Below are 461,373 nucleotides of genomic sequence, written 5' to 3'. Positions count from 1 at the left end.
GCGGACGCCTTCTCCTTCGCGCCGTTGTACTGCTCGGTGGCGACCTCCGCGTCGTGGTGCAGCCGGTCCACCTCGGCCTTGACCTGGGCGGGGGTGCGCTGCGGGTCGGCGTGCGCCGGGCCGGGCAGCACGGCGGCGGTGGCGGCCCCGGTGAGGGCGAGGGTCGCCGCGGTGCGGGCAGCAGGGCCGGTGTACAAGCGCTGCTTGGGTTTTCGATGCGCTGCCACGAGGGCGTGCGTCCTTCCTGACGACTGCCCGCCGGGGGCTACCGACGGGCCCGCCGCAACTCTCGGCGGGGCGACCGGTGCGCCGTCCGCGTACGGAGCGGAGGTGAGCCGGTCGTCTGGTCAGCGACGCTAATCCCGGGGCACAGGCAGGAGTCGTAATGACGCTTATTGTCTGAATTTGGCGTGGCAATGGCGTCGAGTGATCGGAAAAATTGCACCAGAGTCAGGCAATTGGTACAGACGCGAGTGAAGTGGTCAGGAAGGCACACCTGCCTGCCGGGGGGTGATATGGCCGGGGCTAGGCTGCGGCCTCATGGACGTACTCATTCATGTCTTCGTCGCCCTGCACATCATCGGAATCGCCTCCCTGCTGGGCGGTTTCCTGACCCAGATGAAGGCGATGGGCGCGGGCACGGCCCGGTTCGTCCCGGCGATGCTGCACGGTGCGCTGACCATGCTGGTCACCGGTGTCGCACTGGTCGGGCTCAACCAGGCCGACGGCAACCATGTCAACAACATCAAGATCGGCGTCAAGCTGCTGGTCCTGGTCGTCGTCCTCGCGCTCGTCTACATCAAGCGGGACGAGGAGAAGGTCGACAAGGGCGCCTTCGCGGCGGTGGGCGGACTGACGATGCTCAACATCTTCATCGCCACGCTCTGGACCTGATCCCGCCCGCGCCGTGCCGTCTCGGCACCGGGGCGGCACGGCGCGCGGAGGCCGGCTAAGCGGGCCGCACGCTGCCGTAGATCGGCATGTAGTAGATCGACTCCTCGCGCACGTTCGCCCCGGGCTTCGGCGCGTGGATCATCATCCCGTCGCCCTTGTAGATGCCGACGTGGCTGATGTCGTCGTAGAAGAAGACGAGGTCTCCCGGCCGCAGGTCCGCCGTGGCGACCCGGGTGCCGATCTTGACCTGGTCCCAGGTGGTGCGCGGTATGTCCACGCCCGCGGACTTCCACGCGGCCTGGGTGAGCCCGGAGCAGTCGTACGACGCCGGGCCCGTCGCGCCCCAGACGTACGGCTTGCCGATCTGGTCCCTGGCGAAGGCGAGGACCTTCTCCGCCTTGGTGGTGGAGCCGCTGTCCGAGCCGGTTCCGGACCCCGTCCCCGCGCCGCTGCCGCCGCCCGACTCCTTCGCGGCCTCCTCGGCCTTGCGGTCCGCCTCGGCCTTCGCGGCGGCCTGCCGCTTCGCCAGCTCCTCGGCCTTGCGCTTGGCCTCCGCCTCCTTCTTGCGCTCGATCTCCGCGAGCCGCGCCTTCTCCTCGGCGGTCAGCTTCGACAGCAGCGTGCGCGCCTCGCCCAGCTTCGTCTGGACGTTCTGCTTGCTGGTGCGCAGTGTGTTCTGCGTCGTCGTCAGCGTCTCCAGGCTCCGCACCGCCTCGGCCCGCTTCTTCGCCGTTCTGGCCTGCTGCGTACGGAAGTCCGTGATCGCCTTCTGCTGCCGGCTGGTCATCCGGTCCATCAACTGGCTCTGGTCGAAGTACGACTGCGGGTCGTCGGCCAGGAAGAACGTGGCGCTCGGTGTGATGGAGCCGCTGCGGTACTGCGCGGCCGCGTAGGTGCCGAGCGTCCTGCGGGCGTCGTTCAGCTTGTCGGCGCGCTCGGCGACGTCGTCCAGCAGGGCGTCGACCTTGCCGCGCTGGGCGGCGGAGGCCTCCTTCGCCTGGTTGTACTGCTGGGTCGCGGTGCCCGCCTGCCGGTAGAGGTCGTCGACCTTCTTCTGTACGTCCTCGACGCTGGGCTTGGGATCGGGCGCGGCCATGGCGCTCTGCGTGGAGAGCAGCGTCACGGACGCCAGGGCCGCCGTGGTGAGCCCGACGGCCGGTGCGGTGGTGCGCACCCGGGTGCGCGGCTTGCGATGGGATGCCAAGGCGGCATCTCCTTCCGTGGACCGCCTACCGGGTTAGCTGTCGGGTTCGGGCGGAACGGAAGGCTGCCCTACGGTCCGAGTGGGGGATAAGGACCGATTCACCCCAGTACTGCGTGTGGGTCCCCGGTTCCGAGCTCCCTCGGGGGCAGCCCGGATTCGGCGGAGGCGCCCGCTCGGCGTGGTTCGCCTCAAGGGGGTACGGGCCGCCCGGTCGAGCACGGTAGCCAACCCATGGTGCTGCTGTGAAGGTTGATGTTCGATATGCCCGATACGTTTTCGTGACCTTGTCGGAGTGGGCGATGGGGACCGGGAATTCCTCACCCGCTGTGGGCGCGCACCTCCGCTGGGTGTCCGTCGCGATGCGTGGTTCGCCATGCGGCCGACGCCTGTCGGTCCGGCGCCCTAGACTCGACTAGCGATGAGCAGCCTCTTTGACGACAGCTTCCTGGCCGGCCTCCAGAACACGGAGGAAGAGCCCCCGCCGCCCCCCGAGGACTCCGCACCCGAAGAGGTGCCGGAGGACCTCTTCGCGGGCGTGTTCGACGGGCCCCCGCCGCCCAGGGACGCCTACTACCGCGACGGCGCGCACCGCCCCGTCATCGACTCCGCGGCGCTCCTCGACGGGCTGAACACCGAGCAGCGCGCCGCCGTCGTCCACGCGGGCTCCCCGCTGCTCATCGTCGCCGGGGCCGGCTCGGGCAAGACCCGGGTGCTGACCCACCGGATCGCCCACCTCCTCGCGGAGCGCGGGGTGCACCCCGGCCAGATCCTGGCGATCACCTTCACCAACAAGGCCGCGGGCGAGATGAAGGAGCGCGTCGAGCAGCTCGTCGGACCGCGCGCCAACGCCATGTGGGTCATGACCTTCCACAGCGCCTGTGTGCGCATCCTGCGCCGCGAGTCGAAGCGGCTCGGCTTCACCTCGTCGTTCTCGATCTACGACGCCGCCGACTCCAAGCGGCTGATGGCCCTGGTCTGCCGCGATCTCGACCTCGACCCGAAGCGCTTCCCGCCGAAGTCGTTCACCGCCAAGGTCTCCAACCTGAAGAACGAACTGATCGACGAGGAGACCTTCGCCGGCCAGGCGGCCGACGGTTTCGAGAAGACCCTCGCCCAGGCCTACGCGATGTACCAGTCCCGGCTGCGCGAGGCCAACGCGCTGGACTTCGACGACATCATCATGACGACGGTCCACCTGCTCCAGGCGTTCCCGGACGTCGCCGAGCACTACCGCCGCCGCTTCCGCCACGTCCTGGTCGACGAGTACCAGGACACCAACCACGCCCAGTACACCCTCGTGCGCGAGCTGGTCGGCCCGGCGGGCGAGAGCGACGCCCCGGCCGAGCTGTGCGTCGTGGGCGACGCGGACCAGTCGATCTACGCCTTCCGCGGCGCGACCATCCGCAACATCCTCCAGTTCGAGGAGGACTATCCGAACGCGACGACGATCCTCCTGGAGCAGAACTACCGCTCCACGCAGACGATCCTGTCCGCCGCCAACGCGGTCATCGAGCGCAACGAGAGCCGTCGCCCCAAGAACCTCTGGACCAAGGCCGGCACGGGCGCCCGCATCACCGGCTACGTCGCCGACACCGAGCACGACGAGGCACAGTTCGTCGCCGACGAGATCGACCGGCTCACCGACGCGGGCGACGCCAAGGCCGGTGACGTCGCGATCTTCTACCGTACGAACGCGCAGTCCCGCGTCTTCGAGGAGATCTTCATCCGCGTAGGCCTGCCCTACAAGGTCGTCGGCGGCGTGCGCTTCTACGAGCGCAAGGAGGTCCGGGACATCCTGGCCTACCTGCGCGTCCTCGCCAATCCGGAGGACACCGTCCCGCTGCGCCGCATCCTCAACGTGCCCAAGCGCGGCATCGGCGACCGCGCCGAGGCGATGATCGACGCGCTGTCCATGCGCGAGAAGATCACCTTCCCGCAGGCGCTGCGCCGGGTCGACGAGGCGTACGGCATGGCGGCCCGGTCGGCCAACGCGGTCAAGCGGTTCAACACGCTGATGGAGGAGCTGCGCACGATCGTCGAGTCGGGCGCGGGCCCCGCCGTGGTCCTGGAGGCCGTCCTGGAGCGCACCGGCTACCTCGCCGAGCTCCAGGCGTCCACAGACCCGCAGGACGAGACCCGGATCGAGAACCTTCAGGAACTGGCCGCCGTGGCCCTCGAATTCGAGCAGGAGCAGGGAGCGGCCGGCGCGGCGGGCGAGGACGGCGCGGACACGGCACCCGGCACCGGCGCTGGGACGGGCACGCTCGCCGAGTTCCTGGAGAAGGTCGCGCTCGTCGCCGACTCCGACCAGATCCCCGACGAGGACGAGGACGGCTCCGGCGTCATCACACTGATGACGCTGCACACCGCGAAGGGCCTCGAATTCCCGGTCGTCTTCCTGACCGGCATGGAGGACGGCGTCTTCCCGCACATGCGGGCGCTGGGACAGGTGAAGGAGCTGGAGGAGGAGCGGCGGCTCGCCTACGTCGGTATCACCCGGGCCCGCGAGCGGCTCTATCTGACCCGGGCCGCTATGCGCAGCGCGTGGGGGCAGCCCTCGTACAACCCGCCGTCGCGGTTCCTGGAGGAGATCCCGGACCAGCACCTGGAGTGGAAGCGGACCGGGCCGATGGCGGCTCCGGCCGGACCGACGTCGGGGATCACGTCGTCGCTGTCCTCCTCGCGTTCGCGCTCCGGACCCTCGGGCTTCGCGACCCGGCGGACCTCGGACAAGCCGACGATCACGCTGGCCGTCGGGGACCGGGTCACGCACGACCAGTTCGGGCTCGGCACGGTCACGGTGGTCGAGGGCATCGGCGACCAGGCGAAGGCGACGGTCGACTTCGGGGACGAGCGGCCGAAGAAGCTGCTGCTGCGGTACGCGCCGGTCGAGAAGCTGTAGACGGGGGCGGTGCGGCGGCCGGGACTGTCGTCCCTGGCCGCCGCACGGGCTCCGCTGCTCCGCCCCTTCGGCTCAGGTCGGGTTGACGCCGTGGCTGCGGAGCCAGGGCAGCGGGTTCACTGCCACTCCGCCACCGGGGCGCACCTCGAAGTGCAGGTGCGGGCCGGTGGAGTTCCCCGAGTTGCCGGAGTAGGCGATGACGTCACCGGCCTTGACCGGGCCCGAGCGGATCTTGGTGCTGCTGAGGTGGCAGTACCAGGTCTCGGTGCCATCGGCCATGGTGACGATGGCCATGTTCCCGTAGGCGCTGTTCCACTGGGTACGTACGGTGCCGTCGGTCGCGGCCATCACGGGGGTGCCGTACGAGACGGGGAAGTCGATGCCCGTGTGCACGGACATCCAGTTGACGCCCGCCTGGCCGAAGTACGCGCTCAGGCCGTGCTCGGCGACCGGGATGACGTACTTGGGCCGCAGCGCCTCCTTGCGGGCGGCCTCTTCCTCGCGCTTCTTCTTCTCGGCGGCCTGCCGCTCCCTCAGGTCGATGCGCTCCTGGGTACGGCTGGCACGGTCGGCGAAGTTCTCCGCGTCGGCGCTGAGGTTGGCGAGCTGGGTGTCCAGCTTGTTGTTGGCGGCGACCGGCTTGACGGTGCCGGGATCGGCGGCCGCCATCGTGGACTTGGCGTCGTCCTTCTTCTCCTCGCCGCCCAGGCCGCCGACGGAGGCCGCGGCGATACCGGCCACGCTCATCACACAGGCGGAGGGGACGGCGACGGTGAGCAGTGCGGAACGCTTCGCGGGGGAGCGCCGCCTGCTGCGGCCGCCACCGCCGTTGCGGGTGGCGGGACGGCTGGGCGTGCGGCGCGAGCCGGGCGCGATGTCCGTGAGCTCTGTGGGCTCTGTGAGATCCGTGATGTCGGCGGTGTCCGCAGAGTCTGCGGCGTTCGCGACGTCCATGGTCTCCGCGCCGTCCGCGTCGCCCGTGCCGGTGGCGTGGTGGAGCTCGTAGGGGTCGTGGGAGTCCAGGTCGGTGTAGGACTCGTACGATCCGTGCGCCTCGTACGAAACCTGTGCGGTTTGCGTAGTTTGCGCGATTTGCTGATCGTGCTCGGGCGTGGCGCCCGTGTTCCAGGCGGTGGCGTCGTACGCGCCGGAGTCGTAGACGGCCGTTTCTCCGGTGGCCCACTGGTCGTTCGTGTGCCAGCCGGTGGTGTCCCACTGGCCCGTGGCGTCCGGGGCGCCGCCCTGCGCCGGGATCCCGGCGAACGTGGCGGTGGCGGTCGCTTCCGTGCCGTAGTCGGCCGCGGGCGTCCAGGTGGCCGTGGTCTCGTACGTCGGCCCCGCCTCGTACTGCTGCTGGGGCTGTGCGGCGTACGGGGCATAGGCGTCGTACGAGGTGGTCGGGTGCGCGCCCGTGTCCCACTGCGTGGAGTCGTACTGGCCGCTGTACCCGGGCTGTCCGGCGCCGTAGCCGCCGCAGTATGCGCCGTCGTGGCCGCCGGGGAGCGAGCCGAAGAGCGGGTCGCTGTCGAAGCTGCCGGTCGCATCGCTGTCGTATCCGGCGTACCCGGCGTGGGGGTGCTGGTCGTTCACCAACTTCTCTCTCGCCTCGGCAGCAGGACCTGTGCTCTGGGGTACCGGTAGGGGTGGATCCCAGGGGGAGCAGTGGCCGCGACTGTACCCGGCGGTACGCGACGCCGACAATCTTCGGCGGGCACGGGCCGCTCAGGAAACGGGCAATCGGCCGTCTTTCGACGGAGTGCGCACACAGCCTTGGCCTTATGTTCGAAACTCGTTCTATTTGTGGGGTCCCTGTCGGCCTGTCTGCGGGCTCCTGCCGGCTCCGCAGGACCGTCCGGCCGCGCCGATTCACGCGGCTCCTGCGGTTCCGGTGGCCTCGGCCGTCGGGTCGCGGGATTCCAGCGCCTGCCGGACGGCGGTGGCGACGGCCGGATGTACCGGCAGCGCGAGATGGCCGATCCCGGTGACGCGTACGTTCTGCGCGTCCAGATCCGGATGGTCGATGCGGCCTGCCTCGGCCGGGACGATCACCCGGTCCAGCTCGCTCCAGAAGCTCACGAACCGGGTGCGGCAGCCGGGCGCGGGCATACGCAGCTCCTCGATCGGTGCGGAGCCCGCACGCATCTGCCGCACGATGGGGTGAGCGCTCGCCAGCGGGGCGACGGCCGTGCCGCCGTGCGGTGTGCCGAGGGTGACCAGCGTGCGGACCCGCTGGTCACCGCCCAGCCGCTGTACGTAGTAGCGGGCGATCAGGCCGCCCAGGCTGTGCCCGACGATGTCGACCTCGTGGTGTCCGGTGCGGGCGCAGATCTCCTCGACATGCCGCCCGAGCAGTTCGGCGGCCGTCCGGATGTCGCAGGTCAGCGGTGAGTAGTTGAGCGATTCCAGGTGGTGCCGTCCGTGCCGGGCGAGGCAGCGGCGCAGCAGGACGAAGACCGAACGGTTGTCGATGAAGCCGTGCAGCAGGACGACCGGGGGGTGCTCGTCGCCCTCGGCGGGGCGGGCGCTGGCGCCGGCCGGGGCGGTGGCGCCGGGAGGTGGGGTGGCGCCGGAGGGCGAGATGGTGCGCGGAGACGGGGTGGCGCCGGGGGGTGAGGTGGTGCCGGGGGGCGGGGTGTGCGGCCCGGTCCGCCGTTCCCCTGCTATGCCGGTGGGATAGATGAGCAGATGCCCGGCGAGAACCGCCAGCTCCAGGGCGGTGGCCTTCAGCAGCGCGGAGGACGGCCGGGCGGCAGGGAGCGGACACGGCATGCGCAGCAGCGAGGGAAGAAAAGGCAGGTCCTTCATGGCCGACCTCCTGCTCCGGCAGGCGGGGGAGGCGGCTCCGGCCCCGGATGCCCTCTCATGGGGTGCCGTCGCGGCGGTGCGGTCGGCCGGGCGGCCGGACGGATGACCCGAGCGGCCGGGTCCGGCCGAATGCCGGGCCTGGCCGTACCACCGTGCCGCGCGGCTGACGGCGCGGTGGTACGGCGACCTCGCAGCGGCTCCCCTGGCGGCCGGTCCCGCACGGCAGGTCTGCCGCGTGATTACGGGAACGGCGCCCGGCGAACATGTCCCACGTGTGATTTCCCCCTCCCCGTCCACCGCGAAACGACGGCTTGCGGGATGCTGTAGATAACGTTCGTTCACATCCCCGGCCCTTCAGGCACGGGAGACGCATGTGGAGGCAGTGATGGGTGTGACCGGTCCGATCCGTGTGGTAGTGGCGAAGCCGGGCCTGGACGGCCATGATCGCGGGGCCAAGGTGATCGCGAGGGCGCTGCGGGATGCGGGCATGGAGGTCATCTACACCGGGCTCCACCAGACGCCCGAGCAGATCGTGGACACCGCGATCCAGGAGGATGCCGACGCGATCGGTCTCTCGATCCTCTCCGGTGCGCACAACACGCTCTTCGCCAAGGTGATCGAGCTGTTGAAGGAGCGCGAGGCGGAGGACATCAAGGTCTTTGGCGGCGGCATCATCCCGGAGGCGGACATCGCACCGCTGAAGGACCAGGGCGTCGCGGAGATCTTCACCCCGGGCGCCACGACGACGTCGATCGTCGACTGGGTCAACGCGAACGTCCGTCACCCCGCGGAAGCCTGACCTCCGTCGGACTCGGGGCCTTCCTCGCCCTGCTCCCGCGCTGCTCCCGTCCTGCTCCCGTCCTGCCCCCGCGCTGCTCGGCGTTGCGTTGCGGGAGGGACGGGGGTGGGATGCCGCCCGGCCGCCGGCATTGCCCGGCCCGACTCGACCCGGCCTGATCCGGCCCGACTCGGCTCGGCTCGACTTGGCCTGATCCGGTCCGGCCAGGTCCGGTCCGGGCGGGCCCGATCCGCCCCGTTGTGCGTCGGCTTCGTCAGGCCGAGGTCAGTTCCGAGTCCATCGCCGCGCGCAGCCGCAACGTGGAGACCAGCCGCTGGAAGGCCTCGGACCAGTAGCCGTTCGCGCCCGGTGAGGCGTCCTCCGGTTCGTCCGGGGTGGTGGTGAGGACCTCCAGGCGGTCCGCCTCGGCCGGGTTCAGGCAGCGTTCGGCGAGGCCCATCACGCCGCTGAAGCTCCACGGGTAGCTGCCCGCGTCCCGGGCGATGTCCAGGGCGTCGACGACCGCCCGGCCCAGCGGCTCGGCCCAGGGGGTCGGGCAGACTCCCAGGAGCTGGAAGGCTTCCGACAGCCCGTGCGCGGCTATGAAGTCGGCCACCCAGTCGGCCCGTTCGGCCGGGGGGAGTATGCCGAGGAGCTTCGACCGCTCGGCGAGCGACGCCGTGCCGGGGCCGTGGGACGGAGGTACGGAGGGGGCGCCGAGCAGTGCGCGGGCCCACTCGGGGTCCCGCTGCCGCACCGTTGCCCGGCACCACGCCGCGTGCAGCTCCTCGGCCCAGCCGTCCGCGACCGGCAGGTCGACGACCTCCCTGGCGGAGCGGCCTGAGAACCGTGCGGGCCAGGTGGCGAGCGGGGCCGCCTCCACCAACTGGCCGAGCCACCACGACCGTTCCCCCCGGCCGGACGGCGGGACCGCTACCACGCCGTCACGCTCCATCGCGGCGTCGCATTCGTGCGGTGCCTCCACGGCGACCGAGGCCCCGTCGCCGGTGAGGTCCGGGCTCACGCAGGACAGTGCACGGGACGCCATCCGGCCGGCGAGCGCCGACTCCGGCAATGCGGAGAGCAGTTCGGCGGCCGTCGAGCGGACGTTGCGACTGCGGTCGGAGAGCGCCTGTTCCAGGAAGGGCTCGTCCACCGCGGACAGTCCGGTGCGCAGCGAGTCCAGAAACATCAGCCGGTCCTCGGCCCGCTCGGTGGCCCAGGTGGTCGCGAGCAGCGCGAGTGCCGCCGAGGGATCGTGCGCCCGAACGGCCCCGAGCAGGGCGACCCGCTCGGCGAACAGCCCCTCCTCCCATAGCCGGGTGACCGCTTCCGGATCTGTCGGGTCGGGCAGCGGCGAGCCGCCGGAGGAACCGCGCAGCGCGAACTTCCACTCCGGGTTCAGCCCGGCCAGCCACAGTCCGCGCGGCCCGGCGAAGGCCAGGACCTGCGGCCGCAGGTCGGTACGTGACCTGGCCGCGTCGAGCAGGGCCGGGAGCAGCGCGGCCGGGGCCTGGAAGCCCTGCTGGTTGGCGGTGGCCAGCCACTGCGGGATCAGCTCCGTGAGATCGGGCGCCGTACCGCGCCGGCCGCCCGAGCCGCCCGACGCCGACCGGTCCGCCAGCAGTTGGGCGAGCCTGCGCCGGGCGGCCGGGGGCAGCGGCGGCCTCGGGTCGGCGGGCGCCGGCTCTGGCCGGGCGGCAGGGGCGGCGGGCAGCAGACCCGCCCTGCGCCGCACGGTGTGGAGCGCCGCCGCGTCCAGCAGCCCGGCAGGTCCGCCGTCTCCCGCCGCCGGGCGGCGGTCGGTGCCGAGCAGCGCCGTGGTGACGAGCTCTTCCCACGGTGCGGGTGTGATGGTGCGAGGCATCGGTTCCCCTTGCATTGATCCCCCTGCGAGCTTCGAGTCCAGCGTCAGATGAGCGGCACGGTCCTGGACGACGCTCCGGCACGGCCGATCCCGGCATCGGTATCGGCGTCTGCTCCGGCTCTGGCTCCGGCTCCGGTACAGGCGTCGGACCCGTCGGACCCGTCGGACCCGGCGGGCCAGGCCGCGAACGGGTCGAAGCCGCGGTGGCCGCACTCGCCGAAGACCGTGACCGGAGAGCCGCCGGAGAGTGCGACGAGCTTCCACAGCCCGGGGCGGGACAGGGCAGCCGGGACGATGGGCAGCGCCGCATCGCCCGCCGCGTCCACCAGCTGCCAGCCGTCCCCGGACGGCACGGGTATGACATCGCGCAAGGTCACCGGCCAGGCGTCCAGCCAGGGGTCCTCCCGCAGGGCGTCTCCGTACGCGGCCGTCGCGGCCGCCGTGGTGTCGCCCGGTGGCGGTGTGCCGGCCGACGACGGCACACCGAACTGTCGGCCCAGCTCCGCCCGTAGCCGGCCGGAGCCCGGATGCGGCGTGAGCTCGGCGTCGATCGTGACGCCGACCGGCAGCGCCAGGCCGGGGGAGCGCCCGGCAGCTCCGAAGGAGAGCAGCAGGGCAGTGCGGCCCGTCTCTCTCCCGTGCAGCCAGATGCGGCGGGCGACGATCTTGCCGTCCGGGGTGTCGTACTGGGCGAGGACCAGCCAGTGGTCGCGGACCGGCGGGCCCTCGGCGGAGGCCGTCAGCCCCACCCGGGTACGGACCGTGGCCGCCAGTGGCTCCGGCAGCCGGGCGATCCCCAGCCACGCGCTGTCCAGCAGATGCAGCAGCGCGCACTCCTCCAGCAGCCGTGCGGGCCAGCCCGGACCGGATGCCGGTATGGAGCCCAACTCCCGGACCCGGGAAGCGAGTCCGGGCGCCTGGGCGTCGACCATGCGGGCCGCCGTCTCCTCCCAGAGCCCGTACCCCGGCTGATCGGCCGCCGCCAGCCCCCCGCGCAGCAGATCGGTCAGCCGCTCCTCCAGCTCCTGTGCGCCGCCGGTGATCCGCTCGGCGCGGCGCTCGGCCCGCCGCCGGGCGGCCTCCGGGTCCGCCGGACCCGCGGACGGGGCCCCAGCCATCCCCGCAGGCTTCTCCGTCTTCTCGGCCGACCGCTCACGGCGGCCCGTCAGCCACTCTCCGGCCCAGTCCGGCACCTCGCCCTCGGGCAGGGACGACTCGCCCGACGCCCAGACCAGCAGCAGTCCCAGCGCGTGCTTGCACGGGAACTTCCGGCTGGGGCAGTTGCACTTGTACGCGGGGCCGGTGGTGTCGATCACGGTCAGGTACGGCTTGCTCCCGCTCCCTTTGCACTGGCCCCACACCGCACCCGAACCGTCGCACCCGCCGCCCGACCACGGACCGGCCGAACCGAGCCTGCTCCCTGCCTTGCGTGACGCATCGTCAGGAGCGAGGGCCAGTACCTGCTCCACCGTCCAGCGCGCCACCGGGTCGGTGGTGCGCAAGGGTTCTCCCCCGTGAGATAGCAGCATGGGGACGACGGTAGAGCGCCCCACTGACAATCGCTCCGACCTGCTGATTCCTCGTCACGCGCGCATCTTGACTTTACTCGCCCTTTGCGATTCGCTGCGACTGACAGACCCATGGATCCGGGGGGATCAGCCGATGAAAAACACCACTCGCAACACCCGCAGCGTCCGTAACCTTCGCACCGTCAGGACCGCCGTCGGCGCGGCCGTCGTGCTCGGCCTCGGCCTGGGCCTCGTCGGCTGCTCCGGGACGGCCGACGAGGTGGGCAAGGCCGTGGACGAGGCGGTGGACGAGACGTACGAGGTCACCTACGAGGTCACCGGCACGGGCGTCGACGAGATCCAGTTCCACGGCGGCGGGGGCAAGGCCATGGAGCCGAAGATCGAGACGGTCAAGTCGCCCACTCTGCCCTGGCGGAAGACCGTCACGCTGCGCGGGATCATGCCGCCCGCGGTCATGCCGATCGCCGTCGACGCGGACGGGGCCGACGTCTCCTGCTCGATCACGCACAAGGGCAAAGTGATCAAGGAGGCGAAGGGCGAGGGCATGCTCACCGCGGGCGGCTGCGTGGCCGTATCGCCGGTGGCCGGCTGAACCGTCCGTCCGCAACTCGTCGCCCGCAGCCGGTGGATCGGCCCTGACCTGCAGTCGGGGCCGATTGTCAGTGCCATGGTGCACGGTGGGAACCACATCGGGTCGACCGATCCGGAGGGGGATCCATGACCGTGTCCGAAACCACTGCCGCCGTCGGCGTACAGGCTCTGCGACCGCATGCCGAGGACGCCTTCGCCCATGAGCTGAAGGCCCTCGCCGCGGCCGACGACCGCCCGCGGCCCGCCCGTTGGAACCTTTCCCCGTGGGCCGTCGCCACCTACCTGCTCGGTGGCACGCTGCCGGACGGCACCGTGATCACACCGAAGTACGTGGGCCCGCGCCGCCTCGTCGAGGTCGCCGTGACCACGCTCGCCACCGACCGGGCCCTGCTGCTCCTCGGCGTTCCGGGCACCGCCAAGACCTGGGTCTCGGAGCACCTCGCGGCCGCCGTCAGCGGCGACTCGACACTGCTCGTCCAGGGCACGGCGGGCACCCCGGAAGAGGCGGTCCGCTACGGGTGGAACTACGCGCAGCTGCTCGCGCACGGGCCCAGCCGCGACGCCCTGGTGCCCAGCCCGCTCATGCGCGCCATGTCCGAGGGCATGACGGCGCGGATCGAGGAGCTCACCCGCATCCCCGCCGATGTGCAGGATTCGCTCATCACGATCCTGTCGGAGAAGACGCTGCCCGTCCCCGAGCTGGGACAGGAGGTCCAGGCGGTCCGCGGGTTCAACGTCATCGCCACCGCCAATGACCGTGACCGCGGCGTCAATGAACTGTCCAGCGCCCTGCGCCGCCGGTTCAACACCGTCGTGCTCCCGCTGCCCGCCACCCCGGACGCCGAGGTCGACATCGTGTCCCGGCGCGTCGACCAGATAGGGCGCTCGCTCGACCTCCGGGCGGCACCGAACGGCATGGCCGAGATCCGGCGCGTCGTCACGGTCTTCCGCGAACTGCGCGACGGAGTCACTACCGACGGCCGCACCAAGCTCAAGTCCCCCTCGGGGACGCTGTCGACGGCCGAGGCGATCTCCGTCGTCACCAACGGCCTGGCCCTGGCCGCGCACTTCGGCGACGGGATGCTGCGCCCCGGCGATGTGGCGGCGGGCATCCTCGGCGCGGTCGTCCGCGATCCCGCTGCCGACCGCGTGGTCTGGCAGGAGTATCTGGAGACCGTGGTCCGGGAGCGGGACGGCTGGAAGGACTTCTACCGCGCCTGCCGCGAGGTATCCGCATGACCGGGGACGAGCGTCCTGCGGGACCACTGCTGCTGGGGGTGCGGCACCACGGACCGGGTTCGGCCAGGGCCGTCCGCGCGGCGCTGGACGCCGCCCGCCCGCAGGCCGTGCTCGTCGAAGGCCCCCCGGAGGCCGACGCACTGCTGCCGCTGGCCGCCGACGACCGGATGAGGCCACCCGTCGCGCTGCTGGCCCATGCCGTCGACGACCCGGGGCAGGCGGCGTTCTGGCCGCTGGCCGCGTTCTCGCCCGAGTGGATCGCGATCCGCTGGGCCCTGGAGCACGGCGTTCCCGTCCGGTTCATCGACCTGCCCGCGGCGAACTCCCTGGCCATGGCGCAGGCCGCAGAACGCGAGGCGGCCGGCGGCGAGGACGGGAACGCGGAAGCGGACGGGAACACGGAAGCGGACAGAGAGAACGGGACAGCAGACGGAGACGGAGGGAGCGGGGGAGCTGGAGGAGCGGACGGCGGGGAGGGCGCGGGCGGTTCGACCGAGCGGGCCCCGATCGACCCCATCGGTGCGCTCGCCGGGGCGGCGGGCTACGACGACCCGGAGCGCTGGTGGGAGGACGTCGTCGAACACCGCGCGCGGGACGGCGAAGCCGTCGACCCGTTGGCACCGTTCGCCGCCCTGGCCGAGGCGATGACCGCTTTGCGCGAGGTGTACGGGGACGGCGGCCACCCCCGTGACGCCGTCCGCGAGGCGCATATGCGCATCCAACTCCGCAAGGCGGGCAAGGAGTTCGGCGACGACATCGCGGTCGTCTGTGGTGCCTGGCACGTGCCCGCGCTCGGCACGGGGACCACGCTCACCGCCGACCGCGCGCTGCTCAAGGGGCTGCCCAAGGTCAAGACCGAGCTGACCTGGGTGCCCTGGTCGCACCGGCGCCTCGCCCGGCACAGCGGTTACGGGGCGGGCATCGACTCGCCCGGCTGGTACGGACACCTCTTCGACGCCCCGGACCGCCCGATCGAGCGATGGATGACCAAGGTCGCCGGACTCATGCGCGACGAGGACCGGTTCGTGTCGTCCGCCCATGTCATCGAGGCCGTGCGGCTCGCCGAGACCCTGGCCGCCATGCGCGGGCGCCCGCTCGCCGGACTGAGCGAGACGACCGACGCGGTCCGCGCCGTGATGTGCGAAGGCTCCGATGTGCCGCTCGCGCTCGTCCAGGACCGGCTGATCGTCGGCGAGACCCTCGGTGAAGTGCCGGACACCGCCCCCGCCGTTCCCCTGCAGCGCGACCTCACCCGTCAGCAGCGCACACTGCGGCTCAAACCGGAGGCGCAGGAGCGGGAGCTGGAGCTCGACCTGCGCAAGGACAACGACGCGGCCCGCAGCAGGCTCTTGCACCGGCTGCGTGTCCTCGCCGTCGGCTGGGGCGAGCCCACCGCCGGACGGGCGAGCACCGGCACCTTCCGGGAGAGCTGGCGGCTGCGCTGGGAGCCCGAGCTCTACGTACAGGTCGCGGAGGCCGGGACCTGGGGCACCACCGTGCTCTCCGCGGCCACCGCCAAGGCCGGGGCGCAGGCGGCCTCGGCGACCGCGCTTGCCGAGGTCACGGCACTCGCCGAGCAGTGCCTCCTGGCCGAACTGCCCGAGGCGCTCCCCGTCGTGATGCGGGCCCTCGCCGACCGCGCCGCGCTCGACACCGACGTCGGCCGTCTCGCCGACGCGCTCCCCGCGCTGGCCCGCACCCTGCGCTACGGCGACGTGCGGTCCACGGACACCGCGGCACTCGCGGAGGTCGCGGCCGGGCTCGCCGAGCGGATCTGCGTCGCGCTGCCACCCGCCTGCGTCGGGCTCGACGCCGACGGAGCCGCCGAACTGCGCGGCCGGGTGGACGGGGTCCACACCGCGATCGGGCTGCTCACCGGGGCCGACCCGGCGAACGCCGGCACGGACGCGGACGGGCTGCGCGAGCGGTGGACGGCCGTACTGCACAAGCTCGCCGCCAGGGACACGGTCGCCGGGGTCGTCCGGGGGCGCGCGACCCGCCTGCTGCTCGACGACGGACGGCTCGCGCGGGACGGCGCCGCACGGCTGATGGGGCTGGCCCTCTCGCCCGGCACGCCCCCGGCCGATGCCGCGGAGTGGATCGAGGGATTCGTCGGCGGAGCCGCCGGTGGAGGCATGCTGCTCGTCCACGACGAGCGGCTGCTCGGCCTGGTCGACGCCTGGCTCACCGGGGTGCCCGCCGACCGGTTCGCCGATGTGCTGCCGCTGCTGCGGCGCACGTTCTCGGCGTACGAGGCGGGCGTACGGCGCACCCTGGGCGAGCTCGTGCGGCGCGGCCCGGCCGCCGCAGGACCGGCAGCCACGGGCACGGGGGCCGGGGCGACGGCACCCGGGTTCGGCCCGCGACTGGACGAGGCCCGGGCCGACGCGGTCGAGCCGGTGCTGCGCCTGCTGCTCGGAGTGCACGACGATTGGGGCCCGGACGGCGGCGCCCGGTCCGGGCAGGCCGAAAGAGCCGCGAAAGCCGAGGAACCGCTGGGGGCAACGGGATGACCACGGACACGACCGGCACCACATCACACCCGCCGCACTCACCGGGCGCACCGCACCCGTCTGACGGAGCACACCCACTGCATGCGCCGGACGCAGCACATCCACCGCGTACACCGCACGCACCGGACGCGCCGCACCCGCCGCAGCCCGGCCCGGTGAACGACGAGCGGCTGCGGCGGTGGCGGCTGGTCCTGGGCGGGGACAGCGCCGAGAGCACCGGCTGCACTCTCACCGGGCGCGACGCCGCGATGGACGGCGCACTGACCGCGCTGTACGGCGACGGAGGCAAGCAGAGCGGCCGGGGCCGGAACAGCCGCTCGGCCGGACTCGGGGCCTCCGCCCCCTCCGTGGCCCGCTGGCTCGGCGACATCCGCACGTACTTCCCCAGCTCCGTCGTCCAGGTCATGCAGCGCGACGCGATCGACCGGCTCGGTCTCTCCGCACTGCTCCTCGAACCGGAGATGCTGGAGGCGGTCGAGGCCGACGTGCATCTCGTGGGCACGCTCCTCTCGCTCAACAAGGCCATGCCCGAGACGACGAAGGAGACCGCCAGAGCGGTCGTGCGCAAGGTCGTCGAGGATCTGGAGAAGCGGCTCGCCGCCCGCACCCGGGCCACACTCACCGGCGCGCTGGACCGCTCGGCGAAGATCGACCGGCCCCGACACCACGACATCGACTGGGACCGAACCATCCGGGCCAACCTCAAGAACTACCTCCCCGAGTACGGCACCGTCGTACCCGAGCGGCTCATCGGCTACGGGCGGGCCGCCCGGTCCGCGAAGAAGGACGTCATCCTCTGCATCGACCAGTCGGGGTCGATGGCCGCCTCCGTCGTCTACGCCTCCGTCTTCGGCGCGGTGCTCGCCTCCATGCGCACCCTGCGGACGAGGCTCGTGGTCTTCGACACCGCGGTGGTCGACCTCACCGACCAGCTCGACGACCCCGTGGACGTGCTCTTCGGCACCCAGCTCGGCGGCGGCACCGACATCAACCGCGCGCTCGCCTACTGCCAGTCGAGGATCACCCGCCCGGCCGAGACCGTCGTCGTGCTCATCAGCGACCTCTACGAGGGCGGCATACGCAACGAGATGCTGAAGCGGGTGGCCGCGATGAAGGCTTCCGGTGTGCAGTTCGTGACGCTGCTCGCGCTGTCCGACGAGGGCGCGCCCGCCTACGACCGCGACCACGCGGCGGCGCTCGGCGCCCTGGGCGCACCGGCCTTCGCGTGCACCCCGGACCTCTTCCCGGAGGTGATGGCGGCGGCCGTCGAGAAGCGGCCGCTTCCCGTGCCGGACAAGGAGACCCACCGGTGACACGCTGCCGTTCTGTCCACTGACACACGGCCACCGGCGTGATCTGTGACCGTAATCACCGCTCAGGTGTGATCTCTGATTTAGGGTCCTGCGGACCACGGGGATAACCTGCGAGATGGACATGCCGCGTATCCGGGGTCACCGTGTGCGCATTCCTAGTGACAGAGCAGTCACGTTGCCTCTCGCGGCACGCCCACGCAGAAAACCAACCGCGAGACCATTGATTAAGGGACGGACGCGCGTGGACCTGTTCGAGTACCAGGCGAGGGACCTCTTCGCCAAGCACGGTGTACCGGTGCTGGCCGGTGAAGTCATCGACACGCCTGAGGCAGCCCGCGAGGCGACCGAGCGGCTGGGCGGCAAGTCTGTCGTCAAGGCGCAGGTGAAGGTCGGTGGCCGCGGCAAGGCCGGCGGCGTCAAGCTGGCCGCCACTCCCGACGAGGCGGTCGCCCGCGCGACCGACATCCTCGGCATGGACATCAAGGGCCACACGGTCCACAAGGTGATGATCGCCGAGACCGCGCCGGAGATCCTTGAGGAGTACTACGTCTCGTACCTCCTCGACCGCACCAACCGCACCTTCCTGGCCATGGCTTCGGTGCAGGGCGGCATGGACATCGAGGAGGTCGCGGAGAAGACCCCCGAGGCCCTCGCGAAGGTCCCGGTCAACGCCGTCGACGGCGTCGACATCGAGAAGGCCCGCGAGATCGTCGCCCAGGCGAAGTTCCCGGCCGAGGTGGCCGAGAAGGTCGCCGAGGTGCTGGTGACGCTGTGGGACACCTTCGTCGCCGAGGACGCGCTCCTCGTCGAGGTGAACCCGCTCGCCAAGGTCGCCTCCGGCGACATCCTCGCGCTCGACGGCAAGGTGTCTCTCGACGAGAACGCCGACTTCCGTCAGCCCGAGCACGAGGCTCTCGAGGACAAGGCCGCAGCCAACCCGCTCGAGGCTGCCGCCAAGGCCAAGAACCTCAACTACGTCAAGCTCGACGGCTCGGTCGGCATCATCGGTAACGGTGCCGGTCTGGTCATGTCGACCCTGGACGTCGTCGCGTACGCCGGTGAGAACCACGGCAACGTGAAGCCCGCCAACTTCCTCGACATCGGTGGCGGCGCCTCCGCCGAGGTCATGGCGAACGGCCTGGAGATCATCCTCGGCGACCCGGACGTCAAGTCCGTCTTCGTCAACGTCTTCGGTGGCATCACCGCCTGTGACGAGGTCGCCAACGGCATCGTCCAGGCGCTCGCGCTGCTCAAGTCCAAGGGCGAGGAAGTCACCAAGCCGCTGGTCGTGCGCCTCGACGGCAACAACGCGGAGCTGGGTCGCAAGATCCTCTCCGACGCCAACCACCCGCTGGTTCAGCGCGTGGACACCATGGACGGCGCGGCCGACAAGGCTGCCGAGCTCGCCGCGGCTGCGAAGTAAAGGACGAGGGACTCCAACACCATGGCAATCTTCCTCACCAAGGACAGCAAGGTCATCGTCCAGGGGATGACCGGCGCCACCGGCATGAAGCACACCAAGCTGATGCTCGGTGACGGCACCAACATCGTCGGCGGCGTGAACCCCCGCAAGGCCGGTACCTCCGTCGACTTCGAGGGCACCGAGGTTCCCGTCTTCGGGACCGTCGCCGAGGCGATGGAGAAGACCGGCGCGGACGTGTCCGTCCTCTTCGTGCCGCCGGCCTTCGCGAAGGCCGCCGTCGTCGAGGCGATCGACGCCGAGATCCCCCTCGCGGTCGTCATCACCGAGGGCATCGCCGTCCACGACTCCGCCGCCTTCTGGGCGTACGCGGGCTCGAAGGGCAACAAGACCCGGATCATCGGCCCGAACTGCCCCGGCCTGATCACCCCTGGCCAGTCCAACGCCGGCATCATCCCGGGCGACATCACCAAGCCCGGCCGCATCGGTCTCGTGTCCAAGTCCGGCACGCTGACCTACCAGATGATGTACGAGCTCCGTGACATCGGCTTCTCGTCCGCCGTCGGCATCGGTGGCGACCCGGTCATCGGTACGACGCACATCGACGCCCTCGCGGCGTTCGAGGCCGACCCCGAGACCGACCTGATCGTGATGATCGGCGAGATCGGCGGCGACGCCGAGGAGCGCGCGGCCGATTTCATCAAGGCCAACGTCACCAAGCCGGTCGTCGGTTACGTCGCGGGCTTCACCGCCCCCGAGGGCAAGACGATGGGCCACGCCGGCGCCATCGTCTCCGGCTCCTCCGGCACCGCCCAGGCGAAGAAGGAGGCCCTCGAGGCCGCCGGCGTCAAGGTCGGCAAGACGCCGACCGAGACCGCCAAGCTGGCTCGCGAGATCCTCGGCGCCTGATCGCTCCTCCACTCCGGAGCAGCACCGCAGTATCGCGTCACCGCACAGACGGCGCGGGTCCGTACCCGATCAAGGGGTACGGACCCGCGCCGTTTCTGTCGCTCCTCCTCCGCGTCCCGGGGACGGCTCAGCCCACCGCGGGGACCAGCCGGGCCGGGCCCCGCACGAGCTCGCCGTGCAGCTGCTTGTGCAGCTTCAGGTCCTGTGGCGTCAGCTTCTGCGGACCGCCGCGCGGCGGCACCCCGCCGACCTGCTGGGCGGGTGACTCCGGAGTCTCGTGCCGGGTCGGGGCCGTACCCAGCGTGAACAGTGTCAGCCCGGTGATCAGCACCGTGAACGAGACGGCCGCCCGGGTCCACAGCTGGGCCTTGCGCTCGCTGTCCGTGCGGATCACGGCGGACGAGGGCAGCGAGCCGGCGGGCTCGGCCAGGGCGAGCGCACCCAGCCGCTCGTGCAGCAGCGCCGACTGCTCGGCCGGCGACGAGCCCGCCGCCAGCTCGGGCAGCCGCTCGGCGACCGCGGCGCGGGCGTTCATCAGCCTGCCCGCCGCCGCCGGAGTGCTCGCCTCCGTCTCGGCCGCCGTCTCCGGCAGGTCCAGGCCGACACCGTCGTAGAGCAGCAGGGTGCGGCGGTAGGACGGCGGCAGCTCCAGCAGCGCGTCGAGCAGGGCCCGCGGACCGGGTTCGGCCGGCGGCGGGTCGAGCCGGCGGTGGGCGCGGCGCAGCCGGTGCCACGGCGACATGGCGTACTCGTACGCGGCGGCCCGCACCCAGCCCACCGGGTCCCGGTCCACCGCGACCTCGGGCCAGCGTTCCCAGGCCAGCGCGAAGGCCCGTGCGACGGACTCCCGGGAGAGGTTCCGGCGCCCGGTCAGCAGAAACGTCTGGCGGAACAGGGCGTCGGCGGAGTGCTTGTACAAGGCGTCGAACGCCTCGTCGGGGGAGAGCCCACCGGGGGTCGGTCCGGCGGTTTCGGCCGCGGGGGCCGGGTCGGGCATCGTGGATGAGTCGGGCAGATCGGGGGTGGTGCCAGGCTCGGTCGGGGCCATGACGGTGCTCCCGGTGGCTTCGACGGGGGTCGGCGGACGCGACGGCGACTTCGTGGACGTCACCGGCTTGGACAGCCTGGCGACCGTCTTCGGCGCCGTCGGACGTGCCGCACGTTTGACCGCGGCCTTCGGCCGGGTGTTCGGGGCGCCCGGCTTGGTCCGGGCGCTCGACGGGGTGGCCTGCGGGTTCGGCCGGCCACTGCTGATCAGCCTGGCGTACGCTTCGCGTTTCCGCCCCCTGGGCGTGGTGCGACCGGTCTCCCAGGACCGGACCGTGGCGCGGGTGACGCCCACGGCCGCCGCGACCTGCGCTTCACTCAGTGACTTCGCCTCACGCAGTCTGCGCCGCTCCTTGGGGGAGGGGAGCGGATGCGCGGAGGCCGTATCGGTCGAGTTCTGTGTCATGAAGGACCCCCGGCCGGGCTGCACTGGGTGGAAAAGTACATAAACGCATATTGAGCGACACGGCGGCCATTCGCCTGTTACGCGGAATAAGTGCGTGTCGTTGGGAGCATGGCCATGTGACCCAAGTGACCGGAAGCAGCCCGTCGTTGTCGGCCGAGCAGAGCCGGTCCGCCGCGCTGACGTACGCCCTCCTGCGCGGAGCGATTGCGGCCGGGCTGGGACTGGGCTCGATCACCGTTCTCGTCCTGGTGCTGTGGATCAGCTCCCCCACCTCCGACAGCAGCCCCGGAGGGGCGCTCCACGCGGCGGCCGGGCTCTGGCTGCTCGCCCACGGCGCGGAGCTGATCAGGGCCGACACGCTCAGCGGGGTTCCCGCCCCGGTCGGCCTCGTTCCGCTGCTCCTCGCCGTCGTGCCGGTGTGGCTGGTGCACCGGGCGGCGCGGGACGTCCTGGTGCCGGACGAGGGGCGCCCGGTCCCCTCGGCGGTGGGGGCGTTCTCCATGGTCGTCACCGGATATCTGCTGGTCGGGGCCGCTGTCGCGTATTACGGGTGGGACGGTTCGCTGTCCGTGCACCCGCCGTCGCTGATCTTCCCGTCGGCCATCGTGGTGACGGGCGCGGCGGCGGCCGGGGTCTGGACGGCGGCCGGGCGACCGGTCGGGCCGCCGCCGTCCTGGGCGCCGGTGAGCCTGCACGAGGCGCTGGCACGGGGTCGGTTCAGGGAGCACGCGGGGACGGCGTTCCGGGCGGCGGCGGCCGGGGTGGCGGTGCTGCTCGGCGGCGGGGCGCTGCTCGTCGCGGTGGCGCTGGTGTGGCATGCGCACCCCGCCCAGCAGTCGTTCGGCCACCTCTCGGGCGACTGGGCGGGCCGGGCCTCGGTCTTCCTGCTCGCGCTGGTGCTGGTGCCGAACGCGGCGGTGTGGGGTGCGGCGTACGGGCTCGGGCCGGGCTTCGCCCTCGGCACGGCGTCCACGGTCACCCCGCTCGCCTTCTCGGGGCGCCCGGCGCTGCCCGGCTTCCCGCTGCTCGCCGCGATGCCCGCCGCGGGCCCGGGAACCGCCCTGAACTGGTCGGCCGCCGCGATTCCGGTCGCGGCCGGGGTGACGATCGCCTGGTTCACGGTCCGGCTGGCCGCGCCCTCGCACGCCGCGCGGGAGGACGCCTGGAGCCCGCGGGAGACCGCGCTGACGGCCGCTCTGGCGGCGGTGGGGTGCGGGGCCGGGACGGCGGTGCTCGCCGCAGCCGCCGGGGGGCCGCTCGGCACCCGGACGCTGGCGGAGTTCGGGCCGGTGTGGTGGCTCACGGGCGCGGCGGCCCTGGTGTGGACGGCGCTGCTCGGCGTCCCAGGCGCGCTGCTGCTGCGGGCCTGGCGGCTGCGGGAGCGCGGAGCGGGCGGGTGGTGGCGGCGAGTGCGCGTGGTGCCGACGGAGGCGGGCGAGGCTGGCGAGGCCGGCGAGGAGGGACGGGAGTCCTGGAAGCCGGGTCCGCGACCGGATCGGGTCCCGGCGCCGGTCTCCGCGTCCGCGCCCGCACCCGCGTCCGCGCCCGCACCCGCGTCCGCACCCGCACCCGCACCCGCACCCGCACCCGCACCCGCACCCGCACCCGCGTCCGCCTTCACGCCCGCGTCCACACCCGCCCCCGCCGCAACGCCCGCCCCCGCGTCCACGTCCGAGCAGGCGCGGCGGGAATCGCACGGCGGTGACCTGCGCTGGTGGCGGCGGTCGGGGCGTCAGGGCGGCGGAGCGGTGGCCGGGCCGGAGCAGGGGGACGAGCCGGACGCCGGGTCCGTGAGCCCTTCCGGGACCGCTCCCGCCGCGGCGCCGCCACCGCCCGCGAAGCCCGCCGCCCGCACGTCCGTTCCGGACGGGGACGAGGGCTTCGAGACGTACGACTTCCTGCCGACCGACCCATGGCACGAGCGGACGGCCCGGCCCGAAGAGGCCGGGCCGTCCGGAACCACCTGAACGCCTGGGGCGGCCCGGGGGCGTGCTCGCCCCAAGGCCCGAGCGACTAGCTCTTGACGCCGAAGAAGGGCTCCAGCGGCTTCGGCAGCTTGTCGTTGCAGGACAGCTGGCCGGTCTTGGTCAGGGCGTCGTTCACGCAGGTGTAGTAGTCGCGGTAGACCAGCTGCACGGTGTACGTCGTCGCGACGATCGAGAGCGCGAGCAGTGCCGTCACCAGGCCGCTGACCGCGGCCGTGGTCTGCTGCCGACCGCCCGGAGCGGCGGCGGCGCCGGCCGCCGGAGCCCGCCCGGCAGCGGCGGCACCGGATGCCCGAGCCGGGGCGGCCGGGTCCGACGCCCGGCCGGAGCCGTCGGCAGCCGTGGCGGAGGCGCTCTTCGGCTTGGCCCGGAGCGCGCTGATCGCCCAGTACACGGAGAGCGCGCCGAGCAGCAGGGCGATCTCCGGGAAGTCGAAGAGGGCGAAGAAGAAAGCCCACATGCCGCCCAACAGGGCATAACGTGCACGGCGCTGGGCGGGGTCGGTCGGGTCCCAGCGCAGCCCGCCGGGGCTGCCCTCGGGCCCGCCCTGGCCGTTCGGCCCGCCCTGGCCTCCGGGACGGCCGCCGAAGCCGCCGCTCTGGCGGCCGGGCTGCCGGCTGCTCCACTGGCCGCCCCAGGCCGGCCGGTCGTCGGAGGAGCCGTCCTCGGAGGAGCCGTCCCCGTTGCCCCGGCCGTCTCCGTCGGCGTCGCCGTTGCCGGTGTTCGAGGGGCGGCGGGGCTGCCAGGGCTGGTCGGGCCGGTTCGCGGGCGGTGCGGCGAACGGGTTCTCCTCCGCCTGGCCGGAGGACCCGGACGTGCCGGAGGAGGAAGAGGAGCCCGTGGGGGACTGGCGTTCTCGCATCAGCAGTGAGGTCCGCTCGGGCAGCGGCTGGCGGAAGGCGGTGCGGCGGCGTCGGTCCGGCATGTGGTGAACGTCTTCCCCATCTCGTCATTTCCGCCCTGTGGACGGTTCGCTGTCCCCTGACGCTACCTCCCGCCCAGGAGCGGCCGAAAGCTGGGAGCGGGGCCCGGGCAGCCGATATCCGCCCCCTGGACCTGTTGTTCCTCCCCGGAGCCCGGCCGGCCGCCGTTCACCCCCGTCCCGTGGGGGTCCCCCGAGGTGCCGGTATCGTTGCTGACGGTCGGCTGGTTCGTAGGGTTCCCCGTATCGAGGGGTTCAGTTCTTTCGTACGTCCATACAAATCAGCGTCCATACAGATCAGCGTCGCTCTGCTTCACGACGCGAGAACCACCACGCGAGAAAGGGCCCAGCCGTGGCCTCCCCGCCCCCCTCCGCCGCCCCGGCACGCCTGGTCGTACTGGTCTCCGGTTCGGGTACGAACCTTCAAGCCCTGCTCGACGCCATCGGCGACGACCCCGAGGGCTTCGGCGCACGGATCGTCGCGGTCGGCGCCGACCGCCCCGGCATCGTCGGTCTGGAGCGGGCGGAGCGCGCCGGACTGCCGACCTTCGTGTGCCGGGTCAAGGACCACGCCACCCGCGAGGAATGGGACGCGGCGCTCGCGGCCGCGACGGCCGAGCACCGCCCCGACCTCGTGGTGTCCGCGGGATTCATGAAGATCGTGGGCAAGGAGTTCCTCGCCCGGTTCGGCGGCCGGTTCATCAACACCCACCCCGCCCTGCTCCCCAGCTTTCCCGGTGCCCACGGAGTGCGCGACGCGCTCGCGTACGGCGTGAAGGTCACCGGGTGCACCGTCCACTTCGTCGACGACGGCGTCGACACCGGTCCGATCATCGCGCAGGGCGTGGTCGAGGTGACCGAAGAGGACACGGCGGAGGGCGAAGAGGCCCTCCACGAACGCATCAAACAAGTCGAGCGCAAGCTGCTCGTCGAGGCCGTGGGGCGGCTCGCCCGTGACGGCTATCGCATTGAGGGACGAAAGGTTCATCTCGGTCATGTCGGTGAATAAGCCCATCCGCCGCGCCCTGGTCAGTGTCTACGACAAGACGGGGCTCGAAGACCTCGCCCGCGGTCTGCACGAGGCGGGTGTCGAGCTGGTCTCCACCGGCTCCACCGCCGGGAGGATCGCCGCCGCCGGGGTGCCGGTCACCAAGGTCGAGGAGCTCACCGGCTTCCCCGAGTGCCTCGACGGCCGCGTCAAGACGCTGCACCCCCGCGTCCACGCCGGCATCCTCGCCGACCTCCGTCTGGACACCCACCGTGAGCAGCTCGCCGAGCTGGGCGTGGAGCCGTTCGACCTGGTGGTCGTCAACCTCTACCCGTTCAAGGAGACCGTCGCCTCCGGCGCCTCCGCCGACGAGTGCGTGGAGCAGATCGACATCGGCGGCCCGTCGATGGTCCGCGCCGCCGCCAAGAACCACCCGTCCGTGGCCGTCGTCACCAGCCCCGACCGGTACGCCGATGTCCTCGCCGCGGTCGGGGCGGGTGGCTTCGACCTGACCACTCGCAAGCGCCTGGCCGCCGAGGCGTTCCAGCACACCGCCGCCTACGACGTGGCCGTGGCCTCCTGGTTCGCCGACGACTACGCCGCAGCCGACGACTCGGGCTTCCCCGACTTCTTCGGCGCGACGTACGAGCGGAAGAACGTCCTGCGGTACGGCGAGAACCCGCACCAGCCCGCCGCGCTCTACACCTCCGGTGCCGGTGGCCTGGCCGAGGCGGAGCAGCTGCACGGCAAGGAGATGTCGTACAACAACTACACGGACACCGACGCCGCGCGCCGGGCCGCGTACGACCATGCCGAGCCGTGCGTCGCGATCATCAAGCACGCCAACCCGTGCGGCATCGCGATCGCCGACGACGTCGCCGAGGCGCACCGCAACGCGCACGCCTGCGACCCGCTGTCGGCCTTCGGCGGTGTCATCGCCGTCAACCGTCCGGTGACCGTCGCCATGGCCGAGCAGGTCGCGGAGATCTTCACCGAGGTCATCGTCGCCCCGGCGTACGAGGACGGCGCGGTCGAGGTCCTGGCCCGCAAGAAGAACATCCGCGTGCTGCGCTGCCCCGACGCCCCGACCGCCCCGGTCGAGGTCAAGCCGATCGACGGCGGCGCGCTGCTCCAGGTCACCGACCGCCTCCAGGCCGAGGGCGACGACCCGGCCAACTGGACCCTCGCCACCGGTGAGGCCCTGACCGCCGACGAGCTGAAGGAGCTCGCCTTCGCGTGGAAGGCCTGCCGCGCGGTCAAGTCCAACGCGATCCTGCTCGCCAAGGGCGGCGCCTCGGTCGGCGTCGGCATGGGCCAGGTCAACCGCGTCGACTCCGCGAAGCTGGCCGTCGAGCGGGCGGGCGAGGAGCGGGCGCGCGGTGCGTACGCCGCCTCCGACGCGTTCTTCCCGTTCCCGGACGGGCTGGAGATCCTGACCGCAGCCGGTATCAAGGCCGTGGCCCAGCCCGGCGGTTCTGTCCGTGACGAGCTGGTCGTCGAGGCCGCGGAGAAGGCGGGCGTGACGATGTACTTCACGGGCACGCGGCACTTCTTCCACTGACGGTCCACAGCCCGAAGGGCCGGAACTCCGCGAGGAGTTCCGGCCCTTCGGGTGTTGTGCGCGGTGCGTGCTACTTCTTGATCACCAGGGTGCCGGCGGCACGGTCGTGCCAGCCCTGCAGCTTCCCGGAGTTGTCGAAGAACGGCGAGAGGTAGACCAGGAGCGCGCCGATGTAGCAGAGGAACACGCCGACGATCGGGATGATCCAGCGGATGAACCCGCCGCCGAGGCCCGGGTTCAGGCCGGTGTTCTCCTTGACGACCTTCAGGCCGAGGGCCATCTTGCCGACGGTCGCGCCGACCAGCGAGATCATCAGCCACTCGTAGAGCAGCGTGATCAGACCGAATATCAGGATCATGCCGAGCATGGTGGCGATGAAGCCGCTGCTCGCCTCGTTCACACAGGACTGGTAGCCGGGGTCCAGCGAGGAGCCGCACTCGTCGACGCTGTCCGCCACGCCCATCGCGCCGGCCAGGCCGATCGCGCTGAGGATGCCGTAGAGGACACCGATGACCACCGCGTCGATGCAGCGCGCGCCGAGGCGGCGGCCCATCGAGGCGACCTGGACGGTGCCCAGGACCGGGACGTTGATGTACCCGTTGTTGGCCTGGAGGGTGCCCGGGGCCTGCTGCGGGTAGCCGTAACCGGGCTGGCCCTGCGGCTGGCCGGGCTGCTGCGGGTAGCCGTAGCCCGGCTGGCCCTGCGGCTGGCCCGGCTGCTGCGGGTAGCCGTAACCGGGCTGGCCCTGCGGCGGCTGGTTCGGCTGCTGGCCGTACGGGTTGTTCGGATTCGGGTTCGGGTCGCCGAAACTCATCTGGGCGTTCCTCCAACGTGCGTGCGGGGACGATGCGGCCGCACGGAGGAAAGAAGAGTCAGTGGTCCGCCCCCCGGTACTTCTGCGGCACTGCGGTCATAATCGTTATAAGCGGAATGTAAGTTTGTCCAGCCACGGCGGTCGATGTTGCGCAAGTGCAACATCGCGTACGCCCCCGGTACCCGAATTGGTACGCGGGCGGGGTCATCCGCGAGTATGGGGACATGACTGCCCAGATTCTCGATGGCAAGGCCACCGCAGCCGCGATCAAGTCCGATCTCACCGTCCGCGTGGCGGCCCTCAAGGCACAGGGCATCACCCCTGGCCTGGGAACCCTGCTCGTCGGGGACGACCCGGGCAGCCGGTGGTACGTGAACGGCAAGCACCGCGACTGCGCGCAGGTCGGCATCGCCTCCATCCAGCGCGAACTCCCCGACACCGCCACCCAGGAGGAGATCGAGGACGTCGTACGGGAGCTCAACGCCAACCCCGAGTGCACGGGTTACATCGTGCAGCTGCCCCTGCCCAAGGGGATCGACACCAACCGCGTCCTCGAGCTGATGGACCCGGCCAAGGACGCCGACGGCCTGCACCCGATGAACCTCGGCCGCCTCGTGCTGAACGAGACGGGCCCGCTGCCCTGCACCCCGCAGGGTGTCGTCCAGCTGCTCCGTCACCACGGAGTGGAGATCAACGGGGCGCACGTCGTGGTCGTCGGCCGCGGCGTCACCATCGGCCGGTCCATCCCGCTGCTGCTGACCCGTAAGTCCGAGAACGCCACCGTCACCCAGTGCCACACCGGTACGCGTGATCTCTCCGCCCAGCTCAAGCAGGCCGACATCATCGTCGCCGCGGCCGGGGTGCCGCACATCATCAAGCCCGAGGACGTGAAGCCGGGCGCCGCCGTGCTCGACGTCGGCGTCAGCCGGGACGAGAACGGCAAGATCGTCGGGGACGTCCACCCGGGCGTGGCCGAGGTCGCCGCCTGGCTCTCCCCGAACCCGGGCGGAGTCGGCCCGATGACCCGTGCCCAGCTGCTCGTCAACGTGGTCGAGGCGGCCGAGCGCAACGCGGCCGCGGCCGTCTGAGCCGGCCGACCCGATCCGGAGGGAACCCCATGGGTGCTGGTACGAGTCCGGCCGACCCGTCCGCCTCGGCGGACGGCACGTCCGCGTCGCCGTCCCGCGCGGACGCGCCGGGCACGACTGAGAGCGCGGCGGACGGCACCGCACCGGACCAGGCCGCGACCCGTGACGACGGGGCCCGTAACGACGAGGCCCGTGAGGGTGCGGGCGACGGCGGCACGGGCTCCGGCTCGCGTCGGTCGCGGCGCTTCCCGTCGTTCACCCGGGACACCGCGCGCCCCGAGGGCGGCGGCCGGGCCGCGTCCGGGGACGCGCCCGCCCCGGCCCGTCAGTGGCCGCTGCTCGCCGTGCTCTGCACGGCCGGGATCGGACTGCTGATCGTGGCGGTCGACCCGTTCGCCGAAGCCTTCCGGGTCGGCACGATGCTGATCGGCGTGGCACTCCTCGGGGGCGCCGTGCTGCGGCTCGTGGTGCCGTCGGTGGGCATGCTGGCGGTACGTTCCCGCTTCACCGACCTGGTGACCTACGGGCTGCTCGGCTTCCTCATCGTGATGCTCGCGCTGGTGGCGCAGCCCGAGCCGTGGCTGGACATTCCGTTCCTGGAACAGGCGGTCCACTTCACCATCCGCTGAGCCGGCGGTCCGCCGCGCCCACAGAAAGCGGAAGGTGTCCGTCCCCTCCCCCGAGGAGGGACGGACACCGGTATCGGGGCCCGCCGGAACGTGGACGTCCCGGAACGCGGTGACTTGAGCGGCCTCGCCCCGTCCGGACTTCAGCCTGGTCGACGGGGTGAGACCGGTTCAAGGGATGCCTGTGGCCTGTGGCACGGAAGTGACCATTCCGCCACTGTGTGATCGTCCGGCAACGGATCTCCGGACCGAGGGGGTGCGGCTCTCCGGGCCGAGGGTGCTTGGCTCTCCGGCCCGAGGGCGTGCGGCGGGGGGCGCGCGGCAGCCGGGTGCGCGGTTCCGGATACCCCCATGCGCCCCGTGCCGATGACCCGTTGCCCCACGTTGACGCCCGCTCCTGGGTAGTCCGGAACGGATTACGACCGGATCCGGGCAAGGGGGAGCAATGCCTCGCTGGTAGGCGCTGTCGGAGGAACTCGATCCGCAGGGGGCTGAGCATCGCCGCGGTGGCCGACCGCACGGGATACAGCAGGACCTCGTGGGAGCGGTATCTGAACGGGCGGTTGTTCGCGCCGAAGGGGGCGGTAGTCGCGCTCGCCGAGGCCATGGGCACCAGCCAGGCGCATCTGACGACCATGTGGGAGCTGGTGGAGCGGGCCTGGAGCCGTTCCGAGCCGCGCCAGGACAAGACGGTGCTGAGCGTCAGGATCCCCGGGGCGGGAGATGCGGGCGATGCGGGTGATGCGGGCGGCGAGGGCCACGCAGGCGGTGCGGGCCACGCGGGCAGCGCGGAGGTGCGGGAGGTGCGGGCAACGCGGGGATACCGCCCAGGGACCCGGTCACGGTCCGCTTCAGCGGCGGCCGCACACGGCCGGCCGTGCTCCTCGCGGGTGTGGTCGGCGTGCTGCTGGTGCTTGCCGCGGTGCTGCTGCTCCTGACCGGTCCTGGGCTCTGACGGCGGACCGCACGGGAGCCGCCGGCGGGCCGTCACCGGGCCGCCGCCTCCCGGGTGACCGGGGTTCGGCCGGGTGAGCGCTGTGTGACGGGTTGTGTGCGGTGCCACAGGGGGCAGGGCGGCCGGGAGGTTCCGGGTCGGATAGCCTGATCGCTGGATATCTCTTCACATCAAGATTCAGACCAGGGATGTCCAGCACCAGGGGCAGGGACCCCCACCGCCAGCTGTCTAACGGAGATCGCCATGACCCGCACTCCCGTGAATGTCACCGTGACCGGCGCAGCCGGCCAGATCGGCTACGCGCTGCTCTTCCGCATCGCCTCCGGCCACCTGCTCGGCCCGGACGTGCCGGTCAACCTGCGTCTCCTGGAGATCCCGCAGGGCCTGAAGGCCGCCGAGGGCACCGCGATGGAGCTCGACGACTGCGCCTTCCCGCTGCTGCGCGGCATCGAGATCACCGACGACGCCAACAAGGCGTTCGACGGTGCCAACGTCGCCCTGCTGGTCGGCGCCCGCCCGCGTACGAAGGGCATGGAGCGCGGCGACCTGCTCTCCGCCAACGGCGGCATCTTCAAGCCGCAGGGCAAGGCCATCAACGACAACGCCGCGGACGACATCAAGGTCCTCGTCGTCGGCAACCCGGCCAACACCAACGCGCTCATCGCGCAGGCCGCCGCCCCGGACGTACCGGCCGAGCGCTTCACCGCGATGACCCGCCTGGACCACAACCGCGCGATCTCGCAGCTGGCCGCCAAGACCGGTGCCGCCGTCTCCGACATCAAGAAGCTGACGATCTGGGGCAACCACTCGGCGACCCAGTACCCGGACATCTTCCACGCGGAGATCGCCGGCAAGAACGCCGCCGAGCTCGTCAACGACGAGGCGTGGCTGGCCGACACCTTCATCCCGACCGTCGCCAAGCGCGGCGCCGCGATCATCGAGGCCCGTGGCGCGTCCTCGGCCGCCTCGGCCGCCAACGCCGCCATCGACCACGTGCACACCTGGGTCAACGGCACCGCCGCGGGCGACTGGACCTCCATGGGTATCCCGTCGGACGGCTCCTACGGCGTGCCCGAGGGCATCATCTCGTCCTTCCCGGTCACCACGAAGGACGGCAAGTACGAGATCGTCCAGGGCCTGGACATCAACGAGTTCTCCCGTGCGCGCATCGACGCCTCGGTGAAGGAGCTCACCGAGGAGCGCGACGCGGTTCGCGAGCTCGGCCTGATCTGATCCGTACGCCCTGATCTGATCCGTGCGCCTCTCCAGGCGCACCCCGCCGCCCCCGGCAGCGACCGACCGCTGCCGGGGGCGGCGGCGCATCCGAGCGGCGGTGGCCGGGAACTGACCGCACCACTTCCCGAGTCTGCGCTGTCATGCGCGTGACGATGATCCTTCCGGCACTGACCGAGGCGACCAGCCCGCTGTTCCGCCCCATCAAGTACTCGCTCTTCCCGCCGCTCGGCCTGGCGACCCTCGCCGGGTACCTCGACCCGGACGACGAGGTGACGCTCCTCGACGAGCACGTCGAGCGGGTGGACATCGAGGCGCTCGACACCCCCGACCTCCTGGTCGTCCAGCCGTACATCACCTCCGCCCGGCGCGGCTACGAGATAGCCGACCACTTCCGTGCCCGGGGCGTCCACGTCGCCATGGGCGGTCTCCATGTGACCTCGCTCCCGGACGAGGCCGCGGCCCACGCCGACACGATCTTCACCGGGCCGGGCGAGGACACCTGGCCGCTGTTCCTCAAGGAGTTCCGCGACGGGGTGCCGGGCCGCCGGTACGACTCGAAGCTGCGCACCCTGGCCGGACTCCCGCCGGTGCGGCGGGACCTGATCAAGCGGCAGCTGTATCTCGTACCGAACTCGATCGTCGTCTCGCGCGGCTGCCCGCACCACTGCGACTTCTGCTACAAGGACGCCTTCTTCGAGGGCGGGAAGTCCTTCTACACCCAGGCCGTGGACGACGCGCTCGCCGAGATCGAGCGGCTGCCCGGCAGGCACCTGTACTTCCTCGACGACCATCTGCTCGGCAACCGGCGCTTCGCGGAGGCGCTCTTCGACGGGATGGCCGGCATGGGACGGCTCTGGCAGGCCGCCGGCACCGTGAAGTCCGTGCTCCAGCCGGACCTGCTGGAGCGCGCCGTGGACGCGGGGCTGCGCAGCCTGTTCGTCGGCTTCGAGACCGTCAACAGCGCGAACCTCGCCGAGCGGCGCAAGGACCAGAACATCGGCAAGGACTACGCGGCCGCCGTCCGCCGGCTCCACGACGCCGGGGTCATGGTCAACGCCAGCTTCGTCTTCGGGCTCGACCACGACGGCCCGGACGTCTTCGACCGTACGGTGGAGTGGGCCGTCGAGCAGGGCATCGAGACGGCCACCTTCCACATCATGACGCCGTATCCCTCCACCGGTCTGTGGAAACAGATGGAGGCCGAGGACCGGATCGTCCACCGGGACTGGGACCTCTACGACACCCGCCACGTCGTCTACCGCCCCAAGGGTATGACGCCGCGCCAGCTGGAGGACGGGTACTGGCGGGCGTACCGCGACTTCTACCGGTGGTCCAACATCTGGCGCGGTGCGGCCGCCCAGCCGGGCACGCACGAACGGCTCAGGCACCTGGCGTACTCGGGCGGCTGGAAGAAGTTCGAGCCCGCCTGGGACGCCCTGATCCGTTCCCGCCGGGTGGTGCGGGCCATGCCGATGCTGGAACGGACCCTGGCAGCCTTCGGCGGCAGACGGGCCTGAGCGCTCAGCCCTTCCGGAGGCCGTCCGCGATCTCGCGCAGTGCCGCCATGGCCCGGTGCTGCAGCCCGGGGCCGAAGGTGATCCGGGCGGCGCCCAGCTCGCCCAGCCGGCGCGGGGCCGGGCCGTCCGGCCGGGCCAGGGCGTTGAGCGGGGCCGGGACGGCGGCGGCCAGCACCGGCAGCGCCTCGGGCGGGGCCATGATCGGGTAGACGCAGTCCGCGCCCGCCGCCACGTACAGCAGAGCGCGCCGGACGGTCTCCGCCTCCGGGTCCGTGCCCTCGGGGACGCCCCGGACGTAGGTGTCGACGCGGGCGTTCACGAAGAGCGCGTCGCCCGCGGCCGCCCGCACCTCGGCGAGCCGGTCCGCCTGCCGCTGGGCGTCGACGAGGGTGCCGTCGGCCGAGTCCTCCAGATTGCAGCCGACGGCCCCGGTGCCGAGGAGCCGTTCCACCAGCTCCTCGGGTGCCAGCCCGTACCCCGCCTCGATGTCCGCCGAGACGGGCACGGAGGCCGGGACGGCCCGCACGATCCTGGCCACGGCCGCGAACATCTCGTCGGCGGGCGTCGCCCCGTCCTCGTAGCCGAGCGAGGCCGCGACCCCGGCGCTCGGTGTGGCGAGCGCCTGGAAACCCGCGTCGGCGAAGACGCGTGCGCTTCCCGCGTCCCACGGGCCGGGGACGATCAACGGGTCGCCGGGGGTGCGGTCGTGATGCAGGGCGCGAAGGACGGATGCGGTCACGCGGGGCTCCTGGGAGGTGTCGGGGAGTGGCGCCGGGCGTCGGGTCCGGCGGGCTCAGTGCTTGATGTCGCCCGGCGTGTAGTGACCGGGGGCCATGCGGGTGGTCACCGCGAAGCGGTTCCAGGCGTTGATCGTCGTGATCGCGGCGATGAGGTGGGCGAGCTCCGTCTCGTCGAAGTGCTTCGAGGCCTTCTCCCACACCTCGTCCGGCACGAAACCGTCGGTCAGCACCGTCACGGCCTCGGTCAGCTCGATGGCCGCGATCTCCTTGGGCGTGTAGAAGTGCTGCGACTCCTCCCAGGCACTGAGCTGGATGATCCGCTCGACGGACTCACCGGCCGCCAGCGCGTCCTTGGTGTGCATGTCGAGGCAGAACGCGCAGTGGTTCAGCTGCGAGGCACGGATCTTCACCAGCTCCCCGATGACCGGGTCGAGGCCCCGGCGGGACGCCGCGTCCAGCCGGACCATCGCCTTGTAGACATCGGGGGCGAGCTCGGCCCAGGACGGCATGCGGGGGGTGTGCTCGGGGTTGAGCCCGGAGGTCGGGTGGCTGTGCTCGTTCGTCGTCATGGGTACGACGTTAGGGGGCTGATGGCGCAACGGTATGGTCCATTCCCATGACAGATCCATGGGCCACTTTCGGTGCCGACCTGCATCTCGAAACCACCGGTGCGGCCGGACTGCGGGCCGGGCTCATGGACGCGCTGCGCGAGGCCGTGCGGACGGGGCGCCTGACGCCCGGCACCCGGCTGCCGTCGTCCCGCAGCCTCGCCGCCGACCTGGGCATCGCCCGGAACACCGTCGCCGACGCCTACGCGGAACTGGTCGCCGAGGGATGGCTCACCGCCCGGCAGGGCTCGGGCACCCGGGTGGCGCAGCGGGCCGAGCCGCGCCGTCCGGCCGCCCGGTCCGTACGGGCCCGCACGGTGCGGCCCCGGCCCACCCACAACCTGCTGGGCGGGTCGCCCGACCTCTCGACGTTCCCGCGCGCCGACTGGCTCAAGGCGTCCCGGCGCGCCCTGACGGTGGCGCCGAACGACGCGTTCGGGTACGGCGATCCGCGCGGGCGCGCCGAACTGCGCACCGTACTCGCCGACTACCTGGCACGGGCCCGCGGCGTCTACGCCGACCCGGAGCGGATCATGATCTGTGCCGGTTTCGTGCACGCGCTGAAGCTGATGGGGCCGGTGCTGCGCAAGCGGCGGGTGCGGGAAGTGGCCGTCGAGTCGTACGGGCTGGACATCCACCGGAACCTGCTCGTCGACGCCGGGCTGCGGCTGCCCTGCCTGCCGGTCGACGGACTTGGGGCGAGGACCGGCGAGCTGGCCGGGATGCGGGGCGTGGGCGCGGTCCTGATGACGCCCGCGCATCAGTTCCCGACGGGTGTGCCGCTCCACCCCGACCGGCGGGCCGCGGCCGTGGACTGGGCGCGCGGCACGGGCGGGCTGATCCTGGAGGACGACTACGACGGCGAGTTCCGGTACGACCGGCAGCCGGTCGGTGCGCTCCAGGGCCTCGACCCCGAACGCGTGGTGCACCTGGGCACGACGAGCAAATCGCTGGCACCCGGGCTGCGGCTGGGATGGATGGTGCTGCCGGAGGCGCTGGTGGGGGAGGTGTCCGGGGCCAAGGGGGTGAGCGACTGGTCGTCGAGCGCGCTGGACCAGCTGACACTCGCGGAATTCATCGCATCGGGTGCGTACGACCGCCATGTGCGCTCGATGCGGCTGCGCTACCGGCGCCGCCGCGACCAGCTCGTCGCGGCGCTGGCGGAACGGGCCCCCGGTGTCCGGGTCAGCGGCATCGCCGCCGGGCTGCACGCCGTGCTCGAACTGCCCGAGGGCACCGAGCCGTCGGTGCTCCGGTCGGCGGCGTGGCAGGGCCTGGCCCTGGAGGGGATCTCGCGCTTCCGGCACCCCGATGCCGGTCCGGGCCGCGACGGGCTGGTCATCGGTTACGGGAGACCCACGGACAGTGCCTGGCCGGGTGCGCTGGACGCACTTCTCCGGGTGCTGTCCTGAGGCGGCGGGGCCGGATGCCCGTCGCTCTCAGTCGCCGAGCGCCAGCCGTACACCGAACGCGGCGATGACGGTCCCGGTGATCCGGTCCAGCACCCGGCGTGCCTGCGGTCTGCGGAGCCAGCCGTGCAGCACGCGGGCGAAGCCCACGAGCACGGCCGACCACACCAGGCCCATCAGGATGTGTACGGCGGTGAGCAGGAGCCCCATCGTGAAGTGACCGGTGTCGGCCGGGATGAACTGGGGCAGGACGGCGACGTAGAAGGCACCCATCTTCGGGTTGAGGAGGTTGGTGAGCACCCCCTGCCGCCAGCCACCGGCGAACGAGTCCGCGCCGGCCAGGAGAGCGGCTTCGTCCGTGCCGGTGACGGGCAGCCCCCGGAAGGTGTCGCGGAGCATGCGGACGCCCATCCAGACGAGATAGGCCGCGCCGGCCCAGCGCAACGTCACATAGGCGAGATGCGAGGCCGTGAGGAGTGCGGTGACCCCGAGGGAGGTGAGCACGCCCCACAGCAGGGTGCCGGACTGGATTCCGAGGACGACGCCCCAGGCCCTCCTGCGCCGGCCGAGGGCCGAGGTGCGCAGGACCAGAGCGGTGTCGAGTCCGGGAGTGAGAGTGAGAAGCCCTACGACGAGGGCGAAGGACCACAGCGCGGTGCCAATTGCCATGGAAGGCCAGCGTACGCCACCTTTTCGGCGGGGCGGCCCGGCCGGCCGGGCCGCGGCGCGGGTCACTTCTCGCAGCGATCCCGCTCGGCCGCGCTCTCGGCCGGACCCGGGGCGTCCGCCGGGGCCTCGCCGAACCGGGCCAGGGCCAGTGCGCCCGCCACCGCCACCACGAAACCGGCGACCGCCACCCACTCCAGGCCCTCGCGGGTGCGGTCGCCGAGCCAGATCACGCCGACCAGCGCCGGTCCGATCGTCTCGCCGAGCACCATGCCGGCCGTCGCCGTCGTCACCGAACCACGTTGCAGGGCCGAGGTGAGCAGCAGGAACGCCGAACCGCCGCCCAGCAGCAGCGCGTACGCGGCAGGGTCGGCGAGCAGCGCCGTCGGGGACACGTCGTCGATCAGCCGGACCGTGACCTCCACCACCCCGAAGCCGCATCCCGCGCCGAGCCCCAGCACGAGCGCCCGCGGCCTCTCCGGGAGGCGGCCGGCCGCCGCGCCGATCAGCAGGATGCCCAGGGCGATCCCGAGCATCGACCAGGCCAGGGCCGCGGAACCGGCCCCGTGGCCCTCGCCGCCGGATGCGAGCCCCAGCATGCCGAGGCCGGCGCAGACGACGCCGACGGCGGTCCACTCGACGCCGCTCAGCCGCACCTTGAGCAGCCGGGCGGCGACCACCGCCGTCACCGCGAGGCTCGCGGCCAGCGCGGCGCCGACCGCGTAGATCGGCAGGGAACGCAGGGCGATGATCTGGAGGACGAAGCCGCAGCCGTCCAGGGCGAGTCCGGCGACGTACCGCCACTGGCGCAGGGCGCGCAGCAGCAGCGCCGGATCGACCCCCGCGTCCGACCCCGGCTCGGCGGCGGCCCGCGCGGCGACGGCCTGGAGGACCGAGGCCGTACCGAAGCAGACGGCGGCGCCTAGTGCGCAGATCATCCCGAAGATCACATAGTGACTCTACTTGTGGACATCCGGTGCACCGGCTTCCCGCCGTCATCGACAGGCATTTAATCTGACGAGTGGTCGCATTGGCTTGATTCGTACGACGGGGGAGTCGGAAACATGGCGCGCAGGCTGAGGTCGAGCACGGTCGTGCTCGGCGGCATGGGGGTGCTCGCGGCGATGATCACCTCCTGCGGTTCGGAGCCGGACAAGCGGTGCGTCGACCCGCTGACCCGCGACAAGCTGCCCAGCTACGAGTGCAAGAACGGCAAGGGCTCGTACTACTACGGCGGCAGCAGCAAGAACGGCAAGGTGGAGGGCGGCAGTTTCGACAAGTCCGCGGTCGACCGCGGCGGTTTCGGCTGCTCGGGCACCGGCGGCGGCTGAACCGGCATGGAACGTCGCACCGCAACGCCCCGCCCCGACTGGCAGCGGACGGTGGAGGAGCAGGGGATCGTCTTCCCGCTCACCCGCTACCCGGACGGATCGCTGCGCCCGTACTGGGACGAGAGCGCCTACTACGTCTTCTCGCTGCCAGAGGTCGAGGCACTGGAGGACGTCGTCGAGGAACTGCACACCATGTGCCTGGCCGCCGCCGCGCACATCGTGGAGTGCGACCGGTTCGCCGAACTCGGCATCACCGACCGGCGGTTGGCCGCTCTGATAGCCCAGTCCTGGCAGCGGCGGGACGAACTTCCGTCCCTGTACGGCAGGTTCGACCTGCGCTACGACGGCACCGGCCCGGCGAAGATGCTGGAGTACAACGCGGACACCCCCACCTCCCTGGTGGAGGCCGCGAGCGCCCAGTGGTTCTGGATGGAGGACCTTTTCCCGGGCGCCGACCAGTGGAACTCGCTGCACGAACGGCTCGTCGCGGCCTGGAAGCGGCAGGCCCCCCTGCTGCCGCCGGGCCCGCTGCACTTCGCGCACTCCGACGGCGACGAGCTGGGCGAGGACCTGATGACGGTCGCGTATCTGCGCGAGACCGCGGAACAGGCCGGCATCGACACGGAGGCGCTCTCCGTCGAGCAGATCGGCTGGGACCGGCTGAGCGGGCGGTTCGTCGACGAGCGGCTCCGCTTCATCCGGAGCTGCTTCAAGCTGTATCCGTGGGAGTGGCTGGCGACCGACCGGTTCGGCCCGCATGTGCTCGACACCCTCGACAACGGCGGCGGTACGGGCACCACCTGCTGGATCGAGCCCGCCTGGAAGATGCTGCTGTCCAACAAGGCGCTGCTGGCGATCCTCTGGGAGCTCTACCCCGGCCACCCGAACCTGCTGCCCTCCTACCTCGACGGTCCCCGCGAACTCGCGGCGGACACGGGAGACGGCGGCGGCCGCGGATACGTCTCCAAGCCCCTGCTCGGCCGCGAGGGCGACGGGGTCGTGATCCATGAGCCGGGAAGCCCCGCGGCGCCGCGGGACGAGCCGTGCTGTTACCAGGAGCTGGCACCGCTGCCGGACTTCGACGGCAACCGTGTGGTGCTGGGCGCGTGGGTCGTCGAGGACGAGGCGGCCGGGCTCGGCATCCGCGAATCGGCAGGCCCGGTCACGGACGAGTACGCCCGCTTCCTGCCGCACGTCATCCTCTAGGGACTCCAGGGACTCCAGGGATTCCAGGGACTCCGGCTCAGTCCGGCAGGGGTGCGCCCGCGCGCAGCCAGCCGAGCAGGTCGTCCGTGACCCGCTCGCCCTCCGCGGCGACATCCGCGCAGACCGCGCCCAGGCCGAGCCGGTGGACGGAGACGCGGTCGCGGCCGTGGCGGCGCATGAGGAGTCCGTCGCCCCCGCTGTCGTCGCCGACCAGCACCCAGCCGGGCGCGTACCGGGGCACCTCGAAGGTCTCGTTGCGTTCCTGGATCAGGTGCGGGCCGTAGATGTGCACGCCGTTGTCGAGCAGCACGCCCGGAGTCGACCGCCACAGCCGGGCCACCGCCGGAACGGGCCCGTCCCGCAGGCCGCGCGACAGGGCCGCCCGGACGGCCAGGAACCCGGCGAAGGACTCCGCCACCGGGTACTCGCAGCCGTCCGCGCCGTCACGGCACACCACCGGGTACTCCCCGGCCTCGCCGGCCCGGCCGAGGACGAAGTGGTAGCCGTCGCCGCAGTCAGGCTCGACGGCGAAGCAGAGCCGGTCGCCGTCCAGCCGCCACCCGGCGGTGACGGACTCGTACATGTCGTCGTACATGCCGTCGTCGGTTCCGCCGGGCCCGACCGTCGCGATGTCCGCGTCCCCGGCCCGTCCGTGGCCGTACTCGGCCAGCCACCACCGGTACGACGGCGGCAGCGGGCCGACGCGTGCCTCGGCCTCCCGGATCAGGGCCTCCGGCACGGCGCCCGCGGGTCCGCGTCCGAACCCCGGTGATCCTTCGATCAGGTCCCGCAGCAGTGTCAGGTCGGGTCTCACGGTGCGGAGTCTGCCAGGGCGGGCCGGCCGGACGGGCCCGGGGCCGGCCCGGCCCCTCAGCCGTCTGGCCGGCCAGTCGTCCAGTTGTCCGTCCGTCCAGCCGTCCGGTCGTCCGGCCGCTCAGCCGCGCAGGACGGCGCGGAGCTGTTCGAGGCCCCAGTCCAGGTCCTCCTTGCTGATCACCAGCGGCGGGGCGATCCGGATCGTCGAGCCATGGGTGTCCTTGACCAGCACCCCGCGCTCCATCAGCTTCTCGGAGATCTCCCGGCCGGTGCCGCGGCGCGGGGCGATGTCGACCCCCGCCCACAGCCCGCGGCCGCGCACCTCCTCCACCGCACCGCCGCCCACCAGCAGCCCGAGCTCCTGGTGCAGGTGCTCGCCCAGCTCGGCCGCCCGCTGCTGGAACTCGCCGGTGCGGAGCATCGCGATGACCTCCAGCGCGACGGCGCAGGCGAGCGGATTCCCGCCGAACGTCGAACCGTGCTCACCGGGCCGGAACACCCCGAGCACGTCCTGCGACGAGACCACCGCCGACACCGGCACCACACCACCGCCCAGCGCCTTGCCGAGCACGTACATGTCCGGCACCACACCCTCGTGCTCGCAGGCGAAGGTCCGGCCGGTCCGGCCCAGGCCCGACTGGATCTCGTCCGCGATGAACAGCACGTTCCGCTCGCGGGTGAGCTCGCGCACCCCGGGGAGATAGCCGGGCGGCGGCACCAGCACCCCGGCCTCGCCCTGGATCGGCTCCATCAGCACCGCCACGGTGTTCTCGGTCATCGCCTCCCGGAGCGCCGTGAGATCCCCGTACGGCACGATCTCGAACCCCGGCGTGTAAGGGCCGAAGTCCTCCCGTGCCTCCGGGTCCGTGGAGAAGCTGATGATCGTGGTCGTCCGGCCGTGGAAGTTGTTCGCGGCGACGATGATCTTCGCCATGCCGTCCGGGACGCCCTTCACCCGGTACCCCCACTTGCGGGCCGTCTTGACCGCGGTCTCCACGGCCTCCGCCCCGGTGTTCATCGGCAGCACCGACTCCATGCCGCACAACTCGGCGAGCTGCGTACAGAAGTCGGCGAACCGGTCGTGGTGGAAAGCACGTGAGGTGAGTGTCACCCGCTCCAGCTGCGCCTTGGCCGCGTCGATCAGGCGCCGGTTGCCGTGACCGAAGTTGAGCGCCGAGTAGCCGGCCAGCATGTCGAGGTAGCGGCGGCCCTCGACATCGGTCATCCAGGCCCCGTCCGCCGTGGCGACGACGACGGGCAACGGATGGTAGTTGTGCGCGCTGTGCGCCTCGGCGGAGGCGATGGCGGTTTCCGTGGTCGACACGGGATCTCCGTTCGTCGTGCGGCGTGGGCAGGGGGGTGGTGCCCACTTTGTATCGTTGGTCGGATCAGTGGCGGGGAAACCTGTGTTTCCCGGCGCGCCAGGCCGGTCGGGGCCCGGTGCCCGCACCTGAGACAATGAGTTCCATGGCCTCTGAACGCCCCCGTGTGCTCTCCGGGATCCAGCCCACCTCAGGCTCGATCCACCTCGGCAACTACCTCGGCGCGGTCCGCCAGTGGGTGGCGCTGCAGGACTCCCACGACGCCTTCTACATGGTTGTGGACCTGCACGCGATCACCGTCCCGCAGGACCCCGCGCAACTGCGCGCGAACACCAGGCTCGCCGCCGCCCAGCTGCTCGCCGCCGGGCTCGACCCGGAGCACTGCACGCTCTTCGTCCAGAGCCACGTCCCCGAGCACGCCCAGCTCGGCTGGGTCATGAACTGCCTCACCGGCTTCGGCGAGGCGTCGCGGATGACGCAGTTCAAGGATAAGTCCGCCAATCAGGGCACCGACCGGACCACGGTCGGTCTCTTCACGTACCCGATGCTGATGGTGGCCGACATCCTGCTGTACCAGGCCGACCAGGTCCCGGTCGGTGGGGACCAGCGCCAGCACCTGGAGCTGACCCGCGACCTGGCCGAGCGGTTCAACGCCGGCTACGGCGACACGTTCACCGTGCCGAACCCGTACATCCTCAAGGAGACGGCGAAGATCTACGACCTCCAGGACCCGTCGGCGAAGATGAGCAAGTCGGCGGCCACCCCGAAGGGCCTGATCAACCTTCTGGACGAGCCGAAGGTCACCGCCAAGAAGGTGAAGAGCGCGGTCACCGACACCGACACGGTCATCCGCTTCGACCCGGTGGAGAAGCCCGGGGTCAGCAATCTTCTGACCATCTACTCGACACTCACGGGCACCGGTATCGCGGACCTGGAGCAGAAGTACGAGGGCAAGGGCTACGGTGCGCTCAAGACCGACCTCGCCGAGGTCGTGGTCGAGTTCGTCACACCCTTCCGGACCCGCACCCAGGAATACATGGACGACCCGGAGACGCTGGACTCGATCCTGGCCAAGGGCGCGGAGAAGGCCCGTGCCGTCGCGGCCGAGACCCTGGCCCGGACGTACGACCGGATGGGCTTTCTTCCCGCGAAGCACTGAGTCCAAGGACCCTGGCGGTTTCGCTGCCGCAGGCGTCACACTGGCGACGGGAAGCTGAACCCGGGTGGGTGGCCGGAAGCAGGCCATCGACCATCGAGCATTGAGGAGGACGACGTGGGGACCGTAACGCTCGGCGTTTCGATCGCGGTCCCGGAGCCCTACGGCAGCCTGCTCCAGGAGCGGCGCGCGAGCTTCGGGGACCCTGCCGCGTACGGCATTCCCACCCACGTCACCCTTCTCCCGCCGACCGAGGCCGAGGCGGCCGACCTGCCCGCGATCGAGGCGCATCTCGCCCGGATCGCGACGGGCGGCCGCCCCTTCCCGATGCGGCTGTCCGGCACGGGGACCTTCCGTCCCCTCTCGCCGGTCGTCTTCGTCCAGGTCGTCGAGGGCGCCTCGGCCTGCACCTGGCTGCAGAAGCGGGTCCGGGACGCCTCCGGACCGCTGGTGCGCGAGCTCCAGTTCCCGTACCACCCGCACGTGACCGTGGCGCACGACATCGCCGAGGAGGCGATGGACCGGGCGTACGCCGAGCTCGCCGACTACGAGGCGGCCTGGAGCTGCGATTCCTTCGCGCTGTACGAGCAGGGCCCGGACGGCGTCTGGCGCAAGATCAACGAGTTCCCGTTCGGCGGCGGGGGCGGCACGCCAGCCGTGCCCGCGCAGGGCGGCTCCTCCGTGGACGAGCCCTCCCTGCGCCCCTGAGCGCCCCCGCGGGTGCGGGCTTCCCGCGCGTGCGGCCTCAGATCGGCAGACGCCGGAACAGCGGTCGCGGCACGTGCCGCAGCGCCGACATCACCGCACGGAGCGACCCCGGCACCCACACCGTCTCCGAGCGCCGCCGCAGCCCCGTCACGATGGCCTCCGCGACCGCGTCCGGCGTCGTGGTGAGGGGCGGCGCCTCCAGCGGCGCCGAGGCGAACCGGGCCGAGGCCGACCGCGCCGCGGTGATCCGGGCCGACGCGAGCAGCGCCGTCCCGCCCCGGGCTCCCGCCGGTGACCCGGCCGGCGCCGTCTCCCCGGCCGGCTCCGGTCGTACGACGCCGGGGCGCACGACCATCACATGCACCCCGGTCCCGTGCAGCGCGTCCCCCAGCCCCTGCGTGAACGCGTCCAGGCCCGCCTTGCTGGACCCGTAGATGAAGTCCGCGCGGCGGGCGCGTTCGCCCGCCACCGAGGAGAGCACCACCAGCGAGCCGTGCCCCTGAGCCTGGAGTGCGCCGGCGCACACCAGCCCGGCGGAGACGGCTCCGGTGTAGTTGGTCTGGGCGACCCGGGCCGCGGCGAGCGGTTCCTCCTCGTCGCGCCCCTGGTCGCCCGCGATGCCGAAGGCGAGCAGCACCATGTCGATGTCGCCCTCGGCGAAGATCTTGCCGAGCGCCTCCTCGTGCGACTCGATGTCCAGGGCGTCGAAGCCGGCGGTGCGGACGTCGGCGCCGCGGGCGCGCAGTTCGGCGGCGGCCGCGTCCAGGGCGGGGCCGGGGCGCCCGGCCAGCCGGACCGTGCGGGTCCGCAGGGCGATCAGCCGCCGGGCGGTGGCCAGCGCGATCTCCGACGTGCCGCCGAGGACGAGCAGGGACTGCGGGGCTCCGAAGGCGTCCTTCACGGGAACACTCCTTGCGACGTGGGGGAGGAAGGGGGCAGCGGTGGTCAGAGCGACAGGCGGCGCGACAGGTCCGAGCGGAAGGCCCCGTCCGGGTCCAGCTCGGCGCGCAGCGACCGGAAGTCCGCCAGCCTCGGATACATCGCGGCCAGCAGCTCCGGCCGGAGCCGGGAGTCCTTCGCCAGGCAGACCCGGCCGCCGGCCGCCGCCACCTCCTCGTCCAGCGAGTCCAGGAACCCGGCCAGTCCGGGCAGGGCGGCGGGCAGGCCGAGGGCGAGCGTCCAGCCGGGCACCGGGAAGGACAGCCAGCCGGGGTCCCCGGCGCCGAACCGTTTGAGCACGGCGTTCACCGCCGGGCAGCGCCGCCGGGAGATCCGGTGCACGATCCGGCGCAGCGTCTCCTCCTGGCCGTGGCCGACGGCGAACTGGTACCGCACGGATCCGGACCGCCCGGGGATCCTGCTCCGGTGCGGCAGGCCGTCCAGGGGGTGGAAGAACGCGGTGAGCCGCTGGAGTTCACCGATCCGGTATCTGGGCGCGCCGCGGTACCGGAGCTCGCCCAGCAGGGCGGCCGGGGCGCCGCCGAGCAGCGCCTCCGGTACGAGGGCGGGGGAGGCCGGCAGCAGCCCCGGGCGGAACGAGAGCGGTGTGCGCCGGGCGCGCGCCGGGAGCGCGTACCGGGGCACGTGCTCCCCGCGGGTGAGCACGGAGCGGCCGGTCGCCCGGCCGCGGGCGCGGAGATCGATCCAGGCGGCCGAGTAGCGGTAGCGGTGGTCCCCGGCGGCGAGCCGTTCCAGCAGGTCGTCCAGGTCGACGGCGCGTTCGGTGTCGACCGACATCCATGAGCTGGTGACGCGGTGGCACCGGAGCGTGACCGAGAGGATCACCCCCGTCAGGCCGAGGCCGCCCGCGGTCGCGTCGAAGAGAGCGGTGCCGGGCCGGACCGTACGGATCTCGCCCCCGGCGGTCAGCAGCTCCAGCTCCTGGACGTGCCGGGAGAAGGAGCCCGCGACGTGCTGGTTGTGACCGTGGATGTCGGCGCCGACCGCGCCGCCCACGGTGACGTAGCGGGTCATGGGCGTGACGGGGACGAACCAGCCGAGCGGCAGCAGGACTTCCGTCAGCCGGTGCAGGCTGACCCCGGCGTCGCAGACCACGAGTCCGGCGCCGGAGTCGATGGCGCGGATCCGGTCGAGCCCGGTCATGTCGAGGACGGAGCCGCCCGCGTTCTGGGCCGCGTCGCCGTGCGCCCGGCCGAGGCCCCGGGCGATGGAGCCGCGGGGCCCGCAGCCGCGTACCGTCGCCGCCGCCTCCTCGTACGAACGGGGGCGGAAACGCAGGGCGGTTGTCGGGGCGGTGCGGCCCCAGCCGGTCAGGGACACGGTGTCGACGGACATGACGGTGACCGTATCGCCCGAGAAAACCCTTTCGAGGCATTTGTTACAACACTCACCGGTATGGGTGATTGAAGAAGCGTCGGGCCGTGCGGCCCCGGGGCCGGTTTCGGTTTTCCGGGCCCGGAAGGGTAGTCGTACGTCATGGACTGGCTGAAAAACCTCCCCGTCATCGGGCCGATCGTCTCCCGGCTGATGGCGACGCACGCCTGGCGCTCCTACGAGACGCTGGAGCGGGTCCATTGGGCCAGGCTTTCCGCCGCGATCACCTTCATCAGCTTCCTGGCGCTCTTCCCGCTGATCGCGGTCGGTGCGGCGATCGGTGCCGCGCTGCTCTCCACCGGGCAGCTCCACAAGATCGAGGACAAGCTGGCAGAGCAGGTGCCGGGCATCTCCGACCAGCTCGGCATCTCGAGCCTGGTGGCCAATGCGGGCACGGTGGGAGGGGTGGCCGGTGTGGTGCTGATCTTCACCGGCATCAGCTGGATCGGCTCGATGCGGGACTGCCTGCGCGCCGTCTGGGGCGTGGACGACATGGACCTGGGCAATCCGGTCCTGCGCAAACTCAAGGACGCGGGGCTGTTGTTCGGGCTCGGCGGGGCGGCGCTCGCCACCTTCGCCGTGTCGTCGGTCGGCTCCGTCGCCGTCGGCTGGGCCGCCGATCTGCTGGGTATCTCGGACCGGGGCGCGGGCGGTGTGGTGCTGCGGGTGGCCGCCATGGTCGTGGGAGCGCTCGCCGGCTTCCTGCTGCTGCTCTATCTGCTGACCCTGCTGCCCGGCGTCGAGCCGCCGCGGCGCAGGCTGCTGGTCGCCGGCGCGATCGGCGCGATCGGCTTCGAACTGCTCAAGCTGCTGCTCGGCAGCTACATGAAGGGCGTGGCGTCGAAGAGCATGTACGGCGCCTTCGGGGTGCCCGTCGCGCTGCTGCTGTGGATCAACCTCTCGGCGAAGCTGCTGCTGTTCTGCGCCGCCTGGACGGCGACGCAGAACAGCGAGGAGGGTGAGGAGGACGAGAAGGACACCGAGGAGGTGCCGAGGACGGTCAGCGGCGAGGAAGGCGACGCACCAGGTCCGGCAGCGGCCAGCGCCGGTTGACCAGGAACACCGCGCCGGCCAGCAGCACCAGGGCGCCCCCGGCGATGCCCAGCGCGATCCCGGCGCCTCCGCCGCCGCCCTCGGCCGCGGCGGTCTTCGCGGTCGGCGCGGGGCCGTTCCTGCCCTCGTCCTCGCCCTGCTCGCCCGCGGGGCCCTTCCCGGTACCCGTGCCGGTGGTGGCGGACTTGGGGGGCACCAGCTCGCCGACCGGGGACACCTTGCCGCTCGCGTCGAAGCCCCAGTCGAGGAGGCTGGCGGCCTCGTCGTAGACGGCGTGGGCCTTGTCGGACGACGGGTTCATGACGGTGACGAGCAGCACCTTGCCGTTGCGTTCCGCGACTCCGGTGAAGGTGTTGCCGGCGTGTGTGGTGTAGCCGTTCTTGACGCCCGCGATGCCCTTGTACGGGGCGACGCCGCCCGCGCCGGTGAGCAGCTTGTTGGTGTTCTGGATGCCGAAGCTCTCGCGCTTGCCCTTCTTCTCCGCGCCGGGGAACTGCGCCTCGGCCGTCGAGCAGTACTCCCGGAAGTCCGCCTTCTGCAGCCCGCTGCGGGCGAACAGCGTCAGGTCGTACGCGCTGGAGACCTGGTCGGGCGCGTCGTACCCGTCGGGCGACACCACCTTCGTGTCGAGCGCCTGCAACTCCTCGGCGTGCGCCTGCATCGCGTCGACGGTCTTGGGGACGCCGCCGTACATCGCGGAGAGCACATGCACCGCGTCGTTGCCCGAACGCAGGAACACCCCGAGCCACAGATCGTGGACGGTGTAGGTGAGGTTCTCCTTGATGCCGACCAGGCTGCTGCCCTCGCCGAGGTCGGCGAGATCCTCGTCCTTGACCGTGTACTCCTGGGTCTTCGGCTGGAGCGCGGGCATCACGGTGTCCGCGAAGAGCATCTTCAGGGTGGAGGCGGGAGGCAGCCGCCAGTGCGAGTTGTGCGAGGCGAGCACCTGGCCGCTCTCCGCGTCCGCGACGATCCAGGACCTGCCCGTGAGGCCCTTCGGCAGCACCGGGGCGTCCGGTCCCAGCTTGACCTGCGTACCGGCCCGGCCCAGCAGTTCGCCGCCGACGTTGGACATGCCCGCAGGCGGCTTCGGCTGTTCGTCCGAGGTGTCCTTGCCGAGCGCCGATGCCGGGCTGACAACAAACGTGGACAACAACGCGGCAGAGATGACCGTCAGCGCGGTCTTTTTGAGAGCAGGCACGGTCGAAAACGTACCGTGTGAAGATATGAAAATAGGTGCGGACGCCTTGACTCGCCGGGCATACCGCCGGGACAGCCCACCCCGGGCGGCTCCGCCGGACTGCCGCGGAGATACTGAGTCCATGAAGCTCAGCCGCCCCGTCTCCTGGTTCCTGCTCGCCTTCGGGGTGTGGAGCTGGTTCATCTGGATCACTTTCGTCAAGAACCTGTGGAAGGACGGCAGCGGACTCGCCTTCGACGACGCGGGTGACCCGACTGCGTACTTCTGGGTTCATCTGCTGCTCGCCATCACGTCCTTTCTCCTGGGGACGGCCGTCGGAGTGATCGGGTTCCGTGGCGTCAGGGCCCTGCGCCGCGAACGCGCATAACAGGCCGTAGAGCGGCGGAGGGGAGCAGGCGGCGGTGGCCGGTCTCGTGCTGATGGTGATCGTGGTGCTCACGCTGCTGGCCGGCGTGCACCGCTATCTGTGGCGCCGCTTCGTCGGTGACACGACGGCCGAGGGCGGTGCCCTGCGCAGGGCCGGCACGGTGGCCGCGTACGTGCTGCCGCTGCTGAGCATCGGCGCGCTGGTCTCCGGGCGCGCGGGCGCGCCCTTCTGGCTCCAGCGGGTGCTGGCCTGGCCGGGCTATCTGTGGCTGGCCGCCGTGCTGTACCTGACGCTGGCTCTGCTGGTGGGCGAGGCGGTACGTCCGGTGCTCCGCCGGGCGCTGTCGCGCCGGGCGGACCGGGCCGGGCGGCCGGAGGGCACGGACACGGCGCCGGCGGACGGTACGCCCGGTACGGATCCGGCAATTGGCGCAAACCGATCGGACCTCCCGCCGGGTACGAGCGCTTCCGCCGCACCGGCCTCCGGCGGCGCCGCCCCGGACACCCTCGTCGCCGAGGTCGCCGTTCCGGTCCCGCCCCGCCCCGACGGCCCCACCCGCCGGCTGTTCGTCGCGCGGGCCGTCGGCGGGGCCGCCGCCGTCGCCGGGCTCGGTACGGTCGGCTACGGCACCTACGGGGTGCTGCGCGGGCCGCGGGTCAAGCGGATCACCGTCCCGCTCGCCAAACTGCCGCGCTCCGCGCACGGCTACCGGATCGCCGTCGTCAGCGACATCCACCTCGGCCCGACCCTCGGCCGCGCCCACACCCAGCGGATCGTCGACACCATCAACCGGGCCCAGCCGGACCTGGTCGCCGTCGTCGGGGATCTCGTCGATGGAACCGTCGCCGATCTCGGGCCGGCCGCGGAGCCGCTCGCCCGGCTGAAGGCCCGGCACGGGAATTACTTCGTCACCGGTAATCACGAGTACTACTCCGGTGCCGCCCAATGGATCGAGCACGTAAGAGAATTGGGGCTTCATCCGCTGGAGAACGCCCGGGTCGAGATCGCTGGATTCGATCTTGCGGGCGTCAATGACGTGGCCGGTGAGAGCGAAGGGCGGGGCCCCGACTTCGCCCGGGCGCTCGGCGACCGGGACCGTACTCGCGCCGCCGTTCTCCTGGCCCATCAGCCCGTCGTGATCCATGACGCGGTCGCCCACGGAGTGGATCTCCAGCTCTCCGGCCACACCCACGGCGGCCAGCTCTGGCCGGGCAACTACATCGCGGATCTGGCCAATCCCACGGGCGCCGGGCTCGACCGGTACGGCGACACCCAGCTGTACGTGTCACGCGGCGCGGGGGCCTGGGGGCCGCCGGTACGGGTCGGCGCGCCCTCCGACATCACCGTCGTGGAGCTCGCCTCGCTGCGGGCGTGACTCTCCGTCGACGACAGGTTCCGGACGTTCGAATGCACCCCAGGTTTCAACTGTCCAACAAAAGGCTATGAGTCACAGTTTTACTCTTCCAGATGTGAAAATCGTGTGATTGGCTGATCGCGAGCATGGGGTGTTGTGCGTATCTGAGCGCAACGTCGAGGTGGGGCTGGTAAGGGAGAGCACGTCAATGCGGTCGGTCCGGCTACGGATTCTCGCGATTCTCGCGGTTTTGGTCATCGCAGGCGTTCTCGCCTGGCAACTGCTCCCCTCGGACGAGGTGAACGACGACCCCATCGCGGTCGGCACGACGGACGAGGTCACCTCGCTCGACCCGGCCGGTGCGTACGACGCGGGCTCCTGGGCGATGTACAGCAACATCTACCAGTCCCTGCTGACGTTCAAGTCCGGGGCGGTCGTGCCCGAGCCCGACGCCGCCGAGAGCTGCGGGTTCATCGGCCAGAAGCTCCAGACGTACCAGTGCAAGCTCCGTGACGACCTGACGTTCTCCAACGGCCGCAAGATCACGGCCGAGGACGTCAAGTACTCGATCGAGCGCATGATCAGGATCAAGACGGACGTCGGTCCCTGGGTGCTCTTCCCGAGCCTCAAGAACGTGGTGGCCGACGGCCGCACCGTCACCTTCAACCTCTCCTCGCGCGACGCGACCTTCCCGCAGAAGCTCGCCACCGGAGCCGGTTCGATCGTCGACCGCGAGTCCTACCCGGCGGACAAGCTCCGCAAGAGCAACACCGTCGACGGCTCGGGTCCCTACCTGCTGAAGACGTACCGGTCGGGCGAGATCGCCGAGCTGGTTCCCAATCCCCTCTACAAGGGCGCGCTGAGCAAGACCGGCGTCCCGGTCACCGTGCACTACTACGACAAGTCGGACGACCTCCAGGCCGCCTGGAAGGCCAAGCAGGTCGACGTCACGCACCGCGAACTGCCGCCGGCCACGCTCGCCGAGCTGAACCCCGGCGACCCCGACCTGCGCGTCACCGAGGCGGACAGCGCCGAGATCCGCAACCTCGTCTTCAACGTCCGGCCCGGCACCCCGCTGGCCAACAAGAAGGTCCGGCAGGCCATCGCCTCGATCATCGACCGCGGGCCGCTGGTGAGCGATGTCTACAAGAGCAACGTCGAGCCGCTCTACTCGCTGATCCCGCAGGGCTACATCGGGCACAGCACACCGTTCTTCGACGCCTACCCCTCGCCCGACCCGGCGCGCGCCAAGCAGCTGATGAAGGACGCCGGAGTGCAGACGCCGGTGAACATCAGCTTCGGCTACCGCGGCGGGGACGAGGCCTACGCGAAGGAGACCGCGGAGCTGCGCAGCCAGCTGGAGGCCGACGGGCTGTTCAAGGTCACGGTCCACGCCGTCGAGTGGACGAAGTTCCAGAAGGCGTACGCGGCCGGCAAGTACGACGCGTACACGATCGGCTGGCTCCCCGACTACCCGGACCCCGACACCTTCAGCCAGCCGCTGGTCGGCCGCGACAACAGCCTCCACAACGGCTACTCCAGCAAGAAGGTGGACAGCCTGATCAGCTCCACGCTGCAGTACAGCGACCGCGGACGCACCGCGGCCGACTTCAAGGAGCTCCAGGCGCAGGTCGGCGAGGACGTGCCGCTGGTCCCGCTGTGGCAGAAGAAGGACTACGTCGTCAGCACGACGGACGTCTCCGGTTCGCAGTACCTCTCGGACGGCACCGGCCTCTGGCGGCTCTGGGAACTGAAGCGGATCTGACGGTCCGCCGCACGTGACAGCGGGGGCGGTCCGCCGGCACTTGCCGGACGGCCGCCCCGTCGCCGTTCCGAGACCGGCAGGCGATCGGGGGCGATTGCCGGCCGGTCTAACTTGATCTTTAACCTGTGCGGCGTGGACGTGGGGTCGTTGGCTTCTTCGTTCGTCGCTTTGCGGGGGCCGTTTTGCCGACCGTGTGCACGTCGTGGCGTGGGGTTGGCCGGGTGTTCTTGCGGCCGGGTGGCCGGCCTGGGCCGGGGTGGGAGGATTTCGGTGCTCCGGCGGGACAGGCTGCCTTGGGGCGGAGGTGCCGGAAATCGCGGCGGACTCGTGCGGGGGTGAGTCTGTCGGGCGGGCTCGGTTTCTCCCACGGCCGCCGGAGGTCGGCTGCCAGCGGGCGGGCCAGACGTAGCTGGGTGAAGACGGCGAGGATCAGCCAGGTCCAGCGGTCGGCTGCTTCGGGGGTGCGGATCTTGGGGCAGGTCCAGCCCAGGGTCTGCTTGAAGAGGCGGAAGGTGTGCTCGATGTCGAAGCGCCGCAGGAATGCCTGCCAGAGCAGGTCGACCTGGGTGGCGGTGGCGTCGGTGCCCGACCACCACAGCCACACCGGCTTCGGTGTCGCGCCGCTGGGCAGGTGCTCGACCTGCAGGCGGATCACGGTCCCCTCGATCACCGGCAGGGAGCCCAGCTGGGCAGTCCAGGCCGAGCGGTGGGTCAGTCTCGGGTGGAGCCGGTCCCAGGCCCGTGCGGTGGCGGTGCCGTAGAGACGGGTTGCGGTCACCGTCTGCGCGTCGGGTGTGTTCCAGGTGGTCGGGTCGCCGAAGACGAACTCGCCGCCGTGGCGGGGCGGGCGGCCCCGGGCGCCGGGCTCGCGGGGCGGGACTGCACGGCGCAGGACGCGGTCCGAACGCATCCGGCCCAGCACCTGCACCGGCAGATCCTTCAGCAGGAAGGCCAGCCGTGGCACGTCGTATCCGGCGTCCACCACGATCAGAACGTCCGGATCGCCGTCCTTCCACTGCCCGGCCGCCATCAGCCGCTCGACGAGCTCACGCATCTGCCCGGCCGTGACCGTGGCAGCATCATCCCCCGGGGCCAGACGCAGCGCGTCCAGCGGCGCCGTCCACGAACTGCGGCCCGTCTCCAGTGCGCAGATCACCGAGTACGGCCAGCCGGGCACGGGAATGTGCTGGTCCTTGCCCCGCCCGTAGGTGTGACACAGGATCCGCTGCGGTGAGGTGTGCGCGCTGGGCCGCAGCCAGCAGGTGATATCGGCGGCCAGGACCAGCCGGCCGTCCGCCGATCGCGGCAGAGGCACCGCGGTCAGGGCCCGCCGAAGCCGGGCCACATCGACCTCGCCCGCGGCCAGAGCGTCGTAGAGCCCACCATGCCCGCGACGATGCTCGCCCACCAGCGACAGCTCCACCAGCGACCGAACCGGACCATCGGCGCACAACACGGCGTCCGCGAGCTCGAACAACGCATCCGCCCGCCTGGTCAGACAGGAATAGAACTCACCCCGGAAGCGTGACAGTTCCGCAAACGGATCCTGCCGTACGACGCGATGCGACAGACTCATTCCCACGGCCTTCGTGCTGAGTGTTGTGTGTTCCTTGGTCGGATCACATGCTCAGACGAAGGCCGCCTGCACGTACGGCAGTTACCGGTCCGAGTGATCAAGTACGAGGACTCGTTCGGGCCCCGAGGTTAAAGATCAAGCTAAGGCTTGTCCCGGTTCTTGGGCTTCGCGGCGCCGGGCAGGAACTCCTCAAGCACCTCGTGGATTTGCCGCACCAGCGGCCGCAGCACCCGGAACCGGGAGAGCGCGATGGCGCGGGCGCCGATCGGGGCTGAGCGCTCGACCAGGCGGCGGCTGCGTTCGGTGTGCTCCGTGCGGTCGTACACCCAGAACAGCACCAGGCCCATCTGTATCAGCCACATCAACTGTGGCAGCAGTTCGGCCAGTTCGGGGTCGGTCTTGGTGTCGGACCCGGCCAGGCACCGCCGGTGGATGGAGATCGCCGCCTCGCGGGCCGCGACCGACTCCGCCGAGAACGGGCTGAGCGGGCTCTCCGGGTCGGCGGCGTTCTTGAAGAACTGGGCGGCGAAGCGGTGGTACGGCTCCGCCACGTCCAGCCAGGTGAGCAGGACCCCGCGCATGCGCACCGCGAGGTCCTTGTCGCCGTCCAGGACCGGCTGCACGGCCGCCGCGTGCTCGGCTGCGAGCCGGTCGTAGAAGCCCTGGACGAGGTGTTCCTTGTTCGTGAAGTAGTAGTAGGCGTTCCCCACGGAGACGCCGGCCTCCTGGGCGATGGCCCGCATCGTCGTCTTGTCGTAACCGCGTTCCTGGAAGAGCCGGAGCGCCGTTTCGAGGATGAGTGTGCGGGTCTGCTCGCTCTTGGGAGCCTTGACTTCCTTCACGTCCTTCGCTTCCTTCACCACAGTCCCGAGGGTATCCGGCGCGCTCAGCCCTCGGATCCGGGGACCGTACAGGCACCGCCTCCGTCCGCCCGGCCGCACGGTGGAGCGGTCAGGGAACGGTACTTCGCTGCGGCGAGCACGGTGGCCCGGGCGAACGGGCGGCCCGCCGGTGTGGTCAGCCAGTGGGCCCTGGGCCGGTGTTCGGCCAGCGCCCAGAGGCAGACGATCCACGCGGAGGTCCCGCGGTAGATCTGCCCCCGGTCGCCGATCACCGTGATCTCGTCCAGCGTCCCGGCGTGGTCGAGCCCGGGGAAGCGGTGCCGCGCCTCCTCGGAGGCCGCCGGGACGAGGTCGAGCGGGACGAGCTGACGCTGCTTCGTCAGCCACTGGCGCAGATGGAGGCAGAGCGGGCACCGGGCGTCGTACAGCACCGTCAGGCGCTCGACGGAGAGCCGCTGCCCGCCGGGTCCGCCCGTCATGGCGCTCAGGCCCTCGGGGCGGGCGCCGCCCACGGGCCGTTGCCCGGTCCCGTCCAGCCCTGCGGGGCCACGGGCGGGGTCTGCTCGCGCTCCATCAGACCGCGGCGGCGGATCTTGTTGAGCACATAGACATTGCCGAGGTGCAGCACACCGAGGACGAGCAGGACGACGCCGAGCTTCACCGACAGTGCCTCGAAGAGCCCGCGGGCGTCGGTGATGCCGTCGGAGTTCCTCAGGTAGAGGGTGACGAAGCCCAGGTTGACCAGGTAGAAGCCGACCACCAGCAGATGGTTGACGGCATCGGCGAGCTTCTCGTTCCCGTGCAGCACATCGGCGAGGAACACCTTGCCGTTGCGGCTGAGCGTGCGCGCGACCCAGACGGTCAGCGCCACGCTGATCAGTAGGTAGATGACGTACGCGACAACAGTGAGGTCCATGCCCCACCCTCCCTTGAACGCGTTCAAAAGCTGTTGTCATGGACTGTAGACCTGTAATTGAACATGTTCAAGCGAGGGGTGCGGCGGCCCGCTCCGGCTTCGTTCGGGTGTTGTGAAGTGCCGTAGGCCAGGGTGTCGTGAAGTGCCGTACACCCGGGTCTCGTGAAGGCCGTAGTCCCGGGCGTCGTGAAGTGCCGTACACCCGCCCCCGTCACCGGGACCGGGGCGGGCGCCTGGGACCGACGGGCGCTCAGCCGGTCCGCTCGGCCCCGCCGGCCCGGCCTGCCGTGTCGTCGGGGCCGGTGACGAGCTGGTCGGCCAGCTCCGCGCGCAGCTCGTCGAGATCCTTCGCGAGGATCTGCCCGAGCGCTTCGTTCCACTGCTGGGCCGCCTGCTCCACCGAGGACCGGAAGCCGCGGCGCAGCGGTACCCGGGCGAGCAGCAGCGCGAACGCGGCGACCGGCCGCAGCAGCAGCCGCCCGTGCACGCCGAGCGTGACATCGATGTGCCAGAGGCCCTGCTCGGCCCGGCGCGGCCGCAGGTACAGGCGGGCGATCCCCAGCCGGTGCCTCAGCCGCGCCTGGGCCGGTGCGCGGGCCACCGGGGGCGCCCCGGGCGCGAGGGCGGCCGCGGCCCACCAGGCGGTCAGATCGAGCGATGCCCTGCCCGACAGCCGGTACAGCGAACCCGAGCCCTCGGGACCCCGGACCCGCCCCTCGATCTCCAGTGCCGCCGGGCGGTCGGGCTCGCGCAGCCGCACGGTCATCCGCCCCGACAGCTCCGGTGACCGCATCAGCTGTTCGACGGCGATCGCGCTGCCGCGCCGCCACTCCCGTATCACCGTCGTCTCCAGCTCCCCGGTGTCGGAGCCGCTGGACTCGTACCGGGCGCCCGGCCGCAGATGGCGGCCCTTGACGAGAGCGAGGCCGGGGACCGCACGCCCGTCCGGCAGCACGATGTTCCGGCCCCGGGCCCGGGTGGACTCGGCGAGATCCCAGAGCAGCGGGGCGCAGGCGTCGAGCAGCTCGCGGTCCGGTGCGACGACGATGACGGTGTGATCCAGGCGGGCCATCGTGGCCGTCTGTCAGACGCTCATCGCGCGAGCCGTGTTGAGCTGGGCCATCACCATGGGGAAGGTGTCCTGGCTCACCGCCGGGATCATCGTCGAGTGGTGCCGGCCGCCGCTGGTCACCGAGACCTGGACGAAGCCGGTAGTCCGCTTCTCCTTCATCAGGAGGAACAGCAGACCGACCAGGCAGAAGAGCGCGAAGACGATCGCGAGCACGATCGCCACCGTCGGGATCTTCTCCTCGGTGCGCGTGAGGTCCGTCGCCGTCCACACCGCGCCCTTGAGCGGCATCGGACCGGCCGGGGTCACGATCTGGTCCTGCATCACGGCGATGTCGCCGAACGTCAGGACCGGCATACCGGCGCCGCCCACCGGAGCACCCGGATGCTGCGGGAAGCCGCTGCCGGGCATGGTCGGCTGGGCGGCGACGCCCTGTGGGTAGCCGTAACCGGGGCCGGGCTGGACGGCGGAATCGGGCAGCGGCTGTGGGTAGCCGTACGCCGGGGCGCCCGGACCGGGCTGGGCCTGGCCGTCCGCGACGGTGGGCGGATTGCCAGGCTGCTGGGGAGCCGGCCCCCACTTGTATGAGTCGTCCGCGTACGGATTCGGATCGCTCAACGTTCCCCGCTCTCGATCAGGCTGTGTGCCCCGGGCCTGCCGCGCCGGCGGCGAACCGGTGCCGGTTCCGCACGACCGTACCGTCAAGCCCGCGGCGGCGCAGCAAGAGGCCCCGTTCCCCGCGGTGTTGCCGCGGAGAACGGGGCCGGATGCGACTGCCGTGCCGGTGGCGGTCAGAAGCGGCGCGTGATCAGCGCCCGCTTGACCTCCTGGATCGCCTTGGTGACCTCGATGCCACGCGGGCAGGCGTCCGTGCAGTTGAAGGTGGTGCGGCAACGCCACACACCGTCACGGTCGTTGAGGATCTCCAGGCGCTGCTCGCCGCCCTCGTCGCGCGAGTCGAAGATGAAGCGGTGCGCGTTGACGATCGCCGCCGGGCCGAAGTACTGGCCGTCGTTCCAGAACACCGGGCACGAAGACGTGCACGCGGCGCACAGGATGCACTTGGTGGTGTCGTCGAAGCGCTCGCGGTCCTCGGCGGACTGCAGGCGCTCGCGGGTCGGCTCGTTCCCCTTGGTGATGAGGAAGGGCATGACGTCGCGGTACGCCTGGAAGAACGGGTCCATGTCGACCACGAGGTCCTTGAGGACCGTGAGGCCCTTGATGGCCTCGACCGTGATCGGCTTCTCCGGGTTGACGTCCTTGATCAGCGTCTTGCAGGCGAGCCTGTTCTTGCCGTTGATCCGCATCGCGTCGGAGCCGCAGATGCCGTGCGCGCAGGAGCGGCGGAACGTCAGCGTGCCGTCGATGTCCCACTTGACCTTGTGAAGGGCGTCGAGCACACGCTCCTTCGGGTCGATCTCGATCTGGAAGTCCTGCCACTGGGTCTCGTCGGAGACCTCGGGGTTGAAGCGGCGGATCCGGAGGGTGACCGTGATGTACGGGGAGGCAGGGGATGCCGAGGGGTTGGTCTCGACCTTGTCCAGAGTCGGGGTAGCCATCAGTACTTACGCTCCATCGGCTGGTAGCGGGTCTGGACGACCGGCTTGTAGTCGAGTCGGATCGACTCGGTGCCGTCGGCCGAGACCTCGCGGTACGCCATGGTGTGGCGCATGAAGTTGACGTCGTCGCGGTTCGGGAAGTCCTCGCGGTAGTGACCACCGCGGGACTCCTTGCGGGCCAGCGCGGAGGTCGCCATGACCTCGGCCAGGTCGAGCAGGTTGCCCAGCTCGATGGCCTCCAGGAGGTCCGTGTTGAACCGCTTGCCCTTGTCCTGGACGGACACGTTGAGGTAGCGCTCGCGCAGCTCGGCGATCTTGTCGACGGCCGTCTTGATGGTCTGCTCGGTGCGGAACACCATCACATTGGCGTCCATGCACTCCTGCAGCTCCAGACGGAGCGCCGCGACCCGCTCGGTGCCCGTCGAGGTGAGCAGCCGCTCGACCTGGTCCTCGACCATCTGCGCCGGGTTCTCGGGAAGCTCGACGAAGTCGTGCTTCGCGGAGTACTCGGCGGCGGCGATGCCCGAACGGCGCCCGAAGACGTTGATGTCGAGCAGCGAGTTGGTGCCCAGCCGGTTGGCGCCGTGCACGGAGACGCAGGCGACCTCGCCTGCGGCGTACAGGCCCGGGACGACGGTGGTGTTGTCGGCCAGCACCTCGCCCTCGACGTTGGTCGGGATGCCGCCCATGGCGTAGTGCGCGGTCGGCTGGATCGGGATCGGGTCCGTGTAGGGCTCGATGCCGAGGTACGTACGCGCGAACTCGGTGATGTCCGGGAGCTTGGCGTCCAGCTGCTCCGGCGGGAGGTGCGTGAGGTCGAGGTAGACGTGGTCGCCCTCGGGACCGCAGCCGCGGCCCTCACGGATCTCCGTGTAGATGGAGCGGGACACGACGTCACGGGACGCGAGGTCCTTCATGACCGGCGCGTACTTCTCCATGAAGCGCTCGCCGTCCTTGTTGCGGAGGATGCCGCCCTCACCGCGGGCGCCCTCCGTCAGCAGGATGCCCATGCGCCAGATGCCCGTCGGGTGGAACTGGAAGAACTCCATGTCCTCCAGCGGCAGGCCCCGGCGCCAGGCCGCGGCCTGGCCGTCACCGGTCAGGGTGTGCGCGTTGGACGTCACCTTGAAGAACTTGCCGGTGCCGCCGGAGGCGAAGATGATCGCCTTCGCCTGGAAGACGTGGATCTCGCCGGTCGCCAGTTCGTACGCGACGACGCCGGCCGACTTCTTGACCCCGTCCACGTCCTGGAGCAGCAGGTCCAGGACGTAGAACTCGTTGAAGAACTCCACACCCTCCTTGACGCAGTTCTGGTACAGCGTCTGGAGGATCATGTGGCCGGTGCGGTCCGAGGCGTAGCAGGACCGGCGGACCGGGGCCTCGCCGTGGCTACGGGTGTGACCGCCGAACCGGCGCTGGTCGATCTTGCCCTCGGGCGTGCGGTTGAACGGCAGGCCCATCTTCTCCAGGTCGAGGACGGCGTCGATGGCCTCCTTCGACAGGATCTCGGCGGCGTCCTGGTCGACCAGGTAGTCGCCGCCCTTGATCGTGTCGAACGTGTGCCACTCCCAGTTGTCCTCCTCCACGTTGGCGAGCGCGGCGGCCATGCCGCCCTGCGCGGCGCCCGTGTGGGAGCGGGTCGGGTAGAGCTTCGTGAGCACGGCGGTACGGCTGCGCTTGGTGGACTCGATGGCCGCGCGCATGCCGGCGCCGCCGGCGCCGACGATGACGGTGTCGTACTTGTGGATCTGCATGATTTCCTCTGGTCCCTCTGGCCCGGCGCCTAGCGGATGTTCGGGTCGAAGGTGAAGATCACCAGCGTGCCCAGCAGGACGGTGAACACCGTGGCGGTGTACAGCAGCATCTTCAGCCAGAAGCGGGTGTTATCCCGCTCGGCGTAATCGTTGATGACCGTACGGAGGCCGTTGGCGCCGTGCAGCATGGCCAGCCACAGCATCGCCAGGTCCCAGAGCTGCCAGAACGGCGAGGCCCAGCGGCCCGCCACGAAGGCGAAGCCGATCTTGGAGACGCCGCCGTCCAGCACCAGCTGGATCAGCAGGTGGCCCAGGACCAGGACGACCAGGACGATGCCCGACAGGCGCATGAAGAGCCAGGCGTACATCTCGAAGTTGGTGCGCGAACCCTTGGGGGTCTTGCCGGTCCGCTTGCGCGGCGGCTCGATGACCGGGGCCGGGTTGTCTACGTCGTACAGGCTCACGCCTTCGACGGAGCCGATCGCGGCGGAGGACTCGGTGGACATTGGCCTCAGCTCCCGAATACTTCGCGTACGGCGTGGCCGAGGACCGGGTACAGCGCCCCGACCATCAGCACGACCCAGATGCCCACGACCGACCAGAGCATCTGCTTCTGGTAGCGCGGGCCCTTGGCCCAGAAGTCCACGGCGACGATACGGAGACCGTTCAGCGCGTGGAAGAGAATCGCGGCCACCAGGCCGTATTCGAGGAGCGCGACGATCGGCGTCTTGTACGTGGCCACGACGTCGTCGTAGGCCTCGGGGGAGACGCGGACGAGAGCGGTGTCCAGGACGTGTACGAACAGGAAGAAGAAAATGAGGACACCGGTGACTCGATGAGCCACCCAGGACCACATGCCTTCCCGGCCGCGGTACAGCGTTCCAGCCGGCACGGAAGAACCCTCCGGGAGCGGGGATTGGGGCCGGCCGGCTTGACTGTCGGTCTGACCCGGCCGGGTACGGTCCACCGGCCCCGGCCATCGTAGCGACGGTTTGTCGGTTCGTTCGCGCGGGGGCCCGCGGTGTGATCAAAGTGGCAATCAAACAGGCACGGACGGGCTAGAAAGGGCTGCTGCCCCGCTTTATCGAGCCCGTTCCGTTATGAAGCCGATACCAGCTCGATGATGCGGCCCCGGGCGAGTCGGCGCATCTCCTCCGCGGTCACCACCCGCTCCTGGTCGGGTTCGTGGGCCAGCCTGGTCCGGATCCCGGCGAGCACCTGGTCCGGCTGCTCGGCCGGTCCGATGCCGTCCAGGCAGATCACGAAGACATGCCCGAAGCGCGACTCGTACGCGGCGTGCGCGGCCCGCAGCGCCAGATGGGCGGAGTGCGGCGCGGCGTGGTGAAGTCCGGCGGAGACCTCGGCGGTGAGCGCCTCGGAGAGGTCCGCCGGGGCCAGGTCGTAGCCCGCCTCGTCGGCCGCGGCCAGCAGCGCGTCCAGGTCGGGATAGGGGCGATGGGCGGCCAGCCGCTGCGCCCAGCGACGGCTGCCGCAGCACTCCAGCAGGGCGGCCTCGGCCTCGGCGGGCGGCACGGCGTTGAAGCGGTCGAGGCCCGGGACGTGGGCGGGGACCTGCTCGGCGGCGGAATTCTGGATGGGCAGGGCCGTCCGGGTGGCCGGTTGGCGCAGTTGCTCCGGGAGGCCGGCGTGGGACTCGCTGGACCTTGTCAGCGTGGGCTCCTCGGATCAACGGCATCTGTGACCCTGGAGAGGGATGGGGGGAACGAAACCAGGCAGATGCAGGGTGAAGGGAGAGACGAATGTGCCTCAAAGCTAGCGAGGCGGGGCAACAGACGTCCGACAGATGCGCGAACTTCACCCGGACGGGAGAGTTTCGGATCGCCTGACGGACCGTACTCCAAGGAGAATGCCCGGCTGTCTCCCTGCTTCTGCCTCTTTTTCCGTACATAACGGAGGTTCCTTACCGATGTCGCCCTCACGTGGCGCTCTCGCGACCGGCGCGGTCCTCACCGCGGCGGCCGCCGCGACGATCGCCGTCGTCGTCTGGCCGGAGGGCTCCGACAACGGACTCGCCGGCCGGTCGTCGAACGCCCGGACCCCCGCGCCCTCCTCGGCCGCCCCTTCGCCCACCCGGAGTTACCCGCTCTCCACCGCCCCGCGCACCATCCCCGCGGTGCGCGAGCACATCGCGGCCCGCGGACCCGGCTGGCGCCCCGGCCCGGACGGCGGGGTCGTCATCGCCCGTGGCAGCGGGACGCTCGCCGACGAGGGCCGGCTGCTGGCCCAGGAGCTGAAGTTGCATTACCGGGGCGACGTCCCCGCCCGCGCGGGCGACGTGGAGCTGGCCCTCGCCCCGGGCAAGGGCACCCCCGAGTCGTACACCCTCGGCGTCCACGACGGACGGGTCACCATCAGTGGACCCGACCAGGCCGGCGTCTTCTACGGGACCCGCACCCTGAAGCAGTCGGTGCGCGCCGACGGCCGGATGCCGGAGGGCGAGGTGCGCGACCGCCCCGACCGGCCGCAGCGCGGCCTCAACCTCGACATCGCGCGCAAGTACTACACCGCCGCCTGGATCGAGGACCGGCTGCGCGAGATGGCCGACCTCAAGCTCAACCAGCTCGGCCTGCACTTCTCCGACGACCAGGCCTTCCGTATCGAGTCCCGCACCCACCCCGAGGTGGTGTCGCCGCTCCACCTCACCCAGGCGGAAGTGCGGCGGATCGTCTCCCTGGCGTCCCGGCTGCACATCGAGGTCGTCCCGGAGATCGACTCCCCGGGCCATCTCGGCGCGGTGCTGCGGGCGCACCCCGACCTCCAGCTGCGCAATGTGTCGGGCACGCGCTCGCCCGGCTCGCTCGACATCTCCGATCCGGGCTCGGCCAAGCTCGTCGACGAACTCCTGGGCGAGTTCACCGAGCTGTTCGGGGGCGCGTACTGGCACCTGGGCGCCGACGAGTACCTCGCGCTGATGGCGCGGAACCCGGCCGCCTCCTACCCGCAGCTGCAACGCGCCGCCCAGCAGAAGTACGGGGCGCGGGCGGGCATCAAGGACCTGACGACCGGCTGGCTGAACGACCGCGCGGCGGTGGTACGCCCGCACGGCAAGCGGCCCAAGGCGTGGAACGACGGCTTCTTCCGGGACGGGATCGTCCACGCCGACAAGGACATCGAGGTCGAGTACTGGACGGGCAAGGAGTACGGCGCCCGGCCGCCGGAGGAGTACCTGGGCGAGGGCCGGCGCGTGGTGAACCTCAACGACGAGTTCCTCTACTACGTGCTCGGTCAGCCCAACCAGTTCGTCTACCCGACGGGCGAGCGGATCTACGAGCAGTGGACCCCGCTCGTCCTGCGTGGCACCCGGCCGGTCCCGGCGCGCTACTCCGGTCAGATCCTCGGCGGCCGGTTCGCGGTCTGGGGCGACCTCCCGCAGGCACAGACCCCGGCGCAGGTGGCGCAGGGCATCCGGATGCCGCTGCGCGCGACCGCCCAGAAGCTGTGGGTGCCGGGTAAGCCCGCGCTGAGCTGGGACCGTTTCCGGGCACTGGCCGCACGGATCGACGGGACGGGTTGAGCGCGATCGTCGTGGGCAGCCCGGCGGGACGGTGGTGCCGGGCGGGATCACTCGTGGACAGCCGGGTAGCGGGAGGCTAGGTTCCGGATGCCGCGCGCTCCGGGGAGGGGCGCGCGTTCTCGCGTCCGTTTCAGAGCCTTGGGGGGTTCCACTTCATGCTGTGCTCCACCTGCCGCATCAGACCGCCGGTCACCGACGACGGACGGTGCCTGCTCTGCGCCGGTCCGGCCGGAGCGGCGTCCCCGATGCCGCCACCCCCGGCCTTCATCGCCCCGCAGCAGTATCTGCGTTCGCCCGAGGGGCTCGCGAAGGCCGTCGTCGTACTGCTGGCGGTCGTCGCGGCGGCGGATCTGCTCGCCGTGGCGGCGGGCCTGAACACCCGCCGTGTGATCGCGGCCGGGGTGGAGAACGACTTCGCGGCGTACGACGAGGCGGAGGCGACGCTCGCGGACAATCTGTACGGGTCGGCGGGCGCGCTGCAGAGCCTCGCGAGCCTGGCCACCGCGGTCGTCTTCATCATCTGGTTCCGGCGGGTACGGCTCAACGCCGAGGTGTTCGACCCGAGCACACAGCCGATGCGGCCCGGCTGGGCCGTCGGCGCCTGGTTCGTCCCGATCGCCAACCTGGTGCTGCCGCGCCGGATCGCGGGCGGCATCTGGAACGCGAGCGCCCAGACCAACACCGACGGCAGTTGGCGCACGGTCCCGGCCACCGTGATGAACCTGTGGTGGGGGTTCTGGGTCGTCTCGCTGATCACCTCCCAGTACGCGGCCCGGCGGTACTGGGCGGCCGAGCAGCCGCAGGAGATCCTGGACACGGCGGGCCTGGTGGTGGCCACCGACGCCTTCGACATCGTGGCCGCGGTGTTCGCCGTCCTCTTCGTCCGCAAGCTGACCCGGATGCAGGGGGAGCGGGCGGCGCTCGGCATGTTCCCGCTGGCTGCCCAGGGTGCGCCGGGGCGCGATGCCTGGGGCCGCGCCCACTGAGCGATGCAATTCGGCCCTCCGTAGTGACGGTTTTGAGCCACTCGGCGCTGAACTCGGTAACAGGAAGCGCCTCGTCCCCATGTGCGCATACGGGGGCGTGCCGACGGGAGACGCCGATGAGCCTGCTGGAACTGATTGCCGCCGCCGACGAGCGGGGGCTCGCCGCGAGCGCGGTGGCCTGTCTCGACCGCTGTCTGCCGCAGCCCGCGGACGGAGCGGACCCGGATCCGCTCCGTCCGCTCTGGGCGGGCTGCGCCGACGCGGCGGCCTGGCCGGACCGCCTCGCGGAGGTCCGTGCGGCACTGGACGCCGCGGCCGACGAGGAGGGCGCCGCCCCGCGGATCCGGAAGCTGCTGGTCGAGGCGCCCGCGGACCGGGCGGCGCCGGGCCTGCGGGACTGGGCCGACGCGTGCTCCCTGCTGGCCCTGGAGGTCCACCTCGACCCGGACGCGGCGCCGGGCACCGCTGCCGAGGCGGTGCGGTGCCGGGACCAGGACGATCCGGACGCGGCGGGCCCGTTGCCGGCCGGGGAACTGCGCCGGCAGATCCGGATCCTGGAGATGCTGGCCGACGCCCCGGACGCCGCGCCGGCCGGTGCCGGGCTGCGCCAGGTGCTGGAGGTGTCGGCGGAGGGGCAGCGGGTGCTGCGCGCCGCGGTCTCGCGGCGGGCCCGGGGGCGGGGCTGAGACGTGTCCCGGCCCCGGGACGGGCCTGGGACGTGCCCCGCCCCGGGACACCCCGGGGTCAGTCCGCCCCGTCGGCGAGCGCCTCCCCGGCCTCGTCCCGCAGCAGCCGCACGTACTCCCGTGTCCAGGTCTCGACCGTTTCCCGGTCCCACAGGTCGGCCGAGTACTCCACGGCACCCTCCAGCACGTCCCCGACCGGGGTCAGCACCATGATGAACTCCGACCGGGACGCGGCCGGGGCGATCTCCGCCACCGTGGTGGTGAGTCCCGGCAGTTCGATCCCGGTGTCCAGTGAACTCTCGTAGGCCAGACCGACGGCCAGGCGGTCCGGTATCTCGACGCCCCTGCGTTCCCGCATCGCCGGTGCCACCCGGCGCGGTGGCATGGCGTGCTCCATGCCCAGGACCGTCGTACGGGTGACCCGGTCCGTCAGCGCCGCGAAGGAACCGGTGCGCGCGTCGCGGACCCGCAGGGCGAACCCGATGGCCGTGCAGCCCACCAGGGACTCGAACTCGCGGCTCTCGCGGCCCGCGTAGGAGATGTTCATCACCACGTCCTCCTGCTCCGCCTTGGTCGCCAGCAGCCGACCGAGCGCCGCCGCGGTCACCACGAAGGGAGTGGTCGCCCGCCGGACGGCCAGCCGTTCCACACCGGCCCGGATCCCGGCGGGCACGGTGAACTCGACGACTCCGCCCCGCCCGCTGAGCGAGTCGGGCCTCGGCCGGTCCAGCGGCAGGTCCACCGCGAAGGGGGCGTCGGCGAGTTCGTCCAGCCAGTAGTCCGTACGGCGCCCACCGGTCGCCGCCTCGTGGGCGATCTGCCAGTGCGCGTACTCCACCTGTTGCGGCGCCTCGGGCGACAGACCGTGTCCGGTTCCGGTGGCAGCCGTACGGTAGAGCGCGGCGAGTTCCTTCAGCAGCGTGGTCAGGGCCCACCCGTCACAGGTGCAGTGGTGCATCACGAGCAGCAGCACCCACTCCTCGGTGCCGGTGCGCAGCAGGCGGGTGGAGAACACGTCCCCCTCGAAGAGGTCGAGCGGTGTCTCCGCCGCCCGCTCGGCGAGCCGTCGCACCTCGGCCTGCCGTTCCGGCTCCGGCCGTGAGGTGAGGTCGTCGACGGGCAGGTCGAGGGGGCGGGATTCGAGCACTTCCTGCCGCCAGGAGCCGAGGTCCTCCCGTACCAGACGGGTGCGCAGCGATTCATGGCGGTCCGTCAGTTGCTGGAGTGCGGTGCGGAGCGATCCGGGGTCCAGCCGGCCGGAGAAGGTGATCCGCAGGGCGACGTTGAAGACCTGCGGCTTGGCGTGGCGGGCGTGCAGGGCGGCGAAGCGCGACTGCTGCTCGGTGGCCGGGCCCCGGCGGACGGCCCTTCTTGATCCGGCGCCGTGCACGAACTCCGTCATGGCGCGCAGCGTGGGCTCCTGGTAGAGGCGCGAAAGCGGGTATTCGATGCCCCACGCCTCTCTGATCCGGTTGACCAGCCTCATCGCGGTGAGTGAATGTCCGCCCAGGTCGAAGAGAGAGACATCCGGATCGATGCCCGGCGCGGTGAGGCCGAACTCGGCCGCCCAGAGATCACGAAGTCCGTTCTCCACGGCGGTGAGGGGTCCGGCCGCCGGCGCCGGGCCGTCGGCCCGCCGGGCCCCCGCTCCGTCCGCCGGGGGGAAGGGACCGTCCGCCGGGAGGAAGGGACCGGCCGGCGGGAGCTGCGTCCGGTCCAGCTTGCCGTTACCGGTCAGCGGCAGTTCGGTGAGGACCCGCCAGGCGCGCGGCACCATGTACTCCGGCAGGTGGTGGTGCAGTTCCTCGGCCCACCGGTCCGTGCCGGACCGTTGCTCCGCCGCACCGTCGCGGCCCGGCTCGGTGGGCACCACATAGGCGGCCAGGAAGGTCTCGCCGTTCGCGCGGCGCAGGCCGACGACGGCCGCCCGGCGGACACCGTCGAGACGGCCCAGCACCTGCGCCACCTCCTCCGGCTCGACCCTGAAACCGCGGATCTTCACCTGGTCGTCGGTACGGCCCACGAACACGAGCCGCCCGTCCGCCGTCCAGCGGACCAGATCACCCGTGCGGTAGAAGCGGGCCTCCGCCCCGCCCTCCGGGTCGGCCACGAACCTCTCCTCGGTGAGGTCCGGCCGGTGCAGATAGCCCGCCGCCACCCCGGGACCACCGACGAGGAGTTCCCCCACCGCACCGATGGGCACCGGCTTGTCCGACGCGTCCACCACGCGCAGGGTCACGTTGTCGGCCGGACGCCCGATCGCGATCACCTCCGCTCCCTCGTCCGGGACAGGCCCGTCGGCCCCGGGCGAGACCGTGTCGACGACGCACAGCACGGTCGCCTCGGTCGGGCCGTAGATGTTCAGCGTCTCGTAGGGCGTCCCGGGCCCGGGACGGCTCCGGAGCGCCTCGCCGCCCAGCAGCAGATGGCGCAGCGGGGGCTGATCGGCCACCGGCAGGCGCAGCACCTCTTCGCCCAGGGCCGTCGGCAGGACGCTGAAGGTGATGCCCCGGTCCGCGTACCACCGGGCCAGGGCTAGCGGATCGCGGCGGATCCGCTCACCGGCCACGACGACCGCGCCGCCCGCCGTCAGCGCCGGCCAGATCTCCAGGAGCGAGGCGTCGAAGCTCTGGCTGCACACGACGGCACTGAGGTCGTCGCCGGTGAACGCGAAGCGTCCGTGGTGCCACTGGCAGAGGTCCACGAGGCCGCGGTGGGTGAGCACGACCCCCTTGGGCGTGCCGGTGCTGCCCGAGGTGTAGATGACGGAGCACGCGGACGAGGCGGAGCAGGGGGACGAGCCCCCGGTGCCGGTCGTCGGCGGGGTGCCCGGCCCGGAGTCTCCCGTCGGGGCGGCGTCCGCCGAGACGACGGTCACCGATCCGGGCAGCCGCAGGTCCCCCGGTCCGTCCGCGCCGCTGATCACCGTGCGGGCGCCGCTCTCGGCGATCACCTGCGTGGCGCGGACGGCACCGAGCGACGGGTCGAGCGGCACATACGCGCAACCGGCCCGCAGCACGGCGAGCAGCGCCACGACGAGCTCCGCGGAGCGTGGCAGCCACACCGCCACCAAGGGGTCCCGGTCGTCGTCCGCCCGGTGTTCGGCGAGCACGGAGGCGAGCCGGCCGGCCCGCTCGTCCAGCTCCCGGTAGGTCAGTACGGCGTCCTCGCCCACCACCGCGGTCCGCGCGGGGTGTTCCGCCGCCTGCCGGGCGATCCAGTCGTGCACGGTGGTGTCCGCGACCGGCCGCACCGGGCCGTGTTCCCAGCTCTCCGGCACCTCGTCACCCTCGACCGCCGTACGCGCGAGCAGGGACAGCGGCGTGCCGGGCTTGTCGACGGCGGCGGCCAGGAGGTCGCGGAAGACCGTGAAGAACATGTCGACGGTGCCCGGATCGAACAGCTCCGCGTTGTACTCCAGATGACAGCGGACGCCCTCCGGCCGGTCGGTGAAGTAGACCGTCAGGTCGGTCAGCGCCTTGTCGGGGCCCGCGTCCAGGGCGACCGCCTCGATGCCGGGGAGGTCGAGGCGGAACGGCTCCGCCGACTGGAATTCGGCGCACACCTGGAACACGGGCGTGCGGTCCGTCGTGCGGGGCGGCGCGAGCGCGCGGACCACCTGCTCGAACGGTGTCCCCGCGTGGTCGTAGGCGTCGAGCGCGACGGTACGCACCCGGTCCAGCAGCGTCGCGAACCCGGGATCACCGGCGAGGTCGACCCGCAGGGCGAGGGTGTTGACGAAGAAGCCGATCAGATCCTCGGCCCGCTGGGGCCGGTCCGAGACCGGGATGCCGATGACGACGTCCTCCTGCCCCGTGACCCGTTGCAGCATCGCCGCCCAGCCGGCCACCAGGGTCATGAACAGGGTGGCGCGGTGGCCGCGGCTCAACTGCCTGACCTGTTCGGACAGGCCGGGGTCGAGGGAGCGGAAGACGGCGCGGCCCTCGGAGGTCATCTCGGCCGGCCGGGGGCGGTCGGTGGGCAGTCCGAGGACCGGCAGATCACCGCCGAGCACGCGCAGCCAGTGGGCCAGGTCCTGCGCGGTGCCGGGGCCGTCCGCCGCCGCGCGCTGTTCCCGTGCGTGCCGGGCGTAGCTCCACGTCAGTGCGGGCAGACCGGCCTGTGTGCCGTCGCGCTCCGCCCGGTAGAAGGCGGAGAGGTCCCGGCACAGGACGGTCGCCGAGGCCGCGTCGACCACGATGTGGTGGAAGGACAGGACCAGCACGTGCTCGTCGGCCGCGGTACGCACCAGCCTGCTGACGAACAGCGGGCCGTTCTCCAGGTCGAAGCGGCGGGCGCTCTCCGTCGCCAGCGCCTCCTGCACGGCGGCTTCGGCCCGGAGCGTGCCGTCCACCACGTCGAAGTCGGGCTCGGCGTCCTCGCGCACCAGCTGGACCGCCGAATCACCGGCCTGCCGGAAGACGGTGCGCAGCCCTTCGTGGCGGGCGACGAGCCGGCGCAGCGCGGTGCGCAGCGCCTCGGTGTCGAGCGCGCCGCGCAGCCGGATCGCCTTCACCTCGTTGTAGGCGGTGCGTCCCGGGAGCAGGCGCTCCAGGAACCAGATCCGCTCCTGGCCCAGGGACAGGGGTGCACCCGGGTCGGGTGCCCGCCGCTCCCGGTGCCGGCGGCGCAGGGCGTCCAGCCGGGGGAGACCGGCGCGCAGCCGGTCCGCGGAGACGCCGAAGTCGACCAGCGCGACGATCTCGTCCGCGCCCGCGTCGGCCACCGCCTCGACCACCGGCAGGACGCTGTCCGCATCGCCGATCAGGGCCCGTTGGTCGCAGTAGCGGCCGTAGGCGCGCCGGAAGACCACGTCCAGGTCGTCCTCGCTGAGCGACCTCAGGTCGGTGGTGACCCCGAGGCTGTTGGTGACGCCGCTGAACAGGGACAGGGAGGCCTGCATGTAGCGGGCCATCGGCGCGAAGGCCTCGGCGCGGGCGGTTTCGTGGTCCTCGGCGAGGTAGGTGTGCAGCAGGACGGCGACCCGCCCGGCGTCCGGGTCGAGGCCGTGGCGCGCCCGGGCCCGGCGGTAGCGGGCGATGTTGTCCCCGAGCTGGTCGATGTCCTGGGTCATCAGGTTGGTCACGATGCCCAGGTCGTGCGCGGCGGCGCGCTCGTACGACTCCGGGTTGGCGACCACCGCCGTGTAGAGCGGCGGCATCGTCTGGACGGGGCGCGGGAAGAGCCGGACCTCCCGTTCGCCGTCCCCGGTGGTGCGGCGCAGTGGCTCGCCCCGCCAGAGGCTCCGCACCTGTTCCAGCCGGTCGTACATCTCCTGCTTGTGCGGCCCGAAGCGCTCGGGGAAGAAGACGAAGTCGTTGGCGTTCCACCCGCTCGCGACACCGAGGCCGACGCGTCCGCCGGAGAGGTTGTCCGCCATGGACCACTCCTCCGCCACCCGGATCGGGTCGTGCAGCGGGAGCACGACCGAGCCGGCGTTGAGGCGGATGCGCCGGGTCTCCCGGGACAGCGCCGCGGCCAGGACGGCGGGGTTCGGGAAGAGACCGCCGAACGAGTTGAAGTGCCGTTCGGGCATCCACAGCGCCTCGAACCCGTGGTCGTCGGCGAACCGGGCCGCCTCCATGAGCAGTTCGTAGCGGCCCTCCTTCGGGCCGGGCCCGTCGTCCGGGTAGTCGCCGAAGAAGTAGAGGCTGAAGTCCGCGCGGCGCGGCGTCGTGGGCGCCGCGGAATCCGGGGCGGCCACGGGAACGGAGGGAGTGTCGGCCACCGGTTCGGCCACGGGAACGGGAACGGAGGGAGTGTCGGCCACCCCTCCGGCCACCGCTCCGGCCGCCGGGGCCGGGAGGGCCGCCGCCGGTGCGACGGCCGCCCGGCCGGGAGCGGGCCTCGGGGACGGGGCTTTGCCGGTGCGGAAGAAGCCGGCCTTCCGCAGATCCCTCAGCGACCCCCGCACGGCGTCGGCCACGTGCTCGATGTCGCCGTCGGTGTGAGCCGTGGAGAGGAAGAAGTTGCGCCACTCCCACACATGCACGCCGCGCAGCATCAGGTGGTAGTAGAGGAGCTCCATGTCGGCGCGGTGCTCGAAGCGGAACTGGGAGCCGAACCAGCCCATCCGCAGGGGGAATTCCTCGGTCTCGAAGAAGTCGTTGAGGCCGGTGGCCAGTTCGGTCGTCCGGGCGTTGAGCCGTTCCTGAAGGTGCGGACTGTGTTCCTTCAGATGGGTGAGCACGGCGTGCGCCGCGGTCATCGACACGGGGTGCTGCAGGTAGGTGCCGCCGAAGAAGGTGGTGTCGGCGGTCGGGCCGCTGTCGTCCCCGTAGGTCCAGTGGCCGCCGTCGATCCCGTCCATGATGTCGCAGCGGCCGGCGACCGCGCCGATGGGGAATCCGCCGCCGAGGAGCTTGCCGTAGGTGGCGAGATCCGGGGTGACGCCGTAGAGCTCCTGCGCGCCACGGAGAGCGGGACGGAAACCGGTCAGCATCTCGTCGAACATCAACACGATGCCGTGACGGGCGGTCAGTTCGCGCAGCTTGCGGACGAACGCGGCCGGCTGGAGCGAGGGATGCCTGCTCTGCACCGGTTCGACGATGACCACCGCGATCCGCGACGCGTCCCGTTCGATCGCGTGAAGGGCCTCCTCGCTGCCGTACTCGAGGACGGTCAGCTCGGATACGGCACTGTGCGGGATGCCCCGGGAGACGGGCACGGTCCCCTCCTGGTCACCGTGGCCGGCCGGTCGGCCCAGCACCTGGTCGGCATGACCGTGGTAGGAGCCCTGGAAGGTGACGATCCGGTCGCGGCCGGTGGCGGCGCGGGCGAGACGGATCGCCGCCGCGTTGGCCTCCGTACCGGAGTTGGCGAAGGCCACCCGTTCCATCCCGGTGAGTTCGCACAGCAGCTCCGCGGCCGCGCCCGTCTCGACGCTGCGGGGGCCGAGCCGGATGCCACGGGAGAGGTGTTCGCGTACGGCCTCCCGGACGAAGCCGGGCTCGTGGCCGAAGAGGAGCACACCGAAGCCCATGGTGATGTCGGTGTAGCTGTTGCCGTCGATGTCCTCGATCCGTGCGCCGTCCGCGCGACGGGCCGCCACGGGATAGAGCATCTCCTTGGTCGACCTGCGGAATCCGACGACCGCTCTGCTGTCGGCGAGTCTTCGGCGGTGGCGCTGGGCGAGTTGCCTGGAGGCCGCCGTCCGTGCCGTGTACCGGCGTACGAGGTCGTCGAGATGTTCCTGCTGAGTGCGGGGCGAGGTGGGGCGGACCATGCCGGCGTCGGGGGCGATCACCACGCGCGGCCCGTGTGCCTGGGGCTGTGGTGGAGCGCCGGCCGTGGCCCGCCCGGCGTCGATGTGTTCGGTGATGCGCTGTGCGAGTCCGGCCATGTCGGCCAGGTCCCGGTCCAGGCCGGCGGCGAGGCTCTGCTGCTCGTTCACCGGGCCACCTCGTCGTTCGGCAGGGCCGCCGCCGCGTTGCTCTGGAGCGCGAGTAACTGGGAGAGCTGGGAGATCTGGGTGAGCATCTGGAGCTGGATCTGTGACAGCTGCTGGACCCGTCGGGTCAGCTCCAGCAGCTCCTGCCGGGTGACGAAACCGGCGTCCGTGACGGCGTCCGCGACGGCGTGTTCGACCGGCGCTGCCACGCCGTTCGGCGCGGTGTGGGCGGGCGCTGCGCCGGGGGAGAGGGGTGCGCCGGGGGAGGGTGGCGCGGTGTGCTGCGCGGGTATCGGCGCGCGGGTGAACGGTTGAGGGGTGTGGGCGGCCGGCAGGGGGTCGGCCCCGGGCTGTCGGGGCAGCCGCGCGGCGACGAGTTCGGCGAGCAGCCGGGGCGTTCCCGTCTCGTCGAACAGCTCTCGCATCGTGATCTTGACGTGATGCTCCTGTTCGATCTCCCGGAGCACATTGATCATGAGGAGCGAGTCCGCACCGAGATCGAAGAACGGGGTGTCGGCCGGGACCGAGGCGAGGTCCTCTCCGAAGGTTCTGGAGAGCACACCGAGGATGCTGTCCAACAGGTGCCTGGTCTCCGTCGCTTCTGACGTCATGGTGCGTTCCTCTCTCGCCGGGGAAACGGGTTCGCGGGGCCGGGGTGGGGCCCCGACCCAGTGGTGTCGGTGCTGGAAGCGGTAGCCGGGCAGCGGGACGCGCCGCCCTCCGGTGCCGGCCAGGAACGTCTCCCAGCGGACGTCCGCTCCCGCGCAGTGCAGAGCCGCCGCCGCGCCGAAGAGCGCCGTGAGTCCGGTGTTCCGGTGCAGGGAGGGAGCCGTCCGCACCGCCGGCAGGGAGCGGCGGGCCAGGCTGCTGAGCGTGGTGTGCGGGCCGATCTCCAGGAGTACGTCGGGCCGTTCACCCGCGACGGCACGCAGCGACGCGTCGTAGCGCACCGGCTCGCGGGCATGGCGGACCAGATGCTCCGGGTCCGGCGTCCAGCCGGGCTCGCGGGTCCGGCCGTCGAGAGAGCTGATGAAGCGGGTCCGTACCGGTGCGAAGGGGGTCTTCGCCAGTACCGCCGCGAACGCGTCGAGCATCGGCTCGGTGGCAGCGGTGTGGAAGGCCCGGTCCACCGCCAGGCGTTCGTACGGGATGCCCCGGTCATCGAGCACGGCGCACAGCCGGTCCACGTCCGCGACGGGACCGGCCAGCACCTGGGAGCGTTCCCCGTTGGTCACGGCGAGCTCCAGGCCGGGCTGCGAGGCGGCGAGCTCCGTGGCGGACCCCCGCTCCAGCGCTACCGCCACCATGGCGCCAGGCAAGCAGTGATCCCGCATCAACCGGCCCCGGTGCGTGCTGAGTTCCAGGCCGTCCGCGAGCGACAGCGCCCCGGCCGCGAAGAGCGCCGCGTACTCACCGATGCTGTGGCCCGTCACGGCCCAGGGCCTGACGCCCGCCTCCTCCCACAGCCGGACCAGGGCGCACTGCAGGGCGAAGAGGGCCGGCTGCGCGGTCGCGGTCGGCCAGACGGCCCCCGCGTCGCCCGCCGCCTCGGTGAGGAGTCCGGCCAGCATCGGCTCACCGGTGAGACGGCGATGCCACGCCTCGCAGGCGTCGAGGACCTCACGCACGACGGGAAACCGTTCGTACAGGGCCGCTGCCGCTCCGGGGCGCAGCGAACCCTGGCCGGTGAACTGGAACACCACCCGGGTGGGTGCGTCCCCCGGCGGCACAGGGCCCACGTCGGCCGCGAGCGGTGCGGGGCCGGAGAGCCAGGCGTCGAGAGCGTCGGCCAGCGCGGACGGTGCGCTGCCCCGGACCGCGATCCGGTGCCGGCCGTGCGAGCGCCCGAGGGCGGCGGTCGTGACGAGATCCGCCAGGGGCAGAGCGGTCCGCCTGCGGAGCAGGTCGCGCAGGGACCGTGCGTTGTCGGCGAGGGCTTCCCGGCTCGTCGCGGAGACCAGAAGCACGTCCGGCGGGGCCGCGGCGGCGGAACGCGGCCGGGGTTCGGGGGCTTCCTCGAGGACCAGATGGACGTTGGTGCCGCCGATCCCGAGCGATGTGACACCCGCCCGCCGGGGGGTGCCGTTCTCGGGCCACGGCTGGAGGGTGCGGGGCGCGTAGAACGGGCTGTCCGCCAGCCCGAGCAGCGGATTGGGATCGCCGAAGCCCCCGATCGGCGGGATCACACCGTGTTTGAGCACCAGCAGGGCCTTGACGAGACCGGCCAGTCCGGACGCCACGTCGAGGTGCCCGATGTTGGTCTTGACGGCTCCGAGAGCGCAGTAGCCGGTCCGGTCCGTGTCCTGCCGGTACGCCGCGCCCGCCCCTTCGAGCTCGATGGGATCGCCCTTGAGGGTGCCGGTGCCGTGGGTCTCCAGATACCCGATGGTGTCCGCCCCGACGCCCGCGTGGTCCAGCGCCCGGCGTACGGCTTCCTGCTGGCCCCGCGCACTGGGTGCCGCGAACGCCTGCTTGCCGGCGCCGTCGTTGCAGATGCCCCAGCCACGGATGACGCCGTGCACGGTGTCGCCGTCCGCGAGCGCACGGGTCAGCCGCTTCAGTACGACGGCCACCACACCGGTGCCTCCGACGGTCCCGTTCGCGGCCGCGTCGAACGCCCGGAGCCGGCCGGTCCTGGAGAGGATCGAGCCCTTGACGTAGTGGTAGCCGAGGACCTGCGGGACATGGATGGCTCCGGCGCCGGCCAGCGCGATGTCGCACTCGTCCAGCAGCAGGGACTGGGCGGCCAGGTGCACACCCACCAGCGAACTGGAGCAGGCCGTCTGTACGTTGACGGCGGGGCCGGTGAGACCGAGCCGGTAGGCGACCCGGGTCGCGTTGAAGTCGGTGTAGTTGCCCACCAGGACCTGCATGCCGGCCAGCCAGTCGGCGATGTCCTCGTTCGGCAGGACGTTGTTGAGCAGATAGGACTGCATGTTGTAGAGGTGGTAGCCGGTGCTGGCATAGACCCCGATCCGCTTTCCGTCCCGCTCGTCGGGGTAGCCGGCGTTCTCCAGGGCGTGCTGCGCGCACTCCAGGAACAGGCGGTGCTGGGGGTCGGTCAGGCGGGCCTCGCGGGCGCTCATCCCGAAGTGCCGGGCATCGAACCCGGTGATGTCGTCCAGGACGGCCGAGGCGCCGATGAAGTCGTCGCGCCGGTACAGCTCCTCGGGGACGCCCGCGGCCTTCAGCTCGTCCTTCGTGAAGCGGGTGAAGCGGTCCTCGCCGTTGCGGATGATGCGCCACAGGTCCTCCGGCGTGTCGGCCCCCGGCAGCCGGAACGCCATCCCGACCACGGCGATGCGCGGGTCCTGCCCGCCGCCGCCCATCAGCCGCGCCCTTCGCGCAGGGTGCCGCCGGGCTCTCGCACCCGGTCGGGCCCGGCCGGGGAACGGCGCAGCACGAGCAGCGTCAGCAGGGCGAGGCACAGCACGACGGCGAGGCCGTGCAGGGAGGCGACCACCTGGAACGGGGAGAAGGACTCCAGCAGCGATCCGCTGATCAGCATCCCCAGTCCGAACCCGGCGTTCTCGGCCGAGGCGGAGAGCCCGAAGAGGCGTCCGCGCTGCTCGTCGGGGACCGCCTGGAGCCGTGACACATAGACGACTTCGGTGAACCCGTCCGCCGCTCCGGCGACGAGCGCCGTGGCGAGCACCGGCACGGTGGGCAGCCCGCTGAACACGATGATGAACGCCCCCGACATGACGCAGGCGCCGACCGCGAAGGCCCGCTCGCCGAAGGTGCGCCCGGTCCGGCGGGTGTACCGGGACAGCACCTGCTGGGCGATGATCGTGCCGACCGCCCATGTGGCCCAGAACTGGCTGATGAAGGTGGCCGGATGACCGGGGTCCAGCAGGCTGGAGTAGACCGGCAGCGCGACGTTGTGCGAGGAGGACCCCAGCCCGTCGACGGCCCGCACGGCGATCATCGCCATCAGCACCGGCGCACCCGCCCACAGCAACCGCAAGGAACGGGGACCGGCGTCCGGCGTGCCGTCCTTGCCGCCCCCGGGCGCCTCGGACCGGGCCCTCGTACGGATCGGCAGCGCCAGCAGCACCGACGCGGAGACCAGGAACGTGACCGCGTCCAGGACGAACGCCGCCGTGTACCCGAGCTGCGCCACCACCACACCCGCCGAGGAGAAGCCCGCGATCATCGCGAGGGAACGGCCGGTGACCAGCTGACCGTTGGCGCGGGTCCGGTGCTCGGCCCCCACGATCTCCGGGATGCTGCTGCGCAGGGCGACCTGCGAGAGCGTCGAGCAGCCCCCGGTGACCACGGCCAGGCAGTACAGCAAGGAGATCCGGCCGGCCTCCGGGGCCAGCAGCAGCGCCAGAAGGGCCAGCGCCTGCCCGAGATCCGCGCCGACGATCAGCCGCTTGCGGTCGTACGCCGAGACGAGGCGCCCGCTCACGAACCCCGACGCCACACTCGTACCCAGCCGTACCGCCATGAAGAGCCCTGCGGCCAGGGCGCTCCCGGTGACGTCGTAGACGAAGACGTTCAGCGCGACCATGTTCAGATAACTGCCGTACGCAGAAACGCCGTTACCGAGAACGAGCAGCCGGAAATGCTTCATGCACACCCTTTCGGAACCACGAGGGAAGCAGGGGCCGTTCGCACGTCGCCCCGGCCTCATGCGCCGGACCGGTCTCCCAACACCCCGTCCCCCTCGCTGAGTTCACCGGGTCGCGCATGTACCTGCCAACCCCGTCAGCCTTGCCCGTCTGTCACAGGCTTCACACCAGGCCGCTGACATTTCCGGGCTCCGGCCGGTCCGCGGACGCACGGGTGATCGGCGATGCGGGTACGGGCTCCGCCTGCCGGAGGGATTCCGCGTCCACGGCCGGCGACGCGGCGGGCTCACCGACGACCTGGACCGGGGGAGAGAACACCGTCGCGGTCCGGGCCCGTGCGAGAGATCGCTCACCGGGCCGGGTACTGCCTGGCCGGAGCGGGGAAAACGAGGACGACCGGGGCCGCCACCCCCCACAGGAGAGGCCCCGGTCGTCTTCCGCGGGGCCGTAGGACGACCCCGTACTCCTCTCAGCGCCGTCGCTGCGTTTTCTGTCACACCACACGGTGCCCGAGGAACGTTGCGGGTTGTACAAGACATGGACGCGACCCCCGCCGAGGACGTAGCGTGCGGAGTCGCGCAGGGTGGCGCGGCAGTGATGACCAGCTGCGATTCGGGACAGCAGGGCAGGTTGAGGGAGTGCTGGGGGACGACGCGGAGCTCACTGCCGCAGTGCTCGCGGCGCAGGACGGGGACGAGGACGCCTTCCGTACTGTGTACCGCGCTGTGCAGCCACGGCTGCTGGGCTACATAAGGACACTGGTGGGGGAGCCGGACGCCGAGGACGTGGCGTCCGAGTCCTGGTTGCAGATAGCGCGCGATCTCGACCGGTTCAGCGGCGACGCCGACCGCTTCCGCGGCTGGGCGGCGCGAATAGCCCGCAACCGTGCGCTGGACCATCTGCGGATGCGCGGCAGACGCCCCGCGGTCGGCGGCGACGAGTCGGAACTGTCCGAGCGGCCGGCCGATTCCGACACCGCCGACGAGGCGATGGAGGCCCTGGCCACCGGCCGCACGATGTCCCTCATCGCCCAGCTGCCGCAGGACCAGGCCGAGGCCGTGGTGCTGCGGGTGGTCGTGGGCCTGGACGCGAAGGGCGCCGCGCAGACGCTGGGCAAGCGTCCGGGGGCGGTACGCACCGCCGCGCACCGGGGCCTGAAGCGGCTGGCCGAGCTGTTGCGCACGGACGGCGACGACGGTGACGACGGCCGGGGCGGTGCCGCGGACGGTGCCCCCGAAGGAGATCCGGCGGCCCCGTCCGCCCCGCACCGGAGCAAGGCGGACCGGACGGCGGAACTCGACGCGGTGCCCTCCCAGCGCCCCGCTCGCAACGGCCTGGCGGCGCCGGCCGGTGTGACGCATTCGCGTCCGTGGACGCAGAAGGACATGTGATGGCCGACGAGCGGTACGAATGGCTTGACAAGGACGCCGCGGAGAGACTGCTCCGCGGTGAGCCGGTCGATCCCGTCGGCGGCCGGTCGTGTACGGACGCCGAGAGGCTCGTGGCCGCGCTCGACGCAGCCCGCGCCACCCGTCCGGCCACCGGTGAACTGCCCGGCGAGGCCGCGGCGCTCACCGCCTTCCGTACGGCTTCACGCTCCGCGCGGGCGAAGACGCGGGCGGACGCGCGGGCGGCCGGCGCCGAGGACGGCCGGCCCGCCGGTGCCGAGGCGCTCGACCCGGTCAGCATCGAGGCTGCCGCCGGCGGCTCCGTCCCGCGTGCCACCGCGCTCGCGGCCTCCCGACGTACCCGCCCATCGCGCTGGAGCCGGCCCGTCCGCTTCGGCCTGGTCGCCTCCCTCGCGGGCTGTGCGCTCGGCGGGGTGGCCGTGGCGGCGGGAACCGGAATGCTCCCCGGACCGTTCGGTGGGCACACCCCGCTGCCGGCGGCCTCCGTCTCGGCCGCGGCGACGCCCGAGGAGCTCGGCTCCGGGGTCACCACGGACGAGACCGCGCAGCCGCCGTCCGCCTCCCCGAGCACGGGCACCTCCACGTCCCCCGGGGATCCCTCGGCCCCGGCCGGTGACCAGGACCACGGCAGCTCCGGCAGGGCGACGGATCCGGGCGGCGGCGACAAGCGGAAGCCCGGTGGCGCCGCGACCGGCTCCCCGGGCGGCAGCCGGAACGGCGAGCAGCCCGAGAACCCCGGGAACGGCGACTCCGCCGAGTGGTACGCCAAGGCGCTCCAGGCCTGCCGCGACTACCGCGACGGCAAGCTGAGCGAGAAGCGCAGACGCAAGCTGGAGGCGCTGGCCAACGGTGCCGAGAACCTGGACCGGTTCTGCGACCGCATGATCGAGAGGGCCGAGGAGGGCCAGGGCCACCAGGGCGGCGACAGCGGCGACGAGCAGAACGGCGGGGGCTCGAACGGGAACAACGGCTCCGACTCCGACTCCGCCTCCGACGCCGCCTCGCGCACCCCTTCGTCGATCCGGTTCGCCCACGGTGTGCGGCTTACCCCGGCCCCGGTCTCCCCGACGCCTTCGGCCCGTACTCCCGGCGCGGGCGTCGGTGCACTGGGCTGAGCGAAGCCGCTCGCGACAGGCTTTTTTCGGCCTGTCACCACCGGGTGTGACATTTTTCGAGGCTGCGGCGCAGTACAGAGTGAGCCGACTGGTCATCGGCAGCGCACAGAGCCGGGGTTCCCCCCGTACCTACGGCTCAGCGCACATGGCGCGGGCGGGACACGTTCCCCCGGTCCCGTCCGCGCCTCTTTCTCCTTCTCCGGCCGCTCGGCCCTACCCGTGGACCACGACCTTGTCGCCGTTCTTCACCTGGGCGAAGAGCGAGGCGATCTTCCCCTCGTCCCGGACGTTGACGCAGCCGTGCGAGGCGCCGTTGTAGCCGCGGGCCGCGAAGTCCGCCGAGTAGTGCACCGCCTGGCCGCCGCTGAAGAACATCGCGTACGGCATGGCCGTGTGGTAGATCGTCGACACGTGGTGACGGGACTTCCAGTAGACCGAGAAGGTGCCCTCACGCGTCGGCGTGTACTGGGAGCCGAAGCGGACGTCCATCGACGACATGACGTGGCCGTCGATCATCCACGACAGGGTCCGGCTGTTCTTGCTGATGCAGAGCACCCGGCCGGTCATGCAGCGCTTGTCCGGCTTGGCGACCGGCCGGGTGGTCGGCGGATTCAGCTCGGCGGCCGTCGGCTCGTGCGTCATGCCGAGCAGCTTCTGCCAGGTGAGGGTGTCCGCCCTGCCCGTACGGGTCAGGCCCCGCTTGCCCTGGAAGGACTGGACCGCGGCGACCGTGACACTGCCGTAGTAGCCGGTGGGGCTCCGGTCGAAGTGGCCTGTCTGCCGCAGCCGGGCCTGGAGTTCCCGCACCTGCTTGCCCTCGGAGCCGCTCGCCATGAGCGGTGTGCCCTGCGGGTCCGGCTTCGGCGTGGGCGACGCCGTGGCCGTCGGCGGCGGTGACGACGGCGAGGCGGTGGGCGAGGACGGCGGTGAGGGCGGCGGCGAGGCGGGCTTGCCGTCGGCGGTGGCCGGCGGCGGCGAAGGGGCCGCCGGTGTGCTGCCGGCGGCCTGCGCCTTGCAGCCGGCCGTAGCGGCGGCGACGGTGAGAACGGCGAGCACCGCCGCCCCCGCCCGGCCCCGCTTCGCGTTCCGTGAGGTGCTTCTGGTGGTGCTGCCTGTCATCTCGGCCCCCTGTGTGTCCGGTGCGTCCGGTGTCCCATTGGACGGATTCCCGCTCTGCCCGGTTGCCAAAGCCCGCGCATGATGGGGAAGAGCGGCGACGAGGACCGCGGGCAGGGGCTGTGAGCAAGGTCCCAGCCGCTGCCCCTCCAACGGTCTCTCGCCCACCGCTACAGTCCGTCGCGGGAATCGTGGTTACCAGCAAGTAGCTTTACTGAGCAGCTTCAGCGGGAGGCACAGCAGATGACGCGCGAGTCGGAGTCGGGACTGCCCATCGAACCGGTCTACGGGCCGGACGCACTCGACGGCTGGAACCCCGGCGAAAAGCTGGGAGAGCCGGGTGCCTACCCCTTCACGCGCGGCGTCTACCCCACGATGTATACCGGCCGGCCGTGGACGATGCGCCAGTACGCGGGTTTCGGTACGGCCACGGAATCCAACGCCCGCTACAAGCAGCTGATCGCCAACGGGACGACGGGCCTGTCCGTCGCCTTCGACCTGCCCACCCAGATGGGCCACGACTCGGACGCGGCGATCGCGTCCGGCGAGGTCGGCAAGGTCGGGGTCGCGATCGACTCGATCGACGACATGCGGGTCCTGTTCGACGGGATCCCGCTGGACAAGGTCTCCACGTCCATGACGATCAACGCCCCGGCCGCGCTGCTCCTGCTGCTGTACCAGCTGGTCGGCGAGGAGCAGGGCGTCCCGGCGGACCGGCTCACCGGCACGATCCAGAACGATGTGCTCAAGGAGTACATCGCGCGCGGCACGTACATCTTCCCGCCCGGACCCTCGCTGCGGCTGATCGCCGACATCTTCAAGTACTGCCGGGCCGAGATCCCGAAGTGGAACACCATCTCCATCTCCGGCTACCACATGGCCGAGGCCGGGGCCTCGCCCGCGCAGGAGATCGCCTTCACCCTCGCCGACGGCATCGAGTACGTACGTACCGCCGTCGCGGCCGGCATGGACGTCGACGACTTCGCGCCCCGCCTCTCCTTCTTCTTCGTCGCCCGTACGACGATCCTCGAAGAGGTCGCCAAGTTCCGTGCCGCGCGCCGGATCTGGGCCCGGGTGATGAAGGAGGAGTTCGGCGCCGAGAACCCCAAGTCGCTGATGCTGCGCTTCCACACCCAGACCGCGGGCGTCCAGCTCACCGCCCAGCAGCCCGAGGTCAACCTGGTACGCGTCGCCGTCCAGGGCCTGGCCGCAGTCCTCGGCGGAACCCAGTCGCTGCACACCAACTCCTTCGACGAGGCGATCGCCCTCCCCACCGACAAGTCCGCCCGGCTGGCCCTGCGCACCCAGCAGGTCCTGGCGTACGAGACGGACGTCACGGCCACCGTCGACCCGTTCGCCGGTTCGTACGTCGTCGAGAGGATGACCGATGCCGTCGAAGCTGCGGCGGCCGACCTGATGGCCAAGGTCGAGGACCTGGGCGGCGCGGTCAGCGCGATCGAGCGCGGCTTCCAGAAGAGCGAGATCGAGCGCTCCGCGTACCGCATCGCGCTGGAGACCGACAGCGCGGAGCGCGTCGTGGTCGGCGTCAACCGCTTCCAGCTCGACGAGGAGGAGCCGTACGAGCCGCTCCGCGTCGACCCCGCGATCGAGGCCGAACAGGCGGCCCGCCTGGCGGAGCTGCGCGCGGGGCGCGACCAGGACGCGGTGGACACCGCGCTGGCCCGGCTGCGGAAGGCGGCCGAGGGCACGGACAACGTCCTGTACCCGATGAAGGACGCGCTCAGGGCGCGGGCGACGGTGGGCGAGGTGTGCGACGCGCTGCGCCAGGTGTGGGGGAGGTATGTGCCGTCGGACGCGTTCTGAGGGGGCGGGTACCCGTGCGGGCGATCTCTCGCTGAATGTCCGCGACCCTGGATAAGCTCATGAACAGTGGTCCCCGAGAGGAGGATGCCGTGGCCGTCATACAGCACGAGGAGCAGGTGCACGTGCAGGAACAGCCGGAGCTGACGCTCGGCGAGGCAGCCGACCAGCTCGCACGCTCGCTGCCTGGGCATCGCGTGGAGATTCTCCAGGGGAGGCTCACTGTGACACCACCGGCGGACGTATCGCACGCTCTGGCCCTGTCCTGGCTGGGTGAGGAGTTCGGCGCGCGGGCGCGCACCGTGGGGCTCAGACTCGTCCAGGGGGTCGGGCTGTGGTTGCCCTCCGGGCCGGAGGACTACGCGATTCCCGACCTGTCGGTCGTCGAGGCCGACATCAAGGACGCCCATGTCATGAAGAACTGCTACGCCGCCCACGTCTTCCGCATGGTCGTGGAGGTGACGTCGACCAACTGGGCGGACGACCTCGGCCCCAAGGTCGAGGACTACGCCCAGGCGGGCATTCCGGTCTATGTGGTGGCCGACCGCAAGCACGACCAGGTGCTGCTCTGCACCGACCCCCGGGGCGGCGAGTACAAGAACAAGGCGCACCACAAGCGCGGGACCTCGTTCACCGTGCCGGACGTGGTCGGAGTCGAGATGAAACTCTCCGTCGACCGCCTCCTCGACGGCGACGAGGACTGACCCCTCGCCTTCCCGAACCCCCTGGACGGAGTGTCGTACCCGCGTGCGACACTCCGTTTCATGCTGGGTGTCACCGATCTTCCGACCTATCTCGCCGGCCTGGTGCTGATCGTCCTGCTGCCGGGACCGAATTCGCTGTACGTGCTCTCCGTCGCCGCCCGGCGCGGGGTGCGGACCGGGTATGTGGCGGCGGCCGGGGTGTGGACCGGGGACACCGTCCTGATGACGCTGTCCGCGCTCGGGGCCTCGTCGCTGCTGCAGACGACGCCGGTGCTCTTCGCCGTCGTCAAGTTCGCCGGTGCGGGCTATCTGACCTGGCTGGCGATCGGCATGCTGCGGGCCGCGGTGACCATGTGGCGCGAGCGGCACCGGCGGATGGCCGAGCTGACCGAGGAGAACGCCGGGCCCGCCGCCGCGGCGGCGATGGAGCGGCCGTACCGGCGGGCGCTGGTGGTCAGCCTCTTCAACCCGAAGGCGATCCTCTTCCTGATCTCGTTCTTCGTGCAGTTCGTGGATCCCCACTACGCCTACCCGGCGCTCTCCTTCCTGGTGCTCGGCGCCCTGCTGCAGATCGCCAGCTTCCTCTATCTGTCGATGCTGATATTCGGCGGCACCCGGCTGTCCGCCGCCTTCCGCCGGCGCAAGCGGCTGTCGGCCGGGGCCACTTCGGCGGCCGGTCTGCTCTTCCTGGGGTTCGCGGCGAAGCTCTCGCTCAGCAGCGTGTGACCGCGGCGGCGTCCAGGGGTGTCCGGTGCCGCGCCAGGCCCGGGGCGTCCTCGCCCGCCCGGTGCGCGGACCACGGGCAGGGGGTGCGCTGAAAGGGCCCGTACCAGCGGGGTCGTTGCGCAGTTTCCTGTACCGAAAGGGCGAGTTCATCCGGCGGCCGTACAGGTTTCTTAGCGTGACGTGGAACCGAACACGCGCGTCCGGCATCCGCCCCTCGACGGGGCAGGGCCCCGGTGCGCCCCGGTGACCGTACGACCGGACACGCCCCCCCCTCCCCCCACGGGCACAGACGCTTGGAGCGCCATGAGAGAAGCCCGCCCCCGTTGGCCACGGCAACGTGACGCGGCCCCGCCCGGGAGCGCCGCCTCGCCGCTCGCCTCCGTCACCCCGACCGAGGTGGACGTGTGCCTGCGGGCCTGTGCCGCGCACAGCACCAAGCTGGTGGCCGGGCTCGACCGGCGGCGTACGGCACTCGCGGAGGCGCTGCGCCACCTGCTGGCCGTGCACGCCGCGACGCGGCCCGCGCCGTCCGCGACCGCCGCGCCCTCGATCCCGCTGGTGCGGCGGGCCGGAAAGGCGGGTGCGAGCTCCGCCCCGGCCCTCGCCGACGAGCTGCTCGACCCGCTGCTCGCAGTCGGCAACAAGGCGCTGGACTGCGGGTACGAGGACGAGTTGAAGCTCGCGGTGCTCATCGGCGACGCCGTGCTGACCCAGCGCAAGGGCTCCCGGGCCGGCTGGCGGCTGCGGGCCAGGACGCTGGAGGCGATGGGCGCGGAGGCCGCGGCCATCGAGGCGTACGAGCGCTACCTCTCGTTCACCGAGGACGACGGCTTCGGCGTCGCGGCCAAGGTCGTCGGGCTGCGGGCGGGCGCGCGGCTCCAGGACGAGCTGCTGCGGAGGCTGGAGCGCGACTGCCCCGCCGCCGCAGAGCACGCGGCCCGCCCCGTCACCGAGTCCTGGGCCGAGGGCCTGGCCCTCCAGGCACGCGGCGACTGGCGCCGGGCCGAGCCCCTGCTCGTCGGCGCCCTGCTCGCCCAGGAACGCACCGGGGCCCCGGTGACCGAGCTCCAGGAAGCCACGTCCCAGTACCTCGGACTGGCCATGGAGGCGGCCGGAACGGACCCCGCCGCCGTGGCCGGGCTCACCGGGATCGTCGGCCTCTACGCCGAACAGCGCCGGAGCCGGATGCGCGGCCCGGTCGCGGACCCCACCTTCGGTGGTGTCGAGTGGACCACGGTCGGCGAGTTGCGGAACCGGATCGCGGGTAAATCGATCTGCCTCATAGCCAACTCCCAGCGCGTCGGCAGCAGTTCGATGGGCGCCGAGATCGACGGCTACGACCTGGTCGTACGCTTCAACTCGTACCGGATCGACCCGGCGGCGACCGGCCGGCGCACCGACATCCACGCCACCATCCACAAGCACGGGTTCAACTGGGACCAGAAGGTGCACACCCGGCTGGTCTTCGGCGGGGTCTCCGGAGACTGGAAGCACTCCCTGCGCAACCGCCTCGTCCCGGGCGCCCAGCAGTACCTGGGCGACGAGTCGCTGCGCTGGCCGCTGCGCGACATCGGGCGCGTCGGCGCCGACGTCTGGCCGGCCATCCCCACCACCGGCTTCAACATGCTGTGGCTCCTGGACCACCTGGACGTCAGCAGCCGGCTCGACCTGATCGGCTTCGACTTCTACGAGAGCGGCGCCTACCGCCTGCCCGGCGCGATGCGGATGCCGATCACCTCCGTGCACGAGTACACCAGCGAAAAGGCGTGGGTCATGGAACGCGCCCAGAGCGTCACCGACATGAGGATCCGGCTGCGATGACGACGACCGTTACGACCCCGTCCGCGACGGCCCTGCCCGCCTCGCCCGCGCCCGCGAACCCGCTCACCGGCAAGCGCCGGGTCGCCTTCGCGAGCTTCGTCGACGAGAACTACCTGCCCGGCTTCCTCGCCCTGCTGCGCAGCCTGGCCCTGTCCAACCCCGACGTCTGCGAGGACTTCCTCGTCCTGCACGACGGACTGCGCCCCTCCTCCGTCGCGCAGATCCGGGCCCTGCACCCGCGCATCGACTTCCGCCGTGTCGACGCCGATCACTACGACTCGTACGCCAAGGGCGACCAGGACAACTACCTGGTCCGCAAGGCCTACTTCATCCTCGACATCTTCCGGGTCCGCGACTACGACACCGTGATCACCCTGGACACCGACATGGTCGTCCTCGACGACCTCGGTGAACTGCTCGAACTGCGCGACGGACTGGCCGCCGTGCCGCAGTTCTTCTACGGGCGGCACAAGCTCAACAGCGGACTGCTGGTGATCCAGCGCGAGTATCTGAGCGACGCGTTCTGCGCGCGGCTCGACGAGGTCGGGCGGGCCGGCACGTACGAGCTCGACAAGCACGACCAGGGCATCCTCAACGCCGTGCTCGACGGTGACTTCGTCCAGCTCGACGCCCGCTACAACTTCGTCAAGCGGCGGCTGAGCGGCGACCTCCCGGTCCCCGACTCCACCGCGATCCTGCACTTCACCGGGCGGCACAAGCCCTGGCAGGGCGGCGAGGCCGGATACCGTGAGGCCGAGGACCGCTGGCACGAATTCGAGCTGTCGGACGCCGAGTTCCACGCCGCGTACGTGGCCCTGCCCGGCGCCAAGCACCACGACCTGCTGGTCCACTACGGCACCCCGCACGTGGCGCGCACCGGCTACCCGGAGGACGCCCGCAAGGTCGCCGCCGCCCACATCGCCGCGGGCGAGTACCAGGAGGCGGCCGATCTGCTGGGCCGGGTCCGGATCCCCGTCGACGAGTCCTGGCCGCACGAGGTGCTCGGCCACGCGCTGATGAGCGTCTCCCGCTACGAGGAGGCCCGCGCCCGGCTGCTGCTCGCCACCGCGGCGCCCAACCGGGCCGCCACCGCCTTCGCCCGCCTCGCCCAGATCGCCTGGATCCACGGCGACGACGACGCGGCGGCGGAGTACGCCTTGAAGGGCCTCGCGGTCGACCCCACCCACCGGGCCAACCGGCTGATGCGCAAGCGCACCACGGACCTGACCCCGCCCGTGGAGGGCCCCGCCTCCGGCCAGCTCGCCCATGTCGCCTTCTACATGGAGCGCCAGGGCAACGCCGGGGACAAGCTGCTGCCGGAGAGCGTACGGCTGGCCTTCGGCCGGGACACCGGCCCGCAGCGGTGGCACTCGATCCACGCCCACCGGCTCTTCGACGAGGCCGCGCTGGAACGGGTCAACGAGCGCCGGGGCCTGGTCATCGGCGGCGGCGGACTCTTCATCCCGGACACCGCGCCCAACGGCAACAGCGGCTGGCAGTGGAACGTCCCCGACGAACTGCTCGACCGGATCGACGTACCCGTCATGGTCTACGCGGTCGGCTTCAACGCCTTCGACGGCCAGGCGTACGGGCACGGGCGGGAGAGGTTCCTCTCCAGCCTGCGGCGGCTTGTCGAACGGGCCTCGTTCTTCGGGCTGCGCAACCACGGCTCCATCGAGAAGGTCCGCGAACTGCTGCCCGCCTCGCTCCACGACAAGGTGCGCTTCCAGCCCTGCCCGACCACGGTCACCCGGCAGCTGGTGGACGGCTGGACGGACCCGGAGCGGCGCGAGGACACCGTGCTGATCAATGCCGCGTACGACCGTTCCGGGCTCCGCTTCGGGCACGATTACGGGCACTTCCTGGCCGAGATGGCGACCGCGGTGCGGGAGCTCGGCAGGCGGGCCGAGGTCCGGTGCGTCGCCCACTCGCTGGACGACGAGCGGATCGCCTTCGACCTGCGGCGCGAGCACGGCATCGCGCTGCCGGTGATCCCGATGTACGACTTCGACAACGACGCGATCCGGGACACCTACGCCAGGACCAAGCTGGTCATCGGGATGCGCGGACACGCGGGGATGATCCCGTTCGGCTGCGGTACGCCGATCATCAGCCTGATCTCGCACCCGAAGATGGCGTACTTCCTGGCTGACATCGACCGTCCGGAGTGGGGCATCTCGGTCCACGACCGACACCTCGGGGCCCGGCTCACCGAGCGGGCCGCCGGACTGCTCGACGACCACGCGGCGACCGTCGCCGATGTGCACGGCCGGCAGCGGGAGCTCTGGAAGGTCACCGAGGCCAACGCGGCCGACCTGCGGGTGATCCAGGGCGGCGTGCCTGTCTGACCGGTCGCACGACAGTGGGGCGGGGCGCCCGGTCCGGCACCCCGCCCCACCCCGTGGCCCCGCTCCCGGCGCCTACTGCCGCACCACCCGGCGCCGCACCGACCGCGCCACCCTGCGCACCACCGCGTTACGCGGCAGGAACGCGAGCTGCGCCGGCACCGCGCCCGGCAGCGCCAGCGAGGTCAGCCGCTTCCGCTTGAAGTACCGCCGGGTCGTGGCGTCCAGGTGGGCGGCCAGATACCGCTCGGCGGCCGGCCGCAGCCCCGGGTGGATCCTCGGCTGCATCGCGAAGCCGACCGCGGCGACCAGCCCGGTCAGGTCGGCCGTGTCCACCGCCTCCGCGCCCTGCGCCGTCCCCGCCCGCCCGACGGCCGCCCGGTCCGTGACCTCCGGCAACAGCGCGTCCACCAGCGTGACCGGGATGCGGTTGCTGTTCTCGTACGGGGCGAGCCGGTCCAGCAGCATCTCGGTGCCGACCCGGGCCACCGGCAGTCCGTAGAACGCCGAGGCGGTGAACAGCGCCGTCGAGAAGCAGCCGACGACCAGCGCCGGCCGCATCCGCTGGTAGAGCACCTCGGCCAGGACCGGCGCGGTGAGCACTCCGTCGTCCAGCACCGTCAGCTCGGCGCCCAGCTTCCCTGCCTCCGCGTCCATCGCCTTCGACCACTGGGCCGGGGCCGTGGGATGCGGCTTGAAGACGAGGCGGGTATGGCCGAGCGCGACCGCGCCGCGCATCATCCGCAGATGCAGCTCCTCCTCCTCGGCCGCGCTGATCAGCCCGAGCGCCGAGAGGTACTGGCCGAGCAGCAGCGCGGGCGCCTCCACGGACGGAACCCCGCCCCCGGCCCCGGGCGCGTCCGCCAGCTCACCGAGCACCTTGAGGAACACCTCGGTCGGCACGATCTGCGGCGCCACCCCGAACTCCGTGAGCAGCAGCGGCTTCAGCCCCGGCACCAGATCGAGGTGGAGCAGCCGGCGCACCCGCGTACCGACCAGCGGGTCGATCTTGTTGCGGGTGGGGCCGTAGCTCATCAGCCCGTCCGCGTACACATCGACCGGCGCACCGGTGAAGATCTGCGCGACGGCCAGCGCGGGGTTGACCTGGATCGACTCGACGGCGAGCTCGATGTCGTCGTCGCCGAGCCCCCAGGCCAGGCGCAGATGCCGCTCCCACAGGGGCACGTCGTCGGGGCGCGGCGCCCAGCCGCCCGGATGGAACGGGGCGATCGTCGTGTTCCACGACACCACGTCGTCGAACCGGCCGCGCAGCGCGTCGAACCCGGGCATCGCATCGAGGGAGGCCGTCGTCTCCGGCACGGCCGCGTTGTTCGAGACGAGCAGGATGCGCCGGTCGGCGTCCGCGAAGCAGCCCGCGTCGAGCGCGGCGGCGAGGGTGGCGGTGCCGTAGAGCGTGGAGGCGAAGAAGATCTGCGTGGTGCGGGTCCGGGCGGTGTTCACGCGGCCGATACCTCCTTGGCACCCGCGACGGCCGGGCGGCGGCGCAGCCGGCGCAGCAGGGTGGCGCGCTGCACGTCCATCGAGTCGAGGGCGTCGTCGAGCACCTGCTGCGGCATTCGCCTGAGCGCGGCGGCACTCATGGACTTCAGGGTGCGGGCCACGGCGGGTTCGAACCTTTCGATCGAGCTCATGTGGTGAGAAATGATCGCGCAATAGGTGCGGACCGCTTTAGGCAGCAGTGCCTGTGCGTCGCGGTCTTTTGAGGTTTCCCGAATGACCTGGTCGAACGAGCGAATAAAATCGAGCTGCCGTACGTCACCGATCTGTGTGAGCGAAGAAGCGACACCGCGCCGGTAGAAAATTCCGAGAAGCCCCAGCACCGCGAAAGAATCCGCCTCGCGATGCAGCCGCCAGATCCACGGGCGGTCCTCCGCCGTGCGCAGACCGTCCGTGAAATGCAGCAGCCCGCGGTCCAGCAGCCGCCGGTGGTACAGCCCGGCCCAGGCGTACGGGTAGTCGACCGAGGTGGACCGCTCGGCGGGCAGGATCGCGTCCCGCGGGTCCAGCACCTCGCCGCGCCTGCCGTGCGGGACGCGGTGCACCGTGCGGTTCCTGTGCTCGACCTGGACGTGGTCGGTACGGACGAAGTCGCAGCCCAACACCTCGGTGCGGGACAGGAGTTCGGCGTAGTACCCGGGGGCGAGCCAGTCGTCGCCGTCCAGGAACGCGAGGTACTCGCCGCGCGCGGCGTCCAGGCCGGTGTTGCGGGCGGTGGCCAGTCCGCCGTTCTGCTTGTGTCTGCGTACGACCACCCCCGGAATCTCGTCCTCGGCGCGGCGCAGTATGTCCGCTGTCCCGTCGGTCGAACAGTCGTCGACGAGGATGAATTCGAAGTCCTCGCGGGCGTTCGCCCGCAGGCTTCTCAAGGTGTCGGGGGCGTATGTCTGCACGTTGTAGAACGGCACGATGACCGAGAGCTTAACCACCCGTCTCACGCTAGGCGTGAGCCCGTCATTTGCCTTGGCGCCGGGTGGGACGGCGGGTGAACGGCGAATGTCGGAATGATGAACCGGGTCGAATCACGGGTGATTGAGTCCCCTTTGTGAAGGTGATTCGCCAAGCGTCGGCGGGCTGTTAACCAGCTGTTGCCGTCACGTTGGGCCGCGAATCGAAATGCCTTCCTAAGTTCTGGGACGTGCCCCCACGTACCGAAAAGACGACCGCCCTCCGGGTAGCCGTACTCGCCGACTCCGACACCCGGTGGAAATGGGGCGCGCTCACCGCGCGCCGCCTCACCGCCGGCGCGTCCGGGACGCCGGCGCAGCACGTCGAGATCAGCGGACTGCTGCTGCGCGGCCGGGCCACTCCGACCCCGCGCCAGCTCGCCGAGGTCGGCGACGTCGGTATCGAGACCGGCCGGGTCCGCGAGGTGACGGCCGTCGAATTCCTGCACACCGTGCGGGACGAGGGGTACGACGTCCTCGTCCTCGCACTCGTCGGCGGAGCCGTCCAGGCGATGCTGCACGGACTGGCCGCACTGCGGCTGCCCGCCAGACCCGTCGTCGTCACCGGCTACGTCGGCGTCGTCTACGAGAAGCTGGCCGACGGGCTGCTGCTGCGGCACGGCGCGGACATCGTCCTCGCCAACTCCCGTCATGACGCGGAGCGTTTCCGCGCGGTGTACGAGGGAGTGGGCGCCGACGCCTCGGCGGTCACCGAGGCCGCCCTGCCGTTCCTCGGCGGCGAGCCGCACCGCCCCAAGGAGGGCCGCGACACCGTCGTCTTCGCCGCCCAGCCCTCCGTACCGGCCTCCCGCGACGACCGGAGGTACCTGCTGCGCAGGCTCGTCGAGCACGCCAGGCTGCACCCGGAACGCGAGGTGCTGCTGAAGCTGCGCTCCAAGCCCGGCGAGCACACCACGCACATCGAGGAACTCCCGTACCAGCGGCTCGCCGAGAAGCTGCCCGGCGGCACGCCGCCCAACTTCCGCCTGGTGTACGGGCACATGGGCGAGGTCCTGGACCGCACCGACCTGCTGGTCACGGTCTCCTCGACCGCCGCGCTGGAGTCCCTGCACCGGCGCGTCCCGACCGCGGTCCTCACCGACCTCGGCGTCCGCGAGGCGCTGGGCAACCACCACTTCATCGGCTCCGGCCTGCTCACCTCCTGGGACCACCTGGACGGCGGCTATCGCCCGGAACCCGACCCGCAGTGGCTGGCCGGCCAGGGCGTCGCCGCCGACGGCACGTACGCCACCGCGTACGACCACGCCCGCGCCCGCGTCGACGCGCTGCTCGCCGCGGCCCGGCTGCCCGACCTCGCCCCGTACTACACGCCCGCCACCGCCCCCGGTTACCTCCCCGGCATCCTCGCCCGCCACCACCTCGCCCCCGACGGCCACCCGCTGCCGGGCGCCGAGCGGCCCCGCGAGACCGGGGGAGTGCGCGGCGCGGTCCGCGAAGCGGTCCGGGAGGCGGCGCGCGGAGCGTACCGGCACGGCGTCCAGCGGGTCGCCCCGGTGATCCGACGGATGGGCGAGCTGTGAACACCACTTCAGGAGCAGAGATGACCCCGACCCCCACCGTGCTCGCCGTGATCCCCGCCCGCGGCGGATCCAAGGGCGTACCGGCCAAGAACCTCGCCCAGGTCGGCGGCGTGCCGCTGATCGCCCGCGCCGTACGCGCCTGCCTGGCCTCCCGCGAGGTCACCGATGTCGTCGTGACGACCGACGACGCGGCCATCGCGGACGCGGCCCGCGCAGCCGGCGACACGCTGGACGCCCCCGAGCGACTGCACATCGTCCAGCGCCCCGCGGCGATCGCCGGGGACAGGTCCAGCAGCGAGGACGCGGTGCTGCACGCCCTGGACGCCTACGAGGCGATGCGCGAGCGGACCGCCGACGTGGTGCTGCTCGTCCAGTGCACCAGCCCCTTCGTGCTGCGGGAGGACATCGACGGCGTCGCCGCCGCGGTCGCCCACGACGGCGCCGACACGGCGGTCACCGTCGCCCCCTTCCACGGCTTCCTCTGGCGCGACGGCGGCGCCATCGAGGAGGACAACTACGGCGTCAACCACGACAAGTCCGTACGGCAGATGCGCCAGGACCGTCCCGAGGACCTCCTCGAAACGGGCACCGCCTACGCCATGAACGCGTCCGGCTTCCGCACCCACCGCCACCGCTTCTTCGGCCACACCGCCCTGGTGCGCACCGAAGCCGCTCGGGTCCTGGAGGTCGACGACCCGCACGACCTGGCCCGCGCCCGCGCCCTCGCACCGCTGCTCGACCCCTCGCCGCTGCCCACCCTCGACGACATCGACGCGGTCGTCCTCGACTTCGACGGCACGCAGACCGACGACCGGGTCCTCATCGACGCCGACGGACGCGAGATCGTCGCCGTCCACCGCGGCGACGGCCTGGGCATCGCCGCCCTGCGCAAGACCGGAATGCCGCTGCTGATCCTCTCCAGCGAGCAGAACCCGGTCGTCGCCGCCCGCGCCCACAAGCTGCGCATCCCCGTCCTGCACGGCATCGACCGCAAGGACCTGGCGCTCAAGCAGTGGTGCGACGAACAGTCCATCGCTCCCGAACGTGTCCTCTACGTCGGCAACGACGTCAACGACCTGCCGTGCTTCGCACTCGCCGGCTGGCCCGTCGCCGTCGCCAGTGCCCACGACTCGGTACGGGCGGCCGCCCGCGCCGTCACGACCACCCCCGGCGGCTCCGGCGCCATTCGCGAGATCGCGGCCTGGCTGCTCGGCCCCACCCTCACGGCCACGAACCCCACTCAGTCCCCCAAGTGACCCCGGGTCCCCCAACCCACCAAGTCATCCGAACTAAGGAAACACATCTCATGAGCACCTCCCGTCTGCGCACCCTCGGCACCCGCACCGCCGGCCCCGGCAACCCCGTCTACGTCACCGGCGAGATCGGCATCAACCACAACGGCGACCTCGAGAACGCCCTCGCCCTGATCGACGTGGCCGCCGAAGCCGGCTGCGACGCCGTCAAGTTCCAGAAGCGCACCCCGGAGATCTGCACCCCGCGCGACCAGTGGGACATCGAGCGCGACACCCCCTGGGGCCGGATGACGTACATCGACTACCGCCACCGTGTCGAGTTCGGCGAGGCCGAGTACCAGGCCATCTCCGAGCACTGTGCCAAGCGCGGCATCGACTGGTTCGCCTCCCCGTGGGACACCGAGGCCGTCGCCTTCCTGGAGAAGTTCGACGTCCCCGCCCACAAGGTCGCCTCCGCCTCGCTCACCGACGACGAGCTGCTGCGCGCGCTGCGCGCCACCGGCCGCACGGTCATCCTCTCCACCGGCATGTCGACCCCGCGCCAGATCCGCCACGCGGTCGAGGTCCTCGGCTCGGACAACATCCTGCTCTGCCACGCCACTTCGACCTACCCGGCCAAGGCCGAGGAGCTGAACCTCCGGGTCATCAACACCCTCCAGCAGGAGTACCCCAACGTCCCGATCGGCTACAGCGGCCACGAGACCGGCCTCCAGACGACGCTGGCCGCCGTCGCCCTCGGTGCCGCGTTCGTCGAGCGCCACATCACCCTCGACCGCGCCATGTGGGGCTCCGACCAGGCCGCCTCCGTCGAGCCGCAGGGCCTCACCCGCCTGGTCCGCGACATCCGCACCATCGAGGCCTCGCTCGGCGACGGCGTCAAGAAGGTGTACGAGTCCGAGCTCGGCCCGATGAAGAAGCTCCGCCGGGTCGCGGGCGTCGTCGCCGAGGGCACCGAGGCGGCTCCGGCCGCCGAACCGGTCGCGGTCTGACGGGCCGACCGGTGAACCTCGCCTTCGTCGAGAGCCCGGTCCAGCTCCTGAACGTCCTGGAGTGGGCCTACGCAGAGGGAGGCGACGACCGGGTCCTCACGGACATCACGGTCGTCGTCCTCCCCCCGGTCGACCCGATGTCGCGCGGTCAGCTGCGCCGGATGGCGGAGCTGGCCCGCGACGAGGGCATCAACGTCCGCTGGCAGGAGGCGCGCGGTGGCGCGGGCGCGCCCCTGAAGAGCCTGCGCGACCTGTCCGGACTCGTCCGCAGGGCGCAGCACATCGTCATCGGCGACCCGTTCTCCCGGTACGTACAACTCCTGCTCACCATGGTCCGGGCCTGCCGCCTCACCGTGGTCGACGACGGCACGGCCACCATGGAGTTCGTCGCCCAACTCGCGCGCGGCGAACGTCTGGTGCGCTGGCACCGCAAGGGCAGCTCGGGCCCCCGCGATCTGGTCCTGGCCCCGGTCACGGCCCGCGCCCGCAGCCGCTTCACCCCCTCCGCCAACCGTACGGTCGAGGTCTTCACGGCCATGCCGGTCGAGGCTCCGCCCGGCGTGACCGTCACCCCCAACACCTTCGCCTGGACCCGCTCCCGCTTCGGCCCGCCGCTGCTCACCAAGGGCGCCGACCTGGTCGGCACCTCCCTGGTCGAGACGGGCGTGGTCGACCGTGACCAGTACCTGGAGGCCGTCGGAGCCCTGGCCCGCACCCACGGTGCGACCCGCTACTTCGCCCACCGCCGGGAGTCCACCGAGAAGCTCCACGCCCTGGAGGCCGCCACCGGCCTGGAGATCGTCCGCCCCGACCTCCCCCTGGAACTCATCGCCCGCCGCGGCCCCATCGGCCGCAAGGTCCTCAGCTTCCCCTCCACGGTCGTCCACACCCTCCCCCTGGCCCTGGCCGGAACCGAGGTGAAGGTCGCCGTCTGCGACATCGCCCCCGAATGGCTCCGCGACACGGCCTCCCCCCGCGCCCAGGGCTTCCTGAGCGGCGTCACGGAAACCGCCCGCGACGTCCAGCGCCTGGCCCCCTGGCGGGCCACGGCGGTGACGGAGGCGTAGCCGGCCGGCGCCATCGCTGTTGTCCGGAGGGCATGCGGGGTGCTCGACGGGGGAGCCGGCCGAGGGTTTCAGCCTTGGGCTCCACTCGGTGCAGGTCGGGCGTTCCCCCGACGTCATGGATCACCCTGATACGTAAGTGGCGCACGCCCAGGGTCGGTTGGGGGTAGTCCCCGATAGCGGGCAGGGTCGGCCGGACGCGAGCATCGACGCATGACGACGATGCGGACGGCGACGGAGCGACAGCGCGGTACGCCCGGTGGGCCCGGCACACCTGGTGCCCCAGGTACGGATGGTGTGGCCGGAGTGACGTTCGGAACGGCCCTCCTCGCGGGGCCGGTCCTGATGGCGGGGTACGGGGTGGTGCGGCTGGTCGGGCGGGCCGTCGGTGACTACGGGCCCGGGGTCTGGTGGACGGTGGCGCATCTGCTGTTCCTGGCCGGGGTGCTCGCCTTCGTGCCGGTCTTCCTCGGGCTGCGGACACTCGGCGGGGAGCGCGGAGGCGGACGGGTCGCGGGCGAAGCGGCCGCCTGGACCGGGCTGCTCGGTGCGGCGGCGGTGGTGGTGCAGGCGGTGATCGATCTGGGGGCCGGGTTCGTCGCGGCGGACAAAGAGGCCATGAGCGAGATGTTCGACCGGGTGCAGGGCATGCCCGGTGTGATGCCGTTGGTCTACACCGTGGTGCCGATGCTGTTCTGGCTCGGGCTGCTGACCCTCGTCACCCTGCTCGCCTTCCTCCGCCGTGACCTGGTCCGGGCATGGGCCCCGGCGCTGGTGCTGGCGGGGACGGTGGTGATGGCCGTGAGCCTGGATCTGCTGCCGGTCGGAGCCCTGTGCATCGGGGCGGCCCTGCTGCCGGTGCGACGGGGGCTGTCCGGCTGACGGAGCCCGAGGCCCCCCGCCGCGAACCTGCCGCGGAAGGGGCCTCGATGTGCCGGCCGCAGGGGCGGTGGATCAGACGCAGTTGACCCACTTGCTGGACTTGATGAAGTGGGCGGCGGACCCGGTCAGCTCGGAACCCCGCTTGATGACGCCGCTGCTGCCCTTGTAGTTCTGACGGCCGCGGCGAACTTCCTGGTCATGCGCATGTGTTACCCCCTTCGTCCGGACCGCGCCCCGTGCCCCGGCATTCCCCCCGGGCGGGCGGCCCGTTGTCGTGGAACCACGATGGCGCAGACTGGCACATCCCCGACAGGACATTCGACGCTGCTCCAAAGAGGCAGCTCAGGGTGTGGTCCGTGGAGAGGCCGGCGGCTCGGCGGACTCAGTGGGGCGGGCGCAGCAACGCCGCTCCGGCCGGGGTCACCGTGTGCAGGGCCGGTGTGTCGTCCGGGTCTCCGGGCGGTGCGCCGTCCGCGTTCGGCCGGTGGCGGGTTCCCGCCGATGCCCGCGGGTTCCGGCGGATGCGCCGGAGCGATGTGCCGGGACGCCTCGATGGCGCGGGGCGCACCCCGGAGCGGCGGCGGAGTTTACCCATCCCCCTTCCGCGCCACTCGCCTTCACGCCGTCTTTTGTTCGTCTATGTGGCTGAACTTTTCTTGTTTCATGGTCAGTTGAAGGGGGAAGGGCCTTACCCTTCACCAGGTGAACCCGTTGATGTCCCGCGATTCCGATGTCCAGCTGTCCGGCGACGAGGTGCTGCCCGGCACTCTGCCCGAGGACCTGCGTGCCGAGCTGATCGCCTTCCGGCGCGACCTGCACATGCATCCAGAGCTGGGCAACCAGGAGTTCCGTACCACCGCGGCCATCAAGGCCCGGCTGGAGAAGGCGGGACTGGAACCCCGGGTGCTCGACACGGGGACGGGGCTCATCTGCGACGTGGGCACGCGGGACGACTCCACCCCGCCGATGCTCGCCCTGCGCGCCGACATCGACGCCCTGCCCATCCCGGACACCAAGGCGGGCGTCCCGTACCGCTCCACGGTCCCCGACCGGGCGCACGCGTGCGGGCACGACATCCACACCACCTCGGTGCTCGGCGCCGGGCTGGTGCTCGCCGGTCTGGACCGGCAGGGGCTGCTCCCGAACCCGGTGCGGCTGATCTTCCAGCCGGCCGAGGAGGTGCTGCCCGGCGGGGCACCCGACACGATCCTGTCCGGGGCGCTGGAGGGCGTCGGGCGGATCATCGGGGTGCACTGCGACCCGAAGGTGGACGTCGGGCGGATCGGGCTGCGGGTGGGGGCCATCACCTCGGCCTGTGACCGGCTGGAGGTGTCGCTCGACGGTCCCGGCGGCCACACCGCCCGCCCGCACCTGACCACCGACCTGGTCACCGCCGCGGCCAAGGTCGCCACCGAGGTGCCCGCACTGCTGGCCCGCCGGGTCGACGCACGGGCCGGGCTCGCCGTCACCTGGGGGCGGCTGGAGGCCGGGCACGCCTGCAATGTGATCCCGCAGCACGCCGAGCTGTCGGGCACCGTGCGCTGTCTGGAACTGACCTCCTGGCGCGAGGCCCCCGACCTGGTGCACGCCGCGATCGACGAGGTGGCCGGGATGCACGGCGCCAAGACGGTGATCAACTACGTCCGGGGCGTCCCGCCGGTCGTGAACGACGCCGCCGTGATCGACCTGCTCGCCACGGCGATGACCGCGCGCCGCGGAATGCATGCGATCGAGGACACCGAACAGAGCCTGGGTGGCGAGGACTTCTCCTGGTACCTGGAACACGTCCCCGGCGCCATGGCCCGGCTCGGGGTCCGCACGCCCGGCGACACTGCCCGGCTCGACCTGCATCGCGGTGATTTCGACGCCGACGAGGAGGCGATCACGGTCGCCGTGGAGCTGTTCACTGCCTCCGCGTTGCTCGACCGCAACCATCTGTAACCGGCCACGTCGCCCCTGGTTCACGACGATCCGATAACGGCTTCCGTACGGGGCTTTATCTGACATCTACGCGCGTTACGATCGCGGCGAAACCAGCGCCGGAAGAGGCGCTTCGGTCAGGTTTGAAGGAGCCTTCCCTTGCGCCGGATCACCCGGATCACCACCGTGGGCCTTGCGTCCGCGGCGCTCGCGCTCAGTGTCACGGCCTGTGGCGGCAAGTCGTCGTCGGATACTGGTTCCGACTCCAAGGAAGCCAAGGCGGCCCTCTCGTACGACGTCGGTGGCCGCGGCGACCAGTCGTTCAACGACGCCGCCTTCGCGGGCCTGGAGAGGGGCGAGAAGGAGCTCGGCTTCAAGGGCACCGAGGCCGAACCGTCGGACGGCGAGTCGGACGCCGACAAGGTGCAGCGTCTCACCATGCTGGCCCGCGCCGGCAACAACCCGGTGATCGGCGTCGGCTTCGCGTACGCGCCCGCCATAAAGAAGGTCGCGCCGAAGTTCCCGAAGATCACCTTCGGCATCATCGACGACGCCTCGGTGACCGGCAAGAACATCGCCAACCTGGTCTTCAACGAGGAGCAGGGCTCGTACCTCGCCGGCGTCGCCGCCGCCAAGGTGAGCAAGACCAAGACGGTCGGCTTCATCGGCGGTGTGGAGACCCCGCTGATCAAGAAGTTCCAGGCGGGCTTCGAGCAGGGCGTGAAGGACACCGACCCGTCGGTGAAGGTCCTGTCGCAGTACCTGACCCAGCCGCCGAACTTCGACGGCTTCTCCAAGCCCGACCTCGGCAAGGCCGCCGCCCAGGGCCAGCTCGACAAGAAGGCCGACGTCATCTACCACGCCGCCGGTCTGGCCGGCTCCGGGGCCATCGAGGCCACCGCGAAGGCGGGCAAGTGGGTCATCGGCGTGGACTCCGACCAGTACAGCCAGAAGGGTCTGGTGGCGTACAAGGACCAGATCCTGACCTCGGTCACCAAGGACGTCGCGGACTCCGTCCTCAACCTGATCAAGTCGGTCAAGGACGGCAAGCCGCTGTCCGGTGAGATCCGCTACGGCCTGGACAAGGACGGCGTCGGCCTGGCCGATTCCAACCCGGCCTTCACCAAGATGACCGACGTCACCGCCGCTGTCGACAAGGCGAAGAAGGCCATCATCGACGGCACGATCACCGTCAAGACCACCCCGTAACGGCGACCGCGCAACCGCAACTGCCGTACGGCTGGTTTCCCCGGGCCCGGAGCGCGCATTCCCGCTGCTCCGGGCTCAGGGGGTGTTCGTCCGAGAAGTTCCGCCCGTCACAGTGTCTCTCCAGCACGGGGCCGACCCCGGTCTCCCGCCGTGCTGTGCACAAGCGCCTTACGATTTGGCAGCACTACGCGTGTAGACGGCCCTCCGGCGCGATAACTTCACCCCGCCCCCTGCCCCTCCGCCCCCGCTCCTGCCCGGCCATGGAGAGTGCGTCATCAACGCGTCCAGCCCCCCTGCCGTAGAACTGCACGGCATCACCAAGCGCTTCCCCGGTGTAGTCGCCAACCGGGACATCGACATCACCATCCGCAAGGGCACGGTTCACGCCCTCGTCGGTGAGAACGGTGCCGGTAAGTCCACACTGATGAAGATCCTCTACGGCATGCAGAAGCCGGACGAGGGCACCATCACGATCGATGGGACCGAGGTGGTGTTCGGCAGTCCGGCCGACGCCATCGGCCGCGGCATCGGCATGGTGCACCAGCACTTCATGCTCGCCGACAACTTCACCGTCCTGGAGAACGTGGTTCTCGGCGGGGAGAAGCTGCACGGCATCGGCGCCGCCGCACGCAAGAAGATCATGGAGATCTCGGACGCGTACGGTCTGGGGGTCCGGCCCGACGCCCTCGTCGAGGACCTCGGAGTCGCCGACCGTCAGCGCGTGGAGATCCTCAAGGTCCTCTACCGGGGCGCGCGCATCCTGATCCTGGACGAACCGACCGCCGTGCTCGTGCCGCAGGAGGTCGACGCGCTCTTCGACAACCTGCGCGAGCTCAAGGCCGAGGGCCTGACCGTCATCTTCATCTCGCACAAGCTGGGCGAGGTCCTGTCGGTCGCCGACGACATCACGGTGATCCGCCGCGGTACGACGGTCGGCACCGCGGACCCGGCCGACACCACCACCAAGCAGCTCGCCGAGCTGATGGTCGGCAGCGAGCTGCCCTCTCCCGAGACCCGTGAGTCCACGGTGACGGACGTTGCGATGCTGCGCGTCGAGAACCTCGCGCTCACCGTGACCGACCCGGACGGCGCGGTACGCGACGTGCTGGCCGGCATCAACCTCACCATTCACAAGGGTGAGGTGCTGGGCATCGCCGGTGTGGAGGGCAACGGCCAGACCGAGCTGATCGAGGCCCTGATCGGCATGAAACAGCCCGACGGCGGAGTGATCACCCTCGACGGCGAGGACATCTCGCACATCCCCACGCGCAAGCGGCGCGAGAGCGGCATCGGCTACATCCCGGAGGACCGCCACCGCCACGGCATGCTGCTGGAGGCGCCCCTCTGGGAGAACCGTATCCTCGGCCACGTCACGGAACGGCCCAACAGCCGGGGCGGACTGCTCGACATCAAGGCGGCCCGCGCCGACACCGAGCGGATCGTGCGCGAGTACGACGTCCGCACCCCCGGCATCGAGGTCACCGCGGCCTCCCTCTCCGGCGGCAACCAGCAGAAGCTGATCGTCGGCCGGGAGATGAGCCACGACCCCAAGCTCCTGATCGCCGCACACCCCACCCGCGGTGTGGACGTCGGAGCACAGGCGCAGATCTGGGACCAGATCCGCGAGGCGCGCCGCGAGGGCCTCGCCGTCCTGCTCATCTCGGCGGATCTGGACGAGCTGATCGGGCTCTCCGACACCCTGCGTGTCATGTACCGCGGTCGGCTGGTCGCCGATGCCGACCCCGGCACCATCACCCCGGAGGAACTGGGCTCGGCCATGACCGGCGCCGCCACCGGTCATCTCGAGGCAGCACCGGAGGACGAGGACCGATGAAGAAAATCGACAAGGACCGGCTGATCCTGGGCTTCGCCGGCCCCGTTCTCGCCCTGGTCGTCGCCTTCGCGCTCACCACCGTGGTGCTGCTCGCCTCGGGCAAGAACCCGTTCGAGCCGTACCGGCTGATGTTCGACTCGGCGGCCTACGCCGACGTGCAGGTACTGATCATCAACCAGGCGGGTACGTACTACCTCGCCGCCCTCGCCGTCGCTGTCGGCTTCCGGATGAACCTCTTCAACATCGGCGTCGACGGCCAGTACCGGCTCGCCGCGATGATGGCCGCGCTGGCCGGCACGAGCTTCGACCTCCCGGGGCCGCTGCAGATCGCGCTGATCGTGATCGTCGCGATGCTGGTCGGCGCCTTCTGGGCAGGGATCGCGGGCTTCCTCAAGACCACGCGGGGGGTGAGCGAGGTCGTCTCGACGATCATGCTCAACTCCATCGCGACCGCGCTGATCGCCTGGCTGATCCTGCCGAAGAACTTCGGTGTGCAGCCCGCCGGCTCCAACAACCTGACCACCGGCGACATCCCGGAGTCCGCCTGGTTCCCCGGCCTGTCCATGGGAGCCGAGGCGGGGGAGATCTACGGATTCACCTTCGTCGCGGCGGCCTGCGGCGTCGTCTACTGGTTCGTCCTGAACCGCACCCGCTTCGGCTTCGACCTGCGGGCCACGGGCGAGAGCGAGAGCGCCGCCCAGGCCTCCGGTGTGGACGCCAAGAAGATGATCCTCACCTCGATGCTGATCTCCGGAGCCGTCGCCGGCCTCGCCGGCATGCCGACGCTCCTCGGTGACACGCACACCTACAGCCTCGACTTCCCGACCGGAATCGGCTTCACCGGCATCACCATCGCCCTGCTCGGCCGGAACAACCCGATCGGCATCGCCTTCAGCGCCCTGCTGATCGCCTTCCTGGACAAGGCGTCCGCCTCGCTCGACCAGTTCGGGTACGAGAAGGAGATCGCCACGATCATGCAGGGCCTGATCGTGATCTCGGTCGTCGTCAGCTACGAACTCGTGCGCCGATACGGAACCCGCCGCCAGCAGCAGAAGGTCGGCGAGGAACTCGCCGCCGGCCTCGCCCTCAAGACCGAGAAGGAGGCCGCACTGTGAGCGCAACCCAGGTTTCCGCCGCGAGCGTCGCCCCCAAGAAGGGCGGCGGCCGCCGCAAGCTCACCCTGCCCGTCATCCTGCTGATCATCGCGGGCGGGCTCGCGCTGGTCTCGCTCGTCCGCCTGATCAGCGGCGCCAACGACGTGACCTCCGTGGGACAGGTCGCGGGCGCCCTCGAACTGGCGGTCCCGATCGGACTCGCCGGACTCGGCGGCCTCTGGGCCGAACGCGCGGGCGTCGTCAACATCGGTCTCGAAGGCATGATGATCCTGGGCACCTGGTTCGGTGCCTGGGCCGGGTTCCAGTGGGGCCCGTGGGTGGGTGTCCTGTTCGGCATCATCGGCGGCGCTCTCGGCGGCCTGCTGCACGCGGTCATCACCGTCACCTTCGGGGTGAACCACATCGTCTCCGGTGTGGCCATCAACATCCTCGCGGTGGGAGTGACCCGCTACCTCTCCAACTTCGCCTTCGACGGCGTGGAGGGAGGCTCGTCGAAGCAGTCCCCGCGGATCGAGGCGATCGACCGGATCACCATTCCGGGGCTGTCGGACTGGCTTCTCGACCTCCAGCAGAAACACTGGTTCCTCGTCTCCGACATCGCCGGGGTCGTCGGCGGCCTGGTCACCAACCTGTCCTGGCTGACCGTCGTCGCGCTGCTGCTGATCCCCGGCACCTGGTGGGTGCTGTGGCGCACCTCGTTCGGCCTGCGGCTGCGTTCCTGCGGTGAGAGCCCGGTCGCCGCGGAGTCGCTCGGCGTCAACGTCTACAAGTACAAGTACATCGCCGTCGCCGTCTCCGGTGGTCTGGCCGGGCTCGGCGGCGCCTTCCTGGCGATCGTCTCCACCGGCATCTACCAGGAGAGCCAGACCGGTGGCCGCGGTTACATCGGTCTCGCCGCGATGATCTTCGGCAACTGGATGCCCGGCGGGATGGCGCTCGGTGCGGGCCTGTTCGGCTTCACCGACAGCCTCAAGCTGCGCGGCGGCGCCGAGAACGTGCACGCGATGGTCCTGCTGCTCGCGATCCTGCTGGTGGCCGTACTGCTCTGGCAGCTGTACCGGAAGAAGTACGTGGCCGCGGTGGTCTCGGCAGCGGTCTCCGCGCTGCTCTTCACCTGGTACGCGCTGACGGACCAGGTACCGAGCCAGTTCGTCGACGCCGCCCCGTACGTCACGACGCTGCTGGTCCTCTCGCTCTCGGCACAACGCCTGCGCATGCCGAAGGCGGACGGTCTCGTCTACCGCAAGGGCCAGGGCAAGTGACGGCCGCCGCGGAGGTCGACTGGGCGGCGCTGCGGAGCGCCGCACGGTCCGTGATGACCCGTGCGTACGTCCCGTACTCGCACTACCCGGTCGGCGCCGCGGCGCGCGTGGACGACGGCCGTACGGTCTCCGGCTGCAACGTCGAGAACGCCTCGTACGGCATCGGCCTGTGCGCCGAATGCGGACTGGTCTCCCAGCTGCACGCCACCGGCGGCGGCCGGCTGACCCACTTCACCTGCGTGGACGGGGCGGGCGAGATCCTGGTGCCGTGCGGCAGGTGCAGACAGCTGCTGTACGAGTTCGGCGGCCCCGAGCTGGTCCTGGAGACGCCCGACGGGCTGCGCACGCTCGCCGAGATGCTGCCGCAGGCATTCGGTCCGGACCATCTGAAGTAGCACTCCCGTGGCCCTCCCGCACGTCGGGAGGGCCACGCCCGTTCCCACCCTCTATGCGCGTAGAGTCATTCGGGACTCTTGCGTACCGCACGCACGTACTCCCGTACGTACCGGCCGGAAGGACTCCCAGGACATGGACGCCATCTCCGTCATCCGCACCAAGCGCGACCGGGGCGAGCTGACCCCCGAGCAGATCGACTGGGTCGTCGACGCGTACACCCGCGGTGAGGTCGCCGACGAGCAGATGTCCGCGCTGGCCATGGCGATCCTGCTGAACGGCATGAACCGCACGGAGATCGCCCGCTGGACCGCCGCCATGATCGCCTCCGGCGAGCGCATGGACTTCGCGTCGCTCTCCCGCCCCACCACCGACAAGCACTCCACCGGAGGCGTCGGCGACAAGATCACCCTGCCGCTCGCCCCGCTGGTCGCCGCCTGCGGCGCCGCCGTGCCGCAGCTCAGCGGCCGGGGCCTCGGCCACACCGGCGGCACCCTCGACAAGCTGGAGTCCATCCCCGGCTGGCGCGCCCACCTCTCCAACGAGGAGATGCTGAACGTCCTGGACACCACCGGCGCGGTGATCTGCGCCGCCGGTGACGGGCTCGCCCCCGCCGACAAGAAGCTGTACGCGCTCCGCGATGTCACCGGCACCGTCGAGGCCATCCCGCTGATCGCCAGCTCCATCATGTCCAAGAAGATCGCCGAGGGCACCGGCGCGCTCGTCCTGGACGTCAAGGTCGGCTCCGGCGCCTTCATGAAGACCATCGAGGACGCCCGCGAACTGGCCTCCACCATGGTCGCCCTGGGCACCGACAGCGGAGTGCGCACGGTCGCCCTCCTCACCGACATGGCCACCCCGCTCGGCCTGACCGCGGGCAACGCCCTGGAGGTGCGCGAATCGGTCGAGGTGCTCGCCGGCGGCGGCCCGAGGGACGTCGTCGACCTCACCCTCGCCCTGGCCCGCGAAATGCTGGACGCGGCCGGGCTCAAGGACGCCGACCCGGAGAAGGCCCTCGCGGACGGCTCCGCGATGGACGTCTGGCGCCGGATGATCTCCGCCCAGGGCGGCGACCCCGACGCCGCGCTCCCGGTCGCCCGCGAGCAGCACGTGGTCATGGCCCCGTCCACCGGTGTGCTGACCCGCCTGGACGCCTACGACATCGGCGTCGCCGCCTGGCGCCTCGGCGCGGGCCGGGCCCGCAAGGAGGACCCGGTCCAGGCGGGCGCGGGCGTCGAACTGCACGCCAAGCCGGGCGACACGGTGACGGCCGGCCAGCCCCTGCTGACGCTGCACACCGACACCCCCGAGAAGTTCGACTACGCCCTGAAGGCGCTGCCCGACGCGTACGACATCGCCCCGTCCGGCACGGCGTTCACCGCCACCCCCGTGGTGCGGGAACGTATCGCCTGACCTGCGGTTTCCTCGTACGGGTGAACGGGATCGGTGGACCGCCGCCGGTCCCGTTCGGCATGCTGGACTCGGTGACGCACCGATAAGAGGAGACCGCCATGGGCGCACTCACCGTCGACCCCGGCCACGGCCAGGAGTAGGACGACCTCGTCCGGATCTGGGAGGAGACGGACGCGCCCGAGGGTTGCAAGGTGGAGATCATCGAGGGGATCGTCACCGTGTCGCCACCGCCGTCCAAGGACCACAATCTCACTGCCGCCCGGCTGCAGCGCAGGCTCTACTCCGTGCTTCCGGAGGACTGGGAGATCTTCCAGACCCTCGGCGTCTCGGTGCCGGGGCGGGCCGGGCTCTACGTCCCCGATCTCGTCGTCGTGCCGGACGCAGCGGCGACCGGGCCGGGCAACCGCATCCCGGCCGAAGAAGCGCGGCTCGTCGTCGAGTTCACCTCGCAGGCCAACGCCAACCACGACCGCATCGGCAAGGTGCACGGCTACGCGAAGGCCGGTGTCGAGCTGTTCCTGCTGCTCGACCCGTGGCACTCGGGCCGCCCCACCGCCACGCTCCACGGAGCACGCTGATTACCCTGGCCCGCGACCTCAATGCCGGGCGTACCGCGTCCTACGGCGTCGCCGACCGCATCAGGGCCTGGCGAATCTGAGAGCTGACAGAGAGAAGCGTGCCCCTCCTCGGGAGCGGTAGAGCTGGGGCTGTCACGCCAGTTGGTGAGAGGGGCCGTTTGTCCATGACGTCGGCCCGGTAGAGATGGACTTCCTCTTGGCCGGGTTCCTTGCGGAGAGCTTGTCCACCTTCACTGCGGTCTTCCTCCAGGTCACAAATAACGGGAGTTGACGGAAGTCCATCGGTCCGGGTCCGTCCGAGGACGCGTGAACTGCCCGGGGCCGCGGCCTCCGGGGGAAAGTGCGGATCGGGGCAGCGATGAGTTTCGGTCGCCGGACCGGTCTGCCAGATGTGGAACCCATGACCCCGAACCTTCTCGTCGTCACCGGCCGCGTCACCAGGGCCGCGGTGCCGGGACTCTGCGCCGAGCTGGAGACGCTGCTGTACGACCCCGACGGCGCCGTCCGCGACCCGGACGCGGGGGTGGACTGCGACGTGGGCGGGGTCGTGCACGTGGATCTGGCCCTGGTCGAGGCGATAGCGCGACTGGGGCTCGTCGTGCGCCGGGCGGGCGGCAGGAGACTGCGGCTGCGTAATGTGCCGCCCGAACTGCAGAGCCTGCTCGACCTGGTCGGGCTGGCCGATGTGGTGGACCTGGAGTGCGGGACGGGGACAGGGGCGGGGGAGGACGGGGGCTGAGCGTACGAGCAGCCCCCGGCCTCGCCGCGCTCAGTCCCTTGCTCGGTCCCCGGCCCCGCCCCCGCTCAGTCCGCGAGCCTGGCCTCGTCGCAGACCACCTGCCGGAACCGGACGGTCCCGCCGTCGACCGGGGCCGCCGACGCCTTGAGGAGCGGGGCCGCGGTGGCGGTGGGGCGCCGGGACGCGGCGCTGATGAGGTCGTCGCAGTCGGACTCGGGCTGCGGTCCCGGTTCACCGCCTGGCCCGGCGGTCCGGGACGACCCGGGCCCGGGGCCGCCGGTGGCGGACGGCTCGCCCATCCACTGGGCCAGCCCCCAGCCACCGGCCGCCAGCACCACCCAGCCGGCCACCAGCCCGTTCCGTACGCCGCGCCTCACGCCGCGTCGTCGTCGAGATGATCCGGCAGTCCGAAGAGCGGGAACCAGCGCGGGGTGTCCAGGAAGCAGTGCATCCCGGTGATGGCCCCGTCCGAGATGTCGATGACCTGCACCGCCCACGGCACGAACCCGGGCCCGTCCGGATTCGGCTTGTAGTGCGCGAACGCCGGGGTGCCGTTCGCCGACGTCGTCACCAGACGGGAGCCCGCGCAGCTCGCGCCGATGGAGAGCATGAAGCCGGTGATGTCGTCGTGCCCCTGGAGCCAGAGGTCGAACGGCGGCATGGTCATCACGGCGTCCTCATGGAGCAGCGCCGTCAGCGCCGCCATGTCGTAGCCCTCGAAGGCCGCGACGTACCGCTCAAGGAGCTTGCGCTGCTCCTCGTCGAGCGGATCCGCGGTGTCGGCCGGCTTGCCCTCGTGTTCGGTGAGGGTGGCACGCGCCCGCTGGAGAGCGCTGTTGACCGAGGCGACCGAGGTGTCGAGCAGCTCGGCGACCTCGCTGGCCTTCCAGGCCAGCACCTCGCGCAGGATCAGCACGGCACGCTGCTTGGGCGGCAGATGCTGGAGCGCGGCGACGAAGGCCAGACGCACCGACTCCCGCGCCACGGCGGCCTCCGCCGGGTCGGCCACCGTCGGCAGGATCCGCCCGTCCGGCATCGGCTCCAGCCAGGTGTTCTCCGGCAGGGGGTTGAGCGCCGCCTGGGCGAGCGGGGTCGGGCCCGTCAGATCGACCGGACGGGCCCGCTTGTTGCCCGCGTTCAGCATGTCCAGGCAGACGTTGGTGGCGATGCGGTACAGCCAGGACCGCAGCGAGGAACGCCCCTCGAACTTCTCGAAGTTGCGCCAGGCACGCACCAGCGTGTCCTGCACCGCGTCCTCCGCCTCGAAGGCCGAGCCGAGCATCCGGTAGCAGTAGCCGGTCAGCTCGACCCGGTGTCCCTCCAGACGACTGTCGATGTCCGTCGTCGCTGTCAGATCACTCATCGCTCCACCCCTGTTGCGCTGTGGCACCGCTCACTTCGGCACTCTGGAAGCTACCGCAGGGCACTGACAGCGAGGGTGGGATGTGCCCAAGCCGCCCGGATTCCGGTCACGTTCCGGGCTTGCGTCCGTACACGTATACGTCGTCGCCGTTCTTCAGCAGTTTCCAGTACGACTTGGCGTCGGCGGAACGCATGTTGACGCAGCCGTGCGATCCCGGCGGGTTCCACATCTTCACCCCCACCGCGTGGAACGCCTGACCCCCGTCGAAGAACTGGGAGTACGGCATCGACACGTGGTAGATCGACGAGACATGGTCGATGTGCCGCCAGTAGATCTTCTTCGACCCGGTGCGGGTCTCGTAGCCGTTGCGTCCGGTCCGCACCGGCACCGGACCGAACTTCAGCTTGCTGCCGTCCTGGATCCAGCTCAGCTGCCGGGTCAGGTCCACGCACGCGATGCGCCCCTTGTTCGTGGGGCACTTCTTGTCCTTGTTCGGGGTCTTGCCGGCCGCCTTCTGGGCGGTGAGCGTCTTCATCGTGCGCCAGGTGACCGGACCCGCGTACCCGATGGTGGGGGTGACCCCGTACGTGCTCTGGAACGACCTGATCGCCTTGCAGTCGGCGGCCGACTGCCTGCCGTCGACCGGCCGCTTCAGATACTTCTCGACCTGCTTCTGGTACGGCCCGGTGGACGTCGTGCAGGACGCCGCCTGCGCCGACCCGCCGGTGGCCAGTACCAGCGCCGGTACCGCGGTCAGGCCCGCGACCGACAGCGCGAGCCCGCGCCGCAGCCGGACTTTCCGTGTGTTCCCCGCCACTCCCATGTACGCCAACTCCCCTTCGCGCGCCGTGAGGTGATTCCGCCTGCTAGACGCGCGTCGGGGAGTGGATGGTTGTGCGCCGTATGTCTCAGTTCTGTACGGAGGCCATGCCCCGGTGCTGTACGGACGCCACCGGCACCGTCCGGCGCCGCTCCGCGCGGGCGGCCCGTGTCCCGTACAGGGTGATCGAGACGACGCCGAGGACCGCGAGCAGTCCCAGCGAGACGGTCCCGGCCCAGCCCCCGGCGTGGAAGGCGACCGCGCCCAGCGTGCCGCCCGCGCTGGAGCCCAGGTAGTACGCGGACTGGTAGAGCGCCGACGCCTGGGCGCGGCCCTTCGTCGCGGTACGGCTCACGGACGAGGAGGCGACCGCGTGCCCGGCGAAGAAGCCCGCCGTGATCAGGACCAGGCCGAGGAGCACCGCGGCCAGCCGGTCGGCGAGCGAGAGCAGCAGACCGGCGGCCGTGGTGGAGACGGCCAGGTACAGCGCGCCCCGGCGGCCGAGCCGGGCGACCAGCCTGCCGGCCGCGGCGGAGGAGACCGTACCGACGAGGTAGACGAGGAAGATCGAGCCGACGACGCCCTGGGGGAGGTTGAACGGCGCCTCCACCAGGCGGTACCCGATCACCGTGTAGACCGCGCCGAACACCGTCATGAACAGCGCGCCGATCGCGTACAGCCGGCGCAGCAGCGGATCGGCGAGGTGCCCGCCGACGGTCTTCGCGAGCGCCTTCGGGTTCAGCGTCCCCGGGGTGAAATTCCGTGCCCGGGGGATCATGAAGTGGAAGACGACCGCGCAGGCCACGGCCAGCACTCCGACCGCGCCGAGCGCCGCGCGCCAGCCCCACAGCTGGGCGATCCAACCGGTGAGGATGCGGCCGCTCATGCCGCCGATGCTGTTGCCGGCCACGAACAGCCCGATCGCGGCGACCAGTGCCTTCGGCCGTACCTCCTCGGCCAGGTACGCCATCGCCGAGGCGGGAAGCCCGGCCAGTGCCGCGCCCTGGACGGCGCGCAGCGCGATCAGCCAGCCCAGCGAGGGGGCGAAGGGGACGAGCAGCCCGACCAGCACGGCGACCGTCAGCGAGGCGGTCATCATCTGCCGCCGTCCGAACCGCTCGGAGAGCGCGCTCATCGGCAGTACGCACAGCGCCAGTGCGCCCGTCGCCGCGGAGACCGTCCAGCTGGCCTGTCCGGCCGTGGCGCCGAAGGAGGCGGAGACGGCGGGCAGCAGGGCCTGCGTGGAGTAGAGGAGTGCGAACGTCGCGACACCTGCGGCGAAGAGCGCGAAGCTCATCCGGCGGTAGCCGGGGCGGCCCGGTTCGAGACGCTCCGGCCCGGCGGTGGCGGGGGAGTCGGCGGTGGCGACGGGGGACGGCTGGGGCGAGGCGGCCACGGTGAGCGTGGACGCCCCGGTACTGGCAGGAGGCATGCTTCGAAAGTAGGCTCTCCGCTTTCATGCGTCCAATGCACGAAGTGGCGATAATCAATCCCATGGCGCATGAACGCAGCTCACAGCCCCGGCTGTCACCCAGTAGTTACGAAGAAGACATTCGCGCCGTGCTCGCGCCGCGACTGGCCCACTTCGAGGCGGTGGCCCGCCACGAGCACGTCACGCGCGCCGCGCAGGAGCTCGGAGTCCCGCAGTCGACGCTGTCGCGGGCGATGGTCAGGCTCGAACAGGATCTGGGAGTCGCCCTGTTCGCGCGCAAGGGCCGCACCGTCTCGCTCACCCCGGCGGGCCGCACCTTCCTGGGCTCCGCCGAGCGGGCCCTGGCCGAGGTCGAGAAGGCCGCCGACTCGGTACGGGCCGACGCCGACCCGGCCACCGGCAAGGTCGCCTTCGGCTTCCTCCACACCATGGGCTCGGAGACCGTCCCCGCACTCCTGCGCGCCTTCCGCGCCGATCACCCCCGGGTCCGCTTCCAGCTCGTGCAGAACTACGGCGAGGCGATGATCGAACGCCTGCGGGCCGGCGGCCTCGACCTCTGCCTCACCTCACCCGTCCCGGACGCCCCCGATCTCGTCGCCCGCCGCCTGGACGAACAGCGACTCCGCCTGGTCGTCCCCGAGGACCACCGCCTCGCCACGCGCCGCCGCATCCGCCTCGCGGAGGCCGCCGACGAAAAGTTCGTCACCCTCGAACCGGGTTACGGCCTGCGGCGGATCACCGACGACCTGTGCGCCGAGGCGGGCTTCGCGCCCCGGGTCGCCTTCGAGGGCGAGGAGGCGGAGACACTGCGCGGCCTGGTCGCGGCCGGGCTCGGCGTGGCCCTGCTGCCGCCGCCCGCGGTGGCCCGCCCCGGCGTCGTCGAACTGACCGTCACGGCCCCCAGGGCGGCCCGCGAGATCGGCGTCGCCTGGCTGGACGGCCACCCCGACACCCCACCGGTGGCCGCCTTCAAACGCTTCCTGCTGTCGAGGCGGGGGCATCTGCTGCCGGACTGACCCGGAAGGACGTGACAGCGAAACGTCCGATTCGTCGAGCCCTGTGGCGGAGCGCCGCTGCCTGCGTGTTACGGACAGGCGGACGGGTGGACAGGTGGGCCATGGGCTTCGGGAAGAGACGCAACTGCTGCTGCTCGTAGCAGCCGGCCGGACGGCACCGAGCCGGCGGACGAAGCGGGACAGGCCCTCGGCATCGGCGCGGCGAAAGGGCCGCAGGCCGCCCACGACCTCGCGGGCGGCGAACTCGACTGCGATGCCGATGCCCGGTCACCCCCGCAGCGACTTCCCGAACCCCGCCGCCAGCGGCATCCGCAGCCCCAACGGTGGCGGCGCCGCCAGCGCGTCGGCGACCGGTCGCGCGTACGCCCGGCCGAACAGAGAACCGCACACGAAGTCCGCGGCCAGAGCGGTCACTTCGGCCCGGTGCTGGCGCAGCCCGTGGCCGTCCGAGTGGACTTCGAAGCGGCAGGTGTCGCGGTTGGCCTTCTTGGCCCGCTCGGCCAGACGGAAGGACAGCTCGGGGTCGGTACGGGCGTCGTTGGTGCCGTGGACGAGCAGGACCTGGCGGCCGAGCAGGTGCTTCACCGGCTCCGCCCCGTCGGCCCCGCCCTCGGGGAGCCAAGGGGCCATCGCCAGCACGGAGTCGACCGCCGCGTGGCCGCCCGCCCGGAGCGCGGCCCGGCCGCCCATGCCGTGGCCGGCCAGGCAGACGGGGACATCGCCGTAGCGTCGTACGACCTCGTCCACCGCCCACTCGGCGTCCGCCGCCAGCTGCGCGTCGGTGGCGTTCCAGCCCCGGCAGCGATAGCGCACGACATGTGCGGCGAGTCCGTCGTCCTGCCCGGCGCGGGCCAGGGCGCGGGCCAGCGGCAGCTGGAGTGCGTAGGAGAGAGGGGATGGGCGGCGGTGCGAGTCGGCCTCGCCGTCCGGGAGCAGCAGAACAACGCCGCTGACCGCGGTTGGAGCTCCGGCCGTCCTGACGGCCCGTCCCAGCCTTGCGTCGGGCAGGGGGAGTGCGCGCTGTGCCATGACAGAACAGTGTCAGAAGGACAGGTGTACTCCACCCGTATTCGCGGTCACTGTTACGCATCGACAAGCGACAATCTACGCGCGTAGGCGCTAGAGTGCGCAAATGATGAGCCCGACCCTTCATGTGCCCGGCCAGGATCAGATCCGGCGTGCACCCAAGGTGCTTCTGCACGACCATCTCGACGGCGGCCTGCGTCCGGGGACGATCGTCGACCTCGCCCTCGCGAGTGGATACGAAGGACTTCCCGAGACCGAGCCCGACAAGCTCGGCATCTGGTTCCGCGAGGCGGCCGACTCCGGTTCGCTGGAGCGCTATCTGGAGACGTTCGCCCACACCTGCGCCGTCATGCAGACCCGCGAGGCGCTGGTCCGGGTGGCCGCCGAATGCGCCGAGGACCTGGCCGCGGACGGTGTCGTCTACGCCGAGGTGCGGTACGCCCCCGAGCAGCACCTGGAGGGCGGGCTGACCCTCGAAGAGGTCGTCGAGGCGGTCAACGAGGGGTTCCGTGAGGGCGAGCGGCGCGCCCGCCGGGACGGCAACCGGATCCGGGTGGGCGCACTCCTCACCGCGATGCGGCACGCGGCGCGCTCCCTGGAGATCGCCGAACTCGCCAACCGCTACCGCGACCAGGGCGTCGCCGGCTTCGACATCGCGGGCGCGGAGGCGGGCTTCCCGCCCACCCGGCACCTCGACGCCTTCGAGTACCTCAAGCGCGAGAACAACCATTTCACCATCCACGCGGGCGAGGCCTTCGGCCTGCCGTCGATCTGGCAGGCGCTCCAGTGGTGCGGTGCGGACCGGCTCGGCCACGGGGTCCGCATCATCGACGACATCGAGGTCACCGACGACGGCGTGAAGCTCGGCCGCCTCGCCTCCTACGTACGGGACAAGCGCATCCCGCTGGAGCTGTGCCCGACCTCCAACCTCCAGACCGGCGCCGCCTCCTCGTACGCGGAGCACCCCATCGGGCTGCTGCGGAAACTGCATTTCCGGGCCACCGTGAACACGGACAACCGGCTGATGAGCGGTACGAGCATGAGCCGCGAATTCGAGAAGCTGACCGAGACCTTCGGATACACGCTCGACGACATGCAGTGGTTCACCGTCAATGCGATGAAGTCGGCGTTCATTCCTTTTGATGAGCGTCTGGCGATGATCAACGATGTGATCAAGCCCGGATACGCCGAGCTGAAGTCCGAGTGGCTCTTCGAGCAGACCGCCGCGACCAGCGTTTCTTCCACTTCGGTGGGCTGACCGACGCCCATGCGGAGAAAGGCCGGGACGTCGGATTCCCGGCCTTTCCCGGCGTGTCGGCATGTTTGCGGGAAAGGCGGTGGGCTGGCTACTTTTCGGAGCCCCCCACGTCCCTCTCCCCAAGGATGAATTTCACATGAAGCAGTCTGCTGCCAGGACTCTCGGCGTCGCCGCTCTCGGCACCGCTTTCGCCGCCGCCGCCGCGGGCACCGCCTCCGCCGCCATGCTGCCGACCGACGCCGCGACCACTGCTCTGCCGGTCGCGAGCGCGGCACTGGGAACGGCGACCCAGAGCCTGCCGGTGCAGGAGACGGCCACCAAGCTGCTCGGCACCGACCAGCAGAAGCTCGTCGGCGAGGTCACCACCCCGGCCAAGGGCCTGCTCGGCGGCATGCCCGCGGGCGGCCTGCAGACCGGCGGCCTGTCGGCCAACGGTCTCCCGCTCGGCGGCTGATCCCGCACACACGTCCGTGGGGCGGACACCCGGACCGGGTGTCCGCCCCACAGGCGTATGCGTACGAGGTCACCAGGCGGCGGCGGCCGACGACGTCTTCTCGGACGGGAACAGCAGCCACAGCGCCAGGTACAGCAGAAACTGCGGCCCCGGCAGCAGGCAGGAGACCAGGAAGATCACGCGCATGGTCCCCGCGGAGGTGCCGAAGCGCCGTGCCAGCGCTGCGCACACTCCGCCGATCATGCGTCCGTCACGGGGGCGGGCAGGTGCGGCCATGGTGGGCTCCTTCGCGAACCGTTGCTGGGGAGCAGCTCCGTCGTGCTCCCGATGTATCCATGGTGGCCCGGCGAAGGGGGGCAAAGCGTCGCTCTACGGGGCGATCCCGACCCTGGGAATCGTCGGGGTCGAACCCTGGCCCGCCTCGTCCCTCGGGTGGGGTACCACCCCGACCCGCTCCTGCTTCCGGCGGCGCAGCCGCGCCCGGCACATGGGAACGACGAGCAGATGGGCGATGGCCACGCCGGTGGTGTTCAGCAGCAGCGAGTCGACGTCGACGACCTGACCGGGCACTCCGGTCTGGGCCAGCTCGATGGTCGTCGAGATCAGCGAACCCGCCGCGACGGTACGGGCCAGCGAGGCCCACGGGGAGACCGTGAGCCGGCCCCCGGCCATCGGCAGCAGCACACCCAGCGGGGCGAGCAGCAGCAGCTCCTCACCGATCCGGCGGGTGGCCTCGACCGGGTCGAGGGACAGGTCGGCCCTGATACCGGCGAAGGGTCGGAGATTCGAGGCGCCCATCCATGGCACATCGAGCGGGCGCAGGGTCAGCCACCCGACGAACAGCAGATGCGCGAGGAGGAGAGTCACCCCGGCCGCGCGGAAGCGGATGACGGCTGTACCGTCCGAACCTTGACGCACGCCCCCCAAGACGCCACGAACGGCAGGATCGGTTCCGCCGCTCCGGAATCGGCCCCGTCCGGTGCCGGAGAGCGGACCGCCGGGCGCTCAGGCCCCCGTACCGGTCCCCAGCGTCGCCACGGCCTTGGGGTGTGCCTTCATCTCCGAGGTGCACAGGTATCCGCGCGGCGGATAGCTTCCGGGCCCGCCCAGCACCACCGTGCCCTCGGGGGCGAGCGAGTCGCTCTCCGCGTACGTGCACACGATCTGTGCCAGCGCCTCGGACCGCAGGTCCTCCGGCTGCTCGCTGAGCCGCAGCGTGTCCGCCCGGTCACCGCTGCGGGCCCCGCCGACCCGCAGGGCCTTCGGGACGGTCGTGGAGTACCCGGCCCGCCGTTCGGCGGCGGGCGGCTTCAGCAGCAGCTCGTCCAGGAGTGCCTGCGCGATCCGGACCCGGTCCGAACCGGTCTCGTCGACCCGCACCGTACGGTCCACCGTGACCAGCTGCGAGGAGCAGACCAGATAGATCTGTACGGGGATGCCCTTGAGGGCCTGCGTCGTGACGTTCTCCGCGGACATCGTGCACGGCACCTGGGACGGTGCGGCCCCGGCGTCCACCGGCACCGTGGTGGACCTGATCCCGCAGCCTGCGGCCAGCACGGCCCCGACCACGGCCCCGGCCAGTGCCACGGCCGGGCGGCGTGCCCGGCGATTCCTGCTGTCCATCACGTCGCGTCGCCCTCCTCGTCCCGGTCCCCGGCCTCGTGCCCATCGCCGGAACGGGTGAGCGCTTCGGCGTCGCGCGGCAGTCGCAGCACGAACACCGCGCCGTCGCCGTCCGGCGAGTTCGCGGCCGTGATGTCACCGCCGTGGATGTGCGCGTTCTCCATGGCGATCGAAAGACCGAGACCGCTGCCCTCGGAACGCGGGCGCGAGGCGCTGGCCTTGTAGAACCGGTCGAAGACGTGCGGCAGCACGTCCTCGGGGATGCCGGGGCCGTGGTCCCGGACCTCGATGACGAGCTGGTCGCCCTCGGTCCGCACCGCGACCCGCACCGGTGAACCGCCGTGCTTGAGCGCGTTGCCGATCAGATTCGCCAGGATCACATCGAGCCGGCGCGGGTCCAGACGCACCATCATGCCGCGCTCGGCGTCCAGATCCACCGCGTCCAGCCAGGCACGGGCGTCGATGCAGGCGGTGACCTGGTCGGCGACGTCCACGGTGTCGAGGACGAGCCGGGCCGTACCCGCGTCGAAGCGGGTGACCTCCATCAGGTTCTCCACCAGGTCGTTGAGGCGCCGGGTCTCGCTCACCACCAGCCGCACCGCGGGCGCGATCATCGGGTCGAGGCTGTCCGCCTCGTCCTCCAGCACCTCGGTGACGGCGGTCAGCGCGGTGAGCGGGGTGCGCAGCTCGTGCGACATGTCGGCGACGAACCGTCGGCTCGCCTCGTCCCGCGCGCTCATGTCCGCGACCCGCTTCTCCAGCGAACTCGCGGTCCGGTTGAACGTACGGGAGAGATCGGCCAGTTCATCCGTGCCGGAGACCACCAGCCGGGTGTCGAGCTTGCCCTCGCCGAGCTTGCGGGCGGCGTCGCCGAGCCGCTGCACGGGCCGCAGCACGGTCGTCGCCGCGGCCTGCGCGAGCAGCGCCGAGCCGATCAGCGCGAGCCCGGTGGCGATGCCCAGGGACCAGGCCAGCGAGTTGAGGTCCTGCCGTTCCTGGTCGAGCGACTTCAGCATGTAGCCGGTCGGGCCACCACCGATGATCTTCGTGCCACCCACCAGGTACGGCGTGCCGCGGATGCTGGTCCGCTGCCAGAACAGGTGGTACTCGTACTTGTTGCCCGTCTCCACCGGCTGCTTCTTGTTGACCGCCTTCTGCAACGACAGCGGTACGTTGTCGAGCGTGAAGGTGTCCAGGTCGGAGTTGCCGACGATCGGCTTGCCGGTGTCGCGCTCGTCGACCAGCAGCACGCTGTAGCCGGGCGAACTGCTCGCCATCTGCACGGCGGCGTTCTGCAGATCGTCCCTGGTGGGGTGGAGCGGCAACGAGGCCGCCCGGCCCTGCATCTCCTGGCGGAAGTCCCCGAGCGCGGAGTCCTGGGTACGGGTGAGCACGGCCTCGCGGTTCAGCCAGTACGCGATCCCCGACGCGGACACCGCGGCGGTCAGCGCCACCAGGGCGAACACCACGACGAGCCGCAGCCGCAGACTGGTCCAGCGAAGCCCGGTGAGCAGGCTCCGTTTGACGGCATCGCTCACTGAGGCGAGTCCAGCCGGTAGCCCACACCCCGGACGGTACGGATCAGCGTCGGCGAGGACGGCACGTCTTCGACCTTGGCCCGCAGCCGCTGTACACACGCGTCCACCAGCCGGGAGTCACCGAGGTAGTCGTGCTCCCAGACCAGCCGCAGCAGCTGCTGCCGGGACAGGGCCTGACCCGGCCGGCGGCTCAGCTCCAGCAGGAGACGCAGCTCCGTCGGCGTGAGCTGCAGGTCCTCGCCGTTCTTGGTCACGGTCATCGCGGAACGGTCGATCACCACGCTCCCGAACGAGGCGGAGTCGGTGGACTCGCGCTCGCCGCGGCGCAGCACCGCGCGGATCCGGGCGTCGAGCACCCGGCCCTGCACGGGTTTCACCACGTAGTCGTCGGCGCCGGACTCCAGCCCGACCACGACGTCGATGTCGTCGCTGCGCGCGGTCAGCAGAATGATCGGCAGCTGGTCGGTGCGCCGGATCCGCCGGCACACCTCGAAGCCGTCGATCCCGGGCAGCATCACATCCAGCACGATCAGGTCCGGCCGCTGCTCACGCAGCAGTTTCAGGCCGTCCTCTCCCGTCGCCGCAGTGGCCACACGGTGGCCCTGGCGCGACAGCGAGAGTTCGAGGGCCGTGCGGATGGCGTCGTCGTCCTCGATCAGCAACAGGAAAGGCACGCTGGTCATTCTGACCCATGGTGGTGCCCCAGTTCGACAGTTGGGGTCGACTCATACATCCCGCGCGCCCCGGCCGCACCATCGGCAGGCCCTGTGACAGGCCTGTGACAGTCGGCGGACAACGCCATGAAACTGCCCCGGCAAGCTCATTGGCACAAGGAACGGACGGACTCCACCGATGGGGGGCGCGAGATGAACGCAACTCACAGCACCACCGCAAGCGCAGTTGTCACGCGTCTCCACGACATCGGCCGGAGTGCCGAGAAGTCCGGCGCCGGAGGGGGTGCCTCCCTGGTCGAGCGCAGCCGAGACCTCGGGGGAGGGCGGGGGTGCGTTCGTGGCGCCGGGCGTCAGCACCTGTCGTACATGACGGTGGTTGACGCGCCTGTGGGGGGCAACGGGGGGAACAACGGGGGCAGCGCGTACGGGGAGGTCACTGGGGAGCGGAAGGCCCCGGCGCAGGGCGAGGACGCCGAAGCGGCGTTCACGGCCTACGTCCGGGAGCGCCGCGCCTCCCTGTACGCAACCGCCTACCACCTGACCGGCGACCGGTTCGAGGCCGAGGACCTGCTGCAGAGCGCCCTCTTCTCGACGTACCGGGCCTGGGACCGGATCAGCGACAAGGCGGCGGTCGGCGGCTATCTGCGCCGCACCATGACGAACCTGCACATCAGTGCCTGGCGCAGGCGCAAGCTCAACGAGTACCCGACCGAGGAGCTGCCGGAGACGGCGGGCGACACGGACGCGATGCGCGGCACGGAACTGCGCGCCGTGCTCTGGCAGGCGCTGGCGCGGCTGCCGGAACTCCAGCGCACGATGCTGGTCCTGCGTTACTACGAGGGCCGCACCGATCCGGAGATCGCGGCCATCCTCGACATCAGCGTCGGCACGGTGAAGTCCAGCATCTGGCGGTCGCTCCGCCGGCTGCGCGAGGACGAGGTCCTCAGCTTCGGCCGTGACGAGGAGGAGTCCTTCGGCGAGTTGGTGGCCTGAGGCGAGGGGGACACGGGGGAGAACGGGGCCGCTGCTTCGGGGGAGGCGGCGGAACACGGGGGAAGTGCTGCGGGGTCGGATGGGCCGGGGGGTCCTGTCCGGCCCCGTTCGCGTGTGCGGGGGAGGCCCGGGCGCACGCGACTCGATCTCGCGGTGGCCCTCCCCGTCGCGCGTGTGCGCGGGAGGCTCGGCATCGGGACGCCGACCTGGGCGCAACCGTCCCCCGTCGCGTGCGTACGCGGGAGGCCCGCTATGCCGTCCCGCGTGCGGCGGGCGCCCGCCGGCACCGCCCCGCCGCCGCCGCGGCCAGCCGGCCCAGGGCCTCTTCCTTGCCGCACGGATACGCGCCCAGGGCCGTCTGGCGTGCCACGATCCGGCGCTCCGCCCGCATCAGCCGCCAGCCGCGCCGCAGCAGGAACGGCACCGACTTGCGGCCCTCGCGCAGATCGCGCAGCAACCGGCGGCGGAACGTCGTCGTCGGGCGGCCGCGCAGGCAGAGTGCGTCGGCCAGGACGCCGAGTTCCTGGCACCGCTCGACTATGTCCGCCGCGAAGATTCCCTCGGCCACGAACAGCGGCGTGCGCTCGATGTGGAGGGCCTCCCGGTCGACCCGGGAGCTGGTGGTGATGTCGTAGACCGGGACGTGGGTGCGGCCGGTGCGGCACAGCTCCGTGATCGCGGTGACCGCCGCGTCGGCGTCCCAGGACTGTGCGGAGTCCCAGTCGATGTCCGTACTGCCGGGGACGAGCGGCAGCGTGGGGTCGTCGCCCTCCTTGTAGAAGTCGTCCAGGCGCAGCACCGGGAGATCGGTGCGGGCGGCGAGGGAGGACTTGCCGGAGCCGGAAGGGCCCGCGAGCAGTACGACGCGGGTCGGGATCGGTTGGGAATTCACAGAACACGAGTGTGAGGCATTGACCCGCGCAGGGGATCCCCCGGTGCCCTTGTTGGTATCGAGCATCACACCTCAACTACTCTACGCATTCACGTGATTACTCGATCGTCTCGATCAGGTGGGAACTCCATGGCACGTCATGCACTTTCCAAGTCCCGTCGCCGCGCTCTGCTGCGAGCAGGTCTGACCGTCACCGCGGTGGGTGCCGCGCTCGGTGCGGGGGGTGCGGCGGCCCAGGCGGCGCCGCTGCCCCACGTGCCGGTCGTGGGCGCCGACACCGCCCTCGGCGAGGCCGGTGATGCCACCGGTGGCGCGGTGACCGGGGCGCTCGGTCACTCGCTCCGCAACGGCATCGCCCCGGTGACACATCTGCGGCTCGATCCGCTGGCCGGCACGGGCACGGACCCGCTGAACAACGCGGTGGGGACACAGATCGCCGACTTCAAGCCGCTCTCCACGGCCGCCGTCACCGACCCGCTGACCAGTGGTGGCGCGCTGAAGGACCTGCCGGTGGTCGGGCCGGCGGCGCAGGCGCTGCACGGCGGCTGAGCAGCCGGCAACGGCCTGTTCCTCCGGGGGCCGGAGGAACAGGCCGTTGCCGTGCAGGGGACCGGTCAGTACGAGGAGCCCGAGACGCCCAGGGCGCCCGTCGGGTGCCAGACCGTCTTGGTCTCCAGGAAGGCCGTCAGGCGGTGGGTGCCCGGATCGGCCGTCCAGTCCGCAGCGCCGCCGTCCACAGGCTGTGGACGCAGGACCCGCTTCAGGTTGTCGGCCGCCGCGATCTCCAGCTCCTTCGCCAGCGCGGCGTCGGCGCCCGTGAGGTCGATGGCGTTGACGTCCTGGTGGGAGGCGAGCGGCGTCGCGATCTCCGCCGTCCTGCCGGACAGGATGTTCACCACGCCGCCCGGCAGGTCGGAGGTGGCCAGCACCTCGCCCAGGGACAGGGCCGGGAGCGGGGAGTCCGCCGAGGCGATGACGACGGCCGTGTTGCCGGTCGCGATCACCGGGGCGATCACCGAGACCAGACCCAGGAACGACGACTCCTGGGGCGCCAGGACCGTGACCACACCGGTCGGTTCGGGGGTGGACAGGTTGAAGAACGGGCCCGCGACCGGGTTCGCCCCGCCCACGACCTGGCCGATCTTGTCGGTCCAGCCCGCGTACCAGACCCAGCGGTCGATCGCCGCGTCCACGACGGCCGCCGCCTTGGACTTCGACAGGCCCTCCGCGTCCGCCACTTCCCGTACGAACTGGTCCTTGCGGCCCTCCAGCATCTCCGCGACGCGGTAGAGGATCTGGCCGCGGTTGTACGCGGTCGCTCCCGACCAGCCGCCGAACGCCTTGCGGGCGGCCACGACCGCGTCGCGCGCGTCCTTGCGGGAGGACTGGGGGGCGTTCGCCAGCCACTTGCCCTTAGAGTCCGTCACCTCGTACACCCGGCCGCTCTCGGAGCGGGGGAACTTGCCCCCGACGTACAGCTTGTAGGTCTTGAAGACGCTCAGACGGTTATCGGACATCGAGGTACGCCTCCAGGCCGTGACGGCCGCCTTCGCGGCCGAAGCCCGACTCCTTGTAGCCGCCGAAGGGCGAGGTCGGGTCGAACTTGTTGAACGTGTTGGCCCAGACGACGCCCGCCCGGAGCTTGTTCGCCACCGCGAGGATGCGGGAGCCCTTCTCCGTCCAGATGCCGGCCGAGAGGCCGTACTGGCTGTTGTTGGCCTTGGCGACCGCCTCGTCGGGCGTACGGAACGACAGCACCGACAGCACCGGGCCGAAGATCTCGTCGCGCGCGATGGTGTGCGCCTGGGTGACGTTGGTGAACAGCGTCGGGGCGAACCAGTAACCGGCGGAGGGGAGCTCGCAGGGGGCACTCCAGCGCTCGGCGCCCTCCGCCTCGCCCGTCTCGGTGAGCGCGGTGATCCGGGCGAGCTGCTCCGCGGAGTTGATCGCGCCGATGTCGGTGTTCTTGTCCAGCGGGTCGCCGAGCCGGAGCGTGGACAGCCGGCGCTTCAGCGCGTCCAGCAGCTCGTCCTGGACCGACTCCTGGACCAGGAGCCGCGAGCCCGCGCAGCAGACCTGGCCCTGGTTGAAGAAGATGCCGGTGACGATGCCCTCGACGGCCTGGTCGATCGGGGCGTCGTCGAAGACGATGTTGGCGCCCTTGCCGCCCAGTTCGAGGGTGACCCTCTTGTCCGTGCCGGCGACCTGGCGGGCGATGGCCTTGCCGACCGCGGTCGAGCCGGTGAAGGCGACCTTGTTCACGTCCTCGTGCGCGACGAGGGCTGCGCCCGCGTCCCCGTAGCCGGGAAGGATGTTCACGACGCCCTTGGGCAGGCCCGCCTGGCGGCAGATGTCCGCGAAGAACAGCGCGGAGAGCGGGGTCGTCTCGGCGGGCTTGAGGACCACCGTGTTGCCGGTGGCGAGCGCCGGGGCGATCTTCCAGGCCAGCATCAGGAGGGGGAAGTTCCAGGGGATGACCTGGCCCGCGACGCCGAGGGGGGCCGGGTTCGGTCCGTAGCCCGCGTGGTCCAGCTTGTCGGCCCAGCCCGCGTAGTAGAAGAAGTGCGCGGCGACCAGCGGGAGGTCCGCGTCGCGGGTCTCCTTGATCGGCTTGCCGTTGTCGAGGGTCTCCAGGACGGCGAGCTCGCGGCTGCGCTCCTGGATGATCCGGGCGATCCGGAAGAGGTACTTGGCGCGCTCGGAGCCGGGCAGCGCCGACCACTTCTCGAACGCCTTGCGGGCCGCCTTCACGGCCCGGTCCACGTCGGCCGCACCGGCCTGCGCGACCTCGGACAGCACCTCCTCGCTGCTCGGCGAGACGGTCTTGAAGACCTTGCCGTCGGCCGCCTCGGCGAACTCGCCGTCGATGAACAGCCCGTACGACGGCGCGATGTCGACGACCGAGCGCGACTCGGGGGCGGGGGCGTACTCGAATACAGATGCCATGGGGATCAGTCCACCGTCACGTAATCGGGGCCGGAGTAACGGCCGGTGCTGAGCTTCTGGCGCTGCATCAGCAGGTCGTTCAGCAGGCTGGAGGCGCCGAAGCGGAACCAGTGGTTGTCCAGCCAGTCCTCGCCCGCGGTCTCGTTCACCAGTACCAGGAACTTGACCGCGTCCTTGGACGTGCGGATGCCGCCGGCCGGCTTCACGCCGATCTGCACGCCGGTCTGCGCGCGGAAGTCGCGCACCGCCTCCAGCATCAGCAGGGTGTTGGCGGGCGTGGCGTTCGTCCCGACCTTGCCGGTCGAGGTCTTGATGAAGTCGGCGCCCGCCAGCATGCCGAGCCAGGAGGCGCGGCGGATGTTGTCGTACGTGGACAGCTCGCCGGTCTCGAAGATCACCTTCAGGCGGGCGTCGGGGCCGTCGGCCCGTGCGCACTCCGCCTTCACGGCGAGGATCTCCTCGTACACCTTCAGATAGCGGCCGGAGAGGAACGCGCCCCGGTCGATCACCATGTCGATCTCGTCGGCCCCGGCGGCCACGGCGTCACGGACGTCCGCGAGCTTGACGTCGAGCGCGGCTCGGCCGGCCGGGAAGGCCGTCGCCACGGAGGCCACCTTCACACCGGAGCCGGCCAGCGCGGCGACGGCGGTCGCCGCCATGTCGGGGTAGACACAGACCGCCGCGGTGCGCGGGGCCGTGCGGTCGGTCGGGTCGGGATTGACGGCCTTGGCGGCGAGGGCCCGGACCTTGCCCGGGGTGTCCGCGCCTTCCAGCGTCGTCAGGTCGATCATCGAGATGGCCAGGTCGATGGCGTACGCCTTGGCCGTCGTCTTGATCGAACGGGTTCCGAGGGACGCGGCGCGTGCTTCGAGGCCGACGGCGTCGACGCCGGGCAGCCCGTGCAGGAAGCGGCGCAGCGCACTGTCGGACGCGGTCGCGTCGGAGAATGCAGGAGCTGTGGTGGGCATGGTCACCAGAGGAGCATATCTACGCGCGTAGCGACCTGTACAGGGGGACCACCTCTCCGCGCGGGGCGCGGTCCGCCGGGCAGCCCCATGCCTCCGTCAGGCAGAATCGGGCCCATGACGAGCCCCACACCACCCGCCGAGCCGGTCTACGCCGACCGGACCTTCCGCTCGCCCGCCGGGATCGTCGGGGGTGTCCTGCTGCTCCTGCTCATCTGTTGGATCGGCGGGGACGCCCTGATCAGGGGGGACGGCCGGGTGCCGTGGCTGGCGCTGGCCGGGATGCTGACCGCGGTGCCGATGGTCGTCGCCTTCACGCTGCGGCCGGTCGTGCTCGCCAACGAGCAGCGGATCCGGATCCGTAACCCGTTCCGGACGATCGGCATGCCGTGGACCGAGGTCGCGGATCTGCGGGCCGGGTACTCGTGCGAGCTGTTCACCGAGGGCGGCGCCAAGTACCAGCTCTGGGCCGTACCGGTGTCGCTGCGGCAGCGGAAGAAGGCGGCCCGGCAGCAGTCCCGGCGGTCGCTGGACGACCCGTACGACCGTACGTCCGTGCACGCCGACGTCCGCGACACCAAGGCCCGGACCGCGACGGCCGACCAGACCATGGCCGACCTGCGGGAGCTGGCGGAGCGGGCGAAGGAGGGCGGTGCGGGCGCCGCCGCGGGGTCCGCGGAGTCGTCGGTGTCGGTGCGCTGGGCGTTCGAGGTGATCGCTCCGGCGGTGGTGGGCGCGCTGCTGCTGGTGGTGCTGCTCGCGACCGGCTGAGGCGGGCCGCAGTACCCGCGTACGGCGGCCGGGCGTCGTCGTACGCACGCGGGCGATCAGCGACTCCGGCCGCCGCATCGCGTCCGGCACCCCGGGCGACGACGGGCCGCCCCGGAATGTCACGAGGTGCGCCCGGTCGGTCCGCTGCCGGGCCCTGCGCGCGCATGAACCCGTGGCTCCGCTCCACCTCCGCCACATGCGGCGCGCAGCTCCGGTGCCACGCGTCCTGCCTGTGCCTCTGCGCCGCGCGGTGCTCGGCGTCGCTCCGTGGCGGCCCGGCTCTCCTCCGGCTTCCGGAAGCGGTCACCGGCCTGCCGGCTCACGGAACGGCGCGAGGGACGGGGAGCACCGGGGCGGACGTAGGCCGACGCGGCATCAGTCCTCCGGTAGCCGGCCCCAGAAGTGGTTGACGATGTCGTCGATGTAGCGTCGCCCGATTTCGCCGGAGGCGGTGGTGCCACCGGCTCGGCTGAGGGTGGCGGCCATGATCGTCTGGTACTCGTGGTGCATGTCGCGCAGGGGTCCCTGGAGCGCGCGTCGGTCCGTGGAGATGAGGCGGGCGATGGCGCGGATGTGGGCCTGCCAGCGGGTGGAGACGGCTTCGGCGAGGAGGCGGGCGAGTTCGTCCTCCAGGCCGGTGATGGCGACGAAGTCGCGTGGGGGGAGTTTGAGGAGGTCGCCGAGGCTGGCGGACTGTCTCTTGTCGCCGGCCCACTGGCCGGTTTCTTCCATGCGGTGGTAGGCGTCGAGGTCGACGCCGGTGGCGCGGGCGACGTCCTCGGCGGCCAGTCCGCGGGCGAGGCGGTGTTCCCGCAAGGTGCGGGGAGCGCCCATGAGTTCGTGGGGGTTGCACCACAGGGCGCCGGCCAGTGCGGTGAGTTCGCTGGGGGTGGGCAGCGCGGTGCCGCGTTCCCACGCGGTGATGTGGTCGGGCGTGATGTGGGTCGTGCCGTAGGAGGCGCGCATGCCGTAAGCGACGTGGCCGGGGGCCATCCCGAGTTTCTCGCGCAGGATGCGGGCGGCGCGCGCGTTGAAGGGGAGCGGTGGATGCACGGACCGAGAGTAAGGAGTTACCAGGGGTGAACTCCATGGCCCGTGTCGCCCGCATCCCGGTTTGGCTGGATAGGTCGTCGGCGATTTTGGAGGAACCGACAGGGGCGGTGCGAGAAGGACAAGCAATCGATACCGCAAAGCAATTGAGAAAACGCCCCTGCCGCGTAAGATCCGCTGCCCAGGCGCCGTATGTGTGTTCGCACAAGCGATTTATGTACTCCGGCGCCACCGCCATGTTTTCCCTCGTACTTGCAGCTCCAGGAGACACAGTCATGCACACCAGCACGACAGGCTCGGCTGAAGCGCCGACGACCGGATCCGGTGGCCCGGTCAACCGGTTCTTCCGTATAGGTGAACGCGGCTCGACCTTCGGCCGTGAGATACGTGGTGGATTCGCCACCTTCTTCACGATGGCGTACATCCTCGTACTCAACCCGATCATCCTCAGCAGCACCGAGGACAAGTTCGGTCATCAGCTGGACGCCGGCCAATTGGCCACCGCCACGGCACTGGTGGCCGCGGTGATGACCGTGATCATGGGTGTGGGCGGCAACCTGCCGCTCGCCCTGGCCGCGGGCCTGGGTCTCAACGCTGTCACCGCCTTCCAGATCGCCCCGCTGATGGGCTGGGACGACGCGATGGGCCTCATCGTGCTCGAAGGCCTGCTGATCTGCGTACTGGTGATGACCGGTCTGCGCGAGGCGATCATGCACGCCATCCCGCAGCCCCTCAAGCAGGCCATCAGCGTCGGCATCGGCCTGTTCATCGCCTTCATCGGCTTCGTGGACTCCGGGTTCGTCACCCGCATCCCCGACGCCGCGAACACCACTGTTCCCGTTCAGATCGGCACGGGCGCCCTCACCGGCTGGCCCATGCTCGTCTTCTGTCTCGGCGTGCTGATGACGATCGTCCTCCTGGCCCGCAAGGTGCAGGGTGCCATCCTCATCAGCATCATCGTGATGACCGTCGTCGCCGTCGTCATCAACTCGATCGCCGACATCAAGTCCTGGGGTCTGACCGAGCCGTCGCTGCCCGACAAGCCCGTCGCCTCACCCGACTTCGCGCTCCTGGGCAATTTCGATCTGTTCGGCTCGTTCGGTCAGGTCAGCGTGCTGACCGTCGTCCTGCTCGTCTTCACCCTCCTGCTGTCCGACTTCTTCGACACGATGGGCACCGTCGTCGGCATCACCGCGGAAGCCGGACTCCTCGACGAGCGCGGCCAGGTCCCCGGCCTGGGCCGGGTGCTGCTGATCGACGGCGCGGCCGCCGTCGTCGGCGGTGCCGCCTCCGCCTCGTCCGCCACCACGTACATCGAGTCCGCCGCAGGTGTCGGCGAAGGCGCGCGCACCGGGTTCGCCAACCTCATCACCGGCGGTCTGTTCGCCCTCGCCCTCTTCTTCACCCCCGTGCTCACCATCGTGCCCCTCCAGGCGGCGGCCCCCGCCCTCATCGCCGTCGGGTTCCTGATGATGACCCAGGTGAAGCACATCGACTGGGACCGGTACGAAGTCGCGATCCCCGCCTTCCTGACCATCGCGGTCATGCCGTTCACGTACTCCATCACCAACGGCATCGGCGCCGGCTTCGTCTCCTACGTGGTCATCAAGGCGTGCCTGGGCAAGGCCCGCGAAGTCCACTGGCTGCTCTGGGGCACCGCGGCGCTCTTCCTCGTCTACTTCGCCATCGACCCGCTGGAGCAGCTGCTCGGCACCAAGTAGCCGCACGGGCACCCGCGATCGGGGTACGACGCGGTGGACCCGGAACGGAGCGGGGGACGGCCCGGTGGACGCGGTGTGCTCGCACATCACGTCCACCGGGCCGTCCCCCGCTCGTACGGGCGCCCGGCCCCGGCCCCCGGCCGCGCCGGGCGTCCGGGGGCCGGACGTGGAGCCGGTCGTCGCGGCCGCTCAGATCCCGGCCGCGGCCGCCAGATCGCGCTTGATCCCGTCGAGCAGCTCGGCCCCCCTGGCCCGGGCCGCCGGCAGTTCGTCCGCCGAACCGACCGGCACCACGACCTCCAGATAGCACTTGAGCTTCGGCTCGGTGCCGCTCGGGCGGACGATCACCCGCGCGCCCCGGAGGTGGTAGCGGAGCCCGTCGGTGGGCGGCAGCTCGGCGGTGCCCCGCGCCAGGTCCTCGGCCGAGGTGACGGCGAGGCCCGCGAGCGCGGCCGGCGGCTGCTCGCGCAGCCGTGCCATGGCGTCGGAGATGACCGACAGGTCCTTCACCCGGACCGACAGCTGGTCGGTGGCGTGCAGCCCGTGGGCGACCGCGAGGTCGTCGAGGAGATCGAGCAGCGTGCGCCCCTGCTCCTTGAGCACGGAGGCGAGCTCGGCGACGAGCAGCGCGGCCGTGATCCCGTCCTTGTCGCGTACGCCCTCGGGGTCGACGCAGTAGCCGAGCGCCTCCTCGTACCCGTAGCGCAGTCCGTCCACCCGGGCGATCCACTTGAAGCCGGTCAGCGTCTCCTCGTGGCCGAGCCCCGCCTTCCGGGCGATCCGGCCGAGCAGCGAGGACGACACGATCGACTCGGCGAAGACGCCGCTCACGCCCCGGGCCACCAGATGGGCGGCGAGCAGCGCCCCGACCTCGTCGCCGCGCAGCATCCGCCAGCCGCCCTCGGCGGCGGGGTCCGGGACGGCGACGGCGCAGCGGTCCGCGTCCGGGTCGTTGGCGATGACGATGTCGGGGTCGGTGCGGCGCGCGGTCGCGAAGGCGAGGTCCATCGCGCCGGGCTCCTCCGGATTGGGGAAGGCGACGGTGGGGAACGCCGGGTCGGGCTCGGCCTGTTCGGCGACGAGCACCGGAGCGGGGAACCCGGCCCGCTCGAAGGCGGCGGTCAGCACGGACGCGCCGACACCGTGCATCGCGGTGTACACGACCCGGGCGGTGCGCGGCGAACCGGCGGAGAGCACGGTGTCCGTACGCGCCAGGTAGGCCGCCAGGACCTCGTCGCCGAGGGTCTCCCAGCCGCCTTCGGGGCGGTCCACGCCGTCGAGCGGGCCGACCGCGGCGATCTCGGCGGCGATCTCGGCGTCCGCCGGGGGGACGATCTGTGAGCCGTCGCCGAGATAGACCTTGTAGCCGTTGTCGCGCGGCGGGTTGTGGCTGGCGGTCACCTCGACGCCCGCGACGGCGCCCAGGTGCCGTATGGCGTACGCCAGCACGGGGGTGGGGAGCGGGCGGGGGAGCACCGCCGCCCGCAGGCCCGCGCCGGTCATCACGGCCGCGGTGTCGCGGGCGAAGTCGGCGGACCTGTACCGGGCGTCGTACCCGATGACGACGAGCCCGCCACCCTGCCCCTGCGCCTTGAGGTGGGCGGCGAGCCCGGCCGCGGCGCGGATGACGACGGAACGGTTCATCCGCATCGGCCCGGCCCCCAGCTCACCGCGGAGCCCGGCGGTGCCGAACTGCAGGGTGCCGGCGAACCGTGCGGCGAGCTCTTCGGCACTCCCGGATTCGATGAGCCCGGCGAGCTCGGCGCGGGTCTCGGGATCGGGGTCCTCCGCGAGCCACGTCCTGGCCTGCGCGATGAGGTCCTGCTGCACGGTTTCCGCCTTCCTGCGGGTGGGTCGTGGGTGGGTGCGCGATCCGGCCGCGGCCGGTCAGATGCGTTCGAGGACCCGGGCCAGCAGCGCGCCCATGCGCGTGGCGGAGTCCCGGCCCGCCTGGAGCACCTCTTCGTGGTTGAGCGGCTCCCCGCTCAGCCCCGCCGCGAGGTTCGTGACCAGCGAGATGCCCAGCACCTCGGCGCCCGCCTCGCGTGCGGCGATGGCCTCCAGCACGGTGGACATGCCGACCAGGTCGCCGCCCATGACCCGGACCATGTTGATCTCGGCCGGCGTCTCGTAGTGCGGGCCGGGGAACTGCACGTACACACCCTCTTCGAGGGTCTCGTCGACCTCCTTGCACAGTGCGCGCAGCCGCGGCGAGTACAGGTCGGTCAGGTCGACGAAGTTGGCGCCGACGATGGGGGAGGCCGCCGTCAGGTTGATGTGGTCGCTGATCAGCACCGGCTGACCGGGGCGCATGCCCTCGCGCAGACCGCCGCAGCCGTTCGTCAGGACGACGGTCCCGCACCCGGCCGCGACGGCGGTACGGACCCCGTGCGCGACGGCGGCGACGCCCCGGCCCTCGTAGAAGTGGGTGCGGCCGAGGAAGACCAGGACCCGCTTCTCACCGATCCGGTACGAGCGGATCGTCCCGCCGTGCCCCTGCACGGCGGGCGCCGGGAAACCGGGCAGCTCGGTCACCGGGAACTCGGCCTCCGGAGCGCCGAGCGCATCGCCCGCGGGCGCCCAGCCGGAACCCATCACGAGCGCGACGTCGTGGGTCTCGGCACCGGTCAGCTCGCGCAGGCGGGCGGCGGCGTCGGCGGCGGCCGCGTACGGGTCGCCCTGGATGTTGTCCGGAATAACTGATGAGTTCACGCGGATGAGGGTAACCGGTGATTCCCTACGCGCGTAGATGCCCATGGGCAGAGTCTGTACGCAGTTGCTTGTACATTCACACAAAAGTGCTGGCCGGCCCGGTCAGCAGGGGTGCTTGCGGAGTTCCATCACATAGTCGTGCGGCGCGCCCGCGGACTCCGCGGCATCGGCGATCTCGCCCAGGTACCGCGCGGACGGAAGCCCGCCCTCGTAGCCGTTCAGCACGTACATCCAGGCCGGCTCCTCGCCGTCCAGGGTGTGCACCCGCACCCGCATCCGCCGGTAGATGTCGAGGCCGACACCCTCCCACCGGTCCATGGAGTCCTCGTCCATCGGAGCCAGGTCGTACAGCGCGACGAAGACCTGGGAACGGGGCGCCTCCACCACGGTGGCCAGCGCGCCCTCCCAGCCCATCTGCTCCCCGCCGAAAGTCAGCCGCCAGCCGTTGAGCCAGCCCGTGCCGCGCAGCGGGGAATGCGGTGCGCGGCGCGTCATCAGCCGCGCGTCGAGGTTGCCGGCGTACGCGGCGTAGAGCGACATGGGTTCGAGGGTACGGGAGGTGGCGGGAGGAACGTCGATTCCGGTCGGAAGACCACTCGCGGGGTTCCGCTTCCCGCTCCTGGGCCCCGGCGCGCACGCCCCGGCGCACGTATGGAGGGCCCCGGGGCGAAGCACCTTGGCGCGTGCGGGACAATGAAGTACGTACTGCATTCCCCCGGGGCGCTCCCCCGGACCCCCGGCCGGGGCAGCAGACGGCCGCGGGATGACATACGCGAGGCGGACTTTTCGTGACCCGGATCGTGATCATCGGCGGCGGACCCGGCGGCTACGAGGCGGCACTGGTGGGCGCCCAGCTCGGCGCGGAGGTGACCGTCGTCGACTGCGACGGCCTCGGCGGCGCGTCCGTGCTCACCGACTGCGTGCCCTCCAAGACCCTGATCGCGACGGCGGAGGTGATGACCACCTTCGACTCCTCGTACGAGGAGCTGGGCATCATCGTCGCGGACGACACCCCGCACATCGAGCAGGCCGCCCGGGTGGTCGGCGTCGACCTGGGCAAGGTCAACCGACGGGTGAAGCGCCTGGCGCTCGCCCAGTCCCACGACATCACCGCCTCCGTCACCCGCGCCGGCGCCCGCGTGATGCGTGGCCGCGGCCGTCTGGAGGGCCTCCAGGCCGCCGACGGCTCCCGCAAGGTCGTCGTCACCGCCGCCGACGGCACCGAGGAGACGCTCACCGCCGACGCCGTGCTGATCGCGACCGGCGGCCACCCCCGGGAGATCCCGGACGCGCTCCCCGACGGCGAGCGGATCCTGAACTGGACCCAGGTCTACGACCTCGACGAGCTGCCCGAGGAGCTCATCGTGGTCGGCTCCGGCGTGACCGGCGCCGAGTTCGCGGGCGCCTACCAGGCGCTCGGCTCGCGCGTCACCCTCGTCTCCTCCCGCGACCGGGTGCTGCCGGGCGAGGACCCGGACGCGGCCGCCGTGCTGGAGGACGTCTTCCGGCGCCGTGGCATGAACGTCATGGCCCGCTCCCGCGCCCAGGCCGCCAAGCGCGTCGGTGACCGGGTCGAGGTCACCCTCGCCGACGGCCGGGTCATCTCCGGTTCGCACTGCCTCATGGCGGTCGGCGCGATCCCCAACAGTGCGGGCATGGGCCTGGAGGAAGCCGGGGTCCGGCTCAAGGAGTCCGGCCACATCTGGACCGACAAGGTCTCCCGCACCAGCGCCCCGGGCGTGTACGCGGCCGGTGACGTCACCGGGATCTTCGCCCTCGCCTCGGTCGCCGCCATGCAGGGCCGGATCGCGATGTACCACTTCCTCGGTGACGCGGTGGCCCCGCTGGACCTGAAGACGGTCTCCTCGAACGTCTTCACCGACCCCGAGATCGCCACCGTCGGCTACACCCAGGCCGATGTCGACGCGGGCAAGATCGACGCCCGGGCGGTCAAGCTGCCGCTGCTGCGCAACCCGCGCGCCAAGATGCAGGGCATCCGCGACGGCTTCGTCAAGATCTTCTGCCGGCCCGGCACCGGAATCGTGGTCGGCGGCTGTGTCGTCGCGCCGCGCGCGAGCGAGCTCATCCACCCCATCTCGATCGCGGTCGACAACAATTTGACGGTGGAACAGATCGCAAACACTTTCACCGTGTATCCGTCCCTGTCGGGTTCGATCGCGGAAGTGGCCAGGCAGTTGCACACCCGTAAGCGAGCGGGCGAGGCGTAAGCGCTTTCGAGGACCGGCAATCCCCGGCATCTCCCGGCAACTCGGGCGGTCCGGTGATCGCCGTCCGGTCAGTACGGAACAACAACGGGGCCGCCTATATCACTTGGCGGCCCCTTGTATGTACAACTTCCGCTATTCGGAGCAAATCGCTGAAACCACTCGGGCGATCACGTTACTGTCAGTTTCGTGTTCGCTGCAGAACGTCGTCAGTTGATCCTCGAAATGGTGCGTGCCAACGGGGCGGTATCGCTCCGTGAGCTCGCCCGCGTCGTCCAGACCTCCGAAGTGACCGTACGGCGGGACGTGCGGGCACTGGAGGCAGAAGGACTCCTCGACCGCCGGCACGGCGGTGCGGTACTGCCGGGCGGTTTCACGCGGGACTCCGGCATTCCGCAGAAATCCCATCTCGCCACCGCGGAGAAGACGGCCATCGCCGACCTGGCCGCCGGCCTCGTGGAGGAAGGTGAGGCCATCGTCGTCGGTGCCGGTACGACCACGCAGGAGCTGGCCCGCCGGCTCGCGCGGATCCCCGGTCTGACCGTCGTCACCAACTCCCTGCTGGTCGCCCAGGCGCTGGCCCATGCCAACCGGGTGGAGGTGGTGATGACCGGCGGTACGCTGCGCGGCTCCAACTACGCCCTGGTGGGCAGCGGTGCCGAGCAGTCCCTCCAGGGGCTGCGGGTCTCTCGCGCGTTCCTCTCCGGGAGCGGGCTCACCGCGGAGCGCGGCCTCTCCACGTCCAACATGCTCTCCGCGAGCGTGGACCGGGCGCTGGTGCAGGCCGCAGCCGAGGTGGTGGTCCTGGCCGACCACACCAAGCTCGGCTCCGACACCATGTTCCAGACGGTGCCGACCGACCTCGTCACCCGCCTGGTGACGGACGAACCTCCCGGCAACGACGACCGCGCCGCCACCGAGCTGCAGGCCCTCGCCGACCAGGGGGTTCAGATCGCGGTGGCCGGGTCGGGAAGCGGCACCGCGACGCCCGAGCCCCTTCCGCACGGGCGGCAGGGCCGCCGGGACATGCCGCTGCCCGGACAGCGCCGGACACACGGGGGCGGGCCCGGCCCGCAGCAGCTGCGGAGCACGGCGTCCCTGTCGGAGTCGGGCCAGGGGCCGGGAGACCGGGCGAGAGTCGCGGATCTGCGACGCCGGTAGGACCCGGGGACGAGAATTCAGCCTCGCCGGTGTGCGGGGCAAGGGGCCGGGACCCGGGGGGAGCCCGGTCACGGGAAGGGGCGGGCAGGGGAACAGGTCCGTACGGCGGACCGCAGAGCCTGCCCCGAACCGCCTGCGGCTGCCCAGCCCCTCAACCCACCAGCCCCCTCAACCGCCCTCCGCGTTCGGCCCCTTCAGCCCCTGCAGGGTCAGCATCAGCAGCCGCCCCGCCAACTCCGGGTCGTCCGGCGACTGTTCGGCGGCGAGCGCGATCGCGTTCGTCAGCTGCATCAGGTCGTCGATCGACACGTCCGGCCGCACCGACCCGCCCGCCTGCGCCCGCGCCAGCAGCACCGCCCCGGCTTCGCGCAACGGCACATTGCACTGGGCCAGGGCCGAAGTCTCGTCCCTCGACGTCGACATGAGCGCCTGCGCCAGTCCCCGGTACTCACCCGCGTGGGTGATGATCGCGCCCAGCCACTCCACCAGGCCCGCGCACGGCTGCCGCGCCCCCGCGAGCTCGCGGGAACGGGCGATCAGGGACGTCAGGGCCTCCTGGAAGACCGCGCTCATCAGCGCGTGCCGGTTCGGGAAGTGCCGGTACAGCGTGCCGATCCCCACCCCCGCGCGCCGCGCGACGTCCTCCAGGGACGCGTCGGTGCCGTGCTCCGCGAAGGCGGTCCGGGCCTCGTTCAGCAGCCGGTCGTAATTCCGGCGCGCGTCGGCCCGCATGGGCCGGGGCGGCGTCTGTGCCGTACTGATCGCCATGGCGCGGTCGTCCCTTCTTCCGCCTCGGGGTCCAGGATGCCACCGCGCGTCAGCGGGAGTGACCGTACGACCGGGCCCCCGCGCAGTCGTACGACTGCGCGGGGGCCCCGGGGTGGTGCGGATACTGCGGCGGTCAGTCCTTGATCTCGCAGATGACGGCGCCGGAGGAGACCGAGCTGCCGACCTCGGCGGCGAGGCCCTTGATGGTGCCGGAGCGGTGCGCGTTGAGCGGCTGCTCCATCTTCATGGCCTCCAGGACGACGATCAGGTCGCCCTCCTGGACCTCCTGACCCTCCTCGACGGCGATCTTGACGATGGTGCCCTGCATCGGGGACGCCAGGGTGTCGCCGGAGACCGCGGAGCCGGACTTCTTCGCGGCGCGGCGCTTGGGCTTGGCGCCCGCGGCGAGTCCGGTGCGGGCCAGGCTCATGCCGAGCGAGGAGGGGAGGGAGACCTCCAGGCGCTTGCCGCCCACCTCGACCACGACCGTCTCACGGCCGGCCTCCTCCTCGGCCTCCGTGTCGGCGGTGGCGGTGAAGGGCTTGATGTCGTTGACGAACTCGGTCTCGATCCAGCGCGTGTGGACCTGGAACGGTTCGCTGGTGAACGCCGGGTCGACGACGACCGCGCGGTGGAACGGGATGGCAGTGGCCATGCCCTCCACATTGAACTCGGCCAGCGCACGGGCGGCGCGCTGGAGCGCCTGCTCGCGGGTCGCGCCGGTCACGATCAGCTTCGCCAGCAGCGAGTCCCAGGCGGGGCCGATGACGGAGCCGGACTCCACGCCCGCGTCGAGGCGGACACCGGGGCCGGTCGGCGGGGCGAACGTGGTGACGGTGCCCGGGGCGGGCAGGAAGCCGCGGCCCGGGTCCTCGCCGTTGATCCGGAACTCGAAGGAGTGCCCGCGCACGGCCGGGTCGTCGTAGCCCAGCTCCTCGCCGTCGGCGATGCGGAACATCTCGCGTACGAGGTCGAGGCCGCTGACCTCCTCGGTCACCGGGTGCTCGACCTGGAGGCGGGTGTTGACCTCCAGGAAGGAGATCGTGCCGTCGGTGCCGACCAGGAACTCCACCGTGCCGGCGCCGACGTAGCCGGCCTCCTTCAGGATGGCCTTGGACGCCGCGTACAGCTCCGCGTTCTGCGCGTCGGACAGGAAGGGGGCCGGTGCCTCCTCGACCAGCTTCTGGTGGCGGCGCTGGAGCGAGCAGTCACGGGTGGAGACCACGACGACGTTGCCGTGGCTGTCGGCCAGGCACTGGGTCTCGACGTGGCGCGGCCGGTCCAGGTAGCGCTCCACGAAGCACTCGCCCCGGCCGAACGCCGCGACGGCCTCACGGACGGCGGAGTCGTACAGCTCCGGGATCTCCTCCAGCGTGCGGGCCACCTTCAGCCCGCGACCGCCGCCGCCGAAGGCGGCCTTGATCGCGATCGGCAGCCCGTGCTCCTCGGCGAACGCCACGACCTCGGCGGAACCCTCGACCGGATCGGGCGTGCCGGCCACCAGCGGAGCCCCGGCGCGCTGCGCGATGTGCCGGGCGGCGACCTTGTCGCCGAGGTCCCGGATCGCCTGCGGCGGCGGGCCGATCCACGTCAGACCGGCATCCAGCACGGCCTGCGCGAACTCGGCGTTCTCCGACAGGAAGCCGTAGCCCGGGTGGATCGCGTCGGCACCGGAGTCCTTGGCAGCCTGGAGCACCTTGGCCATGTCCAGGTAGCTGGCGGCCGGGGTGTCACCGCCCAGAGCGAATGCCTCGTCGGCCGCACGCACATGCAGAGCGTCGCGGTCCGGGTCTGCGTAGACGGCCACGCTCCCGATCCCGGCATCCCGGCATGCCCGAGCAACTCGGACAGCAATTTCGCCACGGTTGGCGATGAGCACCTTGCGCACGATGGCTCCCTCCTTGAAACAAGCTGAGTTTAGGGACTACCGACACGGCCTTACGACCCGTCCCCAATGGTGAGCTTGCCCACACAGAGTGTGATTCGAGGCTTGCTCAAGTCGCGAAATCCCTTGTGGCACCACGGTACGCCCGGTTGCATGACCGCACAGTAGCCACAAGGTGTGGTCCAGGTCTCTGTTCGCGCGAGCTGCGACTCCGCGCGTTTCTTTGTCGAGTCCCCACTAATGGGCGAACGATTCTTTGCCCGACGCACGAGGGCCGGGGCAAGGAGGGTGCGGGAACAGTGCGCCCGCGTGCGCCACGAGCGCGGGGCGGAAGCGGAGATCGCCGGACCCTTGTCCGGAGCGTTACCGGTTAGTAGGGTCCGCGCTATCGCACGTACTGCAGGTAACAGGGGGTGAACACCGTGGTGCGCAGACCGGTGGCGTTCGTGGCCGCGATCGCGCTGTTCGTGGAGGCCGTGGGCATCGTGCTCATCAACGCCATCCTGGCGACGGTCGTCAAGAACCAGGACATGTCACTGGCCGGGATGGACCCCGCCGTCATGTCGAACGGCACCTGGGCGATGGGCGGAGTCTTCGGCCTGTACCTGCTGCTGTGCGGCCTGTTCCTGCTGCTGGCCGGCATCCGCGACCGGGCCCCCGGCCGGTTCGCCCGCATCGTCCTGATCATCTGCGCCGTGGTGCACGCGGTGCTGGGCGCGCTGACGGTCGGGCTGGTCGGCTGGGCCGCGTTCGCGGTCATGATGGTGGTGTTCGGGCTGATAGTGCTCACGCTGGTGGCGTACGGCGCCCGGTCCGAGGAACCCGCCGAGGAACCCGCAGCCGACGCCGGAGCGGGCGCTCCGGCGGCCGTCTGACCGGGCGGCGCCCGCCTCAGACCCAGAGCTCGGTGACGGAGATCCCCAGCTCGCCCAGCAGCCGGCGCAGCAGCGGCAGCGAGAGCCCGATGACATTGCCGTGGTCGCCCTCGATGGAGTCGACGAACGGTGCCGAACGGCCGTCCAGGGTGAAGGCGCCGGCGACATGGAGCGGCTCGCCGGTGGCCACGTAGGCGGCGATCTCGGTGTCCGTCGGTTCGCCGAAGCGGACGGTCGTGGAGGCGGTCGCCGATGCGGTACGTCCGGTCGCGGTGTCGATCACGCTGTGGCCCGTCCGCAGCACACCGGCCCGGCCGCGCATGGACTTCCATCGGGCGATGGCCTCCTCGGCGTCGGCCGGCTTGCCGAGCGCCTCGCCGTCGAGTTCGAGCACCGAGTCGCAGCCGATGACCAGGGCGCCCGCCGCCTCCGACCGGCCCGCCACCGACGCGGCCTTGGCCTCGGCGAGCACCAGCGCCAGCTCGGCCGGGGTCGGGGCGCTCAGCGCGTCCTCGTCCACCCCGCTGACGATCACCTCGGGCGCGAAGCCGGCCTGCCTCAGCAGACCGAGGCGGGCGGGGGAGGCGGAGGCGAGTACGAGACGGCGCTGATCATTCATACGGGCCATCGTAGAAGAGCCGCACCGGCCCCGGCCCCGTACGGCGGCCCCGCGGGACCGCCCCTCAGCGCATCCCGACCGCGAACATCGCGACCACCATCGCGAGCGCAAGCACCAGCCCCGCACGACGCATCATGTCCTGGGCGTCGCGCAGTTCCTTCGGCGGCTTGTTCTCGGGGTCGGACCACAGCATGGAAACGATCCTGCTGCCGCGGCCGGCGGCGCGCCTGAGTACGGGTACTCAGCCGCCCTGGTGCGTACGGACCAGATCGCGCCCGGACGCACCGGAGGCCCGGACCCGAAAGGGCCCGGACCTCCGGAAACGCTGTGCGGGGACGCCTTGGCGGCTACCCGGGCCAGTACGTCCTGGCCCAGGCCCGCGGACCCGGCAGATGACGGGTGCGCCGGGCGATGCGTCCCGGGTCGGACCACTGGCCGGGCAGCGCAGACCCGGTGGCCGGTCCACCGGCCGACTCGTCGGACGTCGACGCCGCGGCGCGCGCCCGCACCACCGCCAGTGCGGCTGCCAGCTCCTCCGGGGTCGGGTTGCCCCGTACGACCTTGATCATGGCCAGGACCCTTTCTAGAGGGGGATGTTGCCGTGCTTCTTCGGGGGCAGCGACTCCCGCTTGGTACGCAGCTGGCGCAGCCCCTTCACGATGTGGGCGCGGGTGTCGGACGGCATGATCACCGCGTCGACGTAACCGCGTTCGGCCGCCACGTACGGGTTGAGCAGCGTGTCCTCGTAGTCGGCGATCAGCTCGGCACGGGTGGCGTCCTGATCCTCGGCGGCGGCGATCGTCCGGCGGTGCAGGATGTTCACCGCACCCTGCGCGCCCATCACCGCGATCTGCGCGGTCGGCCAGGCGAGGTTGATGTCGGCGCCGAGGTGCTTGGAGCCCATGACGTCGTACGCGCCGCCGAACGCCTTGCGGGTGATCACCGTGATCAGCGGGACGGTCGCCTCGGCGTAGGCGTAGATCAGCTTGGCGCCGCGGCGGATGATGCCGCCGTACTCCTGGTCGACGCCGGGCAGGAAGCCGGGGACGTCGACGAAGGTCAGCACGGGCACGTTGAAGGCGTCGCAGGTGCGGACGAAGCGCGCGGCCTTCTCGCTCGCGTTGATGTCCAGGCAGCCGGCGAACTGCATCGGCTGGTTGGCGACGATGCCGACCGGGTAGCCCTCGACGCGCCCGAAGCCGGTGATGATGTTCGGCGCGAACAGGGCCTGGGTCTCCAGGAACTCACCGTCGTCCAGCACGTGCTCGATGGCGGAGTGCATGTCGTACGGCTGGTTCGCCGAGTCCGGGATGAGGGTGTCGAGCTCGCGGTCCTCGTCCGTGGTGGCGAGGTCCGCCGTCTCGGGGAAGGCGGGCGCCTCGGACAGGTTGTTCGAAGGCAGGTACGACAGCAGCGACTTGACGTACTCGATGGCGTCCTTCTCGTCGCCCGCCATGTGGTGCGCCACACCGGAGGTGGTGTTGTGGGTGCGGGCGCCGCCGAGCTCCTCGAAGCCGACGTCCTCACCGGTGACCGTCTTGATGACGTCGGGGCCGGTGATGAACATGTGCGAGGTCTGGTCGACCATGACCGTGAAGTCGGTGATCGCGGGGGAGTAGACCGCGCCGCCCGCGCACGGCCCGACGATCAGCGAGATCTGCGGCACGACGCCCGAGGCGTGCACGTTGCGGCGGAAGATCTCGGCGAACAGCCCGAGCGCGGCCACGCCCTCCTGGATCCGGGCGCCACCGCCGTCGTTGATGCCGATGACCGGGCATCCGGTCTTCAGCGCGAAGTCCATCACCTTGACGATTTTCTCACCGTAGACCTCGCCGAGCGAGCCGCCGAAGATGGTGAAGTCCTGCGAGTACACGCAGACGGGGCGGCCGTCGACCGTGCCGTAACCGGTGACGACGCCGTCTCCGTACGGGCGGTTCTTCTCGATGCCGAAGTTGGTCGAGCGGTGCCGGGCGAATTCGTCGAGCTCCACGAAGGAACCCTCGTCGAGCAGCAGTTCGACCCGTTCGCGTGCGGTCAACTTGCCCTTGGCGTGCTGCTTCTCGACCGCGCGCGCGGAGCCCGCGTGCGTCGCCTCGTCGATACGGCGCTGCAGGTCTGCGATCTTGCCCGCGGTGGTGTGGATGTCGGTCTCTTCCGGCTCGGACATCGGGTGGCGGCTCCCTGCCTGGTCACGGGGACGACTGTGCTGCTGATCAGGTACTGAAACACCTACTGATCCGTAGCGTATCGGCGCGGATACGGTTCGGCAGTGCGTCGTTTGCCACACCTAGTCTGGCTTGCATGACACCTTCGGATGCGCCACAGAGCCGTTGGTCGGACCTGGACCGACCGCCCCTCAACGTCCCCGCGCTGCGCCGCGGACTGCTGCGGCCGGGCGGGCTGTGGACCTCGCTCGACGTCGTGGAGACCATCGGGTCCACCAACTCGGAGCTCGTCCGGCGAGCGGCGGCCGGGCTCGACGAAGGAACCGTGCTGGTCGCCGAGGAACAGACCGCTGGCCGCGGCCGCCTCGATCGCACCTGGACGGCTCCGGCCCGTTCGGGCCTGTTCTTCTCCGTCTACCTGGAGCCGGGCGATGTCCCCGCCGAACGGTGGGGCTGGCTGCCGCTGCTCACCGGCGTCGCCGCGGCGACCGGCCTGGCGAAGGCCGCGGGCGTCGACACGGCCCTGAAGTGGCCCAACGACCTCCTGGTCACGGTGGAGGGCGCGGAGCGCAAGGCGGGCGGCATCCTGGCCGAGCGCGCCGGGGACGGCGTCGTCGTCGGCATGGGCCTCAACGTCTCCCTGCGCGCCGATGAGCTGCCCGCCCCCACGGCCGCCTCGCTGGCCCTGGCCGGTGCCGTGTCCACCGACCGCGAGACGCTGCTGCGGGGCGTGCTGCGCTCGCTGGAGCACTGGTACGGCCAGTGGCGCACGGCGAAGGGCGACGCGGCGGCGAGCGGCCTCCAGGAGGCGTACGCGGCGGGCTGCGCGACGCTCGGCCGGACAGTACGGGCCCAGCTGCCCGGCGACCGCACCGTCGTCGCCGAGGCCGTGGCGATCGACGGCGACGGCCGCCTGATCCTGTCCACCGAGGACGGCCTCCGGGAACCGGTGTCGGCCGGCGACATCGTGCACTTGCGAGGCGTGGGGGGCGGTTTGGTCTGAGGCGGAGGCGCCTGCCCGCGCGGAGCCCCCCCGGCTCGCGCGGGGATCGTTCCGGGTGGCGCCGGGGCTTGAAAACCGTGCCTTCGTGGAAACCACCCACCGGCCGCTACCACCCACGCCCCCCGGCTCACCCAGGAACATTCCCGGGTGCCATAGGGGCGTGAGCCACGGCACACCTGCCGTATCGTTGAGGCGATCCACCGACAGATCGGCAGGGCAGTGCGCAGGGAACGGGCAGGAGGCGGCTGGTGACCGTCGACGACACGACCTCCGGTGCGGGCACACAGCCCCCGTCGGAACCCTCGGTCCACGCGACACCGCATCACGAGGTCGACCATACGGTGGAACCGACCGACGACCCCCTCGCGATCCGGCTGGAACAGCTGATCCTGGGGGCCGACCGTCGCTACACGCCGTTCCAGGCGGCCCGTACCGCCGGTGTCTCGATGGATCTGGCCTCCCGGTTCTGGCGGGCCATGGGCTTCGCCGACATCGGGCAGGCCAAGGCGCTCACCGAGGCCGATGTGCTGGCGCTGCGCCGGCTCGCCGGTCTCGTCGAGGCGGGGCTGCTCAGCGAGCCGATGGCGATCCAGGTGGCCCGGTCCACCGGGCAGACCACCGCCCGGCTGGCGGAGTGGCAGATCGATTCCTTCCTGGAGGGGCTGACCGAGCCGCCCGAGCCCGGAATGACCCGTACCGAGGTCACCTACCCGCTGGTGGAGCTGCTCCTTCCGGAGCTTCAGGAGTTCCTGGTCTACGTGTGGCGGCGCCAGCTGGCCGCCGCCACCGGGCGGGTCGTGCAGGCCGCCGACGACGAGGAGATGGTCGACCGCCGCCTGGCCGTCGGCTTCGCCGACCTCGTCGGGTTCACCCGTCTGACCCGGCGGCTGGAGGAGGAGGAGCTCGGCGAGCTGGTCGAGGCCTTCGAGACCACCTCGGCCGACCTGGTGGCCGCGCACGGCGGCCGCCTCATCAAGACCCTCGGCGACGAGGTCCTCTTCGCCGCCGACGACGCGGGCACCGCGGCCGAGATCGCGCTGCGCCTGATCGAGGCGATGACCCAGGACGAGACCATGCCGGCGCTCCGCGTGGGCATCGCGTTCGGCACGGTCACCACCCGGATGGGCGATGTCTTCGGTACGACGGTGAACCTCGCCAGCCGACTGACGTCGATAGCGCCGAAGGACGCCGTGCTGGTGGACGGGGCGTTCGCGGAGGAGCTGACCCGTACCGGCGACGCCCCGGCCTCCGAGGCACAGGTGGCGGAAGAGGCTGCGGCGGCCGAGAAGGAGCGCCAGGAAGGCGTGGAGCCGGCCGCCGTGCCCAAGTACCGCTACGGGCTCCAGCCGATGTGGCAGCGCCCGGTGCGCGGGCTCGGTGTGGTGGAGCCCTGGCTGCTGGCCCGCCGCGGCACCTCCTGAGCCCGGTACATCCCGGAGCCCAGCCCTTCCCGAAGCCCGGCTCTTTCGGCAAGACGGCGCCGGACGCACCCCTGACCGCCGTCCGGGCCGCGCCATAGGATCTCTCCGGTAACGATCGTTAACCGGAGGGGTGCAGTCATGACCGTCACGTCCGAGCAGCGGTTCGGGGAATTCGTCGCCGTACGCGTCCACGAGGGGCAGGAACACGTCGCCGAGCTGGTGCTCGACCGGCCCAAGGCGATGAACGCCGTGTCCACCGACATGGCCCGCTCGATCGCCGCCGCCTGCGCCGCGCTCGCCGTCGACCCCGGCGTACGGGTCACCGTCCTCACCTCCAGCCACGAGCGGGCCTTCTGCGTGGGCGCCGACCTGAAGGAGCGGAACTCCTTCACCGACGCCGAACTGCTGCGCCAGCGTCCGACCGCCCGCGCCGCGTACACCGGGGTGCTCGAACTGCCGATGCCGACCATCGCCGCCGTGCACGGCTTCGCGCTCGGCGGCGGGTTCGAGCTGGCCCTGTCCTGCGACCTGATCGTCGCCGACCGCACGGCCGTGGTCGGCCTGCCCGAGGTGTCGGTCGGTGTCATCCCGGGCGGCGGCGGTACGCAGTTGCTGCCGCGGCGGATCGGTGCGGCGCGCGCCGCCGGGCTGGTCTTCACGGCCCGGCGGGTGGAGGCGGCCGAGGCGCTCGGCCAAGGGCTGGTCGACGAACTGGTGGAGGCCGGCCAGGACAGGGAGGCCGCGCTGGCGCTCGCGGGCAGGATCGCGGCCAACTCCCCGGTGGGGCTGCGGGCCGCGAAGCGGGCGCTGCGACTGGGGCACGGCCTCGATCTGCGGGCCGGTCTCGAAGTCGAGGACGCTGCCTGGCGGTCGGTGGCCTTCTCCGGCGACCGGGCAGAGGGTGTGGCCGCGTTCAACGAGAAGCGGAAGCCGAACTGGCCCGGCGAGTGACACGGCGTGACCGCCTGCTGCCGAACAGACACGCAGTGAAGGCAATCCGCACCCCAAACTGATCAAATCACCACAATCTACATAAGCTGTAGCGATGGGTGGTGATGATGCACGGCTGCGGGCCGTGGTTTCGCTTGCGCAGACGATGGCGGCGGCACACACCCCGCGGGGGTCGTGGCGAGCGGCTGCGCTGGGGGCGTGCGAGGCGCTGGGCGGCAGCTTCGCCGCGCTCTCCGTGTGGGAGCGCGGTCGCGGGCAGCTGCGGGTGCTGGTGAACGCGGGTGAACGGGCCGAGGGGGAGGAGGAGTTCCCCGAGGCGGAGGCGTATCCGGTCCACCAGTTCCCGGAGATCGCCGAGTTCCTGCACGAACGGTGGGCCGGGGGCGGTGAGCCGGACGCCTGGGTGGAGACCGCCGATGGCGCGGCGGACGCGGACGTGGGTGCCGGTGCGGGGGTGCGGGAGTACGGGAGCGGGTACGGCCAGGAGCGGGTGGCCGCCCTGCGCCGGCGCGGCCGCGGCTGCTGCGTGGTCGCGCCGATCGTGCTGCACGGACGGGCCTGGGGCGAGCTGTATGTGGCCCGCCCGGTGGGGGCGCCGGTCTTCGGGCGGGAGGACGCGGACTTCGCGACCGTGCTGGCCGCGGTCGTCGCCGCGGGGATCTCCCAGAGCGAGCGGCTCGAAGAGGTCCGCAAGCTCGCCTTCACCGATCCGCTCACCGGTCTGGCCAACCGCCGCGCCGTCGACGTGCGGCTCGACGAGGCGGTGGAGCGGCACCGGGCGGACGGGGCGGTGGTCAGCCTGGTCGTCTGCGACCTCAATGGGCTGAAACAGGTCAACGACACCCATGGCCACGCGGTCGGCGATCGCCTGCTGGAACGTTTCGGCTCGGTGTTGTCCCGCTGTGGTGCCATGCTGCCCGGTGCGCTCGCGGCGCGGCTCGGCGGCGATGAGTTCTGTCTGCTCACGCTGGGCCCGGAGGCCGACGACGTGGTCCGGGTGGCCATCGAACTCTGCGAGCGGGCAGCCGAGTTGGAGCTGGGGGACGGGGTGGCGTGCGGGATCGCGTCGACCGGTGACCCGATCGGCCCGGTGGTGTCGGCGCGGCGGCTGTTCCGGCTGGCGGACGCGGCCCAGTACCGGGCGAAGGCGGCCCGTTCGGTCAAGCCCGTGGTGGCGGGGCGCGACGACGAGGTGCTCCGGCTGGCCGACTCGCCGCCCAGGTCTGCGCACGACCGCCGCCACCTGCGCGGCAGCCGGCCCTGAGCGCCGGGCCGACAGGTAAGGGGTCAATCGTCGGATCGCTGGTGACATGACTGATGGCATGGCTAGTGACATGAAGGGATTCAGTCCGTACGATTCTGAATATGGATATGCACACAGTCGTGGTGGGGACGTCCGGTACCACCGCTCAGGACGTCATCGCCGTGGCCCGCGGCAACGCCCGCGTCGAGCTCTCCGCAGCCGCCGTCGGAGCGCTCGTCGCCGCCCGCGAGATCGTGGACGCGCTCGCCGCCAAGCCGGAGCCGGTCTACGGCGTCTCCACCGGATTCGGGGCACTGGCCAGCCGGCACATCAGCCAGGACCTCCGCGCACAGCTCCAGCGCAACATCGTCCGCTCGCACGCCGCCGGCATGGGCCCGCGCGTCGAGCGCGAGGTCGTCCGCGCGCTGATGTTCCTGCGGCTGAAGACGGTCGCCTCCGGACACACCGGCGTACGCCCCGAGGTCGCGCAGACCATGGCCGACGTCCTCAACGCGGGCATCACGCCCGTCGTCCACGAGTACGGCTCGCTCGGCTGCTCCGGCGACCTGGCCCCGCTCTCCCACTGCGCCCTGACGCTGATGGGCGAGGGCGACGCGGAGGGCCCCGACGGCACCGTGCGCCCGGCCGGCGAACTGCTCGCCACCCACGGCATCACCCCGGTCGAGCTGCGCGAGAAGGAGGGCCTCGCCCTCCTCAACGGCACCGACGGGATGCTCGGCATGCTCGTCATGGCCCTGGCCGACCTGAAGACCCTCTACACCTCCGCCGACATCACCGCCGCGCTCTCCCTGGAGGCGCTGCTCGGCACGGACAAGGTGCTCGCCCCGGAGCTGCACGCCATCCGCCCGCACCCGGGCCAGGGCGTCAGCGCCGACAACATGCTGCGGGTGCTCGCCGGATCAGGCCTCACCGGCCACCATCAGGACGACGCGCCCCGCGTGCAGGACGCCTACTCGGTGCGCTGCGCCCCCCAGGTCAACGGCGCGGGACGGGACACCCTCGACTACGCCGGGATCGTCGCGGCCCGCGAGCTGGCCTCCGCGGTCGACAACCCCGTCGTGCTGCCCGACGGCCGGGTCGAGTCCAACGGCAACTTCCACGGCGCCCCCGTCGCGTACGTACTCGACTTCCTGGCGATCGTCGCGGCCGACCTCGGCTCCATCACCGAGCGCCGCACCGACCGGCTGCTGGACAAGAACCGCTCGCACGGGCTGCCGCCGTTCCTCGCCGACGACGCCGGGGTGGACTCGGGCCTGATGATCGCCCAGTACACCCAGGCCGCCCTGGTCAGCGAGATGAAGCGGCTCGCGGTGCCCGCCTCGGCCGACTCGATCCCGTCCTCCGCGATGCAGGAGGACCACGTCTCCATGGGCTGGTCGGCGGCGCGCAAGCTCCGTACCGCCGTCGACAACCTCGCCCGGATCGTCGCCGTGGAGCTCTACGCGGCGACCCGCGCCATCGAGCTGCGCGCCGCCGGGGGCCTCACCCCCGCGCCCGCCTCGCAGGCCGCCATCGAGGCGCTGCGCGCCGCGGGCGTCGAGGGCCCGGGACCGGACCGCTTCCTGTCGCCGGACCTGGCCGCGGCGGACGCGTTCGTACGCGCGGGGAAGCTGGTCGCGGCGGTCGAGCCGGTGACCGGACCGCTGAACTGAGGGCTGTCCCGGTTATCGGGCGGGCAGGGTTTCGGTGCGGCGTGCCGAGTGGGAGACGAACGCCGCGCCGATGCCCAGGAACGCGACGCCGCCGATCAGATACGGGGTGGTGTCGATGCCGGTCCCCGTTTCGGCCAGCCTCGGACCGGCCGCGGTGTCCTCGGCGGCGGCGGTGGTGGTGGTGGTGGTCGGTCCGCTCCTGGCGCCCGACGGGCCGGCCGGTCCGTCCGTCGCGTTGGCGGACGGTACGAACCACAGGGCGGCCAGCAACGTGCCCGCGGCGGTGGCGGTCAGGAGCGGGCGGCGAGCGATGACCACGGAATCGATCCCCTTGTCACGGCCGTGAGTTGGACCGACCGGCAAACTGCCGGCCGGTCTCAGTCATGTGCACCGATGCTAGTGAAAGCAGCGGGTCGTGGGAAAGCCGGGAGTTCGGGGAGCTTACGCTCCGGCACATGAGCACTTCTGAGACATCACGCTTTGTTCGACTTCGAGTTGAAATGGTGCTGGAGATCACCGACCCCGCCGCCCTCAGCGGCACCGCCCTGGAGTCGATCGCCGCCGAGTACGGGGAGCCGGGCGGCGAGTCCGCCGAGGAACGCACGCACGCCGAGGACGCCGTACGGGAGGACGGCGCGGAGGCCCTCGCCTCCCTCATCGACCCGTTCGACCTGGTCAGCGAGGTGCCTGGGGTAGAGCTCGCGCAGGCCTCCTGGAGCAGCGAGAGCGTCGACTACGACCCCGACGACCCGGACGCCTGGGACCTCGATGACGAGGACGGCGAAGAGGACGAGGACGACGACGCGGGGAGCGGTGGCGGCGTCCCGCACAATGGGTGAGGACGACGACGGTCGCGTCGCCGCGAGCGGCGGGACCAGCAGCTGGTGAACACCGGCCCCGGACCGTTTCGTACGCGGTCCGGGGCCGTGTCGTTCGCCGGTCGCCCCTACGTGACCGGCGTCGGGAACCACCGCAACCGCGGACGCGTCGATGAGTGTTGTTCCCCACATCTTTCGTGGATGTGGAACTGAGGACCCTTTCCATGGGTTCTAGGACCATTGACGGGTTTCGCCGGTCGACGGCGGCTTCGCTCGGGGTTCTTTGGGGATTCGGCAACGATGGAGAAGCGTGTGATGACGGACAGCAAGCGGCGCAGGGGCCTGATGGCCGCGTCCGCACTGCTCGGCGGCGTTCTGGTGCTCACTGCCTGCAACGACGGCGGGGACAGCAGTGCCGAGGGCTCGAAGAAGTCGCAGGCGGCCGAGGTCGACAAGGCCGCGGCCCAGGACGCCTCGGAAGCGCAGATAGCGATCTCGCCGAAGAACGGCGCGACCAACGCGAGCATCAACAACGACGCCAAGGTCACCGTCACCAAGGGCAAGCTGTCCGAGGTCACCATGGCCACGGCGGCCGGGGACACGGTCAAGGGCACGCTCGCCGCCGACGGCACGAGCTGGAAGCCGGACGTCCAGCTGGAGCGCTCGACCACGTACAAGATCAGCGCGACGGCGAAGGACTCCAAGGGCCGCGAGGCGCACGAGAATTCCTCCTTCACCACCGTCTCGCCCGCCAACAGCTTCATCGGGAACTTCACCCCGGAGGACGGCTCCACCGTCGGCGTCGGCATGCCGGTCTCGATCAACTTCAACAAGGCGATCACGGACAAGAAGGCCGTCCAGGCCGGTATCACCGTGACGTCCAGCAGCGGCCAGCAGGTCGTCGGTCACTGGTTCAACTCGCAGCGTCTCGACCTGCGCCCGGAGAACTACTGGCAGGGCGGCTCCACCGTCACGCTGAAGCTGGCGCTGGACGGCGTCGAGGGCGCGGACGGCGTCTTCGGCGTGCAGCAGAAGACGGTCACCTTCAAGGTCGGCCGCAACCAGGTCTCGACGGTCGACGCCAACACGAAGATGATGACCGTCACCCAGGACGGCAAGACGATCAAGACCATCCCGATCTCTTCCGGCTCCTCCGCCAACCCGACGTACAACGGGCAGATGGTGATCTCCGAGAAGTTCAAGGAGACCCGGATGAACGGTGCGACGGTCGGCTTCACCGACGACGACGGCAAGGGCGAGTACGACATCAAGGACGTGCCGCACGCCATGCGGCTGTCCACCTCGGGCACCTTCATCCACGGCAACTACTGGGGCGCGCGGTCGATCTTCGGCAGCGCCAACACCAGCCACGGCTGCGTCGGCCTCGCCGACGTGAAGGGCGCGGGCGACGCCAACCAGCCCGCCGCCTGGTTCTACAACAACTCCATCGTCGGCGACGTGGTCATCGTCAAGAACTCCCCGGACAAGACCATCACCCCCGACAACGGCCTCAACGGCTGGAACATGAACTGGGCGGAGTGGACGGCGGGCTCCGCGGCCTGACCCGACCCACGCGTCCATCCCCGGCGCGGCCCGAACCCCGTACGGAGGCGGCGGCACCCGGATCCCCTCGGATCCGAGGTGCCGCCGCCTCCGGCGTTCGTGAGCTCTCTCATGGGGTCAGGGCCGCCGACACGGAGAACGCGACGGCTCGATACAGGACGTGAGGTATCCGGGGAGCGGGCTCACGGGCCCCGCCGGGCGGCTTTGGGGCCGGCCTCAGCGGTGGGCGGCCACGGTGGCGGTCCGGTGGGCGGTGAGGTCGCTGCGGCGGACCAGGCGCAGGCCCAGCGGATCGGCGCGCAGCTCACCGGCCCCGCCGTTCCGGAGCGTGGTGCGGGGCAGGACACCGGGGCCCGAGAGGAGCGAGCGCAGTGCGTACCAGGGCTGCAGCGGCAGCCGGCAGAGCCCGTACAGCCAGCGCAGCAGCAGCGGCCAGGGCCCCGGGCGCCCGGCGTCGGGCAGTCTGACCACCCGTATCCCCATGATCAGCTTGCCCGCGCCGGCCCCGGTGAGCGCGGTGAGGACCACGTGGTTGAGGAACGAGAACACGAGCGCCGGGCCGAGCAGCAGGCCGGCCGCCTCGGCGACCCCGGCCGTGTCCACGTACGGCCGGGCCAGAAGGCCGACCGTGACCAGGCAGAGGTAGCAGTCGAGGCCGACGGCGAGATAGCGGCGCATGTCGCCCGCACGCGGCGGGACGCGCGGCGCGGGCGGGTTCCAGGGTGCGGGCGGGAGGGCCGGCAGGGCCGTCGGCAGAGGTGATCCGGAGAGGTTCCGGGTACGTCTCGTCCCCCGTGGAATTGTCATGACAGCATCATGTCTGATGTGCCGTCACCACGTGCCCGGGAACCGCACGTACGCCGCGCGGCGGCCCCACCGGGCCCTGTCGTCGAACTGCCGTCGTCGCCCGGACGCCGTGCGGCAGACGGCAGTTCGACGACAGGGCCTAGTCTCGCAGCCATGACCGCCGCCATCACCGCCATGATCACCGCAGTCGTCGGGGTGCTCGGCACCCTCCTCGCCCCGGTGTTCGTACAGCGGCTGACCGTACGCCAGCGCACCGAGGAGACCCGACTGGCGGACGAGCGGCGGACGTTCGAGGAGCGGCGCACCCAGTACACGGCCATGAACCGGGCGTCCCGGCAGTTCCACACCCTCCTCAAGGACGCCCTGCACCGCATCCGCGACGACGTCTACACGGAGCAGGAACGCAACCAGCTCGAAGAGGCCCGCCTCGACCACCGCGACCGCTACGCCGAGGCGCAGATGATCGTCCCCGAACGGATACTGCAGGCCTCCCGCGACCTCAACCGGGTGCTCGCCGCCGGTGACGCCGTCGTCAAACGCCTGGACCGGGGCGTGACCCGCGACGGCGAGAACGTCGAGCAGGCCCTGGAGGACCTGAAGGCGGCCGACCCCTGCCTCGACACGATGCGGCAGCTGATGCGCCAGGACCTGGGCATCACGGACTGAGCCCGGGTGGAGATCCCCTCCGCCCCGGCCGCTCCCGCCCCGGGGGCCCTTGGGCCCCGCCCGCCCAACCCGCCCCGCCCGTCCCGTCAGCAGGCTCCGAACGGCCACAGCCGGTAGTGCGAATCGAGCCGGTACTCCCCGCCCCGCTCCACCGTCAGCCGCGTCCACTCGCCGTCCTGCCGCAGGCACCCGCCGCCGGCCGCCCGAAGCCACGGCGAGTAGGCGATCCGTACCGTCACCGACCCGGCGGCGGGCACCCGTACCACCAGGGAGGCATCGTCCCCGCGTACGACGGAGCCCGGCGCGGAGACCAGCGGTACGGGCTCGCGCACCCGGTAGATCCGCCACCCGGCGTCCTGCCACACCGGCTCCAGCCAGTCGGCGCCGCGCCGGACGATCTCCGCCTCCGCCTCGGCCGGCCCGTCCGGCCTGCCGCTGTGCAGCACGACCAGGCCCACGCCCCACCGGTCCAGCCAGGCCCGGTACGCCGCCGGGGCCGGCGTCCCCTCGTAGAACAGCCGGCCGCGCTCCACATCGAGCTGCCGGTTCCAGCCGCGCGCCATGTTCACGTACGGGGCGAGCGCGGTCGCCTCGCGGTGGTTGCGGGCCGGTACGACCTCCACCCGCGTCCGCTCGGCGCCCAGCCGGCGCAGCTCGGCGACCACACCGTCGGTGTGCTCCGCCCAGGCGGGCACGGAGCCGGAGACCCGCAGATCGTCATCGGTCTTGTCGATCAGCCAGCCCGTGTTGTACACCAGCATCCCGGCCAGCAGCAGGGCCTGCACCCGCCCCGGTGCCCCGCCCCGCGCCCACCGGGGTGCGACGGCCGCCAGCGCAGCCAGCAGCACGGGCGGGCCCGCCACCCCCACCAGCCGCTCCACGTTCGTCCCGATGGGCGAGGCGACCAGGAAGGTCAGGACGACGCCGACCGCGTACACCGCGCCCGCGAACCGGACCACCCGCCAGCCACCCTCGCGCGGCGCCGCGAGGCACAGCGCCGCGCAGACCGCCAACGGCATCCACAACTTGCCCGCCGCCATGGGCTGTTCACCCGTGAACGGGAACACCAGTGTCGTCGCGGCCACCACCACGAACGGCGGCACCACGAGCCCGGTCGCCCGCCGCCACTGCCGGTCCAGCCCGTACGCCGCGCCCGCCACCACCAGGAACAGCCCCGCCACCGGACTCGCCGCCGTCGCCAACGCGGCGCAGCCCGCCGCGATGCCCGCGCGCCGCCGTACGCACACCAGCGCGACCAGTCCGATCGCGACACCCAGCGCGAACGTGGTGCGCCCGGACGCGACATTGCACCAGAGCGTCAGCGAACCCAGCACCGCGACCGCGCCCGGCCACCGCACCCCGCTGCGTACACAGAGCCGCCCCAGCGCCCACGACCCGCAGAGACCGGCGGCGACGGTCACCGTCCGTACCCCGAGCGCCGCCATGAGCGGCGGCGTCAGCAGGCTGTAGTTGGCGGTGTGCGTCCCTCCGTACCAGGAGAGGTTGTACGCGGACCCCGGATGCCGGGAGGCGAAGCCGGCCCAGGCGAGCTGCGCCGCCAGATCACCGCCGCCGGTGGCCAGCACCAGCGCCCACAGCAGGTACAGCGGCACGACGACGAGCACCGCGATCCCCGGCACCCACCACCGCGCCGGGTGCTCGGCCGCACCGATGGAGGCTCGCCCCTCCTCCCGGTCGCGTTCCTTCTCGCGCGTCCCGGTGCCCTCGGTGATCCCCACCCGGCAAACCCTAGTGGGGCAATCCGGACATGGGTGCCGCCTCCGGTCACCCGGGCCCGTGGTGTAGCCAGCTACACCACGGGCCCGGGTGACCGGCCCCTCGTGGTGGCGGCCTTCCGCCAACAGAATGGAGACATCACCTGGTCACCCACACGGAGGAACCCCATGAAGGCACTGCTCTGGTTCGTGCTCTGCGCCGCGCTCGCCGCGAACCTCTCGCTCAACCTGCTGGAGAACAACGCTCTGCACATCGTGCTGAGCGTGGTCTCGGGGCTGGTCGTCATCGGGTCCGGAGTGGGGTTGTGGATGCTGCGCCGCGAGGCGCGCGCGTGAGGGCCGCGCCCATCGCGCGGGGTCCCGTTGAAAGAACCTCCGGGGCGACTGGGACAATGGGTGGGCCACAACGGTTCTGTACGTCGCTTCCGTGAGCCGCAGAGCGTGCGATGTCTGGGCGACGCCCTCAATGGGGAGGGGGACCGCTGGTGCCCCTCGGGACGGGGGGCACCTTCGCGCGCGTTGCCTACCCACGGAAGGTCTTGATCAGATGCAGACCACCCCTGACTCCGTCACCCCGCACGGCACCGGGAACAGCGTCATCGAGCCGCTCTACGCCGAGATCCTCCGGCGCAACCAGGGCGAGAACGAATTCCACCAGGCGGTACGCGAAGTCCTGGAGACCCTCGGCCCGGTCCTCGAGAAGCGGCCGGAGTTCGTGGACGCCAGGATCATCGAGCGCGTCTGCGAGCCCGAGCGCCAGCTCATCTTCCGGGTGCCGTGGTCGGACGACTCCGGCGACATCCACGTGAACCGCGGCTTCCGGGTCGAGTTCAGCAGCTCGCTCGGACCGTACAAGGGCGGCCTGCGCTTCCACCCCTCGGTCAACCTCGGCATCGTGAAGTTCCTCGGCTTCGAGCAGATCTTCAAGAACGCGCTCACCGGCATGCCCATCGGCGGCGGCAAGGGTGGCGCGGACTTCGACCCGAAGGGCCGCTCGGACGCCGAGATCATGCGGTTCTGCCAGTCGTTCATGACCGAACTCCACCGTCACCTCGGCGAGTACACCGATGTCCCCGCCGGTGACATCGGCGTCGGCGGCCGCGAGATCGGCTACCTGTTCGGCCAGTACAAGCGGATCACCAACCGCTACGAGTCCGGTGTGCTCACCGGAAAGGGCCTCGGCTGGGGCGGTGCCCAGGCGCGCACCGAGGCGACCGGCTACGGCTGTGTCCTGTTCACCGCCGAGATGCTGCGCAGCCGCGGCGAATCCCTCGACGGCCAGCGCATCGTCGTCTCCGGCTCGGGCAATGTCGCGATCTACGCGATCGAGAAGGCCCAGCAGCTCGGCGCGACCGTGGTGACCTGCTCCGACTCCACCGGCTACGTCGTGGACGAGAAGGGCATCGACCTCGCCCTCCTCAAGGAGATCAAGGAGGCCGGCCGAGGCCGTGTCTCCGAGTACGCGGAACGCCGCGGCGAGCACGTCAAGTACGTCCCCGGCACCGGCGTCTGGAACGTACCCTGCGACGTGGCCCTGCCCTGCGCCACCCAGAACGAGCTCCACGAGGCCGACGCGGTGGCCCTGGTGCGCAACGGCGTGAAGGCGGTCGCCGAGGGCGCCAACATGCCCACCACGCCGGAGGCCGTACGCGTCCTCCAGGAGGCGGGCGTCGCCTTCGCCCCCGGCAAGGCCGCCAACGCGGGCGGCGTGGCCACCAGCGCCCTGGAGATGCAGCAGAACGCCTCCCGCGACTCCTGGACCTTCTCCCACACCGAGGAGCGCCTCGCGGAGATCATGCGCCACATCCACGACTCCTGCTACACCACCGCGGAGCGCTACGGCAGCCCCGGCAACTACGTGGTCGGCGCCAACATCGCCGGCTTCGAACTGGTCGCGGACGCGATGCTGGCCCAGGGCCTGATCTGATCCGGGACCCTGATGTGACTGTGGCCCGGCCGCCTCGCGTGGCCGGGCCACAGTCATGAACGTCAGGCCGTCGGCACCGCGCGACGCCGAAAGGTCTCCGCCAGCCCCGTGTTCGCGACCACCACCACTGCGAAGAACACCGCCGCCACCGGATGACCAACGGCGTGGACCGCGTACACACCACTGCCGAGCACCACCGTCTTGACCACCAGGACCCCCACGAGCGGCGGCCGGAAGCGAGCGCGAGGAGCGGCGAACATCCCCCAGACCACGGCGGCGACAACGGGCGCCCCGATCCCCAGCAGCAGCCGGGCAGCCACACCGTCCCCGGTGGCGAACCCCCACCAGGCCAGAGCGGCCAACGCGGCCAACTCGACGACGAACGCGAGAAGCTCATTGGCCATGAACCAGGGCGGCCCGGACGGGGTGGCAGGAGTGCTGCGGCCTTCGCTGGACATCGGGGGAGCTTCTCTTCCGCTGGATCTGATCGACGTGCAAGGCATGGCCAAAAGTCTGTCCTCAGACCTGGGGTGCGAGGTGGTGGCCAGAGGATATCCCGACTGACTGATGAAATAGTCTGAAAATCGCCGTTTCGCTGCGCAATGCCACTTGCTCTCAAGCGGGCGGGACGGTGGTGGCGGGATTGTGTTGGCCCAAAGCGGGTCACCTTCGAGGAATCATGAGGGTGGCTTGCTTGACGTGAAGGCGCGCAGCGTCCCGCACGGCCGGGTTGCGACCGGCGCATCCGCTCCACGAGCGGCCGCCGCTCGCTCCTCCTTCAGCCCCCGACCGGCCCTCGCGCGGGAAGGCCTGACGGAGTGTGCCCGTTTCCCAGAGCGCGCCACAGCGCGATATGGGTCAGCCAGGCCATCCCGAAGGTGAAGGGCGCGGCGGTGTTGTCGGCAGGGCCGGGAATGGCGGAGCAGATCACCATGACGGCGAGCGGGATCCAGACCCGGAGCAGCGCGTGCCGAACGGCCGTCGAGCTTGGCGCGAGTCTGGTCAGGAAGGGGGCGAGGAGCCCGATCACGGCGAACGGGATGGTGAGGCCCGTGTGCTTCGCCGCCTCGAAGACCGTCCAGGCGAGCAGGAGGAGCCCGAGCGCGCCCCAGGCGAAACGTGCGGCCCAGGACACCGGACTCGTCGCGGCACTCGCGGTCTCGCGTGTCATGGTGTCTCTCTTCCCGTGTAGTGCGCTTCACGTGCCTACGTGCACGGGGCCAGCTCGGGCCAGGCGGCGCGGGTGAGGCCGGTCGGTCGCTGGGCGAGCGAGGGCTTGGTGACCTCCCCCGGGCATGCTCTCATCCTGTCCGGTGGGCCGGTGGGCCGGTGGGCCGGTGGGCGCGCGTGGCGTGTGGCGTACGCCGGCCACGACGCGTCATGCTGCGTTCGTCGTGATCCACTTGCCGCCGACCGCCAGGTGTCTCCGACGGCTGAGAGGCGCTGCCTAGGCAGGCCGGACAGGGGCGGGAGCGCCGGTCCGGTCCGGTACCCGGCCGACAGCTCGCTGAAGGCGGAGCTGGCCGATCTCTGCGACGTTCTTCATCAGCTCGGCGTTGACCCAGGCAACCATGTGGGCGACGGTGTGCCGGGGATCATCCGGCCACGGGAACGGGCCGGCGGTCTCCAGACGGGCAGTGGTGAGCTGGTCCAGCGCCGCCAGCCAGTCCTCACGCAGGCCGCGCAACCACTCGACGGTCGGCTCACCCGGGCCGGGCCAGGCGATGTCCGCCCGCTCCCGGGGCGTTCTCCCATGGGCGTGATCCACGGCCACGCTCCACCACCAGCCGATGTGCCAGCTCAGCCAGCCGATGGTCGGCACAGGAACGGGGTCGGGCTCGGTCTCCGCCCAGTCCACTGTCCATGTGCCGTCGTCGGCGCGGTGCACCGTCCAGCAATCCGCAACGGGTTCCCACAGGAAGTCGTCGGGAACGAGCCGCCCCAGGTGGTACTCGAACAGCGACCATGTGAGGTCGAACTGCCAGCGCAGCAGGTCGAGTTCGCGGGCAGAGCCAGGGTGGGATCCGGTCACCGTACGACTCTCGCACGGGACGGTTCCGGTGCGAAGCGAATATCCGGCGGGGCGGGCCCGCCCCGCCGGCCTGCGGTGCCGAGGAATCGACGGGGCCGCGGCCGGGCCGGCCGGGTCCGCCGGAGTCGTACCAGCCCCCGTGCGAGCCCGGCGCTCATCCCTCGGCCGGTGCCACCCCGATCGGGCACGAGACGCCGGTGCCGCCGATACCGCAGTAGCCCGCCGGGTTCTTGTCGAGGTACTGCTGGTGATATCCCTCGGCGGGCCAGAACGTGCGGCCCTCCGCGGGGAGGATCTCCGTGGTGATCGCGGAGTGGCCGGCGGCCGTGAGGACCTTCTGGTACGCCTCGCGGGAGGCCGCCACCGCGGCCTCCTGCGCGGGGGAGTGGGTGTAGATCGCCGAGCGGTACTGGGTGCCCACGTCGTTGCCCTGGCGGAAGCCCTGGGTCGGGTCGTGGGACTCCCAGAACAGCTTGAGCAGCTCGGCGTACGAGACGGTCTTCGGGTCGAAGACGACACGGACCGCCTCCGTGTGGCCGGTCAGGCCCGAGCAGACCTCTTCGTACGCGGGGTTCTCGGTGTAGCCGCCCTGGTAGCCGGCGAGCGTCGTCCAGACGCCGTCCTTCTGCCAGAACTTGCGCTCGGCGCCCCAGAAGCAGCCCAGCGCGAAGTCCGCGACCTCCAGGCCCTCCGGGTACGGGCCCAGCAGGGGGTTGCCGAGGACCGTGTGGCGGGACGGGACGGTGAATTCGGGGGTGGGGCGGCCCTTCAGGGCCTCCTCCGGGGTGGGGAGCTGCGGGGTGCGGCGTTGCAGGAACATGCGGGGGCTCCTCCTGGGGTGGGTGCGGTACGTACAACGCGGCGGGGGTGCCGTGGATTCCGGGCCGGTCCGAAGGAGAGGACCTGGGGTCTTTCGTTTGGATCAGGCCGGATCAGGCACCGGGGCACGCGAGCCCGGCATGATCCAAACGAGAGGCCCTAGTGCGGCAGCGTCGCCGGGTTGCCGCCGTTCGCCTCGTAGCCGGCCACCGCCAGCGCCCGGTAGACCGTGTACTCGGCGGCCGGGTCGGGATCCTGCGTCCACGGCAGGGCGCCCACATGGCCGTCGATGTGGACGAGCTGGGCCATCGCCTCCGACCAGCGCTCCATCCGGACGAGGAAGAGGACGAGGAGATGGCGGACGTGGGCGAGCATCGGGTCGTCCGGGCGGGCCGCGTGCACCGCGAACAGGGCGCCCTCGACCGCCTTGGTCACCACCAGGCCGCGGTAGAAGCCCTGCACCAGATTGACCTCGGGCAGGTGCTCGTACACCGCGAAGAGCGGCAGCGCGGCCAGCAGCGAGCCCTGCGGGGCGCGGGCCGCGGCCGCGGTGGCGAAGCGGTCGGCCTCCTCGCGCGAGCCGTGCCACTTCTCGCACCAGTAGTGCAGTGCGGCGATGTGCGCGCCCATGTGGGACGGGGCCCGGTCCATCACCTTCGCCCAGAGCTGGTCGAACTCCTCGTGGGAGTAGCCGAGTCCGCGGGAGACGGCCAGCTCGACGATGTACGGAACGGGGTCGCCCGGCGCCAGCAGGGCCGCCTCGCCGCAGACCGTACGGGCCTCCTCCAGGATGATCCGGAAGTCGTCCGTCCCCGCGGTCGACGAACGCCACGCCTGCTGCACCAGGAACTCGGCGTGCACCGCCGCACCGCCCGCGTCCTTCGGCGCCTCGGCCCGCCACTTGCGCAGCCACGCACCACCGACCCCGGGCTGCTGCGCCAGCTCCAGCGAGGCGGCGCCGGCGAACGCCTGCACCCGCTGCCACCGGACCTCGCCCTCCCCGGGCGTACCGGCCAGCAGCTGCGAGGCCGCCCGCCAGTCCTGCGAACGCTGCACGACATCGAGCACATCGAGAAGATCCTGGTCCGGGCCCGGCAGCCGGATGTCCAGCTCCTCCTGGCGCACGAAGCCGTAGGAATCCGGGTCCGCGGCGTCCGGGGAACCCGGCGCGACCTGCCGGATTCCGCCCCGGCGGCGCAGCACGAAGGGGCCGACGACGGCCGCGAGCATGCACAGGGCGATCAGGAACCAGAGAATCTCCATGCCCCCATTGTCACCGGACGGCCCGGTAGTCCGGTGGGCGCCCTCGTGACGAACTACGCTCGGGCCCCATGAGCGACCAGCACAGCTTCGAGACCCTCGCGATCCACGCGGGAAACACCGCCGATCCCCTCACCGGCGCCGTTGTTCCGCCCATTTACCAGGTGTCCACGTACAAACAGGACGGCGTGGGCGGACTGCGCGGCGGCTACGAGTACAGCCGCAGCGCCAACCCGACCCGTACCGCCCTGGAGGAGAACCTCGCGGCCCTGGAGGGCGGCCGCCGCGGACTCGCCTTCGCCTCCGGCCTCGCCGCCGAGGACTGCCTGCTCCGTACGCTGCTGACCCCCGGCGACCACGTTGTCATCCCGAACGACGCCTACGGCGGCACCTTCCGGCTGTTCGCGAAGGTCGTCTCGCGGTGGGGCGTGGAGTTCTCGGTCGCCGACACCTCGGACGTGGCGGCGGTACGGGCGGCGATCACCCCGCGCACCAAGGCGATCTGGGTGGAGACCCCGTCCAACCCGCTGCTCGGCATCACCGACATCGCCGCGATCGCCGGTGTGGCCCGTGCCGCGGGCGCGCGCCTGGTCGTCGACAACACCTTCGCCAGCCCCTACCTCCAGCAGCCCCTCGCCCTGGGCGCCGATGTGGTGGTGCACTCCACCACCAAGTACATGGGCGGCCACTCGGACGTCGTCGGCGGTGCGCTGATCGTCAACGACCCTGAACTGGCGGAGGAGTTGGCGTACCACCAGAACGCGATGGGCGCGGTCGCCGGGCCGTTCGACGCCTGGCTGGTGCTGCGCGGCATCAAGACCCTGGCGGTCCGCATGGACCGGCACAGCGAGAACGCCACCAAGGTCACCGATCTGCTCACCCGGCACCCCAAGGTGACCCAGGTCCTCTACCCGGGGCTGCCCGAGCACCCCGGCCACGAGATCGCCGCCAAGCAGATGAAGGCGTTCGGCGGCATGGTGTCCTTCCGGGTCGAGGGCGGCGAGGAGGCCGCGGTCCAGGTCTGCAACCGGGCGAAGCTGTTCACCCTCGGTGAGTCGCTGGGCGGCGTCGAGTCGCTCGTGGAGCACCCGGGCCGCATGACGCACGCCTCGGCGGCGGGCTCCCCGCTGGAGGTGCCGGCCGACCTCGTACGTGTCTCCGTCGGCATCGAGAACGCCGACGACTTGCTGGCCGACCTCACGCAGGCGCTCGGCTAGGGTCTTTCGTTTGGATCGAGCCCGGCATGATCCAAACGAGAGGCCCTAGGGCGGAGAGCGAAAGATCCGAGCGGGCCCGAGTCTTCGGGCCCGCCCGGCCGTCCGGGGCCTTGTCAGGCGTTGACCTGCTCGTCCTCCAGCATCGCCCGGATCTGTTCGCGCAGTTCCGGGCTGTCGGTGTGTTCGTGGACGGAGACCGCGTGCTCCGCCGCGGCCCGTACGACTTCCTCCTCCTCACCGGAGATGGTGAGCGAGCAGTGCGACACACTCGGATGCTTGCGGCAGTCGGCGATCTTCCTGGTCATGGCAGCCTCCTGGGGACCGTCACGCATTCCCGTACGTTCCAGGATAGTTCGGGCCCTTATCGCCGCTCACCAGCCCTCCAGCGGCGTCGTCTCGGCCGGAGGTACCTGCCAGGGGTGTACCACCATCGCCCAGACCGCGAAGGCCACCACCGCCGCGCACGCCAGCAGCAGCATCAGCCGACGGGCGAACAGCCGCCGGCGCAGCAGCCTGCCGCCGCGCTGCGACGCCCGCTGGGCCAGATCGGCGGGCACCTGCGGATGCGAACCGTCCAGCATGCGCCGGACCTCGTCCTCCCGGTCGCCGCTGCGGCTCACCGCGCGACCCCCAGCGGGCCGGCCGGGCCCCGCCCGGCCGTGGGCCGGCGGGTGCCTCGCATGGTGGCCACCGAGCGGTTGCAGACCGCCCGCACCCGTTCCACCGTGAGGCCGAGCAGAGCCGCGGTCTGCTCCTCCCCGACCCCCTCGTACAGCCGCAGGACGAGGACGAGGCGCTCCTGCGGCGTCAGCGGGTCCAGCAGGCCGCCGCGCGGCCGGTGGTGGTGCCAGACCTCGTGGGCGAACCGGACGGCGAGTTCGCGCCGGGTGCGGTCGTACGGGTCCTCGCCGCGCAGCCGGTCCCACTGCGCGTACGTGCTCGCCAGCGCGGCCGTCAGCATCCGCTGGGCCCGGGGGTTGGCCCCCGGCGGCCGCACGGGCTCGGCGGTGAGCAGCGTGGCGGTGTGCAGCAGGCGGCCGGCCGCGCCCGCGACGAACATCTCGAACTCCTGGGCACGGCGCCGCTCCCGGCCCGACTGGCGCTCTCGCACAGTCCACATCCGAGCCGTTGCGGGGCTCCGGGTCAAGAGGTATGCCGCAGTCCGCCCGGGCCGGGCGATCGCGTCAGCCGGCCGGAGGCGCCTGGTGCGAGGTCTGGCGGGCGGCCAGCGACGTGTTGAACCGGGTGAGCAGCGCGCAGAACGTCTCGCGCTCCTCGGCCGTCCAGCCGTCCGTCACCTGTGTCATGAGCTCGCGGCGGGAGCCGCGGACCTCGTCCAGCCGGGCCTGGCCGCGCGGCGACAGCTGGAGCACGACGGCCCGGCCGTCCTCGGGATGCGAGGTGCGCTTGACCAGTCCGGTGTCGACGAGCGGTGCGACCTGCCGGGTCACGGTCGAGGAGTCGATCCCCATGCCCGCGGCGAGCGCCTTGACGCCCATCGGACCTTCCCGGTCCAGCCGGTTGAGCAGCAGATAGGCGGCCCGGTCCATCGAATTGCGCACCTGGCCGACACCGCCGAGGCGGGTCTGCTCGGCACGGCGGGCGAATACCGCGACCTGGTGCTGCAGAGCGTCGAGGACGCCGTCGGAACCCGTGGGTTCGGGGGCGGCGCCCCCGGAAGGAGACGCAGCTGTCGTCATGTCCTGAGGGGGCATGGCCGGGGGCTCTCTTCGTGCGGTGTCGGATGGGTGGGGGACAGAGTACGCGGCCACGGGGCAACGCGTACCAGCGCTGCGCAAACCCGTGGACAACGGCCCAGGAGGGGACGGGACGCGTCGGCCGGTGCCCTGCCGAGCTGCAAGACTTGCCGTATGAACTTCCGCGCGACCGGCCACTTTCCCCCGCTGATCCTCGACGACGTCCGCGGAGCGCAGAAGATGCTCTCGGGCGTGGCCAGGATGACCGCCATGGAAGGCAGCCGCCACCTGACCGACCTGGTGGGCGCGCCGGTCCACCTCAAGTGCGAGAACCTGCAGCGGACCGGCTCGTTCAAACTGCGTGGCGCGTATGTACGCATCGCGGGGCTGTCGCCGGTGGAGCGGGCGGCCGGGGTCGTCGCCGCGAGCGCCGGAAACCATGCGCAGGGTGTCGCACTGGCGTCTGCGCTGCTCGGCGTACGGTCGACGGTCTTCATGCCGGTCGGGGCGCCGCTGCCGAAGGTGGCCGCCACCCGCCAGTACGGGGCCGAGGTCCGGCTGCACGGACATGTCGTCGACGAGACGCTGGCCGCCGCGCAGGAGTACGCGCAGGAGACCGGTGCGGTCTTCATCCACCCCTTCGACCATCCGGACATCATCGCCGGACAGGGCACGGTGGGCCTGGAGATCCTCGAACAGTGCCCCGAGGTGCGGACCATCGTCGTGGGGATCGGCGGCGGCGGGCTCGCGGCGGGCATCGCGGTGGCGGTCAAGTCGGTCCGGCCCGATGTGCGGATCGTCGGGGTGCAGGCGGCGGGCGCGGCCTGCTACCCGCCCTCGCTGGCCGTGGGTCATCCGGTGTCGATCGATTCGCCGACCACGATGGCGGACGGCATCAAGGTGGGACGCCCCGGCGACGTGCCGTTCGAGCTGGTCAGGGAGCTGGTCGACGAGGTTCGTACGGTCTCCGAGGACGAGCTGTCCAGTGCGCTGCTGCTCTGCCTGGAGCGCGCGAAGCTCGTGGTGGAACCGGCGGGCGCGAGCCCGGTCGCGGCGCTGCTGAGCGATCCGGAGTCGTTCCACGGGCCGGTGGTCGCGCTCCTTTCGGGCGGCAACGTGGACCCGCTGCTGATGCAGCGCGTCCTGACCCACGGCATGGTGGCGGCCGGCCGGTACCTGAGCCTGCGGCTGCGGCTGACCGACCGCCCCGGCGCGCTGGCCACGCTGCTGGGTGTGCTCTCGGTGGTCGACGCCAATGTGCTCGACATCGGTCATGTGCGGACCGATCCCCGGCTCGGTCTCACCGAGGTCGAGGTGGAGCTCCAGCTGGAGACGAAGGGGCCGGAGCACTGTGCGGAGGTCTCGGCGGCCCTGCGGGACGCGGGCTATCTGGTGATGGGCTGACCCGTACCGTCGCTGCTCCGACGCCTTGCCCGGCGCGACGCTTCACCCCCGGGCAAGGCGTCGCCCGGGAGTGTCGCGGGCGCGTTCGCCGCGGTCGACGAGCGCGCGACCGGCGGGTCCCGTGGCCCGGGGACATCCGGCCACGAGGGGCCGGCTCGTCCGAGCCGCACGATGCCAGGAGCCCCCGGCGGGCCGGGGGCTCCTGGCATCGGTGTGGGGGATCAGCCGGTGTACGGCTTCGCCGCGAGGATCTTCACGGTGGCCGTCTTGCCGTTCGGCAGCTCGTACTCGGCGTCGTCGCCCATCCGCTTGCCGTTCACGCCGGTGCCGAGCGGCGACTGCGGGGAGTACGTCTCGATGTCCGAGCTCGCGTACTCGCGGGAGGCGAGCAGGAAGGTCATCGTGTCGTCCAGGTCGCCGTCGAAGGCGATCGTCACGACCATGCCGGGCTCGACCACGCCGTCGTCGGCAGGCGCCTCGCCGACCTTCGCGTGCTCCAGGAGCTGGGTCAGCTGGCGCACCCGGAGCTCCATCTTGCCCTGCTCCTCCTTGGCGGCGTGGTACCCGCCGTTCTCGCGCAGGTCGCCCTCCTCACGGGCCGCCGCGATCTTTACGGCGATTTCCGTGCGCGCGGGACCAGACAGGTACTCCAGCTCGGCCTTGAGCTGGTTGTACGCCTCCTGCGTGAGCCAGGTGACGTTTTCGCTGGTCTGGGTCACAGGGTGCTCCTCGTCGGTACTGGGAATACAAAGCATCGCCCTACCCGTAAGCATGTGCTTCCACGGGTGGGCGAAACCACGAGCCTAACAATTCCGCAGGAAAAGGGGGAGAAGGTAAATCGTCGGGACCGCATGTGCGCAGGTCAGTACGCAGGTCAGGCCCGGACGTGGTGGTTCAGGGCCGGGGCGCGCCGGTCAGCGCGAGGCCCCGTCGTCGGTGGTGCAGCCCAGCAGCTCGACGCTGGTGGCCCTGGACGTCGTACGCAGGGACAGGATGCGGTCGATCCGCTCGGAGCGGTCGTCGAACCGGAAGTCCTTGCGGGCCACGTCGCCGCCGTCCTCCTGCTGCGCGCGCAGCGTGCAGTAGCCCTTGGCGTCCTTGTCCTTGCGGACTTCCAGGTGCACGTCGACCCGCTGGTCCGAGACGATCTGCCGCTTGATCACCTCGGCGCTGATGCCCTGGCCGGTGACGTAGTCGTAGCCGATCCAGCCGACCACGCCGAGAAGCACGACGCCCAGCACCGAGCCGATGATCTTGAGCTTGCGGTCCGCGCGCTGGTCCGCGGAGCGGCCGTAGCGGTTCTCCGGAAGCGCGTCGCGCACCGCCGTCATGATCGTTCCTCCTGTGCCGGGGATCGAGGAATTTTCCGCCCCCCGGTTCGGTCACTATAGAAGCCTGCCCACATGCCGAATCACTGAGGATCGAGTCTTGACCGAGCAGCTGCGACTGATGGCCGTTCACGCCCACCCCGACGACGAGTCGAGCAAGGGCGCGGCCACCATGGCCAAGTATGTGTCCGAGGGGGTGGACGTGCTGGTGGTGACCTGCACGGGAGGCGAGCGCGGCTCCATCCTCAACCCCAAGCTCCAGGGGGACGCGTACATCGAGGAGAACATCCACGAGGTGCGCAAGAAGGAGATGGACGAGGCCCGGGAGATCCTGGGCGTCGAGCAGGAGTGGCTCGGCTTCGTCGACTCGGGCCTGCCCGAGGGCGACCCGCTGCCGCCGCTGCCCGAAGGCTGCTTCGCGCTGGAGGACGAGGAGAAGGCCGCGGGCCGGCTCGTCCGCAGCATCCGTGCGTTCCGGCCCCAGGCCATCACGACGTACGACGAGAACGGCGGATACCCGCACCCCGACCACATCATGACGCACAAGATCACGATGATCGCCTTCGACGGTGCGGCGGACACCGAGAAGTTCCCCGAGTCGGAGTTCGGCCCGGCCTGGCAGCCGCAGAAGCTGTACTACAACCAGGGCTTCAACCGGCCGCGCACGGTGGCGCTGCACGAGGCGCTGCTGGCCCGCGGCCTGGAGTCGCCGTACGGCGAGTGGCTGGAGCGCTGGAAGGAGTTCGGGCGCGACGAGCGCACGCTGACCACGCACGTTCCGTGTGCGGATTTCTTCGAGATCCGTGACAAGGCGCTGATCGCGCACGCCACGCAGATCGATCCTGACGGCGGCTGGTTCCGCGTCCCGATGGACATCCAGAAGGAGGTCTGGCCCACCGAGGAGTACGAGCTGGCGAAGTCTCTCGTCGATACCTCCCTCCCCGAGAGCGACCTCTTCGCGGGCATCCGCGACAATGCCTGATATGTACGCGACCCAGGCACTGACCGACCTTGTTCCGCTTGCCGCAGAGCTCGACAAGAACAAGGTGACCCCAGGCGTTCTCGGCTTCATCGTTTTCGCGGCGCTCGCCGTGGGCGTGTGGCTGCTGATGAAGTCCATGAACCGGCACATGGGCAAGGTCGACTTCGAGGAGGCTCCGGACCCGGACGCGGTGGCCGAAGCCCCCGTGGCGGCCGGTTCCGCGAAGCAGAAGTAGCCGGAAGCAGCGGGCGAGGGCGGTTACGCAGTTCCGGAGCCGTCCCGGCACGAATCCGGCCGGTCGGTGACCGGCCGGATTCAGGGCTGTCCTCGGGCCCGCGGCTGCCCTCAGCCGCCGGACGGGCCGTACGCGGCCGGCACCGGCACGCCCATGACCTCCCGGGCATGGCGCGTCGGCGTCATGCCCAGGCGCCACGCCTGCCACCCGTCCTCCAGGTCCACGCCGCGGTTCAGCACCACCGTGAACGCCGCCGCGCAGTCCTCCAGCTTGCCGTCCCGCGCCGGGTGTCCGGCCCGCAGCAGCTCGGCGAGCTCCTCCTGGGCCACCGCCGTGCCCACCTCGCTGCCGCCCGGCGACGCGTAGGGCAGCAGCGTGCAGCGCAGGAAGCGGGCCCAGTCCGCGCCCCGCGCGTCGCCGTACGAGTCGAACAGCTCCACCGCCTCGCCGCACAGCTCCAGCGCCTGCGGGGAGCGGTTGTTGCCCGCGTCGATCAACGCCAGCTCCAGGCACGTCCACGCCTCGCCGTGGGCGACCCCGATGCGCCGGAAGTCGGCGCGGGCGTCCATCAGGAGCTGGCGGGCGAAGCCGGAGTTGCGCAGGTTCCCGGTCTGGGCCGCCCGCTGGTCACGGGTGACCCGGCCCGAGTGGTGGCGGGCGCACGCCAGCCCGTACACGTCCCGCATCCGGGAGAACATCGTGCGGGCCCGCTCCAGCTGCCGGACCGCCCGGTCCGCGTCGCCGCTCTCCTCCAGGGCCTGGCCCAGGTAGAACAGCGTCCACGCCTCGCCGCGCGCGTCCTCGTTGTCCCGGTGCCGCTCCAGCGCCAGGTTCAGCTGCTCCACGGCCGGGGCCGGATCGCCGTCCAGGAGCCGGGCGCGGGCCAGCTGGGTCAGCGCCCATGCCTCGCCCCGCTCGTCACGGGTACTGCCATACAGGTCCAGGGCCCCGCGCAGCGCCTCCTCGGCCCGCTCCACATCGCCCATCCGCAGCAGGGTCTGGCCGAGCTGGAACCGCGTCCACGCCTCACCGTGCAGCGACTCGCCCTCCCGGTGCAGGGCCAGCGCGGTCTCCAGCAGGGTCAGTGCCTCCGCCAGCCGGGCCCGGTCGCGCTCGACGGCCGCCAGGGCGTGCATCGACCAGGCCCGGTCCTCGGCCTGTTCCTCGGAGGACTGGAGCTCGATCGCCTCGCGCAGCCGCGCCGATGCCTCGGTCAGATTGCCCTGGTGGTGCAGTGTGATGCCGAGCGAGCAGAGCGCCAGCGCCGTGCCCGCCCCGTTCTGCGCCTCGCGGTAGAGGCCGACCACCGACGACAGGGTGGTGCGGGCCTTGTCCAGCTCGCCGAGCTGACGGGCCGCGATGCCGGTGCGCCACTGGACGGACCGCTCCAGCAGCCCCTTGTCCACCGCCTGCGTCAACTCGCTGATCTCGCCAAGCCGGTAGAGGTCGCCGCGCAGCAGGCAGTAGTCGCACAGTGCGCCCAGCAGGTCCAGCACGGCGCCCTGGTCGACGCCCTCGGCGTGCCGCAGCGCGGAGGTGATGAAGCTCGACTCGTCGTCCAGCCAGCGCAGCGCCGAATCCAGCGAGCCGAAGCCGTGCGAGCCGAACTGCCCGGCCCGGGTGGACATCTTGCCGTCCACCATGCGGATCACCGCACCGGCCAGGTCCGCGTAGTTGCGGATCAGCCGCTCCTGCGCGGCGGTACGGTCCGCCGTCTCCTCCTCGTCCCGCAGTCGGGCCAGCGCGAAGCCCCGTACGAGGTCGTGCAGCCGGTAGCGCGAGCCCCGGACATGGGTCAGCAGGCCGGCCCCGGCCAGCGCCTTCAGCAGCCGCTCGGCCTCCTGCTCGTCGGCGGAGAGCAGCGCCGCCGCGGCGGCGGCGCCCAGACTCGCACGCCCGGCCAGCGCGAGCCGGCGCAGCAGCCGCCGCGCCTGTTCGGACTGGTCGGTGTAGCGCAGCCACAGCGCCCGATCGACCGGCGCGAGGGGACCGTACTCGGCGAGGCCGGCGGCGAGGTCGTCGCGGGTGCGGGTCCCGAGCGAGGAGCCCGCGATGCGCAGCGCGAGCGGCAGCCCGCCGCACAGCTCGGCGACGGTGTCCGTCGCCCGGGAGTCGTACGGCCCCTCCTCCCGGGTCTCGGCCGCCTCGCGCAGCAGCTCCTCCGCACCGGCCGCGTCGAGTGCGCCTACCGGCAGCTGATGGACCCGGGCCGGGATGTCCTCCGGCAGCCGGAGGGGCTCGCGGGCGGTGACCAGGACCAGGCTGTCGGAACGCTCGGGGATCAGGGTGCGCACCTGCGCCGCGTCGCCCGCGTCGTCGAGGACGACCGTCACGGGGGTGCCGGTCAGATGCTGGTGGTACAGCTCGCTCAGCCGCCGCACCTGCTGCTCGGCCGACGCCCTGCCCCGGGCCGACAGGTCCGTCCCGCCGGGAGACGCCGCCCCGTCCCGGAACAGCAGCTGCTCACGGGGCGCGCCCAGCCGGTTCAGCAGGTGCAGCAGCGCGTCACGGGTCGGCAGCGGCGCCTCGCCGGCCACGTCGCCGCGCAGATCGACCACGCAGGCGCCGCGGAACAGGTCCTTCAGGCTGTGCGCGGCCCGCACCGCGAGCGTGGTGCGCCCCGAGCCCGGCGTGCCGTGCAGGACGACGACGGTGGGTTTGGTCTCCGTCGACGCGCGGGCCTCCCGCACCCACTGCGCGATCTGTGCCAGTTCGGTGCGCCGCCCCGCGAACGGCCCGTCGGAGGCGGGCAGATGACCGAACGACTGTTCCAGGACCGCGCGCGTACGGGCCGCCGCGCTGCGGTCCGTACGGCGCAGCGACGGGGCGGTCCGCGACTGCGGGGGGACCTTCTTCGCCGGGGTGCGGGACGAGGCGGTGAGCATTCGCTGCTGGTCGATGAAGGGGCGGATGCCCCGCACCTCCAGCGCCGCCAGCCACTGCAGCCGCAACTGCTCGGCACCGCCGGGCTGTCCGAGCGCCCCGGCCCGCCGGTGGGCGGCGGGCCAGTGCGAGGCGGTGACCTTGGCGACGGTGGCGGTGGCCCCCGCGACCGCGACGACGGCGCCCGCGCCGAGGGCCGGACCGGCCGCCGTACCGAACGCGACATCCGCGCCGAAGGCGGCGACCGCCGCAACTCCGGTGACCAGCAGGGGAGTTCCCAGCGCGGCCCGGCTGAAGCGCTGCGACAGCGGCTGCGTCCCCGCCTCCGCGGCGTCCAGCGCCTGGAGATACGCGGTGTACTCGTCGTCGGCGGCGGCCGTCAGCGAATCCAGCGCCGCCCGCCCGCGCGCCGTCAGCGTGGCGGCGTCGGCCCGGCCGCCCGAGCGCCGTACCTCTTCCTCCACGGCGCGCGCCAACAGCCGTTCGGCTTCGGCCCGATGGCTGTCCCGCATTGTGCCCTCCTCCGGATACGGCGTTCGGCCCTGCCTCGGCCGGGATCGCCGCCCAGTCTCCTGCTTACGGCGCGCCGACGCGAGGGAGCGCGGCGAACGGCGCGTCCTCCGGGCGCCGCCGGGCCGGTTCGCGCGCCGTACCCGTGGCGTGCGGCCGGGGCTTCGCCGCGTGCGCCAGGATTGGGGCATGGCCAACCGACTCGCGCACGCCACTTCTCCGTACCTGCTCCAGCACGCGGACAACCCCGTCGACTGGTGGCAGTGGGAACCCGCCGCCTTCGAGGAGGCCCGCCGGCGCGATGTGCCGGTCTTCCTGAGCGTGGGCTACAGCTCGTGCCACTGGTGCCACGTCCTCGCCCACGAGTCCTTCGAGGACGGCGACACCGCCGCGTACATGAACGAACACTTCGTCTCCGTGAAGGTGGACCGCGAGGAGCGCCCGGACGTCGACGCCGTCTACATGGAGGCCGTGCAGGCGGCGACCGGGCAGGGCGGCTGGCCCATGTCCGTCTTCATGACGCCGGACGGGGAGCCGTTCTACTTCGGTACGTACTTCCCGCCCGAGCCCCGGCACGGGATGCCGTCCTTCCGGCAGGTGCTCGAAGGTGTCCACGGCGCCTGGACCGGCCGGCGCGAGGAGGTCGGGGAGGTCGCCGAGAAGATCACCCGCGATCTGGCGGGGCGGCAGCTGGACCACGGGGCCGGCGGGGTACCCGGCGAGGCGGAGCTCGCGCGGGCGCTGCTGGGCATCAGCCGGGAGTACGACCCGGAGAGCGGCTGGCTCGGCTCCGGCGACACCAGGTTCCCGCCGAGCATGGTGATCGAGTTCCTGCTGCGGCACCACGCCCGGACGGAGTCCGAGGGGGCGCTGGAGATGGCCGGAGGGATGTGCGCGGCCATGGCGCGGTCGAGCCTCTTCGACCAGCTGGGCGGAGGCTTCCACCGGTACGTGCTGCGCCAGCGGCCCGAGGGCGTCCTGGTGCCGCACTTCGAGAAGATGCTCTACGACAACGCGCTGCTCTGCCGGGTCTACGCGCACCTGTGGCGGGCCACCGGATCGGAGCAGGCCCGCCGGGTCGCCCTGGAGACCGCCGACTTCATGGTGCGCGAACTGCGCACCGCCGAGGGCGGTTTCGCCTCCGCGCTCGACGCCGACAGCGCGGACGGCGACGGGCGGCACGTCGAGGGCGCGTACTACGTGTGGACGCCCGGACAGCTGCGGGAGGCCCTCGGCGATCAGGACGCCGCCTTCGCCGCGGAGTACTTCGGGGTGACGGAGGAGGGCACGTTCGAGGAGGGAACCTCGGTGCTCAGGCTCGCGCGGGAGGGTGCCGGGGCGGACCCGGACCGGGTCGCCCGGGTGCGGGCCGCGCTGCTGGCCGCCCGTGAACCGCGCCCGTGCCCCGGCCGGGACGACAAGGTGGTCGCCGCCTGGAACGGCCTGGCGATCGCCGCGCTCGCCGAGACGGGTGCGTACTTCGGCCGGCCCGACCTCGTCGAGCGCGCCACCGAGGCCGCCGATCTGCTGGTCCGGGTCCACCTCGGCGAGGTCGCCCGGCTGGTCCGGACCTCGAAGGACGGGCGGCCGGGCGGCCATGCCGGGGTCCTGGAGGACTACGGCGACGTGGCCGAGGGCTTCCTCGCGCTGGCCTCGGTCACCGGCGAGGGCGTCTGGCTGGAGTTCGCCGGTTTCCTGCTCGACATCGTGCTCCAGCACTTCACCGGCGAGGGCGGTCAGCTGTACGACACGGCGGACGACGCCGAGCAGCTCATCCGCCGCCCGCAGGACCCCACCGACAACGCGACCCCGGCCGGCTGGACGGCGGCGGCCGGGGCGCTGCTCTCGTACGCCGCGCACACCGGCTCCGAGGCCCACCGCACCGCCGCGGAGGGCGCGCTCGGCGTGATCAAGGCGCTCGGCCCGCGGGCTCCCCGGTTCACCGGCTGGGGGCTCGCGGTCGCGGAGGCCCGGCTCGACGGGGTGCGCGAGGTCGCCGTCGTCGGACCGGTCGGCGGCGAGCTGCACCGTACGGCGCTGCTCGGCACGGCGCCGGGCGCGGTGGTGGCGGCTGGGGAGACGGGCGGGGCCGAGTTCCCGCTGCTGGCGGACCGGCCGATGGTGGACGGGGCGCCGACGGCGTACGTGTGCAGGCACTTCGTGTGCGATGCGCCGACGACGGACGCGGGGGAGCTGGCGCGGATTCTCGGCGGCCGGTGACATCCGCTCCGACCGGGGGCCGCCCTGCCCCCGGTCGGAGCGTCAGGCCGCTCGGCGGGATGTCCTGGGCGGGCGGCCGGTGACGCCCGCCCCGACCGGGCCCCTGCCCCGGGTCAGAGCGTCAGGCCGCCCTCCAGGGTGTCCAGCGCCCGGCCGATCAGCGCGACGAGGTCGTCCTCCTGGCCGTGCTCGCCCCAGTACAGCGTCACCTCGCACAGCGTGCCCAGCACCGCCGCGACGAACACCCGGACCGCCAGGTCACCGGGGGCGCGGCCGCTGCGGGCGGCGAGCGCGCCGGCCAGCACCTCGGCCGTGCCCGACATGCTCTCCGCCATCCGGACCCGGATCGCCGGCACCTCCACCAGCAGCCGGGTGCGCTGCCGGAGCTCCTCCTCATCGGTCGCCAGGAACGCCGTGAGCGTCTCGGTCAGGACGTGCCGGAGCGACTCCAGCGGCGGCTCACCGGCCGGGCGGCCGCGCAGGGCGGCCTCCAGGATCCGGTCATACCCGTCGGTGAGGACGATGTCCTCCTTGGTTGGGAAGTAGCGGAACACGGTGCTGGGCGACACCTCGGCCGCCGCCGCGATCTGCTCCACCGTCGTAGCGTCGTACCCCTGCTCGGCGATCAGCCGGTACGCGGCCTGCCGGATCGCGATCCGGGTCCGGAGCTTCTTCCGCTCGCGCAGCCCCGGCTGCGGGGGCGTTTCCGGGGCGGAAACGGAAGCGGTACGGGAGGTGACGGCCATGGCCGCCATTGTCCGGCATCGGCGGGGAGCCGGCACCGGTCCGGACGCTGCTCAGTGGTGGTTGTAGGCCACCAGCGAGATGCCGACGTAGTGCACCACGAAGGCCGCCAGGGTCAGCGAGTGGAACACCTCGTGGAAGCCGAACCAGCGCGGCGAGGGGTTCGGGCGCTTGATGCCGTAGATGACGCCGCCGGCGCTGTAGAGCAGCCCGCCGACCACGACCAGCACCAGCACGGCGATCCCGCCGGTCCGCATGAAGTCCGGCAGGAAGAAGACCGCGGCCCAGCCCATCGCCAGGTAGCAGGGCGTGTAGAGCCAGCGCGGGGCGCCGACCCAGAACACCCGGAAGGCGATCCCCGCGGTGGCCGCCGCCCAGATCGCCCACAGCAGCGGCGTTCCGGTGGACGCGGGGAGCAGCAGCAGGGTCAGCGGGGTGTAGGTGCCCGCGATGATCAGGAAGATGTTGGCGTGGTCGAGCCGGCGGAGCACCGCCTCGCCGCGCGGGCCCCAGGTGCCCCGGTGGTAGAGCGCGCTCACACCGAACAGCAGGCACGCGGTCAGGGTGTAGATCCCGCAGGCGATCCGGCCGAGGGCGCTGTCCGTGAACGCGATCAGCACCACCCCCGCGACGATCACGGCGGGGAACATTCCGGCATGCAGCCAGCCGCGCATCCGCGGCTTCACCGGGACGGGGTCGGACTCGGCTGGTTCCAGCCCGGCGGACCCGGGCGCGGCGGCGGCAGCAGTCATTCCCGCATCGTACCTACGCAACCGTAAGTCGGACCGACCGGCAATTGGGGGCGGCGTCGCGGGGCCGGGCACGCGCATCTGCGGCGTTGTCGTCAATCACCATGGCCCTGCCATGTTTCAATCCTCCGCCATGCAGCTGCACGCACCCAGCCCCGCTCCTTCTCCCACCTCCCCGACTGCCGGTCGGTCTGGCCGGTACGAGTGGCAATGCTCACGTGTGCACCCCCCTGGACATATGGGCGAAACGGTCGGATGATCAAATGAGTGCGGTCGGCACCGGATGAGCGCCAACGAGATTCGAAGGGGTCGAAGCATCCGGGTCGCAGCCCCCACGGGGCAACTACCAAACAGACACCCTCAACAAGGAGCGATCGTGGCGCGCGACATCGCGGCTCCCCTCACCGTCCCCACCGATCACCAGGACCTCATCTCCTGGGTGAACGAGATCGCAGCCATTACCGAGCCGGACCAGGTGGTCTGGTGCGACGGCTCCGAGGCCGAGTACGAGCGCCTGTGCGGGGAGCTCGTGGCCAAGGGCACGTTCACCAAGCTCGACGAGGCCAAGCGCCCGAACTCGTACTACGCCGCGTCCGACCCGAGCGACGTCGCCCGCGTCGAGGACCGCACGTTCATCTGCTCCGAGAAGGAGGAGGACGCGGGTCCGACGAACCACTGGAAGGCCCCCGCCGAGATGCGGGAGATCTTCATCGGTGAGAAGGGTGTCTTCCGCGGCTCGATGCGCGGTCGCACGATGTACGTCGTCCCGTTCTGCATGGGCCCCGTCGGCTCCCCGCTCTCCGCGATCGGCGTCGAGATCACCGACTCCGCCTACGTCGCCGTCTCGATGCGCACCATGACGCGCATGGGGCAGGCCGTCCTGGACGAGCTCGGCACCGACGGCTTCTTCGTCAAGGCCGTCCACACCCTGGGCGCACCCCTGGAGGAGGGCCAGGAGGACGTTCCGTGGCCGTGCAACTCCACCAAGTACATCTCGCACTTCCCCGAGGACCGCGAGATCTGGTCCTACGGCTCCGGCTACGGCGGCAACGCCCTGCTCGGCAAGAAGTGCTACGCGCTGCGCATCGCCTCCGTCATGGCGCGTGACGAGGGCTGGCTCGCCGAGCACATGCTGATCCTCAAGCTCACGCCGCCGCAGGGCGAGGCCCCCAAGTACGTGGCGGCCGCGTTCCCGTCCGCCTGTGGCAAGACCAACCTCGCCATGCTGGAGCCGACGATCCCCGGCTGGACCGTGGAGACCATCGGCGACGACATCGCCTGGATGCGCTTCGGCGAGGACGGCCAGCTGTACGCGATCAACCCCGAGGCGGGCTTCTTCGGCGTCGCGCCCGGCACCGGAGAGCACACCAACGCCAACGCCATGAAGACGATGTGGGGCAACTCCGTCTTCACCAACGTCGCGCTCACCGACGACGGCGACGTGTGGTGGGAGGGCATGACGGAGACCGCTCCGGCCCACCTCACCGACTGGAAGGGCAACGACTGGACGCCCGCGTCCGACACCCCGGCCGCCCACCCCAACGCCCGCTTCACCGTCCCGGCCGGCCAGTGCCCGATCATCGCGCCCGAGTGGGAGGACCCGAAGGGTGTGCCGATCTCGGCGATCCTCTTCGGTGGCCGCCGCGCCTCGGCCGTCCCGCTGGTCACCGAGTCCTTCAACTGGCAGCACGGCGTCTTCCTCGGGGCAAACGTGGCCTCCGAGAAGACCGCCGCCGCCGAGGGCAAGGTCGGCGAGCTGCGCCGCGACCCGTTCGCCATGCTGCCGTTCTGCGGCTACAACATGGGCGACTACATGAACCACTGGGTCAAGGTCGGTGCCGACAAGGACCAGAGCAAGCTCCCGAAGATCTACTACGTGAACTGGTTCCGCAAGAACGACGCGGGCAAGTTCGTGTGGCCCGGCTTCGGTGAGAACAGCCGCGTCCTGAAGTGGATCGTCGAGCGCCTCGAAGGCAAGGCCGAGGGCGTCGAGTCCCCGATCGGCATCCTGCCGGCCAAGGGCTCCCTCGACACCGAGGGCCTGGACCTCTCCGAGTCCGACCTGGACTTCCTGCTCAACGTCGACAAGGAGGTCTGGCGCGAGGAGGCGGCGCTGGTCCCCGAGCACCTCAACACCTTCGGCGACCACACGCCCAAGGAGCTGTGGGACGAGTACCACGCGCTGGTCGAGCGCCTGGGCTGACGCCCCCCGGGCGCACCCCGCGCGGGTGCGCCCCGCACACCCCCGCGGCCGGGCCTCGGACATCCGCCCTGACCTGTGGGGTCAACAGCCCGCCGCGGTACGGCCCCCGGAATCCCCTCACGATTCCGGGGGCCGCCCCCTTTTCTCGTCCCTTTCCCGCCCTTTCGCGGCGAACATCCGAAGATCACCCAGGGCTTGCCCACAAGACCTCCACAACGCTTCGATGTTTCTTCACAACACCTCCGGCTGGGTCGGCCGGAGGCCAACGCAGCCTGTGGGGGACTCAGTTGAGGACGAATCAGCACCATCGACGTATCGCGGCGACACTGACCGCGCTGACACTCGCCACCGCGGGGCTCACCGCCCTCGCACCACCCGCCGCCCTCGCGGCCGACGGCCCGGTGCCCGGTGACACCGTGGCCAAGCTGCCGATCTCCTCGTACTCGGCGATGGTCGTCGACTCGGTGCACGAGCGGGTCTACATCACGGACGACCGCCGGAACCAGTACGCGAACCAGGTCCACGTCTACAACTTCCAGGGCCAGAAGGTGGGTTCGCTGCCCACCGCTTCCGCACCGTCCGGCATGGCCCTGAGCGCGGACGGCGGAACGCTCCATGTCTCGCAGTCCTCGGGCATCCTCGCCTTCGACACCGTGACCCAGGAGCGCACCGGTTTCACGTACACCGCGTACGACGTGCCCTGCCCGCGCGATGTCGCCTTCGCGGGCGGCAAGGAGTGGCACACCGAGACGCCGTACCTCACCACCGAGTGCGATAACCGCCAGACCTGGCTGTACGGCTCGGCGGGCGACCGGTCCACCAGCACCGGGTGGAACGCGACGGGCCGGCTGCGGCTGACGAGCGGCCCCGAGGTCCCGGACCGCGTCGTGATGGCGCAGGCCCGCAACACCGGCGAGACCAACCCCTTCCTCACCACGCTCGACGCGAGCGGCGACACGCTGGTGCGCGGCCCGGAACGCCGGTTCGCGGACGCCGAGGGGCGGGGCGCACTCGACATGAAGGACGTGGCGCAGTCCCCCGACGGCCGGCGGATCGCCGTCGCCGACGCCGCGTACGGCACCCGGCTGCTGGACGCCGCCGACCTGTCCGACGCGCCGGCCGGGTACCAGCCGCTGCCAGAGGGGGCCGTGGCGTCCGCCGTGGCCTTCAGCGGCGACGGCGCCCACGTGGCGCGGGGCGCCGCCGCGGCCGGGAGCACGGCCGACCTGCTCGTGCAGCCGGCCGACCCGGCGGCCGGTACGGCCCCCCTGGAGTTCGCCTTCGAGGGCGCTCTCGACGGGGACCGGGTCGCGCCGCGCGGGCTGGGCTGGTCGAAGGACGGCTCGCGGCTGTTCGCCGTCACCGCCAACACCACCGGCACCGAGTACTGGCTGCATGTCATCCAGCCTCCGGCCGCCCAGTACGACTCCCGCTTCACCGGCACGCTGTCCACCACCCCGGGGCAGCCCGTCGTCGGCGAACCGGTCGGGATCAGGGGCCGGCTGGAGCTGGACGGGCCCGCGCCCGCCGAGCCGGTCAGGGTGTCGGCGGTACGGCACGACGCGAACGGCGACCGCAAGCTCGCCCCCGTCGAGGTCGACGCCGATGGAACGTTCACCGTTCTCGACGTTCCTTCGCTGGTCGGCGACGCCACCTACACCGTCTCGTTCACCGGTGACATCACCCACCGCCCGGCCGAGGACACCACGCTCGCCGTCACGGTCGACAAGGCCCCGACCACCATCGCCCTCACCGCCCCGGCGGAGGCGAACAAGAGCGCCGGGCTGACGATCACCGGCACCCTGACCGGCCGGGGGCGGGCGCTGCCCGCCGGAATCACCCTGTCCGTGGTGCGCACCGACCGGAAGGGCACCGGCACGCTGACCTCGGCCGCCGTCGCCGCCGACGGCACGTTCACCATCAACGACCTGCCTCGCGCCACCGGACAGGTGACGTACGAGGTCGGCTACGCCGGTGACGCCCTGCACAGCGGAACGACGGCATCGGCGACGGTGCGGGTGCGGCTCTGACGGAAGCCGGCGCCGCGCTCCTGACACCCGCGCGGCCCGCGGGGCGGAACGGGCCCTACCCGTTCCGCCCCCGGTCCTCCAGATAGCGGGTGTGGGTCTGCTGCCGCCGCGCCTCCGCCTCCCGCAGCGCCGTCGCCAGCTCCTCGACCTCCCGGTGCAGCAGCGTCAGCTGCCGCTCCAGATGGCGCTCGGGCGGCTCCGTGCCCGGCACCATCCGGGTCCACGGGCGGATCCGTACGAACGCGTCGACCGACTCCAGGATGTCCTGGCGCACGGCGCGCGCCAGGACATGCACGCCCTCCGGGTCGGCGGCCAGCGCCTCGGCCACCGGCCCGGGGGCGAGCAGCCCGTCGAGCAGATCGGTCAGCTCGGTGAGCCGGCCGGACGCGGCGGGCGGCAGCTCGACCTCGTCCAGATACCCGCACAGGGCCAGGTAGTCGGTCCGCACCGCGTCCAGCTGGGTCGACGGGTCGGGGAAGACCGGTACCGGCGGCCGCTCCGGAGGGGCGATCAGTGCCCCCGCGCCGTACAGCCCGACGACGACCACCGGCCAGTACGCCCCGGCGAGGCCGGTGAAGGTGAGGGCGAGACCGGCGATCCCGCAGGCGCTCCCGGTGAGGTTCTTCCGCGACTCCAGGTACGCCAGGACCCGGTGGGCGGGCCTGCCTCCCGGTCCGCTCCGCGGGCTACTGGTATCCACGGATCTCCTCGAAGGCGCCGTCCAGGGAGCCCGGCCCCTGCTCCTTCGTCGCGTCGAAGAGCCGGCCGCCGGTCAGTTCGGCGATCCGGTCCAGCTCGCCCCGGTCCGAGTCGCCGAAGACGATCGGGAAGACCGGGGTGACCTGCCGCGCGGCCGGGAGAGCGCGGTAGTAGGAGGCGAACTGGGCGGCCGTGTCGCCCGTGGTGTTCTCGCCGTCCGTCATCAGCACGATCGAGGTGAACGCGGACTCGGAGCCGTCGCCGATCCGCTCGTAGGCCGACTCCAGGCTCGAATAGACCGCCGTCTCGCCACCGGCCGTCAGCGCGGCGGTGTCCGCCTCGATCGCCGCCAGGCCCCGCCGCGGATCCGCGGGGTCGACCGTGTGCGTACGGACCTGCTTCACCGACGAGCCGAACGGCAGCAGCGTGACCTCCTCCCGTTCCCGGAAGTCCCCGGTCAGCCCGGTCAGCGCCGCCTTCAGCGCCTTCAGCCGCTCGCCGGCCATCGAGCCGGACGTGTCCAGCACGTACACGGTGCGCGAGGGCCGCCGGAGCTTGTTCTCGTAGCTGTGCAGCAGCCCGTCGGCGACCGATCGCGAGCCGGGGAAGGGCAGTTCGCGACGCGCCCCGGTGTCGAGCGGCGCCGCGGGCCGTACCGAGGGCACGACCGGGCGGCGGAAGGTGTCCCGGGTCAGCTGCCGCTGGACGTCCGGGGTCCGCAGGTACGCGGTCAGCGCGCGGACCGAGTCCTTCGCCTCCGGAGCGGCGGCGGCGAGCGCGCTGAGCGGGTAGTCGGCCGTCACCACCCCGTCGCGCGGGCGGATCACGGTCAGCCCGGTGTGGCTGTCGCGATTCAGCGAGAGCAGCACCGACTCGTAGTTGATCAGCGCGTCGACGGTGCCGCGCCGGGCGTACGCGGTGGCCAGCCAGCCCGAGGAGCCGGAGGTCAGCCGCTGCCCGGCGAAGAACTCCTTCAGCTTCCCGCTCGCGCCGCGGACATCGGCGTCGGTCAGTGCGGACTGCGCGCCCGAGAGCCCGGAGGCGACCGAGACCAGCGCGGAGAAACCGGAGTTGGAACGCTCCGGGTCGGTCATCCCGTACGTCAGCCGGCCCTCGGCGACCGCCCGGTGCACCTGCGACCAGGTCACGTCCGAGGGCTTCCAGCCCAGCCGCTTCACGGCCGCCGGACGGACCCCGAGGGCGACTGGCGAGGCCATCAGCGGGGTCTCCGACGTGATGCGCCGCGCCGCGTCCGGGTGCAGCCGCAGATAGTCGTCGGACGAGAGCCACACCGCGTCGTACGCCCCGTCCGCCTTCCCCGAGCCGAGCAGTTCGACGGCGTCCAGGGTGCCGGTCCAGGTGGGCCGCACGGTGATCCCGGTGGCCTTCCTGGCTTGCTCCAGCAGGGGCTTCATATCGGCGAGTTCACTGGAGGCGAGGACGCGCAGCGTGCCGGCCCGAGGTTCGCCGTCGTCCTTCCCGGCCTGGCCGGAAGCGCCGCCCGACGGCCCGCCGTCCGAGCCGGAACAGGCGGCGAGCGGCGCGAGCGCGGCGACGGCCAGCAGCGCGACGAGCGAACGGGCGACGCGGCGACGCAGCCGTCTCAGCCGCCGCCGGGGACGGCCGGGTCCTCCCGTCATCCGAGACCACCGCCCTCCGGCGCGCCCGCCGACCGGCTGCGCTCCAAGTGGGTGCCGGCCTGCTGGAGTTCGGAGGTCAGCGACTCCACGGTCGCCGCCATCGACTCGGTGGCCTGCGCCTTGTACGTGTCGATGGCGTCGAGCGTCCGGTAGATCTGCTGGAACGCGGTGCGCAGCGTCTCGACGCCCACCGCCGGATCGGCCGCGATGCGCTGGATCTCGCCGCTCTGGCCGGCCAGCATCTCCGCGTTGCCGCGGATCAGGTCCTCGGTCGTGGAGCGCAGCACCTGCACCTGCTCGGTGACCTTGCGCTGGTTCTCCAGCGCCGAGGCGAGCATCACGGCGATCCGCAGGGCGGAGACGGTGGTGGTCGCGGCCCGGTCGACCCCCCTGATGAGCTCGTCGTTGTTGCGCCGTACGACATCCATCGCGAGGTACCCCTGGGCGCAGACGGCGAGCTGGGTCAGCAGGTCCTGGTGCTTCTGCCGCACGGGGAAGAGCACATCGGCCCGCAGCGCGTCCGCCTGCGCCGGGTCGGCCGCCGCGGCCTCGGCGATGCGCTGCTCGACGGCGCCGTCCAGTGCCTCGGTGAGCACCACGTACTCCTGGAGCTTGCCCATGGTCTCCCAGAGCCGGGTGCGCTCGGTGTGCAGGGCGGCGTTGTCGCGGCGCAGCTCGTCCTGTCCGCCGCGCAGCGAGCCCACGATCCGGTTCAGGGTGGCCTGGGAGGAGGCGTACTTGGCGACGTGGTCGCGGAGCCTGTTGCCGCCGGGCAGCCTGGACAGCAGCCGGCGGGCGCCGCGGCCCGGGGTGTCGCGCGGGTCGAGGTCCTCGACGGTACGGCGCAGCTCGACCAGGGACGAGCCGACCTTGGACTGCGCGTCCGCGCCCCCGACCCCGGCCAGCGAGCGGACGGTGCGGTCCAGCATCCGGTTGGACTGCTGGGCGGCGCTGCGGATGTCGCCCTGCCCGAGCGCCGTGATCTCCCCGATCCGGGTGGTGAATTCGGGCGACCGGGCGTCGAGTCCGGAAAGGGTGCCGATGTACTCGGTGGCGCGGCGCGTCATCTCGGTCCGTACCGATGCGTCGACCGGTACGAGACCGGCGGCCTGCTCGGCCCGGACCGGGGCGACCGGCTCCGGCGGGGTGAGGACGAGCGGCGGGGCGGAGTCGCCCGGTGGGGTGAGGGTGAGCGGTTGCGGATCTTCGGTCATGGCTGAGGTCTCCAGGAAGGCGTGTGTGGTCAGCCGCGGGTCCGCCGGGCCATCGCGCGCAGCACCTCGGCGGTGGGCACGGGCGCCTGGCGGACACCGGTCAGCTTCTGGTCGATGTAGTCGGTGTGGTCCGCGGTGGCGGCGGTGAACTCGGCCGCGGCACCCTGCGGCCGGAAACCGTGCCGTACGGCGAGCTTCCGCAACGTCGGCTCCGTGGAAAGGAGTTCGCCCAGCTGCCGCCCGCCGTCGGTCAGCGGTACGAGGGTGTGGTCGCTGGAGACGGTGGTGTCGGGATAGAGGAGGACCAGGTCCCCGGCGTCCTGCCGCTGCATCAGCAGCGAGGCGACCTGCGACTCGTACACCAGGACCAGCGGATTGCCGACCCCGCTGATGAAGTCCCGGAACGGGGCGTCACTGCTGGTCTGCTGCGCCCCCTGCACCTGGATCAGCTTCTTCAGCAGTGGTGCGGTGCGGTCGATCGCGGCCTCGTCCGAGGCGACCCGGCCGCCGTCGGCGACGTACGAGGCGGCGGCGAGGTAGAGGGCGCCGGAGTTGGACGAGACGGGGTCGGTGCTGGCGATGAAGACCGTCCCGGTCAACTCGGCGTGCTTTCCCGCCCCTTTGAGCTGCTGCCAGGTCCGGTCCGACCCGGCGGCCCGGAGGTAGGGCCCCATGAGCAGTTTGCCGCTGGGCTTTCCGTTCAGGGTGGCGAGTCCGTTGTCCGCCAGGACCTGGGCGGCGGCGCGGTGCGCCACGACGACCAGCGGCGAGTAGAAGGGTCTGAGCGGCCCGCCCTTGACGGCCGGTCCGCGCTGCAGCTCGTCGGCCGGGGCCTTCGATCCGGGGAAGGCGAAGTCGTAGCCCTTGAGGGGGAGTCGGTCCATGGCCCAGGAACCGGACGTCTCCGCCTTGACGGTGAGCCCCTCGGCGGCGAGGGCCTTCACCACGTCGGGGTCGGCGAAGAACTCCGCCTTCTCCGAACCGATCACTCCACGCACGGTCTTCGTTGCCGTGCTCTTGTCCTCGCTGTCGCGGCCTGCTGCGACGGCCACTGCCACTCCGCCGATCAGCAGCACCGCCAGGACGATTCCCACGATGCGTCTCACACGCGAAGCCTGCTCGCGGAAACCCACATTCCAGGCGGAGTTGGGTGGACGGAAGGTTAAGCGATGATCCCAGTACGCAACGGAGGCGCAACGGGCACGGGAACGGCTGCCCGCCGGGCGGGGATGAGTGGCACCCGGCCCGCGCGCCTCGACGGCCCGTGGACCGGGGCCGTCAGTGGGCGCCGACCAGTCGCGCCGAGGCGGCGGGGGCGGCGGCGAGCGCCGCGGTGTGGGCGTCCATCCGCTCGGCCGCGAGGATCGCCGCGGCCGTGTCGGCGCGGGACGCGGCCACCACCAGTGCCCGGCCCGCGAGGGCGTGGGCGCGGCGGTGCAGCGCCGGTGCGGGTGCGTCGGTCCGGCCGGCGTGCCGGGCGGGCGGCGTGCCGCGCAGCCTGGCGACCTGCTCGGCGATGCGGTCGCCCGCCTCGCCGATGCCCAGCTCGTCGGTGACCGCGAGGAGCGCGGCCAGGTGCCCGGCGAGCTGGATGTCCAGTTCTTCCTCACGGGAGCGGTGCGGGAAGTCGTCGGCGTGGTCGGCCGGTGTGTGGACCGATTTGGTGCGGATCGGTTCGTACATGGATGGCCTCCTGGTGTTGCAGTGGGACCATCCTACCTTGGATTCAGTCTAAAGTTGTCTGCGATCGATTCTGGTGTCCGCGGAATCCGCGGCGGGCGGGGTTCAGGGCTGGCCGTAGCCGTCCAGGAAGTGTGCGATCCGGGTCACCGCGTCCGTCAGATCCTCGGTCGTCGGCAGCGTGACCACCCGGAAGTGATCGGGTTCGGGCCAGTTGAACCCCGTGCCGTGCACGACCATGATCTTCTCGGCCCGCAGCAGATCGAGCACCATCTGCCGGTCGTCCTTGATCTTGTAGACCTTGGGATCGAGGCGCGGGAAGAGATACAGCGCCCCCTTGGGCTTCACACAGGTCACGCCCGGGATCTGCGTGAGCAGGTCGTACGCCGCGTCGCGCTGCTCCAGGATCCGCCCGCCCGGCAGCACCAGGTCGTCGATCGACTGCCGGCCGCCCAGCGCGGTGGCCACGGCGTGCTGCGAGGGCATATTGGCGCACAGCCGCATGTTGGCGAGGATCGTCAGCCCCTCGATGTACGAGGAGGCGTGCGCCTTCGGGCCGCAGACCGCCAGCCAGCCCGACCGGTAACCGGCCACCCGGTAGTTCTTGGAGAGCCCGTTGAAGGTGAGCACCATCAGGTCGGGCGCGATCGTCGCGGTCGGGGTGTGGGTCGCCCCGTCGTACAGGATCCGGTCGTAGATCTCGTCGGAGCAGACGACCAGGTTGTGGCGCCGGGCGATCTCCGTCAGCCCGCGCAGCATCTCGTCGTCGTACACCGCACCCGTCGGATTGTTCGGGTTGATGATCACGAGGGCCTTGGTGCGGTCGGTGATCCGCCGCTCGATGTCGGCGAGGTCCGGCATCCAGTCGGACTGCTCGTCGCACCGGTAGTGCACGGCCGTGCCGCCGGCCAGCGACACCGAGGCGGTCCACAGCGGATAGTCCGGAGCCGGTACGAGGACCTCGTCGCCGTCGTCGAGCAGCGCCTGCATCGACATCTGGATCAGCTCGGAGACGCCGTTGCCCAGGTAGATGTCCTCGACGTCGAGGTCGATCCCCTTGGTCTGGTAGTGCTGCATCACCGCCCGCCGCGCGGACAGCAGCCCCTTGGCGTCGCCGTAGCCGTGCGCCCCGGAGAGGTTGCGCAGTATGTCCTCGAGGATCTCGGGCGGGCACTCGAACCCGAACGCGGCAGGGTTGCCGGTGTTCAGCTTGAGGATGCGGTGACCGGCTGCTTCCAGCCGCATCGCCTCCTCGAGCACGGGGCCCCGGATTTCGTAACAGACGTTGGCGAGCTTCGTGGACTGGATGACCTGCATGTCCGGGAGCTTACGACCGCGTCCCGCGCGCTGCCCGGCGTTGCCCGGCAGGTTGCCCCACCCGGGTATTTCCACCCGCCTGCCCCGTCTTCCATAGCCATGCGCCCACCCGTCCGTGACCGTGGGAACGCCGGGCGGGGACGGCGGCAGGGCTTCGAATGCGGTGGAACGGGGGCGTGACGGACACGGACGGGTGAGATGCGCCACGGCCCGGGGGTGTTCGAGGCGTGAGGGCGTGACACATGGCCTCGATGTCGCGCCTCGTGCGACCTACTGGATTGCCCCGGCGCGCACCATCGTGCTGCTGACCGTGTTCCGTAAGACCAGGCAGCACGAGCAGGGACAGATCGACCGCGCCGTGCGCGCCCGGAAAGTCTGCGAAAAGGCATTGGCCCTCGGCAAGGCTCTCTACGGCCGCCGAACCGCGCTCGGGCTCAGTGCGGCCGAGCTGGCCGGACGTACCGGCATGGAGGAAGACGACATCGAGTGCATCGAAGAGGGCGGAACAGCGCCGACGATCGAACTCCTCAGGAGCCTCGCGGCCGCCCTGGACGCCGATGTGCGCCTCACGCCCGGCCGTGATCTCGGCTCTCTCTGGTTCGAGGCGCACGCGGCCTGACAACATGCGGGCGCGGAAGCGGGGTGGGTGTCCGCGCCCACGCGGTGTGCGAGGTCCGGCTTCCGTCACTCCGGCAGCCGGGTGCCCGGAGGGAGGCGGATGCCGAAGTCGGCCGCCAGTACGCGCAGCACCTCGGGCCCGTCCGCCAGCTCCCGTTCCTCGTGGGTGCCGTCCTGGGCCGTGACCGTGAGGGTGCGGCCGGTCAGCGCCAGGTGGGCGTCCGGGGTGATGCGCTGGGCGTACACCCGGCGGCTGAACGGGGAGCGCGGGTTGGTCGCGATGTGCCAGTTGATCACCTCGTAGTCCGGCGCCTCGAAGGGCTCCAGGGTGAAGGCGTACTGGGACTCCCATGTCCCGCCGGCGGCGCGGGCCTGGAGCTCCCACTGCTCCAGCGGCCCGTCGTGCGGGGTGGTCACGAGCCGGTGGCGGCGCGGGTTGTCGTGCAGCTCGGCGCCGGGGACCAACGGGATCGGCTCCAGCAACGCGCCGAGGGAGCCGAAGCCGACATCCGCCAGGTACGGCGTCGCCTCGCCCGGCACCTCGGCCAGCATCAGCATGTGCGTGCGTGGCCGGATCTCGCCGGGCCGGGTACCCACCACGACCCGCGCGCACAGCAGCGTGATCCTGAAGCCGAGCGCGGTCAGCGCGGCGGCGAGCAGGGTGTTGTGCTCGTAGCAGTACCCGCCGCGCTCACCGCGTACGAGCTTCGCCTCCAGGTCCGCGAGCGCGAGCGAGGGTGCGCTGCCCAGCACCGGGTCCAGGTTCTCGAACGGGATGCCCAGCGCATGGGCCCGGTGCACGGAGCGCAGCACCTGCGCTGTCGGCCGGCGCTCCCCGCTCCAGCCGATGCGGGCGAGGTAGGCGTCGAGGTCGAGGCCGAGGCGGGGGCCGTGCTCGGCGGCGCGGTCGCAGGTCATGCGCCGACCGTAGCCAACCGGGGCGGGAGGAGTGAAGGTCCTGGTCCTCAGGTTCTGGTCCTGAAGGACCCGTGCCGGGCCGTCACGGCTTCAGCTTGTCGGCCTCCCGGACCTCGTGGAGGTGAATGAGAACGTCGTAGGACTTGGCGAGCGCGACATCGCGCGGCTCCTCGGGGAACCGCGTGCCGACGCCGAGCGTGGGCCGGGCGACGTTCATCCAGGTGCGCGCGGCGGCCGGGGCGGTGCGGGTGTCCAGATAGAAGTCCCGGTAACGGACCTGGTCGAGGGTGTGTTCGTTCCTGCCGGGGCCGGCCGCACCCACGGTGTACTTCTTCCACTCACCGCCGATGGCGTCCTCCTTCGAGAGGAAGGAGCCTTGGTTGAAGGTGAAGCCGATGGGCAGGTAGCTGCTGCCCATCGTGTCGCGCAGGAACGATCCCTGCGTCTTCGGGTACAACTCCGGATTGCCGGCGAGATAGCCGACGTGGTCGTTCTGCGCCGACAGCAGGATCTTGCCGCCGGTCCGCTTCTGCCACCAGGTGACGTTCTGGGCCATCACCTCGTCGCGGAAGCGCTGGAATTCGGCCATCGAGTCCGTGTCGGCGGGGTTCATGGTGAGGAAGCTGGTGGTCTGGGCGATCGAGCGGGCGTTCTGCTCGGCCCAGTCGAATGCCTCGCCGCCCGAGCCCTTCCAGCTGCTGACCAGTTGCAGGGCCTGCTGCGCCCTGGCGGCGAGCCGCTGCCGTTCCGCGAGCGGTTTGCCCAGGTAGGCGAAGACGTCGTCGATCGGGCGCAGTCCGGTGTAGAGCTCGTTGAGCTGCGGCAGCGCCTCCGGGTGGTTCTCCTTCACATAGCCGGTCACCCGGCCGAAGAACTCGTCGTTGATCGCAGGGGCGCCGATGTCGTCACCCATGAAGTGGACGGGGCGGTCGGGGTGGTGGCGGTTGTAGTCACGCATCCACTCGACGAGACCGACGAACTCCTCGCGCTCCCACGGGGAGTTGGCGAACACCTCTTTGGCCAGCTTGCGGGCGTCGCCCTTGCCGGTCTGGAGGTAGTCGTCGACCTGGAGACCCCCGGACCAGCTCAGCTCCAGGGCGAAGGTGGTGAAGCCCTTCTTCTCGACGAGGTGGCGGAAGACCCGCTCCTTCATGGTGAAGAACTCGTGGGATCCATGGGTGGCCTCTCCGAGGCCGACCACCTTGGCGTCGCCGACCATCGCGCTCAGGGCCCGCAGGTCGGCCGTGTTCCCGCCCGGTTCGGTCGAGCGCAGCGGATGGGCCGCCCGCTCCAGCGCGTGGACGGGGCTCTGCTTCCCGCCGGGTGTGCCTGTGGTGTCCGCGGAGCCGGCCGTGGCGGCCTGGACTGCCGCGGGAACGAGGACCGCTCCCGCCGCGACCACCGCGGTCGCCAGCAGTGCGCGCCGGCTGATGCGCTTCCGGTGCTCGGCCATGTTCGTACCCCTCAACTTGTTCTGTGCTTGAGAGGGATCTTCGCCCGTGATTGCCCTGCCCCGCGCTGGGGCCAGCTTCCGAAATGCCTCGGGGGATACCCCCCGGACGGCAGTGCACCTGACTCCACTGATCCGGGAATGGAGCGTCCGGTTGCACCGGGGCACACTCCGCCCAGCGAGTGGGACGCTCTTGCCGTGGGCGAGCGTGCGCGCCGACCGGGGCGTCGGTGTGGCCGTGTCCCAGGCTGTGCTCGGACCTGAGCCGATCGACGATCTCCATGGGCTTGGTCAGCGGCGAGGACAAGTCGGTCGCCCGGAAGAACCCGCATGACGTTCCGCGCGCGCCGCCGTAGGGTCACCGCCATGGACTGGCAGGCGTGGCACGACGCGTACGACGTCCCCGATTCGTGGCTGGCACGGCGGCTGGGGGCCGTCCAGGACAGGATCCGGGACGCCCTGGACACCGCACCTCCGGGCCCGCTGCGCGCGATCAGCGTGTGCGCCGGCCAGGGTCGCGACCTCATCGATGTGCTGGCGGACCACCCCCGGCGCGAGGACGTGCGGGCCCGGCTGGTGGAACTGGACTCCGGAAACACCGCACTGGCAAGGGAGTCGGCCCGCGAGGCTGGGCTGACGCAGGTGGACGTGGTGACGGGAGACGCCTCGCTCACCGATCACTATCTCGATCCTGCACCGGCCGATCTCGTGCTGGTCTGCGGGGTGTTCGGCAATGTCGTCGATGCCGGTATCGAGCGCACCATCGACACATGCACCCGGCTGTGCAGGACCGGCGGCACCGTCGTCTGGACCCGCAACCGTGCCGCACCCGACCGGGTGCCGCTGGTCTGCGACTGGTTCGAGGAGCGCGGATTCGAGCGCCTTTGGCTGTCGGAACCGGACGCGGGGTACGGAGTCGGCGCGCACCGCTTCACCGGTGAGCCGCGCGAACTCGTCCCGGGACAGCACATGTTCGACTTCGTCGGTTACGACGTCCTGAAGGCGGCGAGGACGGCCTCACCGGCCTCCGGTCGCTGAACAAGGTCCGGCACCGCCTGGCTCGCTTCGGTGCGCCCCGCGCCGACCCGACCGCAACGGGCACAGGATGTCGGGTGCGCGGGGGTGCGCGGTTCCTAGCGTGGGTGCTCGTAAGGGAAGGGGGCCGGAGTGCTGGAGAAGCTGAACCAGGCCATGGAGTACGTCGAGAGCCGTCTCGGTCAGGAGATCGAGGCGGCCGAGCTGGCTCGGATCGCCATGACGTCGGAGTACCACTTCCGGCGGATGTTCTCCGCGCTGGCCGGGATGCCGCTGTCGGAGTACGTACGGCGCAGGCGGCTGACGCTCGCGGGGGCCGAAGTGCTCAGTGGGGAGCGGACGTTGCTGGAGGTCGCCGTCCGCCACGGCTACTCCTCGGGGGAGGCGTTCGCGCGGGCGTTCCGTGCCATGCACGGCGTCGGTCCCGGCGAGGCCCGGCGGACCGGTGCGGTTCTGCGGTCGCAGCCCCGGATGTCCTTCCGACTCGTGGTCGAAGGGAGCAGCAGCATGGAGTACCGGATCGTGACGAAGGACGAGTTCCGGGTGGTCGGCAGGAGGGCGCGGGTCCCCCTGGTGCACGAGGGGGTCAACCCGGCCATCGCCGAGTTCATCCGGGGCATCGGGAAGGAGACCGTGGCGCGCATCGCCGCGCTGTCCGACCAGCAGCCGGAGGGCATCGTCCAGGTCAGCGACAACCTCGCGGCGAGCCGTGCGGAGGGGACCGAACTCGACTACTACCACGCCGTGGTGACCGGTGCGGATGCGCCGGACGACCTGGACGTGCTGGAGGTCGCGGCCGGCACATGGGCCGTCTTCGAGAACACCGGGCCCTTCCCGGAGGCGCTCCAGTACCTGTGGCGGGACGTGTTCACCCAGTGGTTCCCGTCCAATCCGTACCGGAGCAGGCCGGGGCCCGAGATCCTGCGCGTCCGGGTCTCGGAGGACGGTGCGCAGGGCGAGGCGGAGCTCTGGATCCCGGTGGAGCCGACCACCGCCTGAGCCCGACGGCTTGAAACCGCCCCTTGTGGGGGCCCCTTCAGTGCGCCAACATGCGCATGTCAAATCCGAAGGAGACTTCGGTGGGCGGGGGCCATCAGGACCCTGCCCAGGTCACTTGAGGGGACCCCCACATGAAGAAGCCTCTCGTCGGTGCGCTGTTCGCTGTCCTGCTCCTCGGGGCAGGTGTCGCGCCCGCAACCGCTGCAACCGGCCACGACGCGTCGTCGCCCGCCGCGGTCAAGGAGAAGGTCAGGCCCAAGGCGGTCAACTTCGCCGGGACCGTGGCGCTCAGCAACTGTTCCGGCTCCGTCGTCCGCACCCCCGACTCCCAGCCCGGCGACCCCGCGCTGGTGCTCTCCAACGGGCACTGCATGGAGACGGGATTCCCGGGCCCCGGTGAGGTCGTGTTCGACCAGCCGTCCACCCGTAGCTTCACCCTGCTGAACGCCTCGGGCAGCGGTGTCGGCACCCTGCGGGCCAGCAAGATCGCGTACGGGACGATGACCGACACCGACATATCGGTGTACGAACTCACCAGCACCTACGCCCAGATCGAGAGCAAGTACGGCATCAAGGCGCTGGAGCTCAACACCGCGCACCCGGTCCAGGGCACCGCGATCACCGTCGTGTCCGGGTACTGGAAGCGCACGTACGCCTGCAACGTCGACGGCTTCGTCTACCGTCTCAAGGAAGGGGAGTGGACCTGGAAGGACTCGGTCCGCTACACCTCCGCCTGCCAGACCATCGGCGGTACGTCCGGCTCCCCGGTGATCGACAACGCGACCGGCAAGGTCGTCGCCGTCAACAACACCGGCAACGAGGACGGCCAGGAGTGCACGGACAACAACCCGTGCGAGGTCGACGAGAACGGCAATGTGACGGTGCGCGAGGGCATCAACTACGCCCAGGAGACGTACGGCATCGTGCCGTGCATCGGAGCCGGCAACGCGTTCGACCTCGACCGTGCGGGGTGTGCGCTGCCCAAGCCGTGACCGTGTGAGAGTCCCGTCGCCGCCGCGATGCCCGTCACCGGGTGTCGCGGCGGCGACGCGCGTTTCGCTGCCCGCTGGTTGCTGCTCGCCGTTCGGGGCTCATGGGGTCGCCGTGCGTCCGATCGTCGCCTCGATCCCGTCCAGCAGCACCCCGAGTCCCACCTCGAACGTCTCCCTCGCCTCGCGCTCCAGGTGCGGCACCGGCTCCTCGCCGGGCGCGGGGGCCGGGGCCGGTGGCTGCGGGACGGAGCCGGTCTCCATCGCCATCAGGTTCGGATAGCGCTCCGCGAAGTCCGGGGCCACCTCGCCCAGCAGCGCCGAGCGGGCGAACCACCACTCCTCGTCCGACTCGCCCGTCGCCGCGGCGGCCTGCCGTGCCTCGGCGACCGTCCCGGCGCAGCCGCGGACGAAGTGGGACAGCGTGCCGACCAGTCGCCGCAGCAGCCGCGCTTCGAGCCCGGTCGCGCTCAGCAGGCGTACGAGGGTGTCCAGTCCCGCGTACTCGTGCGGGCCGAGCACCGGGCGGGCCTGGGAGACCTGGAGCACCCAGGGGTGGCGGAGGTGGAATTCGAGCCTGTCCCTCGCCCAGTCGGTCAGCCCCGCACGCCAACTGCCGGTGTCGGCGTACTCCGTCGGCAGTTCGGCGTGGACCGCGTCGTACATCAGGTCGAGCAGTTCGCTCTTGCCGGGGACGTAGGTGTAGAGCGCCATCGCGGTGCGGCCGAGCCGCTCGCCCACCGCGCGCATCGACAGCGCGGCCATGCCGTCCTCGTCCGCGGCAGCGATCGCGGCGGTCACGATCGCGTCGACGCTCAGCCCCGGCCGGGGGCCGGGACCGGGGCGCCGGTCCTGCTGCTCCGGCCGGTCGGAACGCCAGAGCAGGGACATCGAACGGCGGGCGTCGCCCTGTCCGGCAAAGACCACCACTTGCGACTCCTTACGTCGTAAAGTAACTTCGCCCGGGTAATTCCTTACGGCGTAAACTATCAGTCGGAGAGGGCGGGAGCCGCGATGGGGCAGGCGTTGGCCGTTTCGTACGTACGGGTCGTCGGCGTGGAGCGGATCACTCCGTGGACGGCGCGCGTCACCTTCGCCGGTGACGCGCTGGCGGGGCTGATGGAGGACCGGCCCGACCAGCAGATGAAGCTCTGCTTCCCGAGGAAGGGGCAAGCGGTGCCCCGGCTGCCCGAGCCGGAGGCCGACGACACGTACGGCATGCGGTGGTACGAGGCGTACCTCGCGATCCCCGAGCCCGAGCGGCCGCTGCTGCGGAGCTTCACCGTCCGCGGGTACGACCGTCGATCGGACGTCATGGCCGTCGACTTCGTGCTGCACGGCGACGACGGGCCCGCCGCCCGCTGGGGCCGGGACGCGCGACCGGGCGACGTGCTCGGCATGGTCGGCCCGTCGTCGCTGTACGCCCGGCCGCTGCCCGCCGCCGACTGGCTGTTGCTGGCCGGCGACGAGGCGGCGCTGCCCGCGATCGCGACCCTGCTGGAGTCGCTGCCGGCCGGGGCGCGGGCGCTCGTCTGCGCCGAGGTCGCCGACGCGGCGGAGGAGCGGCCGCTCGACTCGGTCGGCGACGTGAGCGTCCACTGGGTGCACCGGGACCGGGGCGGGTCGCTGGCGGACGCGGTGCGGGCGGCGCCACTGCCCGCCGGGACCGGGGCCGCGTGGCTGGCCGGTGAGGCGGGGGCGGTACGGGCCCTGCGCCGCCACCTGGTCGAGGAGCGCGGACTGCCCAGGAAGGCCGTGCAGTTCAGCGGCTACTGGCGGCGCAGCCTCACCCAGGACGACGCCCCGACCGAGGAGGACCTGGCCTGGGCGAAGGAGCAGGCGGGGGAGTGAGGGCCGGGGAGTGGGGGCCGCGTGCGCTACCGGGCGGCGCGCCCCGTTCCCCGGACGGCCCGGCCCGCCAGTGTCTGGGTGCGGCGGCCGTCCTTGATGACGAACCGGCCGTCGATCAGTACGTGCGGGATGCCGGTCGGCAGGGTGCGCGGCTCCTCGAACGTGGAGCCCGCCGCCACCGTCGCGGGATCGAAGAGGACCAGGTCGGCGCGGTAGCCCTCGCGGACGTACCCGCGGTCGGTCAGGCGCAGCCGCCGCGCCGGGCGCGAGGTGAGGTGGGCGACGCACTCCTCCAGCGAAAGGGTGCCCAATTCCCGTACGTACCGGCCGAGATACTGCGGGAACGTGCCGTAGGCGCGCGGGTGCGGCTTGTCGCCCTGGAGGATGCCGTCGCTGCCCCCGGTGTGCACCCGGTGGCGCATGATCTGCCGCACGTTCTCCTCGTGGCCCACGTGCTGGAGGATCGTCGGGCCGAGCCGGTCCTCGACGAGCAGCCGGCGCGCGGTCGCCCAGGGCGCCTCGCCGCGCAGCCGCGCGGACTCGGCCACCGTGCGCCCGACGTGGTCGGCGAGGGCGGGGACGCCGACCCCCGAGATCTCGATCGTGTCCCACTCGATCGGCACGCCGTGGCAGCCGTCCGAGCCCAGCACCTCCATGTGGTGCCGGATGCGTTCCGCCGTGGCGTCGTCGGCGAGGCGGGTGAGCACCGACTCGGGCCCGCCCTCGCTCGCCCAGCTGGGCAGCATCGCGACGAGCGTCGTGCACCCGGGGGTGTACGGGTAGGTGTCGAGGGAGATGTCGGCGCCCGCGTCGAGGGCGTCGTCGAGCAGGGCGAGCAGATCGGGCGCCCTGCCCTTGTTCACGCCGAAGTTCATGGTGGCGTGGGCGAGATGGAGGGCGCAGCCCGCGTTCCTGGTGAGCCGCACCATCTCCTCGTACGCGCCGAGCGCGCCCGCCCCGTACGAGCGGTGGTGCGGGCAGTAGTAGCCGCCGTACTGGGCCACCACCCGGCACAGTTCGGTGAGTTCGGCGTCGTTCGCGTACATGCCGGGGGTGTACGTCAGCCCGGAGGACATGCCGACCGCGCCTTCGGCCATCCCCCGGGCGACGAGTTCCTTCATCCGGTCCAGCTCGGCCCCGGTGGCGGGGCGGTCCTCCCAGCCCACCGCGTACATCCGGACCGTGCCCTGCGGGATCAGGTAGGCGGCGTTGACGGCGATGCCCCGGCCGTCGAAGTTGCGGTCCAGCCGGTCCAGGTACTCGCCGACCGTGCGCCAGTCGAAGTCGATGCTGGTGTCCTCGGGCGCACCGCCGTTCCAGCCGGTGATGGATCGGCGGACCTCGGCGAGGGTCCGGTCGTCGACCGGGGCGTACGAGAGGCCGTCCTGGCCGAGGACTTCGAGGGTGACGCCCTGCGCGGCCTTGGCGCTGTGGTCCGGGTCGCGGAGCAGCGCGAGATCGCTGTGCGCGTGCATGTCGATGAAGCCGGGCGAGAGGACGAGCCCGTCGGCGTCGAGCGTGCGGCGGGCGGAGGGGCGCGGGCCGGGGGAGCCCTCGGGGTGGATCCCGGCTATCCGGCCGTCGGTGACGGCCACATCGGCACGGCGGCCGGGGGCGCCGGTGCCGTCGACGACATGGGCGTTGCGGATGACCAGGTCCATGGGGGCTTCCAAATCACGCTTCTCGGGCGGGCGGGGGTTCTCAAGCCTCTCCGGCGTTTGAGGAGCGGGCGGTCCGGGGGCGGAGCCCCCGGTTGCGGGAAGGGGTGGGCAGGGGCACAGCCCCGCAGGGCAGTCACCCCCGCCCACCCCCACCGGCATCAGAAGAACGTGCGGATGTAGTCCGTGACCGTGCCGTCCGCCGCGACCAGCGGAATCAGCTGCCACTTGTCGAAGCTGGTGCACGGGTGCGACAGGCCCAATCCCACCCAGTCGCCGACCTCCAGCTCCGCACCCGGCTCCGTCCGCACCCATGCGTGCTGGTCCGAGAGGCCGGTGACCGAGACACCCGTGGCGGGCCGGACGGTGCCGTCCCGGCCGGACCGCACGACCTGCGCCTCGGGCAGGTCGAGGTCGTACGCCGCGTCCCGCTTGCCCGCGTTGAGGAACGCCTGCTCGGCCGACGGGCGCGAGACGACCTGCGCCCACAGCCGGAAGGCGGGCTGCAGCGCCCCCTCCTCGGGCACCCGGTTGAACGGGGTCAGATGGCGGTAGTGGCCGTCGTCGTGCGAGACATAGGCGCCCGAACGCAGCAGCTTCAGCACTGGCGCGGAGAGCTCCGGGATCCGCGCGAACACGTCCGCCACCGCGTCGAACCACGCGCTGCCGCCCGCGCTGATCACGATCTCCGCGCCGGGCGCGAAGCGCCCCGCGCGGTCGAAGCCGACGGCCAGCGCGACGAGCCGGTCCAGCCAGTCCCGTACCCGCTCGCCGGACGCCTCCGGCACCTCGCCCTCGTAACCGGCCACGCCCACCAGGCGCAGGGTCCCGGCTGCCGCCACCGCGTCGGCCACCGCCGCGCAGTCGGCCTCGGTACGGGCGCCGGTGCGCGCGCCCTCGCCCGCGCCCAGCTCCACCACGACGTCGACGGCGCGTGAGGCGCCCGCCGCGCGCAGCGCCTCGTCCATCAGCTCGACGCCGCGCACGGAGTCGACGTAGCAGACGAAGCGGAACTCCGGGTCGGAGTCCAGCTCGGCGGAGAGCCAGCGCAGGGCCGCGGCGTCGACGAGCTCGTTGGCGAGGAAGATCCGCCGGATCCCGTACGCCCGGTACACCCGCGCCTGGTGCGGCACGGCGGCGGTGATGCCCCAGGCGCCGTACTCCAGCTGGCGGGCGAAGAGCTGCGGGGACATGGAGGTCTTGCCGTGCGGGGCGAACGCGAGGCCGTGGCGCTCCGCGTACGTCTCCAGGAGGGCGAGGTTGTGCTCGACCGACTCGGCGGACAGGGCGAGCACCGGGGTGGTGAAGCCGCCCGTGAAGAGGCTGCGGCGCTCGGCGGCGAGGGCGCCGACGGTCAGGCCCTCCGCGTCGGGCGGCAGCGCCTTGAAGCGGTGGTCGACCAGCTCGTCGGCGAGTCCGGACACAGGACGGTCGGCGGCCAAGGGGGCCTCCTCGATCGAAGTCGTCGTTGCATCATGTGCAACACCCATTGCGTATATCGCTTAACGCTGTCTAACATCCGAGCCGACGCCGGGTCAATGGCGTGCAACCCCCGCCGTGCCCCGAACCGCACCACCGAACCCGCAAGGAGCCCCGAGTGTCCGGAACCCCGGCCAGGACCGCCGACGCCGCCACGGCCGCCGAAGTCGTGTGCCTCGGCGAGTCCATGGTGACGTTCCTGCCGTCGCAGCCCGGACGCCTCGCCGACGTACCCTCCTTCGGCCGGGGCATCGGCGGCGCCGAGTCCAACGTCGCCTGCGCGCTGGCCGCCGCCGGGCACCGGACGGCCTGGGTCAGCCGGGTCGGCGCCGACGGCTTCGGCGACCACCTCGTCGAGGCGATCGCCGGCTACGGGGTCGACACCTCCGGCGTGCGGCGCGACACCTCCCGCCCCACCGGGATCTACTTCCGCACCGCCACCGACCGGGCCACCGATGTGCACGAGGTCGCCTACTACCGGGCCGGCTCCGCCGCCTCCACGATGTCGCCCCGGAACATCCCGTACGAGACGCTCCCCGGGGCCCGGGTCCTGCACCTGTCCGGCATCACCGCGGCGCTCTCCGGTGACTGCCTGGCCCTGCTCCACGACCTCACCGCGCCCCGCCCCGGCCGCCCGCTGATCTCCTTCGACGTCAACCACCGGCCCGGCCTGTGGCGCGACGCCGACGCGTCCCCCGAGGTACTCCTCGACCTGGCCCGCCGCAGCGACCTGGTCTTCGTCGGCGAGGACGAGGCGCAGGAGGCATGGGGGGTGACCGGCGCGGAGGCGATCCGCGCGGCGCTGCCGGAGCCGGCGACCCTGGTTGTGAAGCGGGGCGCGGACGGCGCGACGGTCTTCTCGGGCGCCGGCGACGTCACCACCGTCCCCGCCCTCCGGGTGGACGTCGTCGCCCCCGTCGGCGCGGGCGACGCCTTCGCCGCCGGGTTCCTCTCCGCCACCCTGCGCGGCCTCCCCGTACGCGACCGCGTCCGGCACGGCCACCTCATGGCCGCCGCCGTCCTCACCGTCCCCGGCGACCTCACCGCCCCGCCGGCCCGCGCGCACGCCGACTCCCTTGCCGCACTGGACGACGAGGCCTGGGGGAGACTTCGTCTCGGCCCCGGGTGGACGGGGGACGACCAGGAGGTACGTACGACATGAGTCAGACCGTCGACCGGGCGCTGAGCATCCTGCCGCTGCTCGCCCAGGGACCCGCCGACCTCGGCCAGGTCGCCGAGCGGCTCGGCGTCCACAAGTCCACGGCGCTGCGCCTGCTCCGTACGCTCCACGAGCACGGGCTCGTCTACCGCCAGCAGGACCAGCGCTACCGCCTCGGCGCCCGCCTCTTCGCCCTCGCGCAGGAGGCCGTCGAGAACCTCGACGTACGGGAGATCGCCCACCCCCACCTCGTCGAACTCAATGAGAGCTGCGGTCACACCGTGCATCTCGCGGTGTACGAGGAGCAGGAGGTCCTCTACATCGACAAGGTCGAGAGCCGCTACCCGGTCAGGATGTACTCGCGGATCGGCAAGCCCGTCGCGATCACCGTCGCCGCCGTCGCGAAGCTGCTCCTCGCCGACCTCACCGAGCCCGAGCGGCGCGCCATCGCCGAGAAGCTCGACTACCCCATGTACACGTCCCGTTCGACCCCGAACGCCGGTGCCTTCCTCAAGGAGCTCACCGTCGTCCGCGAACAGGGCTGGGCCACCGACCTCGGCGGCCACGAGGAGTCCATCAACTGCGTCGGCGCCCCCATCCGGGGGGCGGACGGGCGGGTCGTCGCCGCGATGTCGGTCTCCGCGCCCAATGTCGTCGTCACGGCCGAGGAACTCCTCACCCTGCTCCCGCTGGTGCGCCGCACCGCCGACTCCATCAGCCGGGAGTACTCCGGCACCACCCGACCCAAGAAAGCCTGAACAGCCATGACCGAGAAGATCGCCCTCACCCCGAGCACCCACACCACGCCCCCCGCGAAGTTCTCGCACGGGGTGAAGAAGGGGAACATCCTCCAGGTCGCCGGCCAGGTCGGCTTCCTGCCCGCAGACCGCGCTGGAACTGGCCAGGCCCCGACCCCCGCCGGTCCCACGCTGCGCGAGCAGACCCTCCAGACCTTCGCCAACGTCAAGGCGATCCTGGAAGAGGGCGGCGCGAGCTGGGACGACGTGATGATGATGCGCGTCTACCTCACGGACGTGGACCACTTCGCCGAGATGAACGAGATCTACAACGCCTACTTCGGCGAGCAGAACCTCAAGGCCGCCCCCGCCGCCCGCACGACGGTCTACGTCGGCCTCCCCAAGGGCCTGCTCATCGAGATCGACGCGCTCGCGGTACTCGGCTGAACCAGCTGATCCACTTGCCGCGACCGCACCACCGCATCACCGCGCACGGCACGGCGCTCCGCCCCAAGGGAGCGCCGTGCCTTGCGGAACTGACGGGTCAGACACAGCGTCGTGTTCATGTCGTCCTTCGCGGCGTGGTACGAGGCGTACGGGGGCACTGGGGGCGTGGGGCGTTGTGTTGTGCCGCTGCCGGTCAGGCCGCCGAGGCGCAGATGATGCTCCGGCCGTTGTTCACCTGCCAGTACCAGAACCGCTCCCCGCTCCCCGCCGGGCAGGTCCACTTGGTGCCCGCCGAGGGCGCCCGGTAGTACCCGGTGATCCGCAGGATCGACTGGCCGGCCCGGGGAACGGTCGACGAGTTGCAGGACAGCACCACCGTCAGATCGGCGTTGACGGCGCTCTGGACCTGCGCGGGGAAGCACTGGCCCACCTGGTACACCCGGTCGAGGCAGAGCGTTCGTTCGATCCCGTCCTCACCGGACTTGTGCCACCAGGTGAAGCCCTGTCCCGTGTCGCAGGAACTGGAGCCGCCGGCCCGGGAGGTGACGCGATTGACGTGCATATAGGCGTTCCAGGAACGGCAGTTGACCCGGACCGGGGCTTCGGCGCTCATCTTGCCGTGCCCGTCGCTGTACACATTGAGGCAGTCACCGGCGCGGACGGCGCGGAACGCCAGGTCGGTGGCGTCGGGAGTGGGGGTCGGCGTCGGTGTGGGCGTGGGAGTGGGAGTCGGAGACGGCTCGTCGTCGGTGCTGTCCGAATCGTCCGAGGCACCCCCGGAGTCGTCGCTGCTCTCGTTGTCGTCGGTGCCGGTGGACTCGTCGTCGGAGTGCGTGTCGAGACTGCTGCCGGACGTGACGGCGCCGGAAGCGGTGGTGCCGGGGGAGGACCCGCCGCTGTCGCTCGCCTTCCCCGAGGTTTCCCAGGGCTGCCAGATCACCAGGGCGACGACGACGGCGATGGCGATCAGCCAGCCCCAGTTCGAGGAGCTGCCCGAGGAGGCGCCTGCCGGGCGCGTCGTGCCCCCGGCGGGTGAGGCGTTGGCGGACGAGGCCGTACGTGCCCTCGCGGCACGGCTCGCCTGCTCGGCGCGGGCGGCCTCCTCCGCGCGCTGCCGCTCGGCCCGCTCCCGCCTGGCCCGTTCCTGCGCGGCCGCTTCCCGCCGGGCCTGGTTGTGCGCGGCGCGGCGCCGCTCGGCACGGGCGGCCTCCTGCCGGGCGGCCTCCGCGCGTTCGCGCTCGACGCGCCGCGCCTCCCGCCGGGCCGCCTCCGCGCGTTCGCGCTCCGCCCGTTCCTGTTCGGCGCGCTCGGCCTGTTCGCGCTCCGACTGCTCCCGCTCGGCCTGCTCCGCCCGCTGCCGCTCCGCCAGCTCCGCGAGGGCCGCCATCTCCTGCCGGGTACGGTCGCGACGGGCCCGGTCGCGGGCGGCGCGGGCCTTGCGCTCCTCCGTGTAGACCATCGTCGGGCGGGGCGGCGGCACCACGCTCGTAGCTCCGTCGACGGTCGGCGCCGCCGGGTCCGAGCCGCGGCCGTTCGCGAGCTCCAGGCCCTGGGTCGCGTACGCGCCGATCAGTTCCGTCCACCGCGGCGGCAGCCAGCGGGTGCCGCTGTGCGTCGTGGGCAGGCCGGCCTGGTCCCGGCGGAAGCGGGCGAGCAGCTCGGCCGGCTTCGGACGCCGGGCCGGGTCGGCGGCCAGGCAGGGCCGGACGGTCGGGGCGAGTTCCTTCGGCAGGCCGTCGAGGTGGAGTTCGCCGCGTTGGACGAGGGCGAGCAGTCGCAGGGTGTCGCCGTCGGCGGCGTACGGGGGGCGTCCGGTGGCGAGCAGGAAGAGGGTCGCGCCGAGCGAGTAGACGTCCGAGGCCGTCGTGGACGCCTCGCCGCGTGCCTGTTCGGGGGAGGTGAAGGCGATCGTGCCCAGCGTGAGACCGGTGAGCGTGAGGTCACTGGCGTGCGAGATGCCGAAGTCGATGACCCGGGGACCCTCCAGCGGCAGCAGCACGTTCTGCGGCTTCACATCGCGGTGGACGATGCCCACCTCGTGCAGCGTGACCAGTGCCTCCGCGATCCCGGCGGCGATCCACCGCACGGCGGAGGCGGGCAGCACTCCGCAGGTGCGGACGAGTTCGGAGAGCGGGGGAGCCGCGATGTAGTCGATGGCCATCCACGGCCGCTCGGCGTCGGGGTCGGAGTCCCGTACGCGCGCCGTGTACGCGCTGTCGACCCGTTGTGCGAGCGACACCTCGCGGGCGAAGCGCCGCCGGTCGGTCTCGCCGACGTTCCCCTCGGCCAGCAGCGTCTTCACGGCGACGAGTCCCCGGCCGCCGCGCTCACCGCTGCGGGCCAGGTAGATCCGCCCCATGCCGCCGGACGCCAGCCGTCCGATCAGCCGGTACGGTCCGAGCGTCGCCGGATCGTCCGCGCCCAGTGCCTGTACCCGCGCCCCGGCCATGACCCTCCCCCTGTCGCATCACCGTCGAGCCTGACAACGGTGCCATGTACGCGCCGGAACAGCCATGGAATGCGGGAAGTCCCGGGCAATCTGTTGCCGGTCCGGGACAGGCCCGGGACGCCCCACGGACGGGCTCCGGGCCGGGCTCCGGCCCCCGGACATGCGGCAGCGCCGCCGGGGGAGCGGCGGCGCTGCTGGTCAGGAGGTACGGCGGCGTTCGACTGCCGCCCACCGGATACGGGCTGCCGGGCACCGGCCCGGCTGTCGGCGACCGGGTGCCGGCTACGGCAGGCCGTGCACGTGCGGGCCCACCGCGTTCGACCAGGCGTTGCCCGACTTGGCGTCCCAGTTGGTCGACCAGGTCATCGCCCCGCGCAGCCCCGGGTAGGTCTTCGAGGGCTTGAAGGAACCGCAGCCGGTCCCCTTGGCCAGGCAGTCCAGCGCCGCGTTCACGACCGACGGCGCGACGTAGCCGCCGCCCGCTCCGCTCGGGGAGGCGGGCACACCGAGGCCGACCTGGGACGGGTCGAGACCGCCCTCCAGCTGGATGCAGGCGAGCGCGGTGAGGAAGTCCACCGAACCCTGCGAGTAGACCTTGCCGTCGCAGCCAAGCATCGAACCGCTGTTGTAGTACTGCATGTTGACGACGGTCAGGATGTCCTTGATGCCGAGTGCCGTCTTGAAGTACTCACCGGCCGTGGACTGCATGTCGATGGTCTGCGGCGCCATGGTGATGACGAGGCCGGAGCCCGCCTTCTGCGCCAGCGAGCGCAACGCCTTCGTCATGTACGTGGAGTTGAGGCCGTTCTCCAGGTCGATGTCGACGCCGTTGAAGCCGTACTCCTGGATGAGGGAGTAGACCGAGTCGGCGAAGTTGGTCGCGGAGGCGTCGCTGTTGACCGAGACGGAGCCCTTCTCGCCGCCGACCGAGATGATGACGTTCTTCCCGGCCGCCTGCTTCGCCTTGATGTCGGCCTTGAACCGGTCGACGGTGTAGCCGTTCAGGCCCGCCGTGTCCAGGTTGAACGTGACGGCGCCCGGCGTGCTGGTGGCATCGGCGAAGGAGACCGCGATGATGTCGTAGTTCGCGGGCACGTCGCTGAGCTTCTGCACGGTCGCGCCGTTGTTGAAGTTCTGCCAGTAACCGGTCACCGCGTGCTTGGGCACGGAGGTGCCGGGGTTGGGGTTGCCGCCGCCCTCCTTGGCCGTACGGCCGCTGACCGTCCCGGACTTGACGGACTCACCGGCCGCGTTGGTGGCGGTCACCGCGAACTGGTACGCCGTGTCGGCGGCCAGCCCCGTGACCGTCGCCGAGTTCCCGGTGGTCGTGGTCGCCTTCGCGCCGTCCCGGTAGACGGTGTAGCCGGTCGCGCCGGAGACCGCGTTCCAGGACAGGGTCACGGACGAGGAGGTGGTCGCGCCGACGGCGACCCCGGCCGGGGCGGACGGGATGGTCGGCTCCGGGTCGGTGCCGCCCCCGCCGTCGGGGCCGTTGACCGACACGTCGTCCACCAGATAGGCGGACTGCCCGTACCAGCCGTGCGTGTAGACGTCGACCGAGGTGGTGCTCGGCCCGGTCTTGAAGGTGGTGGTGAGCTGTGTCCAGTCGCCGGAGCCGGGCGACCAGGTCGACACGTCGGTGGTTCCGGTGCCGCTCGCGCCGAGGTACGCGTACCCGCCCTGCACCCAGGAGCTGAGCGTGTACGTCGAGTCGGGCTTCACGGCCACGGCCTGGGTGCACCGGGCGGTGTCCTGGCCGGACGGGGTGGCCTTGAGGGCCGCGGTGCCACCGTGCACGGGGGAGGAGACGGTGGTGCCGCTGCCGCCGGAACAGGTCCAGTTGGCGAGCCCGGATTCGAAGCCCGCGTTCTTGGCGACGTTGATATCGGCGGCCTGGGCGTTTCCGGCGAAACCCGTGGCGGTCAGCGCGCCGGCCGCGAGGACGGCCACGACGGCGCCGACGAGGGGGCGGTTGTAACGCCTGCGGATTCTGTGGCCGTGGACGGGGGAAGGTTCCACTTGCTGCCTCCGTGGGGAGTCGGGGATGCCTGCCGGGGTACCCGTGAAAAGCCGGCGGGGTGGACCGGCGGTACTCGGGCCGTCCGGCGGGTGACGGGCAGAAGAAGGGGATGTGGAGTTGAGGAACGGTGGCCACCGCTGGGCGACAAAACTGGTCCAGACCAATCGAGTTGTCAAGACCTCTGGCAACGGGACCTGCGACGACCCGGTCCACCCGGTCGCCTCCGAACCGGCCCGCCGATGGCTCGCGAGCCTCCGCTTGGGCTCCGAACCGGCCTCGGTCTCCCTGTGAATTGACGTTTTGTTGACCTCGTCGGGCTGCGTCGGGCCCCGTGCGGGTGAAGTGCCTGGAGTGCTCGGACAGTGACCGTCCGGCCTCCGCGGGGGGTGGGTGCGGCAGGTTCCGCATCCGTGCTGACGTGCGGCGATGAATTCAGGGCCCGGGTAACCGGAAGGTGTATCGGTAACCCTCCGCAGTTGTACAGAAGTTGACGATTTTCGATTTGATCCGATTTAGCACCGGGGCGTTACGCGGGCGCCTCGCACACGTTGTCGGACTGGCCTCCGAAAAGTGTTCTCTGCCAGGTAAGACGTGGATAAAGTGCTGAGGCAGAACCGCGGAGCAGGAGCGATTGCGGCCGACGTCATGACCGGCGTCCGGCCGGAGCCGAAACGGGGAACAGCGTGCCGACCGCAATAGCAGTGACCAGTGCTGACTTGGTACTACCTCCGACCGATCAGCAGACACCGACAGCCGCCCTGTTGCAGGCTCCGGATGCCCAGGCGCTGGAGATGGCCATCGGTGACATGCACGTGCTGCTCGAACAGCACGGCTATGTCGTCGCCGTCTATCCGACCGGCATCTCGCCCGCCCACGAGCGCCGGCTCTACTCCGTCCGCTCGGTCCTGGAGAGCGATCGCATCGCTCTGGTGAAGGTGGACCTGCCCCCGCTCGGCGTGGCCGTACTCGTGAGGCAGCTGCGCCAGTTGTCCATCTGCGACTTCAGCCCCGGAGTGGTGGCCTCCGCCGCCCGGCTGCTGGCGCACTACATCCACGCGGGTGCCCTGCTCCACTCGGTCACCAAGTTCGACCGGGTCCCGGTGGACCTCAGGACCCATGCCAAGTCCTGGGTGCCCGGCTCGCAGTTCGCCGTGGTCGCGGGTCCCGAACCGCAGCTCGTCAGGGTCGGTCCGAAGGCGGAACTCCCGACCGGCCCCGAGTTCGCCACTCATCTGGTGGCCGCCAAGGGGCAGTCCCAGTCCGAGTGGGTGAAGGAGACCCTCGCGCCCGCGTGGAAGGTCCAGTCCATACACGAGGCCGCACTCCCGTCCGATTCCTCCGCATGGTGGGGAACCGGGAAGCTGGTGGAATTCGCCGCCTATCTGCCAGACATCTCCGTCCTGTACCAGTTGGTGTCCTCGGTGCGCCGGGAGAACTGCCACTGGTGCCGAATGGAACTCATCGGTGATCGCTGCGGGTTCTGCTCCTCCCCGCTTCCCGCAGCCGAGAACCGAAAGCACCCAGCCGGTGTCCTCAGCCATGGAGCGCTCGCACCACCGCAGTCCTAGCACCACCGCAGTCCCAGCGCTTCCGCTTTCCTCCGTAGACGCCCTTCTGTCCGCTGCCCCACGCATCCGAATCGAACGAGGTTGTCCGGCCCATGAACTCCCGTCAGCGCCGCGGCGTGATACTCCTGCTTTTGTCGGTTCTGTGCGCCTTCGGCGCCTTCGCCGGCGTGCTCTCGGTGATCAGCGACGTCAATTCCAAGGTCGGGCCGGAGGTCTCGGCCTACCAGCTGAAGTCCGACGTCGCTCCCTATACCGCCCTGTCCTCCGGACAGTTCGAGAAGATCTCGATGCCCAAGCGCTGGCTCTCCACCAACGCGGTGACGGACCTCTCCGAGGTCAACGGCAAGATCGCCGTCACCCAGCTGCGCAAGGGCTCGCTGCTCCAGTCCGACATGATGCAGCGGCGCCCCGAACTGCAGCCCGGGGAGCAGGAGATCGCCATCATGATCGACGCGGCGACCGGTGTCGCGGGCAAGATCACCCCGGGTGCCACCGTCAATATTTACGCCACCTTCGCCAGTGAGCGCGACGGCGACCCTTCCCAGTCGAAGGTCATCGTCTCCAACGCCAAGGTCCTGGACGTCGGCAAGCTGACCGCCCTGGAGCCCAGCAGCGACGGCAAGTCCAACATGGGCACCGAGGCCGTCCCGATCACCTTCGCGCTCAACACGCTCGACACCCAGCGCATCGCCTACGCCGAGTCCTTCGCGGAGCACGTACGCCTCGCGCTCCTCGCCTCCGGCAGCGACAGCACCATCCGTCCGGGCGACCGCACCTACACGCTCGACAAGGACAAGTGAGGATCGAATGACCACGAGGATCCTCCCGGCCGTCGGTGACGTCGACGCGGCCAGATCCGTCACCACTCTGCTCAGCCAGCTCCCCGAGGCGGAACCGGCCGCTCCGGTCACTGACTCGACGCAGCTCATCGACACCCTCGCCCGGCTCGCGGGTGAATCGCTCGACGATCTGCCCGAGGTCGTGCTGGTCCACGAGCGGATCGGTCCGGTGCCGGCGCTGGAACTGATCCGGGAGGTCTCCCTGCGCTTCCCCGCCATCGGGGTCGTGCTGATCACCGCCGATGTCACCCCCGGTCTGTTCTCGTCCGCGATGGAGTCGGGTGCACGTGGTGTCGTCACCCTCCCCCTGAGCTACGAGGAATTGGCCAGCAGGGTTCAATCCGCGGCCCAATGGTCCGTCGGCGTCCGCCGCCACCTGACCACCGGGGCCGATGTCTTCACCGGTCCCGGCGGTACGGTCATCACCGTCAGTGGCGCCAAGGGCGGCGTCGGGACCACCGTCGCCGCCGTACAGATCGCCCTGGCGGCGCAGGCATCCGGGCGCAACGTGGCCCTGGTGGACCTGGACCTCCAGACCGGCGACATCGGCTCGTACCTCGACGTGCAGTTCCGGCGTTCCATCGTCGACCTGTCGACGATCACCGACATATCGCCGCGCGTCCTGTCCGACGCCGTGTTCAGCCACAGCACCGGCCTGGCGCTGCTGCTGGCCCCCAACGAGGGCGAGAGCGCCGAGGAGGTCAGCGACCGCTCGGCCCGGCAGATCGTCAGCGCCCTGCGGTCACGCTACGAGGTCGTGGTGATCGATTGCGGCAGCCAGCTCCAGGGCGCCAGCGCGGCGGCCATCGAGATGGCCGACACGGCACTGCTGGTCACCACACCCGATGTGATCGCGGTGCGCGGTGCGAAGCGGGCCGTACGGATGTGGGAACGGCTCCAGATCCGCAAGGCCGAGGACACGGTCACGCTTGTCAACCGCTTCATCCGCAACACCGAGATCCAGCCGCAGCTGATCGAGAAGATCACCGGAACCACGACGGCCAACACCGCCGTTCCTGCGAACTTCAAGGAGCTCCAGGCTGTCGTCGACGCGGGCCGGCTGCACGAACTCGACTCCAAGAGCGCGGTCAAACAGGCCCTCTGGGCCCTTGCGGGCGAGCTCGGCATCGTCAAGGTTCCTGAGAAGGCGGAAAAGAGCGGCGCGAAGAGCATCGCGAAGTTCAAGAACGACCGAGGCTCGATCGGGCGCAGACGCGACCGCGACAGCGACTCCCGGAACCGGCAGACGACCTAGGGGGCAAGTTGACCAATGGCACTTACCGAGACGAGAGACACGGAGATACGGGGAAGGCGGCACGGTGACTCCGCCCCGGCGGGGGGCGGGATGCACGTCCGCCTCTTCGGCCGGGGGCGTGACCGCGGCCAGACCGCGATCGAGTTCCTGGGCGTTACACCGCTGATCATCCTGTTGTGCGTCGCGCTCTGGCAGTGCGCGCTGATCGGCTACACGTTCTCCCTGGCGGGGAATGCGGCCGACGAGGCGGCCCATGCGGGCGCCATCTCGGAGGGATCGCGGGGCCGTGCCTGCAGGGACGCGTCCGAGAAGAACCTGCCGAAGGTGTGGCGGGAAGCGATGAAGCGGACGAAGTGCGATGACTCGTCCGGGCTGTACAAGGCCACGGTGAAGCTGCGGGTGCCGGTCCTGGTGCCCGGAGTCTTCAATCTGCCGATGACCATCGAGGGCAACGCCGCGTCGCCGCTGGAGGCCGAGCGATGAGCATGCACACGCACACGCCGGGCCGGAGGCCCCCTGCGTCCCGCCGTGACCGCGGGCAGGTCGCCTTTGAGTACATGGGCTTCATCCCGCTGATGCTGCTGGTGGGTCTCTTTGCGATCCAGCTGGGGGTCGCTGCGTACGCCGCCAACCAGGCTGGCACCGGCGCTCGCACGGCGGCGCGTGCCGCCTCTCAGGACGTGCCGCGAGGGGATTCCGAGCGGGCAGGCCGCGACGCAATGAGTGACTGGCTCGGCAGCTACAAGAACTCGAAATTCAGCCGCCACGGCGGGTCCGGCAAGGTGACGTACACCACTCGCGTGAGGATCCCTTCCGTAGTTCCCGGTATCGACGACTGGGGTTGGGCCAAGCGCAGTTCCACCATGCCACGAGGGTGAGCGGGGCCCACATCGCACGACCGGAGCACCACAAGCAAGTCTGAGCGAGGAGTTACGCAATGAGTCTGCGGGCACGCATGACTGCCCCCGAGAACAACGGCGGGGCGCGGGAGGACAGCCACATGGTGGCCACCTACCGCGCCAAGCTGCTCGAAGAGATCGACCTGGCGGAGATGTCCTCGCTCGCCGCCGCAGACCGGCGGGCTCGGCTGGAGCGTGTGCTCAGCCACATCATCAGCCGTGAGGGCCCGGTCCTCTCGACGGTCGAACGCACCCAGCTGATCCGCCGGGTGGTCGACGAGGCCCTCGGGCTCGGCATTCTGGAGCCGCTCCTCGAAGACGCGTCCATCACCGAAATCATGGTGAACGGGCCGGACCAGATCTTCGTCGAGCGCAGCGGCAAGGTCGAGAAACTGCCGATGCGCTTCAGCTCGCACGAGCAGCTGATGCAGACCATCGAACGCATCGTGTCGACGGTCAACCGTCGTGTGGACGAGCAGAACCCCATGGTTGACGCGCGTCTACCCAGTGGCGAGCGTGTCAACGTGATCATCCCGCCGCTGTCGCTGACCGGGGCCACGCTCACCATCCGACGGTTCCCGAGGGCCTTCACGCTCCAGGAAATGATCAATGTCGGCTCGCTCGACGACCAGATGCTGATCCTGCTGGCCGGACTCGTCCAGGCCAAGCTCAACGTCATCGTCTCCGGCGCCACCGGCACCGGAAAGACGACGCTCCTCAACGCGCTCTCCGGCCTGATCCCCGACAGTGAGCGCATCGTCACCATCGAGGACTCCGCGGAGCTCCAGCTCCAGCAGAGCCACGTAATCCGGCTGGAGTCCCGGCCGGCGAACGTCGAGGGGAAGGGCCAGATCACCATCCGTGACCTGGTCCGCAACTCCCTGCGTATGCGACCCGACCGCATCGTCGTCGGTGAGGTCCGTGGCGGGGAGTCGCTCGACATGCTCCAGGCGATGTCGACCGGTCACGACGGGTCGCTCGCCACGGTTCACGCCAACAACGCCGAAGACGCGCTCATGCGTCTGCAGACCCTGGCGTCGATGTCCGAGATCAAGATCCCGTTCGAGGCACTGCACGATCAGATCAACAGCGCCGTCGACGTCATCGTCCAGCTCACCCGACATGCCGACGGTTCCCGAAAGATCACCGAGATCGCCGTCCTCGACTCGCACGGGCGCGATCCTTACCGCATCGTGACCGTCGCCAAGTTCGACGCCCAGCCGATGGACGCCGAGGGACGGATCAACGGCGAGTTCAACTACCTCCCGATCCCGCGCAAGATCGCCGAGCGCCTCTACATGGCCAGCCAGCCCGTCCCGCAGGCCTTCGGGGTCGCCGCATCCGCCGAACAGCTCGCCACCCGAGAGGCCAACTAGGTACCGTGCCATGACGAATCTTCCTCTTCTCACCATCGGCGTGACGCTGCTCGCTGGCGTCACCGGGGTCGCGGGCCTCCACGCCTACTCCGGTGGAAAAGCCGACCGGGATGCGTTGGTGGACCGCCTTTCGCACACCGGCCACATCCCGGAGACAGGGCGCCACCGCCGATTCCGCAGCCTCGACAGCAGGCTTCGCAAGACTGGTCTGGGTCGGAAGCTCGAACTGAAGCTGGCCGCCACCGGTCTCGAAATCACCCCGGGGGAGTTCTTCGTTTACGCGATCGCAGCCATGGCCGGGCTATGGATGATTGCTTCGTCGATCCTGGCAAGCTTCTTCGGTCCGGTCGCGGCACTCATAGGGCTCTGGGGTACCAACGCCTTCCTGAACTGGCAGCGAACCCAACGCACCGAACGCTTCATCAACCAGCTGCCCGAGCTCGCACGCATCCTCGCCAACGCAACCCAGGCCGGTCTCGCGCTGCGGACCTCCATCAGCATGGCGGCGGACGAGATGGAGAACCCGGCAGGCGAGGAGCTCGCCAGGGTCTCCCGGCGCCTCGCTGTAGGTGAACCCCTCGACGACGCGCTGAGCGAGCTGACCGACCGGCTGCCCTCCCGCGAACTCGTCGTCCTCGTCACCACCCTCGTCCTGTCCAACCGGGCCGGCGGTACGGTCGTCAGCTCGCTGCGAAACCTCACCGAGACGCTGGAGGAGCGCAAGGAGACCCGGCGAGAGGTCAAGACCCAGCTTTCCCAGGTCACTGTCACCGCGTATGCCGTCCCCATCTTCGGTCTGGGCGCCATGTTGCTGATGAATGCTGTCATGCCCGGTGCACTCGACCGCATGACCGGCGCCTTCATTGGCCAGGTGGCGGTGGTCATCGCCATCACCCTCTACGCGATCGGGTTCATCGTGATCCGCCGCCTGTCCAGGATCGACGTCTGATGGGCGGGGCGAACATGGACCTGCTGCTCGCAGGCATCATGGGTCTTGCGGTGTACGGCGCCATTGCCGGTGTCCGCATGTACCGGGCGGACGCGAAGCTCCCTGGTGACCTTGCGATCGCTCTGGAAGTCGGCTCCACGCGCACCAGTGCGGTCGGTTCCGGCATCGACCGGCTCGGCATGCGCTGGGCCCCCGCGATTCTTCGGATGATGGGCCCAAAGGCCGTCAACAAGAAACGTCGCCAGATCGACATGGCCGGAAACCCGGGCGGTCTGACCATCGACCGTTACGCCGCCCGTCGCGCTGTCTATGGTGCCCTCGGTGGGTTCGGGGCGTTCGCGATGATCATACGTGGGCAGTTGTTCCTCTCCCTGATTCTGATCGCCTTCGGTCTGTTCTGGGTCGAGGTCGGACTCTGGTCGGCGGTGCGTGTCCGTCGCGACCACATCGACCGGACGCTCCCGGACTTCCTCGACGTCCTCGCCGTCGTCGTATCGGCAGGTCTCGGCTTCCGCCAGGCGCTGGGACGGGTCGCCGAGAAGTACGAAGGCCCCTGGGCCGACGAGCTCCGCATCACACTGCGCCAGATGGACATGGGTGTCAGCCGCCGTGAGGCGTTCGAGCAGCTGCGCAAGCGCAATGACTCGGAGCAGGTCGCGATGTTCGTGACCACGCTTCAGCAGGGCGAGGAGCTTGGTGCGCCGATCGTCGAGACGCTGATCCAGATCGCCAACGACATGCGGCGCACGGACGCCCAGAACGCCCGCCGGAAGGCGGCCCGGGCGGTCCCCAAAGCGACCTTCGCCGTCACCACATTCCTTCTTCCCGGAACCCTGGTGCTGCTGACCGTCGGCTTTGTCTACGGAGCCAACGTCGACCTCAGCTTTCTCTAGGACTGATGACGTGAACGACGCGGGCGGCGGGCAGAACGGGAAGAGGGAGGTGACAGGCTCATGTCTTTCCAACTCGGCAGCATCCAGACCGGAGTGAACGCGGAGGTGCGCCGAGCCATCGCCGATCCCGGATCACGCCCGGCGTTCGCCATCCAGCTCAACGCCCTCCAGGCGATGTGCCGGCAGGTCTTCGGCTTCCGGCTAGCGATGATTGCGATAGCCACACCCTTCGCCATCGACCACACGGCCTCAGGACCGGCCACCTGGCTGATCGGCTCGGCCATCCTCGTCACGTTCATGGGCTCGTACGTTCTGTTCCGCGACTGGGAACGCTTCGGCCCCGTACTCCTGCGTCACCCCTGGCTGCTGGGCATAGACGCCTTCTTCGGAGCCCTGCTGCTGATCACCGCGAGCCCCGAGTCCACCCTTGCCTACGTCACCGTCTGCACCCCCCTGCTGGCCGGACTCGTCTACGGCTGGCGGGGTGCGGCGGTCTTCGCCGCACTCCAGATCGTCATCGTCCTCGGGGTTTACGGAACCAATCCGAAACTGCAGCCCACCAATGCCACGGCGCTTTTGCTCCCCGGTTTCTGCGTGATTGCGGGTGCCGTCGGCGTTACTCTGCGTAACCTGCTCCTCCGCTTCGGGACGGCCAGCCAGGCGCTCACCGAGACCCGGGCCCGTCTCGCCGTCAGCGAGGCCGTGGAGGGCGAGCGCACCCGGCTCGCCCGGGAAATGCACGACTCGGTGGCCAAGACCCTCCACGGCCTGGCACTGGCGGCCGACGGCCTGGCGGTGTCCTCCGGCCGGATGGACCCGCTCACCGTCAAGCATCAGGCCGAACTGGTCGCCCGCGCTGCCCGCCGGGCCGCCGCCGAGTCCCGTGAACTGCTGACCGACCTGCGCCGCGAGTCCGGACTGGACGGAGGAGTGGACGTGACACGCGAGCTGCGGGCCCGTGCCGACGACTTCACCCGGCGCCACGAGCTCACCGCCACCTTCCGACTCCTCAGCGACGTCCCGATCCCACTGGTCCCGCAGGTGGTCGCCCGCCAGCTGCTCACCATTGCCTCCGAAGCGATGGAGAACGCCCACCGTCACGCACAACCCACCTACCTCGTCGTACTCGCAGGTGTGAAGGGCGACGTCCTGCGCGTCAGCGTGTACGACGACGGGCGCGGCCTGCCCCCTGGCACAACGCTCGACGATCTCCGGCACGCCGGGCACTTCGGCCTGGTCGGAATGGTCGAGCGTGCCGCGTCCATCGGCGCCCGTATTCGTATCGGAAAAGGGGAGGCGATCAAGGGCACCGAGGTCCGCCTGGAACTCCCGATCGCCGCTCTGCTCGACACTTCCGGCGCGGAGCAGCCCGGCTGAACCGCTCCGTTTTCACCCTCACCCCCCATCAGACCCTTGAGAGGAGGTCGCAGATGCCGGACGACGTCTCCCGCGCGTCGGGCCAGAACTGGGCCGCACAGCACCACGCGTCCCAGCACACGTCCCCGCACGCCACACCGCTCACCTCGGAGCCCAGCTCCCACGCGTTCCCTGTCTCCCAGCAGCCCGCGGCATCCGAGCCCCTGTCCCCCTTTCCCGCGGCGGTGCCCGTGGCCGTTCCCAGCGCACTGAGGGTCGTCGTCGCCGATGACAACCCGGTGGTCCGAGCCGGCCTCGGCGTCCTGCTCTCCGGCCGCGACGACATCGAGGTCGTCGCAGAGGCCACGGACGGGCGCCAGGCCTACGACATGGCCGTCCAGCACCGTCCGGACGTCGTCCTGCTCGATGTCCGGATGCCCGGCGTGGACGGCATCTCCGCGCTGCCACACCTTGTGCAGATCGCCCCCGTGATGATGCTGACCTACAGCCGTGAGAACGAGATCGTCCACGAGGCACTGCGCCTGGGCGCGAGCGGCTATCTGGTCCACGGCGAGTTCACGGCCGATCAACTGGTGCTGGCCGTACGCGACACGAAGAACGGCCGGGCCCACTTCACCGCCACCGCGGCGAACGCACTCCTCGCCCATATGCGCCAGGGCCCGGGCGCACAGGGACGACCGCTTCCCGAGGGGCTCGGGACGGCTCTGACTACGGGCGTTCCGTACCAGGGGTCAGGGTACGACGGCCATGCGCCGAGTTCCGTTCAGCAACACGGTGCGCCTGCACATGTGGCCAAGTCAGAACCGTCTCCACCTGCGCCGCGACCCGTCCGTACACCGCAGGGTCTTTCGCATCTGCAACCAGTTGTGGCACAGTCTTCCATGGCCGGGGAACCGGGTGCGATGCTCAACAGGCAGCAGTACGGGCTGAGTTCACGGGAGGTGGAGGTCATGGAGCTGATCGCTTCCGGCATGAGCAATCAGCAGATCGCCGCCACCTGCTTCATCAGCGAGAAGACGGTCAAGAACCACATCAACCGCATCTTCACCAAGCTGCACAGTGCGAGCCGCAGTGAGGCCATCGCCCGCTGGCTCGGCACGGCCCCCTCGGCGGGGCATGGAGCGCGTGAGGCCGGTGGTCACCGTGGCTGAGTGGCAGGCCGGGACGGGGCGTGCGGGGCGTGGGGCCCGACAGCACGCATCGGAGTCGAAGACCCAACTGACCTTTTGGGCCCGGGAATGGGTCCTGGGACCCTCCGGCGAGCGGGGCGCGCCGCCGTATGTTTCTCATGTCGCCAGCGGCACCGGCCAGGAGGAAGCCGGTACCGCAGGCGGCACCAAAGAAACTTGCGAGTCGGCCGGCTACCGGTCGGCCGAACCCGGAGGGGAACACCATGTCGGACATCACCCTGAAGACTGCCGTTCGCATCAACGGCTGGGCCAACACCGCCGTGACCCGCATCCAGAAGCGCTACGAGAACATGGACCGCGGCCAGACGGCGTTCGAGTACCTGGGCATCATCCTGGTGGTCGTGGCGATCATCGGTGCGATCGTGGCGACCGGCATCGGCTCCGCGATCAGCGAGAAGATCAAGGGCTTGGTGGGCACCATCGCGACCAAGTAATGAGGCGTCGCACTCGTACCGATGCAGGGCAGGCCTTCCCCATCTATGTAGCGATGGTGGCGGGCCTGCTCTTCCTCGCGTTCGCATTCTTTGCCGTCGGCAAAGCCTCGGCCTTGCGTAACGGAGCCCAGGGGGCCGCGGATGCTGCGGCTCTGGCTGCCGCCCAGCAGACTCGTGAGCAGTTCGGGGCGCCGTTCTACGCTTCGCTGCCCGGAAAGATGCTGGACCCTTTTCTGAATGCCCACCCGGTTCTCGGCTGCCCTGCGGCTTATGGGCTCGCCTCGGCGAATCGGGCAACCGTCACGGGCTGTTACCCGACGCTCGGTGGCCTGCGGGACCGGATCAGGGTTGAGGTCAAGGGGCATGACTCGGTGGACTCGCCGGTCGTTCGCGATACGGAGAACGTGGTCGGTGAGGCCAAGGCCACCGCTGTCATCGAATTTCGCTGCCCCAACTGGGAGTCCGTGGACTTCAACGACGACGGCGTCCAGGACATGTACTTCTTCACCTGCAGGGGCGGCGAGATGCTCGAAATCGAGCCTGCCAAGCCAAAACCCTGGTCAAAGGTGAGCAAGATTCTCTACGACGTGCACCTGGTCGACAACTGACGGCGAACGACGAGTAAAGGAATCAGAATCCATGAGCATTCGGTGCTCCACCAAGTCCCGAAGGGCAATGGCTGCGGTGTCTTTGGCATCCGCCCTGGCTCTGGCCGTCACGGGCTGCGGCACTGACGGTGGTGGCGACAAGGCGAACGGTGCCAGTTCGTCACCGTCCTCCGAGCCGTCCAAGCCTTCAGACGGGGATAAGGCGGCGAAGAAGGAGGACACCGCTGCCGGGGACAACGTGGACCCGAATGTGAAACTCGCCGAGATCAGGGGAAGCGGACTGACTCTCGTGATCAACCAGGTGAAGCGTGACTCCGGAGGGTTCGTCACGGTTCAGGGCGAGATCAAGAACGTGAGCGACCGGGCACAGAACTCCGGTTCGTGGGCCGGCCAGGAGACTGCGATTGCCACGAAGAACCCGAACTCCGTGGCCGGTGCGACGCTGGTGGACAAGGTAGGAAAGAAGCGTTACTACGTTCTCCGGGACACGGAGAGTCGTTGTCTCTGCACCACCAACATCCTCCCGGTGTCGCCGGGTGAGTCGACCCCGATCTTCATGCAGTTCCCGGCACCTCCGAGCACGACGGCGGAGGTCGACTTCACCCTGCCGACGTTTGCGACGACCTCCTTGAAGATCTCAGGGTGACGGCCGACATGACCCAGACTCAAACCCGGTTGAAGCCCATCAGTGCTGCTGGACTCACCGTCGCGGCAGCCGTGGTCGTTGTGAGCACCACGCTGTTCGGAGCGGCCTCGGCGTTCGCCGACGACGGTCCGAGCGTGCCCCCGGGCACCGAGGCGACGTCGGTGCCGCCGGTGAAGCTCGACGCCAACGATCCCGACCTGAAGATGCCCGAGGGCGGCACGCTGGCCCCCTCCAAGGTTCTCGACATCGTCCAGGTGATTGAGGACGAGGGCGGCGAAGAGCGTCGCGAGGACAGCAACGCGAACATCAAGTTCGCGCTCCAGGCCGAGGTCCTCTTCGGCAAGGACAGCGCGAAACTGAGTGCCGCGGCCAACTCCCGCATCGCGGCCATCGCTACAGAGATCAAGAAGCAGAACGCCACCAAGGTGCGCGTCTTCGGCTTCACCGACGACCTCGGCTCGTCGGAACATGGCGATGTGCTGTCCAAGCAGCGTGCCAACGCCGTGCAAGAGGTGCTGGTGAAGGATCTCGGGTCGACCGTCACCTTCGAGATCCGCGGCTACGGAGAGCAGTACCCGATCGCCGACAACAGCACGGAAGAGGGCCGGAAGAAGAACCGACGCGTGGAGGTCTCCTTCCCGCGCGGCACGTCTTCCTGAGGAACCGCGCCACAGCAAGCCTGGCCCGGCACCGCGAGCGCCTGCGGTGCCGGGCCCTTTGCGCGCTTACAGCAGGTGGTCGGCCTTGCCGGCCTTGATGTCGCGGATCAGTTGCTGGAGCGCTTCGCGGCTGTCGACGAGGTAACGATCCTCCTCGCCGCGAACGGCGATGAATCCATTGCCTTCTATGTCTGTGCCGAGCCTGAAGCAGTTGTTCCCCTCGCCGCAGTACGGCTCTTCCCAGTCGATCTCGGGCATGCTGAACGTCCTTAGAGTTGGCGGGAGACGGCGCGAATGAAGTGCCGGGAGTCGACGGAAGGCAGCGAGGCTTCCTCCATCCAGTCCAGGTGTGCGCGGTACTTGGTCAGCTGCGCATCCGCGTGCATGAACTCGGGTCCGTGAGCTGAGTCGAGCTGCACGGTGTCGAGTTGGGGCACGACACCATGGGCGTAGAGGAGTGCGTGTCCGGCTCCGGGGAACGCGCCTCGGTCCACCGGAATCACCCGCACATCGATGTGCTCGCGCTCTGACATCTCGCACAGGTGCAGCAACTGCTCGCGCGTGACGTCTCGGCCTCCGAACTGCATGCGCAGGGCGGCCTCATGGACGTATCCGACATAGTCGGTGGGAGTCTCGCGGTCGAGCACCTGTTGCCGTTCCATGCGGTGTGCGACCCGCAGTTCGATCTCCAGACGGGTCAGTTCGGGCAGAACGGCGCCGAACACCGCGCGGGCGTACCCGTCGGTGTGGAGCAGGCCAGGAAGGTGGACGGTCTGCGCAGTACGGATACGCGTTGCGTGCCATTCGAGTTCGGCGATGTCCAAGAGGCCTGACGGGAGTGTGCCCCTGTACTGCTCCCACCACCCACGTTCGCGCTGCTCGGCCATCTCGGCGAGCGCGTCGACGTAAAGAGACTCGGCGCAGGCGTAGTTGCAGGCCAAGGTGCGTACGCGAGCGGGCGTAATCGGGCGGACTCCGCCCTCCATGTTGGAGATCTTCGTCCGGTCGATGCCCAGTAGTCCGGCCGCGTACGAGGTGGTCGCCTCGGCTGCGGCGCGCATCTTGCGCAGCTCGGCGCCGAGCCGCTTCTGGCGCTCTGTCGGGGTGGAACTGCTTGGCATAGGCCCTCTCTTCCGCGGACTGTGGGAACAGTCTGCCGCTGCGGAGGGTGCCCAGTCCAACACGAGAGAGGCAATTGCCTCTGATTCAGCGGCACGCGTGCCGATGCTGCGCTACGTTAGGTCACGCACCGCTCACACAGCGCCGACGAGCCGGAAGTGCATCACGCGGTTCCGCCCGCAACCTCCTGCCCTGGGAGGGGCAGTCCCGCGTCAGGGAGACAGGCCACTGCTCGTCCACAACACAACAACGTGAGCCACCCGTGCGCGCCCACGCGAAAGAGAGAAGCCGCCAACTCGCCACCCGTACCAGGAGAGTCACTCATGCATTCATCTCCACTTGCCGTACTCTGCCCGGCCGTTGCCGAGGCACGCACGCCGGCCCCGTATCCCCACCGCACTCTGCGACCGGCCCCGCAGCCCGCCCCTCGGCCGGGCGGCTCCGGTCGCGGGCTCGTCCTCAGCTTCACGCTCCCCGGTGACGTCCGCAGTGCGTTCATCGGTCGTACCGCCATCTCCGCCGCGTTGGAGGTCAACGGGCTCGCCCCGTACGTCTGGCCCGCCACGCATGCCGTCGCCGAACTCGTCGCGGTCACCGCCAGGATGAGCCCGGGGCGGGAGCTCTACGTCTCTCTGCGCCACCGGGACGACGCGGTCCGCCTTCTCGTCTGGGACCAGCATCCGCACCACAGCGATCGTGACCTGGCGACGCTCTGCGAGACGCGGCGGCGGCGGGCGTTGTGGTTGCTGGCGGCCGTGGTCGACGACTGGGGCGGGGAATGGGGTGCCTGCGAGGCGGAGCCGCCGCAGCGGGGCACCAAGTCGTGGGTGGTGCTGCCGCGCTGACGCTCGCCCCGTGATGTCGGGCAGCCGTCCGGCGGCGGCCCATCCTTTGCGAGGCGGCGGAGGTGCCTTCTGGGCCTTGCGGGCGCTGCGCGAGGCTGGTCGACAAGACAGCCAGGAACAAGTATGGATATCCGCGATCAAGGCCGCGAAGATGGGGCGTGGGGCCTTCAGGAAGTCTGTTGACGGCCTGTCCGGCTGGAACCCGCCGAAGTGGGCCGTCACAATTGCGCCCGCTTACGCGATCGACGAGGTCATCGCGTACGTGATCAGCAACTTCCAGTACGGCCGCGCGCTCATTGGCCCAGGAGGTTTTCGTTGTCGGAACGTCAGGAAACGATCGAGCGTAACCTGTGGGCTGCACCAGCTCTCTTTGTATTTGTGGCATGGGTGCTGTTCAAGGTGGATTCCAGTCCGGTGATGCCGAAAATCGCCTGGATCGTTTATGCGGCTGGTTGGATTCCGGTTCTGGGGATGCTCGGCCGGACTGTCGCGCAGCGAAGAAACCCTGGGATCGGTGCGGTCTTCGGCTGCGGAATCCTCCTGATCATGGGTGCCGTGTTCCTGGCCAACCATGGATGACGCCTCGGGTTCACCCGCGCCCGTGCAGCGGCCCGGCACCGCGTGTGCATCGCGGTGCCGGGCCCCTGTCGTTGTCCAGCTGCAACAGGCGCTCAGCTCTTCGGCTGGGTGAAGCGGATGCGGTTGCCGAAGGGGTCGCGCAGGCCGCAGTCGGTTCCGTAGGGGCGTTCCGTGGGCTCCTCGGTGAACTCGACGCCCTGGGCCAGCAGCGTCTCGTACGTCTTGCGGCAGTCGTCCGTGGTGAAGATGAGCCAGCCGCCCATCGCGCCCTTGGTCACCAGCTCCCGTACCTGCTGGGCCGTTTCCTCGGACATGGCCGGGGCGCCCGGCTTCTCCAGCATGATCTGACGCTCGGGGTGGCCGGGGACGCTGACGGTCAGCCAGCGCATGATGCCCATGTCGACATCGGCGGCGACCTCCAGGCCGAGCTTGCCGACGTAGAAGTCGAGGGCCTCGTCCTGGTCGAGGACGTATATCTGCGATTGCGTGATGGCGTTGAACATGTGCATCACGCTACGGGTCACGCTCGCAGAAAACTTATCCAAATCTGCTCAGCTGCTCGGCCGCATCCAGGCCATGGTGAAACAGGTCGGGACGCCCGTGGCCGTCGATTCCGTGCGGTACGTCCTGGGCGAGCGGCCGACGATGTCGTGGAACGTACGGCTGAACGTCCCCGGGCTGCCGAAGCCGACCTCGTAGCAGATGTCCGTCACGCTGCGGTCGGTCTCCCGCAGCAGGAACATCGCGCGCTCGACGCGGCGGCGTTGCAGATAGCGGTGGGGTGTCTCGCCGAACGTGGCCCGGAACGTACGGGCGAAGTGCGCCTGGGACACATGCGCGATCCGGGCCAGGGCCGGGACGTCCAGTGGCTGCGCATAGGCGCGGTCCATCGCGTCCCGCGCCCTGAGCATCCGGCGGTTGGTCTCTTCCACGGCGCGGTTCACGGAGCCATGACATCACACGGCATGCGCGTCTAACGGTCAGCCCTTGGGTGATCAAGTCCGATGTGTGCCGTTGGATGCCGCGCCTGACCGGACGGTGCGTGCGTCGGTTTCGCAGCGACGCCGGCAGCTGCCTGGCACGGCAATGGCATGCTCCTCGCCATGTATGGAGATCTGCAGGGCAAGACCACACCGGGACTGTGGGGGCGTATCGCGTGTACCTGGGCGGTTGCTTTCGCTGGGCTTCATTTCTACTGGGCGCTGGGCGGAGCGTGGGGCCTGAGTGTCTCGGCGGGACCCCTGGCCGAGGAACGCCCTGGCTGGTTCGTGGCGGTGGGTCTGTGGGGCGTGGGAATGCTGTGCCTTGTCGGCGGCGTGCTGGGACGGCTTCTCGCCCGGCCGGGGCTTGGTGGCCTGGCCGGACGGGCCGTCAAGGCGCTGGGCTGGTGCGTTTGCGCCGTGCTGCTGATGCGCGGCATCACCGTCGAGGTACTGCTCCTGACCGGCACGGCCGGCCCGGAGATGGACGTCAGCCCGGAACAGCGGCTATGGACGTTGACGCTGTGGAACCCCTGGTTCCTGGTCGGCGGCCTTGCCTTCGGTCTGGCCGCACGAGGCTTCGGAAGAGCGGAGAGCCCGAGTGGCGCCGCTTGACGTTGCGTCGGGTCGTGGACTCCACGCCGGTGCCAAGCGGCATGTCCCGCCCGACGGTGAAGCGGTCGGAACTGGCCGACTGGGCCGGATACGGGTACTGCGCCTCGCATTCCCGGTTCTTCTGAAGGCAGGCAAGCCGGTCACGCGGTCTCTGATCGCCTTCGATCACTGAGCACATCGGACTTGACCACCCAGTGGTCGGTGCTCTCCTGGCGGGCCCTTGCCCACTGTTCCTCGAAGTCGCTCCGGCTGATCTCCCGGTCCACGAGTGCCGGGTCGAAGAGATCCACGACCGGCGTGTTGAACAGCCAGTCGTCGGGGGTGCTGCGCACGGCGGTTCCGTCCTCGGCCACCTCCACCTGGCGGAACCGGCGCCCGTCGGGTCCGACCTCCACCAGCTGGTCGACCGGTTCGCCGTCGTCGTCACGGAGGCGCAGGTGGACGATGTCCCTGTCGGCCAGCGCGCCGAAGTTCGCCAGGCCGCGTTGGGCGGCACGCTCGACGTGCAGGCCGTCCAGTCCCGGCGGCATCCGGGACGCTTCGATGTCGACCTCCTCCAGACCCTCGTCCCTGTACCCGGCCAGGGTCTCCGGGTCGGTGATCACCTCGACCCAGGCGAACGTTTCGAGCACCTCCCGCGCGGAGCGGGCATGGACCCACCACCACAATCCGCCCATGCCGTAGTCGTGCAGAACGAGGAAGGTGCGCTTGGGTGTGATGTCTTCTGTGCCGGCCATGGTGCGTGATCCTAGCCAGGCGCGGCGCGCCACTACGGCGAGGCGTCAGCGGATGACGTCGAAGACGTTCATCTGCAGGCCGTTGGAGTACGCCGCGTGCTCGACGAGCTTCAGCTTCTGGGTGTCCTTGTCCGTGTCGCTGAACAGCCGCTTGCCCGCGCCGAGCAGCAGGGGGAAGACGAGGAGGTGGTAGCGGTCGATCAGGCCGGCGTCCGAGAGGTTCCGGTTGAGGGTGGCGCTGCCGTGGATGATGATCGGGCCGCCGTCGGTCTCCTTCAGGGCGGCGATCTCGTCGAGCGAGCGCAGGACCGTGGTCTCGCCCCAGCCGGGGACCAGGTCGTCCTCGGTGAGGGTGGTGGAGACGACGTACTTCGGCATCGTCTTGTAGTCGGCGAAGTCCGCCATGTCCGGCCAGACCGGGCTGAACGCCTCGTAGCTGACCCGGCCCATCATCATCGCGGTGGCTTCCTGCTGCTCCCGGCCCTTGATCTCGAACGCCTCCGGGACGAACTCCATGTCCTTGAACGTCCACCCGGAGTTCCGGTATCCGGGCTCGCCGCCCGGGGCCTCCACCACACCGTCGAGCGAGACGAAGGCAGTGCTGATCAGGGTGCGCATCTTGGGACTCCTTGTTTCACGAACCATTGCTTACTTGCTTGTTTACTCGTTTGCTTACTTGCGTACTGACTGCGGGACTACGAGAAACTCATCGGTCCGGTGCGGATCAGGGACTCTATTTTGCGGAGGTACGCCTCCAGCTCGGCGGCCCCGGACAGCATCGCGCGCCCTCGGGCCGACAGCCGGGAGTGCCAGTCGCGCAGGGTGGCCTCCAGCGGCTCCGGCCCGCCCGCCGCACGCACCTGGGCGATCAGTGGGGCGATCTGCTCCAACAGGTAGCCACCCCGGCGCAGTTGGTGGGTGAGGCGGGCGTCCCGAACGGCAGCCTCGTCGTAGACGCGGTAGCCGGTCCCCGGGTCGCGGAGCGGGTGCACCAGTCCGGCGCGCTCCCACTTGCGCAGCGTCGCGGGCCGGATTCCGAGCTTCCCTGCCAGTGGCCCGATGAACGTGCTCCCGCGCCCGGACCCGGTAGCGGGAACGGACCCCGGCCCCGCAGCGCCGTCCAGGTCCTGGAGGGCGCGTTCCACGGCACGGAGGGTCTGTCGGTCGTCGAGGAGCTGGGCGTGACTCTCGTCGATGAGGTGCAACGCCTCGTCCACCGCGTCCCGGTTCACCGCCCGCATGATCGACGTCGCCGTCCGGTGGCCGTGGCCGGGGACCAGGGCGAGGAACGCGCGCAGGGCGCCCGCGTGCAGCGGGGTGTAGGCGCGGTAGCCGTGGGGTGTGCGATCGGCGGCCGGGAGGATGCCGGCCTCCTCGTAGTTCCTGACCGCCTGTGTGGACAGGTTGTGCTCGCGTGCCAGATCGACCGGCCTGAGCCGACCGCCAGTTTTAAGGTTCTGCCCCATGACCCTGCCGATATCGCGGAAAAGTTTCAATCGAAGGTTCAACGATAGCGTTGAAGGCATGGCTACCGACATCGCTACCGACATCAAGGACATCGCCCGTACCGTCGATGCTGCCGCCGTCATGGGGCTGCTCCCCGGCCGGCCCCGGCTGCTCGCCCTGGGCGAGCCCACCCACGGCGAGGACACCCTGCTCGACGTGCGCAACGAGCTCTTCCGGCAGCTCGTCGAGCAGGAGGGCCACCGGACCATCGCGATCGAGAGCGACTGCCTGATGGGCCAGGTCGTGGACGACTACGTCACCTCGGGCGCGGGCACACTCGACGAAGCCATGGAGCACGGATTCAGCCACGGCTGGGGCGCTGCCGAGGGCAACCGCGAGCTGGTGCGCTGGATGCGCGCCCACAACGTCCGCGCCGACAACGACGGCCGGCCCGCGTCCGAGCGGCTCCGCTTCGCCGGATTCGACGGCCCGCTGGAGATCGCCCACGCCGCGAGTCCCCGGCAGGCCCTCACCGCGCTCCACGGCTACCTCGCGGCCAGGGTGGACGCGGACCTGCTCCCTTGCACCGCGGAGACGCTCGACCGCCTGCTCGGCGCCGACGGCCGGTGGACCGAGCCCGCCGCGATGATGGACCCCTCCCGGTCCGCGGGACAGTCGGCCGAGGCCGGCCGGCTGCGGCTGATCGCCGACGACCTGGTGGCACTGCTCGACGCGCAGACACCGCACCTGATCGCGACGGACTCGCGGGACGACCGGGACCGGGCGCAGCTGTACGGGCGCACCGCGATCGGCCTGCTGCGCTACCACTACTGGATGGCCGACCCCTCACCGGCCCGCCTGACCCGGCTGGTCGGCCTGCGGGACCAGATGATGGCGCACAACCTCCTCGCCCTCGCCGAACGGGGTCCGGTACTCGCCCACGCCCACAACTCGCACCTCCAGCGGGGGAGGAGCGCGGTGCGGATGGGCGGGGCGCTGCTGGAGTGGTGGGGGGCCGGTGCGCTGGTGAGCGCCCGGCTGGGTGAGGAGTACGCCTTCGTGGCGACGGCCCTCGGTACGATCCGGCACCAGGGTGTGGACGCCCCGCCGCCGGACACCGTCGAAGGACTCCTGTACGCGCTCCCGGAGGACCGGCACGTCATCGACGCCCGCCGACTGGCCGCCGCCCTCGGCGATACGCCGCCCGTCGCCCGCGTATCGCCCTGGTTCGGCTACGCCCCGCTCGACCCGGCCCAGCTGGCGGACAGTGACGGGGTCGTGTTCGTCAAGGACGTCCCACGGGCTTAGGAATGTCCGGCGTGTCGGGGCCGGGGCGAGGCGTCGGCACGCCACCTCGCGGTGTGCCGACGCCGCGCCCCGGCCGGCGGCGGGTAGGCCCGCACCGCTCGCGGGTTCGCCGGGTTCCCGGGTTCGCGCCGAGAGAGTCCCGCTTCCTCGCCCGACTACGGTGGCCCGCATGACCGATACCAAGTACTGGACTTCCGCCCCGGACCGGACCGTTCGCGGCTCGATGGGCCTGTGCCATCTCACCGTGGCTCAGCCGCCGCTCGACCTCGACGCCCGCAGCCTCCCGGCCAACGACCCCGATCAGGCACGCCTGTTCGTCGAGTCGATCGACGGCATCGAGGAGGTCCTGGAGGATCTCGGGCCGCGCTCCGTGCAGACGCCGCTGCCCTCGTCGGTCCGTTCCGACCTGGACATCGTCCATGCCGCCGCGTGGGGCGGCATGCGGGCCATCTCCACCCCTGTCTTCGCCGACGACGGCAACGGAAACCCACTGCTGGCCGAAGCCGAACGGATGCGGAAGCGCTTCCCCGCAGCGCGGATCGTGGGCCACGTCACCTACTACGGCGGCATGGAACACACCGAAACCGTCGTGATGCTCCCCGACGGCGCCATGTTCCACGCCTCCGGCTGGCCCGACGACGAACCGTTCGTCGTCCTGGGCGACCCCTACGCCGTCATCGCCTCCCTCGGCCTGAGCAGTTGGATGCTCACCGCCGCCGACATCGACATGGACCAGCCCCTCCACGAGGTCGAATGGGCCTCCCTGGCCGGCCTGGCACTGGGGCACTCCGACCCCTGGGGGTGGGAGGAGATACAGACCACCGCCTTCCGCGTACAGCACAGCGATCTGTCCGTCTGCTCGATGGAGGGCCTGTACTTCGTCTGAGAGGTCCGCGCAGACGGGCGTGCGTTCATGGGCGGTGAACCGGCCCCGGAGCGGTTCGGCCGTCCGTGCGACCGATCGGCCCGCGCTCGACTCACACCCAGTCGTTCTCCGGAGTCGCCGCCCGCAGTACCTCGCTCGCGCCCTTCGGCACCGGCTCGCCGTGCGGGACGCACAGCGCTTCCACATCCAGCGACGCCAGCCGTCGGAAGGAAGCGATGGCCTGCTCCCTGTCCACGTTGAACGGGCCGAGGATCGCCCGGCCCTCCGCGGTGGCGACGATGTCGCCCGGGAAGAGCACGCCGCTGGAGGGAAGGTGCAGCGCGATGCTTCCCGGGGTGTGTCCGGGCACGTGCAGAACGTGGACGGGCTCGCCCCAGCCGTCAATGGTGTCCCCGTCGTGCAGTTCCACATCCACCGGCACATGTTGCGGGGGCCGGACGTCCGCTTCGGCGAAGCCCGCCATGATCTGCTCGTGAAGCGCGTGTTCCGGGGCTGTGTATACCGGCTGGGGTTCGGGTGCGGTGCCCCGGATGAACGGGGCGTCCACGGCTCCGGCGAGGACGCGAGCGCCGGTGGCCCCGACGAGATCCGCAGCCGAGCCCATGTGGTCGATGTGGGAGTGGGTGAGCACGATCTGCCGCAGGTCTTCCGGGCGGCCGCCGAGCCGCGTCAGGGCATCGAGGATCGCGGGGGCGGAGCCTGGGACGGCGGTGTCGATCAGCCCGTAACCGTCCGGCAGGCGCACGAAGTGGACGTGCCCGACCGGGAAGGCCAGCTGCCAGACAGCGGGGGTGACCTGGGAAAGTTCCATGATTCGACGCTAACAAGGGGCCGGCGGATGTCCGGGTACTTCCGCCGACGGTGAATTAAGCGCAGCGTGAACGAGGCAGCCGGACCCAGCTCGGTCGGACCCAGCTCGGCCGGATCCACCTCGGCCCGACCCGCAGTGAGTCAGACGCCCATGAACGCACGTCTGTCCGCGCAACCTCCAAGGCGCGAGGAAGCGGCGGCCACGGTGTGAAGAGGGCGGGGAGCTGCAGTGCCGACACGCCATTAACTCCTCTTTGCCCAGGTGCAGTTGAGGCTATGGTGTCCGGGCGGCGCGTACACGTCACGGGGGCCCAACGTGCCGCCCACGACCCCTCAGGCCCCATCCGAGGGAAAGACGAGCTCTTGAACAAACTGCTCCGCATACCGTCCCGGTGGCGGTTCGCGGTCCGTTTCACGGCCGCCTTCGGCCTGACCGCGGCCGTCACCATGACCGGACTGCCGGCCGTCCAGGCCGCGCCGCCGAAGCTGCCGCCGGTCTCGGCGAAGATGAAATCCGGCTCCGGCCAGCGCTGCGATACCCGTAACAATCTCCCGCCCGCCGCGAAGACCCCGGCGAACTCCGGGTTCCCCAACGACCTGACCGACAACCTCTACAAGGACACCGCCCTCCCGCGGAAGTTCGAGTACGACCTTCCGGGCCAGGCGTACGACGGCCTGAAGACGCCGACGGCCGCCCAGAAGACCGAGGCACTGTCGAAGGTCCCCGGCGACCTGGAGAAGAACGTGGCGGCCTGGAAGAAGGCCGCCGACCTCTCCAAGAAGCCCGAGGACCGGGCCATGGAGATCTACGCCCGGTACTTCGCGAACAAGGAGGGCCTCGGGTTCAAGCACTGGTTCGACAAGCGGTACATCCGCAACCAGATCAACAACCACAAGGGCTCCGGCTTCGAGCGTCAGCTCGTCAAGGACTACCGCCTGATCGGCCCGGACTGGCTGTGCGAGGTCACCGTCGAGCTGTTCGACAAGAACGGCGACAAGGTCGGCGAGCGCCGCTACGACGCCTACAACAAGAAGACCAAAGAGTTCAACGAGTTCAAATCCAACAGCAAGCTGACCGCCAAGCAGCTCGAGAAGGACCGGGTCGTCGCCAAGTCGATGCCCAAGCACACCTTCCGCTTCACCGGCGCCAAGAAGTTCACCCGGGGCCAGGTCAAGCACATCAACGACCTGGAACGCGATGTCCGCGCCATGCGGGGCGGCAAGACCGGCCAGGTCCGCGGCAACCAGCGGTTCTACAACCCGGTGCCCAAGACCACCCCGATCCGAGGATTCTCCGACCACCAGCGGTGGTTCGCCCCCGCCTGCCAGACCGGCGGCACACAGACGCGGCTCATGGCGGCCGGCGCCAACAACTGCGGCACCCGCGGCCCCGCCAACCAGCGCGCCATCTCCTCCGGGAAGACCCTGGAAGAGGCCAAGCGCTTCCAGCGGGATGCCAACCGCCTCGACCCGAGGGGCACCCTCCCCAGGGGCGGCCCCGGCGGCGTCGACTTCACCACCATGGAGCTCCGCTACGTCGGTGGCCTCGGCAAGGGCAAGGGCATGCAGTACTCCATGCGTGCCGACCAGATGCCCGATCCGGACAACAACCCCGGCTTCGGCGGCGAGAGTAGGATGCAGCTTTCCTCCGACGCCCTGTTCACCTGGCTCGCGCTGACCCCCGACAAGTTCTGGGTCAACCTGAACCCGGACCAGCCGGGCAAGGTCATGGACGCGAAGTTCGGCAAGACCGACGCCGGCCGTGTCCTTCTCGACGCGGATCTGCTCATGAAGTACGACTTCTCCGAGGCGCTGAACCCGGACAAGCACGCTGAGGGCAAGCGCTACTGGGACACCGCGCCGCGCCGCAACGGCATGCCGTGCTTCCCCGGTACCCGGTTCTGGATCGAGCCCGACGAGGCGAAGGTCCGTGAGCAGGACGGCGGGATCTACATCCTCGACTCGCCGATGGACGTCTCCGCCCAGTGGCTGGACGTCGACTACACCGTCCCCGGCTCCACCGAGTGCACCGACCTCTCGGACGCCGAGAAGAGGCAGATCGAGGTGTCGGTCAACGCCAACATCGTCCCGGTCATCCAGGAGCGGGTGAACAAGGACCCCAAGTACGCCGATCTGCGCGCCGTCTACAACGCCCGCGTCGCCGCCGAGTACATCCGCCAGACCGACGCCAAGTCCCCGACGGACTTCCACCGGATCATCAACTCCAATGACGTCTCCGCGTGGCCGATCCGGGCCCCGCACCAGGACTGGACCCGCGAAATGGTCTGGGACAAGTACATGAAGACGTACAAGGAAGGCATCGAGTGGTTCGAGCTGAAGTACGGCGGCAAGATCTACAAGCAGGGCGTCGGCGGCGTCGACTTCTCCAAGCAGCCCAAGCGCAACATCAGTAAGACGCGCTTCAACCTGGAGAACCGGGACCTGGACAACACCACCCGCGACTCCCGCGAATCCGACGACACCTCCTACCGGGACACCGACACCCTCTACCTCGGCGCCGGGCCCAGCGGTGGCGAGAGCGGCGAGGACCCGGGCGGCGATCCCACTCCCACCCCGTCGCACACCGGCAAGCCGACCCCGACCGGCAAGCCTTCCACGCCGGGCACGCCGGACCCGACCCACAGCAACGGCGGACAGCCCCCGACCACATCCGGACCGGGCGGCCCTGACGGCGATCTCGCCGACACCGGCAGCGACACCCCCATCGGCCTGATCGCAGGCACCGCCGCGGTGCTCGCGGCGGCCGGCGGTGGCCTCATGTGGTGGATGCGTCGACGCCGCACCGCCCAGCACTAGCCTGGCCGGCAGCACACCTGGCAGGAAGGGCTCCACCCGTGACCCGGGTGGAGCCTTCCGTCTCTCAGGACACCAGCGCCTGTCCGGCGCAGGGCCTACGGCGTCGGGGCCTTGCCGCAGAACTCGGCCTCGATCACATCGACGTAGACCGCCCCGCTCCGCAGCCAGTCGCCGTTTATGTTGAACGTCAGCTGGTGCTTCCCGTCCTGCGTGCCGACCATCGCGGACAGGGAACCGTTCGTACGGCCGCTCTTGCCCACCACCTTCACGCCGCAGGACAACTGCGCGAACTCGACGCCGAGTCCGTACCCGGTCCCGTCGCCGTCCGGCACCTCGTCGAGCATCTCCTTCATCTGTGCAGGCGGCAGCAACTCGCCGCTCAGCAGGGAGCGGTGGAAGCGGTTGAGGTCGCCGGCGGTGGAGATGATGTCGCCGGACGCGCCCAGCCAGGTCATGTTCTGCTCGGTGGCGTCATGGATCTCGGCGTCCGGGGCCTCCTGGTGGAGGCGGGAGTAGCCGACGGGGTGCGGGTCGGGCATCTGCGGCGCCGTGCCGGGGAACGACGTCCCGCGCAGCTTCAGCGGCCGGATGATGCGGCGGGTGGTCTCCTGCGCGTACGAACGGCCCGTCGCCTTCTCGATGACCATCCCGGCTATGACGTAGTTGGTGTTCGAGTACAGCGGCGTCTTCTCCGGGTCGGGGACCGGCGGGTGCTTCAGCGCGACCGCCACCAGCTCCTCAGGTGTATGGGTGTCGTACCGGTGCTCAGGGAAACCGGGGCCGGCGGCGTCGTGCACGAACGCGGGGTCCGAGGTGTGGTCGGCGATGCCGCTGGTGTGGTTGAGGAGTGCGCGCAGGGTGATCCGGTTCCCGTCGTACCCGTTGCCCCGCACCAGGCCGGGCAGCCAGTGCTCGACCGTGTCGTCGAGGCTCAGCCTCCCCTCCGCCTCCAGCTGGAGCAGGACGGTCGCGATGAACGTCTTGGTGATGCTGGCCCCGCGGAAGTGGTCGCCGGGTGAGCGTTCGCGGCCGGTCGCGGTGTCGGCGTGACCGGCCGCTCCGTACCAACTTCCCTTGTTGTCCCGCGCGATGGCGGCGACGCCGGGCAGCTCGCCCTGCTCGACCACGGCGCGCAACGCGGCACGGGTCGCCTCGTGGCCGCGCGGCGCCTGCGTCCCGTGCGGAGACTGTGCCTCGTGCGCCGGTGCGGTGAGCGCGGGGGCCGCCTGCGCGGAAGGGCCGAATGCGGCCGTTCCCACGGTCGCGGCCACCGCCAGGGCGAGCGAGGAGATACGTGCGGTTCGTTGCCTCATGCGCCTTGCCTCCAGATCACCGAGGGGGCGCGGTGCCGCCCCCTCGGTGCCATTGACGCGCAACGCGGGCCCCAGGGTTGATCGTTGGGGCTGTTCGCCGGGGTCACTGCTCGGGCGGCCTGGCCGTGATCATCAGGCCGGCGATCACGCTCGTGAGCAGGGTGAGGCCGACCGTCCACCAGAGGGCGACGGAGTACCCGCCCATCACCGCGGTGTTGATCTCATCCAGGGTGCCGGAAAACGATGCCGGAAGGCTCTGCCGGCTGATCGGGAATCCGGCCTTGGCCGCTTCGACCAGAGGCGCGGGAATGTCCGACGCATTGGTCAGACGAGCGGAGATCGCCGAGGCGAGGACGCTGATGAGCAGCGGCCAGGCGACCCAGCCGCCCACGCTCTGGGCCGCGAGGACCATGGCCGAGGTCCCGCCGGAATCCTGTGCGGCGACTTTGCCGGTCGCGGTGGTGAACAGCGGCGTGAGGGCCAGGCCGGCACCGAAGCCGATGAGCAGTGTCCCCGGCAGCACCTGGGAGGTGTACGCGCTGTCGGCATCGATCCCGGTCAGGATCGCCAGGCCGACCGCAGTCAGCAGCAGGCCCGGCACGATCAGATTGCGGGGCGCCAGCCGGTGGCACAGACGGGCGGCGACCTGGGTGGAGGCGACGACGGTCGCGCCGGCCATGGGCAGCAGGGCCATACCGCTTTGGGCGATGGGGGATTCGAGGACGCCCTGGAAATACCTGGTCAGGATCAGGAATGTGACGAGCAGGATCAGGCCGAGGATGAACAGTGTGAGGAGCGAGCCCACACGGTTGCGGTCCCTGAGGACGTACGCCGGGACGAGCGGGCTGGGCGAACTGGTCTGCCACCACACGAAGGCCAGCAGCAGGAGGCCACCACTCGTCAGGAGGATCAGGGTCAGCGGGGTGGCCCAGCCGGACGCCTCGGCCCTGTCGAAGCCGAAGGCGAGGGCGATGAGCGCGCCGGAGCCGATCACCAGGCCCGGTGCGTCGAGGCGGGCAGGGGTGCGGACCGGGTGGGGGTCGTGCACCAGAGGGGCCGCGCAGACCGTGATGACCAGAGCGAGCCCGGCGGCGGCGTACATGCACACGCGCCAGCTCAGGCTCTCGACCAGCGTGGCGCTCGCGAACAGGCCGAACGCCATGCCGCCGCCGGCGACCGCGGCGTAGATGCCGTAAGCCCTGTCGCGTTCCTTCGGATCGCTGAATCCGGCGGAAACCAGGGCCAGTGCGGAAGACGAGAGCAGCGCGGCGGACATGCCCTGGAGCGCGCTGGCGAGGATGAGCAGGGTGGAGGAGGGGGCCAGGCCGCCGACCGCGAAGGCCACGGCGAGACCGGCCGAGCCGATGATGAACATCCGTTTGCGGCCCAGGAGATCGCAGAGGTGCCCGCCGAGCAGCAGCAGCAGGCCGAAGGACAGCATGTAGGCGGTGGAGAACAGGCGCATGTCGTCGGAGGAGGCGCCCAGTTCGGCGTAGATGGACGGCAGCGCGGAGTTCGTGATCGACGTGCCGATCAGCACCAGCAGCTGTGCCGTCGCGGCCATCCCCAGCCCCCACCACCGCATGGGGTGCGGAGCCGGCGCACCCGCCGGGACGGGGGCCGTCGGCAGGCCGCCGGGCGCCTTGCTCAAGGACGGCCCGAACCCCGGTGACGGGTGGCGGTCCGCCGGTGCCGTCGGGGCGTACGCGGGCTGCTGGGGGAGCGGCTGGGGCCGGTCGGCGTACTGCGGCTGGGCGGGGACACGAGGGTCCGGCTGCGTGGTCCTCGTCTCCGGGGCGAAGTCCAGCAACTGGGCGGCATGTCGCCCGAGTTGGGCGAGCACCGAGCCCGGCAGCCATTCGCCGCCCTGGTCACCGGCCGTGCGGGCGGCCACGTCGGCGGGCGTGGGCCGCTGCGCCGGGTCCTTGTGCAGACAGGCGCGTACGAGGTCGACGAGTGACTCCGGTACGCCGGTCAGGTCCGCTTCCTCCTCCGCGATCCGGAACAGGTGCGCGTTCAGACCGGTCTCCGTGGCGCCGAAGAGATGGCGGCCGGTGGCGGTGTAGACCAGGACCGCGCCCAGGCAGAACACATCGCTGGCCGGGGTGAGGTCGAGGCCGCGCACCTGCTCGGGCGACATGAAGCCGGGGGAGCCGATCAGCATTCCGGTGCGGGTGTGCAGGCTGTCCCCGGCGAGGCTGTCCATGGCCCGCGCGATCCCGAAGTCGATCACGCGCGGCCCGTCCACCGTCACCAGCACATTGGACGGCTTCAGGTCACGGTGGATCAGGCCCGCGCCGTGCACCGACTCCAGGGCCGTGGCCAGGCGGTTGGCGAGGGTGCGGACCGAGTGCTCGGGCAGCGGTCCGAAGTCCTTGGCGACCACGGTGGTCAGATCGGGCCCGGGGATGTACTGGGTCGCCACCCAGGGCACCTGGGCCTCGGTGTCGGCGTCGAGCACGGCAGCCGTCCAGGTCCCGCCCACCCGTCGGGCGGCGGCCACCTCACGCGTGAACCGCTTGCGGAATTCGGGGTGCTGGGCGTGTTCGGCCTGCACCACCTTCACGGCCACGGTCCGTCCGGCTTCGGAACGGCCGAGGTACACCAGACCCATGCCGCCCGCGCCCAGCCGGGCTATCAGACGGTAGGGGCCGATGTGCTGGGGATCTTCGGCAGTCAACTGGTCCACGGCGATAAGATAGTTGAGGTATCCAAGCCGTGGTGCCCGGTTGCGGTGAACGATCGGTGTACGTGTACGTGCATGCGGTACGTGTACGCGGTACGGGGCTCAGTCGGGGGACGGCATGAGCGGCGGACCGTCGGATTCCGCCGCCGAGGCGATCTTGCGCAGCAGGGCCACGAGCTGTTCCCGCTCCGTCTCGTCCAGCGGGGTCAGGAGCGCGCGCTCCGTCTCCATCTGCTCGCCGATCGTGGACGACCAGGCTTCGGCCCCCTTCTCGGTGAGTGCGACGAGCAGGCTCCGGCGGTCCTCCGGCGCGGGCTGCCGGGTCACGTAGCCGGACTTCGCCAGGCGGTCCAGCCGGTTCGTCAGTGTTGCCGGATGGGTGCCCAGGCCCTCGGCCAGCTGTGTCGGCGTCATCCGGTACGGCTCGCCGGCGGAGCGCAGCCGCCAGAGGATCTCGTACTCCCACAACTTCAGCCTGCGCTGCGAGAGCCCGGCTTCCTTGCGGCCCTGTAGGTACTGCACCAGCGTCTGCATCCGGGTGACGGCGCCCTCGACGAGCGGGTCCAGGTCGGGGACCTCCCGCTGCCATCGGGCGATGTGCCGGTCGATCGAGTCGGCGCCGGCGGCCGGATCGCGCGTGGTCTCCATGGCTCCAGCATAGAAGCGGTGATCCCGATTCAGATATTTTGAAATCGTAGTAAGCTCCGGTCCTCGCTCCGCGCCCTCGACGCGCGCACCATCGGCGGCGCTCTCCGCTGCGCGACGGTCCGCCCGGTGGTCCGGACGTAAACGTCGTCTCATTTGGTGGGGGCCTGATGGGGATCGTCGAGCGGCTGGTGCCGGACGAGTTGTGGGAGCTGTTCCAGCGAGTGGTGCCGGGGGCGCCCTCGCGGCCGCAGGGCGGCGGGCGGCGCCGGCACGGTGATCGTGAGGTGCTGGCCGCCATCGTGTTCGTGATCATGTCGGGCTGTACGTGGCATCAGCTGCCCACGGCCTCGTTCGGTCCGTCGGGGGCGACCGCCCATCGGCGCTTCTGCGAGTGGGCGCAGGCGGGCGTATGGGCCGAGCTCCAGCGCCTGGAGCTGGAGCGCTCCGGCTTCCGCGGTGCGTCGGAGTGGTCGCGCGCCGCGATCCGTTCGGTGAGCATGCGGGCCCTGGGCAGAGGCGTCTGACGGGCCCGGACTCCTTCGGCCGGGGCGCGCGCGGGGTGCTGATCCATCGGGTCGCGTCCACGGGTTCCTGGCAGTCCGTGGGCGCGAATGACGCACCCGCTTCCGCCTGTGACTCAAAGGTCGTCGATGTGGAGCCCGACAGCTCGCTCTGCCGAATCCACATCTGGGCCGAGGACGGCGGCGTGAAGGTTTCCGGGAGCGACAGGTACGGTCCGGAATTCAACGCCACGCCGTAATCGCACGCCGTGATCGCGCCGCGTAAATCGCACGGCGATCGACGTTGTGCGTCGTGACCGGCCGCCGGCTTCGGCTGGCGGCCGGTCCGCGGCGCCGATGCAAGATGCAACGCGAAAGTCCCCGCTGTGACGGTCCCCGCCCGACATGCCGATGGGTGCCGCCTCGCGTAGCGTGAAAGTCCCCGGCCGCGACGGCGCCGCAGTCCCGCGCCCGAGCCCCCTCGGCCTTCGAAGGGCGGACATGAAGCTCGGCCTGCACTACTGGAACTACTCGACACCGGCCGACCCGGCGCTCATCGCGCCCACGCTCGCGGAGTCGGTGCGGGTCGCCGAACAGGCCCAGATCGCGTCCTTCAGCGTGATGGACCACTACTTCCAGATGGAGACCGGGCGGAGCGTCGCCGACGAACCGATGCTGGAGGGGTACACCACCCTCGGCTACGTGGCGGCGGTGAGCCAGCGGATGACGCTCGGCCTGATGGTCACAGGCGTGATGTACCGGCACCCCGGTCTGCTGGCGAAGATCGTCACCAGCCTCGACGTGCTCTCGGGCGGCCGGGCGAGGCTGGGCATCGGTGCCTCCTGGTACGAGCGCGAGCAGTACGGCCTCGGCGTGCCGGTGGTCCCGGTGGCCGAGCGGTTCGAACGGCTGGAGGAGACGCTCCGTATCTGCCTCCAGATGTGGAGCGACGACAACGGCCCGTTCCGGGGCCGTCATTACCGGCTCGCCGAGACGCTGTGCGTGCCCGAGCCGATCGGCGGGCATCCGCCGATCATGATCGGCGGCGGGGGCGAGAAGAAGACCCTGCTCCTGGTCGCCCGCTACGGGGACGCGTGCAACCTCTTCGCCACCGGCCAGGAGGAAGTGGCCCACAAGCTCGATGTGCTGCGAGCGCACTGCGCCGCGGAGGACCGCGACTACGACGCCATCACGAAGACGGTGATGTACGGGGGCCCGGTGCTGGACAAGCCGGCCGCGTTCCTCGCCGACGCGGAGGCGTACGCGGGTCTGGGCATCGGCGAGATCCAGGTGCTGCCCGACCGGCACCCGGTCAGCTTCACCCACCAGATCGCCGAGCACATCGCACCCGCCGTCGCCGAAATCGGATAGCCGACGGCCGACGGGTGCGCCACGGGCCCCCGCCCGCACGTTCCAGCGCGCCCACGCCCCCGCGTCCCTGCGCGCCCACGCCCCGCGTCCCTGCGCCGGAACGGGCCTCGGCGGGCCTACACGCCGGTCGTGCCGTCGACGATCTCCCGGATCATGTCGAGGTGGCCGTTGTGCCGGGCGGTTTCCTCGATCAGATGCATGACGACCCAGCGCAGATCGGGGTGCCTGCCGTCGCGGCGCGGCTGCGCGGCCGGTGCGTCCAGGTCGGTGGAGGCCACCAACTCGCTGTAGCGGGAGGTCCGTTCCTCGTAAAGCGAAAGTACATCGGCGAGCGGCATGTCCACCGCGATGCGCATCTCGCGGTCGGGGTCCTCGTCGGTCCACGGACCCTCGTCCGGGCCACCGAGGAAGGCCACCTCGAACCAGTAGTACTCGACCCAGCTCAGGTGGTTGATCAGCCCGGCGATCGTCATCAGGGGCGAGCCGGGCAGCGGGGCTCTGCGGGCGTCCTCCAGCGAGACGCCCTCGCACTTCGCGCGTGCGGTGGCGCGGACATAGTCGAGGAAGGTGGCCAACTGGGTGCGCTCGTCCCATGCGGGAGGCGAATCGGTGCGTGTCATCGCCGTACACGATGTGCGATGGGCCGTCCCCTGTCCACCGCATTGTCCAATGGGGCCCGCCCCTGGGTCCGTGGGCCCACGCCCCGGCGATCCGGCCTCATTACGCTCGGGTTCGACCAACTGTGAGCCATCCGGCCGGCGCCCATGACGAGCGCCTGTCCGGCGTGCCCGCAGGTATCCGAACTGCACGCTCCACCTGTCTCCACCGGGCGCCGCCTCGTCCGAAGCGTGGTGTCCACACTTTCATGGGGTGATGTGTCGATGAGTGATGGTTTCTTCTACTCGTACCACCTCGGCTGGAGCCGCCCGGACTCCGAGTCGCTCTTCAATGATCTCGACGCGGCGGGGCTGCGACTCAGCCACCCGGTCACCAGGCGGGTCACGTTGCTCGGGCCGGGGCCCGGCCCGCACGGCATTCCGTCGTGGGTGACCAGGGAGCAGCTCGTGCTCCTCGCCGGCCTTCAGCGGCTGGACAGCGTCGACTTCGTGCTGTGGATGAACAGCGGAACCGAAGTGCCCGCACGGATCCGTCGGATGGGGGACGGAGTGGTCGCGCTGGAATTCGGGTTCGGCCGGCTGAGCAGGGACGAACAGGAGGTGGCCGCGAGGGCGATCAGGGAGGCGATAGGGCGTGCTTCCGTGCTCTGCATCGGCTTCGTCGTCGACCGCGAGGGCGCCTCCGTGGCGACGGACTGGAGCGGTGTCGTCATCAACGGCACGACGTGCTTCGACAGTTGGCCGGACACGCTGGCCGTGCGGCACGAGATAGCCGCGACACAGCCGCAGCTGGCCGGGGTGGCCTCGTTCGACCAGTCGCCCTGGATGCTCTTCGGGAGCGAGGTCCCCGTCCGGTAGCGGGCTCCCCGTCCGGTAGCGGCTCCCCGTCCGGTAGCTACGACTTTGAGCCTTGCATTGGGTCCTGAGGCCCATGCCCCGATGGGTGCCGGTGTGGTCGGATGCGTGGAGTGGCTGAACTGTGGCCGTTCACCGGCAAGGTGGGGGACTCGTCGTGTCTGGCATAGGCGGATTTGCGGTTTCGGGTGGCGCGGGCGGGGGCGTCGCCGTGGGCCGGCAGGGCAGACAGTCACTGCCGCGCCCGTTGCAGGCGGTGCTGATCCTCGTACGGCTCCTCTTCGCCGCCGCGGCCCTGGGCGGCATCGGTGTGCTGACGGTGGCATCGGCGGTCGACGAGGTCGACGGCCAGCTCTTCGGGCTGCTGCTGTACGCGGCGCTGCCGAGCGTGACCGCCTTCGTGCTCTCGCTGTATCTGCGCACCGGCGGCGTCTGGATCTGGCGCGGACTGCTGGCCGTACACGTCTGGCTCACCTTCGGCGCACTGGCGAACCTCGGCGGGGACGGCGGCGGACGCGCGGTCACCCAGCTGGTGATGCCGGTCGCCGTCGTCGCCCTGCTGTTCCGCCCGAGCTCGCGCGAATGGTTCGAGCTGCCCCTCGAACAGCGGTTGCCGCACCGGCGGTTCAGCATCGCGCGGATGATCAAGTGGCGCCGGGACGACGCCGGTCAGACCGCGATGGAATACCTGGGCATGGTCCTGGTGGTCGTGGCCCTCATCGGCGGGCTCGTCGTCACGGGCATCGGCGCCCAGCTGACCGGCGGGCTCCAGGACGCGATCTGCCGGCTCACCGGGAGCGCCTGCCCCGCGCCCGGCAGCAATGTGGAGGCGGGGCCCGGCAAGAGCTCCGGCGGCTCGACCACGTCCGGTGGCAAGGACTCCGGCGGATCGGTGACCGCGGGCGGTACGGACTCCGGCGGCTCGGGCCCGGCAGGATCCGGCTCCGGCGGCTCCGATACGGCCGAAGGTTCGAACGCGGCCGGCGGCACCGACACGGCCGGCGGCACCGACACATCGGGCAGCTCGGGCAACTCCGGCAGCACCGGCGACTCGGGTGACTCCAGCGGCTCCGGGAGCTCCGGCAGCTCCGGCGGGGACGTCGTCCAGGTCGACGACGGCGGCGACGACGTGGACACCTCCGGCGAGCCGGACGGCGGCGACGGCCAGGACGACGGCACCGGCGGCGACGAGGAGAAGTCCGACGAGAGCTGCACCTCGGGCGTCGGCGCGTTCTTCTCCTGCGCCGCACACCAGACCGGCGGCTTCTTCGAGGGCCTGATCGGCGACGGGCTCTGGGGAGACATCACCGGCACGATCGACACGATCTTCCACCCCGTCAAGGCATGGAACGGCCTGATGGACTACGGCAAGAGCCTCGGCGACAAGTGGAGCCAGGACTCCAAGGACGCCGGGGACAAGTGGTCCGACGGCGACTACCTCGGCGCGGTCTGGGACTGGACCAAGGCGTCCGGCGGCACCGGCCTCAAGGTCCTCGACGACATGTTCATCGGCGACGAAGTCCGTGACATGTGGAAGAACGGCGACGAGGGCCAGGCGATCGGTACCGGCCTCTGGAACATCGGCTCGCTGTTCATCCCAGGTTACGGCGAGGCCAAGCTCGTCGGCAAGTTCGGAAAGCTGGGCAAGCTCGGGAAACTCGGCAAGCTGGGCGAAGTCGCCGAGAAGGCGGGCGAGGCCGCGAACAAGGCGAAGAAGGCCGCCAAGGCGGGCGATGTCACGGCCGCGGAGAAGGCCGCGAAGGAAGCGCAGCAGCACGCCGACGACGCCGCCGAGCAGGCCGGGCTCAAGGGCTGCACCGTCGGGATGGGCGGTCACGTCCGGGTCCCGTACGGCAGCGGTGCGGGCGTCGGACTGTCCGGCTCGGGCACCGGCACCATCGCAGCGCCGCCCATCTCGGTGCCCGTCGGGTTCCTCATGGGGAAGTGCGACGAGGTCGACCCGGAGAAGAAGGCCGCCGCCGACGAGGCCCAGCGGCTGGCCGACGAGGCGAAGAAGGCCGCCGACGCGGCCAAGCGCCGGAAGGCCCTGGAAGACGCCAAGAACCAGCCGAAGCCGGCCTGGTACAAGGACCTCAAGGACCCGCCGGCCGGGGCCAAGGACGGCGGCGAGGGCAACTGGCAGGAGATCAAGCCCGGCGTCTGGAACTACCCCACCGAAATGGGTGCCCGTTACCAGGAGCAGATCTCCAAGGTGGGCCGTGGCAAGGAGTACCGGGTTCCGCTCGACAAGCTCACGGGGAAGCCGGTCGACTTCGACGGCTGGGACGCCTCGCGGGGCACCTACCTGGAGGCGAAGTACGGGTACAAGGGCAAGGACTTCTACAACGCCGAAACCGGGACGCTCACCCCGAAGGTCGCCGACCGGTGGGCGGACCAGGCGGCCCGCCAGGTCGACGCCGCACGCGGCAAGCCGGTCGAGTGGCACCTGTCCGACCCGGACGTCGCCGAGGCGGCGCGAGAGATGTTCGAGGACCGGGGCATCCCGGTTAAGGTGATCCACACCCCGGGGGACGTGACCGGCTGAGCGCCGGACGGGGTGTGGAACAGCGGACCGGAGCCCGAGGAGAACGTGTCGTGCTGAACGTCGTGGTCAACGGCTTCTGGGGCCTTCGCGGGGAATCCGTACCGGCCGTCGCCGAACGCTGGGCCGGCACGCTCGCCGCGCTCAAGGACATCGACGGCCCGACGTTCGACGTATGGCACGAGGCCGGTGACGACCTCCCGTCCGATCCCGTGCTGGAGCCCTCGGCCCCCGCACTGGCGGAGTACATCGAGCGGAGGAACACGGGCCCCGACCTCGACGTGGTGGGCTACACGACGTCGCTGTGGGCGCGGAACCCCGCAGCGGCGCACGTGTCCATGGCGATTCACGCGGGCAGCACCTCGCAGTACGCGGTGAACTCCGTATCGCTCGCCTTCCGCTCGCGCGAGGTGGACGAGACGGCGGAGGTGATCCGGCGCGCTCCGGAGATCCTGCGCCTCCTCGCGGAGCACTGGGAGTTCGACGCCGGGCAGGTGTACGACAGGCCCCAGTACCGGGCGGTGGCGGAACGGTTCGAGCTGGAGAACTCCGACCCCCGCTGCGGCCGGGCGGTCTTCCTCTCCGCCGGCCGAGCCGCCCTCGCCCCCGATGACCTGCCCGGAACGTACGTCCGCACCGCGCACGGCGGACTGGTCATCGACCTCACCCGTGGCGGTACGGAGTCCCCGTCCGTCGAGACGGTCATCGAGGCGAACACGCGACTGCGGGCGGCCGGGGCGCTGGAGAAGCTCCCGGCGCCGTTCGACCGGGACACGTTCTGAGACCCGCGCCGCCCGGGAGCGGGCGCGCCCCTCAGAGCCATCCCCGCATCGCCGCGAACCCCAGCAGCAGCCCCACCGCGAACGCCCCGAGCGCGAGCGTGAACACCGCGGGCATCAGCACCGGACCCCACGCCCCAGACCCGGCCACCGTGGCGTTCCCCGCCGGGTCGGCCGGGTCGTAACTGACCCGGACCGGCGCCCCGACCTCGAAGCCGAACGGGCCCGGGGCGTGGTCGGTGAACTCGATGTCGCGGCCGTCACGGGTGCGGAACGCGAAGACGTACTCGGTGGCGTGACCACGCTCCGAGCCCGGCCCCCGGTCGGCCGTCCGGCGGTCCGAGCACCGGCCCTCGGCGCGTTCGCCGTGCCGCACCAGCCGCAGCACCCGGCTCAGCCGCAGCGCGGACCGGACCGCGAACGCGCCGAGGAACAGGCCGAGCAGCAGCAGGAACGTGGCCGTGCCACCGGGCAGGATCTGCATGAACGAGCGCTCCCGGTCCGCTACTTGACCGTGATCGAATCGACGAACGCGTCGAGGTCCTTCGGGCTCAGCGAACCCTTCACCGCGTTGATCCGGACCGCGAACGGCACATCCTTCGAATCGACGCCCGCCACCACGACCCCCGTCATCCGGGTGCCCTGCGCCGGCGTCCGGTCCTCGCCGCTCGACGTGAACTCGTAGTCGATCCGGCGCGCCTCACGGGCGCTCTCCGCACCCGCGAGCCGCACATCCTCGGTCGCCTTGCGGGTCGCCCCGAGCCCGATGCCCGCGCCCGCCGCGGACGCCGCCTCGTCGGCGTCGTCCACGCCGGTGGCGAAGTCGAGCTGCACGGAGACCATTCCGGTGCGCAGCCCGCCCTCCTCCTTCAGCGCGACGGCCGCGTTGGACTCGGCGCGGCCGGCCGCGGGCTGCTCCTTGTAGCCCTTGTCCCCGGGGTAGCCGACGGAGAGGCTCTTGGTGTCGAGCTTGTCCCAGCCCTGCGGGAGCGCGGCGCTCTCCCCGCCGCAGCCGGTGAGCAGGGCGAGGCCGATGGCGGCGGCCGCGGTCGCGCCGATGGTCCGGTACGTCTTCTTGGTCGTCGTCATCGCCTATCGCCTCTTCGTCGTGCCCGGTCGGTCTTTCCGTACCACTACTTCGCGCAGTAGCTGTACGGAAGGTACGAGCGCTTGTCGCCCTGCGGAGCACCGAGGAACTCCGCGTCCGTCAGTGTCTCCTTCTTGTGCTCGTCGGAGATGGAGAACCCCAGACTCATGCCGAGCGAGACCTCGAAGCCGAACTCCTGGGCATCCGTCTGACCGTTGTAGTTCATCTTGCTCGACAGGCCGTCCTGGTACATCAGCTGGTCGAAGGGGTCGGTCCCGGTGGGCTGCTGCTCCAGCGAATGATCGCCGAACATGTACTCGAACGGGGCGGTGTTGTTGCCGGAGCCGTCCAGCCACTGCTCGGCGATGGCCCGCTTGTCCTCGGTGGCCTTGTCGGTGTCCTTGCCGAAGACGATCGAGTTGGTCAGGACCTCGATGCCGGTCTCGCCGGAGGAGTCGGAGCCGCTGACCTTGCCGCCCCGCTTGTCCTTGCCCTTCTCGCCGTTGTCACCGCTGATGTCGCCCTTGTTGGACGTCGAGCCGTTCTCGACGGTCTGGGTCATGTCGATCCGGACGATCTTGCCGGTCTTCTGGTCGCGGGTGACGGTGACCGCCCCGGTCCGGTTGTCCTTCGCGGACGCCGCGCCGCCCAGCGGACCGGCCGAACCGCTGACCTTGCCCTCCAGCTCCAGCTTGGCGGTGTACGTGTACGACTCGTTGCCGTTGACGTCGTCCTTGGTGATGGTCACCTCGGGGGAGAATTTGGCCTTGCCGCCGAGCTTCGCGCCCAGCTTGGACTCGTCGCCCGCGCTGATGGAGAGGCCGCCGTCCGCGTACGCGTTGAGACCGATGGTCGAGTACGAGATCTTCTTGTCGCCGATCTTGCTCTCGACGTCCTTCTTCTTGTCGGCCCACTTCATCCCGGAGTACCAGCCGCCGCCGTAGCCGCCGCTGTACTTCGTGGAGGTCTCCCACATCTTCATTTCTTCGATGTCGTCACGCATCTTCTGGGCCTCCTCCTCGCTCTTGAAGACCCAGGTGTCACCGTTGGTGATCTTGATGCCGCCGCCGACGTCCACATCCGCCTTGCCCAGCTTGCCGAGCTTGACGCCGGGGGTGCTGGCGGTGGCGCCGGCCGAGGCGGCGTCCGTGAACGTCATGTAGACCAGCTTGTCGTTCTCGTCGACCTTGCCGTCCTCGTTCACATCGGTCTTGGCCTGGCTGACCTTCTGCTGGAAGCCGTACTCGTTGCCCCACTCGAACCAGCCGATCTTGACCTTGTCGCCGACGGTGTCGGAGATGCTGGAGACCTGGCACATCTTGGGCTCGTAGTCGGCGTCCGTCTTCGGCTTCGCGGTGGTTTCCCCGCCGCCGGTGGAACAGCCGCCACCGCCGCCGCCCATGGAGCTGATCGCGCAGCGGATGCGCTCGCCGATCCGGCCGCCGACGCCCGCCATGGACATCGCGCCGATCAGCGTCACGACGAGGACGACCACCCCGAGGTACTCCATGGCGGTGGCACCGCCGTCCCGCCAGGAGTACGGCCGGTACGGGGCGGGCTCCGGCCGGTCCGCGCGGTCGTCCAGGAGCCGGTCCACGGCCAGGCCCGCCGCCGCGCCGGTCGCCAGTGAGACGAGCGGCATCAACGTGCCCTCGACGTCCACGAGATGCCAGGACACGGCCAGTCCGTAGACGAGCGCGGCCAGCGGGACGGTGAGGGAGGCGGCGAGGGTCAGTAGCCGGGACTCGCGGTACTCCTCGGGCAGGACGCGGGCGGACGCCAGGACCGTGAGAACGGTCGTGATGACGGCGGGTACGTGGATCAGGGCCAGGCGCCAGCCGAAGCCGGCAAGCCGCTCGTCGGTGGCCAGCAGCTCGACGAGTCCCCGCGAGACCAGATAGCCGGCGGCGATGTAGACCAGCGCGCCGGCGGCCCAGCTACGGGTCAGTGCGAAGAACACCCCGCCGCTCGCGCCGGATCCGCCACCCCCGCTCCCCGGCGGTATGTGGCCCGCGCTTCCGCTTCCCCAGCCCCCGCCACCAGTCACGGTTCTTCCTCTCCGACGCCCACTTGCCATGCCTGTGCCCGCAGTTCCGCATTCGGGTCGACGTGAGCGTACGGGTGTACGAGCCGGGTGACCTGGGCCCTTGGCCCCAAAGTCGGGCCCAACGCGGCCGGTGCCCCGCCCCGCCGCGAGGAGCGGAGGGACGGGGCACCGGGGGAGGGGAGAGAGGTACGGCCGGGTCAGTCCAGGTCGTCCGCGAACGTTCCCGCCCGCTCGGCGACCTCCGGTCTGCGGACCCGCAGGACGGCGAAGCCGACGATGCCGAGGACCAGCGCGCCGACGAACACGTACAGCAGCACGTTCAGCGGCCAGGCCGGGGCGGGCCACAGATTGCGGTAGAAGACGTAGACCATCGCGGCGGCGCCGATCAGCCCCAGGCCCCAGGTGAGCAGCAGACCGCGGGCCCCGATCCGGCGCACGAACAGCGGCGCGGCCAGACACACCAGGGTGTAGCTGAGCATGTAGCCGAAGACGCCGACGGTGTCGATGTATGTCGTCGCGTTCAGCGGTTCGGTCCCGGCGCCGACCACGAGCACCGCGGGCAGGGCGACGAACGGGGCGACGGCCCAGATGGCCGCGGACGGGGTCCGGTGGCGGGGGTGGGCCACACCGAGCCGGGCCGGCATCACACCCTCCTTCGCCATGCCGAACAGCAGCCGGGCGGCGACGGTGATGCAGGCCATCACCACGGCCACGAACGAGGCCGCGAAGCCCGCGTGCAGGAAGAACTTGAGGAAGCCGAGACCGGACAGCTCCGCCAGTTCGTCCATCGGGTCGGTGCTCTTCGCCAGGGCGTCCGCCCCGCCGAACCCGGCGACCTGCGCGTAGGTGGCGAACATGTACAGCACACCGGCCAGCACCGCACTGCCCATCACCGAGCGGGGGATCGCCTTGTAAGGGTCGGTGGCCTCGGCGCCCAGCGACGCGGCGCCCTCGAACCCGACGAAGCCGAGCACACCCAGCACCACGGCGAAGACGACACCGTCGAGAGTGGAGCCGCTGAGGCTCAGCTGCTCGGTGTCGATGATGTTCCCGCTCTTGAAGAAGGCCGGGACCAGCACTACGACGATCAGGACGATCGACACGACCTCCAGCACGGAGGCGACCCGTGCCGCGGTCCGCACACTGGCGATGGTCAGCCGGATCGCGACGGCGGCCAGCAGCACATCGAGCAGGATCTGGCCGGGGATGCCGGTGAAGAGCCCGATGCCGATCTGGTCGAGGGCGCGCGCCGTGTAGTAACCGGCACCGGCGAGCGAGCCCGAACCGATGCACACCGCCCCGATGAGCAGCGCCCAGCCGGTCACGAAGGAGCCGGGCGCCCCGAGCGAGAGCCGGGAGAAGGCGTACAGCGAACCGACCCCGGCGCGCCTGCGGGCGAAGACGCAGATGCAGTACGCGATGGCGAGGACGGCGGCCATGGCCAGGAAGAAGGAGAACCAGGCGCCGTTGCCCGCGGACGCCGCCATGCTGGCGGGGGCGAAGGCGATGACGGCGCTGGGCGCGACGTTGGCGACGCTCTGCGCGCCGACCTCGAACGTGGAGACGGAGCGATGGGCCAGGCCGTCGGCCGGCTTCTCGGCGGTGGACTGCTGTCCGGCGGTGCTCATGTCCGGTCCTCCATCATCAGCAGCTGGCGCAGGGCGTGGCCGGCGGCGAGGTCGGCCAGTGCGTCGCCCGCCTCGTCCAGCGGGCGCCGTGCCGAGATCATCGATTCCACGTCGAGCTCGCCCGACACCACGAGGTCCACCAGTGCCGGGATGTCCCGGGCGGCGTCGACCGAGCCGTAGTTGGAGCCGAGGATGCGCTGGTCGGCCTCGGCGAGCGCCAGCGGGTCGAAGCGTGCGGTGCGGCCGGCCGGCGGGAGGCCGACGATGACGGCGGCGCCGCCCTGGCCGAGCGCCGCGATGGACTGCTCCGTGGTCTCGATCTTGCCGATGGCGTCGAACACGTAGTCCAGGCCCTCCGGGACCAGGGTGCGCAGCGCCTCGACGACATCGCCGTCGCGGGCGTCGACCGCGTCCGTCGCGCCGAGCCTGCGGGCCAGCTCCAGCTTCTGGGGGACGACGTCCACGGCGACGATGCGGCCGGCCTTCGCCAGCCGGGCGCCCTGTACGCAGGACAGGCCCACGCCGCCGCAGCCGATGACGGCGACGGTGGCCCCGGCCTCGACGCCCGCCGTGTTGCGGACCGCGCCGACACCGGTGGCGATGGCGCAGCCGACCAGGGCGATGACGTCCAGCGGCGCGTCCTCGCGGACCTTGATCGCGCCGGAGGCGGGGACCACGACGCGCTCGGCGAACGAGGAGACGCCCAAGTAGTGGTGGGCCCGCTCGCCGTCGACCGAGAGCCGGCTGGTGCCGTCGTACAGCACCCCGCCGGGCGCCACGACCTCGGCGACCAGGCTGCACGCGGCGGGGCGTCCGGCGAGGCAGAAGCGGCAGGTGCCGCAGGACGGGACCCAGGAGAGCACGACGTGATCGCCGATCTCCAGCCCGGTGACGCCCGCGCCGAGCGCGGTGACCACGCCGGAGCCCTCGTGTCCCATCACGACCGGGGTGGGGTGGTCCCACTCGCCGCGCAGGACATGGAGGTCGGAGTGGCAGACGCCGGCCGCCGTCACGGCGACCTCGACCTCACCGGGGCCGGGCGGGTCCAGGGTGACGTCGGTGACGGCCACCTCCTGGCCCGGGGAGCGGAAGACGACGCCGCGCACGGTGCGCGCGGTGCTCTCTTGGAAGGACGGGGAGCTCATCGGCTTACTCCTCGGGTGGTGCGGAAGGGGCGGGGGAGCGCGGCACGGCCGGTGCTCGGCAGGCGGACGGCACAGCGGTCCGCAGGGACGCCTTGTTTAGCGCCATTAAACTTTCGTCAAGTTTTACAGCACTAAACTCGATGGGTAAAGACCCTTTCGGCAACCCTTGTGACCTGCGCCTTCACCCGGCCACCGGCTGTGACGTCCCCGACAGGTAGCGTGTCCGCCATGTCCGAAGCCCCTGACAGTCACATGTCCACGATCGGCCCGAGGCTGCGTGAGCTCCGCCTGGCGCAGGGCCTGACACTCGCCCAGGTCGCGGAAGCGGCGGGAGTGACCAAGGGGTTCGTCAGCCTCGCCGAGCGCGGCAAGACCTCGGTCTCCGTCCCGACGCTGATCCGCATCTGCGAAGCCCTGGGCACCGGCATCGCCACGCTCTTCGACTATCCGGACCAGGACGTCGTCAGGGGCGGCGTGGGCGCCAAGCTGGAGATGGGCGGCCACGGCATCGAGGAGTTCCTCCTGACGCCCGCAGAGGAGCGGCACGTCCAGGTCATGCGCACGATCCTGCGGCCCGGCGGCGGCTCCGGCGGCGCGTACAGCCTGGAGGCCGAGACGGTCTTCGCCTACCTGGTCCGCGGCACGCTGCGGCTGAGCGTGGACGGCGAGCCCAGGCTCCTGGAGGCCGGCGACTCGACTACGTTCTCGGCACGGGCCGCGCACGCCTGGGACAACCCCGGCGAGGAGGAGGCCGAGGTCCTCTGGTCGATCGCCCCCGCCCTGCCGCTCTCCCGTACGAAGCTCCGGCCGTAGCTTCGCCCAAGGGCTGCCCCGTGATCCCCGGTGGGCCGGCGCACCGCGTCAGACGCGGTGCGCCGCAGGGCGGCGGCCGCTCACTTCCGGTCGGTCCCGCTCTGGACGATCGCCACCCGGACCCCCGGCCGGATCCCCCACTTCGCCATGGCCCCGGCCTCCGCCTCGACCACATGCCGGGCCCGCAGCCGGGGCATTCCCAGCCGGCCGGGCTTCATCGTGTGGACCGCCACGACCTTGAACTTCCGGTCCAGGTACGCCACATCGATGGTGAACCGCATCCGGAAGCTGTGCACACTCCCGCACGGGGTGATCAGCAGGGCGCCGTCGATCCCGTCCTGCCCCAGCAGCCCGCGACTCCGGGCCCGGTAGGAAGCCGCGATCCGCAGCGGTATCTCCTCCCCCTGCCCGCCCTCCGCGTCGGTGACCGTCAACGTGCCCTTGCCATTGCGCCATTGAGACATGGCCATGAAGGTAGCGCCACGTGACGGCCGCTGCGAGAGCCCCTGGGTCCGGAACGGTGCGCAGTGGGCCCCAGGACCCATGCCGCGCGCCCGGCACCCGCCTAGGCTCGGCTCCGTGGACGCCATGCTGACAGTGCTCGCCGCACTCTGGGGCGCAGCGGCCGGACTGCTGGTCCCGCGCGCCGCCTACCGGTTCTCCGTCGAACCGGAGGACCCCTGGCGAGACGCCTGCCCCGAGGGACACGCCCTGACCGGGGCCGCCCGCGGCTGGCTCGGCTCCACCCGGTGCGCGCAGTGCGCGGCGGTGCCGGTACCCGCCACCGCGGGCGACGAGCCGGGCGACCGGGGCGACGGGCCGGACCGCCCCCGGCCCGTCACGCGTTACGCCCCCGGCGTCCTCGTCCCCGTCGTCACCGCGCTCGCCTGCGCCGTCCTCGCGGCGGCCACCGGACTCCGCCCCGAACTGGCCGTCTGGCTGCTGATGGCACCCGTCGCCGTACTCCTGGCGACCATCGACCGCCGCGTCCACCGGCTGCCCGACCGGCTGACGCTGCCCGCCGCAGGGGCCGTCGCCGTACTCCTGGGCGCCGCCGCACTCCTCCCCGAGCACGCCGGATCCTGGCCGTCCGCCCTGCTCGGCGGTGCCGCGCTCGGAGGCTTCTACTTCCTGCTGTTCCTCATCAACCCGAACGGAATGGGCTTCGGGGACGTCAAGCTCGCCCTGTCGCTGGGCATGGTCCTCGGCTGGTACGGCTGGGCCGTGGTGTTCGCGGGAGGCTTCGCCGGGTTCCTGCTCGGCGCGGCGTACGGGTTCGGGCTGATGGTCCTCAAGCGGGCCGGACGCAAGACCGGCATACCGTTCGGCCCGTTCATGATCACGGGCGCGCTGCTGGGCCTGCTGCTCGGCGCCCTGGCCGCCTGACCCCGGCGGACGTCCGGCCCGCCGTATTCGAGTCGCGCCGCCCGGCGCCCGGCTGACACCATCCGGGCATGTCCGGAACCCCCGAAGAAGCGGCAGCCGAAACAGAGCACGCCCGGTTCGAAACCCTCGTCCAGGAGGCGGCCACCGTCTCCGTCGACGGCTGGGACTTCTCCTGGCTCGACGGCCGGGCCAGCGAACAGCGCCCCTCCTGGGGCTATGCCCGCGCCATGGCGGACCGGATGGGGCGGGCCAGGGCCGCGCTCGACATCCAGACCGGCGGCGGCGAGGTCCTCGCCTCCGCGCCGAAGCTGCCGCCGCTCACGGTCGCCACCGAGTCCTGGCCGCCGAACATCGCCCGCGCCACCGCCCTCCTGCACCCGCTCGGCGCGGCCGTGGTCGCCGACCGGGACGAGCCGCCGCTGCCGTTCGGCGACAACGCCTTCGACCTGGTGGTCAGCCGGCATCCGGTGACCACCTGGTGGGCGGAGATCGCACGGGTGCTCACCCCCGGCGGCACGTACTTCTCGCAACAGGTCGGCCCGGCCAGCGTCTTCGAGCTCGTCGAGTACTTCCTCGGCCCGCAGCCACCCGAGGTGCGCGGCGCCCGCGATCCCGAGCAGGCGCGCGCGGACGCCGAGGCGGCCGGGCTGGAGGTCGTCGGTCTGCGGGCGGAGAGACTGCGCACCGAGTTCCTCGACATCGGTGCCGTCGTCTACTTCCTGCGCAAGGTGATCTGGATGGTGCCGGGGTTCACCGTCGAGGAGTACCGGCCGCGCCTGGCGGAACTGCACCACCGGATCGAGACCGAGGGGCCGTTCGTCGCCCACACCACCCGATTCCTGATCGAGGCCCGCAAACCCGACAGGTCCCGGCCCTGAGCAGCTCCCGCCACTCGCGGCCCGGGGATGCGACCCTTGACGGTGAGCGCCTGGGGAAGGACTTGGCCATGACGGTGGGGAACGAAGAAGAAGCACCGCGGGTCCCGCGGCAGGGGAGGGCCGACTGGCTCAGGGGCGCGCGGATCATCGCGGTGGTCGGTGTCTTCTACCGCCCGGAAGGACGGCTGGGGGAGCCCGAAGCCGTCGAATTCCTGCTGGCCGACGGCCAGTCGGTGCTACTGACCTGCGCATCCGATTGGACCCTGCGCGTCGGTCCCGGTGCCTGGCCACGGCTGCCCGACTGGTGTGTACCGTCGGGGCAGTGGGAGTTCGCCATCATGTCGAACCTGCCGGAACCGCCCGACGGCGGCTGGACGGTCACCCGCACCGAGGAACGCGGGGACGAGAACGGCCAGGTGCGCGAGGCCGTCATCCGCTGCGAGGGCGGCAGTTTCGTGGTCATCGGCGGAGACGCCATGGCGATCCGCTTCACCCGGGGCCACCGCGGCGCACCGGCCACCACCTGAGCACCCGCCCCGCACCCGCCCCTGCGTGTGTGCCCCCACCGTCACCTGAGCACCCGCCCCGCACCCGCCCCTGCGTGTGTGCCCCCGCCGTCACCTGAGCACCCGCCCCGCACCCGCCCCTGCGTGTGTGCCCCCACCGTCACCTGAGCACCCGCCCCGCACCCGCCCTACGCGTGTGCCCCCACCGTCACCTGGCCCACCGTCAGCTCCGCGTTCCCCTCCAGCACCGCCCCCACACGTGCCACCTCCGCCTCAAGTTCCCGAAGCTGCCGGGCCGTCAGCGGCGCCAGCGGTTCGACGGTCACCGCGATCCGGCGGCCCGAACGCCGCTGGTGCCACACCCCGGCGGCCGTGCCGTCGACCAGCAGCACGGGGAAGTTCCCCGCCTGGCCGCCCGCCAGCGCACGGGTGTACGCCGCACCCGGGAAGAGCAGCTCGCGCGGCTGGGACGCGATGAGGAAGGCGTCGAAGTAGGGCAGCAGCCGCACTCCGCGCGGCGGCTCCGCCGAGAAGTCGGTGTCGCCCGCCACCACCCAGGCCGGGCCGCCCTCGTATGTCACCTGCTCGATCTCCCCGCGCGCGGCCGTCCCCGCGAACAGCTCCCCGGCCCAACCGGAAGGCACCGCGAGCCACTTCGCGAAGTGCGCGGGTGTCGCGGGCCCGTACGCGTGCAGATAGCGGCGCACGAGACCGGCGAGCGCCTCGGGCCCATCGAGCGGTACGACGCCGGGGCGGGTGTAGGTGACCTTGCGGCCGCGGTCCGGCGCGAAGCACAGCACCCCGCGGTGACCCGCCAGATGCATCACCTGCCGCCAGCGCGGCCACATGCCCTGGAACGCGGGCATCACCGGGTCCCCCGCCCACGCCCCGGCCCGCTCCACCACCGCATCGGACAGCTCGTCGCCGGTCAGCTCGGCCCCGGTCAGCGCGTCCTCGATCGCGGCGAGCACCGTCGCGGTCTGCTCCGATGTCATCCGGGCATCCTTGGAAAGCGAGTTCCGCCCGGTCGGCAGTGCGGACAACGCGCCGGTCCACATCGGGAGTTCGGCCATCGGCAGCAGATGCACGGTGCCACGCGGCCCGAATGTCTTGACCAGCGCGCGGTCCTTCCACAGCGCGGCGCGCACATCGGTACGGGTCACGTCCGTGGTCCGCAGCCCGACGGAGAGCTCGGCGGCCGAGAGCACCTGGGCGTGCGCGGCCGGCAGCGCAGCGACGACCTCGGCGGGAGCGAGACGGCCGGGGGACGCGAGCCCCTGGCGTGCCGTCCGGCGAGCGTTCGCGGCGGTCCAGGTCACATTTGCGGTTCGGCTTGTCATGACGGTGAAACTATCGGCCCATCAGGTCAGGTCCTGTCCCACACTCGGCCCATGACCTCTTCGAGACGTACGGCCCGGATACTCGCCGCAGCGGCGGCGCTCGCCCTCTTCTCCGCTCTCGCCGGCTGCGGCACCGAGCGTGCGGGATCCGGGGCGGCTGCCGAGGGCCCCGGCGCGAGCGGCGGCTCGCCCTCCGAGGGGGCCTCACCCCACGCAGACCCGGTCGACGGCAGCGACGCCTCGAAGTACCGGGAGAACCACGCCTTCCAGTCCACCGCCGAGCTGTCGCCGGCCGACCGGACCCGGGGCGATGCCGAGGTGGAGAAGGTCAAGGCCGGCCTGGCCGGGATCGCGGAGGGCCGCAGGACCACCGAGCCCCGGATCCGGGCGGCCCTCACCGGTCTGGGCTACAGCTCCGGAGCCATCACCACCGGCACCTTCGGCCCGCACCGCAACACCTTCGTGCTCGACCTCGGCACCATCTGCGTCGAAGGCGCGCTGGACGGCATGGTCAACGGCCTGGTCACGGCCGAGGCGCACGGCAAATACCTCGAAGGAACCGGTTGTGTGAAGCCGGTCGGCGGGCACTGAGACGTCAACCCGGTGATGCGCGCAACGGAGTCCGGTGAATCCGGAGAGTGATTGTGGAGTGGCGTGGCGCCCACCATCACTTACGAAGGGTTATGGTGGAAACCCCCCCTCGGGCCGGTCCGTATCCCCCCCCACGGACCGGCCCGTTTTTTGTCGGGCGCGCGGCGCCGGGCTCGTACCGGCCCCGCGGGACCACCCGCCCCGTCAGCCCCGTCCGGCCCAGATGTTGGTGCCCGCGGTGTCCACGGCGAAGGCGTCGATCTCCTTCAGCTCCTCGGCGGACAACGGTTGTGCGGCGAGCGCCGCGACGTTCTCCTCCAGCTGCTGCACGCTCGACGCGCCGATCAGCGCGGACGTCATCCGGCTGTCGCGCAGCACCCAGGAGAGCGCCAGCTGGGCGAGCGACTGACCGCGTCGGCGGGCGATGTCGTTCAGCCCGTTCAGCCGGCGCACCACCTCCTCCGAGAGCAGACCGGGATCCAGGGACTTGCCCTGGGTGGCGCGGGAGCCCTCCGGGATGCCCGCCAGGTACTTGCCGGTGAGCAGGCCCTGGGCGAGCGGCACGAAGGAGATACAGCCCATGCCGGCCGTCTCCAGGGTGTCGAGCAGGTCGTCGTCCTCGATCCAGCGGTTGATCATCGAGTACGACGGCTGGTGGATCAGCGCCGGTACGCCCATCTCCCGCAGCAGCCCGGCCGCCTCGGCGGTCTGCTCCGCGTTGTACGAGGACACCCCCACGTACAGCGCCTTGCCCTGCTGGACGGCGGAGGCCAGTGCCCCCATCGTCTCCTCCAGCGGGGTCTCCGGGTCGAAGCGGTGGGAGTAGAAGATGTCGACGTAATCCAGCCCCATCCGCTTCAGCGAGGCGTCGAGCGACGACAGCAGGTACTTGCGGGAACCCCATTCGCCGTACGGGCCGGGGTGCATGTCGTAACCGGCCTTGGTGGAGATGATCAGCTCGTCCCGGTACGGGGCGAAGTCCTGGTGGAACAGCTTGCCGAAGTTGAGCTCGGCGGAGCCGGGCGGCGGTCCGTAGTTGTTGGCCAGATCGAAGTGGGTCACACCGAGGTCGAAGGCGCGGCGCAGGATCGCCCGCTGGGAGCCCAGCGTGCGGTCGTCGCCGAAGTTGTGCCAGAGGCCGAGGGAGACGGCGGGAAGCTTGAGACCGCTGCGGCCGGTGCGGCGGTACTCCATCGAGTCGTAGCGCGAACCGGCGGCCCGGTAGTGGAGAGGAGAATCAGTCACGTTTCTCTCCTTATCACGGACTTGTGACAGGCCGGGTTGGGCCAGTACGCCGCCCGCGCAGTAATGTGGCGGCTTCGGGGACTGCTACGGCACGGCGGGGCGACGGACTCTGTGGACCTGTGCGGCGATCCCCAGGGGGACGACCCCGGACCCCGGGCAGAGGGGCGGGTGGGCCCGCACGGAACCGAGAGGTGAACTCAGTGAACTTGCGCGACCTGGTGTACGGGCTCTACGCGCGCCGGGTGGAGGCCCGCCTCGACCACACCCAGGTGCCCAAGCACATCGGTGTCATCCTCGACGGGAACCGGCGCTGGGCGAAGGCGTCCGGCGGCACGGCCGCGCAGGGGCACCAGGCCGGCGCGGACAAGATCAAGGAACTTCTCGGCTGGTGCAGCGAGACGGATGTGGAAGTCGTCACGCTCTGGCTGCTCTCCACGGACAACTTCGACCGGCCCGAGTCCGAGCTGAAGCCGCTCCTCGGGATCATCGAGAACACCGTGCGCGACCTCGCGGCCGACGGCCGCTGGCGGGTCCACCACGTCGGCACGCTCGACCTGCTGCCCGCCCACACCCAGACGGTGCTCAAGGAGGCCGAGCAGGCCACGGTCGGTGTCGACGGAATACTGGTCAACGTCGCCGTCGGCTACGGCGGGCGCCAGGAGATCGCCGACGCGGTCCGCTCACTGCTGCTGGACCACTCCGCCAAGGGGACCTCGTTCGAGGACCTGGCGGAGATCGTCTCCACCGACATGATCTCCGAGCACCTCTACACCCGGGGCCAGCCCGACCCGGACCTGGTCATCCGCACCAGCGGCGAGCAGCGGCTGTCCGGCTTCATGCTCTGGCAGACCGCGCACTCCGAGTACTACTTCTGCGAGGTCTTCTGGCCGGCCTTCCGCAAGGTCGACTTCCTCCGCGCACTACGCGACTACGCCGCCCGGGGCCGCCGCTACGGCGGCTGACCCTCCGGCATCTCCAGCCCCCTGGCATCTCCAGCCTGTCCGGCATCTCCAGCCCGTGCCGGCATCTCCGGTCCGCACCGGCATTTCCAGCCCGTCCGGCGCTTGAGGACGGAACCGCGCGGTGGCGGGCCCGAACCCACGTGCCCCGGAGCACAAATCCCAGCTCACCCGCCCGCCTCGGGGCGGCATGGCTTCGCGTGTTCGAGGGAATACCCCTGACAGGTCGACGTCCGGTCAAAAACCAGGCGGACGTCGTGTCCAAGTGAGCGGCATGGAGTCCGCTCGCCCGGGAGGCCCTTTGCACACGAAGGACCGCACGACCAACGTGGCCGACGCGGAGGGCCGGTACCCGGCCCGTGCTTCGGGGCCCGAACCCGGTCCGTCCTCTCCCATTGGGATGCTCCGCGACGCCGTCGCACCCCAACCTCGTCCGAGGGGGTACGTCCTTCCGTGGTGACCAGCACAAAGCGCCGCATGCCCGACAGGCGCACCTATGTTCTCGACACCAGCGTCCTGCTGGCCGATCCCAACGCCATGGCCCGGTTCGACGAGCACGAAGTGGTGCTCCCGATCGTCGTGGTCACGGAACTGGAGGCCAAACGGCACCATCCGGAACTCGGCTACTTCGCCCGGCAGGCCCTGCGCCTGCTGGACGACTTCCGGGTCCGCTACGGCCGGCTGGACGCCCCGATCCCGCTCGGGGATCTGGGCGGGACGCTGCGCGTCGAACTCAACCATTCCGACCCCGGCGTACTGCCAGCCGGCTATCGGTTGGGGGACAACGACTCACGGATCCTCGCGGTCGCGCGCAACCTCCAGGCCGAGGGGTACGACGTCACCGTCGTCTCCAAGGACCTGCCCCTGCGCATCAAGGCGTCCTCGGTCGGCCTCCTCGCCGAGGAGTACCGCGCCGAACTCGCCATCACCGACTCCGGCTGGACCGGCATGTCGGAGGTACCGCTCTCCGGCGAGCAGGTCGACCTGCTCTACGGGGAGGAGACGCTCTACGTACCCGAGGCCGCCGAACTGCCCGTGCACACCGGACTGGTCCTCCAGTCCGAGCGCGGCAAGGCGCTCGGCCGGGTCACCGCCGAGGGCAATGTGCGCCTGGTCCGCGGCGACCGGGAGGCCTTCGGCATCCACGGCCGCAGCGCCGAACAGCGCATCGCCCTCGATCTCCTCCTCGACCAGGACGTCGGCATCGTGTCGCTGGGCGGCCGGGCCGGCACCGGAAAGTCGGCGCTGGCGCTCTGCGCCGGTCTCGAAGCCGTCCTGGAGCGCAGACAGCACCAGAAGGTGATGGTCTTCCGCCCGCTGTACGCGGTCGGCGGGCAGGAACTGGGCTATCTCCCCGGCACCGAGGCCGAGAAGATGAGCCCCTGGGCGCAGGCCGTCTTCGACACGCTCTCGGCGGTGGCGGGGCGCGAGGTCATCGAGGAGGTGCTGGGGCGCGGGATGCTGGAGATCCTGCCGCTCACCCACATCCGGGGCCGCTCGCTCCACGACGCCTTCGTGATCGTCGACGAGGCGCAGTCGCTCGAACGGAACGTACTGCTGACCGTGTTGTCCCGGATCGGGGCGAATTCCCGGGTGGTGCTCACGCATGACGTGGCCCAGCGGGACAACCTCAGGGTCGGCCGGTACGACGGAGTCGTCGCCGTGGTGGAGAAGCTGAAGGGGCATCCGCTCTTCGCGCATGTCACCCTCACCCGCTCCGAGCGTTCGCAGATCGCCGCACTGGTGACCGAAATGCTGGAGGAAGGCCAGATCTGATACGGGATATGACAGTTGGTGCCGCCTGGCGGGCGAAGGAGTTTAGCCGGGCGGCACCGTGCTGCGGCGTCATTTCCGTAAATCACTTGCTCCAAACGAGGTGTGAGCTTTCACACGCAACAGAGAATTGCTTCCCGGTGTGCCGTTCCGGCAAAGTCTTGCTTCCGTCAGGCCCCGCATACGGCACACCCGCACCTCCAGAGGTGCCACGCACCACACAACTCAACAAACGCCGTCCGTATGCCGCCCGCGAGCACCACGCGGCGCTTCCTCTGGGAAGTCGCCCACCGGGCCCGTGCCTCCCGTGACCCAGGCAGTAGGGAGGCCAGCGCCAGGGGCACGATTGCGTCCGCGAGGTCACCTAAGCGGGCGATGCTGGAAGGACACCGTGTGAGCCGGATCTCGGTCCGGGGGTTCGCCGTGGCATCCGCCACTGCCGTAACCACCGTTGGCGCCGTCGTAGGCGTTGCATCGGGCAGCACCCCTGCTGTCGACGACAACAACTTCGAGGCGACCGCAGCCGACACCACGCTGCTCGCAGACATCCCCGCGGGCCAGCAGGCCCAGGTGCAGACCGCCTCGCTGACACAGCAGGCCGACGCCCAGGCCTCCGCGGCCGACGCCGCCGCGAAGAAGTCCGTGGAGGAAGCGGCCCGCATCCAGGCTGCCAAGGACGCCAAGTCGAAGAAGGCGGCGGCCGAGGACAGGCTGGAGAAGGAGCGCCAGGAGAAGAAGGACCGCGCCGAGCGCGCCAGCCGCTCCTCGGTCCGCAGCGCCTCCGCCTTCGCCACGCAGAGCTCGTACACCGTCGCCGAGGTCCAGGCGATGGCCCGTCAGATGGTTCCTGGCGACCAGTTCCAGTGCTTCAGCAACATCGTGAACCACGAGTCGACCTGGAACTACCGGGCGAGCAACCCGTCTTCCGGCGCCTACGGCCTCGTCCAGGCGCTGCCCGGTTCCAAGATGGCGTCCGCCGGTGCCGACTGGCAGACCAACCCGGCCACCCAGATCAAGTGGGGCCTCAACTACATGGACAGCCGCTACGGCAGCCCGTGCGGTGCCTGGTCGTTCTGGCAGGCCAACCACTGGTACTAGAACCCGGAACCTCCCGAGGTTCGCGTTCCTCTCGTGCGAAGCCCCCCACCGTCCTACGGTGGGGGGCTTCGCACGTGTACGGTCGGTCCGAACCGTCCAGTGGGGGAGCGGTGGGGAGAGAAGACGGGGGAAGAGAAACGATCATGTCGAAACTTCCGGGCTGGCTCGGCCGGCTGGGCGCCGAACTGACCGAGCTGGGCGACCGGTTGGAGCGGCGCAGGGACGAGGCCGCGGGCCAGGGGGCCGGGCGGACCGAGGTGCCGGGGTCCGCCGGGGACGTGACCGCCTCCGCCGTGCCCGCCGTGGACGTTCCGGCCTCAGCGGTGCGGGACGCGGACGACCGGCGCGGTGCCGCGGCCGAACGTGTGCCGCCGCCGCCCTCGTACGCCCCTTCCGTCGCCGCCCGGCCCGATCCGGTCGCGGCGATCCCCTGGGGGATGCGCGTGGCGGCCGAGGCGGGCTGGCGGCTGCTCGTCCTGGCGGGCACCCTCTGGGTGCTGATGCGGGTCATCAGCGCCGTGCAGCTGGTGGTGCTGGCGTTCGTCGCCGCGCTGCTCGTCACCGCGATGCTCCAGCCGACCGTCGCCCGGCTGCGCGGTTACGGGCTGCCGCGCGGCCTGGCCACCGCGGTCACGGCGATCCTGGGCTTCGTCATCATGGGCCTGGTCGGCTGGTTCGTGGTCTGGCAGGTCATGGACAACATCGACACCCTCTCCGACAAGGTGCGGGACGGTATCGAGGAGTTGAAGCACTGGCTGCTCGACAGCCCCTTCCATGTCACCGAGCAACAGATCAACGACATCGCGAAGAACCTCAGCGACACCATCGGCACCAACACCGAGCAGATCACCTCCGCCGGGCTGCAGGGCGTCACCGTGATGGTGGAGGTCCTCACCGGGATACTGCTGGCGATGTTCTCGACGCTCTTCCTGCTGTACGACGGAAGGCGCATCTGGCACTGGTTGCTGAAGCTGGTACCGGCCCAGGCCCGGCCGGGGGTCGCGGGCGCCGGGCCGCGCGCCTGGCGGACGCTGACCGCCTATGTGCGGGGGACCGTCATAGTGGCGCTGATCGACGCGATCTTCATCGGGCTCGGGATCTTCTTCCTCGATGTGCCGATGGCGGTGCCGCTGGCCGTCTTCATCTTCCTCTTCGCCTTCATCCCGCTGGTCGGTGCCGTGATCTCCGGGGCGCTGGCGGTGGTCGTCGCGCTGGTCACCCAAGGCGTGTTCACCGCCCTGATGGTGCTGGCCGTGGTGCTCGCCGTGCAGCAGATCGAGGGCCATGTGCTCCAGCCGTTCATCCTGGGACGCGCGGTACGGGTGCATCCGCTCGCCGTGGTTCTCTCGGTCGCCGCGGGCGGCATGATCGCCGGAATCGGCGGTGCGGTCGTCGCGGTGCCGCTGGTCGCGGTCACCAACACGGTGGTCGGCTATCTGCGGACGTACGGGCAGGAACAGGCCCTGAGATACGCGCCGTCCCCGCGCGGGGCGACCGCGGTCGACGTCGCTCCGACCCCCGCGCCGGGATCACCGCCCGAGGACACCGACCAGGCCGACGGCGAGGACGGCGGCGGTACGAAGGGCAGCTCTTAGGGCCACGGGCAGAAAGGGAGAAGGGCCCCGGGGACGGTCGGTCGTCCACGAGGCCCTTCTCGTACAGGGGGTACTGCTGGTCCTACTCGGCGAGCACGGCCTCGGCATCGAGGGTCACGCCGACCGCCTGGATCACCGAGGCGATCTTGACGGCTTCCTGAATGGTCTCACGATCCACGCCGGCCTTGCGCAGCACCTGCTCGTGGGAGTCCAGGCACTGGCCGCAGCCGTTGATCGCGGAGACGGCGAGCGACCACAGCTCGAAGTCGATCTTCTCCACGCCGGGCTTGCCGATGACGTTCATCCGCAGACCCGCACGGAGCGTCCCGTACTCGGGGTCCGACAGCAGGTGCCGGGTCCGGTAGAAGACGTTGTTCATCGCCATGATGGCGGCGGCCGACTTCGCGGCGGTGTACGCCTCCGCGGAGAGGTTGGCCTTCGCCTCCGGCTCCAGCTCGCGCAGCACCTTCGGCGAGCGCGAGGCGATCGCGCAGGCGAGGACGGTGCCCCACAGCTGCTGCTGCGGGAGCTCGCTGTTGCCGATGACCGAGCCGAGGTTCAGCTTCAGGTCCTTGGCGAAGTCCGGGACGGCGGCCTTCAGTTCGTCGAGTGCCATGTCGCTGTCAGCTCACTCGCCCGAGAGGAGCGCGACCGGGTCGAGGGTGTTCTCGCCCTTGGTCCAGTTGCACGGGCACAGCTCGTCGGTCTGCAGGGCGTCCAGGACCCGCAGGACCTCCTTGGGGTTACGGCCCACGGAACCGGCGGTCACCATCGTGAACTGGATCTCGTTGTTCTGGTCGACGATGAAGACGGCGCGCTGGGCGAAGCCGTCCTCGCCCTCGATGCCGAGGTCACGCATGAGCTCGTGCTTCGAGTCGGCCAGCATCGGGAACGGCAGGTCGGTCAGGTCCGGGTGGTCCTTGCGCCAGGCGTGGTGCACGAACTCGGAGTCACCGGAGAAGCCGAGGATCTGGGCGTCACGGTCGGCGAACTCTTCGTTCAGCTTGCCGAAGGCGGCGATCTCGGTGGGGCAGACGAAAGTGAAGTCCTTGGGCCACGCGAAAATGACCTTCCACTGACCCTCGTAGGTCTTGTGGTTGATCTGCTCGAACTCCTTGCCGCTCTCCAGCGAGACACAAGCAGTCAGGTCGAACTCGGGGAACTTGTCACCGACAGTGAGCACGCGCTCTCCTTGCAGCGTTGGAATTCCCTTTTGGGGGATTTCCTGAGGGTTGGACGGGATCCACCTTGGCACAGAGTGCATTGATCACGGAAATAGCTACACTTGTCCTTGGTGATCGGAGGTGCCTATCAGTGGCTCAGAACAATCAGGGCAGTCGACCCAAACAACTCAGCCTGTCGCAGCTTCGCGCCTTCGTGGCCGTCGCGGAATATCTGCACTTCAGGGACGCCGCGGCAGCAATCGGGATGAGTCAGCCGGCGCTGTCCGGGGCCGTGTCGGCGCTGGAGGAGGCACTGGGTGTCCAGCTCATCGAGCGTACGACGCGAAAGGTTTTGCTGTCGCCGGCCGGGGAGCGGCTCGCGGTGCGGGCCCGGGCGGTGCTGGAGGCCGTCGGTGAGCTGATGGAGGAGGCCGAGGCGGTCCGGGCGCCGTTCACCGGGGTGCTCAGGCTCGGGGTGATCCCCACCGTCGCCCCGTACCTGCTGCCGACGGTGCTGCGGCTGGTCCATGAGCGCTACCCGGAGCTCGACCTCCAGGTGCACGAGGAGCAGACCTCCTCGCTGCTGGAGGGGCTGGCCGCGGGAAGGCTCGATCTGCTGCTGCTCGCCGTTCCGCTCGGGGTGCCGGGCGTCACCGAACTCCCGCTCTTCGACGAGGACTTCGTCCTGGTGATGGAGCAGGACCACTGGCTGGGCGGGCGCGCCGACATTCCGCGCGAGGCGCTGCGCGAGCTGCCGCTGCTGCTGCTCGACGAGGGGCACTGCCTGCGCGACCAGGCCCTGGACATCTGCCGGGAGGCGGGACGCACCCAGGGGGCGCCGGTCACCACGACCGCGGCCGGGCTCTCCACGCTGGTCCAGCTGGTGGCCGGCGGGCTCGGCGTGACGCTGCTGCCGCGCACCGCGGTGACGGTCGAGACGGGCCGCAACGAGGCTCTGGCCACCGGGTACTTCGCGGAGCCAGCGCCGTCCAGGCGGGTGGCGCTGGGGATGCGGACCGGGGCGGCGCGGCACGAGGAGTTCGAGGAGTTCGCGGCGGCGCTGCGGGAGGCGATGCGGGGGCTGCCGGTACGGGTGGCGGAAGGGCCTTAGCCCTTGGGGCGAGTCAGGCGCGGGGTGCCGCCTCTGAATGGACCGTGTCCTCGCGGCTCGTCACTCCGTACATGGTGGTCTCCGACCGGTCCGCGCGAGACGTCGCTTGAATCCGTTGCCCCGCTTTCGATGGTGAGCGCCGTCGACGCCCACTGCCCCTGACGAGGACACCGAGCCTGCGAGTACGCGCCCGCGAGAACGCGTACCTGTTGAAGCGCCCTCGCTGTCTCCGGCTTTCGGTGGAGGGCGAGGCAGCGACTCAACGAGGCCTGTCGCTTCAACGAGGCCTGTTTGAGATGTAGGTGAAGGTCTTCCGCCCGGGTGGCCGGCCGAGGGTCGATTGAGCCCGAGCAGAGGGTACGCCCCTGTGAGTAGCGGCACAGTGCCGGGAGACCTCGGAAGCCATGGTGATCGCCCCGGATGGTCCGTAATCGGCAATACTTCAAGCCAATTTACCTATACAAAACCTCTGAAATTTGAGTGACTGTACGTCACTTAACGTACTGAACACTAAGATCTGCGACTGCAACCTCAAATGAGCGCGACGGACTCATGGGGGGGAGCCTGCCCGGATGGCATCCGGGGCACTGGGGGAGAGGGGCCAGGCATGGCGTGGGATGAATGGGAACAACTCAAAGCCGATGCGGCGCAGCGCCACACTACGCACATGGAGATCAACAGCCTCCAAGGTGAAGGCGGATATGCGACGTCGACCGGGGGCGGGGCGGGCAGGCTCAAGCACAAAGGTGGACCGTGGACCGAGGCAGCCGGTACGGCCGATGACCTGCAGACCACTACGAGCACGTGCAGAGTGGAGCTCCGCTCTGCTCACGAGGGTATCGGCGGAGGGCTCGAAGGGCTGGCCAGCCTTGGCTCGCTGAAGACCGTGCTCAACTCTTGGGAAGAGCGCCTCAAAGCAGTCCGGGAAGAGTGCAGTTCACTCGAACCCAAGCTGCGCCAAGTGGCTGTCGACTTCAGGGAGGTGGACGCTGAGGTGGGCGACAAGACCAAGGCGGTGAAGGTTCCTGGCGCGAGGATGGGGCAGTAGCCATGGCGTTCGGACTCACGTGGCAGCAGCTCCGCGACCTCAAGCTGTCCGAGCTGACCGAAGCAGCCGACGGTTGGGCTGCGCTGATGCGTCGTGCTGATGTCGCGCGCGAGCGCGTCGATGGCGACATGAGCGGCAAGCTCAGCAAGACGCAGGAAAGCGAGTCGGCGGAATCAGCCGTCAAGCGACTGAAGCGACTTAGTGAGAACTGCCACTACATTCAGACCGAGGCGGGCTTGATCCGAGGCGCACTTGATGGCCTGGCCACCGAACTCACCGCCCCGCAGCGCCGACTGCGTGATGCTCTCGACGATGTGGCCTCCCTTGGCTACAAACTCAACGTGAACGGCAGCATCGACTACCCGGCCGGCGGCAAGGACACGTTGACTGGTGACGCGATACCGGGTGGCTCCGTGATGGGCAACAACGGTTTGATCGGCGCTGGAAACCCTGGCCTGTACCGCGACAGTAACGGCATGTACAACCCTGCTCTGGGGCCGAATGCCCCGCAGCCGGGGATTCTCAATCCTCACCGAGCCAAGGCCCAGGACGTGGCCGACCGCATCGCTCATGCCCTGAGTGAGGCCCGCGAAATCGATGAGCGATACAGTTCGGCTCTTCGGGACCTCAAGGCCGCGCCTGGTCTCACGGTTGACAGGAAGACCTGGGCGAACGTGGCGGGGGATGTTACTGCCGTTGGAAGCGCGGCCCGTGAGTATCTGGCAGATCAAGTGCTGGACAAGTCACCGGCTGAGCGCAAGGAATGGTGGGACCACTTGAGCAAAGAAGAGCGCCAAGAGTACATCACATCCTTCCCCGACGTGATCGGGTACCTCGACGGCATTCCGGCTGCGGCGCGCGATGAAGCGAACCGGGCGAACCTCCCCTTGGTGATCGCCAGCCTCGAAGGTCAGACGGCCGACGGCGCTCAGGACAAACTCGCGGGACTGAAGGGTATTCAGACCAAGCTGTCTGAGAATTCAGTCCCACCCATGTACCTGCTTGGAATCGGTACAGAGGGGAATGGCCGTGCCATTGTCAGCTACGGAAACCCCGACACCGCCAGGAACGTGTCCTCGTACGTGCCGGGCCTCGGTACGGCTCTCGACGCAGACTTCGCGGACGACACCGTGCGCAGGGCCATGCAGACCGCGAAGGACGCCCGACAGTACGACTCGTCCAGCGCCTCCATCGTCTGGCTGGGATACGACGCGCCGGGCTTCACGGACGTCACGTCGACGACCGACGCGAACAATGGCGCTCCTGCCTACAACTCATTCATGGACGGCATCCAGGCGACCAACAAACACGAGAACCCGCACGTCACAGCGATTGGCCACTCCTACGGATCGCTCACGGTAGGCACCGCGGCCCGGCAGGACGGCGGTGTCCCAGGCGTTGACGACATCATTCTGCTGGGCAGTCCGGGCACCGGGGCCGACAACGCTTCGGAACTGAACGTCGGCAAGGGGCACGTGTTCGCCGCTTCCGCTGACAACGATCCCGTGTCGAGGCTACCCAGTATGAAGGATCTTGTCGGCCCAGGGATCTTGGGGGCAGCCGTAATGGGAAGTAACGATCTCTGGTTCGGTACGGACCCGACGAGTAAGGAGTTCGGGGCCACGAGAATGGAGAGTGGCGACGGCCCACTCCCGCTCTGGCTGTCGGGCCAAGGGCCAACTCCCGCGCATTCTGGTTATTTCGACGAGGACAGGAACCCTTCAGCGGCAGACAACATCGCTCGTATCGTCGGCGGACGTTCAGACTCGATCACTACAGAGGCCCCGCGGTGAAGTACTTTTCCAATCGCATCGCCGTCCTTGTGCTTGCCATGACTTTCGTAGCTGGCTGCGGGAGCGGCAGCAATAATTCCCCTGCTCCCCAAAGGACTTCCAGCGTGAATATGCAGCAGGCTGCAGACAAGGCTGACATCCTCGTCGGCGACACACTGTCCTCTGTGGACCCTCCTCTGGAGTGGACGCACGATCTATCCGATAGTGGAATGTGCACTGGCGCCCCGGAACTCGGCGATGTCACGCGCCGTGCTGTGGTCATGACTCAGGTTTCCGAGGGACGCAGAGGTTCGCTTCTCGGAATCATTGAGCGGGCATGGGAGAAGTCGGGCTACACAATCACCAAGGTCAACCCCGATAAGAAGTTCCCTGCCATCTTTGCCGATGCCGGTGACGGTGTATTGAGGATGGGGTTGACCGTCGGGTACAAGGGGCAGTTTTTCCTGAAGGTTCAAACGGCTTGCGTGGACAAGTCGAAGGTGGCGCAGCCCTCCGCTCCGGGGAAGGGCACTGACTACCGCGGGAAGGAAGTGCCCACTCCCAACGTGCACTCCGACTTCTGGTCGTCCGACAAGCCGGTCGCTTCTGGTTCTCCGAGCTGAGGCTGACGGTACTGCCTTCGGTAAGTCCGGTACGAGCGCCGACCAGCGCCGGCTCAAGGCGAGGGGGCGCGGCTCCCGAGGAACCGCGCCCCCTCGTCGCCTCGCACAGGTCACTCCGTGCGCAGGCCCTCCGGCCGCATCAGGCGCCACAGCGAGGGCAGGGACACCAGCGTGACCAGCAGGATCAGCGCCGCGCCCGCGCCAGTCATCGGCAGGAACAGCCACCAGTTGGTGATCTTCTTGTCGAGCATGGTGATCAGCGCCGCGCCCAGGCCGATCCCGCCGGCCACGGCGACCGTCAGCCCGATGAGCACGGGCACGGCGGTTTGCCAGAGGATCGACCAGGCGAGGGTGGACCGCCGGGTGCCGAAGGCGACCAGGACCGACAGCAGGCGCTTGCGTTCGCGCAGCTGCTCCAGCTGGGAGACCAGCATCGCGGCGGCGATCAGCAGCAGCGTCGCGGTCGCACCGACCTGGAGGCCGCGCTGCACACTGGCGTACTTCTCGTCACGGGTCTCCGACTTGAGGGTCGCGACCCGCATCGCGGGGTCGATCCGGGCCGCCGTGTTCCGTACGTACTCCGCGGCGTCCTCGACGCTCTCGTCGACCCGGATCTGCGCCTGGGTCGTCGCGCCCGGCAGCTTGCTCGGGTCGAGGGCGCCGATGGTGGCCATGATGCCCCAGGAGTCCTCGCCCAGCGGATCGTGGCGGGCCTGGACCGTCCGGGAGCCGGCGGGCAGGGTCCACCGCATCGGCTTCTGGCGGTAGCCCGAGCCGATCAGGACCTCCTTGCCCTTGCGGGCCGTCTCATCGACCCAGTCGGACATCTCCTTGTCGTTCCTGGGGTGGGCCACGAAGGTGTCGCCGTCCGTGCAGGAGTCGATCCGGGCGAGTTCGCGCAGGGTCGCGCAGTCGCCGACGATGAGACTGGTGGTCGGCTGGACGTCGGACTTCGTGTACTTGCCGGGCCGGGTGGCGTACGTCTCGACCTTCCCGATGACGGCGTCCACGCCCTTGGTGGCCTTGAACTCCTCGATGGTCCGGGTGGCCGCCCCGGGTTCGACCTTCTCGGAGTACGTGTAGAACTGGGCCCGCGACGGGTCCTGCCCGGTCACCCTGCTGAACTCGTCGCCCACCGCGGCGAACAGCATCTGCAGTGCCACCGCTCCCGCGACCGCGACCGTGATGCCGCTGACCGCGCGGGAGGCGGCCCCGCTGCTCAGCTGGAGCCTGCGGGTGGCGAGCTGCCAGGGCACCGGGCCGCCGTGCAGCCGGTTCACGCACGCCTCGACCAGCCAGGGCAGCAGCAGGGCGAGCCCGACCAGGACCAGCACGGCACCGCCCGCGATCGGATACGGGTTGACCGGGGTGAACTCGTCGACCTTGCCGGTCAGTCCGAGCACCGCCAGACCCGCGACCGGCATCGGCAGCCGCCACCAGAGCCTGCGCCTGCGGTCGCCGCCGCCCCGTACGACGCCGAGCGGTTCGATCACCACCGAGCGCATCGCGACCAGCGTGACCAGCACCGCCGCCACCGGGACGGAGACGACGACCAGCGCCGTCAGCGCGGGGTCGGGCACCAGGTCGGACGGGAAGACGCTGACGTTCCACACCTCGATGTGACCGACGAATCGGCGCCCCACCAGGAAGAGCACCGCCCCGGTCAGCACGCCCAGGAGCGCCCCGAACAGGGCCTCGCCGGCCGCGATCCGACGGGTCATCCGGATGTCCGTACCGACCAGCCGCAGCGCGGCGAGCCGGCGGTCGCGGCGATCGCCGCCGAACCGCACCGCCGTCGCGATGAAGATCGCGACCGGCACCAGCAGCACCACACAGATCATGATGATCAGCACGATGAGGACGGGCGGCATCTCCTCGCCCTGCCCCGGGTTGCCGTAACCGGCGATCCGGTGGCCGCCGTCGCCGGACGTCAGGGTGGCGCTGCCCGCGTAGTAGACCAGGTCGCCGGGCGAGACCAGACCGGCGTCGGCGATCGTGCCGGTGATCCGGTACGGCAGCCGCTCCTTGAGGAGACGGCCCTGGGACGAGTCCAGCAGCTCCTTCAGGGCGGGGGAGACCACCATCTCGTCCGCGCCCGGGAAGCGCGCGACGCCCGGCGGGAGGACCGGGTGCGCACCGTCCGCCCGCATCAGGTAACCCTCGACGGTGCGGCTGTGGTACTCGGTCTCCGCGCTGACCCGCAGCACCGAGGTGTCGGTCTTCCTGGCCTGTGCGTCGGGCCCGCCGGGAACGGAGCTCTCCGCGCGCGCCTCGCTGCGCGCGGAACGCTCCTGGAGCAGATGCGGTGCGGAGGCGGCGGTCAGGAGCAGTGCCACACCGAGACCGACGCCGACGGCGGTCAGTACGGTGCGGACCCAGCCCTCGCGCCCGCCGCCGGAGGCGAACCGGATGCCGAGGCCGAGGTCGCGGAACCAGGCGGCGACGCCGGTGGGTCCGGCTGGCCCGCGCGGGGCGGCGGCCGGCGCGTTCTTCCGGTCGAGCAGCGTCATACGGCGTGCTCCAGGTCGCGGGTCCGGCCGTCGCGCACGGTGACGTCACGGTCGGAGTACGCGGCGACCCGGGCCTCGTGGGTCACCAGGACCACGGCGACGTTGGCGGACCGGGCCGCCTCGGTGAGCAGCTCCATGACCCGTTCCCCGTTGAAGGAGTCCAGGGCGCCGGTCGGCTCGTCGGCGAAGATCACCTTGGGTGAGGCGGCCAGCGCGCGGGCCACGGCGACGCGCTGCCCCTGCCCGCCGGAGACCTCGCCGGGACGCTTGGCGCCCACGGTGTCGACCTCCAGGCGCTCCAGCCAGTGCCGGGCGGTGCGTTCGGCCTCCTTGCGCCTGGTGCCGTTCAGCCGGAGCGGGAGGGCGACGTTCTCCACGCAGGTCAGCTCCGGGACGAGCTGGCCGAACTGGAAGACGAAGCCGAACTCGGTACGGCGCAGGGCGCTGCGTTCGGCGTCCGACATCGCGGAGAGCTCGCGGCCCCCGTAGGTGATCGTGCCCCGGTCGGGGGTGACGATGCCGGCGAGGCAGTGCAGCAGGGTCGACTTGCCGGAGCCGGAGGGGCCCATCACGGCGACGACCTCGCCGGGGTGGATGGAGAACGAGGCGCCGTCGAGCGCGGGCGTGTGGCCGTACGCCTTGTGCAGGCTGTCGGCGCTGAGCAGGGAGCCGGCGGGGATCACGCACCCACCTCCGCGGCGAGCCGGTCGAGCCGGGCGGCGGTCAGTTCCAGCCAGCGCAGATCGGCTTCGAGGTGGAAGAGGGCGTGGTCGCAGATCAGCTGATCGGCGAGGTCGCCCTTGCGCTTGCGGTCGGTGAGCATGCGCATCAGGCGCAGGTGCTCGGTGCGCTGGCTGTCCAGCAGGGCCTCGGCGCTGCGGCCGGTGAGCAGGGCCAGGACGACCTTGGTGTAGAGCGTCGACTGGAGGTACGGCTCGGGCTTCTCCGGCTGCGCGAGCCAGGCGCCGACATCGGTGATCCCGGCCTCGGTGATGGCGTACCGCTTGCGTTCCGGGCCGCCGCCGCTCTCGACGCCGTCGACCTCGACGAGGCCGTTCTTGAGCAGCCGGGACATGGTCGAGTAGACCTGGCCGTAGTGCAGGGGGCGGTCGTGGCCGAACTTCTCGTCGAACGTCCGCTTGAGGTCGTAGCCGTGGCGGGGGCCGGACTCCAGGAGCCCGAGCAGGGTGTGGCCGATAGACATGCCAGGCACTGTACACGGCGTGTATACCCCCGGTGTATACCCGGGTCCCGTCCCGGGCTCTCAGGTGTCGGCCGGGCCCGACGCGTCCTTCGGGGGCCGCCCTCGGCGGGGGATCGGCCCCGCCGAGCCGGGCAGGCGGCCCGCCTCCGCCAGTGCCCTGCGCAGCAGGAACTCGATCTGGGCGTTCGCGCTGCGCAGCTCGTCCGAGGCCCAGCGGGCCAGCGCGTCATGCACCGCGGGATCCAGCCGCAGCAGCATCTGCTTGCGCTGCGGCGGGGTCCTGCGGGCCGGCGGGGTCTGTTCGGTCACTGGTAAAGAGTGCCCGTGTTCAGGACCGGCTGGGCCGCGCGGTCACCGCACAGCACCACCATCAGATTGCTGACCATGGAGGCCTTGCGCTCGGCGTCGAGCTCGACGATGTCCTGCTCGGCGATCCGGGTGAGTGCCATCTCGACCATGCCGACCGCGCCTTCGACGATCTGCTGCCGGGCCGCGACCACCGCACCGGCCTGCTGGCGCTGGAGCATCGCGGAGGCGATCTCGGGGGCGTACGCGAGGTGGCTGAAGCGCGATTCGATGATCCGTACGCCGGCGGCCTGCACCCGGGCGGTGAGCTCCACGGCCAGCTTCTCGGTGATCTCCTCCGCGTTGCCGCGCAGCGAGAGGCCGCCCTCCTCGTGGGCGTCGTACGGGTACTCGATCGCGATGTGCCGGACGGCCGCCTCGGTCTGGGTGGCGACGAACTCCAGGAAGTCGTCGACCTCGAAGAGCGCCTGCGCGGTGTCCTCGACCTTCCAGACGACGATCGCGGCGAGCTCGATCGGGTTGCCGTAGGCGTCGTTGACCTTCAGGACCGCGGTCTCGTGGTTGCGGACCCGGGTGGAGATCTTCCGGCTGCTGGTGAGCGGGTTGATCCAGCGCAGCCCGTCGGTGCGGATCGTGCCGACGTACCGGCCGAAGAGCTGGATCACCCGGGCCTCGCCCGGTGCGACCATCTTCACACCCGTCATGCAGAAGAACGAGGCGATGACGAGCAGGACGCCGAAGATGCAGACCGGGATGCCCAGGCCGTTGTTGCCGTTCGAGCCGACGACGCCGCCGATGATCGCGAGGCCGATGCCTACGATTACGCCGACCACGGTCAGCAGCAGGCCGAGGCCGCCGGGAATGCTGTGCGCCGTCACCTCTCTCACCTGCGGTTCGGGCATCTGTGGTGCGTCGGGCGTGAGGTCTGCGGCAAGAGTGGTCGCGGCGCGCGGATTGTCATGGTCGGACATGGGATCCCCCGTTTCGAAAAGACTGACTCGGTGCTAGCAATGTGATTACACATTACCTGTGTTCGCAACCTTGGGCACCCTTCATGAGTCGGTTCCCTTGAGAACGGGTGCTGATTGTCACGTCCGTAAAAGACCGCATCGCTCGCTTTTTGTCCTGGCCGACGGTGTTAGCTGGTTTGGCTGAGCGGATCTGGTCGAGCAGAGAAACAGGAGCAAAACAGCGATGGGTCGAGCGGATGCGCGACGAGCCCAGCGGCGCGGAGCGCGGCGGGCCGCGAAGAGCGGCGGCATACGCAGACTCTTCACCTGGAAGAAGATGCTGGGCACCTTCTTCGGATTCTGCCTGCTGATCATGGGCGCCTTCGTCGCCCTCTACATGTACGTGGACATCCCGAAGGCCAACGCCCTGGCCGAGCGGCAGAGCAACGTCTACCAGTACAGCGACGGGTCACTGCTGACCCGGACCGGCAACGGGGTCAACCGCCAGATCGTGGACCTGGCCGAGGTGCCGCTGAAGGTGCAGCACACCTTCGTCGCCGCCGAGAACAAGTCCTTCTACGACGACCAGGGCATCGACCTGAAGGGCACCACGCGCGGGCTTCTCAACACCCTCAGCGGCAAGGGCAAGCAGGGTGGCTCGACCATCACCCAGCAGTACGTGAAGAACTACTACCTGACGCAGGACCCGACGATCAGCCGGAAGCTCAAGGAACTGGTGATCTCGCTCAAGGTCGACAGCAAGAAGAGCAAGGAGTACATCCTCGCCGGGTACATCAACACCGCGTACTACGGGCGCGGGGCGAGCGGCATCCAGGCGGCCGCGCAGGCCTACTACGGGGTCGACGCCAAGGACCTCACCGTCTCCCAGGGCGCCTACCTGGCCTCGGTGCTCCAGGCGCCCAGCCAGTACGACTGGCAGACCGCGAGCAAGACGGGCAAGAAGCTGGTCAAGGAACGCTGGGGCTACACCCTCGACAACATGGTCGAGATGCACTGGCTCGACAAGGCCGAGCGCGACAAGCTCGAATTCCCGGCCCCGGGCAAGGCCAAGCCCGCCAAGGGCATGGAGGGCCAGACCGGTTACCTCGTCGAGGCGGCCAACAACGAGCTGGAGAAGCAGGGCATCACCGCGGAGATGCGGCAGGCCGGCGGCTGGACCTTCACGCTCAACATCGACAAGAAGCGGCAGAAGGAGCTGGAGAAGTCCGTCGACCGCCAGCTGGAGTCCAAGCTGGACCGCGAGGGCAACAAGGTCGACGCGACCGTCCAGGCGGGCGCCACCTCCGTGAACCCGAAGACCGGCGGCGTCGTCGCGATGTACGGCGGGGTGGGCTACACCAAGCACTACGTCTCCAACGCCACGCGCCGGGACTACCAGCCCGCATCGACCTTCAAGCCGCTGGTGCTCGCCTCCGCGCTGGAGAACGAGTCGAAGACCCAGGACGGCGACCTGATCGGCGTCAACACCCGCTACGACGGCACCAGCAAGCGGCCGGTGGTGGGCAGCGACACCCCGTTCGCCCCGGAGAACGAGGACAACCAGAGCTACGGCGACGTCACCGTGCAGAAGGCGATGAACGCGTCGATCAACTCGGTCTTCGCCCAGATGGTCGTCGACGTCGGCCCGCCCGCGGTGAAGAAGACGGCCCTGGCCCTCGGCGTACCGGACAAGAACTTCCCCGAGCGCCCCGCCATCACGCTCGGCACCATGAACGCCTCGACCTGGGACATGGCGGGCGCGTACGCCACCCTCGACAACCACGGCAAGAAGGTCACCCCGTTCATCGTGAAGTCGGCCAAGCACCGTGAGCGGACGGTCGACCCGGTCGAGGGCATCGGCAGCCAGGTGATCAGCCGCAAGTCCGCCGACACCGTGACCTCCGTCCTGACCGGAGTGGTGGACGCCGGCTCCGGCCGGGCGGCCAACACCTCGGCGTACGAGGCGGCGGGCAAGACGGGTACGTCGGAGAACAACAAGTCGGCCTGGTTCGCCGCCTACACCCCCGAGCTCACCACCGTCGTCGCGCTCTTCGGCGAATCGCCCAAGGACGGCGGCGGCCAGGTCAGCCTGACCGGCACGGCCAACTCCGGCCGGGCCAACGGTGGTGGCTTCCCGGCGCAGATCTGGGCGGACTACACCCTCGGCGCGCTGGGAGGCGGCTCCAGTGCCCGGTTCGACCTGGAGGACGTCGAGCGCGGCGAGGTCACCGTGCCGGCCTCGCCGTCGACGACCCCCTCGCAGTCGGCGAGCACCGACACGACCCCGTCGCAGTCGCCGGACAAGCCCTCGCAGAGCCCGTCCCAGTCGCCCGACGTGCCGCCGTCCCAGTCGCCGGACGTACCGCCGCCGTCGCAGTCGCCGGACGTGCCGTCGAGCCAGTCCCCGGATCCGCCGGGCGGCGGGGTCCCCGGCAAACCGGCCGACGGCAACGAGAACAACATCGTCAACAACGCTCCTCCCGCGCGGTGAGTGCCTGAGAGCCTGAGCCGACGATGAACACATGGGTCAGGGGCGGTGCCGGCCGGCACCGCCCCTGACCCGTTTCCCGTACGTACGGCGGTGTCAGCCGCCGTTGACCTTCTTGGCGATCCGGTCGCCGAGGTCCTTGTCCACGTTGCGCCAGTACTGCAGCGCGCGCTCCAGGACCGGGGCGCTCACACCGTCCAGCAGATGGCCGGAAATGTTCCCTACCAGTCGCTCGCGGGCCGCGTCGTCGAGCACCTTGCGCACCATGGTGCCCGCCTGGCCCCAGTCGTCGTCCTCGCTGTGCAGCTTGTACGCCTCGTGGACCATCTCGCCCGCCGTCGCCCAGCCCGCCGGGTCGCCGTAGCGCGCGGTGTCCGCCGCCGGGCCGCCGTACGAGTTCGGCGCGTAGACCGCTCCCGTACGGCTCGGCTCGTACCGCATCGGGCCGTCCTTCGCGTACGAGTTCCGGCCGAACCGCGGACGGTTCGGGGGCAGCTGCGCGTAGTTCGGGCCGATCCGGTACCGGTGGGTGTCGGGGTACGAGAAGAGCCGGCCGAGCAGCATCTTGTCGGGCGACGGACCGATGCCGGGCACCAGGTTCGACGGCTCGAAGGACGCCTGCTCGATGTGGACGAAGAAGTCCTCCGGGTTCTCGTTCAGCGTCATCCGGCCGACTTCGATCTCCGGGTAGTCGCCGTGCGGCCACACCTTCGTGAGGTCGAACGGGTTGAACCGGTAATCGGGTGCGTCGTCGAACGGCATGACCTGGATGTACAGCGTCCAGCTCGGGTGGTTGCCGCGCTCGATCGCCTCGAACAGGTCGCGGCGGTGGACGTCGCCGTCCACACCGGCCATCCGGTCGGCCTCGTCCTGCGTGTAGAAGTCGATGCCCTGGTCGGTCTTGAAGCGGTACTTCACCCAGAACCGCTCGCCGCCCGCGTTGACCCACATGTAGGTGTGCGAGCTGTAGCCGTTCATATGGCGGTACGTCTTCGGGATGCCCCGGTCGCCCATCAGCCACGTCACCATGTGCGCGGACTCGGGGGACAGGGTCCAGAAGTCCCACTGCATGTCGTGGTCGCGCACCGCGCTGTCCGGGCGGCGCTTCTGCGAGCGGATGAAGTCCTGGAACTTCATGGGGTCACGTACGAAGAAGATCGGCGTGTTGTTGCCGACCATGTCGTAGTTGCCCTGCTCGGTGTAGAACTTCAGGGCGAATCCACGGGGGTCCCGCCAGGTGTCGGGGGAACCCTGCTCCCCGGCGACCGTGGAGAAGCGGGCGAGCATGGCGGTCTGCTTGCCCGGCTGGAACAGGTCGGCCTTGGTGAACTGGCTGACGTCGTTGGTCACCTTGAAGGTGCCGTACGCGCCGGAACCCTTGGCGTGAACCACTCGTTCGGGGACCCGTTCGCGGTTGAACTGGGCCATCTTCTCGATCAGGTAGTGGTCCTGGAGCAGGATCGGTCCGTCGGCTCCGACAGTGAGCGAGTGTTCATCGCTCTCCACCGGGATTCCGGCGTTGTTCGTGGTGTACGGGGTGTTCTTGGTCTTCGATTCCTCGGACACGAGCGTCCTCCCGTCGGTGGGGGTTCGGTCAGGCCGTCTCGTTCACGACTGAAGTCAAACCCGCCGACAGGAGGTCGGCAACATTTCGCTACCGTGCGTACAGGGCTCTGCCCCGTGCCCTTCCGCCGCTCCTTCGCCGGCCCGGCTACTGACCCCGGGACGGCATCTCGAACCAGACCACCTTGCCGGTCGAGAGGCGCGTCGCCCCCCACCGCCTGGCCAGCCGGTTCACCAGGAACAGGCCACGCCCGCCCTCGTCCATGTCACGCGCCCGGCGCTGCCGGGGCAGCTGCGGGGAGTCGTCGCCGACCTCGCAGCGCAGGATGTCGGTACGCAGCAGCCGCAGTGTCACCGGTCGCTCCGCGTAACGCACCGCATTGGTCACCACTTCGCTGACCAGCAGCTCCACCGAGTCGGAGAGATCGTCGAGACCCCAGCGGCTGAGTGCCCGGCGGGCCAGCCTGCGGGCCCGGCCCGGCGCCGTCTCCTCCGGTTCCAGGTGCCAGTACGCGACATCGCTCGGCGCGATCCCGTCGAACCGGGCGGCGAGCAGCGCGATGTCGTCGTCCCGGTCGCCCGGACCGAGCATGTCCAGCACGTCGTCGCAGAGCGCCTCCAGCGGCGGCGAGTGGTCCGGGCCGGTCAGCCGGGCGGTGGCGGCGAGCCGTTCGCGCAGCTGCTCGATCCCGGTCCAGACGTCCCGCAGCCGGGACTCCACCAGGCCATCGGTGTACAGCAGCAGCGTGGCGCCCGCGGGCGCGTCCAGCTCGACGGCCTCGAAGTCCACCCCGCCGACTCCGATCGGGGCGCCCGGCGGCACTCGCAGCACCTCCGCACGGCCGCCCAGATGGAGCAGGACGGGCGGCGGATGCCCGGCGTTGGCGATCGTGATCCGGTGCGCGACCGGGTCGTAGACCGCGTACAGGCAGGTCGCCATGCGGTCGCTGCCGAGCCGCTGGGCCTGCTCGTCGAGGTGGTGCAGCACCTCCTGCGGCGGCAGGTCGAGCTGGGCCAGGGTCTGCGCGGTGGTGCGCAGCTGGCCCATGATCGCCGCGGACGTCATGGAGTGGCCCATCACATCGCCGACGACCAGGGCGACCCGGCTGCCGGGCAGCGGGATCGCGTCGTACCAGTCACCGCCGACCCGGGCCGTCTCGGCGGCCGGGAGGTAGCGGGAGGCGAGCCGGACTCCGGTCGGCTGCGGCAGCGAGTCGGGCAGCATGGTGCGTTGGAGCTCGTCGGCGATGTACGCCTCGCGCCCGTACAGCACGGCCTTGTCGATGCCGAGCGCGGTGTGCGTCGCCAGCTGGGCCGCGACCAGCAGGTCGTTGGACTCGAACGGCGGTCGCTCCGTCCCGCGCAGGAAGACGGCGGCGCCGATCACCCGCCGCCGGCCGCGCAGCGGGGCGAGGATCGCGCGGTGTCCGGTGGGCACGGTCCGGCCGGCGCCGAGCAGCTCGGGCAGCGCGGCACGGGCCGCCGCCGAGTCCCCGAAGACCGGCCGCACCCCGCGCAGCACCTCGGCCAGCGCGCCGCCGGAGCGGATCTCGCACAGCTCGGCCGCGGGCGTCAGATCGCCGTGCGGATCGATGACGGGCAGCCGCAGCCGCTCGGTCTCCGACGAGCTGTCCGTCTCCTCCTCGCTCAGCCGCAGCCGGTCGGACCGGCGCAGCCGCAGCACGAAGGGGGAGACCGGCCGCTCGTCGCCGACCGGGAGCGGGTCGCGGAGGTAGACCAGTATGGCGTCGGAGAACGTCGGCACGCTGGCCCGGCACAGGCCCAGCACGATCTCGTCCAGGTCTATGCCGCGGGCGATCCGCCGGGTGGCGGCCCCGACGAAACGCAGCCGGTCGCCCTCGCGACGGGCCGCGGCCTGTGGGTCGAGTCCTGCGGGGCCGGTGCCCGCCGCAGGAGTCGCGGGGCCGGCTGCCGACCCCGGAGCCGCGGCCGGGGCGGGGATCGCGGCGGAGGCAGGCGAGGCGGCCGGCGCGGCGTCCTGCTGCCGCGGCCGGGTGCGTTCCTGCGACCGGGCTGCGAGAGGCTGCCGGCCTTCGTGGGAGGTGGGATGCTCCGTCACGCGTGGGGTTCCGTCCGTCCGGGCCGGTTGTATGAGGCAATCACCTCGTGGGGCGTTACTGTGCCCCGGCAAGAGCGGCGATAACAACGGCTGTCACCGGATGCCCCGGAACGAGGGGCTGAAACCGGATGCCCGCGGGACGGGCCGGTGACAACGTTTCCGGCGACGGGGCGGGCAACAGCGAGCACGTCTCCACCCCCTCGTAGTGGTTCATACGATTCATACGACTGATGTGGCTCATACAGCTCATGCAGTACGCGGTGCTCGTGCGATGACTTGTGGTCAGGTCGGGTGCCGCGCCTCCCGGTTGGGGCGGAGCGGCACTCCGGAGGACGATCCTACGTTTGTCCCCCTGGGGTGCATCAAGGGTCTCACGACGGCGTATACGAGGGGGTGCGGTCCCAGTCATCCGGAAGCGCGGGAACCCGCCATTGTGGATCGGGCCGCCAGTTCTCCCAGCCGTCCCGGAACGGAGCGCCCCACTCCTCGATCAGCCCGACGGCCGCCCGGCTTGCCTCCCGCACCCGCCGCGCGGTCCCGGGGGCCATCAGACCGGCCCGCTGGGCCATGGCGAATTCGTCCTCGTCGCGCCAGACCCAGCTGCGGTCCGGGTAGACGGAGATGTCGAGAAAGTGATCCTCGGAATCGACGCCGCCCTGCCAGCGGGTGTGCGGTTCCTCCAGATTCACGTACCAGCTGCGGAACTGCCAGACCGGCTCCCAGAACAGCCAGACCGACCACGGCTCACCGGGCCGGGCGAGCTTCAGCACACCGTTTCCCAGCCAGGGGGAGCGGGCGGTGGTGCGCGGGGCGGTGTAGCGGGTGGCGAGCGGCTCGGCGTGCACGTCCCGGCCGTTCGCCAGCACCGGCTTCACGCACTCGGTGCCCGGCGCCACCCACACCGCGAGCAGTTCGCCGGTGTCCTGGACCACGGTGACGGGGCGGCAGATGTGGAACGGGTCCGGGGCCCGCTCCGGCGCCCCGGACCCCGCCGGCGCGCCGTTGCGGCGGTAGCGCCACAGGATCTGATCACCCGGCGCCCAGTGCTCGATGTCTCCGGTACCTGCCATGGACGGATCTTAGAGCGTCCGGCCCGGGGGGCTCGGAGCGTCCGGCCCCGGGTTCGGAGCCCCCGGCCCCGGAGACCGCCGCCCCGGGGCCGGAACGCGGCTCAGGGGTGGGTCATGCGCAGCACGTCGAGCGCCTCGTCGAGCTGTTCCACGGTGAGGTCGCCCCGCTCGACGTAGCCCGAGTCCAGTACGACCTCGCGAATGGTCCGGCGCTGGGCGAGGGACTTCTTGGCGACCTTCGCCGCCTCCTCGTAGCCGATGTACTTGTTCAGCGGGGTGACGACGGAGGGCGAGGACTCGGCGTACTCCCTGGCCCGCTCGACGTTGGCCGTGATCCCGTCGACCGTGCGGTCGGCGAGCAGCCGGGAGGCGTTGGCCAGCAGCCGGACCGACTCCAGCAGGTTCTTCGCGATGACCGGGAGCATCACGTTCAGCTCGAAGTTGCCCGCGGCGCCCGCCGTGGCGACCGTCGTGTCGTTCCCCGTCACCTGGGCGGCCACCATCAGCACGGCCTCGGGGATGACCGGGTTCACCTTTCCGGGCATGATCGACGAGCCCGGCTGGAGGTCGGGCAGATTGATCTCGGCGAGTCCGGTGCGCGGTCCGGACGCCATCCAGCGCAGATCGTTGGAGATCTTGGTGAGCGAGACGGCGATGGTACGGAGCTGGCCCGAGGTCTCCACGAGCCCGTCCCGCGCGCCCTGCGCCTCGAAGTGGTCCCGGGCCTCCGCCAGCGGCAGCCCGGTGGCGGACGCGACCTCGGCGATGACGGCGGCGGAGAAGCCGGGCGGCGTGTTGATGCCGGTGCCGACGGCCGTGCCGCCCAGGGGCAGCTCGGCGAGGCGGGGGAGCGAGGCGCGCAGCCGCTCGATGCCGTACCTGACCTGTGCCGCGTAGCCGCCGAACTCCTGGCCGAGGGTGACGGGTGTGGCGTCCATCAGATGCGTACGGCCCGACTTCACGACCGTCGCGAACTCGGCGGACTTGCGCTCCAGGGCGGTCGCCAGCCGGTCCAGCGCCGGGATCAGGTCGCCGGTGACGGCCGCCGTCGCGGCGATGTGGATGGAGGACGGGAAGACGTCGTTGGACGACTGCGAGGCGTTGACGTGATCGTTCGGATGGACCTCGCGGCCCAGCCGTTCGGTGGCGAGGGTGGCCAGCACCTCATTGGTGTTCATGTTGGACGAGGTGCCCGACCCGGTCTGGAAGACATCGACCGGGAACTGGTCGTCCCAGCGCCCCGCGGCGACCTCGGCGGCGGCCTCCTGGATGGCCGCGGCGATGTCCGGGTCGAGCACCTTCAGCTCGGCGTTCACCTTGGCCGCGGCCGCCTTGATCCTGGCCAGGGCCTCGATGTGGGCCCGTTCCAGGCGCTGGCCGGAAACCGGGAAGTTCTCCACCGCGCGCTGCGTCTGGGCCCGCCACTTGGCCTCGGCGGGCACCCTCACCTCGCCCATCGAATCGTGCTCGATACGGAAAACTCCACCGTTCGCGGGGGACTGCCTGCCGGTCCGTGACTCGTCCATCTCGTTCAACCTCCTGAAAAAGTTGAGCACTTGTCTTGTTCTGTCTATTCCCAAGTCGACTACCGACCAGTAAATACCGGGGGTAACCACAACCCGGGGAGGCGCAATGAGGCGCACCAGGCACAGACTTCGCTGTACGGTCGCGGCCGCCGCGGCCATGGCGGCGGCGATCGGCGGCATGACCGCGGCCGCCGGCCAGGCCGGCGCGACGGACCGGTCCGGTTCCAGCACTACCGCATCCACCCCCCTGTCGCCCGAACTGGAGGCCATCCGCGCGGCGGAGGCCACCAAGCTGTACGGCGACCCGGCCGAGCGGCCGCTCGCGGACCGCAAGACCGGGCTGATCTCGCTCGGCGACAGCGAGATCTCGGGCGAGGGCGTCGGCACGTACGAGGCCGGCACCAACGGCCCCGACAACTGGTGCCACCGCTCGCCCGACTCCGCCATCCACCGCACCGGCATCCCGGCGGACGTCACGTACAACGTCTCCTGCTCCGGCGCGTACACCGGCAACATCGTGATCGGCGGCTCGAAGCAGTACTCCGACGAGCTGGTGCAGAGCGACAACCTCGCCATCAAGGCCCGCAACACCCGCATCAAGATGATCGTGCTCGTCGCGGGTGCCAACGACGACCTCCAGTTCGGCCCGGTCATGACGGACTGCGTCGAGCGCTGGGTGCTCTCCCAGGGCACCTGCCAGCCCAAGTACGAGGGCGGCTGGCAGGCACGCGTCGACGGACTCGTCCCCAAGGTCGAGAAGTCGGTGCGCGACCTGAAGACCGTCATGTCCGGCGCCGGGTACGGCGACAACGACTACAAGCTCGTGGTCATGGGCTACCCGAGCCCCATCGGCCCGGACTTCTACGACAACCCGAGCTTCCCCGGGAAGCTTCCCGGCGGCTGCGCCGGGTACGACTCCGACGCGGCCTGGGGCCGCAACGTGGCCGTCCCCGCCTTCGAGCGCGGCATGCGCAAGGCCGCCACCGACACCGGGGCCGTCTACCTCGACAACTCCCGGCTCTTCCACGGCCACGAGGTCTGCAGCGAGTCCACCTGGGCCCGCGGTCTCTACATCGACCTCGGGCACTTCCCGCCGGACTCCAACTCCCTGCGGCAGTCCTACCACCCGAACGCCAGCGGCCACGGCGCCTTCGCGTCCTGCCTGACCCAGATCTACAACTCGAACCTGCGCCAGGCGAGCTGCGCCGACCCGGCGAGCACCGGAAAGCCGGTCCTGCAGGCCGGGGCGTGGGACGACGCCTTCAAGCCCCTGAAGAACGAGGCGACGGGCACCTGTGTGGACGTCCCCGGCTCGGTGACCCGCAATGACACGAAGATCGGCGGCTGGGACTGCCACGGCGGCCGCAACCAGGGCTGGTGGTACGACTCCGGCACGAAGACCCTCCGCACGGAGCTGAGCCACGACCGGTGCCTGGACGTGCCGGGCGCCGACTACAAGGCGGGCGCCACGGCCATCCTGTACAACTGCTCGGGCGCGGCCAACCAGCAGTTCGTGAAGCAGTCGGGCACCTTGCGCCCGGCGGCCTCGACCGGACTGTGCCTGACGCTGGCGGCGGCGAAGGACCCGCTGAAGCTCCAGGCCTGCGACGGCAGCGCGCAGCAGCGGTTCGTGTAGCAGCGGTTCGGGCAGCGGGCACCGTTCCACGCGTGCGTGGAGAAGGGGCGGGGCGGCCGGGCCGCCCCGCCCCTTCGGGCTGTTCGGCGCGGATCAGCCGGACGTCACGAACGCACCGAGCGCGGCGGCCAGATGACCGGGGTCCTCGACCCCGCACAGCTCGCGCGCCGAGTGCATGGACAGCCCCGGCACCCCCACGTCGACCGTCTCCACGCCCAGCCGGGCCGCGGTGAGCGGGCCGATCGACGTACCGCACGGCATCGCGTTGTTGGAGACGAACGGCTGCCACGGCACGCCCGCCCGCTCGCACGCCGTCGCGAACACCGCCATGCCGGTGCTGTCGGTGGCGTACCGCTGGTTGACATTGACCTTGAGCGTGGGGCCGCCGCCGGGCAGGGGACGGTGGTCCGGGTCGTGCCGCTCCGCGTAGTTGGGGTGCACCGCGTGGGCCATGTCGGCGGAGACGCAGAAGGCCCCGGACAGGGCCCGCGACCAGTCCTCCGGACTGCCGCCGCGGGCGGTGACCGAGCGGCTCAGGACCCGCTCCAGCAGCGGGCCCTGCGCCCCCGTCGCCGAACCGCTGCCGACTTCCTCGTGGTCGAAGGCGGCCAGGACGGGGACGTAAGCCGGCTCGTCGGCCGCGGTCGCCGCGGCCGCCAGGGCCGTGACCCCCGCGTGCACCGAGACCAGGTTGTCCAGCCGCGCCGACACCACGAACTCCCGGTCCGCGCCCAGGTACCCGGGCGGCTGGACGTCATGGAGCATCAGGTCCCAGCCGAGCACCTCGTCCGGGTCCACCTCGGCGGCCGCCGTGACCCGGCGCAGCAGTGCACCCTCCTCGCGCGATCCGAGCGCCCAGACCGGGGCGACATGGAGCTGCCGGTCCAGCGCGAGCGCCTCGTTGACCGTACGGTCCAGATGGATGGCCAACTGGGGTACCCGCAGCAGCGGTTCGTCGATCTGGACGAGCCGGGACCCGACCCCGCCGCCCGGCGCGCGCACCGCGAGCCGCCCGGAGATGCCCAGGTCGCGGTCGAGCCAGGTGTTCAGCGGAACGCCGCCGTAGATCTCCACGCCGATCTGCCGCCAGCCCGCCGACGAGGTGTCGGGAGTGGGCTTGACCCGCAGGTTCGGGGAATCGGTGTGTGCGCCGATGATCCGGAACGGGGTGTGCGCCGGGGCGCCCTCGGGGACGTACCAGGCGATCAGCGCACCACCGCGGGCGACGAAGCTGCCGCCGGTCGTGCCCGTCCAGTCGTCCGTGCCGCGCAGTTCACGGAAGCCCGCCTTCTCCAGGCGCTGGGCGGCACTGGCCACCGCGTGGTACGGGGAGGGGCTGGCGCTGATGAAGGACAGCAGGTCGTCGGTGTGGCTGCGGTGGGTAAGCGGCGTCATCGGGCGTCCGCCTTTCCGGTGTTCGACGGTGAGGGTGAGGTGCCCGCGCCGTCCGCTGGGTGCGATGCGGTGCGGGTGGTGTTCGAGGAGGGGCCGGTCTCCGCGCACCCGGGCGATCCGGTGAGGTCGCCAGGGTGCTGCGGGTGTCCGCCGGCCCTCCGGGGCGGGTTTCCCGGGGGCGGGCCGGCCGAGTGGTGCGAGTGACGTCCGACAAACCACCAAAGCGGGCCGGTACGGCGCAAGTCCGTTGCGCGGCCCGCTGCGTGAAAGCGGCGGTGCCGGACCGGCCGCGGCGACGGCGGTCTCCGGGGCGGGCGGGGGTGTGCCGGGGCAGGCACGGGGAGCGTGCGGGACGGCACGGCGGGCGCCCGGCCCCTCGCCGTTCCCTCCGAGATTGGCCGAATAACGCCGTACGGGAAACTCACCGTTCCGGCCCGACGCGATCGGCGCCGGAACGGGGTGCGGGGACGTCGGCCCGCCCGCGCGCCCCGGACACCCTGATCAGGAACACCACGGCGACCACGACGGCCGCCCCGTGCGACCAGCCGACGACGGCCGGCGGGCTGTACCTGTCGAGGGCCGCGGCGACCAGGATCATGCCGACGCCGAACCCGAGGTTCTCGACGGTCGCGGAGAGCCCGAAGGCACGAGCCCGCAGATCGGCGGGGAGCGTCTGTAGATGGGAGGTGCACGAGACCTCCGTGAGCCCGTCGGCCGCCCCCCCCGCCACCAGTGCGATCACGGCGGTCGCGGCCCACGGGAACCCGGCGAACGCCAGGATGAACGCCCCGGACATCAGACAGGTGCCGTACCCGAAGCCCGGTGCACCCACCGTGCGCCCGGTGCGTCCGACGTACCGCTGGATCACCTGCTGCGCGGCCACGTTCCCCAGCGCCCACAGACACCAGAACGCGCTGACGAACACGGCCGGGTGGCCGGCGTCGAGTGCGGCGGAGTGGACCGGCAGCGCGGCGTGGGAGGACGAGCCGAAGGCGTCGACACTCCGCAGCACCACCATCAGACCGAGACCCGGCGCGGCCGGCGACGCGAGGAACGCGCCCGGCCGCCGCCACCTCCCCGGCTTCCCCCGGCCACCGGTCCACTCCTTCCCCCCGTCCCCGCCCGAATCCCCCTCCGATTCCGGCCGGGCGTCCCTTCCCCGGCCCCCGCCCGGGATCGGCAGCAGCGCCACCGTGACGGCGCAGATCACGAAGGTGGCCATGTCCACCACGAAAGCGGCGGTGTAACCGACCAGCGACACCACCACGCCCGCGGAGGCGAAACCGGCCATCATTGCCAGCGAACGCCCGGTTATGGAAAGGGAGTTCGCCCAGGACCGGCGGTCGTCGCCGACCAACTCGGGAATGGAACTGCGCAGCGACACCATGAAAAGCGTTCCGCAGCCGCCGACCACCACGGAAACAGTCATCAGGGCGGCCGTCCGCATCCCTTCGGGCGCGAGCACCAGCAGCAGCATCACCGCCGCCTGCGTCACATTCGTCCACAGCATGACGCGCTTGGCGCCGTACCGGTCGAGAAGACCACCGGCGATCAGCCCGGCGACAAAACCGGACGCCAGACGCACGGCCATGAACAGGCCCATCGCGAGCGCCCGCCCCGTCGTCTCGTAGACGAACAGATTGAGCGCCACCATGTTCAGGAAGGTGCCGTAGGAGGACAGGGAGTACCCGGCGACGAGGAATCGATATCGGCGCTCCCCGCGCACGGTACCGGCCCCGTCGCCGTCCGGTGCCAGGTCCGGCCCGCCGTCCGCCTGTTCGCTGTCGCGCGTCACCGGCCCATATTCACCGAGCGGTCGCGCTCACCCATGACCGCGCGATTGCACGAATGTAATCTGCATGCTTGTGAAGGACGATCCTGGTCGCGACATCGGGCCTGCTGGAGGAGTGAGAACGGCCCCGAGGGAGCGCTCCGGCCGGAACGCTCCCGCAGGGCCGGCCTTCTGCCGACCGGTCAGGCGAGACCCGGGCCCCGCACCGGAATGCTGGTGAAGGTCGGTGCCGGGGCGGGCTCGGTGAAGAAGTCGTTGCCCTTGTCGTCGACGACGATGAACGCGGGGAAGTCCTCGACCTCGATCCTCCAGACCGCCTCCATGCCGAGCTCCTCGTACTCGACGACCTCGACCTTCTTGATGCAGTCCTGCGCGAGGCGGGCCGCCGGGCCGCCGATCGAGCCGAGGTAGAAACCGCCGTGCGCGTCGCACGCGTCGGTGACCTGCTTGGACCGGTTGCCCTTGGCGAGCATCACCTTGGAGCCGCCCGCCGCCTGGAACTGCGCGACATAGCTGTCCATGCGGCCGGCCGTCGTCGGGCCGAAGGAGCCGGAGGCGTAGCCCTCGGGCGTCTTCGCCGGGCCCGCGTAGTAGACCGGGTGGTCCTTCAGGTACTGCGGCATCTCCTCGCCCGCGTCCAGTCGTTCCTTGATCTTGGCGTGCGCGATGTCGCGGGCCACGACCAGCGGGCCGGTCAGCGAGAGCCGGGTCTTGACCGGGTACTTGGTCAGCTCGGCGAGGATCTCGTCCATCGGCCGGTTGAGGTCGATCTTCACGACGTCGCCCGAGTCCAGGTGGGCGTCCTCGGTCTCCGGCAGGAAGCGCGCCGGGTCCTTCTCCAGCTGCTCCAGGAAGACGCCCTCGGCGGTGATCTTCGCGGTGGCCTGGCGGTCCGCCGAGCAGGAGACGGCGATCGCGACGGGCAGCGAGGCGCCGTGCCGGGGGAGGCGGACGACGCGGACGTCGTGGCAGAAGTACTTGCCGCCGAACTGGGCGCCGATGCCGATCTTCTGCGTCAGCTCGAAGACCTTCTCCTCCAGCTCCTTGTCCCGGAAGCCATGACCGGTGGGGGAGCCCTCGGCGGGCAGCTCGTCCAGGTAGTGCGCGGAGGCGTACTTCGCGGTCTTGAGCGCGAACTCGGCCGACGTACCGCCGACGACGATCGCCAGGTGGTACGGCGGGCAGGCGGCCGTGCCCAGCGAACGGATCTTCTCCTCCAGGAACTTCATCATGGAGGCCTCGTTCAGCACGGCCTTCGTCTCCTGGAAGAGGAACGACTTGTTGGCCGAGCCGCCGCCCTTCGCCATGAAGAGGAACTTGTACGCGCCGCCGTCGGTGGCGTACAGCTCGATCTGGGCGGGCAGGTTCGAGCCGGTGTTCTTCTCCTCCCACATGGTGAGCGGAGCCATCTGCGAATAGCGCAGGTTGAGCTTGGTGTAGGCGTCGAAGATGCCGTGCGACAGCGCCTCCTCGTCACCGCCCTCGGTGAGGACGTTCTGCCCGCGCTTGCCCATGACGATCGCGGTGCCGGTGTCCTGGCACATCGGCAGCACGCCCGCCGCCGCGATGTTCGCGTTCTTCAGCAGGTCGAGTGCGACGAACTTGTCGTTGGACGAGGCCTCGGGGTCGTCCACGATCCGCCGCAGCTGCGCCAGGTGGGCGGGGCGCAGGTAGTGCGAGATGTCGTGCATGGCCTCGGAGGCCAGGGTGCGCAGCGCCTCCGGCTCGACCTTGAGGAACGTACGACCGTCGGCCTCGAAGGTGGAGACACCCTCGGAGGTCACCAGGCGGTACGGCGTGGTGTCCTCGCCCAGGGGGAGCAGATCGGAGTACGCAAACTCTGGCATTACGGCCATTCCTCACTCGGCAGACGGCGGCTGACCTCCCTTGGGCAGCGCACCCACCAGGGTAGAACGCCGCAGGAGTGCCGAAGCTGTGAGGTAAGGCTCAGTTCGGCCGTCCCCGGGCGGCCGTCGCGGGGGGCGGGGTGCGACACGGCGGAGGGCCGGGCGGGGGCTAGTCGCGATCTATCGCGTTTGGGTACGCTGGGTCGGTGGACCTCGAGAAGCAGCCCCAGCAGCCAGTGGCCCCGGTGGAGCCGGCCGGTATCCGCGCCTCCGACGCGGACCGTGACCGGATCGCGGACATCCTGCGGGAAGCCATGGCCGAGGGCCGGCTCACCGCCGACGAGCACGCCGAGCGGGTCGACGCGGTCTACCGCGCCAAGACCGTCGGCGAGCTGGAACCGCTGGTACGGGACCTGCCCGCGCCGGGAGGCGCCGCCCGTACGACCGCCGTCCCCGGCGTCCATGGTCACGACAGCCCCACGGGCCCCGCCGACAACCTGGTGGCGATCTTCAGCAGTTCGACCCGCAAGGGGCGCTGGCGGGTCGGCAGCCGTACGAACGCCTTCGCGCTCTTCGGCAGCGTGGAGGTCGATCTGACCGAGGCGCTTTTCGGTCAGAGGCTCACGGTCATCAACGCGACCTCCGTCTTCGGGAGTGTCGAGGTCAAGGTTCCCGAGAACATCTCGCTGCGCGGCAGTGGCACGGGCGTCTTCGGCAATTTCGAAGTCGCCACACTGGAATCCGCCGACCCCGAAGCACCGGTGGTCGTCGTCAACGGCTATTCCGTGTTCGGCAGCGTGGAGGCGAAGCCCAAGCGCGGGAAGTTCATCGCGGACCTCCAGGACCGGCTGCGCAAATACCTCGGATAGTCCGCCGGAACTCCGCGGGAACTCCCTCGAATCCCCTTCGAAAACAAGCCAAATTCCTGGCCGACCGCTATTTCGCAGCCCGGCCCCGGTGCCACTCAGTGCTTAGGCATGCGCACAGCGGGTAGGGAATGCTGCATCGTCTCTCGCTCGCGAAGCCGTCGTCAGGAGTAGACCGTGCTGCAACTGCCGCATCAGCCCCTGCAGGTCGCCGCTGTCCCTTCCCAGCGCACCCCCGCGCGGGAGGAGCAGGCCGGCCCCTGGCATTCGGAGGCGGTGTGCCGCCGGGACGAAGCCGGGCTGTTCTTCGCCCCGTCGAAAGAGCCGACTGCTGCCAGACTCGCGCGCGAGGATTCCGCGAAGCGGGTCTGCGCGCGCTGCCCGGTGATGATCGAATGCCAGGAGCACGCGCTCATACAGCCGGAGCCGTACGGGGTGTGGGGCGGCCTCACCGCCGCCGAGCGCCGGGTGGTGCTCGCCCGTCGCAGACGTCGCGAGATGGAGCGCAAGGCCTCGGCCGTTTCCTCCGGCGCGACGGGCCGGATCGCCGCGGCGGGCTGACCGGATCCGGCCGATCCGGGCCGTACGCGTCGGTATCGCGTGGACCCCGCGTCGGTGGCCGCGTCCGCACCTGCATGCGGCGCCCCCGCGTCGGCCCCGTGTCCGCACCCGCATCGGCACCCGCGTCCGTACGGTCCCGCATTCGCGCGCACTGTCTCGCCGGCGACCACGCGAAGAGGCGCCCCCACCGCACATGGGGGGCGCCTCTTCGCGTGGTGCTTCCGGAGACCTTCCCGGCTTCCGGAGGCCTCGCCCGGCTTCCGGAAGGCGGGCGGGACCAGGTCTACTTCGCGCGGTCGAAGTCGATCGCGCTGTAGGCGCGCAGCTTCGAGAGCCGGTGCGTGGAGTCGATCTTCCGGATGGTGCCCGACTTGGACCGCATGACGATCGACTCGGTGGTCGCCGTCTCCGCGCGGTACCGCACGCCGCGCATCAGCTCACCGTCCGTGATGCCGGTCGCGACGAAGAACACGTTGTCGCCGCTGACCAGGTCGTCGGTGGACAGCACCCGGTCCAGGTCGTGCCCGGCGTCCAGCGCGCGCTGGCGCTCGGCCTCGTCCGTGGGCCAGAGCTTGCCCTGGATGACACCGCCGAGGCACTTTATGGCGCAGGCCGAGATGATGCCCTCGGGTGTGCCGCCGATGCCCATCAGCAGGTCGACGCCGGTCCCCTCGCGGGCGGCCATGATCGAGCCGGCGACATCGCCGTCGGAGATGAACTTGATCCGGGCGCCGGTCTCGCGGATCTCCTTCACGATGCCCTCGTGACGCGGGCGGTCGAGCACGACGACGGTGACGTCCTCGGGGGCGGAGTTCTTCGCCTTCGCGACCCGGCGGATGTTCACCGAGACGGGGGCGTTGATGTCGACGAAGTCGGCGGCCTCGGGGCCGGTGACCAGCTTGTCCATGTAGAAGACGGCCGACGGGTCGAACATGGCGCCGCGGTCGGCGGCGGCCAGTACGGCGATCGCGTTCGGCATGCCCTTGGCGTTCAGGGTCGTGCCGTCGATCGGGTCCACGGCGATGTCGACCTCGGGGCCGGTGCCGTCGCCGACGCGTTCGCCGTTGAACAGCATGGGGGCTTCGTCCTTCTCGCCCTCGCCGATGACGACGACGCCGTTCATCGAGACGGTGGAGACGAGGGTCCGCATGGCCTTCACGGCGGCGCCGTCGGCGCCGATCTTGTCGCCGCGGCCCACCCATCGCCCCGCCGCCATGGCGGCGGCCTCGGTGACCCGGACCAGCTCCAGGGCGAGGTTGCGGTCGGGGGCCTCGGGGGAGACCTCGAGCTGGGACGGCAGATGATGCTCGGACATCGGAGCGCACCTTTCTGTACGGCGACGACCGGAAGAGGGTGCTGCGACTCTATCGTCAGGTCGACAAAATGAGCAGACCGGGTCACTTATGAGCGGCTGCCCCCGGGGCGGGCCCATCGGGGCCAATGCGACCATGGACCCGTGGCTAGCAAGCGAGGCAAGCAGACGGTGCGGGACATGTTCCTGTCGATGGCGGTCATCTCCGCCGCGGCAGGGGTTGTTTACATCTTCGTTCCGCACGACGAGAACGCCAACCCGGTCGAGGCGGTCGACTACCGCGTGGAGCTCCTGACGGCCCGCCGGGCGGCGCCGTACCCCGTGGCCGCCCCGGACGGCTTGGCCGAGAAGTGGAAGCCGACCTCGGTCAGCTACGACCGCAAGGCGGGCAACAGCTGGCACCTGGGCTTCCTCGACCCGGAGGGCAAGTACGTCGCGGTGGAGCAGTCGACGTCCCCGGCGAAGAAATACGTCACCGAGGTCAGTCAGGACGCCAAGAACACCGGGCGTACGCAGCAGGTCGCGGGCGAGACCTGGCAGCACTGGGAGGGCCCGAAGTACGACGCCCTCGTGCGCCACGACAAGGACTCGACCACCGTGGTGACGGGTTCCGCCTCGCCGGAGCGGCTGGCGGAGATGGCCGCCGCACTCAAGTCGTCCTGACGCCGCGCCGGGCGTCACCGCCGTACGGAGAAGGGCGTCGCGGCCGTACGGAGAGAGTCGCCGTGGTACGGAGAAGGGCCCTGGAGCACCGAGTGCTCCAGGGCCCTTCTCCAGGTCCTTCTTCCGTACGCCGCACACGCGGCGACGGCCGGACTCAGACGGTCTTGACGACCTCGTCGTAGGCGAGACGCGGCAGACGCGGGAACCAGGCGTCCTCGCCCGGCTTGCCGATGTTGACGACCATCAGCAGGCTGTGGTCGCTGTCCAGGAACTCCTTCTCGATGCCCGCGGTGTCGAGGCCGGTCATCGGGCCCGCGGCCAGGCCGGCGGCGCGGACGCCGATGATGAAGTACGCGGCCTGCAGCGCGCCGTTCAGCGCGGCGGCCGACTCGCGGACCGGGCGCTCGGAGAAGAACGCGTCCTTGGCCTGCGGGAAGTGCGGGAGCAGGGCGGGGAGCTCCTCGTGGAACTCGTTGTCGGTGGCCAGGATCGCGACCAGCGGGGCGGTCGAGGTCTTCGGCTGGTTGCCCTCGGCCATGTGCTTCACGAGGCGCGCGCGGGCGTCGTCGGAGCGGACCAGGACGACGCGCAGCGGCGACTGGTTGAACGCGGTCGGCCCGAACTTGACCAGGTCGTAGATCGCCTGGACCTGCTCCTCGGTCACCGGCTCGTCGGTGAAGGTGTTGGCGGTGCGGGCCTCACGGAAGAGGAGGTCCTGGGCGGCGGGGTCAAGAGCGAGGGACATCGTGCGTATTGCCTTCCGGACGGACGCGTGGATCGACTGACCCGGATCACGGTAGTCGAAAAGTAGGTTAATGTTCAACTAAAAATGGGCGGGGTGATCCGTTCCACAGCTCCCCGCCGCCCCCGCAGCGGCCACGGGCAGTCGCTAGTGGCCGGAAGGCGGCCTCGGAGGCAGAGGCCAGAAGGTTGCCTCGGAGGCGGAGGGCGACCTCAGCCGTTGTCGGCCGTTGCCGTGCCGCCGCTCTCTCCGGAGTCCGCCGGCCCCGCAAGGGTCGCGTCCAGCCGGGCGCGCGCGCCCTCCAGCCAGTGCCGGCACACCTTCGCCAGCTCCTCGCCCCGCTCCCAGAGCGCGAGGGACTCCTCCAGCGTCGTACCGCCGGCCTCCAGGCGGCGCACCACCTCGATCAGCTCGTCACGGGCCTGCTCGTAGCCGAGCGTGCCCGTGGCACCCGCCGCCGTAGTCGCGTCGTCCGTCATGCGCCCCACCCTACGTTCCGGCCCGCCAGGGGCCTGCGACCCCGGGCCTCTCGTCCGTCCATGATCCCGACCCCGTTCACTCGCTCACCCGCACCGCGAACTCGCCCCCCGAAACCCGTGCCCGGAGCACCTCGCCCGGCGCCCCCGCGTCCGCCGGAGCCCGTACGACGTGGCCGTCGGCCCGCTGCAGCACCGCGTAACCGCGCTCCAGCGTCGCCGCGGGAGACAGCGCGACCACCCGGGCCCGGGTGTGGGCGAGCTCCGAGTCCGCCCGGTCCAGCAGATGCCCCAGCACCCGCCGGCTCCGCCCGACCAGCGCGTCGATCTCCGCCGCGCGTTCGTCCACCATCCGCTGGGGGCGCTCCATCGACGGCCGGCCCAGGGCGTGCGCCAGCCCGCGCTCCTCGCGGTCCAGCAGCCCCCGTACGGTCCGCAGCGCGCGGTCGCGCAGCTGCCGCACCCGGTCCAGCTCCTCGCCCACGTCCGGCACGATCTTCTTCGCCGCGTCGGTCGGCGTGGAGGCGCGCAGGTCCGCGACCAGGTCGAGCAGCGGGGAGTCCGGCTCATGACCGATCGCCGACACCACCGGCGTACGGCACGCGGCCACCGTCCGGATCAGTTGCTCGTCCGAGAACGGCAGCAGGTCCTCCACGCTGCCGCCGCCCCTCGCCACGACGATCACGTCGACCTCCGGCAGGTCGTCCAGCTCCTTCACCGCCTGGACCACCTGATTCACCGCGTGCACACCCTGCACCGCCGCGTTGCGCACCTCGAAACGCACCGCGGGCCACCGCCGCCGGGCGTTCTCCAGCACATCGCGCTCGGCCGCCGACGCCCGCCCGCAGACCAGGCCGATCAGCTGCGGCAGGAACGGCAGCGGCTTCTTCCGGTCGAGAGCGAAGAGCCCCTCCGAGGCCAGCGACTTCTTCAGCTGTTCCAGGCGGACCAGGAGCTCACCGATGCCGACCGGCCGTATCTCCGTGGCCCGCAGGGACAGCTGGCCGCGCGGCGCGTACCACTCGGGCTTGGCCAGGACGACGACCCGCGCCCCCTCCGTCACCACATCCGCGATCCGGTCGAAGACCTGCCGGAAGCACGTCACGCTCACCGAGATGTCCTGTGACGGGTCGCGCAGCGTCAGGAACACGACCCCGGCGCCGGGCCGGCGCGACAGCTGGGTGATCTGCCCCTCGACCCAGACCGCCCCGAGCCGGTCGATCCAGCCCCCGATGAGCCGCGACACATCACCTACGGGCAGCGGAGCTTCCGCGGACGTCTGGAGAGCCATGCGAGCGAGCGTATCCGCCCCCACCGACAACCGGGCGCCCACGACAGAACAGAACCGCCGGGCCCTGTCGTCGAACCACCGGACACCGCGCTCAGGGCACCGCGCTCAGGATGGAACGTTCGGGACACCGTCCGCACTCGGGAACGCCGACTCACCCCGCCGCCCCGGGCCGTACGCCGCGCCCCCACTGCAAGGCCAGCACCACCAGCCCCACCGCGAACCAGCACACCCCCACCACCTGGGCGCTCGGCGTCGCCTCCACGATCACCGCGATCAGCACCCCCGCACCCACCACCGGCACCAGCACATGCCGCCACCAGCTCGGCGGTCCCGCCATCCGGCGTACGGCGAACCAGCCGACCACCGACGCGTGCAGCAGCACGAAGGCCGTCAGCGCACCGATGTCGACGACCGACACCAGACGGTCGAGCCCGTCGTCCCGCCGGGCCGCCCACACCGCGGCGATCAGCGTCACCGTGGCGGCCAGCAGGATCGCGATCCGCGGCACCCCGGACCGCGGGTCGACCCTGGAGAGCAGCGAGGGCAGCCGCCGCTCCCTGGCCATCGCGAAGAGCAGCCGCCCCGCGGCCGCCTGCCCGGCCAGGGCCGCGAAGGCCGCCCCGATCGCCTTGCTGACGGCCACCAGATCGTGCAGCCAGCTGCCGACCGCCGAGTCCACCGTGTCGTAGAACGCCGACCCCTGCGCGGCCGGATCGGCGCCCAGCTCCGCCGACGTCATTGGTTCGAGCAGCGCCGCCAGATACGCCTGCGCCACGAACAGCACACCCGCCAGCACCAGACAGAGCAGCAGCGCCCGCGCCACCTTCGCCGAGCCCCCGGTCACCTCCTCCGCGAACGTGGCGATCGCGTCGAAGCCCAGATACGACAGCACCGCCACCGACACCGCCCCCAGCACCGCCGAGGCCGAGAAGCCGGAATCACCGGTGAGCGGAGTCAGCCAGCCGCGCTGCGCCCCGTCCCGTACGAGCACCACCACCGCCGACACCAGGAACACCAGCAGCACCGCGATCTCCATCGCCAGCACCGCGAAGCCGACCCGGGCGGCGGCCCGCACACCCCAGAGGTTGAGCAGGGTGGTGACGACGACGGCGAGCGCCGTCCACACCCACCGCGACACCGACGGCACCAGTGCATTCAGCGCGATCCCGGAGAAGAGATAGGCGACCGCCGGGATCAGCAGATAGTCGAGCATCGCCATCCACCCGGCGATGAACCCCGGCCCTTCCCCGAGCCCCTTGCGCGCGTAGGCGAAGACCGAACCGGCCAGTGGGAGGACCCGCACCATCTGGGCGTAGCTGAACGCCGTGAACGCCATCACCACGGTCGCCGCCACATAGACCAGCGCGACGGCACCGTCGGACTTCGCGTCCAGCGTGCCGAAGACGCCGACGGGAGCCATCGGTGCGATGAACAGGAGCCCGTAGACCACCAGGTCCCGGAAGCCGAGTGTCCGCCGCAGCCGGCCGCCCTCCTGATGCGCGCCCGCCGCTTCCGCCGTCCCAGTGGTCCCGTCCCTGCCACCGCTGCCACCGCTGCCGGTGTCCGGCATGAGCCCTCCCTGGGTCGCGTACGGATCAGTCCTGTCAGTCCTGTCAGTCCCGTCAGTCCCGTCAGTCTCGCCACCAGGCTGATCTTCCGCGCGCTCGACTCGGCCTTACGATGGGTCGCATGACTGCTACGACACCTCGCCGCGTCCTGCTCGCCGCTCCCCGTGGCTACTGCGCGGGCGTGGACCGTGCCGTGATCGCCGTGGAGAAGGCCCTGGAGCAGTACGGCTCCCCGGTGTATGTGCGCCACGAGATCGTTCACAACAAGTACGTCGTACAGACCCTGGAGAAAAAGGGCGCGATCTTCGTCGAGGAGACGGCGGAGGTACCCGAGGGCTCGATCGTGATGTTCTCCGCGCACGGGGTCGCACCGACCGTGCACGAGGAGGCGGCCGAGCGGAAGCTCGCCACGATCGACGCGACCTGCCCCCTGGTCACCAAGGTCCACAAGGAAGCCGTCCGCTTCGCGCAGGACGACTTCGACATCCTCCTGATCGGCCACGAGGGCCACGAGGAGGTCATCGGCACCTCCGGCGAGGCCCCCGACCACATCACGCTGGTCGACGGCCCCGAGGACGTCGCCGGTGTCGAGGTGCGTGACCCGTCCAAGGTGGTCTGGCTCTCCCAGACCACGCTCTCCGTCGACGAGACGATGGAGACGGTCGGCGCGCTCAAGGAGAAGTTCCCGCTCCTGATCTCGCCGCCCAGCGACGACATCTGCTACGCCACGCAGAACCGCCAGATCGCGGTGAAGCAGATGGGCGAGGACGCCGACCTCGTGATCGTCGTCGGTTCGAAGAACTCCTCCAACTCGGTCCGCCTGGTCGAGGTCGCCCTGGGCGCCGGTGCGAACGACGCCCATCTGGTCGACTTCGCCGAGGAGATCGACGAGGCCTGGCTCGAGGGTGTCTCCACGGTGGGTGTCACGTCCGGGGCGTCGGTCCCCGAGGTGCTGGTCGACGGCGTCCTCGCCTGGCTGTCCGAGCGCGGTTTCGAGGACGTGGAGATCGTGAAGGCGGCCGAGGAGTCCATCACCTTCTCGCTGCCCAAGGAACTCCGCCGCGACCTGCGCGCCGAGGCCGCCGCCCTCTCGGAGCAGTGACACCAGGCTCCGCGCCGTCCCACCCCCCGGGACGTCCCGCCCCCGCGCCGCCCCGCCTCAGGGACGCCCCGCTTCAGGGACGTCCCGCTTTCGGGAAGTGAGCCGGGCTGCCTGCCCGTACCGTGGACTGCATGCAGATCTTCGGCGTGGACATCGGCGGATCCGGGATCAAGGGCGCTCCCGTGGACCTGGACCGCGGAGACCTGGCGCAGGAGCGCCACAAAGTACTGACACCGCACCCGGCCACGCCCAAGGACGTGGCCGAGTGCGTGGCCGAGGTCGTCGGCCATTTCGAGTGGTCGGGCCCGGTGGGCGTCACCTTCCCGGGCGTCGTCACCGGCGGGGTCACCCGTACCGCGGCCAATGTCGACAAGGGCTGGATCGACGCGGACGCCCGCGGACTGCTCGGTGACCGGCTGGGCCTCCCCGTCACCGTGCTGAACGACGCGGACGCGGCCGGCGTCGCGGAGATGACGTTCGGCGCGGGCCGGGGCCGCAAGGGAACCGTGATCGTGCTGACGCTCGGTACGGGCATCGGCAGCGCCCTCTTCGTGGACGGCCGGCTCGTACCCAACACCGAGCTGGGCCACCTGGAGCTGAACGGCCACGACGCGGAGAAGCACGCCTCCACCAAGGCCAAGGAGGACGAGGACCTGAGCTGGCACCACTGGGCGCACCGGGTGCAGAAGTACCTGGCCCATGTGGAGATGCTGTTCTCGCCCGAGCTCTTCATCATCGGCGGCGGGGTCAGTCGCAAGGCCGACAAATTCCTGCCCCTGATCGAGCACGTACGGGCCGAGATGGTGCCCGCGGAGCTTCAGAACAACGCGGGCATCGTCGGCGCGGCGATGGCGGCCGGGGGCCACTGAGCACCACCCCGCACTCCCGTCCACCCGCGAGGCCGGCGCCTGGAGCCCCCGCCACGCGGCCCGCACACTCACCGCCGCGGGCGGCGTGCTCCCTGAGAGGAGGGGCGGGCCGTCTGTGCGGCGAGGAGCATGCGGCGCTGCCGCTGACGCATCAGCCGTACCTTCCGTACGGTCGCGATGAGCCCGGCGATGAGCGTTCCGCCGTACAGCCACCCGGCGTGCACGGCGAGCGCGGTGACGACCGCCATGATCCGGCCGCCGAAGCCGCCCGTGCCGCCCGCGATCGGCACGACCCCGACGGCGAACGCGATCGGCACGATGATCGGCGCGGTCACCAGGTCCGCGGGCCGCACCCACAGTGCGGTCAGCGCGCAGACCGGCAGGAACAGCACACCGAACACCACCGACGAACCGTCGAGGGCCAGCAGGTCGAGACAGGCCAGTACGAACATGGTGGCAGCGGCGAAGAGTCCGGCCCCGATCCCCGTCAGCCGGGGATTCGGCAGCCTGCGCAGCGCGAGAACGACGGGCGGCACCGGACGCGAACGGCCCTCCGGCGCGCTCACCACCCGGTAGACGGTCGCGGTCTCCTCGATGGTGCCCTGAGGGGACAGCGGGGCCTGGCGAGACTGCCTGCGCTGCGGGGGACGTGTCCTGTGCTGCTCCACCGGGACAACGTAGGTCGCCGGGCAGCAGGAACCAGGTACGGGACACGCCCTTTGCGCGACCTAGGGGGATGAGTTCGATGCCACACGGCCGAACGGGAACCGGATCGGCACCCGACCGGACCCGTGGGGGCCCGCCCGCCCCCGCCCGTAAACTGGAGAATCGACCACCCGGTCCGCGGTACCTCTCACCTCATCACCACCTCCCTCCTCACTCCTCAGGAAGTCGCCAACGTGTCGCTCACGATCGGAATCGTCGGTCTGCCGAATGTCGGCAAGTCGACCCTGTTCAACGCCCTGACCAAGAACGACGTGCTGGCGGCCAACTACCCGTTCGCCACGATCGAGCCGAACGTCGGCGTCGTCGGCGTCCCGGACGCCCGGCTGAACAAGCTGGCGGATATCTTCGGCTCCCAGCGGCTGCTCCCCGCGACGGTCGACTTCGTCGACATCGCGGGCATCGTCCGCGGCGCCTCGGAGGGCGAGGGCCTGGGCAACAAGTTCCTCGCGAACATCCGCGAGTCCGACGCCATCTGCCAGGTCATCCGCGCCTTCAAGGACGAGAACGTCGTCCACGTCGACGGCAAGGTCTCGCCCAAGGACGACATCGAGACGATCAACACCGAGCTGATCCTCGCCGACCTCCAGTCCGTCGAGAAGGCCGTCCCGCGCCTCACCAAGGAGTCCCGCCTCCAGAAGGAGAAGGTCGCGGTCCTCGCCGCGGTCGAGGAGGCCCAGAAGATCCTGGAGTCGGGCCAGACCCTCTTCGCCTCGGGCATCACCGCCGGCACCGAGAAGGGCAAGCTCCTCCACGAGCTGCACCTCCTGACCACCAAGCCCTTCCTCTATGTCTTCAACGTCGACGAGGACGAGCTGGTCGACGAGGACTTCAAGAACGAGCAGCGCGCCCTGGTCGCGCCCGCCGAGGCGATCTTCCTCAACGCCAAGATCGAGTCCGAGCTGATCGAGCTCGACGACGACGAGGCCCTGGAGCTCCTCCAGTCCATGGGCCAGGAGGAGCCCGGCCTGGCCACCCTCGGCCGCGTCGGCTTCGACACCCTGGGCCTCCAGACCTACCTCACGGCGGGCCCGAAGGAAGCCAGGGCCTGGACGATCAAGAAGGGCGCCACGGCCCCCGAGGCGGCCGGTGTGATCCACACCGACTTCCAGAAGGGCTTCATCAAGGCGGAGATCGTCTCCTTCGAGGACCTGATCGAAACCGGCTCCGTCGCCGAGGCCCGCGCCAAGGGCAAGGCCCGCATGGAGGGCAAGGACTACGTGATGCAGGACGGGGACGTGGTGGAATTCCGCTTCAACGTCTGATTGGACGTGAATAACGGCCTGACCTGCGAGAAGGCAGGTCAGGCCGTTGTGCTGTCCGCAGTAGTCCGCAGAACCTGAAGCGGCTGCGTGTCGTAGACCGTGGAGCGGTGTCCGACGTGTACGACCCACACCACTAGTTCCCCGTTGTCGATGGTGTAGCAGACGCGATAGTCGCCGACTCGTAGGCGGCGGCGCTCAGGCTGGGATACAAGTGCCGTGGTGTTGAAGCCGAAAGGGTCGCTCTCCAGCTCTGTCAGTTTGGCCAGGATACGAAGCGCCATGTCGCGAGGGATCTTGCGAAGCTCGGCCTGGGCCTCGGGTCGGAACACCGTGCGGTAGTCACTCACTGCGTGCCAGCGTCTCCCTCATCACGTCCTCGATCGGGACGCCGGCGGCCGGGCTCGCCATGCGTTCGTCGATGATGCGGTTGATCTCGCGCTCTTCCCACTCCTGGTACTTGCGCAGCACCTCGATCGAGACCACGGCGGCGACCTGCTTGCCGCGGCGGGTGATGACAGTGGGCATGTCGTCGCGGTCGGCCCGTTCGACGACTTCGGCCAAGTGAGCGCGTACGTCGCGGATGGACTCTATGGGCAGCGGCTGAGTCATGCCCCAAAGGTACCGAGTGTGCCATGTGTACACAATCTGGGTTGCATGCCTCGTTGGGATGAGCTGCCGATTGGGTGGCTGATTCCGGGACAGAGATCCGGGAGCAGTTCTTTCTATGACCCATGCCGGCGCGGTCCGGGTCTTCAGTGCCCAGGATCGATGCGCCGTGCCCCGTTCGGTGCTGCCGCGTTGCCACCACCGAGGCGGGGCTGACGCCGTCAGCTTTCCCAGTCGACGGAAACCACGGCCCCGTCGCGGGCCACCTTGACGGCGAGGAGTTCGTCACTGGTCGCAGCGTCGATCGTGTAGTCCATGACGATCCGGGCCTTGGCCTCGCCGATCAGGTGCCACAGTCCGATCCGAACGGGGTGCATGGCTGCAGTGAACGCGTCGGCGCTGATCGCTTCGCCGTTCGCTTCCCGGGTGAGGCGTTTGATCGCCTCGGCGTCGTCGAGTTCGGCGGCGTGGTGGTCGATGAAGCGGCGATCCCGCTGCAGGTCCTCACGGATTGCCGCGCGAGCCGCGGTGTCCAGAGCCGGCAGGTGGGCCAGGTGCGTCGCGAACGTATCCAGTTCTCCCGCATCCAGCCCGGAGCTGGGTTCGGCCCACAGTCGGACTTCGACCTCACTGCTTCCCAGCGCGGCTGTGCCTTCCCAGATGACTTCCGTCTCGCCCACCGGCGGAACCTCAAGGTGCCCGAAGTGAGGGTGATCGATACTCTTCATGGGGCCTGTCATTTCGATGGGCGGGGACGGCTTGAGAAGCAGTGAACGTTCCTGGTCCAGGTTACGACCTCGATCATTCCGTGCGCGGGTACCGGTTCTGTCGGTACAGCGCCTCCGGTGTCACCTGCCCGTACGCGATGCGCACGCGCGCGGTCTGCTCGAAACGACAACCTTGAGTGCACACCAGTGCGCAGACTGCCACCGCGTCTTAAGGCTCAGTCGACACGTCGGTCGAGGGTCACGAAGGCAATCACTAACCTCTATGTTGCTAACATTGTTGTTAGTGTCACGGGTGGAGGTCGACCGGGCGTGGTGGATTTTGTAGGACGTCGCCAGGAGCTGGCGACGTTGGAGCGAGAGCTGCAGAAGGTGGCGGCAGGGATCGGCGGGGAGCGGCCCGGTCGGTGCGTGATGTTGCGTGGGCGGCGCCGGGTGGGTAAGTCGCGGCTGGTCGAGCGCTTTGCGGAGCGCTCCGGAGCCCCTTTCTTGTTCTTCGCTGCGACTGGTGCATCCCCCAGGGATGATCTGGCACGGCTGGCCAGGGACGCCGAAGTGTCGACGCTGCCGTTGGCGGGGCTGGTGGCCGCCGCGCGGCCGGAGAACTGGGATGCCGCGTTCGATGTGCTGGCCGCGGCGCTGCCTGCCGACCAGGCGAGCGTTCTGATCATCGACGAAGTGCCGTACCTGATGGATACCGACGGCGCCTTTGAAGGGATGCTGCAACGGGCCTGGGACCGGGTGCTGGAGACCAAGCCGGTGCTGCTGGTCCTCATCGGCTCCGATCTGTCGATGATGGAGGCACTGAACAGCTACGGACGCCCCTTCCATCAGCGCGGCCGGGAGATGGTGCTGGGACCGCTCAACCCCGCCGAGGTGGGGCAGATGCTCGGGCTGGATCCGGCGGAAGCCTTCGACGCCGCACTGGTCACCGGCGGGCTGCCGCTGATCTGCGCAGAGTGGCCGCGCGGCGCAGGGCTGTGGGACTTCCTCGGCGAGGCGCTGAGCGATCCGGTCTCGGCCCTGCTGGTGTCGGCCGAGCGTTCGCTGGCCGCCGAATTCCCCCCGCAGGTACAGGCGCGCAAGGTGCTGGCGGCCATCGGGAGTGGCGAGCGGACCTTCACCAATATCGCCCGTGCAGCCGGCGGGATCGGGGCCACGCCGCTGCAGCGAGCTCTGGAGCTGCTTACGCAAAAACGGATCGTCGCCGGCGAGCTGCCTGTATCGCTGCGCCCGTCGAAGGACCGCCGCTACCGGGTGACAGATCCGTACCTGCGGTTCTGGTTGCACCTGCTCGGCCCGTCGATGGAGGAGGTCGAGCGGGGGCGGGGCGATCTGACCTTGGCGCGCATCCGGGAGAACTGGACCAGCTGGCGTGGTCGGGCCGTCGAGCCTCTTGTCCGTGAGGCCCTGGCGCGGATACTGCCCGACGACCGGCTGCCCGCGGCCCCCGCCGTGGGCGGCTACTGGACCCGCACCAACGACATCGAGATCGATATCGTCGGGGCCGACCGCGCACCCATCGCCAAGGAGCTGTTCTTCGTCGGCTCCATCAAGTGGCTGGAGCAGTCGCCCTTCGACCGGCATGACTTGGCCGCTCTGCATCGGCACCGGGCTGCCCTCACCGACGAACCTGTTCCAGTCGTGGCGGTTTCGCGTAGTGGAGTCGACTGTCCGGGGCTCGACGCCACCTACGGCCCTGGCGATTTGCTGACCGCCTGGCCGCTGTGAGTGGCGGATGTCAGGTGAGGTACGGGAGTCGGTGAGGCCTCGGTCGCTTACCGGCGCTGTTGTGCAGCGTTGGCGGTCCTGAGCCTCCTCGTGCCCAGGTCCCGGGACAGGAAAGGCTCCCCCGCCGCGGTGTGCGGTGAAGGGGGAGCCTCGGAGGACCGACCGTAAGAGGTGGTCGGGCCGCCCGACGGCCAGGGACCGCTCGCCGAAGCGGACGACGACGTTCACCCGGTCGTCGGTGGTCAGACCGCGGAGCCCGGCGGCATGGCCGATCCAATTCCTGAGGTCGTCGCGCGTCCCGGGGAAGTTCGCCCAGAAGTACGTCCGTACCGCGTCGGCGTAGGCCAGCCGCCCGAAGTGGAGCCGCCCTTCCAGGTCCCGCTCGATCCCGAGCGTCGCCAATCGCTCCCCGAAATCCGTCCGTGCGAGCTCGGTAGTCGTCTCTTCTTCGTGCCTCACCGTCCTCATCAAGCCGTGCCACGCCTCGTAGACGGTGTCGGCGCGGGCCTCCTCGAACACTGCCGCCGCAAGCAGCAGGGCCCGCTCGGGCGCGGTGCGGACCGTGGCCACCTGCCGGCCCACCTCACCGGCACGGTCGGTCACCGCGTGCATCGCCTGGTCGAGCCATCCCGCGAAGTCGACGCCGAACCGGCCGCTGTCGCGAGCAGACCTCACCAGCCCCGCGAGCCGCGCCAGTTCCCGCATGGGGGAGCGTTCGCACAGGCGCTGGAGGTCGTAGCTCCCCAGGTCCGTGGAGTGGAAGGCCATCCGGTCCATACGGAGGTACCGGGTGACGACGGCGATCCCCCGAGGGCGCCCCAGCATCACCGTGTGCGGTTCGAGCTCCGGCGCGTGGGCGTGCTCCATGTCCGACGGCAGGACGACCACCATGTGGGCCCCCGCCTCCTGGGCCTGTGACCGGCGCACGACCAGGAGGCGCTGGGCCTTGGCATAAGCCTCCTCGTCGGCGATCCCGGAGAGGTCGAGGAGGAAGCGGTCCCCCTCGCCGGGGGCGAGAGCGGCCTCGTCCTTGTCCGTGGCGGGAAGCTCCTCGAACCGGTCCTCCTCCTGCTCCTCTTCAGCGCCTGCGTCCTCACCGAGCTCGTGCAGCAGCATGATCGCTGCGGCGCGCCGGCCGCTGCCGGGCGCAGCCTCCAGCAGCACCACCGATCCGGGCTTCTCCAGGCAGTCGGCGGCGATGCGATAGCCCACCGGCCGAACGAACCGGTCGGCCAGGCGTACCCGGTCCTCGCGGGGGATCCGGAGGGACTCGACCCCTTTGCGGATCATCCAGTCCGCGCCGACGCCGTAGAAGACGTACTGGTGCCCCTCGCCGTTGTTCACCGGGCCGCGCGGATCGTTGACGGTGACGCGGTCCTGCTCGGTCATCGTCCGTCGTCCGAGCGCCGACGCTCGCGCTCGAAGCGTTGGTGGACCGTACCGCTGTTGTCGCCCGCGGTGAACTGGACCCCGGTGTTGTCGCCCTCGAAGTGGGGAGCGTTGTACTGGTGCCCCCCACCGGTGTTCACGGGCCCCTGCGGTTCGTTGACGAAGGCGCCGGACAGTTCTCCGTTGAGGTTTCCGATGCCGCGCACGCGCTGTTCGACGTCGCGCGTCCGCATCCTGGTGTGCCTGGTGTGCCTGGTGTCCCGGGCCGACTTCTCACGGGACTTCGCCTCCGCCCGCTCCCGCACCGCACGGGCGTCCCGGTCCATCGCACCCAGCTCGGGCAGGAGCCGGGCGAGGGCGTCGCCGAGCGCCGTCAGGTCCGATTCGGCGTTGCGGTGGTCGAACCGCCTGTACTGGCAGTCCGCCAGCTCCAGCAGATCGTCCGGAAGGACGGAGCGGTCGATCCGCGTGGCCTTTCCGACGAGCACGGGGATCACCAGGACCCCGCGGCCGAGCGCGGTCTGGATCTCGCGACGGGTCCAGTCCTGCTCGGCTTCGAGGGCGGGGCGGCCGTCGGCCCCCCGCACCTCCGCCCAGCGCGGGCCGATCACGGCGAGGAGAGCCTCGCACTCCTCCACCGCCCTGACCAGTTCCACTGGGAAACGGCGTCCGGGCTCGATCGAGTTGCTGGCGAAGAAGATCCGCTCGTCGCCGAACCGACGGGCGAGTTCCCGAGCGATCATGGTCGCTGCGGACTCCTCGTCGCCTGTGCGGTAGTTGACGAAGACGTCGGGCATGAAGGTTCCCTTCGTGAGAGGAAGACAGGGTGAACGGGCGCGGGGCTGTGGACCGGGGCTCCGGTCCGCCCGGGCCATGAGGTCCCGACTGTGTGGACGGCACGGCGCATCCACGGGAGGGCATGCGGATGGGGGGCGTCGTCTGGTGCGTCACTGGTCGCGGGCAGCCCGAAGAAGCCGGGGGCGCGATGCGACGCGTCGAGCGGTGATCAGAGGGTTCCGCCGGGGATCGTGGGATCCGGAGGGCCGGAGGGACCGGGTAGTCCGGCGAGCCGGGCGGCTCGAGTCCGTGTCGGTCGTGGAGGGGCTGTCAGTCGTGCGCGGGGGCGAGCACGCGTGCCAGCGCGGGCTGCAGATCACGTACGGCGCGGCTGCTCCGGAACCGGGAGAGTTCCCGTGCGAGACGCCGGACGTCGCTGTTCACCGTCGCCGAGGGCACGGCCGGCATCACTTCCAGGAGATCCCCGGCGATCGCGCACGCGTGCTCGACCTCCACGGAGGCGGCATGGGCCAAGGACCGGCGGAAGCCGTACCGGGCGCGGGTACGCAGCGCGTGCGGCGGGAGGCGGCGGTACTCCCGGTCGAGTACCTCGGCGGCGGCCTTGGGACGGCCGAGGTCGTGCAGGCACCAGCCGGTCGACATCGCCGCCGGATCGCTTACATGGGAGGTGCCGATCACGGGCTCGGCGCCATTACGGGCGTCGTCGCTGGCAAGCAGTTCCCGCGCCCTGTCGAGGCTGCGGAGGCAGTCGACTTCGTTGCCGACGAGCGCGTGCCCCTGGGCCTCCCGCTGGGCCGCGAGTCCCCGGATGCGCGGCGGGAGTTCGCTGCTCTGGGCGCGGCGGGCCAGGGCGACGGTGCCAGCGGCGTCCCCGCCGTACATTGTGACCAGGGCGCGTCGCACCAGTGCGTAGGAACCGACTCGTAGGCGGCGGCGTTCGGGCTGGGAGACGAGTGCGGTGGTGCTGAAGCCGAGCGGGTCGCTTTCCAGCTCGGTCAGTTTGGCCAGGATGCGGAGCGCCATGTCGCGGGGGATCTTGCGGAGCTCTGCCTGGGCTTCGGGCCGGAAGGCGGTGCGGTACATACTCACTGCGTGCCAGCGTCTCCCTCATGATGTCCTCAATCGGGATGCCGGCTGCCGGATTCGCCATGCGCTCGTCGATGATCCGGTTGATCTCGAGCTCTTCCCACTCCTGGTACTTCCGGAGCACCTCGATGGACACAACGGCGGCGACTTCTTTGCCTCGGCGCGTGATCACGGTGGGTACGTCGTCCCGGTCGGCCCGCTCCACGACCTCGGCCAAGTGTGCGCGCACGTCGCGGATGGACTCTATGGGCATGGGCTGCGCCATGCGCTCAAGTGTACCGAGTGTACACAATGTCGCCGAGTCGGCCGGTCCTGACCCTTTACCGCGGCCTGATGTGCTGGATGTGCTGGATGAACCCGCACCGTGCTGGATGGGTGCTGAATCGCCTGGGTGGCTCCGTCTTGCAGTGGCAGGACGGCGAAGACCGGCACGTCGCTCTCGGTCGTCTCCTCGCTGGGGAACCCGAGGGCAAGGTAGCTGCCGACGGAAACGGCGTGGGGATCCGGATAAGCAACCTTGCCCAGGGCTTTGGAGGCCGTGGTGTTCAGCGATTCGTGTTTTGTTGCTGAACCGTCTGTCGCAGCCAGGGAGTATATGGCGGTCGGACTCAGTGTCTCGTATGTCAGGACCGTCACGCCCGACTTGCCGGCCGTCAGTAGTCGCCCCGAATAGTCGTTGGGGAGTTTTCTCACCCACAGCTGTTTTCCTGTATCCATGTTCACGGCTACGACACCGGTGTCCATTGCCGAAGACATCGGTTCCAGGAGGTACAGGGTGTTGTTGAACATGCGGATTTCGCTGCCCAAACTATTGGCTGAGATCATGTTCGAAATGACGGTCAATTCCACTGGGGTAAGTCTGGTCGATTCGGCTCGCAAGGTGTAGAGGTTGTCACCGCCAATGTCCGCGCTGCAACCGATCAGCAAGTGATCGGCGCCCGCGACCAGGAAGTCCATGGTCCGCACGGTTGCCAGCGCGGTCACTGAACCTGATTCGCCGCCTTTCGGGTCGCAGCTCGGAAGCGCCGACACCGCAGAAGCCGAGGAGGGAGATCGGCCATCGAAAGCAAGCAGCTTGACGCGGGTGTAGTTGTCGCACATGCCGAATGCGTATATCTTGCCGTTGAATTCCTGCGCCTTGCCGGTGAGCCTGCACCCATTGGGCATTGAGGTGTCGCCGTAATTCGTCGACCAGTTGACGGTGCCGCCATGTACGGCGACGCTGATCAAGTCAGTTCTACTGTCGGATTCGTGCCTGAATGGTGCGGTCACCATGCCGTCGCCGATGGATAGGGATTCGTTGATTTCCCCACCCATGGTTCCGGGTGTGCCGCTGGCCACGCCTGTGACGGCTTTGGTCCAGTTGAGCGTTCCGGAGGATAGGGAGATCGTTTGCAGGTGATCGCATTGCGATCCGTAATCCGCTTCGCTCGTTCCGTAGATGAAGGCGCCTATGCCTTCGGAACTGCGACGGCTCATATTGCACAATGAGCTGCCTTTGGGGGGCAGCCAGGACCAGAGCTTCGCCCGGGTGGCAGGGTCGTACGCGGTCAGGCCGGTCGAGGTCCCGAGCACCACGCTCGAGGGCGTGCTCCACAGACCGACGTAGTCACCTGCCGCGCCCTTCGTCAACGACCAGAAAGAGCCCGGCGACCATGAAGGGCTCGACCGGTTGCTCCGAGGGCCGGAGTCGGGTGGCTCATTGGCGATGCCGATACCGAGGCCGATGCCGATCGCGGCCAGCAGCGAGAGTACGCCGACCAGAGCCGCGACCTTGCGATTGACGGCCGCGACGGCCGCGACGGCCGCGACAGTCCGGCGGAACCGCCGACGTGCCCCATGGCGATTCCGGGCAGGTGGCCCATCGGCTTCGACGTCGTCGGCCTCGGCGGCGTCGTGTGGTCGCGCCAAAGCCCGGTGCAGATGTATCAACAGGTTCTCGGAGGTGGGCCGAGCCGCCGGATCCGTTGCGAGGCACGCGGAGATCGACTCCCGCAGGAGGTCGTCGGCGACCCCGCTCAGGTCCGGCTCGGAGCGCACCATGGGGTGGCCGGGTTCGCTCGTCCCGCCGCGGCCGTGCGGACCCCGGCCCGTCGCCAGGAAGTGGAGGACCGCGCCGAGTGCGTAGATGTCCGAGGCCTCGGACGCGGCGTCGCCCAGCAGCCGCTCCGGTGAGGTGTAGCCGGGGTCGGCCATCAGCCGGATCGTGTCCGCGTCCAGCGCTCGGGTGACCCCGAAGTCGATCAGCCGTGGACCGTCCTTGAGTACCAGAATGGTGGACGGTCCGAGGTCGCCGTGGATCATTCGCGCGCGGTGTACGGCGCCGAGCGCCTCGGTCAGTGCTGCCGCGAGCCGCCGCACGGAGTGCGCCGACGGCGGTCCTTCAGCGGCGATCACCATGTCCAACGAGGGAGCGGCGAGGTAAATGGCCGCAATCCAAGGCGTCGTCGCGTCGGTGTCGGAGCCGACGACGGGCACGGTGAAAGCCCCGCTCACGCGCTGAGCGGCCGCGACCTCACGCCGGAGCCTGGCGCGGAATTCAGGATCGCGTGCCATCCCGGCATGGACGACCTTGACGGCTACTCGGCGTCCGCCCGGAGAATGTGCCAGGTACAGCCGGCCTGTCGCATCCGCACCCAGTCTGCTGAGCATCCGATAAGGCCCCAGCCGTACCGGATCCCCCGCGACAAGCGGCTTTTCTTCGCCGAATCCGCTTTCCCTCATCACCCCGCCCCCTCATTACTCCGCCCGTCAGAACAAGGAGTCATCTTCACCACGGCGCCACGGAACTGCCGCGGAGCAGTGAGCGGCCGCCCCGCCGCCGTGCGACCGGCGGCCCGGGGAGAGTACCGGAGAGAGACGTGGGGGACATTTTTCGACAGGATCTCCAAGTCGGGCCGCAGATTCCGAGCTCGTGTGATGATGGTTCAACAGCGGCCGCCCGAGAAGCGGTTGACAGAGGAGTCGATGTGCGGGAGCTCGTCTACTTGTCGGAACAGAAGCTTCAGTACATGTTCGCGGACTCGGGCCGGGGCAGCTCGATGCCGAGTATTGGGGCAACGGTCGGCGTGCCCGGAGTCACGGTGACAATGGCCACCGCATCGCCGGCAGCTGCGCCGGACAGCCCGGCAGACATGGCCCGCAAACTCGACGAGGTGATTCGGTTCCTCGAACGGGATCACCGTCCCGTCGACTTCTCCGCCCCAGGAGTCCGAGCGGGCCAGTGGGTCTTGTTCGACCTGCCGATGGGATGGGGCACGGGTCCGGAAGCCACTGGAACCACCTCGGGCGGCATCGCCCTGTTCGTCGGGACGGCGTCGACCGGTACCGAAGGACCGGACGGCGTCACCGATCTCCTGCTGTGCGGTACGGCCGGCCACTTCCGCCACCGCGCCCAGGCCGCCTCGCGTCCGGGTTCCGACATGGACTCGGTGTATCAGTACCTGGCCGACCTGGAGGCGAACGCGAGCGTGGAGAGCGGACCGGAGGGTGAGTCCCGGGCCGACCGCGCACCGGCCGGGCGTGACCTGGACGAGGACGTCGTGCGCAGCGTCTTCGACGTCATGTCCGAACGCCGGCCACCCCCGCAGCGCGGCCGACTGCGTGGTCACGCACGGGTATTGCTCACCGCCGACCGTGAAGGCCGGTCGCCGCGCCTCGTCGTCGCGACACCGCTGTATGTCGAGAACCCGCCTCCACGCCTTCCGGCCCGTTGGTTCCGTCCTTGGCGTCGTCGCGACGTCGATACGGGTTCGTAGGGAGGGTGCGCCGTGCTTCCACTGACACCTGAGGATCCGACCTTGATCGGGTCCTACCAACTCCTGAAAGTACTCGGGGAGGGCGGCATGGGCCGGGTGTACCTGGCCAGATCGCCCGGCTTCCGCCTGGTCGCCCTGAAGGTCATCCACCGGGAATACGCGACCGACCCCGGCTTCCGCGAGAGATTCAGACGCGAGGCCGCGGCTGCCAGGAGCGTCAGCGAGTTCTACACCACCCCGGTGATCGAGGCCGATCCCGACGCAGAGCAGCCGTGGCTGGCCACCGTCTACCTCCCCGCTCCTTCACTGGAAGAGTTCGTCGACCGGTTCGGAGCCATGAAGGAACCTGCGGTGCGAACGCTGGGTGCCGGGCTTGCCGAAGCACTCTCGGCGATTCATCAGGCCGGGCTCGCTCACCGCGATCTGCATCCCGCTAACGTGCTGCTGACGCGCGAGGGCCCTCAGATCATCGACTTCGGGATCAGCAGGGCGCAGGAAGTGACGCGGGTGACCCGCACCGGCGCGATGATCGGAACGCCGGGGTACATGTCCCCCGAGCAGATCGTCCGGGAGCGTTCGTCCGAGCCGGCCGCCCGGGAACCCGGGGCCGGACATCCCGGCGATGTCTTCTCACTCGGCTGCGTGCTCGCCTTCGCGGCCACCGGCTCGGGTCCGTTCGGCACCGGCAATGCCAGGGCTCGCCTGCGCCGCGCGGTGTACGAGGAGCCGAGTCTGGAACACCTGCCGGGCTCGCTCCGTCCGATCGTCGCGGCTTGTCTGGACAAGAATCCCGCCCGCCGTCCGGGTGCGGCCGACTTACTGAAGCAGCTCTCGCCCGTCAGTCCGCACACCCTGCTGAACGCGCGGCTGCGGGGCGAACTCGACGAGCGTGAGCGACGCGCGGACCTGATCAGCAGAGGTCCCGTCCACCCCGAGCCAGGGGAGGGGGAGCCCCCGGCGGAGAAGAAAGCCGCGGGACATGGGGTCCGTCCGCGCGGTCCGTCGTCGTGGCTGCGCGGACGCGGTCGCCTCTTCGGGATTCTGGCCGGAGCAGTAGCCCTGCTGACCGTCGTCGGCGTCGTTCTCGCGTTCACGCCGTCCGGTTCGGACCCCGACCCCGGCCCCGGCTCAGGCGAATCGGCGCCTCCTGAGGTAAAGCCGAACTCCCCCTGGTCGCTGACTGTCGGTCAGGCCGACATTCTCAAGGGCATGTGGAGCACCCCCTCACGCGTGGTGCTCGGCACACCTTCCGGCCTGACGGCGTACAACCCGGATACCGGCGCGAAGCTATGGTCCTGGAAGCCGCCCGGCGGCGTTCTGTGCAACATGAGCCACACCACGTCCGGTGGGATCGGCGCCATCACCTATGGCACCTTCAACAACACCGTCGGTGGGGAGGAGTGCGATCGTCTGCAGACGATCTCCGTATCCTCCGGGGCCCTCAACTGGACCGAGGCGATTAGCCTGGAGGGCCGCGGTTCGACAGGAATCCCGAACCTGGCCGGTGGCGAATCCCTCTCCATCGGCGGTGGAGTGGTGAGCGCGCCCTTCGCCGGAGCCGCTGACCTGATCAGCGTGTCCGTCCGCACCGGCAAGGTCGGATGGTCCACGGGGTCCACCGAATCCGGCATCAAAGCGATGGTCGACGGGTGCTCACTGAGCGGCCTGGCGCAGGTGCTCAAGGGCACCGTCTACGCACTCGGCCAGTGTGGCGACGGTCAGGGCGAACTCCTTGCGTTCCGCAAGGGTTCGACGCCCTCGATCCAACGGGTCGCGTCGCTTCCCGGCTGCGCCGGTGTTTCCAACACCACCATCTCGGGGTTCATGACCGCGAACGAGGACTACCTCCTCATCGGCTGCGGTGGGGGCCATCCGTCCAGCAGGGTGTACACGCTGGCGGCCGGCTCGACTGTCCCGAACGCCGTGGACCTGAGCGGTGTGGCCGTCACCAGCCTGGGAGCTCTCTACAGTGGCGATCTGCCGCCGGTGAACGTCCTCATGGCCGACAGCACGTTGTACTTGGTGAAAGGACAGAACGTTCCCCTCGGGGGAACGCAGGACGGTGTCGTCGCGGTGGACATGGCGACGGGTGAACAGCGGTGGGCGAGGAAAGTGGCCGGGACCTCCTCGGTGCGGCTGCTCGCGGCGACGGGTTCGGGTGTCTTTGTCCTGGGACGGGGGACGGGGACACCCGCGCTCTACACCCTTACCGCGGCGAACGGTGAGGCGACCAAGAAATACGCACTGAACACTTCGCAGGCCGACACCTTCAACAACCCTTACGATTCCCAGATCCCGTATGCCGTGCCCACGCACGCGCACGTGGCCATCGGAATTCCCTGGGCCCTCAAACCGGACCAGACGGTCCTGGTCGTCCTGCCGACGACGCCTTCGGTCGATGTCCTGTGATGCGCTGTCTGCCCGGACGACGTCCGCGAGGCACGGAGGCACCGTGCACGACGGTCAGCGCAGGGACTTGAGCACGTCACGGGCGACAGCGGTCAAGGCGGCCTCCGCCTCCCGTCGGGGGACCGGCGTTCCGCCGACGCCCGGGCCTTCGCGCGTTCCGGAGTAACTGATGGTGAACTCGACATTGCCGGATCGGGCGACGAGTTCGGCGTCCGCCCGATCCGAAGCTGTCGAGATGCCGTAGTAGAGATGGGCCTCGTCCCCGACTCCCGTCAGCGGATGCGAAGCCTTGAGAGTGAGGAGATCGCCGTCGTACATGTCTGCGGCGACACTCTTGTTCATTCTGTACTTGTCCCGCACGAGGGTGAACATGTGCGCGGTGCTGTCCTTCTCCGAGCTGTACGTGTCCAGCACACCGGAACCCATGGAGAGATCGACGCCGATACTCACATAGCCGTTCGCCCCCGAGGAAGAGTCGGTACTCCACTCGGGCCGCCTCGTGGTCAGTCCGGGGACGCTCGGCTTGTCGAACGGCGAGGGTGTGCATGCGGCCCCGGGCGCGTAGGCGTCGATCGTCGCCGGTTTCAGCAGCGAGCATCCATCGGGCGCATCGGTGAAGACGCGACCGGAGGTCGTCCGCGAACTCCTGGCGGTGTCGCTCTTGCCCGAGCCGTCGAGGACGATGGCAACGGCGACCCCGCACGCCACTGTCGCCACACCGCCGCCGACCAGCCGGAGCAGCCGCTTGCGCCGGGCAGAGCGGTGAGAACCGGCCGTCGTCGCACCCGGCCGGTCTTCGCCCTGTGGCGGTTGTGAGAGTCCCGGCCACCAAGGAGGCGGCCCCGGCGAAGAACCCGCGGACCGCGACAACGCAGGAATCGTCGGCTGCTCCGCTTCACCCCGCGGAGCCTTCGGGGACGTGTCACCCATCCCGAGCTCTCCCTGCGTCGTCGAAGTGCCCCACCATAACGGGGCGTGTGCGGGGGCGGGGCGGAACCTGCCTTCTCGCCCGGCCTGACGACGGCCGGTGGACGCGATGTCGCAGTGTGGTGTATCGGATGGCGCCCCACCGTGCTGGATCGGTACCGGAGGGGTTCGGCTTCGCGGGAGTGCCTGTCCTCGGGGAGCCTCGTCCGCGAAGTGCCTGTGGCTGACGGTCTGGCGCTAGCCTGGCCGCCCGGGGTCGCCGGTCTTGCCGGGTGGACCGGAGCCGGGGAACCGAAGGGGAGCGCGCTGTGCGGGGTGAGGGCGGGAACCAGGAGCGGAGTGGGCCGGACCGTAGTCGGCCGGAACGCAGTTGGCCGGACCGTAGTCTGCTGGCGGTGCTCTCTGCACCCGCCCGTGAGGAACTGCTGTCCCTCGGAGCGGAGTTGACGCTCCGGTCAGGGGAAGTGCTGCTCACCGAAGGGGCCACCGACCGGCATCTGTACGTGATTCTCAGCGGGTTCGCGAAGGTCACCGCCACTGTGGAGAACGGGCAGGAGTCGCTGCTCGCGGTGCGTGTCGGTGGCGACAGTGTGGGGGAGATGGCCGCACTCGACGGAGCGCCGCGCTCGGCCGGGGTGGTGGCCTGCGGACCGTTGCGGGCGCGGGTGATCAGCCCCGGTGCGCTGCACGGTCTGATGATGCGGCGGCCCGAAGTGGCGGTGGCGTTGACACGGATCGTCGCCGACCGGCTTCGTTGGGCCAACCGCAGGCGACTGGAGTTCCGCGGCTACTCGGTCAAGATACGGCTGGCCCGGCTTCTGCTGGAACTGGCCATGGCGTACGGCCGGCCGGAACGCGACGGTGGCCGGGTCATCGGATTCCAGCTCACCCAGCCCGAGTTGGCCGCGCTCACCGGAGCCGCCGAGACCACCGTGCACAAGGGGCTGCGCCAGCTGAGGGACGAAGGGCTGCTCGACACGGGGTACCGCACGACAACGCTGCACGACCTCTCCCGGCTTGCCCGGGTGGCCGAACTGGCCGATCCGGATGACGCCGCGGGGTGGCGGGACGGGTGAGGCCGGTCCGGCGGCACTGTGGTCGCGGGACCGGTGACCGGCCTGCTGCCCGGCTGGGGCGGGTCAGCCGAGGGCCGGCTTCAGCAGCAGGCACAGGCCGGCGGCGGTGGCCATCACCGCGGTGCACACCACCGCGGCGGTGACGCAGCGGTACTTCCGTACGGCCACCCCGGACAGGAAGCGGATCATCGCGCGCAGTTGCCGGTCGTCCTCGTCCTCGTCGGTGGAGGCGGGCGTGGGTGCGGTGGACGGGGGCGGCTCCGAGGCCGAGGCCAAGTGGATGAAGCTGTAGTCGTTGGGGGCGCTGGGGCGCCACACCCGGGGGCGCAGTGCCAGGGCGAGCGACACGGCCCCACCGAACAGCCCGCCGACGAAGAGCATGAGCAGCAGTCCCGCGATCCAGCCGGCTGCTCCACCGCTCCGCCAGCCGTCCAGAGCGGCTTTGCTCCAGGTGCCGGCCGTTCCCACCAGCGCCGCCTGCACCGCGGAGAGGATCCCGGCCTTGGAGTCGGCGTGCTGGTGCGCGGTCTGCAGCGCGGGCAGCATCGCGTGCGAGGCGCGGCCGGAGGGCGTTCGAGCGGGAGCGGGAGCGGGAGCAGGAGCAGGAGCAGGAGGGGGAGCAGGGGAGGGACTGGGGGAGGGGGCCGGTGGTGTCATGGAGGCTCCAGTGGGACGTGGTGGCAGGGGCGTTGCGGGACCGGTGCGGCGCCTCACTCCATTGGGTGGTCTCCGGTGGGGGCGGACCAGGCACTTGTACGGGATTCGCCACTGCGGGGCGCATTGGCCCTGTGAGACGGGAGATCCCGTATTTCCACCAGGTGCGCAAGAGGGCTCCGGGTGTACGACTGGCAGGGCGGCCGGTGCCCCACGGGGGTGGGCACCGGCCCGGGAACGGCATGCCGTATCGCTTCTGCACCTCGTAACAGCCTTGATTTGCAAGTGAGTTGACGGTGCGGCATGTTGTCATCCCCGTATGACGGACGAGGAGGACTGGATGTCCGTAGGTGCGATGGGCGTGTTCAACAGGCGGCTGCTGCTCGCTGTCGACGCGCGAGGATATGGCAGTGCTGACACCGCGCGGCAGCGGGACATTCAGACGGTGCTGCCACGCCTGCTGGCCGACGCGGCCGAGGCGGCCGGGCTGGACCGCGAGACCTGGGTGCGGCAGCCGGGCGGGGATTCGGAGTTCGCGGTGCTGCCGGCCGGATCCGACGAGCAGGCGCTGGTCGAGCCGTTCATGCGGAGGCTGGACGCGGGACTGCGGGCGCACAACCGGGACCGGGTGCCCGGAGCACGGCTCGCGCTGCGTGTAGCGGTGCACTTCGGACCGGCGTCCGAGGCGCCCAGCGGCTTCGTGGGCCCCGGGCCGGTCGAGGTGTCCCGGATCCTGGAGGGCGACCCGCTGCGCCGGGCGCTGGCTGCCGCGCCGGAAGCCGCGCTGGTGGTCGCGCTGACGGCGCCGGTCTTCACGGAGTTGGTGGCCCAGGGGTACACCAACTTCCGGCCGGAGGAGTTCCGCGAGGTCCTCGTCGAGAAGAAGGAGTACCGCGGCAGGGCCTGGCTGTGGGTGCCGGGGCACGACGTCCACCGGCTGGACCTCGGTGATCACGGACGGGACGGTGGTCATTCGGCCGCGGAGCCCGCCGGTCCCGTTGAGCCCGCCGGTCCCGCCGATCCCACCGGACCTGTTGAGCCCGCCGGTCCCGCCGATCCCACCGGACCTGTTGAGCCCGCCGGTTCTACCGGTCCTGTTGAGCCGGCTGGGAATGCCCGGGCCGCTGCCGTCGCCGGGCCGGCGAAGACCGCAGAGGCGGCAGGTGCCCCGGGTACCGCAGAGGGCCCGGTGATCAACAAGATCGTGAACAACCACATCCACGCGCCCCTGCACACGGACGGGAACATCGTCTTCGGCTTCTCCGACTGAGGGCGGGCCGAGGGAATCAGGGTGTGCGCGTGAGACCGACGGACCAGCCGGTGGACAGCAACGAGAACGGTAGCGAGGGAGGCGGAATGTCGGACGGAGCGGGAGACAGCGATCTCGGACACTGCTCGGACGATCAGCACAACGGTGGGCCCGGACCGGCCCCCACGGCAGCCCCCGCCCCGGCGACCACAACCACAGCCGGCCCGTCGTCCGTGCCTGCGTCCGGGCCGGGATCCGACGGCGGGCAGCACGTGTACAACAACTTCTACGGCCCCCAGTACCACGGCCGGGCCCACTTCGGCATCGGCGCCGGCGCGGGGAAGGGCGGCCATGCCCGGGCGACCGGTCTGCTGGAGGCCGACGAGATCGACGCGCTGCTGCGGTCCTACGTGCGGCCCGACTGCTTCGACGACGCGGCCCGGGAGCTGACGCGTACCGGTGTGGTCGTCCTGGCGGGCCCCCAGGGCACCGGGAAGCGGTCCGCCGCGGTCGCCCTGCTGCGCGAGACCGTCGGCCCGTCCGCCGACTACGTGGTGCTCTCGCCCGACATCGGCCTCGATCAGCTCGCCGAGCGGAGCTTCGACTCGGGAGTCGGCTATGTGGTCCTGGACCGTACGGCGGGCGGCGACGCCCCCGGCCGCTCCACCGACTTCGACTGGCGGCGCGTGCGCGACCAGGTCCGACGGCACCGCGCCCATCTGGTGATCACCACGGTGCACGGGCTGGACGGGCCGCCACCGGAGGCCGTACGCCATCTGCAGTGGCAGCCCCCGGCGGTGGAGAAGGTGGTACGGGCCCGGCTCGTCCAGGGACGCGTCCCGCAGGAGACCGTCACGCGGGCGGTGGCGGACATCCCGGCCCGCTGCCCGGTCGCGGTCGCCGCCGAAGCGGCGGACCGGATCGCGGCGGGGGACGACCCCGGCCAGGTGTGGAAGGAACACACCGGCAGCGCGCCCCGAGCCGTGCAGGACTGGTTCGGCGACGAGGGGGAACGCACACTGCACGAGATCGCCGAGGTGACCACCCTCGCCTTCGCCCCCGGCGTCGGGCGGCGCGACTTCGAGTCACTCCAGGAGATCCTCGAACAGCACCTGGAACCGGTGTACTTCACGCCCGAACCTCCCCCGTCCGCCGAGACCGGCACCGCCACGCCGGGCGCGGAGCCCGGGGCTGCCCCGCCCACCCCGCCCCGCCGCCGCGCCCGCCCCGCCGACCGGCGCCGCTCGCTGGCCCGTAACGCGCTGGTCACCACCGAGATGCAGCTCTACGGCTCGACCACCCGTGAGGTCATGGTCTTCGCCGACCCCGAGCTGCGCCGCTGGGTGCTGCGGGAACTGTGGCGCGGCTACCCCACCGAGTACTGGGACGCGGTCCGCGACTGGCTGGCGACGGTCATCGACGGCAGGCCCGGTCCGGACCTCCAGCTCTCCATCGCCTCCGGCCTGGCGCTGCTCGGCCACGTCGCCTTCGACGAGGTCGTGGAGTGCTATCTCGGCCCCTGGGCGCGGGGCGTGGGCGGGGAGAGCGGGCAGGACACCGCGCTGTACGTGCTGTGGTACATGTGCCTGGAGGAGACTCCGGCGGCCGCCGCGCTGACCCTGGCCCGCACCTGGGCGCAGTCCGCCAACCCGAGGCTGCGGAGCACCGCACTCGGCGCGTTCGGCGGACAGCTCGGCGTCAGTTTCCCCACCGACGCGGTGAGATGGCTCTGGGTTCTGCTCCAGAGCAGCCTCCACACCGAGTACGCGGCGCGCGAGGTGATGGACGCGTGGGCGCGCCTCTTCCTCGTCCTGGTCGACTGCCGGCAGGACGCCGGGATCGTGCTCGAAGCCCTGGCGTACCGGATCGGCAGGGAACAGCGGACCCGGTCCGCCGCCTACTCGCCGACCGGCGTCCTGGTGCTGGGTGTCTGCCTGCGGGTCCTCACCGTCCGGGAGCCGCTCTCCGGGCGCTCCGCCATCGCCCGCTACACCGCCGACCGGCCCGGCGAGACGGCGCTCGCCGCCCAGCTGTGGGCGGCGGTGATCTGCCACCGGCCGCTGCGCCGGAACGCCCTGACCGCACTGCTCGGCACGGCGCGCACACTGCCCACCGTCACCTCCGACCCCACCGCGGCGGCCGAGCGACTCGGCCGCGCGCTCGCCGACGCGCTCCCGCCCGTCGAACACCCGTTGTTGGCAAGCGAGTTGAGCCGCCTAGCGGCCGCCCGCCAGGTGCGTCCCACGGACCCCGACTGCGTCGCGGTCCTGCTCGGCGCCCTGAACCGTGCGAAGGACAGTGACCCGCAATGACCACGAACCACAAGACCTATCCTCTGGTCGAGGAACGAGTACTGACCCCCGTGCCGCACGCCGGCCGGCGGTTCTGGAACCGGACCCGCCGGGCCCACGACGAGATTCCCCGGGTCTCCGCCCACCAGGTGCTCGTCTACCGGCACGGCGACCAGTACATCACCGACCACGGCGTTCGCGGCCCGGAGGACGACGTCGTGACCGGCGCGGCCTCGGTCACGGTCGTCGACTGCAGTGTGGCGGTGCCCGTCATGGCCGGCACGAGCGTGCCGTCCGCCGAGACCGACGGCTTCACCGTGCAGGTCGCCTTCCACTGCACGGTCACCGACCCGGTGGCGGTGGTCCGCGAGGGCGTCACCGACGTGGAGTCCCGGCTGGTCGGCTACCTGCGGGCGCTGCCGGGACTCACCGATGTCACCCAGGAATGGCCGCTGGACGCCGGCAAGGAGGTGACCAGGCTGTTGACCGCGCGCCTTACCGCGTACCTGGAGATGGAGCCGCCGCGGATCGCCGGGCTGACCGTGGCCGACCCGTATCTGGAGGTGCTCACCCCGGAGGAGTTCGCCGCCCAGCGGCGCGTCGCCGACGAGGAACGGCGGGCCCGGGAACAGGACCGGGTGAAGGAGGAGGTGGCCCGCGAACGCGCCCGGATGGAGCATCTGCGCAAGCGGGAGCAGGAGCAGATGGACAGCGAGATGCGCGCCATGGAACTGCGGCACGCACAGGACCTGGAGGACCTCAAGCGGCTGTACACGTACGAGAGCAGCGCCGAGGACCAGCTCCACACCCACACCCGCCAGCAGCGCGACAACGAGTTCCACCGCACCGAGGCCCGCAAGGACATCGAGGAATTCGGCGCCGACGCCGAGAAGACCGACGTCCTCGCCCTGCGCAACGGGGAGATCAGCTACTCCGACCTGGCCGCACGGCAGCGCGAGGACGCACGCCATCGGCAGGAGCAGCAGCGGCAGGAGGAGGAGAACCGCAGGCAGCACGCCGAGCGGATGCGCCACGCCGAGCAGGAGGAGCTCCGCATCCGCCTGGAACGCCAGGACCGGCGCCAGGAAGTCGGCCGCCAGGACCGCCGCGCCGAGCTGACATCGGACCGCGAGGAGCAGCGCGAGAAGTGGCGCTCCGAGCGCGAGGACCGGCAGCGGCGGCACGCGGAACGGCGCGAGGACGAACTGGCCGCCCGCGCCGAACGGCGGCACCGGGCCGACCAGCGCGCCAAGATGAACCAGGAGTTCACCATCCAGGCGGTCAACCGCGGACTCCTCGACAACGTACCGCTGGACGCCCGGGCCCTCATCGAACGCCTCGGCTCCGACCAGAGCATCGAGGAACAGGGCCTGCCGCTGCGCGAATTGGCCGACAACGAGGTCCCTCAGCTGGAGAAGGGCGGTGACGGGACGAAGGAGGCGGACGCGAACACCGAGGACATGCCCGGCGACGGGCCGTACGAGGAGGACGGTCGCCGCGGCGGCGGGCACGACGCCGGACACGGTGAGGAGCAGGCTTACGACCGGGCGGCCGAACAGCCCGGTCAGGAACATCGCGGCGGCCGGACACCGCAGGAGACGGACGGCGAGGCACCGGCCGACGGCGGGCCCGAGGCGAGCGCATCGGCGGCGGCCGCCCGCGAGGCCGCGTCACCCGGACGGCCCGGACCGGTCGACGACCGGGACGTCTACGCCGGCGGCGACGACCCGGAACCGGGCCTGAAGTACGCCGACGGCGACCTCGGCCAGGCAGGGAGGGAGGAACGTGGCCGCTGACACCCCGGTACGGTCACCGGAGGAGAGTCACGACTCGTGGTCCGGCCCCGAGCCCGCCCCCGGTTCCCGGTCCGTGCGCAGCCCCGCCCGAGGTCCCGCCGCCCACCTGCGCCGCCTGATCGGCATCCGCGAGGAGGTCCTGGACCGCGAATCCGCCGAGCGCGCCCGCTACACCTGGTACGGGGCCATCGTCCTCAACACCGCGCTGCTCGGCGGGGCGTCCATGGCCCTGGCGCTCTCCACCATCCGCGAGGGCACCCCCGTCGTGGTGGCCGTCGTCGTCGGCGCGGTCTGGGCGTGGATCGTTCTGGCCCTGGACAACTGGCTGGTCTCCAGCACCCACGGATACACGGGCGGCCGCGCGGTCCGCCTCCTGCTTCCCCGGCTGCTGCTCTCCGTGGTGCTCGGCCTCACCATCGCCGAACCCCTGCTCTTCCAGATCTTCGACAGGGAAATACGACAGGAGATGGCCGTCACCCGGGAACGCGACCTGGCCGACTACCGGGGACGCCTCACTGCCTGCAACCCTCTCGACGGCAAGGACACCACCGCCCGCCCCGGATGCGTCGACCACCAGCTCACCGTCAAGGGCGCGCCGGCCGCGATCAAGTCCGACATCGACGACAACAACGCCGCCGTCGCCCGCCTCGACCGGCAGATCAAGACCGCCAACGCCACCCTGGACGCCAAGAACGCCGCCGAGCGGCGGGAGTGCGGCCGCGACCGGTGGATCTGGCGGGGCAACGGGTGGGACGTCACCGAGACCTGCGAGCGTGCCCGCGCCGACACCAGCGCGTACCGGAGAACCAGCAAGATCGCGGAGTACGAGGAGAAGCGTGCCGAGCTGGTCGCCAGGGGCAACACCCTGTCCGACCGGCTGACCAGCACCGGCACCGCCTACCGCGTCGACATCAAGAAAGCCATCGACAGCAAGGTGGCGAAGCGGGAGCGCGAGCAGCAGCACGACGGACTGCTGCTGCGCGCCGATGCGCTTTCGACGGTGGCCTGGTCCGACGGTTTCGCGCTCTTCATGATGTTCCTGCTGCACGCGGTGCTGCTGCTGGTCGACGCCATGCCGGTGCTCGCCAAGCTGATGAGCGGTCCGTCCGAGTACGACCGCAGGCTCGCCGAACGGCGCGAGGCCAACCAGCGGATCCATCTGGAGGACCAGGACGTGCTGCGTCAGTGCGCCACCATCGAGCACGAGGTCCAGCGCTACCGCACCGAGCTGTGGGCCGAGGAGGAGAAGGCCCGCATGGGGCACGCCCGCTTCAAGGCCCGCACCGAACACGCCCGGATCCGCCGCGAGGAACTCGATGCGCGCACCGCCCGGCTGTTGAACGACGGGTGATGACCGCGAGGCCCACGGGCTCTGTGGACGTTCACGCAAGGGCCTCGGGAGGCGATCCGTTTCGGCGGTGAATCTCCAGGTCAAAGGTGTTTCGTGAGATCCGTCGAAGGCCGGCGGCGGCCGTGACCGCCGTCGGCCTCTCCGTTTCCTCGTCACTCTTCGTGGTCGCCGTGCGGGGGCCGGGCCGCTCGCCCGCCTGCACTAACCCGGCGCGCGGGGCGGAACCGCCGCCGCAAGGCTGTGGGCATACGCGCTCCCGCCGGCCTCCCGGCGAAAGACGAAGAAGGTTTTCCCTGTGCGTCTGTACCGAATAGCGCTGTGGGCCACCGTTCCCGTGGCGCTTCCCCTCCTTGCGGCACCCGCCGGAGTCACGGTGGCCCGGGCCGTCCGGGACGCGGCTCCGGAAGGGGCACCGTCCGTGTGGCGGCCCGGAGCGACCGCTCAGCAGGTCCTCGACGCCGGGCGGCCGTTCCCGGCACTCGGGGCGGTGTCGATGGCGCTGCCCCGTGCGGTGCCCCGGCCGGCCATCGTGTCGCGTGCGCGGTGGCGGGCCGACGAGACCAAGCGGGACCGCCATGCGCACTACGCGGGAGGGATCAGGGCGGTCTTCATCCATCACACCGACACTCCCAACGGCTACGACTGCGCCGACGTCCCCCGCACCCTGCGCAATCTGTACACCGGCCAGACCCGTGACCGGAGTTGGGGCGACCTCGGCTACAACTTCCTCGTCGACAAGTGCGGCACCATCTACGAGGGCCGTGCCGGTGGCACCGACCGCCCCGTCGTCGGCTCCCACACCATCGGGTTCAACCAGGGCACCACGGGGATCGCGGCCATCGGCACCTTCGGACCGGGGGCGTCGGTACCGGCGGCCATGGAGCACGCCATCGCGGCCCTCGCGGCCTGGAAGCTCGGCCTGGGCGGCGTCGACCCCGCCGGCAAGGTGCGGCTCACCTCCACGAACGGCAAGAGCCGTTACGCCAAGGGCACTTCGGCAACGTTCGACGCCATCTCCGGTCACCGCGACGGCTTCGCCACCAACTGTCCCGGGGAGGCGCTGCTCGCGCGGCTCCCCGCCATCCGCACCCTTGCCGCGAGTCTCCAGGGCAGGCCGTCCCCGCGCCTCCCCTCCGGCGTCCGGCTTGCCGCGAGCCTTGGAGCGCCTCGCCGCGACGGCAGCGGCTGAGTCCGGCGCCGCATGCCCGCACGCGGTTCCGGAGCCTGCCGGTCCTCTTCCCGACGGCCGTTCCGCCGGGCGGGCCCGGATGGCATGATCGACAGCGCTCGCCGCACCCCGTGCGGCGTGCCGATATCGATCAGGGGGAAACATGGAACAGCGTCCGGCCACGAGATCCGGCTTCAACTGGTGGCTGCCCAGCGTGTACGCGGCGGCGGTCGTCCTCACCGGGGCCCTCGGCTCGGGCCGCGCGACGGGGATCGTCGCGGCGGTGGGCGGTGTGCTGCTCGGCCTCTACTACGGCTTCGGAAGCAGGTTCCGCGCCCGCGGCTGACCCCCTTCCACGCTCCGCGAGCCCGCCCGGCCACGACCCCGACTACGGCTGCGTGATTCTCAACTCCCGTACGCCCGCGGGTTTCTGCGGGTCCTCGGACTCCACCGTCAGCCGTACCCTCCGGGCGATGGCGCCCGCCCGGTACGGCTGCCAGTGCGTGCCGTCGGACGATGTCTCCAGGTGGTACGAGAACGGCCGTACGTCCGCCCACTCCGGCACGGCCGACGTCACCGCGGCCGCACGCCCCAGGTCCACCGTCAGCGCGCCCTTCGCGCCGTCCGGGGCCCAGACGGTGGCCGGACTGCCGTCCACCGCGGCCGCCGCGTACAGGCCGGGGGCCTCCGATGTCGCCGTCACCGGGCGGCAGCGGGCCGCGTCGGTGGTCGCGGCGAGGTCCGGGCGGCGGGTGGGGAGAGTGAGTGTGCGGGTGAGCAGACGTGGGCCGGCGGGGGAGTGGACGGTGAAGGGGGCGCCGGCGGCCAGCCGGACCGTGGTGGTCCGGGGGCCGATCGCGAGGTCGTACGTGCGGCCCCCGTAGCGCAGGCCCGTCAGTGTGACGCCGCTGCCCAGTTGAGGCGGCAGCATCGGATCCAGACGCACCCCGTCCTCCCGCAGCCGCAACCCCGTCAGGCCGTGCGTGAAGACCTGGAGGAAGCCGCCCTTCCCGGTCAGGAAGTCGTCGGCGGGGAAGCCCGACAGGGGGTCCTGGGCGCCCGCCTTCGCGCCCCGGGCCTCGCTGAACAAGGCGTACGGGCCGCGCATGAACGGGCGTACGGCGCGCTGGAGGTAGGTGTACGTCGCGCAGCCGGGCTCCCCGATCGCCGCCGCGTCGATCGCGTGGACCGAGTCGGTCATGGCCGGGCCGTCCGGGTCGGTGCGCGCCGCGTAGTGGTCGAGCGTGGCCGCGGCGGCGCCCGGCTCCATCGGCCACTCCAGCGGATAGATCAGCAGCACCGTGTCGGCCTGCTTGATCGTCTGGTCGTTGTACCCCGCGTACTGGAGGAAGAGCTTGCGCCCCGGGTCGTACGGGATGCGCAGGCCGTCCGCCACCCGCTTCCACCGGACCGGTGCGGTGCGGCCGAGCAGTTGTGCCGCACGGGTGGCGTTGCGCAGCGCGGTGGCGGCGACCGCGTTGGTGAAGACCCCGTCGGTGACGCCGTTGCTGTACTCGTCGGGGCCCGCGACCTCCTTCACCGAGTAACTGCCGTCGTCATTGGCGGTGGCCCGCGAGGCCCAGAAGTCGGCGATCCCCTCGAGCAGCGGCCAGCCGCGCCCGGCCAGCCAGTCGCGGTCCCCGGTCGCCAGGTAGTACTGCCAGACGGCCAGCGAGACATCGCCCTGGAGGTGGTTCTGGGTGACGCAGTGCGGCGGGTTCCAGCTCTGGCACTCGGACCACAGGTCGCCCCTGCTCGCGCTCGTCCACGGGTAGAACAGGCCCTGGAATCCCAGCTTCCGGGCGTTGGCGCGGGCGGCGTCGCGGGTGCGGTAGCGGTACTCGACGACCGGGCGGGCCAGCTCGGGGCGGGTGGCGAGCAGCCCGGGGTACATCCAGATCTCGGCATCCCAGAACACCATGCCGGCGTAGTTGTCGCTGGTCAGACCGGCCGGAGCGATGCTGTCGCGGGACCCGGCCCGGGTGGAGGCCAGCAGTCCGTACTGTGCCGCCCGCAGCCACTTCTGGAGTTCGGGGCTGCTCGGTACGGAGACGTCGGCCGCCCAGGCCCGCCGCCAGGCGGCCGCGTTCGCCGTGAGCACCCCGGACCAGCCGCGCCCGGCAGCGCGCCGGGCGGCCTTGCGGGCGGAGGCGCGCGGGGCGGCGGAGGTGAGCGCGGTGTCGACGCCGACGTACTTCTCGAAGGTGTACGTGCGCCCCGCGCGCACCCGGTGAGTGCTCCGTGGTGCGAGGGGTGCTCCGGTCCCCGGCCCTCCGGTGCGCAGCGTCTGGACGATCGCGCCCTCGGTCCCGGTGCCGAGGGTGCGGAACGTGCCGTCGCCGGCGAGGGCGATCCGGCGCGCGCCCCTCGGGTCGAGCCGGCCGGTGACGGTCGCGGTGCCGTTCCAGCGCGGGGTCATGCGCAGCCGTACGGCGCCCGTGTGCACATCGGACCGGTCGGCGAGCAGCTCGTACGTCAGGTCGGTCGCGCGGCCGTCGGACGTGGTCCACCGCAGCGACGTACGCACCAGTCCGCAGCGCAGGAAGAGCGTCTGGCGGTAGCGCGAGATCCGGCCCGGGGGCGTGTCCGAGCCGTAGGTCTCGTGGCCGACGCGCACGTCGAGATCGGTCCAGCTCGGCAGTGCGGCGGCCACCTCACGGCCGCCGGCGAGATCCTTGTCGCGCCCGAAGAGACCGGAGACGAACGCGCCGTCATAGCGCGGGGTGAACAGCGGCCAGCCGGTCTTCTCGCCCGACGCCGCGTACCCGGCGCCCGCCGCGGGCACCCGGTGGCCCAGGTATCCATTGCCGGTGTAAGGGTCGTAACCGGCCGCCTCGCCGAACCGGGTGGACGTCGGAGCCCAGGCGGGATCGGTGTCCCGGCCACAGGCGGTGGCCGCCGCGGCGAGAGGCGCCGGCGTCGCAGGAGGCGCCGCGTACGGGACGGGGGCGGGAAGCGCGATCAGGGCGCTCGCGACCAGGGACGTGAGGGACGTGAGGGACGTGAGGAGAACGGGGCGCGAGAGGCTCACCGTACGAAGGTAGGGAAGCGCGCGCCGCGCGGCGGTGCGCGGCGCGCGGGGTGAACGGCTGACGGGGCGCGCGACTGACGGGGCGGGGGGTGAACGGCTTGTGGGGCGCGCGGGCGCCGGTGGCCCGGTGGGTCGGACCGTCCCCGGCCGCCCGCTCCGGCTGCCCGGCCGTCCTGGTCCGCTCCGTCGGCCCGCTTCCTCAGCCCGCGAGGCCGGTCTTGAGACCCGCGCCGCACAGCGGGACGACGACGGTCCGGTCCGTCCAGTCACCGACCGCCGCCCAGCAGGCGACGCCCGTCGTCTCCACGTAGAAGCCGCGCGCCGCCAGATCCAGCTGCGCGGCGCGGATCTGATCCTCGGTCACCGTGAGGAAGGTGCCGCCCGATTCCCTGACCGCGGCCAGGATGGCCCGCGCGCGCGGCGGGCGCGGGATGGCGATGCCCTCGGCGAGGGTGGCGGCGGAGCCGGGCGGACCGCCGGGAAGCAGGTCGTCGGCGTCCGCACGGAAGGCGGCCGCCAGCGGTGAGACGGCCGCGGCCTGGACGGCGATCAGCGCCGGGCGCCGGTCGATCAGCCCCCGGGCATGGAGCTCGGCGGTGGCCAGGGCCGCACCGAGGAGCAGGGTGCCGTTGCCGACGGGTACGGCGATGGCGTCCGGGAGACGGCCGCCGAGGTCCTCCCACAGCTCGTACACGTACGTCTTCGTGCCGTGCAGGAAGTACGGATTGTAGACGTGCGAGGCGTAGAAGGTGCCGGGGATGTCGGCGGCGGCGCGGGCGGCGGCCGCGGTGGCCTCGCGGTCGCCGGGGACGATCTCCAGGCCGGCGCCGTGGGCCCGGATCTGCTCGGTCTTCTTCGGCGAGGTGCCCTCGGGGACGTAGACCGTGCAGGGGAGCGAGGCGCGGGCGCAGTACGCGGCGACCGCCGTCCCGGCGTTGCCGCTGCTGTCCGCGACGACGCGTTCGGGCGACAGCCGGCGGGCCAGCTCGGCGAGCATCACCGCGCCGCGGTCCTTGAAGGAGAGCGTCGGCATCAGGAAGTCGAGCTTGGCCGAGACCGTGCCGGTGAGCGGCACGAGCGGGGTGCGGCCCTCGCCGAGTGTGGTTGTGGGCGAGGAGAGCGGCAGCACCTCTTCGTAACGCCACAGTGAATTGACGCGCCCGGTCAGGGAGTTGACCGAGAGCGTGCCGGCGGCTTCGAACTCGAGATCCCAGGGGCCACGGCAGACCGGGCAGCACCAGGTGAGAGCGGTGGTGTCGGCGCGGGTGCCGTCCTGCGGGCAGATGTATGCGGGCATGCCGGTCAGCATGTCAGGCCCGTGGCGAAGGTATTGCAGGGCCCGGCGCACCCTTGTGCGATTCCCAAGAATCGGTCAATCTTTCGCTGTCGGCAGGGAGCGAGCGGTGCGGAATCCGCAGCAGTTGCTTGTCATGCCCATGCCGCTGAACTCTGCTCTCTGTTGCCGCGCCATGCGCAACCCCCCACCAGTGCACCGCGATCGAGGAGGACCCCTCACATGTCAGTGATGCGTCACACCCCCCACACGCGTCGAAGACTTGCCGCGGCGAGTGTCATAGCCGGTGCCGCTCTCGCGCTCTCCACCGCGGCGGTGCTTCCCGCCTCCGCGTCCGGTACCGCGGCGGAAGGCCGGATCGAGAACGCGGGCGCCCCGGGCACCATCAGCGGCAGCTACATCGTCACGCTCGAGGACTCGGCGGCCAGGGCCGGCTCCGCGCAGGGCAAGGCGCTCGCCGAGGAGTACGGCGCCAAGATCAAGAAGACCTACCGCGCCGCCCTCAACGGCTATTCGGTCGAGCTCTCCGCCTCGCAGGCGAGGAAGTTCGCCGCGGACCCGGCCGTCAAGTCCGTCGTGCAGAACCGGACCTTCAGGGTCACCGGCACCCAGCCCTCGCCGCCCTCCTGGGGACTCGACCGGATCGACCAGAAGTCCCTCCCGCTGAACCAGAGTTACACCTACCCCGACAACGGGGGCCAGGGTGTCACGGCGTACATCATCGACACCGGTGTGCGGATCACCCACAGCGACTTCGGTGGCCGGGCCTCGTACGGCTACGACGCCATCGACAACGACAACACCGCGGACGACGGCTACGGCCACGGCACGCACGTGGCGGGCACCGTCGCCGGTTCGGCGTACGGCGTCGCCAAGAAGGCGAAGATCGTCTCCGTCCGGGTCCTCGACGACAGCGGCTCCGGCACGACCGAGCAGGTCGTCGCGGGCATCGACTGGGTGACGGCGAACGCCGTCAAGCCCGCGGTGGCCAACATGAGCCTGGGTGGAGGGGCGGACTCGGTGCTCGACGCCGCGGTACGCAAGTCCATCGCGTCCGGCATCACCTACGCCGTCGCCGCGGGCAACGAGTCCACCGACGCCTCCACGAAGTCCCCGGCACGGGTCACCGAGGCCATCACGGTCGGCTCCACCACCAGCACCGACGCCCGCTCCAGCTTCTCCAACTACGGCAGCGTGCTGGACATCTTCGGCCCCGGCTCGTCGATCACCTCGGCCTGGAACACCGGCGACAACGCCACCAACACGATCTCCGGTACGTCGATGGCGACGCCGCACGTCGCGGGCGCCGCGGCCCTCTACCTGGCCGACCACCCGAGCGAGAGCCCGGCCCAGGTCTCCGCAGGACTGGTCGCCGCGGCCAGCACCGGAGTGGTGACCAGCCCCGGCACGGGCTCGCCGAACCGGCTGCTGAACGTCGGCAGCGGCACCACCACGCCGCCGGGCAAGAAGTTCGAGAACGCGACGGGCTACACCATCGCCGACAACTCCACAGTCGAGTCGCCGATCACCGTCAGCGGTGTCACCGGCAATGCGCCGGCCACGCTGAGCGTGCCCGTCGACATCTCGCACACCTACATCGGCGACCTGAAGATCGACCTCGTCGCGCCCGACGGTTCGGTCTACAACCTGAAGGCGTCCGGGAGCGGTGGCAGCGCCGACAACGTGAACACCACCTACTCCGTGAACGCCTCGGCGGAGGTGGCCAACGGCACCTGGAAGCTGCGGGTCGCCGACAACGCGGCGGCGGACACCGGGAAGATCAACTCCTGGGGTCTCCAGTTCTGACGAAGGTTCCGGCGGCGCTCCGACGACTGCTCCGACGATCGCTCTGACGGCGTTCTGACGACGGTTCCGACGACGACGGTTCCGAGTGCCGTGCGTCCCTGACGCGTCGGACATGTGGGGCGGCTGCTTCGGCGGCCGTCCCATTCGTCTGTGTGCGGACCCATGGGAGAACCCGGGGGAATGGCGGACGCGATTGCGGTGAACCGGAGGAGGGGAGGAGGCGTGAGAAGAGCCGAGAACCCTCTGGCGGCCGATGGCCGGATATGCGCAAGGACCTGGCGAATCATCACTTCGAGTGAATCTTTGGCCTGTGCTTGCGGTTCACAACCGACGGTTGTCAGGCTGTTGCAGACTGTCAACCTGTTGGGAGTGGCCTGTGACTTTCGGTGAGCAGCCCGCGTATCTGCGCGTTGCGAGCGACCTGCGAAAGAAGATCGTCAACGGTTCGCTGCCGCCGCATACGCGCCTGCCTTCGCAGGCCCGTATCCGCGAGGAGTACGGAGTCTCGGACACCGTCGCGCTGGAGGCGCGCAAGGTGCTGATGGCCGAGGGCCTGGTGGAGGGGCGTTCCGGTTCCGGCACCTATGTGCGCGAGCGCCCGGTCCCGCGGCGGATCGCCCGCTCCGGATACCGGTCCGCGGCCGGCGCCAGCCCGTTCCGCCAGGAACAGACGGCGGAGGGGGTGCACGGGACGTGGGAGTCCCGCAGTGAACAGGAGGGGGCGAGCGTCGAGATCGCCGAGCGCCTGGGCATCGAGCCGGGCGACCGGGTGATGCGGACGAGGTACACCTTCCGCGAGGCCGGGGAGCCGATGATGCTCTCCACCTCCTGGGAGCCGCTCACCGTGACGGGGCGTACGCCGGTGATGCTGCCGGAGGAGGGCCCGTTGGGCGGCTGCGGGGTGGTCGAGCGGATGGCCGCGATCGATGTCGTCGTGGACAACGTGGCCGAGCAGGTCGGCGCGCGTCCGGGGCTGGCGGAGGAGCTCCTGGCGCTCGGCGGCGTGCCCGGGCATGTGGTGATGGTGATCGAGCGGACCTACTACGCGTCGGGCCTCCCGGTGGAGACGGCGGACGTGGTGGTGCCCGCCGATCGCTACCGGGTCGCCTACCACCTTCCTGTCAGGTGACCGGCGCGCGGCGGGCGCCGTCCGTCGTCGTGGCCGGGCCGCCGCCCGGCCGGGTCCCGTGACCGGGGGACGATCGCCGGTCCCGTTTGATGGTCCTGTCCCGCCCGTGCCTTCCGGTCCGTACCCGCGCATCGGAAGGCGGCGGCGAAGCCGTCGGCGGCCGACAGGACACAGCCACGCGAAGCCCGGCCGGTGCACCGGCCGGGCTTCCGTCGTCGACGGCGGGCGCCTTGGGCGCACAGGGGGCGTACCCGGCCGGGTACGCCCCCTCTTGTTGACCGGATCGGTATCTCTTTGTGTAATTACGTATCCGTTGAGTGAAGGTCAGGCGTACGCTCGGGCATATGCGTACTGCGGTTTCCTGGGGATCTTTACTGATGTGCACGCCGTTCGAGGGAGGGGCGCAATGCTCGGGAGGGACACGATGAGCGACAGCGGTGCCGTGCTCCCGTGGCTGGTGATAAGGCAGGACGACAACGGCAATCGCTATCGCGTCGGCAGGTATGCCACGCAGGGCGAGGCCCAGAAGATCGCCGACAAACTCGATGAGCACGGGCACAAGCAGCTCTACTGGGTGGAGCGCGTCGGGGAGAGCGCCCGGCCGTAGGGCGGGCGCGAGGAGTGCGGCGGCGCGGCGATCGCGCTCCGGCGCACGGCTGTGCCCTCGTTCACCCACCCGTCGGGAGAGGACCTGCGCGACAGCCCTTAGGGTCCTGTCCGACGGGGTTGCACAAGAACGAAGGCGGAGTGATGTCGGTCCTGATCGACACGGTGGCATGGGTGCGGGTGGAGAACGGCAGGATTCTCTGCGCGCGGCCACGGGGGAAGGACGTCTTCTACATCCCCGGTGGCAAGCGGGAGGGCCGGGAGACCGACCTGCAGACCCTGCTGCGCGAGGTCGAGGAGGAGCTGGCCGTGGCCATCCTGCCCGCGACGGTATCCCACATGGGTACGTACGAGGCGCAGGCGCACGGCCATCCGGACGGCGTGGTCGTGCGCATGAGCTGTTACGCCGGGGAGTACCGGGGCACGCTGACCGTCAGCAGTGAGATCGAGGAGATGGCGTGGTTCTCCTACGCCGACCGGCCGCTCGTCCCGCCGGTCGATCAGCTGCTCTTCGACGACCTGAAGGCTTCGGGCGCGCTGGCCTGAACCGCCCGGCCGTGCGCGCCGCCCTGCTGCCCCGCCATGCGCGCCGTCCCGCCGCCCGCCGCGCCGCCCGCCGCGCCGCGCCGCCCGCCCCGCCGCGCCGCCCGCCCCGGCGGGCCGAACAGGGCGGGGACGGCAGAGGAGTTGGCCCGCGCGGCCGGGCCCGGGGCGCGGGCAAGCAGGGGCGTCGGGGGTGGTTGACCGAGGCAGACGCCAAGGCGGCAGCGCGTGCCCGCCGACTCGTGCGCCCCTTCCTTCCGGGCGCATCTGTTCGTGCGCACGGCCGTACACCCGTACGCCCCACGTGTCGATCCCGGCGATAGTTCACCCCAAATATCGGGTATGTGCTGAATAGCCCTTGTAAACAGGGTTCCCCGCTGTTGGTCTTGGGAAGTGATCGGCGTGATCGACAGTGAAGGCGACTGTGCCGAGTGGACCTTTCCGGCCGAGCCGGGTGCCGTGCGATCCGCACGGCACGCCGTCCACGGGGCGTTGGCCGCCTGGGGGCTCGACGCCGCCGTCGGGGATGTGACCGTTCTGCTGGTCAGCGAGTTGGTCACCAATTCCATGCGCTATACATCGGGGCCCATCGGCGTACGCCTGGTACGCCCTCATCCCAACGGTGACGCCCCCTCCGCCCGCCCGGGACTGCTCGTCGAAGTCTCCGATCCGCTTCCGGATCCGCCCACCGAACGTATGGCAGGACCGGAGGACGAAGGGGGCAGGGGGTTGCAGCTGGTGGCGTGTTCCGCCCGCCGCTGGGGGACCCGGCGGGGAAAGACCGGCAAGACCGTGTGGTTCGAGCTGGCCCTGCCTGGTTAGGAGTGGGGTGGGACGGACAGCGATCACCGGAGGTCGGCCAGAACCTGGCTGAAAGGGACTGAGACCGTGCTGTGATCGTGAACGCCGTGTCGGTTGGGGCCGGAGTGCTGAATACTGCGGGCATGACCGGTCCGGTGTGTGAGCTGGAGGGGACGGTCGCGTGAGCGAAATACCTGGGACAGCGGGCGGCATCGTGTGGCAGAGCAGCCCGCCTGGCTCGATCTACGACTACATCAAGGTCGCCTCCTTCTCGATCGGCCCCGACGGCCTGATCGAGCAGTGGAGCCGCCGGGCCGCCGGCCTCTTCGGCATTGCCGCGGACAGAGCGGTGGGCATGGACCCGGTCGAGGCATTCATGCCCGCCGAACTGCGCACGGACGGCCGCCGCGCGGTCGGCGAGATCCTCGACGGCCGGGAGTGGACGGGCCTCGTCCCCTTCCGGATACCGGGCGAGGAAGCCGTGCGGGGGCTCGCCGAGATCTATGTGATGCCGAGCGAGACGGCCGGCGGGGAACGGGCCGCGCTCTGCATCGTCGTGGACGTCCGGGCCCTGCGCCACATCGAGACGGACCTTGCCGCGTCACAGGCGATGTTCGGCCAATCACCCTTCGGCTTCGTGCTGTTCGGTACGGACCTCGCAGTGGTCCGCGCCAACCAGCGCTTCGCCACCGTCTTCGGCGGCCGGGCCGAGGATCACCGCGGCCGCACGGTCGAGGACTATCTCTCCGGCCCCGAGGCCGACCGGCTCACCGACACCATCAGGCGCGTACTGGAGAGCGGAACGTCCGTCATCGATCTCCAGATCGTCGGCACCGCCCCCGGCGAACCCGGCAGCCGCAACTGGTCCATGAACCTCTACCGCGTGCACAGCGGATCCGGCCGCCCCATCGGCGTCGCCGGACTGGCCACCGACGTCACCCGCAGACACATCGCCGCCCGAGAGGCCGCCAGCGCCCGCCGCAACCTCGCCCTGCTCAACGAGGCCAGTGCCCGGATCGGCAACTCCCTCGACCTGGAGACCACCGCCCGCGAACTCCTCGACGTCGCCGTGCCCGGCTTCTGCGACCTGGCCTCCGTCGACCTCTACCAGGGGCTGCTCACCGGCGACGACGCACCGCCCGGGAGCTGGGATTCGCTCCGTCAGGAATCCGTCGGCGGCTCCGCCGAACTGCGCCGCGTCGCCCAGGCCAGCGCGGTGGCGGACGTCCTGCCCGACACCGCCGCGGAGACCGGCTCGCCCGAGCTCGGCTCCGTACACCGCTTCTCGTTCAGCTCGCCGTGCGCCATCGCCCTGCGCACCGGCCACGTCGAGGACGTGCCCGGCGACGACCGGGGCTTCGTCCAGTCCACGCTCGCCGTGCCGATGGTCGCCCACGACACGGTGGTCGGTCTCGTGCAGTTCTCCCGCACCAAGGGCAGCGAACCCTTCGGCGAGCGGGACCGGGGCCTGGCCACCGAACTCGCCGCCCGCGCCGCGGTCTGCATCGACAACGCCCGCCTCTACCGGCGCGAGCACGAACGCGCCCTGATCCTCCAGCACAGCCTCCTGCCGCCCGGCGACCCGGTGGCCGCCGGCCTCGACATCGCCTGCCGCTACCTGCCCGGCAACACGGCCACCGAGGTCGGCGGCGACTGGTTCGACGTGATCGAGCTCCCCGGCCACCGCACCGCCCTCGTCGTCGGCGACGTCATGGGCCGCGGACTGCGGGCCGCCGTCGCCATGGGCGAACTGCGCACCGCCGTACGGACCCTGGCCCTGCTGGACCTGGAACCCGCCGAGGTGCTCTCCGCGCTCGACGAGGTCGCCCGCGGACTCGGCACCCCCGGCGGCGGCAACGCGTCCGGCGGCTCCCAGTGGCCCTCGCGGGCCGCCAACAAGTCCCGGGAGGCGGACCTCTCCGAGGTCTATTTGGCGACCTGCGTGTACGCGGTCTACGACCCGGTCACCCGGCGCTGCACCTTCGCCAACGCGGGTCACCTCCCGCCCGCCGTGGCCGAACCGGGCGAGGCCGCCCTGCTGCTCGACGTGCCGCCCGGCATGCCGCTCGGCGTCGGCGGCGAACCCTTCGAGGAGGTCGAGGTCGAACTGAAGGAGGGCTCGCTGCTCGCCCTCTACACGGACGGGCTCGTCGAGTCCCGTGACCACCCGCTCGACGAAGGCCTCGAAGCCCTGCGCGCGGCGCTCGTCGAACCGGAACGGCCGGTCGAGGACGTCTGCGACCACGTGCTGACCACCCTCGACACCGGGCACGGCGAGGACGACATCGCCCTGCTGGTGGCCCGTATCCAGGGACTGCCGGCCGACGCCGTCGGCGACTGGCAGCTGCCCCGCGAACCCCGCTCCGTCGGCCGCGCCCGCGAACTGGCCCGCGGCCGGCTGCTCGCCTGGGGCCTGGACGACCTGGTGGACACCACCGAACTCCTGGTCAGCGAGCTGGTCACCAACGCCCTGCGGTACGCGGAGGGCGAGATCCGGCTCAGACTCCTGCGCGACCGCACACTGGTCTGCGAGGTGTGGGACGCCGGACTCGTCCAGCCCCGGCGACGGCGGGCCCGCGACACCGACGAGGGCGGACGCGGGCTCCAGCTGGTCGGGCTGCTGAGCGTGGCCTGGGGGTCGAGGCGGACCCCGCGCGGCAAGACCGTCTGGTTCGAACTGGCCCTGCCCGACGGGGCACCCGCCGCCGAACTCTCCGTCGACCAGCTGCTGAGCATGTACTGAGCCGGTCGCCGGACAGCCCTCAGGCCGTCTTGAGCGCGGCCAGCCGGGCGTCGATCTCGGCGCTGTCGCCCAGGCTGTCCAGCTGCTCGAACTGGGCGTCCAGGGACGAGGCGGCCAGCTCCTGCTTGCCCAGCGCCTTCGCCTCCTCGCGCCGGACCTTGTCCTCGAACCGGCTGAGCTCACTGGTCGGGTCGAGCACATCGATGCTCTTCACGGAGTCCATCATCCGGTTCTGCGCCTCGGCGGACTTGGCACGGGCCACCAGCTCGTCCCGCTTGGCCTTCAGCTCCGACAGCTTGGTCTTCATCTGGTCCAGGCCGGACTTAAGCCTGTCCACCACCTCGGTCTGCGCGGCGATGGTCGGCTCCGCGGTCTTCGCCTCCTTCTCCGACCGGAGCTGACGGCCGAGCGCCACCTTGGCCAGGTTGTCGAACTTGTCCGCCTCCGCCCCCGACCCGGCCGCCCGAAGCTCGTCGGCCTTGCGGCTCGCGGCGAGCGCCTTGCCGCCCCACTCCTTCGCCGCGTCCACATCCTCCTGGTGGTCCTGTTCCATCAGCCGCAGATTGCCGATGGTCGTGGCGACCGCCTGCTCGGCCTCCGAGATGTTGGCCGTGTACTCGCGGATCAGCTGGTCGAGCATCTTCTGCGGGTCCTCCGCCTGATCGAGCAGCGCGTTGATGTTGGCCTTCGCCAGCTGGGTGACGCGGCCGAGAATGGTCTGTTTGGTCATGGAACTCTCCTTGCACGAGTGCGGTCTTGCGGACGAATCCCCGCGGATGAAGCTGCGAATGAAGCCTTGGGCCGCGCCACCGCGACGCTCAGAAACGGCCGCCGCCACCGCGCCGGCCACGTGTGCCACCGCCGCCGAAACTGCCCGGCCCGGCGGTCCCTCCGTGCCCCCCGCCGCCGAACCCGCCACCGTGAACGCCGCCGCCGCGCCCGCCCCCGCCGCCCAGGAGGCCGCCGAGGATGATGCCGCCGAGCACCGCGCCGCCGACCCCGCCACCCGTCCCCCGCGCACCGCCCGGACCGTTCCGGTCCCCGTACGAGCGCACATCCTGTTCGGCCAGGCTCCGGGCCTGCCCGGCCAGCGAATCCGCCTGCTGCGCTTCGGCCAGCGCCCCCTGCGGATCCTTCGACCCGGCCAGCTCGCGGGACCGGTCCAGCCGCCGCTGGGCCTCCGCCAGCCGGGTCCGGGCCTGGCTGCCCACCGCTCCCCGGTTCGTGGTGATGAAGTCGGCCGCCGCGGCGATGGCCGAACGGGCCGTGAGCACCGCCCCGTCCAGGAGGGAGAGGGCCCGCCGGTCGCCTCCTTCGCGTTCGCGGACACCGGCCAGCGCCGCGTCGAGCGCCGCGTCCGCCTCCTCCACCCTGCGCAGCGCGTCGATCGGGTCGTACGGACCGGCCCGCATCTCCTCCCGCACATCGCCGAGCACCGACTTCGCGCGGGCGATCCGCCCCCGCAGACCGGCGGTCGGCGCGCCTTCCCCGGCGCCTTCGAGCAGCCCGCCCGCATCGGCCAGATCGGTCTCCGTCTCGGTGAGGGCGGCGGGCAGCCGCCCCGCCGCCTCCGCGAGCTCCCGGCTCCGCCGCTCCACCGCGTCGACGAGGGTGGTCGCCTGGTCGACGGCTCCCTCGGTGGCCCGGATGTACACCGCCGCCGCGGCATTGCTGTCGCTGTCCACCGACTGCCGGCCCCGGTTGAGGCTCGACGTGGCGAAGACGAGCCGGTCCTTGGCCTGCTCGATGTCACCGGCGACGGCGGCGAAGGCCGATTCCGCGTACTCCTCGCGCATCGTGGTCAGGGTGGCCTCGGCCGCGGCGACCCGCCCGGCGAGCGCCCGGAACGCCGCCTCGGCCGTGGCCAGGGCCCGCGGGGCGTCGCGTTCCAGGGCACGCAGCCGGTCGAAGTCCTCGGACACGGCGTCCAGCCGGGCCCCCGCGTCCGCGCAGCGGCTGATGATCTCGTCCAGCATCCGGCGTCTGGTCGCCTCGTCCTCGGGAATGGCGTCGTCCAGTTGCTGACGCAGCCGGAAAGCCGCCATCAGCCCGGCCTTCGCATGGCCGACGGCCTCGGTGAACGGGGCCGCGGCCTCCTCGCCGAACTGGGCGGTGGCGAAACCCAGTTCCTCCTCGCTGGTGCGCACCGCGTCGTCGGTGTCCACCAGCGCCTCCTTCGCGCGGGCGTCGAGCTGCGGCAACGGCGTCGGCTCGGGCACCCCGCCGGGCGAGGCCGGGCCCCAGCCCTTCGCGCCGGGCGTGGTGCGGGTCGTGGCGCGCCGCCTGCGCCGGGTGTACGCGTAGCCGGCCACCGCCGCCGCCCCGCCGACCACGACCACCGGAAGAATCAGGTCCCCTGCGCCGGTCCCGGCGGAGCCACCGGATCCGGGATCGGCGACACCGGGTGTGACGGCCGGGGTGGGCACGGCCTTGCCCGCCAGCACGGCGGAGTACCCGTCCGCCGCGCCGATCGCCGCCCCGGCCCAGTCGTTCTCCCTGAGCGCGGGATCGATCGCGGTGCTCGCCACGTCCTGGAGCTGGGCGTCGGTGAGACGGGAGCCCTGTTCGACGGTGTACGCGTACTGCCGGTCGTGGGTGGCGACGGCGAGCAGGACGTCGTCGCGGCCGAGGCCGTTGCGGTCGGCCGTCGCATCGGCCCAGCTCTGCGCGGACCGCCCGGAGAAGTCGCGTACGTACACGACGAAGAGCTGTACCCGGCGGTCCGCGTACAGCCGGTCGAGTGCGGCCCGCACCTGGTCCCTGCGGTCCCCGAGCGCCCCCACCTTGTCGGTGATCTGACCGTCCCGGGACAGCGTGACGGGATCGTCGGCGCGAGCGGCCGGCGCTGCGGGGAGGGCCGACGCTGCGGGGAGGGCCGGCCAGCACACCGCCATCAGCACGGTGAGCACGGCCCGGCCCGGTATGGATATCCGGGTACGGCTCACGGGCGGCATCACATTTGTGAGGCTATGTCCACCCTCCGTCACCCGCGACCCGGCGACCGGGCCGGCCGGGGGCACCCGGGCGGTGCGTCATGATGCCCTACTACAGCGACGGCACACCGACACACAGGGGGAGACCGACGTGCTCACGGGGATCAAGCGCGGGGCCGGGCGAATACGTGAACGGGCGGCCCGGTTCCGGTGGACCTGGCCCAGGAGGATCGCACTGGGAGCGGTCCTGGTGATCGTGGTGCCGGTCCTCACCGCGGGCATCGCGCTGCGGCTCAACTACTCCGGCGACCCGGGCGACGACACCCGCACCCGGGGCCGTGACGCCATCTGGCTCGGCCACGCCTGGGTCGACGGGCGCAAGGACGACGCCGATCTTGCCGCCTTCGCCGCCCGGATCGAGGGGACGGGGATCAAGGACCTGTACGTCCACGCCGGACCGCTGGAGCACGACGGCAGCCTGCCCGCCGACCGCTACCCCCGGGCCCGGTGGCTGATCGACGCAGTGCACCGCACCCTGCCCGGCATCCGGGTCCAGGCCTGGCTCGGCGACGTACTGGCCACCGAGGGGCCCGACGGGCTGCGCCTGGAGCGGGCCGCGTCCCGCACCGCCGTGGTCGCGTCGGCCCGGCAGATCCTGGACGCCGGGTTCGACGGCGTCCACTTCGACCTGGAGCCGCTGCACTCCGGCGACCGCCACTACCTCTCGCTCCTCGACGACCTGCGAGCGCTCACCAGGTCACGCCGGGCACAGCTGTCGGTCGCCGCCCACCAGATCGACCCGCTGCCCGCGGCGCACCGGGTGATCGGTGTGGTCAGCGGCGGCAGCGAGAAGTGGTGGTCGCAGAAGTTCTTCGGCCAGGTCGCGCGCCGGGTCGACCAGATCGCCGTCATGTCGTACGACACCTGGATGCCACTGGAGGGGATGTTCGGCGGCTATGTCGCCCAGCAGACGGCGCTCGCCCTCGAAGTGACGCCGAAGGACACCGATCTGCTGATGGGACTGCCGTTCTTCCACGAGGACGACCTCGGACACCACGAGTCGGCCGAGACGGTCACGGCCGCGGTCCGGGGCACCCGACTGGGACTGGGACGCACCGACCGGGGCCGTGAACGCTTCGGGGTCGCGCTCTACGTCGACTTCGCGGCCCGCGAGGGCGACTGGGCGGCGTACCGAGCGGGCTGGAACTGAGCGACGGCGTACCGGGCCGGGGCCGGGCCCCGAGCACTCCGCCCCGGACCGGTACGCCGCCACGCTACGAGGCGGTTCAGATGGAGAACCGCTCCTTGGCGAGCAGCGGCCGCACCTTCGACCGGAACCCGCCGGTCCGGAACGGCCGTTGCAGCAGACCCGGGCGGATCGCCTGGGCCAGTGCCGCGGCGATCATGCCCTGGTCGAGCGCGAGCAGGTAGTCGCTGACCCGGCCGGTATCGACGTTGACCGAGTCCCGGAACCCGTATCCGGCGTGGTAGGCGCCGAAATCGCGGTCGAGCGCGCGCAGGTTGGCGATCGCCTCGTCCGGCGCGTAGGGCAGCGCGAGGAAGGAGGCGTGCGGGGTGACGACACCGTTGGTGAACGCCGAGGCGGGCGGCAGCGGCCGGCCGTCCTCGGTGTACGTGCGGTCGGTGTTGGAGGCGTAGCCGTCGATCTGCATGCCGATCGCGTCGACGCCGTACTCCTGGTAGCCGCCTTCGGGGATGTTGGCGGGGGAGAAGCCCCAGTACCCGTACCCCGCCTCCTCCATGCCGTGCTCGATCTGGCTGCGGACGTAACGGTGGTGGGTGAGGCCCCAGGACCTCGGCGACCACTCCGCCTCCGGCACGAACAGCGGCACCATCAGGGCCTCGAACATCGACCCGCCCCAGGTGGGCACGATCTTCCGGCCGCGATGGGTGTAGTGCCCCTGCCAGACGCGTACGCCGTCCATGGCGACGTAACTGCCCTGGGGGTACTGCTCCTGCCCGTGCTCGGGCAGCATCGTGCGCAGCAGGTGCCAGTAGTGGTCGGCGGGCAGCGAGCCGTCCGCGATGCCCAGGTAACTGGCCATCCGGGGCTCGGTGTTGAGCGCGCCGTAGTGGTGCCCGGTGGGCTCCTCGGTGTCGGGCCAGAACCCGCCGCGCAGCTGGCCGGGGCCGGCGACCGGGTCGGCGGGGTCGTACGGCGTGTAGTAGTACGACCAGTCGGCGGTGGCCAGGATGCGGGCGATGCGGGGGCCCAGTGCGGGCGCGGCGTCGGCGGCGATGCGCAGGCCGGTGACCAGCCAGGCATTGTCGACGGAGGAGAGGAACGGGCGGACCGGATCACCGGTGCCGGGCCACTGGGTGAGGACCGAACCGTCGTGCGCGTCGTACCAGTTGAGCCAGAAGCCGTGGTGGCGCTCCAGCTTCTCGACGGCCCGCACGGTGTGCTCCAGCCGTCGGCGCATCGTGTCGTCGTCGATCACCCCGAGCCCGGCGGCGGCCACCGTCGACCAGAGGCCGCAGCCGATGTTGGTGGGGGAGGTCTGACGCGACTGGACGGGGGCGCCGGGTCCGCTGACATCGATCTTGTCGACGGCGAGACCGAAGTCCGTCGTCATGGCCTCGATCGAGCGATACGTGTCGCGGAACCAGCGCAGCAGCAGCGGCGCGTGCGAGCCGCGCACCGGCTGGGCGGCGCCCGCCGGGGAAGCGGTCACGGCTCCCAGCGACAGGGCGGCGGCCCCTGTTCCCGCTGCGGTGAGAAACGTACGACGGTCCATCAGAACCCCTCGAAGAAGAGCCACCGGCTGTGCGGTGGGCGGATTTCGTTCGTCGGTCGTGATCGTGGGCGCGGGGCGCCGTGCCGCGTACGGCACCCGCGTGCGCCGCCGCACGTGAGCAGGGCTGGACACGAGCGGCACCGCACGCGGGCACAGGGCCCGAAAGGCCCTGCTGCACGGGAACCGGCGTCCGTCAGGTGCCTCCGGTTCCCGTGCGGGCGGGAGCCGTCAGGTGGCTCCCGGTCGGGGGGAGCCGGCATCGGCCGGCTCGGGGGCCGACGTCAGTCGGCGATGCGCGGCAGGGCGCGGGTGCGGCCCATCTCGCCCAGCCAGACGGCGGACGGCTTGGGCAGCCGCTCGAAGGTCTCCGGGTCCCAGCCGATCAGGCCGAAGGTGGGCTTGTAGGAGCCCCACTCGTAGTTGTCGAGCGCGCTCCAGGCCAGGTAGCCCTGGACGTTCAGGCCGTCCTGGATCGCGGACGCGACCTCGTTCAGGGCGCCGGTGTAGTAGTCGACCCGGCGGCTGTCGACGTCGGTGGCGATGCCGTTCTCGGTGACGATCAGCGGCACGTCGTTGCCGAGGACCTCGGCGGTGTGGCGCAGCGCGTAGCCGACGGCGGAGGGGTAGTACTCCCACTGCGTGAGGGTGCGCTCGACGCCGTCGGCGGTGGGTATCGGGCCGTCGGTGCCGATCTTGGTCCGGGTGTAGGACTGCACACCGATCCAGTCGTCGCCGCGGGCGGCCTCGATGAAGACGTCCTCGCGGGGGTGACGGTAGGCCGCGGTGACCTCCTCGGCGCCGGGCAGGGCCTGGTAGACCTGGTTGGCGATGGTCCAGCCGACCTGGATGCCGGGGTTGATCGCCCGGACCTCCTTGACGGCCGCGTGGTGGGCGGCGATGACGGCCTCGGTGGTCTCGTCGTCGGGGGTCGGCAGTCCGGCCGGCGGGAAGCTGTTGTCGCCCCGCTTGGCCTGGCCGGCCATGACGGCGATCATGTTCGGCTCGTTGATGGTGCAGACGTGGCTGACGCCCTCGGCGATCACCGGCGCGCAGGCCGCGACGTAACGCGCGAAGAGCTCGGTCGCGCCCTCGGCGGTCCAGCCGCCGCGCGCCTCGAACCACTGCGGCACGGTGAAGTGGTGCAGGGTGATCATGGGGCGCAGGCCGCGCTCGATGGCGCCCTCGACCATGCGGCGGTAGTGGGCGAGCTCGGCGCGGGAGAAGCGGCCCTCGGCCGGCTCGATGCGCGCCCACTCGATGGAGAACCGGTAGTCGGTGAAGCCCAGACCGGCCAGCACGTCCATGTCCTCGTGCCAGCGGTGGTAGCTGTCGCAGGCGTCCAGGCTGGGCTCCTGGATGTGGGTGCCCGCGGCGTGCTCCTTGACCCACCAGTCGCTGTTGGTGTTGTTGCCCTCGATCTGGTGGGCGGCCGTGGAGGCGCCCCACAGGAAGTTGTCGGGGAACGGTACCTGGGTGTGCGTCATCGCAAACTGTCTCTCTGGTGATGAAGGGGTGTGGCCGCGGAGTGTGGGGCCGCGGCCCCGTACGTTTCGGTGGGGCTGCCGGGCGGGCTACTTCATGCCGGCCGTGGCGATGCCCTGGGTGAAGTGCCGTTGGAGCGCGATGAACAGGATCAGGACGGGCAGGACGACCAGCAGGGAGCCGGCCATCAGCATGCCGTTGGAGCCGCCCGCCTTGTTGGGGTCGGTGGCGAAGGTGGCCAGGGCGACCGGCAGGGTGTACTTGTCGGGGTCGTTGGTCGCGATGAGCGGCCAGACGAAGTTGTTCCAGGAACCCAGGAAGGTGAAGATCGAGAGCGTCGCCAGAGCGGGCTTCACCAGCGGCATCACGATCCGCCAGAAGATGTACCACTCACCGGCGCCGTCCATCCGGGCCGCTTCCAGCAGCTCGTCCGGGATCGACTGCATGAACTGCCGCATCAGGAAGACTCCGAAGGCTCCGGCGGCGAACGGCAGCACCAGACCGGCGTACGAGTCGATCAGGTGCAGCTTGCTCATCAGCACGAACAGCGGCAGCAGCATCAGGTTGCCCGGCACCATCAGGGCGCCGAGGACCAGGCCGAAGATCTTGTTGCGGCCGGCGAAGTTCAGCTTGGCCAGTGCGTACCCGAGCATCGAGCAGAACACCAGGTTCGAGACGGTGACCAGCACCGCCACGATCACCGAGTTCATGAAGTACAGCGGCAGATCGAGCTTGTCGAGCAGCTCCCGGAAGTTCTCCAGGGTCCACTCGGTCGGGATCCACACGGGCGGGCTGGCCGTCAGTTCCTGTTGTGTCTTGAAGGCCGAGAGGGCCATCCACAGGAACGGCGCCGACATGATCAGCAGGCCGGCCGACAGCAGGACGTAGACCAGGACGCGCTTCGGGTTGCGGGTCTTCTTCGGTGCGGACGGCGGCGTGTCGCCGGGCTTCTTCGACGGCGCCGTCGAGACGGCGCCCGGTGCACTGGTGGCGCTCATTTCGTGTTGTCCTTCAGCAGTCGGAGCTGGAGCACCGTGATGCCCATGATCACCACGAAGAGGACATACGCCATGGCGCTCGCATAGCCCATGTGGAAGAAGTTGAAGCCCTCGCGGTACATGTTCAGCGAGACGGTGAGCGTGGAGTCCGAGGGACCGCCCTGGGTCATCACGAACGGCTCCTCGAAGACGTTGAGATAACCGATGGTCGTGATCACCGTGGCGTAGAGCAGCGTGGGCCGCAGCAGTGGCACGGTGATGCCCTTGAACTCCTGCCAGACACCGGCGCCGTCCAGCCGCGCGGCCTCCCGCACCTCGGTGGGGATGGCCTGCAGACCGGCGATGAAGAGCACCATGACCGTGCCGAGGTTGCGCCAGACCGCCATCGCGATCATCGACGGCATGGCGAGCTTCTCGGAGCCCAGGAAGTCGGGCGAGGTGAGCCCCACTTCGGAGAAGAGCCCCGCGATGAGCCCGTCGCTCGGGTCGAGCACGAACCGCCAGACCACGGCAACCGCGACGATGGTCGTGACCACCGGGGCGTAGAAGCCGACGCGAAAGAAGGTCCGCGCCCGGTCGATGCCGTTGTTCAGCAGTACGGCGACGACCAGACCGAGGCCGATCGTCAGCGGGACGCCGATCACCACGAAGTACGCCGTGTTGAAAAGCGACTTGAGGAACTTCTCGTCGCTGAACAGCTTGACGTAGTTCTCGAAGCCGATGAAGTTCGCGTCCAGCGGGTGCGTCACGTTGCGCAGCCCGAAGTCGGTGAAGCTCATCACCAGCGTGGCGACGATCGGGAACGCCATGAAGACGAGGAAGAGGACGAGGAAGGGGGTGGAGAACAGCCAGCCGGCCACGTTCTGCACGCCCATCGAGGCCTTCTTGCCGCCCCGGCGACCCGCGGGCCCGGTGGCCGGGGACCCGGAGGCCCCCGGCCCGGCCTGCGCCTTGGCCGACTCCGCGGCCTTTGCGGTCATGGTGCGCATGACTCCTACTTCATCCGGCCTTCGACTACTTCAGAAGGCCTTCGATTTGGGACTGGGCCGTCTTGAGCGCGTCCTCGGCGGACGCCTTGCCCTGGGTGACCTTGGCGATGGCCTGGTCGACCTTGTCGGTGATCTCCGTCCAGTTGGACAGCGACGGGGATGCCTTGGCGGTGTCCATCTGCTTCTTGAACACCTGGAGGTTGGTGTCGTCGGCGAGGTCGCCGGAGGTCCAGGCGGCGGTGTTGGCCGGCAGGTCCTTGGTGCGCTCGTACCAGTCGGCCTGGCCCTTGGTGTCCGTCAGGTACTTGATGAACTCGGTGGCGGCGGCCTTGTGCTCGCTGTCCTTGGAGATCACCAGGGAGGAACCGCCGGCCATGGAGGCGGAGGCCTTGTCGGCGGGCACGTTGGCCACGGCCCACTTGCCCTTGATCTGCGGCTGGCCCTCGTTCAGCAGGGTGACGTGCCAGGGACCGCCGAAGAACATCGGGACGCGGCCGTTGCCGAAGTCCTTCACCACGTCGTAGCCGGGCTGCACGGACTTGTTGGAGAGCCCCTTGTCGAAGTACGAGCCGTACTCCTTGAGCGCCTTGACGGCCTCGGGGCTGTCGATGACGGCCTCGCCCTTGTCGTTGACGATCTCGCCGCCGGCCGAGTACAGGAAGGAGTAGAAGTTCTGCACTGTGTCCAGGCCGCTGGGCTGGATGGACAGGCCCCACTTGGTTTCGGCCTTCTTCTGGTAGGCCGAGGCGAGGTCCTGCATCTCCTTCCAGTCGGTCGGAGCCTTGGTGACGCCGGCCTTCTCGGCCAGGTCGGTGCGGTAGTACAGGACGCGGGTGTCGACGTACCACGGCACGCCGTAGGCCTGGCCGTCCACCTCGCCCTGCTTCCAGCCGGACTGGAAGAAGTCCTTCTCGTCGAAGGTCTTGGTGTCGACCGGCTCCAGCACACCGAGCTCGGCGAACTCGCCCATGTAGCTGCCGCCCATTTGCGCCACGTCCGGCAGGGTGCCGGCGGCGGCCGCGGAGACCAGCTTCTGGTGGGCGACGTCCCAGCCGACCGGGGTCACCTTGACGGTGATGTTCGGGTTGGCCTTCTCGTAGACCTTGGCCACATCCGCGAGCTTCTCGCCCTCGGCCCCCATGGCCCAGACGGTGAGCGTCTGCTTCTTGTCCGCGGCGACGTCGTCGCCGGAGCTGCCGCAAGCGGTCAGGCCGAGCGTGAGCGCGGCGGCGACAGCGATACCGATCGAGGCGTTTCTGGCGGTGCGGGGCATGGAGGGCTCCTCCTTGAGCAATCCTGATGTATGCGCTGCCTGTAAGCGCATACATCACTCTGCGGCAGACATTCGGGAATCCGCAAGAGGGTGCTAGGTCACACTCGTGCAACGTGCTGGACATCTGAATGTTCAACTTGCACGGTAAGTATGCCAATTGTGAAATTGGGGATGATGTGACCGATTTCGCTGGCCGTCCACCGATGATCAAGGACTGTGCCGCCGGGGCCGGGACCGTTACGGTCGTGCTCATGGCTTCGTTCGAACATGACTTCCCCTTCGATCCCGCGTACGGCTATACGCTCCAGGACCTGCTGAGCGTCCCGGCTCCCGCCGCTCCGGACGATTTCGACGCCTTCTGGCGGGACCGCCACCGGGAGGCCCGCAAGGTCGCCACGGAGCCGGAGCTCGGCCCGCCGGAGGAGGAGCGCGACGGGGTGCGGATCCACGGTGTGACCTTCACCTCGGTGGGCGGGGTGCGGCTCGGCGGCTGGGTGGCGCTGCCCGTCGAGGGAGCTGCGGAGTACGGATTCGTCATCGGGCACGGCTACGGCGGCCGCGAGCAGCCGGGCCCCGACGTGCCGCTGCCGCTGCCCCGGGCCGCGGCGATCCTGCCGTGCGTACGGGGCATGAAGTCGCGCGGACTGCACCCGGGCATCCCGGACGTGTCCGCCGCGCATGTGCTGCACGGCATCGAGTCGCGCGACACGTATGTCATCGGCGACTGCGTGGCGGACCTGTGGTGCGCGGCGTCGGCGCTGCACGAGCTGGTGCCGGAACTGGCGCCGGGGGAGGGCGGCCCCGGGCTGGGCTACCTCGGGGAGAGCTTCGGCGGCGGGCTGGGCGCACTCGCGCTGCCCTGGGACGACCGGTTCGGGGCCGCGCAGCTGACGGTGCCGACCTTCGGCAACCATCCCTTGCGGCTCACCCTGCAGTGCATCGGCAGCGGCGAGTCGGTGCGGGCCCACCACCAAGGCCACCCCGAGGTCACCGAGGTGCTGCCGTACTTCGACGCCGCCACGGCCGCGACGCGGCTGGAGACGCCCACCCTGGTGGCCGCGGCGCTCTTCGACCCCTCGGTGCCGCCGCCGGGGCAGTTCGCCGTGCACAACGCGCTGGCCGGTGAGCACGAGCTGCACGTGCTGGACGCGGGGCACTTCGAGTACGAGGGAACGGCGGCCGAGGTGGCGGAGCTCCAGGCGGCCCGGCGACGGTTCTTCGGAGCGCGGCTGGGGCGGTGACGCCGGGCCGCGAGGCGGTGCGGTGACGCCTTCGGGAGGCGGCCGGGCGGTGGTGTGGCGGGGTGGTGGCGCGGGGGAGTGGCGCCGGGCGGTGGTACGGGGCCGCCCGGCCGGCCGATCCCGTCAGCCGCAGCCGCAGCTGGCGCGGCGGATCAGGGACACCGGGAGCATCAGCGACACCGGCTCGCTGCCGCTGTTGCCCAGCCGCTGGACCAGCAACTCGACTGCCTGCTCGCCGAGTTGGCGGATCGGCTGGCGTACGGTCGTCAGCGGCGGCCGGACGATCCGGCTCAGCGGAATCCCGTCGAAGCCGGTCACCGCGATGTCCTCGGGCACCCGCACCCCGCGCCGCTCCAGCGCCCGCAGCGCGCCCACCGCCATCTGGTCGTTGGCGAAGAGCACCCCCTGCGGCCGTTCGCCGGGCCGGTCGAGCAGCGCTTCCGCCGCCCGTGCGCCCTCGGCCTGCGTCATCATCTCGGCCCGCAGATCGGGCGCGTCCGGCACCGGCAGTCCGGCGTCGCGGCACGCCTGCCGGAAACCGAGGAACCGCGCCTCGGCGTCCGGCGACTCGGCCTCGCCGCCGACGAAGGCGAGCCTGCGCAGCCCGTGGTCCCCGATCAGGTGGCGGGCCAGTTCGCGCTCGCCGTCGGCGTTGGCGACGACGATGTGGTCGAGGTGGTCGATCTCGCGGGGCCCGGCGAGCATCACCACCGGCAGCCGGCGCGATATCACTTCGAGGTCCTCGGTCGGCACGGTCCGCGCCAGTACGGCGAAGCCGTCGACCCGTCCCGCGACCTTCGCGACGCTCTCCGGTCCGCCCTCCAGCGAGGCGGCGATCAGCAGCGCGTAGCCGTGCCGGCGCGCCGCCCGCTCCATGCCGCGGATGATCTGGTCGGAGTAGAGCATCACCGCGTCGTCGGCGTCGCTGTCGGCCTCCGCGTCGGCCTCGGCGTCGGGATCGGCCATATCGGGGAAGCAGAGACCCAGTACGCCGGTGGTCCGGCTGGCCAGGCCGCGGGCATTCCCGCTGGGTACGTAACCGAGCTGGCGGGCGGCTTCGAGGACCCGCTCACGGGTCTGGGCGCGTACCGAATCGGGGGTGCGGTAGACCCGCGAGACCGTGGCAATGGAGACGCCCGACCGCTCGGCGACGTCGTACACCGTGGGGGCGCTCACTCGACCGACCGTCCGCTTCTTGTTCCGTACCGAAGCACCTGCTGTTGCATGTACCGACCCTCTTCTGAAAGCGCATTCACCCTAGATCGCGGGCCGCGTGACGGGCAAGACCGCTCGAAAGAAGACAGGTAACCTTGCAAGTTGCTCTGTGCACCTTTTACGTTGGGGGCATGCCGGAACCGACTGGAACCACCCCCGCCGGGCGTCGCGCGGCCCCGTTCGTCGAGCCGGATGCCGAGCAGCTTGCGACACAGCTCACCGCCGTGGTCGGCCGGTTGCTGCGGCGGCTGCGCAGCACGTCATCGGGCGGCCTGCTCACACCGACGCAGCGCTCGGTGCTCGCCCGCCTGGACCGCGAGGGGCCGGCCACCACGGCCGCGCTGGCCCGCGCGGAGTACGTGCGTCCGCAGTCCATGCGGCTGACCCTCGGTGCGCTGGAGAGCCAGGGGCTCGTGGCGCGCGCACCGGATCCGGCCGACGGCCGCAAGGCGGTGATGTCGCTCACGGAGGCCGGGGCCGCTTCGCTCGCCGAGGTCCGGGCCGCCAAGCACGACTGGCTCGCCGAGGCCATCGCGGCCGGGCTCGACGGGGCCGAGCGGCGCACCGTGGCCGAGGCCACCGAGCTGATCGACCGGCTGACCGGGAAGTGAGGCCACCGGCTCCCGGCGCGCCGGGCAGCCGCCCGCACCCGTGGGCCGCCCCGTCCCGGCCCCGTATCCACCGCGCATTCCCACCGTTCCCGCCATCGCACAGGAGCACCACCATGACCGCCACCACCCTGGACCCGAGGACCGCCCTGGTCGTCATCGACCTCCAGAAGGGCATCGTCTCCCGGGAGACCGCCCCCCACCCCGCCGCAGGCGTCGTCGCCAACTCCGTCGCCCTCGCCGATGCCTTCCGCGCCAAGGGCCTCCCGGTCGTCCTGGTCCATGTCGTCGACGGCGCCCCCGGCCGCAACGAGGCATCCGCGGGGTCCGGCGGCCGGCCGGCCGCCGACTGGGCGGATATCGTGCCCGAGCTCGGCCCGCGCGAGGGCGACATCGTGGTCACCAAGCGCACCTGGGGCGCCTTCCACGGCACCGACCTCGACCTCCGGCTGCGCCGCGCCGGCGTCACCCAGCTCGTCCTCACCGGCATCGCGACCGGCATCGGCGTCGAGTCCACCGCCCGCTCGGCGCACGAGTACGGCTACCACGTCACGATCGCCACGGACGCGGTCACCGACATGGACGCCGACACCCACCGCAACAGCGTGGAGAGGATCTTCCCGCGCCTGGGTGAGACGGACACGACGGAGGCGATCATCAAGCTGCTCGGCTGATCACCGCGGCCGGCCGGTCCCCGGTCTTCCGGGGTCGGCCGGTCCTTTCTTTCCCGGGGCGGCCGGGTCTCAGTCTCCCGGGGCCGGGCGGCTGCCGTACGGAGCGGCGGCCGACCGGGGCGTTGCGCCGCACGGGTGAGGTTCGGGGCCCTCGCGCCGTGTCTGCGCCGCCGCTCGCGCGGGGGCGCTTTCAGTGGGTGGACGAAATCGGTGTGATCAACTGCATATGCCACCAGAAACGCACAATCCGGCGCACCCTCGCGGACGGGTGGGTCGGGCCGGCCCCGGAGGTATCAGCCATGTCCCACGTCGGCGTCCCGCGGGGGACGGCCCGAAAGCGCCGCTCCCTCGCGCTCCTCACGACGGGCGTGCTGACGCTCCCGGTGCTCGCCGGCTGCAGCTCCGACGGCAGTGACGCGAGTGGTGCGACGGCCCCCCAGGACATCGCGGTCGCCGCCCGGAACATGGTCGCGGAGGGCGGGACGGTCAACTGGGCCATCGATGCCGTGCCCACCACCCTCAACGCCTTCCAGGCGGATGCCGACAGCACCACCACCCGGATCGCCGGCGCCCTGCTGCCGACGCTCTTCCCACTCGACGCCAGGGGCAGGCCGCAGCTCAACCCGGACTATCTGAAGTCCGCGAAGGTGGTCGAGAGCGAGCCCAGGCAGGTGGTGCTCTACCGGCTCGGCCAGCAGGCGGTGTGGAGCGACGGCCGGGAGATCGGGGCCTCCGATTTCGTCGCGCAGTGGCGGGCGCTGAGCGGCAAGGACTCGGCGTTCTGGACCGCCCGCAATGCCGGCTACGACCGCATCGAGAAGATCGAGCGCGGCGCCGACGACCTGGAGGTACGGGTCACCTTCGCCAAGCCGTACGCGGACTGGCGCTCGTTGTTCTCCCCGCTCTACCCGAAGGACGTGACCGGTTCCCCGGACGCCTTCAACGACGGAGCCCGGATCACGCTCAAGGCCACCGCGGGACCGTTCCGGCTGGGCGGTGTGGACAAGAAGGCCGGCGAGGTCACGCTGGTCCGCAACCCGCACTGGTGGGGAGGCCGGGCCAAGCTCGACTCACTGGTCTTCCGGGCCGTCGCCCCGCAGAACCGGACCGAGGCCCTGGCCGCGGGCAAGGTCGACGTGGCCGACATCGACGCGGCGGCGGCCCACCGGATCGCCCAGGCGGCCGGCGGCAAGGGCGCCGGCGGGCAGCCGCTCGCCCAGGGGCCCGGCGCACAAGGGCCCGGCGCACAGGCGCCCGGCGCCCAGGAGGGCCCGGCCGCGGCACTGCGCTCCTGGGCCGTTGCGCACGGTTCGAACGCCGAGGCAGCGGCCGCCGCGCGGACCGCCAGGGAGAAGAACCGGGCCGCCGCCCAGGTGTACGCCACCGAGCAGGCCGGGCTGCGCGCCTATGCGGTGCGCAAGTCGCTGGAGCCCGCCTACACCCAGCTGGCGCTGAACGGTGAGTCAGGACCGCTCGCCGACGACCGGGTGCGCCGGGCGGTGGCCCGCGCACTGAACCGCCAGGAACTCGTCGACACCGTACTCAAGCCGCTCGGCCTGCCCGCGCGGCCGCTCGGCAGCCACCTGGCGCTGGCCGGGCAGCCGGCGTACAAGGACAGCAGCGACGCGCTGGGCGGCCAGGACACCGAGGAGGCGCAGGCGCTGCTGGCCGACGCGGGCTGGACGCCGGAGGGCGCGGTCAAGAAGTCGGACGGCACCAAGGCGGGCAGCGAGGCCGGCAAGAAGGACGCGGAGAAGAAGGGTGCGGGCGCGGCCGCCGAGAAGGACGCGGAGAAGAAGGGTGCGGGCGCGGCCGCCGAGAAGGACGCGGAGAAGAAGGGTGCGGGCGCGGCCGCCGAGAAGGACGCGGAGAAGAAGGGTGCGGGCGCGGCCGCCGAGAAGGACGCGGAGAAGAAGGGCGCGGGCGCGGCTGCCGGGAAGGCGAGCAGTACGGACGGCAAGACCGGCGACGGCGCGGAGCGGCCCGAACCCGATGCCCACGACGGCCTCTACATCGTCGGCGACGACGACAAGCCCGGCGACGGCGACCCGGCGGGCGGCACCACCCACGTACTCGCCCCCGCCCCCGCCGCCGCGTTCCACAGCTCCGCGCTGCTGCGCCAGGCCGGCCACCTCTCCGGGTCGGGCGCGTCCGAGGACGCGCCCGCCAGGGCCGCCGCCCAGGACAAGCGGCCGGGCGGCGCGGCCGGTGCGTACGCCCCCGCGGGCACCGCGGCCCCCGCCCCGGCGGCCGACGGGCGCCGCGGTCCGCTCGGCAAGGACGGCAAACCGCTGACCCTGCGCTTCGTCCTGCCGTCCGGTCCCGGGTCGGAGCCGCTGCGCAGTGTCGGGGACAAGATCTCGGCGATGCTCGAATCGGTCGGCATCCGCACGGAGATCACCAAGGTCCCCGACGAGAGCTACTTCAAGGACCACATCGCCTCCGGCGACTACGACCTGGCCCTGTACTCCTGGCCCGCGACCGCCTACCCGGCCACCGACGACCGCCCGATCTTCGCCAAGCCGGTGCCCGCCACCGACGGCTCGCTGCTGGTCGAGCAGAACTACACCCGCGTCGGGACCGACCACATCGACCAGCTCTTCGACCGGGCGGCCTCGGAGCTGGACGAAGGCACCGCCCAGGACCTGATGAAGCAGGCCGACGCCCGGATCTGGGCCGCCGCCGCGTCGATTCCGCTCTACCAGCGCCCGCAGCTGGTGGCGGCGAACAGGAAGCTGGCGAACGTCGGCGCCTTCGGCTTCGGGGCGCCCCACTACCAGGACATCGGTTTCAAGAAGCCACAGGCCGCCGGAGCCCCGGCGAGCAAGGAGAAGTAGCAGGTCAGAAGAGGACCGGAAGCTCAGAACTGGCTCAAATCCCTTGCCCGCCGGCTTGCCCGGCGGGCAAGGTCGTCGCTACCCGTTGACCCGGGTGGCCGCTCGATCCCCCCACCTCTGAGACCCCCACCCCGGAGCCCCTGCTCCGGCCTCTCGGAGATTCCGCTTCGGAGCCCCACCTCCGAAGCCCCGCAGGTCCCGTGTCCGCCTCCGTCGTCTCCGCCCGCGGGACCCTGGTCATGACGCCGGTGAAATTCTCCGGAAGAACCGGCCGCGGGGGCGCGAACGCGAGGCGGACGCGGGCCTTCGCCGCCGGATCCGCACGCGTTCCCGCTCGGTGCGTCCGTCGTCCACGCCGGCCCGGCGGAGCGGGCGGAGGCCCGTCCCGGGGCCGGTAAAACTTGCCCGGGAAGCCGCGGCGGCGCCAGCCCCGTACCATTGGACGAGCCGTGGCGTGTCCGCCCGGCGGGCGTACGAGGACTTGAGACCGACTTAGACGCCTGATCCCACGATCCGAGAGAAGCGCAAGCCACCCATGCCCACGCGCCACGACATCCGTAACGTAGCCATCGTCGCCCACGTCGACCACGGCAAGACCACGCTGGTCGACGCCATGCTCAAGCAGGCCGGCGCCTTCGCCGCGCACGCCGCCGAGCACCTCGACGACCGCATGATGGACTCGAACGACCTGGAGCGTGAGAAGGGCATCACGATCCTCGCCAAGAACACGGCGGTGAAGTATCACCCCAAGGACGGCGGGGACCCGATCACGATCAACATCATCGACACCCCCGGCCACGCCGACTTCGGCGGCGAGGTCGAGCGCGGTCTGTCGATGGTCGACGCGGTCGTGCTGCTGGTCGACGCCTCCGAGGGCCCGCTCCCGCAGACCCGCTTCGTGCTGCGCAAGGCGCTCTCCGCGAAGATGCCGGTCATCCTCTGCATCAACAAGACCGACCGCCCGGACTCCCGGATCGCCGAGGTCGTCGACGAGACGTACGACCTCTTCCTGGACCTGGACGCGGACGAGGACCAGATCGAGTTCCCGATCGTCTACGCCTGCGCCCGTGACGGCGTCGCCTCGCTGACCAAGCCGGAGGACGGCACCGTCCCGGCCGACAGCGACAACCTGGAGCCGTTCTTCTCCACGATCCTGGCGCACGTCCCGGCCCCGGAGTACGACGAGGCCGCCCCGCTCCAGGCCCACGTCACCAACCTGGACGCCGACAACTTCCTCGGCCGTATCGCGCTCTGCCGCGTCGAGCAGGGCGAGCTGCGCAAGGGCCAGACCGTCGCCTGGATCAAGCGTGACGGCACGATGTCCAACGTCCGCATCACCGAGCTGATGATGACCGAGGCGCTCACCCGCAAGCCGGCCGAGAAGGCGGGCCCGGGCGACATCTGCGCCATCGCCGGTATCCCGGACATCATGATCGGCGAGACCCTGGCCGACCCCGAGAACCCGATCGCGCTGCCGCTGATCACGGTCGACGAGCCGGCCATCTCGATGACCATCGGTACCAACACCTCGCCGCTGGTCGGCAAGGGCGGCAAGGGCCACAAGGTCACCGCCCGCCAGGTGAAGGACCGCCTGGACCGCGAGCTGATCGGTAACGTCTCGCTCCGCGTCCTGGACACCGAGCGCCCCGACGCCTGGGAGGTCCAGGGCCGCGGTGAGCTCGCGCTGGCCATCCTCGTCGAGCAGATGCGCCGTGAGGGCTTCGAGCTCACGGTCGGCAAGCCGGAGGTCGTCACCAAGCAGATCGACGGCAAGACGCACGAGCCGATCGAGCGCATGACGATCGACTCCCCCGAGGAGCACCTCGGCGCGATCACCCAGCTGATGGCGACCCGCAAGGGCCGCATGGAGACGATGACGAACCACGGTTCGGGCTGGGTCCGCATGGAGTGGATCGTTCCGTCCCGCGGCCTCATCGGCTTCCGTACGGAGTTCCTGACGCAGACCCGCGGTACGGGTATCGCGCACTCCATCTTCGAGGGCCACGAGCCGTGGTTCGGCGAGCTGCGCACCCGGCACAACGGCTCGCTGGTCGCCGACCGCTCGGGTTCCGTGACGCCGTTCGCCATGGTCAACCTCCAGGAGCGCGGTGTCATCTTCACCGAGGCCGGCACCGAGGTCTACGAGGGCATGATCGTCGGCGAGAACTCCCGCGCCGATGACATGGACGTGAACATCACCAAGGAGAAGAAGCTCACCAACATGCGTGCGGCTTCCGCCGACACCACGGAGAACGTGGTGCCGGCCCGCAAGCTCTCGCTGGAGCAGTCCCTGGAGTTCTGCCGCGAGGACGAGTGCATCGAGGTGACCCCGGAGACGGTCCGTATCCGCAAGGTCGTCCTCGACCAGAAGGAGCGCGGCCGCGCCGCGTCGCGCGCCAAGCGCTGATCCGACGCCGCGCCGAGCGCGGCGGCACGTGCAACGAGGCCCGGCCCTCCGTCAGTTGACGGGGGGCCGGGCCCCGTTGTGCGATGGCCTGACGAGGCGTCCGGACGTATCCATGTGCATCAGCAACCGGCCGGAAGTAGATGGGTGCTTTTTGGCAGGCCCATTACGCCGTTGTCCAGTGGTTTTCTTCGGCGATCCGTCCGCATATCGATCGTCGCTCTCCGAAAGCTGCGTTAACGGTCCGTTTCGAGCGTGTCTGTCTGGGATCGCTTTGTCCGGATTTCGGGCAATCGCGATTCCTTGATGTTGTCAAAACGAGACCCCTTAAGTGTGGTTTACAGCCCGGTCGTACTTAATAGTTGGCTCCATTGAGCTCGGGTCAATGGGTCACGCACTGTGGGGAGTGCCGACTCACGAGCACACTAGGGGCACTGAAACGATCACCGTCAGGGGTGTCGGTGTATCAACTCCAGTGCCCTTCTTGTAGTCAAAAGTGGACTCATGAGGAGGAAACCCATGCGTGGTGCCAAGAGCGCCAAGTGGGTCGCGGGAGCGGCCATCATCGCCCTGGCCGCGACCGCCTGTGGTGGTAGCGACAGCGGCAGCGACAAGAGCATGAACTCCGGCAAGGCGGACCCGAACGGGATCCTGACCGCCCAGCTGAGCGAGCCGCAGAACCCGCTCCAGCCGGCGAACGCCAAGGAGAGCCAGGGCAGCCGTGTCCTGCGCACGATCTTCTCCGGCCTGGTCGACTACGAGCCCGGCACCGGCAAGCTCGTGAACGTGAACGCCGAGTCCGTGACGCCCAACGCGGACTCGTCCGTGTGGACCGTCAAGCTCAAGCCGGGCTGGAAGTTCCACGACGGCACCACGGTCACCTCCAAGTCCTTCGTGGACTCCTGGAACTGGTCGGCCAACGTCAAGAACAACCAGACCAACTCCAGCTGGTTCCAGGACATCAAGGGCTACGACGACGTCCACCCGGAGAAGGGTGCGCCGAAGGCCGACAAGATGTCCGGTCTGAAGATCGTCGACGAGAACACCTTCACGATCTCGCTGAAGGGCTCGGTCTCGTACTTCGCGTACAAGCTCGGCTACGACGTCTGGGCGCCGCTGCCCGAGTCCTTCTTCAAGGACCCGGCCGCCGCCGGCCAGAAGCCGATCGGCAACGGCCCCTACAAGTTCGTCTCGTGGGACCACAAGAAGCTGATCAAGGTCCGGAAGTTCGACGGTTACCAGGGCCCGAACAAGGCCAAGAACGGTGGCATCGACTTCAAGAACTACACCACCGCCGACGCCGCCTACTCGGACCTGCGGTCGAACAACCTCGACTGGATCGAGCAGGTCCCGACGACCTCGCTGACCAGCTACAAGCAGGACCTCGGCGACCGCGCCATCGACGCCGAGTACTCCGCGGTGCAGTCGATCGTCCCGGCGTTCTACACCAAGCAGTTCAAGGACATCGACCCCAAGGTCATCCAGGGCCTGTCGATGGGCATCGACCGTGACACGATCACCAAGACCGTGCTGCACGGCACCCGTACCCCGGCCGACTCGTTCGTCGCCCGCGGCGTGCTCGGCTACAAGCCCGGTGCCCTCGGCGACGTGACGAAGTTCGACCCGGCCCAGGCGAAGAAGCTCATCAAGGAAGGCGGCGGCGTTCCGGGCAACAAGATCTCGATCCAGTTCAACGCCGACCAGTCCCACAAGCCGTGGGTCGACGCGGTCTGCAACAGCATCCGCAAGGCCACCGGTGTCGAGTGCGTCGGTGACTCCAAGCCGGACTTCCAGGCGGACCTGAACGCCCGCGACAACAAGCAGGTCAAGTCCATGTACCGCGGTGGCTGGGTGCTCGACTACCCGGTCAACTCGAACTTCATGCGCGACCTGTACGGCACCACCGCTGCCGGTAACACCTCGGGCTACTCCAACAAGGAGTTCGACAAGCTCGCCGACAAGGCCGACAAGGCCAAGACGCTCGACGAGACCGTCAAGCTCTACCAGGACGCCGAGCAGCTCCTGAAGAACGACATGCCGGCCATCCCGCTGTGGTTCTACAAGAACAACTCGGGCCAGTCGGTCAACGTCTTCGGCAAGATTCCTTACGGCCAGGACGGTGACCCGATCTTCACCGACGTCCAGGTGAAGGCCAAGAAGTAACCATCGGGATCCGAAGGCCGGTTCCGCCGCCGCCCCCCTTCGAGGGCGGCGGCGGAACCGGCCCGTAGGCGTAGGCCCCGGGGCTCTCCCCCCACACCCCCGCGGCGGAGACCACTCTGAAAAGGCCATCGCCGACCCCTCACGGCATGGAGGCATGATGGGGCGTTACGTCGCAAGGCGACTGCTCCAGATGATCCCGGTATTCATCGGGACCACTCTGATTATTTTCCTCATGGTCCACATCCTTCCCGGAGACCCAATCCGGGCGATGTGGGGAGACAAGGCGGCAGACCCCGCACAGGTCGCGTCGCTGCGCCATGAGTTCGGACTCGACCAGCCCCTGTGGAAGCAGTACGTCGACTACATGGGCAATCTCTTCCAGGGCGACTTCGGCAAGACCTTCGGTGGTCGCCAAGTCATCGACGAGATGTCCGAGTCCTTCCCGGTGACGCTGCGGCTCACCGCGGTGGCGATGCTCATCGAGATCATCGTCGGCATCGGGCTCGGCGCCTGGGCGGGCCTGCGGGCCGGCAAGGCCGCCGACACCGGCGTGCTGATCTTCACCCTGATCGTCATCTCGATCCCGGTGTTCGTGCTCGGCTACCTCGCGCGCTTCGTCCTCGCGGACCAGCTCGGCTGGGTGGCACCGAACGTCCAGGACTCCACGAACTACGCGCAATTGTTCCTACCGGGCTTCGTGCTGGCCATGCTCTCCATGGCGTACGTGGCACGGCTGACCCGCACCACCTTCGCGGAGAACCTGCGCGCCGACTACATGCGTACCGCCATGGCCAAGGGCCTGCCGCGACGCCGCATCGTCGGTGTCCACCTGCTGCGCAACTCGCTGATCCCGGTCGTCACCTTCCTCGGTACGGACGTCGGCGGCTTCATCGGCGGCGCGGTCGTGACCGAGGGCATCTTCAACGTCCAGGGTGTCGGGAACCTGCTCTTCAAGGCGCTGCAGCAGCGCGAGGGTTCGACGATCGTCGGCGTTGTCACGGTCTTCGTCCTCGTCATCCTTGTGATCAACCTGCTCGTCGACCTGCTGTACGCGGTCCTGGACCCGAGGATCCGGTATGCCTGACGTCACCGAGACCAAGACCGAAGCGGCGGTGGACGCGGCTGCCGCAGCCACGGCCGCGGACGGCAAGGGCAAGACCCAGGACAAGCCGCGCAGCCTCTGGGGCGACGCATGGTTCGACCTGCGCCACCGCCCGATGTTCTGGATCTCCTCGATCCTCCTGCTGCTCCTGCTGCTCATCGCCGCGTTCCCGGGGATGTTCACCGGTGCGGACCCGCGCGACGGCGACCTGACCAACCACTTCCTGACCAAGCCGGAGCTGGGGCACTTCTTCCAGGCCGACTGGTTCGGGTACGACGGTCAGGGACGCTCGATCTACTCGCGTGTCATCTACGGCACCCGCGCCTCGATCATGGTCGGCGTCGGCGTGACCGCCGCGGTCACCCTGGTCGGCGGTCTGCTGGGCATGCTCGCCGGTTACTTCGGCGGCTGGCTCGACTCGATCATTTCCCGGGTCACCGACATCTTCTTCGGCATCCCGTTCCTGCTCGGTGCGATGGTCGTCCTGAACGCCTTCACCGACCGCAAGGTGTACGTGGTGATCCTGGCCCTGGCCTTCCTGGGCTGGACCTCGATCTGCCGTGTCATGCGTGCCTCGGTGATCACCGCGAAGCAGGCGGACTACGTGACGGCGGCGCGCGCGCTCGGCGCCGGCACCACGCGGATCCTCTTCCGGCACGTCCTTCCCAACGCGCTCGCCCCGACGATCGTCGTGGCCACCATCGCGCTCGGCGGGTACATCTCGGCCGAGGCGACGCTCTCGTTCCTCGGGCTCGGGCTCGCGGACCCGACGATCTCGTGGGGCATCGACATCGCGGAGGGCAGCCAGGCCATCCGTGACAACCCGCATGCGCTGCTGTTCCCGGCAGGAATGCTCAGCCTCACGGTCTTCGCGTTCATCATGCTCGGCGACGCGGTCCGCGACGCCCTCGACCCGAAGCTGCGCTGAGGAGGGCGTACGACGTGACCATCATGGACAAGACAGCAGACATCCCGGCGCCCCGCTCCGGGGGGCCGGACGACGCCCGACTCCTCGAAGTGCGCGACCTGCACGTGGAGTTCCACACGCGTGACGGTGTCGCCAAGGCCGTCAACGGTGTGAACTACAGCGTCGACTCGGGCGAGACCCTGGCCGTGCTCGGTGAGTCCGGTTCCGGCAAGTCCGTGACCGCTCAGGCGATCATGGGCATTCTCGACATGCCGCCCGGGAAGATCCCGCAGGGCCAGATCCTCTACCGCGGCCAGGACATGCTCACCATGAGCTACGAGGAGCGGCGGAAGATCCGTGGCCAGAAGATCGCGATGATCTTCCAGGACGCGCTCTCCTCGCTCAACCCCGTGCTCTCGGTCGGCTACCAGCTCGGCGAGATGTTCCGTGTCCACCAGGGACTCTCCAAGAAGCAGGCCAAGGTCAAGGCCATCGAGCTGATGGACCGGGTCAAGATCCCCGCCGCCAAGCAGCGGGTCGACGACTACCCGCACCAGTTCTCCGGCGGTATGCGCCAGCGCATCATGATCGCCATGGCGATGGCGCTGGAGCCGGACCTGATCATCGCGGACGAGCCGACCACCGCGCTCGACGTGACGGTCCAGGCCCAGGTCATGGACCTGCTCAAGGAGCTCCAGACGGAGTTCAACATGGGCCTGATCCTGATCACCCACGACCTCGGCGTGGTCGCCGACGTCGCGGACAAGATCGCGGTCATGTACGCGGGCCGGATCGTCGAGACGGCACCGGTGCACGAGCTGTACAAGCGGCCCGCGCACCCGTACACCCGCGGTCTGCTCGACTCGATCCCGCGGCTCGACCAGAAGGGCCAGGAGCTCTACGCGATCAAGGGCCTGCCGCCCAACCTGCTCAAGATCCCGTCCGGCTGCGCCTTCAACCCCCGCTGCCCCAAGGCGGAGGACATCTGCCGCACGGAGATCCCGGCCCTGGTGCCGGTCTCCGAGCAGGACGGCAGCGAGCTGCCCGGACGCGGCAGCGCCTGCCACTTCTGGAAGGAGACGATCCATGGCTGAGCTCGACAAGACGGACGGTTCCATGGACGCCACCCCGAACGTCACCGAGGTCGTGACGGTCGACGCCGTCGACGACACGGCGGCGGTCGCCGCGATCGAGGCACCGGTGGAGCGCGGTGAACCGATCCTCCAGGTGCGCAATCTGGTCAAGCACTTCCCGCTGAGCCAGGGCATCCTGTTCAAGCGCCAGGTCGGCGCGGTCAAGGCCGTGGACGGGGTCTCCTTCGACCTCTACCAGGGCGAGACCCTCGGCATCGTCGGCGAGTCCGGCTGTGGGAAGTCCACCGTCGCCAAGCTGCTGATGATGCTGGAGACGGCGACCGCGGGCCAGGTCTTCTACAAGGGCCAGGACATCACCAAGCTGTCCGGCCGCGCGCTGAAGGCGGTCCGCCGGAACATCCAGATGGTGTTCCAGGACCCGTACACCTCGCTGAACCCGCGTATGACGGTCGGCGACATCATCGGCGAGCCCTTCGACATCCACCCCGAGGTGGCCCCGAAGGGCAGCCGGCGGGCCAGGGTCCAGGAGCTGCTGGACGTCGTCGGCCTCAACCCGGAGTACATCAACCGCTACCCGCACCAGTTCTCCGGCGGCCAGCGCCAGCGCATCGGCATCGCCCGCGGCCTCGCGCTCAACCCGGAGATCATCGTCTGCGACGAGCCGGTCTCCGCGCTCGACGTGTCGGTGCAGGCGCAGGTCATCAACCTGATGGAGAAGCTCCAGGACGAGTTCAACCTCTCCTACCTCTTCATCGCGCACGACCTGTCGATCGTCCGGCACATCTCCGACCGGGTCGGCGTGATGTACCTCGGCAAGATGGCCGAGATCGGTACGGACACGGAGATCTACGACCACCCGACGCACCCCTACACCCAGGCGCTGCTGTCGGCGGTCCCGGTCCCGGACCCCGAGGCCCGTGAGCGCGGCGAGCGGATCATCCTGACCGGTGACGTCCCGTCGCCGGCGAACCCGCCGTCGGGCTGCAGCTTCCGTACGCGGTGCTGGAAGGCCCAGGACAAGTGCTCCACGGAGGTGCCGCTGCTGGCCGTCCCCGAGCGCTTCAAGGGCTCGGACACCCACGCGGCGCACGAGTCGGCGTGCCACTTCGCCGAGGAGAAGGACATCGTCGGCGCGGCTTCGTAGTACGGCCCGAAGCGGCTTCGCAGTACGGCCGAAATGACGCGAAAGCGCCCGGAACCCGCCGGTTCCGGGCGCTTTCGCGTCGTGTCCGGCAGGCGCACCGTCATCCTCCGCTGTTCATGACGGTACGTGCCCGACGGCCCCGACTACTTGTACTGGATGCCCCACAGGTTGCTGCTCTTCTTGACGGGGGCGACGTTGTTGGACTTCTTCCAGTTCTTGACCTTCTTGCAGCCGCCGCCGAACTTCGGCTCCAGGTGGGACTTCGTGACGCTGAAGCCCTTGGCCTCGTGGTACATCATCAGGCGGCCGCGGGTCTTGCCCTTCTTCTTCTCGACCTTCGCCGAGTAGGTCCAGGTGTCCGACTTGGACCAAGTCTTGCCGATGGCGACGCTGAACGAGGTGGACGCCTTCGCGAAGATGACACCCGCTTCGGCGCCGACGGTCGCCGTGCCGGTGGCGGTCCAGGAACCCGTCTTGTTCTTGGCGTAGCTGATGGTCACGCCGGGCTTCGCCCAGTCACTGTGCACCTGGGTGGCGCGCCAGACGGTCTTCTTGTCCCCGATGGAGTAGATCGGGGTGTCGTCGCACTTCGTGCCCGCCGATGCGGGTGCCGCCGCTCCGGCCACGACGCCGGCGCCGAGCAGAGCGCCGGTGACGACGGTACTGATGACACGCTTCACGCAGGTCCTCCTGATTTGGGGCCTTGTTGTGCGGTACGCGTCATACGTTATGGGTCAACTTCTGTGCGAGATAAGTGAGTTGAGGGACTATTGAGGTTTCTTTATGTGGAAGTGCGGATTCCGTAGGTTCTCGTGATTCCCGCCGGCGGGGGCAATGCGAAGACGCCTGGAGCCGGTCGATTCCAGGCGCCTTTTCCCGTGTGTCCGGCAACCGGGCTCGCCGGTGGCTCGGGTCAATGGGCGCCGACGTGCTCGGTTTCCCGGTCAGGGGCGAGGAGGGTCAGTCCTCGGCCTCGGGGTCCTTGCCCTTCTCCTTGGCGAACGCCACTGTGGCTCCGTCGCGGGCCTTCGGGACGGCCGCGACGGACCGGGTGTCCTCGGGGTAGTGGCAGGCCGTCAGATGGCCGTCCCGGCTGCCCTCCACCCGCACCAGCGGCGGGGCCTCGCTCGCGCACTTGTCCGTCGCCTTCCAGCAGCGGGTGCGGAAGCGGCAGCCCGACGGCGGGTTGACCGGGGAGGGCACGTCGCCGGTGAGCAGGATGCGCTCGCGGGACGGGGTGTCGTCGGCGGTCGCCTCGGGCACGGCCGAGAGCAGCGCCCTGGTGTACGGGTGGCGCGGGTTGCCGTACAGGTCGTCGCGGTCGGCGATCTCCACGATCCGGCCGAGGTACATGACCGCCACGCGCTGCGAGAAGTGGCGCACGATGGCCAGGTCGTGGGCGATGAACAGGAACGCGATGCCGAGTTCCTTCTGCAGCTTCTGCAGCAGGTTCACCACCTGGGCCTGGATCGACACGTCCAGCGCCGAGACCGGCTCGTCGGCCACGATCAGCTTCGGCTCCAGGGCGAGCGCGCGGGCCACCCCGATGCGCTGGCGCTGGCCGCCGGAGAATTCGTGCGGGAAGCGGTTGTAATGCTCCGGGTTGAGCCCGACGGTCTCCAGCAGCTCCCGGGCGCGCGCCTCGCGGCCGCCCGCCGGGTCGATACCGTTGATCTCCATCGGCGCGGTGATGATCTTGCCGACGGTCTGCCGCGGGTTCAGCGAGGCATACGGGTCCTGGAAGATCATCTGGATCTCGGAGCGGACCGGGGCCAGCTGCTTGCGCGAGGCGTGGGTGATGTCCTGCCCGCGGTAGGAGATCCGGCCGGCCGTCGGTTCCAGCAGCCGGGTGATCAGCCGGCCCGTGGTCGACTTGCCGCAGCCGGACTCGCCGACCAGGCCCAGACTCTCGCCCTCGGCGACGCTGAAGTCCAGCCCGTCGACGGCCTGGACCGCACCGACCGTCCGCCGGATCGGGAAGCCCGCCTTGATCGGGAAGTGCTTGGTGAGTCCGGAGACGTCCAGGAGAGGATCTTTGCTGCTCATTGGTGGGGAAATCCCGTCTCTTGTACGTCAGTTGGACCGGGTGCCGGCGAAGTCCGCGAAGAACTCGGCGCGCTGCTCCGCGGTGAGGTGGCAGGCGGCGCCGCGCCCGGCGGTGAGCTCCAGCGGCGGCTGGTCGGTCGCGCAGCGCTTGCCGCCGACCTGCTCGGTGAATGTGCACCGGGGGTGGAAGCGGCAGCCGGTCGGCGGGTTGAGGAGGCTCGGCGGGGAGCCGGGGATCGGCGACAGCGGTACGTCGACCGGCCCTTCGAGACTGGGCATGGAGCCCAGCAGCCCCCAGGTGTACGGGTGCTGGGGCGCCCGCAGCACCTCCTTCTTCGTACCGCGCTCGACACAGCGCCCGCCGTACATCACCAGCACGTCGTCCGCGATGTCGGCGATGACGCCGAGGTCGTGGGTGATGAAGATGATCGAGGTGCCGGTCTCCTGCTGGAGGTCCTTCAGCAGGTCCATGATCTGGGCCTGCACGGTGACGTCCAGCGCGGTGGTCGGCTCGTCCGCGATCAGCAGCTCCGGGTCGCAGACCAGGGACATGGCGATCATGGCGCGCTGGCGCATGCCGCCGGAGAACTGGTGCGGATAGTCGTCCACCCGCATGTCGGGCTGCGGGATGCCCACCTTGGTGAGCATCTCCACGGCCCGCGCCCTGGCTTCGCGCTTGGAGGCCCCGGTGTGCTTGCGGTACGCCTCACCGATCTGCTTGCCGACGGTGTGGTACGGCGAGAGCGAGGCCAGGGCGTCCTGGAAGATCATGGCCATCTTGTTGCCGCGCAGCCGCTCCAGCTCCCGCTCCGAAGCGGCGAGCAGATCCTGTCCGTCGAGCAGGATCTCACCGTCGATCTCGGTGTGGTCGGGGTGGTGCAGGCCCAGGATCGTCAGGTTGGTGACGGACTTCCCGGAGCCGGACTCACCGACGATGCCGAGGGTCTTGCCCTTCTCCACGTCGAAGGAGAGGCCGTCGACGGCCTTGACGACGCCGTCCTCGGTCGAGAAGTGGACGTGTAGATCCCTGACGGAGAGGAGTGGCTGCTGATCGGTGCTCGTCACGGGGACGCTCCAGGAGGATGTTGCGGGAGAAGAGGTGGGCCGGAACGGGAGTGGGGTCAGGCGAGCCGGATCCGCGGGTCGATGAGGCCGTAGACGGCGTCGACGACGATGTTGGCGAAGACGATCGCGCCCGCCGCGACGATGGTGACGCCGAGCAGCATGGGCAGGTCGCTGGTGTCGACGGAGCGCACCGAGAGCTGGCCGAGGCCCTGGAGGCTGAAGGTCATCTCGGTGATGATGGCACCGCCGATCAGGGTGCCCAGGTCGATGCCGAAGATCGTGACGATCGGACCCATGGCGCCGCGCCAGGCGAAGCGGAAGAAGACCGAGCGGCGGGACAGCCCCTTGGCGCGCGCGGTGCGGACATAGTCCTCACTGAGCTGCTCCACGAGCTGGGAGCGGGTCATACGGGTGTAGTTGGCGGTGAAGATGATCGACAGCACCAGCCAGGGCAGCAGCAGGCCGGAGGCCCATTTGCCGGGGCTCTCGGTGAACGGGGTGTACGAGGGCTGTGCGAGCAGGCCCATCTGCTGCACCAGGAGGAACATCGCGATGTAGCCGACGAAGTAGATCTGCAGCGAGGAGCCGAGCAGCGAGGCCGAGCTGGCGATCTTGTCGAGCAGCTTGCCCTGCTTGACCGCGGCGAGCATGCCCGTGCCGACACCGAAGATGAGGAAGAAGAAGGCCGCGCCCAGCGAGAGCGAGAGCGTCAGCGGCAGCCGGTCCATGATCGTGCCGAACACCGGCTGGCGGTTGGTGAACGAGTAGCCGAGGCAGGGCGCCGGGCAGTGGCCGTAGTTGCCGTAGTCGCGCCCGACGAAGATGCCGGACAGCCAGTTCCAGTACTGGACGGGCATCGGGTCGGCGATACCCAGGTTCTGCTTGATCTGCGCGATGAGCTCGGGCGTGCAGACCTTGCCGCAGGCCAGCCGGGCGGGGTCACGGGGTATCGCGTAGAAGAGGTAGAAGGTGATGGCGCTGATGACCAACAGAATGACGAGAGCGCCGGTCACGCGGCGGAGAAGAAATCGAAGCATGGGGTCGTGACTTTCCGGGTGAGGCGCCGTCGCCGGGGGGCAGTGAGCGGGGGAGTGACCGGGGACGGCCTGCCGGTCCGGCAGGCCGTCCCCTCGGGATCACGCCTTGGCGTAGAGCTTGGTGATCGCGATGCCGTTGTTCCCACCGTCGTAGACCACGCCGCCGACCTTGGAGCCGTGCAGCCAGTTACGGATCGGCCAGTAGTCCGGCACGCACGCGGCCAGCTCCATGATCTGCCGGTCGATCGCCCCCCAGGCCTTGTTGGCCTCCTCCGTGTCGGTGATCTTGGCCGCCGCGTCGATGGCCTTGTTGACGCCCGCGTCGTTCAGCTGCGGCCAGTTGGACGCGCCGTCGGCGATCACCCGGCCGTCGAAGGTCGGCTGGAGGGCCGTGTAGCCACCCGGCCAGTCGGCGGACCAGCCGGCCGCGAACATGTCGTAGTGGTTGTCGATCTGGGCGATCTGGCTGTAGAAGGAGGTCTTGTCGACCTGCTTCGTCACCACGTCGAATCCCGCCTTGGTGAGCGCGTTCTTGATGGCGACCGCCTGCTTGACCGCGTTGTCGGACTGCTGGAAGGCGATGACGATCTTCTGGCCCTCCTTGCCGGCCTCCTTCAGCAGCTCCTTGGCCTTGGCCGGGTCCCCCGCGGGCTTCTTCTTCTTGCCGTAGAGGTCGAAGTCGATGTGACCCGGCGTGAGCGGGCTGATGATGGTGGTGGCGATCTCGGAGGAGGAGGCTCCGCCGCGGATCAGCTGGGTCTGCTGCGCGGGCCAGGCGTGGTTGAGCGCCTGACGGACCTTCACGTCGGGGATCCGCTTGGTGTTGATCGCGTAGTAGTACGTGGCCGCGTCGAGGTGCGTCATGATGCGCTTCTTCAGCGCCGGGTCACCGAGGGCCTTCTGGATGCGCTCGGCCGCGACCTCGTTGAAGATCGACACCGTGTGCTGGTCGTTGCCCTGGTCCGCGATGTAGCGGTCCGTCGACGCCAGCCACTGGAAGCCGAACTGCATCTGGAACTTGTCCGGGTACGCGTTGCGGATCGGGTCCGTCTTCGGGTCCCAGTGCGGGTTGCGCGACAGCGACATCGACTTGCCGACCTGGCGGGCGTCGATCTTGTACGGGCCGCAGGAGAACGGCTTCTTGTCGTAGTCCTCCTTGTTGTCGTGCTTCTTCGGCACCAAGGAGAAGGACCGCATGCCCAGCGTGAAGTTGAAGTCGGCGCGGGCCTCCTTGAGGTGGAAGATCACGGTCTTGCCGTCGATCTCGATGGAGTCAAGGTGCTTGCCCTCGTAGGGGCCCTTGTACTTCTCGCCGCCGACGAGCCACTCCTGCGGGTAACGCGGGCCGAACGTCACGAACTTGGCGAAGAGCCGCTCGAAGGTGTGGCGGACATCCTCCATCGTGATGTCCGAGCCGTCCTCCCACTTCCCGCCGTCCTTCAGGGTGAAGGACCAGGTCTTGCCGCCGTCCTTGGTGGTGCCGGCGTCGGTGGCGAGGTCGCCCACGAGCGTGGTGGTGCCGTCGTCGGCCACCTTGTAGCCGACCAGGCCACGCATGAACAGCGGGGTGAGGAGGCTCTCGTAGGACGACCAGATCTGTGCCGGGTCCAGGTGGTCGCAGTCCATCGTCTCCATCGTGTAGAGCGTGCCGCCCTTGACCGCGCCCGGGACCTCGGGGGCGGGGCCGGTGGAGTCGGCCTTGGTGCCGACCAGGATCTCGGCGCCCTTGTTGCCGGTGACCTTCTTGGGGCCGTCGCCGTTCCCCTTGCCGCCGCCCGCGTCACCGCTGCTGCATGCGCTCAGGACAGTGGAGCTCGCGGCCGCCACACCGGTGGCGATGAGGAAGTTTCTGCGGGAGAAAGACATGCGTATCGGTCCTTGAGGTCGGTGGACGAAGCAGGAACGACAGGCCGGACCACGGGGACCGGGCTGTACGGAGAGAAGGCTCAGCCCTTGGACTTCGGGTCGAGCGCGTCGCGTACGGAGTCGCCGAGCAGGTTGAAGGCGAGCACGAAGATGATCATCGAGATGCCCGGGAAGAGCATGAAGGTGATGTCGTCCGTGTAGAACGACGCTCCGCGCTGGATCATCACGCCCCAGTCGGGAGTCGGGTCGATGATGCCGACACCGAGGAAGGCCAGACCCGCCTCGGCCGTCACGAAGGCCGGCAGGGCGAGGGTGGACTGGATCAGGATCGGCGTCCAGAGGTTCGGCAGCAGTTCCTTGAAGATGATCCGGGCGGGAGAGGCCCCGGTCACCTTCGCGGCCTCGACGAACTCCCGCTCACGCAGGGCAAGTACCTGGCCGCGGAGCAGGCGGGCCATCGAGGCCCAGCCGAAGGCGGTGAGGGCGAGGATCAGACAGGTGGCCCGCAGCGACGTCGGGATGTCGTCGTCCGGCGAGACGAACAGCCCGTAGATGACCGGCATGAAGGCGATGAAGAAGAGCGTCGACGGGAACGACAGCAGGATGTCGATGACCCGGCCGATGAAGTAGTCCGTCTTGCCGCCCAGGTAGCCGGCGGTGATACCGATGGCCACGCCGATGACCGTGACGAGAATGGTGGCCGCCGCCGCGAGGAGCAGCGAGGTGCGGATCCCGTACAGCAGGAACGTGAAGACGTCCCGGCCGAGCTGGGGCTCGATGCCGAACCAGAAGTCGCCGCTGATACCGCCGTTGGGCAGGGCCGGATAGCCGAAGCCGTTGAGCAGTTCCGGGTTGTCCTGGCCGTACGTCGTGTACGGATCCTTGCCGTAGAGCTTGGCGATCAGTGGTGCGCAGATGGCCAACAGGAAGAAGACGACGACCACATAGGCCGAGATCACACCGGTGCGGTCGCGCTTGAAGCGCCGCCAGGCCAGTTTCCCCGGCGAGCGGCCTTCGGCACCCTTGGGTGTCGAGGCGCCCGGTATCTGCGACTTGGCGTCCACCGCTTCAAGTGGCGTGGCTGCGTTCGTGGTTGGACTTGTCATGGTGCTCCTGGCCCGGAGGGTCGAAGGACTCCGCAGGGCAACACCTACGGGCTACCCGGACTTTTTCAACGCAATTCATGCAGGGTCAATGAATGTCCGACGCCCTTGGCGCGCTCTTTGGAAATTTGACTAGTTCATGACCTTATTTAGGGGGTGGCATTGCTTCCGTTTGGCTTTTTCGAAGGTGTGTTCGCGACTTAACGGGTGAAGTCCGGCAATGAGTCCGATATGCGGGCGTGGTTGTCTCGGAATTCGTACATCCGGTCAGACCGGCTCGCGGTCGATGCGTATTCGATGCGCGGCCGTTATCGCTCCGCCGTCTGCCGGGGGGCACGCCCGGAGCTTCTTCTGCCGTGGAGTGCCACTCGGGTGGGCTCCGACTCGCCCGAATGGGTGGAGTAAATGTGCGTGATATCCGATATGCGGTGATATTTGACCCTACGTATGACGGAGCACTACGAGGAGGCACTCCATGCGCGGAGCCACACAGGCCAGGTGGGCCGCATGTGCGGTCGTCGTCGCCCTGGCGGCGACGGCATGTGGCGGAGGGGGCAGCAGCAGTGGCGGCGGTGGGGCGAACGGAATCGTGAGCTCTTCCTGGGGTGACCCGCAGAACCCGCTCGAACCCGCGAACACCAATGAGGTGCAGGGCGGCAAGGTCCTCGACATGATCTTCCGGGGGCTCAAGAGGTACGACCCGAAGACCGGCGCGGCCGACAACATGCTCGCCGAGAAGATCGACACCAAGGACAACCAGAACTTCACGATCACCGTGAAGGACGGCTGGACCTTCAGCAACGGCGAGAAGATCACCGCCAAGTCGTTCGTGGACGCCTGGAACTACGGTGCCCTGCTGAAGAACAATCAGAAGAACGCCTACTTCTTCGGATACATCGACGGCTACAAGGACGTCCACCCGGACACCGGCAGCGCCACCGCGAACACGCTCTCCGGCCTCAAGGTCGTCGACGGCAAGACGTTCACCGTCAAGCTGTCGCAGAAGTTCTCCCTCTGGCCGGACACCCTCGGCTACCCGGCCTTCGCCCCGCTGCCCAAGGCGTTCTTCACCGACCACGCCGCCTGGGTGGCCAAGCCGATCGGCAACGGGCCGTACACCGTCGACAAGTACACCAAGGGCTCGTCGATGAACCTGCGCAAGTGGGACAAGTACCCCGGGGACGACAAGGCGCAGAACGGCGGCATCGACCTCAAGGTCTACACCGACAACAACACCGCCTACACGGACCTGACGGCCGGCAACCTCGACCTGGTCGACGACGTGCCCGCCTCGCAGCTGAAGAACGTCAAGGCGGACCTCGGCGACCGCTACATCAACACCCCGGCCGGCATCATCCAGACCCTCGCCTTCCCCTTCTACGACAAGAAGTGGGACACCCCGAACGGTGCCAAGGTCCGACAGGGCCTGTCGATGGCGATCAACCGCCAGCAGATCACCGATCAGATCTTCCAGAAGACCCGCACCCCCGCCTCCGACTGGACCTCCCCGGTCCTCGGCGCGGACGGCGGCTTCAAGGAGGGGCTGTGCGGCGCGCCCTGCGAGTACAACGCGGCGAACGCCAAGAAGCTGATCCAGGAAGGCGGCGGCATCCCCGGCGGCCAGCTCAAGATCTCGTACAACGGTGACACCGGCTCGCACAAGGAGTGGGTCGACGCCGTCTGCAACAGCATCAACAAGGTGATGGGCAACAACAAGGCGTGCGTCGGCGCCCCGGTCGGCACCTTCGCCGACTTCCGCAACCAGGTCACCCAGCAGAAGCTGACCGGTGCCTGGCGGGCCGGCTGGCAGATGGACTACCCGCTCATCCAGAACTTCCTCCAGCCCCTGTACTACACCGACGCCTCGTCCAACGACGGCAAGTGGAGCAACAAGGAGTTCGACGGGCTCGTCGACAAGGCCAACGCCGAGTCCGAACGGGCCAAGGCCGTCTCCACCTTCCAGGACGCGGAGAAGGTCCTGGTCGCCCAGATGCCCGTCATCCCGCTCTGGTACCAGAACGGCAGCGCCGGCTACTCGGACCGGATCTCCAACGTGTCGCTGAACCAGTTCAGCGTCCCGGTCTACGAGCAGATCAAGGTCAAGTGACCCGCTGAGGCCGGGTGGCCGGTGCGCTCCTGGCACCGGCCACCCGGCTTGCCCGTCCCCCCGACGCGTCACTCCCCAGCCCTGAGCCCCTGACCCCCCGCGATCTCCGGAGCCCTGCATGGGACGTTATGTGATCCGGCGGCTGCTGCAGATGATCCCGGTCTTCTTCGGCACCACGCTGTTGATCTTCCTCATGGTGAACGTGATGGGCGACCCCATCGCGGGCCTCTGCGGCGACCGCGCGTGCGACCCCGCGACCGAGGCCCAGCTCCGCGCGGAGTTCGGCCTCGACAAGCCCGTCTGGCAGCAATACCTCACCTACATGGGCAATGTCTTCACCGGCGACTTCGGCACCGCGTTCAACGGGCAGAAGGTCACCGAGCTGATGGCCACCGCCTTCCCCATCACGATCCGGCTCACCGTTGTCGCGATCGTCTTCGAGATCGTCATCGGCATCAGCCTCGGCGTCGTCACCGGCCTGCGCCGCGGCCGTCCCGTCGACACCACCGTGCTCATCCTGACCCTGGTCGTCATCTCCATCCCGACCTTCGTCACCGGCCTGCTGCTCCAGCTCCTCCTCGGAGTCGAATGGGGCATCATCAAACCCTCCGTCTCCCCGGAGGCCCCCTTCAACGAGCTGCTCGTACCCGGACTCGTCCTCGCCTCGGTCTCCCTGGCGTACGTCACCCGGCTCACCCGGACCTCCATCGCGGAGAACGCCCGCGCCGACTACGTCCGTACCGCCGTCGCCAAGGGCCTGCCCAGGCGCCGCGTCGTCATCCGGCACCTGCTGCGCAACTCGCTGATCCCGGTCGTCACCTTCATCGGCACCGACGTGGGCGCGCTGATGGGCGGGGCGATCGTCACGGAGCGGATCTTCAACATCCACGGCGTCGGCTTCCAGCTCTACCAGGGCATCCTGCGCCAGAACTCCCAGACCGTCGTCGGCTTCGTCACCATCCTGGTCCTCGTCTTCCTGGCGGCGAACCTGATCGTCGACCTGCTCTACGCCGTACTCGACCCGAGGATCCGCTATGCCTGAGCAGACACCGGACGAGGCGATCTCGTCGGCCGGAGCGGGAGGTGTGATGGATCTCGCCCTGGAGGAGGGCACGACCCTCGAAAGGACACCCGGCGGCCCCGAGGGCACCGGCCCCGCGGAGAAACCGCGCAGTCTGTGGTCCGACGCCTGGCGGGACCTGCGCCGCAACCCGGTCTTCATCATCTCGGCCCTGATCATCCTCTTCCTGGTGATCATCTCGATCTGGCCGTCGCTGATCGCCGATCAGGACCCCCTCAACTGCGATCTGGCCAAGGCCCAGCAGGGCTCCCAGCCCGGGCACCCCTTCGGCTTCGACGGACAGGGCTGCGACGTGTACACCCGTACCGTCTACGGGGCCAGGAACTCGGTGACCGTCGGCGTCTGCTCCACCCTCGGCGTCACCCTGCTCGGCGGCGTCCTCGGCGGACTCGCCGGCTTCTTCGGCGGCTGGTGGGACTCGATCCTCTCCCGCCTCACCGACGTCTTCTTCGGCATCCCCGTGGTCCTCGGCGGCCTGGTCTTCCTCTCCGTGGTCACCAGCTCCACCGTCTGGCCGGTGATCGGCTTCATCGTGCTGCTGGGCTGGCCGCAGATCGCCCGCATCGCCCGCGGCTCCGTGATCACCGCCAAACAGAACGACTACGTACAGGCGGCGCGGGCGCTCGGCGCCTCCAACAGCCGGATGATGCTGCGCCACATCACCCCGAACGCCATCGCGCCGGTCATCGTCGTCGCGACCATCGCGCTCGGTACGTACATCTCGCTGGAGGCGACCCTCTCGTTCCTCGGCGTCGGCCTGAAACCGCCGGCCGTCTCCTGGGGCATCGACATCTCAGCCGCGTCCCAGTACATCCGCAACGCCCCGCACATGCTGCTCTGGCCCGCCGGAGCCCTGGCGGTCACCGTGCTCGCCTTCATCATGCTCGGCGACGCGGTGCGCGACGCCCTCGACCCCAAGCTGCGCTGAGGAGCCCGCTGCCATGTTGCTCGAAGTGCGCGATCTGCACGTGGAGTTCCACACCCGCGACGGAGTGGCCAAGGCCGTCAACGGGGTCAACTACTCGGTGGCCGAGGGCGAGACGCTGGCCGTCCTCGGCGAGTCCGGCTCCGGCAAGTCGGTCACCGCCCAGGCCATCATGGGCATCCTCGACATGCCCCCGGGAAAGATCAGCGGCGGCGAGATCCTCTTCAAGGACCGCGACCTGCTGAAGATGAAGAAGGACGAACGCCGGAAGATCCGCGGCCAGGAGATGGCCATGATCTTCCAGGACGCGCTCTCCTCCCTCAACCCCGTGCTCAGCGTCGGGGAGCAGCTTGGCGAGATGTTCGTCGTGCACCGGGGGATGTCCCACAAGGACGCGAAGCTGAAGGCCGTCGAGCTGATGGACCGGGTCCGCATCCCGGCGGCGAAGGAACGCGTCGGGAACTTCCCGCACCAGTTCTCCGGCGGCATGCGCCAGCGCATCATGATCGCCATGGCGATGGCGCTGGAACCCTCGCTGATCATCGCGGACGAACCCACCACCGCCCTCGACGTGACCGTCCAGGCCCAGGTGATGGACCTGCTCGCCGAGCTCCAGCGCGAGCTGAACATGGGTCTGATCCTGATCACCCACGACCTGGGCGTGGTCGCGGACGTCGCCGACAAGATCGCCGTGATGTACGCGGGCCGGATCGTCGAATCCGCCCCGGTCCACGAGATCTACCGGGCGCCCGCCCACCCGTACACCAAGGGCCTGCTCCGGTCGATCCCGCGCCTGGACCAGAAGGGCCGGGAGCTGTACGCGATCAAGGGCCTGCCGCCCAACCTGCTGCACATCCCGCCCGGCTGCGCCTTCAACCCGCGCTGCCCGATGGCCCAGGAGATCTGCCGGGGCGAGGTGCCGCCGCTGTTCGAGGTGGCCGAGCACCGTGAGAGCGCCTGCTACTTCTGGAAGGAGACGCTCGATGCACGCTGACCACTCGGGGCGCAGGGAAGCGCGCGAGGAGGGCGAGAAGGCGCGGGCGCTGCTCGCCAAGTCACGAGCCGGGTCCGCCGCGGCGGGCGGCGATCCCATCCTGGAGGTCCGCGACCTGGTCAAGCACTACCCGCTGACCCAGGGCATCCTGATCAAGAAGCAGATCGGCGCCGTCAAGGCGGTCGACGGGGTCTCCTTCGACCTCGCGGCGGGCGAGACGCTCGGCATCGTGGGGGAGTCCGGCTGCGGCAAGTCGACCGTGGCCAAGATGCTGGTGCATCTGGAACAGCCGACGGCCGGCGCGATCAGGTACAAGGGCGAGGACATCACCAAGCTGTCGGGGCGGGCCCTGAAGGCCGTGCGCCGCAACATCCAGATGGTGTTCCAGGACCCGTACACCTCGCTCAATCCGCGCATGACCGTCGGCGACATCATCGGGGAGCCGTACGAGATCCACCCCGAGGTGGCCCCGAAGGGGGACCGGCGCCGCAAGGTCCAGGACCTGCTGGACGTCGTCGGGCTCAACCCGGAGTACATCAACCGCTATCCGCACCAGTTCTCCGGCGGCCAGCGCCAGCGCATCGGCATCGCCCGCGGTCTGGCCCTGAACCCCGAGATCATCGTCGCCGACGAACCCGTCTCCGCCCTCGACGTCTCCGTACAGGCACAGGTCGTCAACCTGCTGGACCGGCTCCAGGCGGAGTTCGGGCTCGCTTACGTCTTCATCGCGCACGACCTGTCGATCGTCCGGCACATCTCCGACCGGGTCGGGGTGATGTATCTGGGCCGGATCGTCGAGATCGGCTCCGACGAACAGATCTACGACCACCCCACGCATCCGTACACCCAGGCGCTGCTGTCCGCGGTCCCGGTGCCGGACCCGGCGGCCCGGGAGCACCGGGAGCGGATCATCCTGCACGGAGACGTCCCTTCTCCCGCCAACCCGCCCTCCGGCTGCCGTTTCCGCACCCGGTGCTGGAAGGCGCAGGAGCGGTGCGAACTCGAGGTGCCGCTGCTGGCGGTCCCGGCCGTCTTCCGGCTGGCGGACACCCCGGCCGGGCACGATTCGGCCTGCCACTTCGCGGAGGAGAAGCAGGTGGTGCCGCCGGAGGGGCTGCTGGAGACGCCGGGGGAGACGGTGGTGGAGGACGGTCCGCCGGAGGGCGCGGACGGTTCGGAGGGTGCGGACGGTTCGGAGGGTGCGGACGGGGAGAACGGGCCGGCTCCGTCCGGGAGCACCCGGGCCGGCTGACGCGGGCGCGTTAACGCGTGGGCAACCCGGGCGTCCCACGTCCGATATACGGACCGGCCAGCATGTCCGGGTACGGCCGTGCGGGTGCCGTGTACCGGTCGGGAGGCCGTCAAGTCCTCCCGACCGGTTGCCCGTTGGCGCACCACGCCGACGAACCCCTTGTCCGGCGGGCGGGGACGGTGAAGTATCGCTCGGGTGATACTCACTCGGGGGGCAAGGGTCACAGGTGCCGTTCTCTGCGCCGCGCTCGCGCTGATCGTCGCGGGCTGGGTCGTACGGGACGTCAGGGCGGCCGACGGCATCGAGCACTTGTGGCACTACTGGGCCAGCTATCGCGACGCGCGGATGTCGCTGAGGCCGGCGACTTCGCCGTACGACGTGGTGCTGTTCGTGGTGTACGTCGCCGCGGCCGTGGCGTCCCTGCGGTCCTCGGTGGCCGGCGCCACGCTGGTCGCCACCGGCGTGCTCACGCTCGTGGTACGGCTGCCCGGACTCTGGAACATCGGCGAGCCCCGGATGGACGGCCGGTTCGCCGACGACATCCGCACCCGCGCCCTGCTCTGCGCCTTCGCGTCGCTCGCGGCGGGCATCGCGCTGGTCATCACCGCGGCGGCCGGCCGCCGGGCACCGCACGACTCCTCCGAAGGCGTCCCGGCCCGGCCGGGGCTGGGTGCCGGGGTGATCTCCTTCCTCTGTCTCGGCACGGCGGGAGCGGTCACGATCGCCTGGGAGATCCGCCAGGCGGTGCGGATCCCCTCCATCTACCCCGACTGGTTCCTGGGCGGGGACCGGATCTTCCAGGTACTGACCGACCCGCCGCCCGGCTGGTTCACGGCCGTCCTGGCGCTGCTCTGCCTGTTCGCGGCGGCGAGCGCGCTGTTCCGCGCCGTGCACGCGCGGCCGTTCGGCCTGATCGCCGCCGCGCTGCTGCTGGGCGGCGGAGGGGTGGGCGTGGCCCGGTCGGTGCACGAGGATCTGCTGGAGCACTTCGCCGATCTGCCGGTCGAGGGCATGCTCACCGTGGCGACCGGGTTCTTCGAGGTGTTCGCCGGTGCCGTGGTGCTGCTGGCGCTGTCCCTGCCGGGCCCGGCCGCACCCCCGCCGCTGCCCGACCCGGGCTACGGGCAGGGGTACGGCTATCCGCGCCCCGACGTCTTCGGACCGCCGCCCCCGTCCCAGCCGCCGCCCGGCTGGTGACGGGAAGGGCGACCGATCAGCCCAGCAGCCCCAACGACCGCTTCAGGAAGTCGACCTGGAGCAGCAGCAGATTCTCCGCCACCTGCTCCTGCGGGGTCATGTGCGTCACCCCGCTGAGCGGCAGCACCTCGTGCGGGCGCCCGGCCGAGAGCAGTGCCGACGAGAACCTGAGCGAGTGCGCGACCACCACGTTGTCGTCGGCGAGGCCATGGACGATCATCGTCGGCCGCACCTGCTCGGCGGCCTCCGAGAGCCCCTCGTCGGTGATCACGGAGTTGTGCGCGTACACCTCGGGCTGCTTCGCCGGGTCGCCGAGATAGCGCTCGGTGTAGTGGGTGTCGTACAGCCGCTGGTCGGTCACCGGGGCGCCGACCACCGCCGCGTGGAAGACATCGGGCCGGCGGGTCACGGCCAGGGCCGCCAGATATCCGCCGAACGACCAGCCGCGGATCGCGACCTTCCCGAGGTCCAGCGGGAACCGGTCCGCGAGCGCGTGCAACGCCTCGACCTGGTCGTCCATGGAGAGCACCAGGTTGTTCTTGACCGCCTTCTCCCAGCCCGGCGAACGCCCCGGCGTGCCCCGGCCGTCCGCGACCACGACGGCGAAGCCCTGGTTCGCGAACCACTGCGACGTCAGATGCGGATTGTGCGCGGCGACCACCCGGCGGCCGTGCGGTCCACCGTACGGATCCATCAGTACCGGAAGCGGACCGTCCGACTCCTTGTACCCCTCGGGGAGGAGAACGGCGCACGGAATTCGCCGTGCGCCCCCCTCGGTGAGGTGCACCCGGGCGGAGAGAACCGGCTCCTGCGCGTGGCTCGCCACGGTCGCGATCCGCTTGCCGTCCCGGACCACCTCGACCCGGGCCCCCGGCCGGTCGAGGGAGTGGGTGACCAGCACCGTGACCCCGCCCGCGCGGACCGCCGAGTGCAGCCCGGCCCCCTCGGACACTCGTTCTACGCCCAGTTCGTTGACCCGGTAGACGTGGGTCTCGCCGAGCTCCGGCGCGGCCGCCTCCTCACCGGCCGAGGCCGACACCAGGATGTCCGACTCACCGATGTCCAGCACCGCCTGGAGCTGCAGCTGCGCTCCGGTCAGCAGCCGGTCGCCGACCGCGAGCACCCGCGCCCCGCCCTCGTCCGCGATCCGCACCAGCCGGCCGTCCGGCGCCCAGGCGGGCACACCGGGGAAGATTTCCAGCCATACCGGGTCCTCGTCGGCATGCACCGTCCGCGTCGAGCCGGTCTCCGGGTCCACCGCGAGGAAGAGGTGACTGCGCTGGTCGCGGGACTGCACCAGCAGCAGCGGCGCCCCGTCCGACGACCAGTGCACCTGCGCCAGATAGGGGTGGCGCGCCCGGTCCCACGCCACTTCGGTACGGGCGCCGTCCAGGCCCAGCACGAAGAGCCGCACATCGGCGTTGGGCGTCCCCGCCGCCGGGTAGGCCACCTCGGCGGGCCTGCGGTCCGGGTGCGCGGGATCCGCGATCCACCAACGCTGCACGGGGCTGTTGTCGACCCGGGCGACCAGCAGCCGGTCCGAATCCGGCGACCACCAGAAGCCGCGCGACCGCTGCATCTCCTCGGCCGCGATGAACTCCGCGAGACCGTACGAGACGTCGTCCCCGTCGGGCTCGGCGAGCGCCCGGCCGCCGTCGCCCTCCGCGCCCACGACGTGCAGAGCACCCTTGGACACATATGCGATGTGTCGTCCGTCCGGTGACGGCCGGGGGTCGATCACCGGGCCCGGCACCGGCAGCGCGCGGGCCGTACCCGCCCGCAGTTCGGCGACGTACACCTTCCCGGAGAGCGCGAAGGCGGCCAACTCGGCCGCCGCGTCGACCGCGTAGCCGACGATCCCCGAGGACCCCTCGCGGCTGCGCTCGCGCCGGGCCCGCTCCTGCGCCGACAGCCGCTCCGCCGAACCCCCCAGCAGGGCCCGGGGATCGGCAACCACGCGCTCCTCGGGCGATCCGCCCTCGGGCAGGTCGAGCACCCACAACTGGCCGGAACGGTCCGTACCGGAGCCCGAACGAAGGAAGATCACCCGCTCCCCGTCGGGTGAGACGGTGAACGACCGAGGGGCGCCGAGAGTGAATCGCATCGTCCTGGCGTGCTGACGGGGAAAGGAGATCTTCTGCGAAGTCATGCACCGAACCTAGTCCCCGACCGCCCGGTCGTGCGCCCCTCGTGCTGCTGTGCCCCGATCAATGCGTTAGGACGGATAGTTATGATCCGTAGCGCTCGGTGGGTATGAACCTGCTGGCTCCATGTGTGCTGCCCGTCCCGACCGTACTGATGGAGGTGAACCGCCGTGGCACTCTCGATTTCGGCGGTGGTGCTGCTGGCGATCGTCGTCTTCCTGCTGATCCGGAAATCCGGACTGAAGGGCGGACATGCGGTGGTCTGCGCACTGCTCGGTTTCTATCTCGCCAGCTCGTCGATCGCGCCGAGCATCTCGAACCTGACCACGAACGTGGCGGGCATGATCGGAAGCCTCAAGTTCTGAGGACCGGCTCGTCGGCGGTCGGAGCGCGGGGCGGTGACGCGGGCGGTGATCGGTGCGCCCGGCTCGTAGGGTGGTCCCCATGACGGACCATCCCGCCCGGCGCCTCCTCCTGGTGCACGCGCACCCCGACGACGAGTCGATCAACAACGGCGCCACCATGGCCAAGTACGCGGCCGAAGGTGCCCAGGTCACCCTGGTGACCTGCACACTCGGAGAGGAGGGCGAGGTCATCCCGCCCTCCCTCGCCCATCTCGCGGCCGACCGGGACGACACCCTGGGCCCGTACCGCCGGGGCGAGCTCGGCGCGGCGATGAAGGAGCTGGGGGTCACCGACCACCGGCTCCTGGGTGGCCCCGGACGCTTCCGCGACTCCGGAATGATGGGCGCCGAACAGAACCACCGCCCGGGAGCCTTCTGGGCCGCCGACGTGGACGACGCCGCCGGACACCTCGTGGAGGTGATCCGCTCGGTGCGACCCCAGGTCCTGGTCACCTACGACCCCGACGGCGGCTACGGACACCCCGACCACATCCAGGCCCACCGCGTCGCGATGCGCGCCGCGGAGCTCGCCGCCGACCCCGGGTACCGCACCGGGTCCGGTGCCCCGCACACCATCGCCAAGATCTACTGGAACCGGGTGCCCCGCACGGTCGCCGAGGAGGGCTTCGCCCGCCTCCGGGAGGCGGCACCGGACGCCTTCCCCGCCATCGCCGCCATCGACGACGTACCGGGCGTGGTCGACGATTCCACGATCACCGCGCGGATCGACGGCTCGGCCCACGCCGCCGCCAAGAGCGCCGCGATGCGGGCCCACGCCACCCAGATCGCCGTGGACGGCCCATTCTTCGCCCTCTCCAACGACCTCGGCCAGCCCGTCTTCACCACCGAGTACTACGAGTTGGTGCGCGGCGAATCCGGAGCCCCCCGAGGCGTCCGGGAGGACGACCTGTTCGCGGGCGTGGCGGGAGCGGAGCGATGAGCGGCGGCAAGCAGCGCGCGCCGCGCCCCACGAACGCCGCCGGGGGCGGCGCGCCCACCGGCCTCGCCGCGCCCCTCAACCCCGGGCGGATCGCCGCCTATGTGGGCCTCGCCGTGCTGGGCGCGCTCGTCGGGATCGCCGGGGCGCTCGTCCAAGCCGCCTGGTTCCCCGCCGGTTTGCTGCTCGCGCTGCTGGCCGCCGCCGGGCTCTTCCACGGTGGACGTCTGGTCTTCGGCACCCAGCTCGGCGCCCTGGCCCCCGCCGCGGGATGGCTGATTTCGATCGTCGTTCTGCTGGGCGGACGTCCGGAGGGCGACTATGTCTTCGGAGACGAACTGGGCCTCACTCTTTTCATGCTGGGCGGGATGGCCGTCGCTGTGATCTGTGCCACCATGTCGCGGTCGCCCCAACAGGGCGCCGACAGCGGCCGACCTGGCAAGTAATGTGCCACGTCCGATCCCGTGACGCCCCCTCTCCGTCCGGTGTCCGCGCGGCCGTTTCCCCCGGTCGCGGGGTGTGCGTCGGCGGCGGCCAGTATGGTGGTTCGCGCGCCTAGTCGGGTGCTGAAGATCTTGGCCGGGCTCGCGACGCCTGGCACGCACATCTGCGGCGTTACCGAAACGCCCTAATAGCTCCGCTATGAGGACGCTCCGGCGCCTTGCAGCTGCACGCGCCAGGCGCCGCTCCCCGATCCGGCCAAGATCTCCAGTACCTTCCTGGGCGTCCCCTGGCCTGCGGCATGGGGGAAGTACGGGCGGCGGAGCCAATCGGGAGAACCTGCTTTGAGTCGTGAAACTGACAGTTCGTCCTCCGGGCCCCAGGGGCACGGAGGAGCCGCGTACCCCTCGGGGACGCCGCCGTACGGATCCCGCCAGTATCCGTCGCTGCACCCTTCGCAGGATGCCCCGGAGGGGGCCCCGGAACCTGCGGACCCGTCTCAGTCCGAGGAGCCGAGGACCGAGACGACGCTGACGACGCGTATCCGGATCAACATTCCGGGATCGCGCCCCATCCCGCCTGTCGTCATGCGTACGCCCATGGGCGACGCCGAACAGCGCGACGATGCCGACGCCGAGCGCACCGGCAGCATTCCGCGCCCCGGTTCGCCCGCGACGGACCGCGCGCCGGGCGCGTCCGACGCCGCGTCGGCCGCCGAGGCGCGGACCGGTTCCGCGAGCGCGGACCCGGCTGCCGAGAAGCCGGCCAGGGAGAAGAGCGGCAGCGACTGGTTCGCCCCGCGCAAGACCCCCGCGAACACCTCGGTCGCCGGTGGCGGTGCGCCGGTCGGCGGTGCGTCCGGTGGCGGTACCGCCGGTGGTGCCGAAGGCATCGGAGGTGCCGCGCCCACGCCGCCCCGCGCCGATCTGCCGTACTTCTCGGACGGTCCGCAGAGCAGCGGGGACCAGGGCGCGCCCCGCCCCGACGAGTTCGGGACCGGCGGGCCCGCGTCCGGCGGCTCGCGTCCGACGCCGAACCTCGGCGTACGTACCCCCGGCCCCGCCGGACCCACCACGGGCCCGGTCACCGGGACTTCGTCCCTCACGCCGAACCTCGGCGGACCGGGCGGCCAGGGCCCCATGGGTTCCGGCCCGATGGGTTCCGGCGCCGGTTCCGGTTCCGGTCCCATGGGTTCGGGTCCCGGCCCGGTGGGTTCGGGTGGTCCCGCAGGCCCGCAGGGGCCCGGTGCCCCCGGCGGCCCGCCGCGGATGTCCGACGACACCGCGGTGCTCACGCCGCAGTTCGCGGCCCCGGCCCCTCCCGGTCCCGGCGGCAACGTCTCCGGTGACACGCTCACCAGCGGCATCCCCGTCGTTCCGCCGGAGCGCCGGGCGGCGCCGTCCCTGTTCCCGGGCACGCCCGGGGCCGGCGGCCCCGAAGCGGCGACCCGTGTCCCGGACGACCCGATGGGCACCGGACCGGCCGGACCCGGCGGTCCCGCCGCCGCGTCGCCCGCCCCGCGTCCCGAGCCGGCGCCCGCGCCCGTGAAGAAGCAGGGCCGCTCCAAGCTGGTCCTCCTCGGTGCCGGAGTCGTCGCGCTGGTCGGTGTCGCGTACGGCGCCGGGCTGCTGATGAACCACTCCGACGTACCCAAGGGCACCACCGTCCTCGGTGTCGACATCGGCGGCGGCACGAAGGAAGAGGCCGTCACCAAGCTGGACGCCGCCCTCGGCAAGCGTGCCGTGACCCCGCTCCAGCTGTCCGTGGACGGCAAGAAGACCGAGCTCGCGCCGGACAAGGCCGGGCTCGCCCTGGACAGCCAGGAGACCGTGCGCTCGGCGGCGGGCAGCGACTACAACCCGGTCTCCGTCATCGGCTCGCTCTTCGGCGGCAAGCGCGCCGTCGACCCGGTGATCCCGGTCGACAAGGAGAAGCTCGGCGTCGCGCTGACGGACCTGGCCGGTGTCTCGGGCTCGGCCAACGACGGCACGATCAAGTTCGAGCCCGGCAAGGCCGTCGCCGTACCCGGGAAGTCGGGCAAGGCGCTGGACGTCAACCAGTCGATGACCTCGGTGCGCGACGCGTACCGCGCCCAGGTGCAGACCGGCCGGACAAAGGTCGTCCAACTGCCCGTCACCACCAGCGAACCCACCATCACCCAGGCCGAACTGGACCGGGCGATGAAGGAGTTCGCGAAGCCCGCGATGTCCGGTCTGGTCACCATCAAGGCGGGCGCCAAGGAGATCCAGTTCGGCCCGGCCAAGTCGCTGCCGCAGATCCTCTCGATGGTGCCGGTCAAGGGCCGGCTGGTGGAGCACTACGACAAGAAGGCCATCGACACCCTCTGCGACGGCGTCTTCGACGGCATCATGATCACCAAGGGTGACGGCAAGAAGCACCAGCTCGGCGCGGACGACGTGGCACACGCCATGCAGAGCGCACTGCTCGGCAAGAGCCCCGCCGAGCGGACCGTCGTCATCGACCTCGGCGGCAACGGCTGACCGCAGGCCCCGGCGAACCGCACCGCACACGCCCGCCCCCGACCGGACCCCCGGCCGGGGGCGGCGCCGTATCCGGACCACACCCCCGGGCCCCGCCCCCGGCGGTGGAGTCATGCGCACGGCATGACATCTGTCATTCCGTTTCCACGACCCGCGGCCCTGCCGCGGCCACCCCCTCCTCCGCCACGCTTGACGCATGACAACGACAACCGCCGAGGCCACCGGGGCGAGGACCGCCGCGGTCCGCTTCGATCAGGTCAGCAAGGCATACGGAGCGGTACGTGCCGTCGACGGGCTCACCCTGGACCTGCACCCCGGCGAGACCGTGGCCCTCCTCGGCCCCAACGGCGCCGGGAAGTCCTCCACCCTTGATCTGCTGCTGGGCCTGCGCACCGCCGACTCCGGTTCGGTCCGGGTGTTCGACACGACCCCGCAGAACGCCATCGCCGCGGGGCGGGTCGGCGCGATGCTCCAGACCGGCGGCCTGATGGAGGACGTCACGGTCAAGGAACTGGTCGGCCTCGCCTGCGACCTGCACCCCAGGCCGTTCCCGGTGGCGGAGGTGCTGTCCCGCGCCGGTATCGCGCAGATCGCCGACCGGATGGTCAACAAGCTCTCCGGCGGCCAGGAGCAGCGCGTCCGCTTCGCGCTGGCCACCGCCGGTGCCAACGACCTGATCGTCCTCGACGAGCCGACCACCGGCATGGACGTCACCGCCCGGCAGGCCTTCTGGGCCACCATGCGTGAGCAGGCCGAGCAGGGCCGTACCGTCCTGTTCGCCACCCACTACCTCGAAGAGGCCGACGCGATCGCCGACCGCGTCCTCGTCCTCCACAAGGGCCGGCTGCTCGCCGACGGCACCGCCGCCGAGATCAAGGCGAAGGCCGGGGCCCGCCGGATCTCCTTCGAGCTTCAGGGACCGGTCGACGAAGCGGCACTGCGCGGCCTGCCGTTCCTCGCCGCGCTCGACATCACCGGCAACCGGGTCCGGATCCAGTCGCACGACGCCGACGCGACCGTCCACGCCGTGTACGGACTGGGCCTCTACCCGCGCGAACTCGAAGTCGCCGGACTCGGCCTGGAGCAGGCCTTCGTCGCCATCACCGAGGCCGAGGAGGCCAGGAACGCATGCTGAGTTTCTTTTCTTGGGCTCTGATCAAGCTCGAAGTCACCCGCACCCTGCGGAACAAGAAGTACATGTTCTTCTCGGTCATCTACCCCTCGGTGATCTACCTCCTCATCTCCGGCACCCAGAACACCACCGATCGGATCCCGCACACCGAGCTCACCTTCCAGGCCTTCTTCATGGTCTCGATGGCCTCCTTCGGGGCGCTGACCGCCGTCCTCATGGGCAACAGCGAACGGATCGCCAAGGAGCGCGAGAAGGGCTGGGTCCGCCAGCTGCGGCTGACCGCACTGCCCAGCCGCGGCTACATCCTGGCGAAGATCGCCAGCGCGGCGACGGTCACCCTGCCCTGCATCGTGGTGGTCTTCCTGGTCGCCGCCGCCGTCAAGCACGTACGGGTCGAGACCTGGCAGTGGTTCGCGCTGGCCGGGGTCATCTGGGCCGGTTCGCTGGTCTTCGCGGCGCTCGGCGTCGCCATCGGCTACCTCGCCAGCGGGGACGCGGTCCGCCCGCTCACCATGATCATCTACTTCGGGCTCTCCATCCTCGGCGGCCTGTGGATGCCCAGCGCGACCTTCCCGCAGTGGCTCCAGAACATCTCCGAGTGGCTGCCCACACACGCGTACGCTTCTCTCGGCCAGGCGATCGAGATGGGCGGATCGCCGCATGCCAAGGACGTCGCCATCCTCTGCGCCTACTTCCTGGTCTTCGCGGGCGGCGCTGCCTGGCTCTACCGGAAGGACAGCCTGAAGGCGTGAACGACGACGAGACGTCCGTGGGCGTCGGGCGCCCGCCCACCAACCGCAAGCAGGTCTGGATCAAGCTGTTCTGGGTCGGTATCTGGCTCGCGTTCATGAGCGCCCCGGTCAAGGACCTGGCCGACGGCAACCACACCCCCTGGGCGACGGTGCTCGGCACGTTCGGCCTGCTGACCTTCGTCGGGGCCTACCTGCTCCTGGTCTTCCGCCACACGGCCAAGCCCCTGGACCGCCGTCTCGTCCATTCCACGATCGCCTTCCTCGGCGCCCTCTCCGTCATCCTCACCCTGACGCTCGGCACCCCGTGGCTGGTCCTCTTCGTGTACGTGGCGGTCTCCGTCGGCGCCACCCTGCCGCTGCGGACGGCCCGTTGGCTGATCCCCGTCGTCACGTCGGTCCTGGTCGCGGTCGGCCTGACCGGCGACCACCCCCGCGAGATCATCAGCGCGCTTATCTTCCCCGCGCTGCTCGGCGGCTTCTCGATGACCGGCGTACGGCAGCTGATCCGTACGACGATCGAGCTGCGCGAGGCCCGCGCCACCGTCGCCCAGCTCGCCGCCAACGAGGAACGGCTCAGGCTCGCCCGCGATCTGCACGACCTGCTCGGCCACTCGCTCTCCCTGATCACGCTCAAGAGCGAGCTGGCCGGCCGGATGCTCCCGGACCACCCGGAACAGGCGGCCGCCCAGGTCGCGGACATCGAACAGGTCAGCCGCCAGGCCCTGATCGACGTACGCGGCGCGGTCACCGGCTATCGCCGCCCGACCCTCCCCGGCGAACTCGCGGGCGCCCGCACGGCGCTGGCCGCCGCGGGCATCACCGCCGACATCCCGGCCGAGGCCCCCGACGACCTCCCCGGGAAGCCGGAGGAGGTGCTCGCCTGGGCACTGCGGGAAGCCGTCACCAACGTCGTACGGCACAGCGGGGCCCGCCGCTGCACGGTCACCCTCGTCCGGCGCCAGACCCTGGACGGCAGACTCCTCGAACTCACCGTCTCCGACGACGGCGTCGGCCCCTCGGGCACGAAGCCGGGCAACGGCCTCACCGGCATCGGTGAACGCCTCGCCACGGTGGACGGCACGCTGCGGACCTCGGCCGGTGACGCCGCCTCCGGTTCCGGCAAAGGCTTCACCCTGACCTTGAGCGTTCCGCTGGATTCCGGCCTAGGATCCACGGAATGAGCATGATCAGACTTCTCCTGGCCGAGGACCAGTCCATGGTGCGCGAGGCGCTCGCGGCTCTCCTCGGCCTGGAACCCGACATCGAGGTGGTGGCCCAGGTCGCCCGCGGGGACGAGGTGCTGGCCGCCGCCCACGAACACGACATCGACGTGGCGCTCCTGGACATCGAGATGCCGGGCATGACGGGCATCGACGCGGCGGCCGCCCTGCACCGCGAACTCCCGGCCGTGAAGATCGTCGTCGTCACCACCTTCGGCCGCCCCGGCTATCTGCGCCGGGCGATGGAGTCGGGCGCCGACGCCTTCCTGGTGAAGGACGCCCCGGCCGCCCAACTGGCCGAGGCGGTACGCAAGGTGCTCGCCGGCGAACGCGTCATCGACCCCACCCTCGCGGCAGCGGCCCTCGCCGACGGGGCGAGCCCCCTCACCGACCGCGAACGCGACGTACTGCGCACGGCGGCGGACGGCTCCACCAACGCGGAGATCGCGGCCGCCCTCCACCTCTCGCAGGGGACGGTCCGCAACTACCTCTCCATGGCGATCCAGAAGATGGCGGCCCGCAACCGGGCGGAGGCGGTCCGCATCGCCCGCGAGAAGGGCTGGCTGTAGCCGGCGGGCGGGCAGGCGGCGTCAGCCGGTGCTCGCCGCGGGGGAGAAGGGGCCGTCCAGGGCGGCCCATTGCAGGAGCAGGACGGTCTTGCCGTCGGCGATGCGTCCGTCGCGGATCATGGACAGCGCCTCGGTGAAGGGCAGTTCGAGCACCTCGATGTCCTCGCCGTCCTCCTCGAGACCGCCGCCGTTTCCGGTGCGGTCGGCCGGGGTGTAGGGGGCCGCGAAGAAGTGCAGGCGCTCGGTGACCGAGCCGGGGCTCATGTAGGCGTCCAGGACGTGGGTGATCGCGCCGAGTGCCACGCCGAGTTCCTCGGCGCTCTCGCGGCGGATCGCGGCGAGCGGGTCGTCGCCGTCGAGCAGCCCGGCCGCGGCCTCGACGAGCATGCCGTCCGGGTGGTCGTTGACGTAGGCCGGGTAGCGGAACTGGCGGGTGAGCAGCACCCGGCCGCGCTCGGTGTCGTAGGGCAGGACGACCGCGCCGTTGCCGCGGTCGTAGGTCTCGCGCTGCTGGGTGTCCCAGCGTCCGTCGCGACGCCGGTAGTCGAAGGTGGTGCGGCGCAGTACGTGCCAGCCCCGGGAGGTGAGTTCCACGTCGCGGACCACGACGTCGGGGTTGCGGTCCAGGTCACGCCCGGCGCGGTCCAGGCCGGTGCGGCCGCGGTGGTCGGGCGCCTCGATGCCGGGGCGGGCGTTCGGCTTGTCGGTCATGGCGCGCTACAGTACACGCAGAAACGTGCAAGAACAGGAGAGACTGTGCATGCTGGCTGCTGAACGGCGCGACCACCTGCTGGGCCTGCTCGCCCGCGAGGGCAAGATCATCGCCAAGGATGTCGCCGCGGAGCTGGGCATCTCCGAGGACAGCGTGCGACGCGACCTCCGCGACCTCGCCGCCGAGGGGCTCTGTCACCGCGTCTACGGCGGAGCGCTGCCCGTTTCCCCGGCCGTGGCGGACTATGCCGCGCGGAAGACCGTCACTCCCGACGGCAAGCAGAAGGTCGCGGCGGCGGCCGCCGCGCTCGTACGGCCGGGCAGCGCCGTGATCCTGGACGGCGGCACCACCGCCCTCGCCGTCGCCCGCACGCTCCCGCACGATCTGGCCTGCACCGTGATCACCCACAGTCCGACGATCGCCGTCGAACTGCTCGGCCATCCACGGGCCGAGGTCTTCCTGCTCGGCGGCCGCGTCTTCAAGCACTCTGCGGTCGCCTGTGGTGCCGCCGCGGTGGAGGCCGCCCAGAACGTCTCGGCCGACCTCTGCCTCCTCGGCGTCACCGGCGTCCACCCGGAGGCGGGGCTGACCACCGCGGACGCCGAGGAGGCCGCCATGAAGCGCGCCCTGGCCGCACGGGCCGCGGACACCTACGTCCTCGCCTCGTCCGAGAAGATCGGCACGGCCTCACGGTTCCGCGTCCTGCCCTGGGCGGAGATCAGCGGACTGATCACCGACGCCGAGCCCGGCCACGCCGTCGTCGAGCAGCTCACGGCGCGTGGTGTGGAGGTCCTGGCGGCCGGCTGAGAGTTGGTGCGGGAGAGGGATCAGGGGCTCGGCTCGTCCCGGCAGGACCGGGCGTCTATCGAACCCGGGCTGGGCTTCGTACGGTCGATCCAGTCCGGCTCGGCCCTGACGAGCAGCGGAAGGTTGGCCTGGATGCCGGTGATCCAGTCGTTGCTCTCGACGAACTCCTTGAGGAACTTCTGCAGCCGGCGGCACTCGGAACGCTGTCCCTTGGGCAGTCCGATGCCGTAATGCTGGGGCGCCCCGAAGGTGGCTCCGGGCACCACCCGCACACCCTTGTCCTCGTACAACTGCGCGTAGCCGTAGAGGATCAGCTGGTCGGTGGAGAGCGCGTACGCGCGTCCGTCGGTGAGTGCCTCGAAACAGTCGGACGCGTCGTCGAGGACGAGCGGGTCGATCCCCTGGCGGCGCAGCTGCTCCTCGGAAGTGGATCCTTCCCAGGCGCAGACGGTCTTGTGCCTGAAGTCGTCGAGCTCCTTGGCGCCGGCGCCCTGTCTGCCGACCAGGAAGCCCTGCCAGGTCGTCGCGTAGGGACCCACGAAGTCGATCTTGTTCATCCGGTCGTTCGTGATCGAGAAGGCCGAGACGGCGAGGTCCGCGCGCTTGTCCTCGATGGCCGTGACCCGCTCCCCGGTGGAGACGTCGAACTGGGTGAGCGTCTTGATGCCCATGGCCTTCTTGATCTCCTGCACGAGCAATTGATCGAAGCCGGAGCGGGTGTTGTTCTTCGTCCTGGTGAGCCCGGGGAGGTCGTTGACCATCGCCACGTTGATCCGGTCCTTGCCCATGAACTGCGGTTCGTCCTTGCCGCAGCCCGTCGCCGTGAGCAGGAGCACGCACGCGGAGACGAGGGCCGCCGTCCGGCGGATTGTGAACATGGGGTCCTCTCAGTCGTACAGTACGGCCTTGGTCACGGACACCCTCATCAGGCAGCCTGGCGACGTGCGCACGGTGACGAGAGCCCTGGCGGTCTTCGTCCTGCCGCCGAGTGCCAGCTCCACCGACTCGCCGGAGCGCGCACGGGGGATCTCGGCCTCGCTCCGGCCCGCGAGCCCGACGTCGACGGTGGTCTCCGGCTCGCAGTACTGGGCGCCGGGCGCACCGTCGGTCACGGTCAGGACCAGTCGCAAATGGCTGCGCTCGGCCTCGGCGCGGACCGTGACCACGGACTTCCCGCCGTCCCCGAGCGGGGTCGAGGGCTCGATCGTGGTCGTCGCGGTGACGAGGAGGTCCCCCTTCTCGCGGAGATCGAGCATGCGGGCGGAGGCGAAGGCGGTGAGCGCCAGGGCGAGCATGGTGACGACGGCACGCAGCGCCTTCTTCTCCGTGTCCGCCAGCATGCGTACGACGGTGAGGGCGACGGCCGCGATGAACGTGCCGTACATCAGCCAGAGTTGACTCTGCGGGCCCTCGGCCCGGTACACGTAGGCGAGCATCCAGAAGGCGACGACCGTCAGGAACGGTGGCCAGTTCCATCCCCGCGGCCCGGCGAACAGGTTGATGATGATGTTGCCGATGTGCTGGCCGATCGTGACCGTGTTGTCGCCCGTGCTCCTGACCCGGTTGCCCTGGCGTCTGCTCATCGGTCGCCGCCCTCGCCCGGTGCTCTCCCGATGTTGATGTCGCCGATGTTCTGACCGATGGCGACCGCGTGGGTGCCGTGCGCCTCCGTCCGGAACTCGGTGCCGGCCGGGCCGCGCAGCACGGCCCAGAGCGCGTCCTGGCCACGCGCCCCCGATTCGAGCCACAGCCCGACGGCCTCGGCGAGCCGGATCCGATCGGCCTCCGGCAGCCCTTCGAGCGCGCCCGCGAGGGCCTGCCGTTCGGGGGAGTCCTCGATCCCGTCCGTCGGGTCGTCACCGCGCCGGAACACCACGCGGTCGATGAGGAGCCGTCCGCGTTCGACGACACTCTCGGCGGCGCGGGACTGGGCGGTGGCGAGCACCGAGGCGCCGAAGCCGCTCACGTAGGGAATCAACTGGCCTGCAACATTGAACAGTTCGGACATCGGTACATCCCCCGTCGCGTGTCTTCCGTCCCAACAACCAGTCCAGAAAGGGTAGTTACCCCGAGCTGTCAACGGTAGGCACGTATTTGCGACGACGGCATCGATTTTCGATACCGGTTCCTCCGGGAGCCCGGCAGGGCGGGTGGGACGGGTGGGGCGGCGAGATGCCGGGATGCTCATAACCTGGTTCGGAGGAACGGGAGTTCGCTACGGTGGACCCGCCGCGGGACACCAGGAGCCATGAGGAGTGGGTGGATGAGGGGTCGGGATCTGCTGGTCGCCTGCGTCGCGCTGATGACCGTGTGCGGCGCGCTCTCCGCATGCTCGTCCGACCCGGAGCCGCCTCCGCCGCGGCCCTCCGGCATCGCGGAGATCAAGCCGTGCGACTTCTTCACGGCGGACGAACTCGACGAGTACGAGCTCCATGACGCCAAGCCGCTCACCGCTTCGGGCGACTGCATGTGGGAGGGCACGAAGTTCTTCGAGGGCGCGAGCACCGTCCTGATCCTCACGCTCCGGAACCGGTCCGCCGACCGGGAGCTGGAGCTGCTCGGTTCGTCCTCCGGGGAGCGGATCGCCGAACGGAAGGCCGTCGACGGCCGCCGGGTCTGGCGGAACACGACGCCCGGCAAGGACATCGGCTGCGCACTGCTCTTCGAGATCGACGGCTCTTCGTCCGCCGAGCTGAAGCTCTCGGAGTTCCTGGGCGTCTCCGACGTCGAACCCACCCAGCAGGACCTCTGCAAGGGCCTCGACGAACTCGCCCCACGGGTCGAGGAGAAGCTCCCCGCCGTCCGGGGCTGACGGCGCTGACGGCCGGGCTGCCGGTTGTGTCCGGCAGCCCGGGGCCGGTGCGTCAGTCCGTCAGGGTCTCGCTGAAGCGGGACGGGCCGGACGGGGCGCCGATCGTGGCCGCGCCGAACGAGACGGACCCCTTGGCGACGATGCCGCCGACGTCCGTACCGAAGATCCACAGGGCGCCCCTGCCGCTGTTCTCCGTCGGGGCGCCGGCCACCATCTCCGCGCGGCCCCTGCCGTCGTAGTCGCCCAGCGCGACGGCCCCGCCGAACTGGTCGCCCGCCTCGGCGACACCCGGAACCCCGGCCGTGTACTGGCCGAACTCCTTGGAACCCGCGCCGCTCACACCCTTCGGGCCGCCCTTGAACACCAGGACCCGGCCGGCGTCGGCGATCCCGTTGATCTTCTCGTTCGGCAGGCCCGTGGCGATGTCGGGGTAGCCGTCGCCGTCGGTGTCACCCAGCGCCAGGCTGTAGCCCATCCGGTCATGGAACTCGGCCGTGCCCGGGACGCCCTCGGTGTCCTGGTTGATCCAGACGGGCTTGCGAGCAGTGCTCCGCCCCTTCGGGCCGCCGTACGAGATGAACAGCGCGCCGCCCTTCTTCACCGGGGTGTCCGACTGCGCCCACTCGTCGCCTCGGCCGATGACGATGTCCCCGTGGCCGTCCTTGTCCAGGTCGGCGATGCCCACGGCGGTGCCGCCGACACCCGAACCGTCCGCGTCCTTGATCTCGACCGGTGCGGCGAACCCGGTGCGGCCGCCCTTCAGCAGATACGTGTGCTGCTGCCACGGGTCGTCCGGGCCGAAGCCGAGGATGACCAGATCGCCCACGCCGTCGCCGGTCACGTCACCGACGGCGATCTCCGAGGTGTCGAGCACGGCGGTGCCGTCGATGGAGAACGAGCTGACCCTGCTCCACTTGCCGGTACGGCCGACCGGGCCGTGCAGGACGTGGCCGCCGCGCCGTACGTCGCCCACCGCGATGTCGGTGGTGCCGTCACCGTCGACATCACCCACGTCCAGGTCGCCGGTGGCGTCGCCCTGGTCGCCGGGGACGGGCTTCAGAAGCGTGGCGTTCTTCGAAAGCCCGGAAGCGCCGCCCCAGTTGACGGCCAGCACGATGCCCCGGTCGCCGTCGGTCGTGGTCGCCCGGAGCCGGCCGACGAGATCCGCGTAACCGTCGTGGTCCAGGTCGGCGCTGCGCAGGTTCGTGCCGTATCGGGCGTCCTTTGGGTTGTTGATGCCCGGGCGGTCCTGCCAGGTCAGCACCTGCTTGTGCGCGGCGGACAGGCCGCCGGGGCCGCCGAAGAGGACGCTCACCGCACCCGCCCCGCCCTCCGTGCTGCCGAGGGCGGCCATGGGGGAGCCGACGGCGACGTCGGGGTGGCCGTCGCCGTTGAAGTCGTCGCGCAGCCGCTTCGGGCTCGGGGTGCTCGCCGCGGCGACGGCGGACTGCGCGGCCGTGACGGGCGACTTCGCGGCGGCGTGGGCGGGGGCCGCGACGGCTCCGGCGACCAGGACGATGCCGGTCGCGATCGCCAGGCGGCGGTGGGGGACAACAGGCACGTCGGTCAACTCCGGTGGTCGGGACGTCGGTCGGGGCAGTGCGGAACGAGCTCCCGTACTGCCCCGTACGACCTCGCGGCCCGGCGGATGGTTGTGCCGCGCCAACGGTGACCGCCTGCGTTCAGCCGTTCGTGAAGGTGTCGAGGTGGGCGAAGGCCACCACGTTGTCCTCGTAGTCCTTGGCGGTCTTGTTGTACGCGCCACCGCAGGTGATCAGGCGCAGCTGGGCGGAGTTGGTGTCGGCGTAGACCCGGTCGTCCGGGAACTTCGCCTTGCTGAACTGCTCGACGGAGTCGACCTTGAACGTGGCGACCGAGCCGTCCGTGCGCGTGATGTCGACCTTGGCGCCGGGCCGGAGGTACTGGAGCTGGAGGAAAACGGCCGGGCCGGTCATCGTGTCGACGTGGCCCGCCACGATCGCGGCACCGCGCTCGCCGGGGGTGGCGCCGTCCTTGAACCAGCCGACCAGGTTGTTGTCGTTGGGGGGCGGCGCGTCCAGCTGACCGGTGGCGCCGATGGCCAGATCGGTGAACGGTGCGTCGACGCCGATCGCCGGGATCCGCAGCCGCTTCGGCTCGGAGCGCGACATCGCCGGGCCGACGGTGGCCTTGGACGAGGTGACGGGATCGGGGGCGGCATGGGAGCCGAGGACCTCGGGGACGGTGGACGAGACGGCTGCGGGCGGAGCCGGCGGCTTGTCGTCGACCGGGGTGCCGAAGGAGTTGTAGATCAGGACCATGCCGAGCCCGGCTGTCACGGCGGGCCACATCAGGGCGCGGCCCAGTGTGGTTCGGGAGGCAGTCCGGGTGGGGGTGGAGCCGGTCGACTGCGGGGCGGCCATGAGAACGTGCCTTTCGGTCGTGCGGTGTTGAGGAGGAGAACGAGGAGGGGAGGCGCGGGGAAGGTGCAGGGGAGGGGGCTGGGTTTATCCAGGGCTTATCAGGGGGGAAACGAAGCCGTCGCGGCCGCCGCCCCGAAGGGCAGCGGCCGCGACAACGAAACGACCGGCTGGAGGGTTGGCCCGGTCAGGCCATCGCACCACCCGCCGACTGACGGCGGCGCAGCTTGTACGCGCCGACGCCGACACCGCCGAGCAGCAGCGCCGAGCCGGCGGCCAGGCCGCCACCGGTCATCGCCATGCCGCCGCCACCGGCGTGGACGCCGCCACGGGGCCGGTCGCCGCCACGGTCGCCGCCACGGTCGCCGTAGCCACCACGGTCGCCGCCACGGTCGCCGTAGCCGCCGCGGTCGCCGCCACGGCCGCCCTCGTCGCCGCCGCGGTCGCCGCCGCGGCCGCCCTCGTCGCCGCCACGGTCTCCACCACGGCCGCCTTCGTCGCCGCCGCGGTCTCCACCGCGACCGCCCTCGTCGTCACTGGTGATCACGGAGGCCATGAAGCCGCCGCCGGCGTGGACACCGCCGGACGGACGGCCGTGGTCGCCACGGCCGCCGCGGTCGCCGCCACGGTCGCCGTAGCCGCCACGGTCTCCGCCACGGCCGCCTTCGTCGCCGCCGCGGCCGCCGCCACGGCCGCCCTCGTCGCCGCCACGGTCTCCACCACGGTCCCCGCCACGGCCGCCTTCGTCGCCGCCGCGGCCGCCGCCACGGCCGCCTTCGTCGCCGCCACGGTCTCCACCGCGGCCGCCCTCGTCGTCACTGGCGATCACAGCAGCCATGAAGCCGCCGCCGGTGTGGACGCCGCCACGGGGTCGGTCGCCGCCGCGGTCGCCACCACGGTCGCCGCCGCGGCCGCCTTCGTCGCCGCCGCGGTCGCCACCACGGTCGCCGCCGCGGCCGCCTTCGTCGCCACCACGGTCGCCGCCGCGGCCGCCTTCGTCGCCACCACGGTCGCCGCCGCGGCCGCCTTCGTCTCCACCACGGTCGCCGCCGCGGCCGCCTTCGTCGCCACCACGGTCGCCGCCGCGGCCGCCTTCGTCGCCGCCGCGGCCGCCGCCGCGGCCGCCTTCGTCTCCGCCGCGGCCGCCCTCGTCGCCGCCGCGACCACCTTCGTCACCGGCGATCACCGCGGCCATGAAGCCGCCGCCGGCGTGGACGCCGCCGTAGGGCCTGTCACGGTCGCCGCGGTCGCCACCACGGCCGCCGTGGTCTTCCCGGCCACCACGGTCTCCGCCGCGATCGCCGCCGCGGTCACCGCGGTCGCCGCGGTCACCGCCTCGGTCGGACTTTCCGTGGTCGTCGCCGTGCGAGGACGAGTAACCGTTGTCGTGGCCCGAGTCGCCCGACGCGACCATGGCGTAGGCGGACGGGCCGGTGATGGCGAGGACCGCTGTGACAGCGGCCGAAGCGAACAGTGTGCGGGCAGAGCGCATCTGAACACATTCCTTCCAGCGCAACTGCGAAGAGTGACTGGATGTCGACTCAATGTGGCGCAGTAGCGACGTGATCCACCGTCAGTCGGAATGGGAATTCGCGCCATCTGGGACACGCGGCATTGGAGCTACACCGTGGTCTCTTCGGGTGGAGTGCGGCCGATAATCACCCGTTGGACTGCACGCGGCGACGCGTGAGGTTTGGGCGACGGGGCGCCACCCGTTTGCTGGCCCCGCCACGTGGTGGAGCCGCCCGCTTGGCCCGCCCCTCGGACTTCCTCGAATGGCCGTCAACAACGCCTGCGAGCAGGCAAGTTGAAAAGGTGTGGGCAGTGTGCCGGTCGGGCGGTGCGACCTCCGTGACCCGCTGGACTTCCGCGCGGACACCCCCGGACCCGCGTCGGCGGCGGACTCGAATCCGGCGACGCGCCGCCATGCCGACCTGCTTGCCTTCGGGCGGTAAATCGCTTGCCCGGGGCCCGGATCCCCTGCTGTACTCGCCCGCGGAAATCGATCGATGAAGGAGCGGGTCATGCGAGGAACTCACATGTTCATTCAGGCGGGAATTGCCACCGATCTTGAGGACATGGAGTTTCGTGCACACGCTGAATCTGGGAATTCTGGCGCATGTCGACGCCGGTAAGACGAGCCTGACCGAGCGGCTGCTCCACGCCGCCGGTGTCATCGACGAGGTCGGCAGCGTCGACAAGGGCAGCACCCGGACCGATTCCCTGGCGCTCGAACGGCAACGCGGCATCACGATCAAGTCCGCCGTCGTCTCGTTCGCCATCGACGACACCACGGTCAATCTGATCGACACCCCCGGCCACCCGGATTTCATCGCCGAGGTGGAACGGGTACTGGGCGTGCTCGACGGAGCCGTGCTGGTCGTCTCCGCGGTGGAGGGCGTACAGGCGCAGACCCGCGTACTGATGCGGACGCTGCGACGCCTGCGCATTCCCACGATCGTCTTCGTGAACAAGGTCGACCGCGGTGGTGCGCGGTGCGACGCCGTCCTGCGGGACATCTCCGAGAAGCTGACCCCGGCCGTGATCGCCATGGGATCGGTCGACGCCGCGGGCGGCCGTGATGCCCGCTGCACGCCGTACGGCCACGCCGACGCCGGCTTCACCGACCGGCTGACCGAGCTGCTCGCCGACCACGACGACGCGCTCCTGGCCGCGTACGTCGAGAACACCTCGACGCTCCCGTACGGCAGGCTCCGCGAGGAGCTGTCGGCGCAGACCGGGCGTGCGCTGGCGCATCCGGTGTATTTCGGCTCGGCGATCACCGGGGCCGGGGTGGCTGCCCTGATCGGCGGGGTCAGGGAGCTGCTCCCGGCGAGCCGGGGCGATGCGGACGGTCCGGTCTCGGGCACGGTCTTCAAGGTGGAGCGCGGACCGGGTGGCGAGAAGACGGCGTACGTCCGGATGTTCTCGGGCACCGTACGGATCCGCGATCGGCTGCCGTTCGGACGGGGCGACGGACGCGCCGAGGGCAGGGTGACCGGGATCAGCGTCTTCGACCAGGGCTCGGCCGTCCCTGCGGCGGAGGTCGCAGCGGGCCGGATCGCGAGGCTCCGGGGGCTCGGGGACGTCCGGATCGGCGATCCGGTCGGCGCACCGGACGCGGCCCCGCCGGGCCGTTGGTTCGCCCCGCCGACGCTGGAATCGGTCGTGGTTCCCAGCCCTCCGGCGAGCCGGGGCGAGCTGCTCTTCGCGCTCGCGCAGCTCGCCGAGCAGGACCCGCTGATCGGTCTGCGGCAGGACGACATCCGTGAGGAGGTGTCCGTCTCCCTCTACGGCGAAGTGCAGAAGGAAGTCATCCAGGCGACGCTGGCCGACGAATACGGAATCGGTGTCACCTTCCGCGAGACCACGACCATTTGCCTGGAACGGCCGAACGGCAGCGGAGCGGCACACGAGATCATCGACCAGGGCGGAAATCCCTTTCTGGCCACCATCGGTCTCAGGGTCGACCCCGCCCCGGTCGGCAGCGGTATCGCCTACCGGCTGGAGGTGGAGCTCGGATCGATGCCCTTCTCCCTGATGAGGGCTGTGGAGGAGACGGTGGGGGAGACCCTGCGGCAGGGAATTCACGGCTGGCGGGTCACCGACTGCGTCGTCACCATGACGCATTCCGGCTACTGGCCCCGCCAGAGCCATTCCCACGCCGTGTTCGACAAGAGCATGTCGAGCACCGCGGGGGACTTCCGGAATCTGACCCCGCTGGTCCTGATGAGCGCGCTGAAGGAGGCGGGCACCACGGTGCACGAACCGATCCACCGGTTCCGTCTGGAACTCCCCGCGGACCTCCTCGGCCCGGTCCTGCCCGTACTCGCCCGGCTGCGCGCCGTCCCGGGGACACCGGCAGTGCGCGGTTCCCTGTGTGTGCTGGAGGGAGAGCTCCCGGCGGCCCGCGTCCACGAACTCCAGCAGCAGCTGCCGGCCCTGACGCGTGGCGAAGGGGTCCTGGAGTCCGAGTTCGACTCCTACCGGGCGGTCGTCGGCACGGCCCCGGACCGGCCGCGCACCGACCGCGACCCGCTCAACCGCAAGGAGTACCTGCTGCGTACGGCACGCAGGGTCGCCTGAGGCCCGTCCCACTGGGCGGGGCGCGCGGTGATCCGCCGCCCCGTCACCGGGACCACCCTCAGTTCAGCAACGACCGGGCGGCCCGCGCCCGGCGGCGGATCGCCTCCGCGGCCGCGGGCTCCACCCCGTCGACCACGTCCGCGTACTCCTCCATCTCGGCCGCCCCGCGCAGGAACTGCCCGCTCTGTACGAGCAGCTGGGCGCGCTCGTACCGCAGCCTGGCGGGGTGCGAGGGGAGCAGCAGCGACAGGTCCACCGCCCACAGCGCCACGTCCGTGCGCTCCGGACGGGCCGCCGCCCAGGCCCTGATGTTGTTCAGGATCCGCAGCACGATCTCCAGCGGCCGGGCGGGCACCAGCATCGACTCCTCCAGCGGCTCCCCGGTGGCCCCGGCCACCAGCAGCTCCGCGTCCTGCCCGGTCATCGGCCGGCCGCCGTCGAACGGATCGGCCAGCACCCGCTCGGCCGGATCGCCGAAGCCGACGACGAAATGACCGGGCAGCGCCACCCCGTACACCGGGGCGCCCGCCCGCCGCGCGACCTCGATCCACACCACCGACAGCAGGATCGGCAGCCCGCGACGCCTGCGCAGCACCTCGTGCAGCAGCGACGACTCCAGCCGCTGGTAGTCCGCCGACGAGCCCGCGAAGCCGTACCGCTCACCCAGCAGCTCGGCCAGCGCCGAGGCCCATGCCCGGCCGCCCCGCACCCCGTACGGAAGCCGGCCCGCCAGCTCGTCCAGCTCGATCTGCGCCGCGTCGATCCCGTTCTCGTCCAGCGCCGGATCGGCCACCGCGCCCAGCAGCAGGCAGAGCAGCGCGAGGTCCGGCCGTTCGGCGCGCGCCTCCTCGGCGAACCGGCGGCGCAGCTCGTCCGGGTCCGGGCGCCCGGCGGGTTCAGGGTTCATCGGGTCCGTCCGCCTCCATCACGCCGGCCGGAAGTGGTGGTAGAGGTGATGGACCGCGAAGCCCATCCCCTCGTACAGCGCCCGCGCCCCCTCGTTGTCCGTCTCCACCTGGAGCCAGGCAGCGGAGGCGCCCTCCTCCAGGGCCCTGCGGGCGAGCGCGGTCATCACGGCGGTGGCGAGCCCCCGGCGCCGGTACGCCGGATCGACCTCGACGGCCATGAAGCCGGCCCAGCGGCCGTCCACCACGCACCGCCCGATCGCGGCGGGTGCCGCGCCCTCTTCGTCACCGGGCACCGAGGCGAACCACACCGAGGGGCCGCCGCGCAGCACCGCCAGGACGTGCGGCCCCGGGGTCTCGAAGCGCTGGTAGCGGGAGAGCCACGCCTCGTCGAGGTCCCGGCTCAGCCGCACCCGGGACACGTCAGCGTCCAGGTCGCCGATCGGTGCGAGCCCGCCGGTGCGTACCTCCGCCGTCACCTCGCGGGCCCAGCCGCGCTCCTCCAGCTCCGCGCAGAGCAGCTCCTGGGTGCCCGCGGCGCCGGTCGCGGTCTGGACGTACGCGGGCAGGCCCCGTTCCCCGTACCACTGCCGGACGTGCCCGAGCGCCTCGTCGAGCGGGACGCCCGGATCGCCGAGCGGCAGCACGGAGTTGGCGCGCCGGGTGAACCCCCGCGCGGCGCGCAGCCGCCAGTCGCCCAGAGGTTCGCTCTCCACCGGCTGCCAGGCCCGGGCACAGACGGCCGCGAGCTCCTCGAAGGAGGCCGCCGGACCGCGCCGCCGGGCCGGAGCGGCGGGCACGACCTTGCCCGCCACCAGTTCCGATTCCGCGATGCGGACGGATTCACCGCTCTTCGGTGTGATCGAAAGCACACCATCGTCCCACGATGTGAGAACCCCTACCGTGTCGGTGAACGTCGCTCCTTGTGGGGCGGTCTCGCACACACGCCGGACTGATACCCGTTTGCCCACGTCAGCCGGTGTGATTCGGACCCTGAGCTGTCCGCCGATGGTGAATTCCACAGCTCTGTACGCCCCTCCTGTTCGGTTCGTGCCCCGGAACGGAGATACTAGGGGCGGGCATCGACGACGCCGCGCTCCCGCGCGAGAGCCAACGCCCTACCGAGGAGGAACGACAGCGTGACCTACGTCATCGCGCAGCCTTGTGTCGACGTAAAGGACAAGGCCTGCATCGAAGAGTGCCCCGTCGACTGCATCTACGAGGGCCAGCGGTCCTTGTACATCCACCCGGACGAATGCGTCGACTGTGGAGCCTGTGAGCCGGTGTGCCCGGTCGAGGCCATCTTCTACGAGGACGACACCCCGGAGGAGTGGAAGGACTACTACAAGGCGAACGTAGAGTTCTTCGACGACCTCGGGTCGCCCGGTGGTGCCTCCAAGCTGGGCCTGATCGAGCGCGACCACGCGTTCATCGCCGCGCTGCCGCCGCAGAACCAGTAGCCGACGGCCGCACGTGCGCCGCCCCGGTCCCGTACGGCTCGTCACCGTGCGGGACCGAGGTGTTTCCACGCCCGGGTGACGAGAGCGTCTCGCGACCCCGTGCGTGCCCCGCGTGACCCCCGTACGAGAAAGCAGAGTCCCGTGTCCGCAGTCTCCTCCCGTCTCCCGGTCTTCCCCTGGGACAAGCTCGCGCCCTACAAGTCGACGGCCGGGGCCCACCCCGACGGCATCGTGGACCTGTCCGTCGGCACGCCCGTCGACCCGGTGCCCGAGCTGATCAGGCGGGCGCTCGTCACCGCTGCCGACAGCCCCGGCTATCCGACGGTGTGGGGGACCACCGAGCTGCGTGACGCGATCACCGGGTGGGTGGAGCGGCGGCTCGGCGCGGTCGGGGTGACGCACCACAACGTCCTGCCGGTCGTCGGCTCCAAGGAGCTGGTGGCCTGGCTGCCGACCCAGCTCGGTCTCGGCGCGGGCGACAAGGTTGCCTACCCGCGCCTCGCCTACCCGACGTACGAGGTGGGCGCCCGGCTCTGCGGCGCCGAGCCGGTGGTCTACGACGACCCGACGGAGCTGGACCCGGCCGGGCTCAAGCTGCTCTGGCTCAACTCGCCGTCCAACCCGACCGGCCGCGTCCTGGCCAAGGACGAGCTGATCCGGATCGTCGCCTGGGCCCGCGAGCACGACGTGCTGGTCTTCAGCGACGAGTGCTACCTGGAGCTGGGCTGGGAGGCCGAACCGGTCTCCGTGCTGCACCCGGACGTCTGCGGCGGTACGTACGAGGGCATCGTCGCCGTCCACTCGCTCTCCAAGCGCTCCAACCTGGCCGGATACCGCGCGGCCTTCATCGCGGGCGACGCGGCGGTGCTCGGCGAGCTGCTGCTGATCCGCAAGCACGGCGGCATGATGACACCGGCCCCGGTCCAGGCGGCGACGGTCGTGGCGCTCGGCGACGACGAGCACGTGTCCGAGCAGCGGACCCGGTACGCGCAGCGGCGCGCCGCCCTGCGTGCCGCACTGGAGGCGCACGGTTTCCGGATCGAGCACAGCGAGGCGAGCCTCTACCTGTGGGCGACGCGCGACGAGCCGTGCTGGGAGACCGTGGCGTACCTGGCGGAGCTCGGCATCCTGGTGGCGCCGGGCGACTTCTACGGACCGGCCGGCGACCGCTTCGTGCGGGTGGCGTTCACGGCGACGGACGAGCGGGTGGCGGCCGCGGTCAAGCGGCTGGGCTGAGAGGGCGGCGGCATACGCGAGCCGCCGGCATACGCGAGGGGCCTCGGGAGTGCGCACTCCCGAGGCCCCTCGCGTATGTGATGTACCGGCCGGCGGCCGGTGCGGGTCAGCCGCCGATCGGCAGGCCCTGGGTGGGCAGGCCGCCCTTGGTCGAGGCACCGGCGGCCTCGCCGATGAGCTGGCCCGCGCTGCCCGCGGCACCGCCCGCGGCCTTCTGCACGGCGGGGGTGGTCTCGGCGCCGGCCTTGCCCACGGTCCTGCTCGCGGCCGGGAGGGTCGTCCCGACGATCTTGCCGCCGGTGTCGCCCGCCACCTGGGTGCCCTGCTGGGAGGCGCTGTCGGCCGTCTTGCCGAGACCGGCACCGTCGACGGTGGTCAGACCGCCGAGCTCCGGGGCCTGCGGGAGCTCCGCGGCACCCGCGGCTCCGGCCGCGCCGACCACGGGGGCGGCACCCGCGGCGATCAGCAGCGCGGCACGGGCGATCCGGCGGGTCAGGGGGAGGGACATGATGCTCCTTCGACGGGATGAGAAGTGGGTCTGTCCGTTGATCGGACGCAATGACAACCGTCGAAAGGGCGGGGGAGGTTGCGGTGGGCCGAGGTAAAGAGTCGGCAATGCGTCACATGATCTGCAATGGAGGAACCCGGGCGGACGCAGCATTCCCGGGAACGCAGATGAAACGTCACTTCTCTTCTGCCACAAGGGAATTGAGATGGCGGCAGAGGATTTCGGGAGGTGTTGCCGGAGGGGATGTCCGGACGGGTTCGGATGACACCCCCGGGTGATCGCACGAACTAGTGCGCGAGCTCGATCCGTACCTCTGTGGTGCCCGATTCCTTGCGCTCCGTCCGCCAGCCCGACCCGGCCTCCCACACCTGGCCCGCGTACGAGACCTTGCCGAGGCGGAGCGCCTCGGACTGCGCGACCGCCCAGTGCGCCAGCTCCCAGCCGCGCCGGGCCGAGCCGTCGTTCTCGGACGCCCGGGGTGCCGGCACCGGCACCGAGACCGTGCTCGCCGCCGCACCGGCCGCGCCCCCGCCGCCTCGCGGGGCCGTCCGCGCCGCGGGCAGCACGTCCTTGCCGAAGGCGCGCACCAGCTCCGCCCGCACCTTCGCCGCGTCGGCGCTCGCCGCCGTCGCCCGCGGCGGCGCGCAGTTCAGCGCGGCGGGGGTGCGACCGGTCAGCGCGGCCGCCAGCAGGGCCGCGTCCGGCTCGTGCTTCGCGTACGCCTGCGGGAAGCCGCTGCGCTGGACCCGCTGCGCGGCGACCGTCAGCGGCAGCCGCGAGTAGCCGGGGACCTCGGCGAGATGCCGGTAGAACTCCCCGGCGGAGTAGACGGGGTCCAGGATCTGCTCCTCGGTGCCCCAGCCCTGCGAGGGGCGCTGCTGGAAGAGCCCCAGCGAATCACGGTCGCCGTGCTCGATGTTCCGCAGCCCGGACTCCTGGAGCGCGGTCGCCAGCGCGATCGTCACGGCGCGCTCCGGCATCCCGCGCGAGGTGCCGACCGCGGAGATCGTCGCGGCGTTGACGGCCTGCTCCGGGCTCATCCGGTACGTACGGCCCTTGCCGTCCGAACCATCCGCGGACCGCACGGTGCATCCCTCGATGACCTGGCTGCCGGTTATGTACTGAACGGTCAGATAGCCGCCGAGTGCGGCGAGCACGACAAAGGCCGCCGCGATGCGCAAGGGGCGGCTGCGGCCGGTGTGTCGGCGGGCGGGGGAGACGGTCCGGGGCACGGGCCCACCGTACTGGAGTGACCGACCGGGGCCGAGGGCCCAGTCCCTTAGGGTCGGTCCCATGCCCGAAACCACACTTGACCTCACCCTGGACGGCCCGGAGCTCACCGCCCGGCTCGTCGACTTCCCGTCGGTCAGCGGTCAGGAGAAGGACCTCGCGGACGCGATCGAGTCGGCGCTGCGCACACTCCCGCACCTGACTGTCGACCGGCACGGCAACAACGTCGTGGCCAGGACGAACCTGGGCCGCGCCGAGCGGGTGGTGCTCGCCGGGCACATCGACACCGTCCCGATCGCCGACAACGTGCCGTCCCGGCTCGACGACAACGGGGTGCTGTGGGGCTGCGGCACCTCCGACATGAAGTCGGGCGTCGCCGTCCAGCTGCGGATCGCCGCGACCGTGCCCGCGCCCAACCGCGACCTGACCTTCGTCTTCTACGACAACGAGGAAGTCGCCGCGCACCTCAATGGGCTCGGCCACATCGCCGACGCCCACCCCGACTGGCTGGCCGGCGACTTCGCGGTCCTGCTGGAGGGGTCCGACGCCGAGGTCGAGGGCGGCTGCCAGGGCACCCTGCGGGTCTTCCTCCGTACGCAGGGGGAGCGGGCCCACTCCGCGCGCGGCTGGATGGGTTCCAACGCCATCCACTCCGCCGCCCCGATCCTGGCCCGGCTCGCCGCGTACGAACCGCGCCGCCCGGTCATCGACGGCCTCGAATACCACGAGGGCCTGAACGCGGTGCGGATCGAGGGGGGCGTCGCCAACAACGTGATCCCGGACGCCTGCACGGTCGTGGTCAATTTCCGGTACGCGCCCGACCGGACCGCCGAGGAGGCGCTGGCCCACGTCCACGAGGTCTTCGCGGACTGCGGCGTCGCCGAATTCGTCGTGGACGACCACTCGGGCGCGGCCATGCCCGGTCTCTCGCACCCGGCGGCCGAGGCGTTCATGGCGGCGGTGGGCGGCACCGCCCGGCCCAAGTTCGGCTGGACGGACGTCTCCCGCTTCGGCTCCCTCGGAGTCCCCGCGGTGAACTACGGACCGGGAGACCCGCTCTTCGCCCACAAGCGCGACGAGCACGTGGTGGTCGAGCGGATCACCCGGTGCGAGGAGCGGCTCCGCTCCTGGCTCACCGCCTGACCCACGGCATTCCCCCGCCCGTAACCTCGGTCGATCTACCCTGACCTGACAACGGATGGTCATCGGCAGATGGCCGTCGATCGTCGGAGGGAGCAGGTCATGGGCAACCCCGAGGGAGCACGCGTCCCCGAGGAGCAGCGGCTCGGACCGGTACTGCGCCGCAGGGAACAGGTGCAGCCCGGCACCACCGACCAGCGGCTGCTGGACACCGAGGGCGACTCCGAGTGGGTGCACACCGACCCCTGGCGGGTGATGCGCATCCAGTCGGAGTTCGTCGAGGGATTCGGCGCGCTGGCCGAACTGCCGAGCGCGATCAGCGTCTTCGGCTCGGCCCGCACCCCGGCCGGCGGACCCGACTACGAGGCGGGTGTACGGATCGGCAAGGCCCTGGTGGAGGCCGGTTTCGCGGTGATCACCGGAGGCGGGCCGGGGGCCATGGAGGCGGCGAACAAGGGGGCGCGGGAGGCGAAGGGCGTCTCGGTCGGTCTCGGCATCGAGCTGCCCTTCGAGTCCGGCCTCAACCCGCACGTCGACATCGGCGTCAACTTCCGCTACTTCTTCGTCCGCAAGACGATGTTCGTGAAGTACGCGCAGGGCTTCGTCGTGCTGCCCGGCGGGCTCGGCACCCTGGACGAACTCTTCGAGGCGCTCACCCTCGTCCAGACGGGCAAGGTCACCCGCTTCCCGATCGTGCTGTTCGGCACCGCGTACTGGAGCGGTCTCGTGGACTGGCTGCGGGACACGGTGGTGGCGCAGGGCAAGGCGTCCGAGCACGACCTGTTGCTGTTCCACGTCACCGACGACGTGGACGAGGCGGTCGAGCTCGTGACGAAGGAGGTCGGGCGGTAGGGACCGCGCGAGGAGCGGCGCCGGGCGTGTGACGGGGCGGAGCGGGCCCCGGGGCGGCCTGCTCCGCACCGGTCAGGCCAGTCCGCGCCGTGCCACGGCCGGCTCCCGGTGCCCCGCGATCGACGCCACCATGTCCAGCACCTGCCGGGTCTCCGCCACCTCGTGCACCCGGTACACCTGCGCCCCCAGCCACGCGGAGACGGCCGTGGTCGCCAGCGTCCCGATGACCCGCTCCTTCACCGGCCGGTCGAGCGTCTCGCCGACGAAGTCCTTGTTGGACAGCGAGACGAGCACCGGCCAGCCGGTCTCCGTCATCTCACCGAGCCGCCGCGTCGCCTCCAGGGAGTGCCGGGTGTTCTTCCCGAAGTCATGACCGGGGTCGATCATGATCCCGTCGGGCCGCACCCCGAGCTCCACCGCCCGCTCGGCCAGCCCCACCGTCACCCGCAGGATGTCCGCCATCACGTCCTCGTACGCGATCCGGTGCGGCCGGGTCCGCGGCTCGGCGCCGCCCGCGTGCGTGCACACCAGGCCGGCTCCGTACCGCGCGGCGACCTCCGCGAGCCTGGGGTCGACGCCGCCCCACGCATCGTTCAGCACATCGGCGCCGGCCTCGCAGACCGCCTCGCCCACGTCGTGGCGCCAGGTGTCCACGCTGATCACCACGTCCGGGTGGCGGCGGCGCACCTCAGCGACGAATCCCACCGTGCGACGCGCCTCCTCCTCGGCGGTCACCTCCTCGCCCGGACCCGCCTTCACACCGCCGATGTCGACGATCGCCGCACCGTCCGCGATCGCCTGCTCGACCCGGGCGAGCGCCGGTTCGTCCCGGAAGGTCGCACCCTGGTCGTAGAAGGAGTCCGGGGTACGGTTCACGATCGCCATGATCACCGGCTCGTGCGCACCGAATTCGCGCCGCCCCAGCCTGAGCGCACCGCTTCGCATACCGCGTCTCTCCTTTGGTAGTTCGCCACGTGAGTCACCTGCGACCCTATGGGCTGTCCGGGCGGCCACCGGTTGTCGGCGCCGCATGGCACGATCGGACCCGGACAGGTTTCCGCTCCCGGGGAGATGCGCGTGTTCTGGTTCTTGCTGGTGACGATGGTCGTGGTCGTGGCCGCGGTCACGCTAGCGGTGGTCGGCGGGGGGAGGAGCGCCGTCCTGCAGGACGTGGCTCCCGAGCAGCTGACCGACCCGCTGCCCGAGACGCGACCGGTCGGCCGCGCGGACGTCGACGCGCTGCGCCTGCCGGTGGCCGTGCGCGGTTACCGCATGGCGGACGTCGATCACGCGCTCGGCCGACTCGGTGCCGAGCTCGCCGAGCGGGACGCGCGGATCGCGGAGCTGGAATCGGCGCTGGCCGGTGCGCAGGCGACCGCGGTCGGCGGCCCCGACCTGATCGAGCCGCCGGAGGGACGGCCGCGGCAGGAGTGGGAGCGGCCCGAGGAAACGCCGCGGCAGGAGTGGCAGCCGCCCGAGGACCGCCCGAAGGCGCCGTGGGAGGCGCCCGGGCCGGACCAGCGGCGGACCGGGCACCCCGGAGAGGAGCCCGGGGCATGAGCGGGGCCGAAGCGGCCCCGGACGGCGGCCTGCGCTGCCCGTGGGGGCTCTCCACCGAGGACTACCTCGCGTACCACGACACCGAATGGGGCCGGCCCGTCCACGGCGACGACGCCCTCTTCGAACGGCTCTGTCTGGAGGCCTTCCAGTCGGGCCTGTCCTGGCTGACGATCCTGCGCCGCCGGGAGGGCTTCCGCTCCGCCTTCGCCGGGTTCAAGATCCCCGCCGTCGCGGAGTTCACCGACGCCGACAAGGAGCGCCTCCTCGCCGACGCCGGCATCATCCGCAACCGCGCGAAGATCGAGGCGACCCTCGCCAACGCCAAGGAGCTGGCGGGCTGGGCGGACGGCGAGCTGGACGAGGTGATTTGGTCCCACGCCCCCGACCCGGCCGGCCGCCCGGTCCCGCGCACCACCGAGGACATCCCCGCGGTCACCCCTGAGTCCACCGCGCTGGCCAAGGACCTCAAGAAGCGCGGGCTGCGCTTCGTCGGGCCCACCACGGCCTACGCGCTGATGCAGGCGTGCGGCCTGGTCGACGACCACCTGGCCGACTGCGTGGCACGCCGCACCGGCGCGTGAGGGCCGCCCCGGGGGCTCACCGGCCGAGGTACTTCGGCCGCTCCTTGTTCAGGAACGCCTGCACCGCGATCGTGTGGTCCTCGGACGCGCCCGCCCGGGTCTGGAGCTCGTCCTCCTTCTCCAGTGCCTCGCCCAGTGTGTGACCGGCGCCGTACGCCAGGGACTCCTTGAGCGCGGCGTACGCCACCGTGGGGCCGGACGCCAGGGTGCGGGCCACGGCGGCGGCCTCGGCGGCCAGGTCCGCGGCGGGCACCAGCTTGTTCACGATGCCCAGCTCATGGGCGTCCTGCGCGGAGACCGAGCGCGGGAAGAGCAGCAGATCGGCGGCGCGGCTCTGCCCGATCAGGCGCGGCAGCGTCCACGAGACGCCCGAGTCGGCGGTGAGGGCCACGCCGGCGAAGGAGGTGTTGAACGAGGCGGTATCGGCGACCACCCGGTAGTCGCAGGCGAGCGCGAAGCCGAAACCGGCACCGGCGGCGACGCCGTTGACCCCGGCGACGACCGGCTTGGGCATCTCGGTGATGGCCCGCACGATCGGGTTGTAGTGCTCCTGCACGGTGCTCAGCGCGTTGCCGCTGCCCGACTCACGGGTGCTTTCGAGCGTGGCCACGTGCTCCTTCAGGTCCTGGCCGACGCAGAACGCCCGCCCGGTCGCGGTGAGCAGCACGGCGCGTACGGCGGTGTCGGCCGCCGCGGACCGCAGCGCGTCCCGGAGCGCCACCTTGGCTGCGGTGTTCATGGCGTTCATCGCGTCGGGACGGTTGATCGTGATCGTCGCGAGTCCGTCGCTCACTTCGTAGAGCACGCTGTCCGCCATGTGGTCGGCCATTTCGTTGTCCCTTCGCGCCTCGGGCAATGCCTGTCCAGGCAAGCATGGCCGACTCGGGCGGGAGCCGATATGTGACCTGCGTCTAACAATTGCGCTCCGATGCGGGGGTGCGAGTGGCGGAGTATCGCAGGCCGATCGCCGAATTGGGTGGTTTTGAGAGAGCGCGTTGCGCAAGCGATGCAGACCGATGTTGGTCATTGGGGTCTGTGATGCGGGATAATGGCCTGGAAGCAATGTGTTCGATGCCGGTGACACAGCGCCTGTCATGGGGCCGCCGGTTGCGATGAGCTGGTTTCAGGAAGGGGAACGAGCATGGCGGCCATGAAGCCGCGGACGGGCGACGGCCCGCTCGAGGTGACAAAGGAGGGGCGGGGCATCGTCATGCGCGTTCCGCTCGAAGGCGGCGGTCGGCTTGTCGTGGAGCTGACTCCGGACGAGGCCGATGCACTCGGCGATGCCCTCAAGAAGGTCGTCGGCTGAGCAGAGGCGCCCACACTTCAGCACTGCCCCGGCACGGAGTCCGTGCCGGGGCAGTGCTGCGTTCATGACCGTTCACGGCGTTCACGATCTTTCACGGCCCGGATCGCTTTTCACGGCCCGGATCGCCGGACGGGCCGGCGCGGTCCCGGGGCCTCAGCCCCGGCGCACCGCGCACAGCAGCCCGTCGCCCACCGGCAGCAGCGTCGACATCAGCTCCTGGCTCTCCCGCACCGCGCGCAGCAGCTCCCGCAGCCGTAGCACCTCCGCGGGCTGGGCCGCGGAATCGACCGTACGGCCGTCCGCGAAGACGCCCTCGAAGCAGACCAGGCCGCCGGGACGCAGCAGGCGCAACGATTCAGCGAGGCAGTCCAGGCTCTCCAGCCGGTCGCCGTCGCAGAACACGAGGTCGTATCCGCCGTCCGCGAGCCGGGGCAGTACGTCCAGGGCGCGGCCGGGAATGAAGCGGGCACGGTTGGCGGCGAACCCCGCGGCCCGGAACGCCTCGCGGGCGAACTGCTGGCGCTCGGGCTCCGGGTCGACCGTGGTCAGCACGCCGTCCGGCCGCATTCCGTGCAGCAGATAGAGGCCGGACACGCCGGTCCCGGTGCCGATTTCGGCCACCGCTTTCGCGTCCGTCGTGGCAGCGAGCAGGCGCAGCGCGGCGCCGGTACCTGGCGACACCGAGCGGAGCCCCGCCTCCTGGGCCCGGTCCCGGGCCCAGTGCAGTGCTTCGTCCTCGGCGACAAAGGCGTCGGCGAACGCCCAGCTCGTCTGCCGGTTGGCGGTAATGACCCTCTCCTGTCCCCGTAGTTGGCGCAACGGTGACTGTATCCGCTGCACCCGGGAACCCGCAGATGGGACCGGGCGTTATGGAGGGACAGGGGAAAGCCTGTGGAATCGGCCCGCGGATCGGGTCCGGGAGCCATGGGCCGGCGGTTCCCGGGGCGATCCCCGGCCCCAGCAGGAAAAAGGCTTATCCGGAGCTAACGGGCGAGGTGGCTATGGTAGGGGCTCCACTGGACACCACCAGAGCCGATAGGGGAGGTGCGGCTGCGCCTGTGGATCGGGGAGGAGCGCTGCGGCGCTTTCTCAGGTCGGCGGGTGAGCCGAAATCCGTGACCAACATTGCTGACCGTTCTTCCAACGTCTCCGTAACGACCGCGACCTTCGCCTCAAATGCGGACTCCCAGGCGTGGACGCCGCCCTCATGGGAAGAGATCGTCAGCACGCACAGCGGCCGGGTCTACCGCCTGGCCTACCGGCTGACGGGCAACCAGCACGATGCCGAGGACCTGACCCAGGAGGTCTTCGTCCGCGTGTTCCGGTCGCTGTCGACCTACACGCCGGGCACTTTCGAAGGCTGGCTGCACCGCATCACGACCAACCTGTTCCTGGACATGGTCCGTCGCAAGCAGCGGATCCGCTTCGACTCCCTCGGCGACGACGCCGCCGAGCGGCTGCCGAGCCGTGAGCCGTCCCCGCAGCAGGTCTTCAACGACACCCACTTCGACGCGGATGTGCAGCAGGCGCTGGACACCCTCGCGCCCGAGTTCCGTGCCGCCGTCGTGCTCTGCGACATCGAGGGCCTTTCGTACGAGGAGATCGCCGCGACGCTGGGCGTGAAGCTCGGCACCGTGCGCAGCCGTATCCACCGCGGTCGTTCGCACCTGCGCAAGGCCCTGAAGCACCGTTCGCCCGAGGCCCGCGCCGAGCAGCGCTCGCTGGCGGGCGCGATCCTGGCAGGGGAGGGCGGAACGGCGTGAGTGGCACAGGTCCGACCCCCGCGGAACAACACCTGGGGGACCGCCTCGCCGCGCTTGTCGACGGCGAGCTGAAACACGACACCCGTGAGCGGGTGCTCGCCCACCTCGCGACCTGTGCCAAGTGCAAGGCCGAGGCCGCGGCGCAGCGGCGCCTGAAGAGTGTCTTCGCCCAGTCCGCCCCGCCGTCGCCGTCCGAGGGGTTCCTCGCCCGGCTGCAGGGCCTTCCCGGGGGGCCGGGTGGTGACGACGACGGCCCGGACAGACCATTCGGCGGCTCCGGGCGCTTCGCCGACGGGCTCTTCCCCGTGATCCAGCCGTCCGGCAGCCGCCCGGACTCGCCGGAGAGCCGGTCGTTCGGCGGCTTCGGCTTCCTCCCGGCCCCGCACGGCTCGGCCGCCGTACTGCCGGGCGGGTCCTCGCGTTCCGGTTTCCGGATCCATGAGGTGAGCCGGGACGGCGACCGGTCGCCCTGGCGCGGCCGGAGATTCGCCTTCGCGGCGGCGAGCGCCGTCTCGCTGGCGGCCATCGCCCTCGGCGGCGCCCTGCCGACGGGTGCGGGCCCCAGCTCCGCGGCCCGGGCCACGGGCGCCGGAAACACGGTGACCCCGCTCGATACTCCTTCGCGCGGTGAGAGCGGCAGCCCGGCCGGCCGTCGCGGTGCCGGCCACGGCACGCTCGCCACCAGGGGATCGGGCGAGCGCTCGATCGCCGCCGTCCCGGCGACCGCCCCGAGCGTCGCACCGGCGGCCCCCTCCGCCACTCCCGTGGTGCTCTCCACCGCGAGCCTCGCGGGGAACCCCTACGCCACACACGTCCTGACCAATGTGTCCGCGCCGCCGTTGATACGCCCGACCGGCACGACCCCGCTCTTCGCCCAGGTGTTCGGGCGGCTGGCCGCACAGTCACCGGCACCCTCCGCGCCACCGTCCGGGACGCAGTCGTCACCACCGCCCTGGGCTCAGTCGTCGGCCTCGGCCCTCCCCACCCCCGCCGATCTCGGTCTGCCGCTTTCCTCCCGGCGCTGACCGGGGTCTGCGCAAGTATTCGCAAACCTGGTTGAATTCCGGGAGCAGTTCCGGGAGGGACGCCCCTGCAGGGGCGTGCAGAGGCCAGTTGCGGCAGTTGCGGGGAGAGCATGGAAGACGGGAAGTCCACCGGGCCGAAGGCGAAGTGGTGGAGCCGGCCGACGCCGGGACGCACCACCCGCACAGCGCCGGAGGAGCCGTCCCCCGTAATGGACACGGCGCCCACCGCCGAGCCGACGGACGCGGACCCGGCGAGGGACTCGGTTCCGGCGACGGAAGCGACGGCTGAGAGCCGCGTGACGGAGCCGGCAACACCCACGGCCGACGTGCCGGTCCCGGCCCCGGTTCCTGACGTACCGGCCGCGCGGCCCGCGACGCCGCTGCACCAGCCCGACGAGTACAGCACCCCGCCCTACGGCGGTCCCGGCCCCTGGGCGCCCGCACCCCCCGTGCAGCGGCCAGTCCCGACCCCGGCACACGGCACCCTCGTCCCCCCGCAGTACGCGGGGACGAACGGTGCGGGCATCCCCGCGCCGTCCGCCCCCACACCGCCGGCCCCCGCCCAGCCCGCTCCCGCCGGCTTCACGCCCCCGCCCGGCGCGCCTCAGCAGCCCCAACCCCAGCAGCAGGCCCAGCAGCCGCAGCCGCACGGGGCATCGACGCAGTGGCTCCAGTACGACCCCTGGGGCGCGCCCAGGCAGCCGCTCACAACCAACCCGGGCCCGCCGCTCGGGGCCGACACCGGCCGCAAGAAGGACCGGCGCGGCTCGCTCCTGATCGGCGCGGTGCTGCTCGCGCTGGTGGCCGGCGGCATCGGCGGCGGCATCGGGGCCTACATAGAGCGCAACGGCGGCCTCACCCAGGTCGAACTCCCGCAGGCCGGCCGCAGCAGTGGCGGCCGCGCCCCGGACAGCGTCGCAGGCATCGCCGCCAGCGCCCTGCCCAGCGTGGTCACCCTCCACGTCAGCGGCTCCGCCGAGTCCGGCACCGGCACCGGCTTCGTCCTCGACGACTCCGGCCACATCCTCACCAACAACCACGTCGTCGCCCCGGCCGGTCAGGCCGGCGAGATCACCGTCACGTTCAGCGGCGGCGAGACCGCGCGGGGCGAGGTCGTCGGCAAGGACAGCGGCTACGACCTGGCCGTGGTCAAGGTCACCGGCGTCTCCGGCCTCAAGCCGCTGCCGCTGGGCAACTCCGACAATGTGCAGGTCGGCGACCCCGTGGTGGCCATCGGCGCCCCCTTCGACCTGTCCAACACCGTGACCTCCGGCATCATCAGCGCCAAGGACCGGCCGATCACCGCGGGTGGCGAGAAGGGCGACGGCAGCGACATCAGCTACGTCGACGCCCTGCAGACCGACGCGCCGATCAACCCCGGCAACTCCGGCGGTCCGCTGGTCGACACCGACGCCCATGTCATAGGCATCAACAGCGCCATCCGGGCCGCCGACAGCGGTGCGTCCGAGGAGGGCGGGCAGGCGGGCTCCATCGGTCTCGGCTTCGCCATCCCGATCAACCAGGGCAAGCGGGTCGCCGAAGAGCTGATCAACACCGGCAGGGCCACCCACCCGGTGATCGGTGTCACGCTCGACATGAAGTACACCGGGGACGGCGCCAGGGTCGGGGAGAAGGGCGCGGCCGACAAGCCGGCGGTGACGCCGGGCGGTCCCGGGGCCAAGGCCGGGATCAGGGCCGGGGACGTCATCACCGAGGTCGACGGTCGGCGCGTGCACAGCGGCGAGGAACTGATCGTCAAGATCCGCGCGCACCGCCCGGGCGACCGTCTGGACCTCTCACTGACCCGCGGTGGTAAAGACCTGTCCATCTCTTTGACGCTCGGCTCCGCAAGCGGCACGTGACGGGCCCGGCACGCTACCGCGCGGACAGTTCCGACGGGTACCGTGGGCCGGGTCCGGACCTCGACCGACATGGTCTCGGAGAACACGAAGGGCAACAGGGTGTTCAATGACATAGGCGCACTCGAGCTGGTGACGCTCGCGGTTCTGGGCGTGCTGATCTTCGGCCCGGACAAGCTGCCGAAGGTTATCCAGGACGCCTCGCGCTTCATCCGTAAGATCCGCGAGTTCTCGGAGAGCGCCAAGCAGGACATCCGTACGGAGCTCGGCCCGGAGTTCAAGGACTTCGAGTTCGAGGACCTCAACCCCAAGACGTTCGTCCGCAAGCAGCTCATGGACGGCAAGGACGACCTGGGGCTGAAGGAGATCCGCGAGAGCTTCGACCTCCGCAAGGATCTGTCCGAGGTCACCGACGCGGTGAACGGCCGGGAGAACAAGGAAGTGGAGACCGCGGACTCCCGGAGCAGCGTGTCGAGCGGCTCCGCGATCACCGCCGCCAATGGCTCCGCCGGTGCTCCGGACCTGCTCAAGAAGCGTGACCAGCCCGCCAAGGACGACCGGCCGCCGTTCGACGCCGACGCTACCTGACCCCCCGCCAATCCCGGCTCGTCCGGAGGGTATGGCTATTCTCCATCTGTCCGGTTGTGAGTACGCCCGCTGGGGGGCGGGCCGCTCCGGACCCAACGGATCGAGGAGGCGGCCGGGCAGATGGAGACGACAAGTCGGGTGGGCGCGGAAGATGCGCCGAGCACAGCCACGGCAGAGGGGATGCCGGCGGCCCGGCGTACTGTCGACGGCTATCTGGCGGCCACGTTCCCCTGGTACGGACTGGACGAGGCCTTCACCGGGCCGCGCCGGCTGATGCAGGTGGGCACCGCGGCGGACGGCACGGTGCAGCACGGTTCCATCGGTCACGGTGACGAACCGTCGGTCCGGGCCGACGCGGGTGCCGAGAAGCAACGGTTCGCCGTCGTCGTGTCGATGGCCAGCAGCCCGGTACGGCACAGCGGCGACGGCACGGGGGTGCTTGACGCGACCACGGTGTCCTCCGCGGCCTGGCTGGCCGGGTCGGGTCTGCTCGCGTGCACCTGGCCGCCGCAGATGGACCATGGGCTGCGCGACGACTGGCTGGACCAGCAGACGGAGACGGCGTTCGAACTCGCCGACGACCTGGACGGCCCCGCGTGGTCGGTGCTCTCTCTGCCGGTGGACGGCGTCCCCGTCCCGTTCCACTACCGCGAGTCCGAGTTCGGCTGGGTACTGGCGGGATCGGCGTCCGGTGGGATGCACATCGGCGCGTACGGGCGTGGGATGAGCGCGTACGGGCTGGGCTTCTCGGTGATCGGCGACATCACGACGTACGCATAGCCGCGACGTGCACAGAGCTGCGACGTACGCGTAATCACGACGCATGAGTAGTCACGGCGTGCGCGTGGTCACGACGTAGGTGCCGTCGCGCTGCAGGCACGGCGTACACGCGGTACGCGGCGGTGACCGGCCGGGGCCGGTCACCGCCGCGCCGTTTCAGAACTTGTTGCGCGGGGTGATGCCCAGCGACATGCCCGACAGGCCGCGCTGACGGCCGCCCAGCTTGTCCGCGATGGTGCGCAGCGCCTTGCCGGCCGGGGAGTCGGGGTCGGACAGGACGACCGGCTTGCCCTCGTCGCCGCCCTCGCGCAGCCGTACGTCGATCGGGATGGAGCCGAGTACCGGCACCTCCGCGCCGACCGTCCTGGTCAGGCCCTCGGCGACCCTCGCGCCACCGCCGGTACCGAACACATCGACCATCTCGTCGCAGTGCGGGCACGGCATGCCCGACATGTTCTCGACGACACCGACGATCTTCTGGTGGGTCTGCACGGCGATCGACCCGGCCCGCTCGGCCACCTCGGCCGCCGCCTGCTGCGGGGTCGTGACGACCAGGATCTCGGCGTTCGGCACGAGCTGCGCCACCGAGATCGCGATGTCGCCGGTGCCCGGCGGCAGGTCGAGCAGCAGGACGTCGAGGTCGCCCCAGTACACATCGGCCAGGAACTGCTGGAGTGCGCGGTGCAGCATCGGCCCGCGCCACACCACCGGGGCGTTGCCCGGGGTGAACATGCCGATGGAGATGACCTTCACGCCGTGCGAGGACGGCGGCATGATCATGTTCTCGACCTGGGTCGGCTTGCCGTCCGCGCCGAGCATCCGAGGCACGCTGTGCCCGTAGATGTCCGCGTCCACGACGCCGACCTTGAGGCCGTCGGCCGCCATCGCCGCCGCCAGGTTCACCGTCACCGACGACTTGCCGACGCCGCCCTTGCCGGACGCGACCGCGTAGACCCGGGTCAGCGAGCCGGGCTTGGCGAACGGCACCTCGCGCTCCGCCGTGCCGCCGCGCAGCGAGGACGCGAGCTCCTTGCGCTGCTCGTCGCTCATCACGTCGAGCGTGACGTCGACCCGCGAGACGCCCTCGACGCGGGCCACCGCGTCCGTCACGTTCTTCGTGATCGTCTCGCGCATCGGACAGCCGGAGACGGTGAGATACACCGTGACAGCGACCACACCGTCAGCATCGATCTCGACCGATTTCACCATGCCGAGCTCGGTGATCGGGCGGTGGATCTCCGGGTCGTTCACTGTCGCCAGTGCTTCAAGCACCGCGTCTTCCGTAGCCATACGGACGATGTTACGGCGCTTGTCGCTACGCGCGAGTAGCCCCCGTCAGCGGTCTTCGTCACTCTCGGCCGGGAACAGGGCCCGCCGGTCGTCCAGGTCCCTGACGAGGTCCTCCAGCTCGGAGCGGATCCAGTCGCGGGTGGCGACCTCGCCGAGCCCCATCCGCAGCGAAGCGATCTCCCGGGTGAGGTACTCGGTGTCCGCGATGGAGCGCTCGTTCTGCTTGCGGTCCTGCTCGTGGGTGACCCGGTCGCGGTCGTCCTGCCGGTTCTGCGCGAGCAGGATCAGCGGTGCCGCGTACGAGGCCTGGAGCGACAGCATCAGGGTCAGGAAGATGAACGGGTACTGGTCGAAGCGCAGGTGCACGGGTGCGAAGACGTTCCACACCACCCAGACGATGATGACCAGCGTCATCCAGACGATGAACCGCCCGGTGCCCAGGAAGCGGGCGATCCGCTCGGAGAACCGGCCGAACGCCTCGGGGTCGTAGTCGGGCAGCATCCGCCGGCGCGGGTCCTTCGGCTGGTCCAGCCGGGAACGGGGCGGGCGCGCGATGCCCGAGGCTCCCGTCGGCGCCGTCTTCGAGCGTTCCTCAGCGGCCACGGGCTACCCCCTCCTCGCTGTGGAAATCCGTCTCCCGCCAGTCCTCGGGCAGCAGATGGTCGAGCACGTCGTCGACCGTCACCGCGCCGAGCAGCGACCCGCTCTCGTCCACGACGGGCACCGAGACCAGGTTGTACGCGGCCAGATAGCTCGTCACGACCGGCAAAGGGGTGTCCGGCGTGAGGGGGACGAGATCGCTGTCGACGATCGAGCTGACCAGGGCGTACGGCGGATCCCGCAGCAGCCGCTGGAAGTGCACGGTGCCCAGGTACTTGCCGGTCGGCGTCTCGTCGGGCGACCGGCACACGTACACCTGGGCGGCGAGTGCCGGGGACAGGTCCGCCTGCCGGACCCGGGCGAGCGCGTCGGCGACCGTCGCGTCAGGCCGCAGGATGATCGGCTCGGTGGTCATCAGCCCGCCCGCGGTCCGCTCCTCGTACGACATCAGGCGCCGCACATCGGCCGCGTCGTCCGGCCGCATCAGCGTCAGCAGCCGCTCCTTGTCCTCCTCCGGCAGCTCGGACAGCAGGTCGGCCGCGTCGTCCGGGTCCATCGCCTCCAGGACGTCGGCGGCGCGTTCTTCCTGGAGCTTGCCGATGATCTCCACCTGGTCGTCCTCGGGCAGCTCCTCCAGGACGTCGGCGAGCCGGTCGTCGTCGAGCGCGGCGGCGACCTCGGCCCGCCGCTTCGGCGACAGGTGGTGCAGCGCGTTGGCCACGTCCGTCGGGCGCAGCCGCTCGAACGTGGCGACCAGGGTCTCGGCGCCCTGTCCGACCTCCTCCAGCGAGAACCCGCTGACCGCCGACCACTCGACCGTCAGGGTCTCGCCCTTGCGGCGCAGCGCCCCGCCCTTGCCCTTGCGTACGAAGTACTTGTCGATCTCCCAGTCGCGGCGGGCCGGGAGCTGCTGTATGGAGACGTCGAGAACGGTGACCTCCTCGCCGGTCTCCACGAGGCGGACCCGCCGGTCGAGGAACTCGCCGAGCACCAGACGTTCGGTGGGCCGCTGTTCGAAGCGCCGCATGTTGACCACGCCGGTGGTGATGACCTGGCCGGACTCGATCCCGGTGACCCGGGTCATCGGGAGGAAGATCCGGCGGCGGCTGAGCACCTCGACGACGAGCCCGAGCAGCCGGGGCGGCCTGCCACCGACCCGGAGCATCGCGACCAGATCGCGGACGCGGCCCACCTGGTCGCCGTTGGGGTCGAAGACCGGGACACCGGCGAGATGGGAGACGAACACCCGGGGGGCGCCTGCCGCCATGACGCGCCTCCTTCTTCCGTGTACGACTTCGCCGACTGGTCCGTTTGGCAGTCAATCAACCGTTATGACGGGATCAGGCTAGCCCGTACCGCTCCGGGTTGCCCCGGTGGAGCCGTCCGTACGGCTCCCTGCCGGAAGGCGCGTACGGCACAGGTACGCTGCCGTCTGCCACCCCCGCGATGCAGATGAGAGGCAGTGCGCCCGTGACCTCTTCCGTTCCGCCCGTCCGGGCCCGCCGCCGGACCGTTCTGGTCGCTCTGCTCTGTGCGGGGCTGGCCACCGCCCTCACGGCGTGCGGCGGCGAGGATCCGGACCAGGGAACCAACGGTGTCGGCAAGCTGAGCGCCACGGAGATCGAGAAGAAGGCCCAGGGCGCGGCGGCCGCCGCCGGTACGGTGCGCCTCGCCGGCACGCTGGTCAGCAAGGGCGGCACGTACAAGCTCGACATGCAGCTCAAGGAGAACGGCGGCACCGGCTCGGTCGCCTCGAAGGACAGCACCTTCGAGCTGCTGCGGATCGATGACGAGCTCTATCTGAAGGCCGGCTCCGGGTTCTGGAACCACGAGGAGAAAGCCAGCACCGACAGCGAGGCGGGCGGGGCGGCCGCGGACAAGCTGGACGACAAATATGTGAAGGTGCCCGAGGACGACCCCACGTACAAGCAGCTGCGCGGCTTCACGGACAAGAAGACCCTGCTCGACGGGTTGCTCACGCTGCACGGCACCCTCAACAAGGGCGACCGGGAGAAGGTCGGCACGACCCGGACCGTCCAGATCATGGGCGGCAAGGGCGAGGGCGGGACGCTCGACGTCTCGCTGGAGGGCACGGCGTATCCGCTGCGGTTCGCCCGCGGCGGTGGCGGGGGAACCGTCACCCTGTCGGACTGGGGCAAGGACTTCCCCCTGGAGGCCCCGGCGCAGGGGGACACGGTCGACTACGGGAAGCAGCTGCCCAAGACCTCGTCCTGAGCCAGGACCGAGCGGCCAGGATCGAGCCGCCAGGGCCGAGCCGCCCGGACCGGCCCGGTCATCCCTTCTTTCCGCGCCCCTGCTTCAGCAGCCGCGGCAGCCCCGCGGGCACCGGCCGTCGCGTGGTCGCGGACGTCGGCAGTGGCGCCGCGGCCAGCGAGCCGTCCGGCAGCTCCGTACGGAACTCGCCGGGCGCCAGCCGCAGCACCCGGCACTCGCGCGCCCACCGCTCCGTCATCTGCTCGGCATCCGGTGCGTTCAGCCGCTTGCCCTTGAGCTCGGCGACCGCGGCCTCCCACTCCTCGGAGTGCGGGGCGAGCTCCGTGACGGCGGCCGTCCAGGCGACCAGCCGGCCGCCCTTGTCCTTGCTGCGCACGGTCACCTCGGCGGCGGATCCGTCGGCGAGCCCGGCGGGCAGCGGCTGCTCGCCGGGGCCGTCCCCGACCAGGTGCGCCGCGCCCTCGTGCCATACGTGCCACAGCGCCCGAGCGGGCCCGGTGCCCCGCACCCAGATGAGGCCCGACTTCTTGGTGGCCTCCTCGACGAGGGCCCGGCCCAGCGACACGTCAGCGGCAGCAGCAGTCATGCCCAAACTCTATGGGAGGCGCACAAGGGCCGGGATCAGAGCCAGCCGTTGCGCTTGAGCGTGCGGTGGATGGAGAAACAGACCACCCCGATGACGCCCAGCACCATCGGGTAGCCGTACCGCCAGCCCAGCTCGGGCATGTGCTTGAAGTTCATGCCGTAGACGCCGCAGATCATCGTCGGTACGGCGACGATGGCCGCCCAGGACGTGATCTTGCGCATGTCCTCGTTCTGCGCGACGGTTGCCTGCGCCAGATTGGCCTGGAGGATCGAGTTCAGCAGTTCGTCGAAGCCGACGACCTCCTCGTGCACCCGCGCCAGGTGGTCGGCGACGTCACGGAAGTACTTCTGGATGTCGGGGTCGATCAGCCGCATGGGCCGCTCGCTCAGCAGCTGCATCGGCCGCAGCAGCGGCGACACCGCCCGCTTGAACTCCAGCACCTCGCGCTTCAGTTGGTAGATCCGGCCCGCTTCCGAGCCGCGCGAGCTGCCCTTCGCCGGGGCGGAGAAGACCTCGATCTCCACCTCGTCGATGTCGTCCTGGACCGCTCCGGCCACCGCGATGTAGCCGTCGACGACATGGTCGGCGATGGAGTGCAGCACCGAGGACGGACCCTTGGCGAGCAGCTCGGGGTCGTCCTGCAGCCGGTGGCGCAGCGCGCGCAGCGAGCCGTGCCCGCCGTGCCGCACGGTGATGACGAAGTCCCGGCCGGTGAAGCACATCACCTCGCCGGTCTCGACCACCTCGCTGGTGGCGGTGAGTTCGGTGTGCTCGACGTAGTGGATGGTCTTGAAGACGGTGAAGAGCGTGTCGTCGTACCGCTCCAGCTTCGGCCGCTGGTGGGCGTGGACGGCGTCCTCGACGGCGAGCGGGTGCAGCCCGAACTCCCGGGCGATACCGGCGAATTCCTCCTCGGTCGGCTCGTGCAGACCGATCCAGGCGAAACCGCCCTCCTCCCGCACCTGGAGCATCGCCTCGTGCGGCGTGCGGCAGTTGCCGCTCTCCAGGCGCCGGCCGTCGCGGTAGACCGCGCAGTCGACGACCGCGCTGGAGGCAGACGGGTCACGGGTGGTGTCGTAGACGTTGTGCAGGGCGTTGCTCTTGCGCAGGGACGGGCGCACGACGGCGCGCAGGTCGCGGATCATCGACATGGCTGGCTCCTTCACGGAGGGCCGTCGTCGGGCACGTGGAACAGCCCGGAATGGGGACGTGTGCTCACGTCCGCAAAGCGGGCGGCACCGCGGCGGCGCGATGACGGCGTTCGCTACAGACAGGCAAAAAAGGAGTGCTCTTCCGTCGTGCGCAAAGCCATGGGCCTCGACCGGGAGGCGCGGGAGGCTTCAGATCACCAGGAAAGGTGGAGTGCGGAAGAGCGGTTGGTACTGCACGATCGACTTCGATCCATTGCAGCCCCACCTCCTCCAGCCGGTCCCCCTTGGGGGATGACGTGTCGTCGGGGCTGAGAGCGACGCTTCTGCGTGCTGCCCCGACCAGCGGCCAAGACTATCAGCCGACTGACGGCCAATCCCTTACTTTGCCCGTTCCATACGCGTCCTATGCTCGCGGGATGGGAGAAATTCTTGCTCTGGTCGAGGCCCGTCTGCTGACGGCCCTCGGTGAACCGGACGCGCGCGCGGCGGTGACGTTTCTCGGTACGGACCGGATCGAGGTGCTCCGCTTCGTCGACGGCGACGTGGTGCGCTACGCCACGCTCGGCATGTCCGCGCAGCCGATGGCCGATCCGACCGCGGTCCTGGCGGACCCGGTGAAGGGGCCGCGCGCCGAACTGGTCCTCTCCGTGCGTGCCGGACTCGCCGACACCGACAAGGTGCTCCGCCCGCTCGCCGTGCTGGCGGCCGCCCCGCAGGTGGAGGGGGTGATCGTGGCGCCGGGTGCCTCGCTGGAGGTCGGTGAGCCGCTGTGGCCCGGAGCGCCGTTCAGCTCGGTGCTGGTCGCGGAACCGGGGGGCCTGGTCGAGGACCTGGAGCTGGACGAGCCCATGGACCCGGTGCGGTTCCTGCCGCTGCTGCCGATGACGCACAACGAGGCCGCGTGGAAGCGGGTCAGGGGTGCGCAGGAGCTCCAGGAGCGGTGGCTCTCGAACGGCACGGATCTGCGCGATCCGCTGCGTGGCTCCGTACCCCTGGACTGATCCGCATCGCCTCGGACGACCGGCCCGCATCGCCTCGGACGACCGGCCCGCATCGCCTCGGACGACCGGCCCGCATGGCCTCGGACAACTGATCCGCACCACCCCGGACAGGGGGAAGCCCCGCCGCGCGGCCAGGAGGGTAGCCGCGGGCGGGGCGGTGCGGGGGGCGTGGAGGGTCAGTCGGCGAAGACCGTGACGCCGTCCTCCGTCGCGTGGACCGGCTCCAGCTCCGCCGTCTCGCGGGTCAGCGCCGAACGCCGGATCCAGACGACGACCGCGCCGGCCACGGCCGTGACCGCGGCGACCACGAACGGGATGTGGATGTTGCTCCACTCCTCGATCTTCGGCGCGAGGTACGGGGCGGCGGCCGCGGCGAACCAGCGGACGAAGTTGTAGCCGGCGCTCGCCACCGGGCGCGGTGCGCCGGACACGCCGAGCGCCAGCTCCGTGTAGACGGTGTTGTTCATGCCGATGAAGGCGCCGGAGACGATCGTGCAGACGATGGCGGTGGTGTGGTCGCCGTATCCCAGGACCAGGAGGTCGGCGGCGAGCAGCACCAGCGAGGCGCCGAGCACCTTCAGCGAGCCGAAGCGCTCCTGGAGCCGCGGGGCGACCAGCACCGAGAAGACCGCGAGCAGCAGACCCCAGGCGAAGAACACCGCGCCCGACTTGTACGGCGTCATGTTCAGCACGAACGGGGTGAACGCCAGGATCGTGAAGAACGAGTAGTTGTAGAAGAACGCCGAGGTCGCCACCGAGGCCAGACCGCCGTGGCCGAGCGCCTTGATCGGGTCGAGCAGCGAGGTCTTCCTGGCCGGCCTGGGCTGTTCCTTCAGGAACGCCGTGATGCAGATGAAGCCGATGGCCATCAGCGCGGCCGTGCCGAAGAACGGGTAGCGCCAGCTGGCGTCCCCGAGCAGGGCGCCGACCAGCGGCCCGCAGGCCATGCCGAGGCCGAGCGCCGACTCGTACAGCAGGATCGCCGCCGAGCTGCCGCCGGCCGCCGCGCCGACGATCACGGCCAGCGCGGTCGACACGAAGAGCGCGTTGCCCAGCCCCCAGCCGGCCCGGAAGCCGACGAGTTCGCCGACGGACGACGAGGTGCCGGAGAGCGCGGCGAAGACGACGACGAGCGCGAGGCCGGCCAGAAGCGTCTTGCGGCCGCCGATCCGGCTGGACACGAAGCCGGTGACGAGCATTGCCACGGCGGTGATCAGGAAGTACGAGGTGAAGAGCAGCGACACCTGGCTCGGCGTCGCCTCCAGCCCCTTGGCGATGGACGGCAGAATCGGGTCCACCAGGCCGATTCCCATGAACGCGACAACAGAGGCGCCCGCCGTGGCCCAGACGGCCTTCGGCTGGCGCAGGATGCTGCCCGCCCCCTGATCGAACGGATCCTCTCCCTGCATGGGTCTTCTCGCTCTCCACTAGGTAGTTGCGATATACACAGAATAAGTTAGGGAATCTAATGAATGCAAGTTACATCTATTTCCGCAGGTGGAGCCACGCTGCGGACGGGTGATCTTGCTTGACGCGGCGGCGGTCCTGGAGGACCGTTGGTCGCTATGAGGGGCGAACCCAGTTGCCCGAAGTGCGGAGGCCGGGTCAGGGCGCCCGGTCTGTTCGCCGACACCTGGCAGTGTGGCGTGCACGGCAGTGTGCAACCGCTCCAGCCGGTCGTCCCGCCCAGCGTCGAAGCGCTGGGAGTGGTGGTGCGCCGGGCCCAGGTCCCGGTGTGGATGCCCTGGCCGCTCCCGGTGGGCTGGCTGTTCACCGGTGTGGCGAGCGCGGGTGACGACCGCAGCGGAGGCCGGGCCACCGCCGTCGCCTGCTCCGGTCCCGGCCCGGTCGGCGGTGTCGGCGAACTGCTGCTCGTCACCGAGGAGCTCGGCGTCGGACTGGGCGCCCGCTACGCCGGGATCGACGGCCCCGACCCCGGCCCGCATCTGGACGTCGGGGGGGCGCCGGACGTGAAGATGCTCGCCGCCGGACGCCCCACCCCGCTCTGGAACGTCAAGGGCGCCCCCGCGGACCGGGCGGTCTTCGCGGGCGAGGCGCGCGGGCTCTGGCTCTGGGCGATCGTCTGGCCCGAGCAGTCGGGGCTGCTGATGTACGACGAGCTGGTGCTCGCCGATCTGCGCGAGGCCGGGGGCGAGATGGAGCTCGTACCCTGCGGGGCGCTCACTCCGCGCCTGCTCCGCTGAGGGCCGCTGCCGGGCCCCCGCGCCCGGCCGGGCGCCGCTCGAACGGCGGTTATCCTAGAACGTCCCCTTGTCCCGCCCCGAGCACTGGAGTACGCGTCGTGCGCATCGACCTGCACACCCACTCCACCGCCTCGGACGGCACGGACACCCCCGCTCAGCTGGTGGCGAATGCCGCCGCCGCGGGCCTGGACGTCGTCGCGCTCACAGACCACGACACCCTGCGCGGCCACGCCGCGGCGGCCGCCGCCCTTCCCGAGGGGCTCACCCTCGTCACCGGCGCCGAGCTCTCCTGCCGGCTCGACGGCGTGGGCGTGCACATGCTGGCGTACCTCTTCGACCCCGAGGAGCCCGAGCTGGCCCGCGAGCGCGAACTGGTCCGTGACGACCGGGTGCCCCGCGCCCGGACCATGGTGCGCAAGCTCCAGGAGCTCGGCGTGCCCGTCGAGTGGGAGCAGGTCGCCAGGATCGCCGGGGACGGATCGGTCGGCAGGCCGCACGTCGCCACCGCGCTCGTCGAGCTCGGCGTCGTCAAGACCGTCTCCGACGCCTTCACGCCCGAATGGCTCGCGGACGGCGGACGGGCCTACGCCGAGAAGCACGAGCTCGACCCCTTCGACGCGATCCGGCTGGTCAAGGCCGCCGGAGGCGTCACCGTCTTCGCCCACCCGGCGGCCGTCAAGCGCGGCGAGGTGGTGCCGGAGTCCTCGATCGCGCGGCTCGCCGCCGCCGGGCTCGACGGCATCGAGGTCGATCACATGGACCACGACGAGGCGACCCGGGCCGGACTGCGCGGGCTCGCCCGCGATCTGGGGCTGCTGACGACGGGGTCCAGCGACTACCACGGCAGCCGCAAGACCGTCGGGCTCGGTGAGTACACCACTGACCCCGAGATCTACGGCGAGATCACCCGGCGCGCCACGGGAGCCTTCCCGGTGCCGGGAGCTGGCGGGCTGGGCCCCGCGTAACGACGCACGCGCCGGGGCCGGAGCACGGACCCCTTCACGTACCGCCGTCCCTTCACGTTCCACTTCCGCGCACCCGGCCGTCGGGCCGCCGTCATGGCTTCGGGGTGCGCTCCTTCAGGCCGTTTCTCTTCTCTCTTCTCGCAAGGCTCACTGTGTTCGACGTCGCTGTCTTCGGATCCCTTTTTCTCACGCTTTTTGTGATTATGGATCCCCCTGGGATCACCCCGATCTTCCTCGCGCTCACCGCGGGCCGCCCCGCCAAGATGCAGCGCAGGATGGCGTTGCAGGCGGTCGCCGTCGCCTTCGGCGTGATCGCCGTCTTCGGTGTGCTCGGCCAGCAGATCCTCGACTATCTGCATGTCTCCGTACCCGCCCTGATGATCGCGGGCGGACTGCTCCTGCTGCTGATCGCACTCGATCTGCTCACCGGCAAGACCGACGAGCCGACGCAGACCAAGGACGTCAACGTGGCGCTCGTGCCGCTGGGCATGCCGCTGCTCGCCGGGCCCGGTGCGATCGTGTCGGTGATCCTGGCGGTGCAGCACGCCGACAGCGTGGGCAGCCAGATCTCGGTCTGGTCGGCGATCGTCGCCATGCACATCGTGCTCTGGCTGACCATGCGGTACTCGCTGCTGATCATCCGGGTCATCAAGGACGGTGGCGTCGTGCTGGTGACCAGGCTCGCCGGAATGATGCTCTCCGCCATCGCCGTGCAGCAGATCATCAACGGTGTCACCCAGGTCATCCAGAACGCCTGACGGCTCTCCTCGACGCCACAGCGCCCCCGTACGGACCTTCCGTACGGGGGCGCTTCGTCTTTGAGCGTCGTCAGGCGTTACGAAGCCGAGGTTTCGGCCGGGCGGATGTAGATGCGCTGGCCCACGGCTGCGGCCTGCTGCACGATCCGGTTGACGGAGGCGGCGTCCACGACGGTGCTGTCCACGGCGGTACCGTCGACATCGTCGAGTCGCATGATCTCGAAGCGCATAGGGCTTCCCTTCGTCTGATCCTCCTGCTGGAGAACTACTGGGAGGACGGGTGTCCCGTCCGCAAGGATGAGAGCACCGGACATCTCCGTCCTGTGCTCCACGAGGTGTACAACGGCTTGTCCCCTGCAAACATTCCCTACGCTAAGGAAATTTTTTGGATGTCTAAGTATCAGCAGGTCACCGACCATGCGCGGGCGACGAGGCCCGAATGAACGAGGCAGAGATCCGCGAGCGCCTGGACCGCACCAACGAGCTGCTCCAGCGTGTGCTCGCCGAGGTGTCGAAGACCCCCTCGACCCACGCGATCTTCGTGGACGCGGGCTATGTGTACGCCGCGGCCGGGCTGCTCGTCACCGGCACCGAGGACCGACGCTCCTTCGACCTCGACGCGGAAGGACTGATCGAGGCCTTCATCGACAAGGCCCGGACGATCTTCGCGGACAGCAGGCTGCTGCGCGTGTACTGGTACGACGGAGCCAGGCGGCGCATCCACACCGTCGAGCAGCAGTCCATCGCCGAACTCCCCGACGTCAAGGTCCGGCTCGGCAACCTCAACGCCAACAACCAGCAGAAGGGCGTCGACTCACTCATCCGCACCGACCTCGAATCGCTCGCCCGGCACCGCGCCATCAGCGACGCCGCCCTGGTCGGCGGTGACGAGGACCTGGTCTCCGCGGTGGAGGCGGCGCAGGGGTACGGGGCCCGGGTGCACCTGTGGGGCATCGAGGCGGGGGAGGGGCGCAACCAGGCCGAACCGCTGCTCTGGGAGGTCGACAGCCAGCGCACCTTCGACCTGGACTTCTGCCGTCCGTACGTCACCAGACGCCCCGTCACCACGTACGAGGACGACACCCCCGCGCCCGCGCGCGACGACGTCCGTTTCGTCGGCGCGCAGATCGCCGCGGCCTGGCTGGCCGCCCGGGGCCGCGAGTCCCTCGCCGACCTGCTGCCCGGCCACCCCTACCTGCCGGGCTCCGTCGACCAGGACCTGCTGGTCGAGGCCGAACGGCTGCTCCAGCACTCGCTGCGCGGCCACGCACATCTGCGGCGGGCCCTGCGCGACGGTTTCTGGCAGCACCTCCAGTCGCAGTACTGAGCCGCCGCGGCCCCGCCTCGCCCCGTCTACAGGCTGTCCCAGAACGCGGCGAGCGCGGCCGCGGTCCGCTCCGGGCGGTCCGTGTTGGGGGAGTGCTCGGCCCCCGCGATCCGGGTGCGGTGCGCGCCGAGCCGCTGTGCCATCCCGTCGAGCAGCGGCACCGGCCAGGTGTCGTCGCGCTCGCCGGAGAGCACATGCACCGGCAGCGGTACGGCGGCGAGTTCGGCGACCCGGTCCGGCTCGGTCGCCAGTTGGCGGCCGGTGGCGATCAGCTGGGCGGGTCGGTGGCGCAGCCAGCGCCGGCGCAGCGCCTCGCCGTTCTCCGTCGCCGTTTCCTCCGGCGGGTCGAGGGCGCGAATCGCCTCCCACACCCGGGCCATGCTCATCGTCGCGAGCGCGTCGCTGAGCACCTTCACCTTGAGCTGCTGGGCCTCGACGACCTCGGCGGGCCCCGACGACATGAGCGTCAGCGAACGGAACGGCGAGGCGTCGAGCAGCATGGCGGCGCGGGCGATCTGCCCGCCGAGCGAGTGCCCCAGCAGGTGCACGGCGCCCCCGCCGCCGAGCGCGGTGGCCTGCGCGAGCACGTCGCGGGCCAACTCGCCCTGCGCGTAATCCTCCTGACGGTCCGTCCCGTCGCTCTCGTACTGTCCGCGGCCGTCCACGGCGACGATCCGGTACCCGGCGGACGAGAGCGGTTCCAGGAGCGCCATGAAGTCCTCCTTGCTGCCCATGTAGCCGGGCAGCAGGAGGGCGGTGCCGCGGGCGGTGCCGGGCGGCGAGGCGTCCAGCACGGCGAAGTCGCCGCGTGAGGTGTGCAGCTGGTGGGCGTGGGCGCAGGGGGGCGGGGTGAAGGTGTGCGGCCGGCTCATGGGACGAGGTTATGCCGCGGCACGGCCCATGGGCAGCGCCGGAGGTCCGAGAACGCCGGACGGGCCCGAGGATGTCCTCGGGCCCGTCCGGCGTCGGTCGGCTGCTGCTGCTCAGCCTTCGGTCTTGGCGGCGGCCGCGCGCGGCGCCCGGCGCCTGCGCGGCTTCGCCTCGCCCTCCTCGGCGGCCGGGGCCTCGGCCACGGTCTCCGACTTCGGCTTGGCGGCCGCACGGGTGCGGCGGCGCGGCTTGGTCTCCGGGGCGGGCTCGGAGATCGGGGCGATCTGGAAGTCGACCTCGTCCTCGGCGGGCTTGACCACACGGGCGCGACGGCGCGGCTTGGTCACCGTCCTCGTCGCGGCCACCGGCTCGGAGACCGGGGCGATCTGGAAGTCGACCTCGTCCTCGGCCGGCTTGACCACACGGGCGCGGCGACGGCGGGGCTTGGTCTCGGCCACGGGCTCGGCCTCGGCCGTCTTCGGCTCCACCACGACCTCGACCACGGCCTCCACCGTGCTCACCACGGCCTCGGCGGCGGCCTCCGCGGCACCGACACGGGTGCGGCGACGGCGGCGCGGAGTACGCGGCTCCACCGGGGCGTCGGCGGCCTCGGCGGACGGGGCCGGCACCGCGGCGGCGGTCGCCGCGTCGGAGACGGCGGAGCCGCCCCGGGTGCGACGTCGCTGACGCGGCGTGCGCGGCGCGCGCTCCTCGCGGACGGCGGGCGCCGAGGCAGCGGCGGACTTGCGGCCGCGGCCGCCCGTCTCGCCGAGGTCCTCGATCTCCTCGGCCCGCAGACCCGCCCGGGTCCGCTCGGCGCGCGGCAGGACACCCTTGGTGCCGGCCGGGATGTCGAGCTCCTCGAAGAGGTGCGGCGAGGTGGAGTAGGTCTCGACCGGGTCGTTGAACTTCAGGTCGAGCGCCTTGTTGATCAGCTGCCAGCGCGGGATGTCGTCCCAGTCGACCAGCGTGACCGCGATGCCCTTGGCACCCGCGCGGCCGGTCCGGCCGACGCGGTGCAGGTACGTCTTCTCGTCCTCCGGCGACTGATAGTTGATGACGTGGGTCACACCCTCGACATCGATACCGCGCGCCGCGACGTCGGTGCAGACGAGCACGTCCACCTTGCCGTTGCGGAACGCGCGCAGCGCCTGCTCGCGGGCACCCTGGCCGAGGTCGCCGTGGACCGCGCCGGAGGCGAAGCCGCGCTTCTCCAGCTGCTCGGCGATGTCGGCCGCCGTGCGCTTGGTACGGCAGAAGATCATCGCGAGCCCGCGGCCGTTGGCCTGCAGGATGCGGGAGACCATCTCCGGCTTGTCCATCGAGTGGGCCCGGAAGACGTGCTGCGAGATGTTCGCGACGGTCGCGCCCTCATCGTCGGGCGAGGTGGCGCGGATGTGCGTCGGCTGCGACATGTAGCGGCGCGCGAGGCCGATGACGGCGCCCGGCATCGTCGCCGAGAACAGCATCGTCTGACGCTTCGCCGGAAGCATGGTGATGATCTTCTCGACGTCGGGCAGGAAGCCCAGGTCGAGCATCTCGTCGGCCTCGTCGAGCACCAGCGCCCGGACGTGCGAGAGGTCGAGCTTGCGCTGTCCGGCCAGGTCGAGCAGGCGGCCCGGGGTGCCGACGATCACATCGACGCCCTTCTTCAGGGCCTCGACCTGCGGCTCGTACGCACGGCCGCCGTAGATCGCGAGAACGCGGACGTTGCGCACCTTGCCTGCGGTCAGCAGGTCGTTGGTCACCTGCTGGCAGAGCTCACGGGTGGGGACGACGACGAGCGCCTGCGGCGCCTCGGTCAGCTCCTCGGGCGCGGCCCGGCCGGCCTCGACGTCCGCGGGGACGGTGACGCGCTCCAGCAGCGGCAGACCGAAACCGAGGGTCTTGCCGGTGCCGGTCTTGGCCTGGCCGATGACATCGGAGCCGGAGAGCGCGACGGGAAGCGTCATCTCCTGGATGGGGAACGGGGACACAATGCCGACGGCCTCAAGGGCCTCGGCCGTCTCGGGAAGAATCCCGAGTTCACGAAACGTAGTCAGGGTGCTGCCTCTTCTGTGAGACGCGGCCCGAGGCGAACGCTGGGGGGTCGTACCGTACCGGGGTTGGTCATCCGGCCGTGGATGGGCCGGGTGGCGCGGGACCACTGCCGTCGCTCGAGCGCTCGTGCCGCTGAGGGGGCCCCTCATCTGCGGTCGTACGTGTCGTACGCCCCGCGTGGAGGGCTGTCGGGTCGGAGCCGATCGGGCCACCGACCGGGCATCCTCATTCGTTTTCACCTTTTCACGCCACCGGTACATCCAAAATACTCAGTAGGCGCAATACCACTGTACCCCGGATTTGCGCATGTGTGTTGGGCGAATTCATCGGAACGGTGTGATGTCACTGGCCGGCCAGGCCCTTCCGCCCCCCGCCGGGCGGGCTATTCTGCGCTTCATGGAGACGCCTGACAACGCCACTGAAACCTCCGGACCCACCGGAATCGCCGCCCAGGACTGGGCCACCGCGTCCGCGGAGCCGCAGTACCGGGCAGCGGTCGTGGACCTGCTGGGAGCACTCGCGTACGGGGAGCTGGCGGCCTTCGAGCGGCTCGCCGAGGACGCCAAACTCGCGCCGACGCTGGCCGACAAGGCGGAGCTGGCAAAGATGGCCTCCGCCGAATTCCATCACTTCGAGCGGCTCACCGACCGGCTGACCGCGATCGACGTGGAGCCGACCGGCGCGATGGAACCCTTCGCCAAGGCGCTCGACGACTTCCACCGCCAGACCGCGCCGTCGGACTGGCTGGAGGGCCTGGTCAAGGCTTACGTCGGCGACTCGATCGCCAGTGACTTCTACCGGGAGGTCGCGGTCCGCCTCGACACGGACACCCGCTCCCTCGTGCTCGCCGTGCTCGACGACACCGGGCACGGGAACTTCGCCGTCGAGAAGGTGCGCGCCGCGATCGAGGCGGACCCGCGCGTCGGCGGCCGGCTCGCGCTCTGGGCGCGCCGGCTGATGGGCGAGGCGCTCTCCCAGGCGCAGCGGGTGGTGGCCGACCGCGACGCACTGTCGACGATGCTCGTCGGCGGCGTGGCGGACGGCTTCGACCTGGCGGAGGTCGGCCGGATGTTCTCGCGGATCACCGAGGCGCACACCAAGCGGATGGCGGCGCTGGGACTGGCCGCGTAACCGGATCATCGGGGCCGGCCCGCCGGGCCGGCCTCAGGCCGCCGCTGATCGGCTCAGATGCCGGCTCCGTGGCCGGATCAGCAGCGAGAGCGTCACGGCCCCGATCAGTGCCGAGCCGACCAGCGTGGCCACGACATGGCCCGGACCCAGCACCGAGTGCATGAGATACACGCCGAACAGGGCTCCCAGGGCGCCGGTGGCGAGCACGGCACGGCGGGACGGGAGCCGGTCCGGCAGGGAGCGGAGCGCCATCCAGGCGAGGGCGAGTCCGAGCACGACGGAGCCGAGTGGTTCCAGGATCACAGATGATCACCTCGCGAGTTGCGGGGCGGGTAAATCGGTCGTTAGCGGTCCTACCCGGGGGTCGCGGAACGCAACCCTCCTCGGCACAGGCTTCACACAGTCAACGCCGGAACGGGCAGCGGCCCGGCGGGAATCCCGCCGGGCCGCTGCCACGGTCACTGCTGAGGGCGTGCTGGACTACAGCGCGCCGAACCCCACGCGACGCGTGCTGGGCTCGCCGATCTCCACGTAAGCGATCCGGTCGGCCGGCACCAGGACCTTGCGGCCCTTCTCGTCCGTGAGGCTGAGCAGCTGCGCCTTACCGGTGAGAGCCTCGGCGACCGCGCTCTCGACCTCTTCGGCGGAAAGTCCGCTCTCCAGAACGATCTCCCGGGGCGTGTGCTGCACCCCGATCTTGACCTCCACGGCTATGTCCCTCCGACGGTCAGTCCCTGCGCGGTGAGCCGCGCCGTACGCAGCACACACTAGCCCGCTGAGGGGAGCCGCCAGTGGTCGGCGGGCAACGCCCGCAGCGAACACGGGCGCGGCCGCGCCGGGCGGCCCGCATCAGTGCTGATCGATGCCGTGCAGCGGGAAGCCCGCGATACCCCGCCAGGCCAGCGACGTGAGCAGCTGGACCGCGGTGTCGCGCGGAATGGCCGACCGGCTGGAGAGCCAGTAGCGGGCGACCACCTGGGAGACACCGCCCAGGCCGACCGCGAGCAGCATCGACTCGTCCTTGGACAGCCCCGTGTCACCGGCGATGACGTCGGAGATCGCCTCCGCGCACTGCAACGAGACCCGGTCGACGCGCTCGCGCACCGCCGGCTCATTGGTCAGGTCGGACTCGAAGACCAGCCGGAAGGCGCCGCCCTCGTCCTCGACGTACGCGAAGTACGCGTCCATCGTCGCGGCGACCCGCAGCTTGTTGTCGGTGGTCGACGCCAGTGCCGTACGGACCGCCTGGAGAAGCGATTCGCAGTGCTGGTCGAGAAGGGCCAGATAGAGCTCCAGCTTGCCCGGGAAGTGCTGGTAGAGCACCGGCTTGCTGACCCCGGCCCGCTCGGCGATGTCGTCCATCGCGGCGGAGTGGTAGCCCTGCGCCACAAAGACTTCCTGCGCGGCGCCCAGCAGCTGATTGCGTCGGGCGCGGCGAGGCAGGCGAGTGCCTCGCGGGCGCGCCGCCTCGGTCTGCTCGATGGCTGTCACGCCGCCTCCCAAAATTGTGATCGGACACAGCTTTTCCGTGCACGCTGCGCCGTGCAGCCATCGTACTTTTGGGTAACCCGGGTACGCGCGGCGCGGACGCAGAATTTCATGGACCGGACGGCTGCGGTAGCCACAGATTCCTCGGCCACCGGAACAAATCAGGTTGTATCAGCGGTATTCGTCCTCATCCTGTGCGACGACGCGGGCCTGTTCCGCGGCATCCGCCTCGTTGGCGCCGTCCCGGTCGATCTCCGTGAGCGGCTCGTCGCTCCGCTGCTGGAGATCGGCCCGCTGCTCGGCGGCGTCCGCCCGGGGCGTCTCCTGGTCCGGTTCGTCGGGCTGGATGTCCTCGAAGGTCTCAGGGTCGCTGGGGTCGACCGTCATGGTGACTCCCTTCCTTGCTTCGAGCCTAGGAGCTACCCCCGCGGGCCGCTACGCGGTCTGTGACCGCGAACACATGAATCGAGGTGTGATCGTCTCGTAACATTGCCGCATGTCTTCGACCGAGCTGCCGGGAGTCCGTGCCGTCGCCGCCGCGGTATCGCCCGCGGTGGGCACCGCCCGGGTTGCGGAGGGGGAGGAGCTGCGCTCCGTCGCGCTGCCCGGGCTGACGCTGAGTGTCCGCTCCCGGCCGCCGGAGCGGACCGGGCTGCCGCCCGCGCTCTACGTGCACGGGCTCGGCGGCTCCTCGCAGAACTGGTCGGCGCTGATGCCGCTGCTCCAGGACGTGGTGGACGGCGAGGCCGTCGACCTGCCCGGCTTCGGTGACTCGCCGCCGCCGGACGACGGGAACTACTCGGTCACCGGGCACGCCCGCGCCGTGATCCGGTTCCTCGACGCCGGGGAGCGCGGGCCGGTGCACCTGTTCGGCAATTCGCTCGGCGGTGCCGTGGCCACCCGGGTCGCCGCGGTCCGTCCCGACCTGGTGCGCACCCTCACCCTCGTCTCGCCCGCGCTCCCCGAGATCCGGGTGCAGCGGTCGGCGCTGCCGACGGGGCTGCTCGCGGTGCCCGGTGTGGCCGGTCTGTTCGCCCGGCTGACCAGCGACTGGTCGGCGGAGGACCGTACCCGTGGGGTGACCGCACTCTGTTACGGCGATCCGGCGCGCGTCTCCGAGGCGGGCTTCCGCGCGGCGGTGGCCGAAATGGAGCGCCGGATGGAGCTGCCGTACTTCTGGGATGCGATGGCGCGCTCGGCACGTGGCATTGTCGATGCGTACACGCTCGGCGGTCAGCACGGACTGTGGCGCCAGGCCGAGCGGGTGCTCGCACCGACCCAGCTCGTTTACGGCGGACGGGACCAGCTCGTCTCGTACCGGATGGCGCGCAGGGCGGCCGCGGCCTTCCGCGATTCACGGCTGCTGACGCTGCCCGACGCGGGGCACGTGGCGATGATGGAGTACCCGGAGGTGGTCGCCCAGGCCTTCCGGGAACTGCTCGACGAACGCGGCGGGAGCTGATCCGGGGCGTGGGACGACATAGCCGAAAGGGCCCCAAACCCCCAGGGTCCGACAGCGAGGCCGCCGCCGCGGCCGCGGGCGGCGACCGCGAGGGCGTCCGCCCGCCGGGCCCCGGCACCGGCCGGCGGCGAAGGGCGGCCGACGCGCCGTCCGGCCCCGACGGGCACTCCCCGCTCCAGCAGACCGGACACGTCCGCGGCGGCCACCCCGAGCAGCGCGAACCCGGGGGCGGCTGGGGGACCGGGCCCCAGCCCCGGTTCCGGGCCGAGGACCACCGGACCGCGGGGCGGCAGGCGCCGGCCCGGCCGCAGACGGCGCCCCGGCAGCAGCCGCAGACCGGCACCCGGCCGCTCATACCGGGACCGCGGCGCGAGTTCGTCGATGCGTTCGACGCACCGCCCGCTGCGCCCGCACCTCGCGGGCCCTCCGTCCCGCCGGCCCGCCCCGCCGATCCGTACGCCTCGGTCGGCGAGTGGGACGAGAGGCCGCCCGGCGGCACCGACGATCCGGCGCCCGGCAAGGAGAGCAAGGAAGGCAAGGGCGCCAAGGGGCGCACCTTCACCGGGATCGCGGCCGCCGCCGTGACCACCGTGCTCGCGGTGGTCGTGGCCGGGCAGGTCGCCCAGGACGACGGGGGTGGGACCACCGCCGCGCAGCCCGCGGGCGTCGACCGGGACGGTCCCGACGGCACCTCCCGCTCCGACAACCGGGCGACCCCGACGCCGGTGCGGGTCAAGCCGCTCTCGTACGCGCAGAAGATGGCCAAGGCCTATCCGCTCGCGCCGGAACTGAAGGCGTCCGGAAAGTTCGAGACGATTCCCGGGACGGCGAAGGCCCCGGGCCGGGGGCACAAGTATCGCTACCGGATCGATGTCGAGAAGGGCCTCGGACTCGACTCCGCGCTCTTCGCCAAGGCCGTCCAGGAGACGCTCAACGACGACCGCAGCTGGGCGCACGGCGGGGCGATGACGTTCGAGCGGGTCACCGAGGATCCCGATTTCGTGATCACCCTGGCCAGCCCGGGGACCACCGGTGAATGGTGCAAGAAGTCCGGTCTGGACACGATGGAGGACAACGTCAGTTGCGACTCCGCGGCGACCGAGCGCGTGATGATCAACGCCTACCGCTGGGCACAGGGGTCGTCGACCTTCGGCCCGGACAAACTCTTCGCCTACCGCCAGATGCTGATCAACCATGAGGTCGGTCACCGGCTGGGCCACAACCATGTGAGTTGCGGCACGGCCGGAGCCCTCGCTCCGGTGATGCAGCAGCAGACCAAGTCGCTGAACATCGACGGGATCAAGTGCCGTCCCAACGCCTGGGTGTATCCGCCCAGTTGATCCGGGAAGGGGTGGGTCCGCCAGTGGGGCGGGCCCACCCCTTCGGCGTGCCGGGCCCCGTGGTCGCGTACGGAACAGGCGTACGCATGCCCATACTCGGTCCACATGGTGAGATCGCTGTCTCAATTCGCGTTGACATCCCCTGGGCGGTGATCCATATTTCTCGGCATGTCACACGGCCCCGTCCTCCCCGATCGCGCAGTCATAGAGCTGGCGCTCATCGGTGTGACCGGGCACAGTGTCGCCGACATCGACTGTTGCTGACGCCTGCCCGAGCGCGCGTCCGCCCGCCGTCCGAGCCCTGAACGGGCCGGGCCGCCACGCATGACCGCCGCGCCGGGCGCATTTCCTCCGCAGGCGCGGCAGCTCGTTGTTCCCGGTCGGCCCCTCCAGCCGCCGACCGGCTGTGTGCACTCGCTCTCGTCGCTGCCTGCGCGGACCCTTCCGCCCTGTTTTGTCCAGGCAGTACACCCGAGAGGTCATCTTCCGATGCGTCAACCGTCCGTCATATCGCGCCGCGTGGCCGCGGCCACCGCAGTACTCGTCGTGGCGGCGGGTGCCGCGGCCTGCGGGCCCAAGGACAACAAGGGCGGTGACAGCGGCTCCGGCGCGGCGGGCAAGCCGCAGAAGGGCGGCACGCTCACCGTCCTCAACAGCAAGCCGCAGGAGGACTTCGACCCCGCGCGGCTCTACACCTCCGGCGGCGGCAACGTCCCGTCCCTGGTCTTCCGCACGCTCACCACCCGCAACCGGGAGGACGGCGCCGCCGGCGCGAAGGTCGTCCCCGACCTCGCGACCGACCTGGGCACGCCCAGCAAGAACGCCACCGTGTGGACGTACACCCTCAAGGACGGCCTGAAGTACGAGGACGGCACCGCGATCACCAGTGCCGACATCAAGTACGGCATCGAGCGCTCCTTCGCCGCCGAGCTCTCCGGCGGCGCGCCCTACCTGCGCGACTGGCTGATCGGCGGCGCCGACTACCAGGGCCCGTACAAGGACAAGAAGGGCCTCGACTCGATCGAGACGCCCGACGCGAAGACGATCGTCTTCCACCTCAACAAGCCGGAGGGTGAATTCCCCTTCCTGGCCACCCAGACCCAGACCACCCCGGTGCCCGAGGCCAAGGACAAGGGCACCAAGTACGAGGAGCACCCGATCTCCTCGGGCCCGTACAAGGTCGTCAAGAACGAGGGTGACGGCGAGCGCCTGATCCTGGAGCGCAACCCGCACTGGTCGGCGTCGACCGACGAGGAGCGCAAGGCGTACCCCGACCGGATCGACGTGCGCTCCGGGCTCGACTCCGCCGTCATCAACCAGCGGCTGTCCGCCTCGCAGGGCGCCGACGCCGCCGCCGTCACCACCGACACAAACCTGGGCCCGGCCGAGCTCGCCAAGGTCACCGGCGACAAGAAGCTCGCCGACCGGGTCGGCACCGGCCACTTCGGCTACACCAACTACATCGCCTTCAACCCGAAGGTGAAGCCGTTCGACAACCCGAAGGTGCGTCAGGCGATCTCGTACGCCGTCGACCGCTCCTCCGTGGTCAACGCGGCCGGCGGCTCCTCGCTCGCCGAGCCCGCCACCACCTTCCTGCCCGACCAGGCGGCCTTCGGCTACACGCCGTACGACCACTTCCCGGCCGGGAAGAACGGCAACGCGGCCAAGGCCAAGGAGCTGCTGAAGGAGGCCGGCTACCCCAAGGGGCTGACCGTCACCCTCACGCACTCCAACGACAAGGACTTCGCGACCAGCCCGGAGATCGCCACCGCGCTCCAGGAGGCGCTGAAGAAGGCCGGAATCACCGTCAAGCTCCAGGGCCTGGAGTCCAACGACTACTCCGACACGGTCTACAACGTGAAGAGCGAGCCCGGCTTCTTCCTCGGCGGCTGGGGCGCCGACTGGCCGTCCGGCGGCCCGTTCTTCGCGCCGATCTTCGACGGGCGCCAGATCGTCAGGTCCGGCTACAACTTCAACTCCGGCCAGCTGAACGACCCCGCGGTCAACAAGGAGATCGACGAGATCAACAAGCTGACCGACCTGGGCGCCGCCGCGAAGCGCTGGGGCGCGCTCGACAAGAAGGTCGGTGAGCAGGCGCTGACCGTGCCGCTGTTCCACCCGGTCTACAAGCGCCTGTACGGCGAGGCCGTCAAGAACGTCGTGATCAGCGACTGGACCGGCGTGCTCGACATCTCGCAGGTCGCGGTCAAGTAGTCATGACAGAAGCAATTCCGGTCGAGGAGGCGGGGGCCGCGAAGGTCCCCGCCTCCGGGGCCAATCCGTTCTGGCGGCGGCTGCGCGCCCGGCGCGCGGCCCTCGTGGCGGCCGCGATCGTCGCCCTGCTGGTCCTGGCCGCGCTCGCCGCACCGCTGCTCGCGGGCATCGAGGGCCAGGACCCCACCACGTACCACCCCGACCTCGTCGACTCCGCCACCGGCGGGGTGCCGGTCGGCTCCTTCGGCGGGATCAGCGCCGAGCACTGGCTCGGCGTCGAACCGCTCACCGGACGCGACCTGTTCGCCCGCGTCGTGTACGGCGCACGCGTCTCGCTGGGCGTCGCGCTCGCCGCCACCCTGCTCCAGGTGATCATCGGGGTCGGCATCGGGCTCGCCGCCGGGCTCGGCAACCGCTTCGTCGACCAGGCGCTCAGCCGGGTCACCGACGTCGTGGTCGCGCTGCCCGTCATGGTGATCGCGCTCGGCGCGCTCGCCGTCGTACCCGCGAGCTTCCCCCGCCCGGTCCTGATCGCCGTGATCATCGGCCTGGTCGGCTGGTCCGGGACCTCGAAGATCGTGCGCGCCCAGACGCTCTCGCTGAAATCGCGCGACCACGTCGCCGCCGCCCGGCTCAGCGGCTGGGGCTCCTGGCAGATCGCCAGGCGCGAACTGCTGCCCGCGCTGGCCGCACCCGTCATCACCTACGCGGTGCTGCTCTTCCCGTCGAACATCGTCGTCGAGGCGGCCCTGTCCTTCCTCGGCGTGGGCATCAAGCCGCCCACGCCGTCCTGGGGGCAGATGCTCAGCGACGCCGACACCTGGTACCAGGCGGCGCCCACCTATCTGCTGATCCCCGCCCTGCTGCTCTTCGTCACGGTGCTGGCGCTGACCGTTCTCGGCGAGGGCGTACGCACCGCGCTCGACCCGCGCGCCGAGTCCCGGCTGCGGATCGGCACCGGACGGAAGAAGGAGGCCGACGCGTGAAGTGGTTCCTGCTCAGACGCCTCGGCGGGGCGGTCTTCGTGCTGCTCGCCCTCAGCGTCGTCGTCTACGCCGCCTTCTACGTCGCCCCCGGCAACGTCGCGCAGATCGCCTGCGGTCCGCGCTGCTCGCCCGCGCAGGTGGCGCAGGTCAGCGAACAACTGCACCTGGGCGACCCGCTGTACCTGCAGTACGCGCACTTCCTCCAGGGGATCTTCGCCGGCCGTGACTACTCGACCGGTACCGGCGTGCTGCACTGCCAGGCGCCCTGCCTGGGGCTCTCTTACCAGAGCGACCAGCAGGTCACCGAGCTGATCCTGGCCAAGCTCCCGGCCACCGCCTCGCTCGCTGTCGGCGCCTTCGTGCTGTGGATGCTGCTCGGCGTCGGCACCGGACTGCTCTCGGTGTGGCGGCGCGGCCGGCCCACCGAGCGCATCCTGACCTGGATCACCCTGGCGGGCATGGCGACCCCGGTCTTCGTCATCGGACTGCTGCTGATCATCATCCTGGTCACGGCGCTGCAGATCCTGCCGTTCCCGGACTACGTACCGCTCACCGAGGACCCGGAGCAGTGGGCCTGGAACCTGCTGCTGCCCTGGATCTCGCTGGCCCTGGTGTCCGCGGCCCCGTACGCCCGGATGACCCGGGCCTCGATGATGGAGACCCTGGCCGAGGACCATGTGCGCACCTTCAGGGCGTACGGGGTCGGCGAACGGGCGCTCGTGGGGCGGCACGCGCTGCGCGGTGCGCTGGCGCCGGTGATCGCGCTCGGCGCACTCGACATCGGCTCGATGTTCGGCGGCGCAGTCCTGACCGAATCGCTCTTCGGGATTCCGGGGGTCGGCCGTGAACTGGTCGACGCCGTGAAGCACGTGGACCTTCCGGTGGTCGTCGGTCTGGTGCTCGTCACCGGATTCTTCGTGGTCCTCGCCAATGCCGTCGCGGACATTCTCCAGGCGATGGCCGACCGACGGGTGGTACTGGCATGAGCCTGGTCGAAGTCTCGGATCTCTCGATCTCGTTCGGTGACGTGCGGGCGGTGGACGGGCTGTCGTTCTCGCTGGAGGCCGGCGGAGCCCTCGGTGTGGTCGGCGAGTCCGGCTCCGGCAAGAGCGCCTCGGCGTACGCCCTGCTCGGACTGCACCGGGGGACCGGCGCGAAGGTCGGCGGCTCTATCCGGGTCGCCGGGGTGGACGTGACGGGCGCGGACGACGCGGAACTCCGGGCCCTGCGGGGCGCGAAGGCCGCGATGGTCTTCCAGGACCCGCTGTCCTCGCTGGACCCGTACTACGCGGTGGGCGACCAGATCGCCGAGGTGTACCGGGTGCACAACCGGGCTTCCCGCCGGGCGGCGCGGGCGCGGGCGGTGGAGGTGCTGGACCGGGTCGGGATCCCCGACGCGGCACGGCGCTCCCGGTCCCGGCCGCACGAGTTCTCCGGCGGGATGCGGCAGCGGGCGCTGATCGCGATGGCCCTGGCCTGCGAGCCCCAGCTGCTCATCGCCGACGAGCCGACGACCGCCCTCGACGTCACCGTCCAGGCCCAGATCCTGGACCTGCTCCACGACCTGCGCCGTGAGACGGGCATGGGGCTGCTCCTGGTCACGCACGACGTGGGCGTGGCGGCGGAGTCGGTCGACGAGGTACTGGTCATGCAGTCGGGCCGGGCGGTGGAACGGGGGCCGGTGGGCGAGGTGCTCGTGGCGCCGCGCGAGCCGTACACCCGGGCGCTGCTGGCGGCGGTGCCGCGGGTGGCGGAGCCGCGGGTCCCTTCGGGCGCGAAGCCGGCGGACGACGCGGGGGCCCCGCTCGTCGAAGCCGACGGCGTCCGGCAGGTGTTCGGCAGGGGGAAGAGCGCGCTCGCCGCCGTCGACGGGGTCTCCCTCACCGTCCGGCGCGGCGAGACCCTCGGCATCGTCGGGGAGAGCGGCAGCGGCAAGACCACCCTCGGGCGGATGCTCGTCGGACTGCTGGAGCCCACCTCGGGGCGGCTCACCCGCGATGCCCGGGTGCAGATGGTCTTCCAGGACCCCGTCTCCTCCCTCAACCCGCGCCGCTCGGTCGGCGAGTCGGTCGCCGACCCGCTGCGGGCCTCCGGGCAGCGCGACGAGACGGCGATCAGGGCACGGGTGCGGGACCTGCTGACCCGGGTCGGGCTCGACCCGGACAGCTACGACCGCTATCCCCACGAGTTCAGCGGCGGGCAGCGCCAGCGCGTCGGGATCGCACGGGCGCTGGCCGCCGAGCCGGAGCTGATCGTCTGCGACGAGGCGGTCTCCGCGCTCGACGTGACGACCCAGGCACAGGTGACCGCCCTGCTCGCGGAACTCCAGCGGGAACTGGGACTCGCCCTGGTCTTCATCGCGCACGACCTCGCCGTCGTACGGCAGGTCAGCGACCGGGTCGCCGTCATGCGGCAGGGCCGGATCGTCGAGGAGGGCGCGGTGGACAAGGTGTACGGGGACCCCCGGGACCCGTACACCAAGCAGCTGCTGGCGGCCGTTCCCGCGCTCGATCCGGCGCTCGCGGCGGTGCGCCGCGCGGCCCGCAAGGAACTGGCCGCTGCCTGACCCTGAGTGACAGCTCGCTCCCATAGCGCGACAGAACGCCACGGGGGCGGGAAAGTTACGACGGTTCACCCCTTTCGGTGGTGCGACGGACAACCGTCCGTCGCGCCACCGGCGTATCCGCTTACGGTCGTCCCGCTGTGAGCCGCCGTTCCAACGGCGGCCGCCCACAAGGGAGATCGGGGGTGTGCTCGTGCGGATCGGACTCGTCACCGACGGTGGTTACCCGTATGCCAACGGTGAGTCCGGACTCTGGTGCGACCGTCTGGTGCGCGGGCTCGCGCAGCACGAGTTCGATCTCTTCGCGCTCAGCCGCTCCGCCGAACAGGAGGAGCGGGGCTGGGTCCCGCTCCCGACGCAGGTCGGCCGGGTGCGGACGGCATCGCTCTGGACGCCCGACGAGGACGTACGGGGCGCCCGGCCCTCCAAGGGGCTGCTCGCCCGGATGGTGACGGGCGGCGGCGCCCGCCCGTACGGACGGCGCGAACGGCGGCGCTTCACGGCACACTTCGCGGATCTCGCGGCCTCGGTCTGCGCGGCGGGGCCGGCCGGCGGCGAGGACGATGCGGCGGCCGGGGGCGCGGTTTCCGGTGAACCGGACGGTGACGGGCGTACGAGCGCCGCCGCGGCGGACGAGCGGTTCACGGACGGCCTGTACGGACTCGCCGAACTGGCCCGCGAGCACGGCGGACTCACCGCAGCCCTCCGCTCCGAGGCCGCCGTGCGGGTACTCGAAGCGGCCTGCCGCGCCCCGGGTACCGGACGCACCGTCCAGACCGCCGCCGTCCCCGACCTCCTCGCCTTCGCCCGGGAGCTCGACCGGTTGCTCCGCCCGCTCTCGCTCGACTGGTACGACGAGGAGAGCCTCGGCGCGGTCGACCTCTGTCACGCGACGTCCGGCGGCGCCGCCGCGCTGCCGGGGCTGCTGGCCAAACGCTTTTTCGGGGTGCCGCTGCTGGTCACCGAGCACGGCGTGCAACTGCGGGCGCACTACCTCGCGGCGACCGGCAGCGCGCTGTACGCGCCGGTGCGCGCCCTGCTCGCCAACTTCCACGGGCGGCTGGCCACCGAGGTGTACCGGCAGGCCGCGATCCTCACCCCGGGCGACACCCACGCCCGCCGCTGGCAGGAGCGGTGCGGCGCCGAGCGGGAGAAGCTGCGGACCGTCCACCCCGGCATGGAGTCCGACCGATTCACGGCGCTGGGGGAGAGCGGTGACAGCGGCCCCGACGACACCCTGGTCTGGGTCGGCCGGATCGAGCCCGCCAAGGACCTGATCGCGCTGCTGCACGCCTTCGCGGAGGTACGGAAGGCCGAGCCGGATGCCCGGCTGCGGATCATCGGCGCTCCGGCAGGGGGCGCGGAGGGCGCGGAGGGCGCGGGGGGTGCGGAGGGCGCGACCTATCTCGCGCACTGCCGGGCGCTCGCCGCCCAGCTGTTCCCCGACGAGGCCACGGACGCGCATGCCGTCGGCGACAACCCGGTCTCCTTCGAGGAGATCGGCGGGGCCGAGGTGCCCGAGGTGACGGACGCCTACGCGGCGGGCGGGGTCGTCGTCCTGTCGAGTGTGATGGAGGGCTTTCCGGCCGGTCTCGTCGAGGCGATGTTCTGCGGCCGGGCCACGGTGTCGACGGATGTCGGCGCGGTCGTCGAGGTCATCGGCGGCACCGGGCTCGTGGTGCCCCCGCGCAACCCCAGGGCGCTGGCCGACGCCTGTCTCGCGCTGCTGCGGGACCCCGAGCGCCGTGCACGGCTCGGAGCGGCGGCGCGCGCCCGCGCGCTCGAACTCTTCACCGTCGAACAGAACCTCGCGGCATTCCGCGGCATCTACCTGGAGCTGATCTCGCACGCCCCGGTGCGCCGGGAGGCCGAGACGGTGGACACCGACGGCGAACCGCGTCCGTTCGCCACCCCGCCGGAGGCGCGTGTCCCGGGTCCGTGGACGGTCTCGGGCGCCAACCCGGCGGGCCGCACGCCCAGCTGGGCCGCCGCCGGGCCCCGGGCCGTCTGCGCGGGGGCGCGGGGAGCGGGTGGCGGCGATGCGTGAACAGGGGCAGGAGCCGGCCGGGCCGGGACTCGGCGGACCGGAGCGGGCCGGCGCGGCCGGCGACGATCACGGAGGAACCACCATGGGCCGCCCGACCGAGGTGTCCGACGCACCCGCCGCACCGGCCACCGGCGGAAGCTGGGACCTCCGCTCCCGCGCCCTGGTCTCCGGGCCGCTCGCGGCCCGGGACACGGCCGGGGATGCCGCCGGGGATCCGGAGCCGGAATCGGGTCCGGTGGGGGCGGCGGGTCCGGCGGGGGCGGGCGTGCCCGTGGGGCCTGCGGTGCCTGCGGCGCCTTCCGGGCTAGCGGTGCCTTTCGAGCCTGCGGTGCTTGCGGAGACCCCCGCGGCTTCTGAGACCCCTGAGCCCGCGGTGTCCTCCGAGCCTGTGGTGTCCTCCGAGCCTGGGGTGCTTGCGGAGACCCCAGAGGCTCCAGAAGTCACTGCGGCCCCCGCGGCACCCGAGCCCCCCGCGGCACCCGAGAACCCCGCGCCCCCCGCAGCCCCCCGCCCCGCCCGCGCCCCCGAGATCGCGCGCCCCGCCCCCGGGCGTCGGCCCAACGCCTCGCGCCGCGGCCCCGCCGACCCCGTGAAGTCGCTGATGCACCAGCACCGCGAGCTCTGTGAACGGGCCGTCGATCCGCTGGAGGTCGCCGCCGGGCTCGAAGCCCATGGCGTCACCGACCGCGCAGCCGCCCGCTACCGCCACCGTGATGTCTTCTCGCTCGCCGAGGAGCTGTTCGCACGAGTACCCGGCGTGGCGGGGGAGGCCACGACCGCCCCCGACGCGCCGGAGCGTGACGTAGCGACACGCGCCGCCTGGTCACTCCGCGCGCTGCTGCCGGGCGCCGCCTGCATCGCGACCGTCGGCGCACTCAGACTCACCGAGGGGCTCGACGGCCGGGCCCGGCTCGCGATCGCCCTCGCCGGGGCGCTCCTCGCGCTCACCGGGCTCGCGCTCAGCCTGCGCAGCGGCCCCTTGCACACAGAACGCCGCCCCTCGGGCACGGCCAATGTGTACGGATGCTGGCTCCTCGGCTACGCCATGTACGGCGAACCGCTGCTCGGCCAGGTGCTCAGCGGCGGTCCCGAAGGCCCCTGGGAAGTCACCCCGGCGCCGCTGGTGGGCCTGGCCCTCGCCCTCGCCCCGGCCACCTGGTGCGCCCACCTCTTCGCCGTACACGCGCACCGCAGACTCATCGGCAGCCGCGCGCTGGAGGAGTTCGCCGCGGGTGTGCGCCCCCTGCTGTTCGGAGCCGTCGCACTTCATCTGTGCGCCGTCGCCGGTCTGCTGTATCTCGCGCGCCTGGCGTACGGGGGCGGCGGGGCGTTCGTCGGGGCCGCCGCTCTCGGGGTGCTGCTCCTGCTGGCCCGGCTGCTGACCGTGCACGGGTTCCCCGAGCTCGCCGCCGGCGGACTGGCCTTCGCCTGCGCGGTCGAGGCACTGGCTCCCGTACTGGTCCTGGCCGGGCGGCTGCCCGGTCTGCACTTCCTCGCCCGCCCCGTAGACCTTCTCGTCATGACGTCCGGTACCGGATCCGTACCCGCCATCGCGTGCGGGGGAGCAGCGCTCGGGCTGCTGACCGCCGCCACGGTCGTCCTCTCCCGGGCATCCGCCCACACCACCGCCCGGCCGGTCGACGAAGGCCCGGCCGACGCGTAACCACAGCCGCACCACCGCCATTGCACGCCCCGCGGAGCCGACGCCGCGGGTCATTGCCCCGCAACCGCACCTCACTTCTCAAGGAGACACCGGACATGACCCCCCAATCCCCTTCACCGGCAGCTCGCCGTCGGCGCCGAGGGGGCGCGCGATGAGGGTGCTGCTGCTCGGAGCCAACGGATTCCTAGGCCGGTTCGTGGCCGACCGCCTGCTCGCCGATCCGGCCGTGCACCTCACGGCGCTCGGCCGCGGCGACGACGCCGACGTACGGTTCGACCTCGCCGGCGGGAGCCCCGGCGCGCTGACCCGCTTCCTGGACGCCGTCCACCCCGGAGTGGTCGTCAACTGCGCGGGCGCCACCCGCGGCGGGGCCCGTGATCTCACCCGCCACAACACGGTCGCCGTCGCCACGGTCTGCGAGGCGATGCGGCGCAGCGGCTGCACGGCCCGGCTCGTCCAGGTCGGCTGCTCCTCGGAGTACGGGCCCTCGCAGCCCGGATCGTCCACCGCCGAGGACGCGATCCCGCGCCCCGGCGGCCCGTACGGCGTCAGCAAGCTCGCCGCCACCGAACTCGTTCTCGGCTCCGGCCTCGACGCGGTCGTGCTGCGGGTCTTCTCCCCGGTCGGTCCGGGCACCCCGGCCGGTTCTCCGCTCGGCAGGCTCGCCGAGGCGATGCGCCGGGCCATGCAGTCCGGCGACGGCGAGCTGAAGCTCAGCGGCCTCGGCGTGCAGCGCGACTTCGTGGACGTACGCGATGTCGCCCGCGCCGTGCACGCCGCCTCGCTCTCCGCCGCCCAGGGCGTCGTCAACATCGGCACCGGCCGCGCCGTGCGCCTGCGGGACGCGGCTGCCGTCCTCGCCAGGGTCGCCGGGTACGGGGGCGCACTTCACGAGCTCGACTCGCCCCCGCCCCGGCTGCCCATCGGCGCCCCGCGCACCTCGACCGAGTCGGTCATCGAGCACCTCTCGGCGACCCCGTCCCCCTATCCGGACGGCTGCGGCGCCTGGCAGCAGGCCGACGTCCGCACCGCCAGGGACCGGCTCGGCTGGCGCCCCCGGATCAATCTTGAGGAGTCCCTCGCCGACATCTGGATGGAGGCGGCGTGCCGTATCTGACCAGCACCGGAACGGCCCGCCGGACCGGCGGCGCCGAACAGCTCGGCTTCGGCGTGCCCGGTTACGCGCACCCGCTGCTCGCACCGAACGAGTGGGCCGAACTGGCCCGCCCCGGAACCCCGCTGCACTGGGCCGTCCTCAACATCGACGACGGCCCCGGCACCCGCCCCGATCCGCACTGCCTGGAGGCCGCGGGCCGGCTCCGCAACGCGCGCGAGCGGGCCGTGCACGGCGAGGAGCCGCAGGACTCGGTACGGGCGGCGGGCGGCCGGCTGCTCGGTCATCTCGATCTGGCCTTCGGCCGCCGCCCCTTCGGGGAACTGATCGCCGACGCGCAGTCGTTCCTCGACTGGTACCGCGTCGACGGCTTCTATCTCGGCCACTGCCCGGCCGGGCGCGCCGAGCTCCCGGCGGTGCGCCGTCTCACCAGCACACTCGCCACGCTCCTGGAGCACGGCGACCCGCCGTACGGAGAGGGGAGCGGGCCGTTGGTGCTCGGGCTCGGCACCCACCCGCACCCCGGCTACGCCGAGGCCGCCGACCAGCTGGTCACCTTCTGCGGGCCGTGGACGGACTACCGCTGGTCGCAGGTGGCGGAGTGGACCGCCTCCTATCCGCCGGAGCGGTTCGCGCACTTCGTCCACGGCGTTCCGCGCACCCACCTCGACGAGGCCATGCGCATCGCCCGCTGGCAGGGCGCGGGCACGATCTTCTTCACGGATCGAGACGGCCAGCAGGGACAAACCGATCCATTCGCGGCGCTGCCCAGGTACTGGGACGAAATCGTCTCGCGGATCGGACCTGGTATCTCGGAATGAGGAGGGGCGTGGCAGTGTTACCGGAAGAACAACCGTACGTAGTCGAAGTACGTAGAAACCGACCACCTGCATTGTTGAGGTTCCTGTGTCGCTGCCACCCCTGGTCGAGCCAGCCGCTGAGCTCACCGTCGACGAGGTCCGCAGGTACTCCCGCCACCTGATCATTCCGGATGTCGGGATGGACGGACAGAAGCGGCTGAAGAACGCGAAGGTGCTCTGTGTCGGCGCCGGCGGTCTGGGGTCGCCGGCCCTGATGTACCTGGCCGCGGCCGGTGTCGGAACGCTCGGCATCGTGGAGTTCGACGAGGTCGACGAGTCGAACCTGCAGCGCCAGATCATCCACAGTCAGGCCGACATCGGGCGGTCCAAGGCCGAGTCCGCCAAGGACTCGGTGCTGGGCATCAACCCGTACGTGAACGTGGTCCTTCACGAGGAGCGGCTCGAAGCCGACAACGTGATGGACATCTTCGCCCAGTACGACCTGATCGTGGACGGCACGGACAACTTCGCCACCCGCTATCTGGTCAACGACGCGGCCGTACTGCTGAACAAGCCGTACATCTGGGGCTCGATCTACCGGTTCGACGGCCAGGCGTCCGTCTTCTGGTCCGAGCACGGCCCCTGCTACCGCTGCCTCTACCCGGAGCCGCCCCCGCCGGGCATGGTCCCGTCCTGCGCCGAGGGCGGCGTGCTCGGGGTGCTCTGCGCGTCCATCGGTTCCATCCAGGTCAACGAGGCCATCAAGCTGCTCGCCGGCATCGGTGACCCGCTGGTCGGCCGGCTGATGATCTACGACGCCCTGGAGATGCAGTACCGCCAGGTCAAGGTCCGCAAGGACCCCGACTGCGCGGTCTGCGGCGAGAACCCCACCGTCACCGAGCTCATCGACTACGAGGCCTTCTGCGGCGTCGTGTCCGAGGAGGCCCAGGAGGCGGCGCTCGGCTCCACGATCACTCCCAAGCAGCTCAAGGAGTGGATCGACGCGGACGAGAAGATCGAGATCATCGACGTCCGTGAGCCGAACGAGTTCGAGATCGTCTCGATCCCGGGCGCGAAGCTGATCCCGAAGAACGAGTTCCTGATGGGCAACGCCCTCCAGGACCTTCCGCAGGACAAGCGCATCGTCCTGCACTGCAAGACGGGCGTCCGCAGCGCCGAGGTCCTCGCGGTCCTCAAGTCGGCGGGCTTCGCCGACGCGGTGCACGTGGGCGGCGGCGTGATCGGCTGGGTCAACCAGATCGAGCCCGAGAAGCCGGTGTACTAGTACGAACGCTCCGAAGGGGCAGGTCCGCAGCCGCGGACCTGCCCCTTCGTCGTGCTCCGGACCGGTGCTACGAGCAGGTCTTCCCGTCCTCCGGGACCATCCCGTCGAGGAAGTACGCGTCCACGGTCGATGTCACGCAGGAGTTCTGGCCGTACGCGCCGTGTCCCTCGCCCTTGTTGGTGAGCATGATGCCCACGCCCTTGCCCAGCTCGTCCGCCATCTTCCGGGCACCCTCGTACGGTGTCGCGGGGTCACCGGTCGTCCCGACGACCAGGACCGGACCGGCGCCCGGAGCGCTCGCCTCCGGGTTGTCGTGCTCACCCTCCACCGGCCACTGCGCGCACCAGCCGGCCGTGTCCCACGCCAGGAACGGGCCGAACACCGGGGACAGCTTCCGGAACTCCGGCAGCAACGCCCTGGCCTCGTCCGCCGTCGGCCGGAGCTTGCTGTCCGCGCAGGAGATGGCGCGCTGCGAATGGTTCTGGGTGTCGTAGTGCCCCTTCTCGTCGCGCCCGTTGTACGAGTCGGCCAGCTGGAGCAGCATGTTCCCGGTGCCGCTCTTCTCGGCCTCGTCCAGCGCCTGCGTCAGGAACGGCCAGTTGCTCTTGGCGTAGAGCGGCGTGACGATGCCGGTGACGGCCAGCGAGTCGTTGAGCTCGCGGCCCGAACGGGTCGGCAGCGGCTTCCTGTCGATCCGCTCCAGCAGCTTCGCGATCCGCTGCGTACCCGCCTTCGGGTCCTGGCCGCGGTCCTTGAGGTAGTTCTCCAGCGCCCGCTGGAAGCCGGTCGCCTGGTTGCGGGCGTGCCCGATCGTGTCAGCGGTCGGGTCGACGACGGCGTCCAGCACGGTGCGTCCGACGTTCGCGGGGAAGAGGTGCGCGTAGGTGCCGCCGAGCTCGGTGCCGTACGAGATCCCGAAGTACGTGAGCTTCTTGTCGCCGAGCACCGCACGGATCAGGTCCATGTCCCGGGCGGCGTTCGTCGTACCGACGTGCGGCAGGACCTTGCCGGAGCGGCGCTCGCAGCCGGCGCCGAAGTCCGCGCCGTCCTTCATGAACGCCGTCTCCTCGGCCGCCGTGTCCGGGGTCATGTCGACCTTCCGGTAGGCGGCCTCCTGCTCCTTGTCGGTGCGGCAGCTCACCCCTTCGCTGCCGGCGACCCCGCGCGGGTCGAAGCCCACCAGGTCGTAGCGGGAGTTGAGGTTGTCGTACGAGCCGGCGGCGCGCGGCAGTATCGAGACGCCCGAACCGCCGGGGCCGCCGAAGTTGAACAGCATCGAGCCGAGGCGCCGGCCCGAGTTCCCGGCCTTCTTGCGGATCAGCGCGATCCCGATCGTCGCGCCGTCGGGCTTCGCGTAGTCCAGCGGCACCCGGACCGTCGAGCAGCGCCAGTCGGATCCGGGCGCGCTCTCGCCCGCGCGGGCCTCGCAGCCCTTCCAGTCCAGCCGCTGGGAGGTGAGGGCGGCGGGCAGCCGGGGGGTGCCCGGCGCGGTGGACGGCCGGCCGGCCGAGGACGCGGGATCGCGGTCCGTCCGGTCGGCCGGCTTGTCGTCCGTAGCCCCGCCGCAGCCTGCGAGCAGCCCCGTCAGCAGAAGTGCGGCGCCGGCCAGAGCCCCGGCGCGTGCGTGTGCGACCACGTGTGCGTCCTCCCCGATGTGCCTGTACTCGGCCGTACGGACGTGCCCGTACCCGCGACGTACAGAAAGTCCGCCCATGCTAAGGGCTGCCCCGCAACCCCCGGCGGGCGTGCGGCCGATCCACCGGGGATCACGGGCCGGCCCTCAGGCCGCGCCCGCCCGGCGTACCGCGCCTACTTGCAGACGGTCCCGGCGGCCGGAACCTTGCCGTCCAGCAGGTAGCCGCCCACCTCCTTCTGCACGCAGGCGTTGCCGCTGTTGTACGCGCCGTGCCCCTGGCCCTTGTACGTCATCCGCACGCCGACACCCTCGCCCAGCGCGTCGGCCATCGCCTTCGCGCCCTCGTACGGCGTCGCCGGGTCACCGGTGTTGCCGATCACGAGGATGGGGGCCGCGCCCGGGGCGCTGACGTCCGGGGTCTTCCAGGCGCCCGGCACCGGCCAGCCGGTGCAGGCCATCAGGGACCAGCCCAGATAGTTGCCGAAGACCTTCGAGGCGGACCGGAACTCGGGGAGCTTGGCCTCGGTCTGGTCCGCGGTGAACCGCTGCTTGGAGTCGGCGCAGTTGATGGCGGTGTTGGCGGCCATCGAGTTGTCGTACTGGCCGTTGTCGGACCGGCCGTTCAGCGAGTCGGCGAGCGCGAGCAGCAGCGCGCCGTTGCCGCCGTCGGCCTCGTCGACGCCCTGCTCCAGCAGCGGCCAGGTCTGCTTGGAGTAGAGGGCGGCCGCGATCCCGGTCGTCGCCAGGGTCTCCGTCAGCTGACGCGGGCCGAGCCCCGGGATCGGCTTCTTCTCCAGGCCCGTGAGAAGGCCGGAGATTCCCTGCTCGACCTCCTTCGAGGTGGCACCGGGAAGCTTGCATGCATCGCCGCGGTCGACGCAGTCCTGGGTGAAGTTGTCCAGCGCGAGCTGGAAGCCCCGGGCCTGGCCGAGCGAGGACTGCTCGGAGTCCTGGGTCGGGTCGACCACCGCGTCCAGCACCGACCTGCCGACGTTCTTCGGGAACAAGTGGGCGTAGACGCCGCCCAGTTCGGTGCCGTACGAGATGCCGAAGTAGTACAGCTTCTTGTCGCCGAGCACCTTGCGCATCAGATCCATGTCACGGGCGGCGTCGGTGGTGCCGACGTACGGGAGCTGCTTGCCGGAGTTCTTCTCGCAGGCTGCCGCGAAGGTCTTGGTGCTCTTGACCAGGGTGTTCACCTCCGCGGGGGTGTCCGGGGTGCCGTCGATCTCGGCACGGGCGTCGAGCTGCTTGTCGGTCTCGCACTCCACCCCGTCGCTGCGGCCCACGCCGCGCGGGTCGAAGCTGACCAGGTCGTAGCCGGCGCGGAGCTTGTCGTAGTCGGTGCCGAAGGCGGGCAGGGTGGCGACACCGGAGGCGCCGGGGCCGCCGAAGTTGAAGATGAGGGAACCGATCCGCTTGTCCTTGTTCTTGGCCCTGGCCCGGATCAGGGCCAGCTCGATCGTCGCGCCCTCGGGCTTCGCGTAGTCGAGCGGGGCCCGCATGAACGAGCACTCCCAGGTGGCGCCGCCGGGCAGCGGGGTCGGCGCCGTCCCGCCGCCCTGCGCGGTGGACGGGGCGGGGCAGGGCTTCCACGTCAGCTTCTGGGAGGCGAGGTCGCCGGAGCTGCTCGCCTCGGCGGCGTTCGCCGCGAGCGGCGAGCTCTGCGGCCCGTCCGGGCCTTCCTCGGTGCCGCTCTCCGAGCAGGCGGTGATGGGCAGGAGCACGGTCACGACGGCGGCCAGTGCGGCGGCGCGCAGGGCAGGGGAGGTCCTCATGGCCCCATGGTGCGGCGGGAACCCGGTCGCTGCACGGGGCACCGGTCCAAGCGGGTGGCGGGCGCCCGGGCCGTCCCCCGACCGGCCTTGCGGACGGTCCCGCACTACGGCTGAGGGGGTGTCAGAGCTCGCCCTTGCGGGTCAGATGGTTGAAGCAGAGCCAGCCGGGAAGCACCGGCAGCCACAGCGTCAGCAGGCGGAACAGCAGCACGGCGGGTGCCGCGACCTCCTTCGGCAGGCCGACCGCGATCAGCCCGAGCGTCAGCGCGCCCTCGACCGCGCCCATTCCGCCGGGTGTGGGCGCCGCCGACCCCAGCGCGTTGCCGGCGAGGAAGACCACCGCGATGCTGGCGTAGCTGAGATGCGGCACGTCCGGACCGCTGAACGCCCGGACCGAGGCGTCCAGGCACATCACGAACATGCCGGTCAGCAGCAGCATCCCGCCGATGCCGGTCAGCAGCTTCTGCGGCCGCTGCACCACGTCGAGCATGCGCGGTACGACTCCGGCGAACAGCGACCGTACCCGTGTCACCACGAACTTCCGCAGGAACGGGACCGCCGTCACCACCAGCACCAGCACGGCGACGGTCAGCAGCCCGGCGATCACCGTCCTGGACGGGGTGAGCGAGGACGGGGTGCGCTCGGTACCGGTCAGATAGCCGAAGGCCGCCAGCAGCAGGATGTGGCAGCCGAGTCCGAACAGCTGCGAGGCGCCGACGCTCGCCACGGCGAGCCCCGGGCGTACCCCGGCCCGCTGGAGGAAGCGGGTGTTCAGTGCCACACCGCCCACCGCGGCCGGGGCGACGATCTTCACGAAGGAGCCCGCGACCTGGGCCAGCACCGTCTTGCCGAACGACACCCGCTCGGGCACGAAGCCCAGCAGGCTCATCGACGCCGCCACGTAGCTGAGGGCGGAGAAGCCGACCGCGGCCGCCACCCAGCCCCACTCCGCCTGCTCGACGACCGCGCCGAAATCGGCCTGGGTGACCTGCGAGATGAGGAAGTACGCGGCGATCGCACCGGCGATGCAGCTGAGCAGGGTGCGGGCCTTGATGCGTTCGAGCCGCACCGGCTCGACCGGGGCCTGCGGCCGGATCAGCAGCACCTGCTGCCGCATCTGGGAGAGCAGGTCCTCCTCGCGGGCCCCGTCCAGGGCGTCGTCCAGGGCGCGCTTCTCGGCCTGCTTCTGGTTGCGCAGTGCCTTGCGGTCGGCCTTGCGGTCGCCGTCGGCCGCCCCGTGTTCGTGCGCCCTGGCCCGCTTGGCCGCGTCCGACGCCTCCAGTACCGCCTCGCGCTCCCGCTGCGAGCGCTCCCGGGCGAGCCGGCGCAGGGCCGCCCGGGTGGAGCGGCTCAGCGCGATCGGCTGGAGCAGCGGCAGACAGTCCGCGACGGCGTCCGGACCGAGCACCTCCAGCGCACCGGCGACGGCCCGCTCGGCACCCACTCGCAGACCGGTCGTGGTCAGCAGCTGGGCGACGTCCATCCACAGCACCAGATCACCGGCTGCGATCTCGCCGCCGCGCAGATCGGTGACGAACACCTTGCCGGAACGATCCACCAGGATGGCGTCGCCGGTGAGCCTGCGGTGCGCGATCCGCCGTGACTGGAGCGCCTTCACCTGACGCCAGGCGCCGTGCAGCAGCTCGTCGGTGATCTCCGAGTCCTCCAGAGCGTCCAGCGAACGGCCGCCGATGTGCTCGTACACCAGCATCACGGCGTCGGGCCCGAGCTCGGACGTGGCGATCAGCTTGGGCGCGTTGGCCCCGGCGGCGATCGCCGCGTAGGCGAGCAGCGCCTCCTGCTCCAGGGCCTGGCGCAGCGACTGGATGGAGCGGCGCTGGGTGATGCCGCGCAGGGTGAGCCTGCGCCACACCCGGTAGAAGAAGCCCTGGGCCTGCTGCTCACGGTCGACGACCGTGACGTCGAGCGGTGGCCCGTCCTCCAGGGAGACCAGATAGCGGCGCCCCCGGTCGCTCTGGTCGCCCGAGTCCGGGGCGTCGTCGGCGCGCATCGCGCTGACCGGACGGAAGCCGACATGGCGCAGACCGGCCATCAGATGCTGACCGGTCGGCCGTACGTTCGGCGAGCCGACCGCGTACAGCGTGCCGTACGCGACGGTCCAGCCGATCAGCACGGTGAGGATGATCGAGAACGGGGTCGTGTAGCCGCCGACCAGCATCGCGAACGCGTCGAGCAGCAGCACCACCCACAGCACGACCCGCCAGCGCGGCCGTCTCGCCATGCCGACCGCCGTCATGTACGCGATCACCGGCGCGAGATAGCCGTGCACGGGATCGGTGAGCGCGTCACCGGGCTGCGGCTGGGTCAGGGCGTCCTGGATGGTGCCGGGGGCCGAATTGGCGACCCAGAGGTCGGTGGCGAGCGTGACGCCGTGGGCCAGTACGGCGGCGAGCACCCCGTCGGCGATCCGCAGCCCGTCGCGCTTGATCAGCCGCTCGATGGCGAAGGCGACCGGGACGAGCAGCACGGCGATGCTGGAGACCAGACCGGCCATCTTGATCAGGACGTCGGGCGCCTGACCGGTGCCCTTGTTGATGTCCTGTTCGAGACCGGTGGTCGTGCCGTGGGCGAACGCGGCGATCGAGAACAGGACGACGATCGCCAGGACCCCGATGAGGAGCCGCATGAGATCGGAGGGGCGGTGCACACGGGCGGGCAGCAGCGGTTCGTCGCCGGAGACGCGTTCGGCCTGCTCCGCCGCGGCGGACGAGAGCGTCGAACCGGTCAGGTGCCCGGGGGCTTCCCCGGTTCCTTCCCGGTCGGCACCGGGCGTGGGGGCGGGTGCGGGGGTCTCGTCCGGGTGGGGTTCGGCGTCAGGGGCGTCCGCCGCCTTCGGTGGCTGCACGCCCTGCTCCTTCGTCGCCTCTGATTGGTCTTCGTGTTCTCGTATCACCGGTCACCGCCCGCACGATGGTGGCACGGCCCGGCGACGGAGGGGGGCATCAGGGTGCACTGCTCGGACACGCGAAGCGCAAGATACGCTCCTTTGCTCCCGCGCGCACGCCGTGTGAACAGGCGCACACGGACCGGGCCGGGATGTCGGTGGCGTACGGCAGGATGGGCCGGATGAGCCAAGACCGGACGAGCGGCGACGGGGCGAGCGGCGACCCGACGGGCCACGCATTGCCGGAGTACGCGGAGCGGGTCCTCGACGTCGCCGACCTGATCCCGCCCGGCCGCGTCATGACGTACGGAGATGTCGCCGAGTGGCTGGGCGAGGGCGGGCCGCGCCAGGTCGGCCGGGTCATGTCGCTGTACGGGTCCGCGGCGCCGTGGTGGCGCGTGGTGCGCGCCGACGGGGCGCTGCTCCCCGGCCACGAACTGCGGGCGCTGGACCACTACCGGGCGGAGGGCACCCCGCTGCGCGAGGCGTCGCGGGTCGCGGAGGGCCATCTGCCGCGCCTCGACATGAAGCGGGCGCGATGGGACGGCGTCACCGCGGGCGGCGGCGCGGACCGGGACAAGGGCGGAGGTGCTCACATCTGACAGCTTCGGCCATCCGGCGGCACGGCGGGCGGCGCCGGGGCCGTACGAAGCGCCGGAAGTGGCGCGCGCACCAGGAGTGCCCGGCGCACCGGAAGCGACCGGTGACGGGCCCTGTGACACGGGACGCGACGGGATCCGGAAGGCGCATCGTGACGGATGCGGTGACGGAACCCACGACGCGGCACGTGACGCGGAACACGGCGGAGTGCGCCGCGCGGGGCGCGGCCGGGGCGGGACCGGACCCGCGACGGCATCCGTACCCCGCAACGTGACGAGGCACGCAGCGCACTCGTCCCGCATCGCGCCCTCGCTGGCGTAGCTTCGTAAGTTCGCGGCACGCACCGCACCCTCGGCACCCTCGGCATCAGCACACCCACCAGGACCGGCGATCCACGTGAGCTCCTCCTCCTTCACCCGGCACAGTCCGCACCGCCAGACACGGCAGCGGGCCGCCGGAGCGTACCGGCTGGTGCGCACGCCGCCGGGCTCCGTGGACCCTCCTCTCCTGGACGCAGCGCAGCGCGCGGTGGTTGATCACTCCGGCGGACCGCTTTTGGTCCTCGCCGGACCCGGCACCGGCAAGACGACCACGCTCGTCGAGTCGGTCGCCGCACGCATCGCGCGGGGCGGCGACCCGGCCCGCGTCCTGGTGCTCACCTTCAGCCGCAAGGCCGCCGTGGAGCTGCGCGACCGGATGGCCACCCGCCTCGGCGCCGCCCGCGGCCCGCAGGCCACCACGTTCCACTCCTTCTGTTACGCACTGGTCCGCGCCCACCAGGACGCCGACCTCTTCGCCGAACCGATGCGGCTGCTCTCCGGGCCGGAACAGGACGTCACCGTCCGCGAGCTGCTCGCCGGCCAGCTCGGACTGGAGCGGGACGGCTTCGCGCACATCCGCTGGCCCGACGAGCTGCGGGCCTGCCTGACCACCCGTGGCTTCGCCGACGAGGTGCGAGCGGTGCTGGCCCGCAGCCGCGAGCTGGGCCTGGGACCGGACGCGCTGGCCGCCTTCGCCCGCCGCACCGGCCGGCCCGACTGGGGCGCCGCCGCCGAGTTCCTCGCCGAGTACCTGGACGTGCTGGACGCGCAGGGGGTGCTGGACTACGCGGAGCTGGTGCACCGGGCCGTGCTGCTCGCGGAGCGCCCCGAGGTGTCGGCGCTGCTCGCGGGGCAGTACGACGCGGTGTTCGTCGACGAGTACCAGGACACGGACCCGGCGCAGGTGCGGCTGCTGCACGCGCTGGCCGGCAACCGGGGGAGCACCCCGGGTGCGGGGGGCGGCCGGGACCTGATCGCCTTCGGTGACCCGGACCAGTCGATCTACGCGTTCCGGGGCGCCGACGTGAACGGCATCCTCGACTTCCCGGAGACGTTCCGGCGGGCGGACGGCGCCCCGGCCCCGGTCGGCGTGCTCACCACCTCGCGGCGTTCCGGCGGACAGCTGCTGGCCGCCACCCGGCTGCTCACCCGCCGGATGCCGCTGACCCGGCTGCCCGCGGCGAAGGTCCGCGCCCACCGCGAACTCGCCGCGGTCCGCGAGGGCGGCAGCGTGGAGGCGTACACCTACCCGACCGCGTCCACCGAGCTGGAGAACATCGCCGATCTGCTGCGCCGGGCGCATCTGGAGGACGGCGTCCCGTGGAACGAGATGGCGGTGCTCGTACGGGCCGGCGGCCGCACGCTCCCCTCACTGCGCCGGGCCCTGACGTCGGCCGGTGTGCCCCTGGAGGTCGACGGGGACGACCTCCCCCTGCGCCACGAACCGGCGGTGGCCCCGCTCCTGACAGCCCTGCGCGCGGTCGCCACGGCGGCCCTGCACGGGAGTGCGCCGGGAGCGGAGGAGGCTTCGGTGGCGGAGGACGCGGAGGGGGCTCCGCCGGCGGAGGACGCGGGGGGCGCGGAGAAGGCGGGGGAGGCTTCCCCGGCGGAGGACGCGGCGGCTCCGGTGCCGGCGGAGGGTGCGGGCGCGGGGGCTCCGGTGCCGGCGGAGACGTCCTCCTGGCTGGACACCGAGACCGCCCTGACCCTCCTCGCCTCCCCCCTCGGCTCCATGGACGCGGCCGATCTGCGCCGCCTCGGCCGGGCCCTGCGCGACGAGGAGCGGGCCGCCGGGAACCGCGTACCGGCGCCCTCCGGCGATCTGCTGGCCCGAGCGCTCGCCGAACCCGAGCGGCTGGTCGCGCACGATCCGGCGTACGCCCGCGGTGCCCAGCGCCTCGGCGCGCTGCTGCGCAAGGCGCGCGAGCTCCTCGAAGGCGGCGGCACCGCGGAGGAGGCCCTGTGGACCCTGTGGTCCGGCACCCCGTGGCCGGGCCGGCTGGAGCGCGCCGCGCTGCGCGGCGGCGCGGGCGGCCGCAATGCCGACCGCGACCTCGACGCCGTCTGCGCGCTCTTCGACACCGCGGCCCGCGCCGAGGAACGCACCGGCGGGCGCGGGGCGCTCAACTTCCTGGAGGAGGTCGACGCCCAGGACATCGCCGCCGACACCCTCTCCAGGCGGGCGGTGAGCCGCGACGCCGTACGGCTGATGACCGCGCACCGTTCCAAGGGCCTGGAGTGGCGCCTCGTCGTCGTCGCGGGCGTGCAGGAGGGGCTCTGGCCGGACCTGCGCCGCCGCGGTTCACTGCTGGAGGCGGACCGGATCGGCCGCGACGGCCTGGCCGAACCGCTCACCCCCGGCGCCCTCCTCGCCGAGGAGCGCCGGCTCTTCTACGTCGCGGCGACCCGTGCCCGCGAACGGCTCGTCGTCACCGCGGTCAAGGCGCCCGCCGACGACGGCGACCAGCCATCCCGCTTCCTCACCGAGCTGGGCGCCGAGCCGCGCGACGTCACCGGCCGGCCACGCCGCCCGCTCGCCGTCGCCGCGCTGGTCGCCGAACTCCGCGCCACCACCGTCGACCCCGAAGCCTCCGACGCCCTGCGCGAGGAGGCCGCCCGCCGCCTCGCCCGCCTCGCCGCGCTCACCGACGACGAGGGCCAGCCGCTCGTACCGGCGGCCCACCCCTACCGCTGGTGGGGCCTGTACGAACCGACCCGCTCCGCCGTTCCGCTCCGCGACCGGGACCAGCCCGTGGCCCTCTCCGGCAGCGCGCTCGACCAGCTCGCCAACACCTGCGCGCTCCAGTGGTTCCTGGGCCGCGAGGTGAAGGCGGACGCCCCGGCGACGGCGGCGCAGGGCTTCGGCAACGTGGTCCACGTACTCGCCGACGAGGTGGCCTCCGGACGTACCCCCGCCGATCTCGCCGTCCTGATGGAGCGGCTGGACTCGGTATGGGACGGGCTCGTCTTCGACGCCCCCTGGAAGTCCCGGCAGGAGAAGGAACAGGCCCGCGCCGCGCTCGAACGCTTCCTGCGCTGGCACGTCATGGACCGCACCGGCCGCACCCCTGCCGCGAGCGAGCACGATTTCGACGTGACACTGGGGGCGGGGGAGTACGAGGTGCGCATCCGGGGCTCCATGGACCGCGTCGAACAGGACGCCGAGGGCCGCGCCTACGTCGTCGACTTCAAGACCGGCAAGCAGTCCCCGACCAAGGACGAGGTGGCCCGCCACCCCCAGCTCGCCGTCTACCAGCTGGCCGTCCGGGAAGGCGCCCTCGACGAGGTCTTCGACGGCAGACGCCCCGAGCCCGGTGGCGCCGAACTCGTACAGTTGCGCCAGCCCGCCCCCAAGAAGGAGGGCGGTGAAGCGCTGCCCAAGGTGCAGGCGCAGGAACCGCTCGCCGGTGAATGGGTCTCCGACCTGCTGGCCACCGCCGCCGGCCGGGTCCTGGACGAAAGCTTCACCCCCACGACCGGCCAGCACTGCACGCACTGCTCCTTCCGGGCCTCGTGCAGCGCCCAGCCGGAGGGCCGCCACGTCCTGGAGTGAGCGGGCGGGTGTTCACCGGCCCGGACACTGCCGTCCGCACGTTGTCAGCACGTCCGGTTAGCCTTTCTGGGGTGTCCTCACGTATCACCGATCCCGAGCAGCTCAAGGAGCTCCTCGGGATCCCGTTCACCCCGGAGCAGACGGCCTGCATCACCGCGCCGCCCGCCCCGCAGGTGATCGTGGCCGGAGCCGGGTCGGGGAAGACCACGGTGATGGCGGCCCGCGTGGTGTGGCTGGTGGGCACCGGCCAGGTCGCCCCGGAGCAGGTCCTCGGGCTGACGTTCACCAACAAGGCGGCCGGTGAGCTCGCCGAGCGCGTCCGCAAGGCCCTGATCGCGGCCGGGGTCACCGATCCCGACGCCATCGACCCGGACAACCCACCGGGCGAGCCCAGCATCTCCACGTACCACGCGTTCGCCGGCCGGCTCCTCACCGAGCACGGACTGCGCATCGGACTCGAACCCACCACCCGCCTCCTCGCCGACGCCACCCGCTACCAGCTCGCCGCCCGCGTGCTGCACGAGGCCCCCGGCCCCTACCCGGCCCTGACCAGGTCGTTCCCCACCCTGGTCAGCGATCTGCTGGCGCTCGACGCCGAGCTCGCCGAACACCTCGTACGCCCCGAACAGCTCGCCGAGCACGACACCGGCCTCCTGCACACGCTCGAATCGGCCCGGCTCAGCAACGCCGAGCTGCGCCGGATCCCCGAGACCGCCGAGGCCCGCCGCGAGCTGCTCCAGCTGACCCGGCGCTACCGCGAGGCCAAGAAGAGCCGCGACCTCCTCGACTTCGGCGACCAGATCGCGCTCTCCGCCGAGCTGGCGCTCACCCGCCCCGAGGTCGGCGTGATCCTGCGCGACGAGTTCCGGGTCGTGCTGCTCGACGAGTACCAGGACACCTCCGTCGCCCAGCGGCTGCTGCTCTCCGCCCTCTTCGGCAGCGGCCCCGCGGGCACGACCGGGCACGCCGTCACCGCCGTCGGCGACCCCTGCCAGGCGATCTACGGCTGGCGCGGCGCCTCCGTCGCCAACCTCGACGACTTCCCGCTCCACTTCCCGCACGCCGACGGCGCCCCCGCCACCCGCTACTCCCTCAGCGAGAACCGCCGCAGCGGCGGCCGGCTCCTGCACCTCGCCAACGGCCTCGCCGCACCCCTGCGTGCCATGCACGAGGGCGTCGAGGCGCTGCGCCCCGCCCCCGGTGCCGAGCGCGACGGCATCGTCCGCTGCGCACTGCTGCGTACCCACGCCGAGGAGATCGACTGGCTCGCCGACTCGATCGCCCACCTGGTGCGGGCCGACAAGGAACCCCGCGAGATCGCCGTCCTGTGCCGCACCGCGGGCGACTTCCCCGAGATCCAGGCCGCGCTGGTGGCCCGCGACATCCCGGTCGAGGTCGTCGGCCTGTCCGGGCTGCTGCACCTGCCCGAGGTCGCCGACCTCGTCGCGGTCTGCGAGGTGCTCCAGGACCCCGGCGCCAACGCCTCCCTGGTCCGGCTGCTCACCGGCCCCCGCTGGCGGATCGGCCCCCGCGACCTGGCCCTGCTCGGCCGCCGGGCCAGACTCCTGGTGCACCGCGCCGCCCACGGCGACGACGAGGACTTCGACCCCGACCGGCGGCTCGCCGAGGCCGTCGAGGGCATCGACCCGGCAGAGGTGATCTCGCTCGCCGACGCACTGGACACCTTCCTCGCATCGGGCGGCGAGGAGGACGACGGACTTCCGTTCTCCACCGAGGCCCGCATCCGCTTCGCCCGCCTCGCTGCCGAACTGCGCGACCTGCGCCGCTCGCTGGCCGACCCGCTGATGGACGTGCTGCACCGGGTCCTCGCCACCACCGGCCTGGAGGTCGAGCTCTCCGCTTCGCCGCAGGCCCTGGCCGCCCGCCGCCGAGAGACCCTCGCCAATTTCCTCGACGTCGCGGCCCGCTTCGCCGCCGTCGACGGCGAGGCCACGCTCCTCGCCTTCCTCGCCTTCCTGCGCACCGCCGTCCAGTACGAGAAGGGCCTGGACAACGCCCTGCCCGGCGGCGAGAACACCGTCAAGGTCCTCACCGCCCACAAGTCCAAGGGCCTGGAGTGGGATGTCGTCGCCGTGCCGGGCCTGGTCACCGGCCAGTTCCCCAGCGGCCAGTCCCGCGACGCATGGACCGCCCAGCCGAAGGTCCTTCCGCACGCCCTGCGCGGGGACCGGGCGACCCTCCCGGATGTCCACTCCTGGGACGCCAAGGGGCTCAAGGCGTTCAAGGAGGAGATGAAGGAGCACCAGCACACCGAGGAGCTCCGCCTGGGATACGTCACCTTCACCAGACCCCGCACCCTGCTGCTCGGCTCCGGCCACTGGTGGGGCCCGTCCCAGAAGAAGCCGCGCGGCCCGTCCGGCTTCCTGCACGCGCTGTACGAGCACTGCGCGGCCGGACACGGCGAGATCGAGGTCTGGGCCGACGAACCGGCCGAGGACGAGGAGAACCCGGCGCTCGACGGGAAGTCCGCCGACCAGGCGTGGCCGCTTCCGCTCGACGGCACCGCGCTGACCCGCCGCAGGGCCGCCGCGGACACGGTGATGGCGCACCTGGAGGCTCTGGCCACGGCGGGGGGCGTGCCGGACACGTACGCGGCGCTGCCCGACGAGGCTCCGGGGCCGGACGCCGACGGATACGACGCCCCTTACGACGACGCCTACGACGCCCCTCGCGGCGACGCTCACGAAGCCCCTTACGACGACGCCCCGTTCCCGGACGACGAGGCGCACTCCGACGACGCCGACGACTGGGACGCACTGTCCACGGAGCGCCCGCCGTCCCCCCGCCGCACCGCCGCGCCCGTGCCGCACGTGCCCGCGGCCCGCACCCCGGAGCCCGACGGGGCGCGACGCCTCACTCCGGAGGAGGCCCGCACCCTCGCCTCCTGGGACCGCGACCTCGACGCGCTCGCCGGCGAGCTGCGCCGCGCCCGTGCCACCGTGCGCGACGTCCTCGTACCCGCGTCGCTCTCCGCCACCCAGCTGCTGCGCCTCGCCGACGACCCCGACGGCTTCGCCCAGGAGCTGGCCCGCCCGATGCCGCGTCCCCCGCAGCCGGCGGCCCGCCGGGGCACCCGCTTCCACGCCTGGGTGGAGTCCCGCTTCGAGGAACTGCCGCTGCCCATGCTCGGGCCCGACGAGCTGCCCGGCGGCCACGGGAGCGACGCCGAGATCGCCGACGAGCACGACCTCGCCGCACTCAAGGAGGCCTTCGAGCGCACCCCGTACGCCCGCCGCACCCCGTACCGCGTCGAGACGCCGTTCCAGATCACCCTGGCCGGCCGGATCGTCCGGGGCCGCATCGACGCGGTGTACCGCACCGGGGACACGTACGAGATCGTCGACTGGAAGACCACCCGCACCAACACCGCCGACCCCCTCCAGCTCGCGGTCTACCGCCTGGCCTGGGCGGAACTGCACGACCTGCCGCTCACCGACGTCACCGCCACGTTCCTGTACGTGCGCAGCGGCGAGACCGTCCACCCCACGCACCTCCCGGGCCGGGCGGAGCTGGAACGGATCCTGCTGGACGAGAGTCCCTGAGGGCTGTCCAGACCCTGTCGATCAGCAGCTGGGCGCGGGCGGTCGCGAACAGCCGCCGCTGCGCCGCGAGCCTGCCGGGGGTGGCGGCGGTGTCGAAGACGGCTGTGACGACCCCGAGGGCATGGTCTCGGGATCGACCGTCGCGTCCGGGGAGCCGGGCGCCGGTGTGGACGAGGCAGGGGCAGCCGGGGCGTCGGCATTGTCGGCGATGGTCCGATTCACCGAGGAGCCACTGATGAGCGGGACCCCGAACACCGCCAGCAGCAGACCGACGACAGCGGTGATCGCCGAGGCCCACGCCGCTGTCTCACCGGTCCGCCGGCCCGGTGGCGTACCCCGCACCCGAAGCGCCCAATTCCCTCTCCCCCTCGTCCTCGTGCACCCGGCACTGCCCCGCAAGGCCGGTCAAGAGGCCATCCAACTGGAGGAGCGGCCGGTGCCGACAGGTATTTGGCCACAACGGGGCGGGGAAGGCCCGGTACCGCTTGCGGGAGGACCCCGCCGGGCGAGGCACTAGGCTCAAGGCCATGAGCGACACCCCGGACAGCGCCGTCCGTACGTACACCGAGCAGCACCGCACAGCCTTCCTGGACGACCTCGCCGCCTGGCTGCGCATCCCGTCCGTATCCGCCCAGCCGGAGCACGACGGGGACGTACGGCGCAGCGCCGAGTGGCTGTCCGCCAAGCTCACGGAGACCGGCTTCCCGGTCGCCGAGATCTGGGAGACGCCCGGCGCCCCCGCGGTCTTCGCCCACTGGCCGTCCGACGACCCGGACGCCCCGACCGTCCTCGTCTACGGGCACCACGACGTGCAGCCCGCCGCCCGCGAGGACGGCTGGGACACCGACCCGTTCGAGCCGGTGATCCGCGACGGCCGCATGTACGGGCGGGGCGCCGCCGACGACAAGGGGCAGGTGTTCTTCCACACCCTCGGCGTCCGCGCCCACCTCGCAGCCACCGGCCGCACCGCCCCCGCCGTCAACCTCAAGCTCCTGATCGAGGGCGAGGAGGAGTCCGGTTCGCCGAACTTCCGTGCCCTGGTCGAGGAGCGGGCCGGGCGGCTCGCCGCCGACGCGGTGATCGTCTCCGACACCGGCATGTGGGACGAGTCGACCCCCACGGTCTGCACCGGCATGCGCGGCCTCGCCGAGTGCGAGATCGAGCTGTACGGCCCCGAGCAGGACATCCACTCCGGTTCGTTCGGCGGCGCGGTCCCCAACCCGGCGACCGCCGTCGCCCGGCTCGTCGCAGCGCTGCACGACGCGGACGGCCGGGTCGCGATCCCCGGTTTCTACGACGGTGTGGCCGAACTCACCGACACCGAGCGCGCGCTCTTCGCGGAGCTGCCCTTCGACGAGGCCACCTGGCTGCGCACCGCCAAATCCCGCGCGGCGTCGGGCGAGGCCGGCTACTCCACGCTCGAACGCATCTGGGCCCGCCCCACCGCCGAGGTCAACGGCATCGGCGGCGGCTACCAGGGCGCCGGAAGCAAGACCATCATCCCGTCCTCCGCCCTGGTGAAGATCAGCTTCCGGCTGGTCGCGGGCCAGGACCCCGACCGCGTCCAGCAGGTGGTCGGGGCCTGGGCCGCAGCACAGGTCCCGGCCGGTGTCCGGCACCGGATCACCTTCGCCCCGGCAACCCGCCCCTGTCTGACGCCGCTGGACCACCCCGCCCTGCAGGCGGTGGCCCGCGCCATGGGACGGGCCTTCGGCCAGAAGATCCTCTTCACCCGCGAAGGGGGCTCGGGACCCGCCGCCGACCTCCAGGACGTGCTCGGCGCTCCCGTCCTCTTCCTGGGCATCTCCGTACCGTCCGACGGCTGGCACGCCCCCGACGAGAAGGTCGAGCTGGACCTTCTGTTCAAGGGCGTCGAGACGACCGCGCACCTCTGGGGCGAGCTGGCCGCCGCACTCCGCTGAATCCTCTGAACACCCGATCCATCCCGGGGGAGTAGGAAGCACCTGTGAGCACCTTCGACAACGCCACCGCAGACCGTCCCATCGGTCTCACCGCGCCCAGCGGCATCGACCGCGCCGCGCACCACCGCCTCGACGAGGCCTGGCTGTCCGCCGCGTGGAGCCACCCGACCACCCGCGTGTTCGTCGTCTCCGGCGGCCAGGTGCTGATCGACGACACCGCCGACGGCGGTACGGAGATCGTCATGACCCCGGCCTTCGAGGCCCCGGTCACCGAGACCCACCGCTACTTCCTCGGTACCGACGAGGACGGCGTGAGCTACTTCGCGCTCCAGAAGGACTCCCTGCCCGGCCGCATGGACCAGCCGGCCCGTCCGGCCGGGCTGCGCGAGGCCGGTCTGCTGCTCGGGCCGCGCGACGCGGGCCTGATGGTGCACGCGGTGGCCCTGGAGAACTGGCAGCGCCTGCACCGCTTCTGCTCCCGCTGCGGCGAACGCACGGTCATCGCGGCGGCCGGCCACATCCGCCGCTGCCCGGCCTGCGGAGCCGAGCACTACCCGCGCACCGACCCCGCGGTGATCATGCTGGTGACCGACGACCAGGACCGCGCCCTGCTGGGCCGCCAGGTGCACTGGCCCGAGGGCCGCTTCTCGACGCTCGCGGGATTCGTCGAGCCGGGGGAGTCGATCGAGCAGTCCGTGGCGCGCGAGGTGTTCGAGGAGGCGGGGGTCACGGTCGGCGAGGTCGAGTACATCGCCAGCCAGCCCTGGCCGTTCCCGTCGAGCCTGATGCTCGGTTTCATGGCCAGGGCCACCTCCTCCGAGATCAATGTGGACGGCGAGGAGATCGAGGAGGCCCGTTGGTTCTCCCGCGAGGACCTGAAGGCCGCCTTCGAATCGGGCGAGGTCATGCCCCCGTTCGGCATCTCGATCGCGGCGCGCCTGATCGAGCTCTGGTACGGCAAGCCGCTCCCGAAGCCGGGCAGCGTCGGCTGACACCCGGGCAGGTACGCGAACGCCCCCTCCGGTGCTCCACCGGAGGGGGCGTCGCCGTACGGCGGGAGCGCGCGTCCTGACCGGGCGGCGAGCGCCGGGGCCAAGCGGCGAGCTTGCCTGGATCAGACGGCGAGCGCCTGCTTCACCTGAGCCAGGGACGGGTTCGTCATGACGGCCTCGGCACCCGTGGAGCCGACCACGAGGACGGTGGGAACGGTCTGGTTGCCCCCGTTGGCCTTCTCGACGAAGGCCGCGGACTGCGAGTCCTGCTCGATGTTGATCTCGGTGTACGCGATGCCCTCGCGGTCCATCTGGCTCTTGAGCCGACGGCAGTAGCCGCACCACGTGGTGCTGTACATCGTCACAGTGCCCGACATGTCCTGGCGCTCCTCTGTCTCGTCCGTTGTCTCGTCGGTCTTCTCAGACCCGTCCGTCTCATCCGTCTCATCCGTCATGCGGAGAAGCCGGACCGTGCGTCACCGCACGGAAGGGGAACGTACGCGAGGCAACCACCATTCCCGCCACCACCCCGCATCGGCGTCGTCCTCCGCAGGACTGCGCGGTCACCTCGCATCGCACGAGGCGGGTCACCTCACGCGAGGCGGGTCACCTCACATGAGGCGGGTCACCTCGCATTAGTACGACAGATACGGCTCCCCTGTGGACAACCTCCGCGTCCGCCGCTCCCGACCTGGCAGCATGGCGGGGTGACAGCAGCAACGCATTCCTCCCTTTTCCCTCAGGTCCCCGAGTCGGCCGACGCCGTGCTCGACGGCCTGGACCCCGAGCAGCGCGAGGTCGCCACGGCCCTGCACGGCCCGGTGTGTGTGCTGGCCGGAGCCGGTACGGGCAAGACGCGTGCGATCACCCATCGCATCGCCTACGGGGTGCGCGCCGGGATACTCCAGCCGACGAGTGTGCTTGCCGTCACGTTCACCAACCGCGCCGCCGGCGAGATGCGCGGACGGCTGCGCGAGCTGGGCGCGGGAGGGGTCCAGGCCCGGACGTTCCACTCCGCCGCCCTGCGCCAGCTCCAGTACTTCTGGCCGAAAGCGGTCGGTGGTGACCTGCCCCGGCTGCTGGAGCGCAAGGTCCAGCTGGTCGCCGAGGCCGCGGCCCGCTGCCGTATCCGGCTCGACCGGAACGAGCTGCGGGACGTCACCAGCGAGATCGAGTGGTCCAAGGTCACCCAGACCGTGCCCGGCGACTACCCGGCCGTGGTCGCGAAGACCCAGCGCGACGCCCCGCGCGATCCGGCCGAGATCTCCCAGATCTACGCGACGTACGAGGAGCTGAAGCGCGACCGATCGGTGATCGACTTCGAGGACGTGCTGCTCCTCACGGTCGCCATCCTCCAGGACCGCCACGACATCGCCGACCACGTCCGCCGCCAGTACCAGCACTTCGTCGTCGACGAGTACCAGGACGTCAGCCCGCTGCAGCAGCGGCTGCTGGACCTCTGGCTCGGTGACCGGGACACCCTGTGCGTCGTCGGCGACGCCAGCCAGACGATCTACTCCTTCACCGGAGCCACCCCCGACCACCTCCTGAACTTCCGCACCCGCCACCCCAACGCGACGGTGGTCAAGCTGGTCCGGGACTACCGGTCCACCCCCCAGGTCGTCCATCTGGCCAACGGACTGCTCAGCCAGGCCCGCGGCCGCGCCGCCGAGCACCGGCTCGAACTGGTCTCGCAGCGCGAGCCCGGCCCCGAGCCCGCCTACACGGAGTACGCGGACGAGCCCTCGGAGGCGGAGGGCACCGCCCGCCGGATCCGGGATCTGATCGCCGTGGGAGTCCCGGCCGGCGAGATCGCCGTGCTCTACCGGGTCAACTCCCAGTCCGAGGTCTACGAGCAGGCCCTGGCGGACGCGGGCGTGCCGTACCAGCTGCGAGGCGCGGAGCGGTTCTTCGAACGGGCGGAGGTGCGGGAGGCCGGAGTCGCCCTGCGCGGCGCCGCCCGCGCCGGGGGCAACGACTCCCTGCTCGACGACGCGGAGGGGCTGCCCGCGGAAGTGCGCGCGGTGCTCTCCACCAAGGGATGGACCACGGAGCCCCCCGCGGGTTCAGGGGCGGTGCGCGACCGCTGGGAATCCCTGGCCGCCCTGGTCCGGCTCGCCGAGGACTTCGAACGGGCCAGGCCCGGCGCGACCCTCTCCGATCTGGTGGCGGAGCTCGACGAGCGGGCCGCCGCCCAGCACGCCCCCACGGTCCAGGGGGTCACTCTCGCCTCGCTCCACTCCGCGAAGGGCCTGGAGTGGGACGCCGTGTTCCTGGTCGGCCTGACCGAGGGCATGATGCCGATCACCTACGCCAAGACCGACGAGCAGATCGAGGAGGAGCGCCGGCTGCTGTACGTCGGCGTCACCCGGGCCCGCCTCCACCTCTCGTTGTCATGGTCGCTCTCCCGCTCGCCCGGCGGCCGCGCCGGACGGCGCCCGAGCCGGTTCCTCAACGGCCTGCGTCCGGGCTCGGTGCCGCTCGGCGCGCGCGGCACGGCCGGTGGCGGCGGGATCGAGCGGGGCCCGGCCGGGCCGGTGGCCAAGCGCAGCCGTCGCGGCCCTGCCCGGTGCCGGGTCTGCGGCAGGACCCTCACCGACGCCGGCGAGATGAAACTGATGCGCTGCGAGGACTGCCCCTCCGACATGGACGAGGCGCTGTACGAGCGGTTGCGCGACTGGCGGGCGGTCAGGGCGAAGGAGATCGGCCAGCCCGCGTACTGCGTGTTCACGGACAAGACACTGATGGCGATCGCCGAGGCCGTACCGGGCAGCGAGGGCGAACTGGCGGTGATCCCTGGTGTCGGCGCGCGGAAGCTGGGCCGGTTCGGGACCGCCGTCCTGGCCATTTGTGCAGGTGGGACGGTGGAGGAGGCACTCGGGGAGGCGGCTGGCGAGATGTGAGAAAAACTCGTCGAAAAAATAGTTTGCGCCCGCCCCAGTCATCACCATAGGTTCTTAACCACGGGAACAGCGACTTCTCTGAAGCCCTGGCCCTGTGCTGTACTTATCCGAATACGTAGGACCGGCCCGCCGGTCCGCCCGAGACGCCGAGAGGAGGCGATTGAAGTGATCAGCATCATCAAGACCAACAAAATGACCGATCTTTCGGTCGTCTCCGCCTGCTCGCTCGGCCTCACCCGCTCTTCCGAGTCCTCGCTCCGTGGCACCGGTCTGTCCGGCATTTCTGTCGCCCGTCCGCTGTCCCCTGCGAGCCTCCCTGTGCGGGAGCGCAATGAGCGACCGGCTCAGGCACCGGCAGCAGCAGTAGCGAAGGGACAGGCCCCGGCCTATGCCTTTGCGGCCGTCGGTGCGGGAGCGGAATCCGGCGCCAAGAAGCAGACGATGCAGCACCACACGATGTGGGCCTTCCGTGGGCCTGAACCCTGGAGTGATCCAGCCTGATTCACCATCAGGCCGGCGCCTTCAGGGCCGCGGAACCCCACTCGGGATCCGCGGCCCTTTTGTTTTGTCCCAACGGACGAGACAGCACGAAGGAGCCTCGGGACAAGCAACACCCGGTACCAGCCGCCACCCGGCCAACAGGCCGGAACGACCAGACGAGGACACCACCCACCGTGCAACTCGAAGCGCACGCCCCGTCCGTACCGCCTTCCGAAACGATCCCGCCGCCCGGCCTCACGGAGGACTCCACCTTGTTCCCCCTCACTGCGCTCACCGCGCTCGACGACGCCATCGAGAACCTCGGCGTGCCCGTCCCGTGCCGCTCCTATGACCCGGAGGTCTTCTTCGCGGAGTCGCCCGCCGACGTCGAGTACGCCAAATCCCTCTGCCGCACCTGCCCGCTCGTCGAGGCCTGCCTCGCCGGCGCCAAGGAGCGTCGCGAGCCGTGGGGCGTCTGGGGCGGTGAGCTCTTCATCCAGGGCGTCGTCGTCGCTCGCAAGCGGCCGCGTGGTCGTCCGCGCAAGAACCCGGTCGCGGCGTGATCGCCGGACTGGGGGCCACGGCCCCCAAACCCATGAAGCGCATCGGAACCATCGACCGTCCCCACACCCACGATCCCCGAAATCAGGCAGCAATGTCCGTCCCCACCAACGAGCCCGTCGGCTCCGCAACACCGAACGTCAAGATCATCGGCGCGAACGACTCGCGTCAGAACAGGACCCGCGAGATGCAACTCATCCCAGAAGCCCTGGCTCGTGCTCATATGCACGACCGCATGAGGGAGGCCGATACGGAGCGCCAGGCGGTACGCCTGATCAATGCGCGCCGTATGCAGCGCCGGGCCGAGCGCGCTTCGATGCGCGCCCGTCGTGCGCTGGCCATGGCCGTCATGCACTAGTCGGGCCGTACACCAGCAGCACCCGCTGCCGGGCAGCCGCTCTGCCCGGCAGCAACCAGTACCCACAGGCAGTACCCCTTCCGCGGGGCCGGTCCGCAACGGACCGGCCCCGCGGTCCTGCTGCGCGACGGTCGTGCCGCGTGGCGGTGCGGCGCGGCGGCGGCGGAGTTATCGTCACGAGGTGGACGAGGAGACTCATCACCGGATTCAGCGACCCGCGCCGAGCGAGAGCGACGCCGCAGTCGTCACCTGTGCCCTGTGCGGTACCTCCGCCGACGGTGACACCGCACCGCCGACCTGGATCTGCTCCGTGGAGAACGGCAGACGGCAGTACTTCTGCGAAGAGTGCGCCCGCACCCACATCAGGGCGATCGAGGGCCGGCTGGACTCCGCCTGGTGGTGACCCGCCCGACGGCAGCGCAATCACCGTCGGCAAGGCCCCCACCAGCGCTCAGGCCGTTACCAGTGGCACAAGGCCCCTCACCAGCGGCAACGCGCCCACCAGCGGCAACGCGTAGGCCGCGACGCCCCGGCCTACGCCCCCAAGGGCGCCTCGCCCGCCAACTCCTGTACCTCGAGCTCCTGTACCTCGGGATCCTGAATCGTGGGCTCTTGTACCTCGGGCTCCTGCTCCTCCTCCAGGAGAAGGCCCGGCAACCAGGATTCGAGCTCGTCGCGCAGACGGACCGTCGCACCCAGCTGGCACAGCACCCCGATCGTGCTCAACGTCACCCGGTGTATCAGCAGATAGGCCGGCGGCAGATTCAGCTGCTTGCCGAGCTGGTGGGCGGGGGAGCGGGGATCCGCGATCCGCGCCGCCTGATTGCGCATCCAGCTCCGGGTGAACGTGAACTCCTCCACCTGCGCCGGTTCGATGATCGGGAGGAGATAGTCGAGCACCGCGTCCGGGTCCAGGTCGATCGTGTCCTTGACGAACCCCTCCTCGCGCAACAGCTCGTAGACCGCTTCCGCCTCGCCCGCCAGTGTCAGCCGCAGGGAGTCCCCGATGGTCTGCGGCAGACCGCCCGGCAGCCGGTCCACCGTCCCGAAGTCCAGCACTCCGAGCCGCCACTGCCCGGCCTCGCCGGATTCCTCGTCCGGAGGCAGCAGCCGGAAGTTTCCCGGGTGCGGGTCCGCGTGCAGCAGACCGGTGCGCGCGGGTCCCGAGAAGAGGAAGCGCGCCAGCAACTGGCCCGCCCGGTCCCGCTGCTCCGGAGTGCCCTCCGCGATCACGTCGGACAGCGGAACACCGTTCATCCACTCCGTCACCAGCACCTGGTCGGACTGGTGCACCACACCGGGGATCACGACATCCGGGTCGCCCGCGAACTCCTCGGCATGGTCCTGCTGCGACCGCGCCTCCTGCTCGTAGTCCAGCTCCTCCGAGACCCGGTCACGCAGCTCCGTGATGAGCGGATTGATGTCCATCCCGGGGATCAACGGGCCGAGCAGGCGGGCGAATCGGCTGAGCTGGGTCAGATCCGAGAGCAGTGCCTCTCCGGCGCCCGGATACTGCACCTTCACCGCGACGTTCCGACCGTCGTGCCACACTGCCCGGTGCACCTGGCCGATCGAGGCCGCGGCCGACGGCTTGTCCTCGAATTCGAGGAACAACTCCCGCCAGTCCTCGCCGAGCCGTTCCTCCAGCACCGCGTGGACGGTAGCGCTGGGCATGGGTGGTGCGGCTTCCTGGAGCTTGGTGAGCGCCGCCCGGTACGGTCCGGCGACCTCCTCGGGCAGGGCCGACTCGAAGACGGACAGGGCTTGCCCGAGCTTCATCGCCCCGCCTTTCAACTCGCCCAGAACCTTGAACAACTGGTCCGCGGTGCGCTGCTGCACCTCCCGGGCGACCAGCTCCGCCGATCTCCCGCCGATCCGCTTGCCCAGCCCCCACGTCGCACGGCCGGCGAAGCCCAGAGGCAGGGCGGCCAACTTGGCGGTACGGGTGACCGCTTTCCGGGGTAGATCAGACATGAGCCCCTCCAAATCCCAGACTGCCGTACCGCGCGTGGCGGTTACCCGGCCATTGTGTCCTGCATCGCCTCGGACCCGGAGGAGCCCTCCCGGTCAGTGTGCCCAGCCGCTCCGCAGGAACAGCCGAGGTGCGCCCCCAACCGCTCGGCCCGCCAGTCCAACAGCGGCAGTGCGGTCTCCCATCGGGTCCCCGTACTCGCGGGCAGTTCTCCGTCCAGAAAGGACAGCGCATGGGCGGCCGCCAGCCCCGCGACCGCTGTCGCCAGCCCCAGGTCACAGGCCTGAACGGCGGTGCGCCGCCCGGACTGCCACTGGGACAGCATCCTGGTCCAGTCCGGATCCCGGTCCGCGCGGCCCAGCGCCAGACAGCCGGCGCAGGCCGTCCCCCCGGGCAGGACCAGGGGCCCGACGACCCCCGTCGCCTCCAGCACTCCGGCGTAGAGATGAGGAGTCCCGGACGCGATCCACGGCTCGGCCGCACGGAGGTCGGGGACGTACGCCGAGAAACCGTCACGAGGGGCCACCACGATCAGCGACAGCCCCGGCTCACCACCGGCCGGGGAACCCGCGGTCTCCGCGGCCCGGGGAGCCGG

401 protein-coding genes, 6 pseudogenes and 1 riboswitch (2 of these 408 running past the window's edge) are annotated in these 461,373 nt (G+C 70.9%); of the genes and pseudogenes, 219 read left to right on the top strand and 188 right to left on the bottom strand.

Annotation, left to right across the window (positions count from 1 at the left end):
- On the bottom strand, window positions 1–227 hold the beginning of the coding sequence (locus OHA19_RS16080; protein WP_405715934.1) for an NlpC/P60 family protein. The gene continues 835 nt to the left of window position 1, outside the view; only the first 227 of its 1,062 coding nucleotides appear in the window; it begins with the start codon at window positions 225–227; its stop codon lies beyond the left edge, outside the window.
- Window positions 228–540: 313 nt separating this feature from the next.
- Between OHA19_RS16080 and OHA19_RS16075 the strand changes: the two genes are divergently transcribed.
- Complete coding sequence (locus OHA19_RS16075; RefSeq protein ID WP_405715936.1) at window positions 541–894, top strand: hypothetical protein; 354 nt, start codon at window positions 541–543, stop codon at window positions 892–894.
- Window positions 895–949: 55 nt separating this feature from the next.
- Here OHA19_RS16075 and OHA19_RS16070 read toward each other — a convergent pair whose 3' ends face one another.
- Complete coding sequence (locus OHA19_RS16070) at window positions 950–2,098, bottom strand: NlpC/P60 family protein (RefSeq protein ID WP_405750609.1); 1,149 nt, start codon at window positions 2,096–2,098, stop codon at window positions 950–952.
- Window positions 2,099–2,104: 6 nt separating this feature from the next.
- Window positions 2,105–2,270, bottom strand: a riboswitch (cyclic di-AMP (ydaO/yuaA leader).
- Window positions 2,271–2,516: 246 nt separating this feature from the next.
- Between OHA19_RS16070 and pcrA the strand changes: the two genes are divergently transcribed.
- Window positions 2,517–5,000 (top strand): DNA helicase PcrA, encoded by a 2,484-nt coding sequence (pcrA, locus tag OHA19_RS16065; protein ID WP_405715940.1) that lies wholly within the window; start codon window positions 2,517–2,519, stop codon window positions 4,998–5,000.
- A 72-nt stretch (window positions 5,001–5,072) separates the two neighbouring features.
- On the opposite strand, the gene OHA19_RS16060 is transcribed toward pcrA, so the two are convergent.
- Window positions 5,073–6,590 carry a M23 family metallopeptidase gene (locus OHA19_RS16060; RefSeq protein WP_405750607.1) on the bottom strand — a complete coding sequence of 506 codons (1,518 nt, stop codon included), beginning with the start codon at window positions 6,588–6,590 and terminating at the stop codon, window positions 5,073–5,075.
- A 276-nt stretch (window positions 6,591–6,866) separates the two neighbouring features.
- On the bottom strand, window positions 6,867–7,805 hold the full coding sequence (locus OHA19_RS16055) for an esterase/lipase family protein (RefSeq protein ID WP_405715943.1): 939 nt from the start codon (window positions 7,803–7,805) through the stop codon (window positions 6,867–6,869).
- 385 nt (window positions 7,806–8,190) lie between these two features.
- Here OHA19_RS16055 and OHA19_RS16050 point away from each other — a divergent pair, with 385 nt between their 5' ends.
- Window positions 8,191–8,604 (top strand): cobalamin B12-binding domain-containing protein, encoded by a 414-nt coding sequence (locus OHA19_RS16050; protein ID WP_124716864.1) that lies wholly within the window; start codon window positions 8,191–8,193, stop codon window positions 8,602–8,604.
- A gap of 253 nt (window positions 8,605–8,857) precedes the next feature.
- On the opposite strand, the gene OHA19_RS16045 is transcribed toward OHA19_RS16050, so the two are convergent.
- Window positions 8,858–10,450, bottom strand: a complete 1,593-nt coding sequence (locus tag OHA19_RS16045; protein WP_405750604.1) for a DUF5691 domain-containing protein — start codon at window positions 10,448–10,450, stop codon at window positions 8,858–8,860.
- A gap of 44 nt (window positions 10,451–10,494) precedes the next feature.
- Complete coding sequence (locus OHA19_RS16040) at window positions 10,495–11,979, bottom strand: SWIM zinc finger family protein (protein WP_405750601.1); 1,485 nt, start codon at window positions 11,977–11,979, stop codon at window positions 10,495–10,497.
- A 133-nt stretch (window positions 11,980–12,112) separates the two neighbouring features.
- On the opposite strand from OHA19_RS16040, the gene OHA19_RS16035 reads away from it, so the two are divergent.
- From OHA19_RS16035 to sucD, 6 genes are all read left to right on the top strand, one after another.
- Window positions 12,113–12,571: a hypothetical protein gene (locus OHA19_RS16035; protein WP_405750598.1), complete on the top strand. Its 459-nt coding sequence runs from the start codon at window positions 12,113–12,115 to the stop codon at window positions 12,569–12,571.
- Between the two features lie 125 nt (window positions 12,572–12,696).
- Entirely contained in the window at window positions 12,697–13,809 is a 1,113-nt protein-coding gene (locus OHA19_RS16030) for an AAA family ATPase (RefSeq protein WP_405750595.1), read from the top strand.
- On the top strand, window positions 13,806–16,322 hold the full coding sequence (locus OHA19_RS16025; protein ID WP_405715952.1) for a DUF5682 family protein: 2,517 nt from the start codon (window positions 13,806–13,808) through the stop codon (window positions 16,320–16,322). The genes OHA19_RS16030 and OHA19_RS16025 overlap by 4 nt, the downstream gene beginning before the upstream one ends.
- Window positions 16,319–17,635, top strand: coding sequence for a VWA domain-containing protein (locus OHA19_RS16020; protein ID WP_405715954.1), 1,317 nt, complete (start codon window positions 16,319–16,321; stop codon window positions 17,633–17,635). Before OHA19_RS16025 ends, OHA19_RS16020 begins: the two co-directional genes overlap by 4 nt.
- A 241-nt stretch (window positions 17,636–17,876) precedes the next feature.
- A complete protein-coding gene (sucC, locus tag OHA19_RS16015; protein WP_405715956.1) occupies window positions 17,877–19,058 on the top strand; it encodes an ADP-forming succinate--CoA ligase subunit beta in 1,182 nt (393 codons plus the stop codon).
- Window positions 19,059–19,079: 21 nt separating this feature from the next.
- Window positions 19,080–19,964, top strand: a complete 885-nt coding sequence (gene sucD, locus OHA19_RS16010) for a succinate--CoA ligase subunit alpha (RefSeq protein ID WP_405715958.1) — start codon at window positions 19,080–19,082, stop codon at window positions 19,962–19,964.
- 127 nt (window positions 19,965–20,091) lie between these two features.
- Here the strand turns inward: sucD and OHA19_RS16005 are convergent, their stop codons facing one another.
- The gene (locus OHA19_RS16005; protein WP_405750592.1) at window positions 20,092–21,417 is read right to left on the bottom strand and encodes a helix-turn-helix domain-containing protein; all 1,326 of its coding nucleotides are present in this window, start codon (window positions 21,415–21,417) and stop codon (window positions 20,092–20,094) included.
- A 125-nt stretch (window positions 21,418–21,542) separates the two neighbouring features.
- Between OHA19_RS16005 and OHA19_RS16000 the strand changes: the two genes are divergently transcribed.
- Window positions 21,543–23,384 (top strand): DUF6350 family protein, encoded by a 1,842-nt coding sequence (locus OHA19_RS16000; protein WP_405753261.1) that lies wholly within the window; start codon window positions 21,543–21,545, stop codon window positions 23,382–23,384.
- A gap of 46 nt (window positions 23,385–23,430) precedes the next feature.
- On the opposite strand, the gene OHA19_RS15995 is transcribed toward OHA19_RS16000, so the two are convergent.
- Window positions 23,431–24,327, bottom strand: coding sequence for a hypothetical protein (locus OHA19_RS15995; protein WP_405715962.1), 897 nt, complete (start codon window positions 24,325–24,327; stop codon window positions 23,431–23,433).
- A gap of 349 nt (window positions 24,328–24,676) precedes the next feature.
- On the opposite strand from OHA19_RS15995, the gene purN reads away from it, so the two are divergent.
- Together purN and purH are read left to right on the top strand one after the other, a co-directional pair.
- A complete protein-coding gene (purN, locus tag OHA19_RS15990; protein WP_405750589.1) occupies window positions 24,677–25,333 on the top strand; it encodes a phosphoribosylglycinamide formyltransferase in 657 nt (218 codons plus the stop codon).
- Complete coding sequence (purH, locus tag OHA19_RS15985) at window positions 25,320–26,873, top strand: bifunctional phosphoribosylaminoimidazolecarboxamide formyltransferase/IMP cyclohydrolase (RefSeq protein WP_405715966.1); 1,554 nt, start codon at window positions 25,320–25,322, stop codon at window positions 26,871–26,873. Before purN ends, purH begins: the two co-directional genes overlap by 14 nt.
- Window positions 26,874–26,943: 70 nt before the next feature.
- Here purH and OHA19_RS15980 read toward each other — a convergent pair whose 3' ends face one another.
- Window positions 26,944–27,687: an RDD family protein gene (locus OHA19_RS15980; protein WP_405715968.1), complete on the bottom strand. Its 744-nt coding sequence runs from the start codon at window positions 27,685–27,687 to the stop codon at window positions 26,944–26,946.
- A 224-nt stretch (window positions 27,688–27,911) separates the two neighbouring features.
- On the opposite strand from OHA19_RS15980, the gene OHA19_RS15975 reads away from it, so the two are divergent.
- From OHA19_RS15975 to OHA19_RS15955, 5 genes are all read left to right on the top strand, one after another.
- Entirely contained in the window at window positions 27,912–28,775 is an 864-nt protein-coding gene (locus OHA19_RS15975; protein WP_124716850.1) for a bifunctional methylenetetrahydrofolate dehydrogenase/methenyltetrahydrofolate cyclohydrolase, read from the top strand.
- Window positions 28,776–28,804: 29 nt separating this feature from the next.
- Complete coding sequence (locus OHA19_RS15970; RefSeq protein WP_405715969.1) at window positions 28,805–29,404, top strand: DUF3017 domain-containing protein; 600 nt, start codon at window positions 28,805–28,807, stop codon at window positions 29,402–29,404.
- 503 nt (window positions 29,405–29,907) lie between these two features.
- The gene (locus OHA19_RS15965) at window positions 29,908–30,339 is read left to right on the top strand and encodes a helix-turn-helix domain-containing protein (protein ID WP_405715971.1); all 432 of its coding nucleotides are present in this window, start codon (window positions 29,908–29,910) and stop codon (window positions 30,337–30,339) included.
- Between the two features lie 260 nt (window positions 30,340–30,599).
- Window positions 30,600–31,589: a malate dehydrogenase gene (locus OHA19_RS15960; RefSeq protein ID WP_342281989.1), complete on the top strand. Its 990-nt coding sequence runs from the start codon at window positions 30,600–30,602 to the stop codon at window positions 31,587–31,589.
- Window positions 31,590–31,732: 143 nt separating this feature from the next.
- On the top strand, window positions 31,733–33,109 hold the full coding sequence (locus OHA19_RS15955) for a B12-binding domain-containing radical SAM protein (RefSeq protein WP_405715973.1): 1,377 nt from the start codon (window positions 31,733–31,735) through the stop codon (window positions 33,107–33,109).
- A 4-nt stretch (window positions 33,110–33,113) separates the two neighbouring features.
- Here OHA19_RS15955 and OHA19_RS15950 read toward each other — a convergent pair whose 3' ends face one another.
- On the bottom strand, window positions 33,114–33,848 hold the full coding sequence (locus OHA19_RS15950) for an isocitrate lyase/phosphoenolpyruvate mutase family protein (RefSeq protein WP_405715974.1): 735 nt from the start codon (window positions 33,846–33,848) through the stop codon (window positions 33,114–33,116).
- A 54-nt stretch (window positions 33,849–33,902) separates the two neighbouring features.
- Window positions 33,903–34,418 carry a carboxymuconolactone decarboxylase family protein gene (locus tag OHA19_RS15945; protein ID WP_405715976.1) on the bottom strand — a complete coding sequence of 172 codons (516 nt, stop codon included), beginning with the start codon at window positions 34,416–34,418 and terminating at the stop codon, window positions 33,903–33,905.
- 47 nt (window positions 34,419–34,465) lie between these two features.
- On the opposite strand from OHA19_RS15945, the gene OHA19_RS15940 reads away from it, so the two are divergent.
- Window positions 34,466–35,869, top strand: a complete 1,404-nt coding sequence (locus OHA19_RS15940; RefSeq protein WP_405715978.1) for a PLP-dependent aminotransferase family protein — start codon at window positions 34,466–34,468, stop codon at window positions 35,867–35,869.
- 27 nt (window positions 35,870–35,896) lie between these two features.
- Here the strand turns inward: OHA19_RS15940 and OHA19_RS15935 are convergent, their stop codons facing one another.
- Entirely contained in the window at window positions 35,897–36,535 is a 639-nt protein-coding gene (locus OHA19_RS15935; RefSeq protein ID WP_405715980.1) for a LysE family translocator, read from the bottom strand.
- A 62-nt stretch (window positions 36,536–36,597) separates the two neighbouring features.
- Window positions 36,598–37,470, bottom strand: coding sequence for a hypothetical protein (locus tag OHA19_RS15930; RefSeq protein WP_405721801.1), 873 nt, complete (start codon window positions 37,468–37,470; stop codon window positions 36,598–36,600).
- A 126-nt stretch (window positions 37,471–37,596) separates the two neighbouring features.
- Between OHA19_RS15930 and OHA19_RS15925 the strand changes: the two genes are divergently transcribed.
- Complete coding sequence (locus tag OHA19_RS15925; RefSeq protein ID WP_351255764.1) at window positions 37,597–37,863, top strand: hypothetical protein; 267 nt, start codon at window positions 37,597–37,599, stop codon at window positions 37,861–37,863.
- Window positions 37,864–37,869: 6 nt separating this feature from the next.
- Complete coding sequence (locus OHA19_RS15920) at window positions 37,870–39,069, top strand: glutathionylspermidine synthase family protein (RefSeq protein WP_405715982.1); 1,200 nt, start codon at window positions 37,870–37,872, stop codon at window positions 39,067–39,069.
- 37 nt (window positions 39,070–39,106) lie between these two features.
- Here OHA19_RS15920 and OHA19_RS15915 read toward each other — a convergent pair whose 3' ends face one another.
- Together OHA19_RS15915 and rocD are read right to left on the bottom strand one after the other, a co-directional pair.
- The gene (locus OHA19_RS15915) at window positions 39,107–39,883 is read right to left on the bottom strand and encodes an SMI1/KNR4 family protein (protein ID WP_405715984.1); all 777 of its coding nucleotides are present in this window, start codon (window positions 39,881–39,883) and stop codon (window positions 39,107–39,109) included.
- 120 nt (window positions 39,884–40,003) lie between these two features.
- Window positions 40,004–41,209 carry an ornithine--oxo-acid transaminase gene (rocD, locus tag OHA19_RS15910; protein WP_405715986.1) on the bottom strand — a complete coding sequence of 402 codons (1,206 nt, stop codon included), beginning with the start codon at window positions 41,207–41,209 and terminating at the stop codon, window positions 40,004–40,006.
- 143 nt (window positions 41,210–41,352) lie between these two features.
- Between rocD and trpS the strand changes: the two genes are divergently transcribed.
- Entirely contained in the window at window positions 41,353–42,366 is a 1,014-nt protein-coding gene (gene trpS, locus OHA19_RS15905) for a tryptophan--tRNA ligase (protein WP_405715988.1), read from the top strand.
- Window positions 42,367–42,480: 114 nt separating this feature from the next.
- Window positions 42,481–43,071, top strand: a complete 591-nt coding sequence (locus OHA19_RS15900; protein WP_405715990.1) for a 2'-5' RNA ligase family protein — start codon at window positions 42,481–42,483, stop codon at window positions 43,069–43,071.
- Window positions 43,072–43,108: 37 nt separating this feature from the next.
- Here OHA19_RS15900 and OHA19_RS15895 read toward each other — a convergent pair whose 3' ends face one another.
- Together OHA19_RS15895 and OHA19_RS15890 are read right to left on the bottom strand one after the other, a co-directional pair.
- Window positions 43,109–43,972, bottom strand: a complete 864-nt coding sequence (locus tag OHA19_RS15895) for an SDR family NAD(P)-dependent oxidoreductase (protein ID WP_405715992.1) — start codon at window positions 43,970–43,972, stop codon at window positions 43,109–43,111.
- Window positions 43,973–44,016: 44 nt separating this feature from the next.
- The gene (locus OHA19_RS15890; protein WP_405750586.1) at window positions 44,017–45,366 is read right to left on the bottom strand and encodes an FAD-binding protein; all 1,350 of its coding nucleotides are present in this window, start codon (window positions 45,364–45,366) and stop codon (window positions 44,017–44,019) included.
- A gap of 141 nt (window positions 45,367–45,507) precedes the next feature.
- Here OHA19_RS15890 and OHA19_RS15885 point away from each other — a divergent pair, with 141 nt between their 5' ends.
- Window positions 45,508–46,458: a YihY/virulence factor BrkB family protein gene (locus OHA19_RS15885; RefSeq protein WP_405715996.1), complete on the top strand. Its 951-nt coding sequence runs from the start codon at window positions 45,508–45,510 to the stop codon at window positions 46,456–46,458.
- Here OHA19_RS15885 and OHA19_RS15880 read toward each other — a convergent pair.
- Window positions 46,406–47,659 (bottom strand): D-alanyl-D-alanine carboxypeptidase family protein, encoded by a 1,254-nt coding sequence (locus OHA19_RS15880; protein WP_405715998.1) that lies wholly within the window; start codon window positions 47,657–47,659, stop codon window positions 46,406–46,408. The two genes, OHA19_RS15885 and OHA19_RS15880, sit on opposite strands and share 53 nt — an antisense overlap.
- Window positions 47,660–47,780: 121 nt before the next feature.
- Here OHA19_RS15880 and OHA19_RS15875 point away from each other — a divergent pair, with 121 nt between their 5' ends.
- The 3 genes from OHA19_RS15875 to OHA19_RS15865 all read left to right on the top strand — a co-directional run bounded on the left by OHA19_RS15875 (window position 47,781) and on the right by OHA19_RS15865 (window position 51,145).
- Window positions 47,781–48,026, top strand: a complete 246-nt coding sequence (locus OHA19_RS15875; RefSeq protein WP_093549020.1) for an SCO4848 family membrane protein — start codon at window positions 47,781–47,783, stop codon at window positions 48,024–48,026.
- Between the two features lie 52 nt (window positions 48,027–48,078).
- Window positions 48,079–49,401 carry a metallophosphoesterase gene (locus OHA19_RS15870; RefSeq protein WP_405721803.1) on the top strand — a complete coding sequence of 441 codons (1,323 nt, stop codon included), beginning with the start codon at window positions 48,079–48,081 and terminating at the stop codon, window positions 49,399–49,401.
- 187 nt (window positions 49,402–49,588) lie between these two features.
- Window positions 49,589–51,145, top strand: coding sequence for an ABC transporter substrate-binding protein (locus OHA19_RS15865; RefSeq protein ID WP_405716000.1), 1,557 nt, complete (start codon window positions 49,589–49,591; stop codon window positions 51,143–51,145).
- A 118-nt stretch (window positions 51,146–51,263) separates the two neighbouring features.
- On the opposite strand, the gene OHA19_RS15860 is transcribed toward OHA19_RS15865, so the two are convergent.
- From OHA19_RS15860 to OHA19_RS15810, 11 genes are all read right to left on the bottom strand, one after another.
- Complete coding sequence (locus OHA19_RS15860; protein WP_331754634.1) at window positions 51,264–52,721, bottom strand: NF041680 family putative transposase; 1,458 nt, start codon at window positions 52,719–52,721, stop codon at window positions 51,264–51,266.
- A gap of 140 nt (window positions 52,722–52,861) precedes the next feature.
- Window positions 52,862–53,584: a TetR family transcriptional regulator gene (locus tag OHA19_RS15855; RefSeq protein WP_405716002.1), complete on the bottom strand. Its 723-nt coding sequence runs from the start codon at window positions 53,582–53,584 to the stop codon at window positions 52,862–52,864.
- Window positions 53,585–53,607: 23 nt separating this feature from the next.
- Window positions 53,608–54,042, bottom strand: coding sequence for a thiol-disulfide oxidoreductase DCC family protein (locus OHA19_RS15850; protein ID WP_405716004.1), 435 nt, complete (start codon window positions 54,040–54,042; stop codon window positions 53,608–53,610).
- Window positions 54,043–54,047: 5 nt separating this feature from the next.
- Window positions 54,048–54,479: a hypothetical protein gene (locus OHA19_RS15845; RefSeq protein ID WP_405716006.1), complete on the bottom strand. Its 432-nt coding sequence runs from the start codon at window positions 54,477–54,479 to the stop codon at window positions 54,048–54,050.
- Window positions 54,480–54,729: 250 nt separating this feature from the next.
- Window positions 54,730–55,551, bottom strand: a complete 822-nt coding sequence (locus OHA19_RS15840; RefSeq protein ID WP_405716008.1) for a hypothetical protein — start codon at window positions 55,549–55,551, stop codon at window positions 54,730–54,732.
- Window positions 55,552–55,563: 12 nt separating this feature from the next.
- Window positions 55,564–56,166: a hypothetical protein gene (locus tag OHA19_RS15835; RefSeq protein ID WP_405750583.1), complete on the bottom strand. Its 603-nt coding sequence runs from the start codon at window positions 56,164–56,166 to the stop codon at window positions 55,564–55,566.
- Between the two features lie 173 nt (window positions 56,167–56,339).
- Window positions 56,340–57,107, bottom strand: a complete 768-nt coding sequence (locus OHA19_RS15830; protein WP_405716011.1) for a succinate dehydrogenase iron-sulfur subunit — start codon at window positions 57,105–57,107, stop codon at window positions 56,340–56,342.
- A complete protein-coding gene (gene sdhA, locus OHA19_RS15825; protein ID WP_385817473.1) occupies window positions 57,107–58,861 on the bottom strand; it encodes a succinate dehydrogenase flavoprotein subunit in 1,755 nt (584 codons plus the stop codon). The genes OHA19_RS15830 and sdhA overlap by 1 nt, the downstream gene beginning before the upstream one ends.
- Before the next feature lie 29 nt (window positions 58,862–58,890).
- The gene (locus tag OHA19_RS15820) at window positions 58,891–59,367 is read right to left on the bottom strand and encodes a succinate dehydrogenase hydrophobic membrane anchor subunit (protein WP_266415231.1); all 477 of its coding nucleotides are present in this window, start codon (window positions 59,365–59,367) and stop codon (window positions 58,891–58,893) included.
- 5 nt (window positions 59,368–59,372) lie between these two features.
- Window positions 59,373–59,753, bottom strand: coding sequence for a succinate dehydrogenase, cytochrome b556 subunit (gene sdhC / locus OHA19_RS15815; protein ID WP_072486591.1), 381 nt, complete (start codon window positions 59,751–59,753; stop codon window positions 59,373–59,375).
- Window positions 59,754–59,959: 206 nt separating this feature from the next.
- Entirely contained in the window at window positions 59,960–60,463 is a 504-nt protein-coding gene (locus OHA19_RS15810) for a 2-oxo-4-hydroxy-4-carboxy-5-ureidoimidazoline decarboxylase (RefSeq protein WP_405721806.1), read from the bottom strand.
- Window positions 60,464–60,788: 325 nt separating this feature from the next.
- On the opposite strand from OHA19_RS15810, the gene OHA19_RS15805 reads away from it, so the two are divergent.
- The 3 genes from OHA19_RS15805 to OHA19_RS15795 all read left to right on the top strand — a co-directional run bounded on the left by OHA19_RS15805 (window position 60,789) and on the right by OHA19_RS15795 (window position 64,068).
- On the top strand, window positions 60,789–62,396 hold the full coding sequence (locus tag OHA19_RS15805) for a beta-N-acetylhexosaminidase (RefSeq protein WP_405750580.1): 1,608 nt from the start codon (window positions 60,789–60,791) through the stop codon (window positions 62,394–62,396).
- Between the two features lie 155 nt (window positions 62,397–62,551).
- Window positions 62,552–63,382 carry a DUF4328 domain-containing protein gene (locus tag OHA19_RS15800; protein ID WP_405716015.1) on the top strand — a complete coding sequence of 277 codons (831 nt, stop codon included), beginning with the start codon at window positions 62,552–62,554 and terminating at the stop codon, window positions 63,380–63,382.
- Between the two features lie 116 nt (window positions 63,383–63,498).
- A complete protein-coding gene (locus OHA19_RS15795) occupies window positions 63,499–64,068 on the top strand; it encodes a hypothetical protein (protein WP_405716017.1) in 570 nt (189 codons plus the stop codon).
- 58 nt (window positions 64,069–64,126) lie between these two features.
- On the opposite strand, the gene OHA19_RS15790 is transcribed toward OHA19_RS15795, so the two are convergent.
- Genes OHA19_RS15790 through OHA19_RS15780 form a run of 3 tightly spaced genes read right to left on the bottom strand, consistent with a single transcriptional unit; the run spans window position 64,127 to window position 76,037 of the window.
- Window positions 64,127–71,461: a MupA/Atu3671 family FMN-dependent luciferase-like monooxygenase gene (locus OHA19_RS15790; protein ID WP_405750577.1), complete on the bottom strand. Its 7,335-nt coding sequence runs from the start codon at window positions 71,459–71,461 to the stop codon at window positions 64,127–64,129.
- A complete protein-coding gene (locus OHA19_RS15785) occupies window positions 71,458–74,787 on the bottom strand; it encodes a type I polyketide synthase (protein ID WP_405750574.1) in 3,330 nt (1,109 codons plus the stop codon). The genes OHA19_RS15790 and OHA19_RS15785 overlap by 4 nt, the downstream gene beginning before the upstream one ends.
- Window positions 74,787–76,037: an MFS transporter gene (locus tag OHA19_RS15780; protein WP_405716022.1), complete on the bottom strand. Its 1,251-nt coding sequence runs from the start codon at window positions 76,035–76,037 to the stop codon at window positions 74,787–74,789. Before OHA19_RS15780 ends, OHA19_RS15785 begins: the two co-directional genes overlap by 1 nt.
- 636 nt (window positions 76,038–76,673) lie before the next feature.
- Between OHA19_RS15780 and OHA19_RS15775 the strand changes: the two genes are divergently transcribed.
- Entirely contained in the window at window positions 76,674–77,426 is a 753-nt protein-coding gene (locus OHA19_RS15775; RefSeq protein WP_405716024.1) for an RNA polymerase sigma factor, read from the top strand.
- Window positions 77,426–78,559 carry a hypothetical protein gene (locus OHA19_RS15770; protein ID WP_405716025.1) on the top strand — a complete coding sequence of 378 codons (1,134 nt, stop codon included), beginning with the start codon at window positions 77,426–77,428 and terminating at the stop codon, window positions 78,557–78,559. The genes OHA19_RS15775 and OHA19_RS15770 overlap by 1 nt, the downstream gene beginning before the upstream one ends.
- Window positions 78,560–78,772: 213 nt before the next feature.
- Here the strand turns inward: OHA19_RS15770 and OHA19_RS15765 are convergent, their stop codons facing one another.
- Entirely contained in the window at window positions 78,773–79,678 is a 906-nt protein-coding gene (locus OHA19_RS15765) for a peptidoglycan-binding protein (RefSeq protein WP_405716027.1), read from the bottom strand.
- Window positions 79,679–79,918: 240 nt separating this feature from the next.
- Here OHA19_RS15765 and OHA19_RS15760 point away from each other — a divergent pair, with 240 nt between their 5' ends.
- The 5 genes from OHA19_RS15760 (at window position 79,919) to OHA19_RS15740 (ending at window position 87,095) form a co-directional block, all read left to right on the top strand.
- Entirely contained in the window at window positions 79,919–81,499 is a 1,581-nt protein-coding gene (locus OHA19_RS15760) for a methylmalonyl-CoA mutase (protein WP_405716029.1), read from the top strand.
- A gap of 89 nt (window positions 81,500–81,588) precedes the next feature.
- Window positions 81,589–82,200 (top strand): Uma2 family endonuclease, encoded by a 612-nt coding sequence (locus OHA19_RS15755; RefSeq protein ID WP_266730207.1) that lies wholly within the window; start codon window positions 81,589–81,591, stop codon window positions 82,198–82,200.
- A 60-nt stretch (window positions 82,201–82,260) separates the two neighbouring features.
- A complete protein-coding gene (gene leuE, locus OHA19_RS15750) occupies window positions 82,261–82,926 on the top strand; it encodes a leucine efflux protein LeuE (protein WP_405716031.1) in 666 nt (221 codons plus the stop codon).
- 303 nt (window positions 82,927–83,229) lie between these two features.
- Window positions 83,230–84,747, top strand: coding sequence for a hypothetical protein (locus OHA19_RS15745; RefSeq protein ID WP_405716033.1), 1,518 nt, complete (start codon window positions 83,230–83,232; stop codon window positions 84,745–84,747).
- On the top strand, window positions 84,744–87,095 hold the full coding sequence (locus tag OHA19_RS15740) for a glycosyltransferase (protein WP_405716035.1): 2,352 nt from the start codon (window positions 84,744–84,746) through the stop codon (window positions 87,093–87,095). The genes OHA19_RS15745 and OHA19_RS15740 overlap by 4 nt, the downstream gene beginning before the upstream one ends.
- 72 nt (window positions 87,096–87,167) lie before the next feature.
- Here OHA19_RS15740 and OHA19_RS15735 read toward each other — a convergent pair whose 3' ends face one another.
- Together OHA19_RS15735 and OHA19_RS15730 are read right to left on the bottom strand one after the other, a co-directional pair.
- Complete coding sequence (locus OHA19_RS15735) at window positions 87,168–88,553, bottom strand: polysialyltransferase family glycosyltransferase (RefSeq protein WP_405716037.1); 1,386 nt, start codon at window positions 88,551–88,553, stop codon at window positions 87,168–87,170.
- Window positions 88,550–89,539, bottom strand: a complete 990-nt coding sequence (locus OHA19_RS15730; protein WP_405716038.1) for a glycosyltransferase family 2 protein — start codon at window positions 89,537–89,539, stop codon at window positions 88,550–88,552. Before OHA19_RS15730 ends, OHA19_RS15735 begins: the two co-directional genes overlap by 4 nt.
- Before the next feature lie 209 nt (window positions 89,540–89,748).
- Between OHA19_RS15730 and OHA19_RS15725 the strand changes: the two genes are divergently transcribed.
- The 14 genes and pseudogenes from OHA19_RS15725 to OHA19_RS15660 all read left to right on the top strand — a co-directional run bounded on the left by OHA19_RS15725 (window position 89,749) and on the right by OHA19_RS15660 (window position 105,749).
- A complete protein-coding gene (locus OHA19_RS15725; RefSeq protein WP_405750571.1) occupies window positions 89,749–91,098 on the top strand; it encodes a DUF6716 putative glycosyltransferase in 1,350 nt (449 codons plus the stop codon).
- A 20-nt stretch (window positions 91,099–91,118) separates the two neighbouring features.
- Window positions 91,119–92,354 carry a cytidylyltransferase domain-containing protein gene (locus tag OHA19_RS15720; RefSeq protein ID WP_405716042.1) on the top strand — a complete coding sequence of 412 codons (1,236 nt, stop codon included), beginning with the start codon at window positions 91,119–91,121 and terminating at the stop codon, window positions 92,352–92,354.
- Window positions 92,355–92,404: 50 nt separating this feature from the next.
- Complete coding sequence (locus OHA19_RS15715; protein ID WP_405716044.1) at window positions 92,405–93,340, top strand: N-acetylneuraminate synthase family protein; 936 nt, start codon at window positions 92,405–92,407, stop codon at window positions 93,338–93,340.
- A gap of 11 nt (window positions 93,341–93,351) precedes the next feature.
- Window positions 93,352–94,407 carry a hypothetical protein gene (locus OHA19_RS15710; RefSeq protein ID WP_405716046.1) on the top strand — a complete coding sequence of 352 codons (1,056 nt, stop codon included), beginning with the start codon at window positions 93,352–93,354 and terminating at the stop codon, window positions 94,405–94,407.
- 303 nt (window positions 94,408–94,710) lie between these two features.
- Window positions 94,711–95,286 carry a hypothetical protein gene (locus OHA19_RS15705; protein ID WP_405750569.1) on the top strand — a complete coding sequence of 192 codons (576 nt, stop codon included), beginning with the start codon at window positions 94,711–94,713 and terminating at the stop codon, window positions 95,284–95,286.
- Between the two features lie 714 nt (window positions 95,287–96,000).
- Complete coding sequence (locus OHA19_RS15700) at window positions 96,001–97,227, top strand: amidohydrolase (protein WP_405721808.1); 1,227 nt, start codon at window positions 96,001–96,003, stop codon at window positions 97,225–97,227.
- Window positions 97,228–97,365: 138 nt separating this feature from the next.
- Window positions 97,366–98,415 carry a BMP family protein gene (locus tag OHA19_RS15695; RefSeq protein ID WP_405716050.1) on the top strand — a complete coding sequence of 350 codons (1,050 nt, stop codon included), beginning with the start codon at window positions 97,366–97,368 and terminating at the stop codon, window positions 98,413–98,415.
- Between the two features lie 250 nt (window positions 98,416–98,665).
- The gene (locus OHA19_RS15690) at window positions 98,666–100,249 is read left to right on the top strand and encodes an ABC transporter ATP-binding protein (RefSeq protein ID WP_405753259.1); all 1,584 of its coding nucleotides are present in this window, start codon (window positions 98,666–98,668) and stop codon (window positions 100,247–100,249) included.
- Window positions 100,246–101,364, top strand: coding sequence for an ABC transporter permease (locus tag OHA19_RS15685; RefSeq protein WP_405716051.1), 1,119 nt, complete (start codon window positions 100,246–100,248; stop codon window positions 101,362–101,364). Before OHA19_RS15690 ends, OHA19_RS15685 begins: the two co-directional genes overlap by 4 nt.
- On the top strand, window positions 101,361–102,626 hold the full coding sequence (locus OHA19_RS15680; protein WP_405716053.1) for an ABC transporter permease: 1,266 nt from the start codon (window positions 101,361–101,363) through the stop codon (window positions 102,624–102,626). Before OHA19_RS15685 ends, OHA19_RS15680 begins: the two co-directional genes overlap by 4 nt.
- Window positions 102,623–103,021: a cytidine deaminase gene (locus OHA19_RS15675; protein WP_362209811.1), complete on the top strand. Its 399-nt coding sequence runs from the start codon at window positions 102,623–102,625 to the stop codon at window positions 103,019–103,021. Before OHA19_RS15680 ends, OHA19_RS15675 begins: the two co-directional genes overlap by 4 nt.
- Before the next feature lie 133 nt (window positions 103,022–103,154).
- Complete coding sequence (locus OHA19_RS15670) at window positions 103,155–104,432, top strand: thymidine phosphorylase (RefSeq protein ID WP_405716056.1); 1,278 nt, start codon at window positions 103,155–103,157, stop codon at window positions 104,430–104,432.
- A gap of 155 nt (window positions 104,433–104,587) precedes the next feature.
- Window positions 104,588–105,001, top strand: a pseudogene (locus OHA19_RS15665) (Uma2 family endonuclease); the annotation flags it as partial.
- 367 nt (window positions 105,002–105,368) lie between these two features.
- Window positions 105,369–105,749, top strand: coding sequence for an STAS domain-containing protein (locus OHA19_RS15660; protein ID WP_405716057.1), 381 nt, complete (start codon window positions 105,369–105,371; stop codon window positions 105,747–105,749).
- Window positions 105,750–105,814: 65 nt separating this feature from the next.
- Here the strand turns inward: OHA19_RS15660 and OHA19_RS15655 are convergent, their stop codons facing one another.
- The 4 genes from OHA19_RS15655 to OHA19_RS15640 form a co-directional block, all read right to left on the bottom strand.
- The gene (locus OHA19_RS15655; RefSeq protein WP_405716058.1) at window positions 105,815–106,126 is read right to left on the bottom strand and encodes a hypothetical protein; all 312 of its coding nucleotides are present in this window, start codon (window positions 106,124–106,126) and stop codon (window positions 105,815–105,817) included.
- Window positions 106,123–107,112 carry a sigma-70 family RNA polymerase sigma factor gene (locus tag OHA19_RS15650; RefSeq protein WP_405716060.1) on the bottom strand — a complete coding sequence of 330 codons (990 nt, stop codon included), beginning with the start codon at window positions 107,110–107,112 and terminating at the stop codon, window positions 106,123–106,125. Before OHA19_RS15650 ends, OHA19_RS15655 begins: the two co-directional genes overlap by 4 nt.
- Before the next feature lie 106 nt (window positions 107,113–107,218).
- Window positions 107,219–107,935: a L,D-transpeptidase family protein gene (locus OHA19_RS15645; RefSeq protein ID WP_405716062.1), complete on the bottom strand. Its 717-nt coding sequence runs from the start codon at window positions 107,933–107,935 to the stop codon at window positions 107,219–107,221.
- 85 nt (window positions 107,936–108,020) lie between these two features.
- A complete protein-coding gene (locus OHA19_RS15640) occupies window positions 108,021–109,364 on the bottom strand; it encodes an MFS transporter (protein WP_405716064.1) in 1,344 nt (447 codons plus the stop codon).
- Window positions 109,365–109,426: 62 nt separating this feature from the next.
- Here OHA19_RS15640 and OHA19_RS15635 point away from each other — a divergent pair, with 62 nt between their 5' ends.
- The gene (locus tag OHA19_RS15635; protein WP_405716066.1) at window positions 109,427–110,380 is read left to right on the top strand and encodes a LysR family transcriptional regulator; all 954 of its coding nucleotides are present in this window, start codon (window positions 109,427–109,429) and stop codon (window positions 110,378–110,380) included.
- A 267-nt stretch (window positions 110,381–110,647) separates the two neighbouring features.
- Here the strand turns inward: OHA19_RS15635 and OHA19_RS15630 are convergent, their stop codons facing one another.
- Window positions 110,648–111,409: an alpha/beta hydrolase family protein gene (locus tag OHA19_RS15630; RefSeq protein WP_405716068.1), complete on the bottom strand. Its 762-nt coding sequence runs from the start codon at window positions 111,407–111,409 to the stop codon at window positions 110,648–110,650.
- 103 nt (window positions 111,410–111,512) lie between these two features.
- On the opposite strand from OHA19_RS15630, the gene OHA19_RS15625 reads away from it, so the two are divergent.
- On the top strand, window positions 111,513–112,664 hold the full coding sequence (locus tag OHA19_RS15625) for an adenosine deaminase (protein ID WP_405716069.1): 1,152 nt from the start codon (window positions 111,513–111,515) through the stop codon (window positions 112,662–112,664).
- Window positions 112,665–112,800: 136 nt separating this feature from the next.
- Window positions 112,801–113,118, top strand: coding sequence for a hypothetical protein (locus tag OHA19_RS15620; protein WP_405716071.1), 318 nt, complete (start codon window positions 112,801–112,803; stop codon window positions 113,116–113,118).
- Window positions 113,119–113,187: 69 nt separating this feature from the next.
- On the opposite strand, the gene OHA19_RS15615 is transcribed toward OHA19_RS15620, so the two are convergent.
- The 5 genes from OHA19_RS15615 to afsQ1 all read right to left on the bottom strand — a co-directional run bounded on the left by OHA19_RS15615 (window position 113,188) and on the right by afsQ1 (window position 116,953).
- Complete coding sequence (locus OHA19_RS15615) at window positions 113,188–113,394, bottom strand: PspC domain-containing protein (protein ID WP_405716072.1); 207 nt, start codon at window positions 113,392–113,394, stop codon at window positions 113,188–113,190.
- A 93-nt stretch (window positions 113,395–113,487) separates the two neighbouring features.
- Entirely contained in the window at window positions 113,488–114,036 is a 549-nt protein-coding gene (locus tag OHA19_RS15610; protein WP_405716074.1) for a VanZ family protein, read from the bottom strand.
- Between the two features lie 87 nt (window positions 114,037–114,123).
- Window positions 114,124–114,741, bottom strand: coding sequence for a GerMN domain-containing protein (locus tag OHA19_RS15605; protein ID WP_405716075.1), 618 nt, complete (start codon window positions 114,739–114,741; stop codon window positions 114,124–114,126).
- Entirely contained in the window at window positions 114,741–116,279 is a 1,539-nt protein-coding gene (locus tag OHA19_RS15600) for an ATP-binding protein (RefSeq protein ID WP_405716077.1), read from the bottom strand. The genes OHA19_RS15605 and OHA19_RS15600 overlap by 1 nt, the downstream gene beginning before the upstream one ends.
- Window positions 116,276–116,953, bottom strand: a complete 678-nt coding sequence (afsQ1, locus tag OHA19_RS15595; RefSeq protein ID WP_206433404.1) for a two-component system response regulator AfsQ1 — start codon at window positions 116,951–116,953, stop codon at window positions 116,276–116,278. Before afsQ1 ends, OHA19_RS15600 begins: the two co-directional genes overlap by 4 nt.
- Window positions 116,954–117,145: 192 nt before the next feature.
- Between afsQ1 and OHA19_RS15590 the strand changes: the two genes are divergently transcribed.
- The gene (locus OHA19_RS15590; RefSeq protein ID WP_405716078.1) at window positions 117,146–117,946 is read left to right on the top strand and encodes a SigE family RNA polymerase sigma factor; all 801 of its coding nucleotides are present in this window, start codon (window positions 117,146–117,148) and stop codon (window positions 117,944–117,946) included.
- A 250-nt stretch (window positions 117,947–118,196) separates the two neighbouring features.
- Here the strand turns inward: OHA19_RS15590 and OHA19_RS15585 are convergent, their stop codons facing one another.
- A complete protein-coding gene (locus tag OHA19_RS15585) occupies window positions 118,197–118,904 on the bottom strand; it encodes a uridine kinase (RefSeq protein WP_405716079.1) in 708 nt (235 codons plus the stop codon).
- A 63-nt stretch (window positions 118,905–118,967) separates the two neighbouring features.
- On the opposite strand from OHA19_RS15585, the gene OHA19_RS15580 reads away from it, so the two are divergent.
- Window positions 118,968–119,387 (top strand): hypothetical protein, encoded by a 420-nt coding sequence (locus tag OHA19_RS15580; RefSeq protein ID WP_405716081.1) that lies wholly within the window; start codon window positions 118,968–118,970, stop codon window positions 119,385–119,387.
- 65 nt (window positions 119,388–119,452) lie between these two features.
- On the opposite strand, the gene OHA19_RS15575 is transcribed toward OHA19_RS15580, so the two are convergent.
- From OHA19_RS15575 to deoC, 3 genes are read right to left on the bottom strand one after another with little or no spacing between them, the layout of a single operon-like run.
- Entirely contained in the window at window positions 119,453–120,355 is a 903-nt protein-coding gene (locus tag OHA19_RS15575) for an aldehyde dehydrogenase family protein (protein ID WP_405716082.1), read from the bottom strand.
- Window positions 120,345–121,784 carry an aldehyde dehydrogenase family protein gene (locus tag OHA19_RS15570; RefSeq protein WP_405750566.1) on the bottom strand — a complete coding sequence of 480 codons (1,440 nt, stop codon included), beginning with the start codon at window positions 121,782–121,784 and terminating at the stop codon, window positions 120,345–120,347. The genes OHA19_RS15575 and OHA19_RS15570 overlap by 11 nt, the downstream gene beginning before the upstream one ends.
- Window positions 121,785–121,789: 5 nt before the next feature.
- A complete protein-coding gene (deoC, locus tag OHA19_RS15565; protein ID WP_405721814.1) occupies window positions 121,790–122,752 on the bottom strand; it encodes a deoxyribose-phosphate aldolase in 963 nt (320 codons plus the stop codon).
- Window positions 122,753–122,866: 114 nt separating this feature from the next.
- Here deoC and OHA19_RS15560 point away from each other — a divergent pair, with 114 nt between their 5' ends.
- Window positions 122,867–123,520, top strand: a complete 654-nt coding sequence (locus OHA19_RS15560; protein ID WP_405716085.1) for a PH domain-containing protein — start codon at window positions 122,867–122,869, stop codon at window positions 123,518–123,520.
- Window positions 123,521–123,895: 375 nt separating this feature from the next.
- Here the strand turns inward: OHA19_RS15560 and OHA19_RS15555 are convergent, their stop codons facing one another.
- On the bottom strand, window positions 123,896–124,573 hold the full coding sequence (locus tag OHA19_RS15555; RefSeq protein ID WP_405716087.1) for a helix-turn-helix transcriptional regulator: 678 nt from the start codon (window positions 124,571–124,573) through the stop codon (window positions 123,896–123,898).
- 272 nt (window positions 124,574–124,845) lie between these two features.
- On the opposite strand from OHA19_RS15555, the gene OHA19_RS15550 reads away from it, so the two are divergent.
- Complete coding sequence (locus tag OHA19_RS15550) at window positions 124,846–126,291, top strand: NCS2 family permease (protein WP_405716088.1); 1,446 nt, start codon at window positions 124,846–124,848, stop codon at window positions 126,289–126,291.
- A gap of 189 nt (window positions 126,292–126,480) precedes the next feature.
- Here the strand turns inward: OHA19_RS15550 and OHA19_RS15545 are convergent, their stop codons facing one another.
- The 3 genes from OHA19_RS15545 to OHA19_RS15535 all read right to left on the bottom strand — a co-directional run bounded on the left by OHA19_RS15545 (window position 126,481) and on the right by OHA19_RS15535 (window position 129,543).
- Window positions 126,481–128,121 carry a phospho-sugar mutase gene (locus OHA19_RS15545; RefSeq protein WP_405750564.1) on the bottom strand — a complete coding sequence of 547 codons (1,641 nt, stop codon included), beginning with the start codon at window positions 128,119–128,121 and terminating at the stop codon, window positions 126,481–126,483.
- A gap of 57 nt (window positions 128,122–128,178) precedes the next feature.
- Window positions 128,179–129,003, bottom strand: a complete 825-nt coding sequence (locus OHA19_RS15540; protein WP_405716091.1) for a purine-nucleoside phosphorylase — start codon at window positions 129,001–129,003, stop codon at window positions 128,179–128,181.
- Between the two features lie 102 nt (window positions 129,004–129,105).
- Window positions 129,106–129,543: a gamma-glutamylcyclotransferase gene (locus OHA19_RS15535; RefSeq protein ID WP_405716093.1), complete on the bottom strand. Its 438-nt coding sequence runs from the start codon at window positions 129,541–129,543 to the stop codon at window positions 129,106–129,108.
- Window positions 129,544–129,791: 248 nt separating this feature from the next.
- On the opposite strand from OHA19_RS15535, the gene OHA19_RS15530 reads away from it, so the two are divergent.
- Both OHA19_RS15530 and OHA19_RS15525 read left to right on the top strand, forming a co-directional pair.
- The gene (locus OHA19_RS15530) at window positions 129,792–131,231 is read left to right on the top strand and encodes an NAD(P)H-quinone dehydrogenase (protein ID WP_405716095.1); all 1,440 of its coding nucleotides are present in this window, start codon (window positions 129,792–129,794) and stop codon (window positions 131,229–131,231) included.
- A 186-nt stretch (window positions 131,232–131,417) separates the two neighbouring features.
- Window positions 131,418–132,389 (top strand): DeoR/GlpR family DNA-binding transcription regulator, encoded by a 972-nt coding sequence (locus OHA19_RS15525; protein WP_405716097.1) that lies wholly within the window; start codon window positions 131,418–131,420, stop codon window positions 132,387–132,389.
- 168 nt (window positions 132,390–132,557) lie between these two features.
- Here OHA19_RS15525 and OHA19_RS15520 read toward each other — a convergent pair whose 3' ends face one another.
- Complete coding sequence (locus OHA19_RS15520; RefSeq protein WP_405716099.1) at window positions 132,558–133,157, bottom strand: TetR/AcrR family transcriptional regulator; 600 nt, start codon at window positions 133,155–133,157, stop codon at window positions 132,558–132,560.
- A gap of 133 nt (window positions 133,158–133,290) precedes the next feature.
- Window positions 133,291–135,045, bottom strand: coding sequence for an acetyl/propionyl/methylcrotonyl-CoA carboxylase subunit alpha (locus tag OHA19_RS15515; RefSeq protein ID WP_405716101.1), 1,755 nt, complete (start codon window positions 135,043–135,045; stop codon window positions 133,291–133,293).
- Between the two features lie 410 nt (window positions 135,046–135,455).
- On the opposite strand from OHA19_RS15515, the gene OHA19_RS15510 reads away from it, so the two are divergent.
- Window positions 135,456–135,917, top strand: coding sequence for a hypothetical protein (locus tag OHA19_RS15510; RefSeq protein ID WP_405716103.1), 462 nt, complete (start codon window positions 135,456–135,458; stop codon window positions 135,915–135,917).
- A 16-nt stretch (window positions 135,918–135,933) separates the two neighbouring features.
- On the opposite strand, the gene OHA19_RS15505 is transcribed toward OHA19_RS15510, so the two are convergent.
- The 4 genes from OHA19_RS15505 to OHA19_RS15490 all read right to left on the bottom strand — a co-directional run bounded on the left by OHA19_RS15505 (window position 135,934) and on the right by OHA19_RS15490 (window position 138,703).
- Window positions 135,934–136,545, bottom strand: a complete 612-nt coding sequence (locus tag OHA19_RS15505; protein WP_405716104.1) for a Maf family protein — start codon at window positions 136,543–136,545, stop codon at window positions 135,934–135,936.
- A gap of 55 nt (window positions 136,546–136,600) precedes the next feature.
- A complete protein-coding gene (gene mmpB / locus OHA19_RS15500) occupies window positions 136,601–136,729 on the bottom strand; it encodes a morphogenic membrane protein MmpB (protein WP_397797055.1) in 129 nt (42 codons plus the stop codon).
- Window positions 136,730–136,883: 154 nt separating this feature from the next.
- Window positions 136,884–137,105: an acyl-CoA carboxylase epsilon subunit gene (locus tag OHA19_RS15495; protein ID WP_405716106.1), complete on the bottom strand. Its 222-nt coding sequence runs from the start codon at window positions 137,103–137,105 to the stop codon at window positions 136,884–136,886.
- A gap of 14 nt (window positions 137,106–137,119) precedes the next feature.
- Window positions 137,120–138,703 (bottom strand): acyl-CoA carboxylase subunit beta, encoded by a 1,584-nt coding sequence (locus OHA19_RS15490; RefSeq protein ID WP_405716107.1) that lies wholly within the window; start codon window positions 138,701–138,703, stop codon window positions 137,120–137,122.
- A gap of 134 nt (window positions 138,704–138,837) precedes the next feature.
- On the opposite strand from OHA19_RS15490, the gene OHA19_RS15485 reads away from it, so the two are divergent.
- The 5 genes from OHA19_RS15485 (at window position 138,838) to hutH (ending at window position 144,992) form a co-directional block, all read left to right on the top strand.
- Entirely contained in the window at window positions 138,838–139,704 is an 867-nt protein-coding gene (locus OHA19_RS15485; RefSeq protein ID WP_405716108.1) for a biotin--[acetyl-CoA-carboxylase] ligase, read from the top strand.
- Between the two features lie 248 nt (window positions 139,705–139,952).
- Complete coding sequence (locus OHA19_RS15480) at window positions 139,953–141,125, top strand: adenylate/guanylate cyclase domain-containing protein (protein WP_405716110.1); 1,173 nt, start codon at window positions 139,953–139,955, stop codon at window positions 141,123–141,125.
- A 138-nt stretch (window positions 141,126–141,263) separates the two neighbouring features.
- Window positions 141,264–142,076: an enoyl-CoA hydratase/isomerase family protein gene (locus tag OHA19_RS15475; RefSeq protein ID WP_405716112.1), complete on the top strand. Its 813-nt coding sequence runs from the start codon at window positions 141,264–141,266 to the stop codon at window positions 142,074–142,076.
- 94 nt (window positions 142,077–142,170) lie between these two features.
- Window positions 142,171–143,340 (top strand): diguanylate cyclase domain-containing protein, encoded by a 1,170-nt coding sequence (locus OHA19_RS15470; protein ID WP_405716114.1) that lies wholly within the window; start codon window positions 142,171–142,173, stop codon window positions 143,338–143,340.
- A gap of 101 nt (window positions 143,341–143,441) precedes the next feature.
- Window positions 143,442–144,992: a histidine ammonia-lyase gene (hutH, locus tag OHA19_RS15465; protein WP_405716116.1), complete on the top strand. Its 1,551-nt coding sequence runs from the start codon at window positions 143,442–143,444 to the stop codon at window positions 144,990–144,992.
- A 12-nt stretch (window positions 144,993–145,004) separates the two neighbouring features.
- Here the strand turns inward: hutH and OHA19_RS15460 are convergent, their stop codons facing one another.
- Entirely contained in the window at window positions 145,005–145,310 is a 306-nt protein-coding gene (locus OHA19_RS15460; protein ID WP_405750561.1) for a hypothetical protein, read from the bottom strand.
- Window positions 145,311–145,447: 137 nt separating this feature from the next.
- Between OHA19_RS15460 and OHA19_RS15455 the strand changes: the two genes are divergently transcribed.
- Both OHA19_RS15455 and OHA19_RS15450 read left to right on the top strand, forming a co-directional pair.
- Entirely contained in the window at window positions 145,448–145,831 is a 384-nt protein-coding gene (locus OHA19_RS15455; RefSeq protein WP_405716120.1) for a hypothetical protein, read from the top strand.
- 279 nt (window positions 145,832–146,110) lie between these two features.
- The gene (locus OHA19_RS15450; protein WP_405716121.1) at window positions 146,111–147,373 is read left to right on the top strand and encodes an Ig-like domain-containing protein; all 1,263 of its coding nucleotides are present in this window, start codon (window positions 146,111–146,113) and stop codon (window positions 147,371–147,373) included.
- Between the two features lie 216 nt (window positions 147,374–147,589).
- Here the strand turns inward: OHA19_RS15450 and OHA19_RS15445 are convergent, their stop codons facing one another.
- A complete protein-coding gene (locus OHA19_RS15445; RefSeq protein ID WP_405716123.1) occupies window positions 147,590–148,180 on the bottom strand; it encodes an RDD family protein in 591 nt (196 codons plus the stop codon).
- Between the two features lie 153 nt (window positions 148,181–148,333).
- On the opposite strand from OHA19_RS15445, the gene OHA19_RS15440 reads away from it, so the two are divergent.
- A complete protein-coding gene (locus OHA19_RS15440; RefSeq protein WP_405716124.1) occupies window positions 148,334–148,846 on the top strand; it encodes a hypothetical protein in 513 nt (170 codons plus the stop codon).
- An 86-nt stretch (window positions 148,847–148,932) separates the two neighbouring features.
- Here OHA19_RS15440 and OHA19_RS15435 read toward each other — a convergent pair whose 3' ends face one another.
- A complete protein-coding gene (locus OHA19_RS15435; RefSeq protein WP_405750559.1) occupies window positions 148,933–150,585 on the bottom strand; it encodes a hypothetical protein in 1,653 nt (550 codons plus the stop codon).
- A gap of 165 nt (window positions 150,586–150,750) precedes the next feature.
- On the opposite strand from OHA19_RS15435, the gene OHA19_RS15430 reads away from it, so the two are divergent.
- A complete protein-coding gene (locus tag OHA19_RS15430) occupies window positions 150,751–150,918 on the top strand; it encodes a hypothetical protein (RefSeq protein ID WP_405716128.1) in 168 nt (55 codons plus the stop codon).
- A 211-nt stretch (window positions 150,919–151,129) separates the two neighbouring features.
- Window positions 151,130–152,509, top strand: a complete 1,380-nt coding sequence (gene gdhA, locus OHA19_RS15425; protein WP_405716130.1) for an NADP-specific glutamate dehydrogenase — start codon at window positions 151,130–151,132, stop codon at window positions 152,507–152,509.
- A gap of 62 nt (window positions 152,510–152,571) precedes the next feature.
- Here gdhA and OHA19_RS15420 read toward each other — a convergent pair whose 3' ends face one another.
- From OHA19_RS15420 to OHA19_RS15400, 5 genes are all read right to left on the bottom strand, one after another.
- Window positions 152,572–152,967, bottom strand: a complete 396-nt coding sequence (locus OHA19_RS15420; RefSeq protein WP_405716132.1) for a YrdB family protein — start codon at window positions 152,965–152,967, stop codon at window positions 152,572–152,574.
- Between the two features lie 320 nt (window positions 152,968–153,287).
- Window positions 153,288–153,680, bottom strand: a complete 393-nt coding sequence (locus tag OHA19_RS15415) for a hypothetical protein (RefSeq protein WP_405716134.1) — start codon at window positions 153,678–153,680, stop codon at window positions 153,288–153,290.
- Between the two features lie 276 nt (window positions 153,681–153,956).
- A complete protein-coding gene (locus OHA19_RS15410) occupies window positions 153,957–154,541 on the bottom strand; it encodes a DinB family protein (protein ID WP_405716136.1) in 585 nt (194 codons plus the stop codon).
- Window positions 154,542–154,695: 154 nt separating this feature from the next.
- Window positions 154,696–155,361 carry a peptide-methionine (S)-S-oxide reductase MsrA gene (msrA, locus tag OHA19_RS15405; protein ID WP_405750556.1) on the bottom strand — a complete coding sequence of 222 codons (666 nt, stop codon included), beginning with the start codon at window positions 155,359–155,361 and terminating at the stop codon, window positions 154,696–154,698.
- A gap of 158 nt (window positions 155,362–155,519) precedes the next feature.
- Complete coding sequence (locus OHA19_RS15400) at window positions 155,520–156,623, bottom strand: hypothetical protein (RefSeq protein ID WP_405716138.1); 1,104 nt, start codon at window positions 156,621–156,623, stop codon at window positions 155,520–155,522.
- 68 nt (window positions 156,624–156,691) lie between these two features.
- Here OHA19_RS15400 and OHA19_RS15395 point away from each other — a divergent pair, with 68 nt between their 5' ends.
- On the top strand, window positions 156,692–157,837 hold the full coding sequence (locus OHA19_RS15395; RefSeq protein WP_072484072.1) for a cystathionine gamma-synthase: 1,146 nt from the start codon (window positions 156,692–156,694) through the stop codon (window positions 157,835–157,837).
- A 113-nt stretch (window positions 157,838–157,950) separates the two neighbouring features.
- On the opposite strand, the gene OHA19_RS15390 is transcribed toward OHA19_RS15395, so the two are convergent.
- The 4 genes from OHA19_RS15390 to OHA19_RS15375 form a co-directional block, all read right to left on the bottom strand.
- Window positions 157,951–158,142, bottom strand: coding sequence for a DUF1059 domain-containing protein (locus OHA19_RS15390; protein WP_405716140.1), 192 nt, complete (start codon window positions 158,140–158,142; stop codon window positions 157,951–157,953).
- Between the two features lie 66 nt (window positions 158,143–158,208).
- Window positions 158,209–158,457, bottom strand: a complete 249-nt coding sequence (locus tag OHA19_RS15385; protein ID WP_405750553.1) for a hypothetical protein — start codon at window positions 158,455–158,457, stop codon at window positions 158,209–158,211.
- Entirely contained in the window at window positions 158,454–158,948 is a 495-nt protein-coding gene (locus OHA19_RS15380; RefSeq protein ID WP_405716144.1) for a sigma factor-like helix-turn-helix DNA-binding protein, read from the bottom strand. The genes OHA19_RS15385 and OHA19_RS15380 overlap by 4 nt, the downstream gene beginning before the upstream one ends.
- A gap of 73 nt (window positions 158,949–159,021) precedes the next feature.
- Window positions 159,022–159,552 carry a MarR family winged helix-turn-helix transcriptional regulator gene (locus OHA19_RS15375; RefSeq protein WP_405716146.1) on the bottom strand — a complete coding sequence of 177 codons (531 nt, stop codon included), beginning with the start codon at window positions 159,550–159,552 and terminating at the stop codon, window positions 159,022–159,024.
- A gap of 156 nt (window positions 159,553–159,708) precedes the next feature.
- On the opposite strand from OHA19_RS15375, the gene ilvA reads away from it, so the two are divergent.
- Window positions 159,709–160,938, top strand: coding sequence for a threonine ammonia-lyase (gene ilvA / locus OHA19_RS15370; protein ID WP_405716148.1), 1,230 nt, complete (start codon window positions 159,709–159,711; stop codon window positions 160,936–160,938).
- Between the two features lie 221 nt (window positions 160,939–161,159).
- Here ilvA and greA read toward each other — a convergent pair whose 3' ends face one another.
- Both greA and OHA19_RS15360 read right to left on the bottom strand, forming a co-directional pair.
- Window positions 161,160–161,657, bottom strand: coding sequence for a transcription elongation factor GreA (greA, locus tag OHA19_RS15365; protein ID WP_405716150.1), 498 nt, complete (start codon window positions 161,655–161,657; stop codon window positions 161,160–161,162).
- Window positions 161,658–161,852: 195 nt separating this feature from the next.
- Complete coding sequence (locus OHA19_RS15360; RefSeq protein WP_405716151.1) at window positions 161,853–162,269, bottom strand: DUF4307 domain-containing protein; 417 nt, start codon at window positions 162,267–162,269, stop codon at window positions 161,853–161,855.
- 97 nt (window positions 162,270–162,366) lie between these two features.
- On the opposite strand from OHA19_RS15360, the gene mca reads away from it, so the two are divergent.
- Window positions 162,367–163,248 carry a mycothiol conjugate amidase Mca gene (gene mca, locus OHA19_RS15355; protein WP_405716153.1) on the top strand — a complete coding sequence of 294 codons (882 nt, stop codon included), beginning with the start codon at window positions 162,367–162,369 and terminating at the stop codon, window positions 163,246–163,248.
- Window position 163,249: 1 nt separating this feature from the next.
- Window positions 163,250–163,483, top strand: coding sequence for a hypothetical protein (locus OHA19_RS15350; protein WP_405716155.1), 234 nt, complete (start codon window positions 163,250–163,252; stop codon window positions 163,481–163,483).
- 110 nt (window positions 163,484–163,593) lie between these two features.
- Here OHA19_RS15350 and OHA19_RS15345 read toward each other — a convergent pair whose 3' ends face one another.
- Window positions 163,594–166,878 carry a tetratricopeptide repeat protein gene (locus OHA19_RS15345; RefSeq protein ID WP_405716157.1) on the bottom strand — a complete coding sequence of 1,095 codons (3,285 nt, stop codon included), beginning with the start codon at window positions 166,876–166,878 and terminating at the stop codon, window positions 163,594–163,596.
- Between the two features lie 187 nt (window positions 166,879–167,065).
- Between OHA19_RS15345 and OHA19_RS15340 the strand changes: the two genes are divergently transcribed.
- Window positions 167,066–169,096 (top strand): thioredoxin domain-containing protein, encoded by a 2,031-nt coding sequence (locus OHA19_RS15340; RefSeq protein ID WP_405716159.1) that lies wholly within the window; start codon window positions 167,066–167,068, stop codon window positions 169,094–169,096.
- 113 nt (window positions 169,097–169,209) lie between these two features.
- Here the strand turns inward: OHA19_RS15340 and OHA19_RS15335 are convergent, their stop codons facing one another.
- Together OHA19_RS15335 and OHA19_RS15330 are read right to left on the bottom strand one after the other, a co-directional pair.
- Complete coding sequence (locus OHA19_RS15335; protein WP_405716161.1) at window positions 169,210–169,842, bottom strand: TetR/AcrR family transcriptional regulator; 633 nt, start codon at window positions 169,840–169,842, stop codon at window positions 169,210–169,212.
- Between the two features lie 51 nt (window positions 169,843–169,893).
- Window positions 169,894–170,592 carry a hemolysin III family protein gene (locus OHA19_RS15330; protein WP_405716163.1) on the bottom strand — a complete coding sequence of 233 codons (699 nt, stop codon included), beginning with the start codon at window positions 170,590–170,592 and terminating at the stop codon, window positions 169,894–169,896.
- A gap of 373 nt (window positions 170,593–170,965) precedes the next feature.
- Between OHA19_RS15330 and OHA19_RS15325 the strand changes: the two genes are divergently transcribed.
- Entirely contained in the window at window positions 170,966–172,792 is a 1,827-nt protein-coding gene (locus tag OHA19_RS15325; protein ID WP_405716165.1) for a phosphoenolpyruvate carboxykinase (GTP), read from the top strand.
- A 287-nt stretch (window positions 172,793–173,079) separates the two neighbouring features.
- Window positions 173,080–174,822 (top strand): Ig-like domain repeat protein, encoded by a 1,743-nt coding sequence (locus tag OHA19_RS15320; RefSeq protein WP_405750551.1) that lies wholly within the window; start codon window positions 173,080–173,082, stop codon window positions 174,820–174,822.
- A gap of 55 nt (window positions 174,823–174,877) precedes the next feature.
- Here OHA19_RS15320 and OHA19_RS15315 read toward each other — a convergent pair whose 3' ends face one another.
- The 6 genes from OHA19_RS15315 to OHA19_RS15290 all read right to left on the bottom strand — a co-directional run bounded on the left by OHA19_RS15315 (window position 174,878) and on the right by OHA19_RS15290 (window position 181,372).
- On the bottom strand, window positions 174,878–175,468 hold the full coding sequence (locus OHA19_RS15315; RefSeq protein WP_405721817.1) for a hypothetical protein: 591 nt from the start codon (window positions 175,466–175,468) through the stop codon (window positions 174,878–174,880).
- Window positions 175,469–175,508: 40 nt separating this feature from the next.
- Entirely contained in the window at window positions 175,509–177,161 is a 1,653-nt protein-coding gene (locus OHA19_RS15310; protein WP_405750548.1) for a substrate-binding domain-containing protein, read from the bottom strand.
- The gene (locus OHA19_RS15305) at window positions 177,158–178,375 is read right to left on the bottom strand and encodes a toxic anion resistance protein (protein WP_405750545.1); all 1,218 of its coding nucleotides are present in this window, start codon (window positions 178,373–178,375) and stop codon (window positions 177,158–177,160) included. The genes OHA19_RS15310 and OHA19_RS15305 overlap by 4 nt, the downstream gene beginning before the upstream one ends.
- 29 nt (window positions 178,376–178,404) lie before the next feature.
- Window positions 178,405–179,508, bottom strand: a complete 1,104-nt coding sequence (locus tag OHA19_RS15300) for a hypothetical protein (RefSeq protein WP_405716175.1) — start codon at window positions 179,506–179,508, stop codon at window positions 178,405–178,407.
- Between the two features lie 145 nt (window positions 179,509–179,653).
- Entirely contained in the window at window positions 179,654–180,058 is a 405-nt protein-coding gene (locus OHA19_RS15295; protein ID WP_405716176.1) for a hypothetical protein, read from the bottom strand.
- 102 nt (window positions 180,059–180,160) lie between these two features.
- Window positions 180,161–181,372 (bottom strand): pyridoxal phosphate-dependent aminotransferase, encoded by a 1,212-nt coding sequence (locus OHA19_RS15290; protein ID WP_405716178.1) that lies wholly within the window; start codon window positions 181,370–181,372, stop codon window positions 180,161–180,163.
- A 235-nt stretch (window positions 181,373–181,607) separates the two neighbouring features.
- Between OHA19_RS15290 and OHA19_RS15285 the strand changes: the two genes are divergently transcribed.
- Window positions 181,608–181,991, top strand: a complete 384-nt coding sequence (locus tag OHA19_RS15285; protein ID WP_405716180.1) for a helix-turn-helix domain-containing protein — start codon at window positions 181,608–181,610, stop codon at window positions 181,989–181,991.
- A gap of 65 nt (window positions 181,992–182,056) precedes the next feature.
- Here the strand turns inward: OHA19_RS15285 and OHA19_RS15280 are convergent, their stop codons facing one another.
- Window positions 182,057–182,908 carry an arylamine N-acetyltransferase gene (locus OHA19_RS15280; RefSeq protein ID WP_405716182.1) on the bottom strand — a complete coding sequence of 284 codons (852 nt, stop codon included), beginning with the start codon at window positions 182,906–182,908 and terminating at the stop codon, window positions 182,057–182,059.
- An 82-nt stretch (window positions 182,909–182,990) separates the two neighbouring features.
- Window positions 182,991–184,361, bottom strand: a complete 1,371-nt coding sequence (locus OHA19_RS15275; protein WP_405716184.1) for an erythromycin esterase family protein — start codon at window positions 184,359–184,361, stop codon at window positions 182,991–182,993.
- 327 nt (window positions 184,362–184,688) lie between these two features.
- Here OHA19_RS15275 and OHA19_RS15270 point away from each other — a divergent pair, with 327 nt between their 5' ends.
- The 3 genes from OHA19_RS15270 to OHA19_RS15260 all read left to right on the top strand — a co-directional run bounded on the left by OHA19_RS15270 (window position 184,689) and on the right by OHA19_RS15260 (window position 187,384).
- On the top strand, window positions 184,689–185,396 hold the full coding sequence (locus OHA19_RS15270) for a methyltransferase domain-containing protein (protein WP_405716188.1): 708 nt from the start codon (window positions 184,689–184,691) through the stop codon (window positions 185,394–185,396).
- Between the two features lie 129 nt (window positions 185,397–185,525).
- On the top strand, window positions 185,526–186,392 hold the full coding sequence (locus OHA19_RS15265; protein ID WP_405716190.1) for a GyrI-like domain-containing protein: 867 nt from the start codon (window positions 185,526–185,528) through the stop codon (window positions 186,390–186,392).
- Between the two features lie 131 nt (window positions 186,393–186,523).
- On the top strand, window positions 186,524–187,384 hold the full coding sequence (locus tag OHA19_RS15260) for a serine protease (protein WP_405716192.1): 861 nt from the start codon (window positions 186,524–186,526) through the stop codon (window positions 187,382–187,384).
- A gap of 99 nt (window positions 187,385–187,483) precedes the next feature.
- Here the strand turns inward: OHA19_RS15260 and OHA19_RS15255 are convergent, their stop codons facing one another.
- On the bottom strand, window positions 187,484–188,311 hold the full coding sequence (locus OHA19_RS15255) for a TetR/AcrR family transcriptional regulator C-terminal domain-containing protein (RefSeq protein ID WP_405750543.1): 828 nt from the start codon (window positions 188,309–188,311) through the stop codon (window positions 187,484–187,486).
- A gap of 84 nt (window positions 188,312–188,395) precedes the next feature.
- Here OHA19_RS15255 and OHA19_RS15250 point away from each other — a divergent pair, with 84 nt between their 5' ends.
- Window positions 188,396–189,232, top strand: a complete 837-nt coding sequence (locus tag OHA19_RS15250; RefSeq protein ID WP_405750540.1) for a siderophore-interacting protein — start codon at window positions 188,396–188,398, stop codon at window positions 189,230–189,232.
- A 26-nt stretch (window positions 189,233–189,258) separates the two neighbouring features.
- Here OHA19_RS15250 and OHA19_RS15245 read toward each other — a convergent pair whose 3' ends face one another.
- Window positions 189,259–190,893, bottom strand: coding sequence for an amidohydrolase family protein (locus OHA19_RS15245; RefSeq protein WP_405750537.1), 1,635 nt, complete (start codon window positions 190,891–190,893; stop codon window positions 189,259–189,261).
- A 158-nt stretch (window positions 190,894–191,051) separates the two neighbouring features.
- Complete coding sequence (locus OHA19_RS15240; protein WP_405716199.1) at window positions 191,052–192,380, bottom strand: alanine racemase; 1,329 nt, start codon at window positions 192,378–192,380, stop codon at window positions 191,052–191,054.
- 107 nt (window positions 192,381–192,487) lie between these two features.
- On the opposite strand from OHA19_RS15240, the gene OHA19_RS15235 reads away from it, so the two are divergent.
- Genes OHA19_RS15235 through OHA19_RS15225 form a run of 3 tightly spaced genes read left to right on the top strand, consistent with a single transcriptional unit; the run spans window position 192,488 to window position 194,712 of the window.
- Window positions 192,488–193,531 carry a sugar kinase gene (locus OHA19_RS15235; protein WP_405716201.1) on the top strand — a complete coding sequence of 348 codons (1,044 nt, stop codon included), beginning with the start codon at window positions 192,488–192,490 and terminating at the stop codon, window positions 193,529–193,531.
- Window positions 193,528–194,286: an IclR family transcriptional regulator gene (locus OHA19_RS15230; protein WP_351264086.1), complete on the top strand. Its 759-nt coding sequence runs from the start codon at window positions 193,528–193,530 to the stop codon at window positions 194,284–194,286. The genes OHA19_RS15235 and OHA19_RS15230 overlap by 4 nt, the downstream gene beginning before the upstream one ends.
- Before the next feature lie 6 nt (window positions 194,287–194,292).
- The gene (locus tag OHA19_RS15225) at window positions 194,293–194,712 is read left to right on the top strand and encodes a RidA family protein (RefSeq protein ID WP_405716203.1); all 420 of its coding nucleotides are present in this window, start codon (window positions 194,293–194,295) and stop codon (window positions 194,710–194,712) included.
- 193 nt (window positions 194,713–194,905) lie between these two features.
- On the opposite strand, the gene OHA19_RS15220 is transcribed toward OHA19_RS15225, so the two are convergent.
- Together OHA19_RS15220 and OHA19_RS15215 are read right to left on the bottom strand one after the other, a co-directional pair.
- Window positions 194,906–197,161, bottom strand: a complete 2,256-nt coding sequence (locus OHA19_RS15220; protein WP_405750535.1) for a serine/threonine-protein kinase — start codon at window positions 197,159–197,161, stop codon at window positions 194,906–194,908.
- A 282-nt stretch (window positions 197,162–197,443) separates the two neighbouring features.
- Window positions 197,444–199,150, bottom strand: coding sequence for a chitinase (locus OHA19_RS15215; protein WP_405753257.1), 1,707 nt, complete (start codon window positions 199,148–199,150; stop codon window positions 197,444–197,446).
- 732 nt (window positions 199,151–199,882) lie between these two features.
- Here OHA19_RS15215 and OHA19_RS15210 point away from each other — a divergent pair.
- The 14 genes from OHA19_RS15210 to OHA19_RS15145 all read left to right on the top strand — a co-directional run bounded on the left by OHA19_RS15210 (window position 199,883) and on the right by OHA19_RS15145 (window position 211,874).
- Window positions 199,883–200,749 (top strand): hypothetical protein, encoded by an 867-nt coding sequence (locus OHA19_RS15210; RefSeq protein WP_405750533.1) that lies wholly within the window; start codon window positions 199,883–199,885, stop codon window positions 200,747–200,749.
- Between the two features lie 92 nt (window positions 200,750–200,841).
- Window positions 200,842–201,549 carry a Flp pilus assembly protein CpaB gene (cpaB, locus tag OHA19_RS15205; protein ID WP_405750530.1) on the top strand — a complete coding sequence of 236 codons (708 nt, stop codon included), beginning with the start codon at window positions 200,842–200,844 and terminating at the stop codon, window positions 201,547–201,549.
- Between the two features lie 7 nt (window positions 201,550–201,556).
- The gene (locus OHA19_RS15200) at window positions 201,557–202,843 is read left to right on the top strand and encodes a CpaE family protein (RefSeq protein ID WP_405750527.1); all 1,287 of its coding nucleotides are present in this window, start codon (window positions 201,557–201,559) and stop codon (window positions 202,841–202,843) included.
- Between the two features lie 90 nt (window positions 202,844–202,933).
- Window positions 202,934–203,326, top strand: a complete 393-nt coding sequence (locus OHA19_RS15195) for a TadE/TadG family type IV pilus assembly protein (RefSeq protein ID WP_405750524.1) — start codon at window positions 202,934–202,936, stop codon at window positions 203,324–203,326.
- Window positions 203,323–203,721: a TadE/TadG family type IV pilus assembly protein gene (locus OHA19_RS15190; protein ID WP_405750521.1), complete on the top strand. Its 399-nt coding sequence runs from the start codon at window positions 203,323–203,325 to the stop codon at window positions 203,719–203,721. The genes OHA19_RS15195 and OHA19_RS15190 overlap by 4 nt, the downstream gene beginning before the upstream one ends.
- A 59-nt stretch (window positions 203,722–203,780) precedes the next feature.
- Window positions 203,781–205,118, top strand: coding sequence for a CpaF family protein (locus OHA19_RS15185; protein ID WP_405750519.1), 1,338 nt, complete (start codon window positions 203,781–203,783; stop codon window positions 205,116–205,118).
- A 10-nt stretch (window positions 205,119–205,128) separates the two neighbouring features.
- Window positions 205,129–206,067, top strand: a complete 939-nt coding sequence (locus OHA19_RS15180) for a type II secretion system F family protein (RefSeq protein WP_405750516.1) — start codon at window positions 205,129–205,131, stop codon at window positions 206,065–206,067.
- A gap of 14 nt (window positions 206,068–206,081) precedes the next feature.
- Entirely contained in the window at window positions 206,082–206,960 is an 879-nt protein-coding gene (locus OHA19_RS15175; protein ID WP_405750514.1) for a DUF5936 domain-containing protein, read from the top strand.
- Between the two features lie 60 nt (window positions 206,961–207,020).
- Entirely contained in the window at window positions 207,021–208,337 is a 1,317-nt protein-coding gene (locus OHA19_RS15170) for a sensor histidine kinase (RefSeq protein ID WP_405750512.1), read from the top strand.
- Between the two features lie 53 nt (window positions 208,338–208,390).
- Window positions 208,391–209,488 (top strand): response regulator, encoded by a 1,098-nt coding sequence (locus tag OHA19_RS15165; protein ID WP_405750509.1) that lies wholly within the window; start codon window positions 208,391–208,393, stop codon window positions 209,486–209,488.
- Between the two features lie 242 nt (window positions 209,489–209,730).
- Complete coding sequence (locus OHA19_RS15160) at window positions 209,731–209,961, top strand: hypothetical protein (protein ID WP_405750507.1); 231 nt, start codon at window positions 209,731–209,733, stop codon at window positions 209,959–209,961.
- Window positions 209,961–210,569, top strand: a complete 609-nt coding sequence (locus OHA19_RS15155; RefSeq protein ID WP_405750504.1) for a pilus assembly protein TadG-related protein — start codon at window positions 209,961–209,963, stop codon at window positions 210,567–210,569. Before OHA19_RS15160 ends, OHA19_RS15155 begins: the two co-directional genes overlap by 1 nt.
- 31 nt (window positions 210,570–210,600) lie before the next feature.
- Window positions 210,601–211,215 (top strand): hypothetical protein, encoded by a 615-nt coding sequence (locus OHA19_RS15150; protein ID WP_317860627.1) that lies wholly within the window; start codon window positions 210,601–210,603, stop codon window positions 211,213–211,215.
- 8 nt (window positions 211,216–211,223) lie between these two features.
- Window positions 211,224–211,874, top strand: a complete 651-nt coding sequence (locus tag OHA19_RS15145; RefSeq protein WP_405750500.1) for an OmpA family protein — start codon at window positions 211,224–211,226, stop codon at window positions 211,872–211,874.
- Between the two features lie 66 nt (window positions 211,875–211,940).
- Here OHA19_RS15145 and OHA19_RS15140 read toward each other — a convergent pair whose 3' ends face one another.
- On the bottom strand, window positions 211,941–212,132 hold the full coding sequence (locus tag OHA19_RS15140) for a hypothetical protein (RefSeq protein WP_405750498.1): 192 nt from the start codon (window positions 212,130–212,132) through the stop codon (window positions 211,941–211,943).
- An 11-nt stretch (window positions 212,133–212,143) separates the two neighbouring features.
- Window positions 212,144–212,995 (bottom strand): helix-turn-helix domain-containing protein, encoded by an 852-nt coding sequence (locus OHA19_RS15135; protein WP_405750495.1) that lies wholly within the window; start codon window positions 212,993–212,995, stop codon window positions 212,144–212,146.
- Window positions 212,996–213,316: 321 nt separating this feature from the next.
- Between OHA19_RS15135 and OHA19_RS15130 the strand changes: the two genes are divergently transcribed.
- On the top strand, window positions 213,317–213,838 hold the full coding sequence (locus OHA19_RS15130; RefSeq protein ID WP_405750493.1) for an ATP-binding protein: 522 nt from the start codon (window positions 213,317–213,319) through the stop codon (window positions 213,836–213,838).
- A 315-nt stretch (window positions 213,839–214,153) separates the two neighbouring features.
- The gene (locus tag OHA19_RS15125) at window positions 214,154–214,417 is read left to right on the top strand and encodes a hypothetical protein (RefSeq protein WP_405716236.1); all 264 of its coding nucleotides are present in this window, start codon (window positions 214,154–214,156) and stop codon (window positions 214,415–214,417) included.
- A 92-nt stretch (window positions 214,418–214,509) separates the two neighbouring features.
- Here the strand turns inward: OHA19_RS15125 and OHA19_RS15120 are convergent, their stop codons facing one another.
- Window positions 214,510–214,920 (bottom strand): VOC family protein, encoded by a 411-nt coding sequence (locus OHA19_RS15120; RefSeq protein ID WP_405716238.1) that lies wholly within the window; start codon window positions 214,918–214,920, stop codon window positions 214,510–214,512.
- Window positions 214,921–214,968: 48 nt separating this feature from the next.
- Window positions 214,969–215,361 carry a helix-turn-helix domain-containing protein gene (locus OHA19_RS15115; RefSeq protein ID WP_405750491.1) on the bottom strand — a complete coding sequence of 131 codons (393 nt, stop codon included), beginning with the start codon at window positions 215,359–215,361 and terminating at the stop codon, window positions 214,969–214,971.
- 147 nt (window positions 215,362–215,508) lie between these two features.
- Here OHA19_RS15115 and OHA19_RS15110 point away from each other — a divergent pair, with 147 nt between their 5' ends.
- Window positions 215,509–216,012, top strand: coding sequence for a DUF3995 domain-containing protein (locus OHA19_RS15110; RefSeq protein WP_405750488.1), 504 nt, complete (start codon window positions 215,509–215,511; stop codon window positions 216,010–216,012).
- A gap of 8 nt (window positions 216,013–216,020) precedes the next feature.
- Window positions 216,021–216,134: pseudogene (locus OHA19_RS15105) on the top strand (IS982 family transposase); the annotation flags it as partial.
- A gap of 18 nt (window positions 216,135–216,152) precedes the next feature.
- Here the strand turns inward: OHA19_RS15105 and OHA19_RS15100 are convergent.
- The 3 genes from OHA19_RS15100 to OHA19_RS15090 form a co-directional block, all read right to left on the bottom strand.
- Complete coding sequence (locus tag OHA19_RS15100; RefSeq protein ID WP_405750486.1) at window positions 216,153–216,749, bottom strand: hypothetical protein; 597 nt, start codon at window positions 216,747–216,749, stop codon at window positions 216,153–216,155.
- 45 nt (window positions 216,750–216,794) lie between these two features.
- A complete protein-coding gene (locus tag OHA19_RS15095) occupies window positions 216,795–217,367 on the bottom strand; it encodes a dihydrofolate reductase family protein (protein WP_405750484.1) in 573 nt (190 codons plus the stop codon).
- A 77-nt stretch (window positions 217,368–217,444) separates the two neighbouring features.
- Complete coding sequence (locus OHA19_RS15090) at window positions 217,445–218,215, bottom strand: TioE family transcriptional regulator (protein WP_405750482.1); 771 nt, start codon at window positions 218,213–218,215, stop codon at window positions 217,445–217,447.
- Window positions 218,216–218,285: 70 nt separating this feature from the next.
- Here OHA19_RS15090 and OHA19_RS15085 point away from each other — a divergent pair, with 70 nt between their 5' ends.
- On the top strand, window positions 218,286–219,503 hold the full coding sequence (locus OHA19_RS15085) for an erythromycin esterase family protein (protein WP_405753255.1): 1,218 nt from the start codon (window positions 218,286–218,288) through the stop codon (window positions 219,501–219,503).
- A gap of 169 nt (window positions 219,504–219,672) precedes the next feature.
- A complete protein-coding gene (locus OHA19_RS15080) occupies window positions 219,673–220,389 on the top strand; it encodes a DUF6333 family protein (protein ID WP_405716250.1) in 717 nt (238 codons plus the stop codon).
- 91 nt (window positions 220,390–220,480) lie between these two features.
- Here the strand turns inward: OHA19_RS15080 and OHA19_RS15075 are convergent, their stop codons facing one another.
- Window positions 220,481–221,200: an MBL fold metallo-hydrolase gene (locus OHA19_RS15075; protein ID WP_405750480.1), complete on the bottom strand. Its 720-nt coding sequence runs from the start codon at window positions 221,198–221,200 to the stop codon at window positions 220,481–220,483.
- Window positions 221,201–221,562: 362 nt separating this feature from the next.
- Between OHA19_RS15075 and OHA19_RS15070 the strand changes: the two genes are divergently transcribed.
- On the top strand, window positions 221,563–224,016 hold the full coding sequence (locus OHA19_RS15070) for an LAETG motif-containing sortase-dependent surface protein (RefSeq protein ID WP_405750478.1): 2,454 nt from the start codon (window positions 221,563–221,565) through the stop codon (window positions 224,014–224,016).
- A 95-nt stretch (window positions 224,017–224,111) separates the two neighbouring features.
- On the opposite strand, the gene OHA19_RS15065 is transcribed toward OHA19_RS15070, so the two are convergent.
- From OHA19_RS15065 to OHA19_RS15055, 3 genes are all read right to left on the bottom strand, one after another.
- Complete coding sequence (locus OHA19_RS15065; RefSeq protein WP_405750475.1) at window positions 224,112–225,329, bottom strand: serine hydrolase domain-containing protein; 1,218 nt, start codon at window positions 225,327–225,329, stop codon at window positions 224,112–224,114.
- A 103-nt stretch (window positions 225,330–225,432) separates the two neighbouring features.
- Window positions 225,433–228,018, bottom strand: coding sequence for an MFS transporter (locus OHA19_RS15060; protein ID WP_405750473.1), 2,586 nt, complete (start codon window positions 228,016–228,018; stop codon window positions 225,433–225,435).
- A 99-nt stretch (window positions 228,019–228,117) separates the two neighbouring features.
- Window positions 228,118–228,663 (bottom strand): MarR family winged helix-turn-helix transcriptional regulator, encoded by a 546-nt coding sequence (locus OHA19_RS15055; RefSeq protein WP_405716260.1) that lies wholly within the window; start codon window positions 228,661–228,663, stop codon window positions 228,118–228,120.
- Between the two features lie 167 nt (window positions 228,664–228,830).
- Between OHA19_RS15055 and OHA19_RS15050 the strand changes: the two are divergent.
- Together OHA19_RS15050 and OHA19_RS15045 are read left to right on the top strand one after the other, a co-directional pair.
- Window positions 228,831–229,234, top strand: a pseudogene (locus tag OHA19_RS15050) (transposase); the annotation flags it as partial.
- A 430-nt stretch (window positions 229,235–229,664) separates the two neighbouring features.
- Window positions 229,665–230,534, top strand: a complete 870-nt coding sequence (locus OHA19_RS15045; protein WP_405716261.1) for an LLM class F420-dependent oxidoreductase — start codon at window positions 229,665–229,667, stop codon at window positions 230,532–230,534.
- Window positions 230,535–230,650: 116 nt separating this feature from the next.
- Here the strand turns inward: OHA19_RS15045 and OHA19_RS15040 are convergent, their stop codons facing one another.
- Window positions 230,651–231,154 carry a DinB family protein gene (locus OHA19_RS15040; protein WP_405716262.1) on the bottom strand — a complete coding sequence of 168 codons (504 nt, stop codon included), beginning with the start codon at window positions 231,152–231,154 and terminating at the stop codon, window positions 230,651–230,653.
- A 261-nt stretch (window positions 231,155–231,415) separates the two neighbouring features.
- Between OHA19_RS15040 and OHA19_RS15035 the strand changes: the two genes are divergently transcribed.
- From OHA19_RS15035 to OHA19_RS15025, 3 genes are all read left to right on the top strand, one after another.
- Complete coding sequence (locus OHA19_RS15035) at window positions 231,416–232,009, top strand: hypothetical protein (protein ID WP_405716263.1); 594 nt, start codon at window positions 231,416–231,418, stop codon at window positions 232,007–232,009.
- Window positions 232,010–232,163: 154 nt separating this feature from the next.
- The gene (locus OHA19_RS15030) at window positions 232,164–234,551 is read left to right on the top strand and encodes a Tox-REase-5 domain-containing protein (RefSeq protein ID WP_405750471.1); all 2,388 of its coding nucleotides are present in this window, start codon (window positions 232,164–232,166) and stop codon (window positions 234,549–234,551) included.
- A 50-nt stretch (window positions 234,552–234,601) separates the two neighbouring features.
- The gene (locus OHA19_RS15025) at window positions 234,602–235,330 is read left to right on the top strand and encodes an Imm52 family immunity protein (protein WP_405716265.1); all 729 of its coding nucleotides are present in this window, start codon (window positions 234,602–234,604) and stop codon (window positions 235,328–235,330) included.
- Between the two features lie 31 nt (window positions 235,331–235,361).
- On the opposite strand, the gene OHA19_RS15020 is transcribed toward OHA19_RS15025, so the two are convergent.
- From OHA19_RS15020 to OHA19_RS15000, 5 genes are all read right to left on the bottom strand, one after another.
- The gene (locus tag OHA19_RS15020) at window positions 235,362–235,811 is read right to left on the bottom strand and encodes a DUF3592 domain-containing protein (RefSeq protein ID WP_405750468.1); all 450 of its coding nucleotides are present in this window, start codon (window positions 235,809–235,811) and stop codon (window positions 235,362–235,364) included.
- Window positions 235,812–235,831: 20 nt separating this feature from the next.
- The gene (locus OHA19_RS15015; RefSeq protein ID WP_405750465.1) at window positions 235,832–236,416 is read right to left on the bottom strand and encodes a hypothetical protein; all 585 of its coding nucleotides are present in this window, start codon (window positions 236,414–236,416) and stop codon (window positions 235,832–235,834) included.
- A gap of 44 nt (window positions 236,417–236,460) precedes the next feature.
- A complete protein-coding gene (locus tag OHA19_RS15010; protein WP_405750462.1) occupies window positions 236,461–238,461 on the bottom strand; it encodes a hypothetical protein in 2,001 nt (666 codons plus the stop codon).
- Between the two features lie 197 nt (window positions 238,462–238,658).
- Window positions 238,659–240,089 carry an APC family permease gene (locus tag OHA19_RS15005; RefSeq protein ID WP_405750459.1) on the bottom strand — a complete coding sequence of 477 codons (1,431 nt, stop codon included), beginning with the start codon at window positions 240,087–240,089 and terminating at the stop codon, window positions 238,659–238,661.
- A complete protein-coding gene (locus OHA19_RS15000) occupies window positions 240,086–241,234 on the bottom strand; it encodes a Zn-dependent alcohol dehydrogenase (protein WP_405716270.1) in 1,149 nt (382 codons plus the stop codon). Before OHA19_RS15000 ends, OHA19_RS15005 begins: the two co-directional genes overlap by 4 nt.
- Before the next feature lie 228 nt (window positions 241,235–241,462).
- On the opposite strand from OHA19_RS15000, the gene OHA19_RS14995 reads away from it, so the two are divergent.
- Entirely contained in the window at window positions 241,463–242,047 is a 585-nt protein-coding gene (locus OHA19_RS14995) for a helix-turn-helix domain-containing protein (RefSeq protein WP_405716271.1), read from the top strand.
- 80 nt (window positions 242,048–242,127) lie between these two features.
- Here the strand turns inward: OHA19_RS14995 and OHA19_RS14990 are convergent, their stop codons facing one another.
- Entirely contained in the window at window positions 242,128–242,517 is a 390-nt protein-coding gene (locus tag OHA19_RS14990; protein ID WP_405716272.1) for a DUF192 domain-containing protein, read from the bottom strand.
- Between the two features lie 109 nt (window positions 242,518–242,626).
- Between OHA19_RS14990 and OHA19_RS14985 the strand changes: the two genes are divergently transcribed.
- From OHA19_RS14985 to OHA19_RS14975, 3 genes are all read left to right on the top strand, one after another.
- Window positions 242,627–243,433 carry a prepilin peptidase gene (locus OHA19_RS14985; protein ID WP_405716273.1) on the top strand — a complete coding sequence of 269 codons (807 nt, stop codon included), beginning with the start codon at window positions 242,627–242,629 and terminating at the stop codon, window positions 243,431–243,433.
- Window positions 243,434–243,501: 68 nt separating this feature from the next.
- Window positions 243,502–244,311 carry a class I SAM-dependent methyltransferase gene (locus OHA19_RS14980; protein WP_405716274.1) on the top strand — a complete coding sequence of 270 codons (810 nt, stop codon included), beginning with the start codon at window positions 243,502–243,504 and terminating at the stop codon, window positions 244,309–244,311.
- Window positions 244,312–244,379: 68 nt separating this feature from the next.
- Window positions 244,380–244,838, top strand: a complete 459-nt coding sequence (locus tag OHA19_RS14975) for a hypothetical protein (protein ID WP_405716275.1) — start codon at window positions 244,380–244,382, stop codon at window positions 244,836–244,838.
- 167 nt (window positions 244,839–245,005) lie between these two features.
- Here OHA19_RS14975 and OHA19_RS14970 read toward each other — a convergent pair whose 3' ends face one another.
- Window positions 245,006–246,157 (bottom strand): winged helix DNA-binding domain-containing protein, encoded by a 1,152-nt coding sequence (locus tag OHA19_RS14970; protein WP_405716276.1) that lies wholly within the window; start codon window positions 246,155–246,157, stop codon window positions 245,006–245,008.
- A gap of 51 nt (window positions 246,158–246,208) precedes the next feature.
- Between OHA19_RS14970 and OHA19_RS14965 the strand changes: the two genes are divergently transcribed.
- Window positions 246,209–246,748, top strand: a complete 540-nt coding sequence (locus tag OHA19_RS14965) for a hypothetical protein (protein ID WP_405716277.1) — start codon at window positions 246,209–246,211, stop codon at window positions 246,746–246,748.
- Between the two features lie 204 nt (window positions 246,749–246,952).
- Here OHA19_RS14965 and mgrA read toward each other — a convergent pair whose 3' ends face one another.
- Window positions 246,953–247,993, bottom strand: coding sequence for an L-glyceraldehyde 3-phosphate reductase (mgrA, locus tag OHA19_RS14960; RefSeq protein ID WP_405716278.1), 1,041 nt, complete (start codon window positions 247,991–247,993; stop codon window positions 246,953–246,955).
- 200 nt (window positions 247,994–248,193) lie between these two features.
- Between mgrA and OHA19_RS14955 the strand changes: the two genes are divergently transcribed.
- From OHA19_RS14955 to OHA19_RS14940, 4 genes are all read left to right on the top strand, one after another.
- The gene (locus OHA19_RS14955) at window positions 248,194–248,955 is read left to right on the top strand and encodes an isoprenyl transferase (protein ID WP_405716279.1); all 762 of its coding nucleotides are present in this window, start codon (window positions 248,194–248,196) and stop codon (window positions 248,953–248,955) included.
- A 450-nt stretch (window positions 248,956–249,405) separates the two neighbouring features.
- Entirely contained in the window at window positions 249,406–250,728 is a 1,323-nt protein-coding gene (locus OHA19_RS14950; RefSeq protein WP_405716280.1) for a PhoH family protein, read from the top strand.
- A gap of 390 nt (window positions 250,729–251,118) precedes the next feature.
- Window positions 251,119–251,823 (top strand): transglycosylase SLT domain-containing protein, encoded by a 705-nt coding sequence (locus OHA19_RS14945; protein WP_376424645.1) that lies wholly within the window; start codon window positions 251,119–251,121, stop codon window positions 251,821–251,823.
- A gap of 143 nt (window positions 251,824–251,966) precedes the next feature.
- The gene (locus tag OHA19_RS14940; RefSeq protein WP_405716281.1) at window positions 251,967–253,418 is read left to right on the top strand and encodes an AI-2E family transporter; all 1,452 of its coding nucleotides are present in this window, start codon (window positions 251,967–251,969) and stop codon (window positions 253,416–253,418) included.
- Window positions 253,419–253,500: 82 nt separating this feature from the next.
- On the opposite strand, the gene OHA19_RS14935 is transcribed toward OHA19_RS14940, so the two are convergent.
- Window positions 253,501–254,034: an alkyl hydroperoxide reductase gene (locus tag OHA19_RS14935; protein WP_072483998.1), complete on the bottom strand. Its 534-nt coding sequence runs from the start codon at window positions 254,032–254,034 to the stop codon at window positions 253,501–253,503.
- A gap of 12 nt (window positions 254,035–254,046) precedes the next feature.
- The gene (locus OHA19_RS14930; RefSeq protein ID WP_148020473.1) at window positions 254,047–254,601 is read right to left on the bottom strand and encodes a peroxiredoxin; all 555 of its coding nucleotides are present in this window, start codon (window positions 254,599–254,601) and stop codon (window positions 254,047–254,049) included.
- A 131-nt stretch (window positions 254,602–254,732) separates the two neighbouring features.
- On the opposite strand from OHA19_RS14930, the gene OHA19_RS14925 reads away from it, so the two are divergent.
- The 4 genes from OHA19_RS14925 (at window position 254,733) to OHA19_RS14910 (ending at window position 259,135) form a co-directional block, all read left to right on the top strand.
- On the top strand, window positions 254,733–255,692 hold the full coding sequence (locus tag OHA19_RS14925; RefSeq protein ID WP_405716282.1) for a hydrogen peroxide-inducible genes activator: 960 nt from the start codon (window positions 254,733–254,735) through the stop codon (window positions 255,690–255,692).
- A gap of 667 nt (window positions 255,693–256,359) precedes the next feature.
- Window positions 256,360–256,740 (top strand): hypothetical protein, encoded by a 381-nt coding sequence (locus OHA19_RS14920; RefSeq protein ID WP_405716283.1) that lies wholly within the window; start codon window positions 256,360–256,362, stop codon window positions 256,738–256,740.
- 2 nt (window positions 256,741–256,742) lie between these two features.
- Window positions 256,743–258,533: an alpha/beta hydrolase gene (locus tag OHA19_RS14915; RefSeq protein WP_405750456.1), complete on the top strand. Its 1,791-nt coding sequence runs from the start codon at window positions 256,743–256,745 to the stop codon at window positions 258,531–258,533.
- A gap of 110 nt (window positions 258,534–258,643) precedes the next feature.
- Window positions 258,644–259,135, top strand: coding sequence for a hypothetical protein (locus tag OHA19_RS14910; protein WP_405721829.1), 492 nt, complete (start codon window positions 258,644–258,646; stop codon window positions 259,133–259,135).
- Between the two features lie 110 nt (window positions 259,136–259,245).
- Here OHA19_RS14910 and OHA19_RS14905 read toward each other — a convergent pair whose 3' ends face one another.
- From OHA19_RS14905 to OHA19_RS14885, 5 genes are read right to left on the bottom strand one after another with little or no spacing between them, the layout of a single operon-like run.
- Window positions 259,246–261,645 carry an ABC transporter permease gene (locus OHA19_RS14905; protein ID WP_405716285.1) on the bottom strand — a complete coding sequence of 800 codons (2,400 nt, stop codon included), beginning with the start codon at window positions 261,643–261,645 and terminating at the stop codon, window positions 259,246–259,248.
- On the bottom strand, window positions 261,642–262,328 hold the full coding sequence (locus tag OHA19_RS14900; RefSeq protein ID WP_405716286.1) for an ABC transporter ATP-binding protein: 687 nt from the start codon (window positions 262,326–262,328) through the stop codon (window positions 261,642–261,644). The genes OHA19_RS14905 and OHA19_RS14900 overlap by 4 nt, the downstream gene beginning before the upstream one ends.
- The gene (locus tag OHA19_RS14895) at window positions 262,325–262,849 is read right to left on the bottom strand and encodes a helix-turn-helix transcriptional regulator (protein WP_405716287.1); all 525 of its coding nucleotides are present in this window, start codon (window positions 262,847–262,849) and stop codon (window positions 262,325–262,327) included. Before OHA19_RS14895 ends, OHA19_RS14900 begins: the two co-directional genes overlap by 4 nt.
- A gap of 60 nt (window positions 262,850–262,909) precedes the next feature.
- Window positions 262,910–263,158, bottom strand: a complete 249-nt coding sequence (locus tag OHA19_RS14890) for a hypothetical protein (protein ID WP_405716288.1) — start codon at window positions 263,156–263,158, stop codon at window positions 262,910–262,912.
- On the bottom strand, window positions 263,155–264,126 hold the full coding sequence (locus OHA19_RS14885; RefSeq protein WP_405716289.1) for an SPFH domain-containing protein: 972 nt from the start codon (window positions 264,124–264,126) through the stop codon (window positions 263,155–263,157). Before OHA19_RS14885 ends, OHA19_RS14890 begins: the two co-directional genes overlap by 4 nt.
- 223 nt (window positions 264,127–264,349) lie before the next feature.
- Between OHA19_RS14885 and OHA19_RS14880 the strand changes: the two genes are divergently transcribed.
- Window positions 264,350–266,596 carry a transglycosylase domain-containing protein gene (locus OHA19_RS14880; RefSeq protein WP_405716290.1) on the top strand — a complete coding sequence of 749 codons (2,247 nt, stop codon included), beginning with the start codon at window positions 264,350–264,352 and terminating at the stop codon, window positions 266,594–266,596.
- A gap of 93 nt (window positions 266,597–266,689) precedes the next feature.
- Here OHA19_RS14880 and OHA19_RS14875 read toward each other — a convergent pair whose 3' ends face one another.
- The 4 genes from OHA19_RS14875 to OHA19_RS14860 form a co-directional block, all read right to left on the bottom strand.
- Complete coding sequence (locus OHA19_RS14875) at window positions 266,690–268,159, bottom strand: catalase (protein WP_405716291.1); 1,470 nt, start codon at window positions 268,157–268,159, stop codon at window positions 266,690–266,692.
- A 145-nt stretch (window positions 268,160–268,304) separates the two neighbouring features.
- Entirely contained in the window at window positions 268,305–270,236 is a 1,932-nt protein-coding gene (locus tag OHA19_RS14870) for a SpoIIE family protein phosphatase (protein WP_405716292.1), read from the bottom strand.
- Between the two features lie 371 nt (window positions 270,237–270,607).
- Complete coding sequence (locus OHA19_RS14865; RefSeq protein WP_405750453.1) at window positions 270,608–271,306, bottom strand: DUF402 domain-containing protein; 699 nt, start codon at window positions 271,304–271,306, stop codon at window positions 270,608–270,610.
- A gap of 101 nt (window positions 271,307–271,407) precedes the next feature.
- On the bottom strand, window positions 271,408–272,832 hold the full coding sequence (locus tag OHA19_RS14860) for a class II fumarate hydratase (RefSeq protein WP_405750451.1): 1,425 nt from the start codon (window positions 272,830–272,832) through the stop codon (window positions 271,408–271,410).
- Between the two features lie 106 nt (window positions 272,833–272,938).
- On the opposite strand from OHA19_RS14860, the gene OHA19_RS14855 reads away from it, so the two are divergent.
- The gene (locus tag OHA19_RS14855; RefSeq protein WP_405716297.1) at window positions 272,939–274,468 is read left to right on the top strand and encodes a ricin-type beta-trefoil lectin domain protein; all 1,530 of its coding nucleotides are present in this window, start codon (window positions 272,939–272,941) and stop codon (window positions 274,466–274,468) included.
- 93 nt (window positions 274,469–274,561) lie between these two features.
- On the opposite strand, the gene OHA19_RS14850 is transcribed toward OHA19_RS14855, so the two are convergent.
- The 3 genes from OHA19_RS14850 to OHA19_RS14840 form a co-directional block, all read right to left on the bottom strand.
- A complete protein-coding gene (locus OHA19_RS14850) occupies window positions 274,562–275,863 on the bottom strand; it encodes a M18 family aminopeptidase (protein ID WP_405716298.1) in 1,302 nt (433 codons plus the stop codon).
- A gap of 421 nt (window positions 275,864–276,284) precedes the next feature.
- A complete protein-coding gene (locus tag OHA19_RS14845; protein ID WP_405753254.1) occupies window positions 276,285–277,619 on the bottom strand; it encodes an MFS transporter in 1,335 nt (444 codons plus the stop codon).
- A gap of 218 nt (window positions 277,620–277,837) precedes the next feature.
- On the bottom strand, window positions 277,838–279,502 hold the full coding sequence (locus OHA19_RS14840) for a fumarate hydratase (protein WP_405716299.1): 1,665 nt from the start codon (window positions 279,500–279,502) through the stop codon (window positions 277,838–277,840).
- Between the two features lie 206 nt (window positions 279,503–279,708).
- Here OHA19_RS14840 and OHA19_RS14835 point away from each other — a divergent pair, with 206 nt between their 5' ends.
- Both OHA19_RS14835 and OHA19_RS14830 read left to right on the top strand, forming a co-directional pair.
- Window positions 279,709–280,371, top strand: coding sequence for a DUF1707 domain-containing protein (locus OHA19_RS14835; protein ID WP_405750448.1), 663 nt, complete (start codon window positions 279,709–279,711; stop codon window positions 280,369–280,371).
- 174 nt (window positions 280,372–280,545) lie between these two features.
- The gene (locus OHA19_RS14830; protein ID WP_405716301.1) at window positions 280,546–280,929 is read left to right on the top strand and encodes a WhiB family transcriptional regulator; all 384 of its coding nucleotides are present in this window, start codon (window positions 280,546–280,548) and stop codon (window positions 280,927–280,929) included.
- Between the two features lie 283 nt (window positions 280,930–281,212).
- Here OHA19_RS14830 and glpX read toward each other — a convergent pair whose 3' ends face one another.
- Window positions 281,213–282,244, bottom strand: coding sequence for a class II fructose-bisphosphatase (gene glpX, locus OHA19_RS14825; RefSeq protein ID WP_405716303.1), 1,032 nt, complete (start codon window positions 282,242–282,244; stop codon window positions 281,213–281,215).
- A 141-nt stretch (window positions 282,245–282,385) separates the two neighbouring features.
- On the opposite strand from glpX, the gene OHA19_RS14820 reads away from it, so the two are divergent.
- A complete protein-coding gene (locus OHA19_RS14820; protein ID WP_405716305.1) occupies window positions 282,386–282,904 on the top strand; it encodes a DUF4245 domain-containing protein in 519 nt (172 codons plus the stop codon).
- Between the two features lie 154 nt (window positions 282,905–283,058).
- On the opposite strand, the gene OHA19_RS14815 is transcribed toward OHA19_RS14820, so the two are convergent.
- The 4 genes from OHA19_RS14815 to OHA19_RS14800 all read right to left on the bottom strand — a co-directional run bounded on the left by OHA19_RS14815 (window position 283,059) and on the right by OHA19_RS14800 (window position 286,983).
- Window positions 283,059–283,649 carry a malonic semialdehyde reductase gene (locus OHA19_RS14815; RefSeq protein WP_405716306.1) on the bottom strand — a complete coding sequence of 197 codons (591 nt, stop codon included), beginning with the start codon at window positions 283,647–283,649 and terminating at the stop codon, window positions 283,059–283,061.
- Between the two features lie 209 nt (window positions 283,650–283,858).
- On the bottom strand, window positions 283,859–284,125 hold the full coding sequence (locus OHA19_RS14810; protein ID WP_405716307.1) for an exodeoxyribonuclease VII small subunit: 267 nt from the start codon (window positions 284,123–284,125) through the stop codon (window positions 283,859–283,861).
- Window positions 284,126–284,201: 76 nt separating this feature from the next.
- Window positions 284,202–285,413: an exodeoxyribonuclease VII large subunit gene (gene xseA / locus OHA19_RS14805; RefSeq protein ID WP_405716308.1), complete on the bottom strand. Its 1,212-nt coding sequence runs from the start codon at window positions 285,411–285,413 to the stop codon at window positions 284,202–284,204.
- Between the two features lie 151 nt (window positions 285,414–285,564).
- Entirely contained in the window at window positions 285,565–286,983 is a 1,419-nt protein-coding gene (locus OHA19_RS14800; RefSeq protein ID WP_405750445.1) for an APC family permease, read from the bottom strand.
- A 110-nt stretch (window positions 286,984–287,093) separates the two neighbouring features.
- Here OHA19_RS14800 and OHA19_RS14795 point away from each other — a divergent pair, with 110 nt between their 5' ends.
- Complete coding sequence (locus tag OHA19_RS14795) at window positions 287,094–288,083, top strand: 4-hydroxy-3-methylbut-2-enyl diphosphate reductase (RefSeq protein WP_405716312.1); 990 nt, start codon at window positions 287,094–287,096, stop codon at window positions 288,081–288,083.
- A gap of 131 nt (window positions 288,084–288,214) precedes the next feature.
- A complete protein-coding gene (ppgK, locus tag OHA19_RS14790; RefSeq protein WP_405716314.1) occupies window positions 288,215–288,952 on the top strand; it encodes a polyphosphate--glucose phosphotransferase in 738 nt (245 codons plus the stop codon).
- Between the two features lie 68 nt (window positions 288,953–289,020).
- On the opposite strand, the gene OHA19_RS14785 is transcribed toward ppgK, so the two are convergent.
- Window positions 289,021–289,620 carry a DUF6542 domain-containing protein gene (locus OHA19_RS14785; RefSeq protein ID WP_405716315.1) on the bottom strand — a complete coding sequence of 200 codons (600 nt, stop codon included), beginning with the start codon at window positions 289,618–289,620 and terminating at the stop codon, window positions 289,021–289,023.
- A gap of 231 nt (window positions 289,621–289,851) precedes the next feature.
- On the opposite strand from OHA19_RS14785, the gene ychF reads away from it, so the two are divergent.
- Entirely contained in the window at window positions 289,852–290,940 is a 1,089-nt protein-coding gene (gene ychF / locus OHA19_RS14780; protein ID WP_405716316.1) for a redox-regulated ATPase YchF, read from the top strand.
- 38 nt (window positions 290,941–290,978) lie between these two features.
- On the opposite strand, the gene OHA19_RS14775 is transcribed toward ychF, so the two are convergent.
- The 3 genes from OHA19_RS14775 to OHA19_RS14765 form a co-directional block, all read right to left on the bottom strand.
- On the bottom strand, window positions 290,979–291,287 hold the full coding sequence (locus tag OHA19_RS14775) for a type II toxin-antitoxin system RelE/ParE family toxin (RefSeq protein WP_405716317.1): 309 nt from the start codon (window positions 291,285–291,287) through the stop codon (window positions 290,979–290,981).
- A complete protein-coding gene (locus OHA19_RS14770; RefSeq protein WP_072483971.1) occupies window positions 291,280–291,549 on the bottom strand; it encodes a type II toxin-antitoxin system Phd/YefM family antitoxin in 270 nt (89 codons plus the stop codon). Before OHA19_RS14770 ends, OHA19_RS14775 begins: the two co-directional genes overlap by 8 nt.
- A 218-nt stretch (window positions 291,550–291,767) precedes the next feature.
- Window positions 291,768–292,274, bottom strand: coding sequence for a DUF2004 domain-containing protein (locus OHA19_RS14765; protein WP_405750443.1), 507 nt, complete (start codon window positions 292,272–292,274; stop codon window positions 291,768–291,770).
- 309 nt (window positions 292,275–292,583) lie between these two features.
- On the opposite strand from OHA19_RS14765, the gene OHA19_RS14760 reads away from it, so the two are divergent.
- Complete coding sequence (locus OHA19_RS14760) at window positions 292,584–294,002, top strand: ATP-binding protein (protein WP_405716320.1); 1,419 nt, start codon at window positions 292,584–292,586, stop codon at window positions 294,000–294,002.
- A 474-nt stretch (window positions 294,003–294,476) separates the two neighbouring features.
- Window positions 294,477–294,920, top strand: a complete 444-nt coding sequence (locus OHA19_RS14755; protein ID WP_405716321.1) for a hypothetical protein — start codon at window positions 294,477–294,479, stop codon at window positions 294,918–294,920.
- A gap of 467 nt (window positions 294,921–295,387) precedes the next feature.
- On the opposite strand, the gene OHA19_RS14750 is transcribed toward OHA19_RS14755, so the two are convergent.
- From OHA19_RS14750 to OHA19_RS14730, 5 genes and pseudogenes are all read right to left on the bottom strand, one after another.
- Window positions 295,388–296,188: a toll/interleukin-1 receptor domain-containing protein gene (locus OHA19_RS14750; RefSeq protein ID WP_405716323.1), complete on the bottom strand. Its 801-nt coding sequence runs from the start codon at window positions 296,186–296,188 to the stop codon at window positions 295,388–295,390.
- 310 nt (window positions 296,189–296,498) lie between these two features.
- Window positions 296,499–297,110 (bottom strand): annotated as a pseudogene (locus OHA19_RS14745) (transcriptional regulator); the annotation flags it as partial.
- Window positions 297,090–297,278: pseudogene (locus OHA19_RS14740) on the bottom strand (type II toxin-antitoxin system RelE/ParE family toxin); the annotation flags it as partial. The pseudogenes OHA19_RS14745 and OHA19_RS14740, both read right to left, overlap by 21 nt.
- Window positions 297,274–297,540: pseudogene (locus tag OHA19_RS14735) on the bottom strand (type II toxin-antitoxin system Phd/YefM family antitoxin); the annotation flags it as partial. The pseudogenes OHA19_RS14735 and OHA19_RS14740, both read right to left, overlap by 5 nt.
- On the bottom strand, window positions 297,519–299,999 hold the full coding sequence (locus tag OHA19_RS14730) for a serine/threonine protein kinase (protein ID WP_405716325.1): 2,481 nt from the start codon (window positions 299,997–299,999) through the stop codon (window positions 297,519–297,521). The gene OHA19_RS14730 and the pseudogene OHA19_RS14735, both read right to left, overlap by 22 nt.
- A gap of 137 nt (window positions 300,000–300,136) precedes the next feature.
- Here OHA19_RS14730 and OHA19_RS14725 point away from each other — a divergent pair, with 137 nt between their 5' ends.
- Both OHA19_RS14725 and OHA19_RS14720 read left to right on the top strand, forming a co-directional pair.
- Window positions 300,137–301,033, top strand: a complete 897-nt coding sequence (locus OHA19_RS14725) for an SAVMC3_10250 family protein (RefSeq protein WP_405750441.1) — start codon at window positions 300,137–300,139, stop codon at window positions 301,031–301,033.
- Between the two features lie 42 nt (window positions 301,034–301,075).
- Window positions 301,076–303,442, top strand: coding sequence for a protein kinase domain-containing protein (locus OHA19_RS14720; protein WP_405750439.1), 2,367 nt, complete (start codon window positions 301,076–301,078; stop codon window positions 303,440–303,442).
- Between the two features lie 54 nt (window positions 303,443–303,496).
- Here OHA19_RS14720 and OHA19_RS14715 read toward each other — a convergent pair whose 3' ends face one another.
- Window positions 303,497–304,159 carry a hypothetical protein gene (locus tag OHA19_RS14715; protein ID WP_405716328.1) on the bottom strand — a complete coding sequence of 221 codons (663 nt, stop codon included), beginning with the start codon at window positions 304,157–304,159 and terminating at the stop codon, window positions 303,497–303,499.
- A 605-nt stretch (window positions 304,160–304,764) separates the two neighbouring features.
- Here OHA19_RS14715 and OHA19_RS14710 point away from each other — a divergent pair.
- Window positions 304,765–305,445, top strand: a complete 681-nt coding sequence (locus OHA19_RS14710) for a Crp/Fnr family transcriptional regulator (RefSeq protein ID WP_405716330.1) — start codon at window positions 304,765–304,767, stop codon at window positions 305,443–305,445.
- Window positions 305,446–305,508: 63 nt separating this feature from the next.
- Here OHA19_RS14710 and OHA19_RS14705 read toward each other — a convergent pair whose 3' ends face one another.
- The gene (locus OHA19_RS14705; RefSeq protein WP_405716331.1) at window positions 305,509–305,991 is read right to left on the bottom strand and encodes a Pycsar system effector family protein; all 483 of its coding nucleotides are present in this window, start codon (window positions 305,989–305,991) and stop codon (window positions 305,509–305,511) included.
- Between the two features lie 427 nt (window positions 305,992–306,418).
- Here OHA19_RS14705 and OHA19_RS14700 point away from each other — a divergent pair, with 427 nt between their 5' ends.
- The 6 genes from OHA19_RS14700 (at window position 306,419) to OHA19_RS14675 (ending at window position 314,300) form a co-directional block, all read left to right on the top strand.
- Window positions 306,419–307,369 (top strand): hypothetical protein, encoded by a 951-nt coding sequence (locus OHA19_RS14700; RefSeq protein ID WP_405750436.1) that lies wholly within the window; start codon window positions 306,419–306,421, stop codon window positions 307,367–307,369.
- Between the two features lie 251 nt (window positions 307,370–307,620).
- Window positions 307,621–309,660, top strand: a complete 2,040-nt coding sequence (locus OHA19_RS14695) for a hypothetical protein (protein ID WP_405716333.1) — start codon at window positions 307,621–307,623, stop codon at window positions 309,658–309,660.
- Window positions 309,657–311,435 (top strand): hypothetical protein, encoded by a 1,779-nt coding sequence (locus tag OHA19_RS14690; RefSeq protein WP_405716335.1) that lies wholly within the window; start codon window positions 309,657–309,659, stop codon window positions 311,433–311,435. Before OHA19_RS14695 ends, OHA19_RS14690 begins: the two co-directional genes overlap by 4 nt.
- The gene (locus tag OHA19_RS14685) at window positions 311,425–312,786 is read left to right on the top strand and encodes a DUF4407 domain-containing protein (RefSeq protein ID WP_405716336.1); all 1,362 of its coding nucleotides are present in this window, start codon (window positions 311,425–311,427) and stop codon (window positions 312,784–312,786) included. Before OHA19_RS14690 ends, OHA19_RS14685 begins: the two co-directional genes overlap by 11 nt.
- A 295-nt stretch (window positions 312,787–313,081) precedes the next feature.
- Window positions 313,082–313,975, top strand: coding sequence for a peptidoglycan recognition protein (locus OHA19_RS14680; protein WP_405716338.1), 894 nt, complete (start codon window positions 313,082–313,084; stop codon window positions 313,973–313,975).
- Window positions 313,976–314,117: 142 nt separating this feature from the next.
- Window positions 314,118–314,300 (top strand): hypothetical protein, encoded by a 183-nt coding sequence (locus OHA19_RS14675; RefSeq protein WP_405716340.1) that lies wholly within the window; start codon window positions 314,118–314,120, stop codon window positions 314,298–314,300.
- Window positions 314,301–314,342: 42 nt separating this feature from the next.
- Here the strand turns inward: OHA19_RS14675 and OHA19_RS14670 are convergent, their stop codons facing one another.
- Together OHA19_RS14670 and OHA19_RS14665 are read right to left on the bottom strand one after the other, a co-directional pair.
- Window positions 314,343–316,985: a discoidin domain-containing protein gene (locus OHA19_RS14670; protein WP_405716342.1), complete on the bottom strand. Its 2,643-nt coding sequence runs from the start codon at window positions 316,983–316,985 to the stop codon at window positions 314,343–314,345.
- Window positions 316,986–317,184: 199 nt separating this feature from the next.
- A complete protein-coding gene (locus OHA19_RS14665) occupies window positions 317,185–318,282 on the bottom strand; it encodes a pyridoxal-phosphate dependent enzyme (protein ID WP_405716343.1) in 1,098 nt (365 codons plus the stop codon).
- Between the two features lie 219 nt (window positions 318,283–318,501).
- Between OHA19_RS14665 and OHA19_RS14660 the strand changes: the two genes are divergently transcribed.
- The 6 genes from OHA19_RS14660 (at window position 318,502) to OHA19_RS14635 (ending at window position 325,907) form a co-directional block, all read left to right on the top strand.
- A complete protein-coding gene (locus OHA19_RS14660) occupies window positions 318,502–320,085 on the top strand; it encodes a S8 family peptidase (protein ID WP_405716344.1) in 1,584 nt (527 codons plus the stop codon).
- Window positions 320,086–320,461: 376 nt separating this feature from the next.
- Window positions 320,462–321,214 (top strand): GntR family transcriptional regulator, encoded by a 753-nt coding sequence (locus OHA19_RS14655; RefSeq protein ID WP_405716346.1) that lies wholly within the window; start codon window positions 320,462–320,464, stop codon window positions 321,212–321,214.
- A gap of 406 nt (window positions 321,215–321,620) precedes the next feature.
- Window positions 321,621–321,821 (top strand): SPOR domain-containing protein, encoded by a 201-nt coding sequence (locus OHA19_RS14650; RefSeq protein WP_405716347.1) that lies wholly within the window; start codon window positions 321,621–321,623, stop codon window positions 321,819–321,821.
- Between the two features lie 143 nt (window positions 321,822–321,964).
- Window positions 321,965–322,366, top strand: a complete 402-nt coding sequence (locus OHA19_RS14645) for an NUDIX domain-containing protein (protein WP_124716614.1) — start codon at window positions 321,965–321,967, stop codon at window positions 322,364–322,366.
- Window positions 322,367–322,756: 390 nt separating this feature from the next.
- Complete coding sequence (locus OHA19_RS14640) at window positions 322,757–323,185, top strand: ATP-binding protein (protein WP_405716348.1); 429 nt, start codon at window positions 322,757–322,759, stop codon at window positions 323,183–323,185.
- Window positions 323,186–323,378: 193 nt separating this feature from the next.
- Window positions 323,379–325,907 (top strand): SpoIIE family protein phosphatase, encoded by a 2,529-nt coding sequence (locus tag OHA19_RS14635; protein ID WP_405721832.1) that lies wholly within the window; start codon window positions 323,379–323,381, stop codon window positions 325,905–325,907.
- Between the two features lie 19 nt (window positions 325,908–325,926).
- On the opposite strand, the gene OHA19_RS14630 is transcribed toward OHA19_RS14635, so the two are convergent.
- Together OHA19_RS14630 and OHA19_RS14625 are read right to left on the bottom strand one after the other, a co-directional pair.
- The gene (locus OHA19_RS14630) at window positions 325,927–326,637 is read right to left on the bottom strand and encodes a PspA/IM30 family protein (protein WP_405716349.1); all 711 of its coding nucleotides are present in this window, start codon (window positions 326,635–326,637) and stop codon (window positions 325,927–325,929) included.
- Window positions 326,638–326,725: 88 nt separating this feature from the next.
- Window positions 326,726–328,852, bottom strand: coding sequence for a TPM domain-containing protein (locus OHA19_RS14625; protein WP_405716350.1), 2,127 nt, complete (start codon window positions 328,850–328,852; stop codon window positions 326,726–326,728).
- Between the two features lie 139 nt (window positions 328,853–328,991).
- On the opposite strand from OHA19_RS14625, the gene OHA19_RS14620 reads away from it, so the two are divergent.
- Entirely contained in the window at window positions 328,992–330,050 is a 1,059-nt protein-coding gene (locus OHA19_RS14620; protein WP_405716351.1) for a hypothetical protein, read from the top strand.
- Between the two features lie 76 nt (window positions 330,051–330,126).
- Here OHA19_RS14620 and OHA19_RS14615 read toward each other — a convergent pair whose 3' ends face one another.
- The 5 genes from OHA19_RS14615 to OHA19_RS14595 all read right to left on the bottom strand — a co-directional run bounded on the left by OHA19_RS14615 (window position 330,127) and on the right by OHA19_RS14595 (window position 336,341).
- On the bottom strand, window positions 330,127–331,599 hold the full coding sequence (locus tag OHA19_RS14615; protein ID WP_405716352.1) for a glucoamylase family protein: 1,473 nt from the start codon (window positions 331,597–331,599) through the stop codon (window positions 330,127–330,129).
- 281 nt (window positions 331,600–331,880) lie between these two features.
- Complete coding sequence (locus OHA19_RS14610; RefSeq protein ID WP_405716353.1) at window positions 331,881–333,083, bottom strand: glycoside hydrolase family 1 protein; 1,203 nt, start codon at window positions 333,081–333,083, stop codon at window positions 331,881–331,883.
- Between the two features lie 87 nt (window positions 333,084–333,170).
- Entirely contained in the window at window positions 333,171–334,079 is a 909-nt protein-coding gene (locus tag OHA19_RS14605) for a carbohydrate ABC transporter permease (protein WP_405716355.1), read from the bottom strand.
- Window positions 334,076–335,068 carry a carbohydrate ABC transporter permease gene (locus OHA19_RS14600; RefSeq protein ID WP_405716357.1) on the bottom strand — a complete coding sequence of 331 codons (993 nt, stop codon included), beginning with the start codon at window positions 335,066–335,068 and terminating at the stop codon, window positions 334,076–334,078. Before OHA19_RS14600 ends, OHA19_RS14605 begins: the two co-directional genes overlap by 4 nt.
- A 25-nt stretch (window positions 335,069–335,093) precedes the next feature.
- Entirely contained in the window at window positions 335,094–336,341 is a 1,248-nt protein-coding gene (locus tag OHA19_RS14595; RefSeq protein WP_405750434.1) for a sugar ABC transporter substrate-binding protein, read from the bottom strand.
- Window positions 336,342–336,592: 251 nt separating this feature from the next.
- On the opposite strand from OHA19_RS14595, the gene OHA19_RS14590 reads away from it, so the two are divergent.
- The gene (locus OHA19_RS14590; RefSeq protein ID WP_405716361.1) at window positions 336,593–337,582 is read left to right on the top strand and encodes an acetylxylan esterase; all 990 of its coding nucleotides are present in this window, start codon (window positions 336,593–336,595) and stop codon (window positions 337,580–337,582) included.
- A gap of 123 nt (window positions 337,583–337,705) precedes the next feature.
- Here OHA19_RS14590 and OHA19_RS14585 read toward each other — a convergent pair whose 3' ends face one another.
- Window positions 337,706–338,758: a LacI family DNA-binding transcriptional regulator gene (locus OHA19_RS14585; RefSeq protein WP_405750431.1), complete on the bottom strand. Its 1,053-nt coding sequence runs from the start codon at window positions 338,756–338,758 to the stop codon at window positions 337,706–337,708.
- Window positions 338,759–338,928: 170 nt separating this feature from the next.
- Between OHA19_RS14585 and OHA19_RS14580 the strand changes: the two genes are divergently transcribed.
- The 9 genes from OHA19_RS14580 to OHA19_RS14540 all read left to right on the top strand — a co-directional run bounded on the left by OHA19_RS14580 (window position 338,929) and on the right by OHA19_RS14540 (window position 351,730).
- A complete protein-coding gene (locus OHA19_RS14580) occupies window positions 338,929–339,408 on the top strand; it encodes a MarR family winged helix-turn-helix transcriptional regulator (RefSeq protein ID WP_405750428.1) in 480 nt (159 codons plus the stop codon).
- Between the two features lie 113 nt (window positions 339,409–339,521).
- On the top strand, window positions 339,522–340,079 hold the full coding sequence (locus OHA19_RS14575; RefSeq protein WP_405716364.1) for an isochorismatase family protein: 558 nt from the start codon (window positions 339,522–339,524) through the stop codon (window positions 340,077–340,079).
- A gap of 299 nt (window positions 340,080–340,378) precedes the next feature.
- Window positions 340,379–342,916, top strand: a complete 2,538-nt coding sequence (locus OHA19_RS14570; protein ID WP_405750426.1) for an ABC transporter substrate-binding protein — start codon at window positions 340,379–340,381, stop codon at window positions 342,914–342,916.
- 535 nt (window positions 342,917–343,451) lie between these two features.
- Complete coding sequence (gene typA, locus OHA19_RS14565) at window positions 343,452–345,323, top strand: translational GTPase TypA (protein WP_361999544.1); 1,872 nt, start codon at window positions 343,452–343,454, stop codon at window positions 345,321–345,323.
- A 516-nt stretch (window positions 345,324–345,839) separates the two neighbouring features.
- Window positions 345,840–347,483 carry an ABC transporter substrate-binding protein gene (locus OHA19_RS14560; RefSeq protein WP_405716366.1) on the top strand — a complete coding sequence of 548 codons (1,644 nt, stop codon included), beginning with the start codon at window positions 345,840–345,842 and terminating at the stop codon, window positions 347,481–347,483.
- Between the two features lie 157 nt (window positions 347,484–347,640).
- Window positions 347,641–348,567: an ABC transporter permease gene (locus tag OHA19_RS14555; protein ID WP_405716368.1), complete on the top strand. Its 927-nt coding sequence runs from the start codon at window positions 347,641–347,643 to the stop codon at window positions 348,565–348,567.
- The gene (locus OHA19_RS14550; protein ID WP_405716369.1) at window positions 348,560–349,513 is read left to right on the top strand and encodes an ABC transporter permease; all 954 of its coding nucleotides are present in this window, start codon (window positions 348,560–348,562) and stop codon (window positions 349,511–349,513) included. The genes OHA19_RS14555 and OHA19_RS14550 overlap by 8 nt, the downstream gene beginning before the upstream one ends.
- A 14-nt stretch (window positions 349,514–349,527) precedes the next feature.
- Window positions 349,528–350,586 (top strand): ABC transporter ATP-binding protein, encoded by a 1,059-nt coding sequence (locus tag OHA19_RS14545; protein ID WP_405716370.1) that lies wholly within the window; start codon window positions 349,528–349,530, stop codon window positions 350,584–350,586.
- Window positions 350,579–351,730, top strand: coding sequence for an ABC transporter ATP-binding protein (locus OHA19_RS14540; RefSeq protein WP_405716371.1), 1,152 nt, complete (start codon window positions 350,579–350,581; stop codon window positions 351,728–351,730). Before OHA19_RS14545 ends, OHA19_RS14540 begins: the two co-directional genes overlap by 8 nt.
- 143 nt (window positions 351,731–351,873) lie before the next feature.
- Here OHA19_RS14540 and OHA19_RS14535 read toward each other — a convergent pair whose 3' ends face one another.
- The 6 genes from OHA19_RS14535 to OHA19_RS14510 form a co-directional block, all read right to left on the bottom strand.
- Window positions 351,874–352,410, bottom strand: a complete 537-nt coding sequence (locus OHA19_RS14535) for a hypothetical protein (protein WP_405716373.1) — start codon at window positions 352,408–352,410, stop codon at window positions 351,874–351,876.
- A 280-nt stretch (window positions 352,411–352,690) separates the two neighbouring features.
- Window positions 352,691–353,776: an ABC transporter ATP-binding protein gene (locus OHA19_RS14530; RefSeq protein WP_405716375.1), complete on the bottom strand. Its 1,086-nt coding sequence runs from the start codon at window positions 353,774–353,776 to the stop codon at window positions 352,691–352,693.
- A 27-nt stretch (window positions 353,777–353,803) separates the two neighbouring features.
- Window positions 353,804–354,841, bottom strand: a complete 1,038-nt coding sequence (locus tag OHA19_RS14525; protein WP_405716376.1) for an ABC transporter ATP-binding protein — start codon at window positions 354,839–354,841, stop codon at window positions 353,804–353,806.
- A 56-nt stretch (window positions 354,842–354,897) separates the two neighbouring features.
- Window positions 354,898–355,878: an ABC transporter permease gene (locus OHA19_RS14520; protein ID WP_405716377.1), complete on the bottom strand. Its 981-nt coding sequence runs from the start codon at window positions 355,876–355,878 to the stop codon at window positions 354,898–354,900.
- 99 nt (window positions 355,879–355,977) lie between these two features.
- Window positions 355,978–357,744 (bottom strand): ABC transporter substrate-binding protein, encoded by a 1,767-nt coding sequence (locus OHA19_RS14515; RefSeq protein WP_405716378.1) that lies wholly within the window; start codon window positions 357,742–357,744, stop codon window positions 355,978–355,980.
- An 80-nt stretch (window positions 357,745–357,824) separates the two neighbouring features.
- Window positions 357,825–358,850 (bottom strand): ABC transporter permease, encoded by a 1,026-nt coding sequence (locus OHA19_RS14510; protein WP_405716380.1) that lies wholly within the window; start codon window positions 358,848–358,850, stop codon window positions 357,825–357,827.
- Window positions 358,851–359,322: 472 nt separating this feature from the next.
- Here OHA19_RS14510 and OHA19_RS14505 point away from each other — a divergent pair, with 472 nt between their 5' ends.
- The 6 genes from OHA19_RS14505 (at window position 359,323) to OHA19_RS14480 (ending at window position 366,403) form a co-directional block, all read left to right on the top strand.
- Window positions 359,323–360,954 carry an ABC transporter substrate-binding protein gene (locus tag OHA19_RS14505; protein WP_405716382.1) on the top strand — a complete coding sequence of 544 codons (1,632 nt, stop codon included), beginning with the start codon at window positions 359,323–359,325 and terminating at the stop codon, window positions 360,952–360,954.
- 118 nt (window positions 360,955–361,072) lie between these two features.
- Window positions 361,073–361,996 (top strand): ABC transporter permease, encoded by a 924-nt coding sequence (locus OHA19_RS14500; protein WP_266729909.1) that lies wholly within the window; start codon window positions 361,073–361,075, stop codon window positions 361,994–361,996.
- Window positions 361,989–362,963 (top strand): ABC transporter permease, encoded by a 975-nt coding sequence (locus tag OHA19_RS14495; RefSeq protein ID WP_405716384.1) that lies wholly within the window; start codon window positions 361,989–361,991, stop codon window positions 362,961–362,963. The genes OHA19_RS14500 and OHA19_RS14495 overlap by 8 nt, the downstream gene beginning before the upstream one ends.
- Before the next feature lie 13 nt (window positions 362,964–362,976).
- Complete coding sequence (locus OHA19_RS14490) at window positions 362,977–363,954, top strand: ABC transporter ATP-binding protein (protein ID WP_351260990.1); 978 nt, start codon at window positions 362,977–362,979, stop codon at window positions 363,952–363,954.
- Complete coding sequence (locus OHA19_RS14485; RefSeq protein WP_405750423.1) at window positions 363,944–365,206, top strand: ABC transporter ATP-binding protein; 1,263 nt, start codon at window positions 363,944–363,946, stop codon at window positions 365,204–365,206. Before OHA19_RS14490 ends, OHA19_RS14485 begins: the two co-directional genes overlap by 11 nt.
- 195 nt (window positions 365,207–365,401) lie before the next feature.
- Window positions 365,402–366,403 carry a hypothetical protein gene (locus tag OHA19_RS14480; RefSeq protein WP_405750420.1) on the top strand — a complete coding sequence of 334 codons (1,002 nt, stop codon included), beginning with the start codon at window positions 365,402–365,404 and terminating at the stop codon, window positions 366,401–366,403.
- 16 nt (window positions 366,404–366,419) lie between these two features.
- On the opposite strand, the gene OHA19_RS14475 is transcribed toward OHA19_RS14480, so the two are convergent.
- Window positions 366,420–368,552, bottom strand: a complete 2,133-nt coding sequence (locus OHA19_RS14475; protein WP_405750418.1) for a prolyl oligopeptidase family serine peptidase — start codon at window positions 368,550–368,552, stop codon at window positions 366,420–366,422.
- A gap of 165 nt (window positions 368,553–368,717) precedes the next feature.
- Between OHA19_RS14475 and OHA19_RS14470 the strand changes: the two genes are divergently transcribed.
- From OHA19_RS14470 to OHA19_RS14435, 8 genes are all read left to right on the top strand, one after another.
- A complete protein-coding gene (locus tag OHA19_RS14470; protein ID WP_093896879.1) occupies window positions 368,718–368,912 on the top strand; it encodes a hypothetical protein in 195 nt (64 codons plus the stop codon).
- Window positions 368,913–368,991: 79 nt separating this feature from the next.
- A complete protein-coding gene (mshB, locus tag OHA19_RS14465; protein WP_405750416.1) occupies window positions 368,992–369,891 on the top strand; it encodes an N-acetyl-1-D-myo-inositol-2-amino-2-deoxy-alpha-D-glucopyranoside deacetylase in 900 nt (299 codons plus the stop codon).
- Window positions 369,888–370,334, top strand: coding sequence for a DUF6113 family protein (locus OHA19_RS14460; protein WP_405716391.1), 447 nt, complete (start codon window positions 369,888–369,890; stop codon window positions 370,332–370,334). Before mshB ends, OHA19_RS14460 begins: the two co-directional genes overlap by 4 nt.
- Window positions 370,335–370,916: 582 nt before the next feature.
- The gene (locus tag OHA19_RS14455) at window positions 370,917–372,830 is read left to right on the top strand and encodes a peptidoglycan binding domain-containing protein (RefSeq protein WP_405750413.1); all 1,914 of its coding nucleotides are present in this window, start codon (window positions 370,917–370,919) and stop codon (window positions 372,828–372,830) included.
- Window positions 372,831–373,026: 196 nt separating this feature from the next.
- A complete protein-coding gene (locus tag OHA19_RS14450; protein WP_405750411.1) occupies window positions 373,027–373,965 on the top strand; it encodes an ABC transporter ATP-binding protein in 939 nt (312 codons plus the stop codon).
- Window positions 373,959–374,714 (top strand): ABC transporter permease, encoded by a 756-nt coding sequence (locus OHA19_RS14445; RefSeq protein ID WP_405750409.1) that lies wholly within the window; start codon window positions 373,959–373,961, stop codon window positions 374,712–374,714. Before OHA19_RS14450 ends, OHA19_RS14445 begins: the two co-directional genes overlap by 7 nt.
- Window positions 374,711–375,895, top strand: coding sequence for a sensor histidine kinase (locus tag OHA19_RS14440; RefSeq protein WP_405750406.1), 1,185 nt, complete (start codon window positions 374,711–374,713; stop codon window positions 375,893–375,895). Before OHA19_RS14445 ends, OHA19_RS14440 begins: the two co-directional genes overlap by 4 nt.
- Entirely contained in the window at window positions 375,892–376,503 is a 612-nt protein-coding gene (locus OHA19_RS14435; protein WP_405716398.1) for a response regulator, read from the top strand. Before OHA19_RS14440 ends, OHA19_RS14435 begins: the two co-directional genes overlap by 4 nt.
- Window positions 376,504–376,524: 21 nt before the next feature.
- Here OHA19_RS14435 and OHA19_RS14430 read toward each other — a convergent pair whose 3' ends face one another.
- Window positions 376,525–377,214 carry an NUDIX domain-containing protein gene (locus OHA19_RS14430; RefSeq protein WP_405716399.1) on the bottom strand — a complete coding sequence of 230 codons (690 nt, stop codon included), beginning with the start codon at window positions 377,212–377,214 and terminating at the stop codon, window positions 376,525–376,527.
- 49 nt (window positions 377,215–377,263) lie between these two features.
- Between OHA19_RS14430 and OHA19_RS14425 the strand changes: the two genes are divergently transcribed.
- Window positions 377,264–378,022: a DeoR/GlpR family DNA-binding transcription regulator gene (locus tag OHA19_RS14425; protein ID WP_405716401.1), complete on the top strand. Its 759-nt coding sequence runs from the start codon at window positions 377,264–377,266 to the stop codon at window positions 378,020–378,022.
- 20 nt (window positions 378,023–378,042) lie between these two features.
- Here the strand turns inward: OHA19_RS14425 and OHA19_RS14420 are convergent, their stop codons facing one another.
- The 3 genes from OHA19_RS14420 to OHA19_RS14410 are packed head-to-tail and all read right to left on the bottom strand — an operon-like array spanning window position 378,043 to window position 380,030.
- Window positions 378,043–378,900, bottom strand: coding sequence for a transporter substrate-binding domain-containing protein (locus tag OHA19_RS14420; protein ID WP_405716402.1), 858 nt, complete (start codon window positions 378,898–378,900; stop codon window positions 378,043–378,045).
- Between the two features lie 9 nt (window positions 378,901–378,909).
- Entirely contained in the window at window positions 378,910–379,605 is a 696-nt protein-coding gene (locus tag OHA19_RS14415) for a hypothetical protein (RefSeq protein ID WP_405716403.1), read from the bottom strand.
- Window positions 379,602–380,030, bottom strand: coding sequence for a hypothetical protein (locus OHA19_RS14410; protein WP_405716404.1), 429 nt, complete (start codon window positions 380,028–380,030; stop codon window positions 379,602–379,604). Before OHA19_RS14410 ends, OHA19_RS14415 begins: the two co-directional genes overlap by 4 nt.
- A 255-nt stretch (window positions 380,031–380,285) precedes the next feature.
- Between OHA19_RS14410 and OHA19_RS14405 the strand changes: the two genes are divergently transcribed.
- Window positions 380,286–380,834, top strand: a complete 549-nt coding sequence (locus OHA19_RS14405) for a hypothetical protein (protein WP_405716406.1) — start codon at window positions 380,286–380,288, stop codon at window positions 380,832–380,834.
- A 52-nt stretch (window positions 380,835–380,886) separates the two neighbouring features.
- Here the strand turns inward: OHA19_RS14405 and OHA19_RS14400 are convergent, their stop codons facing one another.
- Window positions 380,887–382,395 carry a VCBS repeat-containing protein gene (locus tag OHA19_RS14400; protein WP_405750404.1) on the bottom strand — a complete coding sequence of 503 codons (1,509 nt, stop codon included), beginning with the start codon at window positions 382,393–382,395 and terminating at the stop codon, window positions 380,887–380,889.
- A 121-nt stretch (window positions 382,396–382,516) separates the two neighbouring features.
- Entirely contained in the window at window positions 382,517–383,236 is a 720-nt protein-coding gene (locus tag OHA19_RS14395; RefSeq protein ID WP_405716409.1) for a class F sortase, read from the bottom strand.
- A gap of 313 nt (window positions 383,237–383,549) precedes the next feature.
- Here OHA19_RS14395 and OHA19_RS14390 point away from each other — a divergent pair, with 313 nt between their 5' ends.
- Window positions 383,550–384,791 (top strand): hypothetical protein, encoded by a 1,242-nt coding sequence (locus OHA19_RS14390; protein WP_405750401.1) that lies wholly within the window; start codon window positions 383,550–383,552, stop codon window positions 384,789–384,791.
- A gap of 530 nt (window positions 384,792–385,321) precedes the next feature.
- The gene (locus OHA19_RS14385; RefSeq protein WP_405716412.1) at window positions 385,322–387,319 is read left to right on the top strand and encodes a GTP-binding protein; all 1,998 of its coding nucleotides are present in this window, start codon (window positions 385,322–385,324) and stop codon (window positions 387,317–387,319) included.
- A 58-nt stretch (window positions 387,320–387,377) separates the two neighbouring features.
- Here OHA19_RS14385 and OHA19_RS14380 read toward each other — a convergent pair whose 3' ends face one another.
- The gene (locus tag OHA19_RS14380; RefSeq protein WP_405716413.1) at window positions 387,378–388,226 is read right to left on the bottom strand and encodes a tetratricopeptide repeat protein; all 849 of its coding nucleotides are present in this window, start codon (window positions 388,224–388,226) and stop codon (window positions 387,378–387,380) included.
- Between the two features lie 18 nt (window positions 388,227–388,244).
- A complete protein-coding gene (locus OHA19_RS14375) occupies window positions 388,245–389,246 on the bottom strand; it encodes a GNAT family N-acetyltransferase (protein ID WP_405716415.1) in 1,002 nt (333 codons plus the stop codon).
- A gap of 117 nt (window positions 389,247–389,363) precedes the next feature.
- Between OHA19_RS14375 and fdxA the strand changes: the two genes are divergently transcribed.
- A complete protein-coding gene (gene fdxA, locus OHA19_RS14370) occupies window positions 389,364–389,684 on the top strand; it encodes a ferredoxin (RefSeq protein ID WP_018956287.1) in 321 nt (106 codons plus the stop codon).
- 141 nt (window positions 389,685–389,825) lie between these two features.
- Window positions 389,826–390,920: a succinyldiaminopimelate transaminase gene (dapC, locus tag OHA19_RS14365; RefSeq protein ID WP_405750399.1), complete on the top strand. Its 1,095-nt coding sequence runs from the start codon at window positions 389,826–389,828 to the stop codon at window positions 390,918–390,920.
- 106 nt (window positions 390,921–391,026) lie between these two features.
- Here the strand turns inward: dapC and OHA19_RS14360 are convergent, their stop codons facing one another.
- Both OHA19_RS14360 and OHA19_RS14355 read right to left on the bottom strand, forming a co-directional pair.
- Window positions 391,027–391,428: an ATP-binding protein gene (locus tag OHA19_RS14360; protein WP_405716418.1), complete on the bottom strand. Its 402-nt coding sequence runs from the start codon at window positions 391,426–391,428 to the stop codon at window positions 391,027–391,029.
- Between the two features lie 287 nt (window positions 391,429–391,715).
- Window positions 391,716–392,660 (bottom strand): hypothetical protein, encoded by a 945-nt coding sequence (locus tag OHA19_RS14355; protein WP_405716419.1) that lies wholly within the window; start codon window positions 392,658–392,660, stop codon window positions 391,716–391,718.
- Window positions 392,661–392,721: 61 nt separating this feature from the next.
- Here OHA19_RS14355 and dapE point away from each other — a divergent pair, with 61 nt between their 5' ends.
- Window positions 392,722–393,801: a succinyl-diaminopimelate desuccinylase gene (gene dapE / locus OHA19_RS14350; protein ID WP_405716421.1), complete on the top strand. Its 1,080-nt coding sequence runs from the start codon at window positions 392,722–392,724 to the stop codon at window positions 393,799–393,801.
- Window positions 393,802–393,900: 99 nt separating this feature from the next.
- Window positions 393,901–394,650, top strand: a complete 750-nt coding sequence (locus tag OHA19_RS14345; protein WP_405716422.1) for a TIGR00730 family Rossman fold protein — start codon at window positions 393,901–393,903, stop codon at window positions 394,648–394,650.
- A gap of 72 nt (window positions 394,651–394,722) precedes the next feature.
- Here OHA19_RS14345 and folP read toward each other — a convergent pair whose 3' ends face one another.
- Window positions 394,723–395,595, bottom strand: coding sequence for a dihydropteroate synthase (folP, locus tag OHA19_RS14340; protein WP_405716423.1), 873 nt, complete (start codon window positions 395,593–395,595; stop codon window positions 394,723–394,725).
- Window positions 395,596–395,727: 132 nt separating this feature from the next.
- On the opposite strand from folP, the gene OHA19_RS14335 reads away from it, so the two are divergent.
- Both OHA19_RS14335 and OHA19_RS14330 read left to right on the top strand, forming a co-directional pair.
- Window positions 395,728–396,210, top strand: a complete 483-nt coding sequence (locus tag OHA19_RS14335) for a hypothetical protein (RefSeq protein ID WP_405716424.1) — start codon at window positions 395,728–395,730, stop codon at window positions 396,208–396,210.
- The gene (locus OHA19_RS14330) at window positions 396,207–396,791 is read left to right on the top strand and encodes a DNA-3-methyladenine glycosylase I (protein WP_405716425.1); all 585 of its coding nucleotides are present in this window, start codon (window positions 396,207–396,209) and stop codon (window positions 396,789–396,791) included. Before OHA19_RS14335 ends, OHA19_RS14330 begins: the two co-directional genes overlap by 4 nt.
- 16 nt (window positions 396,792–396,807) lie before the next feature.
- Here OHA19_RS14330 and OHA19_RS14325 read toward each other — a convergent pair whose 3' ends face one another.
- Complete coding sequence (locus tag OHA19_RS14325; RefSeq protein WP_405716426.1) at window positions 396,808–397,620, bottom strand: enoyl-CoA hydratase/isomerase family protein; 813 nt, start codon at window positions 397,618–397,620, stop codon at window positions 396,808–396,810.
- 312 nt (window positions 397,621–397,932) lie between these two features.
- Between OHA19_RS14325 and OHA19_RS14320 the strand changes: the two genes are divergently transcribed.
- A complete protein-coding gene (locus OHA19_RS14320; protein ID WP_003966491.1) occupies window positions 397,933–398,100 on the top strand; it encodes a DUF3117 domain-containing protein in 168 nt (55 codons plus the stop codon).
- Window positions 398,101–398,253: 153 nt separating this feature from the next.
- Here OHA19_RS14320 and OHA19_RS14315 read toward each other — a convergent pair whose 3' ends face one another.
- Entirely contained in the window at window positions 398,254–398,919 is a 666-nt protein-coding gene (locus tag OHA19_RS14315; RefSeq protein ID WP_405721835.1) for an O-methyltransferase, read from the bottom strand.
- A gap of 182 nt (window positions 398,920–399,101) precedes the next feature.
- Between OHA19_RS14315 and sigE the strand changes: the two genes are divergently transcribed.
- From sigE to OHA19_RS14290, 5 genes are all read left to right on the top strand, one after another.
- On the top strand, window positions 399,102–399,863 hold the full coding sequence (gene sigE, locus OHA19_RS14310) for an RNA polymerase sigma factor SigE (RefSeq protein WP_405716427.1): 762 nt from the start codon (window positions 399,102–399,104) through the stop codon (window positions 399,861–399,863).
- Window positions 399,860–400,888 (top strand): zf-HC2 domain-containing protein, encoded by a 1,029-nt coding sequence (locus OHA19_RS14305; RefSeq protein WP_405716428.1) that lies wholly within the window; start codon window positions 399,860–399,862, stop codon window positions 400,886–400,888. The genes sigE and OHA19_RS14305 overlap by 4 nt, the downstream gene beginning before the upstream one ends.
- Window positions 400,889–400,998: 110 nt before the next feature.
- Window positions 400,999–402,750: a S1C family serine protease gene (locus OHA19_RS14300; protein WP_405716429.1), complete on the top strand. Its 1,752-nt coding sequence runs from the start codon at window positions 400,999–401,001 to the stop codon at window positions 402,748–402,750.
- 99 nt (window positions 402,751–402,849) lie between these two features.
- Entirely contained in the window at window positions 402,850–403,335 is a 486-nt protein-coding gene (locus tag OHA19_RS14295) for a sec-independent translocase (protein ID WP_405716430.1), read from the top strand.
- Window positions 403,336–403,455: 120 nt separating this feature from the next.
- On the top strand, window positions 403,456–404,115 hold the full coding sequence (locus tag OHA19_RS14290) for a hypothetical protein (RefSeq protein WP_405716431.1): 660 nt from the start codon (window positions 403,456–403,458) through the stop codon (window positions 404,113–404,115).
- Window positions 404,116–404,271: 156 nt separating this feature from the next.
- Here the strand turns inward: OHA19_RS14290 and OHA19_RS14285 are convergent, their stop codons facing one another.
- From OHA19_RS14285 to OHA19_RS14275, 3 genes are read right to left on the bottom strand one after another with little or no spacing between them, the layout of a single operon-like run.
- The gene (locus OHA19_RS14285; RefSeq protein ID WP_266912512.1) at window positions 404,272–405,405 is read right to left on the bottom strand and encodes an Mrp/NBP35 family ATP-binding protein; all 1,134 of its coding nucleotides are present in this window, start codon (window positions 405,403–405,405) and stop codon (window positions 404,272–404,274) included.
- A 45-nt stretch (window positions 405,406–405,450) separates the two neighbouring features.
- Window positions 405,451–406,008 carry a DUF1003 domain-containing protein gene (locus tag OHA19_RS14280; RefSeq protein ID WP_405716432.1) on the bottom strand — a complete coding sequence of 186 codons (558 nt, stop codon included), beginning with the start codon at window positions 406,006–406,008 and terminating at the stop codon, window positions 405,451–405,453.
- The gene (locus tag OHA19_RS14275; RefSeq protein WP_405716433.1) at window positions 405,998–407,272 is read right to left on the bottom strand and encodes a magnesium transporter MgtE N-terminal domain-containing protein; all 1,275 of its coding nucleotides are present in this window, start codon (window positions 407,270–407,272) and stop codon (window positions 405,998–406,000) included. The genes OHA19_RS14280 and OHA19_RS14275 overlap by 11 nt, the downstream gene beginning before the upstream one ends.
- 203 nt (window positions 407,273–407,475) lie before the next feature.
- Between OHA19_RS14275 and OHA19_RS14270 the strand changes: the two genes are divergently transcribed.
- Complete coding sequence (locus OHA19_RS14270) at window positions 407,476–408,240, top strand: hypothetical protein (protein WP_405750396.1); 765 nt, start codon at window positions 407,476–407,478, stop codon at window positions 408,238–408,240.
- 58 nt (window positions 408,241–408,298) lie between these two features.
- On the opposite strand, the gene OHA19_RS14265 is transcribed toward OHA19_RS14270, so the two are convergent.
- Both OHA19_RS14265 and OHA19_RS14260 read right to left on the bottom strand, forming a co-directional pair.
- Window positions 408,299–408,826 (bottom strand): hypothetical protein, encoded by a 528-nt coding sequence (locus OHA19_RS14265; RefSeq protein WP_405716435.1) that lies wholly within the window; start codon window positions 408,824–408,826, stop codon window positions 408,299–408,301.
- Window positions 408,827–408,861: 35 nt separating this feature from the next.
- A complete protein-coding gene (locus OHA19_RS14260) occupies window positions 408,862–409,977 on the bottom strand; it encodes a magnesium and cobalt transport protein CorA (RefSeq protein WP_405716436.1) in 1,116 nt (371 codons plus the stop codon).
- Window positions 409,978–410,393: 416 nt separating this feature from the next.
- Between OHA19_RS14260 and OHA19_RS14255 the strand changes: the two genes are divergently transcribed.
- Window positions 410,394–410,978, top strand: coding sequence for a suppressor of fused domain protein (locus OHA19_RS14255; RefSeq protein ID WP_405716437.1), 585 nt, complete (start codon window positions 410,394–410,396; stop codon window positions 410,976–410,978).
- A 176-nt stretch (window positions 410,979–411,154) separates the two neighbouring features.
- Here the strand turns inward: OHA19_RS14255 and OHA19_RS14250 are convergent, their stop codons facing one another.
- Window positions 411,155–412,387: an MFS transporter gene (locus OHA19_RS14250; protein WP_405750394.1), complete on the bottom strand. Its 1,233-nt coding sequence runs from the start codon at window positions 412,385–412,387 to the stop codon at window positions 411,155–411,157.
- A gap of 156 nt (window positions 412,388–412,543) precedes the next feature.
- On the opposite strand from OHA19_RS14250, the gene OHA19_RS14245 reads away from it, so the two are divergent.
- The 3 genes from OHA19_RS14245 to OHA19_RS14235 all read left to right on the top strand — a co-directional run bounded on the left by OHA19_RS14245 (window position 412,544) and on the right by OHA19_RS14235 (window position 414,905).
- Window positions 412,544–413,182 (top strand): DUF6758 family protein, encoded by a 639-nt coding sequence (locus tag OHA19_RS14245; RefSeq protein WP_405716439.1) that lies wholly within the window; start codon window positions 412,544–412,546, stop codon window positions 413,180–413,182.
- 98 nt (window positions 413,183–413,280) lie between these two features.
- Window positions 413,281–414,147, top strand: coding sequence for a PHP domain-containing protein (locus OHA19_RS14240; RefSeq protein ID WP_405750391.1), 867 nt, complete (start codon window positions 413,281–413,283; stop codon window positions 414,145–414,147).
- Between the two features lie 152 nt (window positions 414,148–414,299).
- On the top strand, window positions 414,300–414,905 hold the full coding sequence (locus tag OHA19_RS14235; protein WP_124716542.1) for a MarC family protein: 606 nt from the start codon (window positions 414,300–414,302) through the stop codon (window positions 414,903–414,905).
- 77 nt (window positions 414,906–414,982) lie between these two features.
- On the opposite strand, the gene OHA19_RS14230 is transcribed toward OHA19_RS14235, so the two are convergent.
- Window positions 414,983–415,135, bottom strand: a complete 153-nt coding sequence (locus OHA19_RS14230) for a hypothetical protein (protein ID WP_266729866.1) — start codon at window positions 415,133–415,135, stop codon at window positions 414,983–414,985.
- Window positions 415,136–415,344: 209 nt separating this feature from the next.
- Here OHA19_RS14230 and OHA19_RS14225 point away from each other — a divergent pair, with 209 nt between their 5' ends.
- Window positions 415,345–416,232 carry an NYN domain-containing protein gene (locus OHA19_RS14225; protein ID WP_405716441.1) on the top strand — a complete coding sequence of 296 codons (888 nt, stop codon included), beginning with the start codon at window positions 415,345–415,347 and terminating at the stop codon, window positions 416,230–416,232.
- Between the two features lie 26 nt (window positions 416,233–416,258).
- Here the strand turns inward: OHA19_RS14225 and OHA19_RS14220 are convergent, their stop codons facing one another.
- Both OHA19_RS14220 and OHA19_RS14215 read right to left on the bottom strand, forming a co-directional pair.
- Window positions 416,259–417,104, bottom strand: coding sequence for an alpha/beta fold hydrolase (locus OHA19_RS14220; protein WP_405716442.1), 846 nt, complete (start codon window positions 417,102–417,104; stop codon window positions 416,259–416,261).
- A gap of 111 nt (window positions 417,105–417,215) precedes the next feature.
- Window positions 417,216–419,054: a DEAD/DEAH box helicase gene (locus OHA19_RS14215; RefSeq protein ID WP_405716443.1), complete on the bottom strand. Its 1,839-nt coding sequence runs from the start codon at window positions 419,052–419,054 to the stop codon at window positions 417,216–417,218.
- A 484-nt stretch (window positions 419,055–419,538) separates the two neighbouring features.
- Between OHA19_RS14215 and OHA19_RS14210 the strand changes: the two genes are divergently transcribed.
- Entirely contained in the window at window positions 419,539–420,273 is a 735-nt protein-coding gene (locus tag OHA19_RS14210; protein WP_405716444.1) for a ferritin-like fold-containing protein, read from the top strand.
- A 33-nt stretch (window positions 420,274–420,306) separates the two neighbouring features.
- On the opposite strand, the gene OHA19_RS14205 is transcribed toward OHA19_RS14210, so the two are convergent.
- The 4 genes from OHA19_RS14205 to OHA19_RS14190 form a co-directional block, all read right to left on the bottom strand.
- The gene (locus OHA19_RS14205) at window positions 420,307–420,576 is read right to left on the bottom strand and encodes a hypothetical protein (RefSeq protein WP_405716445.1); all 270 of its coding nucleotides are present in this window, start codon (window positions 420,574–420,576) and stop codon (window positions 420,307–420,309) included.
- Window positions 420,577–420,753: 177 nt separating this feature from the next.
- The gene (locus OHA19_RS14200; protein WP_164495152.1) at window positions 420,754–420,981 is read right to left on the bottom strand and encodes a DUF3107 domain-containing protein; all 228 of its coding nucleotides are present in this window, start codon (window positions 420,979–420,981) and stop codon (window positions 420,754–420,756) included.
- 141 nt (window positions 420,982–421,122) lie between these two features.
- Complete coding sequence (locus OHA19_RS14195; RefSeq protein WP_018105511.1) at window positions 421,123–421,764, bottom strand: TetR/AcrR family transcriptional regulator; 642 nt, start codon at window positions 421,762–421,764, stop codon at window positions 421,123–421,125.
- 168 nt (window positions 421,765–421,932) lie between these two features.
- Window positions 421,933–422,148 carry a hypothetical protein gene (locus tag OHA19_RS14190; RefSeq protein ID WP_405716446.1) on the bottom strand — a complete coding sequence of 72 codons (216 nt, stop codon included), beginning with the start codon at window positions 422,146–422,148 and terminating at the stop codon, window positions 421,933–421,935.
- A 109-nt stretch (window positions 422,149–422,257) separates the two neighbouring features.
- Between OHA19_RS14190 and OHA19_RS14185 the strand changes: the two genes are divergently transcribed.
- From OHA19_RS14185 to moeZ, 12 genes are all read left to right on the top strand, one after another.
- Window positions 422,258–423,223, top strand: a complete 966-nt coding sequence (locus OHA19_RS14185) for an alpha/beta hydrolase (RefSeq protein WP_405716447.1) — start codon at window positions 422,258–422,260, stop codon at window positions 423,221–423,223.
- An 8-nt stretch (window positions 423,224–423,231) separates the two neighbouring features.
- The gene (locus OHA19_RS14180; RefSeq protein ID WP_405716448.1) at window positions 423,232–424,563 is read left to right on the top strand and encodes a DUF3152 domain-containing protein; all 1,332 of its coding nucleotides are present in this window, start codon (window positions 423,232–423,234) and stop codon (window positions 424,561–424,563) included.
- A 168-nt stretch (window positions 424,564–424,731) separates the two neighbouring features.
- Entirely contained in the window at window positions 424,732–424,827 is a 96-nt protein-coding gene (locus OHA19_RS14175; RefSeq protein ID WP_323138501.1) for an Ms4533A family Cys-rich leader peptide, read from the top strand.
- Between the two features lie 225 nt (window positions 424,828–425,052).
- Window positions 425,053–426,777, top strand: a complete 1,725-nt coding sequence (locus tag OHA19_RS14170; RefSeq protein ID WP_405716449.1) for an ABC transporter substrate-binding protein — start codon at window positions 425,053–425,055, stop codon at window positions 426,775–426,777.
- 2 nt (window positions 426,778–426,779) lie between these two features.
- Window positions 426,780–427,763, top strand: a complete 984-nt coding sequence (locus OHA19_RS14165; protein ID WP_405750389.1) for an ABC transporter permease — start codon at window positions 426,780–426,782, stop codon at window positions 427,761–427,763.
- Window positions 427,760–428,749 carry an ABC transporter permease gene (locus OHA19_RS14160; RefSeq protein ID WP_405716451.1) on the top strand — a complete coding sequence of 330 codons (990 nt, stop codon included), beginning with the start codon at window positions 427,760–427,762 and terminating at the stop codon, window positions 428,747–428,749. Before OHA19_RS14165 ends, OHA19_RS14160 begins: the two co-directional genes overlap by 4 nt.
- On the top strand, window positions 428,746–430,329 hold the full coding sequence (locus OHA19_RS14155; RefSeq protein WP_405716452.1) for a dipeptide ABC transporter ATP-binding protein: 1,584 nt from the start codon (window positions 428,746–428,748) through the stop codon (window positions 430,327–430,329). Before OHA19_RS14160 ends, OHA19_RS14155 begins: the two co-directional genes overlap by 4 nt.
- A gap of 190 nt (window positions 430,330–430,519) precedes the next feature.
- Window positions 430,520–432,373 (top strand): DUF3492 domain-containing protein, encoded by a 1,854-nt coding sequence (locus OHA19_RS14150; RefSeq protein ID WP_405721837.1) that lies wholly within the window; start codon window positions 430,520–430,522, stop codon window positions 432,371–432,373.
- Between the two features lie 373 nt (window positions 432,374–432,746).
- Window positions 432,747–434,036, top strand: coding sequence for a hypothetical protein (locus OHA19_RS14145; protein WP_405721840.1), 1,290 nt, complete (start codon window positions 432,747–432,749; stop codon window positions 434,034–434,036).
- Between the two features lie 151 nt (window positions 434,037–434,187).
- Window positions 434,188–435,153 (top strand): NAD-dependent epimerase/dehydratase family protein, encoded by a 966-nt coding sequence (locus OHA19_RS14140; RefSeq protein ID WP_405716453.1) that lies wholly within the window; start codon window positions 434,188–434,190, stop codon window positions 435,151–435,153.
- Window positions 435,141–435,971 carry a spherulation-specific family 4 protein gene (locus tag OHA19_RS14135; RefSeq protein WP_405716454.1) on the top strand — a complete coding sequence of 277 codons (831 nt, stop codon included), beginning with the start codon at window positions 435,141–435,143 and terminating at the stop codon, window positions 435,969–435,971. Before OHA19_RS14140 ends, OHA19_RS14135 begins: the two co-directional genes overlap by 13 nt.
- 85 nt (window positions 435,972–436,056) lie before the next feature.
- Window positions 436,057–437,235, top strand: coding sequence for an adenylyltransferase/sulfurtransferase MoeZ (gene moeZ, locus OHA19_RS14130; RefSeq protein ID WP_266414620.1), 1,179 nt, complete (start codon window positions 436,057–436,059; stop codon window positions 437,233–437,235).
- A gap of 67 nt (window positions 437,236–437,302) precedes the next feature.
- Here the strand turns inward: moeZ and OHA19_RS14125 are convergent, their stop codons facing one another.
- From OHA19_RS14125 to OHA19_RS14115, 3 genes are all read right to left on the bottom strand, one after another.
- Window positions 437,303–438,871 (bottom strand): alpha/beta hydrolase, encoded by a 1,569-nt coding sequence (locus OHA19_RS14125; RefSeq protein WP_405716455.1) that lies wholly within the window; start codon window positions 438,869–438,871, stop codon window positions 437,303–437,305.
- A gap of 173 nt (window positions 438,872–439,044) precedes the next feature.
- Complete coding sequence (locus OHA19_RS14120; protein ID WP_405716456.1) at window positions 439,045–440,649, bottom strand: alpha/beta hydrolase; 1,605 nt, start codon at window positions 440,647–440,649, stop codon at window positions 439,045–439,047.
- A gap of 121 nt (window positions 440,650–440,770) precedes the next feature.
- A complete protein-coding gene (locus OHA19_RS14115; RefSeq protein WP_405716457.1) occupies window positions 440,771–443,515 on the bottom strand; it encodes a lysylphosphatidylglycerol synthase domain-containing protein in 2,745 nt (914 codons plus the stop codon).
- Window positions 443,516–443,736: 221 nt separating this feature from the next.
- On the opposite strand from OHA19_RS14115, the gene OHA19_RS14110 reads away from it, so the two are divergent.
- From OHA19_RS14110 to nudC, 5 genes are all read left to right on the top strand, one after another.
- Window positions 443,737–444,156 (top strand): MGMT family protein, encoded by a 420-nt coding sequence (locus OHA19_RS14110; RefSeq protein ID WP_405716458.1) that lies wholly within the window; start codon window positions 443,737–443,739, stop codon window positions 444,154–444,156.
- A gap of 394 nt (window positions 444,157–444,550) precedes the next feature.
- A complete protein-coding gene (locus OHA19_RS14105) occupies window positions 444,551–448,027 on the top strand; it encodes an ATP-dependent helicase (protein ID WP_405750387.1) in 3,477 nt (1,158 codons plus the stop codon).
- A gap of 71 nt (window positions 448,028–448,098) precedes the next feature.
- Window positions 448,099–451,590, top strand: coding sequence for a UvrD-helicase domain-containing protein (locus tag OHA19_RS14100; RefSeq protein ID WP_405716460.1), 3,492 nt, complete (start codon window positions 448,099–448,101; stop codon window positions 451,588–451,590).
- A gap of 527 nt (window positions 451,591–452,117) precedes the next feature.
- Window positions 452,118–453,512, top strand: a complete 1,395-nt coding sequence (locus OHA19_RS14095) for a dipeptidase (RefSeq protein ID WP_405716461.1) — start codon at window positions 452,118–452,120, stop codon at window positions 453,510–453,512.
- A 44-nt stretch (window positions 453,513–453,556) separates the two neighbouring features.
- The gene (gene nudC / locus OHA19_RS14090) at window positions 453,557–454,504 is read left to right on the top strand and encodes an NAD(+) diphosphatase (RefSeq protein ID WP_405716462.1); all 948 of its coding nucleotides are present in this window, start codon (window positions 453,557–453,559) and stop codon (window positions 454,502–454,504) included.
- A gap of 122 nt (window positions 454,505–454,626) precedes the next feature.
- On the opposite strand, the gene OHA19_RS14085 is transcribed toward nudC, so the two are convergent.
- Window positions 454,627–454,881 (bottom strand): mycoredoxin, encoded by a 255-nt coding sequence (locus OHA19_RS14085; RefSeq protein ID WP_405716463.1) that lies wholly within the window; start codon window positions 454,879–454,881, stop codon window positions 454,627–454,629.
- Window positions 454,882–455,211: 330 nt separating this feature from the next.
- On the opposite strand from OHA19_RS14085, the gene OHA19_RS14080 reads away from it, so the two are divergent.
- The 5 genes from OHA19_RS14080 (at window position 455,212) to OHA19_RS14060 (ending at window position 459,209) form a co-directional block, all read left to right on the top strand.
- A complete protein-coding gene (locus tag OHA19_RS14080) occupies window positions 455,212–457,407 on the top strand; it encodes an ATP-dependent DNA helicase UvrD2 (RefSeq protein WP_405716464.1) in 2,196 nt (731 codons plus the stop codon).
- Between the two features lie 165 nt (window positions 457,408–457,572).
- Window positions 457,573–457,908, top strand: coding sequence for a hypothetical protein (locus tag OHA19_RS14075; protein WP_405716465.1), 336 nt, complete (start codon window positions 457,573–457,575; stop codon window positions 457,906–457,908).
- A 173-nt stretch (window positions 457,909–458,081) separates the two neighbouring features.
- The gene (locus OHA19_RS14070; protein WP_405716466.1) at window positions 458,082–458,450 is read left to right on the top strand and encodes a WhiB family transcriptional regulator; all 369 of its coding nucleotides are present in this window, start codon (window positions 458,082–458,084) and stop codon (window positions 458,448–458,450) included.
- Between the two features lie 32 nt (window positions 458,451–458,482).
- Window positions 458,483–458,806 carry a hypothetical protein gene (locus tag OHA19_RS14065; RefSeq protein ID WP_405721842.1) on the top strand — a complete coding sequence of 108 codons (324 nt, stop codon included), beginning with the start codon at window positions 458,483–458,485 and terminating at the stop codon, window positions 458,804–458,806.
- A 181-nt stretch (window positions 458,807–458,987) separates the two neighbouring features.
- Window positions 458,988–459,209: a hypothetical protein gene (locus tag OHA19_RS14060; protein WP_405716467.1), complete on the top strand. Its 222-nt coding sequence runs from the start codon at window positions 458,988–458,990 to the stop codon at window positions 459,207–459,209.
- A gap of 131 nt (window positions 459,210–459,340) precedes the next feature.
- Here the strand turns inward: OHA19_RS14060 and OHA19_RS14055 are convergent, their stop codons facing one another.
- Together OHA19_RS14055 and OHA19_RS14050 are read right to left on the bottom strand one after the other, a co-directional pair.
- Window positions 459,341–460,780 (bottom strand): ABC1 kinase family protein, encoded by a 1,440-nt coding sequence (locus OHA19_RS14055; protein ID WP_405750385.1) that lies wholly within the window; start codon window positions 460,778–460,780, stop codon window positions 459,341–459,343.
- Window positions 460,781–460,821: 41 nt separating this feature from the next.
- A protein-coding gene (locus tag OHA19_RS14050; RefSeq protein WP_405716469.1) for a ThiF family adenylyltransferase crosses the window boundary here: on the bottom strand, window positions 460,822–461,373 show its 3' end. Its footprint extends 594 nt past the window's final position; only the last 552 of its 1,146 coding nucleotides appear in the window; its start codon lies beyond the right edge, outside the window — the gene reads right to left on this strand; the stop codon is at window positions 460,822–460,824.

It is taken from the genome of Streptomyces sp. NBC_00012 (assembly GCF_045040875.1).
Taxonomy (GTDB): Bacteria; Actinomycetota; Actinomycetes; order Streptomycetales; family Streptomycetaceae; genus Streptomyces.
The sequence above is the reverse complement of the archived record's forward strand: the minus strand, read 5'-3'. Positions and strand labels throughout refer to the sequence as shown.

Bases quoted from the DNA above. Each gene is read 5' to 3' on its own strand.
- sdhA (WP_385817473.1), bottom strand. From the start codon at position 58,861: ATGCAGATCCACAAGTACGACACCGTCATCGTCGGCGCCGGCGGCGCC.
- OHA19_RS15450 (WP_405716121.1), top strand. From the start codon at position 146,111: ATGGAGAAGCGTGTGATGACGGACAGCAAGCGGCGCAGGGGCCTGATG.
- OHA19_RS14610 (WP_405716353.1), bottom strand. From the start codon at position 333,083: ATGACGCACACCCAGGTACCGTTCCCCGACAACTTCCTGTGGGGCGCC.
- OHA19_RS15140 (WP_405750498.1), bottom strand. From the start codon at position 212,132: ATGCCCGAGATCGACTGGGAAGAGCCGTACTGCGGCGAGGGGAACAAC.
- OHA19_RS14515 (WP_405716378.1), bottom strand. From the start codon at position 357,744: ATGTCTTTCTCCCGCAGAAACTTCCTCATCGCCACCGGTGTGGCGGCC.
- OHA19_RS15570 (WP_405750566.1), bottom strand. From the start codon at position 121,784: ATGGCATCTGTATTCGAGTACGCCCCCGCCCCCGAGTCGCGCTCGGTC.
- OHA19_RS16025 (WP_405715952.1), top strand. From the start codon at position 13,806: ATGACCGGGGACGAGCGTCCTGCGGGACCACTGCTGCTGGGGGTGCGG.
- OHA19_RS14690 (WP_405716335.1), top strand. From the start codon at position 309,657: ATGACCACGAACCACAAGACCTATCCTCTGGTCGAGGAACGAGTACTG.
- OHA19_RS15165 (WP_405750509.1), top strand. From the start codon at position 208,391: ATGCCGGACGACGTCTCCCGCGCGTCGGGCCAGAACTGGGCCGCACAG.
- OHA19_RS15195 (WP_405750524.1), top strand. From the start codon at position 202,934: ATGCACGTCCGCCTCTTCGGCCGGGGGCGTGACCGCGGCCAGACCGCG.
- OHA19_RS15765 (WP_405716027.1), bottom strand. From the start codon at position 79,678: ATGACAGGCAGCACCACCAGAAGCACCTCACGGAACGCGAAGCGGGGC.
- OHA19_RS15120 (WP_405716238.1), bottom strand. From the start codon at position 214,920: ATGTTCAACGCCATCACGCAATCGCAGATATACGTCCTCGACCAGGAC.
- OHA19_RS14550 (WP_405716369.1), top strand. From the start codon at position 348,560: ATGCCTGACGTCACCGAGACCAAGACCGAAGCGGCGGTGGACGCGGCT.
- OHA19_RS14485 (WP_405750423.1), top strand. From the start codon at position 363,944: ATGCACGCTGACCACTCGGGGCGCAGGGAAGCGCGCGAGGAGGGCGAG.
- OHA19_RS14175 (WP_323138501.1), top strand. From the start codon at position 424,732: ATGTCACACGGCCCCGTCCTCCCCGATCGCGCAGTCATAGAGCTGGCG.
- OHA19_RS14600 (WP_405716357.1), bottom strand. From the start codon at position 335,068: ATGCGCACCATGACCGCAAAGGCCGCGGAGTCGGCCAAGGCGCAGGCC.
- OHA19_RS15130 (WP_405750493.1), top strand. From the start codon at position 213,317: ATGCATTCATCTCCACTTGCCGTACTCTGCCCGGCCGTTGCCGAGGCA.
- OHA19_RS14360 (WP_405716418.1), bottom strand. From the start codon at position 391,428: ATGTCCCTCCCCCTGACCCGCCGGATCGCCCGTGCCGCGCTGCTGATC.
- OHA19_RS15225 (WP_405716203.1), top strand. From the start codon at position 194,293: ATGACCGAGAAGATCGCCCTCACCCCGAGCACCCACACCACGCCCCCC.
- OHA19_RS15455 (WP_405716120.1), top strand. From the start codon at position 145,448: ATGAGCACTTCTGAGACATCACGCTTTGTTCGACTTCGAGTTGAAATG.
- OHA19_RS15490 (WP_405716107.1), bottom strand. From the start codon at position 138,703: ATGTCCGAGCCGGAAGAGACCGACATCCACACCACCGCGGGCAAGATC.
- OHA19_RS15170 (WP_405750512.1), top strand. From the start codon at position 207,021: ATGTCTTTCCAACTCGGCAGCATCCAGACCGGAGTGAACGCGGAGGTG.
- OHA19_RS15745 (WP_405716033.1), top strand. From the start codon at position 83,230: ATGAGAGAAGCCCGCCCCCGTTGGCCACGGCAACGTGACGCGGCCCCG.
- OHA19_RS15995 (WP_405715962.1), bottom strand. From the start codon at position 24,327: ATGCCGGACCGACGCCGCCGCACCGCCTTCCGCCAGCCGCTGCCCGAG.
- OHA19_RS15375 (WP_405716146.1), bottom strand. From the start codon at position 159,552: ATGCCCCCTCAGGACATGACGACAGCTGCGTCTCCTTCCGGGGGCGCC.
- OHA19_RS14865 (WP_405750453.1), bottom strand. From the start codon at position 271,306: ATGGCAGGTACCGGAGACATCGAGCACTGGGCGCCGGGTGATCAGATC.
- OHA19_RS14265 (WP_405716435.1), bottom strand. From the start codon at position 408,826: ATGACTGCTGCTGCCGCTGACGTGTCGCTGGGCCGGGCCCTCGTCGAG.
- typA (WP_361999544.1), top strand. From the start codon at position 343,452: ATGCCCACGCGCCACGACATCCGTAACGTAGCCATCGTCGCCCACGTC.
- OHA19_RS16050 (WP_124716864.1), top strand. From the start codon at position 8,191: ATGGGTGTGACCGGTCCGATCCGTGTGGTAGTGGCGAAGCCGGGCCTG.
- OHA19_RS15615 (WP_405716072.1), bottom strand. From the start codon at position 113,394: ATGGCCGCACCTGCCCGCCCCCGTGACGGACGCATGATCGGCGGAGTG.
- OHA19_RS14630 (WP_405716349.1), bottom strand. From the start codon at position 326,637: ATGACCAAACAGACCATTCTCGGCCGCGTCACCCAGCTGGCGAAGGCC.
- OHA19_RS14260 (WP_405716436.1), bottom strand. From the start codon at position 409,977: ATGTCGATGATCCGCGACCTGCGCGCCGTCGTGCGCCCGTCCCTGCGC.
- OHA19_RS14215 (WP_405716443.1), bottom strand. From the start codon at position 419,054: ATGACGCTTCCCGTCGCGCTCTCCGGCTCCGATGTCATCGGCCAGGCC.
- OHA19_RS14290 (WP_405716431.1), top strand. From the start codon at position 403,456: ATGGAGACGACAAGTCGGGTGGGCGCGGAAGATGCGCCGAGCACAGCC.
- OHA19_RS14345 (WP_405716422.1), top strand. From the start codon at position 393,901: ATGGGCAACCCCGAGGGAGCACGCGTCCCCGAGGAGCAGCGGCTCGGA.
- OHA19_RS14645 (WP_124716614.1), top strand. From the start codon at position 321,965: ATGTCGGTCCTGATCGACACGGTGGCATGGGTGCGGGTGGAGAACGGC.
- OHA19_RS15155 (WP_405750504.1), top strand. From the start codon at position 209,961: ATGAGGCGTCGCACTCGTACCGATGCAGGGCAGGCCTTCCCCATCTAT.
- OHA19_RS15100 (WP_405750486.1), bottom strand. From the start codon at position 216,749: ATGGCCGGCACAGAAGACATCACACCCAAGCGCACCTTCCTCGTTCTG.
- OHA19_RS15935 (WP_405715980.1), bottom strand. From the start codon at position 36,535: ATGGCAATTGGCACCGCGCTGTGGTCCTTCGCCCTCGTCGTAGGGCTT.
- OHA19_RS14185 (WP_405716447.1), top strand. From the start codon at position 422,258: ATGTCTTCGACCGAGCTGCCGGGAGTCCGTGCCGTCGCCGCCGCGGTA.
- OHA19_RS15960 (WP_342281989.1), top strand. From the start codon at position 30,600: ATGACCCGCACTCCCGTGAATGTCACCGTGACCGGCGCAGCCGGCCAG.
- OHA19_RS14915 (WP_405750456.1), top strand. From the start codon at position 256,743: ATGGCGTTCGGACTCACGTGGCAGCAGCTCCGCGACCTCAAGCTGTCC.
- OHA19_RS14415 (WP_405716403.1), bottom strand. From the start codon at position 379,605: ATGAGCAGACGCCAGGGCAACCGGGTCAGGAGCACGGGCGACAACACG.
- OHA19_RS16035 (WP_405750598.1), top strand. From the start codon at position 12,113: ATGAAAAACACCACTCGCAACACCCGCAGCGTCCGTAACCTTCGCACC.
- sigE (WP_405716427.1), top strand. From the start codon at position 399,102: ATGGTAGGGGCTCCACTGGACACCACCAGAGCCGATAGGGGAGGTGCG.
- OHA19_RS14605 (WP_405716355.1), bottom strand. From the start codon at position 334,079: ATGAGCGCCACCAGTGCACCGGGCGCCGTCTCGACGGCGCCGTCGAAG.
- OHA19_RS14285 (WP_266912512.1), bottom strand. From the start codon at position 405,405: ATGGCTACGGAAGACGCGGTGCTTGAAGCACTGGCGACAGTGAACGAC.
- OHA19_RS14850 (WP_405716298.1), bottom strand. From the start codon at position 275,863: ATGACGCCGCTTACCCACCGCAGCCACACCGACGACCTGCTGTCCTTC.
- OHA19_RS14110 (WP_405716458.1), top strand. From the start codon at position 443,737: ATGAGCCAAGACCGGACGAGCGGCGACGGGGCGAGCGGCGACCCGACG.
- OHA19_RS15360 (WP_405716151.1), bottom strand. From the start codon at position 162,269: ATGACGGCGGTGCGCGACGCGCTTCCGGAGAACCGCTACGGCCGCTCC.
- OHA19_RS15860 (WP_331754634.1), bottom strand. From the start codon at position 52,721: ATGAGTCTGTCGCATCGCGTCGTACGGCAGGATCCGTTTGCGGAACTG.
- OHA19_RS15145 (WP_405750500.1), top strand. From the start codon at position 211,224: ATGACCCAGACTCAAACCCGGTTGAAGCCCATCAGTGCTGCTGGACTC.
- OHA19_RS14795 (WP_405716312.1), top strand. From the start codon at position 287,094: ATGGGTCGCATGACTGCTACGACACCTCGCCGCGTCCTGCTCGCCGCT.
- OHA19_RS14505 (WP_405716382.1), top strand. From the start codon at position 359,323: ATGCGCGGAGCCACACAGGCCAGGTGGGCCGCATGTGCGGTCGTCGTC.
- OHA19_RS14095 (WP_405716461.1), top strand. From the start codon at position 452,118: ATGAGCGACACCCCGGACAGCGCCGTCCGTACGTACACCGAGCAGCAC.
- folP (WP_405716423.1), bottom strand. From the start codon at position 395,595: ATGCGAAGCGGTGCGCTCAGGCTGGGGCGGCGCGAATTCGGTGCGCAC.
- OHA19_RS14590 (WP_405716361.1), top strand. From the start codon at position 336,593: ATGGCTTCGTTCGAACATGACTTCCCCTTCGATCCCGCGTACGGCTAT.
- mshB (WP_405750416.1), top strand. From the start codon at position 368,992: ATGACGGACCATCCCGCCCGGCGCCTCCTCCTGGTGCACGCGCACCCC.
- OHA19_RS15175 (WP_405750514.1), top strand. From the start codon at position 206,082: ATGGACCTGCTGCTCGCAGGCATCATGGGTCTTGCGGTGTACGGCGCC.
- OHA19_RS14245 (WP_405716439.1), top strand. From the start codon at position 412,544: ATGAGGGGCGAACCCAGTTGCCCGAAGTGCGGAGGCCGGGTCAGGGCG.
- OHA19_RS14730 (WP_405716325.1), bottom strand. From the start codon at position 299,999: ATGAGGGAAAGCGGATTCGGCGAAGAAAAGCCGCTTGTCGCGGGGGAT.
- OHA19_RS15200 (WP_405750527.1), top strand. From the start codon at position 201,557: ATGACCACGAGGATCCTCCCGGCCGTCGGTGACGTCGACGCGGCCAGA.
- OHA19_RS14615 (WP_405716352.1), bottom strand. From the start codon at position 331,599: ATGGACCGTCGTACGTTTCTCACCGCAGCGGGAACAGGGGCCGCCGCC.
- OHA19_RS15310 (WP_405750548.1), bottom strand. From the start codon at position 177,161: ATGACGGGAGGACCCGGCCGTCCCCGGCGGCGGCTGAGACGGCTGCGT.
- OHA19_RS14330 (WP_405716425.1), top strand. From the start codon at position 396,207: ATGAGCGGGGCCGAAGCGGCCCCGGACGGCGGCCTGCGCTGCCCGTGG.
- OHA19_RS14920 (WP_405716283.1), top strand. From the start codon at position 256,360: ATGGAGATCAACAGCCTCCAAGGTGAAGGCGGATATGCGACGTCGACC.
- OHA19_RS15575 (WP_405716082.1), bottom strand. From the start codon at position 120,355: ATGTCCGATAACCGTCTGAGCGTCTTCAAGACCTACAAGCTGTACGTC.
- OHA19_RS14705 (WP_405716331.1), bottom strand. From the start codon at position 305,991: ATGCTGCCCGCGCTGCAGACCGCGCACCAGCACGCCGACTCCAAGGCC.
- OHA19_RS15305 (WP_405750545.1), bottom strand. From the start codon at position 178,375: ATGACCGAAGATCCGCAACCGCTCACCCTCACCCCACCGGGCGACTCC.
- OHA19_RS15795 (WP_405716017.1), top strand. From the start codon at position 63,499: ATGAGCCTGCTGGAACTGATTGCCGCCGCCGACGAGCGGGGGCTCGCC.
- OHA19_RS14325 (WP_405716426.1), bottom strand. From the start codon at position 397,620: ATGGCCGACCACATGGCGGACAGCGTGCTCTACGAAGTGAGCGACGGA.
- OHA19_RS14220 (WP_405716442.1), bottom strand. From the start codon at position 417,104: ATGAGCCGGCCGCACACCTTCACCCCGCCCCCCTGCGCCCACGCCCAC.
- OHA19_RS14665 (WP_405716343.1), bottom strand. From the start codon at position 318,282: ATGCCCGCATACATCTGCCCGCAGGACGGCACCCGCGCCGACACCACC.
- OHA19_RS15075 (WP_405750480.1), bottom strand. From the start codon at position 221,200: ATGGAACTTTCCCAGGTCACCCCCGCTGTCTGGCAGCTGGCCTTCCCG.
- OHA19_RS15520 (WP_405716099.1), bottom strand. From the start codon at position 133,157: ATGGCGATCAGTACGGCACAGACGCCGCCCCGGCCCATGCGGGCCGAC.
- OHA19_RS16030 (WP_405750595.1), top strand. From the start codon at position 12,697: ATGACCGTGTCCGAAACCACTGCCGCCGTCGGCGTACAGGCTCTGCGA.
- OHA19_RS14570 (WP_405750426.1), top strand. From the start codon at position 340,379: ATGTCCCACGTCGGCGTCCCGCGGGGGACGGCCCGAAAGCGCCGCTCC.
- OHA19_RS15890 (WP_405750586.1), bottom strand. From the start codon at position 45,366: ATGTCCGTCGACACCGTGTCCCTGACCGGCTGGGGCCGCACCGCCCCG.
- OHA19_RS15560 (WP_405716085.1), top strand. From the start codon at position 122,867: ATGACGAGCCCCACACCACCCGCCGAGCCGGTCTACGCCGACCGGACC.
- OHA19_RS16005 (WP_405750592.1), bottom strand. From the start codon at position 21,417: ATGACACAGAACTCGACCGATACGGCCTCCGCGCATCCGCTCCCCTCC.
- OHA19_RS14965 (WP_405716277.1), top strand. From the start codon at position 246,209: ATGACCTCTTCGAGACGTACGGCCCGGATACTCGCCGCAGCGGCGGCG.
- OHA19_RS15440 (WP_405716124.1), top strand. From the start codon at position 148,334: ATGACCGCCGCCATCACCGCCATGATCACCGCAGTCGTCGGGGTGCTC.
- OHA19_RS15870 (WP_405721803.1), top strand. From the start codon at position 48,079: ATGGTGATCGTGGTGCTCACGCTGCTGGCCGGCGTGCACCGCTATCTG.
- OHA19_RS14055 (WP_405750385.1), bottom strand. From the start codon at position 460,780: ATGTCTGATCTACCCCGGAAAGCGGTCACCCGTACCGCCAAGTTGGCC.
- OHA19_RS15110 (WP_405750488.1), top strand. From the start codon at position 215,509: ATGCTCCTCGCCATGTATGGAGATCTGCAGGGCAAGACCACACCGGGA.
- OHA19_RS15445 (WP_405716123.1), bottom strand. From the start codon at position 148,180: ATGACAATTCCACGGGGGACGAGACGTACCCGGAACCTCTCCGGATCA.
- OHA19_RS15925 (WP_351255764.1), top strand. From the start codon at position 37,597: ATGGCGCGCAGGCTGAGGTCGAGCACGGTCGTGCTCGGCGGCATGGGG.
- OHA19_RS14660 (WP_405716344.1), top strand. From the start codon at position 318,502: ATGTCAGTGATGCGTCACACCCCCCACACGCGTCGAAGACTTGCCGCG.
- OHA19_RS15505 (WP_405716104.1), bottom strand. From the start codon at position 136,545: ATGGCCCGTATGAATGATCAGCGCCGTCTCGTACTCGCCTCCGCCTCC.
- OHA19_RS14520 (WP_405716377.1), bottom strand. From the start codon at position 355,878: ATGCTTCGATTTCTTCTCCGCCGCGTGACCGGCGCTCTCGTCATTCTG.
- OHA19_RS15865 (WP_405716000.1), top strand. From the start codon at position 49,589: ATGCGGTCGGTCCGGCTACGGATTCTCGCGATTCTCGCGGTTTTGGTC.
- OHA19_RS15625 (WP_405716069.1), top strand. From the start codon at position 111,513: ATGATGAGCCCGACCCTTCATGTGCCCGGCCAGGATCAGATCCGGCGT.
- OHA19_RS14455 (WP_405750413.1), top strand. From the start codon at position 370,917: ATGCGTACGCCCATGGGCGACGCCGAACAGCGCGACGATGCCGACGCC.
- OHA19_RS16020 (WP_405715954.1), top strand. From the start codon at position 16,319: ATGACCACGGACACGACCGGCACCACATCACACCCGCCGCACTCACCG.
- OHA19_RS15580 (WP_405716081.1), top strand. From the start codon at position 118,968: ATGGCACGTCATGCACTTTCCAAGTCCCGTCGCCGCGCTCTGCTGCGA.
- OHA19_RS14170 (WP_405716449.1), top strand. From the start codon at position 425,053: ATGCGTCAACCGTCCGTCATATCGCGCCGCGTGGCCGCGGCCACCGCA.
- OHA19_RS15715 (WP_405716044.1), top strand. From the start codon at position 92,405: ATGAGCACCTCCCGTCTGCGCACCCTCGGCACCCGCACCGCCGGCCCC.
- OHA19_RS15250 (WP_405750540.1), top strand. From the start codon at position 188,396: ATGGGGCAGGCGTTGGCCGTTTCGTACGTACGGGTCGTCGGCGTGGAG.
- OHA19_RS14320 (WP_003966491.1), top strand. From the start codon at position 397,933: ATGGCGGCCATGAAGCCGCGGACGGGCGACGGCCCGCTCGAGGTGACA.
- OHA19_RS15660 (WP_405716057.1), top strand. From the start codon at position 105,369: ATGAGTTTCGGTCGCCGGACCGGTCTGCCAGATGTGGAACCCATGACC.
- OHA19_RS14445 (WP_405750409.1), top strand. From the start codon at position 373,959: ATGCTGAGTTTCTTTTCTTGGGCTCTGATCAAGCTCGAAGTCACCCGC.
- OHA19_RS15185 (WP_405750519.1), top strand. From the start codon at position 203,781: ATGAGTCTGCGGGCACGCATGACTGCCCCCGAGAACAACGGCGGGGCG.
- OHA19_RS14085 (WP_405716463.1), bottom strand. From the start codon at position 454,881: ATGTCGGGCACTGTGACGATGTACAGCACCACGTGGTGCGGCTACTGC.
- OHA19_RS15840 (WP_405716008.1), bottom strand. From the start codon at position 55,551: ATGGCCCGCCTGGATCACACCGTCATCGTCGTCGCACCGGACCGCGAG.
- OHA19_RS15395 (WP_072484072.1), top strand. From the start codon at position 156,692: ATGAGCGACCAGCACAGCTTCGAGACCCTCGCGATCCACGCGGGAAAC.
- OHA19_RS14405 (WP_405716406.1), top strand. From the start codon at position 380,286: ATGAGGGGTCGGGATCTGCTGGTCGCCTGCGTCGCGCTGATGACCGTG.
- OHA19_RS15065 (WP_405750475.1), bottom strand. From the start codon at position 225,329: ATGAGGCAACGAACCGCACGTATCTCCTCGCTCGCCCTGGCGGTGGCC.
- OHA19_RS14540 (WP_405716371.1), top strand. From the start codon at position 350,579: ATGGCTGAGCTCGACAAGACGGACGGTTCCATGGACGCCACCCCGAAC.
- OHA19_RS15630 (WP_405716068.1), bottom strand. From the start codon at position 111,409: ATGGCACAGCGCGCACTCCCCCTGCCCGACGCAAGGCTGGGACGGGCC.
- OHA19_RS14555 (WP_405716368.1), top strand. From the start codon at position 347,641: ATGGGGCGTTACGTCGCAAGGCGACTGCTCCAGATGATCCCGGTATTC.
- OHA19_RS16045 (WP_405750604.1), bottom strand. From the start codon at position 10,450: ATGCCTCGCACCATCACACCCGCACCGTGGGAAGAGCTCGTCACCACG.
- OHA19_RS15230 (WP_351264086.1), top strand. From the start codon at position 193,528: ATGAGTCAGACCGTCGACCGGGCGCTGAGCATCCTGCCGCTGCTCGCC.
- OHA19_RS15770 (WP_405716025.1), top strand. From the start codon at position 77,426: ATGGCCGACGAGCGGTACGAATGGCTTGACAAGGACGCCGCGGAGAGA.
- OHA19_RS15180 (WP_405750516.1), top strand. From the start codon at position 205,129: ATGACGAATCTTCCTCTTCTCACCATCGGCGTGACGCTGCTCGCTGGC.
- OHA19_RS14500 (WP_266729909.1), top strand. From the start codon at position 361,073: ATGGGACGTTATGTGATCCGGCGGCTGCTGCAGATGATCCCGGTCTTC.
- OHA19_RS14430 (WP_405716399.1), bottom strand. From the start codon at position 377,214: ATGACCGACAAGCCGAACGCCCGCCCCGGCATCGAGGCGCCCGACCAC.
- OHA19_RS15955 (WP_405715973.1), top strand. From the start codon at position 31,733: ATGCGCGTGACGATGATCCTTCCGGCACTGACCGAGGCGACCAGCCCG.
- OHA19_RS14210 (WP_405716444.1), top strand. From the start codon at position 419,539: ATGGAGACGCCTGACAACGCCACTGAAACCTCCGGACCCACCGGAATC.
- OHA19_RS14595 (WP_405750434.1), bottom strand. From the start codon at position 336,341: ATGCCCCGCACCGCCAGAAACGCCTCGATCGGTATCGCTGTCGCCGCC.
- cpaB (WP_405750530.1), top strand. From the start codon at position 200,842: ATGAACTCCCGTCAGCGCCGCGGCGTGATACTCCTGCTTTTGTCGGTT.
- OHA19_RS14560 (WP_405716366.1), top strand. From the start codon at position 345,840: ATGCGTGGTGCCAAGAGCGCCAAGTGGGTCGCGGGAGCGGCCATCATC.
- ilvA (WP_405716148.1), top strand. From the start codon at position 159,709: ATGAACTTCCGCGCGACCGGCCACTTTCCCCCGCTGATCCTCGACGAC.
- OHA19_RS16075 (WP_405715936.1), top strand. From the start codon at position 541: ATGGACGTACTCATTCATGTCTTCGTCGCCCTGCACATCATCGGAATC.
- OHA19_RS14395 (WP_405716409.1), bottom strand. From the start codon at position 383,236: ATGGCCGCCCCGCAGTCGACCGGCTCCACCCCCACCCGGACTGCCTCC.
- OHA19_RS15190 (WP_405750521.1), top strand. From the start codon at position 203,323: ATGAGCATGCACACGCACACGCCGGGCCGGAGGCCCCCTGCGTCCCGC.
- gdhA (WP_405716130.1), top strand. From the start codon at position 151,130: ATGCAGACCACCCCTGACTCCGTCACCCCGCACGGCACCGGGAACAGC.
- OHA19_RS15875 (WP_093549020.1), top strand. From the start codon at position 47,781: ATGAAGCTCAGCCGCCCCGTCTCCTGGTTCCTGCTCGCCTTCGGGGTG.
- OHA19_RS14510 (WP_405716380.1), bottom strand. From the start codon at position 358,850: ATGACAAGTCCAACCACGAACGCAGCCACGCCACTTGAAGCGGTGGAC.
- OHA19_RS14990 (WP_405716272.1), bottom strand. From the start codon at position 242,517: ATGGCCATGTCTCAATGGCGCAATGGCAAGGGCACGTTGACGGTCACC.
- OHA19_RS14800 (WP_405750445.1), bottom strand. From the start codon at position 286,983: ATGCCGGACACCGGCAGCGGTGGCAGCGGTGGCAGGGACGGGACCACT.
- OHA19_RS15535 (WP_405716093.1), bottom strand. From the start codon at position 129,543: ATGTCGCTCTACGCCGCGTACGCCGGCAACCTCGACGCGCGGCTGATG.
- OHA19_RS15080 (WP_405716250.1), top strand. From the start codon at position 219,673: ATGACCGATACCAAGTACTGGACTTCCGCCCCGGACCGGACCGTTCGC.
- OHA19_RS14190 (WP_405716446.1), bottom strand. From the start codon at position 422,148: ATGACGGTCGACCCCAGCGACCCTGAGACCTTCGAGGACATCCAGCCC.
- OHA19_RS14120 (WP_405716456.1), bottom strand. From the start codon at position 440,649: ATGAGGACCTCCCCTGCCCTGCGCGCCGCCGCACTGGCCGCCGTCGTG.
- OHA19_RS15415 (WP_405716134.1), bottom strand. From the start codon at position 153,680: ATGACACGCGAGACCGCGAGTGCCGCGACGAGTCCGGTGTCCTGGGCC.
- OHA19_RS14970 (WP_405716276.1), bottom strand. From the start codon at position 246,157: ATGACAAGCCGAACCGCAAATGTGACCTGGACCGCCGCGAACGCTCGC.
- OHA19_RS14995 (WP_405716271.1), top strand. From the start codon at position 241,463: ATGTCCGAAGCCCCTGACAGTCACATGTCCACGATCGGCCCGAGGCTG.
- trpS (WP_405715988.1), top strand. From the start codon at position 41,353: ATGGCCTCTGAACGCCCCCGTGTGCTCTCCGGGATCCAGCCCACCTCA.
- OHA19_RS15295 (WP_405716176.1), bottom strand. From the start codon at position 180,058: ATGTACGAACCGATCCGCACCAAATCGGTCCACACACCGGCCGACCAC.
- OHA19_RS15335 (WP_405716161.1), bottom strand. From the start codon at position 169,842: ATGGCCGTCACCTCCCGTACCGCTTCCGTTTCCGCCCCGGAAACGCCC.
- OHA19_RS15650 (WP_405716060.1), bottom strand. From the start codon at position 107,112: ATGAGTGATCTGACAGCGACGACGGACATCGACAGTCGTCTGGAGGGA.
- OHA19_RS15290 (WP_405716178.1), bottom strand. From the start codon at position 181,372: ATGCAGGTCATCCAGTCCACGAAGCTCGCCAACGTCTGTTACGAAATC.
- OHA19_RS15095 (WP_405750484.1), bottom strand. From the start codon at position 217,367: ATGCGCACCCTGATCAGCACTGCCTTCGTCTCGCTCGACGGTGTGGTG.
- deoC (WP_405721814.1), bottom strand. From the start codon at position 122,752: ATGCCCACCACAGCTCCTGCATTCTCCGACGCGACCGCGTCCGACAGT.
- OHA19_RS14700 (WP_405750436.1), top strand. From the start codon at position 306,419: ATGACGGACGAGGAGGACTGGATGTCCGTAGGTGCGATGGGCGTGTTC.
- OHA19_RS14250 (WP_405750394.1), bottom strand. From the start codon at position 412,387: ATGCAGGGAGAGGATCCGTTCGATCAGGGGGCGGGCAGCATCCTGCGC.
- OHA19_RS14750 (WP_405716323.1), bottom strand. From the start codon at position 296,188: ATGCCCGACGTCTTCGTCAACTACCGCACAGGCGACGAGGAGTCCGCA.
- OHA19_RS15340 (WP_405716159.1), top strand. From the start codon at position 167,066: ATGGCCAACCGACTCGCGCACGCCACTTCTCCGTACCTGCTCCAGCAC.
- OHA19_RS14880 (WP_405716290.1), top strand. From the start codon at position 264,350: ATGGGTCGAGCGGATGCGCGACGAGCCCAGCGGCGCGGAGCGCGGCGG.
- OHA19_RS15260 (WP_405716192.1), top strand. From the start codon at position 186,524: ATGAAGAAGCCTCTCGTCGGTGCGCTGTTCGCTGTCCTGCTCCTCGGG.
- OHA19_RS15740 (WP_405716035.1), top strand. From the start codon at position 84,744: ATGACGACGACCGTTACGACCCCGTCCGCGACGGCCCTGCCCGCCTCG.
- OHA19_RS15635 (WP_405716066.1), top strand. From the start codon at position 109,427: ATGGCGCATGAACGCAGCTCACAGCCCCGGCTGTCACCCAGTAGTTAC.
- OHA19_RS15670 (WP_405716056.1), top strand. From the start codon at position 103,155: ATGGACGCCATCTCCGTCATCCGCACCAAGCGCGACCGGGGCGAGCTG.
- OHA19_RS14300 (WP_405716429.1), top strand. From the start codon at position 400,999: ATGGAAGACGGGAAGTCCACCGGGCCGAAGGCGAAGTGGTGGAGCCGG.
- OHA19_RS15780 (WP_405716022.1), bottom strand. From the start codon at position 76,037: ATGAAGCATTTCCGGCTGCTCGTTCTCGGTAACGGCGTTTCTGCGTAC.
- OHA19_RS14885 (WP_405716289.1), bottom strand. From the start codon at position 264,126: ATGTCCGACCATGACAATCCGCGCGCCGCGACCACTCTTGCCGCAGAC.
- OHA19_RS14895 (WP_405716287.1), bottom strand. From the start codon at position 262,849: ATGTCTATCGGCCACACCCTGCTCGGGCTCCTGGAGTCCGGCCCCCGC.
- OHA19_RS15475 (WP_405716112.1), top strand. From the start codon at position 141,264: ATGACCGTCACGTCCGAGCAGCGGTTCGGGGAATTCGTCGCCGTACGC.
- OHA19_RS15400 (WP_405716138.1), bottom strand. From the start codon at position 156,623: ATGGAGATTCTCTGGTTCCTGATCGCCCTGTGCATGCTCGCGGCCGTC.
- mmpB (WP_397797055.1), bottom strand. From the start codon at position 136,729: ATGCTGTGGTCCGACCCCGAGAACAAGCCGCCGAAGGAACTGCGCGAC.
- OHA19_RS15885 (WP_405715996.1), top strand. From the start codon at position 45,508: ATGGACTGGCTGAAAAACCTCCCCGTCATCGGGCCGATCGTCTCCCGG.
- OHA19_RS15350 (WP_405716155.1), top strand. From the start codon at position 163,250: ATGTACGCGACCCAGGCACTGACCGACCTTGTTCCGCTTGCCGCAGAG.
- OHA19_RS15830 (WP_405716011.1), bottom strand. From the start codon at position 57,107: ATGGCTACCCCGACTCTGGACAAGGTCGAGACCAACCCCTCGGCATCC.
- OHA19_RS15345 (WP_405716157.1), bottom strand. From the start codon at position 166,878: ATGCGGGACAGCCATCGGGCCGAAGCCGAACGGCTGTTGGCGCGCGCC.
- xseA (WP_405716308.1), bottom strand. From the start codon at position 285,413: ATGGCTCTCCAGACGTCCGCGGAAGCTCCGCTGCCCGTAGGTGATGTG.
- purH (WP_405715966.1), top strand. From the start codon at position 25,320: ATGTCGGTGAATAAGCCCATCCGCCGCGCCCTGGTCAGTGTCTACGAC.
- OHA19_RS15150 (WP_317860627.1), top strand. From the start codon at position 210,601: ATGAGCATTCGGTGCTCCACCAAGTCCCGAAGGGCAATGGCTGCGGTG.
- OHA19_RS15470 (WP_405716114.1), top strand. From the start codon at position 142,171: ATGGGTGGTGATGATGCACGGCTGCGGGCCGTGGTTTCGCTTGCGCAG.
- ppgK (WP_405716314.1), top strand. From the start codon at position 288,215: ATGCAGATCTTCGGCGTGGACATCGGCGGATCCGGGATCAAGGGCGCT.
- OHA19_RS14490 (WP_351260990.1), top strand. From the start codon at position 362,977: ATGTTGCTCGAAGTGCGCGATCTGCACGTGGAGTTCCACACCCGCGAC.
- sucD (WP_405715958.1), top strand. From the start codon at position 19,080: ATGGCAATCTTCCTCACCAAGGACAGCAAGGTCATCGTCCAGGGGATG.
- OHA19_RS14980 (WP_405716274.1), top strand. From the start codon at position 243,502: ATGTCCGGAACCCCCGAAGAAGCGGCAGCCGAAACAGAGCACGCCCGG.
- msrA (WP_405750556.1), bottom strand. From the start codon at position 155,361: ATGTTCCTGCAACGCCGCACCCCGCAGCTCCCCACCCCGGAGGAGGCC.
- OHA19_RS14435 (WP_405716398.1), top strand. From the start codon at position 375,892: ATGAGCATGATCAGACTTCTCCTGGCCGAGGACCAGTCCATGGTGCGC.
- OHA19_RS15620 (WP_405716071.1), top strand. From the start codon at position 112,801: ATGAAGCAGTCTGCTGCCAGGACTCTCGGCGTCGCCGCTCTCGGCACC.
- OHA19_RS15760 (WP_405716029.1), top strand. From the start codon at position 79,919: ATGACGCGCGAGTCGGAGTCGGGACTGCCCATCGAACCGGTCTACGGG.
- OHA19_RS15805 (WP_405750580.1), top strand. From the start codon at position 60,789: ATGTCGCCCTCACGTGGCGCTCTCGCGACCGGCGCGGTCCTCACCGCG.
- OHA19_RS14380 (WP_405716413.1), bottom strand. From the start codon at position 388,226: ATGAACCCTGAACCCGCCGGGCGCCCGGACCCGGACGAGCTGCGCCGC.
- OHA19_RS15000 (WP_405716270.1), bottom strand. From the start codon at position 241,234: ATGAGCTCCCCGTCCTTCCAAGAGAGCACCGCGCGCACCGTGCGCGGC.
- OHA19_RS14935 (WP_072483998.1), bottom strand. From the start codon at position 254,034: ATGGCACTCGACGAACTGAAGGCCGCCGTCCCGGACTTCGCCAAGGAC.
- OHA19_RS14475 (WP_405750418.1), bottom strand. From the start codon at position 368,552: ATGACTTCGCAGAAGATCTCCTTTCCCCGTCAGCACGCCAGGACGATG.
- OHA19_RS15270 (WP_405716188.1), top strand. From the start codon at position 184,689: ATGACGTTCCGCGCGCGCCGCCGTAGGGTCACCGCCATGGACTGGCAG.
- OHA19_RS15845 (WP_405716006.1), bottom strand. From the start codon at position 54,479: ATGGACCTCACTGTTGTCGCGTACGTCATCTACCTACTGATCAGCGTG.
- OHA19_RS15135 (WP_405750495.1), bottom strand. From the start codon at position 212,995: ATGCCAAGCAGTTCCACCCCGACAGAGCGCCAGAAGCGGCTCGGCGCC.
- OHA19_RS15945 (WP_405715976.1), bottom strand. From the start codon at position 34,418: ATGACGACGAACGAGCACAGCCACCCGACCTCCGGGCTCAACCCCGAG.
- OHA19_RS14460 (WP_405716391.1), top strand. From the start codon at position 369,888: ATGAGCGGCGGCAAGCAGCGCGCGCCGCGCCCCACGAACGCCGCCGGG.
- OHA19_RS15055 (WP_405716260.1), bottom strand. From the start codon at position 228,663: ATGGAGACCACGCGCGATCCGGCCGCCGGCGCCGACTCGATCGACCGG.
- OHA19_RS15930 (WP_405721801.1), bottom strand. From the start codon at position 37,470: ATGATCTGCGCACTAGGCGCCGCCGTCTGCTTCGGTACGGCCTCGGTC.
- OHA19_RS14165 (WP_405750389.1), top strand. From the start codon at position 426,780: ATGACAGAAGCAATTCCGGTCGAGGAGGCGGGGGCCGCGAAGGTCCCC.
- glpX (WP_405716303.1), bottom strand. From the start codon at position 282,244: ATGTCCGAGCATCATCTGCCGTCCCAGCTCGAGGTCTCCCCCGAGGCC.
- OHA19_RS14450 (WP_405750411.1), top strand. From the start codon at position 373,027: ATGACAACGACAACCGCCGAGGCCACCGGGGCGAGGACCGCCGCGGTC.
- OHA19_RS14580 (WP_405750428.1), top strand. From the start codon at position 338,929: ATGCCGGAACCGACTGGAACCACCCCCGCCGGGCGTCGCGCGGCCCCG.
- OHA19_RS16055 (WP_405715943.1), bottom strand. From the start codon at position 7,805: ATGAAGGACCTGCCTTTTCTTCCCTCGCTGCTGCGCATGCCGTGTCCG.
- OHA19_RS14855 (WP_405716297.1), top strand. From the start codon at position 272,939: ATGAGGCGCACCAGGCACAGACTTCGCTGTACGGTCGCGGCCGCCGCG.
- OHA19_RS15850 (WP_405716004.1), bottom strand. From the start codon at position 54,042: ATGACGGGCGGACCCGGCGGGCAGCGGCTCTCCGTCGAGCGCCTGACG.
- OHA19_RS15550 (WP_405716088.1), top strand. From the start codon at position 124,846: ATGCACACCAGCACGACAGGCTCGGCTGAAGCGCCGACGACCGGATCC.
- OHA19_RS15785 (WP_405750574.1), bottom strand. From the start codon at position 74,787: ATGGGCGGCGGCGGGCAGGACCCGCGCATCGCCGTGGTCGGGATGGCG.
- OHA19_RS14940 (WP_405716281.1), top strand. From the start codon at position 251,967: ATGTCGAAACTTCCGGGCTGGCTCGGCCGGCTGGGCGCCGAACTGACC.
- OHA19_RS14770 (WP_072483971.1), bottom strand. From the start codon at position 291,549: ATGACTCAGCCGCTGCCCATAGAGTCCATCCGCGACGTACGCGCTCAC.
- OHA19_RS15940 (WP_405715978.1), top strand. From the start codon at position 34,466: ATGACAGATCCATGGGCCACTTTCGGTGCCGACCTGCATCTCGAAACC.
- OHA19_RS14275 (WP_405716433.1), bottom strand. From the start codon at position 407,272: ATGGCGGCAGGCGCCCCCCGGGTGTTCGTCTCCCATCTCGCCGGTGTC.
- OHA19_RS15275 (WP_405716184.1), bottom strand. From the start codon at position 184,361: ATGGCCGAGCACCGGAAGCGCATCAGCCGGCGCGCACTGCTGGCGACC.
- OHA19_RS14650 (WP_405716347.1), top strand. From the start codon at position 321,621: ATGCTCGGGAGGGACACGATGAGCGACAGCGGTGCCGTGCTCCCGTGG.
- OHA19_RS14815 (WP_405716306.1), bottom strand. From the start codon at position 283,649: ATGTCCCTCGCTCTTGACCCCGCCGCCCAGGACCTCCTCTTCCGTGAG.
- OHA19_RS15700 (WP_405721808.1), top strand. From the start codon at position 96,001: ATGTCCCGCGATTCCGATGTCCAGCTGTCCGGCGACGAGGTGCTGCCC.
- OHA19_RS15495 (WP_405716106.1), bottom strand. From the start codon at position 137,105: ATGATCAAGGTCGTACGGGGCAACCCGACCCCGGAGGAGCTGGCAGCC.
- OHA19_RS15280 (WP_405716182.1), bottom strand. From the start codon at position 182,908: ATGACCTGCGACCGCGCCGCCGAGCACGGCCCCCGCCTCGGCCTCGAC.
- OHA19_RS15390 (WP_405716140.1), bottom strand. From the start codon at position 158,142: ATGACCAGGAAGATCGCCGACTGCCGCAAGCATCCGAGTGTGTCGCAC.
- OHA19_RS14065 (WP_405721842.1), top strand. From the start codon at position 458,483: ATGAAGCGCATCGGAACCATCGACCGTCCCCACACCCACGATCCCCGA.
- OHA19_RS14225 (WP_405716441.1), top strand. From the start codon at position 415,345: ATGAACGAGGCAGAGATCCGCGAGCGCCTGGACCGCACCAACGAGCTG.
- OHA19_RS14155 (WP_405716452.1), top strand. From the start codon at position 428,746: ATGAGCCTGGTCGAAGTCTCGGATCTCTCGATCTCGTTCGGTGACGTG.
- OHA19_RS15020 (WP_405750468.1), bottom strand. From the start codon at position 235,811: ATGCAGATCCTGCCCGGTGGCACGGCCACGTTCCTGCTGCTGCTCGGC.
- OHA19_RS15585 (WP_405716079.1), bottom strand. From the start codon at position 118,904: ATGCTCGATACCAACAAGGGCACCGGGGGATCCCCTGCGCGGGTCAAT.
- OHA19_RS15240 (WP_405716199.1), bottom strand. From the start codon at position 192,380: ATGGGTGTTGCACATGATGCAACGACGACTTCGATCGAGGAGGCCCCC.
- OHA19_RS14910 (WP_405721829.1), top strand. From the start codon at position 258,644: ATGCAGCAGGCTGCAGACAAGGCTGACATCCTCGTCGGCGACACACTG.
- OHA19_RS14420 (WP_405716402.1), bottom strand. From the start codon at position 378,900: ATGTTCACAATCCGCCGGACGGCGGCCCTCGTCTCCGCGTGCGTGCTC.
- OHA19_RS14905 (WP_405716285.1), bottom strand. From the start codon at position 261,645: ATGACGCTGCTCGACCGGAAGAACGCGCCGGCCGCCGCCCCGCGCGGG.
- hutH (WP_405716116.1), top strand. From the start codon at position 143,442: ATGGATATGCACACAGTCGTGGTGGGGACGTCCGGTACCACCGCTCAG.
- OHA19_RS14975 (WP_405716275.1), top strand. From the start codon at position 244,380: ATGACGGTGGGGAACGAAGAAGAAGCACCGCGGGTCCCGCGGCAGGGG.
- OHA19_RS14840 (WP_405716299.1), bottom strand. From the start codon at position 279,502: ATGCCAGAGTTTGCGTACTCCGATCTGCTCCCCCTGGGCGAGGACACC.
- OHA19_RS15035 (WP_405716263.1), top strand. From the start codon at position 231,416: ATGAGTGATGGTTTCTTCTACTCGTACCACCTCGGCTGGAGCCGCCCG.
- OHA19_RS14230 (WP_266729866.1), bottom strand. From the start codon at position 415,135: ATGCGCTTCGAGATCATGCGACTCGACGATGTCGACGGTACCGCCGTG.
- OHA19_RS15485 (WP_405716108.1), top strand. From the start codon at position 138,838: ATGACACCTTCGGATGCGCCACAGAGCCGTTGGTCGGACCTGGACCGA.
- OHA19_RS15720 (WP_405716042.1), top strand. From the start codon at position 91,119: ATGACCCCGACCCCCACCGTGCTCGCCGTGATCCCCGCCCGCGGCGGA.
- OHA19_RS15045 (WP_405716261.1), top strand. From the start codon at position 229,665: ATGAAGCTCGGCCTGCACTACTGGAACTACTCGACACCGGCCGACCCG.
- OHA19_RS15040 (WP_405716262.1), bottom strand. From the start codon at position 231,154: ATGACACGCACCGATTCGCCTCCCGCATGGGACGAGCGCACCCAGTTG.
- OHA19_RS14410 (WP_405716404.1), bottom strand. From the start codon at position 380,030: ATGTCCGAACTGTTCAATGTTGCAGGCCAGTTGATTCCCTACGTGAGC.
- OHA19_RS15800 (WP_405716015.1), top strand. From the start codon at position 62,552: ATGCTGTGCTCCACCTGCCGCATCAGACCGCCGGTCACCGACGACGGA.
- OHA19_RS15015 (WP_405750465.1), bottom strand. From the start codon at position 236,416: ATGACGACGACCAAGAAGACGTACCGGACCATCGGCGCGACCGCGGCC.
- OHA19_RS15605 (WP_405716075.1), bottom strand. From the start codon at position 114,741: ATGGACAGCAGGAATCGCCGGGCACGCCGCCCGGCCGTGGCACTGGCC.
- OHA19_RS15330 (WP_405716163.1), bottom strand. From the start codon at position 170,592: ATGACTGCTGCCGCCGCCGCGCCCGGGTCCGCCGGGCTGGAACCAGCC.
- OHA19_RS14675 (WP_405716340.1), top strand. From the start codon at position 314,118: ATGGAACAGCGTCCGGCCACGAGATCCGGCTTCAACTGGTGGCTGCCC.
- OHA19_RS15160 (WP_405750507.1), top strand. From the start codon at position 209,731: ATGTCGGACATCACCCTGAAGACTGCCGTTCGCATCAACGGCTGGGCC.
- dapE (WP_405716421.1), top strand. From the start codon at position 392,722: ATGCCCGAAACCACACTTGACCTCACCCTGGACGGCCCGGAGCTCACC.
- OHA19_RS15090 (WP_405750482.1), bottom strand. From the start codon at position 218,215: ATGGGGCAGAACCTTAAAACTGGCGGTCGGCTCAGGCCGGTCGATCTG.
- OHA19_RS15970 (WP_405715969.1), top strand. From the start codon at position 28,805: ATGGGTGCTGGTACGAGTCCGGCCGACCCGTCCGCCTCGGCGGACGGC.
- leuE (WP_405716031.1), top strand. From the start codon at position 82,261: ATGCTGGGTGTCACCGATCTTCCGACCTATCTCGCCGGCCTGGTGCTG.
- OHA19_RS14810 (WP_405716307.1), bottom strand. From the start codon at position 284,125: ATGACGGACGACGCGACTACGGCGGCGGGTGCCACGGGCACGCTCGGC.
- OHA19_RS15920 (WP_405715982.1), top strand. From the start codon at position 37,870: ATGGAACGTCGCACCGCAACGCCCCGCCCCGACTGGCAGCGGACGGTG.
- OHA19_RS14255 (WP_405716437.1), top strand. From the start codon at position 410,394: ATGGGAGAAATTCTTGCTCTGGTCGAGGCCCGTCTGCTGACGGCCCTC.
- OHA19_RS14425 (WP_405716401.1), top strand. From the start codon at position 377,264: ATGCTGGCTGCTGAACGGCGCGACCACCTGCTGGGCCTGCTCGCCCGC.
- OHA19_RS14495 (WP_405716384.1), top strand. From the start codon at position 361,989: ATGCCTGAGCAGACACCGGACGAGGCGATCTCGTCGGCCGGAGCGGGA.
- OHA19_RS14140 (WP_405716453.1), top strand. From the start codon at position 434,188: ATGAGGGTGCTGCTGCTCGGAGCCAACGGATTCCTAGGCCGGTTCGTG.
- pcrA (WP_405715940.1), top strand. From the start codon at position 2,517: ATGAGCAGCCTCTTTGACGACAGCTTCCTGGCCGGCCTCCAGAACACG.
- OHA19_RS15975 (WP_124716850.1), top strand. From the start codon at position 27,912: ATGACTGCCCAGATTCTCGATGGCAAGGCCACCGCAGCCGCGATCAAG.
- OHA19_RS14765 (WP_405750443.1), bottom strand. From the start codon at position 292,274: ATGAAGAGTATCGATCACCCTCACTTCGGGCACCTTGAGGTTCCGCCG.
- OHA19_RS14860 (WP_405750451.1), bottom strand. From the start codon at position 272,832: ATGGACGAGTCACGGACCGGCAGGCAGTCCCCCGCGAACGGTGGAGTT.
- OHA19_RS16040 (WP_405750601.1), bottom strand. From the start codon at position 11,979: ATGCTGCTATCTCACGGGGGAGAACCCTTGCGCACCACCGACCCGGTG.
- OHA19_RS14530 (WP_405716375.1), bottom strand. From the start codon at position 353,776: ATGAGCAGCAAAGATCCTCTCCTGGACGTCTCCGGACTCACCAAGCAC.
- OHA19_RS15640 (WP_405716064.1), bottom strand. From the start codon at position 109,364: ATGCCTCCTGCCAGTACCGGGGCGTCCACGCTCACCGTGGCCGCCTCG.
- OHA19_RS15980 (WP_405715968.1), bottom strand. From the start codon at position 27,687: ATGAGTTTCGGCGACCCGAACCCGAATCCGAACAACCCGTACGGCCAG.
- OHA19_RS15820 (WP_266415231.1), bottom strand. From the start codon at position 59,367: ATGTCCACCGAGTCCTCCGCCGCGATCGGCTCCGTCGAAGGCGTGAGC.
- OHA19_RS15005 (WP_405750459.1), bottom strand. From the start codon at position 240,089: ATGAGCACCGCCGGACAGCAGTCCACCGCCGAGAAGCCGGCCGACGGC.
- OHA19_RS14575 (WP_405716364.1), top strand. From the start codon at position 339,522: ATGACCGCCACCACCCTGGACCCGAGGACCGCCCTGGTCGTCATCGAC.
- OHA19_RS15645 (WP_405716062.1), bottom strand. From the start codon at position 107,935: ATGGGAGTGGCGGGGAACACACGGAAAGTCCGGCTGCGGCGCGGGCTC.
- OHA19_RS15245 (WP_405750537.1), bottom strand. From the start codon at position 190,893: ATGGACCTGGTCATCCGCAACGCCCATGTCGTCGACGGCACCGGCGCC.
- OHA19_RS15590 (WP_405716078.1), top strand. From the start codon at position 117,146: ATGAACGCAACTCACAGCACCACCGCAAGCGCAGTTGTCACGCGTCTC.
- OHA19_RS15685 (WP_405716051.1), top strand. From the start codon at position 100,246: ATGAAGAAAATCGACAAGGACCGGCTGATCCTGGGCTTCGCCGGCCCC.
- OHA19_RS15420 (WP_405716132.1), bottom strand. From the start codon at position 152,967: ATGTCCAGCGAAGGCCGCAGCACTCCTGCCACCCCGTCCGGGCCGCCC.
- OHA19_RS15220 (WP_405750535.1), bottom strand. From the start codon at position 197,161: ATGGCCGGGGCGCGGGTACAGGCACTGGGCGCGGACGATCCGGCGACG.
- OHA19_RS15430 (WP_405716128.1), top strand. From the start codon at position 150,751: ATGAAGGCACTGCTCTGGTTCGTGCTCTGCGCCGCGCTCGCCGCGAAC.